The organism is Flavobacterium sp. 3HN19-14, assembly GCF_051373205.1.
In the GTDB taxonomy this organism is placed as follows: Bacteria; Bacteroidota; Bacteroidia; order Flavobacteriales; family Flavobacteriaceae; genus Flavobacterium.
The window spans coordinates 57,672-519,044 of record NZ_JBPPZT010000001.1 but is presented as its reverse complement, the minus strand read 5'-3'; the positions used below and the strand labels follow the sequence as shown (position 1 = coordinate 519,044).

The 461,373-nt window shown below is 41.4% G+C and carries 386 protein-coding genes, 4 tRNA genes and 91 pseudogenes (2 of these 481 running past the window's edge); 268 read left to right on the top strand and 213 right to left on the bottom strand.

Annotated features, from left to right (window positions below; genetic code table 11):
- The 10 genes and pseudogenes from ACSLFW_RS02685 to ACSLFW_RS02640 all read left to right on the top strand — a co-directional run.
- A pseudogene (locus ACSLFW_RS02685) lies at positions 1–1,850 on the top strand (fumarate reductase/succinate dehydrogenase flavoprotein subunit) (it extends 150 nt beyond the left edge of the window).
- 1 nt (position 1,851) lies between these two features.
- On the top strand, positions 1,852–2,328 hold the full coding sequence (locus ACSLFW_RS02680) for a T9SS type A sorting domain-containing protein (protein ID WP_436554533.1): 477 nt from the start codon (positions 1,852–1,854) through the stop codon (positions 2,326–2,328).
- Between the two features lies 1 nt (position 2,329).
- Positions 2,330–2,605, top strand: a complete 276-nt coding sequence (locus ACSLFW_RS02675) for a hypothetical protein (RefSeq protein ID WP_436554532.1) — start codon at positions 2,330–2,332, stop codon at positions 2,603–2,605.
- On the top strand, positions 2,583–2,864 hold the full coding sequence (locus ACSLFW_RS02670) for a hypothetical protein (RefSeq protein WP_436554531.1): 282 nt from the start codon (positions 2,583–2,585) through the stop codon (positions 2,862–2,864). The genes ACSLFW_RS02675 and ACSLFW_RS02670 overlap by 23 nt, the downstream gene beginning before the upstream one ends.
- Complete coding sequence (locus ACSLFW_RS02665; protein WP_436554530.1) at positions 2,843–3,451, top strand: SusF/SusE family outer membrane protein; 609 nt, start codon at positions 2,843–2,845, stop codon at positions 3,449–3,451. The genes ACSLFW_RS02670 and ACSLFW_RS02665 overlap by 22 nt, the downstream gene beginning before the upstream one ends.
- Before the next feature lie 25 nt (positions 3,452–3,476).
- On the top strand, positions 3,477–4,223 hold the full coding sequence (locus ACSLFW_RS02660) for a succinate dehydrogenase/fumarate reductase iron-sulfur subunit (protein WP_436554529.1): 747 nt from the start codon (positions 3,477–3,479) through the stop codon (positions 4,221–4,223).
- 276 nt (positions 4,224–4,499) lie between these two features.
- Positions 4,500–6,907, top strand: a pseudogene (locus ACSLFW_RS02655) (GH92 family glycosyl hydrolase).
- Positions 6,904–7,311 (top strand): discoidin domain-containing protein, encoded by a 408-nt coding sequence (locus ACSLFW_RS02650; protein WP_436554528.1) that lies wholly within the window; start codon positions 6,904–6,906, stop codon positions 7,309–7,311. The pseudogene ACSLFW_RS02655 and the gene ACSLFW_RS02650 overlap by 4 nt, the downstream one beginning before the upstream one ends.
- A 1-nt stretch (position 7,312) precedes the next feature.
- Entirely contained in the window at positions 7,313–7,657 is a 345-nt protein-coding gene (locus tag ACSLFW_RS02645; RefSeq protein WP_436554527.1) for a nitrilase-related carbon-nitrogen hydrolase, read from the top strand.
- Positions 7,623–8,087 (top strand): nitrilase-related carbon-nitrogen hydrolase, encoded by a 465-nt coding sequence (locus ACSLFW_RS02640; RefSeq protein WP_436554526.1) that lies wholly within the window; start codon positions 7,623–7,625, stop codon positions 8,085–8,087. The genes ACSLFW_RS02645 and ACSLFW_RS02640 overlap by 35 nt, the downstream gene beginning before the upstream one ends.
- A gap of 49 nt (positions 8,088–8,136) precedes the next feature.
- Here the strand turns inward: ACSLFW_RS02640 and ACSLFW_RS02635 are convergent, their stop codons facing one another.
- Positions 8,137–9,735, bottom strand: coding sequence for an Ig-like domain-containing protein (locus tag ACSLFW_RS02635; RefSeq protein WP_436554525.1), 1,599 nt, complete (start codon positions 9,733–9,735; stop codon positions 8,137–8,139).
- A gap of 73 nt (positions 9,736–9,808) precedes the next feature.
- Positions 9,809–10,495 carry a ComF family protein gene (locus tag ACSLFW_RS02630; protein ID WP_436554524.1) on the bottom strand — a complete coding sequence of 229 codons (687 nt, stop codon included), beginning with the start codon at positions 10,493–10,495 and terminating at the stop codon, positions 9,809–9,811.
- 188 nt (positions 10,496–10,683) lie between these two features.
- Here ACSLFW_RS02630 and ACSLFW_RS02625 point away from each other — a divergent pair.
- The 6 genes and pseudogenes from ACSLFW_RS02625 (at position 10,684) to ACSLFW_RS02600 (ending at position 15,092) form a co-directional block, all read left to right on the top strand.
- A pseudogene (locus ACSLFW_RS02625) lies at positions 10,684–12,222 on the top strand (glycine--tRNA ligase).
- A gap of 333 nt (positions 12,223–12,555) precedes the next feature.
- A complete protein-coding gene (locus ACSLFW_RS02620) occupies positions 12,556–13,224 on the top strand; it encodes a M48 family metalloprotease (RefSeq protein WP_436554523.1) in 669 nt (222 codons plus the stop codon).
- Between the two features lie 20 nt (positions 13,225–13,244).
- The gene (locus ACSLFW_RS02615; protein WP_436554522.1) at positions 13,245–13,541 is read left to right on the top strand and encodes a hypothetical protein; all 297 of its coding nucleotides are present in this window, start codon (positions 13,245–13,247) and stop codon (positions 13,539–13,541) included.
- 1 nt (position 13,542) lies between these two features.
- A complete protein-coding gene (locus tag ACSLFW_RS02610) occupies positions 13,543–14,361 on the top strand; it encodes a DUF6770 family protein (RefSeq protein ID WP_436554521.1) in 819 nt (272 codons plus the stop codon).
- A 34-nt stretch (positions 14,362–14,395) separates the two neighbouring features.
- Positions 14,396–14,587 carry a hypothetical protein gene (locus ACSLFW_RS02605; RefSeq protein WP_436554520.1) on the top strand — a complete coding sequence of 64 codons (192 nt, stop codon included), beginning with the start codon at positions 14,396–14,398 and terminating at the stop codon, positions 14,585–14,587.
- Positions 14,559–15,092 carry a DUF6770 family protein gene (locus ACSLFW_RS02600; RefSeq protein WP_436554519.1) on the top strand — a complete coding sequence of 178 codons (534 nt, stop codon included), beginning with the start codon at positions 14,559–14,561 and terminating at the stop codon, positions 15,090–15,092. Before ACSLFW_RS02605 ends, ACSLFW_RS02600 begins: the two co-directional genes overlap by 29 nt.
- 190 nt (positions 15,093–15,282) lie before the next feature.
- Here ACSLFW_RS02600 and ACSLFW_RS02595 read toward each other — a convergent pair.
- From ACSLFW_RS02595 to ACSLFW_RS02580, 4 genes and pseudogenes are all read right to left on the bottom strand, one after another.
- Positions 15,283–16,940, bottom strand: a pseudogene (locus ACSLFW_RS02595) (glycosyl hydrolase 53 family protein).
- Between the two features lie 124 nt (positions 16,941–17,064).
- Positions 17,065–17,685, bottom strand: coding sequence for a glycoside hydrolase family 2 TIM barrel-domain containing protein (locus ACSLFW_RS02590; RefSeq protein ID WP_436557362.1), 621 nt, complete (start codon positions 17,683–17,685; stop codon positions 17,065–17,067).
- Positions 17,686–17,702: 17 nt separating this feature from the next.
- Positions 17,703–18,695: a sugar-binding domain-containing protein gene (locus ACSLFW_RS02585; RefSeq protein ID WP_436554518.1), complete on the bottom strand. Its 993-nt coding sequence runs from the start codon at positions 18,693–18,695 to the stop codon at positions 17,703–17,705.
- A gap of 174 nt (positions 18,696–18,869) precedes the next feature.
- Positions 18,870–19,460 (bottom strand): riboflavin synthase, encoded by a 591-nt coding sequence (locus tag ACSLFW_RS02580; protein ID WP_436554517.1) that lies wholly within the window; start codon positions 19,458–19,460, stop codon positions 18,870–18,872.
- A gap of 50 nt (positions 19,461–19,510) precedes the next feature.
- On the opposite strand from ACSLFW_RS02580, the gene pdxA reads away from it, so the two are divergent.
- The 6 genes and pseudogenes from pdxA to accC all read left to right on the top strand — a co-directional run bounded on the left by pdxA (position 19,511) and on the right by accC (position 24,523).
- Complete coding sequence (gene pdxA, locus ACSLFW_RS02575) at positions 19,511–20,557, top strand: 4-hydroxythreonine-4-phosphate dehydrogenase PdxA (RefSeq protein ID WP_436554516.1); 1,047 nt, start codon at positions 19,511–19,513, stop codon at positions 20,555–20,557.
- Positions 20,558–20,627: 70 nt separating this feature from the next.
- Entirely contained in the window at positions 20,628–21,185 is a 558-nt protein-coding gene (locus ACSLFW_RS02570) for a YceD family protein (protein WP_436554515.1), read from the top strand.
- A gap of 13 nt (positions 21,186–21,198) precedes the next feature.
- Positions 21,199–21,393 (top strand): 50S ribosomal protein L32, encoded by a 195-nt coding sequence (gene rpmF / locus ACSLFW_RS02565; protein ID WP_436554514.1) that lies wholly within the window; start codon positions 21,199–21,201, stop codon positions 21,391–21,393.
- 160 nt (positions 21,394–21,553) lie between these two features.
- Positions 21,554–22,542: pseudogene (locus ACSLFW_RS02560) on the top strand (beta-ketoacyl-ACP synthase III).
- A 42-nt stretch (positions 22,543–22,584) separates the two neighbouring features.
- On the top strand, positions 22,585–23,070 hold the full coding sequence (gene accB / locus ACSLFW_RS02555) for an acetyl-CoA carboxylase biotin carboxyl carrier protein (protein WP_436554513.1): 486 nt from the start codon (positions 22,585–22,587) through the stop codon (positions 23,068–23,070).
- Positions 23,071–23,174: 104 nt separating this feature from the next.
- A pseudogene (gene accC, locus ACSLFW_RS02550) lies at positions 23,175–24,523 on the top strand (acetyl-CoA carboxylase biotin carboxylase subunit).
- 94 nt (positions 24,524–24,617) lie between these two features.
- Here accC and ACSLFW_RS02545 read toward each other — a convergent pair.
- Positions 24,618–25,319 (bottom strand): hypothetical protein, encoded by a 702-nt coding sequence (locus ACSLFW_RS02545; protein WP_436554512.1) that lies wholly within the window; start codon positions 25,317–25,319, stop codon positions 24,618–24,620.
- Positions 25,320–25,532: 213 nt separating this feature from the next.
- On the opposite strand from ACSLFW_RS02545, the gene ACSLFW_RS02540 reads away from it, so the two are divergent.
- Positions 25,533–25,784 (top strand): SRPBCC family protein, encoded by a 252-nt coding sequence (locus ACSLFW_RS02540; RefSeq protein ID WP_436554511.1) that lies wholly within the window; start codon positions 25,533–25,535, stop codon positions 25,782–25,784.
- Positions 25,759–26,031 (top strand): hypothetical protein, encoded by a 273-nt coding sequence (locus ACSLFW_RS02535; RefSeq protein WP_436554510.1) that lies wholly within the window; start codon positions 25,759–25,761, stop codon positions 26,029–26,031. The genes ACSLFW_RS02540 and ACSLFW_RS02535 overlap by 26 nt, the downstream gene beginning before the upstream one ends.
- An 80-nt stretch (positions 26,032–26,111) precedes the next feature.
- On the opposite strand, the gene ACSLFW_RS02530 is transcribed toward ACSLFW_RS02535, so the two are convergent.
- The 5 genes from ACSLFW_RS02530 to ACSLFW_RS02510 all read right to left on the bottom strand — a co-directional run bounded on the left by ACSLFW_RS02530 (position 26,112) and on the right by ACSLFW_RS02510 (position 33,766).
- Positions 26,112–26,522 carry a nuclear transport factor 2 family protein gene (locus ACSLFW_RS02530; RefSeq protein WP_436554509.1) on the bottom strand — a complete coding sequence of 137 codons (411 nt, stop codon included), beginning with the start codon at positions 26,520–26,522 and terminating at the stop codon, positions 26,112–26,114.
- A gap of 6 nt (positions 26,523–26,528) precedes the next feature.
- Positions 26,529–28,430, bottom strand: coding sequence for a S9 family peptidase (locus ACSLFW_RS02525; protein WP_436554508.1), 1,902 nt, complete (start codon positions 28,428–28,430; stop codon positions 26,529–26,531).
- A gap of 87 nt (positions 28,431–28,517) precedes the next feature.
- On the bottom strand, positions 28,518–29,732 hold the full coding sequence (locus ACSLFW_RS02520) for a toll/interleukin-1 receptor domain-containing protein (protein WP_436554507.1): 1,215 nt from the start codon (positions 29,730–29,732) through the stop codon (positions 28,518–28,520).
- A gap of 96 nt (positions 29,733–29,828) precedes the next feature.
- Positions 29,829–31,946, bottom strand: a complete 2,118-nt coding sequence (locus ACSLFW_RS02515) for a GEVED domain-containing protein (protein ID WP_436554506.1) — start codon at positions 31,944–31,946, stop codon at positions 29,829–29,831.
- 161 nt (positions 31,947–32,107) lie between these two features.
- Positions 32,108–33,766 carry a reprolysin-like metallopeptidase gene (locus tag ACSLFW_RS02510; protein ID WP_436554505.1) on the bottom strand — a complete coding sequence of 553 codons (1,659 nt, stop codon included), beginning with the start codon at positions 33,764–33,766 and terminating at the stop codon, positions 32,108–32,110.
- A gap of 248 nt (positions 33,767–34,014) precedes the next feature.
- Between ACSLFW_RS02510 and ACSLFW_RS02505 the strand changes: the two genes are divergently transcribed.
- From ACSLFW_RS02505 to ACSLFW_RS02495, 3 genes are all read left to right on the top strand, one after another.
- Positions 34,015–35,127 (top strand): NAD(P)/FAD-dependent oxidoreductase, encoded by a 1,113-nt coding sequence (locus ACSLFW_RS02505; protein ID WP_436554504.1) that lies wholly within the window; start codon positions 34,015–34,017, stop codon positions 35,125–35,127.
- A 77-nt stretch (positions 35,128–35,204) separates the two neighbouring features.
- Positions 35,205–35,873 carry a monofunctional biosynthetic peptidoglycan transglycosylase gene (gene mtgA / locus ACSLFW_RS02500; RefSeq protein ID WP_436554503.1) on the top strand — a complete coding sequence of 223 codons (669 nt, stop codon included), beginning with the start codon at positions 35,205–35,207 and terminating at the stop codon, positions 35,871–35,873.
- A 1-nt stretch (position 35,874) separates the two neighbouring features.
- A complete protein-coding gene (locus ACSLFW_RS02495) occupies positions 35,875–36,813 on the top strand; it encodes a lipid A-modifier LpxR family protein (protein ID WP_436554502.1) in 939 nt (312 codons plus the stop codon).
- A gap of 126 nt (positions 36,814–36,939) precedes the next feature.
- Here the strand turns inward: ACSLFW_RS02495 and ACSLFW_RS02490 are convergent.
- Positions 36,940–39,034 (bottom strand): annotated as a pseudogene (locus tag ACSLFW_RS02490) (prolyl oligopeptidase family serine peptidase).
- A gap of 373 nt (positions 39,035–39,407) precedes the next feature.
- Here ACSLFW_RS02490 and ACSLFW_RS02485 point away from each other — a divergent pair.
- Positions 39,408–40,010, top strand: a complete 603-nt coding sequence (locus tag ACSLFW_RS02485; protein ID WP_436554501.1) for a hypothetical protein — start codon at positions 39,408–39,410, stop codon at positions 40,008–40,010.
- 74 nt (positions 40,011–40,084) lie between these two features.
- Here the strand turns inward: ACSLFW_RS02485 and ACSLFW_RS02480 are convergent, their stop codons facing one another.
- Positions 40,085–40,252, bottom strand: a complete 168-nt coding sequence (locus tag ACSLFW_RS02480; protein ID WP_436554500.1) for a hypothetical protein — start codon at positions 40,250–40,252, stop codon at positions 40,085–40,087.
- A gap of 363 nt (positions 40,253–40,615) precedes the next feature.
- Between ACSLFW_RS02480 and ACSLFW_RS02475 the strand changes: the two are divergent.
- A pseudogene (locus ACSLFW_RS02475) lies at positions 40,616–41,417 on the top strand (TIGR00266 family protein).
- Between the two features lie 135 nt (positions 41,418–41,552).
- On the opposite strand, the pseudogene ACSLFW_RS02470 reads toward ACSLFW_RS02475, so the two are convergent.
- The 6 genes and pseudogenes from ACSLFW_RS02470 to ACSLFW_RS02445 form a co-directional block, all read right to left on the bottom strand.
- A pseudogene (locus ACSLFW_RS02470) lies at positions 41,553–43,753 on the bottom strand (TonB-dependent receptor).
- 62 nt (positions 43,754–43,815) lie between these two features.
- Positions 43,816–44,169 (bottom strand): hypothetical protein, encoded by a 354-nt coding sequence (locus ACSLFW_RS02465; RefSeq protein ID WP_436554499.1) that lies wholly within the window; start codon positions 44,167–44,169, stop codon positions 43,816–43,818.
- A 254-nt stretch (positions 44,170–44,423) separates the two neighbouring features.
- The gene (locus tag ACSLFW_RS02460; RefSeq protein ID WP_436554498.1) at positions 44,424–45,413 is read right to left on the bottom strand and encodes an aspartate-semialdehyde dehydrogenase; all 990 of its coding nucleotides are present in this window, start codon (positions 45,411–45,413) and stop codon (positions 44,424–44,426) included.
- Between the two features lie 190 nt (positions 45,414–45,603).
- Positions 45,604–45,987 carry a large conductance mechanosensitive channel protein MscL gene (gene mscL / locus ACSLFW_RS02455; RefSeq protein ID WP_436554497.1) on the bottom strand — a complete coding sequence of 128 codons (384 nt, stop codon included), beginning with the start codon at positions 45,985–45,987 and terminating at the stop codon, positions 45,604–45,606.
- 73 nt (positions 45,988–46,060) lie between these two features.
- Positions 46,061–48,505 carry a bifunctional UDP-N-acetylmuramoyl-tripeptide:D-alanyl-D-alanine ligase/alanine racemase gene (locus tag ACSLFW_RS02450; protein ID WP_436554496.1) on the bottom strand — a complete coding sequence of 815 codons (2,445 nt, stop codon included), beginning with the start codon at positions 48,503–48,505 and terminating at the stop codon, positions 46,061–46,063.
- A 94-nt stretch (positions 48,506–48,599) separates the two neighbouring features.
- A complete protein-coding gene (locus ACSLFW_RS02445) occupies positions 48,600–49,226 on the bottom strand; it encodes a thymidine kinase (RefSeq protein ID WP_436554495.1) in 627 nt (208 codons plus the stop codon).
- 101 nt (positions 49,227–49,327) lie between these two features.
- Between ACSLFW_RS02445 and ACSLFW_RS02440 the strand changes: the two genes are divergently transcribed.
- Entirely contained in the window at positions 49,328–49,603 is a 276-nt protein-coding gene (locus ACSLFW_RS02440) for a hypothetical protein (protein WP_436554494.1), read from the top strand.
- A 29-nt stretch (positions 49,604–49,632) separates the two neighbouring features.
- On the opposite strand, the gene ACSLFW_RS02435 is transcribed toward ACSLFW_RS02440, so the two are convergent.
- Positions 49,633–49,830 carry a hypothetical protein gene (locus ACSLFW_RS02435; RefSeq protein WP_436554493.1) on the bottom strand — a complete coding sequence of 66 codons (198 nt, stop codon included), beginning with the start codon at positions 49,828–49,830 and terminating at the stop codon, positions 49,633–49,635.
- Between the two features lie 55 nt (positions 49,831–49,885).
- On the opposite strand from ACSLFW_RS02435, the gene ACSLFW_RS02430 reads away from it, so the two are divergent.
- From ACSLFW_RS02430 to ACSLFW_RS02420, 3 genes are all read left to right on the top strand, one after another.
- Positions 49,886–50,527: a hypothetical protein gene (locus ACSLFW_RS02430; RefSeq protein ID WP_436554492.1), complete on the top strand. Its 642-nt coding sequence runs from the start codon at positions 49,886–49,888 to the stop codon at positions 50,525–50,527.
- 84 nt (positions 50,528–50,611) lie between these two features.
- The gene (rsmI, locus tag ACSLFW_RS02425; RefSeq protein ID WP_436554491.1) at positions 50,612–51,304 is read left to right on the top strand and encodes a 16S rRNA (cytidine(1402)-2'-O)-methyltransferase; all 693 of its coding nucleotides are present in this window, start codon (positions 50,612–50,614) and stop codon (positions 51,302–51,304) included.
- Positions 51,304–52,485, top strand: a complete 1,182-nt coding sequence (locus ACSLFW_RS02420) for a cytochrome-c peroxidase (protein ID WP_436554490.1) — start codon at positions 51,304–51,306, stop codon at positions 52,483–52,485. The genes rsmI and ACSLFW_RS02420 overlap by 1 nt, the downstream gene beginning before the upstream one ends.
- 38 nt (positions 52,486–52,523) lie before the next feature.
- Here the strand turns inward: ACSLFW_RS02420 and ade are convergent, their stop codons facing one another.
- A complete protein-coding gene (gene ade / locus ACSLFW_RS02415; protein WP_436554489.1) occupies positions 52,524–54,143 on the bottom strand; it encodes an adenine deaminase in 1,620 nt (539 codons plus the stop codon).
- 89 nt (positions 54,144–54,232) lie between these two features.
- On the opposite strand from ade, the pseudogene recJ reads away from it, so the two are divergent.
- Positions 54,233–55,920: pseudogene (recJ, locus tag ACSLFW_RS02410) on the top strand (single-stranded-DNA-specific exonuclease RecJ).
- Positions 55,921–56,457: 537 nt separating this feature from the next.
- Here the strand turns inward: recJ and ACSLFW_RS02405 are convergent.
- Positions 56,458–57,215 (bottom strand): annotated as a pseudogene (locus ACSLFW_RS02405) (UDP-2,3-diacylglucosamine diphosphatase).
- A gap of 248 nt (positions 57,216–57,463) precedes the next feature.
- Between ACSLFW_RS02405 and ACSLFW_RS02400 the strand changes: the two are divergent.
- From ACSLFW_RS02400 to ACSLFW_RS02355, 10 genes are all read left to right on the top strand, one after another.
- Positions 57,464–58,726, top strand: a complete 1,263-nt coding sequence (locus ACSLFW_RS02400) for a choice-of-anchor J domain-containing protein (RefSeq protein WP_436554488.1) — start codon at positions 57,464–57,466, stop codon at positions 58,724–58,726.
- Entirely contained in the window at positions 58,699–59,100 is a 402-nt protein-coding gene (locus tag ACSLFW_RS02395) for a fibronectin type III domain-containing protein (RefSeq protein ID WP_436557361.1), read from the top strand. Before ACSLFW_RS02400 ends, ACSLFW_RS02395 begins: the two co-directional genes overlap by 28 nt.
- Positions 59,101–59,539: 439 nt before the next feature.
- Positions 59,540–60,124: a hypothetical protein gene (locus ACSLFW_RS02390; RefSeq protein ID WP_436554487.1), complete on the top strand. Its 585-nt coding sequence runs from the start codon at positions 59,540–59,542 to the stop codon at positions 60,122–60,124.
- Between the two features lie 114 nt (positions 60,125–60,238).
- Positions 60,239–60,490, top strand: coding sequence for a hypothetical protein (locus ACSLFW_RS02385; RefSeq protein ID WP_436554486.1), 252 nt, complete (start codon positions 60,239–60,241; stop codon positions 60,488–60,490).
- Positions 60,491–60,516: 26 nt separating this feature from the next.
- Positions 60,517–61,029, top strand: a complete 513-nt coding sequence (locus ACSLFW_RS02380; protein WP_436554485.1) for a hypothetical protein — start codon at positions 60,517–60,519, stop codon at positions 61,027–61,029.
- On the top strand, positions 61,002–61,688 hold the full coding sequence (locus tag ACSLFW_RS02375) for a hypothetical protein (RefSeq protein ID WP_436557360.1): 687 nt from the start codon (positions 61,002–61,004) through the stop codon (positions 61,686–61,688). The genes ACSLFW_RS02380 and ACSLFW_RS02375 overlap by 28 nt, the downstream gene beginning before the upstream one ends.
- 20 nt (positions 61,689–61,708) lie before the next feature.
- Positions 61,709–63,535, top strand: coding sequence for a choice-of-anchor L domain-containing protein (locus tag ACSLFW_RS02370; protein ID WP_436554484.1), 1,827 nt, complete (start codon positions 61,709–61,711; stop codon positions 63,533–63,535).
- Between the two features lie 87 nt (positions 63,536–63,622).
- The gene (locus tag ACSLFW_RS02365; RefSeq protein WP_436554483.1) at positions 63,623–64,249 is read left to right on the top strand and encodes a gliding motility-associated C-terminal domain-containing protein; all 627 of its coding nucleotides are present in this window, start codon (positions 63,623–63,625) and stop codon (positions 64,247–64,249) included.
- Between the two features lie 71 nt (positions 64,250–64,320).
- On the top strand, positions 64,321–65,244 hold the full coding sequence (locus tag ACSLFW_RS02360) for a PorP/SprF family type IX secretion system membrane protein (RefSeq protein ID WP_436554482.1): 924 nt from the start codon (positions 64,321–64,323) through the stop codon (positions 65,242–65,244).
- A 19-nt stretch (positions 65,245–65,263) separates the two neighbouring features.
- A complete protein-coding gene (locus ACSLFW_RS02355; RefSeq protein WP_436554481.1) occupies positions 65,264–67,141 on the top strand; it encodes an OmpA family protein in 1,878 nt (625 codons plus the stop codon).
- Between the two features lie 74 nt (positions 67,142–67,215).
- Here the strand turns inward: ACSLFW_RS02355 and ACSLFW_RS02350 are convergent, their stop codons facing one another.
- Genes ACSLFW_RS02350 through ACSLFW_RS02330 form a run of 5 tightly spaced genes read right to left on the bottom strand, consistent with a single transcriptional unit; the run spans position 67,216 to position 71,127 of the window.
- Positions 67,216–68,016 (bottom strand): SDR family oxidoreductase, encoded by an 801-nt coding sequence (locus ACSLFW_RS02350; RefSeq protein WP_436554480.1) that lies wholly within the window; start codon positions 68,014–68,016, stop codon positions 67,216–67,218.
- A 14-nt stretch (positions 68,017–68,030) separates the two neighbouring features.
- Entirely contained in the window at positions 68,031–69,845 is a 1,815-nt protein-coding gene (locus ACSLFW_RS02345) for a M28 family peptidase (RefSeq protein WP_436554479.1), read from the bottom strand.
- Positions 69,811–70,389: a M28 family peptidase gene (locus ACSLFW_RS02340; RefSeq protein WP_436554478.1), complete on the bottom strand. Its 579-nt coding sequence runs from the start codon at positions 70,387–70,389 to the stop codon at positions 69,811–69,813. Before ACSLFW_RS02340 ends, ACSLFW_RS02345 begins: the two co-directional genes overlap by 35 nt.
- A gap of 8 nt (positions 70,390–70,397) precedes the next feature.
- Positions 70,398–70,760, bottom strand: a complete 363-nt coding sequence (locus ACSLFW_RS02335; protein ID WP_436554477.1) for a hypothetical protein — start codon at positions 70,758–70,760, stop codon at positions 70,398–70,400.
- A gap of 10 nt (positions 70,761–70,770) precedes the next feature.
- The gene (locus ACSLFW_RS02330) at positions 70,771–71,127 is read right to left on the bottom strand and encodes a YfiT family bacillithiol transferase (RefSeq protein WP_436557359.1); all 357 of its coding nucleotides are present in this window, start codon (positions 71,125–71,127) and stop codon (positions 70,771–70,773) included.
- A 441-nt stretch (positions 71,128–71,568) separates the two neighbouring features.
- Between ACSLFW_RS02330 and ACSLFW_RS02325 the strand changes: the two genes are divergently transcribed.
- Positions 71,569–71,901 (top strand): single-stranded DNA-binding protein, encoded by a 333-nt coding sequence (locus ACSLFW_RS02325; protein ID WP_436554476.1) that lies wholly within the window; start codon positions 71,569–71,571, stop codon positions 71,899–71,901.
- Positions 71,902–71,904: 3 nt separating this feature from the next.
- Positions 71,905–72,354: an HRDC domain-containing protein gene (locus tag ACSLFW_RS02320; RefSeq protein ID WP_436554475.1), complete on the top strand. Its 450-nt coding sequence runs from the start codon at positions 71,905–71,907 to the stop codon at positions 72,352–72,354.
- A gap of 98 nt (positions 72,355–72,452) precedes the next feature.
- Here ACSLFW_RS02320 and ACSLFW_RS02315 read toward each other — a convergent pair whose 3' ends face one another.
- Genes ACSLFW_RS02315 through metG form a run of 4 tightly spaced genes read right to left on the bottom strand, consistent with a single transcriptional unit; the run spans position 72,453 to position 77,317 of the window.
- Positions 72,453–73,868, bottom strand: coding sequence for a hypothetical protein (locus ACSLFW_RS02315; RefSeq protein ID WP_436554474.1), 1,416 nt, complete (start codon positions 73,866–73,868; stop codon positions 72,453–72,455).
- Positions 73,869–73,919: 51 nt separating this feature from the next.
- Complete coding sequence (locus ACSLFW_RS02310; protein WP_436554473.1) at positions 73,920–74,546, bottom strand: CatA-like O-acetyltransferase; 627 nt, start codon at positions 74,544–74,546, stop codon at positions 73,920–73,922.
- Positions 74,546–75,232, bottom strand: a complete 687-nt coding sequence (locus ACSLFW_RS02305) for an HAD family hydrolase (RefSeq protein WP_436554472.1) — start codon at positions 75,230–75,232, stop codon at positions 74,546–74,548. Before ACSLFW_RS02305 ends, ACSLFW_RS02310 begins: the two co-directional genes overlap by 1 nt.
- A gap of 15 nt (positions 75,233–75,247) precedes the next feature.
- The gene (gene metG / locus ACSLFW_RS02300; protein ID WP_436554471.1) at positions 75,248–77,317 is read right to left on the bottom strand and encodes a methionine--tRNA ligase; all 2,070 of its coding nucleotides are present in this window, start codon (positions 77,315–77,317) and stop codon (positions 75,248–75,250) included.
- A gap of 326 nt (positions 77,318–77,643) precedes the next feature.
- Between metG and ACSLFW_RS02295 the strand changes: the two genes are divergently transcribed.
- The 4 genes from ACSLFW_RS02295 to ACSLFW_RS02280 all read left to right on the top strand — a co-directional run bounded on the left by ACSLFW_RS02295 (position 77,644) and on the right by ACSLFW_RS02280 (position 79,752).
- Positions 77,644–78,171, top strand: a complete 528-nt coding sequence (locus ACSLFW_RS02295) for a S66 peptidase family protein (protein WP_436554470.1) — start codon at positions 77,644–77,646, stop codon at positions 78,169–78,171.
- On the top strand, positions 78,122–78,613 hold the full coding sequence (locus ACSLFW_RS02290) for a S66 peptidase family protein (RefSeq protein ID WP_436557358.1): 492 nt from the start codon (positions 78,122–78,124) through the stop codon (positions 78,611–78,613). The genes ACSLFW_RS02295 and ACSLFW_RS02290 overlap by 50 nt, the downstream gene beginning before the upstream one ends.
- A 53-nt stretch (positions 78,614–78,666) precedes the next feature.
- Positions 78,667–79,026: a YraN family protein gene (locus tag ACSLFW_RS02285; protein ID WP_436554469.1), complete on the top strand. Its 360-nt coding sequence runs from the start codon at positions 78,667–78,669 to the stop codon at positions 79,024–79,026.
- A 66-nt stretch (positions 79,027–79,092) separates the two neighbouring features.
- Positions 79,093–79,752, top strand: a complete 660-nt coding sequence (locus tag ACSLFW_RS02280) for an aspartate kinase (RefSeq protein ID WP_436554468.1) — start codon at positions 79,093–79,095, stop codon at positions 79,750–79,752.
- A 117-nt stretch (positions 79,753–79,869) separates the two neighbouring features.
- Here ACSLFW_RS02280 and mfd read toward each other — a convergent pair.
- Both mfd and ACSLFW_RS02270 read right to left on the bottom strand, forming a co-directional pair.
- Positions 79,870–83,174, bottom strand: a pseudogene (mfd, locus tag ACSLFW_RS02275) (transcription-repair coupling factor).
- A 47-nt stretch (positions 83,175–83,221) separates the two neighbouring features.
- A complete protein-coding gene (locus ACSLFW_RS02270; protein WP_436554467.1) occupies positions 83,222–83,827 on the bottom strand; it encodes a hypothetical protein in 606 nt (201 codons plus the stop codon).
- Positions 83,828–83,968: 141 nt separating this feature from the next.
- Between ACSLFW_RS02270 and ACSLFW_RS02265 the strand changes: the two genes are divergently transcribed.
- Positions 83,969–84,919 carry an L-threonine 3-dehydrogenase gene (locus tag ACSLFW_RS02265; RefSeq protein WP_436554466.1) on the top strand — a complete coding sequence of 317 codons (951 nt, stop codon included), beginning with the start codon at positions 83,969–83,971 and terminating at the stop codon, positions 84,917–84,919.
- A gap of 17 nt (positions 84,920–84,936) precedes the next feature.
- Here the strand turns inward: ACSLFW_RS02265 and ACSLFW_RS02260 are convergent, their stop codons facing one another.
- The 6 genes from ACSLFW_RS02260 to ACSLFW_RS02235 form a co-directional block, all read right to left on the bottom strand.
- Positions 84,937–85,239, bottom strand: coding sequence for a hypothetical protein (locus ACSLFW_RS02260; RefSeq protein WP_436554465.1), 303 nt, complete (start codon positions 85,237–85,239; stop codon positions 84,937–84,939).
- Entirely contained in the window at positions 85,236–85,565 is a 330-nt protein-coding gene (locus ACSLFW_RS02255; RefSeq protein ID WP_436554464.1) for a hypothetical protein, read from the bottom strand. The genes ACSLFW_RS02260 and ACSLFW_RS02255 overlap by 4 nt, the downstream gene beginning before the upstream one ends.
- 18 nt (positions 85,566–85,583) lie before the next feature.
- Positions 85,584–85,775 carry a hypothetical protein gene (locus ACSLFW_RS02250; protein WP_436554463.1) on the bottom strand — a complete coding sequence of 64 codons (192 nt, stop codon included), beginning with the start codon at positions 85,773–85,775 and terminating at the stop codon, positions 85,584–85,586.
- Positions 85,759–86,019: a hypothetical protein gene (locus ACSLFW_RS02245; protein WP_436554462.1), complete on the bottom strand. Its 261-nt coding sequence runs from the start codon at positions 86,017–86,019 to the stop codon at positions 85,759–85,761. Before ACSLFW_RS02245 ends, ACSLFW_RS02250 begins: the two co-directional genes overlap by 17 nt.
- 194 nt (positions 86,020–86,213) lie before the next feature.
- Positions 86,214–86,717, bottom strand: coding sequence for a nuclear transport factor 2 family protein (locus ACSLFW_RS02240; RefSeq protein ID WP_436554461.1), 504 nt, complete (start codon positions 86,715–86,717; stop codon positions 86,214–86,216).
- 96 nt (positions 86,718–86,813) lie between these two features.
- The gene (locus ACSLFW_RS02235; RefSeq protein ID WP_436554460.1) at positions 86,814–88,202 is read right to left on the bottom strand and encodes an ammonium transporter; all 1,389 of its coding nucleotides are present in this window, start codon (positions 88,200–88,202) and stop codon (positions 86,814–86,816) included.
- A 411-nt stretch (positions 88,203–88,613) separates the two neighbouring features.
- On the opposite strand from ACSLFW_RS02235, the gene ACSLFW_RS02230 reads away from it, so the two are divergent.
- Positions 88,614–88,814, top strand: a complete 201-nt coding sequence (locus ACSLFW_RS02230) for a hypothetical protein (RefSeq protein ID WP_436554459.1) — start codon at positions 88,614–88,616, stop codon at positions 88,812–88,814.
- On the opposite strand, the gene ACSLFW_RS02225 is transcribed toward ACSLFW_RS02230, so the two are convergent.
- Positions 88,811–89,263, bottom strand: coding sequence for a hypothetical protein (locus tag ACSLFW_RS02225; protein WP_436554458.1), 453 nt, complete (start codon positions 89,261–89,263; stop codon positions 88,811–88,813). The genes ACSLFW_RS02230 and ACSLFW_RS02225 overlap by 4 nt on opposite strands.
- 136 nt (positions 89,264–89,399) lie before the next feature.
- A complete protein-coding gene (locus ACSLFW_RS02220; protein WP_436554457.1) occupies positions 89,400–89,825 on the bottom strand; it encodes a ferritin-like domain-containing protein in 426 nt (141 codons plus the stop codon).
- Positions 89,826–90,042: 217 nt separating this feature from the next.
- On the opposite strand from ACSLFW_RS02220, the pseudogene ACSLFW_RS02215 reads away from it, so the two are divergent.
- The 3 genes and pseudogenes from ACSLFW_RS02215 to ACSLFW_RS02205 all read left to right on the top strand — a co-directional run bounded on the left by ACSLFW_RS02215 (position 90,043) and on the right by ACSLFW_RS02205 (position 91,467).
- Positions 90,043–90,613 (top strand): annotated as a pseudogene (locus ACSLFW_RS02215) (MarC family protein).
- 41 nt (positions 90,614–90,654) lie between these two features.
- The gene (locus tag ACSLFW_RS02210) at positions 90,655–90,855 is read left to right on the top strand and encodes a hypothetical protein (protein WP_436554456.1); all 201 of its coding nucleotides are present in this window, start codon (positions 90,655–90,657) and stop codon (positions 90,853–90,855) included.
- A 3-nt stretch (positions 90,856–90,858) separates the two neighbouring features.
- Positions 90,859–91,467 (top strand): FAD-dependent oxidoreductase, encoded by a 609-nt coding sequence (locus ACSLFW_RS02205; protein ID WP_436554455.1) that lies wholly within the window; start codon positions 90,859–90,861, stop codon positions 91,465–91,467.
- A 113-nt stretch (positions 91,468–91,580) separates the two neighbouring features.
- Here the strand turns inward: ACSLFW_RS02205 and ACSLFW_RS02200 are convergent, their stop codons facing one another.
- The 3 genes from ACSLFW_RS02200 to ACSLFW_RS02190 form a co-directional block, all read right to left on the bottom strand.
- Complete coding sequence (locus ACSLFW_RS02200; RefSeq protein ID WP_436554454.1) at positions 91,581–93,155, bottom strand: S41 family peptidase; 1,575 nt, start codon at positions 93,153–93,155, stop codon at positions 91,581–91,583.
- Positions 93,156–93,587: a deoxycytidylate deaminase gene (locus ACSLFW_RS02195; RefSeq protein ID WP_436554453.1), complete on the bottom strand. Its 432-nt coding sequence runs from the start codon at positions 93,585–93,587 to the stop codon at positions 93,156–93,158.
- A 70-nt stretch (positions 93,588–93,657) separates the two neighbouring features.
- Entirely contained in the window at positions 93,658–94,242 is a 585-nt protein-coding gene (locus ACSLFW_RS02190; protein ID WP_436554452.1) for a HupE/UreJ family protein, read from the bottom strand.
- A gap of 170 nt (positions 94,243–94,412) precedes the next feature.
- On the opposite strand from ACSLFW_RS02190, the gene ACSLFW_RS02185 reads away from it, so the two are divergent.
- Positions 94,413–94,844, top strand: a complete 432-nt coding sequence (locus ACSLFW_RS02185; RefSeq protein WP_436554451.1) for a TerB family tellurite resistance protein — start codon at positions 94,413–94,415, stop codon at positions 94,842–94,844.
- Positions 94,845–94,977: 133 nt separating this feature from the next.
- Here the strand turns inward: ACSLFW_RS02185 and fbp are convergent.
- A pseudogene (fbp, locus tag ACSLFW_RS02180) lies at positions 94,978–95,986 on the bottom strand (class 1 fructose-bisphosphatase).
- A 207-nt stretch (positions 95,987–96,193) separates the two neighbouring features.
- Between fbp and ACSLFW_RS02175 the strand changes: the two are divergent.
- The 3 genes and pseudogenes from ACSLFW_RS02175 to ACSLFW_RS02165 all read left to right on the top strand — a co-directional run bounded on the left by ACSLFW_RS02175 (position 96,194) and on the right by ACSLFW_RS02165 (position 101,545).
- Positions 96,194–96,667, top strand: a complete 474-nt coding sequence (locus ACSLFW_RS02175; RefSeq protein WP_436554450.1) for an N-acetyltransferase family protein — start codon at positions 96,194–96,196, stop codon at positions 96,665–96,667.
- 74 nt (positions 96,668–96,741) lie between these two features.
- Positions 96,742–98,008 (top strand): annotated as a pseudogene (locus tag ACSLFW_RS02170) (aspartate kinase).
- A 139-nt stretch (positions 98,009–98,147) separates the two neighbouring features.
- Positions 98,148–101,545, top strand: a pseudogene (locus tag ACSLFW_RS02165) (hypothetical protein).
- A gap of 393 nt (positions 101,546–101,938) precedes the next feature.
- On the opposite strand, the gene ACSLFW_RS02160 reads toward ACSLFW_RS02165, so the two are convergent.
- The 5 genes and pseudogenes from ACSLFW_RS02160 to ACSLFW_RS02140 form a co-directional block, all read right to left on the bottom strand.
- Positions 101,939–102,316: a hypothetical protein gene (locus ACSLFW_RS02160; RefSeq protein WP_436554449.1), complete on the bottom strand. Its 378-nt coding sequence runs from the start codon at positions 102,314–102,316 to the stop codon at positions 101,939–101,941.
- Between the two features lie 90 nt (positions 102,317–102,406).
- Positions 102,407–103,963: an L-piperidine-6-carboxylate dehydrogenase gene (gene amaB, locus ACSLFW_RS02155; protein WP_436554448.1), complete on the bottom strand. Its 1,557-nt coding sequence runs from the start codon at positions 103,961–103,963 to the stop codon at positions 102,407–102,409.
- A gap of 144 nt (positions 103,964–104,107) precedes the next feature.
- Positions 104,108–104,637 (bottom strand): annotated as a pseudogene (locus ACSLFW_RS02150) (3-hydroxyanthranilate 3,4-dioxygenase).
- Positions 104,638–104,764: 127 nt separating this feature from the next.
- Positions 104,765–105,112 (bottom strand): hypothetical protein, encoded by a 348-nt coding sequence (locus ACSLFW_RS02145; protein ID WP_436554447.1) that lies wholly within the window; start codon positions 105,110–105,112, stop codon positions 104,765–104,767.
- Positions 105,113–105,294: 182 nt separating this feature from the next.
- Positions 105,295–106,388: pseudogene (locus ACSLFW_RS02140) on the bottom strand (endonuclease/exonuclease/phosphatase family protein).
- A 136-nt stretch (positions 106,389–106,524) separates the two neighbouring features.
- Here ACSLFW_RS02140 and ACSLFW_RS02135 point away from each other — a divergent pair.
- The 7 genes from ACSLFW_RS02135 to ACSLFW_RS02105 all read left to right on the top strand — a co-directional run bounded on the left by ACSLFW_RS02135 (position 106,525) and on the right by ACSLFW_RS02105 (position 112,215).
- Positions 106,525–107,097: a carboxypeptidase-like regulatory domain-containing protein gene (locus tag ACSLFW_RS02135; RefSeq protein WP_436554446.1), complete on the top strand. Its 573-nt coding sequence runs from the start codon at positions 106,525–106,527 to the stop codon at positions 107,095–107,097.
- Positions 107,076–108,377: a hypothetical protein gene (locus tag ACSLFW_RS02130; RefSeq protein WP_436554445.1), complete on the top strand. Its 1,302-nt coding sequence runs from the start codon at positions 107,076–107,078 to the stop codon at positions 108,375–108,377. The genes ACSLFW_RS02135 and ACSLFW_RS02130 overlap by 22 nt, the downstream gene beginning before the upstream one ends.
- Before the next feature lie 966 nt (positions 108,378–109,343).
- Complete coding sequence (locus ACSLFW_RS02125) at positions 109,344–109,967, top strand: choice-of-anchor J domain-containing protein (protein ID WP_436554444.1); 624 nt, start codon at positions 109,344–109,346, stop codon at positions 109,965–109,967.
- A 131-nt stretch (positions 109,968–110,098) separates the two neighbouring features.
- Positions 110,099–110,929: a DUF5689 domain-containing protein gene (locus tag ACSLFW_RS02120; RefSeq protein WP_436554443.1), complete on the top strand. Its 831-nt coding sequence runs from the start codon at positions 110,099–110,101 to the stop codon at positions 110,927–110,929.
- The gene (locus tag ACSLFW_RS02115; RefSeq protein WP_436554442.1) at positions 110,860–111,369 is read left to right on the top strand and encodes a hypothetical protein; all 510 of its coding nucleotides are present in this window, start codon (positions 110,860–110,862) and stop codon (positions 111,367–111,369) included. Before ACSLFW_RS02120 ends, ACSLFW_RS02115 begins: the two co-directional genes overlap by 70 nt.
- 73 nt (positions 111,370–111,442) lie before the next feature.
- Entirely contained in the window at positions 111,443–111,781 is a 339-nt protein-coding gene (locus ACSLFW_RS02110) for a hypothetical protein (RefSeq protein ID WP_436554441.1), read from the top strand.
- Positions 111,778–112,215 (top strand): hypothetical protein, encoded by a 438-nt coding sequence (locus ACSLFW_RS02105; RefSeq protein WP_436554440.1) that lies wholly within the window; start codon positions 111,778–111,780, stop codon positions 112,213–112,215. Before ACSLFW_RS02110 ends, ACSLFW_RS02105 begins: the two co-directional genes overlap by 4 nt.
- 48 nt (positions 112,216–112,263) lie before the next feature.
- On the opposite strand, the gene ACSLFW_RS02100 is transcribed toward ACSLFW_RS02105, so the two are convergent.
- The 12 genes and pseudogenes from ACSLFW_RS02100 to serS all read right to left on the bottom strand — a co-directional run bounded on the left by ACSLFW_RS02100 (position 112,264) and on the right by serS (position 121,825).
- Positions 112,264–112,422 carry a hypothetical protein gene (locus ACSLFW_RS02100; RefSeq protein ID WP_436554439.1) on the bottom strand — a complete coding sequence of 53 codons (159 nt, stop codon included), beginning with the start codon at positions 112,420–112,422 and terminating at the stop codon, positions 112,264–112,266.
- Between the two features lie 41 nt (positions 112,423–112,463).
- Positions 112,464–112,727 carry a DUF2752 domain-containing protein gene (locus ACSLFW_RS02095; protein WP_436554438.1) on the bottom strand — a complete coding sequence of 88 codons (264 nt, stop codon included), beginning with the start codon at positions 112,725–112,727 and terminating at the stop codon, positions 112,464–112,466.
- Entirely contained in the window at positions 112,702–113,100 is a 399-nt protein-coding gene (locus tag ACSLFW_RS02090) for a DUF4234 domain-containing protein (protein ID WP_436554437.1), read from the bottom strand. The genes ACSLFW_RS02095 and ACSLFW_RS02090 overlap by 26 nt, the downstream gene beginning before the upstream one ends.
- Positions 113,101–113,176: 76 nt before the next feature.
- Positions 113,177–113,554 carry a DUF805 domain-containing protein gene (locus ACSLFW_RS02085; protein WP_436554436.1) on the bottom strand — a complete coding sequence of 126 codons (378 nt, stop codon included), beginning with the start codon at positions 113,552–113,554 and terminating at the stop codon, positions 113,177–113,179.
- Between the two features lie 522 nt (positions 113,555–114,076).
- Positions 114,077–115,021, bottom strand: a pseudogene (locus ACSLFW_RS02080) (2-hydroxyacid dehydrogenase); the annotation flags it as partial.
- A 105-nt stretch (positions 115,022–115,126) separates the two neighbouring features.
- Positions 115,127–115,903, bottom strand: coding sequence for a pyrroline-5-carboxylate reductase (gene proC / locus ACSLFW_RS02075; protein WP_436554435.1), 777 nt, complete (start codon positions 115,901–115,903; stop codon positions 115,127–115,129).
- 11 nt (positions 115,904–115,914) lie between these two features.
- Positions 115,915–117,263: pseudogene (mgtE, locus tag ACSLFW_RS02070) on the bottom strand (magnesium transporter).
- A pseudogene (gene rsmA / locus ACSLFW_RS02065) lies at positions 117,253–118,031 on the bottom strand (16S rRNA (adenine(1518)-N(6)/adenine(1519)-N(6))-dimethyltransferase RsmA). Before rsmA ends, mgtE begins: the two co-directional pseudogenes overlap by 11 nt.
- A gap of 146 nt (positions 118,032–118,177) precedes the next feature.
- Complete coding sequence (locus ACSLFW_RS02060) at positions 118,178–118,501, bottom strand: DUF4286 family protein (protein ID WP_436554434.1); 324 nt, start codon at positions 118,499–118,501, stop codon at positions 118,178–118,180.
- A gap of 91 nt (positions 118,502–118,592) precedes the next feature.
- The gene (locus ACSLFW_RS02055; protein WP_436554433.1) at positions 118,593–119,225 is read right to left on the bottom strand and encodes a tetratricopeptide repeat protein; all 633 of its coding nucleotides are present in this window, start codon (positions 119,223–119,225) and stop codon (positions 118,593–118,595) included.
- Positions 119,179–120,210 (bottom strand): tetratricopeptide repeat protein, encoded by a 1,032-nt coding sequence (locus tag ACSLFW_RS02050; protein WP_436554432.1) that lies wholly within the window; start codon positions 120,208–120,210, stop codon positions 119,179–119,181. The genes ACSLFW_RS02055 and ACSLFW_RS02050 overlap by 47 nt, the downstream gene beginning before the upstream one ends.
- Positions 120,211–120,553: 343 nt before the next feature.
- A complete protein-coding gene (gene serS / locus ACSLFW_RS02045) occupies positions 120,554–121,825 on the bottom strand; it encodes a serine--tRNA ligase (protein WP_436554431.1) in 1,272 nt (423 codons plus the stop codon).
- Between the two features lie 189 nt (positions 121,826–122,014).
- Here serS and ACSLFW_RS02040 point away from each other — a divergent pair, with 189 nt between their 5' ends.
- Together ACSLFW_RS02040 and ACSLFW_RS02035 are read left to right on the top strand one after the other, a co-directional pair.
- The gene (locus ACSLFW_RS02040; protein ID WP_436554430.1) at positions 122,015–122,533 is read left to right on the top strand and encodes a hypothetical protein; all 519 of its coding nucleotides are present in this window, start codon (positions 122,015–122,017) and stop codon (positions 122,531–122,533) included.
- A gap of 33 nt (positions 122,534–122,566) precedes the next feature.
- Positions 122,567–123,928: a M1 family aminopeptidase gene (locus ACSLFW_RS02035; RefSeq protein ID WP_436554429.1), complete on the top strand. Its 1,362-nt coding sequence runs from the start codon at positions 122,567–122,569 to the stop codon at positions 123,926–123,928.
- A gap of 65 nt (positions 123,929–123,993) precedes the next feature.
- On the opposite strand, the gene ACSLFW_RS02030 is transcribed toward ACSLFW_RS02035, so the two are convergent.
- From ACSLFW_RS02030 to ACSLFW_RS02020, 3 genes are all read right to left on the bottom strand, one after another.
- Positions 123,994–124,944 (bottom strand): aldo/keto reductase, encoded by a 951-nt coding sequence (locus ACSLFW_RS02030; protein WP_436554428.1) that lies wholly within the window; start codon positions 124,942–124,944, stop codon positions 123,994–123,996.
- A gap of 69 nt (positions 124,945–125,013) precedes the next feature.
- A complete protein-coding gene (locus ACSLFW_RS02025; RefSeq protein ID WP_436554427.1) occupies positions 125,014–125,175 on the bottom strand; it encodes a Gfo/Idh/MocA family oxidoreductase in 162 nt (53 codons plus the stop codon).
- A complete protein-coding gene (locus ACSLFW_RS02020) occupies positions 125,112–126,059 on the bottom strand; it encodes a Gfo/Idh/MocA family protein (protein WP_436554426.1) in 948 nt (315 codons plus the stop codon). Before ACSLFW_RS02020 ends, ACSLFW_RS02025 begins: the two co-directional genes overlap by 64 nt.
- 163 nt (positions 126,060–126,222) lie before the next feature.
- Between ACSLFW_RS02020 and rseP the strand changes: the two are divergent.
- From rseP to ACSLFW_RS01990, 6 genes and pseudogenes are all read left to right on the top strand, one after another.
- Positions 126,223–127,567, top strand: a pseudogene (gene rseP / locus ACSLFW_RS02015) (RIP metalloprotease RseP).
- An 87-nt stretch (positions 127,568–127,654) separates the two neighbouring features.
- Positions 127,655–127,722, top strand: a tRNA-Asn gene (locus ACSLFW_RS02010).
- 90 nt (positions 127,723–127,812) lie between these two features.
- Positions 127,813–128,691: a hypothetical protein gene (locus ACSLFW_RS02005; RefSeq protein ID WP_436554425.1), complete on the top strand. Its 879-nt coding sequence runs from the start codon at positions 127,813–127,815 to the stop codon at positions 128,689–128,691.
- 143 nt (positions 128,692–128,834) lie between these two features.
- Positions 128,835–129,113, top strand: coding sequence for a helix-turn-helix domain-containing protein (locus ACSLFW_RS02000; RefSeq protein WP_436554424.1), 279 nt, complete (start codon positions 128,835–128,837; stop codon positions 129,111–129,113).
- Positions 129,110–130,000 (top strand): hypothetical protein, encoded by an 891-nt coding sequence (locus ACSLFW_RS01995; protein ID WP_436554423.1) that lies wholly within the window; start codon positions 129,110–129,112, stop codon positions 129,998–130,000. The genes ACSLFW_RS02000 and ACSLFW_RS01995 overlap by 4 nt, the downstream gene beginning before the upstream one ends.
- Positions 130,001–130,057: 57 nt before the next feature.
- On the top strand, positions 130,058–131,320 hold the full coding sequence (locus tag ACSLFW_RS01990) for a phage integrase SAM-like domain-containing protein (protein ID WP_436554422.1): 1,263 nt from the start codon (positions 130,058–130,060) through the stop codon (positions 131,318–131,320).
- A 112-nt stretch (positions 131,321–131,432) separates the two neighbouring features.
- Here ACSLFW_RS01990 and ACSLFW_RS01985 read toward each other — a convergent pair whose 3' ends face one another.
- The 5 genes from ACSLFW_RS01985 to ACSLFW_RS01965 form a co-directional block, all read right to left on the bottom strand.
- Positions 131,433–131,675 carry a hypothetical protein gene (locus tag ACSLFW_RS01985; protein ID WP_436554421.1) on the bottom strand — a complete coding sequence of 81 codons (243 nt, stop codon included), beginning with the start codon at positions 131,673–131,675 and terminating at the stop codon, positions 131,433–131,435.
- Between the two features lie 255 nt (positions 131,676–131,930).
- Positions 131,931–132,257: a hypothetical protein gene (locus tag ACSLFW_RS01980; RefSeq protein WP_436554420.1), complete on the bottom strand. Its 327-nt coding sequence runs from the start codon at positions 132,255–132,257 to the stop codon at positions 131,931–131,933.
- Positions 132,258–133,142: a DUF488 domain-containing protein gene (locus tag ACSLFW_RS01975; protein WP_436554419.1), complete on the bottom strand. Its 885-nt coding sequence runs from the start codon at positions 133,140–133,142 to the stop codon at positions 132,258–132,260.
- A 54-nt stretch (positions 133,143–133,196) separates the two neighbouring features.
- Positions 133,197–134,714 (bottom strand): hypothetical protein, encoded by a 1,518-nt coding sequence (locus ACSLFW_RS01970; RefSeq protein WP_436554418.1) that lies wholly within the window; start codon positions 134,712–134,714, stop codon positions 133,197–133,199.
- A gap of 4 nt (positions 134,715–134,718) precedes the next feature.
- Positions 134,719–134,892 carry a hypothetical protein gene (locus ACSLFW_RS01965; protein ID WP_436554417.1) on the bottom strand — a complete coding sequence of 58 codons (174 nt, stop codon included), beginning with the start codon at positions 134,890–134,892 and terminating at the stop codon, positions 134,719–134,721.
- A gap of 354 nt (positions 134,893–135,246) precedes the next feature.
- Here ACSLFW_RS01965 and ACSLFW_RS01960 point away from each other — a divergent pair, with 354 nt between their 5' ends.
- Together ACSLFW_RS01960 and ACSLFW_RS01955 are read left to right on the top strand one after the other, a co-directional pair.
- On the top strand, positions 135,247–135,651 hold the full coding sequence (locus tag ACSLFW_RS01960; RefSeq protein ID WP_436554416.1) for a hypothetical protein: 405 nt from the start codon (positions 135,247–135,249) through the stop codon (positions 135,649–135,651).
- A gap of 88 nt (positions 135,652–135,739) precedes the next feature.
- Entirely contained in the window at positions 135,740–136,186 is a 447-nt protein-coding gene (locus ACSLFW_RS01955) for a JAB domain-containing protein (RefSeq protein ID WP_436554415.1), read from the top strand.
- Between the two features lie 88 nt (positions 136,187–136,274).
- Here ACSLFW_RS01955 and ACSLFW_RS01950 read toward each other — a convergent pair whose 3' ends face one another.
- On the bottom strand, positions 136,275–136,493 hold the full coding sequence (locus ACSLFW_RS01950; protein WP_436554414.1) for a helix-turn-helix domain-containing protein: 219 nt from the start codon (positions 136,491–136,493) through the stop codon (positions 136,275–136,277).
- Between the two features lie 104 nt (positions 136,494–136,597).
- Between ACSLFW_RS01950 and ACSLFW_RS01945 the strand changes: the two genes are divergently transcribed.
- The 10 genes and pseudogenes from ACSLFW_RS01945 (at position 136,598) to ACSLFW_RS01900 (ending at position 147,847) form a co-directional block, all read left to right on the top strand.
- Positions 136,598–137,017, top strand: a complete 420-nt coding sequence (locus ACSLFW_RS01945; RefSeq protein ID WP_436554413.1) for a hypothetical protein — start codon at positions 136,598–136,600, stop codon at positions 137,015–137,017.
- Between the two features lie 26 nt (positions 137,018–137,043).
- Positions 137,044–137,616, top strand: coding sequence for a hypothetical protein (locus ACSLFW_RS01940; protein WP_436554412.1), 573 nt, complete (start codon positions 137,044–137,046; stop codon positions 137,614–137,616).
- Positions 137,617–137,979: 363 nt separating this feature from the next.
- A complete protein-coding gene (locus tag ACSLFW_RS01935) occupies positions 137,980–138,930 on the top strand; it encodes a hypothetical protein (RefSeq protein WP_436554411.1) in 951 nt (316 codons plus the stop codon).
- Positions 138,931–139,145: 215 nt separating this feature from the next.
- Positions 139,146–140,692 (top strand): annotated as a pseudogene (locus ACSLFW_RS01930) (type I restriction-modification system subunit M).
- Positions 140,689–141,165, top strand: a complete 477-nt coding sequence (locus tag ACSLFW_RS01925; protein WP_436554410.1) for a hypothetical protein — start codon at positions 140,689–140,691, stop codon at positions 141,163–141,165. Before ACSLFW_RS01930 ends, ACSLFW_RS01925 begins: the two are co-directional and overlap by 4 nt.
- A gap of 195 nt (positions 141,166–141,360) precedes the next feature.
- Positions 141,361–141,963, top strand: coding sequence for a restriction endonuclease subunit S (locus ACSLFW_RS01920; protein ID WP_436554409.1), 603 nt, complete (start codon positions 141,361–141,363; stop codon positions 141,961–141,963).
- A 1-nt stretch (position 141,964) separates the two neighbouring features.
- The gene (locus ACSLFW_RS01915; protein ID WP_436554408.1) at positions 141,965–143,041 is read left to right on the top strand and encodes an AAA family ATPase; all 1,077 of its coding nucleotides are present in this window, start codon (positions 141,965–141,967) and stop codon (positions 143,039–143,041) included.
- Positions 143,042–143,113: 72 nt separating this feature from the next.
- Positions 143,114–146,247 (top strand): annotated as a pseudogene (locus tag ACSLFW_RS01910) (type I restriction endonuclease subunit R).
- Positions 146,248–146,400: 153 nt separating this feature from the next.
- Positions 146,401–146,679: a T9SS type A sorting domain-containing protein gene (locus ACSLFW_RS01905; protein WP_436554407.1), complete on the top strand. Its 279-nt coding sequence runs from the start codon at positions 146,401–146,403 to the stop codon at positions 146,677–146,679.
- Positions 146,680–146,857: 178 nt separating this feature from the next.
- Complete coding sequence (locus ACSLFW_RS01900; RefSeq protein ID WP_436554406.1) at positions 146,858–147,847, top strand: polysaccharide deacetylase family protein; 990 nt, start codon at positions 146,858–146,860, stop codon at positions 147,845–147,847.
- Positions 147,848–148,430: 583 nt separating this feature from the next.
- On the opposite strand, the gene ACSLFW_RS01895 is transcribed toward ACSLFW_RS01900, so the two are convergent.
- A complete protein-coding gene (locus tag ACSLFW_RS01895; RefSeq protein WP_436554405.1) occupies positions 148,431–148,892 on the bottom strand; it encodes a hypothetical protein in 462 nt (153 codons plus the stop codon).
- Positions 148,893–148,987: 95 nt separating this feature from the next.
- On the opposite strand from ACSLFW_RS01895, the gene ACSLFW_RS01890 reads away from it, so the two are divergent.
- From ACSLFW_RS01890 to ACSLFW_RS01860, 7 genes and pseudogenes are all read left to right on the top strand, one after another.
- Positions 148,988–149,644 (top strand): peroxidase, FMP-type, encoded by a 657-nt coding sequence (locus tag ACSLFW_RS01890; protein ID WP_436554404.1) that lies wholly within the window; start codon positions 148,988–148,990, stop codon positions 149,642–149,644.
- Between the two features lie 240 nt (positions 149,645–149,884).
- Positions 149,885–150,469 carry a phage tail protein gene (locus tag ACSLFW_RS01885; protein WP_436554403.1) on the top strand — a complete coding sequence of 195 codons (585 nt, stop codon included), beginning with the start codon at positions 149,885–149,887 and terminating at the stop codon, positions 150,467–150,469.
- A 6-nt stretch (positions 150,470–150,475) separates the two neighbouring features.
- Positions 150,476–150,658, top strand: a pseudogene (locus ACSLFW_RS01880) (phage tail protein); the annotation flags it as partial.
- 23 nt (positions 150,659–150,681) lie between these two features.
- Complete coding sequence (locus tag ACSLFW_RS01875; RefSeq protein ID WP_436557506.1) at positions 150,682–150,897, top strand: hypothetical protein; 216 nt, start codon at positions 150,682–150,684, stop codon at positions 150,895–150,897.
- A 7-nt stretch (positions 150,898–150,904) separates the two neighbouring features.
- Positions 150,905–151,039, top strand: coding sequence for a hypothetical protein (locus tag ACSLFW_RS01870; protein WP_436554402.1), 135 nt, complete (start codon positions 150,905–150,907; stop codon positions 151,037–151,039).
- 12 nt (positions 151,040–151,051) lie between these two features.
- On the top strand, positions 151,052–151,606 hold the full coding sequence (locus ACSLFW_RS01865) for a phage tail protein (protein ID WP_436554401.1): 555 nt from the start codon (positions 151,052–151,054) through the stop codon (positions 151,604–151,606).
- Between the two features lie 139 nt (positions 151,607–151,745).
- A complete protein-coding gene (locus ACSLFW_RS01860) occupies positions 151,746–152,870 on the top strand; it encodes a DinB family protein (protein ID WP_436554400.1) in 1,125 nt (374 codons plus the stop codon).
- 286 nt (positions 152,871–153,156) lie between these two features.
- Here ACSLFW_RS01860 and ACSLFW_RS01855 read toward each other — a convergent pair whose 3' ends face one another.
- From ACSLFW_RS01855 to ACSLFW_RS01840, 4 genes are read right to left on the bottom strand one after another with little or no spacing between them, the layout of a single operon-like run.
- Positions 153,157–153,615, bottom strand: coding sequence for a T9SS type A sorting domain-containing protein (locus ACSLFW_RS01855; RefSeq protein WP_436554399.1), 459 nt, complete (start codon positions 153,613–153,615; stop codon positions 153,157–153,159).
- Complete coding sequence (locus ACSLFW_RS01850) at positions 153,563–155,419, bottom strand: hypothetical protein (protein WP_436554398.1); 1,857 nt, start codon at positions 155,417–155,419, stop codon at positions 153,563–153,565. The genes ACSLFW_RS01855 and ACSLFW_RS01850 overlap by 53 nt, the downstream gene beginning before the upstream one ends.
- 6 nt (positions 155,420–155,425) lie before the next feature.
- Complete coding sequence (locus ACSLFW_RS01845; protein WP_436554397.1) at positions 155,426–155,929, bottom strand: tail fiber domain-containing protein; 504 nt, start codon at positions 155,927–155,929, stop codon at positions 155,426–155,428.
- Positions 155,930–155,973: 44 nt separating this feature from the next.
- Positions 155,974–156,846, bottom strand: a complete 873-nt coding sequence (locus ACSLFW_RS01840) for a hypothetical protein (RefSeq protein ID WP_436554396.1) — start codon at positions 156,844–156,846, stop codon at positions 155,974–155,976.
- A 153-nt stretch (positions 156,847–156,999) separates the two neighbouring features.
- Between ACSLFW_RS01840 and ACSLFW_RS01835 the strand changes: the two genes are divergently transcribed.
- Positions 157,000–157,149, top strand: coding sequence for a hypothetical protein (locus tag ACSLFW_RS01835; RefSeq protein WP_436554395.1), 150 nt, complete (start codon positions 157,000–157,002; stop codon positions 157,147–157,149).
- On the opposite strand, the gene ACSLFW_RS01830 is transcribed toward ACSLFW_RS01835, so the two are convergent.
- From ACSLFW_RS01830 to ACSLFW_RS01820, 3 genes are all read right to left on the bottom strand, one after another.
- On the bottom strand, positions 157,124–159,628 hold the full coding sequence (locus tag ACSLFW_RS01830; RefSeq protein WP_436554394.1) for a beta strand repeat-containing protein: 2,505 nt from the start codon (positions 159,626–159,628) through the stop codon (positions 157,124–157,126). The genes ACSLFW_RS01835 and ACSLFW_RS01830 overlap by 26 nt on opposite strands.
- Before the next feature lie 377 nt (positions 159,629–160,005).
- Positions 160,006–160,647 carry a response regulator gene (locus ACSLFW_RS01825; protein ID WP_436554393.1) on the bottom strand — a complete coding sequence of 214 codons (642 nt, stop codon included), beginning with the start codon at positions 160,645–160,647 and terminating at the stop codon, positions 160,006–160,008.
- Positions 160,648–160,711: 64 nt separating this feature from the next.
- The gene (locus ACSLFW_RS01820; RefSeq protein ID WP_436554392.1) at positions 160,712–162,583 is read right to left on the bottom strand and encodes a tetratricopeptide repeat protein; all 1,872 of its coding nucleotides are present in this window, start codon (positions 162,581–162,583) and stop codon (positions 160,712–160,714) included.
- A 242-nt stretch (positions 162,584–162,825) separates the two neighbouring features.
- Here ACSLFW_RS01820 and ACSLFW_RS01815 point away from each other — a divergent pair.
- The 3 genes from ACSLFW_RS01815 to ACSLFW_RS01805 all read left to right on the top strand — a co-directional run bounded on the left by ACSLFW_RS01815 (position 162,826) and on the right by ACSLFW_RS01805 (position 164,466).
- Positions 162,826–162,897: transfer RNA gene (locus tag ACSLFW_RS01815), tRNA-Arg, on the top strand.
- Between the two features lie 535 nt (positions 162,898–163,432).
- Entirely contained in the window at positions 163,433–164,248 is an 816-nt protein-coding gene (locus ACSLFW_RS01810) for a mechanosensitive ion channel family protein (protein ID WP_436554391.1), read from the top strand.
- Positions 164,248–164,466 carry a hypothetical protein gene (locus tag ACSLFW_RS01805; protein ID WP_436554390.1) on the top strand — a complete coding sequence of 73 codons (219 nt, stop codon included), beginning with the start codon at positions 164,248–164,250 and terminating at the stop codon, positions 164,464–164,466. The genes ACSLFW_RS01810 and ACSLFW_RS01805 overlap by 1 nt, the downstream gene beginning before the upstream one ends.
- Before the next feature lie 45 nt (positions 164,467–164,511).
- On the opposite strand, the gene ACSLFW_RS01800 is transcribed toward ACSLFW_RS01805, so the two are convergent.
- The 14 genes and pseudogenes from ACSLFW_RS01800 to ACSLFW_RS01735 form a co-directional block, all read right to left on the bottom strand.
- Positions 164,512–165,318, bottom strand: coding sequence for a T9SS type A sorting domain-containing protein (locus tag ACSLFW_RS01800; RefSeq protein WP_436554389.1), 807 nt, complete (start codon positions 165,316–165,318; stop codon positions 164,512–164,514).
- On the bottom strand, positions 165,315–165,443 hold the full coding sequence (locus tag ACSLFW_RS01795; protein ID WP_436554388.1) for a hypothetical protein: 129 nt from the start codon (positions 165,441–165,443) through the stop codon (positions 165,315–165,317). The genes ACSLFW_RS01800 and ACSLFW_RS01795 overlap by 4 nt, the downstream gene beginning before the upstream one ends.
- Positions 165,444–165,595: 152 nt before the next feature.
- Positions 165,596–165,985, bottom strand: coding sequence for a helix-turn-helix transcriptional regulator (locus tag ACSLFW_RS01790; protein ID WP_436554387.1), 390 nt, complete (start codon positions 165,983–165,985; stop codon positions 165,596–165,598).
- A gap of 44 nt (positions 165,986–166,029) precedes the next feature.
- Positions 166,030–167,184: a hypothetical protein gene (locus tag ACSLFW_RS01785; protein WP_436554386.1), complete on the bottom strand. Its 1,155-nt coding sequence runs from the start codon at positions 167,182–167,184 to the stop codon at positions 166,030–166,032.
- A 144-nt stretch (positions 167,185–167,328) separates the two neighbouring features.
- A complete protein-coding gene (locus ACSLFW_RS01780) occupies positions 167,329–167,691 on the bottom strand; it encodes a hypothetical protein (protein WP_436554385.1) in 363 nt (120 codons plus the stop codon).
- Positions 167,692–167,700: 9 nt separating this feature from the next.
- Positions 167,701–168,865 (bottom strand): annotated as a pseudogene (locus ACSLFW_RS01775) (MFS transporter).
- 39 nt (positions 168,866–168,904) lie between these two features.
- The gene (locus tag ACSLFW_RS01770; RefSeq protein WP_436554384.1) at positions 168,905–170,065 is read right to left on the bottom strand and encodes an MFS transporter; all 1,161 of its coding nucleotides are present in this window, start codon (positions 170,063–170,065) and stop codon (positions 168,905–168,907) included.
- Between the two features lie 168 nt (positions 170,066–170,233).
- Complete coding sequence (locus ACSLFW_RS01765) at positions 170,234–170,782, bottom strand: putative glycolipid-binding domain-containing protein (RefSeq protein WP_436554383.1); 549 nt, start codon at positions 170,780–170,782, stop codon at positions 170,234–170,236.
- A 9-nt stretch (positions 170,783–170,791) separates the two neighbouring features.
- On the bottom strand, positions 170,792–171,223 hold the full coding sequence (locus ACSLFW_RS01760) for an SRPBCC family protein (protein ID WP_436554382.1): 432 nt from the start codon (positions 171,221–171,223) through the stop codon (positions 170,792–170,794).
- A gap of 135 nt (positions 171,224–171,358) precedes the next feature.
- A complete protein-coding gene (locus ACSLFW_RS01755) occupies positions 171,359–171,532 on the bottom strand; it encodes a DUF4130 domain-containing protein (protein ID WP_436554381.1) in 174 nt (57 codons plus the stop codon).
- Positions 171,507–171,785 (bottom strand): annotated as a pseudogene (locus ACSLFW_RS01750) (DUF4130 domain-containing protein); the annotation flags it as partial. The gene ACSLFW_RS01755 and the pseudogene ACSLFW_RS01750, both read right to left, overlap by 26 nt.
- A pseudogene (locus ACSLFW_RS01745) lies at positions 171,701–172,096 on the bottom strand (TIGR03915 family putative DNA repair protein); the annotation flags it as partial. The pseudogenes ACSLFW_RS01745 and ACSLFW_RS01750, both read right to left, overlap by 85 nt.
- A gap of 23 nt (positions 172,097–172,119) precedes the next feature.
- Positions 172,120–173,376 carry a putative DNA modification/repair radical SAM protein gene (locus ACSLFW_RS01740; protein WP_436554380.1) on the bottom strand — a complete coding sequence of 419 codons (1,257 nt, stop codon included), beginning with the start codon at positions 173,374–173,376 and terminating at the stop codon, positions 172,120–172,122.
- Between the two features lie 289 nt (positions 173,377–173,665).
- On the bottom strand, positions 173,666–173,878 hold the full coding sequence (locus tag ACSLFW_RS01735; protein ID WP_436554379.1) for a four-helix bundle copper-binding protein: 213 nt from the start codon (positions 173,876–173,878) through the stop codon (positions 173,666–173,668).
- 320 nt (positions 173,879–174,198) lie between these two features.
- Here ACSLFW_RS01735 and ACSLFW_RS01730 point away from each other — a divergent pair, with 320 nt between their 5' ends.
- From ACSLFW_RS01730 to ACSLFW_RS01720, 3 genes are all read left to right on the top strand, one after another.
- A complete protein-coding gene (locus ACSLFW_RS01730) occupies positions 174,199–175,152 on the top strand; it encodes a hypothetical protein (protein ID WP_436554378.1) in 954 nt (317 codons plus the stop codon).
- Positions 175,034–176,233, top strand: a complete 1,200-nt coding sequence (locus ACSLFW_RS01725) for a M13 family metallopeptidase (RefSeq protein ID WP_436554377.1) — start codon at positions 175,034–175,036, stop codon at positions 176,231–176,233. The genes ACSLFW_RS01730 and ACSLFW_RS01725 overlap by 119 nt, the downstream gene beginning before the upstream one ends.
- A 158-nt stretch (positions 176,234–176,391) precedes the next feature.
- Positions 176,392–176,715 (top strand): hypothetical protein, encoded by a 324-nt coding sequence (locus tag ACSLFW_RS01720; RefSeq protein ID WP_436554376.1) that lies wholly within the window; start codon positions 176,392–176,394, stop codon positions 176,713–176,715.
- Between the two features lie 268 nt (positions 176,716–176,983).
- Here ACSLFW_RS01720 and ACSLFW_RS01715 read toward each other — a convergent pair whose 3' ends face one another.
- Positions 176,984–178,021 carry a hypothetical protein gene (locus tag ACSLFW_RS01715; RefSeq protein WP_436554375.1) on the bottom strand — a complete coding sequence of 346 codons (1,038 nt, stop codon included), beginning with the start codon at positions 178,019–178,021 and terminating at the stop codon, positions 176,984–176,986.
- Between the two features lie 421 nt (positions 178,022–178,442).
- On the opposite strand from ACSLFW_RS01715, the gene ACSLFW_RS01710 reads away from it, so the two are divergent.
- Genes ACSLFW_RS01710 through ACSLFW_RS01670 form a run of 9 tightly spaced genes read left to right on the top strand, consistent with a single transcriptional unit; the run spans position 178,443 to position 185,396 of the window.
- Positions 178,443–178,847 carry a response regulator gene (locus ACSLFW_RS01710; RefSeq protein WP_436554374.1) on the top strand — a complete coding sequence of 135 codons (405 nt, stop codon included), beginning with the start codon at positions 178,443–178,445 and terminating at the stop codon, positions 178,845–178,847.
- Positions 178,848–178,857: 10 nt separating this feature from the next.
- Positions 178,858–179,151 carry a response regulator gene (locus tag ACSLFW_RS01705; protein ID WP_436554373.1) on the top strand — a complete coding sequence of 98 codons (294 nt, stop codon included), beginning with the start codon at positions 178,858–178,860 and terminating at the stop codon, positions 179,149–179,151.
- A complete protein-coding gene (locus ACSLFW_RS01700) occupies positions 179,094–179,858 on the top strand; it encodes a histidine kinase dimerization/phospho-acceptor domain-containing protein (RefSeq protein ID WP_436554372.1) in 765 nt (254 codons plus the stop codon). Before ACSLFW_RS01705 ends, ACSLFW_RS01700 begins: the two co-directional genes overlap by 58 nt.
- Positions 179,810–180,067 (top strand): sensor histidine kinase, encoded by a 258-nt coding sequence (locus ACSLFW_RS01695; protein ID WP_436557357.1) that lies wholly within the window; start codon positions 179,810–179,812, stop codon positions 180,065–180,067. The genes ACSLFW_RS01700 and ACSLFW_RS01695 overlap by 49 nt, the downstream gene beginning before the upstream one ends.
- A gap of 11 nt (positions 180,068–180,078) precedes the next feature.
- On the top strand, positions 180,079–183,645 hold the full coding sequence (locus ACSLFW_RS01690) for a response regulator (protein WP_436554371.1): 3,567 nt from the start codon (positions 180,079–180,081) through the stop codon (positions 183,643–183,645).
- Positions 183,624–184,016, top strand: coding sequence for a response regulator (locus tag ACSLFW_RS01685; protein WP_436554370.1), 393 nt, complete (start codon positions 183,624–183,626; stop codon positions 184,014–184,016). Before ACSLFW_RS01690 ends, ACSLFW_RS01685 begins: the two co-directional genes overlap by 22 nt.
- Before the next feature lie 8 nt (positions 184,017–184,024).
- Positions 184,025–184,579, top strand: coding sequence for a CheR family methyltransferase (locus ACSLFW_RS01680; protein ID WP_436554369.1), 555 nt, complete (start codon positions 184,025–184,027; stop codon positions 184,577–184,579).
- Between the two features lie 8 nt (positions 184,580–184,587).
- Positions 184,588–184,833, top strand: a complete 246-nt coding sequence (locus ACSLFW_RS01675) for a CheR family methyltransferase (RefSeq protein ID WP_436554368.1) — start codon at positions 184,588–184,590, stop codon at positions 184,831–184,833.
- Positions 184,815–185,396: a chemotaxis protein CheB gene (locus ACSLFW_RS01670; protein ID WP_436554367.1), complete on the top strand. Its 582-nt coding sequence runs from the start codon at positions 184,815–184,817 to the stop codon at positions 185,394–185,396. The genes ACSLFW_RS01675 and ACSLFW_RS01670 overlap by 19 nt, the downstream gene beginning before the upstream one ends.
- Before the next feature lie 84 nt (positions 185,397–185,480).
- On the opposite strand, the gene ACSLFW_RS01665 is transcribed toward ACSLFW_RS01670, so the two are convergent.
- The 7 genes from ACSLFW_RS01665 to ACSLFW_RS01635 form a co-directional block, all read right to left on the bottom strand.
- Positions 185,481–186,050, bottom strand: coding sequence for a hypothetical protein (locus tag ACSLFW_RS01665; protein WP_436554366.1), 570 nt, complete (start codon positions 186,048–186,050; stop codon positions 185,481–185,483).
- 5 nt (positions 186,051–186,055) lie between these two features.
- Entirely contained in the window at positions 186,056–186,823 is a 768-nt protein-coding gene (locus tag ACSLFW_RS01660) for a hypothetical protein (protein ID WP_436554365.1), read from the bottom strand.
- Positions 186,733–187,452, bottom strand: coding sequence for a hypothetical protein (locus ACSLFW_RS01655; protein WP_436554364.1), 720 nt, complete (start codon positions 187,450–187,452; stop codon positions 186,733–186,735). Before ACSLFW_RS01655 ends, ACSLFW_RS01660 begins: the two co-directional genes overlap by 91 nt.
- A gap of 49 nt (positions 187,453–187,501) precedes the next feature.
- Entirely contained in the window at positions 187,502–189,238 is a 1,737-nt protein-coding gene (locus ACSLFW_RS01650) for an alpha-keto acid decarboxylase family protein (RefSeq protein WP_436554363.1), read from the bottom strand.
- Positions 189,239–189,351: 113 nt separating this feature from the next.
- Positions 189,352–189,660: a hypothetical protein gene (locus ACSLFW_RS01645; protein WP_436554362.1), complete on the bottom strand. Its 309-nt coding sequence runs from the start codon at positions 189,658–189,660 to the stop codon at positions 189,352–189,354.
- Entirely contained in the window at positions 189,599–189,724 is a 126-nt protein-coding gene (locus tag ACSLFW_RS01640; RefSeq protein WP_436554361.1) for a hypothetical protein, read from the bottom strand. Before ACSLFW_RS01640 ends, ACSLFW_RS01645 begins: the two co-directional genes overlap by 62 nt.
- 65 nt (positions 189,725–189,789) lie before the next feature.
- Positions 189,790–190,116: a hypothetical protein gene (locus ACSLFW_RS01635; protein ID WP_436554360.1), complete on the bottom strand. Its 327-nt coding sequence runs from the start codon at positions 190,114–190,116 to the stop codon at positions 189,790–189,792.
- 209 nt (positions 190,117–190,325) lie between these two features.
- Between ACSLFW_RS01635 and ACSLFW_RS01630 the strand changes: the two are divergent.
- The 8 genes and pseudogenes from ACSLFW_RS01630 to ACSLFW_RS01595 all read left to right on the top strand — a co-directional run bounded on the left by ACSLFW_RS01630 (position 190,326) and on the right by ACSLFW_RS01595 (position 197,886).
- Positions 190,326–190,891, top strand: a pseudogene (locus ACSLFW_RS01630) (DUF3109 family protein).
- Positions 190,892–191,167: 276 nt separating this feature from the next.
- A pseudogene (locus ACSLFW_RS01625) lies at positions 191,168–192,156 on the top strand (ribonucleotide-diphosphate reductase subunit beta).
- A 195-nt stretch (positions 192,157–192,351) separates the two neighbouring features.
- Positions 192,352–194,801: pseudogene (locus ACSLFW_RS01620) on the top strand (ribonucleoside-diphosphate reductase subunit alpha).
- 147 nt (positions 194,802–194,948) lie between these two features.
- A complete protein-coding gene (locus ACSLFW_RS01615; RefSeq protein ID WP_436554359.1) occupies positions 194,949–195,173 on the top strand; it encodes a hypothetical protein in 225 nt (74 codons plus the stop codon).
- Position 195,174: 1 nt separating this feature from the next.
- Positions 195,175–195,693, top strand: a complete 519-nt coding sequence (locus tag ACSLFW_RS01610) for an RDD family protein (protein WP_436554358.1) — start codon at positions 195,175–195,177, stop codon at positions 195,691–195,693.
- Positions 195,694–195,715: 22 nt separating this feature from the next.
- Positions 195,716–197,062: a deoxyguanosinetriphosphate triphosphohydrolase gene (locus ACSLFW_RS01605; protein WP_436557356.1), complete on the top strand. Its 1,347-nt coding sequence runs from the start codon at positions 195,716–195,718 to the stop codon at positions 197,060–197,062.
- Positions 197,063–197,175: 113 nt separating this feature from the next.
- Positions 197,176–197,655: a DUF2975 domain-containing protein gene (locus ACSLFW_RS01600; RefSeq protein ID WP_436554357.1), complete on the top strand. Its 480-nt coding sequence runs from the start codon at positions 197,176–197,178 to the stop codon at positions 197,653–197,655.
- Between the two features lie 3 nt (positions 197,656–197,658).
- Positions 197,659–197,886 (top strand): helix-turn-helix domain-containing protein, encoded by a 228-nt coding sequence (locus ACSLFW_RS01595; protein WP_436554356.1) that lies wholly within the window; start codon positions 197,659–197,661, stop codon positions 197,884–197,886.
- A 76-nt stretch (positions 197,887–197,962) separates the two neighbouring features.
- Here ACSLFW_RS01595 and ACSLFW_RS01590 read toward each other — a convergent pair whose 3' ends face one another.
- Together ACSLFW_RS01590 and ACSLFW_RS01585 are read right to left on the bottom strand one after the other, a co-directional pair.
- Complete coding sequence (locus ACSLFW_RS01590) at positions 197,963–198,898, bottom strand: DUF3078 domain-containing protein (RefSeq protein ID WP_436554355.1); 936 nt, start codon at positions 198,896–198,898, stop codon at positions 197,963–197,965.
- Positions 198,899–198,934: 36 nt separating this feature from the next.
- Positions 198,935–200,697, bottom strand: a pseudogene (locus ACSLFW_RS01585) (1-deoxy-D-xylulose-5-phosphate synthase).
- Positions 200,698–200,867: 170 nt separating this feature from the next.
- On the opposite strand from ACSLFW_RS01585, the gene ACSLFW_RS01580 reads away from it, so the two are divergent.
- The 8 genes and pseudogenes from ACSLFW_RS01580 to pbpC all read left to right on the top strand — a co-directional run bounded on the left by ACSLFW_RS01580 (position 200,868) and on the right by pbpC (position 212,286).
- Positions 200,868–201,089, top strand: a complete 222-nt coding sequence (locus ACSLFW_RS01580) for a hypothetical protein (protein ID WP_436554354.1) — start codon at positions 200,868–200,870, stop codon at positions 201,087–201,089.
- A complete protein-coding gene (locus ACSLFW_RS01575; protein WP_436554353.1) occupies positions 201,086–201,478 on the top strand; it encodes a hypothetical protein in 393 nt (130 codons plus the stop codon). Before ACSLFW_RS01580 ends, ACSLFW_RS01575 begins: the two co-directional genes overlap by 4 nt.
- Positions 201,475–201,630, top strand: a complete 156-nt coding sequence (locus ACSLFW_RS01570) for a response regulator transcription factor (protein WP_436554352.1) — start codon at positions 201,475–201,477, stop codon at positions 201,628–201,630. The genes ACSLFW_RS01575 and ACSLFW_RS01570 overlap by 4 nt, the downstream gene beginning before the upstream one ends.
- Positions 201,631–201,824: 194 nt before the next feature.
- Positions 201,825–202,502: a hypothetical protein gene (locus tag ACSLFW_RS01565; protein WP_436554351.1), complete on the top strand. Its 678-nt coding sequence runs from the start codon at positions 201,825–201,827 to the stop codon at positions 202,500–202,502.
- 304 nt (positions 202,503–202,806) lie between these two features.
- A pseudogene (locus ACSLFW_RS01560) lies at positions 202,807–203,254 on the top strand (nucleoside deaminase).
- A gap of 168 nt (positions 203,255–203,422) precedes the next feature.
- Positions 203,423–209,103 (top strand): annotated as a pseudogene (locus ACSLFW_RS01555) (alpha-2-macroglobulin family protein).
- 1 nt (position 209,104) lies between these two features.
- Complete coding sequence (locus ACSLFW_RS01550; RefSeq protein WP_436554350.1) at positions 209,105–209,905, top strand: hypothetical protein; 801 nt, start codon at positions 209,105–209,107, stop codon at positions 209,903–209,905.
- 5 nt (positions 209,906–209,910) lie between these two features.
- Positions 209,911–212,286 carry a penicillin-binding protein 1C gene (pbpC, locus tag ACSLFW_RS01545; RefSeq protein ID WP_436554349.1) on the top strand — a complete coding sequence of 792 codons (2,376 nt, stop codon included), beginning with the start codon at positions 209,911–209,913 and terminating at the stop codon, positions 212,284–212,286.
- 166 nt (positions 212,287–212,452) lie between these two features.
- Here the strand turns inward: pbpC and ACSLFW_RS01540 are convergent, their stop codons facing one another.
- Positions 212,453–214,210 carry an LTA synthase family protein gene (locus ACSLFW_RS01540; RefSeq protein ID WP_436554348.1) on the bottom strand — a complete coding sequence of 586 codons (1,758 nt, stop codon included), beginning with the start codon at positions 214,208–214,210 and terminating at the stop codon, positions 212,453–212,455.
- 527 nt (positions 214,211–214,737) lie between these two features.
- Between ACSLFW_RS01540 and ACSLFW_RS01535 the strand changes: the two genes are divergently transcribed.
- From ACSLFW_RS01535 to ACSLFW_RS01525, 3 genes are all read left to right on the top strand, one after another.
- Positions 214,738–215,070 carry a helix-turn-helix domain-containing protein gene (locus ACSLFW_RS01535; RefSeq protein WP_436554347.1) on the top strand — a complete coding sequence of 111 codons (333 nt, stop codon included), beginning with the start codon at positions 214,738–214,740 and terminating at the stop codon, positions 215,068–215,070.
- A 67-nt stretch (positions 215,071–215,137) separates the two neighbouring features.
- A complete protein-coding gene (locus ACSLFW_RS01530) occupies positions 215,138–217,402 on the top strand; it encodes a hypothetical protein (protein ID WP_436554346.1) in 2,265 nt (754 codons plus the stop codon).
- An 82-nt stretch (positions 217,403–217,484) separates the two neighbouring features.
- The gene (locus ACSLFW_RS01525; RefSeq protein WP_436554345.1) at positions 217,485–218,864 is read left to right on the top strand and encodes a DUF7619 domain-containing protein; all 1,380 of its coding nucleotides are present in this window, start codon (positions 217,485–217,487) and stop codon (positions 218,862–218,864) included.
- 206 nt (positions 218,865–219,070) lie between these two features.
- On the opposite strand, the gene ACSLFW_RS01520 is transcribed toward ACSLFW_RS01525, so the two are convergent.
- Both ACSLFW_RS01520 and ACSLFW_RS01515 read right to left on the bottom strand, forming a co-directional pair.
- On the bottom strand, positions 219,071–220,615 hold the full coding sequence (locus ACSLFW_RS01520; protein WP_436554344.1) for an Rne/Rng family ribonuclease: 1,545 nt from the start codon (positions 220,613–220,615) through the stop codon (positions 219,071–219,073).
- 341 nt (positions 220,616–220,956) lie between these two features.
- Positions 220,957–221,247: an HU family DNA-binding protein gene (locus ACSLFW_RS01515; protein ID WP_091143810.1), complete on the bottom strand. Its 291-nt coding sequence runs from the start codon at positions 221,245–221,247 to the stop codon at positions 220,957–220,959.
- Positions 221,248–221,378: 131 nt separating this feature from the next.
- Between ACSLFW_RS01515 and mutY the strand changes: the two genes are divergently transcribed.
- The 5 genes from mutY (at position 221,379) to ACSLFW_RS01490 (ending at position 224,992) form a co-directional block, all read left to right on the top strand.
- Entirely contained in the window at positions 221,379–222,422 is a 1,044-nt protein-coding gene (gene mutY / locus ACSLFW_RS01510) for an A/G-specific adenine glycosylase (RefSeq protein WP_436554343.1), read from the top strand.
- A 40-nt stretch (positions 222,423–222,462) separates the two neighbouring features.
- Positions 222,463–222,891 (top strand): single-stranded DNA-binding protein, encoded by a 429-nt coding sequence (locus ACSLFW_RS01505; protein WP_436554342.1) that lies wholly within the window; start codon positions 222,463–222,465, stop codon positions 222,889–222,891.
- Between the two features lie 23 nt (positions 222,892–222,914).
- On the top strand, positions 222,915–224,213 hold the full coding sequence (gene gldE / locus ACSLFW_RS01500; RefSeq protein WP_436554341.1) for a gliding motility-associated protein GldE: 1,299 nt from the start codon (positions 222,915–222,917) through the stop codon (positions 224,211–224,213).
- A gap of 61 nt (positions 224,214–224,274) precedes the next feature.
- Complete coding sequence (gene gldD / locus ACSLFW_RS01495; RefSeq protein WP_436554340.1) at positions 224,275–224,838, top strand: gliding motility lipoprotein GldD; 564 nt, start codon at positions 224,275–224,277, stop codon at positions 224,836–224,838.
- 16 nt (positions 224,839–224,854) lie between these two features.
- Positions 224,855–224,992, top strand: a complete 138-nt coding sequence (locus ACSLFW_RS01490) for a hypothetical protein (RefSeq protein ID WP_436554339.1) — start codon at positions 224,855–224,857, stop codon at positions 224,990–224,992.
- 269 nt (positions 224,993–225,261) lie between these two features.
- Here ACSLFW_RS01490 and ACSLFW_RS01485 read toward each other — a convergent pair whose 3' ends face one another.
- Positions 225,262–225,705 carry a heavy-metal-associated domain-containing protein gene (locus tag ACSLFW_RS01485; protein ID WP_436554338.1) on the bottom strand — a complete coding sequence of 148 codons (444 nt, stop codon included), beginning with the start codon at positions 225,703–225,705 and terminating at the stop codon, positions 225,262–225,264.
- 107 nt (positions 225,706–225,812) lie between these two features.
- Here ACSLFW_RS01485 and ACSLFW_RS01480 point away from each other — a divergent pair, with 107 nt between their 5' ends.
- Together ACSLFW_RS01480 and ACSLFW_RS01475 are read left to right on the top strand one after the other, a co-directional pair.
- Positions 225,813–226,280, top strand: coding sequence for a DMT family transporter (locus ACSLFW_RS01480; protein WP_436554337.1), 468 nt, complete (start codon positions 225,813–225,815; stop codon positions 226,278–226,280).
- Between the two features lie 8 nt (positions 226,281–226,288).
- Complete coding sequence (locus ACSLFW_RS01475; RefSeq protein WP_436554336.1) at positions 226,289–226,678, top strand: DMT family transporter; 390 nt, start codon at positions 226,289–226,291, stop codon at positions 226,676–226,678.
- A 143-nt stretch (positions 226,679–226,821) separates the two neighbouring features.
- Here ACSLFW_RS01475 and ACSLFW_RS01470 read toward each other — a convergent pair whose 3' ends face one another.
- Positions 226,822–228,909, bottom strand: a complete 2,088-nt coding sequence (locus ACSLFW_RS01470) for a M16 family metallopeptidase (RefSeq protein WP_436554335.1) — start codon at positions 228,907–228,909, stop codon at positions 226,822–226,824.
- Positions 228,878–230,142, bottom strand: a pseudogene (locus ACSLFW_RS01465) (M16 family metallopeptidase). The gene ACSLFW_RS01470 and the pseudogene ACSLFW_RS01465 overlap by 32 nt, the downstream one beginning before the upstream one ends.
- Positions 230,143–230,475: 333 nt before the next feature.
- Here ACSLFW_RS01465 and rplU point away from each other — a divergent pair.
- Together rplU and rpmA are read left to right on the top strand one after the other, a co-directional pair.
- Complete coding sequence (gene rplU, locus ACSLFW_RS01460) at positions 230,476–230,910, top strand: 50S ribosomal protein L21 (protein ID WP_436554334.1); 435 nt, start codon at positions 230,476–230,478, stop codon at positions 230,908–230,910.
- 23 nt (positions 230,911–230,933) lie between these two features.
- Positions 230,934–231,193: pseudogene (rpmA, locus tag ACSLFW_RS01455) on the top strand (50S ribosomal protein L27).
- A 253-nt stretch (positions 231,194–231,446) separates the two neighbouring features.
- Here the strand turns inward: rpmA and ahcY are convergent.
- A pseudogene (gene ahcY, locus ACSLFW_RS01450) lies at positions 231,447–232,761 on the bottom strand (adenosylhomocysteinase).
- A gap of 231 nt (positions 232,762–232,992) precedes the next feature.
- Here ahcY and ACSLFW_RS01445 point away from each other — a divergent pair.
- From ACSLFW_RS01445 to ACSLFW_RS01415, 7 genes and pseudogenes are all read left to right on the top strand, one after another.
- On the top strand, positions 232,993–233,625 hold the full coding sequence (locus ACSLFW_RS01445) for a 4'-phosphopantetheinyl transferase family protein (RefSeq protein WP_436554333.1): 633 nt from the start codon (positions 232,993–232,995) through the stop codon (positions 233,623–233,625).
- Between the two features lie 61 nt (positions 233,626–233,686).
- Complete coding sequence (locus tag ACSLFW_RS01440; RefSeq protein ID WP_436554332.1) at positions 233,687–234,403, top strand: geranylgeranylglyceryl/heptaprenylglyceryl phosphate synthase; 717 nt, start codon at positions 233,687–233,689, stop codon at positions 234,401–234,403.
- The gene (gene pnuC / locus ACSLFW_RS01435) at positions 234,396–235,019 is read left to right on the top strand and encodes a nicotinamide riboside transporter PnuC (protein ID WP_436554331.1); all 624 of its coding nucleotides are present in this window, start codon (positions 234,396–234,398) and stop codon (positions 235,017–235,019) included. Before ACSLFW_RS01440 ends, pnuC begins: the two co-directional genes overlap by 8 nt.
- Positions 234,980–236,302: a DUF4301 family protein gene (locus tag ACSLFW_RS01430; protein WP_436554330.1), complete on the top strand. Its 1,323-nt coding sequence runs from the start codon at positions 234,980–234,982 to the stop codon at positions 236,300–236,302. Before pnuC ends, ACSLFW_RS01430 begins: the two co-directional genes overlap by 40 nt.
- Positions 236,274–237,094 (top strand): annotated as a pseudogene (locus ACSLFW_RS01425) (DUF4301 family protein). Before ACSLFW_RS01430 ends, ACSLFW_RS01425 begins: the two are co-directional and overlap by 29 nt.
- Positions 237,094–237,494: pseudogene (gene arfB, locus ACSLFW_RS01420) on the top strand (alternative ribosome rescue aminoacyl-tRNA hydrolase ArfB). The pseudogenes ACSLFW_RS01425 and arfB overlap by 1 nt, the downstream one beginning before the upstream one ends.
- Positions 237,495–237,762: 268 nt before the next feature.
- Positions 237,763–239,922, top strand: coding sequence for a TonB-dependent receptor (locus ACSLFW_RS01415; protein ID WP_436554329.1), 2,160 nt, complete (start codon positions 237,763–237,765; stop codon positions 239,920–239,922).
- A 159-nt stretch (positions 239,923–240,081) separates the two neighbouring features.
- On the opposite strand, the gene ACSLFW_RS01410 is transcribed toward ACSLFW_RS01415, so the two are convergent.
- Positions 240,082–240,444 carry a hypothetical protein gene (locus ACSLFW_RS01410; protein ID WP_436554328.1) on the bottom strand — a complete coding sequence of 121 codons (363 nt, stop codon included), beginning with the start codon at positions 240,442–240,444 and terminating at the stop codon, positions 240,082–240,084.
- Between the two features lie 251 nt (positions 240,445–240,695).
- Here ACSLFW_RS01410 and greA point away from each other — a divergent pair, with 251 nt between their 5' ends.
- A complete protein-coding gene (greA, locus tag ACSLFW_RS01405) occupies positions 240,696–241,172 on the top strand; it encodes a transcription elongation factor GreA (RefSeq protein ID WP_436554327.1) in 477 nt (158 codons plus the stop codon).
- Between the two features lie 54 nt (positions 241,173–241,226).
- A complete protein-coding gene (locus ACSLFW_RS01400) occupies positions 241,227–241,616 on the top strand; it encodes an HIT family protein (protein WP_436554326.1) in 390 nt (129 codons plus the stop codon).
- A gap of 66 nt (positions 241,617–241,682) precedes the next feature.
- Here ACSLFW_RS01400 and ACSLFW_RS01395 read toward each other — a convergent pair whose 3' ends face one another.
- A complete protein-coding gene (locus ACSLFW_RS01395; RefSeq protein ID WP_436554325.1) occupies positions 241,683–242,846 on the bottom strand; it encodes a sensor histidine kinase in 1,164 nt (387 codons plus the stop codon).
- A 191-nt stretch (positions 242,847–243,037) separates the two neighbouring features.
- Here ACSLFW_RS01395 and ACSLFW_RS01390 point away from each other — a divergent pair, with 191 nt between their 5' ends.
- From ACSLFW_RS01390 to aat, 3 genes are all read left to right on the top strand, one after another.
- Entirely contained in the window at positions 243,038–243,916 is an 879-nt protein-coding gene (locus tag ACSLFW_RS01390; protein ID WP_436554324.1) for a flavin reductase family protein, read from the top strand.
- A 21-nt stretch (positions 243,917–243,937) separates the two neighbouring features.
- Positions 243,938–244,312 carry a DUF3127 domain-containing protein gene (locus tag ACSLFW_RS01385; protein WP_436554323.1) on the top strand — a complete coding sequence of 125 codons (375 nt, stop codon included), beginning with the start codon at positions 243,938–243,940 and terminating at the stop codon, positions 244,310–244,312.
- A 63-nt stretch (positions 244,313–244,375) separates the two neighbouring features.
- Entirely contained in the window at positions 244,376–245,011 is a 636-nt protein-coding gene (gene aat, locus ACSLFW_RS01380; protein WP_436554322.1) for a leucyl/phenylalanyl-tRNA--protein transferase, read from the top strand.
- Between the two features lie 28 nt (positions 245,012–245,039).
- Here the strand turns inward: aat and ACSLFW_RS01375 are convergent, their stop codons facing one another.
- From ACSLFW_RS01375 to ACSLFW_RS01320, 12 genes and pseudogenes are all read right to left on the bottom strand, one after another.
- On the bottom strand, positions 245,040–245,603 hold the full coding sequence (locus tag ACSLFW_RS01375) for a DNA-3-methyladenine glycosylase I (protein ID WP_436554321.1): 564 nt from the start codon (positions 245,601–245,603) through the stop codon (positions 245,040–245,042).
- A pseudogene (locus ACSLFW_RS01370) lies at positions 245,603–246,257 on the bottom strand (queuosine precursor transporter). Before ACSLFW_RS01370 ends, ACSLFW_RS01375 begins: the two are co-directional and overlap by 1 nt.
- A gap of 310 nt (positions 246,258–246,567) precedes the next feature.
- Positions 246,568–248,307 carry a hypothetical protein gene (locus ACSLFW_RS01365; RefSeq protein WP_436554320.1) on the bottom strand — a complete coding sequence of 580 codons (1,740 nt, stop codon included), beginning with the start codon at positions 248,305–248,307 and terminating at the stop codon, positions 246,568–246,570.
- An 80-nt stretch (positions 248,308–248,387) separates the two neighbouring features.
- Entirely contained in the window at positions 248,388–249,035 is a 648-nt protein-coding gene (locus ACSLFW_RS01360) for a hypothetical protein (protein ID WP_436554319.1), read from the bottom strand.
- 2 nt (positions 249,036–249,037) lie between these two features.
- A complete protein-coding gene (locus tag ACSLFW_RS01355) occupies positions 249,038–249,319 on the bottom strand; it encodes a TraB/GumN family protein (protein WP_436554318.1) in 282 nt (93 codons plus the stop codon).
- Positions 249,319–249,963: a TraB/GumN family protein gene (locus tag ACSLFW_RS01350; protein WP_436554317.1), complete on the bottom strand. Its 645-nt coding sequence runs from the start codon at positions 249,961–249,963 to the stop codon at positions 249,319–249,321. Before ACSLFW_RS01350 ends, ACSLFW_RS01355 begins: the two co-directional genes overlap by 1 nt.
- A gap of 153 nt (positions 249,964–250,116) precedes the next feature.
- Entirely contained in the window at positions 250,117–251,079 is a 963-nt protein-coding gene (gene tsf, locus ACSLFW_RS01345) for a translation elongation factor Ts (RefSeq protein ID WP_436554316.1), read from the bottom strand.
- A 145-nt stretch (positions 251,080–251,224) separates the two neighbouring features.
- A complete protein-coding gene (gene rpsB / locus ACSLFW_RS01340) occupies positions 251,225–252,067 on the bottom strand; it encodes a 30S ribosomal protein S2 (RefSeq protein ID WP_436554315.1) in 843 nt (280 codons plus the stop codon).
- A 231-nt stretch (positions 252,068–252,298) separates the two neighbouring features.
- On the bottom strand, positions 252,299–252,685 hold the full coding sequence (gene rpsI, locus ACSLFW_RS01335; protein WP_436554314.1) for a 30S ribosomal protein S9: 387 nt from the start codon (positions 252,683–252,685) through the stop codon (positions 252,299–252,301).
- The gene (rplM, locus tag ACSLFW_RS01330) at positions 252,685–253,140 is read right to left on the bottom strand and encodes a 50S ribosomal protein L13 (RefSeq protein ID WP_436554313.1); all 456 of its coding nucleotides are present in this window, start codon (positions 253,138–253,140) and stop codon (positions 252,685–252,687) included. Before rplM ends, rpsI begins: the two co-directional genes overlap by 1 nt.
- 320 nt (positions 253,141–253,460) lie before the next feature.
- Positions 253,461–254,297 (bottom strand): ferritin-like domain-containing protein, encoded by an 837-nt coding sequence (locus tag ACSLFW_RS01325; protein WP_436554312.1) that lies wholly within the window; start codon positions 254,295–254,297, stop codon positions 253,461–253,463.
- A gap of 12 nt (positions 254,298–254,309) precedes the next feature.
- Complete coding sequence (locus ACSLFW_RS01320; protein WP_436554311.1) at positions 254,310–255,068, bottom strand: ferritin-like domain-containing protein; 759 nt, start codon at positions 255,066–255,068, stop codon at positions 254,310–254,312.
- 235 nt (positions 255,069–255,303) lie between these two features.
- Between ACSLFW_RS01320 and ACSLFW_RS01315 the strand changes: the two are divergent.
- Positions 255,304–256,322, top strand: a pseudogene (locus ACSLFW_RS01315) (LacI family DNA-binding transcriptional regulator).
- On the opposite strand, the gene ACSLFW_RS01310 reads toward ACSLFW_RS01315, so the two are convergent.
- Positions 256,317–257,402, bottom strand: a complete 1,086-nt coding sequence (locus tag ACSLFW_RS01310; protein WP_436554310.1) for a glycosyltransferase family 4 protein — start codon at positions 257,400–257,402, stop codon at positions 256,317–256,319. The pseudogene ACSLFW_RS01315 and the gene ACSLFW_RS01310 sit on opposite strands and share 6 nt — an antisense overlap.
- A gap of 80 nt (positions 257,403–257,482) precedes the next feature.
- Between ACSLFW_RS01310 and ACSLFW_RS01305 the strand changes: the two genes are divergently transcribed.
- The 4 genes from ACSLFW_RS01305 to ACSLFW_RS01290 are packed head-to-tail and all read left to right on the top strand — an operon-like array spanning position 257,483 to position 259,263.
- A complete protein-coding gene (locus ACSLFW_RS01305; protein ID WP_436554309.1) occupies positions 257,483–257,944 on the top strand; it encodes a hypothetical protein in 462 nt (153 codons plus the stop codon).
- Positions 257,941–258,234: a phosphorylase family protein gene (locus ACSLFW_RS01300; protein WP_436554308.1), complete on the top strand. Its 294-nt coding sequence runs from the start codon at positions 257,941–257,943 to the stop codon at positions 258,232–258,234. Before ACSLFW_RS01305 ends, ACSLFW_RS01300 begins: the two co-directional genes overlap by 4 nt.
- Positions 258,224–258,736 carry a glycosyltransferase family 2 protein gene (locus ACSLFW_RS01295; protein ID WP_436554307.1) on the top strand — a complete coding sequence of 171 codons (513 nt, stop codon included), beginning with the start codon at positions 258,224–258,226 and terminating at the stop codon, positions 258,734–258,736. Before ACSLFW_RS01300 ends, ACSLFW_RS01295 begins: the two co-directional genes overlap by 11 nt.
- The gene (locus ACSLFW_RS01290; RefSeq protein WP_436554306.1) at positions 258,718–259,263 is read left to right on the top strand and encodes a hypothetical protein; all 546 of its coding nucleotides are present in this window, start codon (positions 258,718–258,720) and stop codon (positions 259,261–259,263) included. Before ACSLFW_RS01295 ends, ACSLFW_RS01290 begins: the two co-directional genes overlap by 19 nt.
- Positions 259,264–259,266: 3 nt before the next feature.
- Here the strand turns inward: ACSLFW_RS01290 and ACSLFW_RS01285 are convergent, their stop codons facing one another.
- The 10 genes and pseudogenes from ACSLFW_RS01285 to ACSLFW_RS01240 form a co-directional block, all read right to left on the bottom strand.
- Complete coding sequence (locus ACSLFW_RS01285; protein ID WP_436554305.1) at positions 259,267–259,773, bottom strand: glycosyltransferase; 507 nt, start codon at positions 259,771–259,773, stop codon at positions 259,267–259,269.
- Between the two features lie 2 nt (positions 259,774–259,775).
- A complete protein-coding gene (locus ACSLFW_RS01280; protein WP_436554304.1) occupies positions 259,776–260,288 on the bottom strand; it encodes a hypothetical protein in 513 nt (170 codons plus the stop codon).
- Between the two features lie 26 nt (positions 260,289–260,314).
- Complete coding sequence (locus ACSLFW_RS01275; protein ID WP_436557355.1) at positions 260,315–260,581, bottom strand: ATP-binding cassette domain-containing protein; 267 nt, start codon at positions 260,579–260,581, stop codon at positions 260,315–260,317.
- A 68-nt stretch (positions 260,582–260,649) separates the two neighbouring features.
- A pseudogene (locus tag ACSLFW_RS01270) lies at positions 260,650–261,054 on the bottom strand (ATP-binding cassette domain-containing protein); the annotation flags it as partial.
- Between the two features lie 280 nt (positions 261,055–261,334).
- Positions 261,335–261,997 carry a hypothetical protein gene (locus ACSLFW_RS01265; RefSeq protein WP_436554303.1) on the bottom strand — a complete coding sequence of 221 codons (663 nt, stop codon included), beginning with the start codon at positions 261,995–261,997 and terminating at the stop codon, positions 261,335–261,337.
- Positions 261,994–262,260: a hypothetical protein gene (locus ACSLFW_RS01260; protein ID WP_436554302.1), complete on the bottom strand. Its 267-nt coding sequence runs from the start codon at positions 262,258–262,260 to the stop codon at positions 261,994–261,996. Before ACSLFW_RS01260 ends, ACSLFW_RS01265 begins: the two co-directional genes overlap by 4 nt.
- Positions 262,226–263,374, bottom strand: coding sequence for a B12-binding domain-containing radical SAM protein (locus ACSLFW_RS01255; RefSeq protein WP_436554301.1), 1,149 nt, complete (start codon positions 263,372–263,374; stop codon positions 262,226–262,228). Before ACSLFW_RS01255 ends, ACSLFW_RS01260 begins: the two co-directional genes overlap by 35 nt.
- Positions 263,371–264,147, bottom strand: coding sequence for a class I SAM-dependent DNA methyltransferase (locus ACSLFW_RS01250; protein ID WP_436554300.1), 777 nt, complete (start codon positions 264,145–264,147; stop codon positions 263,371–263,373). Before ACSLFW_RS01250 ends, ACSLFW_RS01255 begins: the two co-directional genes overlap by 4 nt.
- Entirely contained in the window at positions 264,087–265,487 is a 1,401-nt protein-coding gene (locus ACSLFW_RS01245) for a B12-binding domain-containing radical SAM protein (protein ID WP_436554299.1), read from the bottom strand. Before ACSLFW_RS01245 ends, ACSLFW_RS01250 begins: the two co-directional genes overlap by 61 nt.
- Positions 265,488–265,586: 99 nt before the next feature.
- A pseudogene (locus tag ACSLFW_RS01240) lies at positions 265,587–266,177 on the bottom strand (nucleotidyltransferase domain-containing protein); the annotation flags it as partial.
- Between the two features lie 711 nt (positions 266,178–266,888).
- On the opposite strand from ACSLFW_RS01240, the gene ACSLFW_RS01235 reads away from it, so the two are divergent.
- The 3 genes from ACSLFW_RS01235 (at position 266,889) to ACSLFW_RS01225 (ending at position 268,144) form a co-directional block, all read left to right on the top strand.
- Positions 266,889–267,347, top strand: coding sequence for an ankyrin repeat domain-containing protein (locus ACSLFW_RS01235; protein ID WP_436554298.1), 459 nt, complete (start codon positions 266,889–266,891; stop codon positions 267,345–267,347).
- Positions 267,348–267,371: 24 nt separating this feature from the next.
- The gene (locus tag ACSLFW_RS01230) at positions 267,372–267,572 is read left to right on the top strand and encodes a hypothetical protein (RefSeq protein ID WP_436554297.1); all 201 of its coding nucleotides are present in this window, start codon (positions 267,372–267,374) and stop codon (positions 267,570–267,572) included.
- 98 nt (positions 267,573–267,670) lie between these two features.
- On the top strand, positions 267,671–268,144 hold the full coding sequence (locus ACSLFW_RS01225; protein ID WP_436554296.1) for a T9SS type A sorting domain-containing protein: 474 nt from the start codon (positions 267,671–267,673) through the stop codon (positions 268,142–268,144).
- A gap of 52 nt (positions 268,145–268,196) precedes the next feature.
- On the opposite strand, the gene ACSLFW_RS01220 is transcribed toward ACSLFW_RS01225, so the two are convergent.
- The gene (locus ACSLFW_RS01220) at positions 268,197–268,535 is read right to left on the bottom strand and encodes a hypothetical protein (protein ID WP_436554295.1); all 339 of its coding nucleotides are present in this window, start codon (positions 268,533–268,535) and stop codon (positions 268,197–268,199) included.
- A gap of 267 nt (positions 268,536–268,802) precedes the next feature.
- Positions 268,803–271,635: pseudogene (polA, locus tag ACSLFW_RS01215) on the bottom strand (DNA polymerase I).
- Positions 271,636–271,920: 285 nt separating this feature from the next.
- Between polA and ACSLFW_RS01210 the strand changes: the two are divergent.
- The 8 genes and pseudogenes from ACSLFW_RS01210 to ACSLFW_RS01175 all read left to right on the top strand — a co-directional run.
- Positions 271,921–272,196 (top strand): annotated as a pseudogene (locus tag ACSLFW_RS01210) (response regulator transcription factor); the annotation flags it as partial.
- Positions 272,197–272,387: 191 nt separating this feature from the next.
- Positions 272,388–272,597 (top strand): winged helix-turn-helix domain-containing protein, encoded by a 210-nt coding sequence (locus ACSLFW_RS01205; protein ID WP_436554294.1) that lies wholly within the window; start codon positions 272,388–272,390, stop codon positions 272,595–272,597.
- Positions 272,590–273,855 (top strand): sensor histidine kinase, encoded by a 1,266-nt coding sequence (locus ACSLFW_RS01200; protein ID WP_436554293.1) that lies wholly within the window; start codon positions 272,590–272,592, stop codon positions 273,853–273,855. The genes ACSLFW_RS01205 and ACSLFW_RS01200 overlap by 8 nt, the downstream gene beginning before the upstream one ends.
- A gap of 71 nt (positions 273,856–273,926) precedes the next feature.
- The gene (locus ACSLFW_RS01195) at positions 273,927–274,586 is read left to right on the top strand and encodes a response regulator transcription factor (protein ID WP_436554292.1); all 660 of its coding nucleotides are present in this window, start codon (positions 273,927–273,929) and stop codon (positions 274,584–274,586) included.
- Between the two features lie 100 nt (positions 274,587–274,686).
- Entirely contained in the window at positions 274,687–276,015 is a 1,329-nt protein-coding gene (locus ACSLFW_RS01190) for a sensor histidine kinase (RefSeq protein ID WP_436554291.1), read from the top strand.
- A 114-nt stretch (positions 276,016–276,129) separates the two neighbouring features.
- Positions 276,130–276,402, top strand: a complete 273-nt coding sequence (locus ACSLFW_RS01185) for a hypothetical protein (RefSeq protein WP_436554290.1) — start codon at positions 276,130–276,132, stop codon at positions 276,400–276,402.
- 312 nt (positions 276,403–276,714) lie between these two features.
- Positions 276,715–277,946 (top strand): annotated as a pseudogene (locus tag ACSLFW_RS01180) (metallophosphoesterase).
- A gap of 51 nt (positions 277,947–277,997) precedes the next feature.
- Positions 277,998–278,293: pseudogene (locus tag ACSLFW_RS01175) on the top strand (thioredoxin family protein).
- Positions 278,294–278,396: 103 nt separating this feature from the next.
- Here the strand turns inward: ACSLFW_RS01175 and ACSLFW_RS01170 are convergent.
- From ACSLFW_RS01170 to ACSLFW_RS01160, 3 genes and pseudogenes are all read right to left on the bottom strand, one after another.
- Positions 278,397–278,780 (bottom strand): polysaccharide deacetylase family protein, encoded by a 384-nt coding sequence (locus tag ACSLFW_RS01170; RefSeq protein WP_436554289.1) that lies wholly within the window; start codon positions 278,778–278,780, stop codon positions 278,397–278,399.
- A 5-nt stretch (positions 278,781–278,785) separates the two neighbouring features.
- Positions 278,786–278,926, bottom strand: coding sequence for a hypothetical protein (locus ACSLFW_RS01165; RefSeq protein ID WP_436554288.1), 141 nt, complete (start codon positions 278,924–278,926; stop codon positions 278,786–278,788).
- A 110-nt stretch (positions 278,927–279,036) separates the two neighbouring features.
- Positions 279,037–282,343 (bottom strand): annotated as a pseudogene (locus ACSLFW_RS01160) (glycosyltransferase family 117 protein).
- Positions 282,344–282,587: 244 nt separating this feature from the next.
- On the opposite strand from ACSLFW_RS01160, the gene ACSLFW_RS01155 reads away from it, so the two are divergent.
- A tRNA-Gln gene (locus ACSLFW_RS01155) sits at positions 282,588–282,659 on the top strand.
- A gap of 107 nt (positions 282,660–282,766) precedes the next feature.
- Here the strand turns inward: ACSLFW_RS01155 and ACSLFW_RS01150 are convergent.
- Positions 282,767–283,582, bottom strand: coding sequence for a universal stress protein (locus tag ACSLFW_RS01150; RefSeq protein WP_436554287.1), 816 nt, complete (start codon positions 283,580–283,582; stop codon positions 282,767–282,769).
- 228 nt (positions 283,583–283,810) lie between these two features.
- On the opposite strand from ACSLFW_RS01150, the gene rimP reads away from it, so the two are divergent.
- The 3 genes and pseudogenes from rimP to infB all read left to right on the top strand — a co-directional run bounded on the left by rimP (position 283,811) and on the right by infB (position 288,392).
- Positions 283,811–284,275, top strand: a complete 465-nt coding sequence (gene rimP / locus ACSLFW_RS01145; protein ID WP_436557354.1) for a ribosome assembly cofactor RimP — start codon at positions 283,811–283,813, stop codon at positions 284,273–284,275.
- A gap of 14 nt (positions 284,276–284,289) precedes the next feature.
- Positions 284,290–285,534 carry a transcription termination factor NusA gene (gene nusA, locus ACSLFW_RS01140; protein ID WP_436554286.1) on the top strand — a complete coding sequence of 415 codons (1,245 nt, stop codon included), beginning with the start codon at positions 284,290–284,292 and terminating at the stop codon, positions 285,532–285,534.
- Between the two features lie 57 nt (positions 285,535–285,591).
- A pseudogene (infB, locus tag ACSLFW_RS01135) lies at positions 285,592–288,392 on the top strand (translation initiation factor IF-2).
- 136 nt (positions 288,393–288,528) lie between these two features.
- Here the strand turns inward: infB and ACSLFW_RS01130 are convergent.
- Positions 288,529–288,918: an SPOR domain-containing protein gene (locus ACSLFW_RS01130; protein ID WP_436554285.1), complete on the bottom strand. Its 390-nt coding sequence runs from the start codon at positions 288,916–288,918 to the stop codon at positions 288,529–288,531.
- A gap of 216 nt (positions 288,919–289,134) precedes the next feature.
- Between ACSLFW_RS01130 and ACSLFW_RS01125 the strand changes: the two are divergent.
- The 12 genes and pseudogenes from ACSLFW_RS01125 to queG all read left to right on the top strand — a co-directional run bounded on the left by ACSLFW_RS01125 (position 289,135) and on the right by queG (position 303,391).
- A pseudogene (locus ACSLFW_RS01125) lies at positions 289,135–290,521 on the top strand (c-type cytochrome).
- 61 nt (positions 290,522–290,582) lie between these two features.
- Positions 290,583–293,638: pseudogene (locus ACSLFW_RS01120) on the top strand (TAT-variant-translocated molybdopterin oxidoreductase).
- Between the two features lie 33 nt (positions 293,639–293,671).
- Complete coding sequence (gene nrfD, locus ACSLFW_RS01115; protein WP_436554284.1) at positions 293,672–295,075, top strand: NrfD/PsrC family molybdoenzyme membrane anchor subunit; 1,404 nt, start codon at positions 293,672–293,674, stop codon at positions 295,073–295,075.
- On the top strand, positions 295,068–295,595 hold the full coding sequence (locus ACSLFW_RS01110) for a DUF3341 domain-containing protein (protein WP_436554283.1): 528 nt from the start codon (positions 295,068–295,070) through the stop codon (positions 295,593–295,595). Before nrfD ends, ACSLFW_RS01110 begins: the two co-directional genes overlap by 8 nt.
- Before the next feature lie 9 nt (positions 295,596–295,604).
- A pseudogene (locus tag ACSLFW_RS01105) lies at positions 295,605–296,143 on the top strand (c-type cytochrome).
- A 29-nt stretch (positions 296,144–296,172) separates the two neighbouring features.
- Positions 296,173–297,723 (top strand): quinol:cytochrome C oxidoreductase, encoded by a 1,551-nt coding sequence (locus ACSLFW_RS01100; protein WP_436554282.1) that lies wholly within the window; start codon positions 296,173–296,175, stop codon positions 297,721–297,723.
- A gap of 18 nt (positions 297,724–297,741) precedes the next feature.
- Positions 297,742–298,902, top strand: a pseudogene (locus ACSLFW_RS01095) (cytochrome c oxidase subunit II).
- Positions 298,903–298,934: 32 nt separating this feature from the next.
- Complete coding sequence (locus ACSLFW_RS01090; protein ID WP_436554281.1) at positions 298,935–300,734, top strand: cytochrome c oxidase subunit I; 1,800 nt, start codon at positions 298,935–298,937, stop codon at positions 300,732–300,734.
- Positions 300,735–300,814: 80 nt separating this feature from the next.
- On the top strand, positions 300,815–301,036 hold the full coding sequence (locus ACSLFW_RS01085; RefSeq protein WP_436554280.1) for a (4Fe-4S)-binding protein: 222 nt from the start codon (positions 300,815–300,817) through the stop codon (positions 301,034–301,036).
- Between the two features lies 1 nt (position 301,037).
- Entirely contained in the window at positions 301,038–301,334 is a 297-nt protein-coding gene (locus ACSLFW_RS01080; RefSeq protein WP_436554279.1) for a GNAT family N-acetyltransferase, read from the top strand.
- 48 nt (positions 301,335–301,382) lie between these two features.
- Positions 301,383–302,406, top strand: a pseudogene (ruvB, locus tag ACSLFW_RS01075) (Holliday junction branch migration DNA helicase RuvB).
- Positions 302,407–302,467: 61 nt separating this feature from the next.
- Entirely contained in the window at positions 302,468–303,391 is a 924-nt protein-coding gene (gene queG / locus ACSLFW_RS01070) for a tRNA epoxyqueuosine(34) reductase QueG (protein ID WP_436554278.1), read from the top strand.
- Positions 303,392–303,468: 77 nt separating this feature from the next.
- Here the strand turns inward: queG and ACSLFW_RS01065 are convergent, their stop codons facing one another.
- Positions 303,469–303,930, bottom strand: a complete 462-nt coding sequence (locus tag ACSLFW_RS01065) for a DUF885 domain-containing protein (RefSeq protein WP_436554277.1) — start codon at positions 303,928–303,930, stop codon at positions 303,469–303,471.
- Positions 303,887–305,251 (bottom strand): DUF885 domain-containing protein, encoded by a 1,365-nt coding sequence (locus tag ACSLFW_RS01060; RefSeq protein ID WP_436554276.1) that lies wholly within the window; start codon positions 305,249–305,251, stop codon positions 303,887–303,889. Before ACSLFW_RS01060 ends, ACSLFW_RS01065 begins: the two co-directional genes overlap by 44 nt.
- Before the next feature lie 236 nt (positions 305,252–305,487).
- Between ACSLFW_RS01060 and ACSLFW_RS01055 the strand changes: the two are divergent.
- The 15 genes and pseudogenes from ACSLFW_RS01055 (at position 305,488) to ACSLFW_RS00985 (ending at position 324,881) form a co-directional block, all read left to right on the top strand.
- A pseudogene (locus ACSLFW_RS01055) lies at positions 305,488–307,777 on the top strand (NADP-dependent malic enzyme).
- Positions 307,778–307,955: 178 nt separating this feature from the next.
- On the top strand, positions 307,956–308,537 hold the full coding sequence (gene ruvA / locus ACSLFW_RS01050) for a Holliday junction branch migration protein RuvA (RefSeq protein ID WP_436554275.1): 582 nt from the start codon (positions 307,956–307,958) through the stop codon (positions 308,535–308,537).
- A gap of 87 nt (positions 308,538–308,624) precedes the next feature.
- A pseudogene (gene sprA, locus ACSLFW_RS01045) lies at positions 308,625–315,885 on the top strand (cell surface protein SprA).
- Between the two features lie 87 nt (positions 315,886–315,972).
- Entirely contained in the window at positions 315,973–316,353 is a 381-nt protein-coding gene (gene gcvH / locus ACSLFW_RS01040) for a glycine cleavage system protein GcvH (RefSeq protein ID WP_436554274.1), read from the top strand.
- Complete coding sequence (locus ACSLFW_RS01035) at positions 316,322–316,726, top strand: VanZ family protein (RefSeq protein WP_436554273.1); 405 nt, start codon at positions 316,322–316,324, stop codon at positions 316,724–316,726. Before gcvH ends, ACSLFW_RS01035 begins: the two co-directional genes overlap by 32 nt.
- A gap of 57 nt (positions 316,727–316,783) precedes the next feature.
- Positions 316,784–317,527, top strand: coding sequence for a deoxyribose-phosphate aldolase (gene deoC / locus ACSLFW_RS01030; RefSeq protein WP_436554272.1), 744 nt, complete (start codon positions 316,784–316,786; stop codon positions 317,525–317,527).
- Positions 317,528–317,659: 132 nt separating this feature from the next.
- Positions 317,660–319,648, top strand: coding sequence for a gliding motility protein RemB (locus ACSLFW_RS01025; protein ID WP_436554271.1), 1,989 nt, complete (start codon positions 317,660–317,662; stop codon positions 319,646–319,648).
- Positions 319,649–319,744: 96 nt separating this feature from the next.
- Positions 319,745–320,649, top strand: a pseudogene (gene cyoE / locus ACSLFW_RS01020) (heme o synthase).
- A gap of 2 nt (positions 320,650–320,651) precedes the next feature.
- Positions 320,652–321,230 carry a cytochrome c oxidase subunit 3 gene (locus ACSLFW_RS01015; RefSeq protein WP_436554270.1) on the top strand — a complete coding sequence of 193 codons (579 nt, stop codon included), beginning with the start codon at positions 320,652–320,654 and terminating at the stop codon, positions 321,228–321,230.
- Between the two features lie 41 nt (positions 321,231–321,271).
- Entirely contained in the window at positions 321,272–322,300 is a 1,029-nt protein-coding gene (locus tag ACSLFW_RS01010; protein ID WP_436554269.1) for a cytochrome c oxidase subunit 3, read from the top strand.
- Positions 322,301–322,319: 19 nt separating this feature from the next.
- Positions 322,320–322,671 (top strand): annotated as a pseudogene (locus ACSLFW_RS01005) (cytochrome C oxidase subunit IV family protein).
- Between the two features lie 77 nt (positions 322,672–322,748).
- On the top strand, positions 322,749–323,408 hold the full coding sequence (locus ACSLFW_RS01000) for a hypothetical protein (RefSeq protein ID WP_436554268.1): 660 nt from the start codon (positions 322,749–322,751) through the stop codon (positions 323,406–323,408).
- Positions 323,398–324,077 (top strand): annotated as a pseudogene (locus ACSLFW_RS00995) (SCO family protein). Before ACSLFW_RS01000 ends, ACSLFW_RS00995 begins: the two are co-directional and overlap by 11 nt.
- Positions 324,077–324,616, top strand: a complete 540-nt coding sequence (locus tag ACSLFW_RS00990; RefSeq protein WP_436554267.1) for a DUF420 domain-containing protein — start codon at positions 324,077–324,079, stop codon at positions 324,614–324,616. Before ACSLFW_RS00995 ends, ACSLFW_RS00990 begins: the two are co-directional and overlap by 1 nt.
- A 103-nt stretch (positions 324,617–324,719) precedes the next feature.
- A complete protein-coding gene (locus ACSLFW_RS00985; protein WP_436554266.1) occupies positions 324,720–324,881 on the top strand; it encodes a hypothetical protein in 162 nt (53 codons plus the stop codon).
- An 11-nt stretch (positions 324,882–324,892) separates the two neighbouring features.
- Here the strand turns inward: ACSLFW_RS00985 and ACSLFW_RS00980 are convergent, their stop codons facing one another.
- Positions 324,893–326,290, bottom strand: a complete 1,398-nt coding sequence (locus ACSLFW_RS00980) for a DUF4403 family protein (RefSeq protein WP_436554265.1) — start codon at positions 326,288–326,290, stop codon at positions 324,893–324,895.
- Positions 326,291–326,466: 176 nt separating this feature from the next.
- On the opposite strand from ACSLFW_RS00980, the gene ACSLFW_RS00975 reads away from it, so the two are divergent.
- From ACSLFW_RS00975 to ACSLFW_RS00940, 8 genes and pseudogenes are all read left to right on the top strand, one after another.
- A complete protein-coding gene (locus ACSLFW_RS00975; RefSeq protein ID WP_436554264.1) occupies positions 326,467–327,168 on the top strand; it encodes an ABC transporter ATP-binding protein in 702 nt (233 codons plus the stop codon).
- A pseudogene (locus ACSLFW_RS00970) lies at positions 327,161–328,404 on the top strand (ABC transporter permease). Before ACSLFW_RS00975 ends, ACSLFW_RS00970 begins: the two are co-directional and overlap by 8 nt.
- Before the next feature lies 1 nt (position 328,405).
- Positions 328,406–329,668: pseudogene (locus ACSLFW_RS00965) on the top strand (ABC transporter permease).
- A gap of 25 nt (positions 329,669–329,693) precedes the next feature.
- Entirely contained in the window at positions 329,694–330,809 is a 1,116-nt protein-coding gene (locus tag ACSLFW_RS00960) for an efflux RND transporter periplasmic adaptor subunit (RefSeq protein WP_436554263.1), read from the top strand.
- A 90-nt stretch (positions 330,810–330,899) separates the two neighbouring features.
- Positions 330,900–332,222, top strand: coding sequence for a TolC family protein (locus ACSLFW_RS00955; RefSeq protein WP_436554262.1), 1,323 nt, complete (start codon positions 330,900–330,902; stop codon positions 332,220–332,222).
- A gap of 5 nt (positions 332,223–332,227) precedes the next feature.
- Positions 332,228–333,512, top strand: a pseudogene (locus tag ACSLFW_RS00950) (efflux RND transporter periplasmic adaptor subunit).
- A 6-nt stretch (positions 333,513–333,518) separates the two neighbouring features.
- The gene (locus ACSLFW_RS00945; RefSeq protein WP_436554261.1) at positions 333,519–333,782 is read left to right on the top strand and encodes a tRNA threonylcarbamoyladenosine biosynthesis protein TsaB; all 264 of its coding nucleotides are present in this window, start codon (positions 333,519–333,521) and stop codon (positions 333,780–333,782) included.
- Complete coding sequence (locus ACSLFW_RS00940; protein ID WP_436554260.1) at positions 333,767–334,183, top strand: tRNA threonylcarbamoyladenosine biosynthesis protein TsaB; 417 nt, start codon at positions 333,767–333,769, stop codon at positions 334,181–334,183. The genes ACSLFW_RS00945 and ACSLFW_RS00940 overlap by 16 nt, the downstream gene beginning before the upstream one ends.
- On the opposite strand, the gene ACSLFW_RS00935 is transcribed toward ACSLFW_RS00940, so the two are convergent.
- From ACSLFW_RS00935 to ACSLFW_RS00915, 5 genes and pseudogenes are all read right to left on the bottom strand, one after another.
- On the bottom strand, positions 334,184–334,546 hold the full coding sequence (locus ACSLFW_RS00935) for a nuclear transport factor 2 family protein (RefSeq protein WP_436554259.1): 363 nt from the start codon (positions 334,544–334,546) through the stop codon (positions 334,184–334,186).
- Between the two features lie 45 nt (positions 334,547–334,591).
- Positions 334,592–335,492, bottom strand: a pseudogene (locus ACSLFW_RS00930) (pseudouridine synthase).
- A gap of 145 nt (positions 335,493–335,637) precedes the next feature.
- Entirely contained in the window at positions 335,638–336,597 is a 960-nt protein-coding gene (locus tag ACSLFW_RS00925; RefSeq protein ID WP_436554258.1) for a geranylgeranylglycerol-phosphate geranylgeranyltransferase, read from the bottom strand.
- Between the two features lie 48 nt (positions 336,598–336,645).
- Positions 336,646–337,558 (bottom strand): annotated as a pseudogene (locus tag ACSLFW_RS00920) (mevalonate kinase family protein).
- Between the two features lie 74 nt (positions 337,559–337,632).
- Positions 337,633–338,717: pseudogene (locus ACSLFW_RS00915) on the bottom strand (diphosphomevalonate/mevalonate 3,5-bisphosphate decarboxylase family protein).
- Positions 338,718–338,801: 84 nt separating this feature from the next.
- Here ACSLFW_RS00915 and ACSLFW_RS00910 point away from each other — a divergent pair.
- The 16 genes and pseudogenes from ACSLFW_RS00910 (at position 338,802) to ACSLFW_RS00835 (ending at position 352,687) form a co-directional block, all read left to right on the top strand.
- On the top strand, positions 338,802–339,278 hold the full coding sequence (locus tag ACSLFW_RS00910) for a TspO/MBR family protein (protein WP_436554257.1): 477 nt from the start codon (positions 338,802–338,804) through the stop codon (positions 339,276–339,278).
- A 153-nt stretch (positions 339,279–339,431) separates the two neighbouring features.
- Positions 339,432–339,796, top strand: a pseudogene (locus tag ACSLFW_RS00905) (NADH-quinone oxidoreductase subunit A).
- Positions 339,797–339,906: 110 nt separating this feature from the next.
- Positions 339,907–340,455, top strand: coding sequence for an NADH-quinone oxidoreductase subunit B (locus ACSLFW_RS00900; RefSeq protein WP_436554256.1), 549 nt, complete (start codon positions 339,907–339,909; stop codon positions 340,453–340,455).
- 3 nt (positions 340,456–340,458) lie between these two features.
- Entirely contained in the window at positions 340,459–340,980 is a 522-nt protein-coding gene (locus ACSLFW_RS00895) for an NADH-quinone oxidoreductase subunit C (protein ID WP_436554255.1), read from the top strand.
- 20 nt (positions 340,981–341,000) lie between these two features.
- Positions 341,001–342,236, top strand: a pseudogene (locus ACSLFW_RS00890) (NADH-quinone oxidoreductase subunit D).
- 56 nt (positions 342,237–342,292) lie between these two features.
- Entirely contained in the window at positions 342,293–342,823 is a 531-nt protein-coding gene (locus ACSLFW_RS00885) for a complex I 24 kDa subunit family protein (protein WP_436554254.1), read from the top strand.
- A 1-nt stretch (position 342,824) separates the two neighbouring features.
- Positions 342,825–344,194: pseudogene (gene nuoF, locus ACSLFW_RS00880) on the top strand (NADH-quinone oxidoreductase subunit NuoF).
- Positions 344,195–344,271: 77 nt separating this feature from the next.
- A pseudogene (locus ACSLFW_RS00875) lies at positions 344,272–345,315 on the top strand (2Fe-2S iron-sulfur cluster-binding protein).
- 2 nt (positions 345,316–345,317) lie between these two features.
- Positions 345,318–345,485, top strand: coding sequence for a hypothetical protein (locus tag ACSLFW_RS00870; RefSeq protein WP_436554253.1), 168 nt, complete (start codon positions 345,318–345,320; stop codon positions 345,483–345,485).
- Positions 345,473–346,360 carry a complex I subunit 1/NuoH family protein gene (locus tag ACSLFW_RS00865; protein WP_436554252.1) on the top strand — a complete coding sequence of 296 codons (888 nt, stop codon included), beginning with the start codon at positions 345,473–345,475 and terminating at the stop codon, positions 346,358–346,360. The genes ACSLFW_RS00870 and ACSLFW_RS00865 overlap by 13 nt, the downstream gene beginning before the upstream one ends.
- Positions 346,361–346,574: 214 nt before the next feature.
- Complete coding sequence (locus tag ACSLFW_RS00860) at positions 346,575–347,117, top strand: NuoI/complex I 23 kDa subunit family protein (protein ID WP_436554251.1); 543 nt, start codon at positions 346,575–346,577, stop codon at positions 347,115–347,117.
- Positions 347,117–347,638, top strand: coding sequence for an NADH-quinone oxidoreductase subunit J family protein (locus tag ACSLFW_RS00855; protein WP_436554250.1), 522 nt, complete (start codon positions 347,117–347,119; stop codon positions 347,636–347,638). The genes ACSLFW_RS00860 and ACSLFW_RS00855 overlap by 1 nt, the downstream gene beginning before the upstream one ends.
- Positions 347,638–347,958, top strand: a complete 321-nt coding sequence (gene nuoK, locus ACSLFW_RS00850; protein ID WP_436554249.1) for an NADH-quinone oxidoreductase subunit NuoK — start codon at positions 347,638–347,640, stop codon at positions 347,956–347,958. The genes ACSLFW_RS00855 and nuoK overlap by 1 nt, the downstream gene beginning before the upstream one ends.
- A gap of 6 nt (positions 347,959–347,964) precedes the next feature.
- Positions 347,965–349,869, top strand: a pseudogene (nuoL, locus tag ACSLFW_RS00845) (NADH-quinone oxidoreductase subunit L).
- Positions 349,869–351,311 carry a complex I subunit 4 family protein gene (locus ACSLFW_RS00840; protein WP_436554248.1) on the top strand — a complete coding sequence of 481 codons (1,443 nt, stop codon included), beginning with the start codon at positions 349,869–349,871 and terminating at the stop codon, positions 351,309–351,311. The pseudogene nuoL and the gene ACSLFW_RS00840 overlap by 1 nt, the downstream one beginning before the upstream one ends.
- A gap of 8 nt (positions 351,312–351,319) precedes the next feature.
- The gene (locus ACSLFW_RS00835; protein WP_436554247.1) at positions 351,320–352,687 is read left to right on the top strand and encodes an NADH-quinone oxidoreductase subunit N; all 1,368 of its coding nucleotides are present in this window, start codon (positions 351,320–351,322) and stop codon (positions 352,685–352,687) included.
- Between the two features lie 375 nt (positions 352,688–353,062).
- On the opposite strand, the gene ACSLFW_RS00830 is transcribed toward ACSLFW_RS00835, so the two are convergent.
- The 18 genes and pseudogenes from ACSLFW_RS00830 to ACSLFW_RS00745 form a co-directional block, all read right to left on the bottom strand.
- Positions 353,063–355,405, bottom strand: coding sequence for a DUF7619 domain-containing protein (locus tag ACSLFW_RS00830; RefSeq protein ID WP_436554246.1), 2,343 nt, complete (start codon positions 355,403–355,405; stop codon positions 353,063–353,065).
- Entirely contained in the window at positions 355,342–355,809 is a 468-nt protein-coding gene (locus ACSLFW_RS00825; protein WP_436554245.1) for a fibronectin type III domain-containing protein, read from the bottom strand. Before ACSLFW_RS00825 ends, ACSLFW_RS00830 begins: the two co-directional genes overlap by 64 nt.
- Positions 355,733–356,443 carry a hypothetical protein gene (locus tag ACSLFW_RS00820; protein WP_436554244.1) on the bottom strand — a complete coding sequence of 237 codons (711 nt, stop codon included), beginning with the start codon at positions 356,441–356,443 and terminating at the stop codon, positions 355,733–355,735. Before ACSLFW_RS00820 ends, ACSLFW_RS00825 begins: the two co-directional genes overlap by 77 nt.
- A gap of 132 nt (positions 356,444–356,575) precedes the next feature.
- Positions 356,576–357,430, bottom strand: a complete 855-nt coding sequence (locus tag ACSLFW_RS00815; RefSeq protein ID WP_436554243.1) for a T9SS type A sorting domain-containing protein — start codon at positions 357,428–357,430, stop codon at positions 356,576–356,578.
- A 213-nt stretch (positions 357,431–357,643) separates the two neighbouring features.
- A complete protein-coding gene (locus ACSLFW_RS00810; RefSeq protein ID WP_436554242.1) occupies positions 357,644–358,414 on the bottom strand; it encodes a choice-of-anchor L domain-containing protein in 771 nt (256 codons plus the stop codon).
- A gap of 71 nt (positions 358,415–358,485) precedes the next feature.
- A complete protein-coding gene (locus ACSLFW_RS00805) occupies positions 358,486–360,849 on the bottom strand; it encodes a fibronectin type III domain-containing protein (RefSeq protein WP_436554241.1) in 2,364 nt (787 codons plus the stop codon).
- Between the two features lie 76 nt (positions 360,850–360,925).
- Complete coding sequence (locus ACSLFW_RS00800; RefSeq protein ID WP_436554240.1) at positions 360,926–361,846, bottom strand: hypothetical protein; 921 nt, start codon at positions 361,844–361,846, stop codon at positions 360,926–360,928.
- An 88-nt stretch (positions 361,847–361,934) separates the two neighbouring features.
- Positions 361,935–363,152: pseudogene (locus ACSLFW_RS00795) on the bottom strand (NAD(P)/FAD-dependent oxidoreductase).
- Positions 363,149–363,835: a glycerophosphodiester phosphodiesterase gene (locus ACSLFW_RS00790; RefSeq protein WP_436554239.1), complete on the bottom strand. Its 687-nt coding sequence runs from the start codon at positions 363,833–363,835 to the stop codon at positions 363,149–363,151. The pseudogene ACSLFW_RS00795 and the gene ACSLFW_RS00790 overlap by 4 nt, the downstream one beginning before the upstream one ends.
- Before the next feature lie 97 nt (positions 363,836–363,932).
- A pseudogene (locus ACSLFW_RS00785) lies at positions 363,933–365,592 on the bottom strand (alpha-amylase family glycosyl hydrolase).
- The gene (locus ACSLFW_RS00780) at positions 365,592–366,251 is read right to left on the bottom strand and encodes a DUF5110 domain-containing protein (RefSeq protein ID WP_436554238.1); all 660 of its coding nucleotides are present in this window, start codon (positions 366,249–366,251) and stop codon (positions 365,592–365,594) included. Before ACSLFW_RS00780 ends, ACSLFW_RS00785 begins: the two are co-directional and overlap by 1 nt.
- Complete coding sequence (locus ACSLFW_RS00775; RefSeq protein WP_436554237.1) at positions 366,251–368,044, bottom strand: TIM-barrel domain-containing protein; 1,794 nt, start codon at positions 368,042–368,044, stop codon at positions 366,251–366,253. Before ACSLFW_RS00775 ends, ACSLFW_RS00780 begins: the two co-directional genes overlap by 1 nt.
- On the bottom strand, positions 368,013–368,390 hold the full coding sequence (locus tag ACSLFW_RS00770; RefSeq protein ID WP_436554236.1) for a GxxExxY protein: 378 nt from the start codon (positions 368,388–368,390) through the stop codon (positions 368,013–368,015). Before ACSLFW_RS00770 ends, ACSLFW_RS00775 begins: the two co-directional genes overlap by 32 nt.
- Positions 368,391–368,473: 83 nt before the next feature.
- Positions 368,474–370,310, bottom strand: a pseudogene (locus tag ACSLFW_RS00765) (glycoside hydrolase family 13 protein).
- A 76-nt stretch (positions 370,311–370,386) separates the two neighbouring features.
- Positions 370,387–372,690 (bottom strand): annotated as a pseudogene (locus ACSLFW_RS00760) (glycoside hydrolase family 65 protein).
- A gap of 62 nt (positions 372,691–372,752) precedes the next feature.
- Positions 372,753–373,409 carry a beta-phosphoglucomutase gene (gene pgmB / locus ACSLFW_RS00755; protein ID WP_436554235.1) on the bottom strand — a complete coding sequence of 219 codons (657 nt, stop codon included), beginning with the start codon at positions 373,407–373,409 and terminating at the stop codon, positions 372,753–372,755.
- Positions 373,402–374,954, bottom strand: a pseudogene (locus ACSLFW_RS00750) (MFS transporter). The gene pgmB and the pseudogene ACSLFW_RS00750 overlap by 8 nt, the downstream one beginning before the upstream one ends.
- A 234-nt stretch (positions 374,955–375,188) precedes the next feature.
- Positions 375,189–376,217 (bottom strand): LacI family DNA-binding transcriptional regulator, encoded by a 1,029-nt coding sequence (locus ACSLFW_RS00745; RefSeq protein ID WP_436554234.1) that lies wholly within the window; start codon positions 376,215–376,217, stop codon positions 375,189–375,191.
- 225 nt (positions 376,218–376,442) lie between these two features.
- Here ACSLFW_RS00745 and ACSLFW_RS00740 point away from each other — a divergent pair, with 225 nt between their 5' ends.
- The 12 genes from ACSLFW_RS00740 to ACSLFW_RS00685 all read left to right on the top strand — a co-directional run bounded on the left by ACSLFW_RS00740 (position 376,443) and on the right by ACSLFW_RS00685 (position 385,731).
- Positions 376,443–376,871, top strand: a complete 429-nt coding sequence (locus tag ACSLFW_RS00740) for a carboxypeptidase-like regulatory domain-containing protein (protein WP_436554233.1) — start codon at positions 376,443–376,445, stop codon at positions 376,869–376,871.
- Complete coding sequence (locus ACSLFW_RS00735; protein WP_436554232.1) at positions 376,817–379,393, top strand: SusC/RagA family TonB-linked outer membrane protein; 2,577 nt, start codon at positions 376,817–376,819, stop codon at positions 379,391–379,393. The genes ACSLFW_RS00740 and ACSLFW_RS00735 overlap by 55 nt, the downstream gene beginning before the upstream one ends.
- Before the next feature lie 10 nt (positions 379,394–379,403).
- On the top strand, positions 379,404–380,006 hold the full coding sequence (locus tag ACSLFW_RS00730; protein ID WP_436554231.1) for a hypothetical protein: 603 nt from the start codon (positions 379,404–379,406) through the stop codon (positions 380,004–380,006).
- Positions 379,963–380,994, top strand: coding sequence for a RagB/SusD family nutrient uptake outer membrane protein (locus ACSLFW_RS00725; RefSeq protein ID WP_436554230.1), 1,032 nt, complete (start codon positions 379,963–379,965; stop codon positions 380,992–380,994). Before ACSLFW_RS00730 ends, ACSLFW_RS00725 begins: the two co-directional genes overlap by 44 nt.
- A 27-nt stretch (positions 380,995–381,021) precedes the next feature.
- Positions 381,022–381,810, top strand: coding sequence for a SusE domain-containing protein (locus tag ACSLFW_RS00720; protein WP_436554229.1), 789 nt, complete (start codon positions 381,022–381,024; stop codon positions 381,808–381,810).
- Entirely contained in the window at positions 381,792–382,016 is a 225-nt protein-coding gene (locus ACSLFW_RS00715; protein WP_436554228.1) for a hypothetical protein, read from the top strand. Before ACSLFW_RS00720 ends, ACSLFW_RS00715 begins: the two co-directional genes overlap by 19 nt.
- A gap of 11 nt (positions 382,017–382,027) precedes the next feature.
- Entirely contained in the window at positions 382,028–382,387 is a 360-nt protein-coding gene (locus tag ACSLFW_RS00710) for a SusE domain-containing protein (protein WP_436554227.1), read from the top strand.
- A gap of 59 nt (positions 382,388–382,446) precedes the next feature.
- Positions 382,447–382,803 (top strand): SusF/SusE family outer membrane protein, encoded by a 357-nt coding sequence (locus ACSLFW_RS00705; protein ID WP_436554226.1) that lies wholly within the window; start codon positions 382,447–382,449, stop codon positions 382,801–382,803.
- 65 nt (positions 382,804–382,868) lie between these two features.
- Entirely contained in the window at positions 382,869–383,144 is a 276-nt protein-coding gene (locus ACSLFW_RS00700) for a hypothetical protein (RefSeq protein ID WP_436554225.1), read from the top strand.
- Complete coding sequence (locus ACSLFW_RS00695) at positions 383,116–384,720, top strand: alpha-amylase family glycosyl hydrolase (protein ID WP_436554224.1); 1,605 nt, start codon at positions 383,116–383,118, stop codon at positions 384,718–384,720. Before ACSLFW_RS00700 ends, ACSLFW_RS00695 begins: the two co-directional genes overlap by 29 nt.
- Before the next feature lie 13 nt (positions 384,721–384,733).
- Positions 384,734–384,994, top strand: coding sequence for a hypothetical protein (locus ACSLFW_RS00690; protein ID WP_436554223.1), 261 nt, complete (start codon positions 384,734–384,736; stop codon positions 384,992–384,994).
- The gene (locus tag ACSLFW_RS00685) at positions 384,991–385,731 is read left to right on the top strand and encodes a T9SS type A sorting domain-containing protein (RefSeq protein WP_436554222.1); all 741 of its coding nucleotides are present in this window, start codon (positions 384,991–384,993) and stop codon (positions 385,729–385,731) included. Before ACSLFW_RS00690 ends, ACSLFW_RS00685 begins: the two co-directional genes overlap by 4 nt.
- Positions 385,732–385,830: 99 nt before the next feature.
- Here ACSLFW_RS00685 and ACSLFW_RS00680 read toward each other — a convergent pair whose 3' ends face one another.
- From ACSLFW_RS00680 to ACSLFW_RS00635, 10 genes and pseudogenes are all read right to left on the bottom strand, one after another.
- Entirely contained in the window at positions 385,831–386,220 is a 390-nt protein-coding gene (locus tag ACSLFW_RS00680; protein ID WP_436554221.1) for a hypothetical protein, read from the bottom strand.
- A 33-nt stretch (positions 386,221–386,253) separates the two neighbouring features.
- Positions 386,254–386,646: an ExbD/TolR family protein gene (locus ACSLFW_RS00675; RefSeq protein ID WP_436554220.1), complete on the bottom strand. Its 393-nt coding sequence runs from the start codon at positions 386,644–386,646 to the stop codon at positions 386,254–386,256.
- Entirely contained in the window at positions 386,646–387,350 is a 705-nt protein-coding gene (locus ACSLFW_RS00670) for a MotA/TolQ/ExbB proton channel family protein (protein ID WP_436554219.1), read from the bottom strand. Before ACSLFW_RS00670 ends, ACSLFW_RS00675 begins: the two co-directional genes overlap by 1 nt.
- Positions 387,351–387,566: 216 nt before the next feature.
- A complete protein-coding gene (locus ACSLFW_RS00665; RefSeq protein ID WP_436554218.1) occupies positions 387,567–388,340 on the bottom strand; it encodes a peptide-N-glycosidase F-related protein in 774 nt (257 codons plus the stop codon).
- Entirely contained in the window at positions 388,315–388,902 is a 588-nt protein-coding gene (locus ACSLFW_RS00660) for a PNGase F N-terminal domain-containing protein (RefSeq protein WP_436554217.1), read from the bottom strand. Before ACSLFW_RS00660 ends, ACSLFW_RS00665 begins: the two co-directional genes overlap by 26 nt.
- A 213-nt stretch (positions 388,903–389,115) precedes the next feature.
- Positions 389,116–390,432: pseudogene (locus ACSLFW_RS00655) on the bottom strand (carbohydrate-binding domain-containing protein); the annotation flags it as partial.
- On the bottom strand, positions 390,399–390,647 hold the full coding sequence (locus ACSLFW_RS00650; RefSeq protein ID WP_436557353.1) for a hypothetical protein: 249 nt from the start codon (positions 390,645–390,647) through the stop codon (positions 390,399–390,401). The gene ACSLFW_RS00650 and the pseudogene ACSLFW_RS00655, both read right to left, overlap by 34 nt.
- A 26-nt stretch (positions 390,648–390,673) precedes the next feature.
- Positions 390,674–392,023, bottom strand: a complete 1,350-nt coding sequence (locus ACSLFW_RS00645) for a carbohydrate-binding domain-containing protein (protein ID WP_436554216.1) — start codon at positions 392,021–392,023, stop codon at positions 390,674–390,676.
- A gap of 28 nt (positions 392,024–392,051) precedes the next feature.
- A complete protein-coding gene (locus tag ACSLFW_RS00640; RefSeq protein WP_436554215.1) occupies positions 392,052–392,495 on the bottom strand; it encodes a T9SS type A sorting domain-containing protein in 444 nt (147 codons plus the stop codon).
- 289 nt (positions 392,496–392,784) lie between these two features.
- Positions 392,785–392,857: transfer RNA gene (locus ACSLFW_RS00635), tRNA-Phe, on the bottom strand.
- Positions 392,858–392,974: 117 nt separating this feature from the next.
- Between ACSLFW_RS00635 and ACSLFW_RS00630 the strand changes: the two genes are divergently transcribed.
- From ACSLFW_RS00630 to ACSLFW_RS00590, 9 genes and pseudogenes are all read left to right on the top strand, one after another.
- Complete coding sequence (locus ACSLFW_RS00630; RefSeq protein WP_436554214.1) at positions 392,975–393,208, top strand: type III pantothenate kinase; 234 nt, start codon at positions 392,975–392,977, stop codon at positions 393,206–393,208.
- Positions 393,189–393,707, top strand: coding sequence for a type III pantothenate kinase (locus ACSLFW_RS00625; RefSeq protein ID WP_436554213.1), 519 nt, complete (start codon positions 393,189–393,191; stop codon positions 393,705–393,707). The genes ACSLFW_RS00630 and ACSLFW_RS00625 overlap by 20 nt, the downstream gene beginning before the upstream one ends.
- Positions 393,704–394,057: a hypothetical protein gene (locus ACSLFW_RS00620; protein ID WP_436554212.1), complete on the top strand. Its 354-nt coding sequence runs from the start codon at positions 393,704–393,706 to the stop codon at positions 394,055–394,057. The genes ACSLFW_RS00625 and ACSLFW_RS00620 overlap by 4 nt, the downstream gene beginning before the upstream one ends.
- The gene (locus ACSLFW_RS00615) at positions 394,057–394,995 is read left to right on the top strand and encodes a hypothetical protein (protein ID WP_436554211.1); all 939 of its coding nucleotides are present in this window, start codon (positions 394,057–394,059) and stop codon (positions 394,993–394,995) included. Before ACSLFW_RS00620 ends, ACSLFW_RS00615 begins: the two co-directional genes overlap by 1 nt.
- 10 nt (positions 394,996–395,005) lie before the next feature.
- On the top strand, positions 395,006–395,563 hold the full coding sequence (gene lptC, locus ACSLFW_RS00610; RefSeq protein WP_436554210.1) for an LPS export ABC transporter periplasmic protein LptC: 558 nt from the start codon (positions 395,006–395,008) through the stop codon (positions 395,561–395,563).
- Between the two features lie 8 nt (positions 395,564–395,571).
- Positions 395,572–395,760: a hypothetical protein gene (locus ACSLFW_RS00605; protein ID WP_436554209.1), complete on the top strand. Its 189-nt coding sequence runs from the start codon at positions 395,572–395,574 to the stop codon at positions 395,758–395,760.
- A gap of 3 nt (positions 395,761–395,763) precedes the next feature.
- Positions 395,764–397,023 carry a hemolysin family protein gene (locus ACSLFW_RS00600; protein ID WP_436554208.1) on the top strand — a complete coding sequence of 420 codons (1,260 nt, stop codon included), beginning with the start codon at positions 395,764–395,766 and terminating at the stop codon, positions 397,021–397,023.
- 107 nt (positions 397,024–397,130) lie between these two features.
- Positions 397,131–398,090 (top strand): annotated as a pseudogene (locus tag ACSLFW_RS00595) (SurA N-terminal domain-containing protein); the annotation flags it as partial.
- A gap of 26 nt (positions 398,091–398,116) precedes the next feature.
- Positions 398,117–399,220, top strand: a complete 1,104-nt coding sequence (locus ACSLFW_RS00590; RefSeq protein WP_436554207.1) for a peptidylprolyl isomerase — start codon at positions 398,117–398,119, stop codon at positions 399,218–399,220.
- A gap of 68 nt (positions 399,221–399,288) precedes the next feature.
- Here the strand turns inward: ACSLFW_RS00590 and ACSLFW_RS00585 are convergent, their stop codons facing one another.
- The 3 genes from ACSLFW_RS00585 to ACSLFW_RS00575 are packed head-to-tail and all read right to left on the bottom strand — an operon-like array spanning position 399,289 to position 401,953.
- Positions 399,289–400,191 carry a GYDIA family GHMP kinase gene (locus ACSLFW_RS00585; RefSeq protein WP_436554206.1) on the bottom strand — a complete coding sequence of 301 codons (903 nt, stop codon included), beginning with the start codon at positions 400,189–400,191 and terminating at the stop codon, positions 399,289–399,291.
- Positions 400,188–400,586 carry a hypothetical protein gene (locus ACSLFW_RS00580; protein WP_436554205.1) on the bottom strand — a complete coding sequence of 133 codons (399 nt, stop codon included), beginning with the start codon at positions 400,584–400,586 and terminating at the stop codon, positions 400,188–400,190. Before ACSLFW_RS00580 ends, ACSLFW_RS00585 begins: the two co-directional genes overlap by 4 nt.
- A gap of 50 nt (positions 400,587–400,636) precedes the next feature.
- Positions 400,637–401,953 (bottom strand): hydroxymethylglutaryl-CoA reductase, degradative, encoded by a 1,317-nt coding sequence (locus tag ACSLFW_RS00575; RefSeq protein WP_436554204.1) that lies wholly within the window; start codon positions 401,951–401,953, stop codon positions 400,637–400,639.
- Positions 401,954–402,169: 216 nt separating this feature from the next.
- Here ACSLFW_RS00575 and ACSLFW_RS00570 point away from each other — a divergent pair, with 216 nt between their 5' ends.
- The 8 genes and pseudogenes from ACSLFW_RS00570 to ACSLFW_RS00535 all read left to right on the top strand — a co-directional run bounded on the left by ACSLFW_RS00570 (position 402,170) and on the right by ACSLFW_RS00535 (position 409,763).
- A complete protein-coding gene (locus tag ACSLFW_RS00570) occupies positions 402,170–403,249 on the top strand; it encodes a PA0069 family radical SAM protein (protein WP_436554203.1) in 1,080 nt (359 codons plus the stop codon).
- Positions 403,250–403,409: 160 nt separating this feature from the next.
- Positions 403,410–405,028, top strand: a pseudogene (locus tag ACSLFW_RS00565) (DPP IV N-terminal domain-containing protein).
- Positions 404,991–405,575, top strand: a complete 585-nt coding sequence (locus ACSLFW_RS00560; RefSeq protein ID WP_436554202.1) for a S9 family peptidase — start codon at positions 404,991–404,993, stop codon at positions 405,573–405,575. Before ACSLFW_RS00565 ends, ACSLFW_RS00560 begins: the two are co-directional and overlap by 38 nt.
- Positions 405,576–405,664: 89 nt before the next feature.
- Positions 405,665–407,278, top strand: a complete 1,614-nt coding sequence (locus ACSLFW_RS00555; protein ID WP_436554201.1) for a peptide MFS transporter — start codon at positions 405,665–405,667, stop codon at positions 407,276–407,278.
- A 1-nt stretch (position 407,279) separates the two neighbouring features.
- Positions 407,280–408,797: pseudogene (locus tag ACSLFW_RS00550) on the top strand (peptide MFS transporter).
- A 33-nt stretch (positions 408,798–408,830) separates the two neighbouring features.
- Positions 408,831–409,292 carry a thioredoxin family protein gene (locus ACSLFW_RS00545; protein WP_436554200.1) on the top strand — a complete coding sequence of 154 codons (462 nt, stop codon included), beginning with the start codon at positions 408,831–408,833 and terminating at the stop codon, positions 409,290–409,292.
- The gene (locus ACSLFW_RS00540) at positions 409,292–409,591 is read left to right on the top strand and encodes a thioredoxin family protein (RefSeq protein WP_436554199.1); all 300 of its coding nucleotides are present in this window, start codon (positions 409,292–409,294) and stop codon (positions 409,589–409,591) included. The genes ACSLFW_RS00545 and ACSLFW_RS00540 overlap by 1 nt, the downstream gene beginning before the upstream one ends.
- Before the next feature lie 10 nt (positions 409,592–409,601).
- Positions 409,602–409,763, top strand: a complete 162-nt coding sequence (locus ACSLFW_RS00535) for a hypothetical protein (protein WP_436554198.1) — start codon at positions 409,602–409,604, stop codon at positions 409,761–409,763.
- 5 nt (positions 409,764–409,768) lie between these two features.
- Here ACSLFW_RS00535 and ACSLFW_RS00530 read toward each other — a convergent pair whose 3' ends face one another.
- The 6 genes and pseudogenes from ACSLFW_RS00530 to surE form a co-directional block, all read right to left on the bottom strand.
- Positions 409,769–410,995, bottom strand: a complete 1,227-nt coding sequence (locus ACSLFW_RS00530) for a ComEC/Rec2 family competence protein (protein ID WP_436554197.1) — start codon at positions 410,993–410,995, stop codon at positions 409,769–409,771.
- Positions 410,955–411,746 (bottom strand): DUF4131 domain-containing protein, encoded by a 792-nt coding sequence (locus tag ACSLFW_RS00525; protein WP_436557352.1) that lies wholly within the window; start codon positions 411,744–411,746, stop codon positions 410,955–410,957. Before ACSLFW_RS00525 ends, ACSLFW_RS00530 begins: the two co-directional genes overlap by 41 nt.
- Positions 411,747–412,016: 270 nt before the next feature.
- Positions 412,017–412,724, bottom strand: coding sequence for a C40 family peptidase (locus ACSLFW_RS00520; RefSeq protein WP_436554196.1), 708 nt, complete (start codon positions 412,722–412,724; stop codon positions 412,017–412,019).
- 257 nt (positions 412,725–412,981) lie between these two features.
- Positions 412,982–414,099: pseudogene (gene lpxB, locus ACSLFW_RS00515) on the bottom strand (lipid-A-disaccharide synthase).
- A 10-nt stretch (positions 414,100–414,109) separates the two neighbouring features.
- Positions 414,110–414,382: a hypothetical protein gene (locus ACSLFW_RS00510; protein ID WP_436554195.1), complete on the bottom strand. Its 273-nt coding sequence runs from the start codon at positions 414,380–414,382 to the stop codon at positions 414,110–414,112.
- Positions 414,375–415,150 (bottom strand): annotated as a pseudogene (gene surE, locus ACSLFW_RS00505) (5'/3'-nucleotidase SurE). The gene ACSLFW_RS00510 and the pseudogene surE overlap by 8 nt, the downstream one beginning before the upstream one ends.
- Positions 415,151–415,360: 210 nt before the next feature.
- Here surE and ACSLFW_RS00500 point away from each other — a divergent pair.
- The 10 genes and pseudogenes from ACSLFW_RS00500 to ACSLFW_RS00455 all read left to right on the top strand — a co-directional run bounded on the left by ACSLFW_RS00500 (position 415,361) and on the right by ACSLFW_RS00455 (position 424,369).
- Positions 415,361–417,577: pseudogene (locus tag ACSLFW_RS00500) on the top strand (carboxy terminal-processing peptidase).
- A gap of 665 nt (positions 417,578–418,242) precedes the next feature.
- A complete protein-coding gene (locus tag ACSLFW_RS00495) occupies positions 418,243–419,118 on the top strand; it encodes a hypothetical protein (protein WP_436554194.1) in 876 nt (291 codons plus the stop codon).
- Positions 419,093–419,545, top strand: a complete 453-nt coding sequence (locus ACSLFW_RS00490; RefSeq protein WP_436554193.1) for a hypothetical protein — start codon at positions 419,093–419,095, stop codon at positions 419,543–419,545. Before ACSLFW_RS00495 ends, ACSLFW_RS00490 begins: the two co-directional genes overlap by 26 nt.
- Positions 419,532–420,047, top strand: coding sequence for a hypothetical protein (locus tag ACSLFW_RS00485; RefSeq protein WP_436554192.1), 516 nt, complete (start codon positions 419,532–419,534; stop codon positions 420,045–420,047). Before ACSLFW_RS00490 ends, ACSLFW_RS00485 begins: the two co-directional genes overlap by 14 nt.
- Entirely contained in the window at positions 420,013–421,251 is a 1,239-nt protein-coding gene (locus tag ACSLFW_RS00480; protein WP_436554191.1) for a hypothetical protein, read from the top strand. Before ACSLFW_RS00485 ends, ACSLFW_RS00480 begins: the two co-directional genes overlap by 35 nt.
- A complete protein-coding gene (locus ACSLFW_RS00475) occupies positions 421,164–421,346 on the top strand; it encodes a gliding motility-associated C-terminal domain-containing protein (protein WP_436557351.1) in 183 nt (60 codons plus the stop codon). Before ACSLFW_RS00480 ends, ACSLFW_RS00475 begins: the two co-directional genes overlap by 88 nt.
- Before the next feature lie 107 nt (positions 421,347–421,453).
- Positions 421,454–422,305, top strand: coding sequence for a PorP/SprF family type IX secretion system membrane protein (locus tag ACSLFW_RS00470; protein ID WP_436554190.1), 852 nt, complete (start codon positions 421,454–421,456; stop codon positions 422,303–422,305).
- Between the two features lies 1 nt (position 422,306).
- A complete protein-coding gene (locus ACSLFW_RS00465; RefSeq protein WP_436554189.1) occupies positions 422,307–422,846 on the top strand; it encodes a tetratricopeptide repeat protein in 540 nt (179 codons plus the stop codon).
- Positions 422,815–423,399, top strand: a complete 585-nt coding sequence (locus ACSLFW_RS00460) for a hypothetical protein (protein WP_436554188.1) — start codon at positions 422,815–422,817, stop codon at positions 423,397–423,399. Before ACSLFW_RS00465 ends, ACSLFW_RS00460 begins: the two co-directional genes overlap by 32 nt.
- On the top strand, positions 423,380–424,369 hold the full coding sequence (locus tag ACSLFW_RS00455; RefSeq protein ID WP_436554187.1) for an OmpA family protein: 990 nt from the start codon (positions 423,380–423,382) through the stop codon (positions 424,367–424,369). The genes ACSLFW_RS00460 and ACSLFW_RS00455 overlap by 20 nt, the downstream gene beginning before the upstream one ends.
- A gap of 43 nt (positions 424,370–424,412) precedes the next feature.
- Here the strand turns inward: ACSLFW_RS00455 and rodA are convergent.
- The 6 genes and pseudogenes from rodA to purH all read right to left on the bottom strand — a co-directional run bounded on the left by rodA (position 424,413) and on the right by purH (position 431,599).
- Positions 424,413–425,670 (bottom strand): annotated as a pseudogene (gene rodA / locus ACSLFW_RS00450) (rod shape-determining protein RodA).
- A 9-nt stretch (positions 425,671–425,679) separates the two neighbouring features.
- A pseudogene (gene mrdA / locus ACSLFW_RS00445) lies at positions 425,680–427,579 on the bottom strand (penicillin-binding protein 2).
- Complete coding sequence (locus ACSLFW_RS00440) at positions 427,576–428,082, bottom strand: rod shape-determining protein MreD (RefSeq protein ID WP_436554186.1); 507 nt, start codon at positions 428,080–428,082, stop codon at positions 427,576–427,578. Before ACSLFW_RS00440 ends, mrdA begins: the two are co-directional and overlap by 4 nt.
- On the bottom strand, positions 428,079–428,909 hold the full coding sequence (gene mreC / locus ACSLFW_RS00435; protein WP_436554185.1) for a rod shape-determining protein MreC: 831 nt from the start codon (positions 428,907–428,909) through the stop codon (positions 428,079–428,081). The genes ACSLFW_RS00440 and mreC overlap by 4 nt, the downstream gene beginning before the upstream one ends.
- 80 nt (positions 428,910–428,989) lie before the next feature.
- Positions 428,990–430,018 carry a rod shape-determining protein gene (locus ACSLFW_RS00430; protein ID WP_436554184.1) on the bottom strand — a complete coding sequence of 343 codons (1,029 nt, stop codon included), beginning with the start codon at positions 430,016–430,018 and terminating at the stop codon, positions 428,990–428,992.
- A 53-nt stretch (positions 430,019–430,071) separates the two neighbouring features.
- A pseudogene (gene purH / locus ACSLFW_RS00425) lies at positions 430,072–431,599 on the bottom strand (bifunctional phosphoribosylaminoimidazolecarboxamide formyltransferase/IMP cyclohydrolase).
- A 163-nt stretch (positions 431,600–431,762) separates the two neighbouring features.
- Here purH and ACSLFW_RS00420 point away from each other — a divergent pair.
- Positions 431,763–433,019: an ABC transporter permease gene (locus tag ACSLFW_RS00420; protein WP_436554183.1), complete on the top strand. Its 1,257-nt coding sequence runs from the start codon at positions 431,763–431,765 to the stop codon at positions 433,017–433,019.
- A 118-nt stretch (positions 433,020–433,137) separates the two neighbouring features.
- Positions 433,138–433,602, top strand: coding sequence for a hypothetical protein (locus ACSLFW_RS00415; RefSeq protein WP_436554182.1), 465 nt, complete (start codon positions 433,138–433,140; stop codon positions 433,600–433,602).
- 51 nt (positions 433,603–433,653) lie between these two features.
- On the opposite strand, the gene accD is transcribed toward ACSLFW_RS00415, so the two are convergent.
- The 5 genes from accD to ACSLFW_RS00390 all read right to left on the bottom strand — a co-directional run bounded on the left by accD (position 433,654) and on the right by ACSLFW_RS00390 (position 438,236).
- Positions 433,654–434,508 carry an acetyl-CoA carboxylase, carboxyltransferase subunit beta gene (gene accD / locus ACSLFW_RS00410; RefSeq protein ID WP_436554181.1) on the bottom strand — a complete coding sequence of 285 codons (855 nt, stop codon included), beginning with the start codon at positions 434,506–434,508 and terminating at the stop codon, positions 433,654–433,656.
- A 48-nt stretch (positions 434,509–434,556) separates the two neighbouring features.
- Positions 434,557–435,624, bottom strand: coding sequence for a class II fructose-bisphosphate aldolase (gene fbaA / locus ACSLFW_RS00405; RefSeq protein WP_436554180.1), 1,068 nt, complete (start codon positions 435,622–435,624; stop codon positions 434,557–434,559).
- A 47-nt stretch (positions 435,625–435,671) separates the two neighbouring features.
- The gene (locus ACSLFW_RS00400) at positions 435,672–436,346 is read right to left on the bottom strand and encodes a BamA/TamA family outer membrane protein (RefSeq protein WP_436554179.1); all 675 of its coding nucleotides are present in this window, start codon (positions 436,344–436,346) and stop codon (positions 435,672–435,674) included.
- Between the two features lie 113 nt (positions 436,347–436,459).
- Positions 436,460–437,707, bottom strand: coding sequence for a hypothetical protein (locus ACSLFW_RS00395; RefSeq protein WP_436554178.1), 1,248 nt, complete (start codon positions 437,705–437,707; stop codon positions 436,460–436,462).
- Positions 437,679–438,236: a hypothetical protein gene (locus ACSLFW_RS00390; RefSeq protein WP_436554177.1), complete on the bottom strand. Its 558-nt coding sequence runs from the start codon at positions 438,234–438,236 to the stop codon at positions 437,679–437,681. The genes ACSLFW_RS00395 and ACSLFW_RS00390 overlap by 29 nt, the downstream gene beginning before the upstream one ends.
- 36 nt (positions 438,237–438,272) lie before the next feature.
- Between ACSLFW_RS00390 and ACSLFW_RS00385 the strand changes: the two genes are divergently transcribed.
- Positions 438,273–439,004 (top strand): TrmH family RNA methyltransferase, encoded by a 732-nt coding sequence (locus tag ACSLFW_RS00385; protein ID WP_436554176.1) that lies wholly within the window; start codon positions 438,273–438,275, stop codon positions 439,002–439,004.
- Between the two features lie 82 nt (positions 439,005–439,086).
- On the opposite strand, the gene ACSLFW_RS00380 is transcribed toward ACSLFW_RS00385, so the two are convergent.
- The 4 genes and pseudogenes from ACSLFW_RS00380 to ACSLFW_RS00365 all read right to left on the bottom strand — a co-directional run bounded on the left by ACSLFW_RS00380 (position 439,087) and on the right by ACSLFW_RS00365 (position 441,492).
- The gene (locus tag ACSLFW_RS00380; RefSeq protein ID WP_436554175.1) at positions 439,087–439,791 is read right to left on the bottom strand and encodes a porin family protein; all 705 of its coding nucleotides are present in this window, start codon (positions 439,789–439,791) and stop codon (positions 439,087–439,089) included.
- A 1-nt stretch (position 439,792) separates the two neighbouring features.
- A complete protein-coding gene (ubiE, locus tag ACSLFW_RS00375) occupies positions 439,793–440,524 on the bottom strand; it encodes a bifunctional demethylmenaquinone methyltransferase/2-methoxy-6-polyprenyl-1,4-benzoquinol methylase UbiE (RefSeq protein WP_436554174.1) in 732 nt (243 codons plus the stop codon).
- A gap of 137 nt (positions 440,525–440,661) precedes the next feature.
- Positions 440,662–441,151 (bottom strand): annotated as a pseudogene (locus tag ACSLFW_RS00370) (dihydrofolate reductase).
- Positions 441,151–441,492: a 2TM domain-containing protein gene (locus tag ACSLFW_RS00365; RefSeq protein WP_436554173.1), complete on the bottom strand. Its 342-nt coding sequence runs from the start codon at positions 441,490–441,492 to the stop codon at positions 441,151–441,153. The pseudogene ACSLFW_RS00370 and the gene ACSLFW_RS00365 overlap by 1 nt, the downstream one beginning before the upstream one ends.
- Positions 441,493–441,732: 240 nt before the next feature.
- Here ACSLFW_RS00365 and ACSLFW_RS00360 point away from each other — a divergent pair, with 240 nt between their 5' ends.
- On the top strand, positions 441,733–442,029 hold the full coding sequence (locus ACSLFW_RS00360) for an isoamylase early set domain-containing protein (RefSeq protein ID WP_436554172.1): 297 nt from the start codon (positions 441,733–441,735) through the stop codon (positions 442,027–442,029).
- Positions 442,030–442,084: 55 nt separating this feature from the next.
- On the opposite strand, the gene ACSLFW_RS00355 is transcribed toward ACSLFW_RS00360, so the two are convergent.
- From ACSLFW_RS00355 to ACSLFW_RS00325, 7 genes and pseudogenes are all read right to left on the bottom strand, one after another.
- Positions 442,085–442,435 (bottom strand): T9SS sorting signal type C domain-containing protein, encoded by a 351-nt coding sequence (locus tag ACSLFW_RS00355; protein WP_436554171.1) that lies wholly within the window; start codon positions 442,433–442,435, stop codon positions 442,085–442,087.
- The gene (locus ACSLFW_RS00350) at positions 442,323–446,726 is read right to left on the bottom strand and encodes a reprolysin-like metallopeptidase (protein WP_436554170.1); all 4,404 of its coding nucleotides are present in this window, start codon (positions 446,724–446,726) and stop codon (positions 442,323–442,325) included. Before ACSLFW_RS00350 ends, ACSLFW_RS00355 begins: the two co-directional genes overlap by 113 nt.
- A gap of 67 nt (positions 446,727–446,793) precedes the next feature.
- Complete coding sequence (locus tag ACSLFW_RS00345; RefSeq protein WP_436554169.1) at positions 446,794–447,618, bottom strand: thymidylate synthase; 825 nt, start codon at positions 447,616–447,618, stop codon at positions 446,794–446,796.
- 38 nt (positions 447,619–447,656) lie between these two features.
- Complete coding sequence (locus tag ACSLFW_RS00340; protein WP_436554168.1) at positions 447,657–448,016, bottom strand: four helix bundle protein; 360 nt, start codon at positions 448,014–448,016, stop codon at positions 447,657–447,659.
- A gap of 94 nt (positions 448,017–448,110) precedes the next feature.
- Positions 448,111–448,741: pseudogene (locus ACSLFW_RS00335) on the bottom strand (bifunctional nuclease domain-containing protein).
- A 246-nt stretch (positions 448,742–448,987) separates the two neighbouring features.
- Positions 448,988–449,956, bottom strand: a pseudogene (locus ACSLFW_RS00330) (electron transfer flavoprotein subunit alpha/FixB family protein).
- A gap of 126 nt (positions 449,957–450,082) precedes the next feature.
- Positions 450,083–450,829, bottom strand: coding sequence for an electron transfer flavoprotein subunit beta/FixA family protein (locus ACSLFW_RS00325; RefSeq protein ID WP_436554167.1), 747 nt, complete (start codon positions 450,827–450,829; stop codon positions 450,083–450,085).
- 297 nt (positions 450,830–451,126) lie between these two features.
- Between ACSLFW_RS00325 and ACSLFW_RS00320 the strand changes: the two genes are divergently transcribed.
- From ACSLFW_RS00320 to ACSLFW_RS00305, 4 genes and pseudogenes are all read left to right on the top strand, one after another.
- Complete coding sequence (locus ACSLFW_RS00320; protein WP_436554166.1) at positions 451,127–452,104, top strand: pyruvate dehydrogenase complex E1 component subunit beta; 978 nt, start codon at positions 451,127–451,129, stop codon at positions 452,102–452,104.
- A gap of 143 nt (positions 452,105–452,247) precedes the next feature.
- Positions 452,248–454,728, top strand: a pseudogene (locus ACSLFW_RS00315) (DUF5686 family protein).
- A gap of 63 nt (positions 454,729–454,791) precedes the next feature.
- Positions 454,792–455,382: a DNA-3-methyladenine glycosylase family protein gene (locus ACSLFW_RS00310; protein ID WP_436554165.1), complete on the top strand. Its 591-nt coding sequence runs from the start codon at positions 454,792–454,794 to the stop codon at positions 455,380–455,382.
- Between the two features lie 213 nt (positions 455,383–455,595).
- Positions 455,596–458,050 (top strand): annotated as a pseudogene (locus tag ACSLFW_RS00305) (sodium-translocating pyrophosphatase).
- Positions 458,051–458,506: 456 nt separating this feature from the next.
- Here ACSLFW_RS00305 and ACSLFW_RS00300 read toward each other — a convergent pair.
- A complete protein-coding gene (locus ACSLFW_RS00300) occupies positions 458,507–458,965 on the bottom strand; it encodes a hypothetical protein (protein ID WP_436554164.1) in 459 nt (152 codons plus the stop codon).
- 40 nt (positions 458,966–459,005) lie between these two features.
- On the opposite strand from ACSLFW_RS00300, the pseudogene ACSLFW_RS00295 reads away from it, so the two are divergent.
- Positions 459,006–460,614: pseudogene (locus tag ACSLFW_RS00295) on the top strand (beta-N-acetylhexosaminidase).
- Between the two features lie 108 nt (positions 460,615–460,722).
- On the opposite strand, the gene ACSLFW_RS00290 reads toward ACSLFW_RS00295, so the two are convergent.
- Both ACSLFW_RS00290 and ACSLFW_RS00285 read right to left on the bottom strand, forming a co-directional pair.
- Complete coding sequence (locus ACSLFW_RS00290) at positions 460,723–461,337, bottom strand: deoxynucleoside kinase (protein ID WP_436554163.1); 615 nt, start codon at positions 461,335–461,337, stop codon at positions 460,723–460,725.
- Positions 461,337–461,373, bottom strand: partial view of a hypothetical protein gene (locus tag ACSLFW_RS00285; RefSeq protein WP_436554162.1) — the 3' portion only. The gene runs 755 nt beyond the window's last position; only the last 37 of its 792 coding nucleotides appear in the window; its start codon lies beyond the right edge, outside the window — the gene reads right to left on this strand; its stop codon occupies positions 461,337–461,339. The genes ACSLFW_RS00290 and ACSLFW_RS00285 overlap by 1 nt, the downstream gene beginning before the upstream one ends.

The following is a 461,373-nucleotide window of genomic DNA, read 5'->3' as shown; positions in this document are numbered from 1 at the left end:
ACTTTGGCAGAACTGGGCTATAACGTAAAAGCATTTTGTTTCCAGGATTCTCCGCGTCGCGCGCACTCGATTGCCGCTCAGGGCGGAATCAATGCTGCGAAAAATTATATGGGCGATGGCGACTCGACTTTCCGGTTGTTTTACGACACGGTAAAAGGTGGCGATTATCGCGCAAGAGAAGCGAATGTGCACCGTCTTGCGGAAGTTTCTGCAAATATCATTGACCAGTGTGTGGCACAGGGCGTTCCTTTGGCACGTGAATATGGCGGATTATTGGACAACCGTTCGTTTGGAGGAACACTGGTTTCGCGTACTTTTTATGCAAAAGGACAAACCGGACAGCAATTGCTTTTGGGTGCTTATTCTGCCATGAACCGTCAAATCGGACGCGGCAAAATCAAGATGCACAACCGCCACGAAATGCTTGATCTGGTTATCGTAAACGGAAAAGCGCGTGGCATCATCGCACGTAATTTAATCACAGGAGAAATCGAAAGACATTCGGCTCACGCAGTAGTCATTGCATCGGGCGGTTACGGAAATGTATTTTTCCTTTCGACCAATGCGATGGGAAGTAATGCGACTGCCGCCTGGAAAATCCATAAAAAAGGGGCGTTTTTCGCAAATCCTTGTTATACACAAATCCACCCGACCTGTATTCCGGTTTCTGGCGACCACCAGTCAAAGTTAACATTGATGTCAGAATCTTTGCGTAATGACGGAAGAATCTGGGTTCCGAAGTCTTTGGAAGATGCAAAAGCCATCCGCGAAGGAAAGAAAAACCAACCGATTTATCAGAAGCAGAAAGAGATTATTACCTGGAAAGAAGATATCCGTCGTTCGGAAACTTAGTGCCGCGTGATGTGGCGTCTCGTGCTGCTAAAGAAAGATGTGATGCCGGATTTGGCGTCAATAAAACCGGAGAAGCGGTTTATCTCGATTTCGCTGCAGCGATCCAACGCTACGGAAAAGAACAATGCTATATCAAAGGCCTTGACGCCAATGACGCTGCGACGGTCATTAAATTAGGTACAGAAGTCGTTGAAGAAAAATACGGAAACCTGTTCCAGATGTATGAAAAGATCGTAGATGAAAATCCATACAAAACCCCGATGATGATTTACCCTGCGGTGCATTATACCATGGGAGGAACGTGGGTTGATTATAATCTGATGACTACGATTCCGGGTTGCTTTTCAATCGGCGAATCGAATTTCTCAGACCACGGCGCGAACCGTTTGGGTGCGTCGGCTTTGATGCAAGGATTGGCAGACGGTTATTTCGTATTGCCATACACGATTGGAGATTATCTTGCTCCGGACATCAAAACCGGAACCATTTCTACCGATTTACCTGAATTTGTCGAGGCTGAAAAAAATGTAAAAGATCAACTCAGCAAATTCATCAACAATAACGGAAAACATTCGGTTGACCATTTTCATAAGAAATTAGGAAAAATCATGTGGGATAAAGTCGGCATGGCGCGCAACGCAAAAGGTTTAAGCGAAGCCATCCACGAAATCGCCGAACTCCGCGAAGAATTCTACAAAGACGTAAAAGTGCCGGGAAGCTTAGACAGTTTCAACCAGGAATTAGAGAAAGCAATGCGCGTAGCAGATTTCCTTGAATTGGGTGAATTGTTCGCGAAAGACGCCTTGCACAGAAATGAATCTTGTGGCGGCCACTTCCGTGAAGAATACCAAACCGAAGAAGGAGAGGCATTGCGTGACGACGATAATTTCGCTTACGTAGCAGCATGGGAATATAAAGGAAAACCAAGTGAAGCCGTTTTGCACAAAGAACCTTTGGTTTTTGACAATGTAAAACTCGTTCAGAGAAGTTATAAATAAAATGAAAACAATAACCATTTTATTGTTGGTTCTGGTTTCGGCAACTGCCGGCGCACAAACGATTTCCAAAAGTGTCATCAACACGATTGGCGGTTCATACGCAGCTTCGGATGTAAAGCTGACGTCGAATGTTGGTGAAATCGTCGTCGGATTATCAAGCAATGAAAACGGCAATCAATTGAGCAGCGGTTATGTGAATGCGCTTGATTTAAGCGTACTTTCGACAGAAGACCATTCAATCATTACTACGATTGTTTATCCGAATCCCACTTCTGATTTGCTGTTCATTCAAAATAAGGACGGCCAGGAAATGGAAATCAGTCTTTTCAATGAAACCGGTCAGCAATTGCAATCGAAAAAATCAAATTCGTCAGAAGATAAAATTGACATTACCAATCTTGCTTCCGGAATTTACATCGTCAACATCCGCCTGACGGCGACAAACAAAACGAATTCTTATAAAATCATCAAGAAATAAAATGAGAAAACTATTATTCTTTTTTGCCATTTTAGTAACCAATATCATCATGGCACAGGCACCGCAAGGGTTGAATTACCAAGCTGTAGTTAGAAGTGCTTCAGGAACGTTGATGACCAACCAGTCAGTTACTTTCAAAATGAGCATCATCAAAAACACAGCAGCTTCTGACGCGGTTTATGCAGAAACGCATACGGTGCAGACTGATGATTTAGGACAGGTGAATTTTGTAATCGGACAGGGAAACACCGGTTTTGTCTGCTTTCAATACAGTTGATTGGGCAAACGGAAATTCCTACCTGAAAATTGAACTGAATACAGGAAGCGGCTACATTGATATGGGTACAACCCAATTTATGAGTGTTCCTTATGCATTATTCGCCGGAAGCAGCACCAATCAACTTCCGAACGGAACCATGCCCGGACAAATGCTATATTGGAATGGCTCGCAATGGGCAACGGTAGCTCCCGGAGCAAACGGACAAAATCTTACGTTTTGCAATGGCGTACCAACATGGTGCCATGCCCCGGATTGATGCAAATGGCAGTTCCCGGAAATCACCAGGGATGGGATCCGCCTACAGCACCACGTATTGGCTCACCGGCGAATTCGCAAGCTTTTGAAGGCTATATGTTTCTTAACGGCGGTTTCAAATTTGTGGCAGCGAATGAACAATTTCAATATGTTTGGGGAAATACCCAATATGGCGATGACGGAACTTTCAGCGGCGTCTTAAAGATGTCTCCGGGCGAAACCGATTGCACAACAGAACCAGGTTATTACCGTGTAAGAGCCAACACGCAAACGATGACTTACTCCTTACAACCGATCGCTACATGGGGAATTATTGGTGCAGCAACGCCGGGAGGTTGGGATGTCAGTACACCATTAACTTACAACACACAGAGCCAGAAATGGGAAGCCACAATGGCCTTAACAGTCGGCGAATTCAAGTTTAGGGCTAATAATACATGGGATATCAATCTGGGTCAGGATGGTGCAGCTCCGGAACTTTTAACGTATGATGGCAATAATTTAGTGATTGATATCGCCGGAACTTATTTGATTTCCCTCGACTTTACGCATGCCAATTACTATACCTATACCGCGACTTTACAATAATACTACACTTTTTAAATAAGAAAGTATGAAACTTACACTCAAAATATGGCGCCAGAAAAACGCCGCAGCAACAGGAAAAATCGTCGATTATCAATTAGACGGCGTTGAACCGGATATGTCATTCCTTGAAATGCTCGATGTATTGAACGAACAGCTCATCAATAACGGCGAAGATCCTGTAGCATTCGACCACGACTGTCGCGAAGGCATCTGCGGAATGTGTTCTCTGTTCATCAACGGAGAAGCACACGGCCCTGACAGAGGCGTTACAACCTGCCAGTTGCACATGAGAATGTTCAAGGACGGCGATACGATTTTCATTGAGCCTTTCCGCGCAAAAGCGTTTCCGGTGATTAAGGATTTGGTGGTAGACAGAAGTTCATTCGATCGTATTCAACATGCCGGTGGATTTATTTCTGTCAACACATCAGGAAATACAATTGATGCCAATACAATCCCAATCCCGAAGCACGATGCTGACCGGGCGTTTGATGCTGCAACCTGTATCGGATGCGGTGCCTGCGTGGCAACTTGTAAAAACTCCTCTGCGATGCTGTTCGTTTCCGCAAAAGTTTCGCAGTTCGCATTATTGCCGCAAGGACAAGTTGAAGCTGCCGACCGCGTTTTAAATATGGTACACCAGATGGATGCCGAAGGTTTCGGAAACTGTACCAACACCGGCGCCTGCGAAGTAGAATGCCCGAAAGGAATTTCACTCGAAAACATCGCCAGAATGAACCGCGAATATCTATCCGCAAGTTTGAAAGGATAAAAAAAGTTAAAGTTTATAGTGAACGGTTTACAGTTTTTGTAAGCCGTTTTTTTTGGCGTTCCCCTGCGGGTCGGGCTGTCCTTCCAAGTCCTCGCGGGCACTTTTCGTAGCAGCCGGAACCTGCTTTTTCGCTGCGGGCTTTTCCCTCCCATCCCTAACGCATACGTAAATACCGGAACGATTTAGTAAAACCAAAGCGTCCAGCGTTCCAAAGGCTGTGAACTGTAAACCGTTAACCGTAAACTTTTTCTATATTTGAACAACAAACCCACTACAATGAAATATTCATTTTCACTGCTTTTGCTGTTCGCTGCAATGGCAATTTTTGCACAGGATTATTCCCAATACGTCAACCCATTTATCGGAACCGGCGGCCACGGCCACACTTTTCCCGGTGCAACTTTACCATTCGGAATGGTGCAGCTTTCACCTGACACAAGAATCGATGGCAGTTGGGACGGTTGTTCCGGTTATCACTATTCCGACAATGTTATTTATGGATTTTCCCACACGCACCTGAACGGTACCGGCGTTTCTGATTTCGGCGACATTATGCTGATGCCGACCATGGGCGAACCAAATCTGGATAGCAAATCCTATTCATCGACATTTTCACACGGTAATGAAAAAGCGTCTGCGGGATTTTATTCAGTCAAACTCGATAAGGATAATATTGATGTAGCTTTAACGGTTTCAACGCGCGTCGGCTTTCACCAATATACTTTCAATAAATCCGGGCGGGCAAATATCATCCTCGACCTGAATCACCGCGATAAACTGATTATGGGCAACGTTCATATCATCGACGAGAAAACCATCGAAGTGCTACGAGAAAGCGAAGCGTGGGCGCGCGATCAATACGTTTATGCAAGAATTGAATTCAGCGTTCCGATGAAAGTCACAAAAGTCAATAACAACGCTTTTGCGCCTGCAAAAACCACCGATACGCAATTTGCCGGAAGTTTACTGGCCATCAGTTTTTCCAAAGAAGTAAAAGCGGGAGAAAAAATCCTTGTAAAAGTCGCCTTATCACCAACAGGTTATGAAGGTGCCAAATTAAATACCTCAGAAATCAAAGATTGGGATTTCGGGAAGACCAAAAAAGCCGCCGTCGCAGCCTGGAATAAGGAATTGTCAAAAATTGAAATCACTTCTTCAGACAAAGATAAAAACACCGTTTTCTACACCGCATTATACCATACGATGATGCAGCCCAACATCGCTCAGGATCTCGACGGCCAATACCGTGGACGTGATAACAAAATTCACAATGCTGTAGGATTTGATTATTATTCGGTTTTTTCGCTTTGGGACACCTTTCGCGCCGCACATCCGCTTTACACTTTGATTGAAAAGAAACGTACGGCCGATTTCATCAATACGTTCATCAAACAATATGAACAGGGCGGAAGATTACCGGTTTGGGAACTCGCTTCCAACGAAACCGACTGCATGATTGGCTACCATTCGGTTTCGGTAATCGCCGACGCAATGGCAAAAGGCATCACGGGATTTGATTATGAAAAAGCTTTCGAAGCCGCTAAACACAGCGCGATGCTCGACCATCTCGGACTTGATGCCTACAAAAAAAACGGATTTATCGCTATTGACGACGAACACGAAAGCGTCTCCAAAACCCTCGAATATGCCTACGACGACTGGTGTATCGCGCAAATGGCGGAGCTTTTGGAAAAGAAGATGACTACCGCTATTTTATGAAACGCTCGCAAAACTGGAAAAACATGTTCGATTGGAAAATTGGTTTCATGCGGCCTAAGAAAAACGGTGGTTGGGAAAAGCCTTTCGATCCGCGCGAAGTCAGCAATAATTTTACCGAAGGCAATTCGTGGCAATATTCTTTCTTTGTCTTGCAGGATATTCCGGGCATGATTGAAGCCTACGGAGGAAACGATAAATTTGAAGCGAAACTTGACGAGATGTTTGCCGCGCCATCAGCTACAACCGGACGCGAGCAGGTTGATATCACCGGACTAATTGGACAATATGCACACGGAAATGAACCAAGCCATCACATGACGTATCTCTATAATTTCGTTAATAAACCGGAGAAGACCGCAGAGAAAGTGCACTACATACTAAAGGAATTTTACAAGAACGCGCCCGACGGATTAATCGGTAACGAGGACTGCGGGCAAATGAGTGCCTGGTTTGTGTTAAGCGCGATGGGAATTTACGACGTTACGCCCGGAAATCCGGAATGGACAACCGTGACACCTTATTTTGATAAGATTAAAGTAAATTTCGAAGACCAATCGGCTAAAATTATATCAGAGCAAAGTCTCAAACAATTAAAATATTTTGGCATCATTCCGGTAAAATTTGAAGGTGTTGATATGGATTATGAAGCCATAACGCCAGTGCCGGTAATTGAAGCGAAAAGTAAATCTTTTTCCGACAATATTGCTGTTGAAGTATCGTCCTGGAACCCAAACGATAAGATTTTTGTAACGACGACAAATACATCAGACAACACGACTTACACCCATTCTTACACCAAACCTTTAAAGTTGGATTTTTCAGGTTCTCTGGAAGCATTTATTGACAATGGAAATGAAAAAAGCAATCATGTAATCGCAAATTTCTTCAAGAAGCCCAACAATTACACCATCAACATCAAATCAAAATACAACCGCCAATACAATGCCGGCGGCCTGAAGGTTTGATTGATGGCATTTTTGGTTCAGAAAACTGGCGCAAAGGCGATTGGCAAGGCTATCAAAGCCAGGATTTTGAAGCTACAATTGATTTGCAAAAAGAAACAAAAGTCAGTGAAATCTCAGCCAATTTCCTGCAGGATTCGCGTGCATGGATTTTAATGCCAACAAAAGTCGAGTATTACACATCAACTGACAATATCAATTTCACATTGGTAAAAACGGTTGAAAACACAATCGACCCACACATCGCAGACACCAAAATCGTCGATTTTAAAGCAGCAATAAATCCGGTAAACGCAAAATTCATCAAAGTAAAAGCTTATAATTTCGGTGCATTACCGCAATGGCATCAGGGTTACGGCGAAGGCGGCGATGCATTTATTTTCATTGACGAAATTACAATCAGATAATATGAAAATCGCACTCATACAAGCAGATTTAATATGGAAAGATACTATTGCAAATCGGGATAAATTCGAGACAAAAATCAATTCAATATCAGGAAAAGCCGATTTGATTATCTTGCCCGAAATGTTTTCGACAGGTTTTTCGATGACACCTGAAAATACCGCTGAAACGATGCAAGGTGAAACTGTAGAATGGATGAAATCGCTTGCCGTTGAAGGAAACTTTGCCATCTGCGGAAGCGTCATTATCAAAGAAGGAAATCATTTTCACAACCGATTTTTGTTTGTTTTTCCGTCAGGAGAAGTACAGTATTATGACAAAAGACACCTGTTTTTCTCTCGCAGGTGAAGACAAAGTTTACAAAAGCGGAGAAACGCGGCTCATTATCGAATATAAAGAATTTAAAATCTGTCCGCAGATCTGCTACGACCTCAGATTTCCTGTTTTTTCAAGAAATACAGAAAATTTCGATTTGCTGATTTATGCCGCCAACTGGCCAAAACCCCGCGTAAATGCATGGGATATTTTGCTAAAAGCGCGTGCCGTAGAAAATATGTGTTTCGTAGCTGGCGTTAACCGGATTGGTTTTGACGGTAATAATTATGAATACGTCGGACATTCTCAACTGATTGATTTTCTGGGCAATAATATTATCGCGCCGTCAGAAAATGAAGGTGTATTTATTGCAGAAATAAATAAAGAGGAAATGCTCGGGACGCGGAAAAAATTACCGTTTCTGGAAGATCGTGACCATTTTCAAATCACAAAATCCAAATAATAAATCACAAAACTTAGGGTCTTTGTGCCTTCATGGTAAAATGAAGTCATCAACCACCCAAATCAATTGTTTCAAGTACATCCCAATTACCCTTGACTTTCAATGGCGTTGTATAATAAAACACTTCTTCCGCCTGCCGTTTTTCAAGGAAATTCCCGCTGTCCCACAGACCGTTTTTGTTAGTGTCGTAGATAAGCCGCACAAAAATATTATCATTTGGCTGCAAACCTTCAAAAATGACTTCAGGCGATGTTTCGGCATATTCAGTCGCCAGAATCTTGCCTTTTTCATCGGTAAGCTCAACGATTATCGGGAACGACTTTGCATTCTTGAGCGTCAGTTTCATATAACCATATTCAGATAGATTTCGCGTGCTGACTTTAAACGCCAGCGTATCATTGCTTTGTTCCATCAAATCAGTCAAAGCGCCGGGCATAAGGCGAATGGTGTATTTTTCGAGCGGTTCTTTCTTGAAATTGAAATCGAGCCTTTGGTTAAATTCGTCATAATTCGTGGTAAACGCAACCGCAGTCGAATCCTTAGACCTAACGCTGATTTTAGTAGAATCAATAGATACAATTGGTGTCGATGATTTCAATGAAAACAAATCCCTGAAATGCAAAGTGCCGCTGCTGCCTGAAATGTTAAGCGAATCCTTTTCCTGGCCTTTCGTCTTAAACGTAAATTCTTTCGAATATTGGTCTTTGGTGACCGAAATTTTAAGCGAATCGGTCTTAATCGGTTTGTACCAGACCTGAACCGAATCTTTTTCGGGAAATTGCGTTACGACGGATTGCAGTATTTCATTCCCATTTCGTACTTCAAATTTTGCATTCGTCGGGTCGCCTTCATAACCAACGATAGCGCGGTTTGCAGAAGCCTGAAAAGGTTTTACAGCTTTAAAAGCGCCTTTTTCAGAGAAAAGTTTTAGTTCGTATTTTTCGGTTGTCGGAATTTCAACAGGCGTCGTGTAAAACCCAATCTTATCGCCTTTCGGATTGAATTTATAATTGTTATTATTGTCTTTCAACGCCACCAAAAGGTATTTCCCGGCGCGTATATTTTCTATTTTCCAGGTCGTAAGACTGTCGAGCGTATTGGTCACATACCGCGGTTTTTCCTTATAAACGATAGAATCGGTGTAGGTATCATTGATTTCATACAACATCACTTTTACGAAATTATCGGTTTTCTTTTCGAGTGCATCTTTAATGGAACCTTCAATCGAAAGCGAATCGATGTAACTTCCCGTAGAAAGCACATATTTAAACTGCGGATAAGGAATCGATTCGTTGTTGTCGCGGATACTTTCCCCGAAATTGAAACTATAAGTTGTATTCGGTTTCAAAGTATCCTTGATGCGAATCGTGATGATTTTGCTGGCATTAGTCGGAAAAATTTCGGGTGCCGTATTCATTGGCGGCGAAACCACCAGCTGCTTGTTGACGTCTTTGAGTTTGACGTATTCGTCGAAGTACAACTTGACTTCCCTGCCTTTAAAATCGGTGCTGAAATTCTTCGGGATGCTCATTTCCAGCACGGGCGGAATGGTATCTTTATCGCCGCCGGTGATCGTGCCCCTTTTGGCACATCCGACCATAAATACAGCGAAAAGGATTAAAACAGCGCGAAATGTAGCTTTCAACATGAACCTTAAAATTTTACCCCACAAAATAACAATTATATTTAGTGGAAACGAAATGTTTTAAGAAAATTATAGCCTAAGCGTGCGACATCGCCATCGTTACAATACTGATCTTCGCATCTGGGATTTTCAGTAATGCCCGCGCGCAGTTTTCCAGCGTTGTTCCGGTGGTAAGCACGTCGTCAATCAATAAAAAATGCTTGCCGATATGGCTTTCGCCGAAATCGACATCAAAATCGCCTTCTTTCATGTCCGTGCGTTCCAGAAATGATTTCTTCGATTGTGTTTTGGAATAAGTGCGTTTGAGCAGGATTTTATCGTTGAACGGGATTTCCAGATTCCGCGAAAGCGCCATTCCGAAAGATTCAATCTGGTTGTAACCGCGTTCTTTGAGTCGTTTTTTATGTAAGGGCACGGGAATAATGAAATCAACAGTTTTGAGGATTTCGATTTCGGCCAAATCTTCCGCATACCAATCACCCAAAATCGTCCCGATTTCCTGCTTTCCCTTGTATTTTAAGCTGTGTATTAAACTTTGAACGATGCCATCTTTGTGATAATACAGCATTGCAGCAACAAATTCAACCGGAATCCGCCCGTAAAACTTCTTGAAACCCTCATTCTCCGGATTCTGATGAAATTGCGTCAATGGTATTTCGTGCCTGCAATCCGTACAAATCGTATTTTCATTACCCAACAACAGCGCATGACAGCCGGAGCAGACTTTCGGAAAGAACAACGCGATAAGGTTTTCAAATAGCATTTACCAAATTTACAAAAGATAAAATCCAGACGGTTACGGGAATGCCGTAGAAATTGTTAAAATAATGAGCAATTTCAATTTGTGTAAATCTGTGCAATTTGTGTTGAATTCGTTTAGAAAACTAAAAATCAGCGAATCTGTGGTCATTTGCCTCAATTATTAAGAAAAACTTTTATTTTTGCACCACTATGGCAAAACAGGAAGATTTATTTAAAAATGTAGTTTCGCATGCAAAAGAATACGGATATATTTTTCCGTCAAGCGAAATTTACGACGGACTGAGCGCAGTGTACGACTACGCACAGAACGGAGTGGAACTGAAGAAAAACATCCGCGAATACTGGTGGAAATCGATGGTGCAGATGCACGAAAATATCGTCGGACTGGACGCCGCGATTTTGATGCATCCAACGACATGGAAGGCTTCAGGGCACGTCGACGCGTTCAATGATCCGCTTATCGACAACAAAGATTCGAAAAAAAGATATGGGCAGACGTTCTCATCGAGGACAGGCGCCAAAAAATATTGCAGAAAGCCGAAAAAGAAATCGAAAAAGCAGCTGCTCGTTTCGGAGATTCTTTTGACCGCGAACAGTATACAACGACGAATCCGCGCGTGATGGAATACCTTTCCAAAAACCGCGAAATCCTCGAAAGAATCGGCCGTTCGTTAGGCTCAGGCGATTTGGAAGATGTAAAAGCGTTAATCGAAGAACTCGAAATCGCCGATCCTGAAACCGGTTCAAGAAACTGGACAGACGTGAAGCAGTTCAACTTAATGTTCGGTACGAAACTTGGCGCTTCCGCAGAAAATGCAATGGATTTATACCTGCGTCCGGAAACGGCAGGGAATTTTCGTGAACTTTTTGAACGTGCAGAAATGCGGAAGGATGAAAATCCCGTTCGGCATCGCACAAACCGGAAAAGCGTTCAGGAACGAAATTGTCGCAAGACAATTCATTTTCCGCATGCGCGAATTCGAGCAAATGGAAATGCAGTTTTTTGTCAAGCCTGGCGAAGAAATGAAATGGTACGAATACTGGAAAACAACGCGTTTGAACTGGCATTTGTCACTTGGTTTAGGAAAGGAAAATTATCGTTTCCATGACCACGAAAAGCTTGCACATTATGCCAACGCTGCCGCCGATATCGAATTCAATTTCCCGTTTGGATTTAAAGAACTGGAAGGAATTCACTCAAGGACAGACTTCGATTTGAAAGCCCACGAAGAATTTTCAGGCAAGAAAATGCAGTATTTCGATACCGAAGAAAATAAAAATTACACACCTTATGTAGTCGAGACTTCTGTCGGATTAGACAGGATGTTTTTGGCAGTTTTCTCAAATTCTCTGAAAGAAGAAACTTTGGAAGACGGTTCAACAAGAACAGTTTTACAATTGCCGTCAGTTCTGGCGCCGACGAAAGCGGCGGTTTTGCCAGCTCGTGAAAAAGACGGACTTCCGGAAATTGCAAAAAATATCATCGACGACCTGAAATGGGATTTCAATATGGCGTATGACGAAAAAGATGCCGTTGGCCGTCGATACAGACGACAGGACGCGCTCGGAACGCCGTTTTGTATCACCGTCGATCACCAGACTTTGGAAGATAAATCCGTTACAATCCGTCACCGTGACTCTATGAAACAAGACCGCGTAGCGATTTCAGATTTGAAAAATATTATTGAAAGCGAAGTTGCAATGAAAAATTGGTTGCTGAAGATATAAGCAGTCAAAAAAATTATTAATATTAGGGCTATGAAATGTGGCCCTTTTTATTGTATTTCCTGGCGGTTTGCGGTAGCTTCTTCTCTGCGGAAGCGCAAAATAAAGCAGTTCTCGACACTTCCAACACGGCATACAGCCAGCACTTGCTGCAGATTATACCGCACGTCTGCTTAAAACGCAAGATCTGATCAATGCTGTCGGCGAACGAAAAGTACGAAAAGAGCTTACGGCGCAATACGATGAAAAAAAGAAGACTTCCTCGCCCTGATTAAAAAAGGCGTTTTTATTGAGCATCCGGATTATACGCCACTTCTTCAAAAACTGCTTGGCGAATTGCAGCAGGCCAATCCCAATGAAAATTTCAGCAATATAAAGGTTTTGCTGGCAGTTTCAGATGAAGTCAACGCCTACAATTTCGGCGAAGGCATTGTTGTAATAGACTTGCCATTGCTGTTGCAAACCGATAATGAATATGAATTGGCCTTTATCCTTGCGCATGAAATCGCGCACCAGCAGCTCGACCATGTTTATGGTTCGGCATTGAAGCGGTTTCAGTTCAGCAATTCAGATGAAATGCGCGATAAGACAAGAGCAATTGCCAGGCAAAGATTCAATAAAGGCAAGCTCGCGTCGGCACTTTTTAAGCAAATCGTCTATGGCAATGGTGAAGAAAGCCGCGGTAAAGAGAATGAAGCAGATGCGCTCGGCTATTCGTTTTTCATCAAAGCCTATCCAAAATATGGCGCACAATCGATTGCCGCCTTGCATCAGCTCAAGCACATCGACGAAGAAAGAGATTCGCTTGTTGCTGCAGATTATGTGAACCTTTTCAGTAAAAAATTTCAATTCAGGCCCAATTGCTATTACGCGAAAGCGGCGCCTACAATTACCAGAAAAGCCAGTTCTGGAACGTCGATTCGCTTCGGACACATCCGGATTGTGATGAAAGGATTGCATCACTCAAAACGAAATATAAGGTTGAAGAAGTTCAGATTCCAGTAAAAACGCCTACTCTCGACAACATGCGCAAGAATGCGACACAGGAATATATTTTCGGATTGTATTTTACGGAAGCTTACGGCAAATCGCTTTATGAAACGCTGCTGGCCATGAAGAAAAACCCGAATGATCCGTTCCTTCAGCAGATGCTGCGCGACAATATGGTGAAGCTCCGCGATGCGCGGAACAATTATACGACCAATAAATATTTAGAGACCGAAAATCCTAAATTTACAGACAGTTACAACCGTTTCCTGTTTTTTATGGGCAATTTGCGCAAGAATGACCTTACACAAATCATCGATAATTATCAAAAATAATATGAAAAAGATACTTCTGATCATCGCCTTATTTTTCAATGTTTCGTTGTTTGCACAGATGGCAAAACTCAGCGAATTGTCTTCTTCGGAATTCCTGAATTCAAAAATCATCTACGAAGACAACAACAGCGACATTTACGGATACTTTCTGTTGTACCTGAAAGACCGCAAAGACAAAGACGTTTATGAGTTCGAATATGTGTTGATGGACAAAAACCTGAACAAACTCGGCACAGGAACCTTTTTCCAAAGCCGCTACACGACGATGCTGATTAAGTTTATCTCGCGTTTGCTTTATGTTAAAAAAAGCGGCGATATGCTTTATTTTAGTGTTGGCGACACTGTGGAAGGCACTGAAGAGATTTTCGATATTTTCGGGTTTTATAATCTTCGTACGCTGAATTTGAAGGATTTCAAGGTTTCTGAACAAAACTATATCAAAAACCTCTCGCCAATTGTAGTCGGAAACGAAAAGCTCCGATCAAAAGAATTCAAAGAATACAATTACCTCAAGCCAACTAATAACAACGGCTTTATCGTTTTTGACGAATCAGTTATGGATGTCTCGATGCGTTATTTTGCAGGAAAATCGAAAATACAGGATGTAAAGAAATTCAAATTCTTTGACCTTGATTTAAAGGAAAAATGGACGTTCAATTACGATACCGGCGATGCGAAATCATTCAATAAATACATTTATTATGCAGGTGACAAGAATGATATGATCTTTCGAAAGGAATTTTATGAAAGTCCGAAAGACGAAACCGGTGATGTTTCCTTCGATTTTATTGATGCCGCGACCGGGGCCAAAAAAATTTGATATCGTACTCAAAGATGACCAGAATTCGTTGTATTTGCGCGATATCAAGTTTGATGGAGATAAGGTTGTCTTTTATCTGGCGACCAATGAAAAAAACGACAAGAATACATTTTATTATGCGAAAATTACCGGTTACCTGAAACTGACTTACGACCGCAACACCGGAAAAGAAATCGACCGGAAATATTTTAAATGGAGTGCACTTTCAAGACAAACTCGACATTGATGAATTCGGGAAAATCAAAGATTACGGTTATATTCATTTTCTCGATTACAACCGCACGCCCGATGGAAAAACAATCGTAATCGGCGAAGGTTTTCAACCGCAGGGAAATTCAAAAATCCTCGATTTGTTCACTTTTGTTTTTGATGCCGACATGAAGCTGCTTGATTACCACAAGGTTGAAAAATTCCAGAATACTGTTAAAAACCTCAATGGTTATGGCAGCTATCTGGAGTCTTATGGCGCTTTCGATTATATGTATTCGCAAAAACTGCCTGGCGGCGGCTACGTTTTTTATTATGTGGATAACGAAAAGAAATCCAAACGCGATCCCGCATGGATATTGGGAGTTGTAACTTATGTTGACGGCGTTTTTGATTTCCAGAAAGTTACGCTTACGACTAAAGAAGGGCAAATTTATCCGATGAAAGCGAAAAACGGTTATATTCTTCTGAGAGAAGATTTTGAAAAAGATGCTGAATTGCGGTTGGAAAAAATCAATTATTAATTTTCACCGCAAATGTTTTTAAACCATTAAGGGATTAAGATTCATAAAGATTTTTCACCGCAAAGCTCACAAAGATTTTCGCAAATTTTTTTAAGTTTTGCTTTGCGAGCTTTGCGGAATACTTAGTGTTCTTTGCGGTTATTCTACACGATATGAGTTCAATAATCTTAATTCCTTAATGGTTTAAAAATTATTTCTTATTAACCAAAAACTGCTTCGAAATTTCATCATAAACCCCAAGTAAACTATTCGATTTCCCGTCATTCTCAAACACCTTTTCCCAAGTGCTGAGTGGTTCCCAAATACAAGTTCCTTTGCCTTTTCCGCCATCGGTTTCAAAAGCAATTTTGTTGACTTCGTTTTTTAATTGCGAATATTCCACTACAATTACATCTTTGTTGTAACGGCGCACCAAATCATTCATATTGTCGCGCAAATCGTCTAAAGTGCCGTGCCATTTCGGATAATATGACAATCCGATAACGTCGAAATGTGCGTCTCTTGCGAGCATTCCATCAATATAATCTACACATTCCGCGTTCTGTCCGCCCAAAGCCAAATGCAACATGATTGGAATCGTTGGATCTACTGCTTTCACGCCCGCCGTGCCGGCCTTGAACAATTGTGCCATCAGATCCGGATTGCTCACATTGCCTTCCGGCCAGACCAAACCGTGGTTGATTTCGTTGCCAACCTGAACCATATCAGGTGTTGTGCCTTGTGATTTCAGTTCAGTCATCACTTTCACGGTATAATCGTAGAGCGCTTTTTTCATGTCATAGAAAGACAGATTTTCCAGGCTTTTGGCTTAAATTGTTTTCCTGGATTGGCCGAAGTGTCGCTATAGTGAAAATCCAAGAGGAGTTTTAATCCAAGCGCCTTAATTCTTTTCGCCATTGCTTTTGTATGTTCCAAATCACAGAAGCCTCTGCCCGGAGAATAACCGTCAACATTTGCAGGATCATTAAAAACGCGCAGCCTGATGTAGTTGATGCCGTGGTCTTTTAAGATTTGGATGGCATCTTTTTCAACGCCATTATCTGAAAATTTCACGCCTTTATCTTCGAGTTCCGGAAGGAAGGAAATATCTGCGCCGAGCATTTGCGGAACTGACCTTGGTTTTGCCGCTTCGCCTTTTAATTCATAGGTGTTGTCATTAGTGATTGCCGCCGCTTTTTTCGGATCGACCGTTACGATATCAGTAGCTCCTGAGTGCAATCCTGTCGCTTTCGCCTCAAAATGAATCATTTCAGCACCTTTTTCAGATTGCACAATCACCTGGCATTTTCCGTTGAAAAGCGAACGCTGCCAAGCACCATCGATACATTTATCGGGTTCGTGGCTGCTTGGATCGCCGTTTCCGACACCGATTATTTTTCCGTTTCCGGTAATAGAGAATTTAATCATATTGTCAGCATCAGGAACTTCGCGGCCTTCTTTATCAACGACGGTAATATTGATGACGGCGGCGTCTTTTCCATCAGCTAAAATGGTGGTTTTATAAGGTGTCACGACGACTTCAAACGGAGCACTCGTGGTTTCTACAGATGAAGTAAGTTTCTTGCCTTTTTTGTAAGCGACGGCTTCGAGTTTCCCTGGTTCGTAATTGACCATCCAGTTGAGGTGGCTGTTGCGCGGCATATCTTTTTTTCCGAGGCTTTTCCCATTGAGAAACAATTCGACGTTATCAGCATTTGAATTTACCCAGACTTCAACCGGATCGCCGGGTTTGTTCCAATGTTTTTTATCTGGCCAGTTCCAATGCGGAGCAATGTGCAGAACGTCCTTATCTGTCCACCAGCTTTGGTAATAATAATAAATGTTCTTCGGAAATCCGCAAACATCCATAATCCCGAAATGAGAATTGACATTAGGCCACTGATAAGGCGTCGGTTCTCCACGATAATCGAATCCTGTCCATACAAATCCACCCAGCCAAAAGTCATTTTCGGCGGCAAGTTTCCACCAATCTTCAGCTTTTACTTGCCCACCACGGCGCGGTGATGTCCTGATCGGGAACGTAGGCGCGGATCGTGTCTTTTTCGTAAATGCCGCGTGTAGTGACAGTGCTTCCCATTTCGGTTCCGATGATTGGCTGGTCAGGATGGTCTTTGTGGTATTCGGCGACATTATTTTGTCTGTAGTTGAAACCGCGCACAGGAATCACTTCGTTGACGCCTTTGAAAACATTTGGTAAATCGGCGGCGTAAGTCGAGTTGCGCGTCGGGTCAAGTTGCTTTTGTTTGGCGATCAAGGTCTGCGCGATGCGATTTCCGATTTCTGTTGCCTGGATGAAACCTTCTTCATTACCGATGCTCCATAAAAATATCGAAGCGTGGTTGCGGTCACGTTTGAGCAATCTTTCAAACTGATTGGTGTATTCTGCGCCGCTGTTGAGCAAACGCTGTTCGTCTAGCACCAGCATTCCGAGGCTGTCGCAGGCTTCTAACAATTCTGGTGTTGGCGCATTATGGCTCATTCTGTAAGCGTTGCTGCCCATATTTTTTAATAATGAAACGCGGTAATATTGCAGATAATCCGGCAACGCACTTCCGACTCCGGCGTGGTCATGATGGTTGTTCGTGCCTTTTATTTTTACGAATTGACCATTCAGAAAACGCCGTTCTTTTTAATTTCAACAGTTCGGATGCCAAACTTTACGGTTTTGGAATCGGTTATTTTGCCTGATTGTTTGATTTCGACTACAACTTTATACAAGTACGGATTTTCGAGTGACCATAATTTCGGGCTGCTGACGGAAATGTTTTGTTTTGATTTTTTGGTTTCATTGATACCAATTTTGACCGTTTCTGTTTTGGAGGAAGCGACAGTTTTTCCATTCCGGTCTTTCAGAAAAGCAGTGATTGCGTAATTTGCGTCGGCGAAATTTTCATTCATAACATCCGTCTCCATAGTCACAGTTGCAGACTTCTGAGTCGCTTTCGCGTAAGCAAAAATCCCGTCATCAGCGATGTGCAGATTCTGGTATTCATTGAGCCAGACGTGGCGGTAAATGCCCGCGCCTTCGTAAAACCAGCCTTCGTATTGCGTAGCATCGACGCGCACAACGACGACGTTATCGGCGTCGTAATTCACGAAATCGGTAATGTCGTAATTGATCCCAAGATAACCACTTTGGTTGTTTCCTAGGAAAAATCCGTTCACCCAAACGTTGGCGTTTCTGTAAATGCCGTCGAATTGCAATTGCAGCCTTCCGCCGGATTTTGGTTTTGAAACCGTGAAATGCTTTCTGTACCAGCCAATGCTAGTTTCAGGAAACAATCCGCCTACCGGTTTGAAGCCATGCGATTGTACATCGAAATTATTGACGTTGACAAAAGGTAAATCGACTGCCCAGTCGTGCGGCAAATTTACATTCGTCCAGGTAGTGTCTACAAACTTTGGATCGATGGCGGTTTTAGCACCGTTTCCGGATTTTGAAAAAACCGTGGCAATGCTGTAATTGAAGTCTTTTTCAGGATTGGAGGCGCTTCCGAAATGGAATTTCCAGCCTTCATCGAAATCGGTCTTTTGTCTTGGATTTTGGGCAAAAAAGGAAAATGATATTAAGAATATTGCAGGTAAAAGGCAGCGGATTTTCATTGTAAATCTTTTTGATGGGTAAATTTAAAGATTTAATGAAATCGATATCGCCGTTACCGACCAGTTTCGGCTGATGGCACACAGATGTTACAGATAAAACGAATTTTATTTTCGCCACGAATTCCACGAATTGGCACGAATTAATTTGTGAGAATTCGTGAAATTCGTGGCCAATCATTTTTTATACAAATGCAACTTCGAAACATATTTCCCAATCACGTCAAATTCGAGATTAATTCGCGTGCCGACTTCAAAAGCATTAAAATTCGTGTGCTCATAAGTATAAGGAATGATTGCGACCGAAAATTCATTTTGCTTAGAATTCACAACCGTTAAACTCACCCCATTGACGGTGATTGAGCCTTTTTCAATCGTAATGTTATTCAGCAAAGCGTCATATTCAAAAGTATAATACCAGCTGCCGTTGGCGTTTTCAATGCTTTTGCAGGTGCCAATCTGGTCAACGTGTCCCTGAACGATGTGCCCGTCAAGGCGGTCACCGAGTTTCATGGCGCGCTCCAGGTTTACGGTGTCGCCGGTTTTCCAGTCGGAAAGATTCGTTTTTTCTAAAGTTTCACGAATGGCCGTTACCGTATATTCATCATTATTAATGGCAACGATGGTCAGGCAAACGCCATTATGGGAAACACTCTGGTCGATTTTAAGTTCATTCGTAATCGAAGAAAAAACGGTGATATGCAGATTGTCGCCTTCTTTTTTAAGGTCGCGCACCGTGCCGAGCGATTCTATAATTCCTGTAAACATTTTCGGTTTTATTTTACTAAATTTGTGCCTCAAAATTAGCAATAAATAACATGAAAAAGGCAGAAAATATAATTGTCGGCATTTCAATTGGAGATTTGAACGGTATCGGAAGCGAAGTCGTTTTAAAGACTTTCGAAGACAACCGCATGCTCGAATTGTGCACGCCTGTTATTTTTGCGAATGTGAAAACGCTGTCTTTCCTCAGGAAAAGTTTCGAGTCTACGGCGCTTTTACACGGCATCGACAATCTTTCCCAAATCCTTACCGGAAAAATCAACGTGTTGAACGTTTGGAGAGAAAATATCAATCTGGAATATGGCGTAAATGATCCGGTTGTTGGTGAATTTGCCATAAAATCTTTTGTTACCGCTACGAATGCATTGAAATCGGGAGAAATCGATGTTTTAGTGACGGCTCCAATCAACAAATACAACATACAATCGGAAGAATTTAAATTTCCCGGGCACACCGATTATTTGAATCAGGAATTAGAAGGCAACGCTTTGATGTTAATGGTAAAAGACAATCTGCGCGTAGGATTATTGACCGATCACGTTCCTGTAAACGAAGTGGCGTCGCATTTGACGGAAGCTTTAATCAAACAAAAAATCGAAACGGTAAGACAATCGCTAATTCAGGATTTTAGCATCAACAAACCTAAAATCGCGGTTTTGGGGTTGAATCCGCATGCGGGAGATGGTGGCGTAATCGGAAAAGAAGACGAAATGATCATTCGTCCGGTAATCAAAAAAATGTTCGAAAAAGGCACGATGGTTTTCAGTCAGTATCCTGCCGATCGATTCTTCGGAAGCGGGCAATATGAAAAATATGACGCTGTAATTGCGGCCTACCACGACCAGGGATTGGTGCCGTTTAAGACATTATCTTTTGGCGGAGGCGTGAATTATACGGCCGGACTCGATAAAATCAGAACTTCGCCCGACCACGGAACGGCTTATGACATTGCCGGGAAAGACAAAGCCGATTTCAATTCGTTCAAAGAAGCTGTTTATCTGGCGATTGACATTTATAATTCGAGAAATCAATACGCTGAAATCAGCAAAAAACCCTTAAAAACAAAGGAAAAGCATTTATAAACAAAAAAATGTTTATAACCCTTTTGGATTTGCGATAAATTTATATCTTTGCACACCCGTTTTGAATTTCATGATGGGTACTAATATTGGTGAGATGAAGCAGTTGAATGAGTTTTTAATTCCTTTTGTAGGATTAAAGTTAGGAAAGCATCAGTTTGAGTTTCAGATTAACAAAAAGTTCTTTGAGAGCTTTGATTACGACGAATTTGAAAGTTGTGACATCAAAGTAAATGTGGTTTTAGAGAAGAAAAGCAACATGCTCGAACTCAATTTCAAGCACAAAGGCACAGTTTATGTACCTTGCGATACCACCGGGGAAATGTTTGACCAGCCGGTCAAAGGAAAACTCCGATTGGTGGTTCAGTTTGGAGATGCGTTCAACAATGACAATGATGAGTTGCTCATTTTGCCGCACGGCGAGCACCAGATTGACCTTTCGCAGGTGATTTATGAGATGATTGTGCTTTCTATTCCGTTCAAAAGGGTTCATCCCGGTATAAAAGACGGCACTTTAAAATCGGCAGCACTTGACAAGCTCAATGAATTAAGGGTTAAAGAGACCAAAAAAGAAAGAAAAAAGAAGATACGGACCGCGATGGGACAAATTAAAACAACTATTAACGGATAAATAATACAATAAAATGGCACATCCTAAGAGAAAAGTTTCCAAAACAAGAAGAGACAAAAGAAGAACCCACTATAAAGCGACCGTAGCACAAATCGCTACTTGCCCTGTAACAGGCGAAGCACACTTATACCACAGAGCTTACTGGCACGAAGGTAAAATGTACTACAGAGGACAAGTTGTTATTGACAAACAAGTTGCTCTTGCTTAATACTTTAGCGGAATAAATTACACGAACTCTCACTCTGTGGGAGTTTTTTGTTATTTACAATTTTGCAAATAAGCAGCCTTAAAATATTCAGGTTTAGAAATTTTTTTGTAATTTCCACCTCTTTTCAAATCAACGATTTGAGTAGAAAAACAACAACTATATGAGTACAATTACAGCCGCAATTACTGCTGTCGGAGGCTATGTGCCGGACTTTGTTTTATCCAACAAAGTGCTCGAAACCATGGTCGATACCAATGATGAATGGATTACCACGCGCACCGGAATCAAGGAGCGCCGCATTTAAAAGAAGAAGGAAAAGGAACCTCGTTCCTCGCCATAAAAGCCGCACAGGATTTATTCGCCAGAAAGAACATCAACCCTGAAGACATCGATTTGGTTTTGGTAGCAACCGCTACAGCCGATATGCCGGTGGCTTCGACAGCCGTTTACGTTGCCACGGAAATTGGTGCCGTAAACGCTTTCGCGTATGATTTGCAGGCCGCCTGTTCCGGGTTTTTATTCGGAATGTCGACCGCCGCTGCTTACATACAATCAGGGCGTTATAAAAAAGTTTTACTGATTGGTGCCGATAAAATGTCATCAATCATTGATTATACCGACCGTGCCACCTGTATTATTTTTGGCGATGGTGCCGGAGCCGTGCTTTTCGAACCGAATTACGAAGGGCTGGGATTACAGGACGAAATCCTTAAATCAGACGGTATCGGACGCGAATTCTTAAAAATTGACGCAGGCGGATCAATCTTACCAACGTCGCAGGAAACTGTTGATGCCAAACAGCACACGGTTTTTCAGGACGGAAAAACGGTTTACAAATATGCCGTTTCCGGAATGGCAGACGTAAGCGAAAAGATCATGCAGCGCAATAACCTGACCAACGACGATGTAGATTTCCTCATCGCGCACCAGGCCAACAAAAGGATCATCGATGCCACGGCAAGCCGAATGAACCTTGAAGAAGACAAGGTATTGATCAACATTCACAGATACGGGAACACGACTTCAGGAACGTTGCCATTGTTGCTGAGTGATTTCGAAGATAAATTCAAAAAGGGCGATAACCTGATTTTTGCTGCTTTCGGCGGCGGATTTACCTGGGGTTCAATCTGGTTGAAATGGGCCTATTAAGCAAACAAAACACCAAGACAAACTATAACTAAAACGAATATTATGGATTTAAAAGAGATTCAAAACCTGATTAAATTTGTTTCCAATTCGGGCGTTGCTGAAGTGAAGCTGGAAATGAACGACGTAAAAATTACAATCAGGACTACACTGGAAGGCCACACGCCGGAAATCACTTACGTGCAACAAGCAATGCCGGCACAATTGCCGCAAACTGCAGCTCCTGCAACGGCTCCTGCAGCAGCACCATCAGCACCGGCGGCAGCTCCTGCAGCAGATGACACTTCAAAATATGTAACCATCAAATCGCCGATTATCGGTACTTTCTACAGAAAACCATCTCCTGACAAACCAATGTTTGTTGAGGTTGGAAGCTCGATTTCAAAAGGAGATGTGCTTTGCGTAATCGAGGCGATGAAACTTTTCAACGAAATCGAATCGGAAGTTTCAGGAAAAATCGTAAAAATTCTTGTTGACGACATGTCTCCTGTAGAATTTGATCAACCTTTATTTTTAGTTGACCCATCTTAAGAATTTTAGATTTCAGATTTTAGATTTCAGATTTTGCAGCGAACGATTTCTGGATTATCTAATTGTCTAATTTTCAAATTGTCTAATTTTCAAATTCAAAAAAGATGTTTAAAAAAATATTAATTGCCAACCGTGGAGAAATCGCGTTGCGCGTCATCAGGACGTGTCGCGAAATGGGCATCAAGACCGTTGCAGTTTATTCAACTGCCGATGCCGACAGCCTTCACGTTCGCTTTGCCGACGAAGCCGTTTGTATCGGGCAGCCGCCAAGCAACCTGTCTTACCTTAAAATGTCAAGCATTATCGCTGCTGCGGAAATCACCAATGCAGACGCCATACACCCGGGTTACGGATTCCTTTCTGAAAACGCAAAATTCTCTAAAATCTGCCAGGAACACGGTATCAAATTTATCGGCGCTTCTCCTGAAATGATTGACAGGATGGGTGATAAAGCTTCTGCGAAATCAACGATGATTGAAGCCGGCGTACCATGCGTTCCGGGTTCTGTAGGAATTTTAGAATCTTACGAACAGGCACTCGGATTGGCGAGAGAATTCGGTTTTCCCGTAATGCTCAAGGCAACAGCCGGAGGTGGAGGAAAAGGAATGCGCGCCGTCTGGAAAGAAGAAGATTTACTGAAGTCATGGGAAAGCGCGCGCCAGGAATCGGCTGCAGCGTTCGGAAATGACGGTATGTACCTTGAAAAGTTAATCGAAGAACCACGCCATATCGAAATTCAGGTGGTTGGAGATTCTTATGGAAAAGCCTGTCACTTGTCTGAAAGAGATTGTTCTGTTCAGAGACGTCACCAAAAGCTGACTGAAGAAACACCATCTCCATTCATGACCGACGAATTGCGTGCGAAAATGGGTGAAGCTGCCGTAAAAGCTGCCGAATACATTAAATATGAAGGTGCCGGAACAGTAGAATTTTTGGTTGACAAGCACAGAAATTTCTACTTCATGGAAATGAACACGCGTATCCAGGTAGAACACCGATTACAGAACAGGTGATTGATTACGATTTGATCCGCGAGCAGATTTTAGTGGCTGCCGGTGTGCCGATTTCAGGTAAGAATTACTTGCCGCAATTGCACGCTATCGAATGCCGTATCAATGCGGAAGATCCGTATAACGATTTCCGTCCGTCACCGGGAAGGATTACGACTTTGCATACGCCGGGCGGACATGGAGTCCGTTTAGACACGCATGTGTATTCAGGTTACTCAATCCCGCCGAATTATGATTCTATGATTGCGAAGTTGATTACGACTGCGCAAACACGTCAGGAAGCGATCAATAAAATGAAAAGAGCTTTGGATGAATTCGTAATCGAAGGCGTGAAAACTACGATTCCGTTCCACAGACAATTAATGGATGATCCGAGATATGTAGCTGGTGATTATACTACGGCTTTTATGGATGATTTTAAAATGAACAATCCGGAAGAATAGTGATCAATGATCAGATTCGGTGATCAGTCCAACTTTATAAATAAAAAAAGCGATTCAGATTTGGGTCGCTTTTTTTAATTTTGAACACTGAACACTATTTATATTCTTTATTGAGAATCCAATTCTTTATCATTTCATCGTCGAGTAATCTACCCAAAATTCTGTATTTTGACGCTTTCAAAGGGTTGCTGCTATCCAAATCCTGCGACATGACACCAATTTCGGGTTCGTAATAATTGGAATGTACGAATCTTGCCTCGCCGTCTTTTACATATACAAATCCGGTATGGCAATCTAAACCGACCATATAGAGTCCGTTGCCTTTGGTTTTGAGATAAGTGATCACATCGCCGACAGGTTTTCCCTGAAACCGCTTTACATTTTTTGTGAGCCTGACGATAAACGTTTCCGAAGCAAGCTTCGCCCATTCATCCCCGGGGATATTAAAACCGGCATCGCTTAAAACCGTAGTTACGAAATAACCACAGGCAATTTTTCCATGCCTTGGGATTTTTGTCTGTCCGTAGAAATTCCATTGTGTTCCGTACCATTGGTTAAAAATATCGGATGTGATTTTTTCAAAAATATAATCTCGGGAAAGCTTGATGATGCTATCTTTTTTGGCATTTCCTGCCGAAACATAACTTTTGAGAAAATCAATTCTTTTATCCAGAATTTCTTCTTTTAAGGAAGTGTAATCCTGATTATATTCCGAAGTATTTTTTTTGATTTCCTGCCCTGAAGTTTCCTTACATGAAATGGTACAAAACAAAACAAGCAGTATGATTCTTTTCATTTTCAATGGATTAGTAAGATATAACGCACTTTTCATCCTGTTCGTGTATTAAAGAAAATATAAACTTTTTCCATCTTCAAAAAAGTGGCGTAACTTTAATAGAGAACAATTTCAAAAGGCAATTTCAATTTCAAAATTCAATCATTGTCGCAATTCAGGCACTTGATTTTTGAGCTTGATATTGATTTTTGAAATTCTTAAAATAATGAAAACATGAAAAAAGAACTTTTACTGGATTTTTCCATAGATAAAGAAAACAAGCAAATTAATGTAAAACGCGAATTTGAAGCCACCCTCGACAGGGTTTGGACTGCATGGACGGAGGCCGATCAGCTCGACCAGTGGTGGGCGCCGAAACCGTATGTGAACAAAACCAAATCAATGGATTTTAAAACTGATGGTTTTTGGCTGTACTCGATGACGGTGTCCAAAAGGCGATGTGCACTGGAGCAGGACAGATTATAAATCGGTAGACACCTTAAAAAGTTTTTCGGGACTCGATGCTTTTTGTGATGAAAACGGCGCAGTTACGAACGACTTCCCAAGGTCATTATGGAAAGTGTCTTTTGAGGCGAAAGAAGAACCGGTCACAACTGTAAACATCCATATCCAATACGATTCGGTTGCAGACCTCGAAAAGACGCTGGATACCGGATTTCAGGAAGGATTTACGATGGGAATGGAAAATCTTGATGCGCTGCTTGCGAGATAATTCACCCCGAAGACATGAAGGCACAAAGGCGCAAAGTATTTTTCCCTCGCGCCTTTGTGCTTCGTCCCTTTTGTTTTAGATTATACGAAAGGTTCAAAACAATCGTAATTGCGCTGCCTGTAAATCTTCCCGTCTTTAAATTCAAAAAATTGTGCAAAATAAGCGACCATAGTATCGCCGGCAGCAAGGTTTCCGACAGGTATCGATAAAGTACCTTTCCAGACTGCTTCTAGAATGACACTGTTGTCAAAGGCATGCAGGTTCCGGATTTCGTAGGTTTCTTTCGACATTAATTTGCTGCCTCTTTCAGCACCGGCTTTTAAATCGTCAAGATTGCGAATGGCAGTAGCTTTCAGGATGGCATTCGGGAATTCAACCTGTTCGATATCGGGATGGTAGAATTGCTCTAGTTCTTTTACCGATCGGCGTTCTTCCATCATTTTGAGGAAAGCGGTTACGGTTTCTTTGTTTTGGGATGAATTGGCATTCATGACAAATTACAGCGTTTCCTTCAGCCATTTATAAAATTCGCGCTGCCAGACAATTGCATTCTGCGGTTTCAAAACCCAGTGGTTCTCTTCCGGGAAATACAGCAAACGGCTTTTAAGGCCGCGCAATTGTGCTGCCTGAAATGCTTCCTGTCCTTGTCCGATTGGCACACGGTAATCTTTTCCGCCCTGAACGATAAGAATTGGCTTGTTCCATTTTTCTACCATTGTCGCCGGATTGAATTCGTTGTAGGCTTTTTGCGCCACGGCATTGTCTTTTTCCCAATAAGCGCCGCCGAAATCCCAGTTGTTGAAGAAAACTTCTTCAGTAGTCCCGAACATTGATTGCGTGTTGAAAACACCGTCATGCGCGATAAAAGTCTTGAAGCGATTGTTGTGAATTCCGGCCAGATAAAACACAGAATATCCGCCATAACTTGCGCCGACACAGCCTAAACGCGCTTTATCGACGTAATTTTCTTTAGCTACATCGTCAATTGCCGAAAGATAATCCTTCATGACCTGTCCGCCCCAATCCTTGCTGATTTGCTCATTCCATTCAACACCGTGGCCTTGCATGCCGCGACGGTTTGGCGCTACGACTACGTATCCATTAGCCGCCATCAATTGGAAATTCCAACGGAAAGAATAGAATTGCGTGAGTGGCGATTGCAGCCCGCCCTGGCAGTATAATAGTGTCGGATATTTTTTTGAAGCATCGAAATTCGGAGGCAAAATCACCCAAACGAGCATTTTTTTGTTATCGGTTGTGGTGACATACCGTCTTTCGATTTTGCTTAACGTCAATTTACTGTAAGTTTCGTCGTTAACCGATGTCAATTTCAGCCAAGTTTTCTTCTTTAAATTATACGAATACAATTCGGCCGCATGGTTCATGTCGGTTCTTGACAAGATAATGTTATCGCCTGAAAGGCCAGCGATTCCTGCCACATCAAAATCGCCGTTTGTAATTTGCGTAACCGTCACTGCGATTTTTGTCAGTCCGGGAAAGTTCACTTCGAACAATTGTAACGTCCCATCGATTGGTGCCTGGAAGTAGACTTTCTTTCCATCAGCGCTCCACATAAAACTTTCAACGGTGCCATCCCAACCTGCGGTCAGGTTGATGTTCATTCCTTTGAAACTTACGATGAGGTCATTTTTGTCGGCTTCGTAACCGTCGCGTTTCATTTGCAGCCAGGTCAAATTGCCTGTTGGGGAGAATTGCGGTGCGGTATCATAGCCTAAATTACCTTCGGTGCGGTTCGTGGTTTTACCGGTTTCAAGATTGTATTCGTAGATGTCGGTGTTGGTTGAAATGGCATAAGCGGTGCCGGCTTTTTTCTTGCACACATACAAAATGCTTTTGCTGTCAGGCGACCAGATGTAATCTTCGTCGCCGCCGAAAGGCTTTTGTGGTGAATCGAAACTTTCGCCCGGAAGGATGTCTTTTCCTTCGGCATTTTCTTTATTTTCCTTGTAGAAAACGTGGTTGAATTTGCCTTCGTTCCAGGTGTCCCAATGGCGGTAATCCAGGCCGTTGTAGATTTGAACGTCGGATTTTTCTAATTCCGGATAGAAGTCTTTGCCGTGGATTTTGTCGATTTTCACTTCGTCGTTGTAGACGATGTATTTTCCGTCAGGCGAAACGTTTTTGTCGTTCAGCAATGCTTTGTATTCTGTGATTTCGGTGGCTTTTCCGCCGGTTACGGGAATCGAATAATATTTTGAATTCGACTTATTTTCCTCGACAGAAGGAAAAGTCACTTTGTAAATAATGTCTTTCGTGTCTTTTGAGATGCCAAGTGCACTTACACGGCCAAGTTTCCACAAGGTTTCAGGTGACATTACATTTTGTGCGGAAGCGGTTATTCCCATTGTGATGAGGGTTAGGAAGAGGATTTTTTTCATTGGTTGGATTTTTTGTAAAAGTAGGGAATTTGAAGTTTAATGGCAAAAGGGAAAGGGGTTTCACGGAGAGAGGGAATTTAATAATACTTATGCGAGGCCTATTTTCCATGTCCCGATATTAAAATATTCTTCTTTTTCGTCAATATTTATTCTTTTATAAAATTCATCATATGTGTAGCGATATGCTTGTCTGGGAATGGCCTGAAATTTTAAAGTTTCTGGGTACAAATCAAAGACATCTAATCCTCCAAGCGCACTTAAAAGCATTGAATGCCCATGTTCAAATTTTTCCTTGATACCAAAAACCGATAACAATTTTTGCACCTCATCGTCACCCAAATAAATTTTAAAAGACCAGTTTTTAGCATTGTTAAAGACATCGAAACTTCTTCCTGATAAATTATATTGATTAGCGCTGAATAATTTAAAACAGCTATTAATACATGTAGTTAAATCATTAATACTGTTAAGATAATGAAATTTTTCAAAACTTAAATCTATAATATTTTCCATCGCAGATTGAAGTTTTTCATATATATTGGAAGTGCCCCAGAAGAAATTTGAATTTAACCACTCCCTGTAATTTAATTTTGTTCTAATCTCATCTGTAGACAAGTCAGACCTGTCGCACAGTGACAAATATTTTTGATGAATTTCTGATACTTCTTCTATTTTAAATTCGATTTTATAAGGTTTCTGAAGTTTTCTGTAATCTGATATCTGAGAATACATATCCATCATAAGTATTTCATCTTGAATCGGGATGAAATTTCCATCTAAGGGGATATGAAAAGTTTTTATTTCTGGGCTGGTTAAGTAGGGATTTTTACCTTTTTCCGGCTTTAATAATTTTGGTTTTTCATAAATCGTCCTAACCAGAATTTCAATCATAGCGTCAAATTCAGCTTTTTGTCTGAAGTCTATTGTGGCAATTCCTTTAAAATGAGTTGGAATAGCGCAACTTTCATCATTGTCGTAAGATCCTTCAACAAGCAGGGGAATAAACTTTTTTCGATTTATTCCATACATGATTTCTCCGGATATGATTTGTTGTTCATACCCAACGCCTCCATTACGGTTTAGAGACTTTTTTCGATAAGTTGGCGTAAGGATTACCAATACCTTGTCACTTTCTTCAATAGATTTCTCCATAAATTGCGTAAAACTTTCGCCAGGAGCTATGTCATATTGATCTAAGAATACATCTATCCCGCTTTCAATCAATTTATCTGCTAAATGTCTTACCCAGTCTTTATGGGAATCGTTATCCCAAGAATAGGTAATAAATACTTTCTTTTCCATTTACTATTGTAAAAATATTACCTTTCAAATATACTCAACAAAGTGATAACAAAAAAAGCTACCCCGAAGGATAGCTTTTAAAATATGTTTAAAAATTTACTGCTTGATAAAACGCTTCACAGTCGTTTGTCCTTCAGAAGTCACTTCGAGCATATAAGCGCCGGCGGTCAAATCTGAAACAGAAATCGTTCCGTTTACGATTTTGCCTTTGCCTACTTCCTGGCCTAAAGTATTTACAACTCTGTAAGTCGCATTTTCATTTACGTCAGAAACATTTAGCAACATACCTTTAACCGGGTTCGGGAATAATTTGAATTCCGGTTTTAAAGCGATGACTTCTTCATTTTCTCTCGCAGTTGAAACGATGTTTAACGTATAATCTTCAACCTGTCCGTAAGAGAAAGCCTCACAAGCTGTTGGAATCGCGTTGTATTTCATCGAAACCCGCATTCTCGTAGCGCCCAAAGTTGCAGTTGCCGGAATCGTGAACGAGCCTGTTGCCGGAGTTGTCGTAGAAGCTGCTTTCGTGAAAACAGTTTCGCCTGAATCGGTAAAATCGCCATCATGGTTGTAATCGATGAAAACCGCATAACCTTCGCTGTAAACAGTGCTTGTCCATGCCGGAGTGACGGTAATGGTATAAGCCGTTCCTCTTGTAGCATTTGAAGATACAGTCGTAAAGTTTTCATAACCGGCAGTTCCCGTTGAAGAATTGTTGATGGTTCCGAAAACCACTTTGCTGATTCTTTCATCCGCTGTATTATTGCCTTGTGAAGTACAATAAGTAACAGTGTTTGACAAAGTCGTCACGCTTACAACATTGCTTGAGGCAGAAACATTTCCTGCGGCGTCTTTTGCTTTTACTGAGAAAGTATAAGCGGTAGCGGCAGTCAGTCCTGTTACTGCATATGAAGTTGTGGTCACAGTTGCTTTCAAAGTCGCGCCTTGGTACACATCATATCCTGTTACGCCAACATTGTCTGTTGAAGCCGTCCAGGAAAGGTTGGTTGTAGTTTGGGTTGTGCCTGAAGCTGCTAACGAAGTCGGAGCCGTTGGCGCAGTTGTATCGGCAGTTCCCGCAACGATATTTACGGTGTAATCTTCTACTTGTCCGTAAGAAAAAGCCTCACACGAAGTTGGTGTTGCGTTGTATTTCATCGAAACCCTCATTCTTGTAGTACCTAAAGCTGCTGTTGCCGGAACGGTGAAAGAACCACTAACCGGAGTTGTCGTTGAAGCCGCTTTTGTGAAAATCTGCTCACCCGCATCTGCAAAGTCACCGTCTTTGTTGAAGTCAATCCACGCGGCGTAGCCTTCGCTGTAAGCGGTGCTTGTCCAGTTTGGCGTAATGGTTAAAGTGTAAGCGGTATTTTGCGTCAGGTTGGTAGAGATTGATGTGAAATCTGTATAACCTGTTCCGCCGGTTGAAGCATTGTTGATCGTACCCACCTGAACGCGGCCGATTTGCTCGTCGGCAACGCTGCCGCCTTGTGAGGCGCAGTAAGAAATTGTCACGGCAGAAGTTGTTACACTCACGATGTTACTTGCAGTTGAAGCATTTCCGGCCGCATCTTTTGCAATTACATAGAAAGAATAAGTAGTAGATGCGGTCAATCCGGTAACGGCGTAAGTAGTTGTTGTAACAGTCGCTTTGAAAACGCCACCTTGATAAACATCATATCCTGTTACACCAACATTATCTGTTGAAGCTGTCCATGATAAATTTGTTGTAGTTGAAGTTGTTCCTGACGCAGCCAAAGAAGTGGGTGCTGTCGGAGCAGTTGTATCCGCAACCGGAGCTAAAGTTGTAACATTTACGGTGTTACTTGCTGTTGAAGCGTTTCCTGCAGCGTCTTTCGCAATTACATAGAAAGCATAAGCAGTGGAAGCTGTCAATCCCGTTACTGCATAAGAAGTCGAAGTTACATTCGCTTTGAAAACACCACCTTGATACACATCATAACCTGTAACGCCAACATTATCGGTTGAAGCCGTCCATGAAAGATTGGTTGTCGTTTGCGTAGTGCCTGAAGCTGCTAAAGATGTCGGTGCAGAAGGCGCAGTCGTATCGGTTGAACCCGCAGTAATTGTAAAGTTTACATTTGAAATGTCAAAGAAAATGTGGTTGCTTCCTTTAACCATGATTCTATTAGCTGTCCCAACGTTGTTTGGAACTGTAATGGTCTGTGTTCCGTCGTTTGGCGTCCCTGCCAAAATGGTTACAGGATAGTGTTTCCACCGTCTGTTGATAATAAGATGTCAACATTCGCAGCATTTACACCATTCGCGGTTGTTCCGGCAACATTCCAGGTTACGGTTTGCGTAGAACCTGCAGCCCATGAAACGGCTGTGTTTGGTGCGCTTACCGTAAAAGGTCAGGCAGTCGCGTTCACAGTTACGATCATATCGTCGCTGTTGTTGGCTGGCCAGCCTGCGCGGTTGTCGCGAACAGTCAATCTGAAATTCAACGTTCTGGCTACAGAAGAAAGCGCTTCAACAGTCAGTTCAGTTCCTGCAGTCGTAGTCGAATTGGCAATCGTTGAAGATAATTTTGGGAAATATCTTACCGGAGAAGTTGACGCAGGATAAGACCTGAAGTTCGGGCCAGTCGTTTTCGTAGCACTTGGCGCAGTCGCAGCTGTTCCATTATCCATTTCTTCCCAGTCATAAGTCAAAGTGTCGCCATTGGCGTCTGTTCCAGCGCCTGTTAACATAAACGGTGTGCTTTTCGGAATGGTATAATCCAATCCGGCATTTGCAGTCGGAATCGCATTTCCGGTTACGGTCGTGGTCTGACAAGTTGTAGATTTCACATAATTAGTCACCTGTTGGATGCTGATTGCATGGAAAAACGGGTCAGAGTGCGGCTGTACATCCAAAGATGTAATGCCTGCATAACCCATGATCGTCGAGCCGCTTCCGGGTTCCATTTGCGCTCCTGTTCCTTCGTTACTGTGCGTAAAAGTGTGGTTCGCGCCAAATTGGTAGCCGATTTCATGCGCTACATAATCAATATCGAAATTATCTCCAGACGGAATACCGTCGTTTGGCGAGGTAAATCCGCTTCCTTTTCCTAACGGAACAGAAGATGTTGGATTTTTACATACACAACCGATACAGCCTGCATTCCCGCCGCCGCCAGTTGCACCGAATAAGTGACCGATGTCGTAGTTGGCACTTCCGATGTTGTTGGTTAACGTTGTTTGTAATTCCTGATTCCACGCGCCATCAGCACCGGTCGCGGCAGCAGAATAAGGATCTGTTGACGCACTGGTGTAAATTACCGTGTCGGTATTGGCAATCAGGTTCATGTGCACGCCGAAATCTTTTTCAAAAACGCCGTTAACACGTGTCATTGTTGCGTTGATGGCAGCCAGGGCGAGTGCTTTCGTACCCCCGAAATAAACGGTATATTCGCCTGTTACTGACATCGCAAGGCGAAAATTCCTTAAATTCCCATCATCTGCATTCGGACGCAAAGCACTTGTCGTAATATCTTTTTTCGCTTTGTCAATCAGCGTACATTCAAATTTTGTAAGCGAAGCAATCTTATCTGATTTGCGGTAAACTGCATAAGTGCTCAAATCTTTGGTATAAGGCTCGATGAAAACAGCCGATTTGTCTGCATAAATCACCATACTTTCCAATCCAAGTGGTGAAATACTGAAGTGGATTGTTGCCGACGGATTGTTAATGCCTTGTCCGGCGTAAGATTTGATTTCCGAATACCTGGCCGCGAGCGCAGGATCCATGTTGGAGAATTCGAAAACCCTGAAGTTTTCCATTTGCCCGTCGGCGTTCGGAAAAGAAATCGTGATTCCTTTTGTGCCTGAAAACCTTGAAGTGGCTGTAACCAGAGCGTTTTTCAGCTTGTTGGCATCGAGTGAGAACAGATGCGGATTTGTTAGTGCCGTTTTGTTCTCCATTACAACAGCGTTAGATTTAACGGTTGTTTTGCTCCACGGTGTGGTTCCCTGAGCAAACGAAAACCCCGTCATTGCTATAAAAATAACGGAAAGTAGTTTGTTTTTCATAAATAAATCTGTTTTGATTTGGGGGATTAATAATAATTTAACATTTCAAATATAAAATTAAAAAACAATTCAAAATTTATATTTGTAACAATTTTTTCAGCATAGCGCAATAATTTAACAAAATCATCGACGAATGGTATTTTGTAACATCATCTTTTGATAGATTAATAGGAAAACGATATTGAAATAAATCAGCTTCTAAATGGAAATTAGCTACTAAAAATCTATTTTTATAAAAATTTTCACAGATGCACCTGAGTTATTGGGAAATAAAAAATTGGTTTACAACTATTGATTTTACGATTGTTGGAAGTGGTATTGTCGGTCTTCATTGTGCGTTACGCTTGCGCGAAAGATTTCCTGAAAGCCGTATTTTAATCCTTGAAAAAGGAATGCTGCCACAAGGTGCAAGCACTAAAAATGCCGGTTTTGCCTGCTTTGGGAGTATTTCTGAAATCCTTGATGATCTTAAATCGCATTCTGAAGAAGAAGTCATAAGCCTAATTCAAAAAAGATGGAGCGGCCTGCATTTACTGCGTAAAAAACTAGGTGATGTGACAATTGATTTCAAGCCTTATGGCGGTTACGAATTGTTTTTGAAAGAAGATGAAAGCAGTTTTTCAGAATGTATGGCCAGAATTCCGTTCATCAACGAAATCATCAAACCGATTTTCAAAGCCGATGTTTTCAACAAGCAAATTGACCGTTTTGGTTTCGGCGGCATTCATGAATACAGTATTTATAATCCATTCGAAGCACAAATCGATACCGGGAATATGATGCAGGCACTTTTAAAATTAGCGATTTCCGAAAATATCCTGATTTTAAACCAACAGACCGTCGATGCTTTTCACGATAAAGAAAATGGTGTTGAGGTGAATATCGGTGATTTTTCATTCACCACAAAAAAACTGCTTTTCGCCACAAATGCTTTTGCTTCAGAACTTACAAAAGGCGCTGTAAAACCTGCAAGAGCGCAGGTTTTAATCACAAAGCCGATTGAGAATCTCGACATAAAAGGTACCTTTCACCTCGATCGCGGCTATTATTATTTCCGGAATATCGGCGACCGGATTTTATTCGGCGGCGGCCGCAACCTCGATTTTGAAACCGAAACGACAACCGAATTCGGGCAGACACAAATCGTCCAGAATAAATTGGAAAGATTACTAAAAGAAGTAATTTTGCCTGGCCGCGATTTTGAAATCGAACACCGATGGAGCGGAATCATGGGGATGGGAAGCAGTAAAAACCCGATTGTGGAACAGCTTTCCCAAAATGTATATTGCGGCGTAAGATTGGGCGGAATGGGCGTTGCGATCGGCAGCTTAATAGGAACTGAATTAGCAGATTTGATATAATGGCGGTAAAAATACAAAAGAAGAAACAGCCCGAAAAAAAAGAAAAACCTAAGCCACGAAGCAGAGCACGCAAAATAATGCGCTTTTTATTCAAAGCGATGCTGTGGTTTTTCGGTGTTACGATTTTCCTGGTGATTGTTTTCAAATGGGTGCCAATCCCTTATACGCCGCTGATGGCCGTTCGGGCAATGGAGAGCCGTCCTGAAGGCAAAAAACCTTACGAAGGCCATCACGATTGGGTTCCGATTGAAAAAATCTCCAAAAATATGCAGCGCGCCGTAATTGCAAGCGAAGACGGCAATTTCCTGACACATCACGGTTTCGATTTTAATGCGATACAAAAAGCGATGGACAATAATGAAAAAGGAAAAAAATTAAAAGGCGGCAGCACGATTTCACAGCAAACTGCCAAAAATGTTTTCCTTTGGCAAGGCAGAAGTTATCTCCGCAAAGGCCTTGAAGCATATTTTACAGTTTTAATCGAATTGATCTGGGGAAAAGAACGCATCATGGAAGTCTACCTGAACAGCATCGAAATGGGCGATGGCGTTTTTGGCGTACAGGCAGCATCGAAATATTGGTACAGGAAAGATGCCGACAAACTCAGCAAGCGCGAAGCTGCCGGAATTGCCGCGATTTTGCCAAGTCCGAGACGGTATACGGCGACCAATTCAACGTCATATATCGAAAGGCGAAAAAGCCGCATCGTCAAACACATGGCCTACGTCGGGAAACTTGATTATTAAAATGCAACAGAAATTCCTGCTTGTCTTTTTATTTATCGTAACGATTGCTTTCGGGCAACGAGGCGCTGAAGCCGGCGTGATTTCAGATAACGACCTTTATTTTTCTTCGGTGAACGACAAATACTATACAAACGGTTTTGAGTTTTATTATCGTTATACGAATAAAAAGAAGAAAGAAAATATCAATAAAAAAATGACCGAGTTTAAAATCGGGCAATACATTTACGTTCCTTACACAAGATTTGCCGTTGAACCTGAGCGGAACGACCGTCCGTTTGCAGGTTATCTTTTTATCGAAGCAGGACAGAATATTTTCTACCAAAACGAATCTGTCCTGAAAATGAACCTGCAATTGGGATTTGTCGGGCCGAATGCTTTTGGCGAAGAGACCCAGCATTTTTTCCATAAGAATTTCGGCTACAAAAGGATTTACGGCTGGGAAAACCAGATTAGAAATGCTTTTGCTGTTCAGGGGAATATGTTTTTTTCGAAGGAAATATTTCCGAATTTCAATGACAAAATCGATTTCCATGTGCAGGCCGATGTGAATTTCGGAACAGTCTGGGACGGCATTACAACCGGAATTTTATCAAGAATGAGCCTGAAGCCATTGCTTCCAATTTACAATTCTAACCTTCATGGCGCATCGACCAATGCTGACAGGAAAATTTACAAAGACGAACGCGAATTTTATTTTTATGTAAATCCCGGCGTTAATTATCAATTATATGATACGACTGTTACAGGAAGCTTGTTCAGTGATAACAGTCCGGTTACACGAAGCATCATCCCTTTCAGGCTCAACCTTGAAGCCGGATTCAAATACCGCAAAAACAACTGGAACCTGTCTTACGTTTTCATTTATAAAGGTAAGGAAGTGCGCATGCCGAGAAATACGGGGTATTTTTATGGGTCGATTACGATTGGGCACATGCTTTAGGAATTTCAAAAATCAATTTCAACTTCAAAAAAATCAAATCAAAAAAATTCCAAATTCCAATTCAGATGAAAAGGAGTTTGGAATTTTTGTGAGTTTGAAATTGCAATTGATTTTTGCAATTGAAATTTATTTTGGCATCTCCCGATATCCCATATTAAATAAAGTAAATGCCTGGATATCCGCCGCTTCTTCAATAATCTTAGCGACCGGTTTTCCTGCACCATGACCGGCATTGGTTTCAATGCGAATCAACACAGGATTGTTGCCTGATTGTTTTTCCTGCAATTCTGCGGCAAATTTAAAGCTGTGCGCAGGTACCACGCGATCATCATGATCGCCTGTCGTGACGAGTGTTGCCGGATATTGCACGCCCGATTTAACATTATGTACCGGAGAATATTTTTTCAGGTAATTGAACATTTCGCGTGAATCTTCGGCAGTTCCGTAGTCATAAGCCCAACCTGCTCCCGCCGTAAAAGTATGATAGCGCAACATATCGAGTACACCCACGGCAGGCAATGCCACTTTAAACAAATTTGGTCTTTGCGTCATTACGGCGCCCACTAACAATCCGCCGTTTGAACCGCCTTTGATGGCGAGGTAATCTTCCGAAGTATAACCTTGTTTTTGAAGGAATTCTGCGGCGGCGATAAAATCATCAAATACATTTTGCTTCTCCATTTTGGTTCCGGCATCGTGCCATTTCGAGCCATATTCGCCACCGCCACGCAAGTTTGCTACAGCATAAACACCGCCCATTTCGAGCCAAACGGCGTTGCCGATGCTGAAGGTTGGCGTAAGGCTGATGTTAAATCCGCCATAACCGTAAAGAATCGTCGGGTTTTTACCGCTTAATTGCAATCCTTTTTTATAAGTGATGATCATCGGTACTTTGGTAGCGCCGTCTTTTGAGGTATAAAAAACCTGTTTCGATTCGAAATCATTGCTGTTGAATTCGACTTTCGGTTTCACAAATACTTTCGATTCGCCAGATTTCGGATTGAAACTGTAAATTGTTCCGGGCGTAATATAATTAGTGAAATTGAAATACAAAGTTTCATCTTTCATACGGCCTGAAAATCCTTCAGAAGTCCCGATTCCCGGCAAATCAACCTCGCGGACGAGCTTGCCGCTGTAATCATATTGTTTTACGACGGAAATAGCGTCCTTCATATAATTCGTAAAAATATAACCTGCGCCGGTTGTTGGCGTGAGCACATTTTCGGTTTCCTTAATGAAATCTTTCCAGTTTTTTGATTGCGGCTGAGACGCGTCAACAATTACAATTCGTCTGTTTTCAGCTTTGAGGTTGGTGGTGATGTAAAGTTTCGAACCTACATTATCCAATACATCGGCATCGTGTTCGAAACCGCTGAGCATCTGCACAATCGCGCTGTTCGGTTTTGTAAGGTCTTTCAGGTACAATTCATTCCCTGAAGTCGAATTGGCTGCAGAAATAAAAAGATAATGGTTGTCTTCTGAAACCGATGCGCCAACGTAGCGTATTTTTTCCTTTTCGCCAAAAACGACAATATCTTCTTTTTGGGTTTTTCCGAGTGTATGGTAATACAATTTGTGCTGGTCGGTTTTTGCGGAAAGCGCACTGCCTTTTGGTTTTTCGTAGCTTGAATAGTAGATGCCTTCATTACCTTTCCATGAAAGTCCGCTAAATTTTACATCAACTAGTTTGTCATCTAAAGGCTGTTTGGTTTTGGCGTTCAGGAAAACTACTTTGCGCCAGTCGCTGCCCGCTTCAGAAATGGAATAAGCCACCAGAGATCCGTCTTCTGTAAAGCTTACGACGTCGAGCGAAGTCGTTCCGTCGACAGAAAAAGAATTCGGGTCAAGGAAAATTTCCTCCTGCCCCGACTGGTCACTTGCGGTACAAAACCGACTGGTTCTGCAATCCGTTATTCTTATAATAATAGGTATAATCCCCACGTTTGAATGGCGCGGTGATTTTTTCGTAATTCCACAATTCCTTCATACGGTCACGGATCGCATCCCTGAACGGTATTTTTTTGAGGTAATCAAAAGTGACATCGTTTTCGGCCTTTACCCAGGCTGCCGTTTCGGCCGATTTGTCATCTTCCAGCCAACGGTAAGGATCGCTGACTTTTGTGTCGAAATAAGTGTCAACCGTTTGTCCTTTAGCAGTTTTCGGATAATTAAGCGGTTTTTGGGTTTGTGCAAATGAAGGCATAGTTGTGCTTACAACCATAAATAACAGCATTCTTTTCATAAGAATTAAATTTTGGTTGCATCAAAAATAGTAAAAAGGAATTTACTAATATGCCAAAAACAATGGTTTATAAGCGCGCCAGTGTTTGTAGATTAACAAGCGGTGGGAGAATCTATAATCAGTCCTCACAATTAAAAGAAGACTGCCTTCAATCAATGTAGTTTTTTATACCTTTAAAAACATCAAAAGCCATAACCACTGAAAGTGTCCGTTTTGTTATTATCACAGCTAGTAGGCTGATTGTTTGACGAATATTTTAAAACAATAGCAATTGATGTGAAGACAGTTTTTTAAAAACAGTTAGCTTAGCGCTTCAAAAACTACACCTGCTGAATTTCAAAAAAAGTATTCAATGGAAAAATTTAAAATAACTTTCTTTGTTTTTTTCATGATTTTAATTTCATGTAAAAGCATCAAAGAAACACAAGTAAAAAAGCAAATTCATAATAATGAAAGGAGTTTGTATATTGTCGATACGTTATATTTCAATAATCCCCTAATAGTCGAATTTAAAAATAAAGACTTTACAACACAATTACTTTTGTTGAAACAGACAGAAATAGATACTATGGATTTTAAAAAACATGGCGATTTTATTAAAGTTGTAAATAATTATAGTGGATATTTATTTTCCACGCCACAAGAGTTTTCATGTATCTTAAATAATTTTATTACGTTACAACCTAAGTGTGTTTCAAAATCTGATCTTGATTTACAGAAACAAATCAGAAAGTCCGAAAAAGACTCTGTTTGGATTTTAAATGAAAACGGAGAAGTTGCCGAAAAAAATTATAAAGGCTGGAAACACTATGAAATTCTTCAGCGAAAATTTTTATGTTTTTTGGTCAAAGGAAGAATATTGAAATTCTGCACATCAATAGATGAAATTGAAATTGTCGGTAATGACAATGTTTATTACAAGTTGTTGGTACCAATTACTTGGAATGACAAATAAATGTTACAGATGCTAGGGTGAGCACCCGCTCACACACACAAAACTAATAAGCTAACTGCTTCTCGTGCGAAAATCTAATACGCCAAAAACAACGGTTTATAAGCGCGCCAGTGTTTGTAAATCAATATCCCGTTCAGCACGGCAACCAGAAGTGCCGGACCAATCGTATTGATATCAGTATAAAAATGGAAGAGTAAAATATTAATTGAAATCGGCACCAATGCAACCAAAGCAAATGGCACCCATTTTTAAGCAGCAGCATCGCCGCAATAATGATTTCAAATGTGCCGACAACCGGAAAAATATAGCTTACATTGAATGTGCCCGGGCTCGGTAAAAAATTAAAAAATTTATTCAGACCCGAAGCCAACAACAAAAGTCCTAAAAGCACCCTTACGATAGTGGTAAATTTTGAATTCATAATTAACGGATTTATAATTGGTTATATGGTAAAAATATAATTAAATTTTTAAATTATAATCATCTAATAACATCAAATTTTTAACTTATGCAGGATTAAATCTTAATTTTGAAAATTTATAATAATGACGTAACTTTTTTTCAATTTTGAGGACTAATTTTGAATAATCATTAAAATTTAAATCATGCAGGCACACGAAATAGACTATCAGATTTTTGGGGAAGAGATGCAATATGTTGAAATTGAGCTCGATCCGCAGGAAATTGTCGTAGCAGAAGCCGGAAGTTTCATGATGATGGACAACGGCATCCGCATGGAAACCATTTTCGGCGACGGCTCCGTCCAACAATCCGGAATATTTGACAAATTGCTTTCTGCCGGAAAAAGGATGCTTACGGGCGAAAGCCTTTTCATGACCGCTTTCATCAACGAAAACTTCAATAAGAGCAAGGTTTCATTCGCCTCGCCTTATCCGGGAAAAATTGTTGCGATTGATCTGAATCGTTTCGGCGGAAAATTCATCTGCCAGAAAAATTCGTTTTTATGTGCAGCGAAAGGCGTGGCAGTCGGCATCGAATTTTCAAAGAAATTAGGCCGGGGCTTTTTCGGAGGCGAAGGTTTTATTATGCAAAAACTCGAAGGCGACGGAATGGCTTTTGTACATTCAGGCGGAACGCTTGCGCGTAAAGAACTAATGGTCGGTGAAGTATTAAAAGTCGATACCGGCTGTATCGTCGGTTTTACAAAAGACGTCGATTATGATATTGAATTCATCGGCGGTATTAAAAATTCCCTTTTTGGCGGCGAAGGTTTATTTTATGCAACTTTGCGCGGTCCAGGGAATAGTGTATGTTCAATCATTACCATTTAGCCGTCTGGCCGACAGGATTATCGCATCGGCACCGAGAAATGGCGGAAGCAGTCGTGAAGAAGGCAGCCTTTTGGGCGGATTGGGGAATTTACTCGACGGAGACAATCGTTTTTAGGTTTAGGGTATTGGGTACAGGGTTCAGGGCGAGAACATTTTCTTAGCCCTGAACCTGTTCTTTTCATAAACATCCAGTCTTCAAGAGATTAGGGACAGTTTTTCAAGACAATCTACTTCCCCTGAACCCTGCACCCTAAATATTAAAATTCACACCCAAAATAATATTCCTTCCAATATTCGGGATACCGTCAGTTTTGAGTCGCGATAAATGTGCGATGTAAGTTTTATCGAATAAATTATTCGCATTCACATTAAATTCAAACGCCTTTTTGCCAAATTTGATTTTTCCGCCAAGACCAAGATTTACAAGTGTGTAATCATTCGATTTGGTCTCAAATCCGCTCACATTATCCTGATTGAAAGTATGCGAAACATTCAAGGTTGCAAACCCGTCTGACAGCCAGTTTTTGATGTTGAATTCCCCGCGCAGCGTATTGTTCCAGTTATTTGCAGGAATCAGGGGCAAATAGTCGCCGTTTTGTTTTTTTCCGGTAACGGTTTCAAAACTCGTCTCAAAGTGCAGCCAATCGAGCGGATGCGGGTGAAGATGCAATCCGATTTCGCCGCCATACAAATTCGCATCATTCTGCACATAATCATACACATCATTGTCCTCGCGGATTTCTCCTGTTGGCGAAGTATAGATGTAATTGTTCACGTGGTTGTAAAACCCGTTGACGAAAAACTCGAAATGGCTGTTGTTGTATTCGAGATTAAGATCGGTCTGGAAATTCTGCTCGGTATTCAAATCGTTATTGCCGACTTCATATCGGTTCGTGCCTTCGTGAACACCGTTGGAAGTCAGCTCAGCTAATGTCGGCGCGCGGAATCCCGAAGCTAAATTCAATCGCAACGTCAGATCATCGGTAAAATTTCGCTTATAACCCAACGAAGCATTAAAGCTGTCGAATGATTTGTCGAGTGCGGCGAATGAACCTTCTTCGCCAGAGATACCGTGGCTTTCACTGCTGACATTTCGGTTGTCGTATCGCAATCCCGCCTGTAGGGAATTTTTTCCAAAATCATAAGCCGCCGTTCCGAAAACCCCAAAATCATTGGTCACGGCGTCGGGAATCAGGTATTCTTCGCCTGAATTTTTATTGCTTTGGTGCATACCCTGCAATCCTGCAATCATTTCTACATTATTGAATTTCGGGAAATGGTATTTCAGGTCATAATTCAGTGTTTGCAATTTCATGTGCAAAGACGCGATATTGCTGTCTTCAAATTCACTTCTGTCGTTGGCAATGTATCCGATGTTGGCATCCAAAGTCGAATTTTTAAAGAAAAAACTGTTGTTCAAACTGAGTAAATGATTAAAAACGCCTTGTTTCGGGAATTGCGTTTTTTTGCTTTCAGATTGTTCTGCAATGCCTTCTTCAGGAATTCCCAAATCCAGATCATTGTAATTGTAACGCAATACACTCGAAAAATCCGAATTGCTGTAACCGATGCCAGCCTTGAGATCTTTTTCGTTATAACGCGTATTGGTCACACGATTGCCATCCGGGATTTTATAATCAGAATGAATGTCGTAAGTCCCGTGCACTATGAATTTCCAGTTTTCATACGACTTTTTCAAACCAAGCGAACTGCTGCTTCCCAAAGTATTTGAAAACAAACGCTGGCGGAAATCGCCTTTAAAAGTGTTGGCTTCGGCAAATTTCTCCGGATTAAAATACAAAACGCCGCCAATCGCATCCGAACCATACAATAAGGAAGCCGGCCTTTGATAACCTCGACGCTTTCTACGCCGGCATCGTTAAGGCCGAGTCCGTGTTCGTCGCCGAATTGCTGGTTTTCCAATCTTACGCCTTGCGAATAGACCAAAACACGATTCGCGCTTAGTCCACGAATTACGGGTTTTCCTATAGAAGTTCCCGTTGAAATCTGCGCTACGCCGGGAATCGTCGCCAATCCTTCGATTAAAGTAGCACTTCCTTTCTGGCGCAATGATTTGATGCTTTCGTGCTCGACTTTCATGACGTTCTGGGATTGCAGTTTGTTGAAAGCCGTCGACACGACAATCTCATCCATCTGAAAAGCAGATTGTACCAAAACAATATTAAGTGGCGAATCCTGAGACTTTAAAATTTGATTTTGCGTGACATATCCCACAAACGAAAAGCTGATTTTGATATTCCCTTCAGGCAGATTGTTGAGCGCATATTGCCCGTTGTCGTCAGTGGTGGTGCTTTTGTGCAAATCGGGCAAATAAACCGAAACGCCTTTTAAAGGCAGTTGATTGCCGTTGGTAACAATACCGGCAATTTTATTTTGGGCATGCAGCATACCCGAAAACCCTATGATTAGGGCCATGATAATTTTTTTCATTGGAAAAATGATTTTATTGTTAAAGGAAATGTATCCGGAAGATTATCCGGAATAAAGTCGGTTTAAGCAATAAAATCAGGAAGGCCGCGCAGCGAGAAAAGGCTTCCGCGGAAAAACTGGGTGATTTCCCTTGAATAAGAAAAAGTATATTTCGTCGCCACAGGAATCCGTGAAAACGAAAAGGATTGGATATCTGGCGAGATGAAATTCGCAAAAGTAAATTCGCACACAAAACAATTATCAAGATGGTGGTGCCCGTGCGTTATGATTGATTTGTTCCCGTCGAGGCTGTGTAGGCATTCTTTTATCGAAAGTTCTTCCTCAAGATGCTCATACGAGTGTATGGATTGAAAAAACATCGCGCCGACAACAGTCAGCATCAGCATAAAATTGATTATGGCGAGTTTTTTCTTCATTGGGGCAAAGGTAGGAAATCTGTTGGGGAATTAATGGGCGTTAACATTTTTTTGGAAACGCTTTGCAAGGGACACGGCTTTGCCTTTGGAATTTTGGACACGCTTCGCTTTGGATTGTTAGACTTCATAGACTTGAGGATAAATCAGAAATAATGAAAAATAAAAATGCGACTCAATCGAATCGCATTTTTTATGTTCAATCTCTAAGAAGTCTAAAGCGCAGCAGTCCAAAAATCCATAGCGCAGCAGTCTATTTAAACCAATCCGTTCGCCACCAGATATTCTGCTATTTGAACGGTATTCGTAGCAGCGCCTTTTCTCAAATTGTCAGAAACAATCCACATATTTAATGTGTTGTCCTGGCTTTCATCCTTGCGGATGCGGCCCACGAAAACATCGTCTTTTCCTTGTGCATACAATGGCATCGGATAGGTGTAAGTGTCGGTATTGTCCTGAACGGTAACGCCCGGCGTGTTGTGCAGGATTGTGCGTACTTCACTCACATCAGGAGTATTGGTGAACTCAACATTCACGGCTTCACTGTGCCCACCGACAACCGGAATCCTGATAGCAGTTGCGGAAACTTTTATCGAATCGTCGCCGATGATTTTCCGGGTTTCGCGAACGAGTTTCATTTCTTCTTTGGTGTAGCCATTGTCTTCAAAACTATCGCATTGCGGAATCGCATTCCGGTGGATTTGGTATTTGTAAGCCATATCGCCATTAACGCCAGCGTATTCATTTTCGAGTTGCTGAACGGCTTTCACGCCCGTTCCTGTAATCGATTGGTAAGTCGAAACGATGACGCGTTCTACATTATATTTTTTATGCAAAGGTGCCAAAACCATCACCATTTGAATAGTCGAACAGTTTGGGTTCGCAATGATTTTATCTTCCCTTGTCAGCGTCGATGCGTTGATTTCAGGAACAACTAATTTCTTCGATGGATCCATTCTCCAAGCCGAAGAATTATCGATTACGGTAGTTCCTGCTGCTGCAAATTTCGGTGCCCATTCAAGCGACGTTTCACCTCCGGCAGAAAATAATGCAATGTCGGCTTTCATGTCGACTGCGGTTTGCATTCCGACAACCTTATATTTTTTGCCTTTGAATTCGATTTCTTTTCCAACAGATTTTTCCGATGCAACCGGAATCAGCTCCGTTACCGGGAAATTTCTTTCGGCTAAAACTTTCAGCATTACTTCGCCTACCATTCCGGTAGCACCTACGACCGCAATTTTCATATGAATTTTGTTTTGAATGAATTTTTGTTCTGCAAAAGTAATATATTATTGTTTCAAAGTTTCAAATGGATTATAATACTAATAATCGCAAATAACAAAACTCTGCAACTTTGACACTTTCTAACTCAATCAAAAGAAAAACCGTCCAAGGGTGCGGACGGTTTAAGGTTAGAATATATAGTATAGCGGATTATCTGTTTTTTAAAGCATCGCGGATTTCCATCAATAATTTTTCTTCGTTTGACGGCGCTGGCGGTGCGGCAGGTACATCGGCTTCTTTTTTTCTTGAAGAATTGATGCCTTTAATGATCAGGAACAATACGAAAGCTACAATCAGGAAGTTGATTACGGCCGACAGGAACACGCCGTATTTAACTGTCCCGAAAATCGTAAGTTCTTCCAATTTTGACAAATGGGCTGCGTCTAAAGCGGGTTTCAACAGCAATGGCGTCAGTACATCTTCAATAAAAGAGCTGACAATTTTGCCAAAAGCGGCGCCAATTACAACCCCAATCGCGAGGTCAACAACATTGCCCTTCATGGCAAATGCCTTAAATTCAGAAATCATTCCCATAATTGTTTGGTTTTTGGTTATTAATCAGGTTTAATTTGGTATCTAAAGTAAGAAAATATTTAATATTATCGATTTATTCCCGATAAAAAACGCGTTTTACCCGCTGCGAAATACCCGTCATAATTTCGTACGGAATCGTATGCAGTTGTTCTGCAATAAAATTAATCGTCGGGCTTTCGCCGAAAACAATCACCTGGTCGCCTTCTTTGCACGGAATATCGGTAACATTCACCATAATCATGTCCATACAGACGCTTCCGGTGATGTAGGCTTTTTGGTTGTTAATGGTGACGAAACCAATGCCATTGCCCAATCCGCGCGAAATGCCATCGGCATAACCAATTGGAATTGTAGCGATCTTGGTGGGTTTTTCCGCAATAAATCTTCTTCCGTAACCCACGCTGTCGCCGGCCGGGATTGTCCGGATTTGCGAAATAATCGATTTTAAAGTACCGACATTTTCGAGTTCCTTTTGTTCTTCCGGATCGTTTGAAACGCCGTAAAGTCCGATTCCCAAGCGCACCATATCATATTGCGCCTGCGGAAAATTCGAAATTCCCGAAGTGTTTAAAATATGGCGTATCGGTTTGATTTGCAGCTCCTTCATCATTTTGGAAGACAATTTCTCAAACAAAGCAATCTGCGACAACGCAAAATCCTTGTGAACCAGATCGTCGCTGGTCGCCATGTGCGATAAAATGCTTTTCACTTTTACCGCTTTCGTTTCTTTCAAAATCGAAATCAGCGCTTCGATGTTATTTTCCTCGAAACCCAAACGGTGCATTCCGGTATCAATTTTTATATGTATCGGAAAATCCTGCAATTTCCGCTGTTTTGCAATCTGAAGAAAAGCGTTCAGTCCTTTGATGCTGTAAATTTCCGGTTCCAGATTGTGCTGGATAATCGACGCAAAACTCGTATTCTCCGGATTCAATACCATAATCGGCAATTTGATGCCGGCGTTTTTGAGCGCAATTCCCTCATCCGCGAAAGCGACACCTAAATAATCTGTGTTATGATGTTCCAGAAGTTTTGCGATTTCAAATCCGCCATTCCCGTAACCGAAAGCTTTCACCATCACCATCATTTTGGTTTCGGGTTTGAGTTTCGATTTGAAGAAATTCAGGTTGTGGCTGATGGCGTTGAGGTTGATTTCGAGAACGGTTTCATGTGTTTTTTCTTCTAATAAGGAAACGATTTTCTCGAATTCAAATGTGCGCGCACCTTTGATCAGAATGGTTTCATTCGCGAATGCCAAAGTATCGAAGGCGGCAATAAAATTGGCGGTGTTTTTAAACGTAATGGCATTTCCGAACTTGTTTTTAAAAGCCGAAATCGTTTCGCCGATACCAATAATTCTATTGATTTTATTGGAAATTACGAGTTGAGAAACTTTCGAGTACAATTCGTCAGTTCCCAATCCGCTTTGAAAAATATCCGATAAAATCAGCGTTTTTTTCTTATAATGTTTTTGCGATTCGAGAAAATCCAGTGCAATCTTCAATGACTGGAAATCAGAGCTGTAACTGTCGTCAATGAGCGTTGTGTTGTTGATGCCGTTCTTTACTTTCAGGCGCATTTCTACAGGGAAAAGCAATTCCATCCGGCTTTCAATCGTTTTGTGATCGTAACCGAAATGCAGCAAAACCATCATGCATTGGATTGCATTTTCAATCGACGCGTCGTCCTGAAACGGAATCTTGATTTCAAAATCAAAATCGTGGTAACGGACTTTCAAAACCGTCTTGTCGATGATTGATTTTTTGGTGATAAAAACGTCGGCAGATTCATCTTTGCAGCTCCACGAAAAAGTAGCAACTTTCTGGTTGATGAACGCGTCGATGGTTTTATTCTTATTGTAAATCAGCGTTTTTACATGCGGAAACAGCTTCAGTTTTTCCTTGATTTTTTCGCCTAAATTTGAAAATCCTTCGTCGTGTGCGCTTCCGATATTGGTAAGCAAACCGATTGTCGGACGTATGATGGGTTCAAGTTTCGCCATTTCATTCGTCGTTGAAATTCCGGCTTCAAAAATCCCGAGATTGTGCTTTTCGTTGATTGAAATTACCGACAACGGCACGCCGACCTGCGAGTTATAACTTTTCGGGCTTCGGATGATATTATAATCCGGGCTCAGCAAAAAATTAAGCCATTCTTTGACAATCGTTTTGCCGTTGCTGCCTGTAATTCCGATGACGGGAAAATCAAAAAGATTGCGGTAATAAGCGGCGAATTGCTGCAGTGCGTCGAGTGTGTTCTCAACGACTAAAAAATTGGCTTTTCCTTCAAGATTTTCAGGGATGTGCGTGACGACAAAATTGCGGACGCCATTGTCAATTAATTCGGGAATATAAGCATGCGCGTCGTTATTCGGGCCTACAATCGTGAAGAATAAAGTGCCCGAATTATTCTGCAAAGAACGGCTGTCAATCGAAATATTATCAATAACGGTATGCCCCGAAGTGCCAAACCACCGCGCATTTAAGATTGGGACAATATTGTGTATGGAAAGACTCATTTACAGTTTGATTTTACACAAATTGCACGAATTATCACGAATTAATTGGTGCAAATTTGTGCAATTCGTGTTTAAATTTTTCATTTGGCGGATGCTATTCCCCGATGATTTTGTCTTTAGTAACTTCGATAGCTTGTGCAGATTGCGTCCACATTGCATTAAAATAAGCAGCGCGGCTCAGCGGTTCATATTCTTCGGTTTCGCCAAGCATGACGAGTTTGTCAGAGTCAGTTTTCCGGAAGCTGTAATGCGCGAGATTTCCGGTGCGGGTGCAAACGGCATGTACTTTCGTGACATATTCGGCAGTCGCCATGAGCGCAGGCATCGGTCCGAATGGATTACCTTTAAAATCCATGTCGAGTCCGGCAACGATAACGCGTATTCCTGAATTCGCCAAATCATTACAAACGGCTACAATCTCATCATCAAAAAACTGCGCTTCATCTATGCCGACGACCTGGCAGCCCTGCGCTAAAATCCGGATATTGGCTGCTGCAGGAACCGGCGTAGAGCGAATTTGGTTGCTGTCGTGGGACACGACCATTTCGTCGTGGTAACGCGTATCAATGGCAGGCTTGAAGATTTCGACTTTTTGCTGTGCAAACTGTGCGCGTTTGAGGCGGCGAATCAATTCTTCGGTCTTTCCCGAAAACATCGAACCGCAGATGACTTCGATCCACCCGAATTGTTCTTTATGGTTGACTGTATTTTCGAGAAACATTTTTTATTTTTTGCCGCTTAAAATGAATTGTTTTTATTACTTTGTGACAGAAACAAATTTATTAAAAAAGATACGCCTTAGTCATTATAATTTCAAAAGTTATGAAAAAAAAGCTCGAAGCGGAATTGGTCAGCATCGCACACAGGATTTTACAGCTTAAAAATAAGTCAGACCTTTTGCAACTCCACAAAGAAGCACAAAATTTGTATGAAAAATTAAGTCTTTTGAAGTTTGTTGAGGAAAATTTCGCCGATGCAAAACCAACAATCGGTTATGCTGAAATAGAAGCGCAAATCGAAACAACTTTTGATAAAGAAGATAAGACTGAAACGGCTGATGTTCCGGAATGCAAAACCGAAAAACGAAACCGAGGATAAAAAGAAGATGTAACCGCTGAAGCAACAAGTCAGGAAGAAGAAAAATCTGAAGACACAGAGACGCCTGAAGCCGCCGACGAAGAGAATGCTGAAGCTGAAACGCCGGAATCTTCTGAAGAAAACACAGAGGCTGAAACTTCAGAAGAATCAGATACAGCAGCGACTGAAGAACCGGAATCTTCCGAAGAAGAAAATGCTGAAACAGCATCCGAAGAAAGTCCGTCCACGACTGATGAAATTGAAATCCCTGAAACACCGGAACAACCTGAATCGCTTGAAGAAGTGCAATCAGCATTAGAATATAACAATGCAGATGAGATTGAAGCAGGCGAAGAAATTCCGGCAGCAGAAGATGCGGGTGTGAGCGAAGCCGGCGATGCTGCACCAAAACAAGAAGATTTCGCGCCGTCATTCGAACTTGCCTTCGATAAAAAAGACGAGCCAAAAGAGCAAAAACAAATCGCATTCGAAGATTTCCTCGGACATGATTATAACGAATCATTCTTCGTAAAAGCCGGAGAAGAAAATAAAAAAGAGGCAACTCCGGTTGAAGAAAAACACGAAGAACCTGAAGAAGAACCAACTTCAAACGAAACAGAAATTCCTGTAGCTGAACCCGAAATCGTAGAAGAAGAAAAACCAAAACCGCAGGATCCTGAAGAAACCGCTCCATACAAACCGCTCAGCGAACATTTGTCAAAAACCATCACCATCGGCCTGAACGACCGCATCGGATTCGAAAAGCAATTGTTCGGTGGCAGCAGCGAAGATCTGAACCGCGTTTTGTCTCAGCTCAATACGTTTAACACTTTTGCGGAAGCACAGGATTTTATCGAAGATATGGTAAGGCCTGATTACAATTGGGACGGAAAAGACGATTACGTGCAGCGTTTCATGGATATCGTTGAAAAGAAATTTTCTTAGAATAATAAAAAAATATAACACGAATTGCACAGATTTGCACAAATTAATTCGTGTAAATTCGTGCAATTTGTGTTCAACATTAATATGGGCAAACTCTACATCGTTCCAACGCCAATCGGCAACCTCGAAGACATGACCTTCCGTGCCATACGCATCTTGAAGGAAGTCGATTTGATTCTGGCAGAAGACACGCGCACAAGCGGTAAACTGCTGAAGCATTTCGAGATTGCCACGCACATGCACAGCCATCACATGCACAACGAACATAAAACTGTCGAAAATCTGATTTCAAGATTAAAATCGGGAGAAACGATTGCGCTGATTTCTGATGCAGGAACGCCTGCGATTTCAGATCCCGGATTTTTGCTGACACGCGCTTGTGTTGAAAATAATATCGATGTGGAATGCCTGCCGGGCGCAACAGCTTTCGTACCCGCTTTGGTGAATTCCGGATTGCCGAATGACCGCTTCATATTTGAAGGTTTTCTTCCGGAAAAAAAAGGAAGACAAACGCGGTTTTTAGCTTTAGCAGAAGAAACGCGCACGATGATTTTTTATGTTTCGCCGCACAAACTCAATAAAACTCTGGCGGAATTCGTGCAATATTTCGGTGCTGAAAGGCAAATCTGCGTTTCACGGGAATTGTCGAAATTACATGAGGAAAATTACCGCGGAACTGCCGCAGCTGTACTCAAACATTATGAAAGCAAACCGGCTAAAGGCGAAATCGTAGTGGTCGTTGGCGGAAAATCTATTGCAAAAAAAGAAAAAGAATAATGGGAAATCAGATTTTGAAAAGATTACTTTTTATTGTCATAGCTCCATTTTTGATTTGCTCGTGTTCTGACAAAGATGAATATGTCGCGCCGGTTGCAAAAGTGCTCGATTTGCCAGAAACGCCTTACGATTACAGCGTAAATCTCCCGTCCTATTTCTATACCAATGATGGAAGTCCGTTGCCGACGGCGGTAACCAACACCGATAATACGCCAAGTACTAATCCCATCACCAACGAAGGCGCAACTTTAGGGCGAGTGCTTTTTTACGATAAAAACCTGAGCCAAAACCGCACAATTGCCTGCGCTTCCTGTCACAAACAAGCTGAAAGTTTTACCGACAGCGCCACCAACAGCGTGGGTTTTTTAGGCGGATTGACCAGACGGCATTCGATGACGCTTGTCAATGCACGTTTTTACCGCCGCGGCAGGTTTTTTTGGGATGAAAGGGCAGCGACTTTGGAACAGCAAGTGCTGATGCCGATTCAGGATGCCACAGAAATGGGACTGACACTCGAGGAAATCAGCGCGCGGGTTTCAGAGCAGGCCTATTATCCGGATTTGTTTACGGCCGCTTTTGGCGACAGCATTGTTACCTCTGAAAGAATTTCAAAAGCATTGGCGCAATTCGTAAGAAGCATCGTCAGCTATAATACCAAATATGATATCGGAAGGGCACAGGTTACTGCGATGGCGGCACCATTCCCGAATTTCACTGATGAAGAGAACGAAGGCAAAACACTATTCCTGAAACCTGTCGATCAAGGCGGTGGAAGTTGCTTTAGCTGTCACACTACCGAAGCTTTTGTGAATACGAATGCCGGTCAGGCGAATAACGGTCTCGATTTGGAAACGCTGACAGATTTCGGAGCACTTGAAACTTTTCCCGAAAGGGAGGATTTTACAGGTGCTTTTAAAGTAACAACACTTCGCAATATCGAATTGACCGCACCTTATATGCACGATGGCAGATTGCTGACACTTGAAGCTGTCATTAATCATTACGATCACGGCGTTCAGAACAATCCGAATCTGGGACTACACTTGCGCGATGCCAATGGAAATCCGATTCGCCTTCATTTTACAGACGCTCAAAAATCGGCGTTGCTGGCGTTTTTGAAGACACTAACTGATCATACGGTTACGACTGATGTAAAATGGAGCAGCCCATTCGTTAATTAGCGAATGTGGCGATTAGCGAATTAGGGAATGTCTTTGAGTCAAACGCCAAGATTTGTAAAAGAAAAAGAATTCCCGCTAAATAATCCCTTATCCGACAACTTCAAATCCGGAATTACCAGTAATGCCATAAAAGAAAGCGTCATGAACGGCGCATTGAGCGCGCTTCCGAGTGATTTTGCCATAGTATCGATTTCCTGATACAGCCTTCCGGTTTCCCAACCGTCTTTGTCGCTGATGATCCCGGCTACAGGTAATCCGAGGATTTTGTTTTCATCACCATTGACGGCACAAATACCGCCGGTATTTTTAATAATCAAATTTACCGCATTACAAATTTCCTCGTCACTGGTGCCAACGACAACAATATTGTGCGAATCGTGTGCTACAGAACCTGCAATCGCGCCTTTTTTCAAGCCGAAATTTTTGATGAAGGCGATTGCCGGCGGCGCTTCGTGGTAACGGTTGACAACGGCTATTTTGAGAACGTCATTTTCAATGTCTGAAATAATTTTTCCATTTTCAATCAGCGGTTTTTCGTGAATTTCGTTGGTAATCAATTGTCCTTCCAATGCTTCAATCACGCGGATTTTCGCCGCATTGCTTTTCACCTCAAAATCTTCGGGTTTTTTAAAATTGACATTAAAATTGTTCGGCTTTTCAAAAGCAACATCTTTCACAAATGATTTGCCATTTTCTGAAACCAATTCGGCATTAACGTACGTCTGCAGTACCTTGAAGTCAGTCAGATCTTCCAAAACCACAAAATCGGCAGCGTCATTCTCGCGCAGCAAACCGACATTCATATTATAATGTAAAACCGGATTGATGCACGCCATCTGCAAAATTTTAAAAATATCGAATCCCATTGCAACGGCACGTGCGCAAAGCGAATTGATGTGCCCGACAATCAAGTCATCGGGATGCTTGTCGTCTGAACAGAACATCATATTTTCGTAATGTTCCGGCAAAAGTGAAATGAGCGCGTCGAAATTCTTGGCAGCACTTCCTTCGCGTATGAGGACTTTCATGCCGAGCGATAATTTTTCCTGCGCTTCCGCAAAAGTGAAGCATTCGTGATCGGTCGTGATTCCGGCGCAAATATATTTCTGTAATTGCTCGCCACGCAATCCCGGCGCATGGCCATCAATCGGTTTTCCGGATCTTTTGGCGTATTCGATTTTTTTCAGCACTTGTTCATCGTCGAATAAAACGCCCGGATAATTCATCATTTCGGCGAGGTAATAAATGTCTGAAGAAGCCATCAGTTCTTTAATTCCTTCCGCATCGATTACGGCGCCTGCAGTTTCAAAAGACGTTGCCGGAACACAGGAAGGCGCGCCAAAATGAAATTTGAAAGGCACTTTCTTTCCGTTTTCAATCATATAATAAACGCCGGATTTCCCCAAAACATTGGCAATTTCATGCGGATCGGAAATCGTGCCCACAGTTCCGTGAATGACGGCGATTTTTGCAAATTCCGAAGGAACTAACATCGAACTTTCAATATGGATGTGTGCATCGATGAAACCCGGCAAAATATAGTTCTTGTTATTGTGTTCTTTGGATTTTACGGCAATGATTTTTCCGTTTTCGACCGTAATTTCACCCGGATAAATATTCCGGTTGAAGATGTCGACGATTTGTCCTTCGATTTGCATTGGATATGATTTTTGAAATTACAAGTAACGAAATTTATCTTGAAAAATTCGTATTTTTGAATCATTATACACCATTCAAAATTATATATATGCGCTGGAAACTTCAACCCGAACCCAATCCTGAAAAGGTACAACAACTCGCCCAATCCTTAAATACTGACGAACTCGTTGCCCAATTGCTGTTGCAGCGCGGCATCGAAAACTTTGAGCAGGCAAGACAATTTTTCCGTCCAAGTTTAGACGACCTTCACAATCCGTACCTGATGAAAGATATGGATAAAGCGGTGCTTCGCATCGAATCGGCGATTAAAAACGAAGAAAATATTTTAATTTTTGGTGATTATGATGTTGACGGAACGACAGCAGTTTCGCTGATGGCATCGTATCTGAAAACGATTTACCCCAATGTCGCGACTTACATTCCCGACCGTTATGATGAAGGCTACGGCATTTCTTATAAAGGGATCGATTATGCTGACGACAACGGAATTTCATTGATTATTGCGCTCGACTGTGGTATCAAATCAATTGAACACATCGCTTACGCGAAAGCAAAAAACATCGATTTTATCATTTGCGACCACCACCGTCCTGGAAATATTTTGCCCGATGCAGTTGCGGTTTTAGATCCGAAACGCGAAGATTGCAGTTATCCTTATGACGAGTTGTGCGGTTGCGGCATCGGTTTTAAATTGATTCAGGCATTGGGTGCTGAACGAGGGCAAACCGTTGATGATTTACTGCCGTATTTAGATTTGGTGGCGACGGCAATCGCAGCCGATATTGTTCCGATTACGGAGAAAACCGGGTTTTGGCACATTTTGGATTGCAGGTGATTAATACGTCTCCGCGCCCCGGAATCAAAGCCTTAATCCACCAGATAAAAAAGCAAACGCTTGATATTACTGATGTGGTTTTTATCATTGCACCAAGAATCAACGCTGCCGGAAGGATCAAACACGGTAATCATGCGGTGGAATTATTGAGTGAATTCGATTTTGAACAGGCGCAGCAATTCGCCTCTGAAATCGAAAAATACAACGCAGACAGAAAAGAACTCGATAAACAAATTACGAAAGAAGCACTTTTGCAAATTGAAGAAAACAATGAGGCAGCACATTTTACGACAGTCGTTTTTAACGAAAACTGGCACAAAGGCGTTATCGGAATTGTGGCTTCCCGATTAATTGAAACCTACTACCGTCCCACTTTGGTTTTTACGAAAAGCGGCGATAAATATGCGGCTTCGGCGCGTTCTGTGCCCGGATTTGATGTATATAACGCGCTCGAAGCCTGTGCGGAACATCTCGAACAATTCGGCGGACACATGTATGCGGCAGGAATGACTTTGAAGGAAGAAAATTATCAAATTTTCAAAAATGCATTCGAAACGATTGTGCGCGATACCATTCATCCCGATATGCAGACACCGGAAATTGCGATTGATGCCGAGATTAATTTTGAGGAAATTACGCCGAAACTGATTCGGATTCTGAAACAATTCGAGCCTTTCGGACCGCAAAACAGAACGCCGGTCTTTGTATCGAAAAACCTTATTGATACCGGTTTTGCCAAAACCATGGGAGAATCCGATGAACACCTACGGCTTTTTGTAAAGCAGCATGACTCGGAAGGATTTGCTGCTGTTGGTTTCGGTCTTGGAAAAAAAATCGACATTACAAAGCATCGTAAACCATTCGAAGCGGCGTTTTGCATTGATGAAAATGAATGGAACGGGAATGTTTCGACGCAATTGCGGTTGAAAGATATTCGATGAATTGAACGCGGATTAGAACGGATTTACGCGGATGGTCGCAGATTTCGATGTTTGTGGATAGGAACTACGAAAAAAAATCCGCGGCCATCTGTGACCATTCGCCAAAATCCTCGTTCGAAAATTTAGCATAGTATTATTTAGAATTAATACAAATAATGTTACATTTGTGTCAGACAAAACTACAATGAGGCAAATAAAGCAAATTTATAAGAATGATTTCGGAATGGCCTTCTACTAGAAAAATCGGGAAGAAGTCGCTGCTGATCGCGTTCAGCTTGTCTTTAAGGAAACCGGATTTCATTTTACGGTTGATGAGCTTGATTGTTTTATCGGCCTGATTGCAGAAAGTGCTTCAAAAAACCATTGCTGCGACGACTGTAAAATAAAGCAACAATGCGCGCGGTTTTTATTGCAAACGCCTTGCCCACAAATCGATTTGGCGGTGACAATGCAGGAATTGGAATCTATTAAAGATCTGGTGGAAGGCACTTTGTTCAGGATAAATCTCCAGGCATATTTGTCTGGAATTGGAAGGAATTAATTTTTGAATTCTTTGATGTCGAAAGTTTTTCCGTCGAAGACGCCGTAAGTGAAATAACCAATCCAATCTCCTAAATTCACGTATTCCGAATTTTCTCCCACATTAATCTTCATCGGAAGGTGGCGATGCCCGAAAACAAAGTAATCGTAATGCTTTGTTTCGAGTTTCCTTTTGGCATACAACACGAGCCATTCGTTCTCTTCGCCCAGAAACTTCACATCTGAATCGCCTGAAATCAGCTTATTTTTGACAGAAAGATACTGTGCTAATTTTACGCCCAAATCAGGATGCAGCCACCGAAAGAGCCATTTTGAAAACGGGTTGGTGAATACTTTTTTCATCCTTTTATAACCTTTGTCGCCTGAGCCTTTCCCGTCTCCATGGCCAATCAGGAAGGTTTTACCGTGGAAAGTAAATTCGCGGTTATCGTAGTAAACGGGAATATTAAGTTCCTTCTCGAAATAATCAGACATCCATAAATCGTGGTTGCCGACGAAGAAATAAATCGGGATACCACTATCGCGGATTTCGGCGAGTTTTCCTAAAATCCTTACAAATCCTCGCGGTACGACGGTTTTATATTCAAACCAAAAGTCGAAAAGATCACCTAAAAGAAAAATGGCTTCGGCATCTTGTCTGACCTCGTCGAGCCAGGCGACAAATTTTTGTTCGCGGGAAAACTGAGTGCTGCCGTTGGTGCGCCAAAGTGCTGGTCGGAAGCGAAATATATTTTTTTATCGTGGAAATGCTCCATTCTTAAATTTGCAAAAACCAAAGATAGGAAATGTTCATTGGTTCTGTTTAAAAATCGAATCATTTTAGAAAAACACATTTTTTTGAAATATCTCAACAATTAAGTGGATTATTCACAAAAATGTTACATAAAAGCCCGATAATTTGGATTTTGTTAAATAATTTTGATTTCTGTTTTTATTATAAAATTTCCTTAAATTTGGATTTAATACCTACAAACTATATCAAAACACTAAATCTTTTCATTGCATGAAAAAAATTACCTTATTATTAATGTTGTTTTTATTCGGCGCTGTCAGTTATGGCCAGCTGAATGAAAACTTTGATGCCGGAATGCCCGCAGACTGGCTCATAAAGAGCAGGGTCAACGGAGTTGAAACGGCGCAAACCCAGCAATGGCAGCTTAATACAGCGGCGTATCCGGCGCATACAGACCCGAATGCGGCTTTTGTGAACAACGAGCAGATTGGGATGGGCAACACGGAAGAAGATTTGCTGATTACAAAGCAGATTACCATCAATCCAAATGGCCAGTTGCGTTTCTTTACCAGGCAAACGCAAAATTCGGATCAGTTGACAAAATACCAGATTCGGATTTCTGCCAATGCGGCCCAGAACAATCTTGATGCCTTTACGATTGTGAAGGAATGGTCGGAAGCAGAACTCACAGATCTTAATGGTGATATTACAGCCTATGTTGAAAAAAGTTTCGATATTCCGGATGCTTATATCAATGTGCCGATTTACATTGCGTTCGTAAGGGTTTACACACAGCCTGAAACGCAAAGATCTGGCGACCGATGGCTGGTTGACGATGTGAAAATCGTTGAAAAATGTAAAAAGCCTATAGATCTTGCCATTGTGCCGGGCAGTATAGCTTCTACTTCTGCCAGCATGTATTGGACCAATACCAGTACTTCAACTAATTTTGAGATTGAAATCGTGCCCGAGAATGCAGAATTTACTGGTGTTGCAACAGCATTTTCAAGTACGACTACGCCTTCATCCTATACTGCTACGCTTTTAACGCCGGGAACCTGTTATAAATATCAGGTAAGATCGGTTTGTGCGGCAGACAATACCAGTGATTGGGCAGGGCCGCTTTTGTTTTGTACACTTCCGATTGGCTCTGTTTGTGCCGATCCGATTGTCGTGGGCGAGTTACCGTATTCTACAAGCGGCAATACGGCCAATTTTGGTGATGAGGTTGACACGGTACAAGGGACGCAATGTAATGCGACTCCGTCTGGCACGAATTATCTCCAGGGAAATGAGGTGTTTTACAGCTATACCGCAACTACAGACGGCCTCATCAGCGTTACAATGACGCCAATTGGGGCAACTTCTACAAATTCTTCTGTGTTTGTATATTCATCATGTGCAAATATTGGCACAAGCTGTATCGCTGGTCTTGCAAATGCCGCCGTTACAGTAAGAACATTTAACATGGCAGTTACTGCCGGAAGTACTTATTATTTTGTAATATCTTCCGGGGAACTACACAGTCTATAGGTTATACCTTTGTACTTCAATATGAAAACTGCTCCCCGAAACCAACCGCAGGAACAGCTACGGCTATTGAGCTGAATCAGGCAACGCTTGGATGGACGAGTACTGCAGATTTTTCTTCGTGGCAGGTTGCGGTGCAGGATTTGGGTGCTGCGATTCCATCAAACACCGGAACGTATGATTATATCACCGGAACAACTTCTTACACCAAAACCGGTTTAGTACCTGCACACCAATACCAATTCTGGGTAAGGGCGGAATGCGTACCGGGTTCAGGAATATATACAGCCTGGGCAGTAACCGTTTTATTTCGATACTTTGATATGCGACCCGACCAATGCATGTCAGCATATTTTCCGAATGACCGATTCGGCTAATAATGGATGGGGTGGTGCCAGAATGCAGGTAAGACAGAATGGTATCGTTGTTGCGACTATCGGATCTACTTATAATTCGGGTGCCTAGCCTATAGACATCCCGGTTTCGTTATGTAACGGCGTTCCATTTGATTTATATTGGAGCGTAGCCGGAACACAACCTCAGCAATGTATTGTTGCCATCATCAATTCATTCGGACAGACCATTTTTACAAAACCGGCAGGTACGGGAACAGCAGGTGAAAGCCTTTACAGCAATACGGTTAACTGTGATACGCCGCGATGCGATATCGCTCCGACCAATGTCACTTTTACTGATATCACGACTACCGGTGCGACCATCGACTGGGTAGCGCCATCAACTACTTCGTGGGACGTTTATGTAGTACCGGCAGGAAGCCCGGCGCCCAATGCCGATACTGTTCCTACTTATGACGACGTGACGGAGAAACCGCTTATTACGACACTTCCGTTATTGCCTGATCATAGTTATGATGTTTATGTAAGAGTAAATTGTTCCCCGTCGCCTTCTCCATGGTCAACTGCCGGAACATTTACAACATTGCCTACTTGCTTTAAACCTACAAACCCACAAGTGCCTCTCGCAAGTATTACACTTACCGGAGCAACTTTCAGCTGGACGCCTGGGTTACCAACAGATACTATTTGGGAGATGTTAATAATTCCCGGACCAAATCCGCCTGCAACGCTTCCGGAAAATACTACCCCGCCAACATACACTAATATCACAACAACTACGTACACTGTAAATGATCTGTCGCAAGCCACTATTTATTATGCCTATGTGCGCACCTATTGTTCGGCAACAGACCAGAGTGTTTGGGTGCCATTTACAAAATTCAACACCGTTACCTGTGATGCCGCAGACAAGTGTAATTATAAATTTGTATTAACAGATACAGGAAGCAATGGCTGGAACAATGGGCGCATGCAGATAAGACACAATGGTATTGTAATTGCAACAATCGGCGCTTCGATTTCCGGAGCGGGCCAACTACCGTAACCGTTCCTATTTGTGACGGAATACCTTTTGATGTGTTCTGGAGTGTTGCCGGAAACCAACCAGATGAAATAGGCTTTACAATCCAGAATCCATTTACAGATATCATTTATACTTATGAACCAGGAATCGGGAACACCGCTGACAGTTTTGTATGCTTCGAATGGAAACTGTACGCCGCCAACGTGTCCTAAACCGACGGCACTTTCTGTTGTAACCGACAGTGTTCAGCAACATTCCGCCACATTGGATTGGGTAGAAAGCGGCAGCGCAACACAATGGGAAATTTATGCCGTGCCTGTAGGTTCTGCGCTTCCGGTTAACGGACAGCCTTTGAGCACAACTACGGGTCGCCTTATTACATCGTAAATACACACCCAATCGAAATTACCGGATTGCAGGCAGGAACAGCCTACATTTACTATGTAAGAGCGATATGTTCGCCAACAGATGTTGGTACATCGACCATCCTTAATCCTAAAACATTTACCACAAAGCCTGAAAATGATGATTGCGCAGGTGCCTTTATGGTTCCGGTGAATCCAACAAGAGATTGTGTTGAATCTGCCAATGGTTCAACTTTGGGTGCAACACGTACATTGCCAAATACATCGCCTGTCTGCCAGGGCAATAGCGATGATGATGTGTGGTATAAGTTTGTAGCCACTTCTGCAATTCACATCATCACTTTCAGTGAAATTACCGGAAGCACTACAGATATCAATCATACTTTATATTCGGGAGCAGATTGTAATTCGCTTACACAATTATATTGCAGCAATCCGAATATAAGTGTTGCCAATAATCTGGTGCCCGGCAAACTTACTTCCTCAGAGTATATACTAATGGAGGCAACGCCACGCAATCTGCCAACTATAAGATTTGTATCACTACGCCTGATCCGATAACCAATGATGAATGTGCAACCGCGATTACTGCCAATGTAAATACAGGATTAGATTGTACCGTTCTCAATTCGGGATCAATTACCGGGGCTACGCCAACGACAGTGCCACTGAGTACCTGTGCCGGAACAGAAGATGATGACGTGTGGTATAAATTTACCGCCAACAGCGCCAAGCAAATCATCACATTCAGCAATATTCAGGGAACCAGTACAGATATTGTACATTCGCTTTATCATGGAACCTGCGATAGCCTTACTTTATTGTATTGCAGTGATGCTGATGAAAGCAGCCCTGAAAACCTGATTGTAGGAGATACTTACTATATCAGGGTTTGGTCTGCATCGAATGCTTTACAGGACATCACTTATGATTTCTGTATTATTAAAGTACCACCTCCGATTTATTCAAGTTCTACTGCTTATAATACCGTGCCGCCGGAAACCTTTACAGTAGAAGACCTGGTAATGGATAAATTGATTAATGTAAATGAACAATGCGCAACCGTAACGAACATCACCTACAGGACCGGAACAGCCCAGGGCTTTAACGGGATCGGATATTTTAATAAGGGAGATTCTTTATTTCCGATGGATGAAGGCGTAATCCTTTCAACAGGAACTGCGGCAAATGCAAAAGCTGCCCAAATCTTACAGTTTTAGGAGATGGTAATGGTGCATGGTTGGGCGATGATGATATTAATGATGTGGTTGTCGCGGCAACCGGCCAGCAAATGAACCCACAAAATGCAACCATTATCGAATTTGACTTTACGCCATATCTCGATCATATTACTTTTCCTTTTGTTTTTGCATCGGAAGAATATGGAACTTATCAATGTGAATTCTCAGATGCGTTTGCTTTTCTGCTTACGAATAACTCAACAAACACGACCACGAATCTTGCATTGGTTCCCGGAACAGATGACCCGATTTCAGTAGTGACGATTCGCGACGGACTTTATAATGCTTTTTGTGATCCGCCACTTGACTCTAATGTAGAATATTTTGACAATTACTATGGCGATCTTGGCGTTCCAGCTATTGCAGCTCCGGTTAATTTTAATGGAACTACCGTAAAAATGACTGCTGAATCAGATGTTACCATCGGGCAATTGTACCACATCAAGCTGGTAATTGCCGACAGAAATGACTCAGCGTTTGACTCAGCGATATTCATCGGTAAATTTACAATCGGAAACCCACCTGAATTGGGAGAAGATTTATTGCTTTCATCAGGGAATGCCGTTTGTGACGGAGAAGCGATAGTACTTGATGCGAATGTACCGAATCCGGCAAATTATACGTTTGTGTGGTCAGACCTTAACGGCGTGATTCCAAATGAAACAGGATCGACTTTAAGTGTAACAACATCAGGTACTTATTCCGTGGCAGCACAACAAATAGGTGTTCCATGTATACAAACTGATACTAAAGTTGTTGAATATTACGTAGAGCCAGCTCCTGGCGCTCCTGCAACATTAAGCAAATGCGTCAATACAGCTACTGCTGTTTTCAATCTGACAGATAATGAAATGGCGCTTTCAGTACCTTATACAACCCCGCATGATTTTAAATATTACCTGTTAGAATCTGATGCGCTTGCAAATGCAGATAACAATATTACAACTTCAACCGCATTCGAAGGAACCGACGGACAAACCATTTACGTCAGGGTCAACAACACTGCAACCGGTTGTAATCATGTAGTGTCATTCCAGTTGCAAATCACCGACCCGCCGATAGGAACATTTACTTATCCGGGCACGCCTTACTGCTCTAACGGAACTGATCCGTTGCCAACTTTGGATGGTGTTGCGGGTGTTTTTTCAGAAGCTACAGGCGATTTAATTATCGATGCGACTACAGGATTAGTTGATTTGTCAAGCCCTGAAGGCACTTATACTGTCCGCAATACCATCACCGCTTCAGGCGGATGTGCAGAAGTAATTGCTGAAACAACGATAGTAATTACGAAATTACCTGTTGCAACATTTGCGTTTGCTGTAGAGTATTGTAAGAATGAAGCCAATCCGACACCGACTTTTACAGGAGATGGAGTGGCTGGAATTTTCTCTGCCCCAACCGGACTTGTATTCATTGATACAACAACCGGAGAAATCGACCTTGGAGGAAGCGATGCCGGAACTTACCTGATTACCAATACGATTGCCGCAGCCAACGGGTGTGGAGAGGTAACAGCAACATTCAGCGTTACAATTACAGCTTTGCCGGTAGCGGCTTTTAATTACGGAACAACAGGCATTTTCTGTAGCGATGGCGGTTCTGCTGCACCAACTTTTACAGGTGGAGGTGTTGCAGGTAACTTTACGGCCAATCCTTCAACATTACTTATTGATGCATCAACCGGAGTTATTAATCTGGCGAGTCCGCAAGGGATATACATCATTACTAATGATGTCAATGCAGGTATTTGCGGATTTGCAACAGCAACAGCAACAATTACAATCAACGCGCCATTAAGCGGTGAGATTTCTTATGTTGGATGACCTTCATTCTGTAAATCAGATATTGGCGCGGTAAGTGTTACAAACAGTGCGCCATCTTTAGGGACTTATACAGCTTCTCCGTCAGGTTTGACAATTGATGAAAATTCAGGAGCCATTACGCCAAGCAGCAGTAACTCCGGAACATACACCATCACATATAGTCTTGCCGCACCTGAAGGTTGTGCGCCGTTCGATACGACTACAAGTGTTACAATTATCCCGGAATTCACCGTCGGCCTTGAAGGCGGTTGTGAATCCAATAAATTCGTAATTAGTGTAACCAGTGCCAGCGGTTCTTTCGATGTACTCAACAGTACTTTTGACTGGAGTCCGTCTACGTTTACCGCGACAGATTCTCCTGACGCAGTTGCCATTACGGCGCCAGGCGAGTATACTGTTGTTGTGACTTCTAAGGATACAGGATGTAGTGCAACTTACTCACAGTTATTTAACGACATCAGTTGCGCAATCCAGAAAGGTATCACGCCAAACAACGACGGCAAGAATGATTTCTTCGACCTGACAGTTCTTAATGTGAAACACCTTACGATCTACAACAGGTATGGAACGGAGGTTTACCAGCTGGCCAACTACAAGAATGAGTGGAAAGGCCAGTCGAATTCAGGCGAGGAGCTCCCGGATGCTACCTACTTCTATGTCATAGACAAGATGGATGGCAAGCAGGACACAGGATGGATCTACATCAACAGATAACTAGCAACAGCAATTAAATACTATGCCGGCCAAGGGCAGAACCAAGGCCGGTATAACCAAACAAACTTACAATGAAGAAAATATATCTAGCAGCCCTGATCGCACTTCTGTCCCTTGCGGATGTGAAGGCCCAGCAGGATCCGCACTACACGCAGTATATGTATAATATGAACGTTATCAACCCTGCTTATGCGGGCTCCAAGGAGAACCTTTCCTTTGGGCTCCTTTATCGCAAGCAGTGGGTGAATGTAGACGGCGCCCCGGAGACTTTCTCGTTCTCGGGATCGACACCTGTGGGCAAGAACGTGGGTATCGGACTTTCGCTTATCTCCGATAAGATAGGCCCTGTGAATGAGCAGAACGCTTACGCGGATTTCTCCTACACGCTGAACCTTGGAGGTGAACTGAAGTTAGGGCTCGGACTCAAGGCAGGGGCAACCTTCCAGAGGATCGGGCTTTTCAGCGACATCAACGACGGCACGCTTCCGCAGGGCGATGACCTCGGGTTCAGCGAGGACAGCAACAACGTCTACTTCAACATCGGTTCGGGATTGTTCCTTTATACGAACAAGTGGTACTTCGCTGCCTCGGTTCCGAACATGCTCAAGGCGAACCACCTTGATTACGACGGCGTGAAATACGGTACGGAGACGCAGCATTACTTCATCACGGGAGGTTACGTATTCGATCTGAGCCCGAACATCAAGTTCAAGCCATTCGCGATGCTTAAATCGGCCTTCAACTCACCGAGCTCACTTGACGTATCGACGAACTTTTTGTTCAATGAGAAATTCGAGATCGGTGCATCATACAGGGTAGACGACAGCTTCAGCGGGATGGTGAACTATGCCATCACGCCATCGTTGAGGATAGGATATGCCTACGACCATGTGATCTCGGATTTGAAGGTTGCAACTACATCTTCACACGAGATCATCCTGTTGTTCGATTTGAACTTCCCGAAAAAGGTATCACGTTCACCAAGATATTTCTAACCTAAACCCACTACAGATAATGAAAAAACTATATATATTATTGAGTTTAGTGTTGGCAGGTACAACATCGCTCAAGGCTCAGAATAAGGATACAGAAGCTGCAGACAAGCTTTATAACAGATTGGAATATGTTGACGCCGCAGACGCTTACAAAAAATTAGTTGACAACGGCAAAGGCGACCCATATGTTTACAAGCAATTAGCAGAAAGCTATTACAACGTCTTCAATTATAAAGAGGCGGCAAGGTGGTATGCGAAAGTTATTGAAACGCCTCAGGATGCCGAAACTTACTACAAATACGCGCAAATGCTGAAATCAGACAGCAAATACGAAGAGTCGAATAAACAAATGGCAACATTCGCAGCAAAAGCACCGAATGACCAAAGGGCAATCGAGTTTAAGAAAGACCCAAATTACCTTCCAAAATTAAGGAACCAGCAAAAGCTGTACGATTTGAAAACGATGACTGTCAACAGTGATCAATCTGATTTCGGAGCGGTTTTGTCAAATGACAACTATTTGTATTTCGCAACCGCAAGAAACAAAAGCGGTAAAAAATACGGCTGGAACGAAGAGCCATTCTTAGATTTATATAAATCGATTATGAGTTCAGATGGTACATTCTCTAAACCTGAACCCGTTGTAGAAATCAACAGCAGATGGCATGACGGACAGGCAACAATCAGCGCCGACGGCAATACGATGTATTTTGCAAGCGAAAGTTTCAAAGAAAAGGAATTTGTAAAAGACAAGAAAAACAAAGCAAAACAAGGCCAGGTTTATATTTTTAAAGCTACTAAAAATGGCGACAAATGGGGCGATATGGCTGAAGTATCGTTCAACGACAAAACCTATTCTGTCAGTAATCCAAGTTTAAGTAAAGACGGCAAGACGCTATATTTCTCATCTGATATGCCGGGCGGCGAAGGAGGCATAGACATTTGGAAAGTTACAGTTGACGGAAGTGGAACATTCGGGACACCACAAAATCTTGGTAAATCTGTCAACACCGGAGGAAACGAAAGCTTCCCGTCAATCACTGATGATAATGTACTTTTCTTTTCTTCAGACGGTAAGAAAGGCTTCGGAAACCTTGACGTTTTCATGCTTGATTTGAATAAGTTGGGTGCAGAGGCCACTAACGTCGGACTTCCAATCAACTCACCGAAAGACGATTTCGCCTTCAGTTTTAACACTGCAAAAAACATCGGATTCTTCTCAAGTAATCGCGATGGAAACGACAATATCTATCAGGCAACGCCGGTTTGTACCGTTGAAATCAACACCACAGTAAAAGACGCTTTGACCGGAAAACTATTAGCCGACGCAAAAGTTTCAATCCTTGACGACCGCAAAAACATCATCGAAACCAAGATTTCAGGTGCAAACGGTGAGGTTTCGTATCTGGTAGATTGTAACAAAGAATTCAGTATTCAGGTTACGAAAGACGATTACGAAAGTGCCGTTTTCCCAGTCGCAAAAAGCAAAGGCGGAAAAGTACCGGTTGCAGCTAATTTGCAGCCAATCGAGAAAATCATTACGCCGGACGTGGTCGTGCTTAACGATATTTATTTCGAATACAACAAAAGCAATATTACCAAAGAGGGCGCTTTTGAGCTGGACAAATCTGTCCAGGCGATGAACAAATATCCGGAAATGACCATTTTGGTAAAATCGCACACGGATAACCGCGGAAGCGACCAATACAACATGAATCTTTCTGACAGAAGGGCAAAATCGACCGTACAATATATCCTTTCTAAAGGCGTAAATAAAGCGCGCATTTCAGGAAAAGGTTATGGCGAAAGCGAACCGAAAGTTGATTGTAAAGATGCCTGTACCGAAGAACAACACGCTCAGAACAGGCGAAGTGAGTTTGTTATCGTGAAGAAATAACAGGAAGAATATTCAAATTATAAATCCCAAATTCCAATTGAAAAATACTTGGAATTTGGGATTTCTTTTGGAGTTTAAAGAGATTTATGGATGAAATTGTAATCCAGCATTTCGATTAATTTTTTCGAATCGACAGTTTTTCCGTAAGATGGATTTTCATTGAAATGTGGCGGTTTCAATCCCATCTGCAACGCTTTCGCGGAATAATGATCTTTTCTCGAAGGATGGAATGGCGCAACGGCATTGAAAATTTCATTCCAGCAATCGGCATCGATGATTTTCAGGATAATTCCGACACAATCGTCCTGATGGATTAAATTTATGGGTGCTTCGGGATTTTCAACATCATCCTTTGCAGATAAGAATTTTACAGGATGACGGTCTTCGCCAATCAGTCCGCCGAAACGTAAAATCGTAGTTTTAAAATTATTATTGTTTTTTAAAATCGATTCTGCCTGGAGCAGTTGCCTGCCGGATTCCGTGTCCGGATTTGTTTTCGAAGCTTCAGTGATTACTGAATTATCATCGGCATAGACGGATGTCGAACTGATAAAAATCACTTTCCCAACACCCGAATTTTCAATTTCCGGAATTAAATTTTCAATTTTTGAAACGAAACTTTGTGCTTCGGAGCCGCGTAATTTCGGAGGAATATCAATAATCAATAGATCTGATTCCGAAAGAAACCCGTCGATTTCTCCGTGAATTCCATCCGCGTCAAGCGAAATTAAAAAAGGTAAAATTCCAATTCCTTCGAGTAATTTTATTTTTTCCGGAGAAGTCGTAGAACCTTTTACGCCGAATCCAGACTGCAATAATTTTTGCGCCAACGGAAATCCCAGCCATCCGCAACCGAGGATACTAATATTCTTCATTGATATGTAAGGTGTCAACAACGGTTGGGGCGCTCCGATAAACTTCGGTATAGGATTCCGGTAAATTGATTTTGGCCAGGTTTGATTTTTTCTTTAATAACAACGGCATCATTAAGGACGAAAGGCGTCGGCATCATCCAGTCGGCGCGATGCGCAACGCTGAACTCAGAATTTTCGAGCAAATCAAATGATGATTCCAGCAGCGACATGTCAAGTTTTGTGTTTTTTTCAATCGTAAACTGCATTTCCAAAGGTTCATTGTCGACAACATAATACGAAAGGATTTTTCTGTCTTTTCTTTTATATATTGAATTTTTAGCGCCCAAGGCCGAAACGTCATTGGCTTTGAAATGCTGTAAATTCATCTTTAAATCTGCAAAAATATCGTAGCGGTTGACTTTTCGGTTAGGCGAAATCGCGATTTTCAGGTAACGCCAGTCACCAACAACAGTATCTTTTACAAATGTAATGGTTGGCTTTTGCAGTGTTTTAACCGGCGCATCTGCCATGAATGTAAAGACGGAATTGTACTTGCTGAATAATTTTTCACCATTTAAAGCTTCTGCCGTCTTCGGATTTTCGCCTAAATAACCTTTAGTCCAGTCGTCTAAATTGACATCATAAGTGGTTAGGAATGCCTTGTTTTTATCAGCATCAAACATATAAACAAGACTATTCTGCTTGGCTTTACCGGATTCATAATTGGAATTCAGGTGTGCATTTATAAAACAGCCCAAAGCGATTAACGCCATCAGGAATGACCAGTTTCCTTTCTTGGAAAATAAACCCAAAACCGGCAGTAATAAAGTAAAAGTCAGGATAACCAGAATCGCGCTTCCGAACAGGATTTTCAGCCCGAGACCAATTGGGAACATAACTATAAACGGCACTAAAATAACAACCGCCGGAAAAGCTAAAATCGTATATAAAATCCGGTTGGTTTTTTGAGTAATGATGAAATAACCCAAAGAAATCAATCCGAAATACAACGGAATGATAAAAAATCCTGCACCCGGCAAAGCAAAAACAATTCCGGTATTGATGATGAACCACAGCAATAATGGCGCTACAAAATAGTCCATCATTTTACTTCTTTCGGCAAATTTTTTATAAAACCAAAAGGCAAAAGCCAGACTCAAGGCTATGAAAGCAGCAATATAAGAATGTCCGTTATACGTAAATCCGTGCAAAATGTCGTTATATTGCGGATATAGAATCAGCATCAATTTCCATCCGAAAAAAGTAACCAATCCGGCAGAAAAAAGTGATCCTAGCAGTGGGATAAATCCTTTCAGAATATCCTTGAAATGCAAGACACGTTTTCCGATTCCGACAAAAATCAACCCCAAAAACAATACGAAAGCGACAACCAATAACGGTAAATTCCATGAAAATGGATAACTTATGAAATTGAAAGGCGTGTTGAAATAAACAAAATCTTCATCTGAATCAAGCCGGCTCAAATCAGAATTCGAAAAGTACTGCAGCAAAGGCATTAAGTAACTGCCTTGATGTGCTGATGTATTTGGCGCCAGATGCTGCAAATCGTCCTGCTGCGTATGATAATTGAAATGATTGTCGATGAAAGCAAAATTATAGCCCTGAATTTTTCCCTGTTCCCTGAAAACAGTGAGATCGGTATCGTTAGGTAGCATTTTGTAAATACTATACATCAGCGAATTCGAGACGGGATAATGCGGATTTGCAGCCGTAAATTCCTTCACCATCGCGGCATTTCCTTTGTTGACTTCCATCAGCATGTAAGAAGGGCAGGCACTGCCTCGCGCTTCGAAATTAAGTGACCAATCCGACTTCCTCTGCCCATTCATGGCGTGTTACAAAATTTGCTGCACCATTCAGTCCGAGTTCTTCGGCATCCGAAAACATAATGATGATGTCGTTTTTATGCGGTGTTTTATTGTGAAGGAAAGCGCGAACGCCTTCTAAAATTGTCGCAACTCCAACGGCATCGTCACTGGCGCCTTTTGATTTGGAATGTGGCGCGCTGTCATAATGGGAAAGCAGTAGTAAAGCTTTTCCGCCGCCGGTACCGGGAATGCGTGCGATTATATTTCTTGACTTTACGAGATTTCCCCAATCGGTAAGGGTATAACCTTCCTGTCCCTGAACATCAATATCAAATTTTTGAAGTTCCTCTTTTATGTAAAGTTCAACGGTTTTGTGGTTTTCAGAGCCGACATAATGAGGTGCTTTTGATAAAATTGCGACTTGTTCGAGCGCTCTTTTGGTTGAAAATTCTGACATCGGAACTGGCTGATCTGATACAGATTGCGGCATAAGTGCCCAAAACACCCAGTAAATAAAGCCCAAAAGCAAAAAGGCAGAAAGTAATGATGTGTAATTTTTTTTCATGCTGAAAATTAGGAATAATTAATCAGATTTCGATTCTTAACCAGCATAAAAACGTCATTTTCAAGTTCTAAGTAGCCATAATCGTATATAAAATAATAAGTGCTTCCCGTTTTTGTGCGCAGAATGTTGGTGAAAAATTCAAAATCAAAGCCTTTATTGAGAAGTTTGCTTCTTGAAATTTTCACTTTTTCTTCAGGTTTCATATCTTCTAAAATGCGGTAATTCTTTCGCAATTTGTTGTTGATTGTCCGCATGATATTATTGCTGTCCCTATTGATCCTGTTGTTGTGCGCATTCCGGCATCCGTCGCTGCAAAATTTCTTATCTTCGCGACCGGCTATTTTTTCGCTGCATTCCAGACATTTTCTCATAATAAACATTTTAAAATTGATTTTTATGAGACAAAGCCTGTTCGATGTGTGCCAAATGGTGGTTGCAATGCCATGCATAGAAGCCTGTAATTTCATCAAGCGCAAAAGTTTTTTGGCTTTCCGGATGGAAAAATCGCCTTGAAAATTGCTTTTCATTCATGCTTTTTAAAAGTATTACCCATTTTGCATGTATGCCTTCGATGATTTTAAGTGAATCGGAAATGTCGTCGTTTAAGCTGTCTTTCAATGTTGCCCATTTTGATTCGTCATACGGTTTTATCGTTGGCGTTTCTTCTGTTAATGTAAGTTTGAAACGCACAAGGCAATTCATATGGCTGTCAGCACAATGGTGTACAACTTGTTTTATTGCCCAGCCATCGGGGCGGTAGCGCCAGTTTAGTTTTTGGGGATGAGATCCTGGCTGAGGTTTTTGATCCGATTTGGGAATGATTCAATTTCGGCAATCCATAGAAGTAATTGTGTGGGCTCAATAGTTTCCGGAAATTCGAAAATACCGATTGGAAACCTGAGTTTTTCAAGGTTAAAATTTTCTTTCATTTGATTTTGGTTTAAATTAAGATTCTTATTTGGCGTCGATTTGAAAATTTTATGCTGATTTTACAGTCAAAAATAAGAGAATAATTGCTGAATATCAATCAAATATCCATTTGTAAACGAGTACAAATAACTACAAACGAAACTAAATGCTTTATTACCGAATAATATTGTTTTGCAACTACACCTTTGCAGTGTCGATGGGAAATTGATCGGCAATCATTTAACAATAACAATTTAATTTTTACACGCCATGAATGCATTAAAAAACAAAGTACAATTGATCGGCCATGTTGGCAATGATCCTGAAGTCAAAATTATAGGTGAAGGCAGAAAAGTCGCCAATCTCACACTCGCTACGAACGACGTCTATAAAAATGATAAAGGCGAGAAAGTCGAAGAAACACAATGGCATAGGATAGTAGCTTGGGGGAAAGTAGCTGAAATCATCGAGAAATATGTAAATAAAGGCAAAGAAATCGCCATTGAAGGCAAACTCACACACAGGCGTTACGATGACAAAAACGGAGAAAAGCGCTATTTAACAGAGGTAGTGGTGAATGAGCTTTTATTGTTAGGGAAGTAATGCATGAAAATCCAGCTTTTTACAATCAGCATCGATGCTGAACAAACTGTGTTTGACCAGAACCGCCTCAATGATTTTCTTTCGACAGTTGCGTTTAAAAAATCTTCTGTGCATTTTGTTGAATCAGAAAGTGCGCATTGGTCAGTATTGGTTCATTATGAAGAAGAGGAAGCAATTCCAGTGTTCCGCGAATCAACTGCCGTAACTGCAGTTGAAAAGGAGCTGACTAGGGAACAGCAGCAAACATTCAGCCTTTTAAAACAATGGAGGAATAACAAATCGTCAGATTTAAATCTTCCGGCTTACGCCATTGCCCACAATTCTGAATTGATGAATGCGGTATTACAAAATCCGGAATCTATACAACGATTAAGGAAAATCAAAGGTTTTGATGACTTGAAGACCCTAAAATACGGAGAAGAAATAATTGCGATTCTACAAGCACAATCTTAGAATTTGAAGGTAAAAGCGATTGCAAAATGGCCACTGTTTCACAGATTCGAATGATGAGGATATGTCGTGTGAACTGAGTTCGTGATTCGGTGGCCTCATTAATCGTTAAACCCGTCGTCACGAAATTTGCGCATGATATACTGCTTTGCGTCTGAATCATAATATCCCATGATGAAAAAATCTTTGTAAGGAAAAATGATTTCATTTGAAATGGCATAATGATCCTGGAGAAATTGCGAGATATAATCAGAAGCCAAACGCTGCTGTTCAAGATTTTTATGCTCAAAACTCTCGTCGAAAAGGCCTTCAAAATAAACAGCCTGTGTTTCGTTGTCAAGCAATCCGTCAATTGGCGCACCAGTCCCGGTCATTACCATCCCTACACCCACAGTAACGCCTAAAATGATGCCTCCTGTCGAAGCCACTTCCCGTATTCCGCCTACAGTCAGCAGGATGTCATTAGGGGTTTTGTAAACCGTTAAACCGATATCTGAATCGCTAACTCTGCGCAGGAATTTTTTAGTGTTTTTCAATTCTCGTGAACGATGGTTTCCGGTTTGAGAATACAAAGGCGAGTTGCTGAATGCAATTGAATCGTTCTCAGAAATATTGTATGTTTTTAACGGTAAAACACCAGTGTTTAAATCAATTGCCGACAAAGCCATTTCGGTATCATTAACTACGAACTGGTAAAGTTTGCCATCCATGTAATAAGAATTGGACTTTGCTGCTTTTTTTAATACCGGTTTCACAACTGATTTCTCAGAAATTGAAAATGTTGACAGATCGATTTCTAAAACTTGGGTCAAAGCCGTATTGTAATCTAGTGCAAGAACAAATTTATCATCATACACATAAAGTTTAGATTTGCTAACGCCTGTCAACAATGGATTTAAAGTTTTTGTGTCAACCTTCTCAATAGGATTTCGTTCAATTATTTTCTCGAAACCGACTATGCTATTGTCATTATCGATAAAACTATATGGGGAAAAGTCAAGCGTTTTCACCTCCATTTGCCCATCATGGAGCATATAAATTTTCAATAATGGCTTTGTTTTTTCTAAAGTAATTACATAAAAAATATTGTTCTCACTGAAGCTGTTTGTGATTTCTTCTCCATTAAAATCCAATGTATATGGAATAGAAGTTGCCTTTTTACTTTCGAAATCATAATGTGATGCAAGGATTTTTTTGTAATCGTCGGAAGTCCAGTAGATCTCAGGGTTTCCGGCTTTATCAAAACTAAAACCCGATAATGATGCGTACTCGTCATTGTCAGGGCGTAGAGTACTCAGGCTGTCTTTATAGAATAAAGCACTATTGTATTTGTAGCAAGTCTGGTTTTCTTTGTCTGAAGCAAATACAAATACTTGTTGATTGCCTTTATTTACGGCAGTTAAGAATTGTTGTTTCGAAACAGGCTTATTCAGTTTCAGATAATGGGATGAAAGTATGGTCTGGCCAAAACCATTAACACAAAAGAGCGCAATTAAAATGAATAAGATTTTTTTCATAGCTGAATTTTCAGTCACGCATAACATAAATAGTAATCAGAATAACAAGAATTACAAATTCATCAATTCCTGAAAACGATCTGTAAACTGACCAACATGTAAACCGTCAATCAAACCATGGTGCACATGAACCGACATTGGCATCGTGCGTTTTCCATTCACCTCAGTCATTTTTCCAAAGGAAATCTTTGGGCTGCTGTCTGCAAAACTAAAACTGCGTGCGTGTGAAATCGATGTAAAGTCAATCCACGGAATCGCAGAAAAATGAATCAGGTTTTCTTCTGTAAATTCCCTTGTAAGTAGTCCCGGCGTATGCTGTATGCGTTCAATTTCTGTCAATGCTCCTTTTACAAAAATGCCCAAATCCGGATGGTATTTCATATATGAAAACCCAAACGTGCCATCTTCACGGCTGATTGTCGCCGACACATCAACAGTATCATAAACCACAACCGAATCGTTTTCAATCCTGTAACGAAAAGATTCGATGCTGTTTACGGCTGCTAACGTTTTGTGAAGATAATAAAGGAAAAATGAATTTCCTGAAACTTTAGCATTTTCATAAGCTTTCGTGCAATCGATAGTTACTGTAACACCAAAAAAAGGCTCTTCAAATTTTCGAAAAAATTCAAAATGAGTAGCCCTTGGCCAGTTTTTAAGATCTAAAATTTGTTTCATTATGGTATAAAAGCCAGCACGTCAGTGATTTTTTCAAAATCCTTGAAATTGGCATGTTCTACTTTGTGGTCAATGCGTTCGTGCGCCCAAGTGGTATGAAACGGAATGTGAATCGCATGACCGCCAATTCCTAAAACCGGCAAAATGTCCGATTTCAGTGAATTTCCGACCATCATGAAATCGGCAGCCGGAATTTCAAGACGTTTCAATAAATCAATATAATCTTCTTCCTGCTTGTCAGACATTACTTCTATATGATGAAAATAACCGCCAAGCCCGGATTTATGAAGCTTTCGTCTTTGATCAAGCAGATCGCCTTTGGTAGCTACAACGAGTTTGTACTTGTCCTTCAGAGAGTCAAGAACATCTTCAACGCCGTCAAGCAATTCAATCGGTCGTTCCAACAATTCCTTGCCGTATTGAATAATCTTTTCAATAATTTCGATACTGATAGTATTATTTGAAATCTTCATTGCGGCCTCAATCATCGAAAGGATATAACCTTTTATGCCATATCCGTATAATTTCAGGTTATCGATTTCAGTCTTGAAAAGCTCCTGTGACAATGAATGCCGCGACAAATAAGGCGCCATCAGCTCACAGAATTTTTCTTCAGTCTCCTGAAAATAAGGCTCATTGACCCAAAGAGTGTCGTCAGCATCGAAAGCGATTACTTGTAACTTCATATATTTTATGGCAGATTAATTAATGGTTTCCCCATTCCCAACTTCTGCATCAGGATTTACAAATACCAGTTTTCCTTCTGCATTATTGGTCATCAGAATCATGCCCTGGCTTTCGACGCCGCGCAGGTTCCTTGGCGCCAGATTTATTAACACCGTTACCTTTTGTCCAACGACTGCTTCCGGTGTAAAACTCTCTGCAATGCCTGAAACAATCGTTCTGACATCAATTCCGGTATCGACTTTCAATACTAACAACTTATTGGCTTTTGGCATTTTCTCTGCTTCAATAATCGTACCGACACGCAAATCCATTTTTGCGAAATCTTCATATTGGATGGTCTCCTTCTGAGGTTCAGCTTTTTTATTTTCAGCGATATTCGCTGTTTTTGTAGTCTCGAGTTTATCGATTTGCTTCTGGATTTCTTCGTCCTCAATTTTAGCAAAAAGCAATTCCGCTGCACCGATTTTCGTGCCCGGGGATAAGATATGCTGGTCTTTTGCCACTTCATCCCAATCGTTTACTTCCGGCGGACTTGGATGAACGCCGAGCATTTTTTTGAGCTTTTCAGAAGTAAAAGGCAAAAACGGTTCAGACAAAACGCTCAATGCGGTCGCGATTTGTAAAGCCACATACATCTGCGTCTTAACGCGCTCCGGATTGTCCTTGACGATTTTCCAGGGTTCTTCATCGGCGAGGTATTTGTTTCCCAAACGCGCTACATTCATCAGTTCGCCCAACGCTTCGCGGAATCTGTATCTTTCAACAGAACTCGAAATCACCGCCGGATAAGCCCGCATTTCTGTCAATGTGGCTTGGTCAATTTCACTTAATTCTCCCGGTTCCGGAACAATTCCATCATAATATTTATTGGTCAAAACCACAACGCGATTGATGAAATTACCAAAAATGGCAACGAGTTCATTGTTATTTCTCGCCTGGAAATCTTTCCAGGTAAAATCATTATCCTTGGTTTCCGGCGCATTCGATGTCAAAGCATAACGCAGAACATCCTGCTTGCCCGGAAATTCCTCCAAATATTCATGCAGCCAAACCGCCCAGTTTTTCGAAGTCGAAAGTTTATTGCCTTCCAGATTCAAAAACTCATTCGCCGGAACATTGTCAGGCAAAATATAAGTCCCTTCTGCCTTCAGCATCGCCGGAAAAATCACGCAGTGAAATACGATATTATCTTTTCCAATAAAATGTACCAATTTCGTATCGGCACTTTTCCAATAGGGTTCCCAGTCTTTTCCTTCGCGCTGCGCCCATTCTTTCGTAGAAGAAATATAACCAATCGGCGCATCAAACCACACATATAATTTTTTGCCTTCGGCGCCTTCAACCGGAACATCAATGCCCCAATCAAGATCACGCGTCACGGCACGAGGTTCTAATCCGCCGTCAATCCACGATTTTACCTGGCCATAAACGTTGGGCTTCCAGTCGTTTTTATGTCCGACTAAAATCCATTCGGTTAAAAATTCTGTATAACGGTCTAAAGGCAAGAACCAGTGTTTGGTTTCCTTTAAAATTGGCGTTTCACCTGTAATAGTAGATTTCGGATTGATCAAATCGGTCGCATTCAAAGTCGAGCCGCATCTTTCGCACTGGTCGCCATAAGCTTCTTCATTACCGCATTTCGGACAGGTTCCCGTCACAAAGCGGTCTGCTAAAAACTGATCTGCTTTCGCGTCATATAATTGTTCGGTTGTTTCTTCAATAAATTGTCCTGCATCATACAATTTCCTGAAAAATTCCGAAGCTGTATCATGGTGGATTTTAGCCGAAGTGCGTGAATAATTATCAAATGAAATCCCGAAATCCGCAAAAGATTTCCTGATGATTCCGTCATATTTGTCAATGACTTCCTGCGGTGTAATCCCTTCTTTCTTCGCTTTCATCGAAATCGCAACGCCATGCTCATCGCTGCCGCAAATGAAAGCCACATCTTTGCCCTGCCCGCGCAGGTAACGCGAATAAATGTCGGAAGGCACATAAACGCCGGCCAAGTGACCAATGTGAATCGGGCCGTTCGTGTAAGGCAGCGCCGCGGTAATCGTATATCGTTTAGGATTTTGTAGCATAATTAATTTAATTGATTGCAAAAATAAGGATTTTGAAGTTGCAAAGTTGCAAAGATTCAAAGTTTCAAAGTTTCAGAAATAGGATTGTAACTTTATTTTTTAGGGGCAATTTCCCGCACCCAAGGCTTTTTTTGCCTAACTGGCGAAGCAATCCGTTACAATCTTTTGTTTTTTAAAGAAAAAAACAAAAGGATTTCCTCTTCTATCGGGGCAGGAAGTTTTTCGCCGGAAAATAGCTGCACAAAATGAGAAATCGGCGAAAATCTGCGCCCATCCGCGTTGTCTGCGTTCCAATAACTTTTATATTTGTGACACAATACCAAGAAATGAAAAATCCATTATTTTATCTGATATTCACCATTGGATTTTTTTTCCAAACCACACAAGCACAACGAAAAATGATCACACCGGAATTCCTCAAAAAAGGCGACACTGTAGCCATCTTAGCCACCGCCAGAAAGATCGACCTCGCCACATTGCAGCCGGGAATCAAACTTATGGAAAGTTGGGGACTGCACGTCGTCATCGGAAAAACCATCGGCAAAGAAGACCACCAGCTCGCCGGAGCCGACTGGCAACGTGCTACAGACTTTCAGGAAATGCTCGACAACCCGAAAATAAAAGCCATCTGGGCAGCCAAAGGCGGTTACGGAACCGTGAGAATCATCGACAGAATCGATTTTACGAATTTCAAAAAGAAACCAAAATGGATTGTCGGTTTCAGCGATGTGACAGTTTTGCACAGCCATCTTAACAATATGGGCATTGAGACCATTCATGCGATGATGGCTATCAGCACCAAAACTGCAACTCCGGAAGGCCATTTCAACATTATACAAATCGCTATTTGGTGAAGCATTATCGTATACGCTTCCGACACATGAATTCAATCGAAAAGGCAAAGCCAAAGGTGAGCTCGTTGGTGGAAATTTATCCGTTTTATACAGCATTCTCGGTTCAAAATCTGCGATTGATTACAAAGGAAAAATCCTTTTCATTGAAGACCTCGACGAATATTTATACCACATTGACCGTATGATGTTCAACCTCAAACGCAACGGTTATTTTGATGGCGTGAAAGCCGTAATTGTCGGCGGCATGACCGAAATGAAAGACAACGACATTCCGTGGGGCAAAAACGCACTCGAAATCGTGCAGGATGTTTTTAAAGATTATGATTTCCCGGTGATTTATAATTTTCCTGCAGGACATATAAAAGACAATCGCGCGATGATTTTCGGGAAAACCGTTTTTGTTGAAGTCAATGACAAAGGTTCGACTGTCAAATTCGAATGAGCTTAACCGCAAACTGCAACTGATTACCGACCACCGAATACTGATCACTAAATATGGCTACGCACAACGAACTGGGCAAACTCGGAGAAAAAATGGCTGTGGAATTTCTACAGCAAAACCACTACGAAATCCTCGAAACCAACTGGATTTTCCAGAAAGCCGAAGTCGATATCATTGCCCAGAAAGACAATGTATTAGCAATTGTCGAAGTTAAAACCCGTTCTACCACTGATTTTGGATTGCCGCAGGATTTTGTCAAACCCAAGAAAATCCAGCTTCTGCTAAAGGCAATCAACGAATATGTAGTCTCAAATGATTTGGAGGTGGAAGTGCGTTTCGACATTATTGCAATTCACAAAGAAAACAGCGAATTTATTTTAGAACATTTAGAAAATGCATTTTATCATTTTTGATGTTATATTTGTAACAAATTGTTTTTTATTTGTATGTTTGCAACACACACAACTACAAACTATATCATGAAAACAATCTCATCTGTAGTCGAAAACTACATTAAAACTAAGCCATTCTTACTAAGTGCGCTTTCGCAAGGCATCATCAACCTTACCTCATTATCCAGAAATATGCTGCCGGAATTGCAAAGCGAATTGGGCAAAGACGTCAAACAAGGCGCAATTGTAATGGCTTTAAAACGCCTTTCCGAAGACCTCGATTTTCGTTTGAACCACAAAATAGTAAAGGTTTTAAAGAATTTAGGTGAAATTACCGTACGTTCTTCATTATCAGATTTCACTTTCGCGGTTTCTGACACCATCCTCAACAAACAAGCCGATCTGATTTCTGAGATCAACAGTTATTCTGATATTTTTTATACTTCGTCAAGAGGCGTAAGCGAAACCAATATCGTCGTCAGCGAAAGCGTAAGCCACCTGGTTGACAAACATTTTTCAGGTGAAAAACTGCTGCATAAATTCGACAATCTCGCGTCAATTACGATAAAATTACCGAAAGACAACGTTTCAACTCCGGGCGTTTATTACTTTATTTTCCAGCGTTTGGCGTGGGAAGGGATTATTATTAATGAAGTGATTTCTACGTCTTATGAGTTTACGATTTTGGTAAGCGATCAGGATGTAGATGTGGCGTTTAAGGTGATTAAGGATTTGAAAACCTTGTAGGTAAATTCCAAAAGACAAATTATAAATCCCAAACCCGCGTGTTACCTGGTTTGGGATTTTTGAATTTTTAGAAATTGGTATTTATTTGTTTTTTGGGATTTGTTATTTGGAATTTCACTAAATCAACTCCAGCATCTCCAACGCCTTCCTGATCGATTTCACATTCTCAAAAGTCAATAAAAGCCGCAATCCATTTGGCGTCTGCTTTTCCTTCATTTTGCACAAATGACCATGTTTCTGCACAAACTGCAGCACTTTATGAAACTGATTTGAAGTGTAAAAATCCGATTGCTGGTCTGAAATAAAATAGCAAATCATCTTTCCCTGTTTCATCACCAGTTTTTCAATGCCGAGTTTCGTGGCAACCCATTTCAGGCGAATCGAATTCAGCAGTGCTTTTGCCGGTTTTGGCAATTCGCCAAAGCGGTCGATGAGTTTTTCTCGTAAACCGAAAGTGTTTCATCGTCTTTGATCAAACTCAGTTCGTTATATAAATTGAGCCTTTCGGAAATATTATTGATGTATTCATCCGGAAACAACAACTCAAAATCAGTATCAATCTGGATGTCTTTTACGTATTCTTTTTCGGTGTCGTCACTTTCATCGGCATACAAATCCTTGAATTCATTTTCCTTCAATTCCTCAATCGCCTCGTTCATGATTTTCTGGTAGGTTTCAAAACCGATTTCATTGATAAATCCGCTTTGTTCGCCGCCCAATAAATCTCCGGCGCCACGGATTTCAAGGTCTTTCATAGCGATGTTGAATCCGCTGCCGAGCTCACTGAATTGCTCCAGAGCCTGAATTCGCTTGCGCGCATCATCGGTCATTGCCGAATAAGGCGGACAAATGAAATAACAGAACGCCTTTTTATTGCTTCGCCCAACGCGGCCGCGCATTTGGTGCAGATCGGAAAGTCCGAAATTATTCGCGTTGTTGATGAAAATCGTATTGGCATTTGGTACGTCGAGTCCGCTTTCAATGATTGTTGTAGCAACCAAAACATCAAATTCACCATTCATGAAGGCAAGCATCAATTCTTCGAGTTTCTTCCCATCCATTTGGCCGTGACCAATTCCGACGCGGGCTCCGGGAACCAATCGCTGGATCATTCCGGCAACTTCCTTGATATTTTCGATTCGGTTGTTGATGAAGAAAACCTGCCCGTTTCTTTGTATTTCGTAGGAGATTGCATCGCGAATCAACTCTTCATTAAAACCGACAACATTGGTTTCAATGGGGTAACGATTTGGCGGCGGGGTCGTGATGACAGACAAATCCCGCGCTGCCATCAATGAAAATTGCAATGTACGCGGAATCGGCGTTGCTGTTAAGGTCAGCGTATCGACATTGGCAGAAATTGTCTTGAGTTTGTCCTTTACATTTACGCCAAATTTCTGTTCTTCATCAATTACGAGCAATCCCAAATCCTTAAAAACCACATTTTTATTGACCAGTTGGTGCGTTCCGATGATGATGTCGAGTTTGCCGTCGGCAAGTTCTTTCAGCGTCTCTGATTTTTCTTTAGCGGTACGGAAACGGTTCAGGTAACCTATTGTCACCGGCATTTCCTTCAAGCGTTCAGAAAAAGTACGATAATGCTGGTAAGCCAAAATTGTCGTTGGCACTAAAACGGCGACTTGTTTTCCGTTGTCAACGGCTTTGAAAGCGGCACGAATGGCGACTTCCGTCTTTCCAAAACCTACGTCACCACAAACAAGACGATCCATTGGGCGGTCACTTTCCATGTCGGCTTTGACGTCCTGCGTGGATTTGATCTGGTCGGGCGTGTCTTCGTAAATAAACGAACTTTCAAGCTCCATTTGGAGATAACTGTCGGGGTTGAATTGAAACCCTTTTTCCAAACGACGCTTGGCATACAATTGAATTAAGTTGAAAGCAATGTGCTTAACGCGCGCTTTCGTTTTTTGCTTTAAGATTTTCCAGGCATTCGAACCGAGTTTGTAAATCTTCGGCGGCGCACCGTCTTTTCCGTTATATTTGGCGATTTTATGAAGCGAATGGATGCTTACATACACAATATCGTTATCGGCATAAACGAGTTTTATCGCTTCCTGCGTTTTACCTTCGACCTGAATTTTCTGCAAACCGCCAAACTTCCCGATGCCGTGATCGATGTGCGTGACATAATCGCCGACGGATAAGGTCGTGAGTTCTTTTAACGTAATCGTCTGCTTTTTCGAATAGCCGTTTTTAATGCTGAATTTATGATAACGCTCGAAAATCTGGTGGTCGGTGTAAACGGCAACCTGGTTTTCTTCGTCAATGAATCCCTGATACAATGGCAAAGTGATGGTTTCGTATTGCTTGCGGATGCTTTCAGAATTGGCTTCGTCTAAAGTTTCGAAGATGTCATGAAAACGTTTCGCCTGCTGGTCATTCGAACAAAATAAATAATTTTTGATGCCGTTGAAATGATTTTCGCCGAGATTATTGAGCAGCAAATCAAACTGCTTGTTGAACGAAGGCTGCGGCAAAATGAAATATTCGAAAGTCTTTTCGATTTTAAAAATCGCCTTTGAACCGGTTTCGGCAATCGTAAAATCAAGTGCCTTTTTGATGAATGACGACTGGTTCAGGAATAATTTTTCTGGTTCCAAGTGCCTGATTTCCTTGTTGAGTTTTTCAAATACCGAGCCTGCTTTTTCAAAGAGCTTGTCGAGTTTGCTCAGCAATCCTTCGGTATTATTGATGAAAATAACCGACTTCGGATTGATGTAATCGAGAAAACTTTCGCGATTTTCCTGAAAGAATTTATTTTCAACGTTAGGAATGATTGTGATTTTTTTCTGCCTTTCAATCGACAATTGCGTCTCGACATCGAAACTGCGGATGCTGTCGACTTCATTGCCGAAAAATTCAATGCGGTATGGATTTTCATTCGAAAACGAAAACACGTCGATAATTCCGCCACGAACCGAAAATTCGCCGGGTTCCGTAATAAAATCAACACGTCTGAATTCATATTCAAATAAAACTTCGTTGATAAAATCTATCGAAATCTTATCGCCCACCGAAACCTTCAAAGTGTTCTTGTCGAGTTCTTTTTGGTGACGACTTTCTCAAAAAGCGCTTCGGGATAAGTGACGATTATTGCCGGTTTTTTACGTGAATTGATGCGATTCAGCACTTCAGCGCGCAACAAAATATTGGCGTTATCGGTATCCTCAATCTGGTATGGATTGCGGTAAGAACGCAGGATAAAACAGCACATCTTCGTCGTTGACCAACTGCTCCAGATCATTGAGATAATAAGCCGCTTCTTCCTTGTCATTCAGGATAAACAAAAACGGATTTTCCGACTGCAAAAACAGTGCTTTCACGACAAACGAAAGCGAGGAACCGACAAGCCCCTTCAGGTGTAACTTTTGTTCCCGAACCGCAAGTGCGTCAGCAATCATGCGGGTTTTAGGAGCATTATCGTATTTATTAAATAAGGCCGATTTACTCAATTAATTTTCTTGTAAATATTATTTTGTGGTCTGGTGGATGGGATGGCGCGCGATGTGTCGAGCATTTTTATCATGTCTGATTCGCCTTGTTCAACCGGAATCTGCTCTATCACTACAATTTCTTCCATTTGAGTGGTTAATGACAGGATTTCCGCATTGATTTCTGCAATCAATACCGGAATCTTTTCTGCCGGAATATCGCGCAAATTGACGTATAAATCCAGCGAGCGTACTTTTGAAACCAAAGCGGCAATGCGTGCTTTTATTTCAGGTTTGGCAAATTTCTCCGGAATATTATTGTTGAGGTCATTGGCCCTGGTGGCGAGAACAATGGCTTTTTGCCTGAAAGCGCTGATAGAGCTTTTTGGTTTTTGATGCAAATCGGTTAAAAATAAACGCCATTCGGCCCAATTGCTAATGAGTGCCTGGGTTTGTGGGTTCAATGGGCGTTCGGTAAAATTCCACGAATTGTTAATGACCGTAAAAATGGCTTCCTTTTTCTTAATGTCTTTTTGTTTTTCGGCGTCGCGTTTCGCGGCATCATCCTGGCACGAAAAAGCCATCAGAACTACCAAAATTATACTGTAATAACTGATTTTCATCTGTTTTTATTTGGATTACAAAGTTACTGTTTCTAGTAATAAAGTGCGGAAGTTGCGTAGAAATTTATTGTTTTTTTAGCACTGAATTTCCGCTTCCATCATTTTCGAAAACGTTATCTTTGTTCAACAAACACACAAACTATGAGTACGAAAATATTAATCATCGGTGCCTGCGGACAAATCGGTACGGAGCTTACGCAAAAATTAAGGGCAGTTTATGGTGTAGAAAATGTAATCGCTTCTGACATCCGCAAGCTCAATATCGATGTCGTCAATTCAGGGCCATTCGAGGTCGTCAATGCATTAGACTTTAATCAGATTGAGCATTTGGTCGAAAAATATGAAATCGACGAAGTGTATTTAATGGCCGCATTGCTGTCGGCTACAGCCGAAAAAAATCCGGCATTTGCCTGGGATTTGAATATGAATTCTTTATTCCACGTATTGAACCTCGCCAAAGCTAAAAAGATAAAAAAGATTTTCTGGCCTTCGAGTATTGCCGTTTTCGGAACGACTACACCACGTGAAAATACGCCGCAATATACCATCATGGAGCCATCGACGGTTTACGGCATCAGCAAGCAGGCTGGTGAAAGATGGTGTGAATATTACCACAATATTTTCGGCGTCGATGTGCGCAGCATCAGATATCCGGGACTGATCAGCTGGTCTTCGCCTCCGGGCGGCGGCACTACAGATTATGCCGTTGACATTTATTACAAAGCGCTTTCTGATAAAAAATACGAGTGCTTTTTATCCGAAGATACCAAAATGCCGATGATGTATATGGATGATGCGATTCGCGCAACGATTTCGATTATGCAAGCTCCGGCTGAAAAGATAAAAATTCATTCGTCTTATAATTTAGCGGCTATGAGTTTTACACCCGAAGAAATCGCCGAAGAAATCAAAAAACACATTCCGGAATTTACGATTTCATATGCGCCTGATTTCCGCCAGAAAATCGCCGACAGCTGGCCCGCAAGCATTGATGACAGCGCTGCAAGGACTGATTGGGGTTGGCAGCACGAATTCGATTTGCCGTCAATGACGACAGACATGCTGATGCACCTGAAAGACGTAAAGCATTAAATAAAAACGCCACATTGTTAGATGTGGCGTTTTCGATTCAGACAGATTTTTAATTTAAGGGCCTGTACGATTGTCGATCTTAAAGATTCAAGGACAGTGCCGACTTCACCAACAATTTCTGCATCGGTAACACCATTTGCATGGGCTGCCGCAACTACGTAATTTTCAAATTTGGTATAATCTGCAGCGGTGGCTTTAACACCCATCCTCGTGTTGACAGCAGGATTATGCGCACTTGCCATGTCAAGTTCGGAATACGTATTGACAGCATTTGTGCCGCCGGTATTGTAAGAGAAGAAATCGGTAAGATTATCACTCAATCTCGCCAGGTTGTTGTGTTATTCTGACCGAAAACTTCTCCGGCCAATGGAGCGAAATGATTGCCAAAATTGCCCGGGTTGTCGGCAACAATATCAGCAACAATTAAGGTAATGGTAGTGTCGACGACTGAACGATAGCTCAAACGGCCGTGCTCAATCATTTGTCCGGGATTCCTTGGATCTGAAACCATGGTTTCGCCACCAAGTTTTTCATAAAGTGTAGGTGCTGCAGGCGGATCAGAATCATCATTGCTGTTACAGGCCGTAAAAAACGTTCCCGCCCCGAGAATCATGGTAAAAATTGCGATTTTGGTAAATTTTGTCATAAGATTAGTATTAGTGGATTAATTAAATAAATGCTGGATGCCTCTTGAAAATTTGTAGCTGAAGCTGTTCTGGTTCATCACAGGACAAACGCCTTTCGATGCAATATTTTGCGGGATTATCAGTCGCTCGGCTTTGTAATTGCCTTTCGCCATCAATTGGTTGAATACTTGTTCAGAATTCACGACTTTCATGTCATGGAAATAAACCAATACGTTTTCCCGGAAAAAATTTTGGGTTGATGACGCCGGGGATGCTTTTCATATCGCGGTGAATTTCTTTTTCTTTTGCAGCATCGATTGGCTCTTTAAAGTCGATTCTGCTGATCTGCAGTGTTGCGTTGTCAATTTCGACGGGTTTGGCGAGCACTATATGCACCACCAATACCACAAACAGCAATAAGAAGACGCCGAGGATGCTGCTTATTGCGATTTTTACTTTTTTGTTGATTTTCATTTGAAGTAATTTATTTGTTAAAATTGTTGGGTTTTTCTTATTTACGCCGCTAATCTTTTTGTGGTTTTCAAAAAATTAAAAAAAATGTATAAAATCGTTTATTTATATCTGTTTTAAATAGTGTAAGAAAAAAAGCATAAAAAAGGCCCAACGTATCATTACGGTGAGCCTTAATATTTGGTTAAATCAGGATTTTATTTCTGTCCGATGCTTTTTATGAAATTATCGTCGAAAGCTGATTTTATTTTGACAACTTCATCAATCTGATCATTCGGAATCGCAATTGAAAGTACATAATGCGCGATTTTCCATTTTCCGTTTTGTTTTTTCAAAATGCCTGAACCGCGGCAGATTTTCATCTGTGTGTCGAGCAATTCGTCAAACCATGCGATGTCGCCGCTTTCATTGGTGTAGATATTTCTTTGGAGCGGTGTGAAATTCCACGCTTTTCCTTTGTCGAAATAAGGTTTTGCAAAAGCTTTGAAAGCTTCTAGATCCCAATGTTCAGTGGCGTCTGTACCGACAAAAACGGCGTCACTTGTCATTAGCTTGAAATAGGCGTCAAATTTTGCTTCAGCTGCAGCTTTGTGCCAGGCGTTTAAAACTTTGACGATTTCGCCAGTCTCGCCTTCGATTTTTTGTTGTGCATTTAAATTGCTGCAGCAAATTATTGCAATGAGGATTATGAGTTTTTTCATTTTATTTTTTTCAAAATTCCTTTAAAAATACAAAAATTCTCCAAACGAAATTATCGAATGGAGAATCAGGTAGTTATGCAGGTTTAGTGTGTTTCTTTATTTCGCCAGATCCAGAATCGTCATTGGTACGTGTCTGTTGGGGTCGAGGCTTTCGTCGTGTTGGGAAATATCGAGGCCGAGTTGTTCGGATGCTTCGGAGACCCTTAACGGAATTATAGCATTGGTAATCCTGAATAAAATTATCGATCCAAAGAAAGTAAAAGCAGAAACCAATAGGAGCGCCATCATATGGTGTGCGAAAACATTCCATCCGCCATGCAAAAGGCTTGCATTTTCGCCTTGGGCAAATATCGCGGTGAGAATCATTCCCATAATGCCGCCAACGCCGTGGCAGGCAAAAACGTCGAGTGTGTCATCGATTTTTTTCATCGCTTTTGCATTCAGCACCAGGTTGGAAACAATTGCGGTAATAAACCCGAAAAATATGCTTTGCGGCACCGTCACATAGCCTGCCGCCGGAGTAATGGCAACCAAACCGACGACAGCACCTACACAGGCTCCGAGTGCAGAAACTTTCCGTCCGTTTAATCTTTCAAAAAATATCCAGGTAAGCATTGCTGCTGCTGATGCGGTGGTAGTGGTTGCGAAAGCCATGGCCGCAGTTCCGTTAGCGGCAAGAGCAGAACCGGCGTTGAAACCGAACCAGCCAAACCAAAGCATTCCTGTTCCCAGTAGTACAAAAGGAATATTGGTTGGAATATGGCTGCTGTTTTTTCTTTTCCCTAAAACCAAAACGCCTGCGAGGGCTGCAAATCCGGCGCTCATATGTACGACTGTTCCTCCGGCGAAATCCTTTACACCGAAATAAGTGCCTAAAATTCCGTTCGGATGCCAGACAGAATGGCAAAGCGGTGCATAAATCAACAAGGTGAACAGGCATATAAAAAACAGATAAGAAATGAACCGCACACGTTCGGCGAAAGAACCGGTGATGATTGCCGGTGTAATAATTGCAAATTTCATCTGGAACAATGCGAACAACATAAACGGAATGGTCGAAGCCATTTTCAAATGCGGCAAAACACCAACATGGTCCATAAAAGCAAAAGAAAACGGATTGCCGACTACGCTGTAAAACCTGCCATCAATGTGAAATCCGATTGGATCGCCAAATGCAAGGCTGAATCCCACAATCACCCAAAGTAAAGTCACAACGCCAAGGCATATAAAACTCTGCAGCATAGTTGAAATGACATTTTTCTTGCCGACCATGCCGCCATAAAAGAACGAAAGCCCGGGCGTCATCAATAATACAAGGCACGAAGCAGTGAGCAGCCAGGCGACGTCGGCGGGAACGATATCTTCTGTTTTCCCGAATTGGGATAAGATTTCAGGTGTTTCAACAGCTTCAGGCCAGAATAATCCGGCTATAGCTGCGGCAGATATGATGAGGAATGAGATAATCCAGCGTTTTTCAATTTTCATAACGACATCGGTTTATTTAAAATAATAATTGAGTCGTAAAAATAGTAATTTTTAAAATATTAATCGATGCCCCTTAAAAAATATGGGTTAAAATTAAAAATAGAAAAAATTTAATAAAGAATGTAAATTTTTATAGGGGTATTTGGTTAAAAATTAAGAAATATTTAATCTGAGGATTTTCTAATGTCAAAATTATAGTGTGTCAAAAATCAAAAAATCAGGTATTTCTACCTAATGGAAATAAAAAAAAAATCCGTATGTTTCCCAGGTTACATTTTTACCCCAAACTAAACCTGTCAGCGCTATGAGTATTATAGAAAACAAGAATATGTATTTATTTACAACAACCGATATGCAATTTGAGGACTATGACTGGACCAATATCCGGAAAATGATCCGCGAATATCCGGTATGCCTGACAAGACACGGTTTGATCGCAATGAAGGAAGTCAAATGTTGTATTTCATTAATCAACTTGCGATGCTGTGGCACCTCAAGCAGATTTGCAGTTGCCTTAAAATGGAACGCATGCTCAGGGAATCATTGCCTGAGAGAATTGTAAAACAGGAAGTGGTTATGGAATGGGTACGGAAAAACTGGGATAAATACTAATTGTATTCCTTGTTCAAACCCGTAAAAGACTGGTATTCTTTTCCGAGCGGCACCATGCATTTTACATCTTTATCGTCAAAATACCATTCAAGGCAATAACCATTTGGGTCGACTTCGTGCTGTTTTAAGAGCAATTCGAATGCTTTTGGTATTTCGGCCATATGATTGCGGAAATCCGGGATGTAAAAAGTATTGTATGGTCCAGTTTTTATCGTGAATCGTTGTAGGTCATGATGCATGAAATTTTCATCAGAATCTAAAACTTCAGCCGCGGCCTTATAAATAATGTTGCCATCTTCGCCGCGCCACGAAATACCATAGAAGTGCCTGTTTTCGTGTGGTGGCAAAATGGCCCTCAATTCACTGAATGCTGCTTCAATACCATCGGGAAAGGAAGTGGCCGTTACGCAAAAAGTTTCAATGTCATGCTGAAAAGTAAAACTGTCCATAATAAAGATTTTAAGTAAAATTACCATTTATAGCGGAAATCATTTTGTAATATTTTAGCTATTTATTGCAGGATTATGGTGTAAAAAAACCTCCGTTAAGGAGGCTTTTATTTTTATGCTGCGTCGCGTAAAGCTTTTACCCGATCGTGATGGCCCTTAAAGCGGATTGCTGTTCGCGAATCATCGCGATTTGTTCAGTTGATAACACGTCTGTATGTGATTCCAATACGTGCTCATAAGCTTCAAGTGCTTTGTCTTCGCCGAATTCACATGAATTGAGTACCGTTTGGCGTTCGTCTGTTGATAAAGCTGCTTTCACATCCATCCAGGCGCGGAAGAATTTTCCTGAAACCCGGGTGCCTTCTTCGGGCGTTCCGCCTAATTTTGAAACTTCGGCGCGCAATGCACTTAAATTTTTCTGGCTGGTCGCCTGCAATCCTGAAAAAAGCCCTTTCAAGTCTGCGGCTTTTGTTTCAGAAGATGCGGTTTCATAACCTTCTACGCGGTCATTATTGATTTCAACAAGTTCGTTGAGTGCGGCAATAGTTTTTTGAGTGTCCATTTGTACAATTTTTTAAGTTTTACTGAAGTGTAAATTTCTCCTTTAATTGACAAAAAGGCGTTATGTAATTTTAGTTATATGTTGCAGTTTATGAAGATATCACGCGAGACAAAATGCTACTGAACAAATTCTAAAAAACTACGTAAAATAAATTAACGCAATTTTAGCTTAAACCCATAATAAATGCGATAATTTTGCACACCCAAAATAGTTTACCATGTTGGATATCAGAGAGATAATTACAGTTGGAATGGTGCTTTTTGCCGTGATCGATATTGTCGGAACCATTCCGGTTATCGTCGATCTAAGGGCAAAACATGGCCATATTGAATCTGAAAAAGCCTCGATTGTGGCCGAGTCATTATGGTTGTTTTTCTTTTGTCGGAGAAGAATTGCTGAATTTAATCGGCATCGATGTGAATTCATTTGCCGTTGCGGGTTCCTTTGTATTGTTTTTCCTGGCATTGGAGATGATTCTGGGCATACGTATTTACAAAGATGAAGAAGCCGGCACCGCGTCAATAGTACCAATAGCCTTTCCGTTAATTGCCGGCGCAGGAACCATGACAACGTTGCTGTCGCTTCGTGCCCAGTATCATACATGGAATATCCTTATCGCCATTTTCCTGAATATCATACTTGTTTATGCGGTTTTAAAATCGTCTTCCAAAATTGAAAAAATATTGGGTAAAAACGGTCTCGGCATAGTCAGGAAAACCTTTGGTGTCGTGCTTTTGGCGATTGCTGTTAAATTATTCGCCGCTAATGTTAAAGGTTTGTTTGACTAATGAATTTTTACTAATTTCACTGAAAATAACGCACTTCAATAATGAAAATCTTCACTAACATATTGATCTTTATCGCGCTTGCATTGATTATTTTCAATGTAACATTACTCGATTTCGGGAACCTTTTTGAGGGCGAAAGTCTGGTCGGACTGATTGGTGTTGCTGCTTCTTTCTGCGCAATCTTTATCCTGCTTATTTTCAGGATGTCTAAACTGGTTCAGGAAAAAACAAAAAATCACTAATTCATGTTCGACATTTTGATTATTGGCGGCGGTGTCGCCGGAGTATCATGTGCGCTGGTTTTGGGTTCTGCCCACAATAAAGCGTACGTCGCAGACAAAAAAATAGGAATTTTTACGCACCAGAAAGGAAGCTCACTTCAGGACGGCCTTTATAATAATGCTTACGGAATCCCAGCAGGAAAACTAGGTTCTGAATTGCTTTCGGAAACGCTTGAGCAACTTGAACATTTGTATCCGCATGTGTCGCAAATTCCCAATGAAAAAGTCATGAAAATCGAAGGGCAGTTTCCTGAGTTTTCTGTTGTAACCAATAAGGGCGAATACAAAACCAAAAGCATTGTAGTGGCTGTCGGTTATACCAATACTTTCTACATTGAAGGTTTGATGGATTATGTTGAGCCGCACAAAAAATCCGTTCCTGAAAAAAACCGCATCCAGTTAAAAAATGTTGATCATAAAGTCGCTGCAGGCATTTATGTCGCCGGAACTTTGGCTGGTTCAAGAAGCCAATTGTCAATTGCCGCCGGAAGCAGGGCAGAAGTAGCAACTGATATTTTGACGGAGTGGAATAATGGCGTTCAAAGCCAGTCGCACGACAGTGTCAGGAAATAAATGAACTTTTATATAACACGAATTCCACAAATTCACACGAATTAAATCTGTGCAAATTTGTGACCCGAGCCGTAAGGCGAATTGACGAAGTAAATTTGTGTTTTAATATTACGCTATTTAATTTCTTCAACTGCTTTTAGCATCGCATCTTCTTTCAAAGTGATTTCGTAATATTTCTCTTCGCCATAAAGTTGCTTGGCGAACTCTGCATTGAGATATCTTTTGACCAATGATTTGGAATGATCTAATTTTAAAGTAAGTCCTTCGCGATATAAGTAATTGGCGAAGTTTTTAAAATAGACATCCGTTGCGTTCATTTTTGTGAGGAATTGCTCAAAAGTCAATCCGTTAAATGATTTCCTGTCTTTTTCCAATTGCTCAAAAACGAAATTCCCGACAATGCCCGATTGCATAATGTAGCCGATGCTTTCGAGTCCGTGCTCAGTTTCCAAAGGCACAAAAATATCCGGAACGATGCCGCCGCCTCCGTAAACAATGCGCCCTTTCGGGGTTTTGAATTTCAAAGTATCGGCGATTTTGATGCTGTCTTTTTTGTACAATTCGCCGGTTTCAAAGCGATGGTCGAATTCCTTGAAATAAGCTTCTTTTCCTTTTTTATATGATTTTTGGATGGAACGACCTGTTGGCGTATAATATCTTGCGACCGTCAACCTCACTGCCGAACCGTCGCCGAAAGCCATTTCACGTTGCACTAATCCTTTGCCGAAAGAACGTCTTCCAACGATGGTGCCACGGTCATTATCCTGGATGGCACCTGCAAAAATCTCACTCGCCGAAGCAGAATTTTCATTGATTAACACATACAATTTCCCATTTTCAAAACTGCCTTTTTCAGTGGCGAAAGTCTTGTCAATCCTGCCTTTTTTGTTTTTTGTAAAAACGATAAGTTGTTTGTCTTTGAGGAAATCATCTGCCATTTCAACGGCTTTTTCGAGGTAACCGCCGCCGTTATCACGCAGGTCGACCACAAGCGAAGTCGCACCGAGTTTTTTCAATTTGACCAATCCGTCATGGAATTCACCATAAGTAGTTTCGGCAAATCGGTTCACTTTGATGTAACCTAAAGTCTTGTTCAGCATCATCGCCACATCAACGCTTTTTAGCGCCACGACATCGCGTTTTACTTTGACTTTAAAAGTTTTATGCTCGGTTTTTCTGTAAATCGTGAGTTCGACTTCAGAGCCTTCCTTGCCTTTCAGTTTTGAAAATAAGCTGTCAGAATTGAATTTTTTTCCGAATATTTTGTCTTTTCCGGCATATAAGATCCTATCGCCGGCTTTGATTCCTGCTTTTTCAGACGAACGGCCTTCAACAGGTTTGATGACCGAAACCGTATCCTTATACATGAAAAAATTAATGCCGATGCCGACAAAATCGCCTTTCATGCTTTGGGAAACTTCCTCCATTTCATTCTGCGCGATGTAAACAGAATGCGGGTCAAGCTTGTCTAAAATATTGTTGACCGTCAAATCGACAATCGAATCGGTATTCACGCTGTCGACATATTCGTTGTCAATAAAATCAATGAGTTTGTTGAGTTTGTCTTTGTGCGCGTTTTGCGTCATTCCGGCTCCGGGAACGGGAAAATTCAGTAAAGTGCCCAGCAGCACACCCAACGCCAATGTCGAAAAAATTAAAATCGGAAGATAAATATTGTCTTTTTTCATTTAGTCGTCAAGTTCTGGGATAAATTCTACTTCAACGCCGGCCTTTATGAGGAAATCGATTCCCGAATCGTCGCGGTAGCCATTGTTGTAAACCACGCGCCTGATTCCGGATTGGTGAATCAGTTTGCTGCATTCGCGGCACGGAGAAAGTGTAATATACAAGGTTGCACCTTCGCAGGATTGCGTCGACCGGGCGACTTTGAGGATCGCATTCGCTTCAGCATGCAGGACATACCATTGCGTGAGTCCGCCGTCGTCTTCGCAGCAATTTTCAAATCCCGATGGCGTTCCGTTATAACCGTCAGAAATAATCATGCGGTCTTTTACGATAATCGCACCTACCTGCTTGCGTTTGCAATACGACAAACGGCTCCATTCGCGGGCAATCCGCAGATAAGCTTTGTCATATTTATTTAGTTTTTTGCTGCTCATTATTACGTTTGAAAACCGAATTTGCGAAAATAGATTTATTTCTGCAGTTTTTTGAATATCAGTTGTTAATTTATTTCCAGATTTCACTCGCGATAATCATCGGAAGCACGACACCGATGACGAATGCCGACATTACGAGCGTCCAGTCGCGTTTTGAGAAACGGAAAAACGTTTGTACGATATACGATAAAATCAATACGACAATTACAACAATGATTTGCGCCGTTTCTATCCCGAGTGAAATTTCAAGCATCGGAATTAATTTTCCGGAAGCGGGTGCCAAAGTCCTGAAATGTTCCGCATAACCCAATCCGTGTACGATCCCGAAGAAAAGCGAAATGAATCCGATAATGCTGATGCTTTCGTTCTTTGAACTTTTCCCGGCCGTAAAAAGATGAAAAAGCGCGGTAATCAAAATAATCACCGGAATCAGAAAAGCGGTAAGGCTGACTTTTATCACCACCCAATTGAATGCAGAAAGTGCCAAAGCAACCGTATGGGCAAGTGTAAAAATGGTCACAAGGATAAGCACTTTTTTCCAGTCTTTAAAGGCGTAAGGAACGGTAAGTGCAATCAAAAACAGGATGTGGTCGTAGGCTTTGATGTCGAGAATATGCCTCAGGCCGATTTCAAAATATATCCAGAATTCAGACATAATTGCAGGTTTAATAAATTTAGGGTTTCCAAACTTACAATTATTTTTGATATGGAAGCCAAATGTACTTTGAAATGCATTTTTGCAGGTTAAAAGTCATAAATTTCTTTAATAACTGCGCCCAAAAATCGAAATACAAATTATATTTGCATTAAATTAAAACACACACTATGTCATTCTCAGAATTATTCGACAGCGGATTCAAAAACAGAAATAAAGGCCACTTTTCGTCTATCGTAAGAGTTGCGATGGAAAACGGTCATTTGAGTGAAGAAGAAAGACACTTCCTTGACAAACTCGCGATGCAATTGGAAATTTCGGACGCAGAATATGCGGAAATCCTTGAAAACCCTTTGAAATACCCAATCAATCCGCCGTATTTGCACACACAAAGACTAGAGCGTTTGTACGATTTGTCGAGAATGGTATATGCCGATCACGTGCTCGGGCAACGCCAGAAAGAAATCCTGACGCGTTTTGCACTGGCATTAGGATTTACGCCGGGCAACGTTCATTATATTGTTGACAAAGCGTTGTCGTTGTTGGTTTTGAATGTTGATCTGGATACTTTCCTTTGGGAAATGACGCATATGAACAGATAAGCAATAGCAATTTCAAAAATCAATAGCAATTTCAAATAAAAAATCCAGAATTCAATCTTATTAATTGAGTTTTCGATTTTTTGTTTGATGCTGTCTTGAAATTGTTATTGATTTTTGAGCTTGAAATTGAAATTTACGTCGCTTTTGCCATAAACTCCTCCGCCTTTTCCACCATATTATAACTGCCGCAGAAAAACGGCACACGCTGGTGCAGTTCTGTCGCCTGGATTTCCATGATCCTTCCGAAACCATCAGACGCTTTTCCGCCCGCTTGCTCTACAATGAACGCCATAGGATTGCATTCATACAACAAGCGCAATTTTCCTTTCGGAGCTTTTGAACTTGTCGGATAGATGTAAATTCCGCCTTTGATCATATTCCTGTGGATGTCTGAAACCAGGCTGCCGATATATCTTGAAGTGTATGGACGGTCGCCTTCCTCGAGTTGGCAATATTTGATGTAATCCTTTACGCCTTGCGGAAAATGCACATAATTACCTTCATTGATGGAGTAAATATTCCCATCTTTTTTGAATTCCATATTTGGGTGTGAAAGGTAGAAAGTTCCGATTGCGGGATTTAAAGTGAATCCATTTACGCCATGGCCCAGTTGTATAAACGAGCATCGTCGAAGTACCGTAAATCACATAACCCGCCGCAACCTGTGCCGTTCCCGGTTGCAGGAAATCTTCAAGTTTTACTGGAGTTCCAATCGGCGTCACGCGGCGGAAAACCGAAAATATCGTCCCGACAGAAACATTTACATCGATATTCGAAGAACCGTCAAGCGGATCCATTAATACCACATATTTATTATTGTGGCCTTTGTCCATGCCGCAAACAGTGATAAAATCGTCGCTTTCTTCAGAGGCGATGCCGCACACGATTTCACGGTTGATCAAAGTCTGAATGAAAACTTCGTTTGCATAAACATCGAGCTTTTGCTGGTCTTCACCTTGGATATTTTGTTCTCCGGCGGCACCAACAATGTCCACCAATCCGGCTTTGTTGACCTTATAATTGACGACTTTCGCCGCCAGCCGGATCGAGTTGATGATTTTAGACAATTCACCCGATGAATACTGGTGGTCTTTTTGTTTTTCGATGATAAATTCGCCGAGCGTTTTGTTGCGTTCTTCCATTACGAAATCGTTGTAGTTGTTTGGTTGTGCAAAAATATCGGTTTTTTTGTGAAAACCCGCCAAATTTTAAAAGTTAGTTTTCGGGATTTGTATATTTGTTGTTCAAAATACAAATGCCCCAGCCCGGATAGCAGTGGAAATCCTTTTCTTTTTTTCTTTAAAAAAGAAAAGATTGTGTAACGCATAGCTGGATCAGCTTCAAAAAAAATGAAAATAAGAACAGGCCAAAAAGCAGACATGCCCGCAGTTTTAGAGTTGATCAAAGAACTCGCGGTTTTTGAAAAAGAACCCGATGCGGTGGTCGTAACGGTTGCCGACCTGGAACGCGACGGCTTTTCAGACCATCCGTTATTCCGGACTTTCATCGCGGAACAGAACAACAAAATCGTCGGAATGGCTTTGTACTATTACCGCTATTCAACCTGGAAAGGCAAAACAATCCATCTTGAAGATTTAATCGTGAAGGAAAAAATGCGCGGCTCCGGATTGGGATTCGCATTATATTCAGCCATAATCGAACAAGGCAAAAAAGACAATGTGCGCCGCATTGAGTGGAATGTACTCGACTGGAACACGCCGGCAATTGATTTTTACAAGAAATCAGGCGCGAAAATTCTGGAAGACTGGCGCGTGGTGAATATGGATGAAAATGGAATTAATGAATTTTTAAAAAGAAAATAGAATCAAGAGTCAAGAGTCAAGATTTTTCTGTGTCTTGATTCTTGGCTCTTGGCTCTTGGCTCAAACTTTCTAATATGAGAATATTCAAATTTGGAGGCGCATCAGTAAAAGATGCCGCCGGAATCAAAAACGTTTATGACGTTTTGCAAAAAGTGGGTTACGAAGACACGCTTCTGGTCGTTTCTGCTATGGGAAAAACCACGAATGCGCTTGAAGTCGTCATTAAAAATTATTTCGAAAAATCGCCACAGCTTAATGCTTCGATACAGGACGTTAAGAAATATCATAACCAGATTTTGCTTGATTTGTTTGACGATGAAGAGCAGGAACATGCTGTTTTCTTCGCTGTTAACGGCCATTTTGCCGATTTGGAATATTTTATCCGAAGCAATAAATCTCCGAATTATAATTTCGTTTACGATCAGGTTGTAAGTTATGGCGAGCTCATTTCGACGACGATAATCAGTCATTATTTCGAACATGCAGGTTTGAAAAATAATTGGGTCGATGTGCGCAATTTCATCAAAACCGATAAGAATTACCGCGATGCCGAAGTCGATTGGGACAAAACACAGCAGTACATTTCGAAGGGAATCAAGAAGAAAGCGCTCAATATCACACAGGGATTTTTGGGCTCCGATGAGAATAATTTCACCACGACTTTAGGCCGAGAAGGTTCCAGATTATACTGCTGCGATTTTCGCTTATTGCTTAAATGCCGAAAGCGTAACAATCTGGAAAGATGTTCCGGGCGTAATGAACGCCGACCCAAGATATTTTGAAAACGCAAGTCTGCTCAATCAGATTTCCTATCGCGAAGCCATCGAATTGGCGTTTTACGGCGCGACAGTCATTCACCCGAAAACATTGCAGCCTTTACAGAGAAAGGAAATTCCGCTTTTCGTAAAGTCATTTTTAAAACCCGAATTGCCGGGAACCAGTGTTTCCAAAGGTGCCGATTTAGAACCGCAATTGCCGTGTTTCATCGTGAAAAAAGAACAATTGCTGATCTCATTATCGTCGATTGATTTTTCTTTTATTATGGAAGAAAACATCAGCGAAATCTTCGCGTTGCTGCACAAATTCAAGATGAAAGTGAGCCTGATACAGAATTCTGCGATCAGTTTTTCAGTCTGCATTGAAGATAAATTTGGCAGTTTCCCGGAATTGAAAACGGTGCTTTCCAAAAAATTCAAGGTTTCCTACAACGAAAATGTGTCGCTTTTTACGATTCGACATTTCGATGAAAAAGCCGCAAAAATGGTTGAGAAGAATAAAACTGTTTTGTTAAAGCAGGTCAGCCGCGACACGATGCAGATTGTGACGAAGGAAGTTAATTAGAGAATGAGATAATTAGGTAATTAGAAAATTCTCAGAATTGTCCTGTAGTTTTAACGCAAACTAAGACATTTTCTAATTTTCTAATTGCCCAATTATCTAATTATAACACTACTTTTGGCATTCGGGCGTTATATTCCTTATGTTGAAAAAACTATTTTTTGTGCTTTTTGCAGGTTGTTTTTCCGGACTTTACGCCCAGGAAATCAAGACGCCGTACAAAAGCCAGAAAATCGTGGCGTCGCGCGATACCATTCGCATAGACAGCGTCAGCATTAATTCATCGTTTTTTAAATTATTGGATAGGAACGGTGCTGAAATCGACAGCAGTTTTTATAAAATGGATTTCTCGAAAGGGAAATTGGTTTTCAATGAAAAAGCGGCGTTTTTAAACGACACTTTAACCGTTCGCTATTTAAAACTTCCCGAATATTTAACCAAAGAATACAGCATTTATGACCAGCGGCGTGTGGTTGGGAATAATTTGTACAGCATTTCACGCGATCCGGTGAAGAAATTTATCCCGTTTGACGGATTGTCGACTTCGGGAAGTATTTCGCGCGGCATCACCGTCGGGAACAACCAGAATGCGGTTGTGAATTCGTCTTTGGATCTGCAGATTACGGGAAAAATTTCGGATAAGGTGAGTCTTCGCGCATCGATTCAGGATACGAATATTCCGTTGCAGGACGGCGGTTATTCCCAGAAATTAGATGAATTCGACCAAATTTTCATCGAATTGTTCAGCGACAGATGGAGCATCCGCGCAGGCGATTTGTTCCTTGAGAATCGAAAATCAAGATTTCTCAATTTCAACAAAAAAGTACAGGGCATTGCGGCGAATGTTATTTTAGGCCCGGATACTGCAAAAACTACAGTATTTGCTTCGGCGGCTTTGGTACGCGGCCAATATGCCAAAAGTACTTTTACAGGACAGGAAGGCAATCAAAGGCCGTATAAACTGCGTGGCCCTAACGGCGAATTGTATATTCTGGTGATTTCAGGCTCTGAGCGCGTTTACGTCAACGGAATTTTGCTCAAACGCGGTGAAAACAACGATTATACGATTGATTATAACGCCGGAGAAGTCACCTTTACGTCGCTTTTCCAGATTACTTCAGAAATGCGGATCAATATCGAATACCAATATTCCGATAAAAATTATACAAGATTTGTGGCTTATGGCGGTGCGACGCATGAGCGCGAAAAATGGAGCATCGGTGGCTATATTTATTCTGAAAGCGATGTGAAAAACCAGCCGCTGCAGCAAAATTTATCTTCAGAACAAGTGCAGGCTTTGGTGGCTGCGGGCGACAATCCCGCTTTAATGACGGCACCTTCGGCTTATGTTGATTCGTATTCGGAGAATAAGATTTTGTATAAAAAAACGACCATTAACGGCGTTGAGGTTTTCGAATTTTCGAATACTGAAACTGATGTTTTATACAATGTAAAGTTCAGCCTTGTCGGAAATAATCAGGGAAATTATGTGCTCGCAACAACTTCTGCCATCGGAAAAATTTACGAATATGTTGAACCGGTAAACGGGATTCCGCAAGGAAATTACGAACCGATAGTGCGCTTGGTTGCGCCCGTAAAAATCCAGATTGCAACTGTTATGGGAAAATTCAACCCGAATGAAAAGACGAATGTCGATTTTGAAGTCGGCATCAGCAACAGCGATAAAAATTTATTTTCTTCTGCAGACGACGGCGATAATCAGGGCATTGCTGCCAAAATCAATGCGAAGCAAAGGCTTTTTACGAAGCAAAAATTCAATGTTGATTTCTTTGCGAATTACCAATATGTCGACCATAAATTCCAGACGATTGAAAGGCTTTTTACGATTGAATTCAACCGCGACTGGAATTTGGTGAATCCGACGGGAAATCAAAGTTTGCTGGTTTCAGGTGTGAATTTGAATCTTTCAGAAAAAGGAAATTTCACGTATCAACTCGAAAAACTCGATTTTTCTGATAGTTTTTCCGGAATGCGGCATGTGGTGAATTCCCAATTGAAATTTAACAACCTGACCATTTCTGAAACCGGAAGCTTTCTCAAAAGTGACGGAAATTATGCTTCTTCGAAATTTCTTCGGAACCAGACTTTGGCGAAATATCACATTAAAAAGAATTGGGTTGGCGGCTCGTTTCGTCTGGAAGATAATAGAGAAAAATTGGTTGCGACGAATCAATTGTCTGCTTTAAGCCAGCGTTTTTCTGAATACGGCGCTTTCATCGGACGCGGCGACAGCACGAAAGTTTTCGTCGAAATCGGTTATCTGCACCGTGTCAACGACAGTTTGCAGAATGGAGTCTTACAAAAAGTAAATACTTCAAATTCTTATTATCTCAAATCGAAATTAATTCAGAATGAGCAAAACGATTTGTCGGTTTTTGCCAATTACAGGAATTTATCTTTTGAAGATGCTGCCAGAAAAGACGAGCCTTCGCTGAATTCGAGAGTGTTATACAATGGCCGTTTCCTGAGCCAATTAATTCAGTTCACAGCAAGTTTCGAAACATTTTCGGGAACGATTGCGCAACAGGAATTCTCGTACATCGAAGTTGATCCGGGCAAGGCGTTTATACCTGGAACGATTACAACGGCAATGGCATTCAGGAATTGGAGGAATTTGAAATCGCACCATTTCCGGATCAGGCAAAATATGTGCGCGTTTACCTGCCGAACCAGATTTTCATTAAAACGCACCAGAATAAATTTTCGCAGGCGCTGACGCTCAATCCGCAGCAATGGCAGAATGATGGCGGAATTTTTAAAGTATTGTCGCATTTTTATAATCAAACGTCATTTTTGACAGAAAGAAAAATTGAACGACGGGGCAGTGATTTCGATTTCAATCCGTTTGCGACCGGCGGAGATGATTTGCTCGGACTGAACCTTAATTTCCGCAACAGTTTATATTACAATCGCGGCAAGCAAAAACATTCGGTAACTTATACTTTCCTGAGCAACCGTTCGAAAAGCTTGTTGTCAGTGGGTTCGCTTGAAAACAGCAACAGCTCGCACCAATTGCAATATGCACATTTATATCGGAAAAGCTGGCTGTTCGGAATGAGCGGCAAGACGATTTCATCGGAAAGTATTTCTGAGAATTACGGCAGCAAGAATTACAAAATTGAAGGCTATCAAGGAGCGCCGAAGATTTCTTATTTGTTTTCGAAGAATGCCAGCCTCGATGTTTTTTATGAATATCAGACGAAGGAAAATACGATTGGAGATTTGGAAAAACTAAATCAGCAACGGCTCGGAACTTCATTTACTTACAATGGCGAAAAACAATTTACAGTCAATGGTGAGTTTTCGTTATATCAGAATAATTTCATGGGAGATGCGCTGTCACCTGTAGCCTATCAGATGCTCGAAGGCCTGCAGCCGGGACAAAATACAACCTGGCGTTTGTTGTTGCAGAAAAATCTAACGCAATTCTTAGATGTAAGCGTTAATTACCAAGGTCGTAAAAGTGAAACGAGTAAAGCCATTCATACCGGAAGTGTACAGTTAAGAGCGTATTTCTAAAGATAGATTTTATACAATATGAATTTTTCTTCAACATTCGTTGATAATTGTTAATCCGTTATCGTTGAATCGCCGTATATGCTGTATTATTAGCAATTGAACGCCTAAAATTTTGAAAGCCAGAATAATTTCCTATTTTTGTACACCAATGAAGACCGTTTTGAAAAGACTTTTTCTAATTACGCTGACTGTTTTCTATTTTAATCCTTGTTTGGCTAACCGACCTATCCCGCCACAGCCAATACCGCCGGGGGTTCCGCCGCCGCCTGGATTACCAATAGATGGTAGCGTCTACGTTCTTTTTTTTGCCGCAATAGCTTATGGAATTTTTGCCATAAAACAATATAAAAAAAGGGTCATCGAATAAGATGGCCTTTTTTTATTAGTATTTCTTTATTCCGGCAGTAATGTCACATCAATATGTTCGGTGGTAACGTGGCAGCCAAGTTTTCCTACTGCAATTATCGGAGAAATATAAGTCTGGTAATTTTCTTTAGTAACTGTAATAATGTAATTCCCCGGACGTTCATATGCACCAGAAAATACGAGACTGGTTTCATTATGAGTGAGGGTTTCCGAAAAAGTTTCATCTGTTATAACGACTGTAATACCGTCTGCAGAAATTGGAGCATCTGTATTACCGGGATGTATAGAAATATTAAGCCCTGCAACCGCTGCGCCGTCACAATCTTTATTATTACCTTCGTCTTCACAGGTGGTTGCCATTAAAAAAGGCGTACAACACAACAACAGTATTATTCTTGATTTCATAATTTATTTATTCCTATTTGATTTTTGACAAAGTTGCATAAAAAAACCGGCAAATAAAGCCGGTTTTTCTGGTTATGTCGTGATTAATAATTACAAATCAAACTTAATACCTTGTGCCAACGGAAGACTTGTAGTATAATTGATTGTATTGGTCTGTCTCCTCATATAAATTTTCCAGGCATCTGAACCTGATTCACGACCACCGCCGGTTTCTTTTTCACCGCCGAAAGCACCGCCAATTTCTGCACCGGAAGTTCCGATGTTTACGTTGGCAATTCCGCAATCAGAACCTGCAACTGACAGGAAACGCTCTGCTTCGCGAAGATTGTTCGTCATGATGGCAGATGAAAGGCCTTGTGCTACGCCATTTTGTACGTCGATAGCATTTTCTACATCTCCTGAATATTTCAATAAATATAAAACCGGAGCGAAAGTTTCGTGTTGTACGATTTCGAATTTATTATCAGCTTCAGCGATGGCAGGTTTTACGTAACAGCCGCTTTCGTAACCTTCTCCTGAAAGAACGCCGCCTTCAACAAGGATTTTTCCGCCTTCGGCAACGACTTTTTTCAAAGCCTGGTTGTACATTTCAACGGCGTGTGCGTCGATTAGCGGCCTAACGTGGTCGTTCTGGTCTAACGGATTTCCGATTTTGAGTTGTCCGTAAGCAGAAACGATGGCATCTTTTACCTTGTCATAGATACTTTCGTGGATGATTAAACGTCGCGTTGACGTGCAACGTTGCCCTGCAGTTCCGACAGCGCCAAAAACGGCACCGATAACGGTCATTTTAATATCTGCATCCGGGGTTACGATGATGGCATTGTTACCGCCTAATTCCAATAGAGATTTTCCAAGACGGCCTGCGACAGCCTGTGCCACGATTTTACCCATTCTGGTAGAACCTGTAGCGGAAACCAATGGCACACGTTTGTCGGCGGTCATTAACTCTCCGATTTTGTAATCGCCGTTGATGAGGCAGGAAATTCCTTCAGGAAGATTGTTTTCTTTGATGACTTCTGCGATGATATTCTGGCAGGCGATTCCGCAAAGAGGTGTTTTTTCAGATGGTTTCCAAACACATACATCGCCACAAATCCATGCTAAAGCGGTGTTCCATGACCAAACGGCAACAGGGAAATTGAAGGCAGAAATGATGCCGACAACGCCCATTGGGTGGTATTGTTCGTACATCCTGTGCCCCGGACGCTCTGAGTGCATTGTGAGTCCGTGTAATTGTCTTGACAAACCAACTGCAAAATCACAGATATCAATCATTTCCTGCACTTCGCCAAGACCCTCCTGGAAAGATTTTCCCATTTCGTAAGAAACCAATTTTCCTAAAGCCTGTTTGTGAAAACGCAGTTTTTCACCGAATTGGCGTACGATTTCACCACGAGCAGGAGCGGGCATTAAACGGAAAGTTTTGAAAGCTTCGGTCGCGGTTTGCATTACTCTTTCGTAATCTGCTGCGGTTGAAGTTTTTACTTTTCCGATGAGCTGACCGTCTACGGGAGAATAACTTTCGAGGATTTCACCGTTGGAAAAATTGTTCAAGCCGGTTGATGTGCCTTCGTTTACGGCTTTGATGCCGAGTTGGGCGAGTGCTTCGGTCATGCCGAATTCCTGTGCTATTGTTGTTGTCATTGTAACTATTGTGTAGTGGATTGTTATATTTTTCGCAAAGGTAATGCAAATTAGTTAATGTGAAAATTAGATAATTAGAAAATGATGCCGAGGGTTGAACACATTTTTACAATTACCTGATTGACTAATTCTTTCATTATTTAATTAAACATACCGCGGATCTGTCTCCATGACTGTACCGCAATTATCGCAAGTCCGCAATGCTTCAGAATTATAAAAATGCCGGTAATGCGGCAGGAAATCCTTTTCGATGTCATAGAGCTCGAAATAGACTTCGTAAAGTTTGTGGTTGCAGTTTTCGCAATGCCATAAAAGGCCGTCGGTGTAGCCTTTCCCGGCACGTTTGCGTTCAATTACGAGCCCGATTGAGCCTTCGGCGCGCACAGGAGAATGCGGAATTTTTCCGGGATGCAGATACATGTCTCCGGCATGAAGCGCCATTTCTTTTCGTTGGCCGTCTTCCTGAATGATGACTTTTATGTCGCCTTCGAGTTGGTAAAAAAGTTCTTCAGTTTCGTTATAATGATAGTCTTTTCGGGCATTGGGCCAGCAACGACCATCACGATATAATCCTGCGCATCGGTGTAAATGCTTTTATTTCCGACGGGCGGTTTGAGCAAATGGCGGTTTTCGTCGATCCATTTGTTGAGGTTGAAAGGTTGGGAGATTGGCATTTTCGTATTTTTATATAAATCTACGAATTTTTTGGATAGGAGATTGCAGATAGCAGTCGGCAGATATCAGATAACAGGTGACAGATATCAGTTTGCAGTCTGAAATCTGCTATCTGCGGTCTGTTATCTATTTAATAACAACTTTCACTGGGTTAACGATTTGTGGCGTGTCTTTACCATTGCCTTCAATCTTGCCTTTCACGAGGATTTTTTTGCCTTTGCTTTTGGTAAGGTCGATTTTGAGGCGTTGCAAATATTTGTCGGCAATTACGACTGTGAAGATATTTTGCGGGAAGGCTTTATCGACGTTGATATAATTCAGGGAATTTTCGCCTGCAGGTTTGAAAGACGCAACGGTTCCTTTAACCCAGACTTCTTTTCCAAGATAATCTTTTACCTGCGCTGTGGTAATCGTGTCCTGTGCGAAACTTTTTGCTGAGATGAAAATGAAGAGTGCAAAAACTAAATTTTTCATAAGTACTTAATTGTAAGTATAATCGGCGCAAAAGTATACTTTTATTGCTGAAGTCAATAAAACAACTTGAAAAACTCGATTAAAAAAAAGCCGGGAATTTCACAAATTACCACAAATTAATTCGTGGTAATTTTTGAAATTCCTGGCCAATTATCAAGCCAAAATTCCCGGCTTTGATATTTTTACTTTACTTCCTTAATCAGATAAATATAAACCGGGAAGTGGTCGCTAAAACCGACTTCATTCGGCCCGTGTCGCAGCGGATAACCCTTATACTGCCCGGTCGTCTGTATCATAAACGGCTTGTTGTAGATGCCGGCTTTCCAGTATTCAAATCCGGTATAATCAGTTTTGATTAGAGATTCTGACACCATGATCTGGTCGAAAATATCGCCGGAATCACGATAGAATAAAGTTGCGTTGCCTTCTTTCGCCATTTGTTCGAACGGATTGTAAACGCCTTGAGGCCGAACTTCTGATTTTTTCAGTTTGGCGCCCAGGCCGACTTTTACACTTTTATTATAGGTGCCGTCATTCAAATCGCCCATGCAGATGATTTTTGCATTCGGGTTTACCTTATATATAGAGTCCATTACTTTTCTGGCGAGTCTTCCGGCGGCTTCACGCGACGGACTGCTTTTTTTCTCACCGCCTGAACGCGATGGCCAGTGGTTGACCATGACGTTAACTTCTTCGCCGTCTAAAAGTCCTGTTACGAGTAGAATATCGCGTGTATACAGGCGGTTGTCTGAAGTTACCTCAATTTTATCATCGGTTACCTCGGCGTCTTTTTCTTTTTTATTTTCTGACTTGGTGTCGTTATAAAATATCAATGGGATGTTGATATAAGATGTTGGCTTGAAATGCTTTTTCTGGTACAATAACCCAACGTCGATGCCACGTTTGTCGGGCGAATCAAAATGAACGATACCGTAATTGTAAGGGGCAAGCTTCGGCTCTTTTACCAAATCTTCCAGAACGCCCCGATTTTCAATTTCTGCACCACCAATTAAAACCGGCGCTTCTTTCTGCTGGTCGTTTGTTCCGATTTCGGATATAACATGTGCCAGGTTTTCGAGTTTTTCTTGTACCTTTTAGAGTTGCATCCCGCCTGCGGAAGCCATTCTTCGTCAATGTTCGGATTGTTGACGGTGTCGAACAGATTCTCTAGATTGTAGAATGCGACGGTGTGCACAATAAATTTTTTTCCCTGCGCTTTCGCACTATTTATTACAAATAAAACAACGAAAAGGGCGAAAAAGTTTTTAATTCTCATATAATCGTATATTAATTTAATGTCAAGTTTAACACAAACTTGGCAGCAAAAGTAGATAATATTAATTAAAGATGTACATTTGCGCCCGTTAAGAAATCAATAACCTTAACGAAGCTGAATTAATTTAATTTTATTTATGAAAAAACTAGTAATTAGTATTCTGTTTGTAATGCAGGTATTTTTTGTTTTTGCACAGCAGCAAACTGCCGGAGTAACCGGTAAAGTTGTCGATTCAAAAACACAAAAGCCGTTAGAAAATGTTATTGCTACAATTCAAAACACAACTTTTACAAGCCTGACCAACAGCGAGGGTGTTTTCGTTTTTGAAAAAGTAGTAGATGGAAAGCAAATGCTGGAAGTAACCAGTACAGGTTACACGAGACAACTTCTGCCAGTTACTTTGACCGCAGGAAAAACCCTCGATCTTGGCGTTATTGTTTTAGAAGAGGATATTTCTTCAGAGCAGCAGTTGAGCCTTGTCACCATTACGGAAAATGACCTTGGCGATGATAACAGCGGTTCTGAAAGTACATCAGGATTATTGCAGGCTACAAGAGATACTTATAACCAGGCTGCTGCCTTTAACTGGGGACAAGCCCGTTTCAGGATCAGAGGTTTGGACAATGAATATGGTACGACCATGATCAATGGTATCGTAATGAATAAGATTTATGACGGAAGACCACAATGGAGCAACTGGGCGGATTGAATGATGCAACCCGTAACCAGGAATTCACCATGGGTTCTTCACCTTCAGATTATACTTTCGGTGGTATCTTGGGAACACAGGAAATCAACACAAGAGCGTCAATCTACAGACCGGGCGGAAGGGTTTCTTTCTCAGGAACCAACACCAACTACAGCTGGAGAGCAATGGGAACACAAGCGTCAGGAATGAGCAAATCAGGATGGGCTTATGTAATTTCTGCTTCAAGAAGATGGGCGAAAGAAGGTTATTTCGAAGGAACTGACTACAGCGCGAATTCATTCTTTGCAAGTATCGAAAAGAAATTGAATGAAAAACAAAGCTTGAACTTCACGGCGATTTACGCGCAGAACAGCCGCGGAAAAAGCTCGCCAAACTCTAAGGAAGTAAACGACCTTATGGGTGTAAAATACAACTCTTACTGGGGTTATCAGGATGGAAGAAAGAGAAATTCACGTGATAAAGACGTTGAAGAGCCAATCTTCATCTTAAGCCACTACTGGAAAATTACTGATAAAACCAATTTGAACACGAATGCTTCTTACCAGTTCGGTTCGGTTGGAAACTCAAGAATTGATTACCAGGGCGGTAACAATCCTGATCCGACTTACTACAAAAACCTTCCTAGCTACTACCTGAATTACCACGCTTATGTGAACGACGTTCCGGTTTGGCAGCCAAATGAGGCTCAGGCTGCAATTGCAAAAGATTATTTCTTAAGCCACAGCCAGATTGACTGGACGGCAATGTACCAGGCGAACCAAAACAGCGGCAACCCGGGGCAAAGCATCTACGCTTTATACGAAGACAGGACAGACGATAAAATGTTCAATGCCAATTCGCTTTTGAGCTCACAATTGTCTAACAATATCGTTTTGAATGCAGGCGTTACTTTCAAGAAACTGAAATCACACAACTTCCAGAACCTTTTGGATTTATTGGGCGGACAGTTTTTCCTTGACATCGACCCATTTATACAGGAGATTCATCACAATCTGACCTTAATAACCCGAACAGACAGGTTAAAGTGGGTGACGAATATGGTTACAATTACAACCTTTTCAGCACGAACTACGAAGGTTTTACACAATTTAAATTCGCTTACTCTAAATTCGATTTCTACCTGGCACAATCTTTCTCGAGATCAGAGTATGAAAGAGAAGGTTTGTATAAAAACGGTATCTACGCAGGCAATTCTTTCGGGAAAAGCAAAAGCGAGGTTTTTGAAAACTTTGGTTTCAAAGGCGGACTTACCTACAAAATCAACGGTAGGAATTATTTAGATTTCAACGCGGCTTACCTTACAAAAGCGCCGACTTTGAGAAATACATACGCCAACGCAAGGATCAATGATAACGTAACACCGGATTTGTTGAGCGAAAGCATCGCAAGTTTCGACGGAAGTTACATCATCAGAACACCGACCTTAAAAGCAAGATTGACAGGTTTCATGTCGCAGGTCAACAATTCAACTGAAGTTTCTTTCTACTATGCAGAAAGTATTTCTGAAGATACAGACGGAAATGACGCGGATTCCTTCATCAGCGAAATCCTTACAGGTGTGAACAAAAGAAATATCGGTGCAGAATTAGGTTTGGAGTACGCGATTACTTCAACTTTGAAAGCTACAGCTGCCGCTTCTTACGGACAATATATTTACAGCAACAACCCGAACGTAAAAATCAACGATGATGCATTGGCAACTGCCGATAATACTTATCCTGTTGTTGACTTCGGAAAAGCTTACCTTAAAAACTACAAATTACCGAACATGCCGCAACAGGCTTATTCTATCGGTTTAGAGTACAGAGACCCACATTTCTGGTATGTTGGTGCTAACGCAAACTACCTTGGCAACAATTATATCGATGTTTCTTCCGTTTTAAGGACAGACAGCTTTGTTTCACAAAACGGCAGCATTTCTTACGATGGCGTTACAGAAGAAAGTGTGAGAAAAGCTTTGAAACAAGAGAAATTTGACGATTTCACATTGGTTAACCTTACAGGAGGAAAATCATGGATGCTGAACAAAAAGACCAGAAAAACTTTCGGTTTCTTCGCATCGATCAACAACATTTTCGATATTGAATACAAAACAGGAGGATTTGAGCAATCAAGAAAAGCGACTTTCCCGGATTACCAGACTGACCTCGTGAGCGGCGTCAGATCATTCGAACCAAAATATTTCTATGGGTACGGAAGAACTTATTTTGTGAATCTATACTTAAACTTCTAAAAAAAATTGCACAATGAAAAAATTAATGATTAAACCGGCTTTATTCTTAGCGCTTTTCGCAAGCGTTATGACAAGCTGCGTCAGCGATGACGATGCAGCGCTTCCGCCTTTGAAAGTTCCGTTCTATTCGGAAAAATTCCAGGACGTACAACACAACACCATTTTAGATTTACCGGGCTGGACGAATTTCAACCAAGCCGGAAACATCAAGTGGAAAGAAAGAATTTACCAGGGTGACGGTTATGCCGAATTCAACACTTACGGAAGTGGTGATTTGTCGAACATCGCATGGTTGATTTCTCCATCAATCGACATTTCGGGAAAAACCGGCGTTAAATTTTCTTTTGACTCGGCTCAGAATTTCGTTTCGAACGCGTCAAATACCGTAGAAGTTTACGTTTCTACAGATTATAACGGCACAGATGTTGCTACTGCGACGTGGACAAGAGTCGACGCAAAAGTGGCAGATGCTGAAACAACCGGATATTTATTCGTACCTTCGGGAGAAATTGACCTCGGGCCTTACGAAGCTGCCGGACACGTTTATATCGCTTTTAAAGCTATCGGATCAGGAACCAACACCGCGCTTGACGGCTTGTTCGAGATCAACAACTTATATGTTTATACTTCAAATTAAAAAGCTATGAAAATCTTTAAATTAATTTTGGCTATCGCTTTCGTTTCGGCTTTTACAGGCTGTGCGAACGACGACGACTATTCGACTCCGGATTTATCGGGCGAATGCGTGTCTTTGACCCGACTAAAACTGTGGGCGACATTGTGGCAATGGCTACAGGTGTAAAGCAGCAGTATACCGCAGATGATATTATCGAGGCTTATGTAACTTCGAGTGACGAAGGCGGAAACTTTTACAAAAGCGTTTCTTTCGTTTCCCTTGACGGAACAAAAACCTTCAGCATGCCGATTGATGCTTACAACATCTTTAATAAATTCGAACCGGGAAGAAAAGTGTATGTTCACCTGAAAGACCTTTATTTCCAGACTGATTTTGACGCGACAATCATCGGCCAGTTGTACAACAACAATACGCCTGACGATCCTACTGATGATGAAGTTGGAAGAATTTCAGGTCTTGAATACACAAGCATCATTGAGCGTTCATGTGATAAAATTGATGAAGAAAACTTGGTTATCAAAAATCTTACTATCCAACAAGCGACACGTGATGAAAACCTGAACAAGCTTATCGAATTCGACAGCGTTCAGTTTACAGATGCTTCTTTAGGGAAAAAATTGTTTGACGCTTCTCTAAACAACCTTGGCAGCGCTACAAACCACGAAATCGTAGACAAATACGGTAAAAAAGTAATCCTTAGGGTGAGTATGTATGCTACTTATTCTGGTAATGCTGTTCCTTCAGGAAACGGAAAAATCAGAGGTGTAATGACCAAATTCGGTAACGATTTCCAGTTTATGACAAGAACCATGAACGACATCAAACTGACTAACGAAAGAAGTGTTGCGCCACCGGTTCCGCCACCAGGATCAGGCCAAGTGCCAATGCTGTATTGGCTTTCCCGGGAAGTAACTTTGAGACATGGGCAGATTTCCTTGGCGGTATCAACAGTTTCGGATTGAAACCTTATGCTACGCAGGCTATTGGCGCCGGTAGAACAGGCGGTGGAAATGCATTGCATATTGGTAACACAGGTGCTACAAACGATTACGTTTTCACTTCATTCGCAAGAACAGGTGCGCCGGCAGTTCCTACGAAATTACATTTTTACATCAAAGGAACTTCTACAAAAACCATTTCCCTGAATGTTTATAAAACAAACGGGACGGCTTATACGGTTTTCAACTTGGAAGATGTAACGACTGCTAAAACACTTGACCCTGCGGCTACCAACCAGTACACAGGAACAATTAATACAGGCGGCGCCTGGACGTTGATCACACTTGATTTGTCTACATTGACAGACCTTAACGTTACTGCAACGTCGACTAATTTCTTTGCGCTTAAAGTGGGTAAAGAAGCTACTTATGATATTTATTTAGACGATTTTACAATCGAATAAATCATATTGATATTTGAAAATTAGAACTGCCCGGAAGTGATTTCGGGCAGTTTTTTTATAACTTTAGCCCAATATGAGTAGAAAACATCAAAAATTAATGTTTGCCGTAGCCGGATTTTTAATCATTACAGGGCTGTTTGTAAGAAGCTACATTCTTTCCCGCATGGATTACCAGAAAAGCTACCACTTCGTAGTTCATAAAATTGATACGATAAAGAAAAAAGACTATCGCTTAAATGATACTTTCTCGAGTCCTAATTTCTCGTTTGGTGTGTGGTCAAAAATAAAGGTTGGAGATTCTATTTCGAAAGAAGCCAATGCCGACCGCCTTTATGTTTATGACCAAAATAAAAAATTAAAGGATTCTATAAAAAAGACTAGTATCTTTCCATCTTCAATCCTAAAAAAATGAAAAATATTTTTTCCTGTCTGTTCCTGACACTGGTATTCGTATCTTGTAAGCAAAAAGACACAGCAATAACATCGCCTACAGAAAATAAAACAACACAAATCGCTGAGGCGGAAAAAACTGTAAACTTGTTTTACCAATGTATAGACAACAAAGACTATGGATGCGCCACTGCATTATTTGGCACATCATTTTATAAGGTGGCGACAAAAGAAGACCTTATAAAATTATTCCAACGTCTTAACCTTGAAGGAGGTGAATTTAAAAGTTTTAAAATCATAAAATGGGAGAAGAGCGCCGGCAAACAGGATTTGGGTGCAGATAATCAATTTCGCTTTGAATGTGAGGCAATCTATATGACTAAAAAGTATACTGAAAGGTTTTTGATCTTCCAGAAAGGTGAGCAATTTAAGATCGAAGGATTTAAAATATTTTAAAAACATCGTAAGTTGTGTAATTACATATTTAGGTTTATAACATGTGCGTTATTTCCAAATTGACTGTCTCAAAACCATATCCACATCATTATTCCTGATAAAATAAACCAAACGGACCAAATGATAAACAATCAGCAAAAATGCCAATACAAGCGCCATTTTCCGGTTGTACAAGATGTTGTTCAGGTATTCTCTCCCGGTTTTCAATTCTGTCGATAGCACAATCACAGAAATCGCGCAAAATACAATCACAAACGGCCCAAAACATGATAATGCAAACTCTTTGACAAATCACCCGAATAAAAATAAACCATCGATTTGGTAATGCCGCAACCCGGGCACGGAAAACCCGTCAGCATCTTAAACGGACATAAAGATTGCGCGGTTTCGAGATGGTTGTCGTGGTTAAAAAGCATCAAAAAAAACGGAACAGCCAGCGTGATTACCGCTCCGGCTATTCCGTAAATTTTGCGTTTTTGTCTGGTATTAATTGTATAATTTGTTGATGTCACCCTGTACAATCATTGCAGCCACCATTGGGAAGAAAAAGCCTAATACGAGTAACAATACCGTGTCGTCTTTTTTAGGATAATTTATCCTTTCGTAGATTCTTGGAAGCCCTTCTTTTCCGACAAGGTAGAAGAAATAAACGTTGATCGGATAACAACAGCCTGCGAAAATAGCAATAGGTTGTGATACGATTTCGCGTCCGGCAACGGAATTCATCACGTCGGCTACTTTAATGTTCCAGTAAATGAGGTAAAGGCCGCAGGTAAGAATGCCCAGAATCAGTACGACAATCGGATCGACTTTAAAATACGGAATATCATTTTTCGGCGGCATAGGCGTATTCCAGCTTTCAGAATTTGAATTGGTGTCAGTCATGGTTTGTTATTGGTTTTAGTTGATGGGATAAATATAAAAAAAATCCTGCACATGGGCAGGATTTGTATTTTTTTGATTAAGCTTCAGGCACTCCGATTTCTTCTACTTCCTGATAATCTCCTTCTGAGAAAAGCAGAAAAAGCAACCAGATGCCGCCGATAACCGGAATCAACTGGATAAAATAGTACCAACCGCTTTTGCCGACATCATGCAGCCTTCGCACCAAAACCGATAAACTCGGGATAAAAACAAAAAGGGCATATACGACATATAAAATCAGGAAAATCAAACCGGCACCGACGCTTTTAATACCGCCGCCAACAGCAAACATCAGCCCGAAAAGGACAATGCAAATTAAAATATTGGCCAAAACGAAGTACCAATACTCACTTCTTCTTGCGCGGCCGCTAAAATTTGCATAGTTGCTGATCGCTAATTTGTAATACTCAATCATAATAATAAATGGTTAGGTTGGTCTTACTCTTATGGATTTTCAGCTACTCCCCTGATTCAATTGTCAAGGAGATAAAAATAGCAAAATAAATGAAACGATGAATTTTCTGTAAATTTATTATTGAAAGACACTGTCAACAGGTTCCCAAAGTTCAATCTTATTGCCTTCAGGATCAAGTATCCAGCCGAATTTTCCGTAATCGAAACTTTGCATTTCACCAACAACTATAACGCCCTCGGCTTTCAATGCCGATAAAAGCGATTCCAGATTATCAACCCGAAAATTCTGCATAAATTGTTTTTCAGAAGGCGCGAAATAATCCGTATCCTCTTTAAAAGGCGACCATTGTGTCATGCAATCATTGCCGTCTTTGTCTTTCCACCAGAAACTGGCACCGTAAGCATCGGTTTTTAATCCGAGATGTTTACCGTACCACGCCACGAGTTCTTTGGGGTTTTTCGATTTGAAGAAAACGCCGCCAATCCCGGTAACGCGTTTTTCTTTGATAGTATTTTCAGGCGTTTCAGAATAAACTGCTTTAATCTTATCGACGATTACCTGCGCGAGTTTTTCATGGCTTTCGAATGTCCAGCCTGCAATGTGGGGTGTAAGCAGTACGTTTTCGGCATTTAATAAATATTGAAATGCTTTCGGCGTTGCTCCGTCGGTAAATAAATTTTCAAACGATAGTTTTTCATATTCAAGAACGTCAAGTCCGGCGCCAAGAACTTTTCCGGATTTTAAGGCATCAACCAAATCATTAGTTAAAACATTTTTCCCGCGGGAAGTATTGATGAGCCAAAATGGTTTTGAAAACGCATTGATAAAATCTGCATTGACCATTTTATCTGTTTCGGGAGTCCATGGGATATGTAAACTCAGCACATCAGATTTTTGCTGTAATTCGGCAAGAGAAACCTGTTTGGCATTCGCATCGCTAACATTTTCAAGGATGTCATAACACAAAACTTCCACATCAAATCCGCGTAGTTTTTTAGCGAAGGATTTTCCCATATTCCCATATCCGATGAGACCGACAGTTTTTCCGTCGAGTTCATGGCCACGGTTTTTTTCGCGGTTCCATTGTCCTGATCTGATTTCGCGGTCTGCTTTATTTAAGTTATTGAAAAGCGAAAGCAGCATCGCCAGCGCATGTTCACCGACGGCATTTCTGTTGCCTTCAGGTGCGGCAATGAGTTCAATGCGCCTTTTGTTGGCGAGATCGACATCGATACTTTCCAATCCGGCACCAACGCGCGCTATGAACTGCAAACCTACGGCATTGTCTAAAAATTTGCGGTCGATTTTAAAGCGGCTTCGGATAATGATGCCTTGGTATTCGTGAATTTTGGCTTCGACTTCTGATTTTGAAGAAGTGAAATCTTCGTGGTTTTCAAAACCGACGTCCTTTAATTGTTGTAATAATAAAGGGTGATTGCTGTCGAGGTGGAGGATTTTTATTGCCATTTCTGTTTTTTTACCGCAAAGGCGCTAAGTTTTTCGTAAAACGTTCAAAGAACAGCTTCGCGAACTTTGCGAAAAACTTTGCGTTCTTTGCGGTTAAATTTAAAGTTATCCCTTAATTTTCTGCAAAGAGGTCTTAATTCCTTTTATCAAAGAAGAACTGAATCCCTGGTGTTCCATTTCATTCAACCCGACGATGGTGCAGCCTTGCGGCGTTGTTACTTTGTCGATTAATTGTTCAGGATGCGTATTTTCTTTCATGACCATCTGCGCAGCGCCCATGACGGTTTGTGCTGCAATTGCCAAAGCTGTCTGCGAGTCAAAGCCGATTTCAATTCCGGCCTGCATCGACGCACGGATGTAACGCAATGCATACGCTGTTCCGCAAGCGCCTAAAACTGTCGCGGCATCCATCAGTTTTTCATCAATCACAGGAACGGTTCCCAAATCGCTGAAAAGCGAAATGACCTTTTGTGCCTCGGTTTTATGTTTTTCCGCGAAAGCGATACAGGTGGCAGATGCGGCAAATTCTGCGGCGATATTCGGCATGATCCTGACGGCAGCATGTTGTTCGCCAATTTTCGCCTGAAGCGCTTCGAGCGTGAGTCCGCTAACGGCTGAAGCAATGATTTTATTGGAAATTGCAGGCAAAATTTCATCCAGAACAGTATCAACCTGATAAGGTTTTACGGTCAAAATAATGATATCAGCCTCCTGAATATTGTGCTTGTTGTCTGAATTGACGGTGATTCCTTTTTGTTCCAGATATTGAATTCCGGAGGTATTGCGCCGCGTCACTGTAATTTTCCTGTCGGCTGCAAATTGCGAAAGTCCCAATGCTATCGCCACGCCGAGATTTCCGCCGCCGATGATGTGTATTTTCATGATAATGGATTTTAAAAGCCTAAAATTAGCCTTGCGATGGCAAAGTACAAAATAATACCGAAAACATCATTTGTCGTGGTGATAAACGGTACGGTTGCGATGGCGGGATCTATTTTTCGTTTATTCAGGAAGAGTGGACCAGCGTTCCCAAAGCCGCCGCAAATAAAATCACGACGATAATTGAAATCGAAATGGCAAATCCGACGAGGTATTCACCATACATAATGGCGTGGTAAATCAGCAGAAAAAGTGAAATAATTGTGCCCGAAATTAAAGCAACGCTTAATTCTTTGCTGATATAATTGCGGTTGAATTCCTTTAAAGTGCCGTTGGCCAACCCCTGAACAACAATCGCCGATGCCTGAACGCCGATATTTCCCGCAGTTGCCGATAATAGCGGCACGAAAATAATCAGTGTTTTGTATTTGTCGAAAGCAGCTTCGTTGTTTTTCAATACAAAAGACGCAACGAGCTCAATGACCATTCCCATCAAAAGCCACGGAAGACGCGCTTTGGTGAGTTCAAGAACGCTGTCGGTCGCTTCAACGTCCTGGGTGATACCCGCGGCGAGTTGGTAATCTTTATCGGCTTCGTCCTTGATTACATCTACGATATCGTCGATGGTGATTCGTCCTACGAGTCTCCCCATTTCATCCACGACCGGAATGGCTTCGAGGTCATATTTCTGCATGATCCGGGCCAGCTTCAACGTCTTCATCATCAACTTTAACGGAATTTAATTCCGGATGTAAATTTCACTGATTTGTGTCTTGGTCGAGGTCGTCAGTAAATCCTTGAGCGAAAGACGTCCCTTCAAACGATCTTCATCATCAACAACATAAATCGAATGTACGCGCGAAATATTTTCAGCCTGGATGCGCATTTCTTTTACGCAGGTCAGGACGCTCCAGTTTTCATTGACTTTCACGAGTTCCTTGTGCATGATTCCGCCAGCGGTATCTTCGTCATAGCGCAATAAATCAACGATGTCTTTGGCGTGCTCGACATCCTGCAATTCAGAAATTACTTCTTCTTTCTTGCTTTGCGAAAGTTCGGCGATGATATCTGCCGCGTCATTGGTTTCGAGTTCATCAAGTTCTTCGGCGATTTCTTTCGGCGTAAGCCTGCGGAGGATATTTTCACGCAAATCTTCGTCAAGTTCGAGAAGGATTTCCGCGGTTTTTTCGCTGTCTAAAACCTTAAAGATATAAGTCGCTTCGTCAAAATCGAGTTCATCAAGGATTTCAGCGATATCGGCATGGTGCATATCGTTGAGCAAAACTTCGAGTTCAACGTCGTTTTTACTTTCGATATACTGCTCGATCTGGCTGATAAATTCCTTGCTGATTTTAAACTCCATCGGCGGCTATTTTTTGAGTAAGTGCGATAAATTCTGAATAATCCAGCTGTTCCGAACGTTTGTCAAAGATAACATCTTCTCTTAAATTATCCGATAAATTTAGCGTTTTTAAACTGTTACGTAAAGTTTTCCTGCGCTGCTGGAAGGCGGTTTTCACGACTGTAAAAAACAATTTTTCGGGACACGGCAATGAAAAATCTGCCTTTCGGCGGAGGCGCAAAACTCCAGATTTTACTTTCGGCGGCGGATTGAAGACGTTTTCATCGACGGTGAATAAATATTCGGCGTCGTAGAATGCCTGCACTAAGACTGACAATATTCCATATGCCTTCGTGCCTTTCTTTTCGCAAATCCTTTCGGCGACTTCTTCTGGAACATGCCCGCAAATTCGGGAATCTGGTTGCGAAAATCAAGCATACGAAAAACAATCTGTGTTGAAATGTTGTAAGGGAAATTACCGATTATGGCGAATTGTTTTCCATCGAAAACTTCATTGATATTGTATTTCAGGAAATCCTGCGAGATGATTTTCCCGTGTAATTTCGGATAATGTGCGTTCAGGTATTCTACAGATTCCGTGTCGATTTCAATGACGTAAGTCGTCGTTGGTTTTTCGAGCAGATATTTTGTAAGGACGCCCATTCCCAGACCGATTTCAAGCACGTCGTCGTAACCTTCGAGATTTAAAGTGTCGGCAATGGCCTGCGCGATGCTTTCATCTTTTAAGAAATGCTGGCCGAGGTGTTTTTTGGCTTTTACGTTGTCCATTTGGATTGTCTTTAGGGATTTTTGGATGGTTAGATTTTAGACTTCTTAGACTTTGCACACAATGGTTTTCGATTTCAAGAATTTCAAATGCTTTTTTTTCGCAAAATCTAAGAAGTCTAAGAATCTAAGTGTCTAAGAAGTCTAAATCATTCCACACTGAAATAATCACTCATCACTTCAAGCTCCGTGCGGAATGCGAGCATCTTATCGGCAAACAACCGAAGGCCTTCTTCACGCAATCTCGGCGCATCTTCTTCGTAATAACGCTCTAAAGTTTCCTTTGAATCTGTGGTGTATTGCACGGCATAAGTGTGTCCGCCCATTTCTTCGTCAACGAGCACTTTTACAAGCCTTGCTGAAGTAAATTTACCCGTTGCCAGAACGTCGTTGATGTGTTTGCCCTGCATCCATTGCAGCCATTTGGTGTGGATTGACTCGTCAATATTGGTGGTTACGTTGTATACGATCATTGATTTCAGATTTCAGATTTCAGATTTCAGATTTCAGATTTCAGCTTGACTGATTCTGATGATTGAAATTTGGTATTTATAAATTGGAATTTTAAAGATTGGTATCGCCGCGCAATTTCCGGTATTGCTGTCGCGCATTGATAAAATAAATACTGTCTTCGTGGGCGAATATGACTTTTTCATACAAAGCCTTGGCTTTTTCAGCATCCTTGAGCTGTTTGTTATAGATTTCCGCAGAAAAATATAGCGCTTCGTCTATGTAAATACCTTCGGCAAATTTGTCGATGATGGTTTGGTATTGCGCTAATGCGGAAGTAAAATCGCCTTGTTTTTCGTAGATTTTACCGAGTCGCAACAACGTCACATCCCGGATTTCGTCGGTTTTATGTTCTTTTAAAACCTGAAGAAATGCTGCCAGTGCATCCGGAATTTTATTCTGGTACAAAAGGTAATCGGCACGCGCGAATTTCTTCAAATCGGTTTGTGTAGAATCTGAAACGGTATTGTCGCTGATTAAAAGGAAATATTCGAGCGCATCATTCGCAATCAGTTGTGTTGAAGCTGATTTCAGTTCTTTGAATTGTTTCTGCGCCCAATCAAAATCGCCTTTGAAATAACTCGTTTTTGCTGATTTCAGACTTGCTTCGTGACCGACTTCGTCATTTTTCAAATCGTCTTCAATCTGAGAATAATAAATCAGTGCCCTGGTTGAATTTTTGCTCAAACAATAAAATATCGGCGAGTTCCATCTTCACATCGGCAGCCTGGTACTTGTTGATGTTGATGTCGAGTGCGGCTTTCAGCATGGTTTTTCCCAATTCCGGATTGTTCATGTTGAAGGTAACGAAATGCGCTTCGAGGATTTGCAGCGGCAGTGAAAACGGGTTGATTCCGAATTGCGCCAATAACGCATCGAGTTCTGTTTTAATCGCCGGAAAATCTTTTTCAGTCGCCTTTTGGATTTTCATCGACATTAAAAAAGTATGCGCGCGGATTTGCAGTTCGGCGTCCTGCGTATTTTCAAGCACATAAGAAAAAATATCCCGTGCGGTTTCATCATCGCCTTCATCCATCGCTAATTGCGCAAGATTAACGATGTTGGCAAATGTTTCGGGATTGCGTTTGTAGATCGCTTTTTCCTGGATGAAAGCCTTTCCGTAATCTTTCTGCTGCACATAAAACCAGCTTAAATATTGGTTCCAGAAGATGTCATGGCTTTTCTGCGAACGCAACAACAATGCTTTTTTGAGTGTCGTGTTGAAAGTCGCTTCGCTTTCTTCGTCTTCGGTCATGAATTTCGCCAGTTGGTTCTGGATCATGATATAGCTCTGCGGGTTTTTGAACGATTCGTCTAAAAACGTGTCAATCATCTTTTCGACATTGCCCAATTGCCCGTAAATAACGCCCATCTGGTAATTGAAATTGTATTTTGGTTCAAGCGATTGCCCGAGTTCATAGGCTTTTAAAGCGTAGTCGGGAATCACCCGTCTTTCAAATGTAGCGGCGATGGAATAAACATTGGCGGGAATTTTCCGGATTTCATCCAAAGACAAATCGTAATATTTTTTAGCCTGCGCTGGATTTTTCTGTAATTGGTAATTGTAACCCAATTCGACAAGAAGATTCGCCTGTTTGAATTTCGCATACTGGTCGTTGAGCAAAGTCTCCGCTTTCTGGAATTGTGAAAGCTGCTGATAACACTCGACCACTTTCTGGAAATAATTGCTGTTCGAAGGCTGTCCCTGAGCAGATCCTCATAACTGATGAGCGCTTTTTCAAAATCGCCTTTGTCGAAATAATTCTGCGCGAGCTGATCGGCCTGGGCGAACGCCGAGACTGACAAAAACAGCAAAATATAGGAAATGAGTAATTTCATTTTGAGTGGAATAACAATGCACTAATATAACAATAAGTTTACCAAATAAGTATGCATTAAAGTTCTTTTAACCATTGCTGATTAAGCATCGTGAAATTTACCGCAAAGGCGCAAAGTTTTACGCAAAGTTCGCGAAGCTTTTCTTTGAAAACTTTGTTTGTTTTGCGGTTAAAATATTAGTTGATGATATCAAAACCGGTATAAGGACGAAGCACTTCCGGGATTACGATGCCTTCCGGCGTTTGATAGTTTTCAAGGATTCCGGCAAGAACGCGCGGCAATGCCAATGAACTTCCGTTAAGTGTATGCGCCAGTTGGTTTTTCCCATCCTTATCGCGGAAACGCAATTTTAGTCGGTTGGATTGGAATGTCTCAAAATTCGATACAGAACTGATCTCCAGCCACCAGTCATGAGCCGTAGAAAATACTTCGAAGTCGTAAGTCATAGCAGATGCAAACCCCATGTCACCGCCGCAAAGGCGTAAGATTCGATATGGCAATTTCAATTCCTGCATTAACATTTTTACGTGCTCGACCATCCCCTCCAAAGCTTCATAAGATTTTTCAGGATGCTCGATGCGTACGATTTCGACTTTATCGAATTGGTGCAGACGATTCAATCCGCGAACGTGTGCGCCGTAAGAACCTGCTTCTCTCCTGAAACAAGGCGTGTAGGCCGTTGCCAAAACCGGCAGTTCATTTTCATTTAAGATAACATCGCGGAATAAATTCGTAACCGGAACTTCGGCAGTCGGAATCAGATATAAATTATCCTGCGCGTCGTGGTACATCTGGCCTTCTTTGTCAGGCAATTGCCCGGTTCCGTAACCTGAGGCTTCGTTGACCAAATGCGGCACCTGGTATTCGTTGTAACCCGCAGCGGTATTTTTGTCAAGGAAATAGGTAATCAGTGCGCGTTGCAATTTAGCGCCTTTTCCTTTATAAACCGGAAATCCTGCACCGGTGATTTTATTGCCGAGTTCGAAATCAATGATGTCATATTTTTTCACGAGTTCCCAATGCGGCTGTGCCCCTTCGTGCAAAACCGGGATTTCGCCTTCCTGGAAAACGTTGAGGTTTTCTTCGGGCGTTTTGCCTTCGGGTACCAAATCGTATGGAAGGTTCGGGATTGTGTACAGCTTATTCGTCAAATCTGTCGCGAAAACGTCGAGTTTTTCAGCGAGTTCTTTGCTGCTTTCTTTCAGGGAAACGGTTTTTTCCTTTAGAATTGCAGCTTTTGCTTTTTCGCCTGACCGCATCAGTTCGCCGATATCTTTCGATAATTTGTTCGATTCGGCTAAAGTATTATCGAGTTCTGCCTGCGTGCTTCTTCGTTTTTCGTCAAGCGAAATGATTTCGGCAATCGAAGCCTGAGCGTCGATATTTCGCTTTGCCAAAGCCTTTACTACTTTTTCCTGGTTCTCTCTGATGAATGCGATTTGTAACATGAGCGGTATATTTTCAACGGATTTTTTCCGATTTTAGTCAGCAAATTTAAGGAAATGTTTTGTATTGCAAGGGCTTTCCGAAGTTTAATTGCCTGCGATTTGCATTTCGCTTAAAGAATTATTAAAAATGCAACCATCACAACCGCAGGCAGGATTTTATCGTATATTTGGGCAAAAATTGTGCATATAATGAAAAATATTTATTCGTTATTTCTTTTATTGATGATTTCCGCATTGCCGGCACAAAATCGTCCTGACGGAATATACAAAATCGCCGAATCTGAAATGAAATCGGCAGCGAAAACGATGACTGTCGTTACGAATGCCAATACGCAAAATTACGACGTTACTTACCACAAACTTGAATTCACGATAGACCCTTACGAATATTTCATCACCGGAAAAGTGACTACGACTTTTACAGCACTTTCTGCAATGACAACGGTAACTTTTGACCTGACCAATAACCTGACGGTTGCATCGGTTACCAAAAACAATGTTGCGCTCACATTTGTTCAGAATAACAACAATGAACTGGTGATTACACTGCCGGGCGGATTGGCCGCCGGAAATTCGGCCACAGTTGTGATTTCCTATTCGGGTGAACCTGACAGCGGACAGGGAGCTTTTACCACAGACGATCACGACGGAACACCGGTTTTATATACGCTTTCAGAACCTTTCGGGCGAGAGATTGGTGGCCTGTAAACAGACCTAAATGATAAAGTTAATAATATCGATGTGTATATCACGGCGCCATCTGAGTACGTCAGCGTTTCCAACGGGAAGCAAATGGAAATCGTGACCAATGCAGACAATACCAAAACCACGCACTGGCAGCACAACCACCCGATTGCTGCTTATCTGATTGCGATAGCGGTGACAGATTACAGCGTTTATACACAGCAGGCAGGAACAGCGCCGAATACATTTCCGATAGTCAATTTCGTATACCCTGAAAACCTGAGCGCCAACATTGAGAATCTCGCGCAGACTTTGCCGATCATGAATTTTTATGAGCAGACTTTTGAGACCTATCCATACGCTGACGAAAAATACGGCCACGCGCAATTCGGATGGAGCGGCGGAATGGAGCATACCACTTGTTCATTTATGTATAATTTTGACCGTGATCTCATCGCCCACGAATTGGCGCACCAATGGTTTGGCGACAAAGTTACCTGTGCGACGTGGAAAGATATCTGGCTTAACGAAGGTTTTGCAACCTATCTTGCGGCAATGATTATTGGTGAATTAGACGGCCCGTCTGATTTCATAGGTTACAAATTCAATATGACCGCTTTCATAACCTCCCAGGAAGATGGCGCCGTATACCTGACCGATCAGCAGGCAACCAGTGTAAGCCGTATTTTTGACAGTCGGCTAAGTTACTATAAAGGTGCAATGGTGCTGAATATGCTGCGTTTTAAAATGGGTGATACAATGTTCTTCCAGGCTTTGAAGAATTACCTTGATGACCCGGCATTGGCTTATGGTTACGCGACGACCGCACAATTAAAAGCACATCTGGAAGCGGTTTACGGACAAAACCTTACAGCGTTTTTTGATGATTGGGTGTACCATCAGGGATATCCTTCCTATAGCATCATCGCCCACAATACTGCGCCAGGCCAGGTACAGTTTACAATCAACCAGACACAATCGCACCCTTCGGTGAGTTTTTTTGAAATGCCGGTCCCGGTAAGGGTTTTTGGCGCAGGAGGCGAGCAGGTAGATTTGGTACTTGATAATACATCTAACGGACAGGTTATCACGAAGGCTGTTCCGTTCGTGGTGACCGATGCTGCTTTCGATCCGAAATGGGATATCATTTCTGCAAACAGTCATGTTGTGCTTGATTTGAAAAATTATGAACTTGAGGCGGTTTCACTCTACCCAAATCCGGCTTCAGACAAGTTACAGCTCAAAGTGCCTGAAAGCGTAACCATTGAAAAGACTACGTTTTTCAACACGTTAGGCCAAACAGTAAAAGAAAGCGATTCGGCTTCAGAATGGAATGTTGCCGATTTGTCTTCGGGGATTTATCTGGTGAATGTTCAGACCAATTTCGGTATGAAGCAGATGAAGTTTATCAAGAAATAAAATTATTAAAATTTCATAAAAAGCTTCCGGTTTTCAAAAAGCCGGAAGCTTTTTAATTTATACAATTACCACGCACTTGCCGCAGTAAGCTGTGCGATTGTATTGGCATCCAAATTCAACTCCGGAGCCGCAATGATGCTGTCGAGTTGCGAAAGGCTGGTCGCACTTACAATTGGCGCAGTAATCGAGGGTCGTTGTATGAGCCACGCCAATGCAACAGCTGCATCTGTAGTGTTGTATTGCTTTGCCGCTTCATCTAAAGCGTCGAGTATCCGGAAGCCTTTTTCATTTAAATATTTTGCTGCTCCGCCGCCACGAACGCTTTTGCCCAAATCTTCCTCGGTGCGGTATTTTCCAGTAAGGAAACCCGCCGCTAAAGAATAATAGGGAATAACGCCAAGTAAGTGGCCCTGACAGACCGGTTCGAGGCCATTTTCATAAATTTCGCGTTCGCATAAATTGTAATGCGGCTGGAATGTCTGGTATTCTGGTAAATTATTCTCGCGGCTTACCGCAAGCGATTCTTTCAACCGGTCGACCGACATATTCGAAGCGCCAATCCAACGGATTTTTCCTGCCTTAATGAGTTGGTTGTAGGCTTCGAGTGTTTCCTGAACCGGTGTGTCAACGTCGTCGAAATGCGTTTGGTACAAATCGAGGTAATCAGTTTGCAAGCGTAAAAGCGAATCTTCTACGGCTTTGAGGATATAATTCTTTTTCAGGCCTTTTTTGCCATCGCCCATATCGGAGCCGACTTTTGTGGTGAGGATGATGTCGTGTCGGTTTTTCTTTTCCTTCATCCATTTGCCGATGATGGTTTCTGATTCGCCGCCCTGGTTGCCTGGTTTCCAACGCGAGTAGACGTCGGCGGTGTCGATGAAATTGAAGCCTGCTTCGGTGAAACCGTTGAGGATTTCGAAGGATTGTTTTTCGTTTAATGTCCAGCCGAAGACGTTGCCGCCGAAGGTGATTGGGTAAACCCGGAGGTCGGAGTCGCCTAGTTGTCTTTTTTGCATGTTGTGTATAATTGGAACGCGGATTTCAGCGGATGATCGCAGGTGGTCGCGGATTTCTTTTGATTGTGGTTACTGATTTATGCTGATGGCTTTCTTTGATTTGCTGCTTTTAATTGCTGCCTCGATGATTTTCATGACGTTGACGCCGTCTTGCGCGGTTACAGGTTCTACTTTATTTTCGGTGATGGATTCGTAGAGTTTTTCAAAGAAATCGCAGTAGCTGCCACGCATCGTCGGAAGGAATTCGCGGATGATCTTGCCTTCGGATTCGGTGTGCAGAAGGCCTTCCTTGCTTCTTGGCTCAGTGCCCAGGTTTTGAGGTTGATGCGTTTGCCGACTTTTAAATCGTCTTCCTGCACATCGCCGCGCGGTTTGAGGAACGAGCCGTTTTTGCCGTGGACGACGAAAGACGGAATCATCTCGCGGACAAAAAATCCGGCTTTCAATCGTACGCGAAGCGTTTCATAATACAACAGAATATCGATGTAATCGTCGACTACAGATTTGTCGCGCGTCGTCCTGATATCCGCGAAGACGGCAACCGGCATTCCGAATAAGAATAACGCCTGGTCTATTAGATGCGGTAGTAAGTCCTTCAGGATTCCGGCACCTTTATTGGCGGTTTCTTTATGGGCTTTCGGACTTAAGCTTGGATTGTAACGGTCAAAATGGAATTCGGCTTCAACAATTTCACCCAGAAGATTTTTCGAGACAACATCTTTTACGGTCTTAAAATCTGAATCCCAACGGCGGTTTTGAAAAACGGCGAGTTTTACGCCTTTCTTTTGTGCGATTTTTTGCAGTTCTTCGGCTTCGGCTACGGTTGCGGTGAATGCTTTTTCAACCAAAGTATGTTTCCCTGCGCGCAATGCTTTTTTGGCGTATTCGAAATGCGTAGCGACCGGCGTATTGACAATAACGAGGTCGATATCATCGTTGAGCAGTTCATCAAAACTGTTGTAGCTTTTGGCTTTCGGATAATCCTGGCGGATGTTTTTGCGCGTTCTTTCCCAGGCGCCTGCGAGTTCAAATCCGGGATGGAATTTGAGAAAAGGCGCGTGAAATACCTTGCCCGACATGCCGTAAGAAAGCAACGCTGTCCTGATTTTCTGCATCGTGATTTGTTTTTGGAACAGTAAATTTAATCCACATCCGCCGAAGTAAAAATTCGTATTTCGATAATTAACAAACATTTAAATGTCGCCGCCATTTTATAGTTCGATAAATAAACAGAAAACCTTACTTTTGTCGGGCATTTAGAAAACAGAAAATCAACAAATGGAAATAGTTATCAAGCTTTCACAGTTTTTACTGAGCTTATCATTACTCATCATATTGCACGAACTCGGGCATTTTATCCGGCCAAATTATTCAAGACGCGCGTAGAGAAATTCTACCTTTTCTTCGATGTAAAATATTCACTGCTGAAAAAGAAAATCGGGGAAACTGAATATGGTATCGGCTGGCTTCCGCTTGGCGGCTACGTTAAGATTTCGGGGATGATCGACGAGAGTATGGATAAGGAACAAATGGCATTGCCGCCGCAACCGTGGGAATTTCGTTCTAAAAAACCTGGCAGCGTTTGATCATTATGCTGGGTGGTGTGACTGTGAATTTTATCCTTGCCTTTGTAATCTATATCGGAATTGCGTTTGCTTATGGCGATTTGTATATCAATAATTCAGATGTAAAGGATGGTATTTGGGTAGCGAATCCTGTGGTGGAAAAAAGCGGACTTCGTACAGGCGATAAGATTGTTGCCGTTGATGGTGTGAAGGCGAAGCAATTCCACGACCTGAACCAGCAAATCCAGATGGGAAAAACTGTTGATGTGGAGCGCAACGGGCAGCCGATGAAAATCGATCTTCCGGTTGATTTTATTGACCAGACTTTAGCCGGTAAAAAGACATCGATTATTGAACTCCGCGTTCCATTTATCGTGACTGGCGTTGAAGAAAAATCACCGAATAAAGATGCTGTCAAAGCGAATGACCAGATTGTAAACTTTAACGGACAGCCCATTCAATATGCAGATCAGTTATTGGAAGCTGTAAAAACGCTGAAAGGAAAAACGGTGCCTGCGATTGTTAAGCGTGACGATAAAGAAATGGCGGTATCATTAAAAGTATCTGACAGTTCGAAAATGGGGATAGGTTATGCGGGTCGTTTGGGTGCGAAAGACATTGAAAAGATGGGGCTTTACAAAGTGACGCACAAAACATACGGTTTCTTTGAATCTTTCCCGATTGGCATTCATCGCGGCGTTGACGAATTGGTGGCTTACGGAAAACAGCTAAAAGTCATATTCACGCCAAAAACAGGCGCGTACAAAGGGGTTGGTGGTTTTTACGCCATTTTCAATGTTTTCCCGAGCAGCTGGAGCTGGGAGGCGTTTTGGAACATTACAGCGATTTTATCGATCATGCTTGGCGTTGTGAACCTTTTGCCGATTCCTGCACTTGATGGCGGCCACGTAATGTTTTTGCTATACGAAATGATCAGCGGCAAGAAACCGAGTGATAAATTTATGGAAAAAGCGCAAATCGTTGGCTTTGTAATACTTATCGCACTTGTACTGTTTGCCAATGGTAACGACATCTTCAAAGCGATTTTCGGAAAATAAAAAAAATCAAATTTTATTCTAAAATATTTGCGGGAATAAAAATTCGCCTTATATTTGCACCGCTTTAAAAGGCAATACGCCTTCCTCCTTAGCTCAGTTGGTTAGAGCATCTGACTGTTAATCAGAGGTGCCCTTGGTTCGAGCCCAAGAGGGGAGCAAACAACGAAAGGGTTTACAGAGATGTAAACCCTTTTTTTATTTGGCGGGTTAAACATAGGTCAAACAAATTCAATATTTGAACTATTATGCTTTATCAAAACTCAACTTCAGTTAAACCTCTTCTCTTCTTTGAGACATTTGTAAAGAAAGTAACCATTGAGAAGTATGAAAATATGTTCTTTAACTCTCCTATCAATCCATCTCAGACATTCAACATAGAGGAAGGCTATATCGAATACTTCAAAGATTTGTATTCAGGAGAAGAAGAAATTAAGCTGACTAGAATATACTTTGTAGATAACCTAAAATCCCTGTTAGATGTCAATTTAAATCTAACACTTAGACTTATTGAAGAAAGGGAATATGAATTAGCCCATCTAAACAGCAAATCTGATGTGTTTATTGAAAGTTTGCTTACGAAACTAAATAAGTTAAAAGAAAATTTACCACTTATAAGTAAATATAATAGTACCGTTGTTGAATCCGTAAACTTCCTAGAAAGTAATCTACTAAGTAAGTTAGGTGTAAAAAGGCATGATAAAAAGCCGATAATATTTAAGTCATCAAAGACTTACTTTGATTTAAAGGAGGAAGTTTTCCCTAAGCATTTAAGAAAGTTATATGCTATGACTGTAAATCTTGAAATTATAGATTACGATTTGGTCACAGAAGAAGATTTTATAAATATATTTTGTGCTTCCTTACTTCCTCTAAATGATATAAAATTTACATTTAGTACGGACAATAGAACTGCAATAACTTACCTAAATACAATCAGACCTTTTTTTAAAGACCTTACCGTTTCCCGAATTGCCAGTAGTAAAACTTTCTACACCAAGCAAAATTCTAAAGTCTTAAATGAAAATGATATTAACAAAGTAAATAGCTATCTAAGGTCAAGTGGAACTGAAAAATATGATTTATTAACTAAATCAATCAAAGCCATATTTCCGAAGGGAATTTAGTCTTACACTTTATATTACACATGCTCTTACACCTCCATTACACTTTTTAGATGGAGGTTTTTTTCTGCCTTTACTTTGCCTCAAATAACGGGATAAAGGCCTTTGTCCATAACCTTAAAATTATGGAATTTATCCAACAAAAATTGGAAAAAATCGAAGCTTTGATGACAGAGCAACGATTATTAAGTAAAGAGTTTTTGACTCTTACTGAAGCTGCGGAGTATTTAGGACAGACAAAATCCAGTCTGTATAAAATGACAAGTAAAAAGACAATCCCTTATTACTGTCCGGGAGGCAAAAACAACTATTTCAGGCGTAGTGAACTTGATATGTGGATGTCAGGCTTTAGAGTTGCCTCTGCATCTGAAATCGGAAACGATGTCGAAAAATATCTAAGTAGATTTAATACTGTGAAGCCATGATTGACTTCATTAGAGCTGTCTATAAAGACAAGAGCAACATAGAGCCATACTTACTGAGACAAGAAAATTTTGACAAAATGTACACCGTCTTGGAACTACATTCAGGAGAAATATCTTATCCCTATAAAACTAATCTGGACATCTTGGATATTATTATTAGAGACAAGACGGTTGATATTAAGAACTCATTGCACAAGTTGTATAACAGTTTAAATGGCGATGAACCACACAACCATAATGATTTCTCATATATTTCTTTGAACAGTACTATTGACTATCTAAATAGCAAGCTTCCTGATTTAAGCATTTCAACATTGACACAGTTGGAATTTGGTTTGAACGTTACACTTCCGAGACCTGCACAGGAAACGATAAGCAATAATATCCTTATGCACAAAACAAGTGTATTTAATCATAATGCAAAATTCAATGGAAAAGGATGCTTGATAAGATTTGACTACACCAATTACTTTATCAAAATCTACGATAAAGCAAAACAATATCACTTAGACACAAATATTTTACAATTCGAAATAAAGCTAATTAGGAAACGAGAGTTTAATGCGCTTGGGATTTATAGCCTCCTTGACTTACAATCAAAAGAAAGGTTAAAGTCCTTATTTAAATATTTACTAGACAGATTTGATGAAATGGTTATTGTAGATGATTTTACTGCAATTGAAATGCCTGAAAAAGACAGATTGAAACTAAGTGAGTTTTTAAACCATAGGTATTGGGAGCAATTATCTAAAAGCTTTAGTAGACAGACAAAGAGAAGGCGTCAAAGTGAATTTAAGTCATTGCTGCATAAGTATGACCTCTTAAAAACTAAAGAGCTGCTAAGGACTGCTTTATTAACCAAGTTTAATTTTTTAATAGAAAACTAATAGTTACAAAATCCACCTATAGCGATTATGGAATTCGTAACAATAAATAACTAGATTATGGCAAGTATAAAAATATTACTTAGAGACAAACCAAACAAAGAAGGGTTATATCCTGTGGTATTGAGGATAATTAAGAATCGAAAAATAAAATTGATAAATCTGAATCTTGATTGTCAGAAAAAGGATTGGGACGAAAGGAATTCTCAATTCAAAAGAAGCTACTCCAATCATGTACAAGGAAACACAGTTCTATCTGCCCAAGATGCAAAAGCACGAAGGATTATTAATGACTTTACTTTAGATGAAATTGATTTTACGTTAAATCAATTTGAAAGCAAGTTCAGAGGTCAAAAAGATAGGGACATAACATTGAAGCAATTCTGGTCAGAGAAAGTTGATGACCTTAACTTGGCAGGTAGAACTGGCAACGCAAGGGCTTATAGAGATACGATGAACTCATTCTTTAAATTTGCTAACAACAACCTTCTTAAATTTCGTGATGTTACTATCGAAACTCTTGACAAATATGAGACTTACTTAAGAGCAACCGGTAGCAGAGATGGTGGTATCGGTGTCCGAATGAGAGCTATTAGAGCATTATTTAATGATGCGATAAAAAAAGGAGTAATAGATGAAAAGTACTATCCGTTTAAAGCATACAAGGTTTCAAAGCTTAAAGGAAAAGGCGTAAAACGGGCACTAACGAGAGATGACGTAACGAAGATTGAAGAACTTGATGAATTAAAATACCCACATTTAGCTGAATCTAAGAAGCTTTTCGTATTTTCATTCTACACGAGAGGGATGAACTTCTATGATATTATGAAGTTGACTTGGGACAACGTGCACGGAGAGTATATCATATACACGCGCTCTAAAACGAAGGTCAACTTTAAAATAGAAATATTACTTCCTGTGCGGAAGATACTTGATGAATACAAGCAAAAGGGTAGTAAAACAAAATATGTTTTCCCTATACTCTTACAGGATGACTTAACACCAATTCAGATTGAAAACAGAAAAGCCAAAAAACTAAAAGCGTTTAATAGTGATTTGAAAAAGATTGCCGAAATTCAGGGTATAGATAGTATCGTCACAAGTTATGTCGCAAGGCATAGCTACGCAACTAACTTGAGGTATTTAGGAGCGTCAACTGATGACATAAGTCAATCAATGGGGCATAGTAATGTTGGTATTACCACAACATACCTTAAGAACTTTGACCAAGAGTACATTGATGTTGTTAATCGAAAGCTGCTTAGAGAACCGATCCAGAGATATCCATATTTTAAGAAAAGCAGCTACATCTATCATAACTGATATAGCTGCATTAATAATTGAAATAGTAACGTACTTGCTTGTTGCTTTTAAAATTCGGCATTAGTTGCTTACCGCGACTAATGCCTTTTTTTATTAATTTTAATTGAGAAAATTATTCGAAAAGGCGGTATTGATATATAAACTTGGGGTGAAATGTCCCTACAATCATAAAAGGATTTTTTGAAACATAATGGTGGAGTGCAGATGTCCCTAAAAAGAAATGCAAGTCTTTTGTTTTTGCAAAGTCTTCAAAATATTTGTATTTGACAGCTTCAATTGCTTTTGCCTCGTTTCCTTCGTGTTGAGCTAAACAGTTCCAATATAGTTGACCAGTTTCCCAATCTTCAATCATCATGGTACTTCGTCTTCCTACTTCATCTTCAAAAACAAAGGAAAATTTGTACGGAAGCTTTTTACCACTTCGAAAGGGTCTTCGGGGTGTTCAAAAAGATTTGTTTGGTCTCTGTTTGCTTTTAACTGAGCAATCTTCTTCTTGTCCCATTCCCTATCAACTTCTACCGCAATGAAATCAATAATTTTCGTAGGCTTGAATACTGCTAAAGAAGTGATAATTTCTTTGTTATGAGCTTCTTGAATTAGATTTGTAAGGTTAGAGTAAAATCTTATTTAAAGCGATTTTCTTTCGTTCAGCCCAGCAATTTTCAGTACCTAGTCTACTTAAAATCGTAATTTGACTTTCAAATGAATAAGGGCGATGGCTTTCTGGTCTGAAATCTTTCGTGTTTTTCACTAAATCTAATTCAACCCAATCATATTTTCTATACTGTTCGTCATAGGATTTTTTTCGAAATGGAATAGGGTAAATTCTAATCCAAGTGCCATCTTCAAGGAAACCAGCGGTGCAGACTAGTTCATCATATTTCCCTGAAATGCTTGGATAAGTCTTTACGGCAATTAAGACTTTTGTTAGAGCCATTTAGATATGCTTTACATTGATATCAAATGTAGCAATTTTTGCAATTGATTCAACTAAAGGTTTTCTATGACATTGGCAAATATCTGCTTCAAAGCAGGTTAATGCTATTCTTTTGTATTTTGAAAGAAGATTAAGAATTTCTTTTTGATATTTTTCAGTCTCGATTAACGTTGTAAGGCTATATGTTTTAAATAATGAATCATAATCTGCTTGCGAGTTAAGCTCTTGTCTTTGACTTGAATCGATACCAACTTCAGGGATATGGACATAGTCAATTCCGACGCTGCCACAAAATTTACTTATAGCAGTCTTACTGAAGCCATATTTTTGACTTAATGGGTTTCTCCTAACGTCAACCAGTAGTTTAATATTATTTTTTATTAGTTTGTTTATGTAGGCTTCCAAAGAAACTCCTTCATATCCTATTGTATGAATACCAATTTCTTCAGTTTTTGCCTTTTGAAAATTTACTTTTTGTTGCTGCTCTTCAGTTAGGATGTCCTTCGCAATGAGACTATTTATCGCATAGTAAGGAAAGTTAATGTAGGTGTGTTTAATTAACTTGTCGTTATCCATACTGCCATAAACTTGTAAAACTTCATTTAATATTTTTTGGTCTTCTTTTTCAAGAGACTTAACGTAATTCGTATTATTGTTGGTGAAAAAAGAGGTTTCATCTTCGGTTATATTCCCCTTTTTTATCATCGTTATTAAATCTGCATTCAATGAATATGAGTAACAGCCGAATTTGTAAGGTATAAATTCGTAGTCAGGATTTTTCTTTCGTTGAGCAAAAAGGAATATTAGCTTTTGAATTCTAAGCTTGTTAATTTTGCTGCCGGAGCTTTGTAGTAAAGCTAATATGACTTTTCTTCTGTAAAACATTTTGCAAATGTAATTAAACCTTTTGCTAGAATGCCTTAAAAATTACCCAAAGCATCAAAGTTTATTAACGAAAAAGTCAAAATAATCTTGTTTCTGTGTGTGATGGATAAAAGAGGCTAAAACGTCAGAATTTAAAGTAAGATATTCTTTCAAAATTGTTTGATCATCCTTGTCAATATAAGAAACTACATCCTTAAAAATCATTCCTAGATTTACATCCGTTGCATCAAATACAAAATCTAAAATTTTCCTATCTGCAATATAGCAACTCGAAATCCATAAGTATTTTGGGAGACTATTTGAAACATGTGTTACTTTTTCCTCATCAGTTAGAGGACTTTCTAAAATATTTTTTTTGAAATTTTCAGAATAATCGATTGATATATCCCAAATTAAATCAGAAACTATATGGCCATCGAAATGGAACGTCAAAATTTTATCCAACCCTAACGTAATTGACTCTATATCTTCATAAGATATCCTAATCTTAGGGTATACTGGAATTACTACATTTAGCACTTGACTTGGAGTAACTCTATTCCAAGGTGTAAAAATTTCGTGTTCACCATCGAATGTAATACGAGCAAAAGGCCCAAACTGATCATCATGGGCATAAAACTTAGTAATGTTTTCAGACAACCAACTTATTTCAGGTTTTGGCGCAATGTGTTCTGGGGCGCTTTGCTTGTAGCCAGATATTGCAATAGCGTGATACCCGTGCTGACCATGCGCGGTAGGTATGCGAATTGCTAAAATAATCGGTATTCCGATTGGAGAATAAGCCCTCAACAACTTTTTAAGGCGATTGTTAGGTATATTATAGTGAAAAGCATCATATCTGTTATATCCTTGCCTTATTTCAGTTACTAAACCTGAATTATTTATAGCTTGGCAAATTTGCAACACAGATAATCCACTATTTGGAAACAACCTACTGCCATCTAAAGCAAGCTTGTCCGCATCTTTAGTAATCTGACTTGGCGATTTCAATACTGTGTGATGGTCTAAGGCTGCTTTATTCAGCATTGACCAAATAGCAGTAGTTGCACAAGCCGAAACAACGCTATCTTGTTCTTGAAACGCAAGAGAAGTTAAATTTAGAACTTTTCCGTATAAATGGACCACATACTCCCTTGTTCCCCAAAAATATCTATTGTCAAAACCATTCCCGGCGGAAAAGGTTTTTAGAACCGTATATCCTATCACCTTAGTGGGAATAGGTCTTACAACAATAAAGCCCAAATAGCTATCCCAAATTTCCTGATGTGCATCATTGGTGATAAGAGCAGAGATAAAATTTTCTTGAGAAAAATTTAAATTGAAGAAATGTATTCTTTTGCAAGTTTTAGGGTAGTTTTCAAAGCAAAGAGAGTAATATGATACATAATCATGAAGATAATCCTTACTTACGTAATCGCTTTCAACAACTATGGTCTTAGCATCTAAGCCATCGACGCCTAAATAGCCAGATAGGTACGTGAAGTGACCCTTCTCTCTGACAATATCTTCGGATGTATAAGTATTAGATAGTGCCCTAGAGAAATTTGGCAATGTGAATTCGTGAACTTCCAAGCGATTAAAACTTAATAACTCTCTTCAACGATTCGTGATCAACCATCTTGAATTTAAGTATTTCGTCTTGTTGTCCTCGGGTCTTAGTAACCTCTTGTTGAACCGTAGCAGTAGGTAACTTGACAGGTTTTATGCTCACATCTTTGGCAAGCACAGTAGAAATCTTAAGTTTTTCCATACAGTTTGGTTTTGATTTAGCAAATCTATAAAAAAAATCTTTTGGTATACAACAAAATTTTAATGCCGATTCACATCCTAAAGGTAACGCAAAAAAGTAATATAAATTACTGTTTTTGAATGTTTTAATAGAAAATTAAAAAAAAATTATGAAAAAAAAATTATTTTTCAATCTCGCACGCTTAAGATACCCTGCCCAAAAGCACCCCCCTCTCAAACCCAATCTCAACTACCCCCACCCATTTCAAGCAACAATAATTTTTGGTTGAGTTTATACTAACGTTGAAAACTATGGGTTGGCGAAACAGAAAAGGTTAGGTTGCAAAATTCATTGTTTAACTCAAAAAAAAGTAAAATGGTACGTATTATTAATTATCAAAAAAGACAGACAGAAGAAGGTAAAGAGTTCTTTATCTTGGAGCTTCAGGGTGGTATCGAAATGGTTAAGTCTCAACAATCAGGCAAATTCTATGTTACGGCAAGGAAAGCAACCATATCATCAACTTTTGATGAAATGACTTGTCAAGCCTTAATCGGAACTGAATTGCCAGGAAAAGTCATGAAAGTAAGCTGTGAGCCTTATGATTATACAATCAAAGATACAGGCGAAGTAATTACACTTACCTACAGATTTGAATACTCTGAGGAAGAAATAGTCAACACATCTACAGTAGAGAAAAGCGGAACAACTATTGAAGAGTTTATGACAACTACTCCGACAGGAAATTCATTCTCAACCAACGGTTCTTTAGCTCACTAACTCTGTCTCAATATCCCTTATTTGCATGTACTCTTAGAAGTAGAAATGCAGTAAGGGATATTATTTTAAATTAAAATCAAATAATATTATGATAAAAAAGAATATACTTGCTGAAATTGAAGTAAGCTATTCAACCAACGATACAGTTAAGGAGAAGATAGAATCAGGCGATAAGGCTTTTGAATTACTGTCAGATTTTTGGAAAGCAGGCACATTAGAATTACATGAAGAATTCAAAGTAATACTTCTTAATAGAGCTAATGAAGCGTTAGGAATTTATTGCTTATCAAAAGGCGGTATCACAGGAACTGTAGTTGACGTAAGGTTGCTTTTTGCGGTTGCTTTAAAATGCAACGCGACAGGAATTATTATATCACACAACCATCCATCAGGTAATCTAAAACCAAGTACGGCAGATATTAACTTGACGAAAAAAATCAAGCAATGCTCAGAATTTCTCGATGTTTCTTTGATAGACCACTTAATTATTACCAAGAATGGTTATTACAGTTTTGCTAACGAAGGTTTAATTTAAAAGCGTGAGGTAGTTCAGGAATGCCTTTATAAACGTAAATTTTAAAATTGACTTTTCTTCAGAATATTATTAATAGCGTTTTCTTTAATTAGTCTTTAAATTTGAAGAATTCTATTGCTGGCACATTTAAGGCTTTTGCTACTGTTTCAATCGTTGAAAGGGTAGCATTGGCTCTACCTGCTTCGAGCCTTGACATGTTACTTTTTTCAAAATTACATTTGGCAGCCAAATCCTGTTGAGATATTTGTTTCTCTATCCGGATTTCCTGAATACGTTTCCCAACTCTTATTTGCAAAGCGTTTTCCAAATTCTGTGTTATCATTTATGATAAGTCAAAATTTGTTCTATTTTTGCTTAAATCAGTTATCCTAAAAGATAACTAACTTATTTTAAACCTATTCCCATTACGATATGACAAAACTAAACCCCAAGAAAATATATGTCACAGTTATAATGCTTGCTTTAACTGTGATTACACTTTCAATGCTTTTAAAAGAGCCTTATTCTTACGATATGATTCGGTATTATAAGCAAATGTCCGCAACTCCTCCTTTATCAGAGTTCTATGTAGATTTTTTCGTTTTTAACCTTCCTGTCAAAGTAGTATTAATAGTTTCAGCACTATTAATGTGTTTCGGTATTTATGGATTGATTTACTTAGATGATGAACATACCAAAGTTTTCATTAAGAAGAGAGCAGCAACAATCCGACAATATTCAAAAAAACCAATATCCAACATCGTTGGATTTACTCTTTTACTCACACTAAGCAAAAGAATATATCAGATGAAACTAACGTATCTAGCCAACAAAAATCAATATCTGAAATAAAGGAAAGAGGAGGCTATCGGTCTTTAGTGAAGTATCTTATCCCAATAGCAATTGCATTTATTGCTACGTTGTTGTATTTAAATTTACCATTCTCAACGATAGAAAAAAAGAAGCTAGATTTGAGTGTTAGTTATGAAATTAAAGAGCATATTAATGTTTCGCTCCAAGAAGATGTTGATTATGGTATCATTTACCGAAATGCACTAGTTAGGTCAATGCCATTTTATCAAGTGATTCAACATAGACGGTTATCTTATGTTCAACACTTAACTGAAATTTGTGGTACATCAACTTTAAGCAACGATGATAAAGAAATTCTTAAAGATTATAGTGTTTTAGCAGGCATATCTGAACTTCCACAGGTAAATGATAAGTTTGACCTATATAACAATCTTGCTTATTTAACTATTGCGGTGCTAGTAATCATTCTAATCATTGTATTTGTGAAATTTAATAGATACACATTTGTAAAAGGTCTTGCTTACGTCTTTTGTTTAGTTTGTGCAATTCACATCCTGTTTGCAATCCAAAATAAAACACTTCAAAAGCAATTAGATATAACATTAAAAGAAAGCTACAAAAGTGGTTGTTTAAAGTGACACCAATTCAGGTAAAACATAGGTAAAACATTTTTCTTAAAAACTGAAAACAATCGCAAAAAAAAGAAAACAAAAGTTCATACTTATCTATTAATCTAGGTATGTGGAAAACATAAGTTAACATCTCTAAGCAAACTGAGACTGCCTGTTAATCAGAGGGTCCTTGGTTCGAGCCCAAGAGGGGGAGCTGTAATCCCGATCAGGAATGGTCGGGATTTTTTTGTTTATACATTCTTTCGTGAAAATTGCGATGCTAAATCCTTTCAAGGCTTTAAATGCTAAAGGGATATGAAGTGTTTACCAAAGAATTTATCGTTAAAATTCCTTAAATTTTCCAAAGCCCCTGTTATAAAACGCGTTTCTATGTCAAAACTACACGAAAAAATATCTCAAATCTTAAATTCAGTGAAAGGAAATGAATCATTTGGATATTCTTATGAACATTTTCAGAAAGACTATAGCGATCAGAAAAAAAGAACGGTAGATTTTAAATTCGTTAATAGTTATTTGAAAAGACATTTAAAATTTGAAAAAGAATACTTAGAATTTCTCACATTTAAAAATTTCGAATTTGTTGAAACCCTTCACCGATATTTTGATAGAAGTGAGAAAGCAAGTATGGATTACAACAAGAAATCATATTCATACAAAGCTTTAAATGACTTTTGGAAAATATATCTTGTAATCAGTAATAATTTTAAAAGCATGGCCGATCTTCATTTGAATGGAATGGATTATCAGGCAAAAGCTGTTTTTAGAAATACCATTGAGCTTACAGAGTTATGTATCTGTGTTTTGGGTGACGAAGAATTTTACTCTTTCTTTAAAAAGCAAACGGGAGCAATTCAACCTGAAAATGAATTTCAAACAATAAAATTTGGAACAGCTAAAAAAACCACAGCCAAAGTAATCGATAGTTTAAAGAATATTCCGTCAAATAATATTCCAGGCGATTTATGGGACCATTATTTAAATCTGCGCCAAAATTTTTATGAGGAATCTTCCAGATACGCACATTCTAATTTTTTGAATATCTTTTTTTCCAGTTATGTCAAACCTATTGAATCTAAATTTATCGATAAAGAAATTCTTTTAATGAATTTAGGAGGATATGTTAATGAACGAACCAAACAAAACATCAATAATATTGTGATTTATGATACAATTTCTTTTATCATTATTTTAATCCTGATGATTGAGAATCATAAACTTCCTTTTTCAAAATTTGGAGAGAATTATAAATATTCAGCTTTTCTTTCAAAGTTAAACTGGGATTTGTTCGCACAACTTTATTTTAAAAAGAACTATAGTTAATATGTGCTTGGCGAAATCACGGCACAATCATCAAAATTGTTCATCCTTTTTCCATAACTTCGTTCCGGTCGCCAAAAAGGTTACTTTTAGAACGGCTTAAAATCAACGCAATTTAGCAAAACCTTGGAGGTGTGTTTAAATGTCTCCCAATCGTTAAATAAATGCAATAGGAAGAATTGAATAACAGCTATTAGAAATGGCTATATAAAAATAAAATGACAAGCATAATTCAAAAACAAGAATTACTAAATAAAATATGGAAAATCGCCAATGAGGTTCGTGGCGCTGTGGATGGCTGGGATTTTAAACAATTCGTATTGGGAACACTGTTCTATCGCTATATCAGTGAGAACTTTACGAATTATATAGAAGCTGGCGATGAGAGCATTGACTACGCCAATTTGCCAAATAGCGTTATAACACCTGAAATAAAAGACGATGCCATTAAAACCAAGGGTTATTTTATTTATCCGGAACAGCTTTTTGTAAACGTCGCTAAAACAGCCAATACCAATTCCAATCTGAATACAGACTTAAAAGCCATTTTTGATGCTATCGAAAGTTCCGCTAATGGTTATCCGTCTGAACAGGATATAAAAGGTTTATTTGCCGATTTTGACACCACCAGTACACGATTGGGTAATACCGTAGAAAACAAAAACAGCCGTTTAGCTGCAGTTTTAAAAGGCGTGGAAGAACTAAATTTTGGAAATTTTGAAGACAATCATATAGACCTTTTTGGGGATGCTTATGAAATTCTGATATCCAATTATGCCGCTAATGCGGGTAAATCCGGAGGCGAATTCTTTACTCCGCAAACGGTATCTAAATTAATTGCGCAGTTGGCGATGCACGGGCAAAAGACCGTAAATAAAATTTACGACCCGGCAGCGGGTTCGGGTCATTGTTATTACAAGCCAAAAAACACTTTGACAGCCATATTATCGAAGAGGGTTTCTTCGGTCAGGAAATCAACCATACCACCTACAACCTGGCACGTATGAACATGTTTTTGCACAACATCAATTACGATAAGTTCAATATTGCATTGGGCAACACTCTTATCGACCCTCATTTTGGCGATGACAAACCTTTTGATGCCATCGTATCCAATCCACCCTATTCTGTAAACTGGATTGGTGCCGATGATCCAACCCTGATAAATGATGATCGTTTTGCGCCTGCCGGTGTTTTGGCACCGAAATCAAAAGCAGATTTTGCTTTCGTATTGCATGCGTTGCATTATTTATCAGGCAGAGGCAGGGCGGCCATTGTTTGTTTTCCCGGAATTTTTTACCGTAGTGGTGCAGAGCAGAAAATCAGAAAATATTTAATAGACAACAACTTTGTAGAGACGATAATTTCGTTAGCGCCCAATCTTTTTTATGGCACTTCGATAGCGGTAAATATCGTGGTGCTTGCCAAAAATAAAAGGGATAACAAAACCCAATTTATAGACGCTACCGGCGAAGGCTTCTTTAAGAAAGTAACCAACAACAATATGCTTACGGAAACGCATATTGAAAAAATCATGGGGATTTTTGATAGCAAGGAAGAAATTCCGCATGTGGCAACTGTTGTCGACAATACTAAAATTGCCGATAATGATTATAACCTGTCGGTGAGTTCTTATGTAGAAGCAAAAGACAATCGGGAAAAGATCAATATAACTGAATTGAACAAGCAAGTTGCCAAAACTGTAGAAAAAATAAATACACTTCGTGCTGATATTGACGCCATTATAAAAGAAATTGAAGCATGAGTTATTTAGAGAAATTGTTGGATGGCCATTCTGTAGAATGGAAACCTTTAGGAGATGAGGTAGAAATTGCAAATATTGGTGTAGACAAGAAAATCAACATAAATGAAACAGAAGTGAGGCTATTAAACTTTGTCGATGTTTTTAAAAATCAGTACATATCTAATCAAACGCCAACTATGATTGTAACGGCAACCGAAAGAAAAATTATTGATTGTAATGTAAAAAAAGGTGATATTTTTATTACCCCCTCATCAGAGCTCATCGATGAAATTGGCTTTTCTGCAATGGCGACCGAAGATTTTGATAATGTTGTTTATAGTTATCACATAATGAGATTAAGAATTAATAATAAAAATATTTTATCTCCTCCTTTCTTAAACTATTTATTCAGTTCAAAAAATGTTCGAAGACAGATTCGTCAAAAAGCACAAGGAATAACTCGATTTGGTTTAACACAACCAAATTGGAAATAAATCCAAATTCCTATACCATGTCCGAATAACCCAAAAAAATCACTAGAAATTCAGCAAAAAATTGTTGCTATTCTCGATTCATTTACAGAGCTTACAGCAGAGCTTACAGCAGAGCTTACAGCACGAAAAGAACAATATGATTATTATAAAGAGCAATTGTTTTGTTTTGATGAAAATGAAGTACTACATATACCTATGGGGGATGAAAGAATTGGAAAATTTCAAAGAGGTAAGCGTTTTGTAAAAACAGATTTAATCAATCAGGGTGTTCCTACAATTCATTATGGTGAAATGTACACTCATTATGGCCCTTGGGCAGATGAAACAAAATCTTTTGTGAATGAAGAGCTTGTTAAAAGTAAAAATCTGCGTGTAGCCCAAAAAGGTGATGTTGTTATCGTTGCAGCCGGCGAAACTATAGAAGATATTGGTAAAGGCACGGCATGGTTAGGTGATAAAGGAGTAGTTATTCATGATGCTTGCTTTTCTTATAAAACCGTATTAAATTCTAAGTTTGTAGCTTATTTTACACGCACTAAACAATTCCATGATCAAATTAAGAAGCACATATCGTCTGGTAAAATTTCTGCGATCAACGCAAGAGGTTTGGGCAAAGCGATAATACCGGTTCCTTCAACAGAAGAACAAGAACGTGTTGTTTCTATTCTTGACAAATTCGACACACTTACTACTTCCATCAGCGAAGGTTTGCCAAAAGAAATAGCGTTAAGACAAAAACAATATGAGTATTACAGGGATATGTTGTTAACGTTTCCCAATGACAACTTAGAAGCATAATATGGCACAATCATTAACTGAAATAGCACAATCGTTAAAAGACGCCAATAAAAAAGTGCAATTGATTTACGCATTTAACGGCACAGGCAAGACAAGGCTTTCCCGTGAGTTCAAAGATTTGATTGCGCCCAAAAATCAGGAAACGGAAGAAGAAGAGGCAAAAATCAAGATAATGTACTATAATGCATTCACTGAAGATTTATTCTATTGGGATAATGATTTAAATAACGATACAGATAGGAAGTTAAAGATCCAACCCAATAACTATACGAATTGGGTACTTGCAGAACAAGGACAAGAACCAAATATAGCAGCGCATTTCCAACGTTATACAAGCGATAAATTAACGCCAAAATTTGATGAAGCTTTTTCTGAAGTTCGTTTCTCATTTGAACGCGGTAACGATGTGCCTTCCGAATTTGTGAAAATTTCAAAAGGAGAAGAGAGCTGTTTTATCTGGAGTGTTTTTTACAGTCTATTGGAGCAAACAATAAATGTATTAAATGTAGTAGAGGAAGCTGACCGTGAAACAGATCAATTTAATGATTTGCAATGTGTATTTATTGACGACCCGGTGAGTTCATTGGATGATGCTCACCTGATTGAGTTGGCTGTAAATATCTCAGAATTGATAAAATCAAGTACCTCAGATTTAAAATTCATTATTACCACGCATAATCCATTATTTTATAACGTATTATTCAATGAATTCAATAATGCAGATGCCCGATACGGTTTCAGACCAAGACACGCCATTAAGAAACGCTTTGAAAAATTGGATGACGGGACATTTTTAATGCAAGATCAGTTAAATGATTCTCCTTTTTCTTATCATCTCTTCTTGTTGTCAGAATTGGAGAAAGCGATAGCATCCGGAGGTATTCAAAAGTATCATTTTAATTTTTTGAGGAATGTTCTGGAAAAAACGTCTACGTTTTTAGGCTATAATAAATGGAGAGACCTTTTGCCTCAAGAATCACAGGAAGCTTACTATAATCGCATCATTAATCTTTCAAGTCATTCTAAACATACAGGTGATGAAATTTCGATTATTGAAGAAAATGATAAAGAGTGTTAGGATATCTTGTACAACAAATTAAAGAAACCTACAGCTTTTATTCAAATGATAACCAAATCATAGAAGAAGAAAATGTATAATACTATAGCCGAATCCAACAATTTCATTGTACTTGAGAAGTATACAAAGCAATCATCGCTTAACGAAACGCCTGCAAGTTATCAAACAGAATCTGCCTTAGAGCAGGAATTTATCCGGGATTTAATCAACCAGGGTTTTGAAAAACCTGCTGATGTCAAATCGATGGATAGTATGTTAGCCAATGCCCGGGTGCAGCTACAAACGCTAAATAACATGGCGTTTAAAGATAGTGAATGGACACGTTTTATTGAAGAATATTTGGACAAACCAAGCGATAACCTGGTAGAAAAAACAAGGAAAATACAGAACAACTACATTTATGATTTTGTATTTGATGACGGGCATATCCAAAACATTTATTTGGTAGATAAAAAGAACATTGTTCGTAATAAAGTTCAGGTAATTTCTCAGTTTGAACAAAAAGGAACACATGCCAACCGTTATGATGTAACCATTTTAGTAAATGGTTTGCCGTTGGTGCAGGTAGAATTGAAAAAGCGCGGAGTAGCTATTCGCGAAGCGTTTAACCAGGTGCATCGTTATACGAAAGAAAGCTTAAATGCAAACAATTCGCTTTTTAAATACGTTCAGCTTTTTGTCATATCAAACGGTACAGATACCCGATATTTTGCCAATACGGTAGAGCGCAACAAAAACAGCTTCGACTTTACCATGAATTGGGCAAAGGCCGATAATTATTTGATTAAGGATTTAAAAGATTTTACAGCTACGTTCTTTCAAAAAAATACACTTTTACATGTATTATTAACTTATTCCGTTTTTGATACAAATGATACATTGCTGATTATGCGCCCTTATCAAATTGCCGCTACAGAAAGGATTTTATGGAAAATTGAGAGTTCCTTTAACGCTAAAAAATGGTCCGAATAGAGAAAGCGGCGGCTATATTTGGCACACCACCGGATCAGGAAAGACGCTTACCAGTTTTAAAGCCGCAAGATTGGCCACGCAACTTCATTTCATTGATAAGGTATTTTTTGTAGTGGATCGCAAAGACCTCGACTTTCAAACCATGAAAGAATACCAAAATTTTTCGCCTGACAGCGTTAATGGTTCCGATAGTACCGCCGGTTTAAAACGAAACATAGAAAAAGACGACAATAAGATTATTGTTACTACAATACAGAAGTTGAACAACCTCATGAAAACTGAGAATGATTTACAGATTTATCAAAAACAAGTGGTATTTATTTTTGATGAGGCGCATCGTTCCCAATTTGGTGAAGCCCAAAAAAACTTAAATAAAAAGTTTAAAAAATTCTATCAGTTTGGTTTTACAGGAACGCCTATTTTTGAGGATGATATTGTGGATGGAAAGCTAATCCGTAAAGGAAATGCATTAGGCGCCGAAACTACTGCAAGTGTATTTGGAAGTCAGTTACACACCTATATAATTACTGATGCAATCAGAGATGAAAAAGTACTTAAATTCAAAGTAGATTACAACGATGTGCGTCCGCAATTTAAGGGCATAGAAACAGAACAAGATGAGAAAAAATTAAGTGCGGCAGAAAACGCAAAGGCATTACTTCATCCCGCGCGCATCAAAGAGATTTCGCAATATATTTTACAAAATTTCCGAATCAAAACCCATAGAAATCAAGGCAGTGACAAAGGTTTTAATGCGATGTTTGCTGTGAGTAGTGTTGACGCTGCCAAATGTTATTATGAAGAACTCAATCGCTTACAAAAAGAAAGTGAAAAGCCGCTTAAGATAGCAACCATCTTCTCTTTTTGCTGCCAATGAAGAACAAAATGCTATTGGAGAAATTGTTGATGAAACTTTTGAACCATCAGCCATGGATAGCAGTGCAAAAGAATTTTTAACTAAAGCTATCAATGACTATAACGCTATGTTTAAAACCAGTTTTGGAGTTGAAAGCAAAGAGTTCCAAAACTACTATCGCGATCTTGCCAAACGTGTCAAAAACAAAGAAGTCGATCTTATTATTGTAGTGGGTATGTTCCTTACCGGGTTTGATGCACCTACACTTAATACGCTGTTTGTAGATAAGAATTTACGTTATCATGGGTTGATGCAGGCTTTTTCGCGTACCAATCGTATTTATGATGCTACAAAGACTTTTGGTAATATTGTTACCTTCAGAGATTTGGAACAAGCAACTATTGATGCCATCACCTTATTTGGAGATAACAACACTAAAAATGTAGTACTTGAAAAAAGCTACAAAGAGTATTTGGAGGGTTTTACAGATACTACAGGAGAAGCGCGTAGAGGTTATATCGAAGTCGTAAAAGAATTAAGTGAAAAGTTCCCAAACCCTGATGAGATTATAAAGGAAAAAGACAAAAAAGAATTCTCGAAACTATTTGGCGAATATTTGCGGGTGGAAAACATCCTTCAGAATTACGATGAATTCACCAATCTTAGAGCACTACAGGCAATAGACATAAATGATGCTGAAGCAATTGAAGCATTTAAAAAGGCTCATTTTTTGGCAGATACGGATATAGCGGCAATGCAAAAAATAGAAGTGCCAACAGAACGCGCAATTCAGGATTATCGATCAACGTATAATGATATTCGTGACTGGTTAAGACGTGAAAAAAGCGGCAAAGAATCAGAAGAATCAAAAATTGATTGGGATGATGTAGTTTTTGAAATAGATTTGCTTAAATCACAAGAAATAAATCTTGATTATATTCTTGAACTAATATTTGAGCGTAACAAAAAGACAAAAGATAAAGCTACTCTAATTGAAGAAATTCGAAGAATTATTCGTTCCAGTTTAGGTCAAAGAGCAAAAGAGAGTTTGGTTGTTGATTTCATTAATGAAACAGACATTGATGCCATTAAAGAGAAGGCAAATATATTGGACTCATTCTATCTCTATGCCGGTAAACGACAGAAAATTGAAGCTTCAGAGCTAATTGCAGATGAGAATTTAAATGAGGAAGCAACAAAGAGATACATCGCCCAATCATTAAAACGTAAATTTGCAAGTGAAAACGGTACTGAACTCAACGCCCTTTTGCCTAAAATGAGTCCTTTAAATCCTCAGTACTTGACAAAAAAACAAAGTGTGTTTCAAAAAATTAGTGCCTTTGTGGACAAATTTATGGGGATTGATGTAGAATTTTGATATTGTTAATTACACGAAAAGCATCTGACTGTTACGCGGGCTATGTAATCATTATGTTACGGCTGTTGTGCCCGATTCAGGGAATATTACCATCGAAACCGCAGCCCCTGAAAACCCGCAGAATTTCATTTTGGGGGTACGAAAGGCGAATTTGTGATTGTCGCTTATGATGCTTCTTTACTTTCTGTGCCTTCTTCTGATGATACAGATTTTGGTTCATTTCCTAATCCTGTGAAGGATATTTTAAACCTGACTTACAGTAAAGAGATTACTAAAGTTACCGTATATAATTTATTAGGGCAGGAGGTGACCGCCAAACCGGTTGGTGCCAACTGGTCGCAAATCGATATGTCTGATTTGTCGAAAGGTACTTATTTGGTAAAAATAACTGCTGGCAGTCAGATCAGGACAATAAAGGTTGTTAAGGAATAATCCGGCAATTTGAAAAGATTTTTCCAAAACACAATTTGATATTCATTTAAAGATAGCCTTTCTTCGGAGAGGCTTTCTTTTTTAGGCCAATTTGAAGAAAAATAGTATATTTATTTCGAACACAGCACGAACTCCTATTTTTTCCAGTATCTACGAAATTTGCATAAACCTTCATCCGATGGCTATCAATAAACAACATATTTGCAGGATTGCTTTTTACATAACTTTTCTACTGATGGGCTTCAATATCATTGCGCAAAATGAAATCGGCAATTATAAAGTCGCCCTTGGAGTGGTTGATTACAACAACCACAGTAACATCGTCCTTCGGAAATTCATCAAAAAAGGCAATCCGTTTTTCGTAATCGTAAATCCCGATAATCTGGAGACAAGTGTAATTCCGTCTGAAGGCATCACTTTTGAACCTTCAGATTGGCCTCAAATTACAGAGAAATTCAAAAAAACGCCTTACATACAATCGCTGGAAACTGCCAAAAAACAATCGCTTTCTACAGAAGATTCCGGAATCGTGCACGGCTATCCGAAAGAACACAGCATAACGCTGACCATCGACCTTTGCCCCTCGCACAAACCTTTAGACCGTGTTATCTTTTCTTCATTGATTAATGAATTCAAGAAAACCGAAAAGCCGGTTCCTGTGGGATTATCCATCACGGGCAGGTTCATGCTCACCCATCAGGATGATTTGTTGTGGCTTGAAGGTTTGGTGAAATCCGGAGATATTAATATCACCTGGATCAATCATACTTACAACCACCATTTCAATCCTAAAAAACCGGTAACCGATAATTTCCTGCTGGCGCCAAATACAGATGTGAGCTTTGAAATCATCGGAACTGAAATTGCATTGCTTCAACGCGGATTGGTATTTTCAGCATTTTTTCGTTTCCCCGGATTGGTTTCCAGCCCAAAACTCATCGATCAGGTTGCCGCCTTCGGATTAATTCCAATCGGAAGCGACGCCTGGCTGGCAAAAGGGCAGCAAGCGCAATCGGGAAGCATCGTGCTGATTCACGGCAACGGCAATGAACCTGTTGGCGTAAAAGACTTCATCAATTTATTGCATACCGAAAATGATGCCGTCATGAAAAAGCAGTGGCTGTTGTATGATTTGAGGGAAAGTGTGGAAAATGAGTTTCAGGAGTGATTGGTTTCGACATTGTTTTTATTACATACAGAAAAGAAAAGCAGCATGAAAATGTTGCTTTTTTTATTTACAGACAACCGAAAATTGCCCTCAATTCATTTTACCATGTAAGAAAAAACAGGTATAAATACGCGTTTCTATCCAAAAATTTTGCTTTACTATTGTATTGATAAAGTTTCAGAATTGCATATAAACAATTGTTATTCAATATAAAGCCAAGTCTCAAACACCTGATTATTAATTCAAAAAAACCAAACCATGTTAAAACTGGACCGACAAACAAAACGAGGGTAACATCTCTCAAAAAACCGCAGATGCAAATGCATTGCTGAGAGCACCGCAACCAAACAAAGGCATATTAGAAACCCTGATGGACGGCTATTCAAAACTGTTAATCGAAGACCCGATCAGGCCTTTCCATGAAGAAGATTTGCAGAAAGTAGTCGACAATGTAGATTATGGCGTCTTAAAAGTACTCGAAGGCACATGGGTGAGCTACAACAGTCAAACCGACAATCAAAGTAAAAAACCATTCATCGGAAGCGGCGTGCACACGACCATCATGCCTTCTCCGGGAACAATCTCACAAGGAATTCCGGGAAAATACAGCTTCGACTGCGACGAATATATAGAAAAGCTGATTTTCAATCTGGTTCCGGGCGGTGTTCGCAACCGCGGCGGGGGCAATGAACAATTCTGCGGTGCCATCAAATACGAGCAAAGCATCAAAAGCGCGACTACCGTACCGGGTAAATCCGGTGTAAAATATACGCCAATCCACGAGGAGAATGGCATGTACCTGTGGCTGAGTGATGTGTTTAATTATGCCGCAACTGCTAAAACAATTAAAGATGACCGCGGCATACACGCTATCAATCCGAACAATCCGAATAAAGATTTGTACAAAAGCGGCTATCAGGACGAAACGCTTTTCCTTATTAAAAATGACAAAGGCGAAGACGAATATGTAACGCAGGAAGATTTGAACGGAAGACCCTATTCCGAAATCATCGCCGCCAAAGAGCTCAAACCCGGAGCCGGACAAACCTGGACCTTATTTCATTCCGCATTACTCAATTTCGCGAAGTGGCGTGATTCCGCACGGAAGTACCATCACGTTATTAGGCGACATCGTTCCGAGTGGCCGAATTACGTAATTCCGGTCCGCCGCAATTCCCGAAAGGTGATGCCGCCTGGAAATATGACCATCTTTCCATCTCGAGAACCATGGGAGGTGCCGGAGCCAATGAAACCACCAATCCTATCAATCTCGATGCGCCGCCGCCGGCATGGGTATTCGAAACGCTTAACGACGACAATGATCCGGGCGAAAACAAAATCTATACGCAGCGCATATTGGCCAATGATTTGTATCCGTATTCGGTGCGGCCTGATTTGCGTTTGCGCGATTCCATCAAGGATGAAAACATCAAAAACCACATCATGATCCAGATGTCGTCTAAAAATAAAACGGGCGCGCAAGGCGGCATTTTAAATGTTCCGTTCGTGAATCGTTTTGTGCCGACAGTCGAAATGAACACGCGCATGTGGATAGAAACCGTTGTTGAAGACGGAAGGGAAATCCTTCAGCTGCAATACGAACAGGTGATATTCTTCGAATTTGCTTTCGGCGACGACGGCGGTACAACAAGCTGGCCGCACATTCAGGTAAATACGCTTCGTAAAATAGAAGATGTTTCTCCGGAGCAGCGTCGTTTGATTGAAGAGCAATTCCCGGATGCGAATTCAATTTTGCCTTCAACACCGACTTCGGGATGTCCTTATCATAAGGAGTAATTTTTCAAAATTCAAGATAAAAAGAGCAGCATGAAAATGTTGCTCTTTTTTTACCCAATAAGTTTTCCGGTTTGTTGATATCGAAAACAACGCAAAAAGTTTTAATTCAAATAAATTCACAATTATAATTATAGAACGACAGATTGTTATTTTTTACAAGCGTTAAAAACCTGAATTGTTATTTTTTATTATAGGATTTTAGTTACATTTATATGTTATAAACCTAAAAACCAATAAATTATGAGTAGTACCACCTACATCGGGCAGATAAAGTTATTTGCCTTTAGTTCTGCGCCGAAAGGCTGGCTTAAGTGCGATGGAAGTTTGCTGGAAGTCAAGAATTACGAACTTCTATTCAATTACATCGGCCGCGCCTATGGCGAAATGACGGTACCGCAGGACAAATTCAGGCTTCCTGATTTGCGCGGCACAGTTCCGATACATCGCGGGCGCGGTGAAGGATTATCCAATAATTATATATTAGGCAGGGCTGCCGGTTCGGCAAACTTTGCCATGCGAAGTGAAAACATGCCCAGACACTGGCACCTGCATAGCGAGACTGTATATTTTTACCCGCCGTGCTCTTTAAATCCCGCCAATACGCCAAGCCCGGTCAAAGCTTTTTTGACGATGACCTCCGGAACGCCGACTTATGCGTCGGTGCCACTGGGTACCAATCCTGACAGATCCTGTGTGACGCCAATGACGGCTGAAAACGTATCTGTAACGCCGGCGGGCAGCAGCCAGCCATTTTCACTCCAGCAACCTTCAATCGGGTTGAATTATTGTATCTGCTACGACGGCATTTTTCCATCTCAAAACTGATATATTATGAATAATGAATTTATAGGCACAATAACGCTTTTCCCTTATGGACCAGATATGATAGTACCGCGAGGCTATTTGTTATGTGACGGCAGGCAGGTACGCGTTCCGCAGTATAGACGGCTTTTCGATCTGATTCGGAATAATTTTGGCGGAGATGAAATAAACTTTTTCAACCTTCCAAACCTGAATTACAATGTTCCGGTAGGAGCATGCCCGGGCAGCGTGGAATCAATCTGCCGTTTGCCCAAATGCAAGGGAATGACAAGCAGGTGCTCCAGTTATCTAATCTCGCTTCGCACACGCATCCTGCTAAGGGAGAAGTGTTTATCGGCGCTACTGATAAAGACGATGCAAGCTCAGATTCTCCAAAAGATTCCCACCTGAGTGCGACACCGGGCCAGCCTACTTATGCCTCCGGAACATAATGCGGTAATGGGCCCTCCAACCAAAAATATTGAGGTTACATCAGAAAGCAGGGGAGGTTCAGCGCCCACCAATAATATGCAGCCAACCATCGGGATGGCGTATTTTATTTGTTACAACGGAACAGTTCCAACCTTCAACTAAAAAAACACAATTATGGACGATCAATATTTAGGGCAGATAATGCTCGTAGCCGGGACATATGCACCCGCGGGCTACGCCGAATGCAACGGGCAGTTATTGCAGATTGCACAACACCGTTCGCTTTTTGGTTTGCTGAAGAACACCTATGGCGGCGACGGTGTCAATACTTTTGCCATACCCGACCTCAGAGGGAGGATTCCTTGCGGGATAGGCAAAAGTAATTCAGGAGAGACCATCAAAATTGGCGAAAAAATCGGAAGTGAGACCAACACCCTGACTTCCGACACCATGCCGGCGCACACGCACAAATCAACAGTAAATATAAGCCTCAACGTTTCGGCCACTGATGACGCTGATAGCGAATCGCCGGTGAACAATTACCTGCGGATACAGGAACGAAATACTTATGCCACTACAAGAGAAGATAATGATAATATGGCACGTGTAGTCGTAACTGTTATGCTCGATATGCAGGGATCAGCAACACCTATGCCGAACATTATGCCGTCGCTGCCAATGATTTATTGTATTTCGCTGGAAGGACAGGTGCCGAGCCCGGAGTTTTGATATATGCAATTTTTTACGAAATCCCGGCAAAACGTCGGGATTTTTTGTTTTTGATTTTTTCTGACGATTGTAATATCGAAATAACTTTCGCAGTATATTTGTGGTAAACCATTCAATACCAATCAATAAAATCTAAATCATGAAAAAAATCAGTTTGTTTTTGCTGCTTGTCGGCTTCGCCGCAAATGCGCAGGCAGTTAAAGAAGTTTCTTCAACGTGGATGTCTTTTATGCAGGGCATTTCCATAGAATCGAAGACGAAAAAGAAATTCAAGGTCGAGGCTTCCGTGAAAGTAATTACGAATGACGCGCATGCATCGGGCGGACTCTGGGCGCGCGTAGACAACAAAAACGACGAAAAAGGCTTTTTCGAGAATATGGAAGACAGGCCAATCACTGCTGCAGATTGGCAAACTTATACTTTGGAAGGAACGATAGATTCAAATTCAGACGTACTGAATTTTGGCGGCGTATGCGAATACAACGGTAAATTTTATTTTGATAATTTCAAGCTTTTCATCGAAAATGACAAAGGCATATTCGAACAAGTGCCGATACAGAACAACAGTTTTGAGCAGCCTGCAAAAGATGGTTATATTCCAAAATGGCACCTAGGCGTCACAAAGGATAAAGTCATAAAAGTAAAGGAATACGACATCACCGCAAGTGCCGATAAAACTGACGGGAAATCGGCAATAATGGTAGAAGGAAAGGGAATCGTCTACAAAGAAAGAGGGAAAATCGGCGGTGTTGATGGCGCATCTCCGAAAATCGCAGATATGATTTCGATGCTTGAAGACCTTAAAGACCGCGTAGAAAATAAAGTGAAGAACATGAGCCAATACGAACTGGATTATCTTCACGATGAAAATGCCAACCGAATCGGTTCATTAATCATGCACCTGGCCGCAGCTGAAGCGTATTACCAGGTCTACACTTTTGAAGGCCGTGAGTTTAATGACGAGGAAAAAAAGAAATGGGAAGTTGCGTTAGAACTTGACCAGGCCGGTCGCGATACCTTCAAAGGCCATGAAGTGCAATATTATCTTGATATCTATAACGAAGTGCGCGCCAAAACCATCGCAGAACTAAAAAAACGCGACGACGCCTGGTTTGAAGAAGTGCAAAAAGGATCTGGCATGAGCAATCATTATTGCTGGTTTCACGTGATGGAGCATCAATCCAGTCATTTGGGGCAGATTCTGTTTCTGGCGAAAAGGATTCCGCCTGAGCCGGTAGCGTTGAAACAGCCGATTAAGAATTAAAAGTTGTATTGTATAATTTGTAATCAACTTCGTCAAAAATTTAAGAATTTCTACGGCAAACCCGTAATACAACCTATCGGAAAAAATTATATCTTACCTTCAGGGAAGGGGTGAATGTATCCCTACGAAAAAATCGAATTAGTTAGATACGGGAATGCCGTAAAAATTGTTAAAATTTAGTTCGCGTAAAGCATTAATAATTTCACACATCAAAATCAAAATTCATAAGATTAAAACGAAAAGCCCGGCAATCACCGGGCTTTTCTAATGTAACTAAATAATCTAATCAATAAACAATTTTCTTGCTCACTTTTCCCCTGTCAGTTTCAATCGTAATAATCTGCACGCCTTCAGCAATGTTAAGATTACTTAGCGTCGTATTAAAAGCTTTTATGTCTTTCTGCTCATACAACTTCCGTCCGCGGATGTCGTACAAAGTGATATTTTGAATTTCCGCCGAGGGCGAAACTACATATATAGCGCCGTCATGCTCATAAACGATAACGTTGTTGTCGCTAATTTGAGGCACATCGGTTCCGAGAAATGGCGTAAATACAATTTCAAAACGTTCCGCAAAATCACCTGCCGCACTCGTGAAAGTATAAGCGCTTTCCTTTAAATTGTGTGTAAGTCCGAGCAGATTATCCTTAATATAGATGATCTGGTCGCCCATAAATAATCCGTCGGTATGGTCAATGGCAATGGTGTAATTGCCTGCAGCCGCCGTTGAAAAAGAAAGCGGCACAACATCCGTATCCGAAAATGGCAACGGACGCGCCTGTATCACGCAGTTTTGATTGCCAATGAGACTCGAAATCATCGTGCCCTGAATTAGGTTGTTTTCCATCATAAGAAGGGTCGAAGCCATTCGTCACATTGTTCATATACCCAATCATAATCTGGTTGTAGCCTTTCGTCGCATCGGAAAGATTGAGCCAAATGCGGCTTCTGTCATCTAAAGTGGTACGCAGTGACGACGGATTCGGAATCCTCATATCGTTGCTGAAAAAAACCAAGTCTTCAGTGCTGCCCGTTTCCATCAAAAATCCTTTTCCGGTTTCGATAACGCCAACAGGAGCGCCGGTAGCTGGTTCTCCAATAACAAATGAAACAAAAGAATCTGTTGCGCCGGCGAGGTTGAAGGCTGCAAATGCCGAACTGCTTTCCAAACCAAGATCAGTCACTGTCCAAATAGAAATCGTGCCCGGATTTGCCTCGAGGAAAATCGTCGCGTCAATTGGCGATGGATACGGATTCGCCAGAAAGTTGAATCCTAATCCGTCGTTTGAAACAGAAACTTCAATGTCACCGTTGTGTGGTGTTCCGTGCCAAGTGGAAACAAAAGGTTGTACCGCAGCGGGTGCCGAGAAGAAATCAGCAGGTGCGCCTACAACAATTCCTTCTCCGGGCGGAAATTCAAAAGTCACCGGATCAGCACCCGCACCTCCGCTGGCAACCGGAATGAATAATGGCTCAAATGAATTTTCAGTCTCGCTGAAAATGAAAAAATTATCTTCTAAAGTCGATGGCGAAAAAGCACGAACGTTCTGTCCTGAAACCGGCGCTCCAATGAAGAGATTATCGTCTCCTCTTATGAAAATATCCTGGGTTACGGTAACTAGCCCGTAGTCAGCCACATCGGCCACCTGCACAAGCGCTCCATCGTCGTGTATGGTGACCGAAGCCGAATCGTCTATAGAAAAGAATCCGTTTACAATAAAGAAAGTATCTCCGTCTATATTGACCACGGCATCCGCATTTACCCTCAGTGAACAGGAAGTGATATCTCCAAAAGTTGAAGTATCATAATCGCCATCGATGATTACGGCATAATCAAAAGAGTCGGGTGTGCCGTTGCTCCAGGCTGTACCGTTCCAGGTCGTGGAAAGGGCACAGTCGCGGATGGCAAAGGCAAAATTGCTATAAACGCTTGAATCGACAAAATCGTTGGTTCTGATGTGTTGATTTCCCGGTAAAATTGTTGCCGGCAGCAAGCTCCATTGTGTACCGTCCCAACCCGCAATTGAAAAACGGCTCAGGCCAAATTCAGCCACAAGCGGTTCCAGTACATCATTAAACGCCAGGGTAATTTTTGCCTGTGCGGTACTCTGGATGTCCCAATGACCATTGCCGGAAATCTGCTGGAGGTCGCTGTCGATGCTTGTCGGGCTTTGCGGACTACCTGGCATATAGCCGGCAATGACAGGCACATCATTGTTTTCGACGATCAGGTTGAGCGCTTTTGTAATGGAATTTGTCCCTAACGGAAAATAACCAAGGTCGTGGGGAAAATTATTCTTGATGTAGCCATTCACTTTCTTTAAGTCGCCCGTTCCGGTAAAGGTAGTATTCGCTCCTGCCACCAACAGGCCTTTCGGGGAAATGGCGGTCGTGATATCGGCGTTGAATTTCACTTCGTAATTCTGGGTGAAAAGCTTCGCACCGCTTCCGATGTAAATGGGTTGCCCCACATACAACTTTTGCTGCGCCGACATCGCCAGCGGAAAGCAGCAAGCCATCAGGAAACTGATTTTTATAATCGCTTTCATAAGCTGTTATTTACGGTCGTTTTTGGCCACATGCTGCGGCAATAAGATAGCTTTAAGTGCAGCAACGTCTTGTCTGAGGCTGTTGGTTTCCTCGATTTGTGAATCGATTGAAGCTTTCAGGGAAAGATTTTTTTGCTGTAATTCTGCCAATTCTTTTTGTTGTTTTTCGATGATCAGCTGCTGCTCTTTCACAGAGTTGATCAGGATGTAAGTCATCGCGCTGTTATCTACCTGAAGGTATTCGGTGTTGTCTTTGTTGAAAGTACTCACCATGTAAGGCGCCACCGGCTGCAATTCCTGAGCGATCACACCGATATGTTCCGGCTGTACATCATAACCCGATTTTTCGTTATAGTGGTATTTTACCGGACGGATTGACAAGAGTTTTTCAAGGCCGTCTTTATAATCGACTACATCTGTTTTCAAGCGCGCATCTGAAGTAGCTGTCCAGCTTCCGCCGCCTGCTTTATAAGCATTTCCGCTGATTGTCAGGTTACCGTTTTTATGCACGATAAGTGCGTCACTTCGATTAAAAGTACTTGTGCCATTGCCAATTACGAAAAGGCGATCGGCTGTATTCCAGTTGTTTGTACTTGCCGGAGCATAACTTGTGTTATAGGCCCAATAGCAGTTTCGGCAAATGAATAGGCAGAAGAGACATAACCCATCGCTGTAGAAATATTGCCTGTTGCGCTGGTGTAATAGCCAAGGGCAACTGCACCCGCTCCGTCAGCTCCGGCATGATTTCCAATTGCCACAGCACCAACACCGGTTGCGGTAGTGGTATTCCCAAGTGAAACCGAATGCATTCCGTATGCTGTTGCATCATAACCTGCGCCAAAAGAATATTCTCCGATATTAGCATCATCCCATGCGGTAAACGACACGTTACCTGCACGGAATGCTGATTTTTTAGGATAGAAGAACATCCTGGTCCCGGAACCGCTCGTTTCAAGATCTGCGCCGCTCAGATGACTGCCTGTAACCAGTAAGCCGTCAGTTCCTGCGATTTTCACAGCGCCTGCATCTGCAGTAATTGTGCGTCCTGATCCTGCGCCTCCTGTATCATAAGCGGTATCAAGTGAACCGCCTCCGCCGCCTCCGCCGCCTGTTGCCGGGGTAACCCATGTGGCAAGGCCATTGTTATCACAAGTAAGTACTCTTCCTGCAAGCTGCGAACCGTCTGTAATTTTAATTTTTCCGGTCATTTCAAGGGCTGTTGTAGCGCCGGCATTGGTTTCAATCAGCATTGCCGGGAAGGAAGTTGTATTTCCTCCTTTGAGGTAAATGCCGCGTCCGTTTGTAGAACGCGCAAACAATGCATCACCAAAATTGGATACGGCATTGATGGCCTTTGCGCCTACGCAGACATCGCATCCGGCAGGATTGCCGCTCAGTCCGTTTTCAACAGCATTGAGTACACTCATGTAACCTGCAGTGCCTCCGGAGAAGTCGCCACACGCCCCATTTGATTGTTTTTGGTTACCTCCATAATTCCGTTTGTAGAAGTGGTTGTTGTTCCAACCAACACCGCACCGGTGTTACTGTTATAGATATCGTTGCCAGAAACGGTTCAGCCGTTGCCGCCACCGCCACCGCCTGCAGGCGCATCTGCCCATTCGACAGTTCCGTTGGTGTCTAATGCTTTGAGGAATTTTCCTGCGGCTGCGCCCGTGGTTTTGAGTTTGATGGTACCATCTGCTACTAATGCCGTTCCGCCGGACTTGTAAATGAACCTGCAACTGAACTGCTCAATGCCGAAATCGCAGTTCCCGATGAGCTGATAAATGAGCCAGCTGTACCAGTATTAGATTGCGCAAATACACCTGATCCTGAACCTGATGCCACACCACGAAGCGCTGTTCCTGAAGTTGTTGTTCCGTTTACGGCAGTGCTTGTATTGTTGCTGCCTTCTACTGCTGCTGTTGTACCTGTTGAGGTTACAGAAAATACTGCTGCATTTACATTACTGGCCGTGCCCGAATACGGAAGTGTCAGCGAAGTGGATGGCAATGTAACACTGCCACCGCCATTTGATAATGAAAGGCTGTTGCCGCTTATTGATAATGCTTGAATTTCATTCGTAGCGCTGTTATCAGTAGCAGAAATGGCATTGCCTGTGATATTGATACCTGAACCGGCCGTATAAGCAATGCCGCCATCAGGAATTGCCTGTGCAGAAAGATTACCAAATGCATCGGTTATTACCATACGGGAACCCAATCCGCTCAGCGTGCCTAGCTGTACTTTTCCTGATAGAGTTTGTAATGCCAATCCGTCAAGGACATTGCTGAATCTGCCGCCTACACCATCCGGACTTGAAGCTGACCCCGATACACCACAAGTATTACCGGTTTGTGCAATAGACAGGCCTCTTACGCCTGTACCATCCGGACTTTCAGAGCGACCCAGCACACCAATACCGTTGGTTCCCGTTGTCGCTTTTCCGAACAATCCGTAGCCTCCTGCGGCTGTATTGGTTACGAAAATGCCTCCCGAACCGCCAATAGCAGTTGTTCCTGTATATGGCAGGTTAAAACCGCCAGTCGGGATGGCCTGTGAAGAAAGATTCCCATCGGCATCTGCGACAACCATTCGGGTTCCGGTTCCGGAAAGACTGTTAAATTGCACACCGCCGAATTCCTCCCTTAAAGCTTTTCCTCCGCCTAAGTTGATGAAGCTTGCGCCAAAGCCATCAGGACTGGCACTGCTTCCGTATACACCGATATTGATTCCTGAAGTGGCAATCGAACGCCCCTGGACACCAATGCCTGTCGTACTGGATGACCTTCCGAAAACTCCGGTGCTCTCACCGCTTGTAGAAGTAGCAAAACCACCCAATCCGATTCCCTGGTTGCTTTGAGAACTTCCTACTACTCCAATCGAAGATCCTGTTGTGGCACTCGCAATGCCGGAAATAACATAAGCACTATCGCCTGTGCTTGTAAGATTTATTCCTGTCCCTGTGGTTTCTGCAAAGTATGGGAATGTAAGACCTGCAGGCTGCGTAGACAATTTTCCGGCAGCATCGGCAACTACCATTCGGGTGCCTGTGCCGGAAAGACTGTTGAACTGTACGCCGCCAAATTCTTCCCTTAATGCTACGCCTCCATTGATATTTACGAAACTACCTCCAAAACCATCCGGACTGTTGCTGCTGCCATATACGCCCATATTTACTCCTGAACTGGCGATTGAGCGTCCCTGAACGCCGATTCCAACGGGACTGGAAGACCTTCCGAAGACTCCGGTACTTTCGCCGCTGGTAGAAGAGGCAAAACCACCTACTCCTATTCCCTGAACACTCTGAGCGCTTCCGACTACCCCAATAGTCGCCCCTGTTGCGGCACTTGCGATACCGGAAATTACATAAGCATCATCAGCGGTGCCTGTCAGGTTTAATGCTACGCCTGTGGTTTCTGCATAATACGGTAATACTAATCCGGCAGTGACTGCCTGGGTCGATAAAGTACCGTCTGCACCGGCAACGACCATTCTTGTTCCTGATCCTGAAAGATTGTCAATCTGGACTTTACCTGTTGTCGTTTTTAATGCTACACCGTTTGAATTGACATTACTGAATGAACCTCCAAATCCAGACGGACTGTTCGTTCCACCCTGCACGCCAATATTAACGCCGGAATTGTTGCCTCCTCTGCCATTTACGCCTATTCCATTCAATGAGGATGATGCCCCATGTACGCCCACGCTTTGGCCAGTAGTCGAATTCGCCATACCTGTAACGCCATTGCCTTCCGTACTGTATGATTGTCCAACAACACCTGCGCCAACACCGGTAACTGCGGTCGAGATACCGGCTACAGCAGAAGTTGCCGGTTCTGTGTTAAAAACACTAAACCCGTTTCCTGTTGTAGTTCCTGAATAGGGAAGTTTTAAGACAGCAGAAAGCCATTGGCCGTTTTCCCAGTAGTAGAATCCGGGCGTTACATTATTGGGTGAAGTACCTGCCGTTGCAGTATTGTATACTAAAGTTCCGTTGACAAGTGCGCCGCCTTGCGGATTGGTCACGGGCGCCGCCACATTTGCACCGGAAAGCGCGATTCGCGGTACAAGCAATCCTTTGTCGGTTGCCGTGATATCGAGTGCGGCTTGTGGTGTTTCTGTTCCGACGCCGATTTCGGCGGAACTTTGCTGGAACGAGAAAAGCCCCGTCAGCAGAAAAGTAAAGTAAAGCAGTTGTTTCATCATTAGTTAGATTTAGATTAATAGTTTTTAAACTTTCCCTGTATGCCGGAGTTAAGATGTTGATGCCCAGCTTACAATTACAAATTTGGCGATTGGTTTTTTTGGTTGCATCACGAAATAGGGTGAGTGCGGTGGCCGGTGGTCGGTGTTCAGTATTCAGGTGTATAACTGCCGACTGATTACTGAACACTGAACACTTTTTCCGCGTTAGGGATAGAAGAGGAAAGCCCGGAGCCGCAGAACGCAGTGGAGCCGGCGAGGACTTGGAACGGATAGCCCGCCGATGGCCAATCGTTACGTTAAGGTGTGCAGGGAATTTCCGGCCAGCGGAACGCCCTAATAAGTCGAAAGCGGAAAGGCGAAAGTGGAAAAGTGAATTACTAAAGGTTCTCCCGAAGTGCTTTCGCGACGGCTTCGGTGTTGGAGTTGACCTGGAGTTTGGCGTAAATGTTCTTGATGTGTGATTTGACTGTGTCTATGGAAAGATTGAGATCGGCAGCGATGATTTTGTAGCTTTTGCCGTTCACGAGTTCGTGTAGTACTTCTTTTTCGCGGAAACTGAGCATCGGACTGGCTGCGGTTTCTTTCTGCGGGACGCTGTTGCGGAATAAATCGACGATGCGCCTGGCGATTCCGGGTGTCATGGGCGAGCCGCCTTTGCCGATGTCTTTGAGCGCTTCGATGTAACCCGACGGCGTGGTGGTTTTGAGGATGTAACCCGCGGCGCCGGCGCAGATGGCTTTGAAGATGTGGTCGTCGTCGTAAAAGACGGTCTGGATGAGGATTTGTATTTCGGGAAAATGTTTTTTGATGAGGCGTGTGGCGTCGATGCCGTCTACGCGCGGCATTTCTATGTCCATCAATACGATGTCGGGATCGTGTTTTTTTATTTTTTCGATGGCATCGGAACCGTTGGAGAATGTGGCAACGCAAGCGAGCTCAGGGTCGCTGTTGATGACCATTTCGAGGCTTTCGCGCAGGTGCCTGTTGTCTTCGAAGATTACGATTTCGAGTTTTGCCATTGTTTTTATTGCAATTTTACAATCTTATTGGATGCGGGAAATCACGAAATAGGGTGAAATCCTGTTATAATCTGACGCTTAATGTTATCGTGGTGCCTTTTTCATTTTCAGAAACGATATCGAGCGCGCCGTTGATGTCTTTGGCGCGTTGTTCCATATTTTCGAGGCCGTTGCCGAATGCGTTTTTATTGGCGTCGAATCCTTTTCCGTCATCGGCAATAATCAAGACGAGCATTTTTTCGTGTACTGAAAATGAGATAGTGATTTTTTTACAATCGGCATATTTGACGGCGTTGTTGACGGCTTCCTTGAAGATGAGGTAAATGTTTCTTTTATGGAGCATGTCGAGTTCAACGCTGTCGTTATTGTCTTCTTTAAAATCACATTCCTTATGTGAAGAATTGCATATTTCTGTGAGGAATTTCTTCATCCTGTTTTCGAGTGATGCGGCAGATGCCTGCTTCGACTCGGGTTTGATCATCCAGACGATATCGCCCATAGATTCGATGGTTTCCTTGATGTTGCTGCTGATTTTTTCGAGCATTTCGGGCGAATCGTTCTTGGTTTCGCGCGCCATTTCATTGAGCAGCCGGATGCTGCTGAGGGAGCTTCCAACGTCGTCATGCAGATCGGAGGCGATGCGGTTGCGCAATTCGAGTTCCTTGTTGCGCTGCTTGAGCCGGCTGCGGTTGATGATAAAGGCGATTGCCGTAAGAATCAGCAAAATCAATAGTAAAGAAACTAATAATTGCGTGTTGCGTTGTGTGATTTTTTGCTGTTGGATGGCTTTGTTTTTGTTCAGAAGCTCAATTTCCTTGTCTTTCTGGTCGGCTTCGAACTGCGCGCGCAATTCTTCAAATTTCTCAATCTGTTTGTCATAGTTAATGCTGTCTCGCAAAAGATAACTTGCCTTATAGGTTTTCAGGGCTTCTTCATATTCGCCTTTATTTTCATACACTATTGCAAGTTTTCCTATTATATCAGCACGGTAATTGACGTAAGTTGTTTCGTTACAGAGCAATAACGCATTTTTTAATATCGATATGGCTTTGTCATAATTCCCCGAAATGCTTTCCAGGCCTCCTATCGCCGTATTGATGTAGATGATATCGGCTTTATTTCCGAGACTCTCGTAGTTGTCGCGCGCTTTGTAAGTGTATATTCTTGCCTTATCGTATTGTTCAAGGCTTGCGAAAAGCGTACCCATATTTTCATAGGACATGGCTGCAGAATAAAGGTCATTTTGCTGTTTGGCCTCTTTGAGTGTACTGTTGTATTCCTTAAGGGCCTTGTCGAAATTTCCCATTTCCTGGTACATGATACCGAGACTGTTCCTGATAGCGCATTTGTTTTTAATGTCTTTAGCGGTTGTGATTGCTTTCAGGAAATATTTTTCGGCAGTACCGTAGTCCTTTAACTTTCTATAAACAACCCCGAGATTCTTATAAACCAGGCATTCAGAATCACTATGGGTTTTTTCCATGATCTTGACACATTTCATCAGATTTTCAATTGCCATATCGTATTGTACCTGCTGGAGATAAATTGTCGCAAGATTTGAATAGCTCGTGATGAGTTGCTCCTGGTCGTTTGTTTTTTTGTAAAAGGTTATGGCTTTTGTAATATAATCGACGGCTTTGGTCGAATCGCCGTCGGTAAAATAAATCCAACCCAACGTATTGTAGGCACTTGCAAAACCATTTTGGTCATTGTTTTTTTGTGCTAATTTTAATGCCCTTTCTGCAATGGCATACGCAGAATCTTTCCGTATACCGATGTAGGCAAATGCGAGATGGCTTAATGCGATTGTTTTTACGGCGTCAGTTTTTGCAGACTTTACATTAACCCTCAGCGAATCAATTTTTTGATTTTGTGCCGAAGCCTGAAAAGAAGGCAACAATAAAAGCGCAATAGATAAAAGAAACAGCGGTTTCAAAATCCGGCCGGAAGTAAGTTTTGATTCATATGCGATTGGCTAGGCGGTCAGTGAACGAAAAATACAAAAAAAATGGAGAATGCGATATTTTTTCCGCATAAATGTTTGATTGAAAGTGCGTTGACTTAAATAAAGCACGAATTAGTATGGTTGTTTGAGCAGCACAAATCGAAAGTGTATCGGAAAAACTAAAATCACCAACGGCAGTTTATAAAAAATTTAGTTATTTTTGCCGCCTTATCGGTCCCGTAGTTCAACGGATAGAATAGAAGTTTCCTAAACTTTAGATCCAAGTTCGATTCTTGGCGGGATCACCTACTAAAGCTGTCTTTCATGGGCAGCTTTTTGTTTTTAGGAATAAGTTTGCGCCGAAATATCGCGCGAAGAATTTTAACAATTTTACGGCAAACCCGCAATACAACGTGTTGAACAGATTCGTATTTTACCTTCAGGGAAGGGGCAATGCATCCCTACGAAAAAATAAAGCTTTCCGTTTACGGGTTTGCCGTAAAAATTGTTAAACTTTTAAAATAAGTTATTGCCGTATATTAATCCGCAAACACTTCATACAAAAAGAGCAGGGACAACTAAGTAGCTATCCCTGCCCAACTAACCCAGTAACCAAAACAAATCATGAAAATTCGTGTATACACAAAATTTCTATTTGTGGTTATCTGATTATACATGTAAAATTACGACTGTAAACCGTACTAGTTGTTATAGGATTTACTTCCGGATTTGTAACATTTTAAGGTTTATCGACAGAATGAAAATCTTGTAATCTTTTACGTATATTTCATAAAAACAAAATGGCTTTGAAACGGTAATTTTGCAAGAAAGCTAAACAAAATGCAGGAATTCTTAGACGACATCTGGAAACACATTCAAGGCTATTATTATAAAATAATCGACCTGACTCCAAAATTATTGCTTGCGATAATCATCCTGATGTTGGCTTGGTTCATTGCATCACGCGTGAAGATTTTCGCAGATTCAAGGCTGAAATCCAAAATGCACGATCCGTTGCTCGCAACATTCATCGCCAACCTGATCAAATCAATCCTGATTATCATTGGCATTTTCTTCATGTTCAAAATTGTCGGACTCAATAGTATTGCAGGAAGTGTTCTGGCAGGAGCCGGAATTTCCGCTTTCATTATCGGTTTTGCCTTAAAAGATATAGGCGAAAATTTCCTTGCGGGAATTCTTTTGGCTTTCAAACGGCCATTCACCGTTGGCGACATCATCGAAAGCAACGGCGTAAAAGGTAAAGTCATTTCGCTCAATCTCCGTGATACGCAAATCAAGAGCGATGGGAAGGATATTTACATTCCGAATGCATTGCTGATCAAAAATACACTGACCAATTACAATAGCGGCGGTTATTTATTGCAGGAACTTATTGTCGGTCTCGAATATGGCTCTGATTATGCGAAGGCAATAGAAATCACCAAAAGCCTGTTGCATTACGACGAAGAAATCACCGAAAAAGGCTATACAAATACCGTTGTGATTTCTGGCGTCCATGCTGATCCGGCATTCATTCAGCTTAGCATTCGGTATTGGGTGAAAACCGATTCGCTGATTACAGACGGCCGCGTGCGTTCAGAAATCATCATCAAAATCATGACCGCTTTAAAGGAAAATGGCTTCAATATCAAATAATGATTCCGTATAAGAACCAGAATGGCAATTCAGGCATAATTGGTTATGAAATTGCCGATAATGCCATTCGCATCCGCTTTCTCGACGGCGAAGAATACCTTTACACCTACAAAACTGCCGGAAAAGAAACCATCGAAAAGATGAAACAACTTGCCATTTCAGGAAAAGGATTAGCCACTTATCTGAACCGATTTGCTTCAGAAAAATATGAGAAATAAAAAAAGCCCGACAGATATCGGGCTTCTTCATTCGTTTTTGATGGTTTATTGCTTGATGAATTTTATTGCACTACCATTCATCCTGATAAAATAAACGCCTTTCGAAAGGGAACTTACATCAATTTTAAAAGGATCTGAAGCATACAATTGAATATTTTGTCTGCGAATGATCCTGCCGTCGACGCCAACAATTTCAATTGCATGGCTGCCGTCGGCCATATTGCTGCCTTTTATAAGATTGATTTCTGCATTTGCTGGAGTTGGATAGACAGTAAAATTATTTTGTTCGAATGACGGATTTGATAAAAATAGATTTTCAGTCGTTACATCATCAATGACCAACCTGCTTCCCCAAGTGGCGGGTACAATTCCGTTTGTCATCGAAAAATCGACTGTCATGCGAACCGGAATTTCATCAGACGTCAGAATCATTGGCGCTGCCGCGTAAGTATATTCCGAATGTGTTCCCGAAATTTCAACAATCGCCTTTCCGATACTTTCTCCGCCCGCATTGAAAATTTCAAGTTTCGCCTGCGCGACATCATTATTCATTGGGAAAAATTTGTAGAAAAAACCGATTCCGTCTAAAATCGTGGTTTCGTCTACCAGAAATCCAGTGTTCCAGCCACTCGCGCCGGTGTCGCCGGTATTTTCATTAAAAAGAATCATTTTTCCCGGAATGATTGTGTCTTGCGTGACATTGCGGGCATTCCTGATTTCCATCGCGCGATTGCCGCTACGTGATTCGTTGTTGAAAAAACAATAGCTGCTGTTGACTTCATTGTCAAAGATGATCGTATCACTTATCGCAACTTCATCCTCATTAATTGGAATTGAGACGGCAATAATCATAGGATTTGGACCCAAAACCGAGTGTCGTTGCCATATCCGACAAATTCTTCAAAACTTCCGTTGGGAACCTGCGCTGTCGCAATCGCTGAAAATGCAAGCAGCAAAAAAAGGTAATTTTTTTTCATAACTAATTTTTTTAGGTTAAGGATGAAATCCTGATGAGCCATTTCACTTTGTCAAAATTATTGCATTAGTGCTTAGATTGGTTAAAAATCAGGTGTACAAAAGGTGAACACAGCAGTAAAATCAGGTAGAAAGCAGGTGAACATTTATCTTTTTATATCGAAAGAATGAAATCTGTAAGGTTGTCTTCATTGTTCAAACGCAGTTTTTTCCGCAATCGGTAACGCGCCGTTTTCACACTGTCGGGCGAAATATTTAATATCGATGCCATTTCTTTTATTGAAAGATTGAGCTTGATCAAGGCGCACATTTTCAAATCGTTTGCGCTGATCTCGGGATAATTCTGCTTCAGCTTCGTATAAAAATTCTTGTTGATGCTTTCGAAATATTTGTCAAAATCATTCCAGTTGCTGTCGGAAATCAGATGGCTGTTGATGATTTTAGACAGTTGCTCTTCCGGGATATTTTCTTTCCCGTGAATGATTTCCTTAATTTCTTCGAGCAGCTCATTCTTTTGCAGCATCTGAAAAGCGATGGCGCTCATCTGGCTTTCCTTATATTCGAGGTCGTTTTTAAATTGCTGTTCTTTCAGCGATTTTGTTCCTCAAGTGCCGCTACCAACTGTTCTTTTGTTGAAAGCAGCAATTTATTGCGTTTGTGGATTCTCCTGAAAAACAAAAAAGTAAGCACCAAAACCAAAATAATCGCGGCTAAAAGATAATTGGTCAATCGCGAAACTTCCTTTTCCTTTGAAATCAAATCCAGTTTCCGGTTGATTTCCGAAACTTCAAATTGCACTTCAAGGCTTTTTGCAATTTGCTCTCTTTCTGAAGAAAAGATAGTGTCTTTTATGGCGATGATTTCTTCTTGTAAAGCGTTAGCATGAAGATAATCGTTTTGCTTTTTCCTGATTTCGATGCGTGCTTCGAGCGTTTTGATTTTAAAACTTTTATCCGAGAGTAAATCGGCGATTTCTTCAGCTTTTTGGATATAATTTTCCGCCTGAATAATGTCGCTTTTAAATTCGAAATGCCATTTGCTTAAACCAAGCAACGATGAAACCCGGGCCTGTTTATTATCTGTCTCTTCTGCCACCCGCATCGCTTTTTCGAAATAATCAAGACTGGTTTTTTTGTCTTTTTTAACAAGTGCCAGCAATCCCAACTTCGAATAAACCGATGGCAGATAGGCTTTTATATCCGATTTTTCAAAAACATGCAGCGACAACCGGTAAAAGACCGCGGAAGAATCGTTTATTTTTTTGATTTCATATAAATCGCCAAGACTTCGGTAGGCCAAACCCAATGTTGCGGGATCGGAATTGTTGTCTTTGAGTTTCGCAACAACTTCCTTGCTGCATTGTAAAGCCGCGTCATATTTTTTTCTTCGGCTGTAAATCGTGCCGATGAGCTGCAGGCATTTACACCTTCCGATCAGTGCTTTTTCAGGATTTAAATTTTCAAGCTTTTGGTATTCATTCATCGACTTGATGACGAATTGGAGTCCTTTTTCAAGGCTGGAACCGTAAGAGCAAATTCCCAGATAAAAATAAGATTCGGCTTTGTCGCCCGTGTTATTTTCCCTGATTGCGTTTTCGTTGGCCTGCCAGAAATATTTGAAAGCTTCGTCTTCATTGTCTTTCACCAATGCTGCCCAACCTTTTTTGATTAACGGATTGTTGGAATCTGTGGCAAAGCAATTGCCGGATAAAATGAGAAGCAGGAAGAGGAATAATTTTTGCAATGGCGTAGTTTCTGAAACAACAAATGTAGATTTTTTGTACAGAAATCAACGCGTGATTCAGGTAGACAATTGGTAGACATTTTAAAAATTCACGAAATCTTAGAATTTTTGAAAACAATTGCGGGCTTTTAAAGCAGCATGATTTTAAGAAAAATCACTTGGCAAAAACCCATCCGGCGCATCCGGTTCAGGAACGATATAAATGCGATGCCATTCTTCTCCATCGATTAATTCCCACGAATGGCCTTCGCCGACTGTATCTTCTGCAATCAGTAAAATTCCGGGTTCAATGATAAAACTTTTCGCGTCAGAAGTGGTAAAGCGTAGTTTTCCTTTCAGCGTCACGACATATTGATAACGCGGCGCCTGGTGTTGCAGCCGCTGGTAATCTTCGATTTCCGTCATCAGGAAAAACCGCCTGGCACTCAAATCAAAATGTTCAGGAAGTGTGCCTTCCTCAAAATAAGATTTTCCGAATGTGTCGTTTTTAATCCTGAATGCCTTCATAAATAATATTTAAGCTGTAACCGGAATTATTGCCGAACGCCTGATTTGTATCAATACTAATGTAATGATTGCTCCAAAAGTTGCCATCGCCACACCGACTAAATTAGGCGAGGCGAAACCATATCCTGCGATTAATGGCAGTCCGCCCAAAAAAGCGCCCAATGCATTCCCGATATTGAAACTTCCCTGAAGCGCCGCCGAAGCAATCATTTCAGAGCCAACTGCCGTTTGTATCATCAGCATCTGGATGGGTGCGACAACCGCAAATGAAATACATCCGGTTAAAAATACCAAAAACAAAGATAAATATTGATTCCCCGAACCGAAAAATACAACTGTCAAATCAAGCGCCATCAATAAAAGCAGCACTAAAATGGTTTTTGCGGGTGAAAATCGGTCGGCGAGTTTCGCACCTAATAAATTCCCGACCATCATACCAAGCCCGGCTAAAATCAGGATGTAAGGCACGCTCTCTGCCGAAAATCCCGAAACATCCGTGAGCAATGGCGCGATGTAACTGATCCAGCTGAACAATCCGCCAAAGCCGATGGCGGTAATCGCAATGATGAGCCAGGCTTCGGTTTTTTGGAAGAATTTCAGTTGCTTTTTCATGCCGTCTGTTTGTCAGATTGCAGGTCAGGCATCCAGAAATAAAGGGATATCAGCGTCAATAAACCAATCGCGGCAATCAATACGAAAGTATAACGCCACGAAAAATGATGGCCAATATAGGTCGCCACCGGAACACCGGCAAGATTGGCGAAAGTTAATCCGGAGAACATCATCGCGACGGCCTGTGCTTCCTTTCCTTTTTCGGCCAGTCGGCTTGCCACAACAGCACCAACGCCAAAGAAAGCGCCATGTGGTAATTCGAACAAAAATCTCGAAACGAGCATAATATCATAATTTGGTGCGATGATTGACAATGCATTAAAAACCGTTAGCAGTAATGCAAGTAACAACAACATTTTCTTTGGGCAAAATTGCGTCCGGCGATAACGAGTAAAGGCGCACCAACCACAACACCCATCGCATAAGCGGAAATCAGATGTCCCGCAACCGGAATTGTAATGTGAAGACTCTGAGCAATATCGGGCAGCAAACCCATCATCGCAAATTCTGTAATTCCTATGGTAAGGCCGCCGAGCAGCAGCGCAAAAAGGCTTTTTTTCATTGCAGTTTCATTAAAAATTATTTTCAATGCGCAATGCTTTCAGGATTTTTTATAACTGTAAAGTGCTACAATCATGGCCAGTATACTCATGGAAATGAGTTGAAAAGTAACGGCTTGCCATCCTCCGAAATCCCAGCATTGAACGCCTGCAAAAGTACCCAAAGCGCCGCCGATAAAATAGCAAGTCATATAGATTGTATTGATACGCGAATTGGCTTTTTCGTCAAGCGTATAAATGGCCGCGATGTTGATGAGCTGTGTCGCCTGAACGCCAAGGTCAAGCAACAAAACTGCAACGGTAATAGCGATTACAGAGAATGGAAAAACCTTCAGCAAAATGACACTTATCAGTAAAATTCCAGTCGTATACAATTGTGTTTTTGCTGAATTGCCGTTATCGATGAGTTTACCGATGTAAGGAGCAGCTAGTGCCCCGGCGATGGCGAGAATCCCGAAAAGCCCAATCGTATCAGAACCGAAATGAAACGGTGCGCCACTCAAATGAAACGTCAGCGTTGTCCAGAAAGCACAAAATACACCAAAAATCAAAGCGCCCAATAAAGCGGCAATCCGCAATTTAGAAAATCGTTTGGTCTGGTAAATTGCCGAACGCAATAATTCTGCATAATTGCCACTGAATTGCGGTGCTGCGTCGGGAAGTCCGTAATGGATCATCAGCATCGTGGCGAAAACCATCACCGATGACAACGCATACACATAATGCCATCCAAGCCATTCTGCGATAAATCCTGCGAAGACGCGCGCGGCTAAAATCCCGATTAAAATTCCTGAAAAAACAATGCTGATGGTTTTGCCTTTGTTTTTGGTTTCAAGACTCGCCGCCATCGGCAATAAGACCTGGGCTGCGACGCTGCAGCAACCGATAACGAGGCTCATCGCAAAAATCCCGATGCGGTTTTGTATGAAAACCATTCCAAGTAAAGCTAAGATCAACAGCGATTGCAGGCATAAAATAAGTTTCTTCCGGTTGAATTTATCGCCGAGCGGCGTGATGAAAAACAATCCGAATCCGTAACCTGCCTGCGCGAGAACGGCTACGAGTCCGACCTTGCTTTCAGTGGTGTGCAGCGATTCGGCGATGGCTTTTAGAATAGGCTGGTTGTAATAAATATTGGCGGCACAAACCCCGGCGGCGATTGCCATGATGGTGATTTGTGTTTTGGTGAGGCCTTGTTGCATTTGGTAAAAGTACGAAAAGCACCACTTTTTGAACCGCAAAGAGCGCAAAGTTTTTTGCAAAGAGTAATACATTATCGCTGAGTTTCAACCGCGAAGGCACAAAAGCACAAAGACACAAAGTTTTAAAGCTTAGCGAACTTTGCGAAAACTTTGCGCCTTTGCGGTAAATTAAATCCGACCAAAAAGATTCGGATAATCAATTACAAAACCATTATCATCAACCGTAATTTCTGCCTTGAAATCATTGGTCGTGTTTTCATAGCGATACGTATGTTTTGAGATTTTGGTGTAAATCTGCTCAATCGGATAAACTTCCTGTTTGAGCACATCGATATAAATGACTTTGATGGTTTGCGGCTGCCCGATTTCAAGTGAAAGCCTGTTGATGGGCAGCGTATTGGTGAATGGTGTTACAGAAATATCAATGTCATGGCAATCGTCGAAATCAGATAATTCGCCATTTTCGCCTATCCATTTTCCATGAGATTTTTGTATTTCGAGTACCAATTCTTTCCATCCAACCCGGATTGTAAGTTGAAAACCAATCGTTTTCCATTGGTTGTCGGTCATGATTTCGTATTCGCAATGATAGGAGATATCGTCTAAAATTCCCGTAACATTTGAAGAAGCAATATAACCCGAATCAGTTTTTTCGACACGGCAATTCTCATTAGAGCTGATTTTATCCAGCCCTTTCCAGTTGATAATCTGTTTCATGATTGGGGTTTAACTTTCGGCGACTTCTTTCAGTTTTTGCAGTACAGTGTTCCAGTTTTGAACCGAATGTTCTTTTTCTTCTTCAGAATGGATATTGTCCTGAAGCAAAGTCACCACCACTTGCTTTTCCTCATTTATCGAAAGCGAATACGTCACAAGATTGTAATTTTCCGGCAAATCTTCTTTTCCCGACATCGAACTCAGGTAAGTGAACTGCAAAGTTTTTTCAGGAACGAATTTTTTGACAATGCCTTTGTCATGGTATTTTTTGCCTTCATATTCGCCGTAATATTCTATCGGTTCTTCTTCGATCCAACTCGTGATGACGTCGGTTCCGAACATATATTTCTTGATGTTTTCTGCGGTTGTAAGCACTTCCCAAACGCGTTCAGGCGTTGCATTTATGGCGATTTCGGTATGTGCGGTGTATGTCTTTTCCATGGTTTTGATTTTACTCTAATTTACGGATTATACGGCAGAAGTTTGTGAAAGAAAGGCTAAAGTTTAGTCGAAAGTCACAAGTCGAAAATCCAAAGTCGAAAAGTTTGCCACGTTCTTTCGACTTTGGACTTTGGACTATTTTTTTTCAGTCAAATACTTCCAATACCGTTTCGGCACGTGCTGCAAATGCAATTTCATGTTTTTTCTGGCGGGAATATTCGTGCTTTTGAAGTAATCATTCCACAAAAGCGCATACAAACCTTCCTTGTCCCGTAACGTATTTTCAGGAAGATAAGAAGTCGTTTTCATTTTCAGGCGCAAAGTCAAACGTCACTTCTTCGACTTTTTCCAAATCGTAAAACAATCCGTATTTGCGCTTCAAATCATAAATGATCCACTTTTGGTCTGCATAGCGGTTTTTGAAGAAATTCACAATCAATGGCAAAACATTGAAGTCCGGTTCAACCGGCGCATAAAAATCCCGTCGCTGGTTTCCTGAAAGCGGATAAAAGCTTTCATGCGGTGCCTTTCGCGGCTGACACTTCTTTCCATTTTTGAAATGGCAATGACAGACGGATTTCCGAAATTGGCTTCGGCACCTTTCGGATTGTCGAAAATATAGCAGGCGAAATCGAAAAGGTGCTGGAAACTTTCTGCACTTTCTGAAAGGAATGTGTAATAAAAACGCCGTTGCCAATCGGCAGGAATTTTCTTTTTCAGTCCGTCCCAGACGCGTTTTGACTTCACTTCATCACTGACAACTTCAAAAGTTTCATCAATCAGAGATGGCTCATAGTGTTGTTGGCCGACAATCTGGATTTTTCCGGGTTTTCGTTCATAAAATTCAAAAACCGCGGTCAGCAAGCCTTCCATCGAACCATCAAAAAGATAAATCGTCATAAGAAAAGCGTAAGCTGGTTTTGCGGAATTTTTAAATATTTGCTGTTAGATTCGGATAAAATCAGGCCCTTGATGCGCAATCCGTCAGGATCATTTAGCTGAAAGGTACTGTCGGCGCAACGGATAAAATGGCGAGCGCGGTTGTAAGCAATTCCGATTTTTTTGAGTTGATCGGAACGCAATTTTCCGAATTTACGTGCCTGGATTATTTTTTTCGCAGAGCCGACCCCGATTCCGGGAACGCGCAGAATCATTTTGTAATCGGCGGTGTTGATGTCGATTGGGAAATTTTCCATATTGCGCAACGCCCAGCTTAATTTGGGATCAATATCGACATCGAGATGCGGATTTCTTTCATCGAGAATTTCATGCACATCGAAGCCATAAAAGCGCATGAGCCAATCGGTCTGGTACAAACGGTTTTCACGCAAAAGTGGCGGCTGGCTTCCGATGATCGGCATTCGCTCGTCATAACTTATTGGGATATAACCCGAATAATAAACGCGTTTCAGGTCATAATTTTTGTAGTATTCATTAGCGCTGTACATAATCTGCATGTCGGTTTCAGGCGTGGCGCCGATGACCATTTGCGTGCTTTGCCCGGCCGGAACGAATTTTGGCGTGTGCTTGATGATTTTCTTTTCGTCCTTTAAAGCGATAATGGAATCTTTTATAAATCCGAGTGGTTTTTTGACATCGTCGTGGGATTTATCGGGAGCAAGTAACTTTAGTCCGGATTCTGTAGGCATTTCGAGATTGATGCTCATGCGGTCGGCATACAATCCGGCTTCTGTGAGCAATTCTTCACTGGCGCCGGGAATTGTTTTCAGGTGAATATAGCCGTTGAAATTATTTTCGAGGCGTAATTTTTTGGCGATGCGCACGAGCCTTTCCATCGTATAATCGGCATTTTTGAAAATTCCCGAACTCAGGAACAGGCCTTCGATGTAATTGCGGCGGTAAAAACTCATCGTCAGTTCAACGACTTCTTCCACGGTAAAAGCGGCCCGTTTGACATCATTGCTTTTTCTGGAAACGCAAAAAGCACAATCGAAAATACAGTGGTTGGTCAGCAGGATTTTGAGCAGCGAAACGCATCGTCCGTCTTCAGTGTAAGTATGACAAATTCCGGCACCGGTATCGCCGAGGCCTTTATTTTTATTTTTGCGGTCACTTCCGCTTGACGAACAGGAAACATCGTATTTAGCTGCATCAGCAAGGATATTGAGCTTTTCCCGGATTCTTTCAGACATGGATTTTTCGTTTTTTCACAGCTTTTAAAAGTAAGCAAAAACGCGTCCAAAGTGGTGTGAACAAAAGTTAAAAATGAAGTTTTGTTGTGTAGGAAAGTATGATCAATTTACTTTTGCGCGTGTGCAATTTTGAAATTCCACTCCTTTGGAGGGGCGGCAGAAGGTCGAGTGGTTACTGGGAACACAGATGTAACAGATTTCGCAGACTTCTCAGTTTACAAATATGAAAATCAAACCGGAAATGAAATTTTGACGAACCCTGAACTTAAACCCAAGACCCTGAACCCATTTACGCTTCCGCCATTTCCTCGCAGGCTGCAGCACATTCACGGCAGGCATTCGCACAAATCCTGCAATGTTCCATTCCCATCGCGGCGTGTTTTTCGCATTCATCGGCGCAGGCACGGCAGATATCAGCACAGATTTCTAAAATTTCTGAGCTGTAAGTGCTTCCGAGGCTCATCAGAACAGCGGCCGAACGGCATATCGCAGCACATTCCATGTCGAGTTGAATGCAGCGTTTGAGTCCTTCAATCTGGACTTCGCCCAGGGCACGAAGTTACACAATTGTCACAGGCCACTGCGCAGGCAGCACAGGCTTCTATAGCATCTTTGTATTGTTGATAAGGCATGATTTCAGTTTTTATCCGTCTCCGGGATTACTTACCTTAAATTTAAAAAATTGATGCTTTTCAAGCTCTTAAAGCTTTATTAAATCTGCATTGAAAGAGCGTTAAAAAACATGTAGTAATAATTCTACCGCAAATTGTAACATTTTACAATAAACTTGTCTAATATTGACACATCTTTTTACCAATGAAAATGAAACTTACAAAAAGAATAGCGGTATTGCTTAGCGGTGCTGCTATATTACTGCAATTGTCCTGTGCTAAAGAGAAAAATGGTTCTCAAATTTCAGGGCTCCTATTAAAAAATATGGATACGCTCGTGAAGCCCGGCGACAATTTCGACGCTTATGTCAACGGCAATTGGGTAAAAAACAATCAGATCCCTGCCGATAAATCTTCTTACGGCGTAAGTGAGATCATCGACGATGAAGCCATAAAAAACGTACAAACGATTATTACCGATGCTGCGAAAGGACATTTTCCCGAAGGCAGCAAAGAACAAAAAATGGGCGATTTCTACGAATCGTATCTCGACTTTAAAACACGCGACGCGAAAGGAATTACGCCTTTAGCCGAGGAAATGAAAGCAATCGATGCCATTAAAAACGATGATGATCTTGCCGTTTATTTCGGAAAAAGCATGCAGAAAGTTCAGACGCCAGTTGTCTTGTTTGTAGAACCGGATTATAAAAACCCGTCGAAATATGCACTTTTTGCCTGGCAAAGCGGTCTTGGATTGCCTGAAAGGGAATATTACCTCCATTCAGACGCGACTTCTGCATCCATCAGGAAGCAATACCAAATTCATATCTCCAATATGCTGAAACTTGGTGGTGTAGAAAATCCGGAAGCCGGCGCGCAAAAAATCATGGGGCTCGAAACGCTTCTTGCGTCTAAACAAATGAAAAAAGAAGATGCGCGCGACAATCAACTGACTTACAACAAATATAAAATTGCAGATGCCGCGAAGCTGCTGCCTTCTTTCAACCTGAATAAGATGCTCGAAAATTCAGGTGTGAAAAATACCGATGAAATCATCATCGCTCAGGTCGATTACCTTAAAGCGCTCGACAACATCATCAAAACTACTTCCATCGATACCCTGGAAATTGTACTGCAAATGGGGATTGCTGCACTCAAAATCTGATGTGCTTACGAAGGCAATAGACGATGAGAACTTTTCATTCTATGAAAAAACACTTTATGGTATCACTGAACAGGAACCGGAATGGCGCCGCGCTGTTGGCATGGTCAATAGTAATTTAGGTGAATTGGTTGGCGAAGTGTATGTGAAAAAACATTTTTCTCCCGAAGCAAAAGAGAAAATTTCCGAAATGGTCAAAAATGTCCTGAAAGCCTACGAGGAAAGCATCAAAAAACTTGACTGGATGTCGCCTGAAACCAAAAAACAGGCATTGGAAAAATTGTCAAAATTCAATCCGAAAGTTGGATATCCTAACACATGGCGCGATTATTCAACGTTGAAAATCACTAAGAATGATTTGTATGGAAATGTCAAAAGAGCAGATGATTTTGAATACAACCGCCAAATCACTAAGCTTGGCAAACCTGTTGACCGCGCAGAATGGTCGATGACGCCGCAAACGGTAAATGCTTATTACAATCCGTCGCTTAACGAAATTGTTTTTCCGGCTGCGATTCTGCAACCTCCGTTTTTCGACCCTAATGTTGATGATGCCATCAATTATGGTAGTATTGGCGCAGTAATCGGGCATGAAATCGGACACGGCTTTGACGATCAGGGCGCAGGTTTTGATGGCGAGGGCGTAATGCGCAACTGGTGGACTAAAAATGATTTGGATGCTTTCAAAAAAAGGACTTCAGCATTGGCCGGTCAATTCAGCCAATACAATGTTTTTCCGGATTTAAAAATCAACGGCAGTTATACATTGGGAGAAAATATTGGTGATTTGGGTGGACTCGCGATTGCCCTAAGCGCTTACAAAATGAGCCTTAACGGAAAACCGTCCCCGAAAATTGATGGTTTTACAGGCGAACAGCGCTTCTTTATCGGATATGGAATGTCGTGGCTTTCGAAACAGCGCGAAGCATCGTTAAGAGCACAAATTGCTGGCGATCCGCATGCTCCGGCGAAATTCCGCGTGAATGGAATTGTGCGCAACATTCCCGAATTTTATCAGGCTTTTAATGTAAAACCCGGCGATTCGCTTTACCTGGCTTCGAAAAACAGGGTAAAAATCTGGTAGCCTTTTTCATTTGAGATTTTAGACTTTTTTTATATTTAAGGGAGAACCTGTTGCGAATGTAGCAGGTTTTTTTATGGGAATATTTTAAGAGTATTTGAATTAGAAATTTCGTAAATTTAGGTTTAAGTCGAAACTCTGAATCTGAAACCTGAAATCCAATGAACTCCAATTTCAAACCCATACTAGAAGCATTAATCAAGGAAGGTTTTTACCAGTTGCCGGAGCAGCATCCGAAGACCGGAAAGGCCTTCGATTTCAAGATTACGCCTTATTCCCTCAATACAAAACTCAGTTTCAAGTTTGAAAGTATGAATCATTTCCTGGAATTCCTGAAGCTTTCAGAGCCGGAATTAAGCACTGAAAAGCAGGAAATATTACAAACCACTTTTATCGAACTCGGATTGAGTTCGGAGGATTTCTTCTACGTGAATTTTTATGAAAAGGAAAAGACCTGGAAATGTGATTACTGTATAAATATGTAAACCACATAAGCGGCAATAAAAAAACCACACGCCACAAAGCCCAAAAACAACTCTTTGTCCCTGATAATCTTTTTGTTAAGCAGCATTAGTTTTTTCATGACTTGTTTTAATAAGGACAGCTAAAATACGATTTTTGCGAATTTTTCAGGTTACATAATTTTCTTCAGATGTTACACAATTATAATGTTATCCTTTTTTTGAAAAATTGTATTAAACAAAAAATGCTCCGGTTAAGGAGCATTTTTTCTATGGAATCGAGGTGTGTTTCTTAATTCGAGCTTCCTGATTTAGTAAAAGTGTAGCTCAAACTTCCGGTAGTCATTGCAAAAAGATTTGTAACGCTGTTGAAAGTTGGATAAGAGCCGCTTGAATCAGATCTCGAAATCGTATTGTTTTCTGTATTCAGTGTGTAATTGGTTGTAACCGTTCCGCTTCCTGAAGTCATTCTCGTTACGATGTTGTTTCCGTTGCGAATGAAAGTTCCGGTATGTGTCGAAGAATTACAAGTCAAAGCCAATCCCAATGAACTCAACAGGCTGCTGCTTGAAGATTCTTCAGTATAAGTCCCGTCATTGTTAAAAGTAATGTGCGAAGAAGCATAACAGTTGGTTTCAGTCAGCAAATTGGTAGAACTGTTGCCATCATTATTTAAATCCTGTGCAGAACCTGTCAATAAAGCTGTTAGTCCGAAGTTACCGATGATTTCGGCTCTTCCGTCAGTACTTACGTTGTCATCGTCGTCATCAGAATTACCGTTATCGTTGTCATTGTTGGTATATTTTGTGAAAGTCAGATTAAGGTTTCCTGTTAAGTTTGCCCATAATGAAGAAGCTGCATTCCAACCTGAATAAGAACTGTTGCTGTCTGTTCTGGTCAACGTGTGTGCAGCCGCATTAAATGTAAATGTTGCAGTCGCGCTTCCTGAACCAGTACCAGAAGTTCGGTTTGTAGTAATGGTGTCACCATTTTGGGTGTAGGTTCCTGAAGAAACTTTTGTCTGGCAATCAAGGCTTAATCCGCCTTCGCTGGTAGTCGAGCTGGTGTAACTTTCGTCATAAGTCCCGTCATTGTGGAAGCTGATCCAAGATTCATTGTAGCAAGAACCTTCTAGTGAAAGGTTGGTGTTGCTGTCTCCGTCTCCGTCATAATCCTGTGCACTTGCAGCAGTTGCGGCAGTAAGGTCGTATGTTCCAACAAGGTCTGCAGTTACGTTTCCGTTGTTGTTGCTTCCGCTGTCATCATCTGATGAACACGATGTGATTGCAAGGCATCCTGCTGCAAACATCAATAATGGTAATTTTTTCATGGCAATTTTAGTTTTTAAAAATTTATACTTCAAAATTACATTGGGAGTGCGCAGCGTGTCTTACAGGATTTGCTGGAAATTTTACACGATTTTTAATCGATTATGTTAAAATAATTACAAAAAATGCAATAAAAATGACCTAATCGGGTGGTTTTTAGAGAATTGATGAATTTAACGAATCGATGTGCTAAAATCGAAATTCAGGTACAAATACCTAATCAGGAACTACAGCGTCAGCGATATCAGCATTTCAAAAACCGATTACCGCCTGCGGGAAGATATGTTATATTGAAGGCAGAAATCAGGTTTTAAACCTATTCTTTAAATTTATTCCTTCAAATTCACAAAACTTACAGATGTTAATAAAAACCCAAAATTCCTACGGGCTTTTATTTTCCTTTAGTTATTCGTATTTTTGAGGGTGAGCCAAAAAATACATACCATACTATTAGTTGACGACGACCCCGATGATCAGATGCTTTTCAGTGAAGCGCTTTCAGAAGCCAACGCCGCTGTAATTTACACCAGTGCCAACGATGGCGTCGAAGCACTCGAGCAACTCAACCCCGGAGGGAAGCCCTTGCCCGACCTCATTTTCATGGATGTCAACATGCCCCGGATGGACGGTATCAGTTGCCTCAAAGAAATTCGAAAAATCGAGCAATTACGTGGTATTCCGGTGGTAATGTATTCTACATCTTCCTATTATCAGAAAGAGTGTTATGAATATGGCGCACTCGATTATATCGAAAAGCCTACCGATTACTCAAAATTGTGCAATACCCTTAAAAACATACTGAGCAGCCATCTTCCTGCGTCAATGTAATCCCGAAATTATGATACTTATAGTAGATGATAAAAGGGAGAACATTGTCCCACTACAAAAAATCCTGGCACTGCACAACCTCGAATCAGATGCTGCTGAATCGGGAGAAGATGCGTTAAAGAAAATCCTTAAGAAAAATTACTCCCTCATTATCCTCGATGTTCAGATGCCCGGCATGGACGGCTTTGAAGTGGCCGAAACACTCGCCGGAAGCAACCGCACCAAAGATATTCCCGTGATTTTCCTTTGGCCCTTAATAAGGAGAAAAAATACATCTCGAAAGGTTATGAAGCCGGCGCCGTAGATTACATCACAAAACCCGTCGATCCGGATTTGCTGATTCTGAAAGTAAAAGCATTCCTGAAACTGCACCAACAGCAAAACGAACTCAAAGATATTAGGGATTTGCTGTCAAAGGAAATCGAAATCCGCAAAGAAGCACAGGAAAACCTTGAATTGAAAGTCCGTGAACGCACGCGTGAACTTTCTTCCAAAAACGAAGAACTCGAATTGCGCAACCACGAACTCCAGCAATTTTCGTGGGTCGTGTCGCATGATTTGAAGGAGCCCGTGCGCAAAATCGAGATTTTCACGAAAATCATAAAAGAGAAATTCCTCGTGGCAGACGAAAAGGCCGACGATTACATCAATCGTACCATCAGTTCTGCCGGAAGGATGTCGAAATTGATTACCGATTTGCTCGAATATTCGCGTCTGTCAGCCAAAGTGAAGCCTGAAAAAACCGATCTCAATAATGTTGTATTTGAAGTACTTTCAGATCTTGATTATTTAATTGAAGAGAAGAAAGCCACTGTAAAAGCACAACATTTACCTGTAATTCCAGGTGTTCCGAGCCAATTGCGTCAGGTTTTCCAAAACCTTATCGGCAATGCCCTTAAATTTTCAAAAGATGATGTCGCGCCAGTTATTGAAATCGGCTGTGAAATTATTACAGAAAGAAAATTCGACGGTGCCACTTCGCCGAAGGCAAATTCTGCCGCATCACCGTAAAAGACAACGGCATCGGTTTTGACGAAAATTACCTCGACAAAATTTTCGTGATTTTCCAAAGCCTCAACGAACGCGGCACTTATGAAGGCACCGGAATCGGCCTTGCCATCGCCAAAAAAATCGTAGAAAAGCACAACGGCATCATCACTGCCAAAAGCCGCGTCGATGAAGGCGCGACGTTTATAATCGTCTTGCCGCTTGAACAATAATTCCCACTGATATGAACGGAAACTTTAAAAGAAATCTCGTAGTAAGCTCTGTAATCTCAATGCTGATTTTACTGGTAAGTTCTACTGCATCTTATGTAGCCATCGCCAACCTGCTGCAAAGCTATAGAATGGTCAACCACACGCAGGAAGTGATTTATAATCTGAATGAAGCGAAATTTATCGCGCTTGATGCACAAAACAGCGTTCGCGGTTATTTGATTACAGGAAAAAGTAATTTATTGACGCCTTATTTTAACGCAGAAGTAAAATCCAAAACCTATTTTGATAATTTGCTGGAATTGACTGTTGACAATCCGAGACAGCAAAAGAACATTGCAGAATTAGCGCCGAAACGTGATGCCTTCTACGCTTATCTGAAAGAACGCGTCGACTATAAATCGGCTGGAAATACAGCAACTGAAGCCCATTTATCACACGGAAAAGAATTACTCGACGATCTTCGCGAATCCTACAAAAAAATAGGCGACGAAGAACAAAGGCTGCTTGCCATCAGGACCGGAGATACAGATAAGTATGGTGGTTACAGCCTTATCCTGATTGTTGTTGCGGCACTTCTGGCATTGGCCATCAGCATTATTTTCTTTTCGAGGATGCTTAAAGATTTCACGCAAAGACAACGACTGCAGGCCGAATTACAGAAAAATGAAATCGAAACTGCCGAAAGAATCCGCGTCATCAGTGGCATAGCCGGACAAATTTCACAAGGCAATTACGAAATCCGCGTCAACGATACCGAAAGTGATGCATTGGGAAGTGTCGGCGATTCGCTCAACAATATGGCACAGTCGCTCGACCATTCGTTCACTCTATTGGCCGAGAAAGAATGGCTGCAGGCCGGAATTGCGCAAATCAATGATGTGATGTTGGGCGAAAAAACCCTTGAGCAGCTTGCTAAAGATGTTGTCGCTTCGTTGTCTGCTTATACCGGAAGCAGCGCAGGGGTTTTATATGCAAAAGAAGCCGATTATGTTTATGCCGTTTCGGGTTATAGCTATATTCCGTCAAAAGACCGCGAGAATTTCAAAGTCGGTGAAGGCTTAATCGGAGAAGTTGCCGCTACCGGAAAAATAATGGAATTGCGCGACCTGACACCGGAAAGTATCAGGATTTCTTATGCTTTAGGCGAAGTCAAACCGGCACACGTTATCGCCATTCCGCTCACAGACAATAACGCCGTCGAAGGTGTCGTCGAATTGGCCAACATAAAAGAATACACGCAATTGCAGATTGATTTCCTTCGAACGATATCCGGCAATATCGGCATTGCCATGACCGCCGCACAAAATCGCAAACGCCTGCAGGAATTGCTCGAAGAAACCCAATCGCAATCCGAAGAACTCAGGCTGCAGCACACCGAACTCGAAAGCATGAACGCCGAGCTCGAAACACAGACCGAAAAATTGCAGGCTTCCGAAGAAGAGCTCAAAGTACAGCAGGAAGAATTGCAGCAGACCAACGAAGAATTGGCCGAGCGCAGTGTTTTACTCGAAGAACAGAATACCGAAATCCAGAAAAAATCAGAAGCACTTGAATTATCGACGCGTTACAAATCGGAGTTTTTAGCGAATATGTCGCACGAATTGCGCACGCCGCTGAACTCGATTTTATTGCTGAGCCGCTTGCTTTCTGAAAACAACGACAAGAATATGAATGACGAGCAGATAGAATTCGCGCGCGTCATTCAAAGCTCCGGGAATGGTTTGTTGGGATTGATTGATGAAATCCTCGACCTTTCAAAAATTGAAGCCGGAAAGATGGAACTTGAATTCCTTGATACGCCGCTCAAAGAAATAACAGATAGTCTTAAATCGCTTTTCACGGAGGTCGCAAAAGCAAAAAACATCGAATTCAAGATTGAAGATACCGATGCGCCGCTCGTCCTTAAAACAGATAAAATGCGCCTCGAGCAAATTTTAAAAAACCTGATTTCGAACGCATTAAAATTCACCTCGAAAGGCGGTGTCACTTTAGCAATCTACAAAGACCCGAAAAACGAAAGGACGATTTGTTTCAGCGTGAAAGATACCGGAATCGGAATCCCAACCGAAAAACAGCCGCTTATTTTCGAAGCGTTCCAGCAGGCAGACGGCTCTACAAAGCGCAAATATGGCGGCACCGGCCTCGGGTTGTCGATCAGCCGTGAACTTGCAAAATTGCTCAAAGGCGAAATTTCACTGAAAAGTAAAATCGACGAGGGCAGTGAATTTACGCTTTGTCTCCCGGTTTCCGGTTCGGCTGCGATGCAGACAACTAACAATAAAACCGTTTTAGATGTTTCGGAAGAAGAACCAGCTTCTGTTCCGGAAATCAATACGCAATATATAAGTGCAGTAATTCCGGAAGATGTGCCCGATGACCGCAACCAAATTGCAGAAGCCGACAAAGTCATTCTCATTGTTGAAGATGACGTTAATTTCGCTAAATCCTTATTAGAATTTACACGCCAACGCGGTTATAAAGGCGTGGTTTCAGTTCGTGGCGATTTCGCAATCAATTTCGCACTGACTTACAAACCGGTCGGGATTCTGCTCGATATCCAGCTTCCGATAAAAAGTGGCTGGGAAGTCATGGAGGAACTCAAAAACAACGCATTGACGAAACATATTCCGGTGCATATCATGTCGTCGCACCAACTGAAACAGGAAAGCCTGCTTAAAGGTGCGGTGAATTTCCTTGATAAACCGGTCGCTTACGAACAAATGCCTGAAATCTTCAAGAAAATCGAACGCATCGTCAACCGTGAATCACAAAAAGTCTTGATCATTGAGGACAATCCGAAACATGCAAAAGCACTCGCTTATTTCCTCGAAGGCTACAACATCAATTCTGAAATCAAGAGCGAAGTCACTGAAGGCGTTGATGCTTTGCAGAATTCAGCCGTCGATTGCGTAATCCTTGATATGGGAATTCCCGATAAACAGGCCTACGAAATCCTCGAAAATGTCAAGAAAAATGCCGGCATGGAAAACCTTCCGGTGATTGTATTCACTGGAAAAAGCCTTTCGATGCAGGAAGAACTCCGCATTAAAAAATATGCAGATTCCATCGTCGTTAAAACCGCACATTCTTACCAAAGAATGCTTGATGAGGTTTCACTGTTCTTACATTTAGTAGAAGAAACCAAAAATGGCAATGGTAAAACCGAAAGCCGCAAAAATCATTATCTGAATAACGTCCTGAAACACAAAACCGTTTTGATTGTCGATGACGACGTGCGCAATATTTATTCGCTTACGAAAGCACTCGAGGTTTTAAAAATGAATGTGATAACGGCAATAGACGGCAAGGAAGCACTAAACGCACTCGAACAGCATCCGAAAACCGACGTCGTTTTGCTCGACATGATGATGCCGAATATGGATGGTTATGAAACGGCGACGCGCATCCGCCAGAAAAAAGAGTTCAAAACACTTCCGGTGATTGCCGTGACGGCGAAAGCGATGACAGGAGACCGCGAGAAATGTATCAACGCCGGCGCGTCAGATTATATCACAAAACCGGTAGACGTCGACCAATTATTGTCATTATTAAGGGTTTGGCTTTACGACAGAAAATAGATTTATGGACAGGCAAGAAAGTTTTAATTATAGATGATGATACGCGCAATATTTTTGCGTTGTCGGCTGTTTTACGCGCCCGTTCTTACGAGATCTTGTCGTGTACGAGTGCGAAGGAAGCACTTGAAATCCTTAAAGGCGATACCATTATTGATGCCGTTTTAATCGATATGATGATGCCTGATATTGACGGATACGAAGCCATTCCGCTCATCAAAAAAATGCCAGAGAGAAAGGATGTGCCTGTCATTTCGGTTACAGCTCAGGCGATGGTCGGTGACCGTGAAAAGTGCCTCGCTGCAGGCGCCGATGGTTACATCTCCAAACCCGTCGACGTCGACAAATTGCTCCATTTACTGACTACTTTATAAGCACTTTTATGGTAGATGACCGCGAAATAGAAGTGCTGATCAATGACGTTTACGAATACTACGGTTTCGATTTCGGGGGCTATTCGCGCGCGTCATTCAAGCGGCGTGTCGACCGGCTTTTCCATCTTGACGGCTTCACGAATTTTTCGCAGTTTTTGATGAAAGTCCGCTCAGACGGCGATTATTTCGAACGCATGCTCGAAGAAATCACCGTCAATGTTACAGAAATGTTCCGCGACCCGCATTTTTATAATGTATTGCGTACGGAAATACTGCCAGTGCTTGCCACAAAACCTTTTCTTCGCATCTGGCATGCCGGATGTTCGAGTGGAGAAGAAGTTTTTTCGATGGCGATCATGCTCAAGGAAGCCAATCTTTTGCACAAATCACTTTTGTATGCAACAGACATTAATACGGTTGTGCTGAACGTCGCAAAAAAAGGCGTTTTTCCGCTTAGAATGATGCAGCAATATTCAGAAAATTATATGGCATCTGGCGGCAAAAAGACTTCTCGCATTATTATACTGCCAATTACGGACTCGCGAAATTTGGCGAAGATTTGATTCAGCGAATGGTCTTTTCTCCGCATAATCTGGTTTCTGACCGTTCGTTCAATGAATTCGATCTGATCCTTTGCCGCAATGTACTGATTTATTTTGATAAGGATTTGCAGGAACGCGCACTTGTGCTTTTTGACGACAGTCTCTCGAAACTCGGTTATCTCGCATTGGGAACGAAAGAATCGATAAAATATACTTCCATACAAGGCAAATACCAACAATTGCAGAAAGAGAAAATATGGAAAAAAGTCAGATAACCACCGCAACCAGAGTAGTCATCATTGGCGGTTCTGCAGGCAGCCTTGATGTCTTGATGAAAATCCTGCCGCGGCTGCAAGCTATTGCGTCTTATGCACTTGTGATTGTTTTACACAGAAAAAGCGCAGAAGATTCTACGCTCGAAGAACTTTTCGCCCTAAAAACCAGTGTCCCTGTGAGGGAAGTCGAAGACAAGACGCCGTTGCGCCACGGATTCATTTACGTAGCGCCTTCTGATTACCATCTTTTATTCGAAAAAAATAACCTGCTTTCGCTTGACACTTCCGAAAAAGTCAACCACAGCAGGCCAAGCATAGATGTTTCTTTTGAATCTGCTGCTGATGTCTATGGTGAAAACCTTACGGGAATTTTATTGTCCGGCGCAAATTCCGACGGCACAAACGGGCTTATCACGCTGAAAGAATCCGGCGGAATTACAATCGTACAAAATCCGGATACAGCAGAAATAGATTTCATGCCGCGTCATGCCATTGACAACGCCGTGATTGATTATGTTTTAGATGTCGAAGGAATTCTAAGTTTCCTGAATTCAGAACAATAAAAAAATCCCTGCAAAATTATAGCAGGGATTTCTATGTATCGAATTCTCGCAAACCAAGTATTCTCTAATTGCCTCATTGACTAATTAATCAACTGGCGGCGCGATGAACGGATAATCTTTATTGTCAATAATCGGTCCGATTCCGAAGAAATCATTCAATACCGATTCGGCAGTGCAATAAGCGCCTTCAACCCAAGCCTGATCGTTAGAATAGGCTTCACCCACAATAAAGATATTGGCATCAGCACCGGGAATAAGCTGCGATGGCTTGCGGATTTTGCGCTGTACATCACAAACGTCATAATGGGCTGCAAATGCGTGATATCCCGCGTTGAAAGGCGGCAGCGACCAATCCATATATTTGGTTTCGAGCGGTTCCGGAATTACATTATAGTCAGTTCCGGCACCGTAATGCAAGGTGGCAAGTTGCTGACGCAGCATATTTACCATGGCTGGTTTTGCGTTTTCAGGTCGGCGCAAGGTTTGATAATTCGAAGCAAATGGCACTTTTTCTACCGAATCTGTTCCATACTCAAGCTCTTCCCAAAAGCTGGTATACTGCTCGTCGTCATAACTGGCAAGGATGCCGTAAACCGGCTCATTGGTTTGGTCGAGCGCGTTATTTCCGAAGTAAACCACCTGTCTGATCGGCATGTCGGTTACACTTCGTGTCCAATCGTATTGCGCTGGCTGTATTGTAACAATTCTTCTTGTTGTGTTGAAGTCAGCGACGTACCGATTGCTTTCTCAACGGCGGCGAATAGTGATGGTGCGTCTGCAAAAGATACATTCATCACATCGGAACTTTCAGCTATCTTGATTAAATAATCGGCAGGAAATCCTTTTGATGCCAGTGTTTTTAATACGTCAGGCGTAATTTCATAAGCGATGATTGCCGCAGGATATTTCGCTTGATCCAGCCACCAGGCTTCCTTAAAGAACATGCCGACTTTATAAGAAGGCTGCATGACAGCAGATTCAAGATACAACTGCACGGCTTCATGGTTGAGCACGTCTGTGGCGTCGTGTTCCTGGTAACGCGTGGCTTCGGCAACCAAATCTATAGAACCGCGCGGCATCGCCATCCAGGCGGCATCGGCGGTTTTTGAAGCTGATTTTTTGTTTGGATGCTCTCTTGTTGCGAGTGTAAAATGCACCGTATTATCTTTGCTCAAAATTGAATGCAGGCGCGTATTGGCGTGGTATTGAAAGTCGATGCCTATGTCTTTTGCCAATGAGACAATCGCATCAAACAACGCGTTGAACATACTCGAATAACCAAGCGTTAACGTTTTGTAGGAATTCCCGGGCGTGAATTCGTTGTTGGCATTAAAAGCTACGGCCGAGTTCCAATTGATGACGTTGGAAGTGTAACCGTTTCCGTCGGCAGAATAATTGAAGCCTTCAGAACCCAATTGGTCGTACATAAGGTTCCAGTAGCCGATGTTTTTGACCTTGTCTCCTTTTGGAAAACTGACGATGCAGGCATGTCTTCCTTGATTTCGCCATTGCGATAAAAATCGTACCAATCGTTGCGTGTCACCGGATAATTGGCGGTCACGGCGAGATTGCCTACGATTGAAAAGCCGTCGTCGGGTTTGATTTCCTGCGGATTGGAAAGGTTGTAAGGCGGAAGGTTGGTCGCCGTAATGTCATTGTAATAAATGTTCTTATTCCGCAAACAATACAACGGATTTGAAGATTCATCGAAAGGAACGGAGAAAGCTTTTAGCCCAAGATTGTCAATGACTGTGGTCACCAAACGATGGCCTTGTCCTTCCGGAGTGCCATCCCATTCTGAATAGCGCATGCCGCCGACTTCAAGATAAGAATTCGATTTGTCATTTTTATAATGCCAGGTGCAAACGCGCGCGCCGGCAGGACGTGTTCCTTTACCGTCGTTCAGGAAATCGTAGTTGCCCCAATCGTACAATTCGAGGATATCGCCTTTTCCGAGCGCTTTTTCCTGATTTTCCTTGTTGGTTGTACCGCTGAGCAATCGCCAGGCAGTATAAAGTCCGGCACCGCCGGCTCCAAATATGGAATATGTTTTCATGATATTTTTAAAATTGAAATTGATTTTTGAAATTGATTTTTGGCATTTTTTAAGGCATCGTACCAAGTCGATACATCTGGTTGGGTAAATCTTTCTGTGGGATGACGACTTCAACAAGCGTTGGCTTGTCTTTCGTACCGGCAACAATTTTCAGTACATTGTTAAGTTCGCTAATGGTCGTTACCCTGTGTCCGTCGGCGTTGAAAGCTTTCGCGAGCGCCATATAATCCCATTTCGGAAGAATGTCAAATGCATCAAATTTATGTTCAGGACCAGGCTGGAACGAAGTAATATCTACATAAACCTGCTCAATCGCATACACCTGATTGCTCATCACAAAAATCACCGCATTGAGGTTGTTGCGTGCCAAAGTTGATAACGACTGGCAGATCATCATAAAGCCACCATCACCTGCGATTGCCCATGCACGTTTGCCGCTGCCGAGTTGTGCGCCCATTGCTGCGCCGGTTTCAAAGCCGATGCACTGCCATGCCGTTGAGGAAATAAAGCTGTTCTGGTACAATCCATATAAATTCGTGGCAACATATAAGGAACAACTTACGCCATAAGTCATTATGGTTTCGGATAAAAGATTGTTGTTTTCAAGGAATTTGGACGCGTTTTCGAAAAAACGATTGTACGTAATCACTTCAGGCTGGTCGTCCCATTGCTTGTCTGAATTTGATTTCCATGGTTCCGGAAATTTTGGCTGCGGCGGAGCGACCATCGGAAGCGGGTAAGCCGGAACGCCATTGCCCGGGACAGAAGTTTTAAAAAGATTCAGCAACCCTTCCATAAAATCACGCATCGTAACGCCTTCGTAAATGAAGAAACCTGCACGCACCTGTTCTGTATTCGCCAACACGCATTTGGCATATTGGTTTTCGATGAAATACAGATAATCATCCGTCATAATTGTACCTAAAGTCAGGTAACAATCGGAAGCCGCGACTGTTTTTACAACACTGTCAAGCGAAGCTGCGTCTGCATAAGTGCCGATGAATTTGTCGCCTTTTTCATCGAGAACAGTTTTGCCAAGTGAAGTCGTGGTATAAAGAAATCCGCTCGCATCGATGATTTCCTGAAGCAATGGTGCCAATCCGTGGCGAAGGATTTCAACGCCGGCAAAAATCAAAGGCTGTTTGGCTGCCGTGATTTGCGACCAGGCCTGCGTTAGTGCATTTTGCAACGCCAGCGGCTCGCTTTTCGGAATGATGGCAGACAACGGTGTGCCATCCGGTTCCGGGCACGGTTCTCCCCACACTTCCTTATAGCAGGCAATATAAACCGGTCGCTGGTGTGTAAGCGCAGCAATAATCAGGTTGTCGATTTTTTCAGGTGCGCCCTGAGAAGTGCTCAAAGTAATCGCACCTACTGTCACATGACGATAAATATCTTCATCGGCTTGTAGGTTGCCAGTCGAATGGTGGTACAATACGCCATACATATCGGTAATGTTGCGCGCATCGGCACCTGGTGTTGCGCTGATGACGACAATCGGGCTGCGTTCTACATAAGCACCGGCAACAGCATTGAGCGCGCTGTAAGTACTTACGCCGTATTGAAGCGAAATAGCTGCCAGTCCACGGGTGCGGGCATAAGCATCGGCGGCATAACCGGCATCTAGTTCGTTGGCGCAACCGATGGTTTCAATACCCGGAAAATACTCGAGTGCTTGCGTAAAATGCTTGACATAATCGCCGGGAATCTGGAATACTTCGGTGACGTCGAGTTGCTTCAACCGCGTAAGCAGGTAATCGGCAACGGTAAAATTTGGGTTTGTCATAATGGTTAGATTTTAATGGAACTTATTGGTATCCACAAATCTATGGGATTGCTTTCGCGTGGCTATGCGTAGAAATACCTGATTTTCAATCACATTTCTTAATAACCGATCAATCAGGTCATGACCACATCCAGCGCCATCACTTGCTTTTTATATTGTTCAGGGATAAGCATTTCTTTAATAAGCAAATCGCCATTTATCTTTCGACTTAATTTATAGAGTTTAATCAGCGGAAAAAGCAGTGAAAATTTCCTCAATCCCAGTAACTTCCTGGCTTCAGCAGGAACGACAAGCGCCTGCGATTCTAATAAAATCCGATAACGAAAAGCCCCTAAATGCTTGCGGTATTGTAAAAATAAATCATCCGTATAAATGCTGTGCTGCAGGTTTTCCTGTAAATGTTGGTGCCGCATCTTTCCCAATCCCGAAAAGTTTCGGGCAAGCCGGTAATTCCCATCCGGCTTCCGAAACGATAAAAGACATCAAAAACTTCCTGTTTTTCTTTTTCAGAAAGCTTTTCTTCGAGCAATTCAAATGAACGAATCGAATAATCAATCAGCATAAAAAGCACATCGCGGTATGCCCAATTCGGAATTTTTCGCACCGCGGTTTTCTTCAACACCGGCATGAATCGCTGCAATCGAATCAATTGTACGAAAAGCAACTTCCTTTTCTGAAAAAATAATGACGCGTGCATAAGCTACAGTTGAAAAAAGCCGTCCAAGTGGATCTTTCGGCAATTTTCCGGTAAAATACAGCCAGTCAACGGCTTTGTTGAGTGCGAATTCTGCGGCAGCGCCGGCAAATATGAACAGTACAGTGTCGCTCTTTCCCCAGATTTTCCGCACGACTGAATCCTTTTTTACAAAATATTCCATATTGAATTATTATTTTACAAAATTAATTAAAAGAACTTTGAAATTCAAAGTAAAATTAGAAATTAATATTTATAAATGCTGAAAACCGACATGTATTTTTTAAACTTCGGCGTATAATCTTTCGAAATTAAAAGCACGTTTGTAGTTTTCCGCACTAATAATCTAAAATCTGAAATCCAAAATCTAAAATTGCGCCGTATCTTTGCGGAATGTTTCAACTCGGAAAAACCATAGTCTCCGAAGACATTCTTGAAAAAGATTTCGTCTGCAATCTTTCTGCCTGCCACGGCGCCTGCTGTGTAGATGGCGATGCGGGCGCACCTTTAAGCGAAGCCGAAACGAAAATCCTCGAAGAGATTTACCCGAAAGTAAAGCCGTTCCTGAGAAAAGAAGGCATTGCCGCGATTGAAGCGCAACATCCTTGGGTAACCGGAACTGACGGCGATTTAGAGACCCCGTTAATCGACAACAAAGACTGTGCCTACGTCATTTTCGACGGAAAAACTGCACTTTGCGGCATCGAACAAGCTTATAATCAGGGAATAATCGACTGGAAAAAACCGGTTTCGTGTCATTTGTATCCGGTTCGCGTGAAAGATTATACGGAATTCGCCGCTGTGAATTATGACCGTTGGGACATCTGCGATCCGGCCTGTGCTTTGGTGCCGAACTCGAAGTACCGATTTATAAATTTGTAAAGGAAGCGCTTATCAGAAGGTTTGGTGAAAATTGGTATGCTGAGCTTGAAAAAGTGGCTGCCGATTTGAAGAAATAATCTTTTTAGTGAAGTGTTAATTTTCTTCTTCACACTTTTTAAAAACCCTATATTTTATGCGACTTTACAAAAAATTAATGTTTTTAAAACATTGAAAATCAGAATATTGTAATTTACCACAAATAATTATTCAAAACTTCACTTTGTTAAAAACTCTGCCCGATTGTGGATAAGTTGGCTGTTTTTTGGCTTTATAAACCGTCAAAAAATACAATATTTGTATCAGTCAGAATTCAGGAACCGAATGCCTGAAAATACGATAAAAGTCACCAAATTATGTCAGCGATAGAACCGATACTGCAGGAAAACAAAAACCGATTCGTAATTTTCCCAATAAAACACCACGATATCTGGGAATGGTACAAAAAAATGGAGGCCAGTTTCTGGACTGCCGAAGAAATCGATTTGTCGCAGGATTTGACCGACTGGAATAATAAACTGAATGCAGACGAAAAATATTTCATCAAGCACATTCTTGCGTTTTTTGCCGCTTCTGACGGTATCGTAAATGAGAATTTAGCCGAAAATTTCGTCAACGAAGTGCAATACGCCGAAGCGAAATTCTTCTACGGTTTTCAAATCATGATGGAAAATATCCACAGCGAGACCTATTCGCTTTTGATTGATACTTACGTAAAAGACGAAGCCGAAAAAGACCAGCTTTTCAATGCCTTGGAAGTTTTTCCGGCAATCAAAAGAAAGCCGAATGGGCCTTGAAATGGATTGAGTCTGATTCGTTTGCCGAAAGATTGATCGCTTTTGCTGCCGTTGAGGGCATTTTCTTTTCAGGCGCATTTTGCTCGATTTACTGGTTGAAGAAACGCGGTTTGATGCCGGGATTGACCTTTTCGAACGAATTGATTTCGCGCGACGAAGGCGTTCACTGCGATTTTGCCGTGCATTTGCACAACCACCATTTGGTCAATAAAGTCCCAAAAGCAAGAATCCGCGAGATTATCGTCGATGCGCTGAATATCGAAAGGGAATTCATCACCGAATCGCTTCCGGTAAGTTTGATTGGAATGAATGCCAATTTAATGACACAATATTTAGAATTCGTAACCGACCGTTTACTCGTAGAATTGGGTTGCAATAGAGAATACAACACATCGAATCCGTTTGATTTCATGGACATGATTTCGCTTCAGGGAAAAACCAATTTCTTCGAAAAGAAAGTGTCCGAATACCAGAAAGCCGGCGTTTTAAACAACACGCAATCCGGCGACAGCGACGCACAAAAAATTAGTTTCGACGCCGATTTTTAGATTTTACGCCACATTTCACTGTTAAGATTTTAAACCATTAAGGCATTAAGTTTCATTAAGCCTTAATTTTCTTAATGCCTTAATGGTTCAAAAAGCACAATCTGATTTTTCAGAATTGTAGTAATTCAAAACAAATTAAATCACAAATAACCAGGAACCGGTGAAGGGATTTGCCGCTCCACAAAATTTCAGCTTATGTATGTAGTTAAAAGAGACGGCAAGAAAGAGCCGGTAATGTTCGACAAGATCACCGAAAGGATTAAAAAATTATGCTACGGCCTGAACCACCTGGTCGACCCGGTTAAAGTAGCCATGCGCGTTATTGAAGGCTTGTATGACGGCGTAACGACTTCCGAACTTGATAATTTAGCTGCAGAAACAGCTGCATCCATGACGATTGCACATCCGGATTATGCCCAGTTGGCGGCGCGTATTGCAATCTCCAACTTACACTCGAATACCAAAAAATCGTTTTCGGAAACGATGAACGAGATGTTCCATTATGTGAACCCGAGAACCGGAAAGGAATCGCCGCTTTTGTCTGAAGAAGTACACGAAGTGATTCAGAAAAACGCGGAATTCCTTGATTCTCACGTGATTTATAACCGCGATTTTAATTACGATTATTTTGGTTTTAAAACTTTAGAAAGATCTTATCTTTTAAAAATAAACGGCAAAATCGTTGAGCGTCCGCAGCACATGCTGATGCGTGTTTCTGTCGGAATCCACTTAGACGATTTGGCGGCGGTGATTGAAACTTACGACTTGATGTCGAAGAAATTCTTTACACACGCGACCCCGACGTTGTTCAATTCAGGAACGCCAAAAGCGCAAATGTCATCCTGTTTCCTTTTGGCCATGCAGGACGACAGTATCGACGGGATTTATGACACTTTGAAACAAACCGCGAAAATCTCGCAATCTGCTGGTGGAATTGGACTGTCAATCCACAACGTTCGTGCAACTGGTTCTTACATCCGCGGCACCAACGGAACTTCTAACGGTATCGTTCCGATGTTGCGCGTTTTCAACGACACGGCAAGATATGTTGACCAAGGGGGCGGAAAAAGAAAAGGAAGTTTCGCCATTTATATCGAAACCTGGCATGCCGATATCTTCGAATTTCTTGATTTGAAGAAGAATACCGGAAAAGAAGAAATGCGCGCGCGTGACTTATTTTTCGCAATGTGGACATCCGATTTATTCATGAAACGCGTGCAGGAAGATGGCATCTGGACGTTGATGTGCCCGAACGAATGCCCTGGACTGTACGATGTTTACGGCGAAGAATTCGAAGCGCTTTACACTTCTTACGAAGCCGCAGGAAAAGGAAGAAAAACCATCCGCGCCCACGAATTATGGGAAAAAATCCTAGAATCTCAAATAGAAACCGGAACGCCGTATATGTTGTACAAAGATGCGGCGAACCGTAAATCGAACCAGAAAAACCTGGCACAATTCGTTCTTCGAATTTGTGTACAGAAATCATGGAATACACCTCGAAAGATGAAATTGCCGTGTGTAACCTCGCATCGCTTTCACTACCGATGTTCGTTGAAAACGGAACATTCAACCACGATTTATTATATACCGTAACCAAACGCGTGACGAAAAACTTAAACAAAGTCATCGACCGCAACTATTATCCGGTTCCGGAAGCCGAAAATTCCAATATGCGCCACCGTCCGGTTGGATTGGGCGTGCAAGGTTTGGCCGACGCTTTCATCATGTTAAGAATGCCATTTACTTCTGACGAAGCCAAAAAACTCAATCAGGAAATCTTCGAAACTTTATATTTCGCAGCCGTAACCGCATCGATGGAAGCCGCGATTGAAGAAGTGCCGTACTCGACTTTTGAAGGCTCGCCGATTTCACAGGGAGAATTCCAGTACAACCTTTGGGGATTGAAAGACGAAGATCTTTCAGGCCGCTGGGATTGGGCTTCTTTGCGTAAGGAAGTGATGAAAAACGGCGTGAGGAACTCACTTTTGGTGGCGCCTATGCCGACCGCTTCAACTTCCCAGATTTTAGGAAACAACGAAGCTTTCGAACCATACACTTCAAATATTTACACAAGACGCGTTTTGTCTGGCGAATTCATCGTCGTGAACAAACACCTTTTGGAAGATTTAGTAAGCCGAGGCCTTTGGAACGAAGATCTGAAACAGGAAATTATGCGTCACAACGGATCGGTTCAACATATCGAAAGAATCCCGCAGGATTTGAAAGATCTGTACAAAACCGTTTGGGAAATGTCTATGAAAGACATCATCGATATGTCGCGACAAAGAGGTTATTTTATCGACCAGTCGCAATCGCTGAACCTGTTCATGCAGGATGCGAATTATGCAAAACTGACTTCGATGCACTTCTACGCATGGCAATCAGGATTAAAAACCGGAATGTATTACCTGAGAACGAAATCTGCGGTCGACGCGATAAAGTTCACTTTAAATAACGATAAAAAAGCCGAGCCAATCGCAGTTGAAGTCGCAACCGTCGCTGAACCTGCGCCGGCAATGGCAGTTCACGCTCCGCAGCCGGTCGCCGTAGAAGTTGAGGCGATCAATGCAGACGAATTCCGCGCGATGATTGAACGCTCCAAAAGCGCTGAGCCAGACGATTGCGAAATGTGCGGCTCTTAGAATAAAACAACCACAACAATCAGGAACTTAACAGCTGTCATCGCGATGGCTGTTTTGTTTTTTTTTAAAAATTTAATAATGACCATATTAACGATAGGCGACGGACATTCGCTAATTCGCTAATCTTCCAATTCGCTAATTAAAACCATGGCTAAACAAAAAGGTGTCTACACCGGAATCATAGAAAAAGACGAATACGGCAATTATTTCTGCGGCGAGTACTTACTCGATTTCAAATACACCGAGGCGGGCGGATTCAAAGTCGGCGATGAAATCAATATCAAATCGGTCATCGCCAATCCAAGCGACGCAAGTGCCGGTTGGTATCCGAAGAAATCAAAGCACTTTTTCCTTTCGAATTTAAAAGAATAACATGCAGCATTCATCGAAATTTACTGTCGATGATGATATTCTGGCTACGCACGGCCAACGCATTGCCAATTATTTATTGGATTACCTCATGCAGATTATCCTGATGTTTGGTGTCTTCATCGTGTATGTTTTCATCGCAGCTTTCAACGGACAAACAGAGAATGACATTGTCGAGACGACCGAACATATGAGCAAAATTGGGCAATACACTATCGGACTTGTAGTAGTATTGGTGTATTATAATTTTTTCGAAATTCTGTTCTCAAGGACAATCGGCAAGTTCATCACAAAAACAGTTGTGGTCGACGAATTTGGCGAAAAACCTACAGCCAATGCGATATTGCTGCGTTCAATTTGCCGCGTCATTCCACTTGAGTTCGTGACATTTTTAGGAACACCGCCACGCGGCTGGCACGACAGGCTTTCCAATACCTATGTTGTGCAAACAGAGCTGCTCGAGAACAAAAGGAAATCGTTTCATTCATTTAATGAAATCGGCAACCAACAATCAGAAATCTAAAATCTGCAATCTAAAATCTATGATGCACTGGGAACAACTTTTATCACTAAAACGCCAAGGCGACAAAGGCAAAAGGCTGCGCAAAGAACAAGACGACACGCGCCTCGGATTTGAAGTCGATTATGACCGAATCATCTTTTCATCGGCATTTCGCAGTTTGCAGGACAAGACACAGGTAATTCCGTTGTCGAAAACTGATTTCGTGCACACCAGATTGACACACAGCCTTGAAGTTTCGGTTGTTGGCCGTTCTTTAGGAAGATTAGTCGGAAAGAAAATCATAGAAAAATACCCGCATTTACAGGAAATCCATGGTTATCAGGCGAATGATTTTGGAGCGATTGTTGCCGCGGCTTCATTGGCGCACGATATCGGGAATCCGCCATTCGGACATTCGGGTGAAAAAGCGATTGGCGAATATTTTTCCATCGGAAATGGGCAAAAATACCAATCTGAACTATCGCCAAAACAATGGCAGGATTTAATCGATTTTGAAGGCAACGCCAACGGTTTTTCATTACTTACGGCAAGCCGTCCGGGCATTGAAGGCGGTTTGCGGATTTCGTATGCGACGTTGGGTGCGTTCATGAAATATCCGAAAGAAAGCCTTCCGAAGAAACCAACTCCAAATATTTCAGACAAAAAATACGGATTTTTCCAGACTGATGCCGCTTTCTTTAAAAATGTTGCTGAAGATTTGGGCATGATTCCGAATAAATCAGGCGGCGATATTGGTTATCAACGCCATCCGCTTGCGTTTTTGGTTGAAGCCGCAGATGATATTTGCTACACGATTATCGATTTCGAAGATGGTATTAACCTCGGATTGGTTTCTGAAGATTTTGCCTTGGAATACCTGATAAAACTTGTCAAGGACAGTATCAACACATCGAAATATAAGACTTTAGTCACGAAAGAAGACCGTATTAGCTACCTTCGCGCGCTTGCCATCGGAAGCCTGATCAACGACGCAGTCGAAGTATTTATGGAAAATGAAGAAGCGATTCTTGCCGGAAACTTCCATTTCGCCTTAACCGACAAAAGCAAATACAAGGCGCAGATGAATGATATCATCAAAATCAGCGTTAAAAATATTTATCAAAGCAGGGAAGTTGTTGAAAAAGAATTGGTTGGCTATCAAATCATCCAAACATTGCTGGATAAATTCATCACGGCTTTCAACAACAATTTTGATGGAAAAACTTCAAATTACGACAAATTAATCCTGAAATTATTACCCGAAAAATTCCTTGAGGAAAAAGATGATTTGTACAAAAGATTGCTGCACATCTGTCATTTCATATCACTTTTGACCGATGGAAATGCGCTCGAATTATACGAAACCATCAACGGAACCAAAAAGACTTAAATCTTAGCGGACTGCTTTTAATCTTATATTCATTTTTTCTTTTAAAAATAAATATTTATTGTTTATCAATATATTTTTATATATTTGCTGTGTAATTTAAAAATACATAAGCAATGAAAAGAATTTCAATAAAATTTCTGCAGTCAGTCATCGTACTTATCGGCATTATCGCAATTTTCATTATGATTCGTGTGCCAATGACCGAAGGAAGGGCCGAAAACCTGGACTTATTCAGTATTTACGCCGATCCACTCATCTTATATGGATACGCATCATCAATCGCTTTTTTTGTGGCTTTATATAAAGCTTTCAGGTTGCTCGGATATATTGGGCAAAACAAATTATTTACGCCAAACGCGATAGGAAATTTAAGAAGCATAAAATATTGCGCAATCCTATTGGGCGCTTTAATTGTGGCGGCAGCGGTATACATCAGGATTTTTCATGATAAAGATGACGACCCGGCCGGTTTTATCGCCATGTGTATCATAACCACTTTCATAGCCATTGTAGTGGCGACCGCTATGGCAGTGCTTGAAAAAATCCTCCAGAATGCCGTAGATATGAAATCAGAAAACGACTTAACAATTTAAGCTATGCCAATAATCGTAAACCTAGACGTCATGATGGCAAAGCGAAAAATTTCTCTGAACGTGCTTTCTGAAAGAGTCGATCTGACATTATCAAATCTTTCAATCTTAAAGACAGGAAAAGCCAAAGCAATTCGCTTTAGCACCTTAGATGCTATTTGTAAAGTACTGGAATGCCAGCCTGGAGACCTATTGGAATATGTTAGTGACGAGGCACAGAAAAGTGACCGTTGATATCGTTTTGCGTTAGCGGACAAAGCCTAAAAATATTCTCAGAAATTATACACCAGCCCGATTCCGAGTGTTTGCTTCAACTGCACTTTGGCCCGACTGTAACCTGTTCGCCGTTTACATCTTCTTTTGCCTTGATGTCGTCGTCGTAAATCAGGTTGAAACCGATGTTGGCTTTGACGTATTCGTTGACCACCAAATCGAGTTGTGCCTGCCAATCAACGTCGATATTTCCAAAATGATTCAGGTAATCTGAATACAAATTCAGTCGGTTTTCAAAGGTGATATTCTTAAAAATTTCACGCTTGAAATGCGTAGTTAAGAGAAAACCAAGTTCGGTTTTAGATTTTTTTCCTTCTCTTGTGACAATGCCATTTTCGTCAACTTCGGCTTTTGTAACACCGAAAGCGCCCTGATTCGCCAGTCTCTGGTCTAAAACCAAAGTGTTCTTCATGGTCAAAGGCGAAATATAAACGTTGACTTTTTTCTCTTTATTCGAATATTCGGCACCAACTCCTAAAAAAGTATACGCCGGAGCAAATGGTTTTGAAATCGGCACATCGGTATTCGGATAAGCATAACCGTTTGAAAATTGCGTGTTGAAATTGAACTTTGCTGAGTGGTACCAATTCGACAATGTATCCTTGCGGTAACCGATGGTCGAATTGAACTGAAATTGGTCGTCGGTTTTCCTGAATTCAACGCCGTCCTGTTTGTTGACGCCGTATCTTACGATCATTTCAGTACCCCATTTGAGATTGTCTTTGGTGTAAATGCGCGAAAAATTTCCTTTCAATAATCCTGAAATTGAGCTCACGCCTCCAGCGCTCCAGTTCAAAAAAGCGATTTCGCTAAGGTCAAAACCAACGGTATTTTTTTTAACCCAGTGCGAAATCTCTACTTTTTTAACGGTATCCGGCGGATGCACAACAATTGAATCCTTCGTTTGGGAGAAAGTTTTCGCCGAAATCAACAGTATTAAAAGGCAAACGAATGAACGAAATTTAGGAGTCATCAGAAGTATCGTTTTGGTTTGCAAAAATCAGCATTTTCAATATTCTGAAAAAAGATTTTGTAAACTTTTTACATCAATTTTACTATAACGTTGTAGTATTTCGATGGTGCCGTGTTCGATAAATTCGTCGGGAATTCCGAGTGAAATAATTTTTGATTTGTAGTTGTGAACTGCTGAAAATTCGGTGATTCCGCTGCCAAAACCGCCTTTGATTGCGCCGTCTTCAATAGTGATTATCGTTTCAAAACCGGTAAAAATTTCGTGCAATAATTTCTCATCAAGCGGTTTTACGAATGGAAAATTATAATGCGCGATTTCAGATTTCATTTCAGACAAAGCAGCAATTACATTATTGCCGATTGTCCCTGTAGATAAAACTGCAGTTTTTGCTCCTTTTTGAATGCAATTTGCTTTTCCGATTTCGATTTTTTCAAACGGAAGTTGCCAATCGGTTGTTACGCCGCGACCCCTCGGATAGCGGATTGCGATAGGATGTTTAAGTCCGAGTTGTGCGGTGTATAAGATATTTCGCAATTCGAGTTCATTCAAAGGCGCGTGAATAATAATATTCGGAATACAGCGCAGATAAGCCAAATCGAAAACGCCGTGATGCGTCGCGCCATCTTCGCCAACCAATCCGGCACGGTCGAGGCAGAAAATCACAGGTAAATCCTGTAACGCCACGTCGTGAATCACTTGGTCGTAAGCGCGTTGCAAAAAAGTTGAATAAATGTTACAATAGACAATCATGCCTTGTGTTGCCATTCCGGCAGCGAGTGTTACGGCGTGTTGTTCTGCGATGCCAACATCAAAAGCGCGTTCTGGTAAGGCATCCATCATAAACTTCAGCGAACTTCCCGAAGGCATGGCAGGCGTGATACCAACGATTTTTTCATTTGATTGCGCAAGTTCCAAAACCGTCAATCCGAAAACATCCTGGTATTTTGGCGGTAAATTTTCTTCAGATTTTAGGTAGATTTCGCCTGTATTTTTATCAAATTTTCCCGGCGCGTGGTATTTTACCTGATCTTCTTCGGCTTTTTTGAGGCCTTTTCCTTTGGTAGTGATGATGTGCAGGAATTTTGGCCTTTTACAGCTTTAAGTCGTTCCAATTCTGCAATTACAGCGAAAATATCATGACCGTCAACCGGACCTGAATAATCAAAATTCAGCGATTTGATCATGTTATTTTCTTTCGGATTCTTGCCTTCTTTTACGGCGGTAAGATAATCTTTCAAAGCGCCGACGCTTGGGTCGATTCCGATAGCATTGTCATTCAGGATCACCAATAAATTCGCATCAGTAACGCCGGCGTGGTTGAGTCCTTCGAACGCCATTCCGCTTGCAACCGACGCATCGCCAACCACTGCAATATGATTTTTCTCAAAATTGCCTTTGAGTTTTGAAGCAATCGCCATTCCCAAAGCCGCTGAAATCGCGGTTGAAGAATGCCCGACGCCAAAAGTATCGTAAATACTTTCACTTCTTTTCGGAAAACCGGAAATGCCGCCGAATTGTCGATTGGTGTGGAAATTCTCACGCCTTTCGGTCAGGATTTTATGTCCGTATGCCTGATGCCCGACATCCCAAACCAATAAATCTTCAGGCGTATTGAAAACATAATGCAGCGCAATCGTCAACTCGACAACACCAAGACTGGCGCCGAGATGGCCTTCCTTAACCGAAACAACATCGATTATAAAATCACGTAAATCCTGCGCCAATTGCGGCAACTGACTTTTATTTAATCGACGTAAATCGGAAGGAATGTGGATATTGGTAAGAAGATTGCCCGACATTTTTTTGAGATATGGACAAATTTACGATTTTGTTTTTACTTCAGAATTTTTATAATGCCCAAATCTGTTAGAATTTATGCAATAAATCTGCCTAATTTTTAGGAATTACACAGTGTTAAAATCGAATCACGAAATCGTTTTTTGGCTATTTTGCGATTGAAAATAAATTTATGGGCACACCGATAAAGAAGCTTCAGCGCGTGTGGGACAGTGATCCGAACAGGGGAATCATTGGTTCTGAAAATAAGCACATTACATTTGAAACACTCGCGAACAATATCGTGAGTACCTGCCCGTGTTATTTTTATGTCGTTGATTTTGAAAATGCGTTGACGATGTCGCATGTCAATCCAACAATAAATGAAATCCTCGGATTTGACCCGAAAAGGTGACATTCAATGATATCATAGCGTCTTTTCACCCTGATGACGTTGATTTTATTGTAAAAGTCGAAGCAGCGCTTGGGCAGTTTTTCCACAAAAATGTCGAACCGGCCAACCTGATGAAGTACAAATCGAGTTTCAATTTCCGGATTAAGACCAAAGATGGTACTTATGCGCTGTTCAACCACCAGGCAATGATGCTGACTTTGGGCGCTGATGGCGGATTGGGGAAGGCGATTAACATCCATACGCGCATTGACCACCTGACAGAGATCAACAATTATCGTTTTTCATTGATCGGAACCGACAATGCGCCGTCATTTTTAAATTTAAGCCTTGATGAGGAAGTTGGCAAAGCGCCTGGTTTTCCAAAAAAGAACTTGAAATCCTCAAGTTGATTTCTGAAGGATTCAAAACCGACGCCATCGCGAAGAAACTTTTCATCAGCCCGTATACCGTCAAAAAGCACCGCGGTAATATCCTCAAGAAATCCAATTGCAAGAACATGACGGAGCTTATCCGAAACAGTATCATTTACGGATTGGTATAAAAATACTCCTTTATAGTTATTGTGCGAATTTGACCTATCGCATAGTTTTGCCACGAACGTTACGTTATGGCCCTAACCATTTGTACCTACAAAATTCCATGTGTTAAAACCTTTAATACTTTAGGGTTTTACCTATTGCCGGGCTTTAAAAGTGTCAATAATTTCGTTCCTGTTGCTCTTTTAAAATTAAAGAAATGAAAAATAATCTTGAATCCGGTGATGAAAAATTAGCCCGCCAATTAAGTCAATTCGCTTTGAATATGAATGATTTTGCAACGATTTTTGAAATTTCGGAGCCTGAATTGACAGGAATCAAAGCGGATGCGGATTACTTTAATTGGACTGTTACCAACTTCAAAAAAGTCCACGCTTACAAGCAAAGCTGGACAAAATATAAAAACACGCTTCGGAAATCATCAGCGAATGAAACCCTGGACTTTCCCGAATTACCTGCATTCTGCCCGGCGCCGCCTGCTGTGGCACCCGATTTATTGAATCGGTTTACTGCCATGGCCAACCGGATTAAGCTGCATCCTTCCTATAACCTAACCATCGGAAGGCAGCTCGGCATCCTGAATATAGGCGCTGCGGCTTTGCAAGACGAAACCGTACAGCCGCTGATTAAAGTCATCATGCGTGACAGCAAGGTCAGCCTCGTTTGGAAGAAATCGGGATTCACCGGAATCCATGTCGAAAAAGACAGCGGAAACGGTTTTACGACGCACGACAAAGTTTTTTCGAAAATATATATAGATAACGCATCAATCCCTCAAGGGAAGCACGCTACCTGGAAATACCGCGCCATTTATTTATCGGGGGATGATCAAATCGGACTGTGGAGTCCTGTGGTAAGCGTAAACGTTGCAGGGTAATCAACACCGCAGCTTATTAAAATCCTCTTAGAGGGATTTTTTTATTTGGTACTTATTGAAATATGCAAAATAAACTCCGCTGAAAATTTAAGAATTTTTACGGCGTTCCCGTAACCGACTTGTCGGCGAAATTCGTATCTTACCTTCAGGGAAGGGGAAATGCATCCCTACGAAAAAATAAATTATCCTAATTACGGTAACGCCGTAAAAATTGTTAAAGTTTTAGTGATTACTTGGGTTAATAATTTTAGACATAATTGCAACCCACTTTTATTCCTAACTGCAGAAAGTTTATTTTTGCACCATGGAAAACATTTTCACCGACGAGTATTTCATGAAGAAAGCCTTACACGAAGCCGAAATGGCTTTTGATAAAGGCGAAATTCCCATCGGTGCCGTAATTGTAATCGACAACAAAGTCATCGCACGTTCCCACAATCTCACCGAAATGCTGCACGATGTTACTGCCCATGCCGAAATGCAGGCCATCACATCTGCAGCGAATTTCCTTGGCGGAAAATACCTCAAAAACTGCACGCTCTACGTCACCGTTGAACCCTGCCAGATGTGTGCCGGTGCTTTGTACTGGAGCCAGATTTCAAAAATTGTTTTTGCTTCGCCCGACAATGACCGGCGGTTTTATCAGAATGGGAACGCAATTGCATCCGAAAACTACCGTAGTCAGCGGCATAATGGCCAATGAAGCAGCCGATTTAATGCTGCGTTTCTTCGCTGAAAAGCGCAAAAAATAAGGCTTTTTTTACCTCGAAAAAATATTTTTTCCAACCTGAATTTTGTATATAAAATAAATATACATTTACTACAATATTCCGCTATTTTAACAGTTATGGCTTTAATTGCCGGAATGTTAATTTTTGCGTTCCGCAACCTCCGTTCTTAACCAATAACTCTTAATAAAAATGAAAACGAAAAGTTTTGTTTGCGTGTTTTTTGCATTGATTTTGTTCCAGGCGTGCAGTAAAAAATCGGCTGCCGATTTTAATTCAGATTTTTCGTTATTCAAAGAAATATATTTCGGGTTTTTCAAGTGGTATCGTCCCCGCGAAAACAGACATTCGGGTAGTTTTGGCTTTCAACAGCAAAGAACTCACACCCAATAAAATTTTATCCGACGATTTATTCGATATTTCACCAAGTGTTGACGGAAAAGTCGTCGCGCTTTCCAACAATACTATCGCTTTCATCCCCGAAAAGAAGCTGAAACAGGATACTGAATATCAGGTCACCTTCCATTTATCGAAACTTAAAAAAGTCCCGGAAGATCTCGAAGATTTCAAATTCACCATAAAAACCATCAAACAGGATTTTGTGGTCGAGCCAAAAGACGTGCAATCCTACAACAAGGAATACCAATATTTAAATTGTGTATTGCGCACGGCAGATTTGATGCCTTTGGAAACTGCGATGAAACTCGTAAGTGCAGAATACGCGGGCAGCGGACTGAAAATAAAATTCGATAATTCTATCAAAGAAGGAAAAGAATTTCATTTCATCGTAGACAGCATCAAACGCCAGGCGACAGAAGGAAAATTATCGATTAATTATGATGGTGATGATGCCGATATTGATTCGAAAGGTACTATTGATTATACAATTGCCGCTTTAGGCGATTTCAAAATCATGACTACCGAACTCGATGATGACGGCGAACATACGTTATTAATCAATTTTTCGGAACCATTGCTGAAAGTCCAGGATTTTCGCGGATTGGTGTACATCGAAAATGCCAAAAACCTGAAATTTTCTACACAAGGAAACCTACTCAAAGTGTTTTTCAACAACGAAAAACCGACAGTCGCCGAACCGGTAATCGTAACGACCGTAACCGATACAACCGCTGCTGTTGCCGCCACCGTAATCGATTCGACTGCTGTTGACACCGCTGCAACAGCTCCGGTCGCAGCGTATAATTCTGAGAATTCAACAGATTTCGGATCAACCGCCAACCAATTGTCAGGCGAATTAAAAGTGTATATTTTCCAGGGAATTGAAAGCGAATACGGGCAAAAAATGGCCGCCGATTATTCAACGAAAGTAGTTTTTGGGCAATTGAAACCGAAAGTCGAAATCGTGCAAAACGGAACTATTATGCCGAGTTCAGGAAAATTCCGCATTAATTTCCGAGCCGTAAACCTCAAAGCCGTAGATGTGCGGATTTTCAAGATTTACAAAAATAATATCCTGCAATTCCTTCAGGACAACCAGCTCAACGGTTCCCGGAATCTTCGGCAGGTCGGGCAGCCCGTTGCGAAAACGACTTTGGATTTAAAACAAAATCCGCTTGTTAAACTTGATAAATGGAACACATTCGCACTTGATTTGTCCAAAATCATTACGCCTGATCCGGGTGCGATTTACCGCGTGGAATTCGTCTATAAGAAACAATATTCTGCCTACAAATGCGACACTTCTGACCCGGAAGAAAACCAGGATGAAGAAGCCGAGGAAGAAAATGAAAACGACGTCAACTACAGTAATGGCGGCGAGTATGACTACGAATATTACTACGAAGGCGATTACGACTGGCGGGAACAGGAAGATCCGTGCACGAATTCCTATTATTATGATAACAAAACCGGAACTAATATTTTAGCGACAGATTTAGGCATAATTGCCAAACGCGGTGAAGACAAATCGTATTTTTTTGCTGTCAATAATATCGTGACAACTGAACCGGTTTCAGGCGCGAAAGTCGATTTGTACAGTTACCAGCAACAAAAGCTGGCTTCAGAAACCACCAATGGCGATGGAACTGTGAATATCCAACTCGATAAATTCGCCTATTTCGCCATCGTTTCAAAAGGTGATAATACGACTTACATCAAACTCGACGATGGCTTGTCGCTTTCTGTCAGCAATTTCGATGTAGCGGGCGAGGAGTTACAAAAAGGACTCAAAGGCTTTATCTACGGCGAACGTGGCGTATGGCGTCCGGGCGATAATTTGTATTTGTCGTTTATTTTGAATGATGCCGCGAACAAATTGCCGAAAGCGCATCCGATAAAATTCCGACTTTCAGATCCTAATGGAAAAGTCACTTACCAGACTGTTCAGAAGTCTAACGATATGAATCATTATTGCTTCGTGGTACCGACAAACGCAGATGCGCCGACGGGAAGTTGGGAAGCCGTCGTAAGTGTCGGCGGCGCGAGGTTTTACAAAAACATCAAAATTGAAACCATCAAGCCGAACCGTCTTCGCGTGAAGAATACTTTCAATAAAGCGATACTTTCTTCGGTAAGTCCGAATGTTGCGAACCTAGAAGTGACCTGGCTTCACGGCGCTGTCGCGAAAAACCTCAAAGTCGAAATGCAGGCGAAATTCTCACAGTCGGAAACTTGGTTTAAAAATTATCCGAAATATGCTTTCGACGATTTGGTACGCAGTTTCGATACCGAGGAAATCAGCGTATTCTCAGGAAAACTTGACCAAAACGGACGCGCTTCAGTCAACATCCAGCCAAAATTACAGGAACAGGCGCCGGGAATGCTTAAAGCTGCTTTTATTACGAAAGTGTATGAGGAAGGCGGCGATTTCAGTACCGATGTGATTTCTTCGACCTATCTCCCCTATTCGACTTATGTCGGAATAAAATCCCCTGAGCCGAGCAAATATGGCGCTTTGGAAACGAATAAAGTCAATAAATTCGACATTGTCACTGTTGATGAAAACGGCAGGCCGAAAGCCGTCAGCAATCTTGAAGTGAAAGTCTTTAAGGTCGAATGGCGTTGGTGGTGGGATGCGTCAAACGACAATCTTTCCAATTACAATTCGGGAAATTCCACAACTGCTTTTAAAAATTATACCATCAATACCGACGCAAACGGAAAAGGCTCCGTTGCATTTTCAGTTACAGACGATGAATGGTGCCGTTACCTGATTCGCGTTGTCGATCCTGCAGGCGGGCATGCAACGGCACAAACCGTCTTGATTGACTGGCCGTATTCGGTCGGAAAAACACGCAACACCGATGCGACGACAGCTAATATGTTAGTTTTTTCAACTGATAAGAAGAATTATGCCGTTAGTGAAGAAGTAAAGGTTTCATTCCCATCGAGTGAAGGCGGAAGGGCTTTCGATTTCTGTCGAAAACGGCACGAAAGTCCTCAAAACGCTTTGGGCAAAAACCGAAAAGGGCGAAACGAACGTTGAAATTCCGATCACGCCTGAAATGGCACCAAATGTATATTTACACATCACATTGCTTCAGCCGCACGCGACAACCAAAAATGATTCGCCAATCAGGATGTACGGCATCGTTCCGATTGAAGTGGTTGATAAAAATACCATCCTCGAACCGAAAATCGCAATGCCCGCAGTCTTGAAACCGGAGCAGAATTTCTCATTAAAAGTCAGTGAAAAAAATGGCCGCGCAATGACCTACACCATTGCTATCGTTGATGAAGGACTGTTAGATTTGACGCGTTTCAAAACACCAAATGCCTGGGATAGTTTCTACGTTCGTGAGGCATTAGGCGTTAAAACCTGGATATTTATGACGATGTAATCGGAGCGTATGGCGGAAAAGTCAATCAGATTTTCAGCATCGGTGGTGACCAGGATTTAGGTGGCGGAAAAGCCAAAAAAGCCAATCGCTTCAAACCGGTTGTGGTCTATCTCGGTCCATTCACTTTGGCTGCCGGTGATAGTAAAACACATAATATCAAGTTACCGAAATATATCGGCTCTGTTCGTACGATGGTAGTTGCGGCCGATGCCAAAACGAGTGCTTATGGCAGTGTGGAAAAAGCGACTCCGGTGAGAAGTCCGTTGATGGTATTGGCTTCGCTTCCGCGGAAAATCTCACCATCGGAAAAAGTGACGATTCCGGTCACGGTCTTCGCCATGGAAAAAAACGTGAAGAATGTCACCGTACAAATCAAAACCAACAACGGATTGAGGATTATCGGAAGTCCGACACAAACCGTCAGCTTTGCACAGCCTGATGAAAAATTGGTGTATTACAATTTAGAAGTCGGCAGTGCGACCGGCATCGGAAAAGTACAGGTCATCGCCACTTCCGGCAAGGAAAAATCGACTTACGATGTAGAGATCGATATGACCAATCCGAATCCCGTTACAAATACTTTCAAGGATGTCGTTTTGGAGCCAAACAGCACCAAATCGATTTCATGGACTTCTTTTGGCGTCGCAGGCAGCAATAAAGCAAGTATAGAATTTTCGTCGATGCCAACCATCGATTTGAACAGAAGGCTGAACTACCTGATTACCTATCCACATGGATGTGTTGAACAGACGACTTCTTCGGCATTCCCACAATTGTACCTGAATGCCATTGCTGATCTTGATGCGAACCGCAAAGCGAGTATCCAAACCAACGTAAGTGCGGCGATTAACAGGTTGAGCGGATTCCAATTGGCGAACGGTTCATTTACATATTGGCCGGGAATGACGTATGGCGATGATTGGGGCACTTCTTACGCCGGACATTTCTTAATCGAAGCGGAGAAAAATGGCTATCTGTTACCAGTCAACTGCAAATCAAAATGGATTTCTTATCAACAGAAAGAAGCCAAATTATGGAGATTCCAGCCGCAATACGGCAATGATTTGGCGCAAGCCTATCGCCTTTACACATTGGCACTTGCAGGTTCGCCTGATTTGCCGTCAATGAACAGATTGCGTGAAACCGGCGGTATTTCGAATGAAAGCAAACTGCGTCTTGCCGCTGCGTATGCTTTGGCCGGACAAAAAGCTGCCGGAGCATCGTTGCTCACGAAAACGAATATCGATGAGCAGGGCGGACTTTACAACAATTACTATTACGGCTCCTACGACCGCAACCGCGCAATGGCATTGGAAACCCTGGTTTTATTAGGGCAAAAACCCCGTGCTTTCGCGATGGCGCAAAAAGTTGCGAAAGATATGGCTGCTGACAGTTGGATGAGTACGCAAACAACAGCTTATTGCTTGTATGCAATGTCGAAATTCGCCTTGAGCAACGGCAGCAAAGGCCTCGATGTACAATTCACGCAAAGCGGAAAAGGTTTCACTATTACGACCGGGAAATCATTTGCAGACCGCGCTTTGATTGTGAGTTCAGGAAATAACGGCGTGACCATCAAAAACAATAAGAACAATACAATTTATGTGCGCGTTTTGACGAGCGGCATTCTTCCGATTGGTCAGGAGCAGGTAGTTCAGAATAGTTTGACGGCGAATGTAGTTTTCAAAAACAGAAAAGGTGCAGTCGTGAATGTGGCAAAAATCAATCAGGGCACTGAATTCATAGCCGAAGTCACCGTCAGAAATCAAAGAAATGAACGCGTAGAAAACGTTGCCTTATCGCAAATCCTGCCATCCGGATTTGAAATCGTCAACACAAGATTCACCGATTACGGCGACGCGACCAATAACAACGCCGATTACATCGACATTCGCGACGACAGGACGAATTTCTATTTTTCGCTTAAAGCGAATGAAACCGAAAACGTTCAAAGTACTGTTGAATGCGTCTTACCTCGGTAAATATTACCTGCCGGGATTGCAGTGCGAGGCGATGTATGACCATACTTTCCTGGCAAGGACGAAAGGGCAATGGATAGAAATTGTCAAATAAGATGAGATTATTTTTATCAGGATTACTGCTGTGGCTTTGCGGCTGCAGCAGTAAACATGTCGAAAAAAATGTTGCGGAAATTCCACAGCCTGATTCGGTTGCGGTTTCTCATATCGATGTGGAAAAAATCTTAAACGATTATGCCTTACGCGCCAGTGAATTTGCCAAAAGCGACAGTTTGTTTTATCCCGTCGGCCGGTACATGGAAGAAGATACTTCGCGCATTATCGTCATCGGAAAATTCATAGATAAGGAGAAAATTTACGCGGTTGATATTTCTTCTCAAATGAATGCAACTGTGAGTTTCTACCAATTAAATGACAAAAAATGGCAGAAAATCGGTAGCCATAAAACGCCAAATGATATTTTTCAAGTTGCCTTTAAAGATTATGATGGCGATGGAAAAAATGAAATCATAACCCAAGGGCACTATAATATTAATGGCAATTTCTGGAATGAATTCTATCATTTTTCGCCCGGGAATAATACCATAATTTATGCGGGAAGTTTTTTCGCAGGCGCGGAAGAATATGTAATTGGCAACAATGGAAAAACACTTAAAGTCGAGTACAGCGGAAGTTGCCACGGCGAAGAAACAAGAACGTTCTTTGAATGGTGCAATGGCCAACTCATTCGCAGAAAACAAATTGTGCTTTCCGAAATAGGTGAGGATTGTATCGCCAAAACTATCGAATACTACGAGAATCCGACTTCGGATAAAGACACATTGGTTCGTCGGTTCAAGAAGCGGTTTCGCGGAAAACAATATGATTTTTGGGACAACTTTTTTCTTAACAACTGAAAGCCGTGAAAACAAAAATCAAAGCTTTTTTTCAACGCATATCAAACTGGATCAAACGCAACAAAATCAAATCATCCATTGCTTTCATTTTGTTGATTGCGTATTATTTCTGCCTGCCGCGAACACTTTTCAAGGAACCATATTCCACAGTAATTGAAAGCAATGACGGTGAACTACTCGGCGCCAAAATCGCAAAAGACGGGCAATGGCGATTCCCGGCGCAGGACAGCATTCCCGATAAATTCAAGAAATGCATCGTCGCCTTTGAAGACCAGTATTTTTACACCCATCCGGGATTCAATCCCATCGCAATGGTCAATGCAGTGCGACAAAATCATGCTGCCGGAAAGGTCGTTCGTGGCGGAAGTACACTCACGCAACAAGTCATCCGACTGTCGCGGAAAGGGCAGGAGCGCACTTATTTCGAAAAGCTGATAGAAGTGATTTTAGCCACGCGACTTGAATTCCGCCATTCCAAAAACACGATTTTAGAATTGTATGCCGCGCACGCGCCTTTTGGCGGCAATGTCGTTGGGCTCGAAATGGCTTCCTGGCGTTATTTCGGCATACAATCACACCAATTGTCATGGGCGGAAAGCGCGACACTGGCGGTGCTGCCCAACGCGCCGAGTCTCATTTATCCCGGAAAAAATCAGGAACGGTTGCGCATCAAACGCGATAATTTGTTATTGAAATTGCTGCAGCAAGGCACCATTGACAAACAAACCTATCAATTATCGATTGCCGAGCCACTGCCGCAAAAGCCATTCGATCTGCCGCAAATAGCGCCGCATTTATTGCAACGCATCGCCAAAAAACAAGAAGGAACGCGTGTAAAAACCACGGTTGACATCGCATTGCAAAACCGCGTCAACCAGATTGCGCGCTATTATTACAACCAATACCGCCAAAACGAAGTGAACAACCTTGCCATTATGGTTATCGACGTGCAAAACCGCAATGTGATGAGCTATGTAGGCAATGCGCCAACTGATCAGTTTCACCAGAAAGATGTCGATATCATTGGCGCACCAAGAAGTACAGGCAGTATCTTAAAGCCATTGCTATATGCCGCGATGCTCGACGAAGGCGAATTGCTGCCCAATACATTAGTGCCCGATGTCCCGACACAGATTTCAGGTTATACGCCCGAAAACTACAACCTCACTTTTGACGGAGCGGTTCCTGCACACAGGGCATTATCGCGGTCGCTGAATATTCCGGCGGTATTGATGCTGCAGGATTATGGCGTACAGAAATTCTATGACAGGTTACAGGAATTTAAACTGCACGACATCAACCGAAGCTCCGGCAATTACGGCTTATCATTGATCCTGGGCGGTGCCGAAAGCAATTTGTGGGATTTGTGCCGCACTTATGCCGGAATGTCGTCAACCGTTGATTACTTCAATAAAAATGAGGGAAAATACCGCACAAATGAATTCGCCGAACTCAACTACGACAGCAATTTCAAAGTCGATTTCGGAAAGCAAAGCTACCAGAAAACAATCTTAGGCGCCGGTTCCATCTGGCTGACGTATAATGCGATGGAGGAAGTCAACCGCCCCGAAGGCGACGAAGCCTGGAAATTCTATGACAGTTCACTAAAAATCGCATGGAAAACCGGGACAAGTTTCGGCAACCGCGATGCGTGGGCGATTGGTACGAATTCGCGTTATGTCGTTGGTGTATGGGTTGGAAATGCCACAGGCGAAGGCCGTCCGACGCTAACCGGAGTTTCAAGCGCAGCCCCGATTTTATTCGATGTATTTAATTTATTGCCAAGGAAAAAATGGTTCGATGCGCCGCTGAATGACCTCGAGGAAGTTGAAGTCTGTTCGCTCAGCGGTTACCTCGCCCATGAAGATTGCCCGAAAATCAAGCAATTCGTTTCGCTAAAAGGAAAAACTACAGCCGTATGTCCGTACCATAAAACCGTACATTTAGACAAGTCCGAAAAATTCCGTATCAACAGCAGTTGCGAAGATGTGGCGAATATCGTCACCAAAAAATGGTTCGTACTGCCGCCGGTAATGGAATGGTATTACAAAAACCAACATGTTGATTACCTGCCGTTGCCGCCTTTCCGCCCTGATTGCGCCGGCAACCAGACTTCATCAATGGATTTCATTTACCCGAAAGCCAGCAGCAAAATCTATTTGACAAAAAACTTCAACAGCCAGGTGCAGCCGGTAATTCTCAAAGTCGCGCATTCTGACCGCGAAAGCACATTATATTGGTATGTTGACAACGTGTTCAAAGGCACGACTAAGACATTTCACGAGATGCCGATTACGCCTTCAACGGGCATTCATTATATTACTGTTGTGGATGAAGATGGCAATGAGATCCGGAGGAAGATTGATATTGTTAATCAATAAAGCCCCTCGACTGCGCTCGGGGTGACAAATCCTGCTCAATGGGAAACTCATTTTTATCGAGACATCACGCTGTCACCCCGAGCGCAGTCGAGGGCCTTTTACTACTTCTTTTTCTTCTGATCAACTAAAGTATCGCCGCGCATCGTATAATGCCAGGCCAGCGCCATCATGTCATCATGCTCTTTTTATAACGCGCCGCTTTTTCCTTCTGCTCCTTAAAAGTATGCAGGTCGATGACCTCGGGCTGTTCGTCTTTGGCGAAATGCTCGAGGATATTGCGGTCAATGACTTTCGTGAGACCGATGCCGCGTTTTTTATCAGGATCGCGCATGTCGCTTCCGAAGCTGTAATATCTGAAACCTTTTGGCGCAATCATTTCAATCAGCGTCGGGATGATATCGATATGCGAGCCCGGATTTTTGCTTCTTACAGCCGGAACATTCTTTCCATATAAAATAAAAGGCACCGAAGATCTTTCATATAAATCAGGTGAAGGCGTGATGAACCTTCGTCCGTAATGATCGCCTGTAAACCCAAAAACGCCCGTATCATATTTCTTTTCGGCCTTCGCCATAAAATCGCCAATCGCCTTGTCGCCATACCACAAATGCCCCAATTCCTGCATGTTCATGCCGCCTTTGTAATATTGTCGTACTTCCTTCGGGAAATCTGCGGCCGATTTATACGGAAATCCTTTCTTGTAAATATCAATCGCATACGGCGGATGGTAGCTCGAGGTCAGGATAACATTCAGCGTATATTTTTTCGGGTCGACTTTCTGCAAAACCAAATCAAAAAGCTTCTCATCTTCAACGCCCCATTCGCCCGAATCAGATTTCCCGCCCATATCTGCGCCCGAATACACATGATCGGCACCCTGGTAAGGCACAAATTCGCCCACATGTTCCCATGAAAGGAAACCGCCGTAGAAGAAATTCGTTTCATAACCGAGCTTCTTGAACTGCAGGAATATCGAGCTTTTGTACGGCTCGTGCAGATGACCGAGGTAACTGATGTTAACGCCCGTGTAAGGAACGCCCGTAATAATCGCGCCAAAAGAAAACAAAGTTGCATGCCCGCCCGGAAGGAAATTGTCATAACCCATTCCCTTATCCGCAATGGCTTTGAGATTCCTGGAAAATCCGAATGGCGCATATTTGTCCATCAGCGGCCAAGAATCGTAGCTTTCCATTACCACCAGGAAAATCTGCTTTGGCTTTGCAATCGTATCGCCTTTGGCTTCTTTTTCGATGATGCCGCTAACGAGTTGTTGCGCTGGATATAAGTCGGTAATGTCTTCGTTCTTCTTTTCGATGAACGGGTTCTTGCCATCGATATAATTGAGTTCGTTGAATTCATGCAATGCCGAAATGAACGAGCGATAAGGATTCAGGATGGTCTTATTCAGGAAGTTGTCTTTGGCCACCGCCGACCATTTCTTTATCGCAGGCACTTTCGTGAAAGAGCCCCTGATGCTGCTGATAAAGCAGAAAAGCGTTAATACAATCAACAAAACGCGCATCGGCTTGCTCTGGAATTTCTGTAAAAACCGAAAGATGCGTTCTCCTTTTTCAAACTTCCTGAACACGAAAAGCGTAATGGCGATGGTCGCAATGATGGCAATTGAATTGAGCACCGGATTGAAGTATTCAATGATCGTCTGAAGCACCGCTTTCTGGTCGTCATAAAGCCCGAGGAACAGGAAATTATTGAACTGGTCGTTGTATTCGCGAAAATAATTATACGTCACGATGCAAATGATCGTCGAAACGATCACAAAAAGATACTGGCAGACCATCCTGGTTTTGCGCACGATTTCGACTTTTCCGAAAGGCCATAAAACCAGAAGCAATAAGAAAGGCAGCAGTAAAAAATAGCAGATAGCCGTCGCATCGAAGCGAAATCCCATGAAGAAAGTCTGCAAAAAATCTGTCGCATCTGCATTCGGCCTAATTGCGCGCGGTAGATCAATATAAAGACAACACGGTGGATAAAGAAAAACACTATTCCCGTAAACCAGAAAAAGCAGAGGTTGCCGAGTTCCTTCAGAAAATTATGCCACTTGAGTGTTTCGTTCATCGTTGTTACTGAATTGTTATGCGGAGATTAGGAAATGCGCAAAAGTACATTCTTTTTCCAATACATTCCAAATGAAGGAACAAGCACAGATAGGAATGGGAATTCTTTCCGCGGTTGCCCGGTGTATAATCCCCCTATAGGGAATTCTTCAAAGCGGTACCGTAATGTATAATCAGGTGTCACCTGATTCTTTCCTGCATTAATGAGTGTATAATCAGGTAGCACATAATTCTTTGCTGCATTAATGAGGATACAATCGGGTAATTTTATTTGTTTAATGAATTACTGAGTGTATAATTATTATTTATATCTTTATAATAATATATATTATATGTATAATTTTTTGATAACTATCAATCAAAACTAAACATCATGGACAATCAACCCCATATCGGAAGCATGCTTCGGAAGTACCTGGACAAGCACTTAAGCGTGCGCAAGGAAGTTGCACAGAAGATCGGCGTGCCGAGTACGGCCATCTATTCCTATGAGAAAAGGTCTTCGACACAGGCGTCAAACTTGTGGCGGCTGAGCCATGCGCTGCAGTATAATTTCTTCATGGACCTGGCCAATGCGCTTCCGGCAGCATATGCGCGCAATGAATTTTTCCCGTCGGCACAGGATGCCCTTATTGCACAACAGGCCGAGGAAATCAGGAAGCTGCAGTGGGAAAACCAGCTGATGAAAGAGCTGTTGGCAAAATAGCTGTTAACCATGTTTGAGGTAGGGTATTATTGCGTTAATTTGTTTAACATGCAAATCCAACCACATCATGAAACAAAAATTACTTTTCGCAATCATTACCATTCTCTTTTCGTACTGTGCCTTTGCGCAGGTCGAAGTTTACACGCCTATCGATTTGTCGCAGTGCGGCAACGAAGTTTTCAATCTTGAAGTTGAAACGCCGCTGGCTTTGGGCAACCAGAATCCGAATACGTATCACGTCACTTACCATTTGACGGAATCGGCGGCCATCGAGGGTTTTCCCTTCATCACCAACACCACTTCTTTTGTTGCCCAGCAGCAGCAAACGATTTTTGTGCGTGTGACCAATACGGAAACCTCAGAATATGCTTATTCGGATTTTCAGGTGCGCTGGAGTTCGCCTCCGGTTTTAATGCCTATGCCGGATGTATTTGCCTGTGATTTTTATACGTTGCCTGCGCCGATTGGCAATGATGTGATGTATTATACGGCTCCTAATGGCGCGGTGCCCGCAATTGCGCCCGGTACTTTTTTCACTGTGCCCGGAGATTATACCATTTATGAGCGTGTTGACAACGGTATTTGTTCAACCGAATCGTCATTTGATATCCACATCATACCTTCGCCGCATTTACCGGCGTTTGCAAATGTCACTACTTGCGGCAGTTATACGTTACCGCCGCTCCAGGTCGGGCATTATTATGCAGATTCTAACTATACAATGGAATTGTTTCCGGGAATGGTCATCACGGCATCGCAGACGATTTATGTGAAGGCTGCAAGTGGCGTTGCGCCAATGATCTGCACTGACGAAGCTTCGTTTCAGGTAAATATTGAAGCCTCGTCTGCCTTTTATCTGGAAATTACAAATTCATTGATATGCGGAGATAATCCTGGTGTTGTAACCATCACTGCAATTGGTACAGGACAAAACCTGGTGTACCAATGGTCGGCCGATGCAGCATTTATTCCGGGCGCTACTTCCAATACAATATCCGTAACAACGCCGGGAAATTATACCTGCGCGGTAACCGATGCATGCGGTAATATTTATACACAATCAGTGGTGATCAGTACGGTTTTTACTTACGATGCGATTGAAATACCAGCTGTGTATATCTGCAATACCGGCGCATCGTTTTATACGGTCGATTTTTCAGCAACTACAACGAAAATACTGAACCACAATACGCCTGCAAATACAACTGATGATTTGCCGGCCAATACAACGGTGACTTATTTTGACAGTTTTGAAGATGCGAATGCCAATACGGCTTCGGGCATGCTTGGCAATTCTTATAATTTGTTGACTACCCAAAGCGGCAAGACGATCTATGCGCGGATCCAGGTGGGCAATGCAGAATGTTTTGTAGTGCGTTCATTTACCCTGAATATCATTCTGCAGCCTGTCATTGCAGCGGTTCCTGCAAACCTAACGTTGTGTGCCAGGAATTCAATGGATACTCCGCCGATGGCGATGTTTAATCTTACCAATACCATCAATTCAATTTTAGGCGCGCAGGATCCGGCGCATTATGCCATCACTTTCCATGCGACGCAAACGGCGGCCGAAAATGGCGCTGCATTAACAACCGTGAACGGGAATACTGTTATTTCGCCTACAAGGGAATTATTTATCAGGATGTCGAACATTTCAGACCCGTCGTGTTACGTAATTACTTCAATGCAGCTTACGGTATTGCCATTGCCTGCGGTTGATGTTTTTCCGGATGTGGTGGTTTGTGGCAGTTTTACTTTGCCTCCGCTGACAATTGCTGGCTCAGGTTATTATAGTGCTGCAAATGGTGCCGGGCCTTTGGCGGTCGGAACTCCGATTACATCAACACAGAACGTATACGTGTACAACACTAACGGAACGTGCAGCAATCAGGATACTTTTAAGGTTACGATTGCCAATGTGGCTTCAATTGCGCCGCCAAATGCAACTTACTGTTCGTCTTATACGCTTCCGGAATTGCCTTATGGCGCTTTCTATAAATTTGCGGGCGAACCGTATAATCCTGACAATGTCATATTTTCGGCCGGAAATGTCTTCACAAGCACAACAACACTCTATGTTTATCTTGAAGACAGTTCGGTTACGCCAACCTGTATTCAGGAGCAGGCGTTTACCATTACGATTGTACCGTTTGCACCACTGGAAAATATATCTACCGAGCTTGTAAGCTGCATGAATAACGGCACAGCTGTTTTTGATTTGGCTGCATTAGCCACACAGATATATGCTGATGTTCCGACACAATATGAAGTATTGTTTTATGAGAATGAGGCGGATGCAAATGCGTTTGCCCGAATGATATCTTCACCGTGACAGGAAACCTTTCGGCATATACAATTGATGCGCCGTCGCGGGTTATTTATATCAGGATTAACAGTATTAATCGGCGTGTGCCATGGTTTACCCATTGTATTTGAACGGGCAGACATGTACCGGGAATTCCATTTCAGGAACAATCAGGCTGGATGCAGATGCAAATGGCTGTGGCACAAACGATCCGGCAGCGTCAAATATCGCAGTTGGACTGATTTTGAACAATACCATCTATTATACCTATACTAATAACTTTGGGTATTACAATTTTGGAAATTTAGCGGAAGGCGTTTATCATGTGTTTTTAGCGAGTTTGCCTGCAGACTACGCTTCTGCCGAAATGGATTATACAATAGATGTTACCGGAACAGGGCAATCTTACGGCAAAGACTGGTGTCTTACTATTCCTGCTCCCGTCACTGATGCGGCGGTTTATTTCTACCCGAATATGAATGCTAGACCTGGATTTCAGGTGAGTTATACGATGTATGTACAGAACATAGGAACAACGTCATTCAGCGGTAATGCACAGCTTAATTTTGATACTTCGAAGTTAATTTTCACCAGCGCTTATCCTGCAGAAACGAGTTTAATCAGCAATACGCTTAACTTTTATATTGATAACATTCCGCCTTTCGGATGGAGAACTTTCACAGTTTATTTTACAGTAATGCAACCGCCAACGGCCAATCAGGGTGATGTGCTGACATTCGATTTCAATATGGATACCGTAAATCTTGACGCCAATGTAGCAAACAACCATGCGACGGTATACCAAATGATTGTGAATTCGTATGACCCGAATGACATTACGGTGCAACAAGGCGCTGAAATCCTGCAAAACCAGGTCGCAGAAGATTTGAATTACACCATCCGTTTCCAGAATACCGGAAATGCAGAAGCAATAAACGTAAAAATTATCGCTGACCTCGATGCAAAACTCGATTGGGAATCGTTCAGGCCGGTAATGTCGAGCCACGAATTCACAACACAGCGTATCGGAAATGAAGTCACCTTTACTTTCAACAACATCAACCTTCCGGGAAGCGACAATGAGCCACAAAGTCATGGTTACATTACTTACAAAGTAAAACCGAAGGCGACTTTAGCGGTTGGCGATATTATCTCAGCGGATGCAGATATTTATTTTGATTTCAATGCGGCTGTTGCAACCAATACAGTTACAACAGAACTTGTGAGTTTGATGAATGTTGATAATCCGAATTTCGCCAATTTAGAAATGGCTCCGAATCCGGCTTCTGATAAAGTTAACATCAGATTCAACGAAAAAATAGCTGAAGCTACGATTACATTATACGATATTCAGGGCAAACTGATTTTGCAGCATATTGCCCAGAATGATGCAACTTCAATAGATGTCTCGAAATTATCGCATGGCATGTATTTCGTGAAGATTGTTTCGGGAAGTAAAGCTGTAGTTAAGAAACTGATGATTAAATAGAATCAAGAATCAAGAATCAAGAGTCAAGAATCAAGAATCAAGAATCAAGAGTCAAGATTTTACGCAAACTGAAGTCTTGATTCTTGATTCTTAACTCTTTTCTCTAAAACCCATAAAAAAACCGCCAATCTCACGAAAGGCGGTTTTTTATTTATGTAGTTTTAAGTTTAGTTGAGGTCTTTCGACTTTCGACTTGTAACTTTCGACTAATCTTTAATTTCATTCCCCTGTTTGTCAAAGAAATGGTATTCTAAAAACGTGTAAGCGTCGCGCGGGATGATCTTGATCCATTTTTTGTGTTCCATGAACCATTTGACACGCACCGACATCCATCCGTTTGATAAGTATGCGGCCACAAAAGGATGTACGTTCAACACGGTTCCTTTGTGATTTTTGAGTATTCTTTCAAGATCGGAAGTGATTTTGTCGATAATCAAAATTGGCGCTTCGATTTCTCCGTTTTCATTGTTCGGGTCTTCTTCGCGCGTCTTGATATTGACTTCCGGCCTTACTCTTTGTCTTGTAATCTGCACCAGGCCGAATTTGCTCGGCGGCAGGATTTTGTGTTTTGCTTTATCGTCACTCATTTCTTCCCGAAGGAATTCGAACAATACTTTTCGGTTTTCGGGATTCGACATATCGATAAAATCGATTACGATGATTCCGCCCATATCGCGAAGGCGCAATTGTCTTGCGATTTCCGCGGCAGCAATCATGTTGACTTCAAGCGCGGTGTCTTCCTGGTTGGAGGCTTTGTTCGAACGGTTGCCGCTGTTCACGTCGATAACGTGCAAAGCTTCGGTATGTTCGATTATCAAATAAGCGCCCTTGCTCATCGAAACTGTTTTTCCGAATGAAGTCTTGATTTGTCTCTCTATGTTGTATTTTTCGAAAATGGGAGTGTCTTTAGAGTGATAATGTTTAACTATTGATTGTTTTGAAGGGGCGATTTCCGCCACATAATCCTTCGTTTGGTAGAACAACTCTTCGTCATCTATGAAAATTCCGCTGAAGGAATCGTTAAATACGTCTCTGAGGATCGAAGAAGCCCTGTTGAGCTCTCCCAAAACCTTTGACGGATGATGAGCAGTTGGTAATTTTTTACACATTCCCGACCATCTGTCGAGCAATGTTGTCAAGTCCTTTTCTAATTCCGCGACTTTTTTGCCTTCGGCTACCGTTCTCACGATGACGCCGAAACCTTTCGGTTTGATGGATTGCACGAGTCGTTTAAGACGATCTTTTTCTTCTTTGGATTCGATTTTTTGTGATATCGAAACTCTGTCAGAAAAAGGAACGAGAACAATAAACCTACCGGCGAGAGACAGCTCAGAGCTGATTCTTGGCCCTTTGGTAGAGATAGGTTCTTTGACGACCTGTACTAAAATCGACTGGTTGGCGCTCAAAACGTCAGTAACGACGCCGTCCTTATTGATTTCCTTTTCGAACTGAAAGCCCTTTAAAGTATAATCTTTTATTTTTCCTGTCGTAACCAGTTTGATGAATTTCAACTGTGAAGCGAGGTTCGGAACCAAATCGTGATAATGCAAAAAGGCATCTTTCTCGAAGCCTACGTTTACAAAAGCAGCATTCAGTCCGGCAACGGGTTTCCTGATTTTGGCTAAAAATATATCGCCAACCTGGAAGTTGCTTTTCTCTTCTTCTTTGTGTAATTCAACCAGTTTTCCATCTTTTAATAAGGCAAAATCTACGGCTTCAGAACTTGATCTGATGATAAGTTCTTTATTCACACTGTAAATTTTTATTTTGGGGTACAGGATAATGGGTACAGGGTAATGGGTTTTTTACCCTGAACCTTGCGCCCTGAATCTTGAACCCAAAATGGATTGGACAAATTTTGTTACAATAGGATTTTAAGCTGCCATTCCTGCCGTCTGCTGGCTTTGGACTGCAATCTGAAATCCCGATTTCAATGAACGTTTAATTCTAAAAGAAAAAAGTAGTTTAGAACTACTTTTTCTTTTTGTGGCGGTTAGCTCTCGCACGTTTTTTTCTTTTGTGGGTCGCTACCTTATGTCTTTTTCTTTTTTACCACTTGGCATAGTTGGTGATTTTGTGATTAATAAATGGTTTATTTTGCTTCGTTATTTGTTTTCACGCCTTCAACAAACACTTTTGCAGGTTTGAATGCCGGAATGTTGTGTGCAGGGATTTTGATCGTGGTGTTTTTAGAAATGTTTCTGCCGGTTTTTTCAGCTCTCGTTTTGATGATGAAACTTCCGAAACCTCTTAAGTAAACGTTGTCTCCTGTTTCGAGTGAAGTCTTCACTTCATCCATAAAAGATTCTACTGTTGCCTGAACGTCTCCTTTTTCAAGGCCTAATTTTTCTGAAATCTTTGCTACGATATCTGCTTTCGTCATTTTCTTTCGTATTTATTATTTTGTAATATTTTTTGAGGTTGCAAATATATGAATTTAAAAAACAATTAATCAACCTAATTCATTAAAATTTAATCACATAAACTTTTACTTTTGTTGACCTTAATTTAAACATGGATTTTTCTAACTTATTAATCAGGTGGTATTTAGAAAACAAACGCGATTTGCCGTGGCGCAATACGCAAAATCCATACTTTATCTGGTTGTCTGAAATCATGCTGCAGCAGACGCGCGTCGCGCAGGGAATGCCGTATTTTTTTGCGTTTACGGAAGCGTTTCCGACCGTTTTTGACCTCGCGAATGCTTCAGAAGAACAGGTTTTAAAGCTTTGGCAAGGCTTAGGATACTATTCGCGTGCGAGAAATCTGCATAAAACTGCGCAATTTGTTGCGTTTGAACTGAACGGAATTTTCCCGAATAACTACAAAAATTTACTCGAATTAAAAGGCGTCGGAGATTACACGGCCGCCGCAATCGCTTCGTTTTCCTATAATGAGGCCGTTCCGGTAGTTGATGGAAATGTTTACCGTGTACTTTCACGATATTTCGATATTGAAACCGATATTTCATCGCCATCAGCAAAAAGGGAATTCCAGAATTTAGCTTTGGAATTAATGCCGAAAGATAATCCCGCAACCTTCAATCAGGCGATAATGGAATTCGGTGCGTTGCAATGCGTTCCGAAAAACCCAAATTGCAGCATTTGCCCGATGAATCAAAGCTGCGCGGCTTTACAAAAGAACAAAGTCGACCAGCTTCCCGTAAAATCGAAAAAGTTAAAAGTCACTAATCGTTTCTTCAATTACATCATTTTTGAAGATGAAAACCAAAATACCATCATCCGAAAACGGGAAGGCAAAGGCATTTGGGAGAATTTATATGAATTTCCTTTGATCGAAACTGAAGCCGAAATTGACCTTGAAGCTTTCATCCATAAATTAAAAGAAAGTCATTTTATCGAAAATGAAATCGATGTCGTTTCTGAATTCAGCCCGAATAATCAAATCCATAAATTAACGCACCAGCACTTAAATATAAAGTTCAGGAAAGTCAAAGTCAAAGGTTTTTTGAATGGCGGCGTCGATTATAAAACGCTAAAAGCCTTTCCGTTTCCAATCGTCATTTTTAACTTTCTCGAAAAGGAATTTTTGCGCTAATCCAAAAAGTAGTATATTTGGTAATCAAACAAAACCCACGATGAACAACGGAACCTTAAATAAAGTCATGCTGATCGGCCATCTCGGCGACGACGTGAAGATGCATTATTTTGACGGCGGCAACTGCATCGGGCGTTTTCCGTTGGCGACCAATGAAGTGTATGTCAACAAAACGACCAACGAAAAAATCACTTCGACCGAATGGCACAATCTCATCATTCGCAATAAAGCGGCAGAAATCTGTGAGAAATATTTGACGAAAGGAGATAAGATTTATGTAGAAGGCAGGATCAAATCACGTCAATGGCAGGCCGAAGACGGTTCTACAAAATACACAACAGAAATCCAGGTGACAGAATTTACATTCCTGACTACGAAAAAGGAAACAGAATCATTCCGCCAGCCAGACAACAAAACCAGTTATGACGCACAGAGCCACGCACTTCCTGAAAACGATTTGCCGTTCTGATTGTTTAATTAATACCCAATCTTTTGGATCCCGAACCTCCCAGTTTAGCCATTTTTGAGAATTTAGATACCGGTTTGCTCTTCGGTTTTATCGGGATTTTTGTGCTGCTTTTTTGTACGGCCATTGTTTCGGGCGCAGAAGTGGCTTTCTTTTCGCTTTCACAACAAGATATCGATGCGGCGGCAGCCGATGAGCCTTCCAAAGTAAAAATCATTTCGAAACTGCTCGAGAAACCCAAAAAATTACTCGCTACTTTATTGGTTGCCAACAATTTCATCAATATTGGTGTTGTCATTCTTTTTTCTTTTATTGGAAAAAACCTGTTTGCTTCGATAACTTCGGAAGCACTGAAATTTGTGGTTGAGGTTGTTTTTGTGACTTTTCTCATCTTATTTTTCGGGGAAGTTTTGCCGAAAGTATATGCGAACCGCAATAATATGAAATTTGCATTGCTGATCGCCGTTCCGATTTCGGTGTTGGATCAATTGCTTTCGCCAATAAGTTTGCCGATGCGTTCTGTGACGAATTATCTTCACGATAAACTCGGAAAGCAAAAAACGAGTTTGTCGGTCGACCAATTGTCTCAGGCTTTGGAACTGACATCAACCGAAGAAACTTCCACAGAAGAACAAAAAATCCTCGAAGGCATCGTTTCTTTCGGAAATACCGACACGAAGCAGGTTATGAGCCCGCGAATCGATATTTTTGCGCTTGAAATCACCGAAAGCTTTGCTTCGATATTTGAAAAAATCGTCGATAAAGGTTTTTCTAGAATTCCGGTTTATCGCGACAATATCGATACTATCGAAGGCGTTTTGTTTGTGAAAGACGTTCTGCCGCACATCGATAAGAAAGATTTCGACTGGGCGAGTTTGATAAGAGAACCGTTTTTCGTTCCTGAAAATAAGAAACTCGATAATCTTTTAAAGGATTTCCAAAGCATGAAAAGCCATTTGGCGATTGTCGTTGACGAATATGGCGGCACTTCCGGATTGGTTTCTTTGGAAGATATCATTGAGGAAATCGTAGGCGATATCAGTGATGAATTTGACGATGAGAATATCAATTTCTCTCAAATCGACGAGAAAAATTTCCTTTTTGAAGGCAAAATTGCGCTTAAAGATTTTTACAGAATTGTTGAAGTGGAAGAAAGTCATTTTGAAACTGCAAAAGGTGAAGCCGAGACTTTAGCGGGATTGATACTCGAAGTTTTAGGGAATTTCCCGAAGAAAGGGCAGAAGCTGCATTTTGAAAACTGCCACTTTACGATTGAAGTGGTGGATAAGAAGCGGATAAAACAGGTTAAAGTCACATTGGATTAATAATTTAAGAGGCGATTTGCGATAGCGATTGAAAGATTGCTTCGTGCCTCGCAAAGACGGTATGAAAAAACAGACTATAAAATTTTTGGTTTTAGGATTGATTTGTGTTTTGACTTTTAGTTGTAAAGAAGATCCGCTTCCTAAACCCGCGGCACAATTGCGGCTTGACTACAAAGTTGCTGAATACGACCATTTTGAAAACGAATGCCCGTTTACTTTCGACATCAATTCTGACGCCGTAATCAAGGAAAAAACAGCCTGCAATTTCACCATCGATTACCCGAAGATGAAAGCGACGATTTATTTAAGCTACAAACCGATTCAGGGGAATATCGATGTGCTTTTGAGAGACGCGCAGAAACTCACTTACGAGCACGTCATCAAAGCCGACCAGATTTTGGAGCAACCGTTTATTAATAAAGATGACAAAGTTTACGGCATGTTTTATTCTGTAAATGGGAATGCGGCGACCAACGGGCAGTTTTATGTGACTGACAGCATTCATCATTTCCTGGATTGTTCGGTTTATTTTTATGCGAAACCCAATTTTGATTCGGTAATGCCGGCCGCGAGTTATGTGAAAAACGACATGCAGCACATTATGGAAAGCCTGCGATGGAAATAAATTTGTATATTTGAGTATGGATACACTTACAGAAGATTTTAGTATCGGACTTTTTGTCTGGCAAAGCGTTGTTGTCGTAATGGCGATTGTAGTGATTTATTTCACAGTCAAGCTTGTCAGAAGAATGCTGAAATACTATAAGGCGACAAATTAATTTAAGATTTAAAACATTAAGATAATAAGTGGCATTAAAAACTTAATGAGCCTTAATCTCTTAATGGTTAATAAAAAAGGAACCTATTTGGTTCCTTTTACATTTTAGATAACACGGATTGCACAAATTTCCACGAATTCAATTTGTGAAATCTGTGAAATTTGTATTGAATTTACATCGTTTCCGAGCAATGCTTTTTAGCTGCACAGCATCCGCCTTTGGCTTCCTTGCCGCATTCTTTTTTCTCAGCTTTGGTTTTCTTTGCCTTTTTAGCTTCTTTTTCGTCTCTTTTTTACAGGATCGCCGGTCATCAGCATTGCGTGGTCGCCTGAGGTTTTTAAGTCAGAGACTTTATAGGTTTTTCCATCGGCAACCGATTCTACTTTTGCAACCAGTTTTTCCGGAGATTGTTTGGCGTTGTCGTATTCAACAGTAGCAGTTTTTTTCTCAAAATCAACAGTCGCTTTCTGAACGCCGTCCATTGCATTCAATTCTTTTTCGATTTTTGAAGCGCACATTACGGCACAACTCATGCCTTCGATATGAAAACTTGCGGTTTCGACTTTTCCTACAACGGCAGCTTTTTCTGTTGAAGCTGTGGCAGTTGTTACTGGTTCAGCATCGTTTGCCAGAGGTTCAGCGCCTTTTTCTTTACAAGCTGTGAAAAACAATCCGGCGATGGCGAGTGCCATAAGTGATTTTGTAAATTTCATGTTTTTATTTTTTAAGATTTATTGAACGACAATTCCGTTATTTGTAACGGTTTACAAAATTAAGTAAAAAAAGTTTTCGTAAACTATTTTTGTTTAAAGCCTAACCTATGAATTCGAAACACACCAAATGGATTATCCTAATTGTGCTTTCCCTGATTTGGGGAAGTTCCTTCATATTGATTAAAAAAGGACTCGTTGGATTATCGCCTTATCAGCTTGGTGCCATCAGGATTATTTTCGCAGCGATTTTTTTGATTGGAATCGGATTCAGAACCATTCCGACAATCCCTGTGGGTAAATGGAAAATCATCGCGCTGACTTCACTATTCGGAACATTTATTCCTGCTTTTCTTTTCGCCATTGCGGAAACCAAAATCAGCAGTACGATTGGCGCAGTGCTTAATTCGCTTGTGCCTGTAAATTCGCTTTTGCTTGGAATTTTTGCTTTTAAACTCGACTATATGCGCCGGCAAATCTTCGGCGTAATCATCGGATTGCTTGGCTGTATATTATTGATTTTCAGCGGAACGGCAGACCATATCAGCAGAATTATTATTATGCTTTTCTCGTGCTGATTGCAACAATGTGCTACGCAACGAATGTCAATCTGATTAAAAAATACTTGCCTGATTTGACGCCGTTAACTATTACAACGGGAAATTTCGTGGTGCAATTGATTCCGGCAATCATTATTTTGATTTGTACCGGATTTTTTGAAATGCCTTTTACCCCGGATGTAAAATTATCAGTCGGTTACATATTAATCCTTGGCGTAGTTGGAACTGGCGTAGCCAACATTATTTTTTATCGATTGATTCATATTTCTTCACCGGTTTTCGCGACTTCTGTGACTTATCTTATTCCGATTGTGGCGTTTTTCTGGGGTGTGCTTGACGGAGAATCTTTGGCGCCGCTTCAGGTTTTGGGTGCTTTTGTGATTTTGGTTGGGGTTTATCTTTCGTCGCGTAAATAATTTCACCGCAAAGACGCGAAGGCACAAAGACACAAAGAAAACTTATTCAATTTAACTTAGCGGCTTCGTGCCTTTGTGCCTTCGCGGTAAAAATAAAAAAAGGCCGCCAATTACGGCAGCCTTAATTTCAAATATGCTTTTGATTATTGAAAATCAGCGTCTGTTACACCTTCGTTGATTTTAACATCGTCAAGTTTAATGTCCAATTCGATACCAACATTCATTACGATATTGAAAGGTACTTTTACGCCCTTTACATCGCGGTAATCTTTAAGGTAAGTTGTAGCGGTTTGCTTTTTACCATCTTCTTCCTGTGTTTTCATTTCAGCTACTTTTAAGCCTGATTTTACATCAAAATAAGAAGTCGTTTCGCCGTCTTTTACTGCATACGCATCATTACCATCGATTGGTTCTATTGAAGTTAATGTAACGCCAGGTTTTGCAGCCAAAGTCAATTCTTCAAACGGAACAGCCGTAGCTCTCATGTCTTTAAGATCCTGTCCTTCAATTGGCATTCTCTGTCCTTGTTGCATCATGTAGCCTTCTTTGTCATTCACAACTTGCTTCATGATTGACATGCCGCCCATGTTCAGTTCTACCATCATTTTTCCTTTTGCATCTTTTTTAGCTGTAAATGCCAATGGCATCGGCGCTTGTGGAATTTTCGTAGTTCCTGTAGATGAAATGGTTTTTACAGCTTTCAGTGCTTTTTCGCCACCGATAGCTTTGATATAATTGTCTACAACAGATTTTACGGTCACGCCAGCAGGAACCGGTTTGCTCAATGCAGGTTTTTCAGCCGGATTTCCGTATTTGTCGAAATAGAAAATCGGAATTTGAAGTTTTTCAAGTCCCGGTAAAACGTCAGTTCCTTTACCTACGATTACGATACGCGTGTTGTCAGCAAGGAAATATTTGTTGGCAACTCTCATTACATCATCAGCGCTAACCGCGTTGATGTTTTTGATGAAATTCTCATAGAAATCAGCCGGAAGCCCTTGTGTTTGCGTTCTCAAAGCATAAGTCGCGATAGTTTGCGGTTTTTCAACCTGCATTACGAAACGGCCTACATAACCGGCTTTTACATTCGCCAACATTTCGTCAGTAACCTTTTCTGTACGGATGCGTTTCAATTCTTTCATTAATTCAACAACTGTACTGTCGGTAACGGCATTTCTTACTTGCGTAGAAGCTTCGAAATTGTTCACCCATTTGTTGGCAGGAAGTCCTGAATTGGCGCCGTAAGTCCAACCATGCGCCTCACGGAGGTTCATGTTGATGTAACTGTTGAAGTCGCCGCCTAAGATTTGGTTGGCTACGATTGCAGCGAAATAATCAGGATCAGTGTATTTCAAATTCGTTACGTTGATGGCAGCTACTTCAGATTGCACTGCATTTGGCATATCAACAAAATTGATTTGTGTGTATTGAACGTCTTTCGGGTCAGCGTAAGTCACTGCAGGAGCAACGCCGCCTTTCCATGAACCGAAAAATTTCTCAACCCATTTTTTTACTTCTTTTACTTTTACGTCACCAACGATTACTAGGTAAGCATTTCCGGGAACGAAGTAAGTGTTATAATTTTGTTTTACGTCAGCAAGTGTAACATTGTTCAGCGTTTCTTCAGACAAATATTCGCCTGACGGATGCCCTTTTCCGTAAGTCAAAACGCTTTTTACGCGCTCTGCTACAGAAGGAACACTTTTTTCTTCAGTTTTTAAACCTTCAACGATTCTGGCTTTTTGCTTGTCGAATTCTTCCTGTGTGAACATCGGGTTCAAGGCGCCGTCGGCCATCAATTCCAACACTCTTCCTGAGTATCTTGAAAGTGAACTTGCAGTAGCACCACTTGCCCCGAAGTTGATAGAAGCGCCCATTTGGTCTACTTCTTCATTGAAAGCATCTTTGGAAATTTTTGCAGTTCCGTTACCGATTAAGGCACTTGCCATGTCTGAAACACCTTTTTTTGCGCCTTCAGCATAAGGAGCGTTGTCAATGTTGAGACTGAAAGATACACGTGGTAACTTATGGTTTTCAACGACCATAACTTTAAGGCCGTTTTTGAGTTCGAAAGTTTCGGGTTTGCCGATTTTAACCGCAGGTGCCGGGCAGCTTGTTTCGGTTGTGGAATGACTTGTGCTTGCATAATTAAAGTGAGGAACAAGCTTGAAATGATCAATATTTTTTTCATGGTATATCTTAGTTTTGAGCTTTATCCGATGCCGGAACATAGTCCAGTAAAAGGCGTTGGTTAGGATTCAGGTATTTTTTGGCAACATCCCTGATTTCTTCGCGCGTGATTGATTTGTAGATGTCCTGCTCTGTGTTGATAAGGTTTACATCGCCATATAAAAGGTAATAAGAAGCAAGGCTTCCGGCAATGCCTTCAACGCTTGAATTCGAGTTTACGTAGTCGTTTTCGAATTTGTTCTGTAATTTCTGCATTTCTTTTTCAGAAATCAATTCAGTTTGCAGTTTGGTAACTTCTTCGTCAACCGCTTTGATGATGTCTTCAGTCGTGAAAGGCGCTTGTGGCAAACCTAAAATTACGTAAGAGCCGTAATCTTCAGTTGGTTGTTAGAGAAAGCGGCTACTTCTAAAGCCATTTTCTGGTCGTCAACGATTTTTTTGTACAATCTTGAACTTTTTCCGTCGCTCAAAATCGTAGAAATCATGTCGAGTACACGTGCATCACGCGTTTTCATCGAAGGTGTTCTGTAAGCTGCGATGATGGCCGGAATCTGGATATTCGGATCTTCGAATTTCGCTCTGATTGGCTGTGTAATCGGATCTTCAGTGAAAGTTTGTCTTGTGATTGGCGTTCCTTTCGGGATGCTTCCGAAATATTGCTGGATCCATTTTTTAGTTTGCTCTTTGTTGCTGATATCACCGGCAACTACTAAAACCGCGTTATTCGGGATGTAGAATTTCTTGTTGAAAGCCTGGAATTCTTCCAATGTTGCAGCATCAAGGTGTGCCATATCACCGATGGTTGTCCAGCGGTACGGGTGTTTCTTGAACATGTGTTTCTTGATTTGCGCCTGGAATTGACCATACGGACGGTTGTCATAGCTTTTTCTTTTCTCTTCCTTTACGACTTCATTCTGCGTATCAACACCGATTTGGTTGATGATCGGGTGCAGCATTCTTTCAGATTCCATCCATAAGCCTAATTCTAAAGAATTCGATGGGAAAACCTCGAAGTAATAAGTCCTGTCATCGTTGGTGTTGGCGTTGTTGATACCGCCATTGGCAGTTACGATTTTAAACCATTCGCCGCGTTTGATGTTTTCGGTGCCTTCGAACAACAAATGCTCAAAAAAGTGGGCGAAACCCGTTCTTTCAGGATTTTCGTCTTTCGCACCAACGTGGTACATTACAGATGTGATAATTACCGGCGCCGAAGGGTCGTTGTGCAGGATAACGTGCAGGCCGTTCGCTAAATCGTATTCTTCAAAAGCCACTTTTTAGGCCAGAGCAACACCTCCGAGCATAAGTGCAGCACTTAAAGCCATCAATGATTTTTTCATAAAGTTAATAATTTTGTTGATTTTGTGTATGTTGGACGCCCAACGTTCTGTTTTGTTACGCCAAAAATACTTTATTTTAACGTAATCGAATATCTGATTGGTAAAATTATCAATATAAATGTGTTGTTTTTTAAACTAATCGCAATTGTGAATAGCTGATTTTCATCTGCGGAAGCGCCAAAAAATAAAATTTTCACCAACTAATTGCCAGATTCATTTATAGTTGTATATTTGCATCCATTTTATAAACAAATAAACATCATTGTTATGTACGCAATCGTAGAGATAGCAGGGCAACAATTTAAAGTAAGCAAAGACTTAAAGGTTTATGTGCACCGTTTATCTAATGAAGAAGGTTCAAAAGTTTCTTTTGACAAAGTTCTTTTATTGGATGACAATGGCACGATCACTTTAGGCGCCCCGGCTGTAGAAGGTGCTTCGGTAGAAGCCAAAGTGTTACAACACTTAAAAGGAGACAAAGTAATCGTTTTCAAAAAGAAAAGAAGAAAAGGTTACAAAAAGAGAAACGGTCACAGACAGTATCTTACCCAAATTGTAATTGAAGGCATCACTGGTGCGGGAACAGCTAAAAAAGCAGCTCCAAAGAAAGAAGCAGCTCCGGCAGCAGCAACTGAAGAAGCAGATGCTCCTAAAGTAAAAAAAGCGCCAAAAGCTAAAAAAGAAGAAGACACACAAGAATAATTAACATTTAAAACTAATACGTCATGGCTCACAAGAAGGTGTCGGTAGTTCCAAGAATGGTAGAGAATCAGAATCGAAACGTTTAGGTGTTAAGATTTTTGGTGGACAAGCTGCAATCGCTGGGAACATCATCGTAAGACAAAGAGGTTCTAAACACAATCCGGGTGAAAACGTTTACATCAGTAAAGATCACACGCTACACGCAAGAGTAGACGGAATCGTGAAGTTCCAAAAGAAAAGAGACAACAAATCATACGTTTCAATCGAAGCATTCGAAGCTTAAGATTTTACTCTTATAAAATTAATTATAAAACCCCGTTTCATCGAAGCGGGGTTTTATTTGGATTGTAAGACCGAAAGAACCAAGAGTCAAGAACCAAGAGTCAAGAATCAAGACACAAAACAATACGGATAAAATCAACTTTGTTTTCACACAAAAACAAGAAATCTTGATTCTTGGCTCTTTACTCTTTTCTCCAATAAAAAAACCCTCACTTTCCAGTAAGGGTTCATTCGCTAATTACCTCATTACCTCATTAATATCTGTAGTATTCCGGTTTAAACGGTCACTTCCACTTCAACGCCAATATAAGCAGCCTGATCAGGTCTCAAAGTTTCCAGTTCAACGCCTAATTTTGCTAAGTGCAAAGCCGCCACTTTTTCATCTAAATGTTTCGGCAACATATAAACATCGTTTCCGTATTTATCGCTATGGTTCCACAATTCGATTTGCGCCAAGGTCTGGTTTGTAAATGAATTACTCATTACAAAACTCGGGTGCCCATTGCACAACCCAAATTTACCAAACGGCCTTCCGCCAGGATGATGATGTCTTTTCCGGCAATCGTATATTTATCAACCTGTGGCTTGATCTCGATTTTCGAAGCGCCGTGGTTTTTGTTCAGCCACGCCATGTCGATTTCATTGTCAAAGTGACCGATGTTACAAACTATGGTCTTGTCTTTCATTTTCTCGAAGTGGCTTCCCAAAACGATATCTTTATTTCCGGTAGTCGTAATGATGATATCAGCAGTAGCAATAACGGTGTCTAATCTTTTCACTTCATAACCGTCCATAGCCGCCTGTAAAGCACAAATCGGGTCGATTTCAGTTACAGTTACAATTGAACCCGCGCCACGGAAAGAAGCCGCAGTTCCTTTTCCAACATCGCCATAACCGCAAACGATTACACGTTTTCCGGCCAACATCAAATCTGTTGCACGACGGATCGCATCAACAGCCGATTCTTTACAGCCGTATTTGTTATCGAATTTCGATTTCGTAACCGAGTCATTCACGTTAATTGCCGGCATTGGCAAAGTTCCGTTTTTCACTCTTTCGTACAATCTGTGAACACCTGTAGTGGTTTCTTCCGAAAGTCCTTTGATGCCCGCAACCAATTCCGGATAACGGTCAAAAACCATATTCGTCAAATCGCCGCCGTCGTCAAGGATCATGTTCAACGGCTTTCTGTCTTCGCCGAAGAACAAAGTCTGCTCAATACACCAGTCGAATGATTCCTCATCCAGACCTTTCCATGCATAAACCTGGATGCCCGCAGCAGCAATCGCCGCAGCCGCCTGGTCTTGTGTAGAAAAAATGTTGCAGGATGACCAGGTTACTTCGGCACCCAAAGCGATAAGTGTTTCAATCAAAACCGCAGTCTGGATCGTCATGTGAAGACAACCCGCGATACGCGCGCCTTTAAGCGGCTGCTCGTTTTTGTATTGGCCTTAACGCCATCAAACCCGGCATTTCGGCTTCCGCCAACTCAATTTCTTTTCTTCCCCAGGCTGCCAAAGAGATGTCTTTCACTTTGTATGCCACGAACGGTAAAGTCTGTGTACTCATATATTTAATTTGTATTAACTGAAAAATTTTTGCAAATTTACGGAATTACTTTTTATTAAAAATACATTCTCTTGCGATTTGTGATTGGATTATTTTTCGTAACTTTTTGAAATACAATAACCTGAATTTTCAGGAGCTATTTCCCGCTATCCGCAATATCTTTTTCGCCGAACTCCGGCAAAAAAGGATATCTGCTCCTATCGGGGCTAGGGCCAACTGCAAACCAACAACATGCCGTTATACAAAAGCATACCGTTCTGCGACAACACCAAAATCCTCGTCTGGAAGGTCACCGAATCTTTGTCGGAACTCATGAACAGCGTCAGGCTGCAGCCCACAACGCTGATCCGCGTTGATACCATGAAATCAGAAATGCACCGCCGCGCCTTCCTGAGCGTAAGGATGCTGTTGCAGGAAGCAGGTTATTCTGACTTCGATATCTATTACGACGAATTCGGGAAACCGCATTTAAAAGACGGCACCGATATTTCGATTACGCATTCCTTTACATTCTCGGCCATCATCCTGAGCAACCGCAAAATCGGCATCGACATTGAATTGCGCCGTGAAATGGTTGCCCGTCTTGACTACAAATTCATCGACCATGAATTCAACTACCTTAATAAGGAAGACCGTGAAGATTATATCTCAAGACTCACCGTTATTTGGGGCGTCAAGGAAGCCATCTTCAAAATCCGCAATGAAGTCGGAATCAGCTTCAAAGACCACATCGAAGTACAAGCCTTTGAAATGAAAGACCAAAAAGCCACGACGACGCTGCATTTCGGCAATCTGTCAACGCATTTCAAAGTCTATTTTGAAGAATTTGAGAATTTTATCTTAGTCTACGTTTTAGAATACTAACCACAAACCGAGAAATCTGCGAAAATCTGCGTCATCCGCGAAAATTCGCGTTCCCATCAACATGAGCATTTACCACAATATAATCCAATCCAAAAAAAATAACAAAAAGCTTTTAGCCATTCTTCTCGATCCCGACAAAATCAACTGGCAAAATCTCAACCAATTGATTTCAAAAATCAACCAATCGCCCGCCACGCACATTTTTATCGGCGGCAGCCAGGTTTTTTCCAATAAAATTGATGAATTAATTTCCGAAATCAAACAAAATTGCTATTTACCAATTCTGCTTTTTCCCGGAAATCCATCACAGATTTCCAATGAAGCAGACGGCATCTTATTCCTCTCATTAATCTCAGGCAGAAACCCCGATTTCCTAATTGAACACCAAGTAAAAGCTGCGCCAATCCTGAAAAAATCCAACCTGGAAATCATCCCAACAGGCTACATCCTAATCGATGGCAACAGCGAAACCGCAGTCGCCAAAATCAGCAAGACCACTCCGATGCCAATTGACAATCCGGAATTAATTCTCGCCACCGCGCAAGCAGGCGAAATGCTCGGCAAAAAACTCATTTATCTCGAAGCGGGAAGTGGCGCCAAAAATGCAGTTCCGGTTGAAATCATAAAATTAATTTCCCAAAATATCGAAATCCCGTTAATAGTCGGCGGCGGCATCGTAACTTTAGATGGCATTAAAAAAGCATACGAGGCTGGCGCAGCTATCGTCGTCATCGGCACTGCTTTTGAAAACGACATTAACTTTTTCAACCATGATTGATTTTTTCCTGAAACCATACGAAACCGCATCCATTCTGCAAATTTTGTTGGAATTTCTGGCATTCGCACTCGGAATCGCCAGCGTCTGGTTCGCTAAAAAAGAAAATATCTGGGTGTATCCAACAGGATTAATCGCCACATTTATCACAACCTATTTATTATGGATTGCCGGTTACCTCGGCGATATGCTCATCAATGCTTATTTCACCATCATGAGCATTTACGGCTGGATCAATTGGGCAAAAAAAACAGATTCCAACGACAATCTGCCCATTACGAGAACAACACGTAATGAAAAATTAACAGGCATCCTGCTGTTTTTCACCACAATTTTTGTAGTTTTCGCCATCTATAAAAGCGTCGGGCAGCAAATTAAAAACGACAATTATATAGACATTATCGCTTCGGGCATATTTTTTACCGGAATGTGGTATATGGCCCGTAAAAAAATAGAAAACTGGACGCTCTGGATCATCGGCGACATCATCGTGACGCCGCTTTACGCTTACCGCGGATTAGGAATGTTGTCATTGCAGTACCTGGTTTTTACAATTTTAGCTGTTTCAGCTTATTTAGAATGGAAGAAAATCTTAAACAACAACCCACAACCACTATAAAGATAGCGCTGTTTCGACCGGAATCTACCGGAAAAACTACGCTTGCCCGCCAGCTTTCCGAACATTTTGAAACAGGTTGGGTGCCGGAATTTGCACGCGATTATTTGCAGGAAAAATGGAACCGTATGCAAAAAATATGCGAGCCCGAAGATTTGCTTCCGATTGCGATTGGACAGACCAAACTCGAGAACGAAACGCTCTTAACAGCAAACAAATATATTTTCTGCGACACCAATTTACTGGTCACGAAAGTGTTTTCAGAAATGTATTATGATTTTTGCGATCCGGCGCTGGATAAGGCCGCGAGAAAGCACAAATATGATTTGTTTTTTCTCACGGATATTGACGTGCCGTGGGAAAAAGACGACTTGCGCGACAGTCCCGATAACCGGAAAATCGCATTCGAAACATTCAGGAATGCATTGATTGAAAACGAAAAGCCATTCATTACACTTTCCGGAAATGCAGACGAAAGATTTCAAAAAGCTTTGCAAATACTTGAAAATCTTGAAAAAGCAAAGGAAATTGGTTTTTCATCGCATGATTTTGTGCAGATTTACGAACATGGCATTCCAATCGAAAACATTCAAAAGCAGCTCGATATTTTCAAAAAAGGCATCGCGAAAGCTGTTTTGGTAAGGCCGGCGATTAAGGATGACGGAATTTTACGACTCAATGAACAGGAATTCTACGATCATGCTGAGTATTTCGACAAGCAGAAAAGCGATTTGAAAATTAAGAAATTCGTTCCGGCTTCAGGCGCTGCGAGCAGGATGTTCAAGTTCCTGAACGAATTTGTCAACGAATTCAACATCGACGAAGAAACCATCAACGCTTACATCAACCGCAAACACGCAAGTTCGCTTTCCGTTTTTTTGGTCGGATTGGAGAAATTCCCGTTTTACGAAGCAATCGACCTTGAATTAAAGAAAAAATATTCCAATTTCCGTTCCTGGAACAAAGATCTAAGGGATTTTTATTTCATCAAAATGTTGCTTTCCTCGAAGCATTTTGATTTCGCCAATAAGCCGAAAGGGATTTTGCCTTTCCACAAATATCCGGCACACATTGCCACGCCGCTTGAAGAGCATTTGAACGAAGGCGGATTTTATGCAAGTTCTAATAACGTCTCGCATATTCATTTTACGATTTCAAAAGAACACCAAAACGGGTTTGAAAATATCATCCACGAAGTGCGGAACAAAGTTGAAACACAATCCGGTACAAAAATCAACATCAATTTTTCGTACCAGGATGAAAATTACCGATACGATTGCCGTTGATCCGAAAAACAAGCCATTTCGTACAGACGATGGACGATTGGTGTTCCGTCCGGGCGGACATGGAGCGCTTATCCAAAATCTCAATAATCTGACTTCGGATATTATTTTCATCAAGAATATTGACAACGTCATCCAAAATCATATCCAGTCGATTGCATTGTATAAAAAGGCGTTGGCGGGAATTCTGATTAACTTGCAACAGCAAACTTTCCAATTTCTGCGGGACATCGAAAACAACGAAATCACAGAAAGCAATATCAGGGAAATTATCACTTTCGCAACCGAAAAACTCAATATTGAAATCATAGAGGATTTTGAAAAATATACGCTAGGGAATAAAATCGCTTATTTATTTGACAAACTGAATCGCCCGATTCGCGTGTGCGGCATGGTGAAAAATGAAGGCGAACCCGGAGGCGGCCCTTTTGGGTCAGCAATTCAAAAGGCAATGTTTCCCTTCAGATTGTTGAGAATTCACAGATAGATATGACCAATGAAAACCAGCTTTCGATATTGAAGAGTGCTACACATTTCAATCCGGTTGATCTGGTTTGCGGCATTAAAAATCACAAAGGCGAAAAATTTGATTTGCTGCAATTCATAGATCACAACAGTGGCTTCATCGTTGAAAAAAACAAAAACGGCCGCGACTTGAAAGGCTACGAATTGCCCGGATTATGGAATGGCGCGATGGCCAAATGGATTACTGTTTTCGTACAAGTGCCACTGCTCACTTTCAATCCCGTGAAAACCGTGAATGATTTACTAAAACCCGCGCACCAACCGCAATAATGGAAGTCGAAAAATTACTATCGGAACTGCAGTTCAAAGCGGTTCGAAGCTCCGGCGCCGGCGGGCAGAACGTTAATAAAGTTTCTTCAAAAGTGGTTTTGTCTTTTGAAATTAATAATTCCAGGCTTTATCCGAAGAAGAAAAAGCATTGATTATTGGAAATCTTCCTTCGAGATTGACTGCGGAAAATATCCTGATTCTCAATTGCGACGAAGACCGAAGCCAGCTTAAAAATAAGGCGATTGTTACTAAAAGATTTCTCGATATCATCACAAAAGCACTTCATGTCCCGAAAATCAGGAAAGCTACAAAAGTGCCGCGTTCGGTGATTGAAAAGAGGATGAAATCTAAAAGAAATCTGTCTGAAATCAAGCAATCGCGCCGAAAACCGGATTTTTGAAATGGTCAGAAGTCGAAAGTCTAAAGCCAAAAGGAGCGACTTTCTAGCTTTCGGCTTTGGACTTTCGGCTAAAAAATGTACATTTGCCCTGTCTCAAAGGGGTGCTCCGAATAACGAGCTGAGATTATACCCAATGAACCTGGGCGGGTAATGCTGCCAAGGGAAAAGTGACAAAGCTGCGGAGTGCACGCCGTATTTTTTGCCACAGGAACATCATTTAATTTTAACCAAGAATAATTCCCCCTTTTATTCGTAAAACATTTTACGGATGAATCATTTATTTTATCAATGCCGCAAAGGCACGAAGTCGCAAAGGCACAAAGCAGCGATTTCTTGCTTCTTGCTTCTCGCTTCTTTCCTCTCTTCTGCACAACAAAAAGAGCAGGATACTACCAAAATCAATCAATTAGACGACGTTCTCGTAACAGCCGTTCGGGCGACTTCGAAGACGCCGGTCAGTTTCAGTAATCTTTCCAAAAAGGAAATCGCTTCGCGCAATCTCGGTCAGGATATTCCGATTTTGATGAATTTCCTGCCGTCGGTCGTCACCACTTCTGATGCCGGAAATGGCGTCGGCTATACCGGAATTCGCGTCCGCGGAAGCGATGCCACAAGAGTCAACGTAACGATTAACGGAATTCCATATAACGATTCCGAAAGTCATGGTACTTTTTGGGTCAACATGCCCGATTTTGCTTCGTCGACAGAAAGCCTGCAATTGCAACGCGGCGTGGGTACTTCGACTAATGGCGCAGGTGCATTTGGCGCAAGCCTTAATGTTCTGACCGATTCGTATTCGGAAAAGGCGAGCGGCGAAATTTCGAATTCGTTCGGAAGTTTCAACACGCGGAAACACACCGTGAAATTCAGCACCGGATTGCTCAATGACCATTTTGAAATAGCAGGGCGTTTGTCGAATATTGATTCGCATGGCTATATCGACCGCGCGTTTTCTGAATTGCATTCGTATTTTTTACAAGGAACTTATGTTGGAAAATCGACTTTGATCAAAGCCTTGGTTTTTGGAGGAAAAGAGCGTACTTACCAATCCTGGAACGGCATCGACGCTGCGACTTTGGAAAGCGACCGGACATTCAATCCGTCGGGAATGTATACCGATGCCAACGGCGATGTACGCTTTTACGACAATGAAACCGACAACTATCGGCAAGATCATTACCAATTACACCTGAATCAAAATTTTTCTGAAAATTGGAACCTGAACTTCGCTTTGCATTATACAAAAGGCAAAGGTTATTACGAAAATTATAAAGAAGACGCTGCTTTTGAGGATTATGGTTTGCTTCCCGTTGGCGCTGAAACGGCGACAGATTTAATCGCCCAAAAATGGCTCGACAATGATTTTTATGGTTATACTTTTTCACTGAATTATAAAAATGACAAGCTTGATTTACTCATTGGCGGCGGCGGCAATAAATACAACGGCGCGCATTTCGGAAAGGTGATTTGGGCAAGATTTGCATCCCAAAGTGAACCCGGCGACCATTATTATGACGATTGCGCAGACAAGACAGACAACAATGCTTTCACAAAAGTGAATTACCAATTGACGGAAAAGCTCAATCTTTTTGGTGATGTGCAATTCCGCAATGTGGGTTATCGTGCCGATGGGGCGCAGGCGACTGTAGTTGATGACAACTTCAATTTCTTCAACCCGAAAGCCGGATTGAATTATACACTGGATGGCAAAAGCACATTCTATTTTTCCTACGCCATAGCGAATCGTGAACCCAACCGAACCGATTATGAAGGCGGCAGCGTAAAACCTGAAAAACTCGGTGATTTTGAATTGGGATGGCGATTTTCGGCTTCGAAATTCAGGCTCAATATCAACGGTTATTATATGCGATACAAAGACCAATTGGTACTGACGGGCGCTTTAGACGATGTAGGCAATCCGATTCGCACGAATGTCGGCAAAAGTTACAGGGCCGGAATAGAAGCTGAGGCTGTCGTAAAGATTCTGAAAAAATTCACCTGGCGTTCGAATATGACCATCAGCAGCAATAAAAACCAGGATTTTGTAATAGATAACGGCAGTGGATTGGTGAATCTTGGCGATACAAATATTGCGTTTTCACCCAATATCATCGTCGGGAATATGCTGGTTTTTCAACCGGCTGAAAGCTTGAGTTTGGCATTGATGACAAAATTCGTCGACCAACAATATATGTCGAATATCGATGATGAAAATTCAAAATTGGACGCTTATACGCAGACGGATTTCAGCATTTCTTACGAATTGAAAACGAAAAAAATCTTCAAATCAATCATCTTCACCGGATTGCTGAACAATGTCTTCGATGAAAAATATGTGTCTAATGGTGCAGATTATGGCGGCGGATACATTTATTATTTTCCGCAGGCGGGAATTAATTTTCTGGCAGGAATGACGTTGAAATTTTAAAATAGTCGAAAGGCTAAAGTCTGAAAGTCAAAAGAATCGTTTTCGGGTCACCTAAGCGACTTTCAGACTTTGGACTTTCAGCTTTCGACTTAATTATAAACCCGAATACTCGTCGGACTCAAAACCTCTACCCTGTAAGGCTTCATCGTATATTGAACTTCACCTTCTCCAACGCCCGTAAAAAGGCTGTAAGTATAATCTTCGCAGGAACATTTCGCATTGACGCCGCTGATGCTCATTGTTGAACATGAAGTCGGATATTGGTTCGGGCAGCTCGCTTCCCAGGCCCAGGTAATCGGTTTCGGAAACGCGCATAACGATCAATCCGCTGACGCCGGAAGTGCCGTCGTTGATGTAAACCGGATTAATGGGCGATTTCAGCCCGCTGTACAATGGCAGGTTTTCGTCAATAGGAATCGAAAAAGTATAATTTGGCAGGTACGGATTTTTATAACGCGTGCCGCTGTTGCTGCAGCTGAGCAATATCAGAAAAACGACGGTGAATAAGAATATTCTTTTCATTGGTGTAAAATTTCCTGTGATAATGGGCAAAACAAATTTAATTTAATTAACTTTGAAATAGATATGATTAACATATTATTATAGACTGAACCGAAAAATACTATCTTTGCAAAAAGGAATCCCGTCGCGATGGGATTTTTTCTATTTATATAACGAAGGAAACCGCCGTTTTGTATATCGTTGAACGATGAAAATGAAAACTTTAAAACGGCCTGTTGGAATTGCAAAACGCAATAAAATTTAAACGAATTATGAGCAACGTATCTTATTACACCGCAGAAGGATTAAAGAAATTAAAAGACGAGTTGGAGCAACTCAAAAGCATAGAACGCCCGAAAGCATCACAAGCTATTGCCGAAGCACGCGACAAAGGAGATTTGTCTGAAAACGCCGAATATGACGCTGCAAAAGAGGCGCAGGGTTTGCTCGAAATGCGGATTTCAAAAATGGAAGATGTATACGCGAATGCACGCCTTATAGACGAATCGCAACTCGATACTTCAAAAGTTTTGGTGCTGTCGAACGTAAAAATCAAGAACCAGGCCAATGGCATGGAAATGAAATATACACTTGTTGCAGAAAGCGAAGCCGACCTCAAAACCGGAAAAATCTCTGTAACTTCTCCGATAGGGAAAGGACTTTTAGGGAAATCTGTTGGTCAGGTTGCTGAAATTACGGTGCCGAATGGCGTATTGAAATTTGAAGTTCTTGAAGTTTCGCGTGACTAATTAAGATTTTGGAAAGACCCTGAACCCAATACCCTGAACCTTAAACCGTAAAAAATGTCAAGCATATTCACCAAAATCATCAACGGCGAAATCCCAGCTTATAAAGTTGCGGAAGACGAGCATTTTATTGCAATCCTCGACGTAAACCCGAATACAAAAGGCCATACACTTTGCATCCCGAAACAGGAAGTCAATAAGATTTTTGATCTCGATGATGAAATGTATCTCGGATTGATGCAATTCTCAAAGAAAGTTGCCAAAGCATTGGAGAAAACTGTCGAATGCAAAAGAATTGGCGTTGCCGTTGTGGGTCTTGAAGTGCCGCATGTTCATGTGCACCTGATTCCGCTTCAGGATATGGATGACATGCGTTTTCTGAGAAAAGCCAGTTTTACCCCGGCTGAATTTGAAGCGCTGAGTTACGCAATTGCAGCGAATTTGTGAAAATTATAGCCACGAATTTCACGAATTAGCACGAATTTAATTTGTGGAAATTCGTGAAATTCGTGGCTAATTTTTCTCCACCGCTTTCCGGAAACTCACCTGCATCGTCGTGCCTTTTCCAACCTCAGAATGCAACACCCTGATTTTTCCGTTGTGGTATTCTTCAACAATCCTTTTGGTAAGTGACAATCCGAGTCCCCAACCACGTTTCTTGGTAGTAAATCCGGGCTCAAAAACACTCTTGAACTGTTTCTTCGGAATTCCTTTTCCCGTATCTGAAATATAAATCATCACAAATCGGTCGGCATCAATAATCGCAACGTCAAGATTACCGCGGCCGCGCATGGCATCGATTGCATTTTTTACGAGATTTTCAATCGTCCAGCTGTGTAGTGCCGGATTGATCATAATATTTACCGGATGATGCGGCGCCGTAAATGAAAATTCTACTTGTTTTGAAAATCTTGATTTCAAATAATCGAACGATTTTTCGGTTTCGGCAATGATATCAAGATTTTCGAGAATGGGTTCAGAACCGATTTTTGAAAAACGGTCGGCAATTGTCTGTAACCTTACAATGTCCTTTTCAATTTCAGTTACAGTGGTTTCATCGACATTATCAGCCCTCATAATTTCTAACCAGCCCAGAAGCGAAGAAAGTGGCGTGCCTATTTGATGCGCGGTTTCTTTCGCCATCCCGGCCCAGAGTTTATTTTGCGTAGCCATTTTTGTACTGCGGTAAAAGTTGTAGACAATGGTTCCGAAAAGGACGATAACCATTAAAAGCGCAATCGGATAATATTTTAATTTCTTGAGCAATGACGAGTCGCCGTAATAAATATATTGTGTCTGGGTTTTAGATATTTTTGTAACGATTGGGTCGTTCTGCGATTTGAGGTCATTCGTATAAGTTTTCAGGATTGATTTGTCCTGTAAGATGGCGTTGTCGATATTAAGTGTATTACTAATCGAATCATTTAGCGCTAAAATAATCGGAATGCTGGGCGGATGCTGAATCAACTCCAGAGGAATATCCAAGTCAACATTCTCATTTATATCTATTGTATTGATTTTTTTCTGAGCCAACGCCCAAAGCTCTACTTTATTCCGTTCATCGATTTTTACAATCTGAAACAATCCGTAAGTATTCCAAAGAATAAATAATACAATTACAAACGAAGTGATAATAATAATCCAGCGTGTTGAAACCCTGCGTTCCGAAAATTTCATAGATAAATTTTGAGGTATAAATATAACGATTTTTATTTTTTGAAGCCATTTCCCGCTATGCACTTATATCTTTCCCGCGCTAAAGAAGCGCGAAAAAGGATAACGTTCCTATCGGGGCTAGGGTAGTTGTTTTCAATTGAAAATTTGTGCGAAACAAATCGATTTCCGTATTTTTACAAAAACAAATTCCCATGCTCAGCATTTCCCCAAAAGACGTCACGCCGGTAAAATTGCAAGGCTATTTACAGACTTCCATCGGGCCGCGTCCAATAGCTTTCGCCAGTACAATAGACGCCAGCGGAACGCCTAATTTATCGCCATTCAGTTTCTTCAACGTATTCAGTTCGAATCCGCCAATTTTGATTTTTTCTCCGGCGAGACGCGTTCGTGACAATACGGTAAAGCATACTTTGCTCAACGCCGAAGCCACGCGCCAGGTCGTCATCAACATCGTCGATTTTGAAATCGTGCAGCAGGCTTCTTTGTCAAGCACAGAATATCCTTCCGGCGTTAATGAATTCGTAAAAGCCGGATTGACCGCCATTCCGTCTGACATCGTAAAACCATACCGCGTTGCCGAAAGTCCGGTGCAATTTGAATGCAAGATCAACGACATCATCAAACTCGGAACCGAAGGCGGCGCCGGAAATCTCATCATCTGCGAAGTCGTCAAAATCCATATCAGTGAAAAAATCCTTGATGAGAACGGCAACATCGACCAAGAGAAAATCGATTTGGTTTCAAGGCTTGGCGGCGACTGGTATTCGCGTGCCAATGCCGGACTTTTTAAAGTCCCGAAACCGCTTACAAAGCTTGGCATCGGTGTTGACCAGATTCCGAATTTCATCCGCGAAAGCGGCATTTTCAACGGTAACGATCTCGGAAAATTAGGCAACACAGAATCATTGCCCACTACCGAAGAAATTAATATATTTGTAAACGAGAACATTTCGGTAAAAGGTGTGCTGAGTGCTGATGATGAGGAAAAAGTGCATCTCAAAGCCAAGGAATACCTCGATAATGACGATGTTTCCGGTGCATGGAAAGTGCTTTTGGCCGAAAGAATTTAATAATCAATATAAAATAAGAAGATGGAAATTAACGGAAAAGTTAAAGTGATAAACGCCGAGCAACAAGTGAGCGCGTCGTTTAAGAAGAGAGAGTTGGTTGTTACAACCGAAGAGCAGTATCCGCAGCACATTATGATTGAGTTTACTCAGGATAAGTGTGATTTGCTCAACAATTATAAGCCAGGAGAAGCCGTAAAAGTTTCCATTAACCTAAGAGGCCGCGAATGGGTGAATCCGCAGGGTGAGACTAAATATTTCAACAGCATCCAGGGTTGGAGAATCGAAAGACTGGCCGCAGAAGCACCGCAAGGCCAGGCTCCGATGGCGCCACCTGCACCGGCATTTGAGCCTGCCAATGATTTTAAAGAAGAAGACCACGACGATTTGCCTTTCTAAGTAAATTCGTTGATAAATTTTAAACCCGACACATTTGCTGTCGGGTTTTGTATTTAGAAATAAATGTATTATCTCTTAAAAAAAGAATTATTTTTTCCACCCGTTTCCGAAGCTGATGAAGACGGAATCCTTGCCATTGGCGGCGATTTGTCTGTGGAAAGGCTGCAGCTCGCTTATCGTTCCGGAATTTTCCCGTGGTTTGAGGACGGCGATCCGATCATCTGGTGGGCACCCAACCCGCGGATGGTTTTATTCCCTGACGAATTCCGCGTTTCCAAAAGCATGCGCAACATCATCAACCGTAATATTTTCAAAGTCACACTCAATCAAAATTTCCGCGATGTAATTTCAAATTGTAAAAATATCAAACGCGACGGTCAAAACGGCACGTGGATTACCAATGAAATGGTTGAAGCTTATTGCAATCTCAACCAGATTGGTGTCGCCAAATCAATTGAAGTGTGGCAAAATAACGAACTCGTCGGCGGTTTATATGGTATAGATTCAGGTCAGATTTTTTGCGGCGAAAGCATGTTTTCAAAAGTGCCGAATGCGTCAAAAATGGCGTTCATCGCTTTGGTGAATTACCTTAAAACGAATAATTATCAATTGCTCGATTGTCAGGTTTATAATGAACATCTCGAAAGTTTGGGCTGCCGGGAAATTCCACGTTCAGAATTTATGAAATTCCTGAAATGAGTTAATCGAAAATTTGCATTAAATAAATTTATTTTTTCATTGTCCAGCAAGCTTCAATATGATCATTGACCATTCCGGTTGCCTGCATGTGCGCATAAATCGTTGTCGAGCCGACAAATTTAAAGCCGCGCTTTTTTAGATCTTTGCTGATAGCATCAGAAAGCGGCGTTGTTGCAGGAATTTCACCCATCGATTTCCTGTGGTTTTCAATCGGTTTTCCGTCGGTAAATTTCCAGATGTAATTTGAAAAACTCCCAAATTCTTGCTGCACTTCCATAAAACGCTGCGCATTGATGATGGCTGATAGAATTTTGAGGCGGTAACGAATGATGCCCGCATTCTGCATCAGATCTTCGACTTTATCTTCATCATATTGAGCAATTTTCATATAATCGAAATTGTCAAAAGCTTTCCTGAAATTTTCGCGTTTGCGCAAAATCGTAATCCAGCTCAAACCCGCCTGAAAAGTCTCCAGAACCAAAAATTCAAACAAAGTGGCATCGTCATAAACGGGTTTCCCCCATTCTTCGTCGTGGTATTTTTCGTAAAGTGCATCGCCGACACACCATCGGCACCTGATTTTTTCTTCCATTATAAAGTTTCTTCTGAGAGGTATTTTTTGATGATATGGTGCGACCAGTAAATGACCGGTGTCAACAAAACTGCAACGCCCAATTTAAATGTATAGCCCGTTAATCCTGAACTGATATAAGTTTTTCCGTCGATTTTCCCGGGAAGATAAAATGCAATTCCGAGCACAATAAACGAATCAAATAACTGCGAAATCACCGTTGAACCCGTGGTTAGTTCAGCCAGATTTTAGCTTCGCCGGTTTTGTTTTTGAAAAACCAGAACAGCGAAACATCAATCAGCTGCGAAACCAGGAATGCAATGATACTTCCGACGATGATCCACATACTTTGCCCGAAAACGGCATAAAACTGCCCGTCGTTTACCGGACTTATTCCTTTCGCGGCCGGAATCGAAATCGCCACAAACAAAATGATAAATGCATAAGCGATAAGTGCTGCCGTGATGTAAGATAATTTCCTGACGCCCTGCTGCCCGAAATATTCGTTGATCAAATCGGTTGTCAAAAAAACCACCGGCCACGGGATGATACCCATGCTCATTACGAACGGCCGATTTGTATGAGCTTTCCGCCAATCAATTCGGCGACAACCGCGTTGGTGATGAAAATCCCCGCAAGGATGATAAAAACTAATTCTCTTTTGGTCTTAAACATGGTGAAAATTATGATTAGTAATCGTCATAACGGAACATATCAAGCGCCACCGGCTTGCCGTAACTGGCTCTCGTGTGCTGTTTGTTAAGTGTTTTGTTGATAACAGTTTGGTATTCCTCTTCCATATCTTCATCGCCTTTCAGACTGTTTTGTGATGCAGTTTTAAAGGCAAGCGGATTGATTTTGTGGTTCTCGTTGACGAATGCTAAAGTATATAATATTTCTTTCGGTGCGCTTTCTTCTTCGTCTGCGGCTGCCGCTTTGGTGATTTTGAAAAAATAGAATGTGATTCCTTTTTTGTTATTTTCAACTACTTTTTCTGAAGTAACTCAAGGCTGTCTTTTTCGGCAATGTTCCTGAAATTCCGAACCGCAGAAAATGCAATTTCATCATCGGGAATATTTTTCACGAAGTCACCTTTTCCATTTGTGAGCAACAAGTTGATTACGGCAAATTTTATTTTTGGGTCGTTTAACGCCTCGCGAATCTCTTCGTCGTTGTATTTGCCGTACACAATCCCGAGTCGCGTCAACTCAATATCCAGTTCAGGAATATCGAGGCGTTCTGCTTTTTCAAGCAATTCAGATACACCTTTATCGTCCGGAAAATGCTGCAATAAATTGATATAATTGATGAGGTTTTCTGCAGGTGCTTTGTCGTTGTAACCATAAGCCGGTTCGTCTTCAGACTGCTGGCTGTTTTTTTGTTTCCAGCTTACCAGTCGTTTGTATTCGAGTTTGGCATTCGTATTCAGGATTTTCTTAAACGAGTTGAGTTTTTTAGCGGAAACATAATGCCTTTCCAGTAAAATGTTACACAAATCTATAATTGGGGCGTTGTATTCGGGGATGCTGTAAAACTGGAAGATTTTCGGAAACAATTCCTTGCTGCTTTCCAAATCATTCTGGAAATAATAAAACATCGAATTGATTTCGTAAGAATCATCCGGAAGCGGCAAATCATATTCGAGCAATTCCAGGATTTTTTTATACGCGTTTTTTGAATTCTGATTGGCGAGTGCTCTCAGGATGCTGATTTGAATCGTGGTTTTCGTATCTTCTTTTCTGTAAAGTGCTTCAAGGAATGGTGTCAGCCTTTCGTCATCACGGATTTCGCCAATTTTTTCAACCAATGATTTTAATGAAGCGGTTTCGCTGTCGCGGAATTTAAACGTATTGATGAAATTTTGGATTTTCCCGAAATCTTTTTTCTCCACCTTAAGCTGGTCAATCGACAAAGGTTCAAGTGCGGAATAGCGGATGGTGTCTTTTGCGCTGTTGGCATCTTCAATAAAAATGTCGATTTTGTCATCAAATACAGATGCGGTACTTTTTTCCGTTGGTTCGAAAGAATTGAAAGTTTTTTCAATGAAAGGATCATCGTTTTTGTAGTTTTTATCCACCAAAGCCATCAATGTATAATAGGAATTTCCAGTGAAAAAAATTCTGCTTTTTATGGCCTGGGTCGATGCGGGTTTAGAAACCATCATGTCAAAAACATGCAGGTTTTTATCTTTATTGAACGATTCAGATTCGCTTACAACTTCGTATTTGTCTTTGTTCTCAACGAGCTCATCCCATTTTGAATAGGTAAATCCTTTCCTGCTATAGATATTAGGCCCTTCAACTGATACCGCACCCGCAACTTCATAGGCATCATAATCGTAATCGTAGTCGTTGGTTTCATTAAAAAAGTCATCCTGCTTCAGCAATTGCCTTTTGAAGTTGGCTTTTATCGAATCGAGATTAACCGCATTTTCGTATTTGCTGTATTTGGTGTAAGTAAGGCCGATACTTTGCCCGGATTCTGAGCCAAAAGCATAGGTCCGAAATTGTGAAACAAACGCATTTTTTTCAGGTTTTTTGTCATAAGGAACGGCATCTGAAAGCCCGAGTAAAATGTTTTCGTTTTGCGTTTCAGGAATATCAACTTTAAATTTCGCCAGCGTATCGTTAAAGGTTTTTACCGTCGATTTGTAGTTATATGGCGTCGCCGTAAACGAATCAAAAAACCGGCTTACATTCTTCTCAGAAACATTTACAGCACCCAAAAGATAGTATTTACCGCCCTTGATAAGGGTTTTGAGCCTGATTTTCTTATCGCCTTTCGAAGCCGATTCAAAGCTTTGTTTTACTTTATCAAATCGGGTTGCGGTCGAATCTGTTTTTTGCTGTTTGTAAAATTCGTAATGGATTTGCTGCTGTTCATACGAAGAATCCTCGAGGCTTCCGAAATCGTTAAGCGTTTTTTCCTCAAGGAAATAATAGCCTTTTCAGAATTGTCATACGCCTGAATTTCAATATCGATTTGCTTTTTATCCTGATTATTGCCGTATACAGTGTTGAAGGACGGAATATCAACCGAAAACCCGCCTTTTTCCGGGGTGAATTTCTCCCAATTATTTTTAAATGATTTGATCTGGATTTTATCGAAAGCCTCATTTTCATACTGCCTTACATAATTCCCGGTTCCGGTCATCGAAACGGCAATCAATTCTAAAGGTGTGATGTAAAACTTTGTGCGCTGCGCATTTCCGGTTTTGGTTTTGTTCTTAATGTCATAACCCTTGAAATTTTCCTGCTCAAAATATTTTTTGTCGATGATGTCGCCGGCGATTTTTTCGAAAAATAAGCTGTCAAGCACTTTTGCATCAAAAGCTTGCTCCTTGTTGAAAAATGAGTTCAGCGGGATACGCCTGATATTTATGACGGCACCATTGGTCAAATCAGGTGAACTGACATCTTCATCCTGAAAAATGGTGTTCTTATTGAGCGGCATTTTCACCATCCCGTCGTGTGTGCCGGAAATCGTAAATGTTGGTGCCGGAAAATAGTCTTCAATGGCTTTTTTCTGCTTGGCCCGCTTTCCGTAAAAACGTCAATGATTGGTGTAACAGTATAGCCTTTATTGCGCAAGAGCTGAATGATACCGCCTTTTCCCGCAAGATGTGCAGCACCCACAGCAGCGAATAAACTTCCGGTTCTTGCCAGTGAATCGATGCTTTTTGCCATGACGATATTGCGGTCGATAATCAAAGCTTTATGCGTGTTTTTCGGAAACATCAGCTTATAAATTGAATCGAGCAGTACGATATCTTCTCGCGATAAAGGTCATTCATGGCTTCAGAATAATTCCGGTTTTTGAGCAATTTCATCAATAGCTGCTGGTTTTCTTCTTTCGGAACGGCATAATCGACTCTTGATTTATAAAGCGAAATCATCGATGCTTTCGCATTTTCCAAACCGACAATTTTCTTTTTGTATTTTCTTCCGGTTTGATAAATGAACATGTCGAGAACAGTGTTTTCCGAGAAATCGGCTGCCTGTTCATTCGTCACCGAAACCATGTTGTTGAGGTAATAATTGTTGTAAAAAATCATTGATATTTCCTTCTTCTTTGCCGGCGAAAGATAAAACCCGGAATAAAAACCTGAATTCGGGGCATAATTTGAGGTTGCGCCTACATTTGGTAAATCTTCCCAGGTTTCAGGATCGCTTTCATTGCTTACGATATCCGCGGCAAGCAAATTCTTAAAAAATGCGTCGGAAAGGTGGTAGGAAACTTTCTCGTTCACGTGCATGGTGCCGTAAATGTAAGATTTTTTGGAAAGGCCATTTCCCGAAATTTCCCAAAACAACGTATTGGCGGTCTGGGCGTTTGCAATTGCGGTAAATAGAAATGCTGAAAATAGGAGGAAGCGTTTCAATTGAAAAGTTTTATGTGTAAAACAAATATAGTTTTTTAATATATAATTAGTAGTTAATAATTATAACGCTGAATCAACATTATTCATTGTTAACTAATAAAAAAGAGGTGCCTGAACGAACAGACACCTCTTTTTAAAAAGAATGAATTAATATTATCCTAATGCAACTCTTTTGAATCCTGTAATTTCAACCTTGAACCCATTAACATATTCGCCTACTTTTTTAGCGTCGTCTTTAATGAAGTTTTGGTCTAATAATGCTTTCTCCTGGTCTAAAGTGGTGTTGTCAGAAATGAAACGTTGTACTTTACCCGGAAGGATTTTATCCCAGATTTGCTCTGGTTTGCCTTCTGCTTTTAATTCTGCTTTGGCATCTTCTTCTGCTTGTTTTAAAACTTCTGGAGTTAATTGAGAGAACGAGATGTATTTAGGGACATTTTTTAAAGTTTTTCCTAAACGTTTTGCTTCTTCATTATCTTTTTCGATTACAGCAATACGGGCAGCAAGTTCAGATTCAACGAAAGCTGGGTCAAAATCTTTATAAGATAATGTGTCAGCACCCATAGAAGCCACTTGCATAGAAATGTCTTTAGTTAAAGCCTCAGCATTGTCAATTCTTGCAGAAATAGCTGTTAATGCAGCAATTTTGTTAACGTGAACGTAAGATCCAACGAAAGTACCTTCAAGAATTTCGAAACCACCGATTTCGATTTTTTCACCGATAACCCCAGTTTGTTCGATTAGTTTCTCGGCAACAGTAATTCCGTTGAAATCTGAAGCCAGGAATTCTTCTTTAGAAGAGAAATTGATTGCTTTTTCAACCAAAGATTTAGCCAAAGCTACGAAAGCTTCATTTTTACCTACGAAATCTGTTTCGCAGTTTAAAGTAAGGATAGCGCCTTTAGTGTTGTCTGCATTGATAAAAGCAACGGCAGCACCTTCAGATGACTCGCGGTCAGAACGGTTAGCAGCCACTTTTTGTCCTTTTTCTCTAAGGATTTGTATCGCTTTATCGAAGTCTCCTTCAGCTTCGACTAGAGCTTTTTTACAGTCCATCATTCCGGCACCTGTAGATTGTCTTAATTTATTTACGTCTGCAGCAGTTATAGTTGCCATTTGTTTTTATTTTTAAGATTATAATTTAATGTAAAAAAAGAAATTCCAGACTTCAAATTCCAAATTCCAGTTTTATCAAATCAATAAATTTTCGTTACTGACTTTTTTGGATTTTGGAATTTAAATTCTGGAATTTAATATGGATTTATTCTTCTGTTTTATCAGCTTCCGGAGCAGCTTCAACTTCTGCCTCAACAGCAGGAGCTTCTTCTACGGCAGGAGCAGCAACTTCAGCAGCTGGTGCTGCAACAGTTTCTTCAGCAGCATCTTCCATTCCGTCAGCATCTTCTTTGTCAGAAGTTCTGTTAGAAAGTCCGTCGATAACGGCAGCAGTCACTAAAGATAAAATTTTCTCGATTGATTTAGAAGCGTCATCATTTGCAGGGATTACATAGTCAACTTCACGTGGATCGGAGTTGGTATCAACCATTGCGAAAACCGGAATGTTTAATTTCTGAGCTTCTTTTACAGCGATGTGTTCTGCTTTGATGTCTACTACGAAAAGCGCAGCAGGCAATCTCGACATGTCAGAGATAGAACCTAAGTTTTTCTCTAATTTCGCACGCAAACGGTCTACCTGAAGACGCTCTTTTTTAGAAAGTGTCATGAATGTTCCGTCTTTCTTCATCCTGTCGATAGTGGCCATTTTCTTAACGGCTTTACGGATAGTAACGAAGTTGGTCAACATTCCGCCTGGCCATCTTTCAGTGATGTAAGGCATGTTGGCGGCTGCAGCTTTTTCAGCGACGATGTCTTTAGCTTGTTTTTTTGTTGCTACGAATAAAATCTTTCTGCCTGAAGCAGCGATTTTTTTAAGGGCGTCGTTAGCCTCTTCGATTTTAGCAGCAGTTTTATACAGGTTGATAATGTGGATTCCATTACGCTCCATGTAGATGTAAGGAGCCATGTTCGGATCCCATTTTCTGGTCATGTGCCCGAAGTGAACACCGGCTTCCAGTAAGTCTTTAACTTCTATTTTGTTTGCCATTTTGTAATAGTTTACGTTCTGTTAATTAGCAATGTTTCTTATCGATTTTAGATTTTAGATTTCAGATTTCAGATTTTTCAACCCTGAATCCTGAACCTTTCACCCTGAACCATTTGAAATCATTTAGATGCTAAACTAATTTCCTGCCTCGGCAGAAATTGTAACAATAACTTGATTTTTAATAATTGAATGAACATTGTGCCCTGAGCTAATTGCGCAAGGCAGGTAATATTAACGTTTCGAGAATTGGAATCTCTTACGGGCTTTTTTCTGACCGAATTTTTTACGTTCAACCATTCTTGGATCCCTTGTCAATAAACCTTCTGGTTTCAGGATGGCTCTGTTTCCTTCGCCAACTTCACACATTGCTCTTGCCAAAGCCATTCTCACAGCTTCTGCCTGTCCTGTTGAACCTCCTCCGTAAACGTTTACTTTTACGTCAAAGTTGTTTACATTTTCTGTCATCGACATTGGCTGTAACACTTTGTACTGTAAAGTTGCAGTTGGAAAGTAAGTTGCAAATTCTTTTTTGTTCACGGTGATTTTACCTGTTCCTTCAGAAACATACACACGTGCAACAGCTGTTTTTCTTCTTCCGATTTTGTGGATTACTGCCATTACTTAAGATCGTTTAGGTTAACAGTTCTTGGTTTTTGAGCCGCTTGTTTGTGCTCTGGCCAGACAACAACATTTAAATTTCTGAAAAGTTCTGCTCCTAATTTGTTTTTAGGCAACATACCTTTTACAGCTTTTTCAACCAAAGCTGCTGGGTTTTTCGACTGTAATACTTTAGCAGTCAGTGTTCTCTGACCTCCAGGGTAGCCTGTGTGACGCATGTAGATTTTGTCGTCCAGTTTAGTACCTGTAAGGTTGATTTTCTCTGAGTTGATAACGATCACGTTATCTCCGCAGTCGACGTGTGGTGTATAACTTGGCTTGTACTTACCTCTCAAAATCATTGCGACTTTTGAAGCAAGACGTCCTAAGTTATGACCTTCGGCATCAACAAGTATCCACTCTTTTTGTACGGTGGCTTTGTTTGCTGATTGTGTCTTGTAGCTTAATGCGTCCATAATATAATTTAAATTAAACATTCCGTCCCCAATAAAGGGGTTGCAAAAGTACAAATAAATATTTTAAATCCAAATGCGAATATTAAATTCTTTTACATTGAATATCAGGGAGAAAAAGACCGCTTTGCTGCAAGACCGTTTCACTATAAGACCACTGCGTTGCACGACCGCTTCGCTGAAAGATTTTGGCGGTTAATTTTCGGTTGATTTATTATAAATACAAACCTCTGAACCTTTTACCCAACACCCTGCACCCAAAAACAAAAAAGCCACCTTAATTAAAAGATGACTTTTTCAGAAGCAATTTTTTATTTTGAAATTTATACGATAAATATATTGGCTATATCTACAGCTTTTTGAGTCGTGATAGGCTCGTCGTAGGCTTCGCTGCCTGCAATTGCCGGGATAGCTGGCCCTGCAGAACCGTTGTTTACATTAGCAGTATTGAAACCTGCTTGTGTAGTCACTTCTTCGCCATCATATACAGGCTGTGTTGCTGCCGGCATTCCGGCGCCTCTCTCGTTTCCGGAAATCCATCCTTTCAGGCCGCGCAATCTTCTTACTTCTGAAGCGTGACGGGCTTCAACAGAGTGAATCTGTAATGCTGCTGTCAATAAATCCGAAGTAGAAATAAGATTTCCGGCTTGTCCTTTATAGGCTCTTACGCCGGTATCTTCAAATGCCTGCGCCAAAGCAAGGAATTCCTGATAATTATCAAACGGATGGAAAAGCCCGCCGACGGTAAAGTCGAAAGTTGGTTTTGCCACGAAATTAGCACTTCCTGTTCCGCCAAGACCGGCAATAAGGAAATCAACGTGGTCGTGTTCGTGCTGAGCGATTTGCTCAAAAACCTTACGGTCGCGTCCGCCATTTTCACTCAATGGAATAACGCCTGAAGCAAGTGCTGTTTCATAAAACTCTTTTTCAAGATATTCTAATGTCAATGCCAATTGCAATGCGCCGATTGGTGTTGCAGGTGTTGCGGTAATATCATTTGCAAACGTTTTGTTGCCCAAAGCAGACAATCCGAACGGAACTGATGCCAGTGCCAAACCTTTACCGATGGTGCCAAACTGCCCCAAACTTTGTCTTCTGTCGCCTGTACTGTTGAGGAATTGCTCGTTAGTAAACGACTCTATAAATTTTAATAGATTCATGATTTCAGGGATTTAAGTTAAATAATTGGCTGTGAATTCTGTTGTGATGAAATTGCCTGCGACCGGTAAAATCTGACCCGGCGATTTGGCTACATCAAGTCCTGTTGAATTGCTTACGATATCATCCCCTGCGAAATCTTTCGAATTCGGGTTGAGTAAACTTCTGATGGCCGATGCGTGTCTTGCTTCAACAGAAACAATTTTACCGGCAATAAGTAAATAATCCGGGCTGGTAATTAATTTTCCAGCGCCGTTGTAAGCAGCAACTCCTGTGTCTTCGAGCGCTTTGGCTGTGTTCAAAACAGAAAGCCTGTTGGTGAAGCTTACATCCGGATACTCGAAAGCCAATCCCGGAAGTAAATGTGCATTCACATCTGCGCCTGCGGCAGTCAATGCGCCTGTGATGGCAGCTTTGAAGAATTCGCGGTGAATTACCTCGTGGTTGTACAAATCAACTAATACCGCTTGTTCTTCAGCGTTGAAGGTGCCGGTAAAGTTGGCTGCGTTTACTACTTTAGTGTAGAAGTCGGCTTCAAGCTGTTCCAATGCATACGCATAAGTAAGGACGCCCAGGTCGCCGCCGCCTAAATCGAATTTTCCGGCTCTGATGCCCGGAAGCTCATCCTGCGGATTGGTACTGCTGCTGTCGTCGTCATTACATCCGGCCAGCAATAATCCGGTTCCCGCCAATGTGAGCCCGCTGATTTTCAGGAAGTTTCTTCTGCTAGGTGAAGAAGGTCTTACCTCCTGAACTTTAACTGTGTTTTTCATAATCTAACGTTTAAAAAGGTTAATAATCTGGCGCCGTTCTAATGATATAATGTTATATTTGTGTTTGAGAATCATATCACCAAACCGGCAAAAAAATAGATAATCATGCGAGTCTATTGGTCATGTTTGTTTTGGTTTTGTAAAATTGGTTCTATTTATCAAGGATTGTATTACAGGATTTCCGTTATGTGTTGTACAATTCCCGAAAGCGTTCAATTTCCTAACTACCCAACCGATGAAAGAAAAAGCCACGTTAAAACAAATCGCAAAAGAGCTAAACGTATCAGTATCAACTGTTTCAAAAGCGCTTAATGACAGTCCTGAAATCAGCGAACCGACAAAAATCAAGATTCAGGAGTTCGCCAAGCTCAAAAACTACAAGCCGAATATCATCGGGCTCAACCTCAAAAACCGCAAAACCAAAACTATCGGCGTTATTATTCCTAATATATTGAACCCGTTTTTTGCCAAGGTTTTCAGTGGTATCGAAAAGGTAGCGGAAGAAAAAGGATATAATGTATTGACGTGCATCTCGAATGAATCGCTTGAAAAGGAAATCCACACTTTAGATATGCTCAGCAACGGGACCATTGACGGTTTTATTCTTTCGGTTTCTGAAGAGGCGCAAAAACTCGGTGAATTCCAGCATTTCACAGACATCATCAACGACGGAACGCCGATTGTAATGTTCGACCGTATTTCTGAACAGGTAGATTGTGATAAAGTAATCGTTGATGATTTCGATTCTGCCGTGTATGCAACTGAACATTTGATAAAACTCGGCTGTAAAAAGATTGCACTGTTTTCTTCTATCGATAATTTAAGTGTCGGAAAACTACGCGCCAAAGGCTATTTTCAGGCATTGGAGAAAAGCGGTTATAAAATCGACGATAACCTGATTGTCCTCACAGATTCTGAAGAAGATTTCGATAAAAAAGCACAGGCTGTTTTCGATAATAATAAAGTCGATGGCGCTTTTGCGCTCGACGAGCACGCTTCAACCATGGCGATGAAAATAGCCATCAAGAAAGGCATCAAAATCCCGAACGACCTTTCTGTAATCGGTTTTGCCGATGGCGTCTGGTCGCGCAGGATGACGCCAAGCCTTTCTACCATCAGCCAACACGACCAGAAATCGGCGAAGCTGCCGCCAAATTACTCATCGATAATTTAGAAAGCAAAGAAGAATATGCTTTCAAAACCACGGTTATCAAAACAGAACTAAGGCAACGCGATTCCACCAGAAAATTATAAGCTTTCGAAAACGAATTTGATTTTTGCCGCAATGGCTTCAGCAGACATCCGTTCCTGATACTGCTGTAAAGTTGCATGCTGTTTGGCTCTGAAATCTAACGTCTGTGTTGCCAGAAAATTTGCCGTCAGTGCAGCAACATCTTCCGGCGGGAACAAAAGGCCGCAATAACCATAATGGGTCATGTATTGAAATGGCGCGATGTCAGTAACAATCGGCACACATCCACATCCCATCGCTTCGGCCAAAGCATAGCCGCTGCCTTCATAATGAGAGCCAAGCACGAAATATTGGTGCGAATGATAAATTCCTCTCAGACCTTCATGCGACACAAATCCTTTCAGGTCAACCTGCTTTGATAAATTCTCGTGATTCGCAATAAAATTTTCGACTACTTTCAACAGATGGCCTTCTTGAAAAACCATCGTAAGTTTCGCAGTTGGCGACTGATTAGCGAAATTCAAAAAAGCCTTCAAAATCGTAAGCGGGTCTTTATTTTCATCAAGCCTGCCGACCCATAGAAAACTGTTTTCGGTTCTTTTAAGACTATGGTCGAATTCAAAATCTGTAGCACCTTCCATTACTTCAAAAATCTTTTCTTTTTTCAGGATGCCCGGTGCATACCATTGTTCCGCATTTTCGACTCCGGTAAAAAGATAACCATCGATAAACCGATCGGCGATTTTATAAATGAGGCTTTTGATTTTACCTGGTCTTGGTGCAAATCCGTTGGCTTGTAATAAAATTTTAGTTTGGGGCGAACTCAATTTCAGGAACATCAGATAATGCGCCTGGGCGAAGCCGTGAGCAAGCACATAATCTGGGTGCAACGATTTTACAAATGAATTGAAGCGAAAAGGGACCTGCCACTTTTTCAACGGTTTTCCTTTTATAAGGCCTGTTTTAATATTCTTATGAAGAAAACTGTCAGATGGTGTCGTCGTACGCAGCAAAAAATAAGTGTCGAAATCTTCTGATAATGCTTCTAAAAAACCTAAAGTACTGTAAAAATTCGCCGCGACTTCCTGTCGATTTTCAATCGGAAAAGGCACATAAATCAAATCGACCAGCGTTTTTTTCATTATTATAGCGAAGTTATCCTGTTTAGTGGTTTTGGACTATATTTGTGCTGATGCAATATACAAAAAAGCACTGATGTACCATGAATGACGATTTTCTGAACAATCATCCTGATTTTTACACGGAAAAATCCGTACTCGACATTGCAGCAATCGTAGCTTGGAAAAAAAGCAAAAATGCCTACAACATCACAAAATTTCCAACAACTGCCGTCATTTCTTCTGGCGGAAATGTCTTAGGAGTAAAACAACGATTGTTCTCCAAAAAAATAAAAGGCCTTCCCGGACAGAATTATATTTTCGGTGACAATATTTTCTGTTCCCGTTTTGGCAACGGCGCGCCCGCAATCATAAGCCTTATGGAAGAATTGCGGATTTTGGGTGTTGAGCATTTTCTCTTCGCTGGATTTGCCGGAAAGCTGACCGAAACAGAAAAACGAGATGCTTTTCTGGTCACCAAAACTTTTTCAACCAGCGGATGTACTTCATTTTATGGGCGGGAACGGAATTCGGGCTTCCAAACAGCAACTGGAGCGAAAAAATGAAACAAAATCTTGATTTGCCCGAAGCAGTTTGCTGGAGCACCGACGCACCTTTTCGGGAAACCGCTTCGCTTTTATCGAGTTTCGTCAATAAAGGCGCCACGCATGTTGATATGGAATGTGCCGCGATTTACGCTTTCGCGGAATTTTATAAAACTGACGCCCTGTGCGTTATTGTAGCCGCCGATTCACTTGTTGGAAATCAATGGCATCCGCCGACAGATATGAAAACCCTGAATTCGGAATTTCGCAATATAGTTTTCCGTTTATTAGCCATTAATCATGGAAAATAAGCCGTTAATTTCGATCATCATTACTTTTTATAATGAAGAAAATTATCTTGATCGCTGCCTGCAATCGGTAAAAAATCAGGAATTTAAAGAATTTGAAGTCGTTTTAATCAACGACGGTTCAACGGATGATTCGCGATCTATTGCAGAAAAATATGCTGAGGATTTCCGCTGTGTAAAGTTGATTACAACTCAAAATTCCGGTCACGCCGAAGCCCGGAACACCGGATTGAAAAACTGCACCGCAAAATTCGTCACTTTCTTTGACGCCGACGACGAACTTGAGCCGCAAATGACGGCTGTTTTCGCTGAAATATTACAACGAGAAAATGCCGATCTTACGATTTGCAATTTTTCAATGGTAAGCGAAGACGGCAAAAACGCTGATTTCCCGCAATGGAAAAATCACATCACATCAATAAAAAAAACTAAAAATCTTATTGATGAAATGTTTTTCCACGGCATTGCAGAAACCGTTTGGGCAAGATGTTCCGCACATCGATAGCAAAAGAAATTGTCTTTGAAAACGAGCTCTGGTTTGACGACCGCCCGTTCCTGTTCGAATATTTGTTCAAATCGAAAACGGTCGCTTTCTCCAATGAACGATTGCTGAAAATATACAAACGAAATGCCTCAATCACCCGAAGGATTTTACAGCCAAAACGCATTACCGATGCACACCGCGTTTTCGAAATCGAATGGAAAATAGCCGGTAAATATAATGCCATCGATAGTTACAAAAATAAAATTGCAAAGCACCAGCTCGACGTTTTGATGGATAATTTCATCATTTTATACATCGATAAAAATGCAATTTCCGATTTAAAAGAAGTACAGCAAACGCATCTCAGTTATCTTGAGAAATTCGTGCAATTCACAAAACATGAAGGAATTTCATTTAAAATAAAAGACAAACTGGCGTTGCAGCTTATGCGGTTTCCCGGGATTTTTGGATTTGAGTTTGTTTTTTTCATTTTGAAATTTCTCAAAAAAAACAGGATCGAAAGAATCCGCCAGTTAAAAAACAATTAAGAATTATTGGCCAAATGCATCAGCAATTACTTTGATTGTGGCTTCCATACTGAATTTCTCGACTCTTTTTGGTGCATTTTTCTTTAAAAGCGCCGCCTTGATTTTTGCCGCCAGTATTTCTTTTTCGGCACTGTAATAAAAGCAATCCATTGTTTGCCAGTCTTCAACCGGAATCGTACCCGCTACATAACAGCCGGAATAAAGCGCTTCCTGCAAAACCGTTCCGCCGCCTTCAGATTTTGAGGTGTGTAGAAAAACCGTTGAATTATTCATTTTTTCAAGTACATCACGATGCGAAAGCGTTCCGGTTAAAATTATATTTTCCTGTAAGCCAAGTTGGGTTATCTGGGCTTCGAGTACTGTTCTTTGACCGGCATCACCACCGCAGATTTCGGTTCGTAAATTCGGGAAATCAGGTTTCAGAAGCGCGACAATATCAATAAACAGCGCATAGTTCTTAAGGATACTGAGATTTCCTGCGCCTAAAATATCGATTGCCCTTTTGGCCATATTCAATTCCGCAAAACGCTTTTTGTCAACGGCAACATTGGCAATTTTATCGATGTAAATGTTGTGGCTCTCATAAAAATATCGCGTTGTTGCGCCGACATCATGATGATTTGCTGCCTTGGAAATTTGAGCAATCGAAGGTAGATATTGTTTTTTTTTACATCCTGCCCCAACATCCAAACCAATGATTTCACTTTAAAAATGCGGCTTACTATTTGGCCGATAAAAGCACATTCGCGGTACCAGAAACACAAAATGCCGTCGTATTTATTTTTCCTTTGTAACTGAATGCCTTTAAAAACAGCTTTTATGAGATAAGGCAAAATGAAAACATTTTTTTTATAGCCGCTATCAATAGGATAAACCGTTATTTTTCCGAAGTTGTAAGGCTCGCTTTTCGACGGAAACATCAATGCGATCATATCAACTTCGCAATCAGGATGGTCAGAAAATGCTTCGCTGAAATGGGTTATAAATGGCACAATCACATCTTCACCAGCATGTTCCGGAAACATAGGGGAGATAAATAGATACCGCTTTTTCATAATTGCTGCAGTTTGTTCTGATCGATTTTAAAGCGCGCGTCAAAGAAATCAGCAACATCGTCATTGTGGGCAACACTTATAATCGTTGTATGTTGATTTATCGTCAGTTCTTTTAAAAATATGAAAACCTTCTGCTCCAGATTCTTGTCCTGCTGGTTGGTGGTTTCGTCAAGAATGAGCAATTGAGGTTTTGTATAAAGTGCGCGCACCAATGCCAACCGTTGTTTTTGTCCGCCGGAAAAGCGAAGACTGTTGTGCGCGATTTTCGTTTCATAACCATTTTCGAGTTTTTTGATGACGCCATCAAGCTCGAGTTTTTCGCATAGAAAATAAATGTAATCGTAGTCGATGGCGGTCTTCGGTTTGCCATTACGATATTTTCGATAATACTGCCGCTGAAAAGAAACGGCTGCTGCGGCACGTAACTCGCGAAAGGCAGAAAATCATTGTCAGCGGTTTTTCCGTCAATCGTATAAGTACCGTTTTGCGGTTTCAGGATGCCTAAAATAAGGTAGAGCAAAGTGGTTTTTCCGATACCAGAATCACCTTTGATGCCAATAAAACTGCCTTTTTTTATGGTAAGCGAACAATCTCTGAGGATGAGATTTTCTTTGTATGCAAAATCGATTTGCTGCAGCTGAATTTCATTATTAAATAAAATTTCAGTGTATTTTTTCGCCTCTGCTGCTTTTATATTCGCCAGTTTTCCAATCGTATAAAAATGCGATTTGATCATTGTAATACTGCTCAGGATTTTGCTGATCGAAGGCAGCAAACGAATGCCTGCAGCGCCCAAAATTGACACAAGCAATATCGCGTCGCCTTTTTGAAAACTGAAAAGCGCAAGGCTGGCAACGCCAATCATCAGGCAAACCTCGAGGTATTTCGAATAATTGGCGGCATAGGAAACCAATTGCGCCGTAACCTTGTTGACCAATGATTTTTCTGCCCTGAATTTTTCGAGAAAATAATCTTCATTCTGCACGCTTTTTATTTCAAGAAACCCGTCGAGAATGTTAAGCAAATGGTTGTTGGCCTTCGTGCGTGATTTGTGGTAAACGGTGTCGATAACCGTCAGTTGTTGTTTCTGGATATAAAAAATAAACAGCGCAAATACGCATAAAATAAGCAATGCCAGCAAGGTTATTTTGAAATACAGGAACAACATTGCGGTCAGTATCACAGCAAGTACAATGATTTCTGAAGCCAGATAAATCGCGGCATGCAGAAACCGACAACAAAAATCTTCCGGCACGGTCATGATATTCTGCATAACTTTTCCTTTGTTTTCTTTCTGCAAGCCGGTATAACTTTCGTTGATGAAATTGCGCGTATACAACATCGATAAATCGGTCGAACAAATCATACAGAAAAACATACAATGCAGTATTGAACCGCGTCTGGAATATCGCCTTTACAACAAAAAACAGTAATGCCGCAACAATAAACCAGCTTACGGCCTGATTGCTGACATTGATGGCAACTCCGGTATTTTCATTGATAATGGTTTGTAGTTTGTTCGGATCGAAAAATAAAATCAATATCGGAATCAGGTAGGCGATGGAAAGCAAATCCAAAATCCCGAAAAGAATACTTTTGAGGAAAAATGCCAATAACCGTTTCCGTTTTTCGGGCGGAATGATGTTAAGGATGGCACTATAGGTTTTCCTGATTTTCATTTGCTGATTGACATCATAGCGCCTGCGAGCACAGACTTCGTTTTAAGCTTTAAGATTTTCAGCCGATTTTTATTTTCCCTGATAGATTCACGATGCAATTCAACTTCATTGACGACTTTTGAAACCGCATAGTCATAATACTTTCTCGAATAATTGCGCCTGAAATCTATTTCGCGGTCTGTGGAAGTTTCCCAGTCAGGTTGCACGATAATGTCATTTTCAATTTCATCATACAGCGAAGTGCCTTTTATCGGATAAGCCACCGTAATGGTATAATGCGTCGGATTTGCATCTTTCAGGTATTGTATCGTTTCCGAAATATCTTCCTGCGTTTCGCCCGGATAACCCACCATAATGAATGTTCCGGTCTCGATGCCCATCGCGTTGGTATCGCGTATCATTTTCTTGACATGATTCACATCGACGCGGCGGTCGGATTGCATCGATGATTTTCTGGGAGCCGCTTTCAGCGCCAATCCAGATACGAAAACAGCCGGCTTCTCTCAGCAATTTCAGGATTTCTTCATTGAGACGTTCGGCTCTTGTAATGCATTCAAAACGAATTTGCGCATTTTGCTTCACGACTTCTTCATGAAAAGCCGTCAGCCATTTGTGGCTTATCGTAAATACATCATCGACAAACCATATCGCATCAGGATTGTATTTTTCCTTGAGCATTTTCATTTCTGCAGCGACCAGATGTGCCGGACGTCTGCGATAACTTTGGCCGTAAACCGCCGTGCTGCACCATTTGCAGGTGTACGGGCAGCCACGCTGTGTAGAAATCGTCATCGAGCTTTCGCCGTGGTTGTTTTTCCAGGTTTCGAGGTATTTTTCGTTCGGGATGGCGTCGCGGTTCGGCAACGGCAAATCGTCGAGTTCACGGAATTTTGTGCGTGGCGAAGTTTTCACAACTGAACCATTTTCGAGATATGCAATTCCATTGACGGTTGAAAAATCAGTCTTGTTGCAAATCGCGTCATACAATTCAAAAGTCGTTTCTTCACCTTCGCCGATGATGAGAAAATCTGCGCCGGTTTTGAGGTAATTCTCAAGGTTAAAAGTCACATCGGACCAGCCAAGGATGATTTTCGGGAAATTGAATTCGGCAGTTTTGAGGATTTTGATCAATTTGACGACTTCTATCTTCGTCATCAGATTGGTATAAATGCAGATGATTTCGGGTTTTTTTTCGCGGATAAAATCAAGCTGGTTTTCCTGAGAATAAAAAGTGCTGTCAAAGACATCGTTTTGGATATTTTTACTTAGAAGATAAGCCGACACATACAACAAACCCAATGGCGGATAGGGTTTCATGATTGTCTGTTCCTTCGGGTCTGACGACAGATAATAGGCATGTGTGAAAAGAATCTTCATCGTTTTTCAAAAACTATACAATAATGATCGGCGTATTTCGACAGGGATTTGACGTTTGTAACCGCATTTTCAAGTCGATCCAGTATTCCTGAAAACAATTGCCTTTTACTTAAAAACGGCTCGAGATAGGAGGGCGGAATGAAAAATCCAATCGGATATATTCCTTTTACATCAAAATATGCTGCCGCTAAAGTTACAGCTTCTTTCGGATTGTGATAATAAGTCAAAACGTTTTCGCCGTCAACATTGGCAATCGCTGAAGTTTTTTTTCTGCGGGAAATAGTTTTGAAATTGCCTTTCATCAAAAAATAAAATTGTTCCCAAAGTGTGTTCTTCGGCATAATGACCAGAACAAGTTTCCCTTTTTCACTGAGGATTGTTGCGATATTTATAAAGAAATCCGCAAATTCAGGTTTTGAAAGACAATTGAGTCCGCCGAAGTTAGAAAAAACCAAATCGAATTTTTCATTTTCAAAACCCGAAATCTTGTTTATATCTGCGACTATAAAACGGATATCTTTTCCGGCATTTTTACTTTTAGCGACCGCAATCATATTTTCAGAAACATCAGTTGCGGTTACCAAATGCCCTTTTTCAGCCAGCCAGATTGCATCTTCGCCGGTGCCGCAGTTGATTTCAAGGATGTTTAAATTTTTCCCTTCAATGATTTTTGAAAGGTGCCGATACACATATTTGCGCTGCAGTTTCCCGATTACGGAATTGGTAAAAGTGCTGTCGTAATTGGCTGCCGCCGCATCAAAATCAGCGCGCATCGCGTAATTTTTTCAAATCTACCCATCCATATAAGCGCCGGTATGTAGTAGCTTAATTTAAGGATTGATTTGGCTTTGCGTACCGACATTTGCTCGGGATGCCTGAACATTTCCTTCAGAAAGAAAACGCCCTGGCTTTTGCGGTATTCCTTGTGCACAAATCGTTGTAGTTTTTTGTAGAATGGCGATTGGAAACTCCCATTGAACATCATTTCGAGATCGTCAGAATCTTTCCAGTTGGCTTTGAGTTTCAAATCGTTTTTGACGTTTTCGTAGAATTTTGTTCCCGGTAACGGATAGGCTACCGAAACACCAATATTGTCAGGTTGCAATTCCTTGACCATCGCAATCGTTTCAGCAATATCATCAGGATTTTCGCCCGGATAGCCAAATTGCAGGAACAAAGCCACACGAATGTTTTTCTCTTTAAGCAATTTCGTCGCCTCATAAATCTGCGACACTTTCGTGCCTTTGTCCATCGCATCGAGGATTTTCTGCGACGCGCTTTCTGCACCTACCCAAACTTCTTCAAGGCCTGAATTGGCAAGGGCTTCAATAGTGTCTTCCTTCAATAATAAATCGACGCGGCTTTGGATATAGTAACGAATTTTCAGTTCTTTTTCGGCTAAGGCGACACTAAAATCCTTAACCCAATTCGGTTTCAATCCGAAAATGTCATCACACATCCAGAAGCGGTTGACGCCATATTTTTTGGATAGAAATTCGAGATGTTTTGCAATATATTCAGGCGAATGCGAATTGTAACGGTTGCCGTAAATCGGTTTTGCGCACCAGTTGCATTTGTACGGGCAGCCGCGCGTGGTGGCAATATTGAGCGTAAACTCCTGGCCGCTTTGCTGCCAGATTTTCCGGTATCTTTTGATGTCGGCCAAATCCCAGGCAGGCATCGGCAATTCATCGAGGTTGTTTAAAACGATCCTTTTCGCGTGCACTTTCGCAACGGCATTCTCATAAGAAACGATTTCGGAAATATCATCTGTATCGCCATTGCTGTCGAGCATATTAATAAGTTCCAGCAAAGTCATTTCGCCTTCACCCTGGATGATATAATCAGCACCTTTTTGCAGGTATTTTTCGTAATGATCCGTGGCGTCGGAACTGCAGACGATCACAATGCAACCGTTTTTCTTCCCGAGTCCAATCATTGAAAAACACGCTTCGCGCATGTTGGTCAGGCACATCTTGGTCAGGTAATTGAACCCGTCGTCATAAATCACGAGGTATTTCGGCTTCAGTGTAGAAAGCACGGGCGCAATTGCAAACGGGTTGTCGAGCAGATTCGTATCGAATAAGTCAACATTATAGCCATTTTTTCGCATCAGCGCAGCGGCATACAGCGTTCCGAGTGGCGGAAAAGGCGTCTTGTTTTTCCATTGCTTCGGGTCGAGCTTGTAATAATAGGAGTGCGAAAGAGGATGTCAGACATATTCTTTCGGTAATTCGATGTTGTGCTTGAGGCGGATTTCTTCGTATTTGTGGTTCAGCGAAGTGATGACTTTTTTCTGGAAATTCAAAGGATGGTGTTTCGAGATGTTTTTAGTTGATTTCAATGCAATTTTAAATTCATCGCTGTTCATTTCCCGGAATTTTATCTTCCAGAAATAAACCGTCGTACTCTTAAACATATTATCCAGGATATTCCCTACGCCATTATTCAGAATAATTTCTGAGAACCGCGTAAATCGCGGCTTTTGAATGTTTTCGATTTTTTCAAACTGCGGACTGAAGTCACCCAACATCGCACCAACCCACTTATTCTTCTGATAAAATTCCTTAAAGACATCTTTGCCCTGCAACGGAATCAAGGTCTTGATTTCAGTAGCCGTGAACCGGTTTTTTTCTTCAATCTCAAGGCTGTTCGACGAAAGGAAATAATTGATGCAGAAGAATTTCCTCGAATTGAGCAGGAAAATTTTTTTGTAAAGCATCAAAAGGCTGCGGCAAATCCAGATTTTTTCGGGTTTTGTAATGACGAAAAAATCAATGTCACTTTCATTGTCATAATAGCCTTTGGATAACGAACCGGAAACGCCAACAGCTTCTACAAAAGGGAATTTCGCGATAAAAGCAGCTTTTTCTTTAGCCTTGATTAAGGCATCAATCGCCATTTTGTTGCCATTTTTTCTTTTCTGTATGCTTTCCGGGTCATTTTCGGAAAGGTAAAATTCGTCTATCTTAAACAGGATTTTCTGCTCCACCAAAGTATCCAGTTCTGCAGCAATCTTTGGGCAATCTTTTGAAACCGAAAAATGGCACACTTCCTCCATCGTCAACGGATAGCGGAAAAGGGAAAAATAGAGTATGGTTTTTAACGATTCCAAAATGTGTTTTTTATTGGTGCGCTGCCAAAGCAGACTTTCTCTTTGATGTGTTTTTTGTGAAAAGGTTGCGTTTATGTGGTGTTTTTTCTATTAAAAAAACCTTAAAATTACTGGGGATAAATATAGTTATAAATGCAGATGAATAAAAATTATATGGCGAACAGTGACTTATTTAACGAATTTCAGTCGGATGCATTTATCTTATCTGTTTATAGTTTTCGTATTTGCCCGGGAATTTTGCCTACTTTAGTAAAATATATGTGATTTATAACATTTCCTTAACGCAACCATCCGGGTTTCAGCCATCTATTATGAAATAGCAAGTCCCAAAAGCCATATGAAAAACACCTACTTACTGATTTTATTGATTTTTACAGGAACGGCTTTTTCCAGGAAGCAATGAATATCTTCGATATTGCCAGGAAAGGCACTGTTGAACAGGTCAAAGCAGTATTCAAATCAAATCCTGAAATTATAAACGCAACAAATGACGAAGGCTATTCGCCATTAATCCTTGCGTGCTATCGCAGTAATAATGAAGTGGCGAAATTTCTTATCGACAACGGCAGCGACATCGATTACCTGAGCGGCATGGGTACCGCATTGATGTCTGCAGTCGTAAAACACAACGACGAGATTGCAAACCTGCTCATCTCGCGTCATGCCAACGTTAACCTGTCTGACCCTAACGGCATGACGGCGTTGATTTATGCGACGATGTTCAAAAATTACGGCATCGCAGCATTACTTTGTAAAAAACAAAGCCAATCCGGAGGCGAAAGACAACCGCGGGCAATCGGCACTCGATTATGCCATCCTCGCCGACGACGACAAACTTATCGAAATCCTCAAAACTAAATAAGCAACTTAAAACCAGCAATCATGAAAAAAACTACTTTATTGTTATGTCTCACTTTTTTAATTTCTGGAGGCTTGAAGGCGCAATCCTACACCACCGGAATGATGGCATTGTTGTCTAATAACAACACAAACCTGAACTTTTCCGCACAGATTGAAGTTTCTTCAACACTCGTAACATTAACATTGGTAGCCTTCGGCCAGTTGGCTCGGAATTGGATTTGACAATACGTCGATGCCCGATTCAGGCGATGTAGTCATATTTGACGGTACGAACATCACCGACAGGCATTTTGTCGGATTCGGGATTGAGCCGGATCTCGATGCTAACCAGGAACTGCACCGTTACCAGCAATACCGTTTCAGGCGGCGTGCGCACTGTCGTAGGCACCCGTGCGCGCGACACAGGCGATGCCAATGATTATGTTTTCAGTGCTGCGGCCCAGTCGCTTAATGTTGTATACGCCAGAAAACTTTCAGATAATTTTATCGAATACCACGGTTCGAATAGTTGCGGGCACAGGTTGGCGAGTTTTACGCTCGGCACTGAAGACTTTAAAATTGACAGCTTCAGGATATCGCCAAATCCCGCGAAAGGCTTTACAGCGATTGAGCTTCCGGCGAATGTCAACAGCGGAACCGTAAAAATTTATGATGCGCTGGGAAGGCTGGTAAAGAAAGCAGAGATCAGTAAAGCGCAAAATAACATAGATACTGCTGGCCTTACTTCAGGTTCTTATATGGTTGTTTTGCGAACAGATTATGGCAATGCGACGAAGACGCTGTTAGTGCAATAAGACTAGAAAATATCTGTAATAATTGTGCTAAATCCCCTTTTCAGGGGATTTTTTATTTCCCGACAATACGTTTGTAAATTTCGAGCTCCTTCTTTAGGTCTTCAATTTCCGATTCCAACTTAAGTTCCTTTGCTGATGGTAGCCAATAGGGATGCTGCTCTGCTATCTCTGCCAAAAAATTGTGACCTACGGCAACGCCTACTTTCCATATAATGCCTAATTGCAAAGACTCTTGCTGCAGATAATATCCAATACCATTCGTTGCAATGCCAATTCGTCTGGCGACAGTGGCATTGAGGATATTATGGGCTTTCATATAATCGCCAATTATTTGCCCAATATGCGGATAGGGCGTGGCATCCTGTATCTGATATTTTTTCCTGAATTCCATAAAAATATTTTTCAGATTAAATTTAAGAAATTTCTTTAAAATATAAACAATATATTTTTGTAGACTATAATTCTATTTATAAATACCATTATTATATTATAATGTTCTGTAATCCTATTTTTGGATACTTTAATCTATCTAATTGATACTGTGATTGTATTCTGTGGTATTGTAAACCTTTTTCTTGGTTCCGTAATGCTACTCCTTAATATGGTAATATTGTTACTTGATAGGGTTATCCTATATACTGACTTGAGTATTTATATTTTAATGCGCCTCCAACCAGTCTTTCCCCATACCCATATCCACTTCCAGAGGCACAGCCATCAAAAATGCATTTTCCATTTCGTGCTTGATCATCGGCTGGATTTTCTCGAGTTCGTCGTTGTGGACATCGAATACAAGCTCATCATGCACCTGCAACAGCATCTTGCTTTTCCAGTTTTCCTCAGTCAGTTTTTTATGGATATTGATCATCGCGATTTTGATGATATCGGCCGCACTTCCCTGAATTGGCGCATTCACGGCGTTTCGTTCTGCACCGCCGCGCACCATCACGTTCTGTGAATTGATGTCTTTCAGGTAACGCCTTCTGCCGGAAATCGTCTGTACGAAACCATTTTCGCGTGCGATATCGATTTGTTCATTGATGTAAGCTTTCAGTCTCGGGTAAGATTTGTAATAAGCATCGATGAGTGCCGCACTTTCGCTTCTGGTCAATGACGTCTGGTTGCTGAGCCCGAATGCGGAAACACCGTAGATGATTCCGAAATTCACGGTCTTGGCGTGGCTTCTTTGTTCGCGCGTCACTTCTTCCAACGGCACATTGAAAACTTTAGCTGCTGTTGATTTGTGGATGTCTTCGCCATTCCTGAACGAATTGATCATATTTTCTTCGCCGCTCAAAGCCGCAATGATGCGCAATTCTATCTGCGAATAATCCGCCGAAAGTAAGGTGTGGTTTTCGTCACGGGCGATAAATGCCTTCCTGATTTGTCGTCCGCGCTCCGTTCTGATTGGAATGTTCTGCAAATTCGGATTGTTCGAACTCAAACGCCCGGTTGCGGCAACGGCCTGCATGTAATCGGTATGCACGCGTCCGGTTTTGGAACAAACCTGTGTGGGAAGCGCCGTTACATAAGTATTCTGCAATTTCACGAGCTGTCTCCAGTCTAAAATTTCCTGTACGAACGGACTTGACAACGCCAGATACGACAGCACTTCTTCGCCCGTTGCATATTGCCCGGTTTTGGTTTTCTTTTGTTTGGCGCCGCCGATTTTTAGTTTATCGAATAAGATTTCGCCAAGCTGCTTTGGCGAGGCAAGGTTGAATTTTTCTCCGGCAGCTTCATAAATTTTACCTTCCAGCACCTTGATTTCTTCGTCGAGTTCGTCGGCAAGCGCTTTAAGGAAATCGACATCAAGGCGTACGCCTTCAGTTTCCATAGCCGCCAAAACTGAAATCAGCGGCACTTCAATATCGTCGAATAATTTGCGGGTTTCTGTTTTTTCAAGCACCGGCGCAAAATGCTGTTTCAATTGTAGTGTGACGTCGGCATCTTCTGCGGCATATTCTTTTACGTCTTCCAAAGGCACTTCACGCATCGTTTTCTGTCCTTTGCCTTTTTTCCCGATCAAATCTTCAATTGGTTTTGGCGAATATTGGAGGTAAGTTTCAGACAGCACATCCATATTATGGCGCATGTCAGGGTTGATGAGGTAATGCGCAATCATCGTGTCGAACAATTTCCCTTTGACGCTCACGCCATAATTCGCCATGATTTTTAAATCGTATTTTAAATTCTGGCCGATTTTCTCGATATTTTCCGCTTCAAAAAACGGGCGGAATTTATCGACGATTGCCTGCGCTTCCTCGCGGTTTTCAGGAACGGGAACGTAAAAACCTTTTCCGGCTTCATAAGAAAATGACATGCCGACCAGTTCTGCCCAAATCGGGTCGATGCTTGTGGTTTCGGTGTCGAAGCTTACAGATTCCTGTTTGAGTAAATTCTGTAATAAAAATTTCATCGCCATATCACCCTCAACGGTTTGGTAATGGTGTTCGGTATTGGCTAATGTCTTGTAATTGCCATGTGTGATTTCGTGATCTGCGGAATTCTCTCCGGCGGTAAATCAAAAAGACCGAATTGCTGCTCGTTTTTGACGATGGTTTTTGTTGGCGCCAACGCCTGCGTTTCAATGCCCGTATAATTTTGGTCTTTGAAAAAAGAGTGTTGAACTGTTCTGCCATCCTCCTGAACTCTAATTCCTGAAACAATGCTTCAACTTTGTCTGCATCAGGTTTTGTGAGTTCATAATCGTCTTCGTTGAAGGTTACATCGCAATCGCAGATGATTGTCGCGAGTTTTTTCGATAGTAATCCAAGTGCTTTGTTGGCTTCGATGTTTTCTTTCATTTTACCTTTCAGCAAATGGGTGTTTTCAAGCAGATTTTCCATCGAGCCGAATTCCTTCAGCAGCTTTTTTGCGGTCACTTCTCCGACACCCGGCAATCCCGGAATATTATCTACGGCGTCGCCCATCATTCCGAGAAAATCAATCACCTGCTCCGGTCTTTCTACTTCAAAACGCTCCAAAACTTCGGGAACGCCCCAGATTTCAATGCCGTTACCCATTCTCGCTGGTTTGTACATGAAGATATTTTCTGAAACCAATTGCGCGAAATCTTTATCCGGCGTCACCATGAAAACCTGGTAATTTTGTTTTTCGGCCTGTTTGGCGATGGTACCGATTAAGTCGTCTGCCTCACAACCTTCAAATTCGATAATCGGAATGTGCATCGCGCGCAATAAATCATGGATGTATGGAATCGCAATCAGGATCGCTTCCGGTGTCGCGCTTCGGTTGCCTTTGTATTGCTCGAACATTTCGGTGCGCACATGGCTGCCGCCTTTATCAAATGCCACCGCCAGATGATCGGGCTTTTCGCGTTTGATGACGTCAAGCAGTGAGTTCATAAATCCCATGATGGCAGAAGTATCCATGCCTTTTGAGTTGATGCGCGGATTTTTGATAAATGCATAGTAACCGCGGAAAATCAGGGCATAGGCATCGAGAAGGAAAAGGCGTTTTTGTGACATGTGCGAATAAATTTTGAATGGTAAAAATAAGCAATCGAAGTTGAAAGACCGTTTAATGTGTATGATTTTTTACCGCAAAGCGCGCAAAGTTTTTCGCAAAGCGCGCAAGGTTTTGTAAATAAAAAAAGTCAGAATCAGCTTTGCGAAACTTTGCGTAAGCTTCTTTTTCTTTGTGGTTAAATTTTACCGCAAAGAAAAAAAGATTTACTTATATTAATAAAGATACAGCGTTGCGAACTTTGCGAAAAACTTTGCGCCCTTTGCGGTTAATTTATAAATTGCAGCATGAAAATCCTCATCATAGAAGACGAATCCGAAATAGCGGCGGGCATTAAGAATTATTTCAGGCCGCTGGGCATCCAATGCGAAATGGCTTCTGATTATAAGACGGCACTTTCCAGGATTGAAATGTACGAATATGACTGCATTTTACTTGACCTGATGCTTCCGGACGGCGACGGTTTCGACATTCTCAGGGATTTGAAGGCAGCCAATAAAACGGATGGCGTTATTATTATTTCGGCAAAAGAAACGCTTGAAACGCGGTTGGAAGGATTTAATCTCGGCGCTGATGATTACCTTACAAAGCCATTTCATTTTTCAGAATTACTGGTCAGGGTGCAGGCATTGGTAAGGCGGAAAAATTTCAAGGGCAATAACAACGTCATTTTCAATGAAATTACAATTGATATTCTCGCAAAAACCGTCAAAGTGAATGATAAATTCCTTTCGATTACCAAAAAGAAATCGATTTGCTGCTTTTCCTTATTGGAAATGCCAACCGGGTTTTGTCGAAAGGCGCGATTGCAGAACACCTTTCCGGCGATATGGCTGATATGCTCGACAACCATGATTTTATTTACGCGCACATCAAAAACCTCAAGAAAAAAATGAGTAAGGCCGGCAGCGGCGATTATATAAAAACCGTCTACGGATTAGGATATAAATGGCAGGATGAGTAAGAAACTTTTAAATAAAACCACCGCGAACTTTTTGGTTTTTGCCGTAGTCATTTTGTTGATTTCGGCGCCTTTGTGCTATTTAATCGTCGAACAGCTTTATATCGCCGAAACCGACGAAACGTTAAGGTTACATAAAGAAGAATTTACAGAATATTACCAGAAAAAGTTTGACACTGCCGATGTCCAGAATTGGAATAAATACAACCGTAACATTAGGATAATGCCTTTTAATGGTATTGAAAAAGATACACTTGTCGATATGGTTTATTATGATAAACTTGAAAATGAAAATGAGCCGTATCGTGAATTGCGGGGCACCGTAACCATAAAAAATAAAAGATATTCTTACCTCGAACGTATCAATCTGATAGAAAAGGAAGATATGGTGCTCAGCATCGCAGCGATATTTTTGTTGGTGATAGGTATTTTGCTTACGGGCATCATCTATATTTCCAAACGGCTGTCTTCAAAACTCTGGAAACCGTTTTACGATACACTCAACCAGATCAGGGATTTTGAAATCGACAAAAATAAGGCGCCGCAATTCGCTGCCACTGACACTGAAGAATTCGACAGCCTCAATAAAAGCATTGCCAGGCTGATTGAAAAAAACACGGCTATTTATAAGGGGCAAAGGGAGTTTATCGAAAATGCGGCACATGAATTGCAAACACCGCTGGCGCTTTTTCAATCTAAAATCGATGCGCTTTCGCAACTTCCTGAAACAACCAAAGACCAATTCGGAATTCTGGAAACGATGCATAAAGACGTTGCGCGTTTCAACAGGCTTAATAAAAACCTGTTATTGCTGTCTAAAATAGACAATGTCAGCGCGCCTGAAAAGCAAAATATTGTGATCAATGATTATGTAGCTAAAAATATCGCTTTTTTTGAAGAGCAGGCCAAAGCCAAACACCTTACAATTACAACTCGTTTTTCTTCAACTGTTGAGGCGGAATCAAATCCGGAGCTTGTAGAAATCTTAATCAATAATTTATTCTTAAATGCAATCAGGCACAATATAAAAGACGGGCAAATTATCATTACAATTGCGGATAAATCTTTGTTGTTCCGGAATTCCGGCATCCAGCAGGCACTTCCGATTGACAAACTTTTTAATCGATTTTCGAAAACCGATCCTTCGTCAAAAGGCAACGGACTCGGACTTGCAATCATTAAAAAAATAGCGAATTCCAATCAATGGGAAATTTCTTACTCTTTCGAAGATAATCTTCATGGCTTTTTGGTGAGGTTTTGAGGCATCTCTTCGTATTCAAATTATCCTTAATTTTATTCGCGTATAATTTATCCAAATGAACATTTTAATCGTTGAAGATTATCGCGAACTGGCCCAGGAAACTTATCAGTTATCTGAGTAACAACGGCTATGTTTGCCAGCATGTAACCAGTTGCGAAGCCGCACTCGAGGAATTGCAGGTCAACACTTTCGACATCATGCTGCTCGATTTGGGGTTGCCCGACGGCAGCGGTTTTGATGTGCTTAGAGCCGTCAGAAAAACCCGTTCTAAAATGGCCATCATCGTTATTACGGCACGCGGAGAACTCGATGACCGTATCAATGGTTTACAACTTGGTGCCGATGATTACCTCACAAAACCATTTGCTTTGACAGAACTCGGCGCGCGGCTTTTTGCGGTTGTAAGGCGCATGCACGGTTATGTCGCCAATGGCATTGAGGTTCATGGTTTCAATTTACAATTAGAAGATTTTAAAGTAACTTTCGGGGAAATTCCGGTTGCGCTTACCAAGAAGGAATTCCAGATTTTTCAATATCTCGTGCTCAACAAAAACCGTGTGGTGACAAGGCTTCAATTGACGGAACACATTTGGGGAGACGTGCTTGAAATTAATTCTGATTCTAATTTTATTGATGTGCATGTGCGCAATCTTCGTAAGAAGCTCGATAAATATGAGAAGCTTAATTGGTTTGAAACGGTTCGGAATGTGGGATATAGGATAAATGTATAAGAAACAAGAGTCAAGAGTTAAGAGTTAAGAGTTAAGAATCAAGATAAACACAATATCTTGATTCTTGATTCTTGATTCTTGATTCTTTCATCTAAAAACAATGAAAATAAAACACCAGCTCGCCATCTTCAACGTCATCACGCGATTATTGCTGATTGTGGTGCTGGTTCTGCTGTTGCCTTTCGTAGTTGAAAAAGTGGTTTATAAACACATCAACAAAACCTTACTCGAGAAAAAGCAGAAATTCATAGAACACCTTAATGATGCCGAAATCAACGATTTTATCAATCACGGTGCTAAAGACGACACCTACGCGAGTTTCTCCATCTTACACGATGAATTCATTTTGCTTTCGAAATCAGGAAACGGGAAAACAATCCAGAAATCGGTTTTTGTAAACGAGCCGCGCATCATCGAAGGACAGGAAGACGATTACCGCATCCTGCAATATACCTTCGGTTATGAAAATGAAATTTACCAGTTGGAAGTCGGCAGCAGCCTCGCCGAGATAAAAGACCTTACTTTTATGATCAGGATTTTCACACTGGTGACGCTGCTGACTATCGTTTTGCTGACTTTTGCAATGGATTCAGTTTACATCGAATATCTTTTTGCACCGTTTTACAGGATTATTGATAAGAAAATCAGGCGTGTCAATAATCTCGAGTCGTTTGATTTTACGACAATCAATTCCCATTCGGCAGAATTCGGGGAGCTTGACGCGGTTTTAAACGAAATGATGTCGCGCATCGACATGTTATTCCGTCAGGAAAAAGAATTCATCGCCAATGTTTCGCACGAATTGCTGTCGCCGATTTCTCTGCTCAAGAACAGGTTTGAAAATATGCTGCAAATCGAAAACCTGAATAATGAAACGATTGATAAAATTGCAGACTCGCTCAGAACATTGGATTTGTTGCGAAAAATCATCCATAACCTTTTATTGATTTCCAAAATTGATAACAATCAGTTTTCTGAAACAGAAGATATTCCGCTCAAAGAATTGCTTTCTGAAATTATTGAAGCGTCTGAAGACCGTTTGGAAATCAAGGAAATTAATTTGTCGGCAAACCTTAATCACGACTTTGTCTTTTTGGGAAATCGAACCTTAATCAGGATTTTGCTTTTCAATCTTTTGTCAAACGCAATAAAGTATAATGACGAAAAGGGCACAGTAACTATTTCAGACGAAATGAATGCCGATTATTATTGCCTCATCATCGCCGATTCCGGAATTGGAATGGCAGCTGCCGAATTGTCGCAGATTTTCAATCGTTTCAAACGAGTTTCGGCCGATAATGAAGGACAAGGACTCGGACTCGCAATCGTTGACAGCATTGCGCATTTTCATCACATCGATATTAAAGTCACATCGGAATTGGAAAAAGGCAGTGTTTTCCGGGTTTGCTTTCCTTTCACGAAAGTGTAAAAACTTAAATAAATGTTAATTTTTGGCTGATGCCGAAATCTTCATTTTATCTTCATTTTCAGATAGTACGTTTGTACTGTAAATAATTAATAACAAATAAAAATTTATAAAAACATGAAAAAAGTTGTAATGGTTATCGCGTTAGTTTTAGGAACAACAGTAATGGTAAATGCTCAGACAACACCTGCTAAAGAAGTAAAATCTCAAAAACACAAAACTGAGAAAAAAGCTGCAGCAGTTAAAGCTGAGGTAAAAGAAGACGCAAAAGCTGCAAAAGCAGAAGTGAAAGCCGATGCAAAAGCTACGAAAGCAGCTGTAAAAGCTGACGCAAAAGCTACAAAAGCAGCTGTGAAAGCTACGCCTGCAAAAGCGGCTCCTACAAAATAAGCCAAAGCATTAAAAAGAAAAACCCCCGTTATTTCATTTCGTTTCATAGATAGGTTTTAAAATATTTGAAATTAAGAGGTTTATTGTTGGAAAGCCGTCGGGAAACCGGCGGCTTTTTATTTGCATAAAGCAAATCCCAAAAGTCAAAACCCAAATTCCAAATAAATTCCAATCTGTATTTTATGTGTGAAAATTCCAATTCCATGTTTGGGATTTGGGTTTTGTTTTTTGGAATTTACCTTGTTGTTAAATATTTGGTAACGAATCATTTTTGCGTTTCCTTAATTTGTTACTTTGTGTAAAATTTTTCGTATGCTACGTTGGATTATTGCTATTGTTATTCTGTTGGCAATAGAATTTTATGCCTTTCAGGCGTTCAGGTCGGTCACCAAAATCAAATGGATTTTAATTTCCTACCTTGTCATAAGTACTTTCATTCTCGCTTTCATCATTTATTCCTTCACGCAGTTTGACCGCTCGGTAGGGCAGAACAAGCAGACTTTGTTCACGCTCGGATTGCTTTTGGTGGTTTATATCCCGAAAATCGTACTCACATTCATCATGTTTGGCGAAGATATTTTCAGGCTTATGGCGGGAATGGTGAAATATTTCGTCAATAACGATCCGAATGTCAGCAATATTCCGTCGCGGCGCAAATTTGTCGGACAGATAGCATTGGGAATTGCGGCGATTCCGTTCGCATCGATTTTGTATGGTATTTTTGAAGGGAAATACAACTTTAAAGTACACAAGCAAACCGTTTATTTCCCCGATTTACCGGATAGTTTCGACGGATTTAAAATCACGCAGATTTCCGACGTGCACAGCGGCAGTTTCGACAATAAGGAAAAAATCGAATATGCTATCGATTTAATCAACGCGCAGGAAGCCGATATGATGCTGTTCACGGGAGATATCGTCAACACTTTCGCAACAGAAATGCATCCGTGGATTGACACTTTCAACCGCATTAAGAAATACGAATACGGGAAATATTCTGTACTGGGCAATCACGATTATGGCGAATATGTGACATGGCCTTCGGCGGCAGCCAAAGACGCAAATTTTGCGGCAATCAAGAAATTATACGGACAAATCGGTTTTGATCTGATGCTGAACAATCACACTTTTCTTCAGAAAGGCAACGACAAAATTGCACTCGTTGGCGTAGAAAATTGGGGAAAAGGCTTTAAACAGGCAGGTGATTTGACAAAAGCGTCTGAAGGATTGACCAAAGATGATTTCAAGATATTGATGTCGCACGACCCGTCGCATTGGGAAATGGAAATCAAAGACCATCCAAAACACTTTCAACTAACACTCGCAGGACACACACACGGCCTGCAATTTGGTATCGAAATTCCGGGTTGGATCAAATGGAGTCCTGTGCAATACGTCTATAAACAATGGCAGGTTTGTACGAAAATGTCGGAAGATACATTTATGTAAACCGGGGTTTGGGCTTTCACGCCTATCCGGGTCGCGTTGGTATATGGCCTGAAATAACTGTCCTCGAACTAAAAAAAGGCAATAAAGTAGCGTAATTCGTTAAAAAGATTACATTTGTATATTAGTTTACTATAAAATTTTCTTTTATGTCAAAATTTGGAGAACTTATAAACGCCCAGGTTCCTGTATTAATCGATTTTTATACAGAATGGAATGAGCAATCAGTATCGATGCATCCGGTCATCCGCGATGTCGCTGCTGCGTTGGGCGACAAGGCCAAAGTGATCAAAATCGACGTTGATAAAACCAGGAACTGGCCGACGCATTGCGCATCAAAGGCTTGCCAACACTGATGATTTACAAAAGCGGGCAGATGATCTGGAGGCAATTCGGAGAACTCGACGCCAATACCATCATCAGCCTGGTACAGGAACAGATCTAACGGATCGCGTCAAACGTAAATCCTTTTTCTTTTAATTTTTCGATGGTTTTCGGAAGCGCAAATTCCAGATTTGGAAATGCTTTTACACTGTCGTGAAAGATAATTACACTTCCTGACGCTGCTTTTTTGGTGGCATTCTCCAGACATTTTTGCGACTCACATTCTTGTCATAATCTGCCGTCAAGATGTCCCACATGATTATTTTATAACCTGCCTCGCGGATTTTTATGGCCTGCGGCCTTTTGATTTTGGCATAAGGCGGACGAAAGAGTGCAGTGCCTTCAGGTAATATTTTGCAGATTTCGGCCTCACACTGCCGGAAATTTTCGATATAATCCGGCGTTTCGGTTTCCCATCCTTTTAGATGATTGTAAGTGTGGTTTCCGATGGAATGGCCTTCATCAATAACCTGCTGAAAAATCTCAGGATATTTGCGGATATTGTCGCCAATGCAAAAGAAAGTAGCCTTGATTCCGTTTTCTTTCAATACATTTAAAACCCAAGGCGTAACTTCGGGTGTAGGCCATCATCAAAGGTAAGAAATACGATTTTATCCCGATTCGGAATATCCCAAACCATATTCGGGAACATTTTCTTGATGATGCGGTTCGTCTTTACCCAATAAAAGCTCATAAAAGAAGTTTTTGTAAAAATAAGTCTTTTTCTAAAATGATTAAGGCATTAAGTTCCACTAAGTCGTGCTTAATGTTGCTTAATGCCTTAACGGTTAAAAACTAATTTTTCTATTCGTTCTCGCGGTGGTACTTTTCAAATAACTTGTTGAAGCTGTTGAAAGTACTTCTGTGTTTTTGGTAAAATTCAAGGTCTCCGTTGTCTTTCATCACGAGCAGCAATGCCCTGTAACGTTCAATGTCGGTGATGATATCAACATATGCGTCATTTTGCCAAGAAATGGTTTGCCCGTGGTAGAAAGTGATGTTTTCCTGGTACTTTTTAATGAGTGTTGTTAGTATATCACGTGCTTTTTGTTTTTCGCCGACCGCGTAATATCCGGTCGCAAATTGCTCGAGCATTGTATAATATCCGAAATATTCGAGCGGCATTTTTTTCATACCCAAATCAAGCACATTTTTGGCCTTATCGATTTTACCTTCTTTAATCAACTGTTCTGTTAATCTTGAAAGATTTGTACGATAAGAAATACTGTTCTTGCGTGTTTCCGGATCGTGGTAGATTTTCGGACTTTCGCTGTTGCCCCAATCCCATTTCATCACAATATCATACATTTTATCAGAATCAATCTGACCCATGTCGAAAGAGCTTTGCCCTTTTGGAATGGTTGTTTTTATAGGAACCAGTTTGTAAACCATTCCGTCGAGTTGAAGGAAATCTTTCATCCACATATAATCATCGTCGCCAAAACTTCCGCCGGTGAAATAAATCGGACGTTTCCAGTTGTTGTTCGCCAGAATATCGAGCATAATCAGCCTGTTTTTGTACAATGCCTGTCCTTTAATATCGATGTCAATAAAAGGAACGATTGAGTCGTTGTATTTTGCATTGACGACTTTATTGGCAATAATCACATTTTTATCAACCGGAATCCTGATTTTATTGGTTGGATAACCCTGATTTTCTGGCCATTCCTCATTTCAATCTGCGCATCCGGATTTTTGATGGTTTGCAGGAAGGCTTTAATATCCCAACGATTTTCTGATCTTGATGTGTGCACGGAATAGTCGAGTTTATCTCCGACATAATCAGCATGATTAAACGAAATTGGCATGTCTTCAGATTCGTGCGCTTTGGCTTTCATCTGGTCGATGTACCAATCGGTCATAAGCAGGCTGGTGTTGACAATCCTTACATCGGTGCGGTAATTTTCGATTTCCTGAGCATACCAAAGCGGGAAGGTGTCGTTGTCGCCAATCGTGAACAAAATCGCATTAGGTTCACACGAACTCAGATAGGCCTTTGCCATCGCAATAGCTGTATATTTTCCGGAACGGTCGTGGTCATCCCAATTCTGTGAAGCCATTAAAACCGGCGCGGCTAAAAACGTTACTGCGATAATAACCGGTGCGGCGATTTTTGGCACAAGCCATTGTTTGACGGTGTCGTAAATCGCATACACGCCAAATCCGATCCAAATTGCGAAGACGTAAAAAGAACCGACAAGGGCATAATCGCGTTCGCGCGGTTCAAAAGGCCTTTCGTTGAGGTAAATTTTGAGCGCCAATCCGGTAAATAAGAATAAAACCAAAAGGATATAAAAACTTTTCAGGTCTTTATTGGCGTGGTAAATCAATCCGATGATGCCAAGAATGAAAGGCAGGAAGAAATAAACATTATGTCCTTTATTATTTTTGAAATCAGTCGGCAGATTGTCCTGCGACCCTACATGCGCCTTGTCAACAATGCCGATTCCGGAAATCCAGTTGCCGTCGAGATTGTCGTATTTTCCCTGGTTGTCGTTTTGCCTTCCGACGAAATTCCACATCAGATACCTCCAATACATGTAGCCAAACTGGTATTCGAACATAAAACTTAAGTTGTCTGCAGTTGAAGGTTTCTCGATGATGAGGTAATCGCCGTAATTTTTGAGGAATTTGTCATAATCGGCAGTGTCATATTCGCCTTTGGCAAAACCGGCTTTGAATTCGAAAGACCGTTTTTTCGATTTCGCCCTGTAATTTTGCGATATAACCGTTGAGTTCTTCTTCAGAAAGATTTTCCGGATTGATGCCGTACTGCGTCAATTCACTGGCATAATCATAATTCGGATCCAATTTGAATTCAACCGGATGCGTAAATGTCATATAATTCGCAGAATGTTCCGTGCTCCACATCCTTGGCAGGATCGCTTTTTGCTTGTCGTCGCTGTTCTGCTCTGCGTTTTTGAAATTATTGGTGATGACGTATTTCCCGGTTTTGTAATCTCTTTCGTAGTTCGGCGCTTTGTCTGTATACGGATTGTCTTTATCGAGTCCGGCATAAGAATCGGTGTATTGTCGTTCAGTAAAACAACGGATTCACGCCATATTGTTCCCTGTTGTAATAAGCCAAAACCTCACGTGCGTCTGATGGTTTGTTTTCGTTGATTACCGTATTGGCATTTGCGCGAATTGGCAGCATCATCCAGGTTGAAAATCCGATAAGGATAAAAAGGATGCACAAGATTAACGTATTGATTTGCGCGTAACCTTTTTTTCTGGTGTATTTCAATCCGAAATAAAAGAATGCGATAATTAATAAAGTCACGAAAATAGTTCCTGAATCAAACGGCAATCCGATGGAATTGACCATGAAAACTTCGGTCAGGCCGAAAAGCGCCATCGTCCACGGAAGCAGAAGTTTGAAGATGAAAAGCAAAATCCCGACAACAATCACATTGGCGATGATGAAATTCTTAATCGTAACTTTTTCGTAATTTTTAAAATAATACAAAAACCCGATTGACGGAATTGTAAGCAGCGCCATAAAGTGAACGCCGAAAGACAATCCAATCAAGAGTGAAATAATCAGTAACCAACGGTTGCCACGCGGTTTGTGCATATCCTGTTCCCAACGCAATCCGAGCCAGAATAAAAGCGCAATGAACAATGATGCCATCGCATAAACTTCGGCCTCAACGGCATTGAACCAAAAACTGTCTGAAAAGGTATAAGCCAAAGCGCCGACGGCAGAAGCGCCCAAAACTACAATAGCGTTGGTTGCACTCAATTCGCCATTATCTTCAGTATCTTCTTCATTCTTATTAAATCTCGGAACAATTTTCTTCAAGATCATCGTCGATGACCAGAACATAAACAAAATCGTAAACGCGCTCGAGAACACCGACATCATGTTCACCATAACGGCAACGTGCTTTTCATCTATGGCAAACATGGCGAAAAATGCGCCAATCATCTGGAATAAAGGTGCGCCGGGCGGATGGCCTACTTCGAGTTTGGCTGCCGTTGCGATATATTCGCCGCAATCCCAGAAACTCATCGTCGGCTCAACCGTTAGCGTATAAGTCGCCAAAGCTACTGCAAACACGAGCCAGCCAGTAATTGTATTCCATTTTTTGAAGTTAAATGTCACCATGATTTACGTTATGATTTTTGTTTTAAATTTCAGATACAAAGAAAATGTTTTTTTGCGGATTGAAACGGCACTTAACAAATTTTTCAGCAAATGCCTGTGTTATTATCCGATTCATTCTCAGTGGGCAAATTAACGACAAATAAAACCGGCGCATTTCATAAATAAACAAATTGCATTTTTTTCGTATAAAAATTTGTGAGAGATAAAATTTGTACTAAATTTGCACTCGCTAATAAAGCAACGCTGGTCTATGGTGTAATGGTAACACAGCTGTTTTTGGTGCAGCCTTTCTAGGTTCGAGTCCTCAGTAGACCAACGAAAAAAGCCTCCTGAAAAGGAGGCTTTTTTAATTTACAATATTTAAAATCCCAAATTCCAAAGTTTTGCGTTGGGTTTTGGGATTTCTTTTTTGGAATTTAAATTTTAAATGTAATCACTGGTCTTACCGTATGGTTCACAACATCTTCGCTCATGCTTCCGTTGAAAAAATGCGCAAATCCTGGCCCTGCCATGTGTGCACATTCCAATTAAATCGGCATCGACTTTATTGGCATAATTCAGGATGCCTTTTTCGACATTGGTATCATTGTATATATGAAGCGAGTAATTGTTGATATTGAATTCCTTTACAAAATCGCCCATGATCTTCTCGGCAGCGTGGTTGGATTTAAAGCTGTTCGGTGTGTTAATCATTACCAAATTCAGATTGGCATTGAAAATATTCGCAAATTCAACCAGCTTGGCGAAAGGCTTTTTGATTTCTTTCGAAAAATCAGATGCAAAAACAAAGTTTTCTGCTTTAAAAGTGCCGACATCGTTTTTGATTACGAGAACAGGAACATCAGAAGTACGCACGATTTTTTCAGTTGTTGAACCCATCATTTCCTGATGATTTGTTGAACCATGGGAACCCATTACGATTAAGTCTATATCTTGTTCTTTGCAGTGGGAAACGATTCCGTCGAAAGCTTTTTCAAGTTTGGCTGAAGTAGTAACCGTGATGCCTTCCATATAGCTTTCACTGGAAAGATTATCAAGCTTGTCATTGGTTTTTTCCAGAAAAAGCATGACTTCCGGGATATTAACACCGCTGCTTACGGCGTCATTCATATGGGTTGGCAACTCAAGCAGGTTTAAAATAAATAATTCACAATTGTTGGCTTTTGCAATCTGCGCAGCCACTTTTAGGGCGTATTCTGCGTGTTTTGAAAAGTCGGTCGGAACTAAGATTCTTTTCATAATGGGTAAGTATAAGAGTTTGTAATAAGGCTTTGTTTTTTACATATTAAAGGTAAGGAATTTTTGTCAATTAACAATTAATAATTAACAATTGGTAATGAATGCATTATAAATCGGTTCGATTTGGATATGATTTTTGATTTATTAAAAAAAACACTATATTTGCACCGTTATTTATTAAAAAACTGAATAATGAGGGAAGCAATGCTTCCCTCTTTTTATAAAAATATGACATTTAAAGAGAAAGTAGTAAATTTACTCAACGAAGGACTTGCTGAGAAGCCGTCGATTTTTTTGATTGACCTTACAATAACTGATGCCTTCAAAATCATCGTGACTTTAGATGGCGACAATGGTGTTCAGTTGCAGGATTGCATCGATGTAAGCCGCGCCATTGAACACAATCTGGATCGCGAGGAGCAGGATTTTTCTTTAGAAGTGGCGTCAGTCGGCGTGGGTTCGCCTTTGAAGCAAATCCGCCAGTACAAAAAAAATATCGGAAGAATGCTGATCGTAAAATTGGCCGCCGAAACCATAGAAGCCGAACTCGCCGATGCCAATGATGAATTCATCACGCTCGCCTGGGAAGCAAGAGAACCAAAAAAAGTGGGTAAGGGAAAAGAAACCGTCCAGAAAAGACAGGAAATCCCGTATTCAGAAATAAAAGAAGCAATTGTTACAGTAACATTTTAATTTAAAGAGTTGGCATGGAAAATTTAGCATTAATCGATTCATTTTCAGAGTTTAAAGACGACAAACTTATTGATCGTGTAACGCTTATGGCGATTTTGGAAGATGTGTTCAGAAATGCATTGAAGAAGAAATTCGGTTCAGATGATAATTTCGATATCATCATCAATCCTGATAAAGGCGATATGGAAATCTGGAGAAGGCGCGTTATCGTTGCCGATGACGATCTGGATTTGGAGAATGAAGAAATTACGTTAACTGAAGCAAGAAAAATCGAGCCCGATTTTGAAATCGGCGAAGAGGTTTCCGAAGAAGTAAAATTAATCGATTTGGGAAGAAGAGCGATTTTAGCGCTTCGCCAGAATTTGATTTCAAAAATACATGAGCACGACAACACGAATCTTTACAAACAGTTTAAAGATCTGATTGGCGAAATTTATACCGCCGAAGTACACCACGTTCGTCCAAGAGTTGTAATTTTGGTAGACGACGAAGGCAACGAAATCGTGCTTCCGAAGGAAAAACAGATTCCGTCTGACTTTTTCCGCAAAGGAGACAATGTTCGCGGTATCATCGAAAGTGTTGAATTGAAAGGCAACAAACCGCAAATCATCATGTCTCGTACATCAGAGAAATTCCTTGAGAAATTGTTCGAACAGGAAATTCCGGAAGTTTTCGACGGCCTGATCATGGTGAAAAATGTAGTGCGCATTCCGGGTGAAAAAGCAAAAGTTGCCGTAGATTCTTATGATGACAGAATTGATCCGGTTGGTGCTTGTGTCGGAATGAAAGGTTCAAGAATCCACGGGATCGTTCGTGAGTTGGGTAACGAAAATATCGACGTGATCAATTACACCACCAACCAGCAATTGTATATCACAAGAGCATTGAGCCCGGCGAAAGTTTCTTCCATCAAAATCAACGAAGAAAACAAAAGAGCTGATGTGTTCCTGAAATTAGAAGAAGTTTCAAAAGCGATTGGGCGTGGCGGACACAATATCAAATTGGCAGGTCAATTGACAGGTTACGAATTAGATGTTATCCGCGAAGGCAATATCGCCGAAGAAGAAGATGATGTTGAATTGACTGAATTTTCTGACGAAATTGATGCTTGGGTTATCGAAGAATTCGCGAAAATCGGTTTGGATACAGCAAGAAGCATCCTGAAGCAAGACGTGAATGATTTGGTAAGAAGAACAGATCTTGAAGAGGAAACCATTCTTGATGTCATGAGAATCCTGAACGAAGAGTTCAACAGCTAAAGCACAACTACAATAACTACACAGCACAACTAAAAAAGGTAATATTAAAAAGATTATATGTCTGAAGAAAGAGTAATAAGAATAAACAAGGTTTTAAGGGAACTCAACATTTCTCTCGAAAGGGCCGTGGATTATCTTAAAGATAAAGGCATTGCCATTGATGCCAATCCGAACGCCAAAATTTCTGAGAAGGAATTCGGGATCCTGCAGAACCAATTTGCGGGCGACAGGGGTAATAAAGAAGCTTCGAAAGAAGTAGGCGAAGAGAAACGTAAAGAAAAAGAAGCTTTACGCATCGAAAGGGAAAAAGAAATCGAAGACAAACGCAAACAAGATGAAGAGCGTTTAAGGCAGCAACAGGAAGTGATCAAGGCAAAAGCCGTTGTTACCTGCCCGAAAACTGTCGGAACCATTGATCTTGATGCAAAAAAACCAGCTGCTGCTCCGGCTCCGGTTACTGAAAAAGCGCCTGAAGTTGTTGCGAAACCAGTTGAAAATACACCGGCGCAACCTGTAGCAGAAGCAAAAACTGCCGCGCCTGAAGTTGTCCAGCCGAAAGCAGAAACGCCAAACACGCCAGCCAGTGAAAGCACTGAAACTGAAAATGAGTCTGTTACCACTCAATATGTGCAGTTGTCAGGAACTACTTTTACAGGGCAAACCATCGATTTGTCGCAATTCGACAAACCGAAAAAGAAAAAAGAAGACCCGAAAATCACGCCTAACAAACCAGGGCATGAATCCGGCAGCGGGCGCTGGTGCTAACGCCAATAAGAATAAAAGAAAAAGAATCGTTCCGAAACCAGGCGCTCCAAGACCAGGTGGAACTGGAGTTCCGGGTGCACCGGGTGCGAATAAAATCGTCCCAAATGCAGGTGGCGCTAACGCAAACAGAAGTGCAAGGCCGGGATTCGTTAAAGGAAACCGTCCGGCAATCGTGGCGAAAGTTGAGCCAACGGAAGAGGAAGTTAAAAACCAAATCCGCGAGACCCTTGAGAAATTACAAGGAAAAGGCGGAAAATCAAAAGCAGCCAAATACAGAAGAGACAAAAGAGAAACGCACCGTCAGAAATCTGACGACGAGCAACGTGCTTTTGAAGAAGGCAGCAAAACCATTAAAGTTACAGAGTTTGTAACCGTTGGTGAAATTGCCATCATGATGGATGTGCCAATTACAAAAGTGATTGGAACCTGTATGTCTTTGGGAATCATGGTTACGATGAACCAACGTCTCGACGCGGAGACATTGACTATTGTTGCTGACGAATTTGGTTACGAGGTAGAATTCATCACAACTGAATTGGAAGATTCAATCCAGATTGTTGAAGATAAAGAAGAAGATTTGTTGGATCGTGCGCCGATTGTTACCGTAATGGGACATGTCGATCACGGTAAAACATCGCTTCTCGATTACATCCGTAAGGAAAACGTAATTGCTGGGGAATTCGGAGGTATCACGCAGCACATCGGTGCTTACGGTGTGACTTTGGATAACGGGCAAAAAATAGCGTTCCTTGATACACCGGGTCACGAAGCGTTTACCGCGATGCGTGCGCGTGGTGCGCAGGTTACCGACATCGCGATTATCGTGGTAGCGGCCGACGACGACATCATGCCACAAACGAAAGAGGCGATTTCTCATGCTCAGGCTGCGAATGTGCCGATTATTTTCGCCATCAATAAAGTGGATAAGCCGAATGCGAATCCTGAAAAAATTAAGGAAAGATTAGCCGGAATGAATCTTTTGGTAGAAGACTGGGCGGAAAAATCCAATCCCACGATATTTCTGCAAAAGTAGGAACAGGTGTAAAGGAATTGCTTGAAAAAGTATTGCTCGAAGCTGAAATCCTTGAGTTGCGTTCGAATCCGAATAAACCTGCATCAGGAACGGTTGTTGAAGCTTTCCTTGATAAAGGAAAAGGATATGTATCGACAATTTTGGTTCAAAACGGAACTTTACGCGTAGGCGATTATATGCTTGCCGGTAAACACCACGGGAAAATCAAAGCGATGCACGATGAGCGTGGTCACGTAGTGAAGAAGCGGTCCCGTCAACACCGGTATCAGTTCTCGGACTTGATGGTGCTGCGACGGCTGGTGATAAATTCAACGTTTTTGAAGACGAAAGAGAAGCAAAAGCGATTGCAGCCAAACGCACACAATTGATGCGTGAGCAGTCGGTCCGTACGCAACGCCACATTACACTTGCAGAAATCGGAAGAAGGATTGCACTCGGACAATTTAAAGAACTCAATATCATCCTTAAAGGTGACGTGGACGGTTCGGTTGAAGCGCTTTCTGATTCGTTCTCGAAATTATCCACAGATGAAATCCAGATCAATATCATCCATAAAGGAGTTGGGGCAATTACTGAAACTGACGTCATGCTGGCTTCTGCTTCAGACGCGATTATCATCGGATTTAACGTTCGTCCTGCCGGAAATGCCAGACAATTGGCCGATAAGGAAGAAATCGATATCAGAAATTACTCGATCATTTACGATGCTATCGACGATTTGAAAGATGCGATGGAAGGCATGTTGTCTCCGGAAATGAAAGAAGAAATTACCGGGACTGCCGAAATCCGCGAGATTTTCAAAATCTCAAAAGTAGGATCGATAGCAGGTTGTATGGTAACCGACGGAAAAATCTTCAAATCATCAAGAATCCGTGTCATCCGAGAAGGCGTTGTTGTCTTTACAGGTGAATTGGCTGCTTTGAAACGTTTCAAGGACGACGTGAAAGAAGTCGCGAAAGGGTACGATTGCGGTATTCAGATCAAGAACTACAACGACATTGAAGAACGTGATTTGATTGAAGCTTTCCAGGAAGTTGCGGTGAAGAAAAAGTTGAAGTAAGTTACAAAATAGTAAAGAGGCAGAGTTACAAAGTTTTCTCTGTTTGTGTTTAAAAAAATCCGCTAAATGCGGATTTTTTGTTTTCATACTTTCGAAACCTTTGTGCCTTTGCGATTTTGTGTCTTCGCGGCGCAAACTACTTATTCGGCTTAATCAAAAGCGCATTCGGATAATTCTTTTTAATATCATTCAGATTTCTTTCCGCTTCAATCCTCGTCTTGAAATTTCCAATCCATACCTTATAAAAAGGAGTGTTGAAAATGATGGTTCCGTCGAAGTTTTTATATTGCTTTTTGAAGTCATTCAGCGTCTTTTTAGAAGTTTCGCTGTCGCCATTATAAATCTGGATTTTATATCGGTCGTTGACAGTTATTGAGGAGTTGATTCTGCGTTTCTCCTTCAACAGATTTTCAAATTTCGGATCTTCCGAAACCGTTACTTTAGCGTCTTGTGCGTGTAAATTCCCTGAAGATAAAAACATTAACAAAAGGGCGGGGAATAAGAGATTTTGGTGGTTTTTTTTCATAACGCTGTGTTTTTTAAACAAATGTAATATTTATGGGAATAATCACGCGAATAAAATTATTTAGAATCGCTATAAATTGGCAATTAAGATATATTTAAGGTTTTGAGAATAGTCGATAAATCGTATTTTTGTGCAAGTTTAAAAAGAATGTGCAGATTTTTCAGCGTATTTACACCGAAAAAACCGTACCAAAATTAGTCGATAATCATTTATAATATGAAAAAGGTGGGTAACCATAATTCGATTTCAAGGATTTTCATCTGTAGTCTGGCGTTCATGCTGGCTTTCTCCTTAACCACATCAGCTCAAACAACACCTGCTCCTTCCGGACCGACTGCAGCTCCAAACGCAGCAAATGCAGCTACTCCGGCGGCAACGCAACCTGCGGTAACGCCTGCTCCTGCAGCTGGTGGAAGTGGTGATGCTGTTGCCGGTAAGGGATTGTTCAACACCAATTGCGCTGCTTGTCACAAGTTGGATGCTAAAATGACGGGTCACTGCGTTAAGGGGTATTGCAGAAAAGCACGACAAAGAATGGCTTTACAAATGGATCCACAACAGTACTGAGCTGATCAAATCGGGTGATGCTGCTGCGGTGAAACTTTGGGAAGAAAACAAGCCAAGCGTTATGACGGCGTTCCCGCAATTATCGACTCAGGATATCGACAATATTATTGCTTATACTTCACTTCCAAAAGAAGAAGCTAAAGCCGGTGGTGCAACTGCGCAACTTCCTGGCGGTCCAGCTGAAGGTGGTGTTTCAAATACAGTATTTCTTGGTGCTTTCGCTTTTGTACTTGTAGTGCTTGTGATTATGTTGTTCATGGTGACCAACGTATTGAAGAAAGTTGCAAAATCAAATGGAATTGAAGTTGCTGCGAAAGAAAAAACAATGCCAATCTGGAAAGCTTATGCTAACAACCAGTTTTTAGTATTGGTTACTGCGATTTTCCTTTTGCTTTCAAGTGGTTATTTTGTTTACGGTTATTTGATGCAAGTCGGAATCGACCAAAACTACCAGCCAATCCAGCCAATCCACTATTCTCATAAAATTCACGCCGGAGACAACGGTATCGATTGTAAATATTGCCATTCATCTGCACGTACCAGTAAAAATGCAGGTATTCCTTCGTTGAACGTTTGTATGAACTGTCACAAAACGATTTCTTCTTTCGAAGGTGACAAAGATTCTACTTACGTAGATTACACTAAAGAGCAATACACTGCAGAAATCCAGAAATTATATGATGCAGTGGGTTGGGATAAAAACACCCAGAAATATACCGGAAAAACGAAACCTGTAAAATGGATCCGTATCCATAATCTTCCTGATTTTGCTTATTTCAACCACTCACAGCACGTAACAGTTGCCGGAATCGAGTGCCAGAAGTGCCACGGTCAGGTGCAGACTTACGAAATCCAGAAACAATTCGCTCCTTTAACAATGGGCTGGTGTATCAACTGTCACCGCGAAACCGATGTTAAGATGGAAGGAAATGCTTATTATACCAAAATTCACGAAGAGCTTTCCAAAAAATACGGTGTTGATAAGCTTACGGAAGCCCAAATGGGTGGACTCGAGTGCGGTAAATGCCACTATTAATCTGGCCTGACCGGATTACGAACAACAATAAAATAAATTAAGAAGCTAATATTTATATAAGATGTCATCAAACAAAAAATACTGGAAAAGTGTTGAAGAACTAAACGAAAATAGTTCTATTGTTGAGACGTTAAGAAATAACGAATTTGTGGAAGAAATTCCAACTGCCGAGTTTCTTGGTGACGACAGTACTTTGTCGGCCTCATCAACAAGCCGTCGTGATTTCTTAAAGTACGTTGGATTTACCACAGCTGCTGCCTCTTTGGCTGCCTGTGAAGCTGCCGTGTAGTCAAATCTATTCCTTATGTAGTCCAGCCTGAGTCAATCATTCCGGGTGTTGCCGATTATTATGCAACAACCGTTTTGATGGTTTCGATTTCGCTAATATCTTAGTAAAAACCAGAGAAGGCCGTCCGATTAAGATAGAAAACAATACTTTACCAGGTGCGAAATTTGCTGCCAATGCAAGGGTTCATGCGTCAATCTTGTCATTATATGACAGCATGCGTCTGAAAACCTCGAAAATTGCAGGCAAAGAGGCATCTTGGGCAGAAGTTGATTCGAAAGTACGTGCAAGTTTAGCTGACGCGAAAGCAAAAGGCGGACAAGTTGTGCTTTTGACTGGAACAACGGCCAGTCCTTCTACAGATAAATTAATTGGTGAATTCATCGCTGCCAATCCAAATGCAAAACATGTAGTTTACGATGCAGTTTCCTCATCAGCTGCTTTGGATGCTTTTGAAGCCGCTTATGGTGAAAGGGCTTTGGTTGATTACGATTTTTCAAAAGCTTCAGTAATTGTTTCTGTCGGGGCTGATTTCCTTGGAGACTGGCAAGGCGGAAGCTACGATTCAGGTTATGCAAAAGGACGTGTTCCGAAAAACGGAAAAATGTCGAAGCATTTCCAATTCGAATCCAATATGACTTTGTCTGGTGCTGCCGCTGATAAGCGTGTGCCGATGACGGGTTACGATCAAAAACAGGCATTGGTTAAAATTTATAATGGTATCGTTGGCGGAGGCGCTTCGGCAAGTTTAGATGCTAAATTTGATGCCGACGTAAACAAAGCCATCGAACAACTGAAACAAGCCGGTTCAAAAGGTGTGTTGGTTTCAGGAATCGATGACAAAAATGCACAATTATTAGTTTTAGCCATCAATAATAAACTGGCAAGCGAGGCTTTCTCAACCGCCGGAACAAGACAGATCAGAAAAGGGTCTGACGCGAAAGTGGCGCAATTGTTCGCTGATATGAATGCAGGAAGCGTTCATACGCTGATCATGAGCGGCGTTAATCCTGTTTATAGTTTCCTGGCAAATTTGCCGATGCTTTGAAAAAAGTTTCACTTTCTGTGGCTTTCTCTTTGAAAGAAGACGAAACTGCTTTGAGCTCAAATGTTGCTGTCGGAACGAAACATTATTTAGAATCTTGGGGCGATGTGAGCATTGTAAAAGGCGCTTATTCTATTACACAGCCAACAATCCGTCCTCTATTTTCTCAGACAAAACAATTTCAGGAAGCGTTATTGGCGTGGACAGGAAATTCAGGTGAATATTACGATTATGTACGTGCAAATTCAGCGGCATTTACTTCTGGGTCTTCATGGAATCAAGTATTGCACGATGGTATTTTCGTAAGCGCATCAGCTGGTGCTGCAGGTGGAAGTGCTGATTATGCGGGAGCTGCAAGTGCTTTGTCACAAGCTAAAAAATCTGCTTTAGAATTGGTATTGTACACCAAAACCGGTTTAGGTGATGGACAGCAAGCGAACAATCCATGGTTACAGGAATTCCCTGATCCGATTACAAGGGTTTCATGGGATAATTATGTAACTGTTTCAAGAGTTGACGCTGAGAAAAAAGGCCTTGTTAATCACAACGTCGCCAATGGCGGACTGAACGGTAGCTACGCTAATTTGGTTGTAGATGGCGTGAAGCTGGAGAATGTTCCGGTAATCATCCAGCCGGGTCAGGCAGTAGGAACTGTCGGAGTGGCTTTGGGTTACGGTAAAAAAGCAGCCTTAAAAGAAGAAATGCAGGTAGGTGTTAACGCTTACACATTATATAAAAATTTCAACAACGTACAATCGGTTGAATTGAGCGCTGCTTCAGGCGAGCATGAATTTGCCTGTGTACAGTTGCAAAAAACATTGATAGGCCGTGGTGATATCATCAAGGAAACTACTTTAACAGTTTTCAACGCGGAATTGCCAAATGTTTGGAATGAGCAGCCGATGGTTTCAATGGATCACAATCCGGTAAAAGCTACCGAAGTTGATTTATGGGACTCATTCGACCGTTCTGTCGGGCATCACTTCAATTTATCTATCGACTTAAATGCCTGTACAGGTTGTGGCGCTTGCGTTATCGCTTGTCATGCTGAAAATAACGTTCCTGTAGTTGGAAAATCAGAAGTAAGAAGAAGCCGCGATATGCACTGGTTGCGTATTGACAGGTATTATTCTTCTGAAACTACTTTCAAAGGTGACGATGAGAAAAAAGAAAGCTTTGACGGTCTTTGGGGCGATAAAGGTTCTTTAGGTGGATTCGGTCAAATGGAGAAAGCATCTGACAACCCGCAAGTAGCCTTCCAACCGGTAATGTGCCAGCACTGTAACCACGCTCCGTGTGAAACGGTTTGTCCGGTTGCTGCAACTTCGCACTCACGCCAGGGCAAAACCACATGGCCTACAACAGATGCGTTGGTACAAGATATTGCGCTAACAACTGTCCTTATAAAGTACGTCGTTTCAATTGGTTCTTATACAACAAAAACAGTGAATTCGATTATCATATGAATGATGATTTGGGGCGTATGGTATTGAATCCTGATGTAAACGTTCGTTCCCGTGGGGTTATGGAAAAATGTTCAATGTGTATCCAAATGACACAATTGACAATTTTGACTGCGAAACGTGAAGGAAGAGAAGTGCGCAAAGATGAATTCCAGACTGCGTGTTCTGCAGCATGTTCTTCAGGAGCGATGGTTTTCGGGGACATCAACAACAAAGCAGACAAAGTGGCTACTTTGGTAGAAGACGACAGGATGTACCATTTATTGGAGCATGTCGGAACAAAACCAAACGTTATCTACCACGTAAAAGTCAGAAATACCTAAGAAATTAATAATTAAGTAACAAGATAAAGGATTATGTCGTCTCACTACGAAGCACCCATTAGAAAACCCTTAGTTATAGGTGATAAAACTTATCACGATGTAACAGTAGACGTAGCCGCTCCTGTTGAAGGAAGAGCTAACAAACAATGGTGGATTGTATTTTCAATCGCATTAGCCGCTTTCCTTTGGGGAATAGGCTGTATCACTTACACCATTTCTACAGGTATCGGAACATGGGGATTAAATAAAACAGTCGGTTGGCCATGGGATATCACGAACTTCGTTTGGTGGGTTGGTATCGGACACGCAGGAACGCTGATTTCGGCCGTATTATTATTATTCCGCCAGAAGTGGAGAATGGCGATCAACCGTTCTGCTGAAGCGATGACGATTTTCTCGGTGGTTCAGGCAGGTTTGTTCCCGATCATCCACATGGGCCGCCCTTGGTTAGCGTATTGGGTATTGCCGATTCCGAACCAATTCGGTTCTTTATGGGTGAACTTTAACTCGCCGCTTCTTTGGGACGTATTTGCGATTTCGACTTACCTTTCGGTTTCACTTGTATTTTGGTGGACAGGTTTATTGCCGGATTTCGCGATGATCCGTGACCGTGCTGTAACACCTTTCACAAAAAGAATCTACACAATCTTAAGCTTTGGTTGGAGCGGACGTGCCAAAGACTGGCAGCGTTTCGAAGAAGTTTCATTAGTATTGGCCGGTTTGGCTACTCCACTTGTACTTTCCGTACACACTATTGTATCCTTTGACTTTGCTACTTCGGTAGTTCCGGGATGGCACACGACCATCTTCCCGCCTTACTTCGTTGCGGGTGCGGTGTTCTCAGGATTTGCGATGGTAAACACACTTTTGATCATTATGAGAAAAGTGTCTAATCTTGAGGCTTACATTACACTACAACACATTGAATTGATGAACATCATTATCATGATCACCGGATCTATCGTAGGTGTGGCTTATATCACAGAATTATTCGTGGCCTGGTATTCAGGTGTTGAATATGAGCAGTACGCATTCCTTAACCGTGCAACCGGTCCTTACTGGTGGGCTTACTGGTCGATGATGACCTGTAACGTATTCTCTCCACAATTTATGTGGTTCAAAAAATTAAGAACGAGCATCATGTTCTCTTTCGTCATCTCGATTGTCGTAAATATCGGTATGTGGTTCGAGCGTTTCGTAATCATCGTGACATCATTGCACAGGGATTACCTTCCGTCTTCATGGACGATGTTCTCGCCAACTTTCGTTGATATCGGTATCTTCATCGGAACCATCGGATTTTTCTTCGTATTGTTCCTGTTGTATGCAAGATCATTCCCGGTAATCGCACAGGCAGAGGTGAAAACCATCCTGAAATCTTCAGGCGAAAATTATAAAAGAATAAGAGAAGCAAATAAAGATTCACACCATGAGTAGTAATAAAGTCATATACGCTATTTACAATGACGATGATGTGTTGATGGACGCCGTGAAGAAAACGCGTGCCGCACACCATCATATTGAAGAAGTTTTCACGCCATTTCCGGTTCACGGATTGGACAAAGCCATGGGAATCGCGCCAACAAGACTGGCAATATGTGCTTTCATTTACGGTCTTTGCGGGTTGTCTTTCGCAACCTGGATGATGAACAATATCATGATTTCAGACTGGCCTCAGGATATCGGTGGAAAACCAAGTTTCAGCTATATCGAGAACATGCCGGCTTTCGTTCCGGTAATGTTTGAGATGACCGTATTTTTCGCAGCGCACTTAATGGTAATCACTTTTTATATGAGAAGCAGATTGTGGCCATTCAAACAAGCAGAAAATCCGGATTTGAGAACTACAGATGACCATTTCCTTATGGAAGTTGCCGTTAAAGGAAATGAAGACGACATGGTTTCTTTCTTCCAGAATACAGGAGCGGTAGAAGTTAAAGTAATTGAAAAGCATTAATATCAAGATATGAAAAGCTTAAACAAAATAGCGATTATATTAGGAGTAGCGGCATTGACGGCTTCATGTCACAATACCAAAAGCCCTAATTACCAATACATGCCGAATATGTATGAAGCGGTAAGTTATGAGACTTACTCTGAATCAGGCGCATTCGCGAATGGAAAAGAAGGACAGTTGCCTCCGGATCATACGGTAAAAAGAGGATTTGTACCTTACGAAATTCCGAATACTACCGCTGGTTACGATGCTTCAAAAGCAAATCCATCACCAATCGCTCCGACAGAAGCCGATATGGAGAAGGCAAAAGGCCTTTTCGATATCTATTGTGCGATTTGCCACGGTGAAAAAGGAGACGGAAAAGGAAATCTTGCAAAAGAGAGAAATTACTCGGTATTCCTGATTACAAAGCAAGACCAATCACAGTTGGAAGCGTATTCCACGTAGCGACTTACGGTTTGAACTCGATGGGTTCTTACGCCAACCAATTGGATACACACGAGCGCTGGTTGGTTGCCAATTATGTAATGAAACTAAGAGGCCAATAATATTTGTATAACACACTGATTTATTAGATATGTACACATTTTCAAGCAAATTAAAAACACTTTCTTTTATACTGATGGTTCTCGGAGCATTGGGTATCGGATACGGTTTTTTAACTGCACCAAAAAATATTGAAGAGGTTGAGGCAATTCTTAAAGCCCAGGAAGGCCACCATGGGGATGGTCATGCCGAAGGTCACGAAGCTGAAGCGCCTGCGCATGAATCGCACATGGTGCCGGAAATAAAAGCAACCGAAGAAAATCAGGCTGATGTTAGCGATACTGCGAAAACTTCAGAAGTAAAATTAGTTGATACCATTTCTGTGGTGCCTGCGGTAAAAGATTCTAATGCTGTTGCAGCTGCAGAAGAACCGGTTGTTGAAAAAGTTATTGTTCATACAATGACAAAAGAAGAGCAAGCGAAAGAAGAAGCAAAAGAAAAAGAAGAACATCACAAACACTTAGAGCACGTATTGCACCAGTTGCAAAACAAACCATGGGCTGCATTGTATGTTGGTTGTATCTTTATAATGTTGATTTCATTAGGTGCTTTGGCATTCTACGGTATCCAACAAGTAGCCCAAGCCGGCTGGTCTCCGGTATTATTCAGGGTAATGCAGGGAATTACGGCTTATTTGCCGGTTGGTTCTGTAATCTTCTTTATCATTTTAGTTGTGACAGGTTTCCACGTTTTTGAAACAAATCACTTGTTTGCGTGGATGGGAGAGGGAATCACTGACCCTAAAAGCCCACACTACGATAAACTAATCGCTGGAAAATCTGGTTATTTAAATGTGCCGTTCTGGTTGATCCGTGCTGCCATATTTTTGATTGGCTGGAATTTATACCGTTACTTCTCAAGAAAGAACTGTTTGGCGCAAGACGATGCTACTGACAACTCTTTCTACAAGAAAAACTTCAAAATGTCTGCCGGATTCTTAGTTTTCTTTATCGTAACAGAGTCAATTATGTCATGGGACTGGATCATGTCGGTTGACCCGCACTGGTTCAGTACACTTTTTGGATGGTATGTTTTCGCAAGTTTCTTCGTAAGCGGTATCACGACAATCGCATTGGTGACTTTATATTTAAAATCTAATGGATTCCTTCCAAATGTAAATACAAGCCATATCCACGATTTAGCGAAATTCATGTTCGGTATTAGTGTATTCTGGACATACTTATGGTTCTCGCAATTCATGTTGATCTGGTATGCGAACATTCCGGAGGAGGCGACTTATTTCATTACAAGAATCGAACATTATAACCTACCGTTCTTCGGAGCTGTCGTTATGAACTTTGTTTTCCCAATCTTAATCTTAATCAACACAGATTTCAAACGCCTTACATGGATTATCGTTATGGCTGGAACTGTAATATTGTTGGGTCACTACGTTGATTTCTTCAATATGATTATGCCGGCAACGGTAGGAACACAATGGTTTATAGGCGCGCCGGAACTCGGAGCACTGGCTTTCTTTATCGGATTATTCATTTTCGTGGCTTTCACGGCACTTACAAAAGCACCGCTGACACCAAAACGCAATCCGTTTATTGAAGAAAGTAAACATTTTCATTATTAATATTTAAAGTAAAAACAGATGACAAGTTTGTTGGTAATTGTTGTTTTAGCGCTATTGGCCGTTGCAATATGGCAGCTGACTAAAATATTTGATTTAACGCAGGTTGGCGCCAATGCAAATAATACGCAGGTGGCCGACGATAATGATAATAATGTTCAGGGTTATTTGATGTTTGGCTTTTTGGCATTCATTTACATATTCACGATTTACGGATTATTTACCTGGGCCATTTCGTATTGAGCAATCCGGCTTCTGAGCACGGAAAAGATGTTGACCGTCTGATGAACATTACATGGGTTCTGATCTTTACCGTTCAGGCCATCACTCAGGTTTTATTGCACTACTTTGCTTTCAAATATAGAGGTAAGAAAGAAAATAAAGCATTGTTCTTCGCTGATAACGATCGTTTGGAGTTCATCTGGTCTGTTATCCCGGCAATCGTTCTGGCAGGTTTGATCCTTTACGGATTGTACGCATCAGACCAACATTATGTTCGTTGATGAGAAGAAAGAAAACGTAATGGTGGTTGAATTATACGCCAAGCAATTCCAATGGGAAGCGAGATATGCAGGCGATGACAACGTACTTGGAAAAGCTAACGTAAGGTATATCGAAGGTATCAACACACTTGGTGTAGATCTCGAAGATCCAAATGCACAAGATGACAAAACGACTACAGAACTGCACATCCCGAAAGGCACAAAAGTACTTTTCAAATTGCGTTCTCAGGATGTATTGCACTCTGCTTACATGCCGCACTTCCGTGCACAGATGAACTGTGTACCCGGAATGGTAACACAATTCGCTTTCAGACCAACAATGACTACTGACGAAATGCGTCAGGATCCTAAAATGGTTGAGAAAGTTGAAACCATCAACCAAATCAGAAACAAGAAAAGTGCAAAATTGGTTGCTGAAGGAAAATCGCCTTTAGATCCTTACACATTTGATTATTTATTGCTTTGTAATAAAATCTGCGGTGCTTCACACTATAACATGCAAATGAAAATCGTTGTTGATACACCTGAAGATTTCAAAAAATGGTTGAAAGAAAAACCGACTTTGGTAAGCGCTTACAAAGAAAGCAACAAAAAACCGGAAGACACAACCAAAACAGCAACGCCTGCAATAGGTGAACCGGCAAAGCCGGTCGCAATGGCACAGGTTATCAAAAAATAATTATCTTTTTTACTAAAAATTAAAGCTATAATATGTCAGCAGATCACGATCACGGACACGACGACCACGCTCACGAGGAGCACCACCACAAGGATACGTTTATCACTAAATATATCTTTAGTATAGACCACAAGATGATTGCCAAACAATACCTAATCACGGGTATTATCATGGGAGTTATCGGGGTTGGTATGTCAATGCTTTTCAGGATGCAATTGGCCTGGCCGGAAGAATCCTTCAAGCTGTTCAACTTTTTCTTAGGCGATAAATTTGCTCCAAACGGGGTAATGCGTAATGATATTTATCTGGCACTGGTTACGATTCACGGAACCATCATGGTATTTTTTGTATTGACAGCAGGTTTGAGCGGAACGTTTAGTAACTTATTGATTCCGCTACAGATTGGCGCGCGCGATATGGCATCCGGATTCATGAACATGATTTCCTACTGGTTGTTCTTCCTTTCGAGCGTTGTAATGGTTTCTTCCCTTTTCGTAGAATCAGGGCCGGCATCTGCAGGTTGGACGATTTATCCTCCGTTATCGGCATTGCCACAAGCAATCTCAGGTTCAGGATTAGGTATGACTTTATGGTTGGTTTCTATGGCCATCTTCATTGCATCGTCGTTGATGGGTTCATTGAACTACGTTGTAACCGTTATCAACTTGCGTACAAAAGGAATGTCGATGACAAGATTGCCGCTTACAATCTGGGCTTTCTTTATCACGGCTGTAATCGGTATTGTATCGTTTCCGGTTCTTTTATCGGCAGCTTTGTTGTTGATCATGGACAGAAGTTTCGGAACTTCATTCTTTCTTTCAGACATCTACATCGCCGGAGAAGTTTTGCACTACCAAGGTGGTTCACCGGTATTGTTCGAACACCTTTTCTGGTTTTTAGGGCACCCTGAAGTTTACATCGTATTACTACCAGCATTGGGTATTACGTCAGAAATTATAGCAACCAATTCACGCAAGCCAATCTTCGGTTACCGTGCGATGATTGCTTCTATTTTAGCGATTGCATTCCTTTCGACTATCGTTTGGGGTCACCACATGTTTATCTCTGGTATGAACCCATTCCTTGGATCGGTATTTACATTTACAACTTTATTGATTGCGATTCCGTCTGCGGTAAAAGCTTTCAACTATATCACGACACTTTGGAAAGGTAACCTGCAGTTGAATCCGGCTATGCTTTTCTCAATCGGATTGGTTTCTACATTCATCACCGGAGGTTTGACCGGAATCATCCTTGGAGACAGTACACTTGACATCAACGTTCACGATACGTATTTCGTTGTTGCGCACTTCCACCTTGTAATGGGTATTTCTGCTCTTTACGGAATGTTCGCCGGAATCTACCACTGGTACCCGAAAATGTTCAAGAGAATGCTCAACAAAAATCTTGGTTACATCCACTTTTGGGTAACTGCAGTTTGTGCCTACGGCGTATTCTTCCCGATGCACTTTATTGGAATGGCCGGATTACCAAGACGTTATTACACCAATACGAACTTTCCGTTATTCGACGATTTGCAGGATGTTAACGTTCTGATTACGACTTTCGCGTTAGTAGGGGGAGCTTTCCAATTGGTATTTCTGTTCAACTTTTTCTATAGTATTTTCTACGGTAAGAAAACCGTTCAGAATCCATGGAGGTCTAATACTTTGGAATGGACTGCGCCAATCGAGCACATCCACGGTAACTGGGACGGGCCAATTCCTGAAGTACACAGATGGCCTTACGATTACAGCAAACCTGGTCATGATGAAGACTTCGTACCGCAGCACATACCGTATCTGCCGGGTGAAGAACAACTCAACCACTAAATAAAATACGAAAGCCTTTCAATCCGGAAGGCTTTTTTGTTGCCGCAAACTTTTCTTATATTTATAGAAAATAAATCACGATGGAAAAGAAAGAATATTCCAACGGCGAAGTGACCGTTGTATGGCAGCCCAAACTTTGTACACATTCTACCAATTGCTGGCGTGGCCTTCCCGAAGTTTTTAAGCCGAAAGAAAAACCGTGGATAAATCCCGAAAACGCTTCGACAGAAGCCATAATCAATCAAGTGAGTAAATGTCCGTCAGGCGCACTTACAACTTACATAAATAACAAATCCAACTAAAATGTCAGAAAGAATATTTTCAATTAATAAAGAAAAAAACCGGTTTGAGTTATCTGTCGATGGCCACATTGCATTCATCGAATATATTTTAGCCAAAGGCGATATCATGTTTTTAACGCACACCGAAGTTCCCGAAGCTTTAGGCGGAAAAGGCGTCGGCAGCGAAATCGTTGAAAAAGCTTTAAATTATATCAAAGATCACAATTATACATTAGCGCCGCTATGCCCTTTCGTGGCAAAATACCTCACCAAACACACCGATTGGAAGTCAATCCTGGCGCCGGGTTATCACGTTTAATTTATAAACACATTCACCTGCCAAGTACTTTATACTTATATTTGCCGCATGAACGAAAACCTCGATCCGACTAACAAAGGCTATAACAACGATGAACTCGACCTTGAAAAAAAGTTAAGGCCGTTGTCTTTCGACGATTTCGCCGGACAGGATCAGGTGCTCGAAAATCTCAAAGTTTTCGTTGAAGCGGCCAATCTGCGAAGCGAGGCTTTAGACCATACACTTTTCCACTGGTCGGCCGGGATTGGGAAAAACAACTTTGGCGAATATTTTGGCGAATGAATTAGGTGTCGGAATCAAAATCACTTCGGGACCAGTCTTAGACAAACCCGGAGATTTAGCGGGATTACTAACAAACTTAGAAGAACGCGACGTACTTTTCATTGATGAAATCCACCGCCTTAGTCCGATTGTTGAAGAATACCTATATTCTGCAATGGAAGATTTCAAAATCGATATCATGATCGAGTCCTGGCCGAATGCGCGTTCGGTGCAAATCAATTTAAATCCGTTTACTTTGGTTGGCGCTACAACGCGTTCCGGGTTATTAACGGCTCCAATGCGCGCCCGTTTCGGTATCCAAAGCCGTTTGCAATATTATACGACAGAACTTTTGACTACAATTGTCGAAAGAAGTTCTTCCATATTAAAAATGCCTATAACGCTCGAAGCCGCCATAGAAATCGCAGGAAGAAGCCGTGGTACACCGCGTATCGCCAACGCTTTGTTGCGGCGTGTTCGTGATTTCGCCCAAATCAAAGGCAATGGTAAAATCGATATTGAGATCGCACGTTATTCGTTGAAAGCGTTGCACGTTGACGCCCACGGACTCGATGAGATGGATAACAAAATCCTAAACACCATCATCGATAAATTCAAAGGCGTGCCGGTCGGATTGTCAACTTTGGCAACTGCCGTTTCAGAAAGCAGCGAAACTATCGAGGAAGTTTACGAGCCATTTCTGATTCAGGAAGGTTTTATCATGAGAACGCCGCGCGGAAGAGAAGTGACTGAGAAAGCGTACAGGCATTTGGGGAAAATCAAGAATAATATTCAAGGTGGATTGTTCTGATTTTTAGCCATTTCTTCGCGTATCTTTGTGGTGCTTTGCGAATCTCTGTGAAATAGCTGCTTTGATCGAAAACAAATCCAAATATTCTCAATTCATCAAATCCGAAGCCAAACGCCTCGGGTTTTTGTCATGTGGAATTTCAAAAGCTGGATTTCTGGAAACAGAAGCGCCAAGGTTAGAAAGCTGGCTTAAAAATAATGCGCACGGGCAAATGGCATACATGGAAAACCATTTCGACAAGCGTCTCGATCCGACATTGTTGGTTGAAGACTCGAAAAGCGTAGTTTCTTTGTTGTTGAATTACTATCCATCAGAAATACAAAATCCGGAAAGTCCGAAAATCTCCAAATACGCCTACGGGCAAGACTATCACTTCGTCATCAAAGAAAAATTAAAAGAACTATTATTTTCAATCCAAAACGAAATCGGTGAAGTTTCAGGACGCGCTTTCGTAGATTCTGCGCCAGTTCTCGATAAAGCCTGGGCAGCCAAAAGCGGACTAGGTTGGATCGGCAAAAACAGCAATCTTTTGACCAAATCTGTCGGCTCCTTTTATTTCATCGCAGAATTGATTCTCGATTTGGAATTAGAATACGACCACGCCGTAACCAACCATTGCGGCAGCTGCACCGCTTGTATCGACGCTTGTCCGACCGAAGCAATTGCTGCGCCTTATGTTGTCGACGGCAGCAAATGCATCTCCTATTTTACAATTGAACTGAAAGAAAATATCCCATCGGAAATGAAAGGAAAATTCGATGATTGGGCTTTCGGTTGTGATATATGCCAGGACGTTTGTCCGTGGAATAAATTCTCAAAATCCCACAACGAACCACTTTTCAATCCAAATCCCGATTTGCTTACTATGACAAGGAAAGACTGGCAAGAAATCACCGAGGAAACTTTCAGGACAGTCTTCAAAAATTCAGCTGTAAAACGAACGAAATTTGAAGGACTGAGACGGAATCTCGACTTTTTAAAGTGAATCGGCGCTAAGACGCAAAGGCACAAAGTTTTTTAAATTCTTCGTGCCTTTGCGTCTTTTTGTCTTTGTGTTGAAGATTATTTTTTCTCAGCAATCCAGGCATCGATTTTCGCCTCTAAAACTTTCAGAGGTAAACAGCCTGATTCGAGTACTTCATTGTGGAATTCTCCAATTTTGAATTTTGTACCCAACTCTTTTTCGGCTTTAGTACGCAATTCACGAATCTTCAATTGCCCGATTTTATAGGAAACTGCTTGTCCGGGATAGGCCATGTAGCGCTCGATTTCGGCAGTGATGCTTTGCAAAGGCTCAGCTTCATGCTCAACAGAATATTGTATTGCCTGTTCTCTCGTCCAGCCCTTGGTATGCATTCCGGTATCAACTACCAAACGGATTGCACGGTGCATTTCTGCACTTAACATTCCGAAATATTGGTATGGATCGGTATATAAACCCAATTCTTTTCCAAGCGATTCTGTATAAAGCGCCCAGCCTTCACCATAAGAATTGAACCAAATGGTCTTCCTGAAAGATGGCAATGCAGTATTTTCCTGTTGCAATGAAACCTGGTAATGGTGTCCGGAATTGCTTCATGCAAGAACAAATCTTCATCAGAATAAACATTATATTTTTTAACATCCGGAATCGGTACATAAAAAATCCCGGGCGCGTTCCGTCAACTGAGCCTTGGTTGTATTCCGCACTTGCAGAAGCTTCACGGAAGGCCTCGGTTCTCCTGATTTCAAAGGCCGTTTTTGGCTTCATGTCGAAGAGCTTGTCGAGATTTGGCTTCATCTTTTCATGGATAGCTTTAAAATTATCTAAAACCTGTTGCGGCTCTGTAAAAGGCATTAATTCCTTCTTTTCTCGTACATAGTCAAAAAACGAAATAAGATCGCCTTTGTAACCAACTTCTGCTTTTACTTTTTCCATTTCGCTCATGATGCGCGCCACTTCTTTGAGTCCGATTTGGTGAATTTGGTCTGGCGTTAAATCTGTGGTTGTGTATTTTTTCACGAGGAAATTGTAGTACGCAATGCCATTTGTAATTCCGGAGATTCCGCTTGAGGTGCGGCTTGCTTTCAGGTAATCTGAGGCAATATAATCATGAAGGCTTTTCAAAGACGGCAATAATTTTTCGGTCAGTAATTTTGTATAATCTACAGTAAGCCTGTCTTTGTCAGCTTTTGAAAAATCTGCAGGAAAGGCATGCAATGGACTGTAAAAAATATTGCTTTGCCCATCTTTTGCCAAATCGCCAATTTGCGGAATTACTTTTTCGGTCAGCGCTTTTGGCAGTACATAGCCTTTGGCGACACCTTCTTTCATTCTGGCTTTCGCCGAAATCACCCAATTGTTGAATCCCGAAAGTCGCTCAAGCCAATTTTCATAATCTTTAACGGTTTTGAAAGGCTGCGCGCTCGTTCCCCCAGCCAATTGCCCGATCATCAACGGCAGCGACTGGAATTGGTTAATCGGCAAATATTCTTCATGGAATGTGAAACCTTCAAGATTAATGTTGCATTCCCAACTCAAAAGGGCTTTGCTCATTTTGTCATTGGCAGACAAATCGGCATCATCGAATTTCGAGATTTCGTTTTTGTATTTTGTGAAAAACGACTTGATTTCGGCAATTACAGCGTCGTCAAGAGTGTTAGGCAACAGGTTGTTAAATTTATTCTCTCCGGCAAAAGTCGCATCGATTGGATAATATTTCATCTTTTCCTGGTAATAATTTTCCAGGATGGCGGCTAATTCCTTATTGTCTTCTTTGACCTCTTTTGTAGCGTCTTTTCCTTCTTTCTTGCAGGATTGGAATCCGATGGCAAGTACGATTACGGCAATAATTATTTTCTTCATGATATCAGGTTTGTTGGTTAAAGGTATTAAAGATTAGTAAGTATGCCTAATTTCCATAACGTTACATTTTGAAAAGAAATTTAGAAGGCGGATGTGTGCAGATTTCCGTTTTAAATCTGCGTTCAACGCTTACAACAACCAAATCCAAAACAAACTTTACAAAACTATCACGTTAAAAGTTTCCTTTTTTGACTGAGACTTTTACCTTTGTAAGTTCGGAATCAAAACGACGCTACATGAACAAATCCAATAAACGAAGAGCAGCACTTTTATACCATGCCAAACCTACGCCGGGTAAAATCCAGGTGGTGCCAACCAAAAAATACGCCACACAGCGCGATTTGTCATTGGCCTATTCTCCGGGTGTTGCAGAGCCATGCCTCGAGATTGCAAAAGACATCAACAACGTTTATAAATACACAGCCAAAGGTAATCTGGTTGCCGTAATCAGTAACGGAACTGCGGTTTTAGGCCTTGGCGATATCAGTCCGGAAGCTTCGAAACCAGTAATGGAAGGCAAGGCTTTACTGTTCAAAATTTTCGCAGACATCGATGTTTTTGATATCGAAGTCGGCACGAAAGACATCGAAGAATTTATCGCCACCGTAAAAAATATTGCCCCGACTTTCGGCGGCATCAACCTTGAAGATATCAAAGCACCTGAATCTTTCGAAATAGAAAGGCGACTGGTAGAAGAACTCAACATTCCTGTGATGCACGACGACCAGCACGGAACTGCAATTATTTCGTCTGCGGCCTTGCTTAACGCATTAGAGCTGGCTGAAAAAAATATCAGCGAAGTGAAAATTGTAGTTTCAGGAGCAGGTTCAGCTGCTTTGGCATGTGCGAATTTGTATGTGCTTTTGGGCGTAAATCCCGACAATATCATTATGTTCGACAAAGACGGCGTACTGTCTGATGACCGTGAAGATTTATCTCCGCTGCAGCGAAAATATTCCAAAGGATTTAAAGATATCGATTTAAAAACGGCACTGCACGGCGCGGATGTTTTCCTCGGACTTTCTGCCGGAAATATCCTGACGCCCGATATGCTGATGGGTATGGCCGACAATCCGATCGTTTTTGCAATGGCGAATCCGATTCCGGAAATCGATTACGATTTAGCCATTGCAACCCGAAAAGACATCATCATGGCAACCGGACGTTCTGATCATCCTAACCAGGTGAATAACGTCTTGGGTTTTCCCTATATTTTCCGCGGTGCACTCGATGTAAGGGCGACAAAAATCAACGAAGCGATGAAAATGGCGGCTGTAAAAGCATTGGCTTCACTCGCCAAAGAACACGTTCCGGAGCAGGTGAATATCGCTTACGGTGAAACAAAACTCAATTTCGGACGCGATTATATCATCCCGAAACCTTTCGATCCAAGATTGATTGCCGTTGTCGCGCCAGCTGTTGCAAAAGCTGCAATGGAATCAGGAGTAGCAACACATCCGATTCACGACTGGGAAAAATATGAGGAAGATCTGCTTGAAAGATTAGGTTCAGACAATAAGATGGTACGTTTGCTTACGAACCGCGCTAAAATCGACCGAAAACCATCGTTTTTGCAGAAGCCGACCACCTTGATGTGTTAAAGGCGGCGCAAATCGTTTACGAAGAAAAAATTGGTTTTCCGATTTTGCTCGGCAATAAAGAAATCATCCACGAATTGAAAGAAGAATTAGGTTTCGATGCCGAGGTACCGATTTTTGACCCTAAAACCCAAGATGAAGACGAAAGAAGATTGCGCTATGCCGAAATTTTCTGGAAATCAAGACAACGCCGCGGCATTTCGCTTTTAGATTCCCAGAAATGGATGCGCGAGCGCAATTATTTCGCCGGAATGATGGTCAACGAAGGCGATGCGGATGCGCTGTTAACCGGATATTCCAGAAGTTATCCGTCGGTCATCAAACCCATGATGCAGATTATCGACAAAGCGCCGGGCATTTCCCTTATCGCAACAGCGAACATGATGATGACCAATCGCGAGCCGATGTTTTTATCCGATACGGCAATCAACCCGAATCCGACGGCAGATGATTTGGCGAAAATTGCGCTAATGACTGCTAAAACCGTAAGAATGTTCGGTATTCAGCCTGTTATTGCAATGATTTCTTATTCGAATTTCGGTTCCTCGGCTAATGAAAGTGCCGCGAAAATGCGCCAGGCGGTTTCCTATCTTCATAAATATTATCCTGATATGATTGTCGACGGTGAAATTCAGGCAGATTTTGCTTTAAATCCGGAAATGCACCAGAAGAAATTCCCATTCTCCAAACTTGCAGGAAAAAAAGTCAACACATTGATTTTCCCAAACCTCGAAGCGGCGAACATCACTTATAAATTGCTTAAGGAATTGTACAACGTAGATTCTGTCGGCCGATCATCCTCGGAATGGACAAACCAGTGCATATTTTCCAGCTTGGGGCAAGTGTCGAGGAAATGGTCAACATGGCGGCAGTTGCGGTTGTTGATGCGCAGGAGAAAGAAAAAAGAAATAAATTATCCAGGATCTAAATTCCAAAAAAGCAAATCCCAAATCCCAAATAATCCAAAAGACAAATTTCAAATGCGAAACTGCGATTGGAATTTTTCCCTTTAACGGGCTTGGAACTTATCTGGAATTTGGGATTTGTCATTTGGTGCTTTTAAATAAAAGATTTTTGCTACATTTGGCAATTACTTAACATCTGTAATGATTGCACATATACAAGGAAAATTGACGGAGAAAACGCCAACAGAAGTCGTGATTGACTGCGGTGGCGTCGGTTATCATATCAACATTTCCCTGCATACCTACTCATTGCTTCCCCAAACAGACCATATCAAGCTTTTTACGTATCTCCAGGTCAAGGAAGATGCGCATACTTTGTTTGGTTTTGTGGAAAAATCTGAAAGAGAAATTTTTAAAATGCTGCTTTCTGTTTCAGGGATTGGCGCCAGTATCGCAAGAACGATGCTTTCATCGCTTGAACCAAAGCAAATCATTCATTCGATTGCTTCCGGCGATGTCGGAACAATTCAATCGATTAAAGGCATCGGCACTAAAACTGCTCAACGTGCCATTCTCGATTTAAAGGACAAGGTGTTAAAGTTGTATGATTTGGACGAAGTTTCAATGTCGCAAAGCAATACAAACAAAGATGAAGCGTTATCTGCTTTGGAGGTTTTGGGTTTTAACAAAAAATTGGCTGAAAAAGCCGTCGAGAAGATTTCAAAAGACAATCCGGAAGCCACGGTAGAGACAATTATAAAATTAGCGTTAAAAAATTTATAGTACTTGAAAACATTTTACCTGAAAAGTTCTGAAGCCATCCTGAAAACCGCGCTCACACTGCTCGTTTTTCTGTCTGCACATACTGCCATGGCCCAGGTTACCGAAGAGGAGGAAGAAAAGCCGAAAGATACGATTGGTTACAACCAGGGCCAGGTCGAACTTGACAATCCGCCTAGTATTATTGAGGCTTATACCTATGATCCGGAAACTGACCGTTATATTTATACGAACAGTGTTGGCGGATTTAACATCAATTACCCAATCATTCTTACTCCGAAAGAATACCAGGAATTGGTGATGAAGGAATCAATGCACAAATATTTCAAGGAAAAAGCCGATGCCATCGACGGCAAAAAACCCGGAAGCGAAGAGGCTAAAAAAGATTTATTGCCGCGTTTTTACGTTAATTCAAGTTTTTTTGAAACGGTTTTCGGGAGCAATACCATTGACGTAAAGCCTACAGGTTCTGTCGAAATGGACTTAGGTGTACGGTATACCAAACAAGACAATCCGGCATTTTCACCGAGAAACAGGTCGAGCCTTACTTTCGACTTTGACCAGAGAATCAGCTTGGCGTTACAAGGAAAAGTGGGGACGAGGCTGAATGTTAATGTGAATTACGACACAGAATCTACTTTCGCTTTTCAAAACCTTATCAAGCTTGAATATTCGCCGACTGAAGATGACATTTTACAAAAGATTGAGGTAGGAAACGTAAGTTTGCCACTCAACAGCACACTGATAAAAGGTGCGCAGAGTTTATTTGGTGTAAAAGCCGCATTCCAATTCGGGAAAACAACAATCACCGGAATTTTCTCCGAACAAAAATCGCAATCAAAAGCCGTGACTGCCCAAGGCGGCGGAACCATCCAGGAATTTGATATTTTTGCTTTGGATTATGATGCCGACAGGCACTTCTTCCTTTCGCAATATTTCAGGAACCGTTATGATGCGTCACTTTCGACTTATCCGATCCTGGCAACAAGAGTGCAGATTACAAGGGTAGAGGTTTGGGTGACCAACAAACAGAACCGCGTTAGCACAACAGAAAATAACCTCAGGAATATCGTTGCGCTTCAGGATTTAGGGGAATCACAGATTCAGGGTTTCCAGGACAATGAGATCGTCAACCTGAACAATCCGGCTGGATTTTTCAATGTAGCGCCGGATTCGCCTTCAGATAATAAAAACAACAAATTCGACCCTGATGCGATAGGAACCGCCGGGAGTTATCTTAAAAATGAAATCAGGGAAATTGCGACAACCAACAACGGCGCATTCAATCTTCCTTCCGGAGCAGTTGTTAACGAAGGACAGGATTATTCCAAACTCGAAAACGCCAGGAAACTGACGCCGAATGAATATACGCTGAATGCCAAATTAGGTTACATATCGCTTCAGCAAAAACTTGCCAATGATGAAGTATTGGCTGTTGCTTATGAATATACCATTGGTGACCAATCGTATCAAGTTGGGGAGTTTGGAAATGACGGTGTAGAGTCTACCGTAGTAACCGGAACAGATCCTGCAACACAAACCATCTCTACACAAAGCCTTGTTTTGAAAATGCTGAAAAGTAACCTGACATCAGTTAATAATTCGTCAGGGTTTACTACTCCGGTTTTTAACCTGATGATGAAGAACGTTTACCAGATTGCTCCGGGCGGACAATTGGAACAGGAAGATTTCAGGTTTAATATCCTTTACAGCGATCCTTCACCACTGAATTATATTACAGCCGTAAATGCTCAAAACCCATTGCCTGTTGATAATCCTGCTACAGCGGTTGACGAAGCAGTTGACAAGACGCCGCTTTTGAGGGTTTTCAATGTAGATAAATTAAATGCGACCAACGACATCGAGCCAAAAGGCGATGGTTTCTTCGATTTATTCCGGGACTTACAGTTGATTCGCAAAACGGACGTATTATTTTCACGACAGTGGAACCTTTCGGAAAGTTCCTTTTCAACAAATTGGCGACCGGCGGCGAAGATTACAACAATACCGCTACCTATAACCCAAATCAGGCCAAATACGTTTTCAGGCAGATGTACCGAAGTACACAGGCCGGCGCTTTGCAAAGCAGCGATAAAAATAAATTCGAACTTAGAGGAAAATACAAATCGACCAGCGGCGACGGAATTGCAATCGGTGCTTACAATGTACCAAGAGGTTCAGTAAGGGTTACCGCGGGCGGAAGGGTTTTAGTAGAAGGCGTTGACTACTCCGTGAATTATCAGTTGGGAAGAGTCCAGATTCTTGATCCGGCATTACAGGCATCCAACACGCCGATACAGATTTCGCTTGAAAATAATTCTGTTTTCGGGCAACAAACCAGAAGATTTATGGGTGTGAATGTCGAACATAAATTTTCGGATAAATTTGTGGTAGGCGCGACTTTCCTGAAAATGACCGAAAGACCTTTTACACAGAAATCAAGTTATGGGCAGGAATCAGTCAACAACAGTATTTTCGGTTTCAATACCAATTATGCGACCGAAGTGCCTTTTCTTACACGAATGGTGAATAAATTACCAAATGTTGATACTGATGTGGTTTCTAATATTTCTTTCAGAGGTGAATTTGCTTACCTGAAACCTGATACGCCAAAAGCAGATCAGTTTGAAGGCGAATCTACCATTTATGTTGATGATTTCGAAGGCTCGCAAACGACCATCGATATGAAGTCTGCACTGGCATGGAGCTTATCAAGCGTGCCAAAGAACAGCCCGAATCATGCTTTCGGCTTTCAAAGCGACGCTGATGTTAAAACCGAAAGTGGTTACAAACGCGCCAAACTTTCATGGTATACGATTGATCCGATATTTTATACAAGCCAAAGGCCAGGCGGAATTACCGATCAGGAAATGGCTTTGAACCGCACAAGACGTGTTTACATCAAAGAATTATTTCCGCAGGAGGGTATCGCAGACGGCCAGCAAACGGTCATCAATACGCTTGATATGACCTACTATCCAACCGAAAGAGGCTATAATTATAATCCGGCATCTAATGGCAACGAATTGCCAAACCCTACCGCTAACTTCGGAGGTATTATGCGTTCCGTGACGTCTACCAATTTTGAGCAAAGTAATGTAGAGTATATTCAGTTCTGGATGATCGGCACCGTATTACCTGCAAGATCAGGATCATGAAAATCTGTCCAATACCGGAAGATTATTTTTCAACCTTGGAGAAATTTCCGAAGATGTGTTAAGCGACGGTAAAAAGCAATATGAGAATGGCCTGCCTGAAGCGGGTTCAACCCAAAACACGCTTCCAACGGCATGGGGAAGAATACCGGCATCGCAATCACTTATTTATGCATTCGACACCAATAACGCCAACAGGGCGGTTCAGGATGTTGGTCTTGATGGTGTAAATGATGCACAGGAAGCAAATTTATTCCCGGCTTTCAGCGGACTCGCAGATCCTGCTGCAGATAATTATACTTTCTATTTAAGTGCCGAAGGTAATGTCATCCAACGCTATAAAAATTATAACGGAATGGAAGGCAACTCGCCTGTCGGAGTTACCGATAATAATCGTGGAAATGCTACTATTCCCGATGTTGAAGACATCAATCGCGACAATACCATGAGTACCATTGATGCTTATTACCAATACAGTATATCGATTGAGCCGAACATGCAAATCGGACAGAATTACATCACCGATCAAAGGGAAACAGAAGCCTTGATTCCTGGTCGGGCGACCAGACCATACCAGTGAGATGGCTGCAGTTTAAAATTCCAATCAGTGATGCCCAGACTGAGAAAGTCGGCCCTATCGAAGATTTCAGGTCAATTCGTTTCATGAGAATGTTCTTAACCGGATTTTCTGAAGAAGTTACTTTGCGTTTCGGCACACTTGACCTCGTAAGAGGCGAATGGAGAAGATATACCAATTCACTCGATCCTAACGATCCGGATCCTGACACAACACCAGACAACACAGGTTTTGATGTATTGGCGGTAAACCTGCAGGAAAATGACCATCGCGAACCAATACCTTATGTATCGCCTCCGGGAGTTGTAAGAGAACAACTGTTTAATAACAATACCGTCATCAACCAAAACGAGCAATCATTGGCACTGCGTATTACAGACGAAGGTTTAGAAGCCGGAGATTCCAGGGCAGTATTCAAAAATGTAAGTGTTGACATGCGTCAGTACAACAAACTTAAAATGTTTTTGCACGCAGAATCCCTCCCTGCGGGTCCGTAACGTGAGATCTTTAGAAGATAAAGACTTTGGCGGTTTCATCCGTTTTGGTAACGATTTTACACAGAATTATTATCAGGTAGAATTGCCGTTGACAGTAACAGCACCAGGGCACTTCTGTTGCAGAAGACATCTGGCCCGAAGATAATGAAATGGATATCAAGATGTCATTGCTGACCAAGCTGAAAATCATGGCGATGCAAAATCCGGGCGATGTAGATGCCAATGGCGTATACTCGAAATTTGAAGACGAACTCGATGCGTCTGCGGCCGGGAAAACCAACAAATTGAAATTCAGTATCAAAGGAAATCCGAATTTCGGGCTTGTAAGGACATTGATGGTCGGTATCAAAAATGAACTTCCGGGCGCTGTGCCTTCTAATGCAGCCGACAGAAGAACCGGAGAAGTCTGGTTCAACGAATTGCGTCTTTCTGGAATGGATAACAAAGGCGGTATGGCAGCAGTAGCAAGTTTTGATTCTAATTTGGCCGATTTCGCCACAATTTCCGCAACCGGCAAAATGAGTACGATTGGTTTCGGTGCACTCGAAGATGGCCTAATGAAAGAAGCCGTGAGGATGTGACGCAATACAACATTGTTACCAATATCAATTTAGGAAAATTACTCCCGAAAAAATGGGGCGTTAACCTTCCTTTCAATTATGGAGTAGGTGAAGAGGTTATTACGCCGGAGTATGATCCGTTCAACCAGGAATGTCAAATTACAGGAATTGCTTGATATCACTGATGATGCAGCGGAAAAAGACAATATCAAAAACCGCGCAATTGAATACACCAAAACAAAAAGTATCAACTTTATCGGGGTTAAAAAAGAAAGAGGCGCAGAGCAGAAACCGCATATTTATGATCCTGAAAATCTTACGTTGTCGTATTCATTCAACGAAACCAAGAAACATGATTACGAAATCGAGGATTATGTAGACCAGCAATTGCGTACTTCTGTCGATTATACCTATACATTCAATCCGAAGCCGATCGAACCATTGAAAAGCAGTAAATTCCTGAAGAAAAGCTCTTACTGGAAATTATTATCTGATTTCAATTTCAATTACATGCCTTCCAATATTTCGTTCAGCACGACCATTTTAAGGCAATACAACCGCCAGCAGTTCCGCCAGGTTGATGACATCGAAGGGCTTTTGGCAATTGACCCGTTGTACAGAAGGAATTTCCTCTTCAATTACCAATACGGTTTCAATTACAGCCTCACAAAAGCATTAAAATTAAATTATGCCGCTTCTTCAAGCCATATCGTTCGGAATTATTATGATGAAAATGGCGCTGCGATTGACTCATTTACCATTTGGGATGATTACTGGAACACCGGAGAGCCGAACCAGTTCAACCAACAGATAACGGTGAATTATGACTTGCCGCTTAATAAGCTGCCGTTCCTGAGTTTCCTTAAATCTACCTATACTTATACGGGTGATTATGCATGGCAGCGTTCTTCGGATGCAATGCATGAATTCATGCCTGACCCGGTATCGATGCAGAAATTCGACCTTGGAAATACCATCCAGAACAACAGTTCACATAAGCTGAATACGGCTTTGAATATGGATTTGTTCTATAAATACATTGGTCTTACAAAAGGACCGAAAGCTAAAAAAGCCGCGCCAAAAACTGCAGCCGCACCGCCAAAACCAGGACAAAAAGTAGCCGCGCAACCAACAGCACAAGCAGAAAGCAATATTTGGCTTGACGGTTTGATTGGTGTTGCGACCGCCGTTAAAAACATCCAGTTGAATTATACCGAAACGGCAGGAACGGTACTTCCGGGTTATTTGCCATCAGTAGGATTCTTCGGTTCATCAAGACCAACCCTCGGATTCGTTTTCGGTGCACAGGATGATGTACGTTATGAAGCAGCACGAAATGGCTGGCTGACCAACTATTCCGAATTCAACCAGAATTATACGGAAGTGCTTACCAAAACAATCGACGGTACTGCAAACATCGATTTGTTCCCGGATTTCAAGATTGATTTGAAAGCGAACCGTTCGTATATGAACAATTTCTCAGAGCAATTCGATGCAAGTTCGGGTGAATATGTATCGCAATCGCCATATAATTTCGGTAATTTCTCGATTTCGACCATCATGATTTCGACGGCATTCGGGCAAAGTGACGAAAATGCCTCTGCTGCTTTTGACGAATTCAGATCCAACAGGCTCATTATTGCAGACCGATTGGCTACCGCGAAATATGGTGCCGGTAATATTCCGCGCTACGGAGATGCTGCAAACCCAATTCCGACCGACGTGAATGACCCGCTATATGCCACTTATGTTGCCAATGCCGGTTATCCGATAGGTTATAAAAAGAACAGCCAGGAAGTTTTATTGCCATCTTTTCTTGCAGCTTATACCGGCGGCGGTGCTTCAGGAATATCACTAAGTGCTTTCCGCAGTATTCCGTTGCCGAACTGGCAAGTGAAATATAGCGGACTGATGCGCTACAAATTTTTCAAAGACAGGTTTAAACGACTTTCGCTGCAGCATGGTTACACGGCTTCTTATACCGTGAATTCGTTCAGGTCTAATTTTGATTACAACAAAAACGAGACAGTTCCGGAAGCCGGTGAAAACTTCAACAGCAAAACACTGATTTCAAACGTGAATCTTGTTGAGCAATTCAACCCATTGATTAAGCTTGATATGGAGATGAAAAACTCAATGAAATTCGTCGCAGAAATGAAAAAAGACCGTGCCCTTTCAATGAGTTTCGATAACAATCTTTTGACAGAAGTGAAAGGCCTCGAATATATTTTAGGTGTTGGTTACCGGATCAAAGACGTGATTTTTAATTCGACCTTAGCCGATAATCCGCAAGGCATCATCAAAAGTGATATCAATATTAAGATTGATTTCTCTTTGCGAAACACCAAAACGATTGTGCGTTACCTCGATTATGACAACAACCAATTGGCGGGTGGGCAGAATTTATGGTCGGCGAAATTAACAGCAGATTATTCTTTCAGCAAGAACCTGACTGCGATTTTCTATTATGACCATTCGTTCTCGAAAGCGGTAATTTCAACGGCTTTCCCGATTACGAACATCCGTGCCGGGTTTACGCTCCGATATAATTTCGGGAATTAATTAAATTGATGAAAAAACATTTCAGGAATTTAAACTGAAACGATACTTTTGTGAAACAAACTATTCTTAACAAATAAACACAACAAAATGAACATTCCTTCTCATCTGAAATACACCAAAGACCACGAGTGGGCAAGCATCGAAGGCGATATTGTAACGGTTGGCATTACTGAATTTGCACAAAAAGAACTCGGCGATATCGTTTATGTTGAAGTCGATACATTGGATCAGACGCTCGAAAAAGATGAAGTTTTCGGAACAGTTGAAGCGGTGAAAACCGTTTCAGACTTATTCCTTCCTTTGGCCGGTGAAGTCGTTGAATTCAATGAATCACTCGAGGCAAATCCGGAATTGGTCAACAAAGATCCTTACGGAGAAGGCTGGATGATCAAGTTAAAAGCTGCTGATATTAATGATTTTAATGCGTTACTATCAAGTGAAGCTTACAGAGAACTTATCGGCGCATAAAAAGGCTTTTCTTTGGCTGGCGCTGGTTTGGACATCAATTGTCACCATCTTCTGCCTGATTAATATGAATGCGCTTCCGACAGTAAAAGTCGATAATTTCGATAAATTCGGACACATCACATTTCATTTCGGAATGACGGTTTTGTGGTTTTTGTACTATAAATTCCGCAGGGAAAACACAAGCCGAAGATCGCTGATAAAAGCATTTTTATTCTCATTTATTTATGGCGTAAGTATCGAACTGATCCAGACTTTCTTCACCAAGAGCAGAACAGGTGATATCTTTGATGAAATCGCCAATATAATCGGTTCCTTGATGGCCATATCTGTGATGATTCTGATCATGAAACGCAATAACGCCAAAACTTTATGATAAAACAGTCCCGCTTCGGTGGGATTTTTTTATTTTTACGACATAAACAACCCCCAAGTGAATATCAGGCAATACCTAGATTCGACTTATCTCAAGACGCCCGATCAGGCCGGACTTACCGCCGCTGAAAATGAAACCGTCGTCAGGCAATTCGTAAAAGAGGCCATCGACGAGCATTTCAAGCTGATTATGATTCGCCCGGAAATGGTTGTCGTTACCAGAGAAATGATTGCGAAAGCAAGTTCCAAAGTACAAATCGGAACTGTAATAGACTTCCCCGAAGGAAAATCTTCATTGGAAATAAAATTGAATGAAGCCCAAAAAGCTGTTGCTGACGGCGCAGACGACTTGGATTTTGTATGCAATTACGAAGCCTTTAAATCCAGTAATATCGATTTGGTCAAAAATGAAATCCTCAATTGTACCAGATTCGGTTTAGAAAATCACAAAGTCGTCAAATGGATTATCGAAGTTGCCGCATTGAATAATACCGAAATAGTTCGCTTGTCTGCATTGATAAAAAATCTCGTGATTTCCAATTTCAAAGAAGAAAACTATGCCAATGTCTTTGTAAAATCTTCAACCGGATTTTATAAGACTGAAGATAATCTGCCAAATGGTGCGACAGTTCCCACAATAATCATGATGGTCGAAAATGCTGCGCCACTTCCCGTAAAGGCTGCCGGCGGCGTGCGCACTTATGAAGAAGCCATTGAAATGATCCGGCTGGGCGTAAAAAGAATCGGCACTTCTGCGGCAAAAGCCATAGTCAACGGCCAGGTTGCAGATACCCAATATTAATGAAATCAAGTTTTGTAATGAACAAAAAATTATACAGTTTACTTTTTATTTTCACGGCTTTTCTGGCATCGGCGCAGGTTTCCAATAAAAGCTCTGAGCGTTTTCCTGTTTTTCCGAATTGCGAAAATCTTGATGGTGCTGAACTGGAAAAATGTTTTTATACACAATTACAGGATTTCACCTTTAATAATTTCAAGGTTTCCGGAAAATCTTACACAGAACAATTACAAAGGAAGCGTCAAGGTGCTTTTTGAAGTCGATACTGTCGGAAGTTTCAAAATCCTTTATACCGACGCCATTTACCCGGAATTGATTTCCGAAACCAAAAGAATTTTCGGAATGCTGCCAAAAATAAAGCCGCCAACATATAACGGGCAACCGGTTTATTCGAAGTTTACCTTTAAGATTGCCATTCCATTACAAAATGAAACCGTAGAAATCGCTGAAAAGGCTGCCAAAATTGAAGCGCAGCAACTCAAAGAACAGCAACTGACAGAACTTGACAGCATGGTGTATAAGAAATTCAGCAGTCCGGTTTACAAAAGCCATCTTAATATTCCGTTCTCGCACGCTTTTTATGCGCAATTCGACGCAGCAATCAATAAAGTTGGCGCGAACAATCATACATCTTCGAAGCCGTTGGAATATTCAGAAGTGGCGCGTTATTATGATCTTGCTGCTGCCAATCAGAAATTAATGAAAAACAAAACCGGCTGGTATGGCCGGAAAATCTGGAATGAAAATCTCGTTCAGTTTGAAGGTGAAGATTACTGGCTCACGATGAACCCGATTCTGGATGTCAGGATGGGGAAAAGCAGCTCGAGCGATTTCAGTTATACTTATCAAAACACGCGCGGACTCAATGTTCAGGGCGGTTTGGGAAAAGATTTGGTAGTCACTTCGACGATTTTTGAAAGCCAGGGCCGTTTTGCCGATTATTACAACGCTTACGCGGAATCAATGGCGCCTGATGGAGGCGATCCAGCCATCATTCCCGGCATCGGAATCGCGAAAAGATTCAAGAAAGATGCTTATGATTTTCCTTCCGCGGATGCTAATATCACGTATTCACCAAGCAAAGCATTGAATCTGCAACTGGGCTACGGACGGAATTTCATCGGAGACGGCTATCGTTCATTACTCGAAGGAGATGCCGCAAGTCCGTATCCATACATCAAAATCAACACGACTTTCTGGAAAATAAAATACACCAACACCTATATGTGGCTCAAAGACGTTCGTCCGGGCGTTGTTGAAGACAGAACGTATGCAACAAAATTCATGGCCAACCATTACCTGAGCTGGAATGCTTCGAATCGTCTGAACATCGGTTTTTTTGAATCGGTGATTTGGACGAATTCCAACGGCCGTGGTTTCGATGCGAATTTCATCAACCCGATTATTTTCTACAGGACGGTCGAATTCGCTTCATCCGCAAGATCCGGAAATGCACTCCTGGCAATAACTTCCAAATACAAATGGAGCAACAGCGTTAATTTTTACGGGCAGTTCCTGATTGATGAATTTTCTTTAGGCGAAGTAAAAAAACAGAACAAAAGCTGGAAAAATAAATTCGGTTACCAGATTGGCGCTAAATATTTCAACGCGTTTGACACCGATGGTTTATTGCTGCAAGTGGAGTATAATCGTGTGCGTCCGTATGTGTATTCGCACAGCGACCCGATTACCAATTATGGGCACAATAACCAAAGCATGGGGCATCCGTGGGGCGGCAATTTTCAGGAATTCATTGCGATTGCGCGATATCACAAAGGCCGTTATTTTGCTGATGCAAAGCTGACTTTCGGCGTCCGCGGATTTGATTTTGATACTGCTGATGACAGCTTCAATTATGGCGGGAATATTTACAAAAACTACAACGACGACCGTCCGTTTGATACCGGCGTCACAATCGGGCAGGGAAATAAAACGAATATTTTCATCGCTGATTTGCAGGCAGGATATCTCATCAATCCGACGACAAACCTGAAATTATTTGCGAATTTGATTTACAGGGATTTTAATCCGGAGACGAATACTGCTGCCGTTTTCAAACAAAATACGACTTGGTTTTCTGTAGGAATCCGCACTGATATTTTCAATTTCTATTTTGATTATTAATCGCTGATTTTCTTCGAAAAAAATCTAAAATCTAAAATCTAAAATCTGATTTGTTGTAGTATCTTTGCGCGAGTTTAGAAATAAATGAAAACCGCATTGAACGCTACAGAAAACACATCTTCCATAAAAGCCATCTTCACTGATTTTAAAGAAATCACCAAAGCTGGATTGGCGGTCAGCGTTGTTTTTTCGTCGATTGCAGGTTTTATGCTGGGCGTTCCTGATTTTCAATCGCTCAACGGGATGACATTAATCATGCTCGGCGTTGGCGGTTACTGCATGGTCGGCGCATCGAATGCCTTCAATCAAATTATTGAAAAAGACCTCGATTCGTTGATGGACAGGACGAAAAACCGTCCGGTACCGTCAGGAAGAATGTCGGTTACGAAAGCATTTGTCATAGCTTCAATATTGACAATTGCGGGTTTGGTTATTCTTTATAATATCAATCCGAAATCAGCGATGTTCGGTGCGATTTCTATTTTTTTATACACCAGTGTTTACACGCCGCTTAAAACAGTGACGCCTTTGTCGGTTTTTGTCGGAGCCTTTCCGGGCGCGATTCCATTTATGCTGGGCTGGGTGGCCGCTACAGGCGAATTTGGTATTGAAGCCGGCACTTTATTTCTGATACAATTCTTCTGGCAATTCCCGCATTTCCTGGTCCGATTGGCTGGTTTTTATACGACGATTACGAGAAAGCCGGGATTTTCATGCTGCCTTCGGGAAAGAAAAATACGACGACCGCTTTGCAGACAATTTTATATACGGTTTGGATGATCATCGCCTCACTGTTGCCGGTTTTAGGCTACACCGGGCAATTGCTCATTTCGCCAATCGCAGCGGTTTTGGTATTTTTACTGGGAATGTGGATGCTGTTTTTTGCGGTGAAATTGTACCAGCAGAGAACTGCAAAAGCCGCGAAAACACTAATGCTCGTAAGCGTTTCTTACATCACGCTTTTACAATTGATTTATATATCTGACAAATTTTTACGATAATTATGGCAATGACTTTCGAAGAACATAAGGAAAGGAACGCACGCTCCAAAAAAATGCTTTTGTGGTTTGCAATGATCAGCATGATAATGGTTTTCGCCGGATTGACGAGCGCTTACGTTGTAAGTAAATCGAGAGCCGACTGGAAAAGCTTCGAAATGCCGGTGTCATTCATCATTAGTACCGTTGTGATTTTGATCAGTAGTGTGACGTTTCATCTGGCTAAAACTTCCGTTCAAAAAGACAACAGAAGTGCGGCTTCTGCGTATCTTTTGACTACTTTAGTGCTCGGGATTTTATTTGTTTATTTCCAGTTCAGCGGATTTCATGAACTGTATCTGAACAATCTTTATCCTTCGGGCGATGCAAGCCGGATTACGGTTGCTTTTTTATATGTGGTCGTATTAACGCATTTATTGCACCTCGCAGGCGGATTAATTTCGCTTTTGGTCATAATTTATAATCATTTTAAACAAAAATACAATGCTTCTCAAACCCTTGGAATAGAGCTAGGTGCGATGTTCTGGCACTTTCTCGATTTTTTGTGGCTGTATTTGTTTTTGTTTTTATATTTCTTTAAATAAGAAAAAAACGTAAATTTGGGAACTTTTAACGAATAACTTTTATGGAACCGACAGTTACTACTGCAAACACCGGACAAAAAACATGGGGCGGCGGCAACGAGCCACTCGGGGCAAGCTATGGCAAATTGATGATGTGGTTTTTCATCGTATCTGATGCCTTGACTTTCTCTGGATTTCTTGCCTCTTATGGTTTTTCCAGATTTAAATTTATCGAAACCTGGCCTTCTGCCGAAGAGGTTTTTACCCACTTCCCGTTCATGCACGGCGTTCCGGCACCGATGTATTATGTGGCTTTGATGACCTTTATCCTCATCTTCTCTTCTGTAACGATGGTTTTGGCGGTAGATGCTGGTCATAAATTACAACAGTCAAAAGTGGCGCTTTATATGTTCCTGACCATCATCGGTGGTTTGATATTCGTAGGCTCACAGGCCTGGGAGTGGAGCAATTTCATCAAAGGGGAATACGGCGCAATCGAAACAAAAGGAGGAAGTATCCTGCAATTCGTTGACAACACCGGAAAAAGGGTGAAGATGGAAGATTTCGTGGTGCAGCTTCCTGAAGAAAGAGAGCAACTCACCAGAAATAAAGGAAAATGGTTCATGAAAGAAGCAGCTTTGCCAACTTTTTCAGTAACTGAAGTACAGGCAGCGTTTAAAGCACATCCGGAATTATTGGTAAGAACGGAGGTTATTTACGAAGATTCAAAGGAAAACCGAGAAGACAAAACGCTTCAGCCTGGTTTGAACCATATCAAGCACAAGGAAATTTTAACAAGAGCAGAATCTGAAAGAAGACTGGCATCAGCACATTTGGTTGTTGAAGGTGCCAATCTGGAAAGAAACGAATACGGAAGCAAATTGTTCGCCGATTTCTTCTTCTTCATTACCGGTTTCCACGGTTTCCACGTATTTTCAGGCGTAATCATCAACATCATTATCTTCTTCAATGTAATCTTAGGGACTTATGAAAAAAGAAGAAGTTACGAAATGGTAGAAAAAGTGGGTCTTTACTGGCACTTCGTGGATTTGGTTTGGGTATTCGTATTCACGGTTTTCTATCTGGTTTAATTTTAAAAAAGTTATTGTCATGGCACACGATCATACATCAAATACAAAAAGAATCTGGTTCGTTTTCGGTTTATTATCTGTTGTAACCTGTGTTGAGGTTGCTTTTGGTATCTACAAACCAGAAATATTCCACCTTCATTATTTTTTAGGAATGAATCTTCTGAACTGGCTTTTCTTACATCCTTACAATTGTAAAAGCTTACTTCATCGTCTGGGCGTTCATGCACATGGAAGGCGAAAAAGCAAGCCTTCGCTGGTCAGTTGTAGCACCGGTGATTTTCCTGGTTTGTTATTTACTCTTCATCCTTTTGGTTGAAGGCAATTATATATTCGAGGTTTTTAGAAATGCCACCATAAAATGGAATTTTTAACAGCATATTAATTCAGAAAAAAGACGGTTTTACGACCGTCTTTTTTTATTTTGCATCGGAAATATTCCGCCAGAAAAATGAAGAAAAATTTTGTTCTTTTTGTCCTTTTCGTCCTTCCGATTGTAGCCTATCTTTTTTTTGCTTCGGGCGTCAACAGCTTTTCAAAATTGCCGACCGTTACGCCGAATATTCCTGATTTCGGGCAATGGCAATCACTCAAAGGTGAAAAAGTGTCGCTCGACAATAAAATCACCATTCTTGGTTTTTCAGGGACTGAAATCGTAAAGAACCGCGGTAATTATTTCAATCTTAACGAAAAGATTTACCAGCAATACCACACGTTTAAAGATTTACAGTTCGTTGTCATCTGTCCGCTTGGTTCAGAAGCCGATGTGAAGAAAGTACTCGGTGCGCTTGATGCTTTTACAGATATTTCCGGATGGCATTTCCTTTTCGCCAGGCCTGAAGAAATTCAGACCTATTACGATTCCTTGAAATTGAAAGGAAAACTCAACGCCGATTTGGGAACGCCAAACGTTTTCATCGTCGATAAACACCGAAACCTGCGCGGCCGTAAAGACCCGAAAGAATACAAAGAAGGCTACAACACTTTTCACCCGTCGGAACTCAGCAACGAAATGCTCGACGATTTCCGCGTAATCTTATACGAGTACCGTGCGGCACTGAAAAAGAACCATTTTAAGAAAGAAAAAGCTGCTTTTCCACATGAAAAATAAATCATACATCGCCATTTCATTTGTCATTTTGGTTTTCGGGATTTTGGTGGTTCCGAAAATCGTCGAGCGCATCAAAAACAATGATGTCGTTCAGGGCGATCGCCTCAATGTTGTTTCCAATAACAAATCTGCGGAAGCGTCACTATACGTCATGGGGCCTGCGCCAAAATTCGAACTGACCGACCAGAACAATCAAACTGTGACCAACGAGACTTACAAAGGAAAAGTTTATGTTCTCGAATTTTTCTTCGCGACCTGCCCGAGTATTTGCCCGCGAATGAATGCAAGCTTGAGAACAGTTGAAGACTTATTCTACGGCAACAAGAATTTCGGCATCGCATCCATCACCATCAATCCTGAAAATGACACACCGGAAGTATTGAAAAACCATGCGAAATTATTGGGCGTAAAATCGGAAAACTGGCATTTCCTTACGGGAAAAAAAGATTACATCTATGATCTTTCCAACAAAGGATTCAACATTTATGCGGGAAGAAATGAAAAAATCGCGGGCGGATTCGAGCATTCGGGTTATTTCGCTTTGATTGACAAAAAGGAGACATCCGCTGCAGATTGAAAGACGGCAACCCGATTATGTACTACGACGGGCTCGACAAAGGCGGCGTCAACGATTTAAAAGAAGATATCAAAATTTTACTCGAAGAATAATGGAACAAACAGCAACAGAAAAGAAATACAACATTTGGATCGTACTTTTATCAATCGTTATTCCACTTGCAGTCGTCGCGCTATTCGGCATCAGGCTTAAGGATTATGGCATCACAGTAACGCCGTTAAAATTTTTACCGCCGATTTACGCAACAATCAATGGGATTACCGCCATTTTGTTGGTGACTGCAGTTAATGCTGTTAAAAACGGAAAACGCCAGTTGCATGAAAGGCTGATGAAAGTCGCGATCGGCTGTTCGGTTTTGTTTTTGCTGATGTACATTGCTTACCACATGACTACCGAAGAAACAAAATTCGGTGGTGAAGGCGCAATAAGATACGTTTATTTTTTCATTCTTATCACACATATTGCTTTGTCAGTCGCAGTTATTCCGCTGGTTTTGATTTCTTATGTGCGCGCTTTAGGACAAAGTTTTGAGAGGCATAAAAAGATTGCAAGAATCACGTATCCGTTGTGGCTGTATGTGGCTGTGACCGGCGTTGTCGTTTATTTTATGATTTCGCCTTATTATGTTTAATTTAGTCGAAAGTCGAAAGTCAAAAGTTGAAAGGTGGATTGCTGCATTGCTACTATCTGCTATCTGCTATCTGCTTCCTGCTGTCTCGAATGCCCAATGCGCCATGTGCCGAGCCGTTCTTGAAACCGAAGAAGGCACCCAAAAAGCCGAAGCCGTTAATGACGGAATCGTTTACCTGATGGTTTTTCCGTATTTATTGGTTGGGATTTTGGGTTTTGTAATTTATCGGGTTTATAACAAAAAGAAGAAAGCTAAAATTGAATAATTAGCAATTCATTATTTCAGTCCGTCGACATTTACATCAACATTTCCCGTCACTACCAAAAAGGCAATAATCGCTTTATTGGTCAACTGCACTTTTTTGAATTCAATGTCGTTGATATTCCCATTGATGAAAACACCCGCAGTCGGCGAATAATTTTTCATGTATTTGAGCATGTTCTCTTTGCCTTCGTCGAGGTTTGGTTTAATAGAGTAACGACAGCTTTCCTGAATTTTCTTCAGGATCATTCCGCTGGCAAGCCAATTGGCAGTTCGCATTAAAGTGCTTTTCGTATCCAAAGCATAATCAAGCTGATCGAAGAAAATCTCTTTCGTAGCTTCATTGTATTGTGGAAATCCCGACAAATAAATCGTTCCGTTGACGCTTCCCAGCAAATCGAGCGCAATCACCATCTTGCCGTTTTTGTGCCAAAGCGCGACATTTTGAACTGTGACTTTCTTGCTTCCCGAACCGAATTCCTTTCCCTGAAAATTCTTTACCATCACCGCAGACGCGTCTTTATAAGTGGAAACGGCCACGATGTTTGCGGTGATTTTTTCAGGAATTGAAGCCACAGGTTTCAGCACGATTTTATTGCGGTCGAATTTGCTTTCAGGTTTTTGGCCGACTAATGTCTCAATCGTACATTTCAAACCCATATTCATCGCAATGGTTTCCTTCTGCAATTGCGCGTCGGTCGTATATAATTCCGTCGGGACAATGCGCAGCCAGCTGTCATAATCGGCACTCATTTGCGAAGGCGTGCAGATTTTTTCGAGTGCGTCGAGTACATTAGGCTTAAAATCCATTGATTTTTTGATGTTTTCGTCAATGCTTCTTTCGATTTTCGTTTTGAAAAGTTTCACTGCCGGATTGATTAAATAAGTGATGGCGATGCTTTTTCCGGCAATATCGATGGTCGGACTTTCCTTCCAGTCGAGCGATTTCAATTGTGTTGTAGTGTTGAGTTTCCAGTTGGTCAGGCTCACGTCGCTTACCAAAGTGAGCACGCCATTGAAATTGAATTCACGCGTATCCATTAATTTGATGCCCATTTTGTTGATGCCATAACGGTAATTTACGGTAGCTTTCAAAGGTAAAATGGTCTTGATTTTTCCGTTTTCGTTAGAAAGTGTAATTGGCGCCAGTTTCCAGACTTTTACAGTATAATCGTCGTCTTCGATGTTGTCATCTTCATAAATCAAACCTGTCATCAATTTGTTCGTCTGATTTTCGATGTCTTTCAGTTTGATTTTTATCGGAAGGCTGATAAACGACGGCACATTGTCGTAAAGCAATGGCGAAGCGTCATCAGGCTCAGGTTTTAAAGCGGCAATTTTCTGAGTCGACGCGCAGCCTGAAAGTACTATAATCGAAATGAAAAATAACAGGAAAGATTTGATTGGTTTCATGATTGTGATTTTGAGCGGTAAAATTAACGATTCGCACCACATAATTTCAAAATTCCTGTAACATATTGCTTTTTTTGACGTCTTAATCTTATAAATGCAATCCTTTTTAAGTATTAACGTTTCTTTATAAAAGAGTTGCCTTTCTTCTGATTAATATTGCCCAAACCTAAACCAAAATGATTGAAATTACCGATTTGCACAAATCCTATAAAACGGGAAAATCAGAACTTCATGTGCTGAAAGGCATTAATTTCAGTGTCAAAGAAGGTGAGTTGGTAGCCATCATCGGTTCTTCAGGTTCAGGTAAATCAACATTGCTTAACATTCTCGGAATCCTCGACGAAGCCGATTCGGGCACTTACAACCTCGACGGCACATTAATCAAAAACCTCAATGAAACCATTGCGTCAAAATACCGCAACAAATTCCTGGGGTTCGTGTTTCAATCATTCAATCTCATCAACTACAAATCAGCACTCGACAATGTGGCTTTGCCGCTGTATTACCAGGGGATCAAAAGCAGCCAGCGCCACGAGATTGCCATGAGTTACCTCAAAAAAGTCGGCCTCGAATCCCATGCCGCGCATTTACCGAGTGAATTGTCAGGCGGGCAAAAACAGCGTGTCGCCATCGCACGCGCATTGGCTTCGCAACCGAAAGTGCTGCTGGCTGATGAACCGACAGGTGCTTTGGATACCAAAACTTCCTATGAAGTAATGGAACTCATCCAGCAAATCAACGACGAAGGAAAAACCATCCTTATCGTAACCCACGAGCCTGATATTGCCGCGATGTGCAAACGCAATGTCGTGCTAAAAGACGGGCTCATCATAGACGACAAATTCATCACACAACAACGCGCCACTGCTTATGTTTAATATCGAACGCTGGCAGGAAATTTTTGAAGCGATCGGGAAGAACAAGCTGCGTACTTTTTTGACCGGAATTTCCGTCGCGTCCGGGATTTCATCCTCGTGATTTTACTCGGAGTTGGAAAAGGACTACAGAACGGCGTTGAAAAACAATTCGAAAATGATGCCGCCGGTATCATCGACATCTGGTCGGGAACCACAACGGTTGAATACAAAGGATTAAACCCCGGACGCGAAGTTCAGTTTCATAATAGTGATTTTGACATGACCACCCAGAAATACGGTGACCAGCTGGAACGAAAAAGTGCCACCAGCAACATCTGGAACGGACTTGTAGTCAACGGAAAAGAATCGGGAAATTACCAGCTCCGCGGCGCTTATCCGGATCATCAATATATCGAAAATATCAGCGTGATTTCAGGAAGGTATTTCAATAATAATGACGTCGATCAATATAATAAAGTTACCGTTATCGGGCAAAAAGTAAGCAATGACTTATATAAAGGAAAAAATCCTGTAGGCGAGCAGATTTTGCTCAACGGAATTCCGTTTAAGGTCATCGGCGTCTTCACAGATCCTGCCGGCGAAAGAGAAGAAAGCCGTACTTATTTGCCTATTACCACCGCACAAAGGGTTTTTGGGAATGCAGATAAAATCAGCGGCCTGTCTTTCGTAATGAAAAAATCTCCCGATTATGACGAAGCATTGGCGAAATCAAAAGTTTTCAGCGAAGGCGTCGAGCAATTGCTGAAAAGCAAAAATACGATTGCTCCCGAAGATGAAGGCGCGGTTCATGTGCACAATTCAGTAGAGGATGCAAAGAAATTTTATGACATCAATCTGTACATACGCCTGTTTTTCTGGTGGGTCGGCATTTGTACGATTGTCGCAGGTGTCGTTGGCGTGAGTAACATCATGTTGATTATTGTGAAAGAACGAACGAAAGAAATTGGTATCCGTAAAGCTTTAGGAGCACCGCCGATTTCAATCATCGGAATGATATTGCACGAATCGATTTTCATTACGACCATTTCCGGTTTTGTCGGGTTGCTGATGAGTTTGATTTTGCTGGAAGTCATCGGCCCGATGGCGCAAAGCGATTATTTCGTAAATCCGCAAGTCGATTTTAATGTTGCTTTTACAACGTTGGTTTTACTGATTTTTTCCGGTGCACTCGCCGGATTTTTCCCAGCTTATCGCGCAGCCAAAATCAAGCCTATAATTGCCCTAAGAGACGAATAATATGTTTGATAAAGACAAATGGAATGAAATTTTACAGGCTTTAAGCGCCAATGTTTTCAGGACAAACCTGACTGCATTTGGTGTTTTTTGGGAATTTTCATTCTAGTGATTCTGCTCGCGGCAAGCAAAGGCCTCGAAAATGGCGTTAGAAAAGGCTTCGAAGGCACGGCAACCAACACGATGTTCATGTGGACGCAAAATACTTCAAAAGCTTACAAAGGATTTCCGCAAGGCCGTGATTACAACTTTAAAAATGACGATGTTCAGGCATTGAAAGATAATTTTCCGGACCTGCAATTTGTATCACCCCGGAATCAATTAGGCGGTTACAGAGGCGCCAATAATGTGATTCGTGGTACGAAAACTGGTGCTTTTACCGTTTACGGCGATTACCCGGAATTGGTTTACCAGGAATCGATGAGCATCACCAAAGGCCGTTTCGTGAATTACGAAGATATCCGCCAAAAACGAAAAGTAGCCATTATCGGCGAAGGTGTCATCAGCGAATTGTACGAAAACGGCGAAGTAACTATCGGAAGTTATATCAAAATCAATGGCGTGAATTTTATGGTCGTCGGCATTTATAAATCGAAAGGGCCATGGCGATGATGCAGAAAGCGCTCAGAAAAATGTTTTTATTCCGTTTACGACTTTTCAGCAGGCATTTAATTATGGCGAAGTGGTGGGATGGATGACAATTACTGCGAAGGACGGCGCCTCGATCACCGAATTGAAACAAGGCATTTTTGATTTCCTCAAAGCGCGTCACGATGTGAGTCCGGACGACGACCGCGCCATCGGCAATTTTGATTTATACGAAGAGTTCAGCAAAGTACTCGGGCTTTTCGCCATCCTCAAATTTATCGCTTATTTCGTGGGAACTTTAGTTTTACTTTCGGGCGTCATCGGTATTTCAAACATCATGCTGATTGTCGTGAAAGAACGCACCAAAGAAATCGGTATCAGACGCGCTTTGGGTGCTACACCAGGCGCTATCCGCAGACAAATTCTCACAGAATCAATTTTCCTGACCATCATCGCCGGAATGCTCGGCATCGCAACCGCTACCGGATTGTTGGCAATTCTGAATCACATATTAGACTCGATGGCAAGTGAAGACATGATGTTTGCTAATCCAAGCGTCGATTTGGGCGTCGTCTTTATCGCGCTGATGATTCTGATATTTTCGGGATTGCTCGCGGGATTCATTCCTGCACAAATCGCCATAAAAGTCAAACCCGTTGACGCATTAAGAACAGAATAAACCAATCAGAAACAATTATAATCAAATGAAAAGAGGCATTACCATTACCATTTTAATATTCATCGCCATTGTTTTTTTCGGGGCGTTGTATTATCTGTACAACAAAAACCAGCAATCGCCTGTAGTTTTTGAAACTGAATCGCCTGAAACGAAGACTATTATCAAAAATACAATCGCAACAGGAAGCATCGTTCCGGATGAGGAAGTTTTGATAAAGCCAAACATTTCCGGAATCATTGAAGAAATATATATCGAAGCTGGCGGTTATGTAAAAGCCGGCGATTTGATTGCGAAAATCAAAGTTGTACCGAATGTAAATAACCTGAATGCTACCCAAAATCAGGTCATCAGCGCTAAAAACGAACTCGACAATCAGGAGAAATCATATAAAAGGCAAAAAACGCTTTTTGATAAAGGCGTGATTTCTGCCAATGATTACGAAGCTTCGGAATTAGCATACAAACAAGCAAAACAAAATTACAATGCCACAAAACAGAGTTACGAAATAGTAAAAACGGGCACTACAAAAAGCCTCGGAAGTGCCGCCAACACAATGATCCGTTCTACAGTTACCGGAATGGTGCTGGAAGTGCCCGTAAAAGTCGGTAATCAGGTTATCGAAAGCAATAATTTTAACGAAGGGACTACAATTGCAAGTTTAGCCGATGTTGATAAAATGATTTTTGTTGGGAAAGTCGATGAATCAGAAGTCGGGAAAATCAAGGAAAACCTGCCGATTGAAATCACAGTCGGCGCCATCGAAAACAAAAAATTCGATGGCATCCTGAATTACATCGCGCCGAAAGGAAAAACCGAAAATGGCGCCATCCAATTCGAAATCAAAGCGAAACTAACCCATCGCGACAGTACTTTCATCCGTGCGGGATTAAGTGCGAATGCCTCAATCATCCTTGATAAAGCGAATGATGTGCTGGCAATAAAAGAAGGCTTGGTGCAATTTGACGAAAAAACCAAAAAGCCATTTGTAGAAGTGCAAATTTCCGGACAAAAGTTTGAAAAAAGAGACGTTGTATTGGGCGTAAGCGACGGAATTTATGTCGAAGTCAAAAGCGGTGTCAAAGCATCTGACAAGATAAAAGTCTGGAACCAGGGCCTTCAGAAAGACGAGAAGAAGCAATAATTCCCATCGACAGAAATAATCAAAAACGAACCGAAATCAGTAAAAAACATTAAATTTGCATGGCCGTTGGCTGTGCTTTTATCCCAGATCATGAGAAAAAACAGTATTCTTTTATTCTTCATCCTGCTGACCGGAATGTCGCTTCAGGCACAGGTCAAAAAATCGACCCTCCGCGAATGCGTTGAATATGCGCTGCAAAACAATATTACCATTAAGCAAACCGATCTCGATAACCAACTTGCTGCCATCGACAAAAGCGATGCTTTCGGAAGCATGTTGCCAACACTGAATGCTTCGGCTTCGCACAGCTGGAACATCGGACTTAACTTCAACCCAATTACCAACAACGCTGAAACGCAGACTTTCCAAAATACAAATGTAAGTGCGAATGTCGGTGTCGATATTTACAAAGGACTTCAAAACCAAAATCGCTTAAGGCGCACGAAATTAGCGATTGTTGCGGCGCAATACCAACTCAGCAAAATAAAAGACGATGTTTCGCTGAATGTTGCCAATGCGTTCCTTCAAATCCTTTTCAATAAAGAAAACCTGAAAGTCCAGAAAGAGCAATTGGCCAACAACGAAAAGCAGGAAAACCGCACGATGGAATTGGTCAATGCCGGTTCTGTGCCGCGTGGCGATTTACTTGATATAAAAGCTACGGTTGCCGCCAATAAACAAGCGGTCGTGATTGCAGAAAATACACTATTCATTTCAAAATTAAGTCTCGCGCAATTGCTGCAACTCGACGATTTTCAGAATTTTGATGTTGCTGATGATGATTATGAAATTCCGAAGAGTGAAACAATGCTGCAGGCACCGGAAGCCATTTATGCAAAGGCAAAAGAGCAAAGAGTAGAACTGAAAATTGCACGCACCAACCTTGAAATTGCTGAAAAAGATGTCAGAATTGCCTATGGCGCTTACCAGCCTACTTTCCGTGGATTTTACAGTTTCGGTAGTAATGCAACCAATGCTTACGAGAATCCTTTTTTTATGCAATTGAGCGATAACAAGAGCCACGCCTTTGGCTTCAGCTTAAATGTTCCGGTTTTTAACGGATTTTCGGTTCGCAACAATGTGCGGCGTTCAAAAATAGCTTTGGAGCGTTCAAAAATAGCTTACAGCCAGCAGGAATTAGATTTGGAAAGAAACGTTTATACCGCTTTTAAAGATGCAAACGGTGCTTTAAATTCATACGAAGCTGCAGTTTCAGCACTTGAAGCCCGAACGGAAGCCTTTAATTATGCGAAGGAAAAATTCAATGTCGGTTTGATGAATGCATTCGATTTGAATCAGGCGCAAACCTTATATGTCAATGCGCAATCTGAAGTTTTAAGAACAAAATTCGATTATATTTTCAAGGTAAAAGTAGTCGAATTCTATTTCGGGATTCCAATAATTCAAAACTAATTTCTATGTCAAAAAAGTCAATTTATATACTGTCCGGAGTAATTTTAATCGTCGTTGTCGGTTTGCTGGTAATGAGCAAAAATGGCATGATCGGCAATAAAGATAAAGGCAAATCTGTTGAAACCGCAAAAGTTGACGCCATCACAATCGTAGAAACCGTTTCGGCTACAGGAAAAATCCAACCTGAAATAGAAGTCAAAATTTCGTCTGAAGTTTCTGGTGAAATCATCGAATTGCCTGTAAAAGAAGGCCAAGTCGTTAAGAAAGGCGATTTATTGGCGAGAATCAATCCAAACTTATACACCTCGGGAGTGAACCGCACAGTTGCAGGATTATCGCAGACAAAAGCGGGTTTAAGCCAGGCAGATGCACAATTTAAAGAAGCGAAAGCAAGCTACGACAGGAACAAAGCACTGTTCGAAAAAGGCATCATTTCCAAATCAGATTGGGACAAAAGCATTTCGGCCTTCGAAGTGGCGCAAGCCAGTCAGCAATCAGCTTATTACAACGTACGAAGTGCTTCTGCGACGGTAAACGAAGCAAAAGAAAATCTTGGCAGGACAACCATTTATTCCCCAGCCGACGGAACAATTTCTTCGCTCGGCGTAGAGTTAGGCGAAAGGGTTTTGGGAACGCAGCAAATGACCGGGACAGAAATCCTTCGCGTGGCCAACCTCAATAATATGGAAGTTGAAGTCGATGTAAATGAAAATGATATCGTAAAAATCAACGTTGGCGATTCTGCCAATGTTGAAGTTGACGCTTATTTGAAAAAGAAATTCAAAGGGATCGTGACGAGCATTTCGAACTCTGCAAGTACGGCAACGACCGCAGATCAGGTGACGAATTTTAAGGTAAAGGTCAGGATTTTGAAAGAATCTTATCAGGATTTACTAGAAGGAAAACCTGCAAGTTATTCTCCTTTCAGACCGGGAATGACGGCTACAGTCGACATCATTACGACACGTAAAGAAAATGTATTGGCAGTGCCAATTAGTGCAGTTGTCGTAAAATCAGACACGACTGCTACGAAGATTACGGAAATGCCGGACGATTCGAAAGTAACACAGAAAAGCGAAAAGAAATTCGAGTGTGTTTTTGTGAAAGTCGGTAACAAAGCCAAAATCAGGATTGTCAAAACCGGCGTTCAGGACGATACGAATATCGAAATCGTTTCCGGAATCAAGAAAGGCGATGTTGTGATTATCTGCTCGATATACCACCGTTTCCAAAGATTTAAATTCGGGCGATGTCGTTTCGATTGAAGAAAAAGGCGGGCTGAAAAAATAGCATCTAATGGCATTCATCCTCAATATTGAAACTGCAACCAAAAATTGCTCAGTCGCCATTGCAAAAGACGGCGAAACTTTATTATGCAAAGAAATTGCAGAGCAAGGCTATTCGCATGCCGAAAAACTCCACGTTTTTATTGATGAAATTTTAAAGGGCGCCAATTTAAAATTCAGCGACCTTAATGCGATTGCCGTCAGCCAAGGCCGGGTTCTTATACCGGATTGCGCATCGGGGTTTCTGCTGCCAAAGGCTTGTGCTATGCGTTGAATATTCCGCTGATTGCTGTTGATACGCTTCAGGTTTTGGCGATGAAAGCGAAAGTAAGTTTCGGTTGGATTGTTCCGATGATTGATGCGCGCCGGATGGAAGTTTACAGCGCTATTTTCGATACCGATTATAAAAAGTTGAGTGACGTTAAAGCTGAAATCATTACGGAAACTTCTTACGCTGAAACCAACGAATCGATACTTTTCATCAGTGATTGTCCGGAAAAATTGAAAACTGTTCTCAAAAAAGGTAATTTTTCTGTTGCTGATGAAGTTGTTTTTCCTTCAGCAAACAACATGGCTGCTTTAAGTTTCGACAAATACAAAAAAAACGATACCGTTGATGTCGCTTATTTCAAGCCATACTATTTAAAGGATTTCTTTTTGCAGAAAGGCCAATAATTATCCGTGGTAAACGCGCGAAGCGATTATCTTTCCGTCTTTCACATCCAGTACTTCCGCAACCAGCATGTCTCCTTCGCCATTTACCTGGCGGATGTATTCCATAAAAACCCGATCTGAATTCGCGGTGAGCGTTGTTACTTTGTAATGTAAAGTCGGCAACCGGTCAAATGCGTCCTGCCACCATTCGCGTAATGCTTGTTTTCCTGAAACGTAACCATTGGTTTCGGGTTTCCTGATTTTTAATTTCGGGCTGAAATGTTCAGCGCTGTCATCGTATAATGATAAAAGCTGTTCCAGGTTGTGTGCGTTAAAGGCTGCAAACCACCTGAAAGCTATAGATTGTAATTGTTCCGGATTCATAAGAAGAAAAAACTCCTGTTTTGGCAGGAGTTGTATTTTGATTTATTAAGCATTTTTCATGTTGATGATTTCCTGTTCGGTGAGAAATCTCCAGTTGCCGCGCGGCAGGTTTTTTTTGGTCAGTCCGGCGAAGGCAACGCGGTCAATTCTTAAGACATCGTATTTGAAATGCTCGAAAATATTGCGCACCACTTTTACATTAGAAGTTTTAAGTTTTAATCCGACTTCGCTTTTCGGCTGGTCTTCGATGTAGCTGATTTCTTCTATGAAGATGCGGTGGTTGTCGATTGTAACGCCGCCACTGATTTTCTCAAGATCTTCGAATTTCAAATTTTTGTCTAATGAAACCTGATAAATTTTTGACGATTTCTGGCTCGGAAGGCTGAATTTACGGATCATATCAGTATCATTCGTAAACAACAATAAGCCTGTTGTATTTTTATCCATTCTGCCGATTGGTGCGATATTGGCGTTGGTAGCGTTGCGAACCAATTCAAGTACATTCCGGTGTTCCTGGCCTTCGTCGAGTGCGGTCGTAAAATTTTTAGGTTTGTTTAAAAGGATGTATTCTTTCTTTTCAGGCGTGATATTGACGCCGTCAAAGTTCACCACGTCGGTGATTTTCACCAAATAACCCATTTCTGTTACCGGAATGCCATTGACTTTAACATTCCCTGATTGAATGTAGATGTCAGCATCACGGCGCGAGCAAACTCCGGAGTTGGAGATGTATTTGTTGAGGCGCATTTCGTCAGAAGCTTTTGCTCTTTTCGGTGCCCTGGTTCGGTTTTTTTGCGGGTTTGTCTGAAACCGGTTCAGCAGTTTTAGCCGTTGTTGGTTTCGCTTTTTTCGGGCCTTGCGCACGTTTGGCCATGGCCGGTTTTGGCTTGTTCGAAGAGGGTCTCGAGCTGCCGTTTCTTCTGTTATTGCCTTCGTTCTTGTTCATAAATCCTCAGAATTTTTGCAAAGATAGGTTATTCCCGTGAATTTGTTTCGTGAATGTTTGCAGGATGCCCTAGCCCCGGATAGTAGCAAGCAGCTTTTGCGGCTGGGGTTCAGCCGCAAAACTACTGCGGAGAGCCGGATTAGCTTCAAATAAACGAAATTGCCATTAAAAGTTTTCTTCCGTGCCACAAAACCGAAGGCTCAATAAGAATAATACTTATAACGCCCGCAACAATCAAGGCTTTTAATACATTGTGCAGCAATAAAAATTCTTCTTTGGTATTGGATTTCCAGAGTTTTATAAGAAAGAAAATCAATGTAATCAGGCACAGGTAAAAGTAAATATCCATATATCCTACGTGGTAAATCTCGATAAGTATGTAAACCGGAATGATAGTAAAAAATGAAAGCGTTGTAATAATCTTTTTAGAAATACTTTCACCATAAGTTATAGGTATTGTATTGTAATTATTCGCCAGGTCGCCTTTGAGATTCTCCAGGTCTTTTATCATTTCCCGAATCAGGATCAATAAAAACAGGAATAATGCATGGCTGACGATAATGCCTATTTTGTTCAAATCGTAGGCATCATCCTGTACCTTATATAAATAAATCAGGATGCCGAAAAAAGGGAATACAGCCAGCAGCGCTGCGGTAATATTGCCGATTATCGGGAATTTTTTAAGTTTATGCGAATAAAACCAAATCAGGAATATATAAGCCGAATAAAAAAACGAGACACGCCATGAAATCAAAAACGCTAAAATAACCGACAGGAAGTTCAGCGAAAAATAAACATATAATTTTGTCCTTTGGCTTACCAATCTGTCCAGCATCGATTTTCCTGGACGGTTGATTAGGTCTTTTTGCGCATCGTAAAAATTATTGATGATATAACCCGAAGCGATACAGAAAGACGAAACCAGTACCAATATAAAAAGATTGCCGTCTAAGATTACGCTTAGCGCCCTTGTGTTTTCAGGCGCCAAAATAAAAATTGCCGATAAATACTGCGCCAGAACAATAACCGGAATATTATAGCCGCGCACGACAGAAAACAAACTGACGATTTTCATGACGAGCAATTTGTTTTTTCTGCTGAGCATAGCCGGGTGCAGGGTTTTGGGTTTAAGGTTCAGGGATTTCGCCTGAACTTAGAATTGATAAACCACTTCGAGTTTGTAATCTTTGAGGGATTTTTTGGCCTTTTCGAGATCTTCGGTGAAACCAAGGATGTAGCCGCCGCCGCCGGAACCACACAATTTCAGGTAATAATCGTTAGTGTCGATTCCTTTTTGCCAGATGCTGTGGAATTGCTCCGGAATCATCGGCTTAAAATTATTCAATACGACTTTTGACAATTGCTTGGTGTTGGTAAAAAGCGATTTCATGTCGCCGCCGAGGAAATTCTCAACGCACAAATCGGTATATTTTACGAATTGATCTTTCAACATCGAACGGAAACCTTTGTCTTTGAGGTTTTCCATGAAAATGTTGACCATTGGAGCGGTTTCGCCCACAATTCCCGAATCCAGCAAAAACACTGCGCCTTTTCCATCAAAACTTTGTGTCGGAATGCCGGTCGCTTCAATATTGTCTTTGGAATTGATTAAAATCGGAATGCTTAAATAACTGTTTAATGGGTCTAAGCCGGAACTTTTTCCGTGAAAGAAAGATTCCATTTGCCCGAAAATCGTTTTGAGCTTCAGCAATTTTTCACGTGTCAGATTTTCTAAAACGGTGATTTTATTTTTGGCATATTTGTCGTAAATCGCCGCTACGAGTGCGCCGCTGCTGCCAACACCGTAACCTTGCGGGATGCTTGAATCGAAATACATGCCGTTAGCGACATCTTTGTGTAATTTGGCGATATCGAAAGTCACTAAACCGGGTTGTTCTTGCTGCAAATTTTCGAGATAGAAAACAAAACGGCTTAAACTCGCGTTTGATTTTATGGCTTCGGCGTTCGCGATTTTCGGAAACCTTGAGTGCGCCTTTGTAAAAATTGTAAGGAATGGATAAACCTTTGGAATCTTCGATGATTCCGTATTCTCCAAAAAGGAGTATTTTTGAGTAAAATAAAGGTCATTTCATATTTGGGATTTACAATGAAAATTTTACCGGAATAAATATACGAAATTTTATAATTCTACGGCTCCATTTCCAATTACATCGCAAATATACTGCCTATTTTGGCAAAAACCTGCTAATTCTTCCTGAATAAACGGCAAAACTTCATTTATAACGTTTTCGGGATATAAAACGTGCACATTTGCGCCGGCATCAAGTGTAAAACAAACAGGAATTTTGGTTTCAGTGCGGAATTTCCAAATGGCATTGATGATTTCCAGCGTGTTAGGTTTCATCAAAATAAAGTATGGAATTGAAGTCAGCATCATTGCATGCAGCGTGAGTGCCTCACTTTCGACAATTTCAATAAAAGTGTTTAAATTTCCGTTTTTGAAGATGGCTGCCAGTTTATCAAGATTTTCGCTGGCTTGGATAAATCTTCTTTTGGCATATGGATGCGCGTGCATCAAATCGTGTCCGACAGTGCTTGAAACCTGTTTTTCGCCTTTGTCAACCAATAAAATCGTGTCCTGGAAATTGTTGAAAATCGGGTGCATTTCGTATGGAAATGCAACGCCAAATAAATCTGAACTTTCGGCGATATTATCGTGCTGTCCCCATATAACCGGACTTCCTTTGATACTGCGGCAAGCACTTCCGGAACCCAATCGTGCCAGAAATGACGCTTTTTCGAAAAAATAATCATCGCTAATTTCCGGAAATAAAGTTTTTTCCAGGCTCATTAAATTGATTGCCAAAGCCGCCATTCCGGAGGCGGAAGAAGCAATTCCTGAACTGTGCGGAAAGGTGTTTTCGGTGTTTATGACGAAATGATAATCCTTCAAAAAAGGCATGTAAACTTCAATACGCTCAAAGAATTTCTGGATTTTCGGTTTGAAATCTTCTTTCGGTTTTCCTTCGAAAAAAAGCTCGAATGAGAAACTTTCATCGGTATTATCTTTTGATTCAAAAGCGAGCTCAGTGATTGTTTTGCAATTGCTTAGAGTAAAGCTGACAGAAGGGTTTGCAGGGATTTGGTTTTCTTTTTTCCCCAATATTTCACCAAGGCAATGTTGCTCGGTGCGCTCCATTTAAAGCGGCCTTTTTCAGTAGTTTTGTAATTTCCTGACGGAATAAAATCGACAGTTTCGCGCATGGAAAATTTTTCGTAAAGATACAGTTTTCAGAAAACATTTTAATTTTGAAGGTAAATTTTGAGTAACTTTAAAATAAAAAAATAATGAACAAATACACCAAAATACTGGTTCTCGTTGCAACTTGTCTGGCAATCGGTTATTTCTCCGGGATCGTAACGCGCGCCAGCATAGCCGGTTGGTATTCGATGATTGAAAAACCGTGGTTCAACCCGCCGAACAGCATTTTTGCACCGGTCTGGACGACTTTGTATATACTGATGGGTATTTCCGGCGGCCTGGTTTGGGATAAAATCGAAGAAAACCGTGAGGAAGTGAAAAAAGCATTGGTATTTTTCGCAATACAACTGGCTCTAAATGCGTTGTGGTCGTTTTTGTTTTTCGGACTCAAAAATCCGCTTCTGGCGTTAATCGAAATTGTGCTTTTGGCGTTGATGATCTATGAAACTTTATATAAATTCCTCAAAATCAACAAGACAGCCGGATATTTATTCGTGCCGTATCTGCTGTGGGTTTGCTTCGCGGCAATACTCAATGGCAGTATTTGGTGGCTCAATAAATGACAGATTTCCCTTAAAAACAAACCGGCTATTTATAATCAATAAAAATTAGCCGATACAACGTTGTAGTTGCGGTGAAAATCTTTTTTAAGGTTGTGTTTTCAATTGCCGACACTTATCTTTGTGAAAATTTTTTTTGATTTAATTAAGACCATTATGCATAGCAACCAAGCGGATTATTTTCCAATTCTGATGCAGCTTTTACTCGCTGTGGGTTTTGTGGTGATGACAATTATAGGCTCGAGTTTTTTAGGCCGAAACGACATTCCAAAAACAAAGACAAGACTTTTGAGTGTGGTATTGAATCGGTCGGAAATGCCCGTGTGCCGTTTTCGGTAAAATATTTCCTGGTAGCCATTCTTTTCGTTTTATTCGACGTTGAGGTGATTTTCCTTTATCCATGGGCGGTGAATTTCCGCGATATGGGTTTCGAAGGGCTGGCGAAAATGGGGATTTTCATGACGCTTTTAGTGGTCGGTTTCTTCTATGTGATGAAGAAAAAAGGACTGGAGTGGGAGTAAAAATTGCAGATTTCAGAGTTCAGATTTCAGATTGCTGGCTCAGGAATGCTGATTTTATGGATTTCGGATGAATCTAAATCCTGAAATCTAAAATCTAAAATCTAATTAAAATGAGTGATTCAAAAATAAATATGGCCGACGCTCCCGAAGGAATTCAGGGTGAAGGCTTCTTCGCAACAAAACTAAGCGACGTGGTAGGCCTGGCAAGAGCGAATTCGCTTTGGCCGCTGCCTTTCGCGACTTCATGCTGCGGAATTGAATTTATGGCTACAATGGCTTCGCATTACGATGTGGCGCGTTTCGGTTCTGAGCGTATGAGTTTTTCGCCACGTCAGGCAGATATGCTTTTGGTGATGGGTACAATTGCAAAAAAAATGGCACCGATTTTACGTCAGGTGTATGAGCAAATGGCCGAGCCGAGATGGGTAATTTCCGTTGGCGCGTGCGCTTGTTCGGGTGGAATTTTCGATACGTATTCTGTTTTACAAGGGATTGATAAGGTAATTCCGGTTGACGTTTATGTTCCCGGATGTCCGCCGAGACCGGAGCAGATTTTGGACGGAATTATGCGTTTACAGGATCTGGTAAAATCTGAATCCGTGCGCCGCAGAAGTTCCCCGGAATACACAGAATTATTGGCTTCTTATAACATCAAGTAAAAAATGGCATTAGAAACCCAGGTTATACAGAATACTTTGACGGATCGATTTGGTGAAAAAACCGGCGATTTCCATCAAATCCACGATATTTTAACGTTCGAAGTTGCTGCTGATTCCATTCATGAAGTAATGGAATTTTTGCGTGATGATGCAACATTAAGGTTTAATTTCCTGACCACGCTTTGCGGGATGCATTACGCTGACGCACCTTCTGGAAGACAATTTGCAGTCGTTTATCACATGCACAATTGGATGGATAATGTTCGCATTCGCATCAAGTCATTTTTGCCGGCAGAAAATCCTGAAATCGATACAGTTTCTAACCTTTTCCTAAGTGCCAACTGGCAGGAACGCGAAACGTATGATTTCTTCGGAATTGTATTCAAAGGCCATCCGCAATTGAAACGAATTTTGAATATGGATGAAATGGTATCGTTTCCGATGCGTAAGGAATTTCCACTTGAAGACGGCGGAAGAACCGACAAAGACGACCGTTTCTTCGGAAGAACAACAGATAATTGCTAATAATAAATACGAATATATAAATGTCAGACTTATTATTACCACCGGAATTAAGATACGCAGGCGTAATCGAAGCGCGGAAAAATGAAGACGGAAGCGAGCTTTCGATCCTTAATTTCAGGTCCGACACACCCGGCCACGCACGGTATTTTCCAAAACATACTTTTAATGGATGGTGAACGCATTGTAGACGGCGAGGGAACCGTTGGCTACATTCACCGTGCCTTCGAAAAAATTGCAGAAAACAGGCCGTTTTACCAAATCACACCTTTGACTGACAGGATGAATTATTGTTCGTCTCCTATTAATAATATGGGTTGGTGGATGACTTTGGAAAAAGCTTTGGGTGTTGAGGTTCCGAAAAGAGCGCAATACTTACGCGTCATCGTGATGGAATTAGCAAGAATCGCCGACCATATCATCTGTAATTCTGTACTTGGAGTCGATACCGGCGCTTTGACCGGATTTTTATACGTATTCCAATACAGGGAAAAAATATACGAGATTTACGAAGAGATTTGCGGCGCTCGATTAACCACGAATATGGGAAGAATCGGTGGTTTCGAGAGAGACTGGAGTCCGCTTGCTTTTGAAAAACTCAATACTTTATTAGAAGAATTCCCGCCAATCTGGAAAGAATTCGAAAACCTGCTTACACGTAACAGGATTTTCATGAACTGTACGATTAACGTCGGCGCCATTTCTGCAGAGAAAGCCATCAGTTACGGATTTACAGGCCGAATTTAAGAGCTGCAGGAGTTGATTATGATATTCGCGTAATGCAACCTTATTCTTCTTATGAAGATTTCGAATTTGAAATCCCGGTTGGAAAATCAGGCGATACATACGACCGTTTCTGCGTAAGAAACGAAGAAGTTTGGCAGAGTTTAAGCATCATCAAGCAAGCATTGGCAAAATTACCGGAAGGCCCTTATCATGCTGATGTTCCGGATTATTACCTGCCGCCGAAAGAAGACGTTTACACGACAATGGAATCATTGATTTACCACTTCAAAATCGTAATGGGCGAAATCCCGGTTCCGGTTACAGAAGTATACCATCCGGTTGAAGGCGGTAACGGAGAACTTGGTTTTTATCTGGTAACAGACGGAAGCCGCACGCCTTTCAGGTTGCATTTCAGAAGGCCTTGTTTCATATATTATCAGGCGTTCAACGAAATGGTAAGAGGACAAATGCTTTCCGATGCGATTGCGACTTTGTCAAGTTTGAATGTAATCGCTGGCGAGTTAGACGCATAAGATTGTAGAATGTAGATTTTAGATTATTCTGAAATCTGAAATCTAAAATAAAAAGAATGGAACGCAAACATTATACACAGGAAATCAACATCACCGAAGCTTTGATGGCGCGTATCAACGAGCTCATCAGCCATTATCCGGAAGATAAAAGGAAATCTGCTTTGTTGCCGGTTTTGCACGAAGTGCAGGATGCACATGACAACTGGCTGAGCCTTGAATTGCAGGATAAAGTGGCTGAAATCCTTCACATTAAGCCAGTTGAGGTTTACGAAGTAGTGACGTTTTACACGATGTACAACCAACGTCCGGTAGGAAAATATATGTTCGAATTCTGCCAGACTTCGCCATGTTGCTTAAATGGTGTAGAAAATCTAATGGATTATACCTGCAATAAATTAGGCGTAAAAGTAGGCGAACCAACGCCAGACGGCATGTTCGAGGTGCGCGGCGTAGAATGCCTAGGCGCCTGCGGATATGCACCCATGATGCAATTGGGCGATTTCTTCCAGGAGCATCTGAACGAAGAAAAAATCGATCAGCTGATTGTTGATTGCCGTGATAATAAAATAACGTTACACGATAAATAATATGTCGCAAAAAATATTATTAGACAAGATAAACGTTCCGGGCATCAAATCCTACGAAGTCTATCGCCAAAATGGCGGTTATGCTTCGGTGGAAAAAGCCCTGAAAACGCTAACGCCTGATGAGGTTGTCGAAGAAGTGAAAACTTCCGGTCTTCGCGGTCGTGGCGGTGCAGGTTTCCCAGCCGGAATGAAGTGGAGTTTCATCGACAAAAAGTCAGGAAAGCCGAGACATTTGGTTTGCAATGCCGACGAATCGGAACCGGGCACTTTCAAGTGACCGTTTCCTGATGGAATATATTCCGCACCTTTTGATTGAAGGCATGATTACGTCGAGTTATGCTTTGGGCGCCAACCTTTCCTACATTTATATCCGCGGCGAATACATGTGGGTTTACAAGATCTTAGAAAGAGCCATCAACGAGGCAAAAGCTGCCGGTTGGTTGGGTAAAAATATTTTAGGAACAGGCTACGATTTGGAATTGTATGTGCATTGCGGTGCCGGCGCTTACATCTGTGGTGAAGAAACTGCTTTAATTGAATCGCTTGAAGGCAAAAGAGGAAATCCGCGTATCAAACCGCCGTTTCCAGCGGTTTTCCGGACTTCTGGCCAATCCAACCGTAGTCAATAATGTCGAAACCATTGCTGCTGTGCCGTGGATCGTCAACAATTCAGGCGCAGAATATGCGAAAATTGGTATCGGACGTTCAACAGGAACAAAACTGATTTCTGCTTCAGGACATATCAAAAATCCAGGCGTTTATGAAATTGAACTCGGATTGAGCGTTTACGAATTCATGAATTCTGACGAATATTTAGGCGGAATGAGTTCTTCAAGACCATTGAAAGCTTTCGTTCCCGGAGGTTCATCTGTTCCGGTTTTACCAGCCGATTTAATCTACAAGACTGCTGCCGGAGAAGACCGATTAATGTCTTACGAATCCTTAAGCGACGGTGGTTTTGCCACAGGTTCGATGCTAGGTTCTGGTGGATTCATAGTTTATAACGACACTTCCTGCATCGTAAGAAACACATGGAATTTCTCCCGTTTCTACCACCACGAAAGTTGCGGACAATGTTCGCCTTGCCGTGAAGGAACAGGCTGGCTTGAAAAAGTATTGCACAGAATCGAAACCGGTTTCGGCCGTGAAGAAGACATCGATTTGCTATGGAGCATCCAAAGCAGAATCGAAGGAAACACAATCTGCCCATTAGGTGACGCCGCCGCTTGGCCGGTTGCAGCAGCCATCAGGCACTTCCGTGACGAATTTGAATACCACGTCCGTTTCCCGGAAAAAATCAAAAACAGGGATCACTTCGTGCAGGAACCTTTTGAAAAGGTAAAGCATTTAGTAGCCAAACAAACAGTATAGAACAGTCAAAAATCCGAAAGTCGAAAGAAAGCAACCGCTCAAACCGACTTTAGACTTTAGACTTTAGACTAAATAAAATGAAAGTAACAATAGACGGTCAAAGCATCGACGTAGAACCGGGAACTACAATCCTCCAGGCCGCAAGGATGATAGGAGGAGAGAGCGTTCCGCCGGCGATGTGCTATTATTCAAAATTAAAAGGAAGCGGCGGAAAATGCCGTTGCTGCCTCGTGGAGGTTTCCAAGGGAAGCGAAGCCGACCCAAGACCGATGCCAAAATTAATGGCGTCATGCGTTACGGGTTGTATGGACGGAATGGAAGTCGTCAGCGCAGGTTCTGAAAGGGTAACGGAAGCCAGAAAATCGGTAACTGAATTCCTTTTGATCAACCATCCGCTGGATTGTCCTGTTTGCGACCAGGCCGGAGAATGCGATTTGCAAAACCTGAGCTTCAAGCACGGAAAATCACAGACGCGTTTTATTGAAGAAAAAAGGACTTTCGAGCCGGAAGATATCGGTCCGAACATCCAATTGCACATGAACCGTTGTATTTTGTGTTACCGTTGCGTGATGGTTGCCGATCAATTGACCGATAATCGCGTGCATGGCGTAATGGATCGTGGCGATCATTCCAATATTTCAACGTGCCTTTCAAAAGCGATTGACAACGAGTTTTCAGGAAATATGATTGATGTTTGTCCGGTTGGTGCTTTGACGGATAAGACTTTTAGGTTCAAATCGAGGGTTTGGTTCAACAAACCTTTCAATGCACACAGGAATTGTACAAAATGTTGTGGAAAAACTACCGTTTGGATGTTCGGAGATGAAATCCAACGTGTGACCGGTAGAAAAGACGAATACCACGAAGTGGAAGAATTCATTTGCAATGAATGCCGTTTTGACCATAAAGACGTGAAGGATTGGGTAATCGAAGTGACCTCGTAAATTCGAGAAAGACTCGGTTATCAACCAAAATAATTATACAAGAAAACTTGATACGGTGAGAATCGAAACTGAAGAAGGTATTTTGAAAGGGCGGAAGAAGACCGCAAGAAAATCAGTATGCCTGCGATTCCGTTAGATGCGCGCGAAACCGAAGTTTTTAAAGAAGGAAATATATAGCCATGACGCAAGATATTATCATAGAAAAAGGGATTTTCATTACCATCATTTTCGCACTTACGATGCTGATGGCGATGTATTCCACTTTGGCAGAACGAAAAGTTGCCGCCTGGCTGCAGGATCGTATCGGTCGAATCGTGCCGGAAAAGGCGGACTTTTGCAACCTTTAGCCGACGGATTGAAATTGTTCTCGAAAGAGGAATTCTTGCCCGATACGCCGAATAAATTTTTATTCGTAGTGGTGCCCGGCGATATCGATGAGCGTGGCTTTGATGACCTCGGCGGTAATTCCGTGGGGGATAAGCTGCATATTTTTGACCGTGATGTGATTTTACAGGCAACTGATATTGACGTGGCATTACTATACGTTTTCGGCGTTTTGTCGGTTGGTGTTTACGGAATCATGATTGGCGGTTGGGCATCAAATAATAAATTCTCATTGATGAGCGCCATGCGTGCGGCTTCGCAGATGATTTCTTATGAAGTGGCGATGGGACTTTCAATCATCGCTTTATTGATGATGACGGGAAGCTTGAGCCTTCGCGAAATTGCGGCGCAGCAATCAGAATGGCATTGGAATGTTTTATATCAGCCAGTCGGATTCATCATATTTTTAGTTTGTTCTTTTGCAGAAACGAACCGTACGCCTTTTGATTTGGCGGAATGTGAAGCGGAGCTGATTGGTGGCTACCACACCGAATATTCTTCGATGAGAATGGGATTCTATCTGTTTGCTGAATACGCGAGTATGTTTATTTCGTCTACGATATTGTCGGTGCTGTATTTTGGCGCGTATAATTATCCCGGAATGTCATGGGTTACGGAACATTGGGGCGTGAATCCGGCGAATTATATAGGAATGGCTGTATTGTTCGTTAAAATCTGTTTCTTCATCTTTTTCTTTATGTGGATCAGATGGACGATTCCGAGATTTCGTTATGACCAGCTGATGCGTTTGGGTTGGAAAATGCTGATTCCGATTGCAATTGCGAATATCATTATCACCGGTGTTGTGATTTTATTGCACGATCAGGGATATTTCTGATAAAGAACGAGAAGTTATAAAATAGCCCCGATTGGTGCGGAAATCCTGGCATTGCAAAAAGGTTTTGAATGTAAATATATTCGCTCCGCAATGACAGATTGAAGAGAAAGCGGGACAATTGGTGAAAGAATTATTACGGTTCTTGCTCCTAAAAATAAAAAATAAAATAGGTTTTGCATTCAGAAGAATCTAAAATCTAAAATCTAAAATTGACATGGCAACAGAAAGCTATTCATTATCCGGAAGGAAAGAGGTCTCGAACAAAGAGATGACCTTTTTGGAAAGCCTTTATCTTTGGGCGATTCTGAAGGGTTTGATCATTACGATCCGACATTTGTTTACGCGAAAAGTAACAATTAAATACCCCGAACAGGTGCGCGAACGCAGCGTCGTTTACCGTGGGCAGCACATGCTGAAACGCGATGAACAAGGCCGTGAAAATTGTACGGCTTGCGGATTGTGCGCATTGTCATGCCCGGCGGAAGCGATTACGATGAAAGCTGAAGAACGCAAACCAAGCGAAAAACATCTGTACCGCGAGGAGAAATATGCATCGATTTATGAAATCAACATGCTGCGCTGCATTTTCTGCGGATTGTGTGAAGAGGCGTGCCCGAAAGACGCGATTTACCTAACGACTTCAAAAGTTTTGGTACCGTCGCAATACGACCGCGAGGATTTTATTTTCGGAAAAGACAAACTCGTGATGCCGTTAACGCAGGCGATGCAGAATGCACAACTTAACAACGTGAACTAATGTCGACAGTGCTTATTATATTTTTCGTTTTATCGGCGATTACGCTCAGCTCGGCATTTTTGACGATTTACAGCAAGAACCCGATTCACAGTGCGATTTATCTGGTGATTTGTTTCTTTTCGATTGCCGGACATTATTTGTTACTCAATGCGCAGTTTTTGGCGATTGTTCACATTATCGTTTATTCGGGCGCGATCATGATTTTGTTCCTGTTTACGGTGATGTTGATGAATCTTAACAAAGAAGATGAAGTGCACAAACCACGTGTGACCAGACTTGGCGCAATTGTTTTGTTTACTTTGATGCTGACGATCCTGGTTTTGATTTTCGTAAATTCAGAGCCAGTGTCATTGAATTACGTTGATTTGGGAGAAGATTACCAATCTATCAATAAATTAGGTCAGGTTCTGCTTGACGACAAGGAAGGTTTTATGGTGCCGTTCGAATATGCTTCGGTACTGCTTTTGGTTGCGATGATCGGAACCGTATTATTGTCTAAAAAAGAAAATACAGCGAAATAATGCAGAATGTTTTAGAACAAATCGGGCTTCAGAATTACATTTTCCTTTCGACCATACTTTTCTGTATCGGCGTTTTCGGAGTTTTGTACAGAAGAAATGCCATCATCGTTTTCATGTCGATTGAAATCATGCTCAATGCCGTGAATCTTTTATTCGTAGCATTTTCAACCTATCATCAGGATGCGAACGGACAGGTTTTCGTGTTCTTTTCGATGGCTGTCGCTGCTGCGGAAGTAGCGGTAGGATTGGCAATTGTGGTTTCGGTTTTCAGAAATATCGGGGCAATCGACATTTCCAAATTAAAAAAATTAAAAGGATAATCTGCAATGGATACAAGTTTAGCTTTAGTTTTATTACTGGCGCCGTTCTTCGGATTTTTAATCAACGTTTTCTTTGGGAAAAGCCTCGGGAAAATGGTTTCCGAATGGATTGGCACTTTGGCCGTTGCGGTTTCTTTTGCAGTGACGCTTTATTTTTTCATGAATCTGACTTCAACCGGACAGGTGGTGAAAATTTCTTTATTTGATTGGATTGACATCAGCACTTTCAAAGTTGATTTTGGGTTTCAGCTGGATCAATTGTCTTTGTTGTGGCTGATGTTCGTAACAGGAATCGGATCATTGATTCACCTATATTCCATCAGTTATATGCACGACGATGAGAACATGCACAAATTCTTCGCTTACCTGAATTTGTTCGTTTTCTTTATGATTACGCTTGTCGTTGGAAGCAATTTGCTCGTGATGTTCATCGGTTGGGAAGGCGTAGGACTTTGTTCTTACCTGCTAATTGGATTTTGGTACAAAAACCAGGATTATAACGACGCGGCAAAAAAGGCTTTCATCATGAACCGAATCGGGGATTTGGGTCTTTTGATTGGAATCTTCATTTTAGGGATGCTTACACAATCCCTCGACTTCGACGCCGTCAACAGTATGGCTCAGATAAATAATGCCGTTACACGGCCTGCTAATGCATGGTATGCCTTTGCTGCCTTATGTTTATTCATTGGCGCCTGCGGTAAATCAGCGCAAATTCCACTCTACACCTGGTTGCCTGATGCAATGGCTGGACAGAACGCCGGTTTCAGCATTGATTCACGCAGCGACGATGGTAACAGCGGGAATTTTCATGGTAACAAGATTGCATTTTCTTTTTGACATCTCTCACAGCGTTCAGGTGTTGATTGCAGTAGTTGGTGCCATTACTGCTTTGGTTGCAGCGACAATCGGTTTGTTGCAGAATGATATTAAAAAAGTACTCGCTTATTCAACCGTTTCTCAATTGGGATTGATGTTCCTGGCTTTAGGCCTGGGCGCTTACCAAATCGCGGTTTTCCACGTAATCACACATGCTTTCTTTAAAGCTTGCCTGTTCTTAGGTTCCGGATCTGTAATCCACGCGCTGCACGGCGAGCAGGATATGAGAAACATGGGAGGATTGAAAAAATACATGCCAGTTACATTCTGGACAATGATGATTTCAACTTTGGCGATTTCTGGCATATTCCCGTTCGCTGGTTTCTGGTCGAAAGATGAAATATTAATGACGGCTTTTGAACACAGCATGCCATTATATATCATTGGCTCGATTGCTTCAATCATGACAGCTTTTTATATGTTCCGATTGATGTATTTGACATTTTTCAAAGATTTCCGCGGAACGGAAGACAAAAGCACCATTTACACGAAAGTCCGGCCTTGATTACTTTCCCGTTAATCGTTTTGGCGATTTTAGCAACAGTCGGCGGATTGATCAGTTTGCCAACCGAAAGCTGGCTCAATGAATATCTTGCGCCACTTTTCTCAAAAGCCGCAGGCGAAGAACACCACGGGATTACAGGTGAAACTTATATGTTAATGGGAGTTGCTTTAGTTGGCGCTTTCGTCGGAATCGTAATCGCTTACGTAAAATACATCAAACAAAACCAATTGCCGGATTCAGATGAGAACATCACAGGCATCTCAAAAGTAATATACAACAAATACTATGTCGATGAGGCTTATGATTTCGCCATCGTAAAACCGATTAATTTCTTCTCGAGATTTTTCAGGGATTATGTCGAAGCCGGATTGTCATCAGCCGTATTTGGCTTAGGAAAAGTCACTAACGAATTAGGATATTACGGACGGAAACTACAAAGCGGAAGTATAGGTTTATACTTATTTGCTTTTGTAATTGGCGTTTGTGCCATTATTTCCTATTTATTTTTAGCTCAAAATTACATATAATGGAGGTAACTTACTTATTGATATTACTTTTAGCCGGCGCATTGGCCACGTATTTTTCGGGAGATAAAATCGCTTCGAAAGTGGCGCTGTTCTTCGGATTGGCAGGTTTCGGATTTTCGATTTATCTGTTGAATTTATACAATGCCGGAACAAATCTCGATTTCGTTGGCGCATGGATTTCACAACCGGATATTCATTTTGCCTTAAAAGTAGACGGACTTTCATTAGCCATGGTTTTGCTGACGACTTCACTAACGCCAATCATCATTTTTTCTGCTTTCGGAAATGGCGTTAAGAATGCAAAAGCTTTTTATGCCCTTATTTTATTCATGTCGTTTGCAATGACGGGAACTTTCCTCGCTTCTGACGGCTTGTTGTATTATATCTTTTGGGAATTGGCGCTGATTCCGATTTACTTCATCGCACTGATTTGGGGTAACGGCGATGCCGAAGAGCGCAAAAAAGCAGTCGTGAAATTTTTCATTTACACTTTTGCAGGTTCGCTTTTCATGTTGACGGCTTTCATTTATCTATATGGAAAAACAGGAAGTCTGTTAATCGACGATTTATACAAAGCCGATTTAAATTCAAACGAACAACTTTGGATTTTCCTCGCGTTTTTCCTGGCGTATGCGATTAAAATCCGAATCATTCCATTCCATACATGGCAGGCAAAAGTGTATCAAAAAGCACCAACTGTCGGTACCATGTTACTTTCGGGGATCATGCTCAAAATGGGATTGTACAGCGTCATTCGTTGGCAATTGCCGATTGCGCCAGTTGCAGCTAAAGAATACCTGCACCTCTTCATCGCACTTGGAATCGCAGGCGTGATTTATGGTTCGATTGTAGCCTTACGCCAAAAAGATTTAAAGAAGTTATTGGCGTATTCGTCATTAGCACACGTTGGGTTAATCGCTGCCGGAACTTATACATTGACTTTAGACGGATTGCGCGGCGCGGTTTTACAAATGATTGCACACGGTTTCGTCGTAGTCGGATTGTTCTTTGTAGCGGAAATCATCTACAGAAGATACGAAACAAGAAACATCGCCGAAATGGGCGGCATCCGTGCACAATCGCCAAAATTTACTTCAATGTTTATGATTTTGGTGTTGGCATCGGTTGCATTACCGTCAACTTTTAACTTTGTTGGGGAATTTACTGTGTTGTACAGTCTTTTACACATCAATGTCTGGTTTGCAATATTAGGCGGAACAACCATCATTTTGGGCGCTTATTACATGCTCAAAATGTTCCAGCATGTGATGTTGGGCGAAACCAATACAAAAGTTTTCAAAGATGTCACTTTCAATGAAGGTGCAGTCTTGGTTGTAATCATTGCAGTTTTGTTCTTTTTCGGAATGTACCCGAAACCAATCACCCATTTAATTACGCCAAGCCTCGAAAATATCATAACACAAATCAATCGTTTTAACTAGTCAGAAGAATGAATACATTAATAGCTATAACAGGATTAGGTGTTTTATGCCTCTTGATTGAAATCCTCAACCTGACAAAAGTGATTGTGCCGATAGTAATTGTCGGGCTTCTGGCCATTCTCGGATTGAATATTGGTGATTATGACCACGGCGGAAGTTTTTACAACAATATGGTCGTTGTCGATAATTTTTCAGTGACTTTTTCTTCACTATTCATCGTTTTGACGATTTTCCTTATTGCGATGAGTCATAATTTTTACGAGCATCATGCCACTAAAATCTCAGATTATATAGGCATTAAATTGTTCCTTTTATCGGGTGCTGTGGCGATGGTTTGCTTTGGAAATCTCGCGATGTTCTTCCTCGGAATTGAGGTTTTGTCAATTTCTCTATACGTTCTGGCTGCAAGCAATCGCCTTAATTTAAAGAGTAATGAAGCCGGAATGAAATATTTCCTTTTGGGTTCATTTGCTTCGGGAATCATTTTATTCGGAATCTGCCTAATTTACGGCGCTATCGGTTCATTCGATATGGCGGAAATCCAGGTGGCGGCAACTGCTGCCGATGTCGAAGAATGGTTTTACATCGGAATTATTTTGTTAAGCATCGGAATGTTATTTAAGATTGCAGCTGTTCCGTTTCACTTCTGGGCTCCGGATGTTTACGAAGGTTCACCTGCACTGACAACTGCAACGATGAGTACTTTGGCGAAAGTAACCGCAATGGCTTGCTTCTTTAAATTGGCTGTTGTAATGAACACGAATCTGCCTGAAACATCACAAACCGTTATCGTTGTCATTTCGATGCTGTCGATGACTGTTGGGAATATCATGGCATTGCGCCAGGCGAATGTAAAGCGTATGCTGGCTTTCTCTGGAATTTCCCACGCAGGTTTTATGCTGATGACTTTACTCAACACTGAAACTGCGGCGGCAAGTTTATTATATTACGCGTCGGCATATTCTTTGGCCGGAATTGCGGCTTTTGCGGTAATCCTTTATGTATGCCGTGACAAAGAGCATGAAGATATTGTGAACTTTCACGGACTTTCAAAAACCAATCCGTTGTTGGCCGTAATTTTGACAGGTGCATTACTTTCTATGGCCGGAATCCCGATTTTCTCAGGATTTTTCGCAAAGTTGGTTTTGTTCAGCCAGACCATTAAAGCCGGATATTTGGTTTTGGTGATTGTTGCTGTGATCAATTCAATCATCAGCGTTGGTTATTATTTCAAATTGATTTTGGCGATGTACACTAAAGAACCAAATGAAAAAAGAACCGGAACTTCTTATATTTATTACAGTGTTGCAGTTGTGGCCATACTTTTGAATATTGTGTTGGGACTTTTACCTTCGTTGGTTTTGGATTTGTTGTAAAAGAATTTATTCAATATACATAAAGCTGCCTTAACCGGCGGCTTTTTTATGCAACAACAATTCAAATTAAGATTACGAGGCGTGGGAAGCCGCGAATTCGTGAAACGGTCTTCGGAATGCCAGAAACAGTCTTCTGAATACAACTTACGGTCTTTTGAAGACCCGGAAGATAACGCGTAAAGCAAATAATGTTTTTCGGAACATAAGAACCGTGCGACTGTGAAGAAAAATCGATTAGCGGGTAATTGCAAGCAATAATCTGAATACAGATTTTAATCTTCTGAAAGCAACAATTCAGCAACTGATAAGATGATTTGAAAGAAATAAAAAAACCCGTCCTTAAGAACGGGTTTTGCTTCAACAGATTGAAAGTCCTTAGTCAATCACTAATTTTTTCACCGTTCTGTATTTATTATCAGTAATGATTTCCATCATGTAAATGCCTTTTGATAATCCTGAAACATCAACAGCCGTTTGTTGTGAATGAATCGATTGTATCGTTTTGATGCTTTTTCCAAGTACATCAAATAAAGTCACACTGCCAATCGTGTCGCCAGTATTTTGCAGGCTCACCTGAACGATTGTCGAAGCCGGATTCGGGTAAATCAAAAGATTTCCTGAACTAAAACCAACTGTGCCTAAATTGTTGGTGAACTCGGTGTTGAAGGTATTGGTTACAATCGGGGGATTCGCATCGAAATAAATTTCAGCATGGTTCGGGACAATATCACCGGCAACAAAGCCAGGTTTCAATTTGATCATGAACGTCACATAACCGTGGCTCAAAGCTTCATTCTGAATCGCGCCAGGAAGCTGGATGTAATCGAATTTCCAGCTCACATCGTTGCCAACCCTGTCCATCACATAATTGTGGCTCGCGCTAACCATTCTGATGCTGGTTTCGTCGAGTTGCGCATCCAATACATCTTCCAGCCTTACATTGATAGCGTTTGCCGTTCCTGTATTCTGAAAACGGATTGTATACGTAAGATAATCGCTTTGGTTGAACTGGCTGACGGCGATTTTTCCACCGTGCGCTTCTATCTTATCATTCGGATCGTAAGACGCAACGGCAACCTGTGCATTCGTAAAAGTGTTATTCGAAATATTAATATCATTCGCCGGTGCCGAGATGCTCGCGCTGTCTGTAAGCACATCGCCGATATTTACCGTCGGAATTGCAGGAACAGACATATTCACATAAATCGAACGCGTTTCATAAGGGGCAAGATTTACAAAGTCATAAGTCAGCGCAGAAGATGTCAATGTAGTTGATTCCGAAGCATTCACGATGCTTGTAAGCGGATCGGCATTAAAGGTCAACGTGCCAGATGCCGGTGTAATACCAAGATTCCTGTAAACGATTTTATTGCGATAACCAATTCCCGGAACCGGCGGCGAAACCGGAATAACCGATACTGTCACGTCATTGAAACCGTTTGTCAGTACAATTGGGAAACTGAGTGTAGTAGTGCCACTTCCAACCGGAATATTGATGTCGTTGAAGTTGGTCGCTGATGCTGCGAAATATGGCGCAAATTCGGGATTAATCTGATAGCTGAAATCATAAGTATTGGCCGGATTGGCATCGTAAATAGAATAATAACCTAACGGAGAAGAAATGTTATTGACATCTCCGGCATTATTTTTCTGGTACACAAAAGAGCCGTAAGTAAAGTCAGGTTCGAAAGTATCCCTGCTGCCGTTTTCATTCACATCGACAAAAGCAACCAGTTTGATTTTATCGGTACATTCCGGTGGTCCCGCAGCGAAACTTCCAGCCTGGATGAAAACTGCCGAATCGTACAATTCATCACCCCTGTCAGCAACCACCAGTTTTATATGATAAGAATGCGTTGGGTCGATTATCGCTGCTGCTGTCATAACAGCCGTTTGACCATTAAAATTGGTTGCAGAAGCAGATGGGGTGTTATAAAAATACTCGTCAAAGAATAACGGGTTTTGCGAATCGCAATTCGGGTTGTTTGCATTGTCGCGAATTGTTACCACTGAAATCGGGGTCGTTGTATTCGGCACAATCGCAAGATTAGTTGTTTCATTTGTTGTCAAATCTGTAAGTAAAAATGCGAACGCATCTGAATATTCACACTGGTAAATCCCGTATTCGTCAGATGCAAACAAAAAATTAAAACTCATATAGGCGTTCTGGGTAGTAAAATCGAATTCAAGTTTTGTAGCATTGTGGGATTCCATTACATTTCCTGTAGCAGTTGTAATGATGCTTTCCAATTCGGTGTCGCCAGGCCAGTTTTCGGAGCCGTCACTTAACGTTGTTGAGTTTGGCCCGGGTATGCTCAACACATTTCCCGTAGACAATACAAGCCCGGATGAAAGCGGGAAAAGCGGATTAATGTTATTAAAAGAACCGATTCCATTAACCGAATTGAAATTTGTTCCGGTGCTCGATGTGATGTTGGAAATAGTGACACAAGGATTGTTGACCAAAACATCGCTCACCAATTGCGCAGTCGTGAATTGTGACGTGCTTGTTTGCAACGGAGGTAAAGCCACCGTTGGAGTGAATGCCGCGGAAGCTGTCCAGGTTGCAGTAACCGATCCGCAAACCGCTCTTACATAGAATTTATAAGGAGTGTTAGTGGTAAGTCCGGTTGCAGTAAAATTTGCAGACGATGTCAATGTACCGGTAGCTGTCGCATTTGGCGCTGGGCCGAAGCAGGTTGCACAATAACTTCCCATTGCGTGGCGCTGCCCATTTCTGTCCAGGCAACATTTGCCCCAAAAGCTGTAAGATTTGTAATGTTCAGCATGGCCGGTGCGGTACAGGCCGGATATACATAAATGCTGTATGACCATTCCCCAACACCAAAGGCACAAACTGGGCGCACATAACATTTATAAACTGTTCCGGGGATAAGCCCGCTTGCGGTATATGGGTTAGAAGAAGTTAATATTCCTGAAGTGTCTGAAGCAGGTTCAGGACTGCCGACCGGTAAAAGCAGTACTTCCCATTGTGTTGCCGACCCGGTTTCTGTCCAATTTATCGTAGCGCCTGTGGTAGATGTGTTAGTAGCGAATATTTCTACCGGAGTCGAACAGTTCGGAATAGAAAATTGAGCTGCCTGTCCATACGCTTTTTTCACCGCCAGAGCAGACGCTCCTTACATAATAATTATACGCGTCAACGTAATCCAATCCGGAATAAGTAAAAGAATTAACGGTCGTAGCTGTACCAATCATCGAAGCATTAGGGAAAGGCAAACCGTCAGGTAATTCCAGTACTTCCCATTGATTTTGGTCAAACTGAGCATTCCATTGTATAAAAACGCTATTTACGGATGTTGCCTGAGCAACTGGCAAAATAGGAGGAGAGCATATTGATGATATGCAATTTACGTTACCAGTATAAATTATAGAGTTGGCCAGCAACTGACTTTGATAAGCCAATGCGAAAACAGTCTGCTGAAAATTGTTCATGACGTTGAGCCCTACTTCATCGGGATAAGTATTGCCTTCGCCCAAATTCCATCGTATCTGGAATGGCACGCCCGTACACAACAAGACGCTTGCTGTACTGTTGTTACCGTCATCAAAAGTAGCTCCGATGGTAGCGATGTCGTTTCCGTTCTGGGAAATAACCATAGTGTTTCCATTCCAGCCGTCTCCGTAGGAATCTGACATTATAAAAGTATAAGTACATTGAAACTGGGCTTCGCATTGCGCTTGTGCCGCCAATCCAAAAAACGAGAAAATGGCAAGAAGTAAAAGTTTTTTCATAATGGTTGGTTTTGGTGTAGTAAATATAACTGATTTTGAAATGGTTAAATCTTCAAAAGGCAGTAATTCTATAACAAATGAAATAAAAAAAACCCGACTTGTAAATCGGGTTTTTTTGAAAAAAATTAATTCTTATTGAATGATCAGCTTCCTGACTTGCCTGAATTTATTATTGGTCATAATTTCAAGCATATAAACGCCTTTTGATAATCCTGAAACATCAAGCGCTGTCTGTTTAGTGTCAAGCGATTTTACAGTCCTGATGGTTTTGCCGAGGACATCATATATACGGATACTTTCAATATTTTCAGTGGTATTCTGAAGGCTGATATTTACGATGCTTGCCGCCGGATTCGGATAAATCATAAAATTACTTTCGTTGAAATCGGTATTGCCCAGCGTAGTTACGAATTCCGTTTCAAAAACATTAGTGTCAATCGCCGGATTGGTGTCGAAATATATCGATGCCGAATTAGGAACAACATCACCCGCGGCAAATCCCGGTTTTAGTTTAATCATAAACATAACATATCCTTTGCTGAGTTCTTCATTTTCGGCAATTCCCGGAAGCTGGATATAATCAAATCTCCAGATTATTTTATTGTTAACCCTTTCCATAACGTAATCGTGGCTTGCACTTACCATACGAATGCTGGTTTCGTCTAACCGCACATCAAGAAAATCTTCGAGCCTTACATTACTGGCATGCGCTGTTCCGGTGTTCTGGAAATTAATCGTGTAGTATAAGTAATCATTCTGGCTAAATTGGTCTATCCCGATTTTCGAGCCATGGGCTTCCAGCTTGTTATTCGGATCATATGCCGCAACCGCTGTCTGCGTATTAACAAAAGTATTATTTGCAATATGAATGTCATTTGAAGGCGCAGTAATAGTAGCATTATTAGTAATCAGGTCACCAATATTTACAGCTGGGATTGGCGGTAAGGTCATCGTCACATAATCGTAACGTGTTTCAGTAAGGGCCAAGGTTGGTGAAATTATAGGTAAACCCGCTTGCCGAAAGCGTAGTAGATTCAGTAACACTCGTAATTGTTGCCAATGGCGCCGCGGTGAACGATAATGTTCCCGATGTTGAAGTAATTCCCAGATTTTTATAAACGATTTTATTAATATAAGAAGCACCGGGTCTCGGATTGCCAACAGGAATAATACTTACAGAAACATCATTATAGCCTTGTATCAGCGTAACCGGAAAATAAAGCGTTTGCGTGCCGCTGCCTGTCGGAATGGTAATATTATTATATCCGGTTGATGGCGATGCGAAATAAGGAGAATATTCCGGATTAACGGTAAAACTGAAATCATATGAATTCCCGGATTGTCGTCGTAAATCGTATACAATCCCAAAGGCGATGAAATATTATTGACTTCGGCTGCATCGTTTACCTGATAAACAAAATTTCCATAAGTAAAATCAGATTCACCTTCGTCTTTCGTGCCATTTCCATTAGCATCTACAAAAGCAACGAGTTGCAGCTTGTCGGTACATTGCGGTGGCCCTGAAGCAAAACTACCGGCTTGGATAAATACGGCAGAATCATAGGAAGTATCCTGACGATCGGCAATGACTAGTTTAATATGGTATGGATGGTTCGGAATGATATCAGACGCTGCGGTCAGCAGTTTTGTTTGCCCGTTGAAATTCATGCCTGTTTCATAAGGTTTTTCGTAAAAATAATTGTCGAAGTAATTGCTGTTTTGTGAAGTACAACCGTCGTTATATTGCTGATCGCGTATGGTTACAACAGAAACTGGCGTCGTAGTGCCGGGAATAACAGCTAAATTCTTAGTGACATTGGTTTCGAGATCAGTCAACAAAAATGCAAATGCATCCGAGAAATCACATTGGAAATTGCCGTATTCCTCAGAAGCAAAAATATAATTAAAACTCATATAAGCCGTTGGTGTACTAAAATCGAATTCAAGCACCGAAGCATTTTGAGAATTCATTGTTCCACCCGTTGCTTGGTTTACAATCGTATTAAGGTCTGGGTCTCCGGGCTACGCCGTTATACCATCATTTAAGATTGACTGGTTTGGACCGGAATGTTCAAAACATTTCCTGTCGAAAGGACAATTCCCGATGATAAAGGGAAAGGAGCATTGCCGAATATCCCAATGCCATTGTCGCTTGCAAAATTAGTACCTGTGCTCGAAGTTACATTGGAAACTGTCGTACACGGATTATTGAGTAAAACATTGGTTACAAGTTGTTGTGGTGTCAAAGCAATACTTGTCGTTATCGGCGAAGCGACTTTGGCAACACAGATGTCAAATGTAACATCCTGAGGAGTATCTAAAACAGACCAAACTCTAACTTTGTATGTCTGTCCCGCGATAAGATTCAGCACAACATTGCTATTCTCCAGAAAGCAGTTTAAAAGCGTAAGGTTACAGCCATCAGCCAGGTACAAAGATGCCGTCAGGTCTGTAACCGTACCGGCAACGTTACTAATCGTAATAATTTGTCCCGAACCATTGGCGACGAACGTAAACCAAACATCGTCATCTTCAACTCCGGCGCAGCTTGTTTCATTTACTGAGGCAGTCGCTCCGGTTAAACTTGATGAAACTGGCGTACTGCAATTAGGACTATTACTTGGAGTAATTACTGTCGCGGTAGCGCAATCATCGTTTGGCACTGCCGGAGGTGTAGTGATGGCAATGTCAAAATTGGCAGATTGCAGCGGGCTCGAGCCATTCGTATATACCCTGATTTTATAACTGCTTCCCGGTGTCAAATTTGTAGCGACACTTACATTTGGATTGCTGCAATACAACTGCACGAGACTGGCACAGTCATTTCCTGAATACAAAGTATGGTTGATATCAGTTGCAGAACCGGTAACATTACTAAGTGTAATAATGTGTACGGTGGAAGTAGCGGTAAAACCAAACCATATATCATCATCGGAATTACCCTGGCAGACAGGATTAGTAAGAGGCAAAGACCTTGTTGCGCCAAGTGTACCCGAACTCACAAATAATTCAGGTGTTCTTGTCGGATTTACCGGAAGCTGAATAGCGCTGCCGCATTCATCATGAATTGGCTTTGTAGTAAAGTTTTTCGGGCTAAGGATGTTCCAGGTACTGATGTCAGACAAAGAACAAATTGATCTTACGTAATAAGTATATTCTGTTCCAGGCGTCAAGCCATTAATCGTATAAGGATTTGACGAAGCCAGGTAATAGGGAGCAGCAGTACCCAAAGGTGCTCCGTTCAAAGGTGCAGGACTACCCGCCGGAACGGCATAAACCTCCCATAATGTGGCGCTGCCATTTTCTGTCCAGGATAATTGTGCAGAAGTTTGCGTTGTTGCTTCAGTGTTTACACTGGTATCAACAGGTTTTGGACAGCTTACCGGCGTGCAGCTGACAATATCGCTGTATACAGAAGTTAAAGGTGTTTCTTGCCCCGGATTTTTCACATATATGTTATCCGCAAAAGGATTTTGGATTGAAACGCCTATTTCATCGGGAGCGGTTCCCGGAACACTCCAATATAAATCAAACGGAATGTTGGTGCACAAAGGCACGGTTACTGTTGTTAGTCCAGCACCGTTAATTGTTGATCCGATGGTTGCGATGATTATCCCATTTTGCCTTACCTGCATCCTGCCTCCATTCCAACCATTGCTGCCTGAATCGGTCAAGACAAATTTGTAGTTGCATTTGTCGGCAGCATCACAGCCCTGGGTGTAAAATACATAAGGCCGTGCCCAGTTGCTTTTATCTTCAGAAGAACATATCGTCCTGATGTAATAGAAATAAATCGTCATGGGTTGTAAATTACTAACAGGCAATGGTGACGGGTTAGTAGTCGGAATCAAAATGCCATTCTCAATAACCGGGCTACCGGTTGGCGGTATATCGCTCAAACTCGGCATAAGCAAAATCTCCCATGAATTATCAGATGTTGTGCCGTTCTGCCAGCTTAAAGAGGCAGAATTTGTTGTTACTGAGCTTACACCCAAGGCGACAGGCCTGAAGCATGTTGGTGTTGTCGTAAAAGTTACTTTTGACCATACTGCATCTGTAGCACAATCGTTTCTTACGTAAACGTCATAAGTACTATCGGCAATAAGTGGTATTGTTGTCGTAAATGAAGAAGAAGCTACATTGTTATAAGTCGGAGTTGTAGCCTGGGTCGGCGCAGCACCTCCGGCAGGCACAATATAAATATCCCATGAAAATGATGCCGGAGCATCCCATGAAATTGTAGCTTCATGCGGCATAATGTTGGTTACCGTTAGATTGTTCACTGCAAGACCACAATCCGGTACCAGGCAATTGACAATATTGTTGTACAACAATGCTCCCGCAACGCCGGTTCCGGCAGGTTTTGTAAAGATCTTTTGCCCGAATACATTTATTATATCAACCACACATTGTTGTGGCTGCGATCCCGCCAACGACCAGTACAATTCAATCGGAACGTTGTCACATAAAGGAACAACTACGTCAACCTGGGCCGGAGCCCAAATTATAAGTCGAGCCGATAGTTGCGACTACAATCCCGTTCTGTCTTACCTGCATCCTCGCCCCGTTCCAGCCATTGTTGGCAGAATCAGTCATCCTGAAAACATAATTGCAGGCCGCAGTAGCGTCGCAAATCAGCGTATTGAACAAATACGGCCCCGCCCAAGGTGTAAAAATCCCTGAACCGGTTTCGCACTCATCCCTCACCCAAAACTGGTATTCCGTAGCCGGGGTTAAATTGGTTGCCTCGAATAATTGATTGGTTGCAGCAACTCCCGGGCCTTGCGGAATAATACTACCTGCCAATTGTATTGCAATTTCAGAACTGGTAGCTCCTAAGTTGGTAAACCACGCTAATGAGGCTGATGTTGTGGTAATATTATCTGCAGCAAGACCTGAAGGTTTAGGTGAGCAAAGTTCTTTCTGGATAATTAAATTGTAAAGTATCGTTTGCGTTGAAGGCCCTGATGCGATGGCGATAATATAGGTATGTCCCGCAAGAAGCGACGCAGTCACAGTCCGAACATTCGCATTAGAATTGGCGAGACCTGCAACGCAGGAAACACCAACATTGGCACAACCCTCATAAACAAATATTCCTGAATTGGTAGAAGTCGGGCTTCCGGGCGTCATAACGAAACTCACAGGCACATTTTCAGTTGCGGTATAGCTGTAAAAAACTTCATTGCCCGCTAAATAATTTGTGTTTGAAGGAACGGCGCCGCATAAAGTTCCCTGAACTAAGTCTACATCATCGCCATAATCGGCAGTATTACCTGAAGCCTGAAAAGGCAAAGCATTGATGATGATCGGATTGTCGCAGGTATTTCCGACTTGGGCATGCGCCGAAAATGTAATGGCACCAAAAAGCGCCAAAAAGCTGAAAAGTAATTGTTTTTTCATAAAGGGTTTATTGCTAGCCAAATATATATGATTTTAAAATATCAGTTTATAAAAGTCAGGGATTTTTTGAGTAGTATAAAATTGACAATTAATTTCCGGCAACAGACGCTGCCACAAGGAATCCGCCCGTCCACGCATTCTGGAAATTAAATCCGCCTGTAATTGCATCAATATTGACGATTTCTCCCGCAAAATAAAGGTTTTGGTGTAATTTGCTTTCCATCGTTTTAAAGTTAATTTCCTTTAAATCGATGCCGCCGGCCGTCACAAATTCTTCCTTGAAAGTGCTCTTGCCATTGACCTGAAAAGCCGCATTGGTCAATTGATTTACGAGATTCTGAAGCTGTGTTTTTGACAAATCCGCCCATTTCGTTTCAACTCCGATTCCAGAAGCCAGAACGAGACTTTCCCACAAACGGTTCGGGAAATTAAACGGAGATTTTTTGGAAACTGCTTTTTTAGAATGTTCTAGTTTGAGTTCTTTGAGGTTTTTTTCACAATCTTCCGGATCAACATCATTGAGCCAATTGACGAAAATGGTAAATTGGTAATTTTTTTCCGCCAGAATCCGCGCGCCCCAAGCAGACAATTTCAAAATAGCCGGACCGCTCATTCCCCAATGCGTCACCAGTAACGGTCAGGTTGAGGCGAGCTTTGAATCTTTCACTTTTACCGAAACCATTGCCGAAACGCCCGGTAATTCTTTGATCCTTGAATCTTTAATATTGAAAGTAAATAACGATGGTACCGGACTCACAATCGCATGGCCGAATTCCTGCAACATCTCCCAAATCTTCGGGTTACTGCCTGTCGCAAGGATTAATTTTTCAGTAATGAAAGTTTCGTTTTGGGTTTCGATTTTCCAGAAATCTTCACTCTTGAAGACGGATTGAACGCTTTGTCCTGTCAAGACTGAAATGCCTAATTTTTGCGTCGCTTTCGTAAAACAATCGATAATCGTTTGCGATGAATCAGAAACCGGGAACATCCTGCCGTCGTTTTCAATCTTCAATTCGACGCCGTGTTTTTCAAACCATTCTATTGTGTCGCCGGAGCAAAACTGGTGAAACGGCCCGCGCAATTCCTTTTCGCCGCGCGGATAGAATTTGACGAGTTCGTTCGGTTCGAAACAGGCATGCGTGACATTGCATCTGCCGCCACCCGAAATCCTGACTTTCGTCAAAACTTCCTTGCCGCGTTCAAGAATGGCAACTTTTAATTTCGGATTTTTCTCCACAATATTTATAGCAGTAAAAAAACCCGCTGCGCCGCCGCCAACAATGATAATGTCGAAATTCTGGTTCATATTTTGTCGGGAAAATCGGTGATGATTCCGTTTACGTTAAAGGATTTTATGCGATTGAGGTCTTCCGGTTCATTAACCGTCCACGGGAAAATGCCAAATCCTTTTGATTGCATTTCAGCTACATTCTCTTTTGTCAATAAATGAAAATACGGATGAATGGTTTCGGCTTTAATGAATTCTGAAAAACCGATGGCGAGCTCCAAATCGGTCTCCGTCAAAACGCCCAAAGGAATTTCAGGATTCCATTTCCGGATTTCCTGCAATGCATTCCAATCGAAAGAAGAAACCAGAAAATGGGAATATTTCCAGCCTTTTTCTGAAACATATTCTTCAATAACTGTCGTTACAGGTTTTGCAGTGGTTTCAACTTTAAGTTCGATATTAATGAGACATTTTTTGTCGACTAAATCAAAAACTTCATTCAGCGTCGGAATTTTTTCCGAACCATCAATTGTAAATGCTTTTAATTCGGATAAAGTCAGATCTTTCACAACGCCATTTCCATTTGTAGTACGGTTAACAGTATGGTCATGGATTACGATGATTTCATTATCGGCAGATAAATGCACATCCAGCTCGATGCCATCGGCATTCATTTCGATGGCTTTCCCAAAACTCAATAATGTGTTTTCGGGAAAATAACCTTTCGCACCGCGATGTCCGATTTTTAAGATTTTGTGCATATTTTTAACCGCAAAGGCGCAAAGTTTTCGCAAAGTACACAAAGATAGAAATGCCTGGCGAACTTTGCGCTTTTTGCTTTGCGCCTTTGCGGTTAAATTATTTTTTCTCGAGCAGCACAATCCTGAAATCTGAATCAACAATCACTTTTCCATCAGCAACAATCACCTTTTTTCCAGAATAGAAATCTTTCAACTTAGTGCCATCTTCAAAAATACTGCCTACGGAAATTTCTTTTTTACCGGTTGGCAAATCCAATCCAATCACAACAGCGTCAATGTAATTGCCTTTTGAAAATGTACGGCTGAAAATATAATGTTCGCTAGCGATTTTTGAGTGAACTCCAGCGCCGACTGCCGGATGGTTTCTGCGGAATTGCCCTAATTTCTGCCAGTGCAATAACGTTTCTTTAGTTTTCGAATCTGATTTTATCGCATCCCAATTCATGTTCGAACGCAAAGTCGCATCACCTTCTGTTCCCGGAACTACGAGTGAACGCGCACTTTCATCACCATAATAAACCTGGGAAATGCCCGGCGAAAGCAATAACTTGACGCCGCTTTCAAAACTTTTTTCGCGTTTTCCGTCGAATGGGCTTCCGTCATCATGGGAAGATAAATAATTCAGGACACTGAAGCCTTTCAGTTCGTTATTAAGCTTTGAAGAATATTTTGAGAACAGGAATTCGTAATCTTTCTGCGCATCCCATTTGAATTCGAAATTGATCATATTGTTGAATCCGTGCTTGAAATAATTGACTTTTTTGTCGCCAAAATCAAAGTCCTGACCGCCGCTGATACCGTAATTGTAGACTTCTGCAATCGTATAAAATTTATTGTCGTCTAACACTTTCGCCGGATTATTTTTCTTCCAGTTGTCGAAAGCATATTGGCATTGGGTTTTAAAATCCGTCCACACATCTTCATCGGTGTGCTTCACGGTGTCGGCACGGTAACCGTCAATCCCGAAATCATTCACGTAATCGCTGAGCCATTTGATGATGTAATATTTTGGCGCGCGCGGATAACCGGTTCTTTTGAAAAACGCATCGAGTTCAGCAACTTCTTTTTCATAACGGCCTTCATTTTTCCATTTTTGAACCAGGAATTCAGGCAATTCGACATTGGCATTGCTTTCGGTTTTTACATCCGGAAGATTTTTTACTAGCGTACATGCGGTTGTTCCTTCAAATGTTTTGTAGTCACATTGTGGTCCCGTGCGTACCCAGTCATCAGGCCAGACAGAGTCGATGTCAGTTACAAGTTCCGGTGTGGTTGATTACACCATCCAGCACAATCCGGATGCCTTTTTTATGGGCTTTTTTGACGAGTTCGGCCAAATCTTTTTCAGTGCCGAAATTAGGGTCGAGTTTTGTCCAGTCGCGCGTCCAGTAACCATGGAATCCATAGCTTAATCCGGTGCCTTCATCGACACCATCGTGAATCTGTTCTACAATGGGCGTCAGCCAAATGGCGTTGATACCGAGTTTTTCGAAATAACCCGATTCAAGTTTTTTAGTGATTCCTTTGATATCGCCACCTTCAAAGCCGCGCAGTTTACCGGTTGGTTTATTCCTGTCGAAATTCACGTCGTTAGATTTGTCTGCATTGTAAAAACGGTCGGTAAGCAAAAAGTATAAATTGGCACCTTCCCAAACGAAAGGTGTATTTTTGGCAGGTTTGTTATTTTTCATTTGTGCTGTTGACAATACTGGGGTCATTAACATAAAGGTAAGCGGTAAAAAAAGAAACTTTCTCATTATTTTGTTAATTGAACGGTTATGGTTTTGGAATTTTTTCTCTCGAATTTGAAGAAAATGGTTAGCGAATTGCATTTTTTATCCCATTTCGATTTGGTTTTTTTGCCACCGATAAGGACTTGTTCCGGCTTGTCGGTGATATTGTGGATGATTAATGCGAAATTGCGGTCAAGTTCCATCATCTTTTCGCCTTTTTCATTGCTGATGTCGATTGTGATTTTTCTGTCTGCAACTGCCGAACTGAAATGCATCAGTTCATACCTGCCTTTCTCGTAAGCTTCGGGTGTTTCGCCATCGTCATTGTATAAATGTCCTTCAGATTTTGGCGTTTCTTCGTCAAAATAATAATGTAATTCGATGTTTTGTGTAGAGTAATCATGCGTATTCTGTACAAGATTTACAATCGGAAGAAAGGAACCCGCACGCATGAAAACCGGAATCTGGTCTTCCAAAACATTGATTTTTTCTGTAGTGCCGTGCTTGTATTTTTTGCTGCAATAGAAATCATACCAGTTGGCGGTATCGGGAAAATAAACTTCTTTTTCTTTTTGTCCGGCTTCGGTGATTGGTGCGACTAAAATTGCATCTCCCCAGAAATATTCATCAGAACGCCCGAAAACATTCGTGTTCAAAGGTTCTTCAAATAAAAGTGGACGCATTAACGGCGTTCCTTTTGGTTGTTGTCGAAAGCGAGTGTATAATTGTAAGCCAACATGTGATAACGCAATTCAATGGCTTCCTTAGCCAATTGTTTGGTCTTTTCTTCACGGAAAACGGGTTCTGCCGGAACAGATTCTGCCGCATGCGGACGGAATATCGGTTGGAAAACGCCATATTGCAGCCAACGCACGTACAATTCATTATCGACATTGTCACCTGCAAATCCGCCCAAATCGGAGTGCATATAACCCATTCCCTGCATGCCCATTTGTAATGCAATTTCTAACTGTGACTTTAAGCCGCCCCAACTTCTGCCCACATCACCCGACCACGGAATCATCCCAAACCGCTGTGAACCCGATGAACCGGCGCGCATCAGAATAAAAGGGCGTTGGTTCGGAAAATCGTGTTTATAACCTTCGGAAACGAGTTTCGCCCAATTGTGCCCGTAAATATTATGGACTTCATCCGCAGTCTGCTCACCATGAAAAAGTTTCGAAGGATGCATTTCGGGTTCGCCCAAATCGCCCCACCAGCCGGCGACGCCCATTTCAGTGAAATTTTTGTAAATATTCCAAAACCAGTCTTTGCCCTTTTGGCTGAAAATATCGATCAATCCGGTATTTCCAAAGTAAAAATCATACTTAAACGGTTTTCCGGAAATGTCGGTCGCGAGGATTTTTTTATCGACTGCTTCCTGCCATTTTTTAGAAGTTGTGAGTACGAACGGCTCAGTAATCAAGATAGTTTTGATGTGCTTTTCCTTCAAATCATTGATCATTTTTTGAGGATCGGGAAAATTGTCTTTGTCGAATTCAAAATTGCCCAAAGTGCCTTTGATGTCTTTTCCAAACCAGTATAAATCAAGGATAATCGCATCTACCGGAATTTTTTCTTTTTCGAATTTCGCAATGGTTTCCGTTACTTCTTTTTGCGTATGGTAACCAAATCGGCTTGAGAAATTCCCGAATGCCCAACGTGGCGGTAAAGGCTGGTGTCCGGTAAGATTGGTGTAGTTTTCTTCCAGATCTTTCCAGGAATCACCTGCAATAATTTGGTAGGTTTTTCTGCCGGAGATGGTTTCATAAGTCAGCGTGTTGTCTTTCTTGCTGTCCAAATCCAGGAATCCAACCGGCGCGTTATCGAAATGCAGCATATACATTTTGGATGACAGTACGATTGGCATAGAAAAATTGAGCAGTTCTGCGCGGTCGCCATAACCATATTGCGCACGGTTGTATAAAGTTAGGCGATTGCCGCGACGGTTCATGCCAAGTGCACGGGAACCTCCGCCATAAAGTGCTTCAGTTTTGTCAAGATTAAAATCGATTGTTTCGGTGCTGTCTTTTTTGTTGTAGCCGTTTTTTTCAGAAAGCAGGTAAGTGTCTTTATAAGAATACGAAATTTTAAAAGGCGACTTTTGGATTTGTACTATCAACCCGGAAGTTTTAAGTTCCAGAAAATCGCTGCCGTCAGTAAAATTTACCTTTTCGCCTGATGGTTTTAAAATTACGGCATGCGATTCCGGATTAAAAGATTCCTTTCCGGGAATGAATGATGTTTCAATTATCTTATCGGAATAAGCGTTGATGAGGTAATAACCGTCGGAGGTTTTTATTTTCAGCGTGTTTTCTTCCCAAGAATAAGATTGGAAAATTCTATTTGGATTTTGAGCGTAAATTACTGTTGTCAGTAAGAGTAATACTATACCGAACAGGTTGTTAATTCTCGCAAAGGCGCAAAGGCGCAAAGATTTTTTCCTACAGGTTATTCGCAATACGTGTAATTCCATTTTTAATTAGTGTATTGTTAAAGTTTATTAACAGACCTAACTTCAAGCCCGTTATTTTAAGGTAGGTTAATAATTGTTTCGGATGTACAGATGCAATTTCTCCAACTGATTTGATTTCCAAAATTATTTTTTCTTCTACTATCAGGTCTGCTCTAAATCCAATATCCATTTTGATATCTTTCCAAAATACTGGTAGATTTTTTTGACGTTCTATTTTAAAACCTCTCTGCTTCAATTCGTAAAATAAAATGGTTTCATAGACACTTTCTAAAAGTCCCGGACCAAGTTTTACATGCATTTTATAACAAATATCAACAATAATTCTAGACAGTTCATTTTCATTCATGGCAGATATAATTTTTATTTTGGCGTATAATTTATTTAAGAACAAGTTTATAGTCTTTGCGACTTTGCGGCTTTGCGAGAATACTATTGCAATTCTAGTATGTAAACGGATTTGGCATCAATGCTTATCTCAGTTTTTAAATCAATAGTTTTTCCAGCCAAAACATCTTTTCCGGAAGTATAATTTTGAATGCTTTCGCGGAAGCGGTCTGTTTTAAATTTTTTGGTTTCGGTATTGTTATTAATCACAACCATTACGCTTTTATTGTCGTTGTATCGAAAATAAACGTAAACATTGTCGTCTGGAATATAATGTTTCATCTTTCCGGAATGCACCACATCGGCAGTTTTTCGCCAATTCAGTAATTTTGAAGTAAAGTCGAAATATTGCTGCTGTTCCGCCGTTCTTCCCGATTTCGCAAAGGCATTGTTGGTATCGCCGTTCCAGCCTCCCGGAAAATCCCGACGGATATCAGCATCACCTTTTTTGTTTTTGTCGCCTTTCATGCCGATTTCTGAACCTGAATAAATTTCCGGAATACCACGAACGGTCATAATCAGCGTCAATCCCATCTGGTATTTTTTAAAATCAGGATAGATTTCGTTAAAACGTTGGGTGTCGTGGTTTTCGAGCATCACCAGAATGCTGTTCGGATTTGGATATAAAAAATCATTGGCGAAATTGTCATAAACCTTAATCATGCCTTTGTCCCATTCGCCTTTGTCTTCGTTGAAAACGGTGCTTACGGCATCATGCAAAGTAAAATCCATCACAGAAGGCAAATGCGAGTTGTATCCTTCGATAGCGCCTACTTTACTGTCTTTCTGCCAATACGCCATCTGCGCCTGGTTGTGCATCCAGACTTCGCCAACGATATTGAATTTCGGATATTCATCGGTAATTGCTTTGGTTAGATTTGGCGATTCCGGTTTTGTCACAATAGGAATAAGTGTCTACGCGGAAGCCGTCTAAATCGGCGTATTCAATCCACCAAATGGCATTTTGAATAAGATAATTCAGCATCAAAGGATTCGATTGGTTCAAATCGGGCATCGATTTTACGAACCAGCCATCCATACACAATTTCGTATCGATATCAGAAGCATTGGGGTCGAATTGCGTCGTCATATGATAATTCGTCTGTGCATAACCCGGGAATTGGTGCAGCCAGTCATACGTTGGCATGTCTTTGAAAGTCCAATGATCACCCCAATGGTTCGTGACATAATCCATAATATTCTTCATGCCGCGCTTGTGCAGGTCGTCGGACAATTTCAGATAATCGGCATTCGAGCCATAACGCGAATCGATTTTATAAACGTCGGATTGGCCGTAACCGTGGTAAGAACCGCGTTTGTCATTGTCTTCGCAGAGCGGCGTGCTCCAAACGGCAGTTGCGCCCAGTTCATTAATGTAATCGAGGTTTTTGATGATGCCTTCGATGTCGCCGCCGTGACGGCCGTTGGGATTGCTGCGATCGGCTTTTTCGGCTGTGTCTTCGGTACTGTCGTTATTCGGATTTCCGTTGGCAAATCTATCGGGCATCAATAAATAAATGACATCCGAAGCGTCGTAACTTTCGCGCAAAGCGGAATTTTTACGGCGTTCTTTCAGCTCATACTTTTGAGTAAAGGCGACTTTATTTTTTGATTTGAATGAAAAAGTGATTTCTTGTGCCGGGCTGTTTTTCGTATCAATTGTTACGAAAAGATAATTCGGATTTTCAGTTTTTGCAACATTTGTGATGATGATGTTGTTAGAAACCGAAGCGTCGTATTGCGCTATGTTTTTACCGTAAAACATGATTTGCAGTTCCGGGTTTTTCATGCCGGCGTACCAGAATGGCGGTTCTGTTTTTTGGATTTGAGAAAATCCGTTCAATGAAAATGCGAGAAAAAGCATTAAGAATTTGTGTTTCATAATTTTAATGTTTTTTCTCGCAAAGTCGCAGAGACGCTAAGTTTTTCTTTGCGACTTAGCGCCTTTGCGAGATGTTTTATACGGTAACCAAACTATTCGGCTCGACGAAAATTTCTTTTCCGTTGACGAAAACAGCAATTTCTTTGTCGCCTTCGAGTGAGAATTTCGTTTCGTTCGGGTGTACAGAAATTTTCAAAATCTGGTTTCTGAAATTGATCTTAAACGAATAACCTTCCCATTCTTTCGGAATTCTCGGCGAAAAATGCAATGTGTCGTTTTTCACGCGCATGCCGCCAAAACCTTCCACAATGCTCATCCAGGTTCCCGCCATTGATGTGATGTGGCAGCCTTCTTCAACTTCTTTGTTGTAATCGTCGAGGTCGAGGCGCGAGGTTCTTAAATAGAAAGTGTATGCCATTTCCATTTTGCCCAGCACCGCCGCCTGAATCGAGTGAACGCAAGGCGAAAGCGAACTTTCATGTACCGTAAATGGCTCATAGAAATCAAAATGCTTTTTCAAATCTTCTGTCGAAAAATGATCTTCGAAGAAGTAAAATCCTTGTAAAACATCAGCCTGCTTGATGTATGGCGAACGTAAAATCCTGTCCCATGACCATTTTTGGTTAATCGGGCGCTGGCTTTTATCCAAATCGGCAACTTTCACCAATTCCTTATCTAAGAAGCCGTCTTGTTGCAAGTAAACGCCATGTTCTTCTGAAAACGGGAAATACATATTGTCGGCCACTTTTTTCCAAAGCTGTAATTCGGCATCGGTGAGATTGGCTTTTGAAGCGATTCTTTTGTGGTCTGAAGGGAATTCCTTCGCCACTTTTTCGATTTGCTCCAATGTATAATCAAGACACCATTTTGCAATATAATTGGTGTAGAAATTATTGTTGACGTTGTTTTCGTATTCGTTCGGACCTGTTACGCCGAGCATTACATATTGATTCCTGTAAGTCGAAAAATTCGCGCGTTGGTGCCAAAACCTTGCAATACCAATTAAGACTTCGAGTCCTTTTTCGGGAATATAGCTGTAATCGCCGGTGAATCTGTAATAATTGAAAATCGCAAATGCAATCGCACCGTTCCTGTGGATTTCCTCAAAAGTGATTTCCCATTCATTATGACATTCTTCACCGTTCATAGTTACCATCGGATACAATGCAGCGCCGTTGGTAAATCCAAGCTTTTTGGCGTTTTCAATGGCTTTGTCGAGTTGGTTGTAACGGTAAATCAAGAGATTTTTCGCAACCTGCTGGTCTTTCGTCGCCATATAAAACGGAATGCAATAGGCTTCGGTGTCCCAATAAGTCGAACCGCCATATTTTTCGCCGGTAAATCGCTTTGGCCGATGTTAAGGCGCGAATCTTTTCCGGAATAGGTTTGGTTCAGTTGGAAAATGTTGAAACGGATGCCTTGTTGTGCTTTTACGTCGCCATCAATAGTGATGTCTGACATTTCCCAGATTTTCGCCCAGGCATCTATTTGGTTTTCAACCAATTTGTCGTAGCCGATTGCCAAAGCCGATTGGATTGCTTTTTCCGCAGCGGCTAAAGTATTATCGTGGTTCATTGAAACGGTATAACCGCCCAATTTCTGAATTGATGATTTTTCGCCTTTTGCAACAGTCGTTTCATAGCTGAATTGCACTTTTTCGCTGTCGGCTTCAATGTTTTCAGGCGATAACTTCAGGTTTTTGCCATTCAGCAAGATGTTGTTCTGCATGAAAGTTGTCACATTGAAGTGCGTCTTGAACGTTCTTGCCGTTACAAAAGCCTCGTTTCCGTTGTGTTTTACGTCGAGCGGTTCCCAGAATTTCTCTTCCCAGTTGGCGTCTTCGTTGGTAACGCCTGCATCGATATACGGTTTGTAAACGATTTTTGTGTCTTTATTTAAAGGCGTAATTTCATAATTGATAACGCCAACTTCATCCAGTTCCGATTGAAAGGAAGCGGTTAACATTGACGGAAATTTCCGTTCCGTTTTGCAAAGTCGCTTCAAAAGAACGCGTATAAATGCCTTCTTTCATATTGAGTTCACGACGGAAGTTTTTCACTTTCGCGCAAGCGTTCAGATCGAAATTCTCGCCATTGATGATGGTGTCAATTCCGATCCAGTTCGGGGCGTTTAGTACTTTGGCGAAATATTCCGGATAGCCGTTCTTCCACCAGCCGACTTTGGTTTTGTCGGGATAGTAAATGCCGCCGATATAAGAGCCCTGAAAGGTATGCCCGCCGTATTTTTCTTCAAAATTGGCGCGTTGTCCCATGGCGCCGTTTCCAATACTGAAAAGGCTTTCGGACGATTTTACGCGTTCTGCATCAAATCCTTCTTCGATGATCGACCAATTATCGGGTTTGATATAATCCTGGTTCATTTTTTAATTGTATTTTCAGTTTGATACATTTTAAGTCCGCAGACTTATTCCTTTTTCGTGCATTATTTTCTAATCAGGCAATCGATGAAGCCTGTATCGATGTGTGTGAAATCCTTGAAGATGTATTTTGCTTCGTGCAGGATTTCGGTTTCGCCGATGCCAACGCTTGTCATGTGGGCGATGTTCGCTGCCTGTACGCCTGCAACGGAATCTTCAAAGACAATCGCATTTTCATTTTCGGCGTCAAGCAATTTTGCGGCACGCACGAAAACTTCCGGATCCGGTTTGGCGTTCGAAACGTCGTTGCCGTCAACGATTGCGTCGAAATAGCTGATGATATTCGCTTTTTCTAAAATCGGTCTTGCATTTTTACTGGCAGAGCCCAAGGCGATCAGTTGCTTTTTTTCTTTTAAGTATTTCAAAACCGGAAGTACGCCCGGCAGGATTTCGCTCTCATCCATGTTGACGAGATAGGAGAGGTAGTCCTCATTTTTCTGCACGAGCCATTTGTCTTTGTCTTCCTGGCTGGCGTTGATTTTTCCCAGTTTTAAGATGATGTCTAAGGAGCGCACGCGGCTGACCCCTTTTAATTCTTCGTTGTGTTCGGGGGTGAATTCGATGCCGAGTTCAGCGGCTATCTTTTGCCACGCCAGGTAATGGTATCTGGCCGTATCGACTATTACGCCGTCAAGGTCAAATATGAATGCTTTTTTATTCATTAATGTCAATCTTTTTGTTTGTAGAAACGCCAAGCGTCAGCAGTCCTGCCAGAATCATCGAGCAGCCTCCGACAATCAGGGCGTAAATTGGTTCGCTGTTGAAAAATTCCTTCACTAAAAAGCCAAGGATTGTTCCGGCAACGATTTGCGGAATTACCACGAAGAAGTTGAAAACGCCCATGTAGTAACCCATTTTTGCAGAGGGCAATGCGCCTGAAAGCATCGCATACGGGATTGATAAAATACTCGCCCATGCAATACCAACGCCCACCATCGCTAATAGTAATCCGACTTTATCGGAAAGGAAATAAATCGAAATCAACCCGATTCCGCCTGCAATCAAGGCGAGCATGTGGGTGAATTTGTTGCCTGCTCTTGCCAGAACCGGAAGAAGAAAAGCAACGGCAGCCGCCACTCCATTATAAACAGCAAACATAACCGGAACCCAGTCTGCTGCATCGTTGTATAATTTTGAAGTGACATCCATAGTGCCAAAAACATGGCCGGTAATAGCGGGAGTGGTGTAAATCCACATTGAGAATAAGGCAAACCACGAAAAGAACTGCACCCATGCCAATTGCTTCATGGTTTTTGGCATGTTAAGCAAATCGGTTACAATTACGGTAAAACCATTGCGTACCTCTTTTTGCGCAATTGCGAAACCAACGTAAATAAGACACCGACGACTAAAAGCCCGATGGAAAGAATGTAAAGCTCTTTGTGCTGGTTGTCCTGATTTGTAACAGGGTCGACTGCAGCATTGATATGGTGCACATACACAGACGCGATACTCCCAACAACAAGCAATATTAAACCAATAAAAAGTTGCCTTTGAATGGTTACGCCGCTTTGCGTTGCCATTTTTTCATGGTGGTTTTTTGTGGCGTTGCCTTTTTTGGCTTCTTCAAAAGCTTCGAGCTCTTCGGGTGAGTATTCTGTCGATTTGAAAACCGTCCATAATACAGCCAACAGGAAACAAATTCCGCCGATGTAAAAAGACCATTTCACCGATGGCGCAATGATTCCTTTTGGCGCGGTGTTTTCAAGTCCGACCCAATTCGTGAAGATGTAAGGCAATGCAGAACCTACTACAGCGCCGAGTCCGATAAAGAAACTCTGCATGGCAAAACCCTGCGTACGTTGTTTTTCTGATAAATTATCACCAATAAATGCACGAAATGGTTCCATCGAAATGTTGATGGAAGAATCCATAATCCACAATGTACCGATGGCGACCCAAAGTGTCGGTGAATTAGGAATGACGAATAAGGCGATTGAGGATAAGATGGCGCCGACTAAAAAATAAGGGCGTCTTCTGCCTAACCTGGTCCAGGTGCGGTCTGAAAAATAACCTACGATGGGTTGAATGATCAATCCTGTCAAAGGTGCTGCAAGCCAATACAGGCCAAGCTTTTCAGGTTGCGCTCCGAGTGTTTCGAAAATCCTTGAAGTATTTGCGTTCTGCAGTGCAAAACCGAACTGAATTCCGAGGAATCCGAAACTCATGTTCCAAATCTCCCAGAAGCCTAATTTACGCTTTTCCATTATCGTAATTTAAAGATGATACGATAAGCGCGATGCTTATCAAAACTTAACTTTTGTTTTCGAAGTAAAAATCACAAGCTTTGATAATGCGGTAAAGATAGAAAAGATTTTAGATTTCAGATTTCAGATTTCAGATTTTTTCACCTCAGACTTAACTATAACGTGGTAGTGTTTATAACATTACGCAATTTCAATCCTCAATTAAAGACTGACTATTGCGTCAAATTGTTACAGTTATTTTGTCGATTCGCGTTCGATAAGATTGGTTTCGATAACTTCGGTGCGGTAGGCTTCTTCTTCCTCAAAATCATTTTCTTCGGCTTCGAGGCGGTCTATCAGCATTTTGGCTGCTTTTTGTCCCATTTTGATGCCATTCTGGCTTACCGTTGTAATTGTCGGTGTGGAATATTGCGAAATAATTCCGTCAGTAAAAGCAATAACAGACAAATCATCCGGTACTTTAAGCCCTAATTTACTTGCCATTTTGATGATAGTGACGGCGAAAAGTTCGTTCACGGCCAATACGGCATCGATGGCGCGGTCTTCGATTAGTTTGGTGATTTCGGAATCAAAATTATCAAGGTCTTCAATCTTAATAATGAGTTTTTCGTTGAAGCTTAAGTCATTGTCTAGTATGGCTTTCATGTAACCGTCTGTGCGAAGTTTTCCTACACTTACGTAATCGACAGTTGTGACCAGTGCGATTTTTTTCTTACCCATTCCGATTAAAGTCTGAACCGCCTCATAAGCGGCCATTTTATCGTCGATGATGACCTTGTCGCACAAAATCTCATTGGTGACGCGATCGAACATCACAACCGGCATGCCTTGGTTAATGACTTCTGTAATGTGGTGAAAATCACCTTTATACTGCGTTTCTTTTGACAACGACATGATAAAACCGTCGGTGCTTCCGTTGGCGAGCATCTCGAGATTGAGTACTTCTTTATCGAAAGATTCGTTGGAAAGACAGACCACAACGCTGTAGCCGTGTTCGTTGGCCACCTGTTCGACACCGCTGATGACGGTAGCGAAAAAATGGTGTACGATTTCGGGAATGATAATGCCGATGGTTTTGGTCTTGCGGTTCTTTAAACTCAGGGCGATATTGTTGGGCTTATAGTTATATAATTTGGCAAAAGCCTGGACTTTCTGTCGGGTGTCTTCGCTGATTTCGGCGCTGTCGCGAAGTGACTTTGAAACGGTCGAAATGGAGACATCTAATTCCTTGGCAATTTGCTTTAAAGTGACTTTTCTTTTCATGTTGAAAATGGATAAATATTATTTTCGAAATAAAGGTAGTTTTTATTTTTATTAATGTCAATTTTAGCCTTAAAAATCAGTACTTTTAGGAAAGTTTTCAACACGAAAACGTTTTCGGTAGGTGTTTTCAGAGGGTGCATTTTTTTTACTCGAATATTTACATAAATTTAACATTCGAAGCAAAAATTACAAGCAAAAAACTCAATTTTAATCTAAACAAAATGTATGAAAACAATTTACAAAAAGTTGTTAATTTTATTACTGCTACTTCCATTTAGTGTACTGGCTCAGAGCACTTTAACTGGAACTGTTGTCGAAAAAACCACAGGCCAGCCATTACCGGGAGTAAATGTAACGATTCAGGGTACCACAAACGGTACTTCTACAGATTTTGACGGAAAATATTCGTTGTCAAATGTTAAGAATGGAAGCGTCATCGTTTTCTCTTACATCGGGTATAAGGATATCGTTCAAAACTACAACGGACAAAAATCCGTAAATGTCTCCATGGAAGAGAATGCAAGTGAACTTCAAGAGGTTGTGGTTCAGGTTGGTTACGGTTCTGTGAAGAAAAAGATGCTACGGGAGCTGTTGCGGTTTTGGCTGCAAAAGACTTCAACAAAGGCGCGAATGTTACTACTGAAAATTTATTAAACGGAAGAATTGCGGGTGTTACCGTAAATACTTCAGGTGCGCCGGGTTCCGGATCAGAAATCAGAATCCGCGGAGGTGCATCGTTAAGTGCTTCCAACGATCCTTTAATCGTTATTGACGGCTTGCCTATCGATAACAGCGCAGGAACTGGATCGACCTCGTTTTTAGCTTCTCTTAACCCAAGTACGGTAGAATCTATTTCTGTATTGAAAGATGCTTCTGCGACTGCAATTTACGGATCACGTGCTTCTAATGGTGTAATTCTTATTACGACTAAAAAAGGATCTAAAAATCTGGCTGTTGATTATAACTTCCAGTATGGTTCAGGTAAAGTTGCCAATACTGTTGATGTTTTTGGTGCAGACCAGTACAGAACTGTATTTACAGAGCAATTTCCCGGATTGGTTTCAAGACTAGGTACTGCTAATACAGATTGGCAAAAAGCAATCTACAGAACAACTGATTATGTAGATAATAACTTATCTTTAAGAGGTAACTTGTTTGGTGCTGTTCCTGCTCGTTTAACAATTGGAAATACTTACCAGGAAGGTTTAAGGTTAACTAACTCATTCAACAGAAGTACAGTTGGTTTGGCTTTAAACCCTTCATTTTTTGAAGATCATTTAAAATTCAGAGTGAATGCGAATTACGCCAACGAAAAAAACCGTTTCGCTGATGGTGTTGAAGGTAGCGCAATTGCTTATGATCCTACGCAGCCTATTTATGATGCGACCTCTATATATGGCGGGTTCCACGAATATCAATTGCCAGACGGGCAGTTAGTTACCCAAACGCCAAGAAACCCGGTTGCACAATTGTTGCAAACGAATGATTTAGGTAAATATGACAGGATATTTGGAAATGTTGAATTAGACTACAAATTGCATTTCTTCCCTCAATTGAGATTGGTAATTAACGGAGGCTATGATCAAGGCAGGGGCGTAAGAACCAGAAAAGTTGGTTTAGATGCCGCCTCAACTGGTCAGAAGGATAATATTCCATACGGAACAAATGAATATTCAAATTCAAACAAGAAAAATAAACTATTGGATGCTTACTTCGTTTATAACGAAACTTTTGGCAAAACAGTTTTTGACTTCACTGCCGGTTATTCTTATCAAAAATTTGAAAGCGGAACTTACGTAACCGGAAACACAAATGACCCAACTTTGCCAACAACAGGCGTTGGAGGTTTCCCTCAAAGGCGTAATGCTATTCCGATTGTTTTGGTTGGTTTCTTCGGAAGAACGAATATCAACTACGACGATAAATATCTGTTGACATTGTCGTACAGAAGAGACGGATCTTCAAGATTTTCAAAAGACAATCGTTTTGGTAACTTCCCTGCAGCTGCTTTTGCATGGAAAGTCAAAAGCGATTTCTTTAAAGAAGCTACTGCTTTATCTGATTTGAAAATGCGCGTGGGCTGGGGTATTACAGGACAGCAGAATTTTGACAGTAATGCACTTTACCTGCAATTATATAGCACAGGAAGCGGTTCTTCACAATATTATTTCGGTGACACACCACTGCCAATCGCGGTTTCAAACAGAATCAACGAAACAATCAAGTGGGAAGAAACGACTACTTACAATGCCGGAATCGATTACGGGTTTTACAATAACAGGTTAACGGGTGCAGTTGATTTCTTCTATAAAGATTCAAAAGACTTGATTACTGATGGTTCAGTTCCGGACGGTTCTAACTTCTCCAACTCAGTTTTCCAAAACGTAGGAAGATTTACCACTAAAGGTGTCGAGTTCAGCTTGAATGCTGAAATCGTAAAATCTGCTGATTTCAACTGGAGCACTAATTTCAACGTAACACACTTCGACAGAAAAATCACCAAATTGATTAATGGTGCAGATTTCAGAGTTGGAGAAAACGTAACAGGAACAGGAACACAAGCGCAACTTTACAGAGAAGGTTATGCCCCGTTTTCTTACTTCGTTTACAAACAATTGTATGATACTGCAGGAAAACCAATCGAAGGTGCTTATGCAGATCTTAACGGCGACGGTATTATCAATGCTTCTGATAAATACATCTACAAAAACAACGCGCCAAAAGTTACTTTCGGATTTGCTACAAGCATGAATTACAAAAACCTTGATTTCTCTTTCAATTTAAGAGCAAGTTTAGGTAACAGCGTATTCAACGGAGTAAATGCCGGAAGAGCACAATACCAAAACCTAAACACAGGTAATGCCGCAGGAAATATTCCTGTTAATGTGTTGAGTACAGATTTCCAGACAAAATCAGACAGCAGATTGCCGTTATCTGATATCTGGATTGAAAATGCATCTTACCTGAAAATGGACAATATCACATTGGGGTATACTTTCCCGAAATGGTTAGGAAAAGAAAAAGACAGTTCTTTAAGACTGTTTGCAGGTTGTCAAAATGTATTTACAATCACTGATTACAGTGGTTTAGATCCGGAGGTTGACAAAAATGGCGTTGATTTAACTATTTATCCAAGACAACGTTCCATCTTGGTTGGAGCTAATGTAAAATTCTAAAAAAAATATTATGAAAAAAATCACATTAATCGCATCTCTCGTATTGTTGGCAGGATTACAGTCTTGTACAAGCGATATGGATGTAACTTCTTCAGATCCTACGGTGACCTCTGCAGAAGCTATCTACGCAACTCCGGCGGGATATAAACAAGCGCTTGCCGGTGTGTATGGAAACTTATCATTAACTGGTACAGGTGATGCAGGATCTTCTTTCCTTCAGGGAATCGATGCAGGAACCAGCCAGTATGGCCGATGCCTTTGGTATTTGCAAGATTTGACTACAGATGAAGTAATCTGGAGTTACGAAGGTGACGAAGGTGTTGCTGAATTGCAAAGAAATACCTGGACGTCTTCTAACCCGATTTTATTGGGTATGTTCAGTAGAACTATGGCTGAAGTAGCGATTGCGAATGACTTCCTGAGACAATCTACTCCTGAAAAAGTAGCTTCAAGAGGAATTACTGATGCTACAGACGTTGCAAACATCGCAACATACAGACAAGAAGTAAGAGTATTGAGAGCGTTGGCTTATTACAATATGATGGACTTGTTTGGAAAGGCGCCATTCTATGATGAAACTGCTGCGTTCAATACAAAAGCTGCCTCAATATGACAGAGCGCAATTGTTTACTTTCATTGAAAGTGAATTGAATGCAGTAATGCCAGACCTTAAACCAGCCAGATCAAATGAATATGGACGCGTTGATCAAGGTGTTGCGCAAATGATCTTGGCTAAAATCTACCTTAATGCAGAAGTATATATCGGAACTCCGAAGTATGCAGAGTGTTTGACACAGTGTAGCAATATCATCGCTGGCGGATATTCTTTGAACACAAGTTACCTGAAAAACTTTATGGCTGATAACCATACTTCTCCGGAAATGATTTTCACATTGCAATCAGACGGTAAAGTAACCCAAAACTACGGTGCAACTACAGTTATCATCAATGGTGAAGTAGGTTCTATCGAAAACAACGGTTCTGCGCTTGGCGTTGGAGGCTGGGGTGGTGCTTTAAGACTTAGAAAACAATTCGTGCAAAAGTTTGATGCTCCTGAATTGGCGACCGACGTAAGAAATACAATTTTCTCAGGAACAAGACCAATCGATATTTCTAATGTTTCTACTCAGGGACAAGGTTATATCTTGTCTAAATTCTCAAATAAATCATCGGCTGGCGTGGCAGGTGCTAACTCTACTTTCGTAGATACAGATTTCCCGCTTTTCAGGTATGCAGACGTCTTACTGATGTATGCTGAAGCACAAATGAGAAAAGATGGTGCAACCAATTCAAGCTCAGCTGCAAATGCCGATGCAACTTCATTAGGCTATCTTAATCAGTTGAGAACAAGAGCGAACAGTGCACCGGTAACCTCTGCAAACCTGGCATTCATCTTAGATGAAAGAGCAAGAGAATTGCACTGGGAAGCGCACAGAAGGCAGGATTTGATCCGTTTCGGAAAATATACAACAGGTTACAACTGGGCCTGGAAAGGCAACAGCTTAAACGGAGTATCAATTGCTGAAACGATGAAATTGTTCCCGATTCCGGATAACTCAATCAAAGCAAACCCTAACCTAATCCAAAACACCGGATACTAGGAATTAATTTGTTATAACATAAATATTATGAAAAATTCAATTAAATTGTTAATCGCTTTTATCGGATTGTTGTCAGTTTCCTGTACTGAAGACGTGCAAGACACACCTGCTGCAACGCCTGATACAAGCTTAAAATTACTGTCCCCTAATTCAAGTTTCAACCTTGTTTTAGACGGTGCCAAATTAGATAATCTGGCAACTACCTTCGTATGGCAGGATCCAAAAAATCCAAACGACGAAAGTGTTGCTTACACTGTTGAAGCTGCAGTTGGCGGTACAAATTTTGCTGCTCCGATAACTTTAGGAACTACAACTGGTCATTTTCTGGATCTCACGGTTGGTCAATTAGACACAGCTGCCAAAACTTTGGGACTCGAGCCATTGGTAGAAGGTCAAATGGATGTTCGTATTACGAATGCTTCTGAATCTTCAAACTTCTTTACACTTAAAGTTACACCTTACCAACCACACTGGGGAATTATCGGTAGCGCAACACCACATGGATGGGAGAGCAGTACTGATATGGCATTTAACCCTATGACCGGGAAGTATTCTATTTCATTAGGTTTGTTAGACGGTGCATACAAGTTCAGGCTCGACAACAGCTGGACAACTAATTATGGTGATGATGGTAATAATCTTACATTAGAACAAAACGGTGCAGATATTCCTGCTACTGCCGGTAATTATACCATCGTTTTGGATATCGAAAACCATTCCTATACTATCACTCCGATAACCAATGCCTGGGTATCATCGGATCTGCAACTCCGCTGGGTTGGGATAACGATACGCTTATGGATTTTAACCCTGTAACCAACACTTATTCAATTATTATGCATTTGAAAGTTGGTGAGTTTAAGTTCAGATTAAACCACGATTGGGGAACTAATTACGGAGATAATGGAAATGATTTGTCTTTAGATAATGGCGGTTCTAATATTCCGGTTGCAAATGAAGGTGATTATTACATCACCACAGATTTTAACGGGTTGACTTACACAGTTACACAATTAAATTAAAAGATAGAAAAATGAAAAATATTAGTAAATGTATAATTGCATTGGTGGGTATCGTTGCTTTCTCTTGTACAGATGATGTAGAAGACAGAACTGCAGTTACAACCGGTGCGGCTCCGGTCTTAAAATCACCTGTTGCTATGAACGTTGTGCTTAATCACGATACGCCGGATGATCTGGCTACGACATTCGTTTGGGATTATGCAACTTATAATGGTACGCCGACAGTTATCAATTATGCCATTGAATTTGATCAGGCGGGTAATAATTTCGAGTCGCCAACAACTGTTGCTACGACAATCAACAAGTATCAAAGTTTTACGGTTGGTGAACTGAATCAGGCTGCGTTAGATGCAGGTTTCCCCCGTTTGTAGCGGGTGACATCGATGTTCGTGTAAAAGCTACGGTTGGCAACACAGGCAGCATTGCACAAATGTCAAATTTTTACACATTGCATATAACGCCTTACCCGGCATGGCCAAACTGGGGAATTATCGGAAGCGCAACTGCTACAGGTTGGGATTCAGATACCAACTTGGATTATGACCTGACAACACACTTGTACTCTATCACAATGCCTTTAACAGCAGGTGGTGCATTCAAGTTCAGGTTAGACGATGGATGGGGCGTTAACTTCGGAGATAATGGTAACGATCATTCGTTAGATTCTGGTGGAGCCGACATTCCGGTTACTGTCTCAGGAACGTATAAAATCGTTGTTAATTTTGGTGGAGCCCTTACTTCACCGGTCGCTTTCCCTGAAAAGTCATATACAATTACATTGCAATAGTAATGTTGAGATAACAAATAAAAAGGCTATTCTTTTTGAATAGCCTTTTTTAACTTTAAAACACTATGAAAAAATTATATTTTTTAACAGTACTATTCTTCGGATTGTTTTCTGTGAATGGTTTTTCGCAGATTTCAACCACTCCTACAATTCCCGAAGCCAATGCGCCGGTAACTGTCAACTTTAATAAAGCAGGCACGCCTTTGGCAAGTGCAACCGCAATTTATGCTTATATCGGCGTCACTGTTAACGGCGTTTTATGGCAGAATATAAAAGGTGGTGGAAATTCGGCAGCCGAATTTATTGCCGCAAATGACATTAGTAAGCGGTACAACTTATAAGCTCGATATTACGCCTGACATTTACAATTATTTTAACGTTAATGCCTCGAATTCGATTACACAGCTTTGCATAATAATGCGAAATTTCGCAGGAAATGCTCAGACTGCAGATACGTTTATCAACGTAGGAGCTTTCCAATCTACTTTGACAGCACCTGCTCTAAACAGCACCACAATCTTAAACTCAGGACAGAATCTTGCAATAACGGCTAACAACACAAATGGCAGTGCCAATTATAACCTGTTCGCGAACGGAATAAGCATTAATACTGCTTCAGGCACTACTTTTAATTTTACAGACACTAACATCACGGTTAACAAAAGCTATGATTTACAAGTAACGCAAGGCAATACTTCTTTTAGCAGAAAATTTGCCGTTATCGTAAATCCCGGAACTGTGGTTGCCGGCATGCCTGCCAATATGGAAGACGGTATCAACTACGACGCTAACGACTCAAGTAAGGCAACGTTAGCGCTTACTGCTCCCGGTAAAGACTTTGTATACGTAGCCGGCAGCTTCAATAACTGGTTGCCAAATGGCAGTTATGCTATGAAAAAAGACAATACTTCAGGTAAATTCTGGCTGGAAATTACAGGATTGGTTCCGGGTGCAACGAACACTTTTCAATATTGGGTGGTCGACCAAACGCCAACTGCCAATTCACAATCGGTAGTAAAAGTTGCCGATCCATATTCTACACTGGTACTTTCGCCTTATGATGATCAGTACATTCCGGCGGGCAATTATCCAAATATGCCGGCTTACCCTGCGGGACAGGACTTTGAAGTTTCGGTATTACAAACCGGACAAGCACCATACAACTGGAGCAGCGCTACAACCAATTTCGTGAAGCCAGGCAAGGACAATCTTGTAGTTTATGAAGTTTTGATTCGTGATTTTGACGCCAACAGAAATTTCCAGTCGCTCATCGACAAAATCGATTATTTCAAAAATCTGAAAGTCAATGCTATCGAATTGATGCCGGTAATGGAATTCGAAGGCAACGAAAGCTGGGGTTACAACACCGCTTTTCACATGGCTTTGGATAAATTCTACGGAAGCAAAGCCAAATTACAGGAATTCGTTGATTTATGCCACCAAAACGGAATAGCAGTCATTCTTGACGTTGCACTAAATCACGCTTTCGGCAGATGTCCTATGGTAAGAATGTGGCAAAATGACCCGACAAATTCAGGTTATGGCGCGCCGGCTACTGATAATCCATATTTCAATACCGTTGCAAAACACGCTTATGGAGTAGGAAATGACTTCAATCATTCATCAGCTTACACAAAATATTTCGTAAAAAGAGTCATCAAACAATGGATAGACGAATTCAAGATTGACGGCTTCCGTTGGGATTTGACCAAAGGATTTACACAAGCTTGTTCTTCCGGAGATGAAACCTGCACGAATGCTTATCAGGCAGACAGGGTTGCAGTCCTTAAAGAATATGCTGATTATTCATGGTCACTGGATCCGAATCACTATGTTATTTTTGAGCATTTGGGAATTGACAGCGAAGAACAGCAATGGGCAACTACAGAATTTCTGAAACACCTAGCAAAGGCGTGATGATGTGGGCGAAATGACCTATGCATATACCCAATTAATCGAAGGTTATGCTACCGGAGGCGATATAAGCAGAATAGGAAGTACTGCACACGGTTTCACCGGAAAACGCGTAATGGGTTACCCTGAAAGCCACGATAAAGACCGATTGATGTATTCTGCCATTACTTATGGTGTGGGCGCAGGGACAAATCCGCCGGTCGGTAATGTGAATAATTCGCTTGGCAGAATGTCTGCCGTTGGCGCGATATCTTTACTTGTGCCGGGCCGAAAATGATTTGGCATTTTGGTGAATTGGGAATGAATACTTCCATCTACACTTGCACAAATGGTACTGTGAATACTGAAAATGACGCCACATCAGGCGATTGTAAACTGGCTACGAAGCCGCAACCGCAATGGGTCAACAACTGGACTTCCATTCCCCAACGCGCTGCAGTTTATAATAACTGGGCTAAAATGATTGCGATGAAAACCAGTAATGCTGTTTTTAACGGCAGTTATGCCATCAGTCCGAACGGAAATAATCTGTTGCAAAGGGTTTATGTTTTTGATAATTCATTGCCGGCAACGCAATTGAAAAATGTCGTGATTCTGGCGAATTTCGGAACATCGGCATTGAATATCACTCCTGATTTTCCTTATACCGGAACCTGGTACAATTTGATGGACGATTCAACAATCAATGTTGCCAGTACATCAGCTGCCATCAACATCGAGGGCGGCGGATTCAGGATTTACGGCAATAAGCAAGCGTCATTGGGCAACGAAGATTTCGTACTGAATACGGCTTTAAGCTTATCTCCAAATCCGACATCGAATTATTTCACCATCAATGCGGCGACTACCAACGTCCAGATTTATTCAATCACCGGGCAATTGGTAAAAAGCTTCAGCAACAATTTTACAAGCACCACGCAGTTTGATGTAAGCGACCTGAACAAAGGCGTTTATTTAGTCAAAGCGACAGACGAAAAGCGCCGCGAATCGACCATGAAACTGCTGAAACAATAAATTTGGGTTAGTTAATTGATTTTTAGAAAGAGCCTTTCCTTAATTGGAAGGGCTTTTTCGTTTTCTGGAATTTGAAGGCGACGCGTAAATATTCTTACTTTAATGCTCGTGATAAAACCAATATTTAAACTGTAGTTTTCGGTCTAATTCGTGAGTTAATGTTGTGTCTTTAACTTTTTTAGAAAAATCAATTTCGATTTTATTTGGGTCGATGGTAGAATATTTCAATTCATAAAAATCATCAATTGAACCCTCATCATAGCCTCCATAACCCTCTGATATATACAACTTTCCGGCTGCATAATATTTAACAACGGGATTAGTTGTTTTTGCGTAATGATTCCGCGCGACATACTTACAGATTGTTTTCCCGGGATTTTCCCGGATTTCTTTTTGATAGGAACTTTCAGTATTTGTGACGTAAATGAGAAGAAGTGCCATCACAAGAAAGAACCCCAAAAGCACAAATTTTTTACGTTCTTCTGTCATCTGCCGAAAGGTTTCGAATTTGCAATAAAAATATTACTTCGAAGTCGCGATCGAAAAATTCAGTTTCAGTTCAGAACCAATCTGTAAAACATCCACCAAATCCTGTACCTGAAGGTCTTTCGGAATTCGAACGACAACGGTTTTGTCATTCCTTTCTGAGGTGATTCTTTGCAATTCCCCTTTCAATTGGTCAAACGAAACTTCCTGTTTGTCAAGGAAATATTGTTTTTCGGGCGTAACAGAAAGGCTGATGTGGTTTTTGTGCGTCGTCTCATTCGTCTGGGCTTTTGGCAGCATCAGCTTGATGACGTTCGGGTTCGCCAAAGTCGAGATGATAAGAAAAAACAACAACAGGAAGAACATAATGTCACTCAGCGACGCCGTTGGTATTTCCGCGTGAAAACGTTTTTTTCTCCTGATAGCCATTATGCCTGCTGGATTGCGTTAATGATTTCCATTTGTTGTTTTTCCGATTTCAATACGAAATTATCGATCATCATATTGAACATGTGGTAGGCCGAATAAGCCACAACGCCAACTACGAGCCCTGCGCCTGAACTGATCATTTTTTCGTACAAACCACCGGAGATATTACCAATACTGATATTTTCAGTTACAGAAATGCTGTAGAAGATTTTGATTACACCCGAAATCGTTCCGATAAACCCGAGGATTGGCGCGATACCCGAAATCAATCCGAGGTAACCGAGCCCTTTTTCCATTTGGCCGATTTCGATATTCGTAGTTTTTTCCATCGCCGATTCGATTTCACTGATTGGCCTACCGATATTGGAAATACCGGCCTGCAGAATATTTCCGGAAGCCGATGGCTGTCTGTTGCAAAGCATCAAAGCGGTGTCAATTTTGCCGGATTTCAATTGGATTTTTAAGTCATTTACAAGCATAATGTCCTGTTTCGTCGCCTTTTTAATCGAAAGGAACCGTTCAACAATCACATACACACAGAAAAAAAGCAACAAAATAATTGGGATAATTAAAAAACCACCTTTGAGCAGGAATGAAATATAGGTAACGTGCTCTGTCGTTTCAGGATTGGTAGCGATTGTCTGTGTTGTACTGGCGATGGTATCTGTTACCGGGGCTTGTAAAAAGAAATTTAAAAACGTCATAAAATTCTTGTTTTGGAATTGATTATTGGTGCCGGAAAAAACCGTGTCGGACAAAAATAGCTTTTTTTGATTTTATATGCTATTCGTTAGTAAGAATAACGGCGTTTTTTTTGATTAAGTATTTTCAGGTCAGAAATGTTCAGAAACCGATGCGAAAAAAGAACATAAAAAACCCGGAAAGTAAATCCGGGCTCGATTTAAAATATTTTAAAGATGTTATTCTTTGATGATTTTCTTGGTTTTTTCTCCTTTGTCAGATTTGACTTTTAAGAAGTAAACACCATTGGAGTAATTTCCAATATTGATATCGGCTTGCACATCGTCTGTGGTTTTATTGACAAGAATTCGCCCTTGAATGTCATACAATTCAATGCTTTTAATAGTCGAATTGGCTTTCACATTAATAACATCTTTTGTCGGATTCGGAGAATAATCAAAATCCATTTGTACGAAACTTTCAACACCCAAAACCGCATTTTCTCCCTGAAGGTACAAAGAAACCGGAATATAGCCCTGACCCTCAGGAAATACAGCCGTTGGCACTGATATTTTAAAACTATGCGGTCCCGCTGCTACATTGCCCAATTCAATTGTACGTATTTTAATGACCGAACCCGGACACCAGTTGCTGAAGGATTGCCACTGCGCGTTGGTTCTCGGTGATGCGCCATAAATGCCATTTCCCTGAGTATTGAAAACCCTGTATGGCTCACAGGTTGGTTCGCCTGGCCTGTAGGTAAGTATCTGAGTGCCGTCAAAAAATATATAATGCCACCTGCGGTTGTATTCTTCGCCATTATTATTGGAGCCGTGGTTGGATGTAATCAGATAAAATTTGGCATTATTGATTTGCGATGGAAGGTCAAAATTAATAGTCCTGACCGTTGTCCCAACAGCATCTGACGCTCCGGCGGCATAATTATTCAGATCTTTTTTGAAATTCAAAGGCAATAAAAAAGTATTGTCAGGCGGCGTTGATGGCCAGTGCATCAGTAATGAAATTAAGTGTTCCGTAAAAGACATCGTTTCTGCCGGTGCATCCTGAGATCTGTGTTTGTGCTGCGTATGGTACGCCGAACAATTCAAATTCTACCCAAAAATCATAAATGTTGTTAAGGTAAGTATCTTTCAATATTTTCGCCACATTATCAGTTGTAAAAGTGTAAGGCACGAGGTTTGGCGGTACATTCTTATTCATGAAAGGCGTGATGAACCTGCCCAATTCAATCCGGCTTGTAGTAGCAGGATCATAACTCGTATCTCCTTTTGGAACCAATGCAATATTGACATTCCCGATACGGTCATAATTATCACAGGCCGCAGAAATCGAAATGCTGAGCGTCAAAGTCGACTGGATTTGCGCTAAAACTTCCGGCGTCAGTTTTTTTGTGAAAAGGTCATTCCTGAGCCTGATGACGTCCGGGGCAGTCGGTGCATCGACCAATGCTGCGTATCCGTCATAAAATAAAACATTATCAAAAATGTTAATCTGGGCATTGGCTTTTGTAAATAAGCCGCCAGCGAAAAGAAGTAGAAGGTAAAGTTTTTTCATAGTGTTGTAGTTGTTGTTGATGTAAAAATAACATAAAGTTTGCAAAAATTCAGGTTGTTTTATTTAATATGATGAAGATTTGTCAGCAACCCGCGAATCAATCGATTGCGACAGTGGTAAATTTTCTAAATAAGTTCATTAGCATTTGGCTGCAGGAAAAACAAAAACCCCGGTATCACTACCGGGCCTGCAATCCAAATTATCCGATTTATTTTAGAAACTCACCGTGTTCACAGTGCTTGTCGCCGATGAAGTAAAAGTTGTTTTTAATGTACCGCCTGTGTTTGAATAAGTACCGCCTGTGTATAACCCCCAGCCTGTAGCACCGCCAACAAAACTTCCTCCGGTATAACTTCCTCCAAAGTATACTTTATAACTTGTGCTGGCCGCAACATTCGGACTTGAAAAATGGAAATAATAAACCGCATTTTTCGGTTTAAATGTTACCATTTCTGTCCCTGTAGCATTTTCAATGTGTAAAACTGAAGAAGCGGCCAATTGCGCATTCGATTTCAGGTACATCGTACGCTGCGTTGAAGTCGCATTAAAGTTTTTAGTCATATTCGAGTTTGAACCTGCGGAAATTAGCATTCCGCCATTCATATTGAAAGTGCCGTTAAAATCAAGACCTTCTTCCGGTTGGTTGGTTACACCACAAACGATGGTTGTTCCGCCAGTAATGGTTATGTTTCCGTTACTGTCGATGGCATCTTTTCCTGCAACGATGACAATTCCGCCCGAAATATTCAGGTTGCTGTTGTCGTTTGATTCTGTTCCGCCGCTTACCGTTCCGTAAGTCGCATTGATGCCATCATTAGAAGCGGTAATGTTGGTAACGCCGCCTGTAAAAGAAATCAGCGGTGCTTCAACGCCTTCGCCCATGGCTGTTACCGTTGAAATCGCATTGATTACGCTGTTTCCGCCGTTTACAGTCACTGACACATCCGAATGCACGCCGTCATCGGTTGAGTTGATTGTGTTTGTTCCGTTATTGATAACGACTGCGCCTGCTGCAACGACAGTTTTCGGGTGACAATAATTTGTTCCTGAAACCTGAAAACGGGCACCGGTTGTAGTGATATTTGTCGTCGGATTTCCAGTTGCGCTTCCGATGATGATGGAACCATCGGCTTTTAATCCTTTTCCACCTGCGCCAGAATTTGATGTGGTAAGTGAGCCGCCGGTCACTGAAACATTTCCATCAGCACTGACAGCAGCAGAACTGTAAGAGTCCATAACGCCTGTAGTATTGGTGTAAGTTGTTCCTGATCCACTCGATGTAATTCCAACAGTCCCTGCAGTCATATTGATATCACCATTAGATGAGACACCTTTGAATCCGGCGCCGGTTCCCGTAATGGTAACGGTTGCGCCTGATAAATTTACATTGGTTTCAGATTTCAATCCGGCGCAATAAGAAGGATCAGATCCCGAACCTGAAGTTTCCAAAACTACGCCGCCGGTTGCATGGATCGTGATATTCCCACCGGCAAGATTCATGTCGCCTGTAGCGGTAAATCCTTTTGACTGATTGCCGCCAACGGTACATACGAAAGTTCCCCGTTGATGTTAAGTACGCTGTCGGCATAAAGGCAAGTAGCATTCTGATTGGTTACAGATAAAGTAAAAGTTCCGCCGTTGATGGTGACATCGCCATCAGCTTTGATACATTTTGGAGAAGCATATTCAGCTGTTGCGGCATTGTTGGTTCCCGAAACTAAAAAGCGCGCTGCCGTATTGTTAATGGTGATATCTGGAGTTCCGCTTACGGTTAAATTTCCGTCAGAAGAAAATCCTTTTCCCCTGAACCTGAGACGGTCAGGTTAAAAGTTCCGCCAGAAATCGTAATGTCAGTATCAGTGCTGAAGCATGCGGTCGTATAACTGTCAACGGCGCCTGAAGTATTGGTATAAACTGCGCCCGTCCCGGCTGTATTGATGGTGAAATTGCCGCCGTTGATTACAATTCCTGCATCAGAAGAAAACCCTTTGCTGCCATTTGCTGAAGCGGTTTGCGTGATGTTGAAAGTCGTATTTCCGTTTACGGTAATCGTTCCGTCAGATTTTACGCCTGTAGCATAAGAAGGATTGAACCCGCTTTCTTCAGCGGTAAGTACTGCAATTCCTGAAATATTTTCGGTAATATTCCCGCCGTTAAAAGTGATGTCGCCTTTCGCACTGATGCCTTTTGATTGAGCACCTGAAATGGTCAGGTTGATATTTCCGCCAGTAACGATGATGGTGTTATTTCCGGTTTTGATGGCTTTTACATCGGCTGTTGTTGAAGTCACGTTGATTGTGCCGCCGTCGATAGTGATGGCACCATTTCCGGTATCTATACCATCGGCTAAAGAAGTTATTGTTGCAATTCCGCCCGTCATGGCAAAGCCTTCAGAATGAAATCCGTCTGAAGTTGCTGAAACTACCATTGTCGTTCCGTTATTGATCGTTATTGTTGAAGAAGTATTGATGCCGTGTTTTTTTACGGCAGTGATATTTAATGTGCCTGAATTTGCAATCACAACAGGCCCGTCAGTGGTAATTGTACCGTTTCTGGTACTTGAAGCTCCGTCTGAAAGCGTATTCGTTGTGCCTGCAGAAAGCGAGAATGTAGTAGTTTTTTGTCCGGTAATGCTAATTGGTGCGCCACTTGGATTGGACAATGTCAGGTTGTTCAAAACTAAATTGATATCCTTGTCCGTATTCAATTCAAGGCTTCCATTAGCGGATGAACCCAAAAGATTGTATTCAAGATTATCAATTCCCGATGCAGCTGTAACGACAACAGTTCCGGCATTAGCTGTAATACTTACGCCTGAAGCAGCATACGGATTGATAATTGTTGCATTATCATTACCATTATAAATGATATAGATTTTATCAAGGTTGACTGTATCTGTCGTGAAAGTCAAACTGTCAATCAGTGTTTTCTGAATGTTCAGTGTATTGGCATTATCAGAAAGCTTGAACTTAGCGTAAGTGCCGTCGAGTTTAATACTGTCTACATCTGTCAGTTCTCTGGCATACATAGTATTGCCTGAATTGTGGATTTGTATTTTCTGTTGCCCGAATGCAAGGTTAGCCAACAAAGAAACCAGTGCGATTAGATATATTTTTCTCATTTTTTACTGAATTTGATGGTTAAACCATTTACCTAACCAGGTACAATCCGGTTGGCAGGCTTGAAACATCGATGTCCTGGTCAGATTTGTAAGTGCCCTGCAGCACCAATTGCCCTGTTATGGAATAGATGCTGGTCTTTAAATCTTCGCTGACGTCAGATTTCAATCTTATAAAATTGGCTCCGGGATTAGGATACAAAAAGAGATTGTTTTTATTGTCGCCAAAAGTGCCGGTTCCCAAAGCGGTGCCGAAAGTAATCTTCCGGATAATATTTACCGGGATTGTTGTCGGAGCCGTGGCAGCATCCGCCTTTACATACAAATTGTCGGATTCGAAATAGAGTTTTCCAGCGGTCGCAACGCTGAAATCCTGTGTCGTGCCATTATAATAGGTAACTGTCACTCCTGTTTGCGAAAAGGAGTAAGCGCTCACCAATAACAGCAGTAGCGTAATTTTTTGAATAGTTTTCATGGTTTTCACTTTAAAAATGCAAACCAAACACTTTTAAAAGCGGGAACAAAAAAATTTCGGTAAAGCGGGAATATGTTGCGGTAAAGTTACGATAACGTTACCAGAAAGTTATTGGGAGTGATTTAGTTATAACGTTTTCGAAAATTTATTGCGGCAGTCATCGAAATTCATCATGTGTAATCAAAAAAGGAAACACAGATTACGCGAATTTCACAAATGTAAGACCCAAACCCTGAAAAGGATGACATTATTATAACAAAAAACCCCGATATTGCTATCAGGGTTTCAGTGGTACCTCCAGGGATCGAACCAGGGACACATGGATTTTCAGTCCATTGCTCTACCATCTGAGCTAAGGTACCGTTGCAACGCGTTCAGTGAACTTGTTTGCGGGTGCAAATATAGACGCTTTTTTAATTTATCCAAAACAAATATTAAAAAAAATGAATTCGTAACTTCGCCCCGCAAATGCAATCAACATGATTCTAACCATCGATGTCGGTAATACCAGAATTAAAGGCGCTGTCTTTGAGAACGATACCATTGTAGCGCATTTTGTATTCGATAAAAATGAGCTCAAAAATACCATCGAAAAAATTTTAAATACGCATTCTAAAATCACTGATATTCTTGTTGCATCGGTTGGGGATATTGAAAAAGTGGATTTTCTTAACTTCAAGGGCCAGGGCAAATGTGAGGTTTATTACACATAACGATTCATTTCCTTTTCAAAATGATTATGAAACGCCACTGACACTCGGTATTGACAGAATGGTACTTGCGGCAGGGGCGACGCTGCAATTTCCGAACAGAAACCGACTTGTCATTGATGCCGGAACCTGTGTGACTTACGATTTTGTAGATGAAAATAATCACTATCTCGGCGGCGCCATTTCGCCGGGATTTCGTTTGCGTTATGAATCGCTTCATAATTATACTGCGAAACTGCCTTTGTTGCCGCTTGAAAATCCGGAGCATTTTATAGGGAAATCAACCAATTACGCCATACATTCGGGTGTGGTTAACGGACTCGTTAATGAAATCGATGGCTTTATCAGTCAGTATCAGCAGCAATATTCAAACTTTACAATAATTTTAACGGGCGGCGACGCAGAATTTTTGGCTAAACGATTAAAAAATACCATATTTGCCAATTCAAATTTCCTGTTGGAAAGTTTGAACGCCTTATTTTCATACAAAAATCAACAATGATTAAAAATTTCCTGGTAAGCCTGTCCTTACTCTTCTCAATCGCAATCTTTGCGCAATCCGGAACACCATCGCCTTATTCATATTACGGTATAGGAGACGTAACCTTTAAAGGAACTGTGGAAAATCGTTTAATGGGAGGCGTCAGTATTTTTCCGGACAGTACACACGTAAACCTGACCAATCCGGCTTCATTTGCAACACTAAAATATACGTCATTTGCTTTGGGCGGCAATGCCAACGGAACAAAATTTAAAACGAATGATATCGATGACAGGTCGAAAAGAAATACCATCGATTATTTGGCACTGGGTTTTCCACTGGGAAAAAATTCGGGGCAGGTTTTGGATTGATGCCTTTTTCATCAATGGGTTACAACCTTGCGGTTTATGCTGATTCGACAGATGTAAGCGGCCGCAAACTTTTTAAGAACAGGTATTCAGGAAGTGGTGGCCTCAACAAAGTTTTTATTGGCTTAGGTTATAATGTAAATTCAAAACTTAGTATCGGTGTCGACATGCATTATAATTTCGGGCAGATTACAACTTCAAATAGTGAATACAAGCCTGAAGAAGACCTTTTGATAGGTTCGCGCGAAATCAACAAATCAGATATGTCCGGTTTTACAGTCAATGCCGGTATGATGTATAAATCAAGATTCAAAAAGAAATATGATGTTTTTGCAAGTTTGGTTTATTCGCCAAAAACGGTATTAAAGCTGGCCAACGAAAGAAATATTGCGACAGTAGTATATTCGTCAAATGTAGGCGATATTGTAGTCGATTCAGAAAATCTTACTGTTGCTGACACGGAACTTTCAATTCCGTCGAAAGTGAGTATTGGCGCAGGTTTCGGTCAAACCAGAAAATGGCTTATCGGTACCGAAATCACTTTTTCGCAGGCGGGTTACGGCAACAGGTTTAAGCCGCTTTCGACTGATCCGATCCCAGCTGTTACGCACTATTATACTGCGGCACAAAAGTACAGCCTTGGCGGTTACTTTATCCCGAATTACAATTCCTATACCAGTTATTTCAGTAAAATTACTTACAGAGCAGGTTTGCGTTACGAAAGAACCGGACTCGTAATTGCCAACAAAATGATTGAAGACATGGCGGTTTCTGCAGGATTCGGTTTGCCGCTCAAAGGAACTTTCTCTAACATCAACTTTGGAATCGAATTGGGTAAAAGAGGCACAAAAGCCAACGGACTCATACAGGAAAACTACTCCAATATTTCCATCGGATTATCACTTAACGATCTTTGGTTCGTAAAAGCGAAATACGACTAAAAGTAAAATTATGGCATCTGACAAAAACAGCAGCGCGCTAATATTACTGGCCATTTTAGGCATTGTAATGTTGTGCAGCTGTGAAGGAAACATCAAAGATGTCCAGAAAATCAATTTTGCCGAATTCACGCCCAGCGGGGAAGCGGATACCATCAACCTGAAATATACCGATTCCGGAAAAATCAAATCGATATTGGTCAGCCCGAAAATGCTCGATTATGCAACGGTTGAATTCCCTTTCACAGAATTCCCGAAAGGCATCGACGTTACTTTATATGATAACAAAGCGAAACGCACTTTCGTGAAATCGGATTACGCCATTTCTTTCAAAGGCACCAATATCATCGATTTGCGCGGCAATGTCACCATCACTTCAGAAGACGGCCAGCGCCTGGAAACCCAACAATTGTATTTCGACCAGAAAAACGAATGGTTTTTTACCGAAAAAAGCTTTAAATTTACGGATCCGAAAAGCGGTTCTACAACCGGCGAAGGCATCGATTTCAACAAAGATTTCAAAAGGGTGAATTTCCAGAAAGTACGCGGACTGGTCAACGAAGCCAAATAATTCCCGAAATGAGTTACATAAAATACACACAATACATTTATCTTGTTGCAGCGGTTTTCTTCGCATACAAATCTTTAGAAGTATGGAATGAAGCAACCGACATGCATTGGCTCTACGCTTTCATGGCCGGAATGGCGGTTGTGATGTTTTTCGTAAGAAGAAAATTCGCCAACATCAACAGCAGGCCAAAAAATTAAGCCATGGAAATAAGTATTATCATCGTATGCTTAATACTTTCTGCTTTTTTTTCCGGTATGGAAATCGCATTTGTTTCCTCCAACAAAGTATATCTCGGAATTGAAAAGATGCAGGATACATTTGTGTCTAAGATCCTGACCCGTCTTACCGAAAAGCCTTCGAAATTTATCGCAGCGATGCTCATCGGCAATAATGTTGCGCTCGTTATTTACAGTTTTTTCATGGGCGAATTGCTGATGAAATGGATCAACGCTTCCGGTTATCATTTTTCAGATTATGCGAGCCTTTTTTTACAAACCGTCATTTCTACCTTATTAATATTGATTACTTCAGAATTTTTGCCGAAAGTATTTTTTCAGGTATATGCCAACAGCCTGATCAAGTTTTTCGCAATTCCGGCGTTTATTTTCTACCAGATTTTTTATGTGATTTCTACCTTTATTATATGGATATCGGATATGGTGCTCAAACGGTTCTTTAAAACCACAGGCGACGAAGAGCAGCTTTTCTTCAGTAAAATTGAACTCGGCAATTATATTTCTGAGCAAATCAGTTCAATGGACGATCAGGAAACCGTCGATTCTGAAATACAGATTTTCCAGAATGCATTGGAGTTTTCGGGCGTAAAGGCAAGAGATATTATGAATCCGCGTACTGATATTTCTGCAGTCGAAATACACGATTCGGTTACCGATTTAAAAAATATGTTCATCGAAACGGGCTATTCTAAAATCCTCGTTTATCAGAATTCACTTGATGATATCATCGGATACGTGCATTCTTTCGAATTGTTCCGGAAACCGAAAACCATCAAATCAGTCATGATCCCGGTTGAATTCGTCCCGGAAACCATTTTTATCAAAGACGTCTTGAATTTATTGACAAAAAAAAGAAAAAGCGTTGCCGTTGTCCTCGATGAATACGGCGGAACAAGTGGCATGGTCACCATAGAAGATATCGTCGAAGAGCTTTTCGGAGAAATCGAAGACGAACATGATGCCGATGAAGACCACACCGAACAGCAACTCGAAGACGGCAGTTATATTTTCTCCACGCGGCTCGATGTCGAATACATCGACCAGGAATACAAACTCAGTATTCCCGAAAGCGATTCTTACTCCACACTCGGCGGATTCATAGTCGATTATGCGAAAGAAATCCCGCAAAAAGGTGAGCATATTCATATTGACAACTTCTTTTTTGTCATCGAAGCTGCCACAAACAACAAAATCGAATTGGTCAAACTGATTGTCAGGGACTAATTTCGGAAAAATCCATTTTTTATCGGAAAATATAACTTTACACTTGTAAATATTAAATAGATAATTGTATTTTCGCAAACTGAATTTAAAATTAACAGATACACATAATGGCAGTTTTATCAAAAATTAGACAACGCTCAATGCTTTTAATAGGCGTAATCGGCTTTTGCCTTTTCGCATTCATCATCGGTGACTTGTTTCACAGCAACCTGTTTTCAGGCCAGGCAAGGACTATCGGAAGTGTAAACGGAGAAGAAATCACGATTGAGGATTTCAGGCAGAAAGTAGACAATGTTGAAAAAAGCGGACAGCAAATGTCGGGCACGCAAGCGGTAAACAACGTTTGGAACCAGGAAGTTACCATTGCTCTGGTAAAAGCTGAATTTGAGAAATTAGGCATCATGGCCAGCGATGACGCGGTGATGGACAACCTGAAACAATCCCTTGGGTTGGAGCAGGATCCTAAATTCCAGACTGCCGGAAAATTCGATAAAGTAAAATTTGAGGAATTCCTTAAAGGTAATCCTGAAGCTAAAAATGCTGTTGAATTGAGAAAGAAAGATGCACAATTGGGCGCGCAATTCCAGATATACAGCAGCCTGATCAAAGCAGGTTCTTACACCACTACAGCCGAAGCAAAATTGAAATATGAAATGGAAACCGATAAAGTTTCTTTTGATTATGTTGGTGTGGCTTATTCTACGATTAAAGACAGCGACGTAAAAGTTTCTGACGATGAGATCGTGGCTTACATGAAAAAAGACGAAAAGAAATACAAAGCTGAAGAAATGCGTGAAGTTGATTACGTTGTAATCGAAGACAAAGCGTCAAAAGCGGATGAGGATGCTGTTAAAAATGAAGTGAATGCTTTGTTGACGCCGCACGCAGAATCTAACAATGGTGTTACTGATACCGTTCCGAGTTTCAAAAGTGCGACTAATGTTGCTGATTTCGTAAACCGTAATTCAGATGCTGACCGTCCTTTCGATTCAACTTACGTGGCAAAAAATCAATTGCCTGCACAATTCGCTGAGCAATTGTTTAACTTGCCTACCGGAGAAGTTTTCGGTCCTTACATGGACGGACAATATTATTGCCTGAGCAAAGCTTTAGGAAGGAAAGCCGGATTAACGCAAGAGCGAGCCACATTCTTTTGGCTTACAAAGGAGCAACACGTGCTGCGGCAAATGTTACAAGAACTAAAGAAGAAGCGCAGGCTAAAGCCAATGAGCTTTTGGCGCAAATCAACGCCAACCCGAACAGTTTCATTATGTTGGCGATGACCAATTCTGATGACAGCTCTAAACAACAAGGTGGTGATTTAGGTTTCTTCACAAAAGGAAGAATGACGCCTAAATTTGAAGATTTCGTTTTCAATAATCCTGTTGGGAAAGTTGGTTTGGTTGAAACAGAATTCGGTTTTCACATCATTAAAGTAACTGAAAAGCAAGACGCTGTTAAATTGGCGACAATTGCAAGAAAAATCGAGCCGTCTGAAGCAACTACAAATGATATTTACAACAAAGCATCAAACTTTGAAATGGCTGCTGAGAAAAAATCTTTCGAAGCTGTAGCAAAGGAAAATAAACTAACCATCAGCCCGGCTGCAAAAATTAAAGCAATGGACGAGAATTTTGGTACAGTTGGTGCTCAAAGACAAATCGTTAAATGGGCTTTCGACAAAGACACTAAAGTAGGTGACATCAAGAAATTCGACGTCGTAAATGTTGGTCACGTAATTGCCAAATTGAAAAAAATCAACGAAGAAGGCCTTACGTCAATTGATGATGCAAGATTAGCTATCGAGCCAATCTTGAAAAACAAAAAGAAAGCTGAGAAAATCAAAGCTAAAATGAAAGGTGCATCTTTAGAAGCTATCGCTACTGCTAACGCTACAACTGTTGCAACCGCTACTGATCTTACTGTTGAAGGTGCTATTTTGCCAACAGGTGGACAAGAACAAAGAGTTGTTGGTACAGCTTATGCAATCGGTGCTAATAAAACTTCATCGCCAATTGAAGGTGCAACCGGAGTATTTGTTGTAAGAACAAAAGCAATCACTAAAGCGCCTGCTATTACTGATTACAAAGATTACACAAGCAAAATGAATGCACAAAATGCTTCTACTCCAGGAAGAGTGCTTGAAGCTTTGAAATCAAACGCAGATATTAAAGACAACAGAAAATTATTCTACTAAGATTAATTTCCAACAATAAAAAAATCCCGTTTCTGATTGAAGCGGGATTTTTTTTATGAGATGTATTTTCAAATCATTTCATCATAAGGAATTATGGTTTTATATCCTTTTGAATGAAAATAAGCGGTAGGGTTATTGGTGGAAACTGCCATGATGAAATCGCCGCCCCAAGCGCCTAGGCTTTTAAGTGTTCCATGAAAGTCAGGAAATAATCTCGATTTTACCGGCTGTATTTCCAGGATTTCCCCGATCAGCATTTCATGTTGTTGCAAAGCCGATTCAAATTCCTTTTGTGTCATTGCATTGAGGATAATTGAAGTCAGCTCATTGAGTTGCGGAATGATATCAATACTTTCATGTTTCTTTTTGTAAGCTGCGATCGCCGATTTACTGCTCTGTTTTTGATTCAGATAAACAAACCATATATTCTTTTTGAATGTTGGATTGAAAGGAACTTGCTCGGTTTTCGGAACACCATTTTCCAAATGATAGACAATTGGCGTCGAATTTTGAGCACACGCAAGATCATAACCGCTTCCGCCAAAACTGTTCTTTAGAAGCGCAAAAGCGTCAACTTCGAGCCATTGCGCAATATTGTTAATCAAGGTCGAAGAAGTTCCCAATCCCCAGAATCTTGGAAAAGTCAAATGCGTTTCAACTTTATAGCCTTCATTTTCATCAATAAAATCAGGATTCAACCGATAAGCATCGTGAAGGATTTTGATTAAAGTGTTTTTTATGGGATTTTCCGTTTCAGCATTATTGATGATTTCAGGAAACGAAATGTTATCTTCAAACCAAACGCTTCCGTCGGCGTCAAAGCTTTTCCAGTAAATTTTGTTTCCTGAACCGGCTTCAACAACTAGATTTTGGCCTTTTTTTGTGGGTAATGCCAGCACGTTCGCACCGTCAAGGGCTGCATATTCTGCAGTAATCATGAGCTTTCCGTTGCTGTAAAATGACTTTTTCATTTTTCTGAATCGTCTCCGGTTTCAACTTCCAAGTCAGCAGATTTGATTACTTTGATGATGTCGTTAATTATCGAAAAGAAAAAAACTGCCGTAAAAAAGAGTGACCAATGCAAAACTTCCGAATTCCGAACAGTAGCCTCGTTATAACGTTGCAAGAATTTAAGTGTTTTTTCGGGAGAAGCAATAGCATCTATACTCTCCGGGTAAGCGGCTCCGCTTAAAGAAACTGTATTCGGTAAGGCTAGAATCATCAACACTAAAAATAATGAAAATAGTCCAAGACGAACCTGAAGCATTGTCAGCAAAGGAATCCGGGTTCTTGCAATCAACACAACAAGCACATAAAAAAGCACGTAAGGCATTACAACCCAAATAATATCAATATCGTCAAACATTTTTTAGATTTTATTCAAAGATAACAACATATTCGGGATTTCGACTTCCGCTATTGTCGGAGTTTTTCGATGAAATTTACAACTGCCGCATGTGAAACCGCATGATTTTCAAAGTGTTTTTTTATCAACATGCGCTCTTCTTCAGTGGCATTGAATTGATTGAGGATGTTGTTGAGGTGCATTTTCATATGGCCTTCCTGAATCCCGGTTGTAGTAAGCGAACGCAAAGCGGCAAAATTCTGCGCCAGTCCCGCAACGGCAACAATCTGCATTAATTCTTCAGCAGATGGTTTTTCCAGCATTTCAAGTGCCAGTTTTACAAGCGGGTGTAAAGTTGTCAAACCACCAACAGTTCCCAATGCCAAAGGCACTTCCAACCTGAAAGTGAAAATTCCGTCCTCGATTTTAGCATGAGATAAACTGGAATATTGTCCGTTTCTGGAAGCGTATGCATGAATGCCGGCTTCTACAGCGCGAAAATCATTGCCTGTTGCCACGACCACAGCATCGATGCCGTTCATGATGCCTTTGTTGTGCGTGACGGCGCGGAATGGCTCGACTTCGGCGATTTTTACTGCCAGAAGGAACTTCTCTGCAAATTCGGCAGGGTTTTCAATGTTCTTGTCGGCAAGCGCTTCTATCGCACACGAAACTTCTGCACGCACAACGCAATTCGGGACATAATTCGACAAAATACTCATGACAACGCGGATGTCTTTTTCTTCTTCGGAAAACAATTCGTAATCTGCAGCTTTTGTAACAAGTGTTTTTGAAAACTGTTCAAGGCATGAATTGATGAAATTGGCGCCCATTGAATCCCTAGTTTCAAATGTAGCATGCAGCTGGTAATAATTATTGATCACATCGGTTTTATCGCGCAATTCAATACCAATAATACCGCCACCGCGTTTTTTCATATTGGCGGTCAGGCTGTCAGTTGCTTCGATAAAGGATTGCTTGTTTTTAGTGAAGAATTGCTTCAGTTTCGCTTCATCGCCTTTGTAAATGAAATGTACCTGGCCGATTTTTTCAGTATTCAGGACTGTTGCTTTGAATCCACCGCGTGTTGACCAGTATTTTGCCGATTTGGCTGCAGCGGCTACGACCGAACTTTCCTCTGTAACCATCGGAATGGTGTAGTATTTTTCATTAATTATAAAATTCGGCGCAATTCCGAGAGGCAAATAGAAATTGGTAATTGTATTTTCTATGAATTCGTCGTGCAGTTGCTGCAATTTCGCGTCGCTGTTCCAGTAGTTTTTAATGAGCGCTGTCGCTGTTGCAGGATCTGAAAAATATTCTTTGGCAATCCAATTGATTTTTTCTTCTTTCGAAAGTTTTGAAAATCCGGCGATGGCGTTGTTCATTTTGTTGGGGATGGATATTTAGTGCAAATATAAAAGGTTTGAAGATTTAAAGTTTAAAGTTGAAGGTTTAAAGTTATAAATCGATGCGGGAAATTTAAGTTTCAGTGGAGTTTAAAAATAAGAATTTTCTTCAATTATAGTTATCAACAAGCATAGATTTTTAACTTTTGACATTTCGTTTTCATCTTTCCATCACCTAATTTTAAAAAGAAAGTTATGAGCGAAGAAAGCCAATATATTAAAGGAAGAGGCGCACAAATTAATGTGCAGAACCGGTTTTTTGCCGAATCTCAGGAAATGCTAGACGATTTTCTGAACTATTGCGAAGCCGAAGGCGACAAACCCGACGACAACCGCACGCATTTCCTCGAAGTGTTCCCGAAAACCATCGTCAACAAGGTTGAAAGCCCGGATGTTGGTATGGGCTATTCAATGAACAATTACCAAGGTTGTGAACACGGCTGTATTTACTGCTTCGCCCGCAACAGTCATGAATATTGGGGCTATAGCGCCGGTCTCGATTTTGAGAGGAAAATCCTTGTCAAGAAAAATGCACCGCAACTGCTCGAGGAAAAACTCAAAAGCAAAAGCTGGAAAGCGCATACCATCGTGATGTCAGGCAATACTGATTGTTATCAGCCTGCAGAACGCAAATTCGAAATCACAAGAAAATGCCTTGAAATTTTCCATAAATACAGGCATCCGGTGGCGATAATCACTAAAAATTCGCTCATTTCACGAGACCTTGATATTCTTGGTGAATTGGCAAAAGACAACCTGATTGGCGTCAACGTTTCCATTACTTCATTAAATGAAAAAACAAGATTGCTGCTCGAGCCGCGCACAGCCACGATTCACAAACGCCTTGAAACTGTAAAATTACTGTCGCAAAACGGAATTCCCGTTAACGTCATGCTCGCGCCAATCATTCCCGGAATCAACAGCCACGAGATTTTACCTTTGGCGAAAGCCGCTTCAGATGCGGGTGCTTTGTCAATCGCTTATACAATTGTCAGGCTCAATGGTGCCATCGGCGAAATTTTCTCAGATTGGATTCGGAAAGCCATGCCTGATCGCGCCGATAAAGTGCTTAATCAGATAAAAGATTGCCATGGCGGAACACTCAACGACAGCCGTTGGGGCAGCCGGATGCGCGGCGAAGGCGAATTCGCGCAAATGATCCGCAATCAAATGGCATTGGCAAGAAGAAAATTCTTCGCAGGAAAGCAATTTCCTGAACTTAATACGTCTTTGTATGACCAATATAAAGGCGGACAACTGGAGCTGTTTTTCTGATTTTCAGCTGTTGTAAAAATCCAATAGTTACAAGAAATCAAACCTTTGTGCCTTTGCGTCCTTATGCCTTTGCGTCTCAATCCGCATTTAACAGAAAAAAACACCGTTTATTCCTTTTTTTTCACTAAAATTGGAAGTTTTTTCAACATATACCAAAATAATGACTTGCAGAAAAATTACCTTATTGCTTTTATTCATTTCCATCACGGTTTTTGCACAGAAGAAAATCACGATTGAAGAAATTTACAACGGCACTTTCCGCACAGAAGGCATGGATGAACTCCAATCCATGAAAAATACCAACCAATATACGGTTGCCAATTTTGCCAGAAATTCCCAGTTCGGGACAGTAGATTTGTATGACTATAGTACGCTTAAAAAAGTGTCGACTTTACTCGATACCAAAGATTTCCCGGATTTGGCAGACGGAATCGACAGCTACACCTTCAGCAACGACGAAAAACTGATGCTGATTGCCGCACATTCCAATCAAATTTTCAGGCATTCATTCACGGCTGATTATTTGTTGTATGACATCGCCGCCAAAAAACTCACTAAATTATTCGAGCAGGTGCAGGAACCGGTTTTTCGCCTGACGGCAAGAAAATCGCCTTCGCCAAGGAAAATAACCTGTTCGTATATGATATTGCTTCCGCAAAAGCGACTCAAATTACCACAGATGGCAAGAAAAACTTCATTATCAACGGAATTACAGACTGGGTTTACGAAGAAGAATTTGCATTCGTGCGCGCATTCGATTGGAGTGCCGACGGTTCGAAAATCGCATTCATAAGGTTTGACGAAAGCCAGGTGCCGGAATTTTCGATGAATGTTTACGGAAAGGAATTGTATCCGGTGACGGATGTTTTCAAATATCCGAAAGCGGGCGAAAAGAATTCAGATGTTTCTCTGCATTTGTATGATCTGAAATCTAATGCTACAAAAGAAGTAAAACTAGGCAATTACAACGACTTCTATATCGCAAGGTTAAAATGGACGAATGATGCGAATTTCCTGAGTGTCCAGGTGTTGAACCGCCATCAGGATAATCTAGATTTGATTTTTGTAGATGGAAATTTCGAAGCGCCGAAAGTCGTTCTGAATGAAAAAGACAAAGCCTACGTTGATGTTACCGATAACCTTACATTCCTCAAAGACAACAGTTTTATCTGGACAAGTGAGAAAGATGGTTTCAACCACATTTATTTATACGACAAAAACGGAAAGCTCAAAAACCAGGTAACTTCAGGAAAATGGGAAGTGACGGCATATTACGGACTTGACGAAAAAAACAAAACGATTTTCTACCAATCGACAGAAAACGCTTCTATCAACCGCGATGTATACAGGATTGGTCTTGACGGGAAAAACAAAGTGCGTTTGTCGAATGCTGTCGGAACAAGCGCGGCGACTTTTAGTCCGAATTTTCAGTTTTACATCAACACTTTTTCAAGTGCGACGGTACCGCCGACTTTCACTTTAAACGATTCGAAAACCGGAAAAATGCTGCAGCCAATCGTCAATAACGATAAATTACTCAGTAAAAGAGCGGCTTACGATTTGCCAACTAAGGAATATTTTGTGTTGAAAACCGAAAAAGGCAATGAACTCAATGCCTGGATGATCAAACCAAAAGATTTTGATGCGTCGAAAAAATATCCGGTTTTTATGTACCAATATTCAGGCCGGGTTCACAACAGGTGGATAATACCTGGATGGTTACGACGATTACTGGTTCAAGATGTTAACCCAGCAAGGTTATATCATCGCTTGTGTTGACGGGCGCGGAACCGGTTTCAAAGGTGCCGATTTCAAAAAAATGACACAAAAAGAATTAGGGAAATATGAAGTCATCGACCAGATCGACGCTGCAAAAGTAATTGGCAATTATCCGTATGTCGATAAATCAAGGATCGGCATTTTTGGCTGGTCTTACGGCGGATTCATGTCATCTAACTGTATATTGAAAGGTGCAGATGTTTTCAAAATGGCAATTGCCGTGGCACCAGTGACAAGCTGGAGGTATTATGACAGCATTTACACGGAAAGATATATGCAAACGCCACAGGAAAATCCGACCGGTTATGATGAAAATTCGCCCATCAACCACGTGCAGAAACTGAAGGGAAAATTCCTGTTGATTCACGGTACTGCCGATGATAACGTTCATGTACAGAATTCGATGAAAATGATTGAAGCACTCGTACAGGCCAACAAACAATTCGACTGGGCGATTTATCCCGACAAGAACCACGGGATTTATGGCGGAATGACGCGCATACAGCTTTATACAAAAATGACTAATTTTATCAAAGAAAATTTATAACAATCAACCAAACTAAAAACAATTTATATGAGTGAAGCAGCAGTAAAACAGGACATCCAAAGGGACTTTGGGTTTTATTCGGGACAGAAATGTGGGAAAGGTTCAACTTCTACGGAATGCGTGCAATCCTGACGTTGTTCCTCGTAAATTCATTGATGATGAAAGAGGAAGAGGCATCGTTGATTTACGGCGGATTTCTCGGACTTTGTTATTTAACCCCAATGTTGGGTGGTTTTATCGCTGACCGTTTCTTCGGAAATAGAAACTGTATTATACTCGGTGGATTGATGATGGCGATTGGACAATTGTTTTTATTTACCAGCGCTAGTGTTTTTGGCGAAAATATTTCTTTGGCGAATACTTTGATGTGGGTCGCTTTAGGAATCATCATTTTCGGAAATGGATTCTTTAAGCCGAATATTTCTTCGATGGTGGGAAGTCTGTATCCAAAACAAGAGAAATCAAAACTGGATACGGCTTTTACGATTTTCTACATGGGAATTAACCTTGGTGCTTTCCTTGGGCAATTGATTTGTCCGATTATTGGTGATGTGAAAGATGCCGGAGGTGTAAGAGATATCCATGCTTTCAAATGGGGATTTTTGGCAGCAGCAATCGCAATGTTGATTGGTACACTTGTGTTTTATTTCCTTAAAAATAAATATGTAGTAACACCTGAAGGAAGGCCTTTAGGAGGTTTGCCATCTAAAAATGAAGCTGCAGATTTTGAAGAAGGAGAATCTCAAAAAGCAGTATTTTCTCAAAAAGCGCTTATCATGGCAGTTGTTGCATTTTTAGGATTAGGCGCGTTGATTCATTTTGTATTCGACCAAAACCTTATCTATACATTGATCTATTCAAGCGGTCTAACTTTGGCAGGATTGATTATTTCGGATACATCGCTTACAAAAGTTGAAAGAGACAGGATTATCGTAATTTATATCGTTGCATTTTTCGTAATCTTTTTCTGGGCAGCTTTCGAACAGGCTGGTTCTTCTTTGACATTCATTGCTGATAACCAAACGGACAGGAATTTCTTCGGATGGGACATGCCGCCATCAATGGTTCAGATTTTCAACGGATTGTTCGTTGTTGCTTTTGCAGTTCCGTTCAGTATGTTGTGGGATTATTTGAGAAGCAAAGACCGCGAGCCGATTTCGCCAATGAAACAATCTTTCGGATTGGCATTGATAGCGATAAGCTACTTCATCATCGCTCACAACGTAAAAGATTTAGGAAATGACGGCCTTTTGGCAATCAAATGGTTAATCCTTTTATATTTAATCCAGACTTGTGCTGAGTTATGCCTTTCGCCAATCGGATTGTCATTGGTTGGGAAATTATCTCCAAAAAGATTTTCTTCATTATTATATGGCGTTTTCTTCTTGTCAAATGCATCAGGTTACGCGTTAGCAGGAACTTTAGGTTCTATCTTGCCTTCAACCGGAGATAAATTCAATAAAGCAAAAGAATTAGGAATCGATTTGCAGGCAGTTCTTGATAAAAAAATCACTTTGACTGCGGAACAGGCAAAATTATTGTCGGAAAACCAAATTTCAGATCACAACCCGATTTTCGCAGGATTTGAAATCCATAATCTTTTCGAGTTCTTTATGGTGTTCGTAATATTGACAGGTTTGGCTGCAGTAATCTTATTCGCATTGACGCCATTCCTCAAAAAAATGATGCACGGCGTCAGATAATATGGAACAAGTACCAACAGCCGATTTAGAGCAAATTCAAAGTTTCAAAGGAAAGTACCCAAAACAATTGTGGTACTTGTTCTTTAGCGAAATGTGGGAACGCTTCTGTTTTTACGGAATGCGCGGTATGCTTGTCGTTTTCATGGTCAGCCATTTGGGCATGAACGAAAAAGTGGCTAACCTTCAATATGGTGCAACGCAGGCCTGGGTTTATGCCTTTACTTTTATCGGCGGATTGTTTGCAGACAAGATCCTCGGGCTCAGAAAGTCTTTGTTCTGGGGCGGTTCATTAATGATCATCGGAAGTATCATCCTGGCACTTGACCCGATAAACTTTTTCTTTACCGGACTTGGATTCACGATCGTAGGGACTGGATTTTTTAAGCCAAATATTTCTTCGATGGTTGGACAGCTTTACCGCAATGACGACCCGAGAAGAGATGCTGGATTTTCATTTTTCTACATGGGCGTAAATCTTGGCGCTTTGATTGGTGGTTATATTTGCATCGCCGTTGCCGAGGGTTCTCTCTGGAAATCATTGGTTTCGGAGCCAATGCGCTGGAATGTTGGTTTTGGCTTCGCTGCTGTAGTAATGATTATTAGCCTTCTTACTTTTACACAAACACAAAAAAGCCTCGGGCCAATCGGACTTACACCACTGCCAGATTTTGAAAAATCTAAAAGAAGGTTGTGGGAAATGATAACTTACGCCGGCTCTCTTGTAATCGTTCCGGTGATTATCATCATGGTTGCCAACACCGAATATACCGACTACTTTATGATGATTATCGGTTAGGTATCCATTTTATATTTGTTTTATGAAATGAAGAATTTCTCGGCAGCTGAGAATAAGAAATTACTGGCTGCACTGATATTCATCATTTTCTCGATTTTCTTCTGGGCGTTCTTCGAACAAAGTGGGGGTTCATTAAGTTTATTTGCCGCGAATAATTTAAGTCACGATGTTTTAGGCGTTCCTTTGAGTCCGAACGGTGTTAACAATTCGGCAAATTCCTTTTTCGTAATTGGTTTTGCTGCACTGGTTGGTTTAGTTTGGCTCTGGATGGCAAAAAAGAACATCGAACCTAATACGGTCGTTAAATTTGGTTTAGGATTTTTATTCCTTGCGGGAGGTTTCTACATTTTTTACTACACCAAGTTTTTTGCTGATGAGAGCGGAATTACTTCGTTGGGAATATTCACACTTGGATGGTTTGTAATCACGTTCGGCGAATTGTGTCTTTCTCCAATCGGAATGTCTGCAATGACCAAATTGTCACCGCAAAAAACGCAGGCTGTTATCATGGGAATGTGGTTTTTAGCCAGTGCTTACGGGCAGTATTTCGCCGGATTGCTGGGCGCTAATATTGCCGAAGCTTCCGAAGAGGCAACCAATGCTGAAAAATTAGTCGTATATGCTGATGGTTATGAGCAACTTGCCCTATATGCGCTTATAGCCGGAGTTGTCATGATTGCCATTTCGCCATTAGTCAAAAAATTAATGCAGGGCGTCAAATAGGCATCATTTTTGAATTTAGGATTTTAAAAATTTATGAAAAGGATATTGCTATTATTGTTTCTTGCCGGAGTTGCTGCAAATGCGCAGGAAATCAAATGGCTCACTTTAGACGAAGCTTTTGCGTTGCAGAAGACAGATCCGAAACCCATTTTCATGGATGTCTATACCGATTGGTGCGGGCCTTGCAAAGAATTGGATAAAAAGACTTTTCACGACAAGTCTTTTATGGCATATATAAATACGAATTATTATGCAGTAAAATTCAATGCCGAAGGCAATTCAGAAGTTATCTTCCAAGGCAGAAAATATATAAATTCCGGATTTGTAGAAGAACGGAAAGGCAAAAACACAATGCACGACTTTATTCAATATCTCGATTTGCCCGGTTATCCAACAATGGTTACTTTTGACAGGCACGGAAAAATTTCAGGGCGTGTTGTAGGTTATTTTAAAGCTGAAGAATTAATGGAAGAATTAAAAAAGATAAATAAATAATGATGAAAAAATTAGCAATTATATTATTTTTTGGATTGTGTTCAATGGCAGTCCAGGCACAGGATCTGAAATGGTACGACAATGTTGACGAAGCGTCGACTGTAGCCGTAAAAGCAAAAAAACCATTACTATTGTTCTTTACAGGAAGTGATTGGTGTGGTTGGTGTATAAGACTCCAGAAAGAAGTGATGTTTACGCCGGAATTTAAAAAATGGGCAACTGACAACGTAATTTTAGTCGAATTGGATTACCCAAGAAGCAAGCAACTTGCGCCTGAAAATCAAACAACAGAATGCTGAAATGCAGCAAATGTTCGGCATTAGCGGTTATCCGACGATATGGATTGTCAAAGCTACTGAAACCAAAACCAATGTAGACTTTGAACAGCTTGGCAAAACCGGTTATGTTGCCGGAGGCCCGAATGCCTGGATTCAGGGTGCTGATCAGATTCTTCAGAAATTTAAAAAGTAATTGGTTTATTCCAATTTGAAAAATCCCTTTTCGGCTGTTGCATGAAAAGGGATTTTTTCTTTCCTGCAAGTTGTTTTCCATAAATGGACATAAGACTTGAAATTCGAACCATCCGCAATAATTACTTTTGGGTGGAAATCTTGCAGCAAACGATTCAGGTTGATTTTCGGAGATTGGCGAATCAGCAAAATTTCCGGATAAGAGGTTTTTGGAGTTATTCCTGTACTGTCAATGATCAATATTTTTTTGCCTGAAAAATATTCGACGTTTCTGATTTTTCCTGTTTTGGCAATCTTACAAAAATTGGCGAGCAGATAAGGCTTTAGAACCCTGTGTTCGTTGATTTCTTTAAGAATTTCCGGGTTGCATAAAATGCTTACCTTTTTACCATTTCTTTCAGTCAAAATCGAATTTTTTGTGTTCTGAAAAACAACCATCTCACATTGTCGCTGACTGTAAAATTGCGTCATAATTAATGTGAGTTGCCATCCGACAATAGTCGCTAACACAAATAAAATCCGGTTGAACGACGTTTTTTTGAACCAAAATCCAAATGCAATAATCACAAGATACAAACTTGCAGTCGTACAAACATTCAACGGAATATCTCTGATGATCAATTGTCCGAACGATGCAATCCAACTAATAATATAGTTAAGAAAGCGAATGGTATATTCTAAAGCAAGCATCGGCCATGACGGAACAAAATCAATAACTGCCAATATAACCACAAAAACACCGAGTGACATGATTACAAATAGCGCTGGGAAAATTACCAGATTGGTGAGGAAAAAAGAACCCGGAAATTGGTGAAAATAATAAATACTCAGTGGGAATGCTCCAATTTGCGCTGCAAATGAAACGGTCAGGATGTTCCAAAATTGTTTGGTTAACCAGATTTTCGGATACCATAATTTTGCAAAAATTGGCTGCAGCCAAAGTATCGCGAATAACGATACATAACTCAACTGAAACCCGACATCAAATAAAAACGATGGCTCGAACAATAAGATCAGCAATATTGAAACCAATAAAGTATGAAAAATATTGGTGTCGCGATTCAGGCACATCCCACCTGCAACAAATGTAAACATCGTCACAGACCGTATTACAGAAGGTGACAAACCGGCAATGACTGCAAAACTCCAAAGACACAAAAAAATCAAAAAAAACCGAATGAGGTTGCCAGATTTATTCTTCGGTAAAGGCTTCAGCAGAAAATTGATAAACATCAATATAAAGCCGATATGCAAACCCGAAAACAGACAAGACATGAACCGCGCCCGCAAATTGATAATCGTGCAGTATTTCGGGTGAAATTTCCTGTTGCTGCCCGAGGATCAATGCCATGACGAGGTTTAATTCCGTCTCATTAAAATTGTTCTTTCGTAAATTAATTAAAACCCTGTCCCGGATTTTACCAGCATAATAAAACATATTCTTATCTGCAGCGGTTGAAATTCTAATGGTTTTGGCATATAGTTGTGCAGGTATTGATTTATTATCGAGATATTTCCCATAATCAAACTGGTCCGGATTATCAGGGCGTTTGTTTTTGACAATCTTGCCGTGAATCAATAAATTACTTCCAATTGCCAATTCGTTATAATTCCCATACCGCTCCAGATTCAATACAATTTTGCCAAATACGGCTTTATGATCAATTGCTTTTACAGAAGCAACGTAGCGAAATTTATAAGCAGAACTTTTCAGTTTTTCAACCAAAGAAATTTCTATGTCGTGTTCATCGTCGTCATTTGGGAGTTGATTGATGTAGTGATTTTTCTTTAAAGTCTCATCATGAGCAATCCAGGTGCAAATCCCAATCGAGCATGAGAGTAAGACAGATATCAATCCGAAAATAAGTGATCGCCTTTTCGAAATTAAAAAATAAGAGCCAATGAAAAGACATCCCAAAATACCAACTGATCCAATACCAAGCTTTGACGGAAGCGATGTATAATACGCCAATAGAATTCCCATCACGAACCAAAATGTTATTCTCACTAATGGAAACCGGATTACTTTCATCTTCAAAAATTAAAGCAAAAAAGGGACAAAAAATGCCCCTTTTAGAAATTACTAACTCAATAATTAAAACTATATGGCGTGTAAACTATGTATAATGTAAAACTAATCAGGAACTTAGTTATCCCGGTTACGGGTTTGCCGTAAAAAAAGTTAAAATTTGGGCATAAAAAAATGCCCCGGAAAATTCCAAGGCATTTTTACGTAATAATAACAGATTGTAATTTATAAGACCCTGTTCGCCTGAACAAAGTTCTTTTTGTAGTAAGGTTCTTTAGTTGACGAAATGATCACGCCGCTTTGTGTTGAAGAATGGATGAATTTAATTTCGTCTTCCGAAACTTCAACGACCATTCCAACGTGGTTGATGATGTGTTTTCCATTGGTGTGGAAGAAAATCAAATCACCTTTCCTGATTTCGTCTTTTTCTAATTTCTCCCCGACTTTCGCCATATCATTTGAGCTTCTCGGAAGCTTCATTTCGAAAATATTAAAAACCGCTGTCACCATTCCGGAGCAATCCATTCCTGCCGGAGTTGTTCCGCCACCATGATATCTTACGCCAAGAAAACCCATGGCATTGTTGATCATTTGTGTTGCAACGTAATTCTCAGAATCGTCAACAATCAGATCTGAATCTTCTTTGTCGTTGATCTGGTATTTCTTATTTTTCGATGTTTTGGCAACAGGCTTTACTTTTTCTTCAGATTTTACCGGTTTTACAGCGGTTGGTTCAATAGATTTGGCTGCGATTGCCGTTGAAGCTTTTTCGACCGGAGCATTATAATTGGCTGTCTTTTTTTCAGATGGTTTTTGGTAAATTCCTCTTTTTATGGCTTCTTTTTTAGAAGTGATAATCTGCTGGGCTGAACCCGCAAACGGGACTAAGGCTAAAAAAGTTAAAACGAAAAAGAACAGTTTTTTTGTCTGCATATTTTATTTTTTATTTTTCGGACGAATAAATAAGCTCGCCAATATTTATTAATAAAATCCTGGAATGTATTCGGGATTAATTTGATGGGAAATAACAACGCAAAAACAAGGCGGTTTATTATTTCTGAGCCCACAAACTTACACAATTATCTTCGAAATTTACATTTAAACCATATAAAAGTTGTTAGCAATTTTTAAATTTCGGTTAATAACTGCACATAAATAGCTGAAAACAAAAGCCTTGCAAGTAGTATTATCTAATTGTTAATTCTGATATTATTAACAATCAAATGTGCGGTTTTCGCGCTCGCGCCGACGCCGCCAAGCTTGTTTTCAAGCTCATTATATTGGGCAATCAGTTTTTTGCGGTGCGTTTCATCAAGCAATTTTTGAAGCTCTGATTTGATGGTTTTGCGGTTGCAGTTGTCCTGAAGTAATTCCGTCACAACTTCCTCATCCATAATTAAATTGACGAGCGAAATGTATTTCAGCGTAATCACACGGCGTGCAATTTGATAGGAAATCCAGCTGCCTTTGTAGCAAACGACTTCGGGACTTTAAAAAGCGCGGTTTCCAATGTCGCAGTTCCCGAAGTAACCAAAGCTGCATACGAATGGCTCAATAAATCGTAAGTTTTATTCGAAATGAATTTGATATTTTTATTCTTAAGAAATGGCGCATAGAATGAAAATTCCTGGCTTGGGCGCCTGCAATCACAAATTGATAACCTGGAAAATCTTCTGTTACGCTCAGCATTACCGACAGCATTTTTGCGATTTCCTGTTTGCGGCTTCCCGGAAGTAAGGCTATAATTGGCTTGTCATCTAAATTATTTTCGGCGATGAAAGTCTGCTGGTCGGTTTCAATGCGATTGTGAATGGCATCAATCAACGGATGGCCGACAAATTCAACCGGAAAATGGTGTTTCTTTCGTAAAAATCTTTTTCAAACGGAAGGATCACGTACAATTTGTCAAAATCGCGTTTGATGGCCTTGATTCGGTTTTCTTTCCAGGCCAGATTTGCGGCGAAATATAATAATGCGTTTTGATGCCGATTGATTTCGCCCATTTGGCTATGCGCATATTAAATCCGGGATAATCGATAAAAATAATGACATCAGGCTTGAATTGTAAAATATCAGCTTTGCAGAATTTGATATTGTCGAGGATGGTTTTCAGGTTCATGACCACTTCGGCAAAACCCATAAAAGCGAGTTCTTTGTAATGTTTTACGAGCGTGCCTTCGGATTGCTGCATCAAATCGCCGCCCCAAAAACGAATATCTGCGTTTGGATCTTCAACATAAAGTGCCTTCATCAGGTTCGAACCGTGCAAATCTCCAGATGCTTCTCCGGCAATGATATAGTATTTCATCCTTTAAAATTTAAACAAAGAAAGTCATAATTGCTAAAAAAATCACAGCGGCAATGATGCCTTTGGCCATCTCATCTTTTTTGAATTTCAGCAACAGGAAAAATACGCCGATATTCAATAGAGCGCCGAGTTTAACCAATCTTCCTAAAAGGCCTTCGTATTGTAAAACTTTTACGCCTTCGCTGAAACCATAGTCTGTAAATGCTTCTATAAAGATAAAACTGCCTAGCAAAGTAGTGGTCAATCCTAATAAAAATCCGTAAATCCAATGCAATTTATCCATTCAGATTCCAGGTGTTTAAATGTTGTATCGCGTGATGTGCCGTCAAATCATATTGAACAGGAACGACAGAAATATAACCATGCTCCAAAGCCCATTCATCGGTATCTTCGCCATTGTCGAGATTGACGAATTCGCCTGCCAGCCAATAATAATCGCGGCCGAAAGGTGTTTTGCGCTTGTCGAATTTTTCGGCCCAGATGGCTTTCGCCTGGCGGCAGATTTTGATGCCTTTGATTTCTTTTTCCTTTAATTTCGGAAGATTTACGTTTAAGACAACGCCTGGTGGAGCCCGTTTTCCAGCACTTCCAAAGCAATTTTCCTGATGAAACTTTTCGCCTGTTCAAAATCAGCATTCCATTCATAATCCAATAAAGAAAAGCCGATGGCGGGAATGCCTTCAATTCCGGCCTCGACAGCGGCACTCATCGTTCCCGAATAAATCACATTAATGGAGGAATTTGAACCGTGATTAATTCCTGAAACACACAAATCTGGTTTTTGCTTCAGGATTTCATTGACTGCCAGTTTGACGCAATCGACGGGCGTGCCCGAACAGCTGTATTCTGCAATCGCAGCATTTTCGGCAGAAATTTTATTGATATATAAGGTGTTATTGATTGTAATAGCGTGTCCGGTAGCGCTTTGCGGTTTGTCAGGCGCAACCACGGTCACGTTTCCGATTTCCATCATTACGTCAATAAGGGCGCGGATTCCGGGTGCTGTAATGCCGTCGTCATTGGTAACTAAAATCAGTGGTTTTTGTTTCATTATTTTATTTTATGCAATTTTCTGAAATCGATTGTATCATTTTTTGATTTTGTGCGACCAATCAATCGGGGAAAAGCTTTTTAATGGAATTTTAAGTTGCTAAAATAATCATTTTTGTGCGGAGTTCATTACATTAGCACCTTTAACAAAAATTTATGCGGAGCCCAAAATTATCGGCATGGTTTTTCCTTAATTTAGATTAAAAATTTGATGAATGCTATTTTAAGCTTTATGAAAAGAAATTATAAAATATTACTGGTTGTTGTTGCCTTATCGGTAGCATTGTGGAGTTTTATCCCGAAAGAAAAAAATAATGATCCTGAAAAGGATAAGCTGCTGTTGGAGCTGCTGACATTCGTCATCCAGAAAGGCCATTATGACCCGAAAGATATCGATGATAATTTCTCGAAAGGCATTTATAAAGATTATATCGCCGCATTAGATCCTGCGAAGCGCTTTTTCCTGCAATCTGATATCGATGAATTTGCGAAATATGAGACCGAGATCGACGACCAGATCAAAAATAAAGATTTGACGTTTTTCGATTTGACTTATAACCGTGTCCTTGAGCGTATAGCCGACAGTAAAAACTACTATAAAGACATTCTGTCAAAACCGTTTGATTTTACGGTTGATGAGCAATTCAGCACCGATTATGAAAAAGCGCCGTATGCCAAAACTGCTGCGGAATTAAAAGACAGATGGAGGAAACAACTGAAACTTTCCGCACTTTCTTCATTGGTTGACAAGCAGGAGTTAGAACAGGACAAGCTTAAGCCTTTTGATCCGAATGACGAAAAAGCCAAAGCTGATAAAGCGAAGGTTAAGGACGAAAAACCGAAATCTTTTGAGCAATTAGAAAAAGAAACGCGTGAAAGCTCAATGAAATCGCTTGACGAATACTTCAGCTTCATTAAAGACCAGAACCGCGATGATTATTTTGCTGTTTTCGTGAATTCGATAGCCGAGCGTTTTGATCCGCATACTTCTTATTTTGCACCGGATGACAAAGATAAATTCGATTTGAGCATGTCTGGAAAGCTCGAAGGAATTGGCGCAAGACTGCAAAAGAAAAACGATTTTACAGAAATTACGGAGTTGATTTCAGGCGGTCCGGCATGGAAAGGCAAAGAGCTTGAGCCAGGCGATGTTGTACTAAAAGTAGCACAGGGAACAGAAGAACCTGTTGATGTTGTCGGAATGAAAATTGACGATGTCGTAAAAAAAATCAAAAGGCACTAAAGGTACTGAAGTGCGCCTGACTGTTAAAAAAGTTGACGGAAGCATTAAAATAATTTCAATCATCCGTGATATTGTTGAAATAGATGAAACCTATGCAAAATCAAGTGTCGTCAAGAAAAACGGCAAGTTGTATGGGGTCATTTACCTTCCAAAATTTTACATCGATTTTGAAAATAAAGACAGCCGCGATGCCGCAAAAGATATCGCCCTTGAAGTTGAAAGACTGAAAAAACAAGGCGTTGAAGGTATTGCGCTTGATTTGCGTGACAATGGCGGCGGTTCATTAAGAACAGTTGTCGATATTGCCGGATTATTCATGGGGCAAGAACCTGTCGTACAGGTGAAATCTGCAGGAAAAACCAAAGAAGTTTTGTCTGATTCTGACAGCCGCATCCAATGGGATAGCCAGTTGGTGGTAATGATTAATAATTTCTCGGCATCAGCTTCAGAAATTCTCGCAGCTGCAATTCAGGATTATAAAAGAGGCGTCATTATCGGCAGCAAGCAATCTTATGGAAAAGGAACGGTTCAGAATGTAATCGACCTGAACCAATTTGTAAGAAACAGTGAAGTTGGCGATTTAGGAGCGCTTAAAACCACGACACAGAAATTCTACCGTATTAACGGTGGTTCAACGCAATTGAAAGGTGTGAGCAGTGATGTTGTAATGCCGACCATTATTCGTATATCGAAATCGGAGAACGCGATACAGACAATGCTATGGCTTGGGATAAAATCGATCAGGCGCCTTATACTGTTTGGGACAAGCAGCCTAACTTTGATGCTGCGATTGCGAACAGCAAGAAAAGAATTGCTGAGAATCCGCAGTTCAGAATGATTGATGAAGACGCAAAGTGGCTTAGCCGGAGAAAAGACGAAAATACTTACGATCTGAACTTTGAAAAATTTAAAAGACAACAGGATCGCCTTGAATTTGAAGCTAAAAAATTCAAAGCTATTGCAGATTATAAAAATCAACTGGCCTTTACGTCGTTACCTTACGAAGAAGAAATGACAGCGAAAGACCCCGTGCTTAAAGAAAAACGCGACAGATGGCATGAAAGCCTTTCAAAAGATGTTTACGTAGAAGAAGCACTAAATATTTTGTCAGATTTGCAACTTAAAGGCAACGTAAAGCCTACTACGGTAAATATTAAGAAAAAAGATAAATTGGTGAAATCTTAAGAAATTTCTCAAAAAAATAAAGCGCCCGATTTCGAAAGATTTCGGGCTTTTTATTTAAAAACGTTTTTTATTGGTAGGGTAAAAGACGCTAAAGCTTTTGTATAAGGTTTGGAGTAAGCGAATTATCTTAATGTAAGATTTTACATTTTTTTCCATTAGTTCACGACAATATGTTTAAATTGCTTCAAATTTAAAAGATACTATATGTCTTTAAAGATGTTTTTGCGCCATAAAACCAGTTTGCTTTTTTGTTTTGCCGCCCTATTATTTTCCAATTTAAATGCTTTGCACGCGCAATGCGCAGGTGCCGATGCCGCAATAACAGTCTGTGATGTGGCCAATTCTGCTAATCAGCACCTTGATCTTTTTGCGCTTTTAGGTTCGTACTGCCACTCCGGGCGGAACATGGACAAATCCTGTACAAAACGAAGCTCTTGACCTTTCGACCGGTATTTTAAATGTTTGGGAAATTAACTTAGCCGGGACTTATACTTATACATATACTGTAACTGGCGTTTCAGGTTGTGCAGACAACACGGCAACAGTAGCCGTTACCGTTGGTGCTTTTTCGGGTGTTCCGAGTCCGAATGGTTCTGCTTGCAACGATGATGAATCAGTGAATTTATTTCAGTTTTTTGCGGGTGATAATGTGCCGGCGCCTCAATTTGGAGGTTTCTGGGCAGGATAATAACAACACCGGTGCGCTTAACGGGAATAACCTGAATGCTACACAATCCGGATTGGGGACTTTTTCTTTCACCTATTCGCTTCCGCAAGTCGGAACTTGCCCGGCAATGCAGTCGACGGTTTTTGTGACGGTTTACAGAGCTCCGGTACCTGGTACGTCTCAAGGTTTGGTTTTTTGTGAGAATGATGATTTTAGTGCTTACACCAACGTAAATCTTTTCGGGCAATTATCTGGTGAAGATTCCAACGGATTGTGGTCAGAGAGTGGTACTTCAGAATTTTCAGGAATTTCAGACAGTACAATCGACATCCAGCATCTTTTTGACACCCATGGTGCAGGAACATACAATTTTACTTATACGGTTTTTCCGACCAATCCGATATGTATTCCAAAATCTGCATCTGTAACTATCGAAATAAAGAAAATACTTGATTTCACAGGAGCGACGCTTACAATTAACAGTGATATCTGTGAAAACGAAATTGCGACAGCAACCTACACCGGAACATTAACACAAGGAATCATGCCCATCCCGAATGGCAGTTACGAAATATTATGCCACATAGCGAGTACTTCTACGAATGGGAATGTCACAATTATTAGCCCACTTAATAATGGCGTAATGAATTTCAGTTTGCCAAGTACGCTATTTCAACAAGTAGGCGCATATACGATTACAATCATTGATATTCATGGGCAAGGAGCGAATCCGTGTGATAATATCATAAATGTGTCAGATGTACTCAATATTTTTCCAAGTCCGAAAATCGATAACGCTGTAATCTCCATTGATCCGATTTGTGTTGGTTTCCGGAATTTCAGTACAAATGACAGGTATCGGAAACTTGCCTGACGGCAATTACGAAATTACCTACAATTTAGCCGGCGCCAATGAAGCAACAGCGCAGTTAATTACGATAAGTGTAATTAGTGGCATTGCGACTTTTACAATTCCTGCAACAATGCTTTCAAATTCGGGCGGTACAGCCATTATCATTACCAATGTACTAGATTTGCAGACAGGATGTTCCAAGGCAGCTAATAAATCTAAAAATTTCATCATTAATCCACCACCCGCTACTGATCTTGATATTTCAGTGGCAAACAGTTGTGCCAATCAACCGGCTTCAGTTCTCATTTCGGGAATGGGTCAAATTAATAGTGTATCTGTAACTTATGACCTAAGCGGCGCCAATGTAGCGACCGGACAAACTGCTGTCTTTTCAGGGCAGGTCCGGAGCAGGAGTTTTTGCGATTCCCGGTGCGTTGCTCTCCAATAATGGTGCTACAACTGTCACAATCACTTCGGTAACAAATGTCCAGACCGGCTGTACTGCTACTGCCAATGAAAGTACTACATTTGAGGTATTTCCCGCACCCGATTTATCAAGTGTAAATGTCATAATCAATGATGTCTGTAAGGGGCAGCCTGTTAATGTCGCGATTTCCGGATTGGGTTCAGTAGCATCAATTACAGTGTTGTATAGCATCTCTGGTGCCAATAATAATGCAGGGCAAACCATTGATTTGAATGTTACTACGGGAAATGCAAATTTCGTACTCCCGGGCGGATTGCTGGCAAATACAGGCGATACGACATTTCAACTCATAAGCATAACCACTCATCCCAACGGGTGTATTATTCCTTTGATGCTTTCTAAATCATTTACTATTCATCCAATTCCGGAAGTCAATAACTTTTTAGTTGCCATTCCGAATATTTGTAAAGGGCAACCACTTACGGTTCGTGCTTTCCGGATTAGGCAATTTCGACAACCTTAATTTTACTTATACATTGAGTGGCGCTAATACATCAGCCGCACAAACTCAAACTATTGCTGTTACTGACGGTACTTCAACACTAAATATACCTGCTGCATTTGTAACCAATACCGGAGCTACCGTTTTCACTATTACCGCCGCTGCTAACCCTGTTGGCAATTGCAGTGTTGTGGCGAATATCATCAAAAATTTTGCTGTCAATCCGCTTTTAGATACAACTAATCTTACGATCGCCATACAAAACGTGTGCGTGAATAAACCGGTTACGGCAACCATTGGCGGCCTGACAGGTGCGACTTCGGTTACAATTTCTTATGATTTGAGTGGTGCCAACAGTGCGACGGGGCAGAATGCCACAATCAATTTGACAAATGGAAGCGGTAGTTTTGTCATTCCACCCGGATTGTTAACCGCTACAGGAGATACAATTCTGACCGTAAATGCCGTAGTCAATTCTCAAAATAGTTGTAATTCGCCGGTAGTTAATATTTTTGATGCTTTCTCCATTTTTACGTTACCTGAAATACCGTCGGCTTCCAATGCCGTTTATTGCCAACGTGAAAATCCGACCGTAGCCGATTTATTACCAAATGGTTCTCAATACAGATGGTATGATGCAATTGACGCAACAACGCCGTTAAGTCTTACGACGCCACTTACGGCCGGAAATTATTATGTGTCACAAGTCAATGCGAATAATTGTGAATCTGAAAAAACTGTGGTTGCAATCACTTTGATAGAACTTCAGCCGCCAACATTATCAACTGACGGGCAAAATTTTTGCGGCGCTGATAATCCCACAATCCAGAATTTGACTGCAAACATTACTACAGATAATGCAGTTGTATGGTTTGATGCACCGTCAGGCGGAAATCAATTGGCTGCCTCCGATTTGCTTGAAGAAGGTGTTACGTATTATGGATTTGATTTTTCCGAATCGATGAATTGTACTTCTTCGGAAGCGTTAGCGGTCACGGTTTCGCTTACAGTTTGCAACGAAGATCCGGAAGTTTACGATTTCTTCATTCCGGATGGATTTTCACCCAACGGAGACAATGTCAATGACACCTGGAGAATTCCGGATATCCAGTTCCTTTCCCAGATTATACTTATGAGATTTACAATCGCTACGGCAATATTTTATTCAAGGGAAACATCAACAAACCGGAGTGGGATGGAAAAGATTCCGAATCCAACGCAGTAGGCGGCATTGCCCCGAACGGTGTTTATTTTTACGTCGTTTATTTCAACAAAGGCAATAAGCCGTCAAAACAGGGCCGTTTGTACCTTAACCGGTAATCGGATTACCAAATCGAATTTCAGATGAAAAAAACAATACTGTTTATCATTTTTTTCTTTTTGCCAAGCACGCGACCGCCCAGCAGGATCCGGAATATACCCATTATATGTACAACATGAATATCGTGAATCCGGCTTACGCGACAGCAACGGAATCAGTCCTGAATTTAGGAGCGTTATATAGGACTCAATGGGTTGGAGCAGTCGGCGCGCCAAAAACCATCAATTTTTTCAGTCATATTCCCATCAATAAAAAAATAGAAACCGGAATTTCGATTATCTCAGATGATATCGGCGACGGCGCTAAAAAGGAAAATAATTTCTATGCAGATTTTGCATATATATTACAATTCAAAAACCGTCATCGTTTGTCGTTCGGATTAAAAGCAGGTTTTACAACACTGCAAACCAACTTCAACGGATTCAGGTTTGAAAGCGGCAATCCGGCAAGTGATGCGGCTTTTGCAGAAAACGTCAATATTTTTAAACCAAATATTGGTGCCGGAATTTATTATTTCACCAATCATTATTATATCGGTTTGTCGGCTCCGAATTTATTATCGAGCAAACATATCGAAGAAAGAAATGGCGTCAACGCTTACGGTTCAGAAGACATTCATAGTTTTTTAACGGCGGGATATGTATTTGATGTCACCCGGGATTTCAAATTAAAACCTGCTTTCATGACAAAAATCGTCAAAGGCGCACCACCAACTTTCGATATTTCTGCTAATGTTTTGTATCAGAATAAATTTGAATTGGGCGTCGCCTATCGGGTTAACGATGCTATCAGTGGTTTGGTAAATATCAATGTAACAAACAATCTGAGGATTGGATATGCCTACGACTATACGCTGTCAAACTTAGGACAATTCAATTCAGGAACGCACGAAATCATGTTGCTGTTCGATCTCGATTTAATGGGCAAAGGCTATGATAAATCTCCAAGATTCTTTTAATATGGGAAGCTGCAAAAGATTACTCGTCATTTTATGTGTGCTCGCTGCTCAGTTTGTTGGTGCACAGGATCTGGATTTAAAGAAAGCCGACCGTTATTTCGCCCGCACTTATTATAGCGAGGCATTGCCGATTTATGAAGTATTGGTCAATGAGAATCGATCGATGGAAGTCATGCGAAACCTGGCAGATTGCTATTATTATACAAATGACCTCGAAAATGCCAAAAAATGGTACCGCGCTTTAGTCAAAGGATTTAATGTGGATGAGGAATATTATTTCCGCTACATTCAAACCTTGAAAGCTGCCGGAGAATACGCCGAAGCGAATAAAGTAGCCCATGATTTCCTACAGAAAAGCAACAGTATAAAAGCAATTGACCAACTGGATTTTGATATTGAAAACCTCGAAAATATTTCAGCTATTGGAAATCGTTTTGATGTCAATGCACTTTCAATAAACACCAAAAATTCTGAATTCGGAGCTGTAAAATATGGGCAAAGCCTGATTTATGCCGGTACAAAAACAGGATGGCGTATTTGATAAAGTCTACAAATGGAACAATGAGAATTACCTTGATTTATTGGCCGTTCCGCTTGAGAAACTCGTTACAGGCGATTCGATTGCGACTTCTTTTGCCCCTGAAATCAATACGAAAATGCACGAAGCGAATGCCGTTTTTACCAAAGACGGCAAGACGATGTACTTTACGCGCAACAATTATAAGAAAGGAAAGCGCGGCAAAGACAAAAACAAAGTTTCAAACTTGCAGATTTTCAGGGCAGAACACGATGGCGCAAAATGGACGAATATCATTTCGCTTCCATTCAACAGTGACGATTATTCGACCGAACATCCGGCGCTCAGCAATGATGAAAAGACTTTGTATTTTGCTTCTGACATGCCTGGTTCATTGGGTTCATTCGACATTTATTCCGTTTCGGTAAATGGCGGCGTATTTGAAAAGCCTGTGAATCTGGGCGATAAGATCAACACGACAAAAAGGAGCAATTCCCTTTGTATCAAAAGACAACAAGCTTTATTTTTCATCGAACGGGCATTTTGGTTATGGTTCTATGGATGTTTTTGTATCTGATATTAAGAACGACACTTATTCTGAGCCACTTAACGTGGGGCTTCCATTGAATTCGGGTTATGACGATTTCGCTTTCAACATTGATTCTGATACGAAAGAAGGTTATTTTTCCTCTAACCGTCCTGGCGGAAAAGGAGCAGATGACATCTATTGGCTTAAAGAAACCAAACCGTTAATTATTGAAAACTGCAAGCAGTTCATTGCCGGCGTAATAACTGATATTGATACGAAATTACCGCTTGAAAATGCAAAAGTGCTATTGCAGGACGAAAACAAAAAAGAAATTGAAATTGTGAACACGAGTGCCGACGGAAAGTTCAGTTTCGCTGTTGCCTGCCTGAAGAGTTATACTGTTTCAGCGTCAAAAGAAGCCTATTCAAAAGATTCAAGGACATTAAAACTTAAGAAAGAACGCAATAAAATCAACGACGCTTCAATGACATTAAAATCTGATGCCGCAGTTAAAAAAGAAGCTGATATTGCCGCTCAAAAACAAAAAGAAGCCGACGATGCTGCAGCAAAAAAAGAGAAAGAACTCGCAGTAATCGGTAAAAAAGAAAAAGTTGAGAAAATCATTGCCGCCGAAAAAGACATTGTAAAAGACAAAGATCGGTTGCTTATCAAAACTGAACCAATTTACTTCGATTATGATTTGTGGTACATCCGAAAAGAATCCAAGCCAATACTCAATAAGGTAATCGCATTAATGAAGAAATATCCGGATATGGTGGTAGAAATTGGTTCGCACACTGATGTCCGCGGTAATAACCAGTACAATCTTGATTTGTCATCGAGGCGTGCGGCTTCTACGTTAGATTACTTTTTAGAGCAAGGAATTCCTGCGAACAGGATTTCTGCGAAGGGTTACGGAGAAACTGTTCCTATCATCAAATGTGTCCCGGATCATTCCTGTTCAGAAGAGCAGCATGAATTGAACAGGAGAAGTGAGTTTGTGATTAAAAGCCTTTAATAGTCAATTAGAGAGCCAAATCTTAAAATCTTCACTCTTAAGATTACCATTCATTGACCTTATCTGGCGTCCATCTTCACGAAGATAAACAGCAATACCGTAAAGCCCCAAAGTCCGAAACCACCATAAGAAAAGAATGGCAAAGGCACGCCAATAGTAGGGAATATGCCCAAAACCATTGCCGTATTCACAAAGAAATGGATGAACAATATCGAGGCGACGCAATAACCGTAAACGCGGCTAAATTTAGTCTTCTGTCGTTCTGCAAGGTATATAATCCTGAAAATTAATGCGACAAATAAAAGGACTACGACGAGCGAACCTACAAATCCCCATTCTTCACCAACCGTTGTGAAAATATAATCGGTATGTTGTTCCGGAACAAATCCGCCTTTGGTTTGCGTACCTTCCAGATAGCCTTTTCCTAATAATCCGCCGGAACCAATTGCGATTTCCGATTGGTTTGTGTTGTATCCAATCCCTTTTTCGTCGACCGCACGTCCTAACAAGATATTAAACCTATCACGATGGTGCTGCTGGAAAACGTTGTCAAATACATAACTCACCGATAAGCTGACTCCTGCCGTCATCACCAAAATCATAGTGCTCAGGATGAGGTTTCGGTTGACGATTTTACTTCGGTAATAATTAATAGCGAGAAGCCCTAGAGTAATCAAAATCACATACAACGGATTCTGCAATACCAATGTCATTATGAAAATGAGAATTCCGGCAAATCCAACCCACAGATACCACGCAGGCAATCCTTCCCGGTACAATACGAAAATCATCATGATGAAAATCAGGGCGCTTCCGGGATCATGTGGCGCAATCAGTAAAATTGGAAGAAATAAAATTCCTAATGCCTGAATTTGTCGGTTGACATCTTTCAAATTGACTTGTACATCGCTCAAATATTTCGCCAATGCCAACGCTGTCGCGGATTTTGCAAACTCTGCCGGTTGTAATCGCAAAGAACCAAAGGAATACCAATTGGCCTGCCCATTGACGCTTTTTCCAAGTACAAATAAGCCGGCAAGCGAAAGCAACGCAAAGCCGAAAATGATACTGGAAAATTTTTCATAAAACTTCCCGTCAACAGAAAGCACCACAATAATCAATGGAATTGCAAGCCCGATATACAGCAACTGCTTACCGTAAAACTGGTCGATGTCATACCAGGTCGTTTCAATTTCGGGCAACGATGAAGAATAAATATTCAGCCAGCCCAAAATCACCAAAACGATGTAAATCGTTACGATAACCCAATCTATATTGCTCCTGATGCTTTGGTTTTTCATTGAATGCGGCTAGTTTTCTACTTTTGTGGTGTCGATTACTTTCTCTTTGAATGTCGTAATGGAATCAACTTTCCTTACCAGAAATTTGTCATATTGGTATTTGAGGTCTTTCGACAAAACCCTTTTTTCCAGATCAGGGCGCGAAATCGAATTGCGCAGGTATTTTTCAATCATTAAACTTGCAATCGGAAGCTGCGATTGTTGCACCGAAACCACCATTTTCAACCAAAATCGCAATCGCAATTTTCGGATTGTCTTTTGGTGCGAAAGCCACGAAAATCGAGTGGTCTTCCATCTGGATTCGTTTTCCGCCGACTTTGGCGAAGTTTTCCGCAGTTCCGGTTTTTCCGCAAATATCGATGCCTTCAACGCGTAAACCACTGGCTGTTCCGAAGTTATAGACGTCGAATAATCCAGAAATCATCGGCGGGAAATATTTTTTATCAATCGTCGAATAATGCCTTTTGAGGAATTTAGGGTCAATCTTTTCGCCCTTGATTTTTTTGATGATGTGGGGTGTATAATAATATCCCTGATTGGCAACTGCAGAAATCATATTGGCCAATTGTATCGGCGTTGCGAGCACTTCCCCTTGTCCAATCGCATTCGAAACGATTGCTGTACTTCTCCAGCCGCCATTAGGATACATCCTTTTGTACGTTTTTGAAGTCGGTATTTTACCGCGTTTTCCAGTCGGCAAGTCATAGCCCATGAATTCTCCCAATCCGAAACTTTTCACGTGTTTGCTCCACACATCAACAGCCGCAGGCGGACTCACATATTTGTTGATCGTGCGCATATACGCATTGGCGAAGTAAGTATTACAGGAATTGTAAATTCCGTTGTGCAATTGGTGCGGACCCGAACCGTGGCATTTCATAAACCTTCCGCGCGCGTAACTGAAACCGTGGTGGCACATGAAAGTCGTATTTTCATCAATGACGCCTTCCTGCAAGGCGACTAACCCGGTCATAATTTTGAATGGTGAGCCCGGAGGATATTCTGCCAATAATCCGCGGTCGTATAAAGGTTTCGCGATGGAGTCGTTGTATAATTTGGTATAATTTTTAGATCGTTGTCTTCCAACCAGAATAGCCGGATCGTAGGAAGGTGCGGTTACCAAAGCCAGGATCTCTCCCGTTTTTGGCTCGATAGCAACAATTCCGCCACGTTTGTTCTTCATCAATTCTTCTCCGTATTTCTGGAGTTCTATGTCGAGTGTAAGCGTAATATCTTCACCACGAACGGCGATTGTGTCGAATTCGCCTTGTTTGTAAGCGCCGATGTCTTTGTTGAATTTGTCTTTCTGGCGGTATTTCACACCTTTTATACCTCGTAGGATCTTTTCGTAACTTTCCTCGACACCTTGCTTTCCAATCAAATCTCCGGAATGATAGTACGGATTTTTGTCGATTTCACGTTGGTTTACTTGTGCAATCGAGCCGAAAACATTGGCGCCAACTGCAACCTGATAATCACGAAGTGAACGTTTTACGATATCAAATCCGGGTTCGAATTTCCGCATTTTTTCCTGTAAAGCTGCGTATTCGCGCTTGTTGAGTTGAGGTAGAAAAACTGACGGAAGCATTGGACTGTAAACGCGGGCTTTGTCAATAATCCTTATAAAATCTGCTTTGGTAATATTGAGCAGTTTGCAGAATTCGAGCGTGTCGATGTTTTTTACGTATTTCGGCGTCACCATGATGTCGTAAGACGGCTGGTTCGCAACGAGCAATTTTCCGTTCCGGTCATAAATGTAACCACGCTCCGGATAATCATAAATGACTTTTATAGCGTTGTTGACCGATTTTGTCATCAGCGTGTCATCGATAATCTGCAAATAGAAAAGCCGCATCAGAATCAGCAAAACTGAAATGATTACTACCGTTGGGAACAAAACTTTTCTCATCGTCTGTTAGGCTTGAAAAGATAAATTAGTATGATGCAGATGATTATCGTAAAGATAGTGCTGAAAATCTGCCGCAGCGCCATATTCCAAAACAAACTTACGCTGAAAATTTCGAGTAAAAACAACACAAAATGGTGCGTAACGACTGATATCAAGATGAATGAAAAACGTTCTGGAGTCAGCCGGTCGTTGATTTTTACGGTCTGGTATTCGTAACTTACACCGAATGAAAATTTAAAGAATGTTGGTCGCAAATAAGCCAGTGTAAGGCAGGCCGCAGCATGAACGCCACCGGAATCCATGAAGCAATCTACAATCAAGCCGAGGAAGAAACTCGCGAGCAAAAGTCCGAATTTATTGCCATTCACAGGATACAAAATAATGAACAAAACATATGGATACGGATTCAGGTAATTCGAAAATTCCATGTGATTGAAAATGACGACCTGTGCCGCTAGCAGCAATATAAAACGGGCGATATTGAATAAGACCGCACTGTTCATCGCTTTGGTGTTTCAGTTTCAGTTTCGAGCTGTAATATTTCTTCGCGCTCTTTGCTCTTGATGATATACACGTGGCCCAGATTCGTCATGTCGTTGAAAAGACGCACGTTCAGCGTATAATATTGTGTTTTGTTATCGATATAAATATTGGCGATAGTTCCGATTCCGATTCCGGCAGGAAAAATTTCTGATTCGCCGCTGGTCACAATTGTATCGCCTTTGTGGATGGCTGCAAGTCGCGGCACGTCAATCAGTTGTACATAACCGGCATTTTTTGCATTCCATTGCAAGGTTCCGAAATGACTTGATTTTTTAATTTTGGCGCTGATTCTTGATTTCGTGTTCAGTATGCTTTGGATGGTCGCATAATTCGCGGAAGTTTTCTCCACCAATCCGATAATTCCAAGATTGTTCACAACACCCATATCAGTTTTGATGCCTTGTTTTTCACCAGCGTCAATCGTGAGGTAATTCTGCGGCATATTGAACGAATTCTTGATGACTTTCGCCACGACGACATTCACTTTCTTCACGCCTTTTATCGTGTCGATATCCGGAACTTTCATTGTATCCTGCGCATTAAAAAGCAGGCTTTTCAAACGGGCATTTTCTAAAGCCAGTTCTTCATTTTGCGTGCGAAGATTGAAATATTCGTTGATGGCATTCAGTCTTTCGTAAACGCCGCCGGTAAAGAAATTAGCCGAGCTGATGACTTTGCTTTTGTGATACGAATGCGCCTGGATCGTAAAAGTTAATGATATACCCAAAAGCAGCAAAAACAGCAACTTATGGCTGTTTTTAAATATAAAATTAAATATTTGCTGCATTGTTTATCCGGTGTTCAGTTAACGGTTTCCAGTAATCAGATTCGACGTAATTTACAATAAAAAAAATTGTAATGTCAAAATTATTTGATGAGGATGCTTCTGAATTTGGTAATGTTTTTAAGCGCCATTCCGGTGCCGCGAACAACGGCTCTCAATGGATCTTCAGCGATGTAAACCGGAAGGTCGGTTTTTTGAGAAATACGTTTATCAAGACCTCTCAACATCGAACCTCCACCTGCAAGGTAAATTCCGGTGTTGTAAATATCGGCTGCCAATTCCGGAGGCGTTTGCGATAAAGTTTCCATTACGGCATCTTCAATCCTCTGGATCGATTTGTCTAATGCTTTTGCGATTTCGCGGTAAGAAACTTCCACCTGTTTTGGCTTTCCGGTCAAAAGGTCACGACCCTGAACCGACATATCGTCCGGTGGCGTTTCCAGATCTTCAATGGCGGCACCGATTTCGATTTTTATTTTTTCAGCGGTACTTTCCCCAACGAAAAGGTTGTGCTGCGTTCTCATGTAGTAAACGATGTCGTTCGTGAAAACGTCACCGGCAATCTTAACCGATTTGTCGCATACGATTCCGCCCAAAGCGATGACCGCTATTTCAGTCGTTCCACCTCCAATATCAACAATCATGTTTCCTTTCGGCTGCATGATGTCAACACCGATACCGATTGCTGCTGCCATCGGTTCATGGATGAGGTAAACTTCTTTTCCGTTTACGCGCTCACAGGATTCTTTTACGGCGCGCATTTCCACTTCGGTAATTCCTGATGGAATACAAACCACCATACGCAATGCCGGCGTGAACATTCTTTTCTTTAAGGCCGGAATGCTTTTGATGAACATCGAAATCATTTTTTCCGACGCATCAAAATCGGCAATAACCCCGTCTTTCAAAGGTCTGATGGTCTTTATGTTTTCATGCGTCTTTCCCTGCATCAGGTTGGCTTCTTTACCAACGGCGATGATTTTGCCTGAAATTCTGTCGCGGGCAACAATCGACGGACTGTCAATCACAACCTTGTCGTTGTGGATGATCAGCGTGTTTGCGGTACCAAGGTCTATCGCAATATCCTCGGTCATGAAATCAAAAAATCCCATAAGTTTTTTAAGGGTTTAAAAGTTATAAATTTTACGCGACAAAGTTAAACAAATTAATGTTTGAAATGACGCGTTCCTGTAAATACCATCGCCAAATTATTTTCGTTGCAATAATTGATACTCAGCTCATCTTTGATCGATCCGCCCGGTTGAATTACCGCTGTTATTCCGGCGTCATTTGCAATTTCAACACAGTCCGGAAACGGGAAAAATGCATCGCTCGCCATCACGGCGCCTTTCAGATCAAATCCAAACGCATTCGCTTTTTCGATCGCCTGTTTTAACGCATCAACTCTTGAGGTTTGTCCGGTTCCGGATGCGACCAAAGTTTTGTTTTTTGCGAAGACGATTGTGTTTGATTTTGTGTTCTTACAGATTTTAGATGCGAAGATCAGATCCTCAACTTCTTCGGCTGTCGGTGCTGTATTGGTAACGGTTTTTAAGTCGTTTTTATTGTCGGAGATGTTGTTGCGGTCTTGTACTAAAAGTCCGTTTAACGCCGTGCGCACTTGTCTTTCCGGAAGCGCAACTTCATTCTGGATCAAAATGATGCGGTTTTTCTTTTCTTCGAGAATGGTGATGGCATCAGTCTCATACGAAGGTGCAATCACGACTTCACAAAATAATTTGTTGATTTCTTTTGCCGTTGCCACATCGATTCTGCCATTGGCAATCAAAACGCCGCCGAAAGCAGAAGTCGGGTCGCAAGCCAAAGCATCAAGATAAGCCTGCTCCATTGTTGACCTTGAAGCCAATCCGCAAGCGTTGTTGTGTTTTAAAATAGCAAAAGTTGGTTCTTCGTTTTTGAATTCAGCAATTAAATTCACCGCTGCGTCAACATCCAAAAGATTGTTATAAGACAATTCTTTTCCGTGGATTTTCTTAAACATCGCGTCAAAATCTCCGAAGAAAAAACCTTTTTGGTGCGGATTTTCACCATATCGCAAAACTTGTCCGTTCGCAATGCTCGTTTTGAAAATCGTTTCATCGGTATTAAAATAATTGAAAATTGCCGTATCGTAATGCGAAGAAACGTGGAATGCTTTTGTCGCGAATAATTTTCTGTCTTCGATTGATGTCGCTCCGTTTTGTTTCGTAATCAAATCCAAAAACGGTGCATATTGTTCAACTGAAGCGACGATAACGGTATCCTTGAAATTTTTCGCCGCCGCGCGGATGAGTGAAATCCCGCCAATATCGATTTTTTCGATGATATCAGCCTCACTGGCGCCCGAAGCCACAGTTTTTTCAAACGGATATAAGTCGACAATCACCAAATCAATCTGCGGAATATTGTATGCTGCCATCTGTTGCACGTCGCCTTCGTGGTCCGTGACGGTTTAAAATGCCGCCGAAGATTTTCGGGTGCAGCGTTTTTACACGGCCGCCCAAAATCGATGGATAAGAAGTGACATCTTCAACAGGAACAACCGGAATGCCAAGATTTTTAAGAAAATCTTCTGTCCCTCCGGTTGAATAAAAAGTAACATTTTGTTCGTGCAACTGACGCACAATTGGCTCCAATCCTTCTTTCGAAAAGACTGAAATCAAAGCAGATTTAATGGTTTTTGTAGCGCTCATTTTGTAGTTGTGTTTAAGAGTGCAAAAGTAGTTTTTTTGCAACAGAAATGTATCCAAAAACTGTAACAAATTTCGCGAAAACAACTACTAATGCTTAAATGCTAATTTTTTAGGTTATTATTTAAAATTTACGGAATTTTACCCGGATCAAACTTCTGAATTTATGCTGATTTACCTGAGATTGCTCAAGGAAAGTTTCGGTTTCGCCATGAATGCGCTGCGCAACAACAAATTGCGTACTTTCCTGTCATTACTTGGCGTGACGATTGGAATTTTCTCGATCATCGCCGTGCTTGCGGCAGTCGATTCACTCGACAGGAAAATCAGAAAAGACCTGAGCAGCCTTGATAAAAATATGATTTCTTTGATGAAGATGAGTTTCGGTTCGTCGGATATTCCGGATTGGAAACGAGAGCAATTTCCTCAGATGAAATACGATGAATATGAGTACCTGAAAGGCACTTTGAGCAATACTGAAGAAATGGCGTTTCAACTTTGGGTGGCGCGCGAAAGCATCAAATATGAATCGAAGACCGTTACTGATGTAAATGTGGTGCCGATTTCATACGAATTCAGTAATATTCAGAAACTCGAATTTGATGAAGGGCGGTATTACAATGAATCCGAATCAAACTCAGGCGCGCCCGTCGTGGTTTTAGGCTACGAAAATGCAAAAGCGTTATTTGAAAATGCCGATCCGATTGGAAAAAAAGTGCGCATGTACGGACAGCGGCTGACCGTAATTGGTGTCTTGAAAAAAGAAGGTGCTTCAGCGTTTTCGATGGGTGGCGGCAATGACACTTCGGCATTTATTCCGGTGAATTTCATCAGGAGAATGTATGGCGACAACAATAAGACTTTTATGAGCGTAATCCTCATCAAGCCGGTCAAAGGCGTCGACATGGAAGCTTACAAAGCTGAACTGACGCAAAAACTTCGTAATTACCGCGGACTCAAACCCGAAGAAGTGACCAATTTTTTCCTGAACGTATTATCCGGATTTACAGATATGCTGGATAGTTTTATCGGAGTTTTGAACATCGGTGGCTGGATTATCGCAGGATTTTCATTGCTCGTCGGTGGTTTTGGTGTAGCGAATATTATGTTCGTTTCGGTGAAAGAGCGCACGAATCTTATCGGCATACAGAAATCATTGGGCGCAAAAAATAAATTCATTTTACTTCAATTTCTATTCGAAGCGGTAATCTTGTGTCTTATTGGCGGTGGCGTAGGGATTTTATTGGTTTGGCTGCTGACAATATTATTAACCTCAATGCTCGACTTTGAATTTGTTTTGAGTGCTTTCAACATCATGCTCGGCACCGGACTTGCCGCATTAATCGGATTGATCTCAGGGATATTGCCGGCAGTATCTGCGTCACGGCTTGACCCGGTTGAGGCCATTCGTTCGGGGATGTAATCCGGACTATCAAAACAATTTTCATCTTGTATACAAATTACTGCAAATGCCTTATTGGCAAAATCTGCAAAACGCAATAGGTTTGACAATCATTGTTCAACCCATTAAATTATACAACATGAAAAAAACATTTTTTATTGCATTTTGCCTGACGATTTTCTGCATAACTACAGCACAGGCACAATTAGCGGCACTGAATATGCCCGCTAACACGGAAGACTGGAGTAAGCCGCAAACATTCACCTTGAAAGCTGCCGACGGCACAACGCAGAACGTGGAAATCACCACAAGATTTGTAAACCACAGAGGCACTACGGGCTATATGGATGTAAAGATTATCAATTACGTGAAAGACATTGTAAGGATGTATGTGTCGCTAATAAATGGGCAGGTTGATGCAAGTACTTACAAAGGTATCAGTTACAACAACAGTACTTTATACAGTATTAAGAATGGTTTCAATACGACTTTCAAATTGCAGTTGCGGGAATGTCTTCCAAAAGGCGCCGGAAAAATGACCGATCTGGAAAAATGCAAAGCCTGCAATCCATGGTTGGCAATTGCAGAAATAGCGTTCAAATAGAAAAACAGGTACTATACAAAAATAAAAATCCCGGAAATTTCCGGGATTTTTTTATCTTATTTCCTGATTCAGAATCAGATCAATGAACAAATTAATCTTGTCTTTAAGTTCTTTTCTTGGTGTAATGAAATCCAAAAATCCGTGTTCTAATACAAATTCAGCCGTTTGGAAACCTTCCGGTAAATCTTTTCCTGTTGTATCTTTTACTACACGAGGTCCTGCAAAACCAATTAAAGCGCCTGGTTCAGAGATATTTACATCACCCAGCATCGCATAAGAAGCTGTTGTTCCTCCGGTTGTCGGATCGGTACATAAAGAAATATACGGAATCCCGGCATCGCTCAATTGCGCCAATTTTGCAGAGGTTTTCGCCAATTGCATCAATGAATAAGCAGCTTCCATCATCCTCGCGCCGCCCGATTTCGAAATCATCACAAACGGAACGCGGTTTTTAATAGAATAATCAATACCACGTGCGATTTTTTCTCCAACAACAGCACCCATCGAACCGCCGATAAAAGCAAAATCCATACAGCAAACCACAAGCTCATTTCCTTTAGATTTTCCAACACCGGTACGCACAGCGTCTTTCAGGTGGGTTTTGTCCATCGCATCTTTCAAACGGTCAGAGTATTTTTTGGTGTCGACGAAATGTAACGGGTCTTTCGACGTCATTTTCGCATCGAGCTCCTTAAATTCATTGTTGTCAAAAAGGATTTCAAAATATTCCTTACTGCCGATTCTTACGTGAAAGCCGTCTTCAGGGCTTACATATAAATTCCTGGCCAACTCATCTGCATCGATGATTTTTCCGGTAGGCGACTTGTACCATAAACCTTTCGGTACGTCCTTTTTGTCTTCTGTCGCGGTCTGAATTCCTTTTTCTGTTCTTTTAAACCAAGCCATATTTTTAGTGTTCAGTGTTCAGTTATTAGTGTTCAGTAAAAATGAAAACTATAGAGTATTAACGTTGTTCAAATCGGCGAAAGCCTGCTCTAAGCGAGTATTGAAAGTCACTTCGCCTTCACGAAGCCATTTTCTCGGATCGTAATGTTTTTTGTTCGGAGAATCTGCGCCGTCCGGGCTGCCGATTTGCGTTCTCAGATAATCGATTTTTCCAACCATATAATCACGGATGCCTTCAGTGAAAGCAAACTGCAAATCAGTATCGATGTTCATTTTGATGACACCGTAGCTGATTGCTTCCTTGATTTCTTCCGGAGTTGAACCTGATCCGCCGTGGAAAACGAAGTCAACCGGATTTTTATCTGTATTGTGTTTTTTCTGGATGTAATCCTGAGAATCACGAAGAATAGTCGGCGTGAGTTTTACGTTACCCGGCTTGTAAACACCGTGAACGTTTCCGAAAGCAGCTGCGATGGTAAAACGCGGACTCACCTTCATCAGCTCAGAATAAGCATAATCAACGTCTTCCGGAGTGGAATATAATTCTGAATGGTCAACGCCTGAGTTGTCAACGCCGTCTTCTTCTCCGCCGGTAATGCCGAGTTCGATTTCAAGTGTCATGCCCATTTTCGACATTCTTTCTAAATATTTTTTGCAGATTTCGATGTTCTCGTGCATCGGCTCTTCTGATAAATCAAGCATATGCGAAGAGAACAAAGGCTTTCCGGTTTCGGCGAAATGTTTTTCTGAAGCCTCCAATAAACCATCAACCCAAGGTAATAATTTTTTCGCGCAGTGGTCGGTGTGAAGGATTACAGTTGCGCCGTAAGCTTCTGCCAGTGCGTGTATGTGTTTTGCGCCTGCAATTCCGCCTGCGATGGCCGATTGCTCATTGGTATTAGAAAGCCCTTTTCCGGCATTGAACTGTGCGCCTCCGTTAGAAAACTGGATAATTACCGGCGCTTTGAGTTTCGCAGCGGTTTCCAAAACACCGTTGATAGTGTCTGAACCGGTAACATTTACGGCTGGTAAAGCAAAGCCTTTTTCTTTTGCATAAGCGAAAATCGCCTGAACTTCATCACCAGTTGCAACTCCGGGTTTAATATTATGGGCCATTGTATTGTAAGTTTTAAGTTAAGCCTACAAAAATAAATAATTATATTTTAGAATGGATAATTAATACCGATATTTAAAACAGAGTTCCCGAAATTATAATCGCGGAACCATTTTTTTCCGGTTTCATCGGCGGGATTGTAGGTCTTGAATCCGAGGTCGAGCCTTACGGCGAAAATGCTCAGGTCGTAACGCAATCCGAATCCAGAACCGACAGCAATATCTTTGAGCGATTCCAATCCGTCGAAATTACCGCCCGGAATCGTCGAGTCGTCAAAAATGTTCCAGATATTTCCGGCATCGACAAACAAAGCACCTTTAAAACTGTTAATAATCTTAAAACGGACTTCAGCGTTAAGCGTAATCTTGAAATTCGCCTCATTAAAATCATAAATCGAGCCGCTGCTTCCGGGACCTAAAGAATAAGGTTGCCACGCACGGATATCGTTGGATCCTCCGGCAAAATAACTTCGTGAAAACGGTACGCTCGACGAATTGCCATATGGAACTGCAATTCCGGCAAAACCCCGAACGGCGATTACGCGCTCATATTTCAAATCCCAATGCTTGATGTATTCGAATTCTGTTTTGAAATATTGCGAATATTCAATTCCGAAGATTTTCTTGCGGCTGATTTCGTTGTCAACGGTTTTCGTTGCCGATGCGAATAATGAAAGCAGATTTCCCGCTGATTCGAGTTTTGTTCTAAAAAGTATAATAATCATTGTCGGCAAGATTATTAGGATTTTTGGTCGTCCGCGAAAAAGTATAGCTTGAAGCCAGGATGAAATTGTTTTCGGTCAGCCTGTTTTTACGTTCGCGGATGCTGCTGATGGTTTTATAGTCGTTGGTATTTTGCGCCTAGACCTAAGCCGTTGTCAAGAACATCTTCGAGAAATCCGTTCGTGCCTTCGTCTACGATGAGGTTGTTGTTGTCATCTGCGTAAGCCGGATTGGTGTTGTAAGTTTTGGCGAGTTTATTGAGTTGGTCGTATGAAGATTCGTATACATTGAAATAATTTCCAACATTAATATTGTTGACATATTGCGCATTGAACAGCTCAAATTTTGCATTCGTGCCTCTTTTCGGCGACCAGTTATAAGCAAAAGATCCCGTAAAATTTTCTTTGTCCAATCCGATATTTTTCTGCTTTGCAAAACCAAGGCTCAAAACCGTAGACGGAATCATCCTTTTCGGGATGATTTTTTCTGTATTCAGCGGCAGCAAAATTCGCGGGAAATTCAATTTGGTGTCAATTCCGTATTCCGAAATATTAAAGAAAGTATTGCTTGGCGTTTTCAGCGATCGCGATGCGCCAATATTGCCTCTTGCGGCTACTTCTAACGTTTCGGCACCATTGAAGACATTTCGCATACCAACAGATGAAGTCGCTTCAATTCCAAAATCCTGGATATTCGAATGCGTAAAATCGAGCGACGCACCAAAACTGTATTTGTCACGCGGTGTCAGGATAATATTGGCGATAAGTGAATTGCCAAGGCTGTCTTTCGGGTCAGGTTTGTATTGGATCGAAGGATAATTAAAGATGCGAAGGTTGCTCAAATAGCGCGATGTAAGGCTCGTACGCGTATCAGAATATAAAGTTCCGGGCGCTATAAAAATTGCGTCGGTAAGCGCCTTCGGCTTGTATTTCAATTTCTTATGACTGAAAATATTGAAATTTTTATAAGTAACGCTATCTGTCAAAGGCGTATTGGTATTATTGGTCGCATTGTCGGTAATAATGTTGACTTCACTGATTTTATACATCTTAAATGGCCGTGTAATCGTTGAATCACCGGCGCGTAAAGTCTGGTCGTTAATGACCATTTGAATATTCGCTTTGTTGCCGGTTCCAACAGTATCAATAATATAAAGGATATTGCTCTGCTGGAAATAATAAACACCGTTGTTGCGGAATTTCGTCGTAAGCCTCGAACGCTCTGCCTCGAAATTTTCGGTTTTAAACTGGTCGCCGCTTTTCAAAAAAGACACTTCCTTTTTGTCATTATATAAGGAATCCAACTGTGGTGAAGTAATGTCAGTCGAAATTGTATCAAGCCGCGTAACCTGGCCCTTTTTCAACAGTATAAGTAATTTTCGCACGTCTTCTTTTGAGTGTGTCGATTTTATAAGTTGCCTTCGACTCGAAAAATCCATTGTTGAGCAGATAAGATTTGAGGCGGATGATTGATTTGTCAGTTCTTTTTGTATCAACGATTACAGGTGCTTCACCAGTTTTTTTAAGGAAATTATGAATGCCTGAATACAGGAAGGATTCTCCTTTTCGCTTGACCTGTTTCGCCGAAAACAACTTAATCTGTCGTTGTAATTTCTTCGGATTGTGGATGAATTTCGCCCTGTAACTTGAGTCGGGATTGGGTTTTGCGAGATTGTACAAATTCAGCCGCAGCTTGAAACCGAGCAATGAACTGTTCGGTCTTTGGTAAAGCAGCTCTTCGTAAGTGCCGTCGTTTTCCTTTTTTCCATCAACAGTAATTTCATTTTTCCTGAGTAGATATTTCCCTTCCGGAACCCGTTTTACGGCATTGCAGGCAGAAATAATAATCCCGAATAGAATAAATAGCGTTATTTTTGTCGAGCGCTTTCTCAAGTGTCCTTTAATTTAATTCAAAAGTACATTATTTCCATGGTTAGTAAAAACCAAATAAAATTAATCACATCGCTGCACCAAAAAAAGTTCCGCACCATCAACGGTCTTTTCATCGCCGAAGGCGCCAAAGTCATCCGCGAATTGCTCAATGCCGATTTTGAGCTGCAGCATTTGTATGTAACCGAAGCGCTTTTCAAAGACATCGAGGCAGCAAAAAGGATGGAGATTTCAGAAAGCGATTTGAAGAAAATCAGCGCGCTCACCGTCCCGAATAATTGTCTTGCCGTTTTCAAGATGAAAGCGCCTTCTGAAATTAACGCAAGAGGATTGATTTTAGCGCTTGACGACATCCGTGATCCGGGAAATCTCGGCACGATTATGCGGCTTTGCGATTGGTTTGGCATTGAAGAATTGATATGTTCCGAACAAACCGTCGACATTTATAACCCGAAAGTTGTTCAGGCAACAATGGGCTCGATTGCGCGTGTAAATGTCAGTTATGTGAATCTGGAAAATTTTCTGCAAGATGTAAATTTACCTGTTTTCGGGACTTTTATGGATGGTGACAATATCTACAAATCTGATTTGCCTGATGAGGGCATCATTATAATGGGCAACGAGGCCAACGGCATTTCGCCTAACATTGAAGCCATCGCTAAGAATCGACTTTCAATTCCGAGGTTTGGAAAATTGCAGCAAACAGAAAGTCTGAATGTTGCGACTGCGACTGCTATTATTTTGAGTGAATTCAGAAGAAACGCAATTTAAACGCAAAGCAATCAAAGTTCTCCGCAAAGTGTGGAGAAAGCTTGGCGAACTTTGCGAAAAACTTTGCGCCTTTGCGGTAAAATCAATGAAAAGTAAAATTGATAAAAATCGCCCTCGATTTCATCGCATCAATATTAGAAGTCCACGGACTGTTCGGGTCATTATCAGGAACGAGTTCATTCTGCAAACTAAACACGCCGCGGATTGATGGCGAAAACTTGAAATATTCAAAATACAAGTCAATCCCAACGCCCAATTCGTAAAAATTAGTCCATTTGATCATCCTGAAACGCGCCTGTGAATTATCGTCCCGGGCAGTGGCATTACTCGATAAATTGAGCGCTGTTCCTACACCGCCAACAAGATAAGGACGAATGTTTCCGGTTCTCACAGATGAAAATTTCACCAAAAGCGGAAAATGCAGGTAAGTCGATTTTACTTCACGTAAAGCGTCATATTCGTTCGCAAATCCCGGAAAAGTGAGGTTTCTTTGGTTGAAATATAATCCAGGTTCGAAACGCAGGTTGAAATATTCATTCAGGCGTAAATTTCCCACTAATCCAACGTTGAAACCGATGCTTTTGTCAACCCTTACGTCCTGATCGACAGGTGTTTTGTAATCGAATTTGAATTGGTACGAATTAAATCCGAGGAAATAACCCCAGTGTACGCGCTGTTTGTCGAAATTCTCCAGATTGATAATCGGGCTTTTCTGGAACATGCTGCCAAATTGCGCCGTCGCCGAAAAAGAAATTACCAATAAAAAAAGCAAAATATATTGTCTCATACTATTTTTTAGATGCTGAATAAATGGTCGCCACGCCGAATGTCTGCGGCATAGACTTCACGTCTATAAACCCGATTTTCCTCAAAATATTGTTTAATTCGTCTCCGAAAGGAAAAACCGAAGCCGAATCTGACAAATATCGGTAAGCCGAACGGTCTTTTGAAAACAATTTCCCGATGGTCGGCAAAATGAATTTCGAATACAATTTATAGCCTTGTTTAAATGGGAATTTCACCGGAACCGAAGTTTCCAGAATCACAAAAACACCATTTGGTTTCAAAACGCGTAAAATTTCTGAAAGTCCTTTTTCCAGAGTTTCAAAATTTCGGATACCGAAACCAACCGTAATGGCATCGAAAGTATTGTCTTCGAAAGGCATATTTTCTGAATCGGCCAGAATCATTTCTATTTTTTGCGACAGGTTTTTCGCGGCGATTTTCTGCCTTCCGACTTCGAGCATTCCGGCAGAAATGTCTAATCCGATGATTTTTTCGGCGTTGGTTTCTGCCATTAAAATTGCCAAATCTCCCGTTCCTGTTGCAATATCGAGAATGGTTTTGGGATTTTTATCAGAAACAATTTTAAGGACTTTTTTCCGCCATTTGATGTCAACGCCAAATGAAATCACACGGTTCAGGCCGTCGTAATTTCCTGAAATGTTGTCAAACATCTGAGCGACCTGTTCTTTTTTTCCAAGTTCAGAATCTTTGTATGGCGTGATGTGTTCGGGCATTTTGAATTTAATTTCGGCAAAGGTAGTTTTAATTAGATAATTAGGCAATTAGATAATTAGATAATGAATGCGTTGACGGATAAGTGCTTCAAGGTAATCCCGACATTTTCTAATTATCTAATTATCACATTTTCTAATTATTTCCGTACAAAAGTTTCAAAAGTGAATTCAAATTGGTGTTTTTCGTCTTTCGCATGAAATTCCGAATCGACAATTTTCCAGTATTCAGCATTGATTTCAGGAAAAAAAGCATCCGCTTCAAAAGTTGCGTGAACCCTTGTGATATCAAGCTTATCGGCGTGCGGCATTCCGAGGTTATAAATTTCGCCGCCACCTATTATATACAGGTCTTGGTTTTCTGGCGCCGTGGCAATCGCATCTTCCATAGTATTTACGACGATGCAATTCTCAAAATCAACGGTATAGTTTTTATCGCGTGTGATGATGATATGGGTGCCTTTCGGGCAATGGTTTCGGGAAACTTTCAAAGGTTTTCCGGCCGATGATGATATGATGCCCGGAAGTCAGCCGCTTGAATCTTTTGAAATCATCGGGCAAATGCCACAGCAGTTGGTTGTCTTTTCCAAGCGCGTTGTTTTCGGCGATGGCCGCAATCATTATAATCATCAGAGGTTGTTTTTTTCGAAATCAGCTTCGGTTTTGGATTCGAGTTGGCGCAGACGGTTTTTCTGCTTTTCGACAAGGCGGTCAATTTGCTCGCGCTCCCAGTTCTTATTCATGAAGCGATCCAAAAGATACACTTTTATAAAATGGAAGATGAAAATAAAAAGCCAAATCGTGATGCCCCATTTGTACCACTGCGCCGGAAGGCCGTATTCGAGCAAATCGTTGGCCACAAACATGAACAGGCTGCCGATGATAAAGAACACAAAATGAAAGTATAAGACCTTCTTTTGCCTGATCCTTCGGCGGGCATATTCATAAAGTTCATGTGCCTGTTTCTCCATTTTCGGCTTTTTTGAGCATTTAAAGATAAAATTTATTTCGAAAAGTAGCAATTTCGGGTTAAGGATAATTTAAAGTGCAAACGTTTTCATAAAGCACATTAATTTTTTAAAGTATTAATTATTAAGAATATATGTATATTTTGTATCAAATATTATCATAATCTTAAATCTGCAAACCTTGCGTTGAACTTTCGTCAGAATTTATTTCCTTTGCGCTATAAATCTAAAAACTAATTAGTTATGGCAATCAAGAAACAATTTATAAAAACGAAACCAGTTTGTAAAGTAACTTTCTCTGTAGAAGGTCCTGAAGCTCAAACTGCAGCGGTAGTAGGCGATTTCAACAACTGGGATCCAAAAGCCGGCGAACTTGGAAAATTGAAAAACGGTACTTTTAAAGCTACTTTCGATTTGACAAAAGATGCTTCTTACGAATTTAAATACCTTATTGATGGTGTTTTCGTAAACGAAACTGAAGCTGATTCTTATCAGTGGAATGACTTCGCAGGTGCTGAAAACAGCGTATTGGCTTTGTAATCAAAACCGAATAAAACAAAAAAATCCGCTCATTGAGCGGATTTTTTTGTTTTGACTAGTATACAATTTTCTTCGAGACGGTTTTCCCTTCTGAAGTCACCTGCACAATCAGCACCTGTTGTTGTATGTTGAGGTTGCTGATGTTAAAGAGAGGTGCGTTGATTTCATTCTTCTCATAAATCAAACGACCACGAACATCAAACAATTTTACTCTGCTCATATTTAGGGTTGCATTGATGTAGATTGTGTTGTCTTTTTTGAAAACTACAATGTCATTTAATGCACCCGGATTTTCAATTCCCAGATTTGTATTTTGGTAAACGATGGCAAAACGATTGCTGTAATTGCCTGCGTCTGATACAAATGTATAAGGCGAAAGCTTCAGGTTGTGCACAATTCCGGTCATGGCGTCTTGAATAAAAATATCTTGTCCGGAAACCGTTAGAAGCAGCAAATATCCCATCGAGGTGGTCAATAGCAATAGCAAATTCACCGGCTGCAATCGCGTTAAAACCCAACGGAATCACATCTGTAACTTCAAAAGGCATCGCCCTCGCCTGAATATTGAATTTTTCTGTGCCAATCATCGATGCGATATTATTGATGTTATTTTCGATTTGTTCTGCATCAATTGACGCATCGGCATTTTGCGTGGCACCATCCATATAACCAACAAGAATCTGGTTCTGGAGACCCGTTGCATTCGACAAATTCAGCCAAATCCTGCTTTTTTCAACAGCTGCATTCCTGAAGAACGTTGCGCTGTTGTTACCTGTGCGCATGGCGTTAGTAAAAGTAGCCGTTCCGGAAGTTGTGGTTTTCAGCAAAAATCCCTGCCCGACTGCAATCGTTCCGTTTGGTGTTGCGCCTCCTGCCGCAGATGCAGTTCCGAAAGTCGTATAAGTAGCATAATTCGCTCCGGAAGGCGCATCCTGGTTGGTATGCGTCCAGAAATAAAGCTCTCCGGGATTTTGCGTAAGGAATAAATCGGCGTTCAATGTCGATGGATAAGGATTGCCCAGCATATTGTAGCCCTTTCCGGTTGAAGGTGTGTTGGTGATTGCAATAGTTGCATTTCCGTTATTGGGAATTCCTGAGTAGGTACCGTTAAAAGTCGTCAGTGCTCCAGTGTCAGGAAAATTATTTGGCGCGCGAAGCATGTAACCCTTTGCTTTTGCAAATGAGACACCTAATGGTTCGGCAATAACCTGAAAGCTGTTATTGGTTTCATTCAGTGTATAAAAACGTGAAGTGCCGGTAGCAGTAGGAAATCCCGGCGCGTTGGTTGGTGATACCGTATAAGGCGAAAATAATTTCAAATCCTGATTGGCTACCGGAGAACCCCAATAAACATAATCGAGTCTTCGCATTGATGCATTCCTTTTTACGGTAATATTGCCGGAATTTGTAACATTCTGTACTTGTATCAGGTTGGAATTGTTTTCCATCGTCAGGCTGGCAGTTCCTGCAACAGTTACTGAACCATCAACCGTTAAATCATGCCCTGATAAAAAAGTCGCAACGGCATTACCGGTAACATTGAGCGAGCAGGCTTTAAGGTCTCCGGTAGAAGTATAATTTCCTGATATGGTTGCCGCTACGTTATTTTGTGGCGCTCCGTTGGTCCATGAAGATCCTGTCCAATTAGTGGTGATAGCGCCACAGGTTGGAGGTGTCGTAGATTGGCTGCAGATGTTCAGGCTCCAGGCATTAAGCGAGCCGCCATCCCCGTTGGCAGTATCTGCAATTCTTAAGGTCCATGTGCCTTGCGAAGCCAGTCCGTTCAGACCGGATAGCAACTGCACAGGTTTTATAGTTCCTGAAACAGCAGGATTGGTCGCGCAGATCAAAGTTGCTCCCGCATCATCAAAAATGGCGTTTATATTATCGTTTGATGTACACTGGCCATTTAATAATTGTATTTGCGTACCGGTCGGACTTATTAATGTAATGACAAGGTCTTCTACGTAACTATGCGTCAACTGAACCGTAACGTTTACGTCAGAAATAGTCCCGCCGGAAGGAATATTAAGCGTCGAGTTTATCGTTGGCGTTCCTGAAGCATTGATTGCTAAAGGAACATTCGTCGATGAGGTTGTAGGACAAGTGGTTTGCCCGGTAGTAAAGCGATAATAGCCACTTTGATTGCCCTGACAAGCGGAGTTTTTCGGAGTTATGCGCCAAAAATAATTGGTGTTTTGCGATAATCCGGTCAAAGCAAGACTATTGGTTGTAGAAGTGAGGTTTTGAAGATTATTTGAAAAAGTTACATCCGTAGCCAATTGCACATCATAAAACGTCGCGGCAGCATCGGCCGACCAGTTTAACGTAAGATTGATTGGTTGCCCAAAGGCTTCATTTGCCGGAGAAGTCAATGTTACCGGACTAAAACCTGAATTCAATATTTCAATATAGAATTTTACCGATTTGGTTGTCGCTCCCGAAGTTCCGGTAACGGTCATTGTATAAAATCCCGGCGCACAGGAAGCAGTATTGCCAACGGTCATGGTTACAGTTCCATTTGCTGAAATCGAAGCAGGAGAGAAACTAACTGTTGAGCCCGCCGGATTTCCCGAAACGCCAAACGTCGTTGTGCCTGAAAATCCGCCTGTTGTGCCATAGTTCATTGTGAAAACGCCATTCGCGCCCTGGCATACAGATTTATTTTGTTGGCCTTCAACTCCGGAAAAAGCCAAAGAAAAAGTAGAACCGCCGCTTGTAGTAGTAAAATTGGTATTAGAAACGTCGTAAAAGATATTGCCGTTACCGCGAACCATAATGCGGTTTGTTGTTCCTGTTGCATTTGGAATGGTAACAGTTTCCGAACCGTCGTTAGGCACTCTCGAGGCTAACAATGTCGGAAAACTGGTTCCGCCGTTAGCCGACATAAAAATATCCACATAAGCACAGTTGATGCCATTTGCTGTTGTTCCCGCGACATCCCACGTCACAGTCTGATTGGAAGCAGCTGCCCAGGAAACATTCGTATTAGGTGCACTTACCAAAAATGGTCCGGCTGTTCCATTTACATTTACGACCATCAAATCAGAAGCTGTCTGTCCGCCACCAGCGACGTTATCCCTACCTGTCACCGAAAAATTAAAAGTACGCGCAATCGAAGGCAATACTTCCCAGGTTGAAGAAGTAGCACCAGTCAGAACAGTTGACAATGCGGGAAAATACCTGACCGGACTCGTAACCGGAGTCAACGTACGGAACATTGGTCCGGCAGTTCTGACGGCAGTTGGCGCGGCATTATTCTGGGCAGCAGGCAAAACCGCTTCCGGATTGCGTTGTTCCCAGCAATAAGTAAGCGTATTTCCATCAGGATCAGAACCTGTAGCAGTCAGTAAAAATGGCGTCGATTTCGGAATCGTATAATCTGCTCCGGCATTAACCGTCGGCGGATTATTAGGAAAATTAGAAATCTGTGCACAGGAAGAAGAAGCGCCCGATTGCACATTCAAAGAAATATCACGTATGTTTACGTACCCGAAATAAGCATCGGAATTGTTTTGTACGTTGGCGGCGCAGATTCCGGCATAACCCATAATGCTTGAGCCGCTTCCGGTCTCTACCTCGGTGAAGCCGCTCCCGGAACGGCAGGTGTCATTGCTTTGCGTATGGTAACCGCCGAATCGGTGCCCCATTTCGTGTGCGACATAATCGATATCGAATGCATCACCGGTCGGGTCGGGTCTTCCGGTATATCCGCGGCCTTTGTGGGTTCCGGATTGTGATGTAGCCACACATACACAACCGATACATCCTGCATTACCGCCTCCGGAAGTATTAAAGTTATGCCCAATATCATAATTGGCAACACCAATCACTGAATCGTTGGTCTGAGCTGTTTTCGTATTGTATTCACCGCTCCACGGGTCGGTACTGGCATCAAGGTAAATGAGCAGGTCGTTGTTGCCGATAAAAATCATCGTAACCGCAAGTTCTTTTTCATAAACGCCATTGACACGTGTCATTGTAATGATCATTTGTGCCATTACATTGGCTTTTTGCTGCGCGACAGTGCCGCTTCCTTTGAAAATTGTGCCGTATTCGCCGGTACATGAAAGTGCTAATCTGTAAGTGCGCAGTTTTTTATCATTTGTGTCGAGCATGCTGAAATTAGTCCGATGTGCGTTTTCAGAATCAAGCGTTTTTTCAACATCCGTCAGGCAGCTGAAATCCTGCTCCGGAGCCCCTAAAGATTGGCGGTCATACACAATATAATTTTTACCGTCGGTTGTGTATGGATCAATATAACTGCTGCTTTTTTCCCCATACATTGTCATGTTGTTCAAGCCAAATTGCGTTATCGAAAAACGCGCGATTGCTGTCGGGTCATTGATTCCCTGTGCGGCATAAGAGCGCATATCGGGATATTTTTGCTGCAATTCCGGCTCCATGATTGGCGTTTCGATGACATCGTAAAGTCCCATCGTTCCGTCAGCTTCCGGCAGGTAAATAAGGTGAGGTGTTCTGGTTTGAAAATTTCCGCGTACGGGAATTCCTGCTAATTGCGCTTTGAAAGCATCAATGTCAAGGCTGTAAAGTATATACTTTGCTGGAAAATTTTTCCTGTTTGCTTTTGATGCTGAGGTTAATTGATTTGCATCGGCTTTCGTCCATAAATCGGTTCTCTGTGCAAAAACGAAGCTTGAGAAAACCAGGAAATACAATAGTAAAGCTTTTTTCATATTAGGTCAGGTTTAAGAAAGGCCTTAAAAATATGAAAAAACTTGTACTTACCTGAAAAATTAACAGTTAAACCGCCACAGCACCTTTAATATGTGGATGTGGCTCGTAGCCTTCGAGCGTAAAATCCTCAAAAGTGAAATCGAATATATTTTTGATTTCTGGATTTAAAATCATCTTCGGAAGCGGTTTCGGATCGCGTGATAACTGCAATTCCAATTGTTCGATATGATTGTTATAAATGTGTGCATCGCCAAAAGTATGGATGAAATCGCCCGGTTTCAAATCGCAAACCTGAGCAATCATCATTGTCAGCAATGCGTAAGAAGCAATATTAAACGGAACGCCAAGAAAAATATCGGCGCTTCTTTGGTACAATTGGCAAGACAATTTTCCGTCTGCAACATAAAACTGGAAGAAAGCGTGGCAAGGCGGTAATGCTACTTTTCCGTTGGCCACATTGTCTGCGAAAGATTTTGAAGTATCCGGTAAAACCGAAGGATTCCATGCCGAAACCAACATTCTCCGGCTATTCGGATTGGTCTTTAAAGTCTCAATAATTTCTGTAATCTGGTCGATTTCCTCACTATTCCAGTTGCGCCATTGGTGGCCGTAAACAGGGCCGAGTTCGCCCTCTTCATTCGCCCATTCGTCCCAGATTTTGACGCCATTTTCTTTTAGATAAGCGATGTTTGTTTCGCCTTTTAAGAACCATAGCAATTCGTAAACAATAGATTTCAAGTGCAATTTTTTCGTGGTCACCATCGGAAAACCTTCGCTTAAATCAAAACGCATTTGGTAACCGAAAACGCTTTTGGTTCCGGTTCCGGTGCGGTCGCCTTTTTGGGTTCCGGTTTCTAAAACGTGCTTTACGAGGTCTAAATATTGTTTCATTTTCGGGTTCAGGATATTGGGTTCAGGGTTTAGGGCTGCTAAGCCTGAGCGTTTACGTATTTGATGAACGAATAAACTTTCTTTTGCAATCTTGTTGTTTTTTCCAGACAAGGAATCGCGTCAATTTTATTTATGATATTTAAGTCTAAACACAAGATCAGATGGCTTTCTAATTCAAAGCAAGAGCCTAAACTGATTTGAAGAAATCTCGCAAAATCTTTCTGCGATTCTTTAGCTGCATCTTCGGCAATATTAGATGGAATTGAAATCACACATCTTTTAATCTGCGATGTCAATCCGAATTTTTCATCTGCCGGAAGTGAATTGGTCAATAAATATATATCTTTCGTAAGTGAACGTCCTTCTTTCCAGACGTCAAGTTTTTTAAAATTTCTCATGGCATGTATTTTTAATTTGGCTTGTATAGCAATATTTAAGAATCTTTAACCGCAATGTTTGGACCCAGTACCCTGAATCCAAAACCCTGCACCGTTAAAGCTCTCTTTTAGAGATTTCGTCTCTGATTTTCGCCGCTTTCTCATAATCCTCATTCTCAACCGCACTTTCCAATAATTCGTGCAATTCAGAAATGCTGTGTTTGGTATACGTTTCGCCCGATTGGTTCGATTCTTCTTCGCCCGATACCGAAAGTTTCAGGCGTAGAAAGGATATCATTTGAATCGTCTTCCTTTTCCATTTCAAGCGGATTGGCTTTTAAATAAATTCCAGCCTTATCGAGGATATTTTTGTAGGTGAAAATCGGTGCGGCAAATCTTAAGGCAAGCGCAATTGCATCTGAAGTTCTTGCATCGACAATTTCCTCAATCTTATCCCTTTCGCAAATAATACTCGAATAAAAAACACCGTCAACGAGCTTGTGGATGATGACCTGCTTAACGACAATGTCAAAACGGTCGGCGAAATTCTTGAATAAATCGTGTGTCAACGGTCGAGGCGGCTTGATTTCTTTCTCCAACGCAATTGCAATCGATTGTGCCTCGAAAGCGCCGATCACAATCGGAAGTTTCCTGTCGCCGTCGACTTCATTTAAAATCAGGGCATAAGCGCCATTTTGCGTCTGGCTGTACGAAATTCCCTTTATCGTTAATTTTACTAGGCTCATATTGGTGATGTGCAAAAGTGTCGCGGCACAAGATTTTGATTAATAAAAATGGATTTTTAACAATTAAGTTTTTTTAAAAACCATTAAGGAATTAAGTTTCATTAAGCGTTTCTTAATGTATCTTATTGTCTTAATGGTTCGAAATTCTTTCTAACTATTAAATAATTTCCATAAAAAAAGGCTGTCTGACCTAAGCTTTTCTGCTAATCAGACAGCCCTTTATTTCGGCACAATTTAAAAAATTATTTACGAATTATTTGCCTTGAATTCTTTTAATTTTTGCGTCAGTTTCGGAACGATGTCAAAAGCGTCGCCAACAACGCCGTAATCAGCCACTTTAAAGAAAGGCGCTTCTGGATCGGAGTTGATAACGAGTTTTACTTTTGAGGAATTGATTCCCGCAATGTGCTGAATCGCTCCTGAAATCCCGACAGCGATATACAAATTGGTCGCAACGGGTTTTCCGGTCTGGCCAACGTGCTCACTGTGAGGTCTCCAGCCTAAATCTGAAACCGGTTTTGAACAGGCAGTCGCAGCTCCTGAAAACGGAAGCTAAATCTTCTAACATACCCCAGTTTTCAGGGCCTTTCATGCCGCGTCCGCCTGAAACTACGATGTCGGCATCGGCAATCGTAACTTTTCCTGAGCCTTTTTCAACTGATTCCACTTTTACGCTGAAATCATCATCGCTGATCGATGGCGAAAAATCTTCCGTCGTTGCAGCAGCAGCGCTTTCAAAAATCCCGTAAGAGTTTTTGGCAAGGCTCAATACTTTCACATCAGTGCTGATTTCTGTAATATTGAATGCTTTGTTAGAAAATGCGTTTCTTTTTACCTGAAAAGGTGAAGTGCTTACCGGTAATCCGACTACGTTCGAAGCAAAACCTGCTTGCAGACCTACAGCTACGAGCGGAGCCAGGTATAAACTGTCAGTTGTCGAAGACAGTAAGACGAGTTTCACATTTTCTTTCTGGCCGCTTGTTTGATTACATCCGCGTAAGCTTTCGCCGTAAATCCTGACAATTTATCGCTGTTGACTTTCAAGACTTTGTCAACGCCGTATTTGCCGAGTTCTGAAACATCGCCTGCATTTACCGTTACCGCGGTTACGGTCGTTCCTAACGCTTCGGCTACTTTTTTACCGTAAGAAGCGAGTTCGAAAGCGACTTTCTTGAATTTTCCTTCTGCGGTTTCTGCGTATATTAATATAGACATGAGAATTTTTGTTTAAAGTTTAAGGTTTAAAGTTTTTGGGCGTTTCCCTGTGGCTGGGCTTTTCGCTCCAAGTCCTCGCTGCGCTGCGGGCTTTCCACTGCAATCCCTAACGCGGGCATTCCGCCATTAAATTACTTTTGCTTCATTATGAAGAGCATTCACCAATCCGTCAAGATCATCTGCAGAGAACAACTTTACTGCTGATTTTGGTGCCGGTTTTTCAAATTTCACCGCTTTGGTTTCAGCATTTGCAGCGACCGGTTCCAAAATTATCAAAACTTTCGTTCTGGCCGTCATGATGCCACGCATGTTCGGGATTCTTAAATCTTTTTCTTCAACGAGTCCTTTTTGCCCGCCGATGATTAATGGGAGGGAAGTCGAAACATTTTCTTTTCCACCGTCAATTTCGCGAACTGCTTTTACCGAGGAACCGTCAACTTTGATGTCGGTACAGGAATTTACGAAATTCATGCCGCTGATGCCGGCAATCATTCCCGGCATGATGCCGCCGTTGTAATCTAAAGATTCTTTTCCGGCAATTACCAAATCATAACCACCGTTTTTGATGACTTCTGCGAGTTGTTTTGCTACGAAAAATCCGTCTGTCGGATTTGCGTTGACACGAATCGCTTCGTTCGCGCCGATTGCCAGTGCTTTTCTTAAAGTCGGTTCTGTATCCGGGCCGCCAACATTTACAACAGTGACATTCGCGCCTTGCTGCTCCTGGAACCAGATTGCTCTGGTCAAACCGAATTCGTCGTTCGGGTTGATCACGAACTGAACGCCGTTGGTGTCGAATTCAGCGTCGCCGTTCGTAAAATTAATTTTTGAAGTAGTATCAGGCACGTGGCTGATGCAGACTAATATTTTCATTTTATATCGATTAAAATTATCTTATTCGGGCACGAATTTACAACTATATTTTCAAAAAGAACTATGCACGCATAATAAATTTCAATATTACATCGATTTCGCTGAACGTTTTTTAGCCCGGATAGCAGCGGTATCCTTTTTCCCGCTTCTTTAGCGGGAAAAAGATACAACGGAAAGCGGGATTGGCTTCTCATCAAAAAAATAAAAAATGTGCTGTAAGTGGTCGAAATTATTTATTTTTGCTTCTCAAAATTTGCCCTTCGACTGCGCTCAGGGTGACAAAACTAAATTTAAGACATGAAAACAATACAATTCAGGGAAGCGATTGCAGAAGCCATGAGCGAGGAAATGCGCCGTGACGAATCCGTATATTTAATGGGCGAGGAAGTGGCCGAATACAACGGCGCTTACAAAGCCTCGAAAGGAATGCTCGACGAATTCGGCCCGAAACGCGTGATCGACACGCCGATCGCCGAACTTGGTTTCGCCGGGATCGCAGTAGGCTCGGCCATGAACGGCTGCCGTCCGATTGTAGAATATATGACATTTAACTTTTCGCTTGTCGGAATCGACCAGATCATCAACAACGCTGCAAAAATGCGCCAGATGTCTGCGGGACATTCCCGATGCCGATGGTTTTCCGCTGGCCCGACTGCTTCGGCAGGACAATTGGGTGCGACGCACTCACAGGCTTTTGAAAACTGGTTCGCCAATACGCCCGGTTTGAAAGTGGTGGTGCCATCGACCGTTTATGATGCTAAAGGTTTATTGAAATCGGCCATCCGCGACAATGATCCTGTGATTTTCATGGAATCAGAGCAGATGTACGGCGATAAAGGCGAAGTGCCGGAAGGAGAATATTTGATTCCGCTTGGTGTTGCCGATATTAAAAGAGAAGGTTCTGATGTGACTATCGTTTCTTTCGGAAAAATCATCAAGGAAGTGCACATTGCTGCCGACGAGTTGCAAAAAGAAGGCATTTCCTGTGAAATCATCGACTTGCGCACGGTTCGCCCGATGGATTATGAAGCGATTTTGACTTCTGTGAAAAAAACAAACCGTTTGGTGGTTTTGGAAGAAGCGTGGCCGTTTGCAAGTGTCGCTTCAGAAATTACTTACGTGGTTCAGGAACGCGCCTTTGATTATCTTGACGCGCCAATCCAGAGAATCACGACTGCCGATACGCCTGCGCCATATTCTCCGACGCTGCTAAAAGAGTGGTTGCCAAATGCTGCCGACGTTGTGAAAGCGGTTAAAAAAGTGATGTATAAATAAGTCGAAAGTCGAAGTCGCAAGTCGGAAAGAAAAAAAGCTCGTCGTTAGGATGTAACTTTTGACTTTCGACTTTTGACTTTCGACTATTAAAGGTTATATTTGAAACTTCATCGGAACAAATCCGGTGGAGTTTTTTTTATGCTATGAACAGGAATTTACTTGCCGCCTTTTTACTTTTTTTTACTCATTTATTGCTTGCTCAAACGAAAGTCAGTGGCATCGTTTTAGACGAAAATAACAAGCCTGTCGGTTATGCGAATGTGGCTTTTAAAGGCACTTCTGAAGGAATTATAACGAATGATGACGGGCGTTTTTACCTCGAATCAGACCAGAACAGAAAGACACTCCAGATTTCTTTTGTGGGTTATGTTTCTCAGGAAATCACACTTGAAAAATCGGTGACTTATGATATGAAAATCATTTTGAAAGGTGGTGAGGAGCTTAGCGAAGTGAAAATTTACAGCGGGAAAATGTCGAAGAAAAATAATCCTGCTATCGATATTCTCCGAAAAATCTGGGCACGCAAACGCAAGAACGGCCTGCGAAAATTCAATCAGTATGAAATGGAAAAATACGAAAAGGTTGAATTCGACATGAATACCATCGACAGCGCGTTCATGAAAAACCGGATCTTCAAGGGCATGGAATTCATCTTCAATTCGGTCGATACATCTAAAATCACGGGAAAAACCTATCTTCCTATATTTATCAATGAAGCGCTTTCGAATGTTTATGGCGATAATGTGCGCAAGAAAGTGAAGGAAGTGCTTGTTGCCAATAAGAATTCGGGTTTCAGTACGAACCAGCAACTCATCGGTTTTGTGAAGGATTTGTATTCCGATTACGATATTTACGACAATTACATTAAATTTTTCGATAAGGCATTTACGAGTCCGCTCTCACGCACCGGAATTGATGTTTATAATTATGTACTTGCCGACAGTACTTTTATCGACAAAAAATGGTGTTATAATATCGTTTATTATCCACGTCGAAAGAACGAGCTGACTTTCAAAGGTGATTTCTGGGTCAACGATTCGACATGGGCGATCAAAGACATCAACATGGAAGTCACCAAAAGCGCCAACATCAACTGGGTCAAGGAAATTTATATTGAGCAGCAATTTGACGTTCTTAATGATTCGGTTTTCCTGTTGACGCGCGATTACCTGATGACCGATTTTGCGCTGAGCAAGAAGGAAAAATCGCGTGGTGTTTATGGAAAACGAACAACACTTTTCCGCAATCATAAATTTGACAATGAAAGACCTGCTGATTTTTATAAGGAACAGGTAAATTATGTCGACGACGCCGTTTATACGAAACCCGACGAATTCTGGGAAGCAAACCGTTTTGAAAGCCTTAATAAAGATGAAGTTGGCGTTTATAAGATGCTCGATACGTTGCAAACCAACAAGAAATTCCGGCGATTGTACAGCCTTGTCGAGATTTTGGGAAGCGGTTATATCAACTACGGGCATTTTGATTATGGACCATTTTCTCGACTGTCGGTTATAATGAAGTCGAAGGATTGCGATTGCGAACCGGCGGGCGAACGTATTTCAATCAGAACGATCCGTGGCGTATTCAGGGTTATGTTGCGTATGGATTTAAGGACGATAAATTCAAATACGGACTTTCGGGAAGATGGTTGCTCAACCGCAAAAACCGTCTGATTCTTTCGGGTGGTAATCGCCGCGATATCGAGCAGATTGGTGCGAGTCTTACAACGACGAATGATATTTTAGGACGAAGTTTCGCGTCTTCGGCATTGTTCACAAGCGGAAGCAACGGAAAGCTGACCAATATCAACCTGAGTTCTGTCGCGCTCGAGATGGAACCGGTGAAGAACCTGACGATGCAAGTGGGCTTTTCTTACCGCACACTCGAATCCGCTTCGCCAACGTTCAGCCTCGCTTATTATACAGATTTGACGCAGCAGAAAATTAAATCTGACATTACGCAGTCAGAAATGAATTTTCAAATCGATTATACGCCAGGGCAGGAAAACTACCGGTTATGGCGTCGAAAGACATATTGTAGACAGTCCGTTCCCGCGGGTTTTTGTGAACTACAGCCAAGGATTGAAAGGTGTTCTGAATTCTGATTTCGATTATGAAAAAATCCAATTGTACTATAAGCAGCCATTGAATATGGGCGGTGTCGGGCGTTTGGATGCGATTGTGGAATTGGGAAAAACCTACAGCTACATTCCGCTCGGATTGATGAGTATCGTTCCCGGAAACCAGACGTATTTTACGATTGAAAATACTTTTAACCTTTTGGATTTCTATGAATTTGAAGCCGATTCTTATGCGACAATCCAGTTGCAGCACAATTTCGGCGGAAGGATTTTTTCAAGGATTCCGTTCTTAAGAAAACTCAACTGGCGCGAAACTGTAGGGTTTAAAGGCGTCTACGGTACTATCAGTGATAAAAACCGAATCATCAATATGCCTTCAGGATTGCCGTATAAAGCGCCTGAAGATTTTTACTGGGAATACAACGCCGGCATCGGGAATATCTTTAAGGTTTTCAAGATTGAATTCAGCTGGAGAGGCAGTTACATTACGCCGCAGACAAATAATTTCGGGGTGAAAGGGTCGTTTGGTTTTTATTTTTAATAATGATTTACAAATTCAAAGCTTCCCGCCTTCAAAGACTGGAAGCTTTCTGATTAAAGACAAATGAAAGAAGCCATAACCCATCTCGCCAAAGACCAAATCCTGAAAACCATTTTAGAAATACACGGCCATCCTATTATCCAAAAACGAGATGAAGGATTTGCCGCGATGTGTCATATTATATTAGAGCAACAGGTTTCAATTGCTTCCGCGAAAGCGACTTACCAGAAACTCGAAAACCATTTCGGTGAAATCACGCCTGAAAATATTCTGAATGCAGAAGATGCTGAATTGCGAAACTGCGGTATTTCGCGCCAAAAAACTTTATATTTAAAAGATTTAGCGGCAAAAGTGATTTCAAAAGAATTGGATTTTACAACTTTCAACCAAAAATCAGAAAGTAATATCCGCGCCGAATTACTCAAAATAAAAGGCGTCGGCAACTGGTCTGTCGAAGTATATTTAATGTTCTGCCTGCAATCACCCGACATTATTCCACTCGGCGATATTGCCATCAGGAATACCATTAAGGAATTATACAGCATCCATACCGTTGAAGATATGGAAATCCTCGCTGAAAACTGGAAACCGCACCGCACTTTGGCGTCCTATATATTATGGCACCATTATCTGAAGAAGCGGAACAAAATTTAATGAGATAATTAATCAATTGTAAAATTAAATAATGCCAATATTGTGTTGAAGAACTGGTCGGTAAATGCCAAATAGCTATTGCCTGAATTATTTCATTATCTCATTATCTAATTATCTCATTTCCTAATTGACCAATTGATTTTCCCAAAAGTGCTTTTGTTCTTAAATTTTTGTTATTTTTGCACCCGATAAATTAAGAACAAAAATTACATTATGGATTCAATGATGATTTATGTGCCGATCGTGATGGCACTTATTGGGCTTGCTTTCATGGCGGCCAAAAGAGCCTGGGTTTTAAAGCAGGATGCCGGAGACGGGAAGATGAAAGAAATTTCAGATTACATCTACGAAGGCGCATTGGCTTTCTTAAAGGCAGAATACAGATTATTAGCCGTTTTCGTACTTATAGCAAGTGCAGTTTTGGCCGGAATTACTTTCATTTCAGGTGTTAAAACCCACTTATTGATTGTTGTAGCGTTTATTTTCGGAGCATTCTTCTCTGCTTTGGCAGGAAACATGGGAATGAAAATCGCAACCAAAACCAACGTAAGAACTACTCAGGCAGCCCGTACAAGTTTACCGCAAGCGTTAAAAGTTTCTTTTGGCGGCGGAACCGTAATGGGACTTGGTGTTGCCGGATTGGCGGTTTTGGGATTGACAACATTTTTTATTGTCTTTTTCCACATATTTATGGGTGGCGTTTCGGACTGATACTGAAGGAATGACTGTGGTATTAGAAACGCTTGCAGGTTTTTCACTTGGTGCAGAATCTATTGCATTGTTCGCCCGTGTTGGTGGTGGTATTTATACAAAAGCGGCCGACGTAGGTGCTGACCTTGTTGGTAAAGTGGAAGCCGGAATTCCGGAAGATGATCCGCGTAATCCTGCTACAATTGCAGATAACGTTGGAGATAACGTAGGTGACGTTGCAGGAATGGGTGCTGATTTATTCGGTTCTTACGTGGCGACAGTTTTGGCTGCGATGGTACTTGGAAACTACGTAATCAAAGATATGGGCGGTAAAATCGAAGACGCTTTCGGCGGGATCGGGCAGTAATCTTATTGCCGATGGCAATCGCAGGTTTCGGAATCCTTTTCTCTATCATCGGAACAATGTTGGTGAAAATCAGCAGCAACGACGCCAAAGAAAAACAAGTACAAGGCGCCTGAACGTTGGGAACTGGGTTTCTATCGTATTGACTGCAGCTTCTTGTTTCGTATTGGTAAAATACATGCTGCCTGAAACCATGAAAATGACTTTCTTCGGCGAAGGCCTTCAGGATATCTCTTCAATGAGAGTATTTTATGCTACAATTGTCGGATTAATCGTAGGCGGAACCATTTCTTCCGTAACAGAATATTACACAGGATTAGGTACGAAACCAGTTTTGGCCATCGTACAAAAATCTTCTACAGGTGCAGGAACCAACGTAATCGCAGGTTTGGCAACAGGTATGATTTCTACTTTCCCAACAGTATTGTTATTTGCCGGTGCAATTTGGGCTTCTTATGCTTTGGCAGGATTTTACGGAGTAGCATTAGCTGCTTCTGCGATGATGGCAACAACGGCTATGCAATTGGCAATCGACGCTTTCGGTCCGATTTCTGACAACGCCGGTGGTATCGCTGAGATGAGTGAATTACCGAAAGAAGTGCGTACAAGAACAGATATTTTAGATTCAGTTGGTAACACGACTGCTGCAACAGGAAAAGGTTTTGCAATCGCTTCTGCAGCTTTGACTTCTCTGGCTCTATTTGCTGCTTATGTGACTTTTACAGGTATCGACGGAATCAATATCTTCAAAGCTCCGGTTTTGGCGATGTTGTTCGTGGGTGGAATGATTCCGGTTGTGTTTTCTGCTTTGGCGATGAATTCTGTTGGAAAAGCTGCAATGGATATGGTCTATGAAGTACGTCGTCAATTCCGCGAAATTCCGGGAATCATGGAAGGAAAATCTAAACCGGAATACGGCAAATGTGTGGAAATTTCTACAAAAGCCGCTTTACGCGAAATGATGTTACCGGGAATCCTGACTATCGGTTTTCCAATCGCAATCGTATTGTTAGGCAAATTGGTTTACGGAGAGAACAACCAATTGATTGCCGAAATGTTAGGTGGCTATATGGCGGGTGTAACCGTTTCAGGTGTACTTTGGGCTGTGTTCCAGAACAACGCCGGTGGCGCCTGGGACAACGCTAAGAAATCTTTCGAAGCTGGCGTAATGATCAACGGCGAAATGACCTACAAAGGTTCTGATGCACACAAAGCTGCCGTAACCGGAGATACAGTTGGTGATCCATTTAAAGATACTTCTCGCCCGTCGATGAACATCCTTATCAAATTAACTTGTTTGATCGGATTGGTAATCGCCCCAATTTTGGGTAGCGAAAGCCATACAGTGGTTGAAAAAACCGCAACTTGTTGTACAGTAGAAGGAAAATGTACTTCGATGACCAAAGAAGAATGTGTGGCAAAAGGTTGTACGAACCCAACCTGCGAGCACATGCATCCAATGGTAAAAGAAGAAAAAGCATCACGATTGAAAAATCAAATGTTGATGGAAAAGTAACTGCTACCGTTACCAGAAACATAAATGGAAAAGAAGACGTTCAGAAATTTGAAGGAACTGACGCTGAGGTGCAAACCAAAATTGATTCTTTGAAATAAAATATTTCATATAAATATATAGAAGCCCTGCAGAGATGCGGGGCTTTTTTATAGCCTGAATTTTACCACAAAGGGGTTAATTTTTAAAGCGAATCTTTCTTCCTGGCGTCTGGTTTTCCGTAAATAAAATCGCAAATTTTTATCTTTTCCAGAATTCCCCTTTGTTTACAGGCTTTGATGCCAAATCAATTTTTTTCCACAATATTAAAAATGAGGTATTTCTACCTAATGAAAATTAATTTTTTTTTCTTATGATTGAAGCGTCTTTTGGTCTAAAAGGTACTTCACGCCGGTGTTCTGCTGCCGGCACATTACAATAGCTCCCTGAGTGCTGGATCTCGGGGTTTTCCACAGGGAGCTTTGTTTATGATTTAATCCATTTTATATAAAAAAACGCCTGCTTCCATAGAGCAGGCGTTTTTAATTTAATAGGATATAGCAATAAATGAGTTTACATTAATTCACAATAATATTTAATGATCCATGGGTAACAATGAGGGTACGGTTAGTATTTTCGCTATGGATATTACCACTAAAAGTGCCTACTATCCTATGTCCGTTGGGGCTATTGGAAGTTATGTTTACGTTAAAATCGCCATCTGTATATCCGTAATAGTATTCTCCGTCTAATTTAAATCTTATATGCTCGACATTTTCAGTACCGGTTATGCCTTTCGTAACATCAAATAATATTTCGTTTACAGAAGTGCTCGATATTCCTCCGACTGTAATCAATTCATATTCGATATCATCGATTGTATAAGTGTCATGCAAAACCGCAAACTGATCAAATGTGAATCTTTCGCCGCCGATGGTTGCAATTATGCTTGATTCACTGTCGTTTTCATCTCCTGAACACCCGCTGAATGTAAATGCGGCAATTGCCAGAATTGCTAATGATACTATTTTTCTCATTCTTTAAGATTTAAATTGTTTAGTAAACCTACATCATTTTATGCTAAATTACAAAAAGCGGGATTTTTTTACGCCCGACTTTTTCCTACCTTTAGCCAAAACAATTCCCATGCTCAGAAAGATCATTTTCTTTTTACTCCTCACAGCTTCCGGATTGGCACAAAATACATTGCCGCTTATCCCGCAACCGCAATCCCTGAAAACCGATAAAGGTAATTTCATACTCAATAGCGCTACGACAATCCGCGCCGCCGGAAGCCCTTTCGAAAGCTGGTTCCTCAGCGATTATATCCAAAAACAATACGCATTAAAACTGAAAACGTCCGATAAACCAACTGTACGCGAAATCGTCTTACAACGCATCGATGCCGATTCGACCGTTTCAAAAGAAAAATACCAGCTTGTAATTACCGATCATACAGTTTACATCACAGCAGCCGGAAACGAAGGCATCTTTTACGGCATACAGACTTTCCTGCAATTGCTGCCTACCGAAAAAGGAAGTACCATGAAAATCCCGTGCCTCGAAATTAACGATGCGCCAAAATTCAAATGGCGTGGCATGCACCTCGATGTGGTGAGGCATTTCTTTCCGCCGGCTTTCGTGAAAAAATATATAGATTACATCGCGATGTATAAAATGAATACCTTTCACTGGCATCTCACGGATGATCAAGGGTGGCGTATAGAAATTAAAAAATATCCGAAACTCACCAGCATAGGTGCCTTCAGAAATGGCACAATGGTTGGCCATTACAACGACCAGAAATACGACAATATACGTTATGGCGGATTTTATACACAAGACGAAATTTGCGATATCGTTCAGTATGCAAGTGCGCGCCATATCACCATTATTCCGGAAATTGAAATGCCCGGTCATGCACAAGCGGCTTTGGCTGCATATCCGGAATTGTCATGCACAGGCCGGTCCGTTCGAAGTGTCGAAACAATGGGGCGTGTTGGAAGATGTTTTCTGTCCGAAAGATGAAACTTTTACATTTCTTGAAAATGTCCTTTCGGAAGTCATCGATATATTTCCGTCAGAATACATCCACATTGGCGGCGATGAATGCCCCAAAACACGCTGGAAATCCTGTCCGCATTGCCAGGAATTGATTAAAAGTAAAGGATTGAAAGACGAACATGAACTGCAAAGTTATTTCATCAACCGGATTGAAAAATTCGTGAATTTGAAAGGGCGAAAAATAATCGGATGGGATGAAATTCTCGAAGGCGGACTAGCCCCCAACGCTGCTGTTATGAGCTGGCGTGGCACCGAAGGCGGAATTGCTGCCGCAAAGCAAAAACATTTTGCAGTAATGTCACCGGGTTCTCACTGTTATTTCGACCAATACCAAGGCGATCCTGCAAATGAACCTTTGGCGATCGGTGGCAATATTACGGTGGAAAAAGTATATGCTTACCAACCAATCCCTGAAGGTCTGAATGAAGAAGAATCAAAATATATTTTAGGGGCGCAGGCCAATTTGTGAACCGAATATATTGCTACGCCGCAACATGTAGAATATATGGTTTTTCCGCGAATGGCGGCTTTGTCTGAAGTGGTTTGGGAACATCCGACGCATCAAAATATGCCGATTTTAAGAAAAGGCTGTTGGCGCATTTGGCTTTATTGGATAAATTGAAAGTGAATTACAGTAAAGCAGTTTTGAAACAATAAATTGGTGCTCCGTATTCGGTGCTCTGTGCTCAGCGCAAACGGACTGATTACCGGGCACTGAATACTGATCACTCTAAAAAAGTCCGTTCAACTCCGCATTAATCTTATTCAAGATCATCCCCAAATCCTCAGGATTATTGACAAAATCAATATTATCAACATCAATAATCAAAAGTTTTCCTTTGTTATAAGTCTGAATCCAGGCTTCATATCGTTCGTTAAGGCGGCTCAAATAATCAATCGAAATAGAATTTTCATAATCGCGGCCGCGCTTGTGAATCTGCCCAACCAAATTCGGAATCGAACTTCTCAGATAAATGAGCAAATCCGGCGCTTTGACCAAACTTTCCATCAATTCAAATAAAGAGGAATAATTCTGGAAATCACGATTGGTCATCAATCCCATCGCATGTAAATTCGGTGCAAAAATATGCGCATCCTCATAAATCGTCCTGTCCTGGATGATTTTCTTACCGCTTTCGCGGATTTGCAATATCTGGCGGAACCGGCTGTTCAGGAAGTAAATCTGCAGGTTAAATGACCAGCGTTCCATCTGGTGGTAAAAATCATCCAGATACGGATTGTCAACGACGTCTTCATAATGCGGTTCCCATTTGAACTGTTTCGCCAAAAGGCGCGTCAGCGTTGTTTTTCCTGCTCCGATATTTCCTGCTACTGCTATGTGCATTATGGTATTGTGATTTTATAATTCGTAATTCCGTGG

What these genes read in the sequence shown, in the direction of transcription:
- rpmF (WP_436554514.1), top strand. Translation starts at nt 21,199, where the DNA reads ATGGCACATCCTAAGAGAAAAGTTTCCAAAACAAGAAGAGACAAAAGA.
- ACSLFW_RS02615 (WP_436554522.1), top strand. Translation starts at nt 13,245, where the DNA reads ATGCGCAAGAATGCGACACAGGAATATATTTTCGGATTGTATTTTACG.
- ACSLFW_RS01780 (WP_436554385.1), bottom strand. Translation starts at nt 167,691, where the DNA reads ATGAAGGCATTCAGGATTAAAAACGACACATTCGGAAAATCTTATTTT.
- ACSLFW_RS02345 (WP_436554479.1), bottom strand. Translation starts at nt 69,845, where the DNA reads ATGAATGGGCAGAGGAAGTCGGATTGGTCACTTAATTTCGAAGCGCGA.
- ACSLFW_RS01965 (WP_436554417.1), bottom strand. Translation starts at nt 134,892, where the DNA reads ATGGAAAAACTTAAGATTTCTACTGTGCTTGCCAAAGATGTGAGCATA.
- ACSLFW_RS00605 (WP_436554209.1), top strand. Translation starts at nt 395,572, where the DNA reads ATGAGTTACATAAAATACACACAATACATTTATCTTGTTGCAGCGGTT.
- ACSLFW_RS01190 (WP_436554291.1), top strand. Translation starts at nt 274,687, where the DNA reads ATGAAAATAAAACACCAGCTCGCCATCTTCAACGTCATCACGCGATTA.
- ACSLFW_RS00745 (WP_436554234.1), bottom strand. Translation starts at nt 376,217, where the DNA reads ATGAAAAGAAAAGTCACTTTAAAGCAAATTGCCAAGGAATTAGATGTC.
- ACSLFW_RS01755 (WP_436554381.1), bottom strand. Translation starts at nt 171,532, where the DNA reads ATGAAAACGACTTCTTATCTTCCTGAAAATACGTTACGGGACAAGGAA.
- ACSLFW_RS01505 (WP_436554342.1), top strand. Translation starts at nt 222,463, where the DNA reads ATGAACAACGGAACCTTAAATAAAGTCATGCTGATCGGCCATCTCGGC.
- ACSLFW_RS00820 (WP_436554244.1), bottom strand. Translation starts at nt 356,443, where the DNA reads ATGAAAAAACTTTTACTTCTTGCCATTTTCTCGTTTTTTGGATTGGCG.
- ACSLFW_RS00385 (WP_436554176.1), top strand. Translation starts at nt 438,273, where the DNA reads ATGGTTAGTAAAAACCAAATAAAATTAATCACATCGCTGCACCAAAAA.
- nuoK (WP_436554249.1), top strand. Translation starts at nt 347,638, where the DNA reads ATGCAGAATGTTTTAGAACAAATCGGGCTTCAGAATTACATTTTCCTT.
- pnuC (WP_436554331.1), top strand. Translation starts at nt 234,396, where the DNA reads ATGATTGATTTTTTCCTGAAACCATACGAAACCGCATCCATTCTGCAA.
- ACSLFW_RS01320 (WP_436554311.1), bottom strand. Translation starts at nt 255,068, where the DNA reads ATGAAAAACACAGTTAAAGTTCAGGAGGTAAGACCTTCTTCACCTAGC.
- ACSLFW_RS00925 (WP_436554258.1), bottom strand. Translation starts at nt 336,597, where the DNA reads ATGCTCAGCAGAAAAAACAAATTGCTCGTCATGAAAATCGTCAGTTTG.
- ACSLFW_RS00935 (WP_436554259.1), bottom strand. Translation starts at nt 334,546, where the DNA reads ATGAATCCGGAACAATTACAATCTATAGCTTTCAGGTGGTTTGCAGCC.
- ACSLFW_RS00360 (WP_436554172.1), top strand. Translation starts at nt 441,733, where the DNA reads ATGGCAATCAAGAAACAATTTATAAAAACGAAACCAGTTTGTAAAGTA.
- ACSLFW_RS02210 (WP_436554456.1), top strand. Translation starts at nt 90,655, where the DNA reads ATGAAAATCTTCACTAACATATTGATCTTTATCGCGCTTGCATTGATT.
- ACSLFW_RS00660 (WP_436554217.1), bottom strand. Translation starts at nt 388,902, where the DNA reads ATGAAAAAACTTTACCTTCTACTTCTTTTCGCTGGCGGCTTATTTACA.
- ACSLFW_RS02220 (WP_436554457.1), bottom strand. Translation starts at nt 89,825, where the DNA reads ATGGACACTCAAAAAACTATTGCCGCACTCAACGAACTTGTTGAAATC.
- ACSLFW_RS00440 (WP_436554186.1), bottom strand. Translation starts at nt 428,082, where the DNA reads ATGAACAGTGCGGTCTTATTCAATATCGCCCGTTTTATATTGCTGCTA.
- ACSLFW_RS00910 (WP_436554257.1), top strand. Translation starts at nt 338,802, where the DNA reads ATGAACAAATACACCAAAATACTGGTTCTCGTTGCAACTTGTCTGGCA.
- ACSLFW_RS02420 (WP_436554490.1), top strand. Translation starts at nt 51,304, where the DNA reads ATGGGAAATCAGATTTTGAAAAGATTACTTTTTATTGTCATAGCTCCA.
- ACSLFW_RS00560 (WP_436554202.1), top strand. Translation starts at nt 404,991, where the DNA reads ATGTTAACCCAGCAAGGTTATATCATCGCTTGTGTTGACGGGCGCGGA.
- ACSLFW_RS01475 (WP_436554336.1), top strand. Translation starts at nt 226,289, where the DNA reads ATGTGCTACGCAACGAATGTCAATCTGATTAAAAAATACTTGCCTGAT.
- ACSLFW_RS01025 (WP_436554271.1), top strand. Translation starts at nt 317,660, where the DNA reads ATGGTGCTGAACTGGAAAAATGTTTTTATACACAATTACAGGATTTCA.
- ACSLFW_RS00895 (WP_436554255.1), top strand. Translation starts at nt 340,459, where the DNA reads ATGGCATTAGAAACCCAGGTTATACAGAATACTTTGACGGATCGATTT.
- ACSLFW_RS01280 (WP_436554304.1), bottom strand. Translation starts at nt 260,288, where the DNA reads ATGTTTCCGGAACATGCTGGTGAAGATGTGATTGTGCCATTTATAACC.
- ACSLFW_RS00400 (WP_436554179.1), bottom strand. Translation starts at nt 436,346, where the DNA reads ATGATTATTATACTTTTTAGAACAAAACTCGAATCAGCGGGAAATCTG.
- pdxA (WP_436554516.1), top strand. Translation starts at nt 19,511, where the DNA reads ATGAAAAAGGCAGAAAATATAATTGTCGGCATTTCAATTGGAGATTTG.
- ACSLFW_RS00630 (WP_436554214.1), top strand. Translation starts at nt 392,975, where the DNA reads ATGATTCTAACCATCGATGTCGGTAATACCAGAATTAAAGGCGCTGTC.
- ACSLFW_RS02060 (WP_436554434.1), bottom strand. Translation starts at nt 118,501, where the DNA reads ATGATCGTATACAACGTAACCACCAATATTGACGAGTCAATCCACACC.
- ACSLFW_RS02040 (WP_436554430.1), top strand. Translation starts at nt 122,015, where the DNA reads ATGAAAAATATTTATTCGTTATTTCTTTTATTGATGATTTCCGCATTG.
- mutY (WP_436554343.1), top strand. Translation starts at nt 221,379, where the DNA reads ATGGATTTTTCTAACTTATTAATCAGGTGGTATTTAGAAAACAAACGC.
- ACSLFW_RS02130 (WP_436554445.1), top strand. Translation starts at nt 107,076, where the DNA reads ATGGAGCAACTGGGCGGATTGAATGATGCAACCCGTAACCAGGAATTC.
- ACSLFW_RS01220 (WP_436554295.1), bottom strand. Translation starts at nt 268,535, where the DNA reads ATGGAATTCAGGAAAAAATATCAGATACAGGATGCCACGCCCTATCCG.
- ACSLFW_RS01295 (WP_436554307.1), top strand. Translation starts at nt 258,224, where the DNA reads ATGGAAAATAAGCCGTTAATTTCGATCATCATTACTTTTTATAATGAA.
- ACSLFW_RS01705 (WP_436554373.1), top strand. Translation starts at nt 178,858, where the DNA reads ATGATACTTATAGTAGATGATAAAAGGGAGAACATTGTCCCACTACAA.
- ACSLFW_RS00490 (WP_436554193.1), top strand. Translation starts at nt 419,093, where the DNA reads ATGACAGGTATCGGAAACTTGCCTGACGGCAATTACGAAATTACCTAC.
- ACSLFW_RS01955 (WP_436554415.1), top strand. Translation starts at nt 135,740, where the DNA reads ATGATAAAAAAGAATATACTTGCTGAAATTGAAGTAAGCTATTCAACC.
- ACSLFW_RS00430 (WP_436554184.1), bottom strand. Translation starts at nt 430,018, where the DNA reads ATGGGATTTTTTGATTTCATGACCGAGGATATTGCGATAGACCTTGGT.
- ACSLFW_RS01015 (WP_436554270.1), top strand. Translation starts at nt 320,652, where the DNA reads ATGGCAATGACTTTCGAAGAACATAAGGAAAGGAACGCACGCTCCAAA.
- ACSLFW_RS02145 (WP_436554447.1), bottom strand. Translation starts at nt 105,112, where the DNA reads ATGAAAAATTTAGTTTTTGCACTCTTCATTTTCATCTCAGCAAAAAGT.
- ACSLFW_RS01090 (WP_436554281.1), top strand. Translation starts at nt 298,935, where the DNA reads ATGTCAGCAGATCACGATCACGGACACGACGACCACGCTCACGAGGAG.
- ACSLFW_RS02340 (WP_436554478.1), bottom strand. Translation starts at nt 70,389, where the DNA reads ATGAAAAAAAATTACACATCATTACTTTCTGCCTTTTTGCTTTTGGGC.
- ACSLFW_RS00720 (WP_436554229.1), top strand. Translation starts at nt 381,022, where the DNA reads ATGAAAAATTCAATTAAATTGTTAATCGCTTTTATCGGATTGTTGTCA.
- ACSLFW_RS01375 (WP_436554321.1), bottom strand. Translation starts at nt 245,603, where the DNA reads ATGGAAGAAAAAATCAGGTGCCGATGGTGTGTCGGCGATGCACTTTAC.
- ACSLFW_RS02135 (WP_436554446.1), top strand. Translation starts at nt 106,525, where the DNA reads ATGAAAAAACTAGTAATTAGTATTCTGTTTGTAATGCAGGTATTTTTT.
- ACSLFW_RS00510 (WP_436554195.1), bottom strand. Translation starts at nt 414,382, where the DNA reads ATGGATAAATTGCATTGGATTTACGGATTTTTATTAGGATTGACCACT.
- ACSLFW_RS00900 (WP_436554256.1), top strand. Translation starts at nt 339,907, where the DNA reads ATGAGTGATTCAAAAATAAATATGGCCGACGCTCCCGAAGGAATTCAG.
- ACSLFW_RS02235 (WP_436554460.1), bottom strand. Translation starts at nt 88,202, where the DNA reads ATGAAAATTGAAAAACGCTGGATTATCTCATTCCTCATCATATCTGCC.
- ACSLFW_RS01795 (WP_436554388.1), bottom strand. Translation starts at nt 165,443, where the DNA reads ATGAAAAAAAATTACCTTTTTTTGCTGCTTGCATTTTCAGCGATTGCG.
- ACSLFW_RS02320 (WP_436554475.1), top strand. Translation starts at nt 71,905, where the DNA reads ATGAAAATCCAGCTTTTTACAATCAGCATCGATGCTGAACAAACTGTG.
- ACSLFW_RS02665 (WP_436554530.1), top strand. Translation starts at nt 2,843, where the DNA reads ATGGTGCCATGCCCCGGATTGATGCAAATGGCAGTTCCCGGAAATCAC.
- ACSLFW_RS01945 (WP_436554413.1), top strand. Translation starts at nt 136,598, where the DNA reads ATGACAAAACTAAACCCCAAGAAAATATATGTCACAGTTATAATGCTT.
- ACSLFW_RS00690 (WP_436554223.1), top strand. Translation starts at nt 384,734, where the DNA reads ATGACCTATGCATATACCCAATTAATCGAAGGTTATGCTACCGGAGGC.
- ACSLFW_RS02205 (WP_436554455.1), top strand. Translation starts at nt 90,859, where the DNA reads ATGTTCGACATTTTGATTATTGGCGGCGGTGTCGCCGGAGTATCATGT.
- ACSLFW_RS00715 (WP_436554228.1), top strand. Translation starts at nt 381,792, where the DNA reads ATGGATTTTAACCCTGTAACCAACACTTATTCAATTATTATGCATTTG.
- ACSLFW_RS00350 (WP_436554170.1), bottom strand. Translation starts at nt 446,726, where the DNA reads ATGAAAAAAGCTTTACTATTGTATTTCCTGGTTTTCTCAAGCTTCGTT.
- ACSLFW_RS02630 (WP_436554524.1), bottom strand. Translation starts at nt 10,495, where the DNA reads ATGCTATTTGAAAACCTTATCGCGTTGTTCTTTCCGAAAGTCTGCTCC.
- ACSLFW_RS00465 (WP_436554189.1), top strand. Translation starts at nt 422,307, where the DNA reads ATGGGAAGCTGCAAAAGATTACTCGTCATTTTATGTGTGCTCGCTGCT.
- ACSLFW_RS00945 (WP_436554261.1), top strand. Translation starts at nt 333,519, where the DNA reads ATGGCATTCATCCTCAATATTGAAACTGCAACCAAAAATTGCTCAGTC.
- ACSLFW_RS00455 (WP_436554187.1), top strand. Translation starts at nt 423,380, where the DNA reads ATGGATGTTTTTGTATCTGATATTAAGAACGACACTTATTCTGAGCCA.
- ACSLFW_RS02295 (WP_436554470.1), top strand. Translation starts at nt 77,644, where the DNA reads ATGAAAAATCCATTATTTTATCTGATATTCACCATTGGATTTTTTTTC.
- ACSLFW_RS01600 (WP_436554357.1), top strand. Translation starts at nt 197,176, where the DNA reads ATGAAAAGAATTTCAATAAAATTTCTGCAGTCAGTCATCGTACTTATC.
- ACSLFW_RS00780 (WP_436554238.1), bottom strand. Translation starts at nt 366,251, where the DNA reads ATGCGTCCACTTTTATTTGAAGAACCTTTGAACACGAATGTTTTCGGG.
- ACSLFW_RS01535 (WP_436554347.1), top strand. Translation starts at nt 214,738, where the DNA reads ATGGACAATCAACCCCATATCGGAAGCATGCTTCGGAAGTACCTGGAC.
- ACSLFW_RS02105 (WP_436554440.1), top strand. Translation starts at nt 111,778, where the DNA reads ATGAAAAATATTTTTTCCTGTCTGTTCCTGACACTGGTATTCGTATCT.
- ACSLFW_RS01165 (WP_436554288.1), bottom strand. Translation starts at nt 278,926, where the DNA reads ATGAGCTTTTATTGGGTAAAGACGAACCGCATCATCAAGAAAATGTTC.
- ACSLFW_RS02085 (WP_436554436.1), bottom strand. Translation starts at nt 113,554, where the DNA reads ATGATTGAGTATTACAAATTAGCGATCAGCAACTATGCAAATTTTAGC.
- ACSLFW_RS01595 (WP_436554356.1), top strand. Translation starts at nt 197,659, where the DNA reads ATGCCAATAATCGTAAACCTAGACGTCATGATGGCAAAGCGAAAAATT.
- ACSLFW_RS01870 (WP_436554402.1), top strand. Translation starts at nt 150,905, where the DNA reads ATGGGCCCTCCAACCAAAAATATTGAGGTTACATCAGAAAGCAGGGGA.
- ACSLFW_RS00665 (WP_436554218.1), bottom strand. Translation starts at nt 388,340, where the DNA reads ATGCACTGGCCATCAACGCCGCCTGACAATACTTTTTTATTGCCTTTG.
- ACSLFW_RS01865 (WP_436554401.1), top strand. Translation starts at nt 151,052, where the DNA reads ATGGACGATCAATATTTAGGGCAGATAATGCTCGTAGCCGGGACATAT.
- ACSLFW_RS02030 (WP_436554428.1), bottom strand. Translation starts at nt 124,944, where the DNA reads ATGCAAAAAAGACAACTAGGCGACTCCGACCTCCGGGTTTACCCAATC.
- ACSLFW_RS01265 (WP_436554303.1), bottom strand. Translation starts at nt 261,997, where the DNA reads ATGAAAATCAGGAAAACCTATAGTGCCATCCTTAACATCATTCCGCCC.
- ACSLFW_RS02525 (WP_436554508.1), bottom strand. Translation starts at nt 28,430, where the DNA reads ATGAAAAAAATCCTCTTCCTAACCCTCATCACAATGGGAATAACCGCT.
- ACSLFW_RS02255 (WP_436554464.1), bottom strand. Translation starts at nt 85,565, where the DNA reads ATGACAAAATTTACCAAAATCGCAATTTTTACCATGATTCTCGGGGCG.
- ACSLFW_RS02230 (WP_436554459.1), top strand. Translation starts at nt 88,614, where the DNA reads ATGCCTGACAAGACACGGTTTGATCGCAATGAAGGAAGTCAAATGTTG.
- serS (WP_436554431.1), bottom strand. Translation starts at nt 121,825, where the DNA reads ATGTTACAAATCGCATTCATCAGAGAGAACCAGGAAAAAGTAGTAAAG.
- ACSLFW_RS01550 (WP_436554350.1), top strand. Translation starts at nt 209,105, where the DNA reads ATGAGATTATTTTTATCAGGATTACTGCTGTGGCTTTGCGGCTGCAGC.
- ACSLFW_RS01765 (WP_436554383.1), bottom strand. Translation starts at nt 170,782, where the DNA reads ATGAAACAGATTATCAACTGGAAAGGGCTGGATAAAATCAGCTCTAAT.
- ACSLFW_RS02005 (WP_436554425.1), top strand. Translation starts at nt 127,813, where the DNA reads ATGCTTTATCAAAACTCAACTTCAGTTAAACCTCTTCTCTTCTTTGAG.
- ubiE (WP_436554174.1), bottom strand. Translation starts at nt 440,524, where the DNA reads ATGCCCGAACACATCACGCCATACAAAGATTCTGAACTTGGAAAAAAA.
- ACSLFW_RS02450 (WP_436554496.1), bottom strand. Translation starts at nt 48,505, where the DNA reads ATGAGTCTTTCCATACACAATATTGTCCCAATCTTAAATGCGCGGTGG.
- ACSLFW_RS02465 (WP_436554499.1), bottom strand. Translation starts at nt 44,169, where the DNA reads ATGAAGAAAAAACTCGCCATAATCAATTTTATGCTGATGCTGACTGTT.
- ACSLFW_RS01565 (WP_436554351.1), top strand. Translation starts at nt 201,825, where the DNA reads ATGAAAAATAATCTTGAATCCGGTGATGAAAAATTAGCCCGCCAATTA.
- ACSLFW_RS02445 (WP_436554495.1), bottom strand. Translation starts at nt 49,226, where the DNA reads ATGTTTCTCGAAAATACAGTCAACCATAAAGAACAATTCGGGTGGATC.
- ACSLFW_RS02265 (WP_436554466.1), top strand. Translation starts at nt 83,969, where the DNA reads ATGAGTACGAAAATATTAATCATCGGTGCCTGCGGACAAATCGGTACG.
- ACSLFW_RS02495 (WP_436554502.1), top strand. Translation starts at nt 35,875, where the DNA reads ATGCAACAGAAATTCCTGCTTGTCTTTTTATTTATCGTAACGATTGCT.
- ACSLFW_RS00740 (WP_436554233.1), top strand. Translation starts at nt 376,443, where the DNA reads ATGAAAACAATTTACAAAAAGTTGTTAATTTTATTACTGCTACTTCCA.
- ACSLFW_RS00310 (WP_436554165.1), top strand. Translation starts at nt 454,792, where the DNA reads ATGAAAGAAGCCATAACCCATCTCGCCAAAGACCAAATCCTGAAAACC.
- ACSLFW_RS02325 (WP_436554476.1), top strand. Translation starts at nt 71,569, where the DNA reads ATGAATGCATTAAAAAACAAAGTACAATTGATCGGCCATGTTGGCAAT.
- ACSLFW_RS00290 (WP_436554163.1), bottom strand. Translation starts at nt 461,337, where the DNA reads ATGCACATAGCAGTAGCAGGAAATATCGGAGCAGGAAAAACAACGCTG.
- ACSLFW_RS01470 (WP_436554335.1), bottom strand. Translation starts at nt 228,909, where the DNA reads ATGTTCCGGCATCGGATAAAGCTCAAAACTAAGATATACCATGAAAAA.
- ACSLFW_RS00620 (WP_436554212.1), top strand. Translation starts at nt 393,704, where the DNA reads ATGATTAAAAATTTCCTGGTAAGCCTGTCCTTACTCTTCTCAATCGCA.
- ACSLFW_RS00975 (WP_436554264.1), top strand. Translation starts at nt 326,467, where the DNA reads ATGATTGAAATTACCGATTTGCACAAATCCTATAAAACGGGAAAATCA.
- ACSLFW_RS01810 (WP_436554391.1), top strand. Translation starts at nt 163,433, where the DNA reads ATGCAGGAATTCTTAGACGACATCTGGAAACACATTCAAGGCTATTAT.
- ACSLFW_RS01760 (WP_436554382.1), bottom strand. Translation starts at nt 171,223, where the DNA reads ATGGAAAAGACATACACCGCACATACCGAAATCGCCATAAATGCAACG.
- ACSLFW_RS01770 (WP_436554384.1), bottom strand. Translation starts at nt 170,065, where the DNA reads ATGCAACAAGGCCTCACCAAAACACAAATCACCATCATGGCAATCGCC.
- ACSLFW_RS00525 (WP_436557352.1), bottom strand. Translation starts at nt 411,746, where the DNA reads ATGGGAATTCTATTGGCGTATTATACATCGCTTCCGTCAAAGCTTGGT.
- ACSLFW_RS01285 (WP_436554305.1), bottom strand. Translation starts at nt 259,773, where the DNA reads ATGGCCAAAAGGGCAATCGATATTTTAGGCGCAGGAAATCTCAGTATC.
- ACSLFW_RS01920 (WP_436554409.1), top strand. Translation starts at nt 141,361, where the DNA reads ATGGGGGATGAAAGAATTGGAAAATTTCAAAGAGGTAAGCGTTTTGTA.
- ACSLFW_RS01615 (WP_436554359.1), top strand. Translation starts at nt 194,949, where the DNA reads ATGGCTAAACAAAAAGGTGTCTACACCGGAATCATAGAAAAAGACGAA.
- ACSLFW_RS01390 (WP_436554324.1), top strand. Translation starts at nt 243,038, where the DNA reads ATGCTCAGCATTTCCCCAAAAGACGTCACGCCGGTAAAATTGCAAGGC.
- ACSLFW_RS01300 (WP_436554308.1), top strand. Translation starts at nt 257,941, where the DNA reads ATGAAACAAAATCTTGATTTGCCCGAAGCAGTTTGCTGGAGCACCGAC.
- ACSLFW_RS01875 (WP_436557506.1), top strand. Translation starts at nt 150,682, where the DNA reads ATGCCCGGGCAGCGTGGAATCAATCTGCCGTTTGCCCAAATGCAAGGG.
- ACSLFW_RS01990 (WP_436554422.1), top strand. Translation starts at nt 130,058, where the DNA reads ATGGCAAGTATAAAAATATTACTTAGAGACAAACCAAACAAAGAAGGG.
- ACSLFW_RS01655 (WP_436554364.1), bottom strand. Translation starts at nt 187,452, where the DNA reads ATGAAAACATATTCCATATTTGGAGCCGGCGGTGCCGGACTTTATACT.
- ACSLFW_RS01130 (WP_436554285.1), bottom strand. Translation starts at nt 288,918, where the DNA reads ATGAAAAAAAACCACCAAAATCTCTTATTCCCCGCCCTTTTGTTAATG.
- ACSLFW_RS01255 (WP_436554301.1), bottom strand. Translation starts at nt 263,374, where the DNA reads ATGAAGATTCTTTTCACACATGCCTATTATCTGTCGTCAGACCCGAAG.
- ACSLFW_RS02675 (WP_436554532.1), top strand. Translation starts at nt 2,330, where the DNA reads ATGAGAAAACTATTATTCTTTTTTGCCATTTTAGTAACCAATATCATC.
- ACSLFW_RS00645 (WP_436554216.1), bottom strand. Translation starts at nt 392,023, where the DNA reads ATGAGAAAAATATATCTAATCGCACTGGTTTCTTTGTTGGCTAACCTT.
- ACSLFW_RS00420 (WP_436554183.1), top strand. Translation starts at nt 431,763, where the DNA reads ATGCTGATTTACCTGAGATTGCTCAAGGAAAGTTTCGGTTTCGCCATG.
- ACSLFW_RS01100 (WP_436554282.1), top strand. Translation starts at nt 296,173, where the DNA reads ATGTACACATTTTCAAGCAAATTAAAAACACTTTCTTTTATACTGATG.
- ACSLFW_RS01060 (WP_436554276.1), bottom strand. Translation starts at nt 305,251, where the DNA reads ATGAAGAAAATAATTATTGCCGTAATCGTACTTGCCATCGGATTCCAA.
- ACSLFW_RS01085 (WP_436554280.1), top strand. Translation starts at nt 300,815, where the DNA reads ATGGAAAAGAAAGAATATTCCAACGGCGAAGTGACCGTTGTATGGCAG.
- ACSLFW_RS02090 (WP_436554437.1), bottom strand. Translation starts at nt 113,100, where the DNA reads ATGACTGACACCAATTCAAATTCTGAAAGCTGGAATACGCCTATGCCG.
- ACSLFW_RS00830 (WP_436554246.1), bottom strand. Translation starts at nt 355,405, where the DNA reads ATGGGAAGTTATTGTGCAACCTGCTTCGGCCCAGCGCCAAATGCGACA.
- ACSLFW_RS00725 (WP_436554230.1), top strand. Translation starts at nt 379,963, where the DNA reads ATGATGAAACTGCTGCGTTCAATACAAAAGCTGCCTCAATATGACAGA.
- ACSLFW_RS01960 (WP_436554416.1), top strand. Translation starts at nt 135,247, where the DNA reads ATGGTACGTATTATTAATTATCAAAAAAGACAGACAGAAGAAGGTAAA.
- accB (WP_436554513.1), top strand. Translation starts at nt 22,585, where the DNA reads ATGGATTTAAAAGAGATTCAAAACCTGATTAAATTTGTTTCCAATTCG.
- ACSLFW_RS00775 (WP_436554237.1), bottom strand. Translation starts at nt 368,044, where the DNA reads ATGGAATTACACGTATTGCGAATAACCTGTAGGAAAAAATCTTTGCGC.
- ACSLFW_RS00555 (WP_436554201.1), top strand. Translation starts at nt 405,665, where the DNA reads ATGTGGGAAAGGTTCAACTTCTACGGAATGCGTGCAATCCTGACGTTG.
- ACSLFW_RS00990 (WP_436554267.1), top strand. Translation starts at nt 324,077, where the DNA reads ATGGAACAAACAGCAACAGAAAAGAAATACAACATTTGGATCGTACTT.
- ACSLFW_RS00580 (WP_436554205.1), bottom strand. Translation starts at nt 400,586, where the DNA reads ATGTTTGACGATATTGATATTATTTGGGTTGTAATGCCTTACGTGCTT.
- ACSLFW_RS00545 (WP_436554200.1), top strand. Translation starts at nt 408,831, where the DNA reads ATGAAAAGGATATTGCTATTATTGTTTCTTGCCGGAGTTGCTGCAAAT.
- ACSLFW_RS02640 (WP_436554526.1), top strand. Translation starts at nt 7,623, where the DNA reads ATGACAAAAGACACCTGTTTTTCTCTCGCAGGTGAAGACAAAGTTTAC.
- ACSLFW_RS01430 (WP_436554330.1), top strand. Translation starts at nt 234,980, where the DNA reads ATGGAAGAAAATCTTAAACAACAACCCACAACCACTATAAAGATAGCG.
- ACSLFW_RS00460 (WP_436554188.1), top strand. Translation starts at nt 422,815, where the DNA reads ATGCCGGTACAAAAACAGGATGGCGTATTTGATAAAGTCTACAAATGG.
- ACSLFW_RS00380 (WP_436554175.1), bottom strand. Translation starts at nt 439,791, where the DNA reads ATGAGACAATATATTTTGCTTTTTTTATTGGTAATTTCTTTTTCGGCG.
- metG (WP_436554471.1), bottom strand. Translation starts at nt 77,317, where the DNA reads ATGCTACAAAATCCTAAACGATATACGATTACCGCGGCGCTGCCTTAC.
- ACSLFW_RS01860 (WP_436554400.1), top strand. Translation starts at nt 151,746, where the DNA reads ATGAAAAAAATCAGTTTGTTTTTGCTGCTTGTCGGCTTCGCCGCAAAT.
- ACSLFW_RS00540 (WP_436554199.1), top strand. Translation starts at nt 409,292, where the DNA reads ATGATGAAAAAATTAGCAATTATATTATTTTTTGGATTGTGTTCAATG.
- ACSLFW_RS00870 (WP_436554253.1), top strand. Translation starts at nt 345,318, where the DNA reads ATGACGCAAGATATTATCATAGAAAAAGGGATTTTCATTACCATCATT.
- ACSLFW_RS01395 (WP_436554325.1), bottom strand. Translation starts at nt 242,846, where the DNA reads ATGAAATTTTCGGAACGCAGGGTTTCAACACGCTGGATTATTATTATC.
- ACSLFW_RS01360 (WP_436554319.1), bottom strand. Translation starts at nt 249,035, where the DNA reads ATGCCGCTCAATAAGAACACCATTTTTCAGGATGAAGATGTCAGTTCA.
- ACSLFW_RS02460 (WP_436554498.1), bottom strand. Translation starts at nt 45,413, where the DNA reads ATGAAAATTGCGGTCGTAGGTGCTACCGGAATGGTAGGCGAAGTAATG.
- ACSLFW_RS02110 (WP_436554441.1), top strand. Translation starts at nt 111,443, where the DNA reads ATGAGTAGAAAACATCAAAAATTAATGTTTGCCGTAGCCGGATTTTTA.
- ACSLFW_RS02520 (WP_436554507.1), bottom strand. Translation starts at nt 29,732, where the DNA reads ATGGAAAAGAAAGTATTTATTACCTATTCTTGGGATAACGATTCCCAT.
- ACSLFW_RS02385 (WP_436554486.1), top strand. Translation starts at nt 60,239, where the DNA reads ATGAACCAGGAATCGGGAACACCGCTGACAGTTTTGTATGCTTCGAAT.
- ACSLFW_RS02645 (WP_436554527.1), top strand. Translation starts at nt 7,313, where the DNA reads ATGAAAATCGCACTCATACAAGCAGATTTAATATGGAAAGATACTATT.
- ACSLFW_RS00960 (WP_436554263.1), top strand. Translation starts at nt 329,694, where the DNA reads ATGAAAAGAGGCATTACCATTACCATTTTAATATTCATCGCCATTGTT.
- ACSLFW_RS01445 (WP_436554333.1), top strand. Translation starts at nt 232,993, where the DNA reads ATGCCGTTATACAAAAGCATACCGTTCTGCGACAACACCAAAATCCTC.
- ACSLFW_RS01635 (WP_436554360.1), bottom strand. Translation starts at nt 190,116, where the DNA reads ATGGAATATTTTGTAAAAAAGGATTCAGTCGTGCGGAAAATCTGGGGA.
- ACSLFW_RS02335 (WP_436554477.1), bottom strand. Translation starts at nt 70,760, where the DNA reads ATGAGAAAATGTCTGGAATGCAGCGAAAAAATAGCCGGTCGCGAAGAT.
- ACSLFW_RS00575 (WP_436554204.1), bottom strand. Translation starts at nt 401,953, where the DNA reads ATGAACAACGCCATCGCCGGATTTTCAAAACTTTCGAAAGAAGAAAAA.
- ACSLFW_RS02680 (WP_436554533.1), top strand. Translation starts at nt 1,852, where the DNA reads ATGAAAACAATAACCATTTTATTGTTGGTTCTGGTTTCGGCAACTGCC.
- ACSLFW_RS01290 (WP_436554306.1), top strand. Translation starts at nt 258,718, where the DNA reads ATGTTCCGCACATCGATAGCAAAAGAAATTGTCTTTGAAAACGAGCTC.
- mtgA (WP_436554503.1), top strand. Translation starts at nt 35,205, where the DNA reads ATGCGCTTTTTATTCAAAGCGATGCTGTGGTTTTTCGGTGTTACGATT.
- ACSLFW_RS02160 (WP_436554449.1), bottom strand. Translation starts at nt 102,316, where the DNA reads ATGAAATCAAGAATAATACTGTTGTTGTGTTGTACGCCTTTTTTAATG.
- ACSLFW_RS01830 (WP_436554394.1), bottom strand. Translation starts at nt 159,628, where the DNA reads ATGATGAAACAACTGCTTTACTTTACTTTTCTGCTGACGGGGCTTTTC.
- rplU (WP_436554334.1), top strand. Translation starts at nt 230,476, where the DNA reads ATGTACGCAATCGTAGAGATAGCAGGGCAACAATTTAAAGTAAGCAAA.
- ACSLFW_RS01325 (WP_436554312.1), bottom strand. Translation starts at nt 254,297, where the DNA reads ATGAATCTATTAAAATTTATAGAGTCGTTTACTAACGAGCAATTCCTC.
- ACSLFW_RS01490 (WP_436554339.1), top strand. Translation starts at nt 224,855, where the DNA reads ATGGATACACTTACAGAAGATTTTAGTATCGGACTTTTTGTCTGGCAA.
- ACSLFW_RS02240 (WP_436554461.1), bottom strand. Translation starts at nt 86,717, where the DNA reads ATGAAAAAACTCATAATCCTCATTGCAATAATTTGCTGCAGCAATTTA.
- ACSLFW_RS00570 (WP_436554203.1), top strand. Translation starts at nt 402,170, where the DNA reads ATGAGCGAAGAAAGCCAATATATTAAAGGAAGAGGCGCACAAATTAAT.
- mscL (WP_436554497.1), bottom strand. Translation starts at nt 45,987, where the DNA reads ATGGGAATGATTTCTGAATTTAAGGCATTTGCCATGAAGGGCAATGTT.
- ACSLFW_RS00320 (WP_436554166.1), top strand. Translation starts at nt 451,127, where the DNA reads ATGAAAACAATACAATTCAGGGAAGCGATTGCAGAAGCCATGAGCGAG.
- rpsI (WP_436554314.1), bottom strand. Translation starts at nt 252,685, where the DNA reads ATGGCAGTAATCCACAAAATCGGAAGAAGAAAAACAGCTGTTGCACGT.
- greA (WP_436554327.1), top strand. Translation starts at nt 240,696, where the DNA reads ATGAGCAACGTATCTTATTACACCGCAGAAGGATTAAAGAAATTAAAA.
- ACSLFW_RS01415 (WP_436554329.1), top strand. Translation starts at nt 237,763, where the DNA reads ATGAATCATTTATTTTATCAATGCCGCAAAGGCACGAAGTCGCAAAGG.
- ACSLFW_RS01740 (WP_436554380.1), bottom strand. Translation starts at nt 173,376, where the DNA reads ATGTCTGAAAGAATCCGGGAAAAGCTCAATATCCTTGCTGATGCAGCT.
- ACSLFW_RS00340 (WP_436554168.1), bottom strand. Translation starts at nt 448,016, where the DNA reads ATGAGAAATTTTAAAAAACTTGACGTCTGGAAAGAAGGACGTTCACTT.
- fbaA (WP_436554180.1), bottom strand. Translation starts at nt 435,624, where the DNA reads ATGGCCCATAATATTAAACCCGGAGTTGCAACTGGTGATGAAGTTCAG.
- ACSLFW_RS01235 (WP_436554298.1), top strand. Translation starts at nt 266,889, where the DNA reads ATGAATATCTTCGATATTGCCAGGAAAGGCACTGTTGAACAGGTCAAA.
- amaB (WP_436554448.1), bottom strand. Translation starts at nt 103,963, where the DNA reads ATGACAACAACAATAGCACAGGAATTCGGCATGACCGAAGCACTCGCC.
- ACSLFW_RS00585 (WP_436554206.1), bottom strand. Translation starts at nt 400,191, where the DNA reads ATGAAAAAGTCATTTTACAGCAACGGAAAGCTCATGATTACTGCAGAA.
- ACSLFW_RS02485 (WP_436554501.1), top strand. Translation starts at nt 39,408, where the DNA reads ATGGAAAAATTTAAAATAACTTTCTTTGTTTTTTTCATGATTTTAATT.
- ACSLFW_RS02440 (WP_436554494.1), top strand. Translation starts at nt 49,328, where the DNA reads ATGAAAAAAAAGCTCGAAGCGGAATTGGTCAGCATCGCACACAGGATT.
- ACSLFW_RS02510 (WP_436554505.1), bottom strand. Translation starts at nt 33,766, where the DNA reads ATGAAAAACAAACTACTTTCCGTTATTTTTATAGCAATGACGGGGTTT.
- ACSLFW_RS01485 (WP_436554338.1), bottom strand. Translation starts at nt 225,705, where the DNA reads ATGAAATTTACAAAATCACTTATGGCACTCGCCATCGCCGGATTGTTT.
- ACSLFW_RS01680 (WP_436554369.1), top strand. Translation starts at nt 184,025, where the DNA reads ATGGTAGATGACCGCGAAATAGAAGTGCTGATCAATGACGTTTACGAA.
- ACSLFW_RS00680 (WP_436554221.1), bottom strand. Translation starts at nt 386,220, where the DNA reads ATGACAGAAGAACGTAAAAAATTTGTGCTTTTGGGGTTCTTTCTTGTG.
- ACSLFW_RS01410 (WP_436554328.1), bottom strand. Translation starts at nt 240,444, where the DNA reads ATGAAAAGAATATTCTTATTCACCGTCGTTTTTCTGATATTGCTCAGC.
- ACSLFW_RS01840 (WP_436554396.1), bottom strand. Translation starts at nt 156,846, where the DNA reads ATGAGTGTACTCAATGCTGTTGAAAACGGACTGAGCGGCAATCCTGCC.
- ACSLFW_RS02585 (WP_436554518.1), bottom strand. Translation starts at nt 18,695, where the DNA reads ATGAAAATCCGCTGCCTTTTACCTGCAATATTCTTAATATCATTTTCC.
- ACSLFW_RS01925 (WP_436554410.1), top strand. Translation starts at nt 140,689, where the DNA reads ATGAGTTATTTAGAGAAATTGTTGGATGGCCATTCTGTAGAATGGAAA.
- ACSLFW_RS00855 (WP_436554250.1), top strand. Translation starts at nt 347,117, where the DNA reads ATGTCGACAGTGCTTATTATATTTTTCGTTTTATCGGCGATTACGCTC.
- ACSLFW_RS00770 (WP_436554236.1), bottom strand. Translation starts at nt 368,390, where the DNA reads ATGAATGAAAATGAACTGTCTAGAATTATTGTTGATATTTGTTATAAA.
- ACSLFW_RS01720 (WP_436554376.1), top strand. Translation starts at nt 176,392, where the DNA reads ATGAACTCCAATTTCAAACCCATACTAGAAGCATTAATCAAGGAAGGT.
- ACSLFW_RS02195 (WP_436554453.1), bottom strand. Translation starts at nt 93,587, where the DNA reads ATGAGCAGCAAAAAACTAAATAAATATGACAAAGCTTATCTGCGGATT.
- ACSLFW_RS00860 (WP_436554251.1), top strand. Translation starts at nt 346,575, where the DNA reads ATGGCAACAGAAAGCTATTCATTATCCGGAAGGAAAGAGGTCTCGAAC.
- ACSLFW_RS02285 (WP_436554469.1), top strand. Translation starts at nt 78,667, where the DNA reads ATGGCTACGCACAACGAACTGGGCAAACTCGGAGAAAAAATGGCTGTG.
- ACSLFW_RS01805 (WP_436554390.1), top strand. Translation starts at nt 164,248, where the DNA reads ATGATTCCGTATAAGAACCAGAATGGCAATTCAGGCATAATTGGTTAT.
- ACSLFW_RS01355 (WP_436554318.1), bottom strand. Translation starts at nt 249,319, where the DNA reads ATGTTTCCGAAAAACACGCATAAAGCTTTGATTATCGACCGCAATATC.
- ACSLFW_RS02125 (WP_436554444.1), top strand. Translation starts at nt 109,344, where the DNA reads ATGAAAAAATTAATGATTAAACCGGCTTTATTCTTAGCGCTTTTCGCA.
- rimP (WP_436557354.1), top strand. Translation starts at nt 283,811, where the DNA reads ATGACATTTAAAGAGAAAGTAGTAAATTTACTCAACGAAGGACTTGCT.
- aat (WP_436554322.1), top strand. Translation starts at nt 244,376, where the DNA reads ATGTATTATCTCTTAAAAAAAGAATTATTTTTTCCACCCGTTTCCGAA.
- ACSLFW_RS00615 (WP_436554211.1), top strand. Translation starts at nt 394,057, where the DNA reads ATGCCTTTTTCATCAATGGGTTACAACCTTGCGGTTTATGCTGATTCG.
- ACSLFW_RS01725 (WP_436554377.1), top strand. Translation starts at nt 175,034, where the DNA reads ATGAAATCATCATCGCTCAGGTCGATTACCTTAAAGCGCTCGACAACA.
- ACSLFW_RS02280 (WP_436554468.1), top strand. Translation starts at nt 79,093, where the DNA reads ATGAAAACAATCTCATCTGTAGTCGAAAACTACATTAAAACTAAGCCA.
- ACSLFW_RS02310 (WP_436554473.1), bottom strand. Translation starts at nt 74,546, where the DNA reads ATGAAACAAATTTTAGATCTTAAAAACTGGCCAAGGGCTACTCATTTT.
- ACSLFW_RS00365 (WP_436554173.1), bottom strand. Translation starts at nt 441,492, where the DNA reads ATGGAGAAACAGGCACATGAACTTTATGAATATGCCCGCCGAAGGATC.
- ACSLFW_RS00685 (WP_436554222.1), top strand. Translation starts at nt 384,991, where the DNA reads ATGATTTGGCATTTTGGTGAATTGGGAATGAATACTTCCATCTACACT.
- accD (WP_436554181.1), bottom strand. Translation starts at nt 434,508, where the DNA reads ATGGCTTGGTTTAAAAGAACAGAAAAAGGAATTCAGACCGCGACAGAA.
- ACSLFW_RS01530 (WP_436554346.1), top strand. Translation starts at nt 215,138, where the DNA reads ATGAAACAAAAATTACTTTTCGCAATCATTACCATTCTCTTTTCGTAC.
- ade (WP_436554489.1), bottom strand. Translation starts at nt 54,143, where the DNA reads ATGCAAATCGAAGGACAAATCGTCGACATCTTCAACCGGAATATTTAT.
- ACSLFW_RS01800 (WP_436554389.1), bottom strand. Translation starts at nt 165,318, where the DNA reads ATGATTATTGCCGTCTCAATTCCAATTAATGAGGATGAAGTTGCGATA.
- ACSLFW_RS01670 (WP_436554367.1), top strand. Translation starts at nt 184,815, where the DNA reads ATGGAAAAAAGTCAGATAACCACCGCAACCAGAGTAGTCATCATTGGC.
- ACSLFW_RS02635 (WP_436554525.1), bottom strand. Translation starts at nt 9,735, where the DNA reads ATGTTGAAAGCTACATTTCGCGCTGTTTTAATCCTTTTCGCTGTATTT.
- ACSLFW_RS00325 (WP_436554167.1), bottom strand. Translation starts at nt 450,829, where the DNA reads ATGAAAATATTAGTCTGCATCAGCCACGTGCCTGATACTACTTCAAAA.
- ACSLFW_RS01935 (WP_436554411.1), top strand. Translation starts at nt 137,980, where the DNA reads ATGTCAAAACTACACGAAAAAATATCTCAAATCTTAAATTCAGTGAAA.
- nusA (WP_436554286.1), top strand. Translation starts at nt 284,290, where the DNA reads ATGGAAAATTTAGCATTAATCGATTCATTTTCAGAGTTTAAAGACGAC.
- ACSLFW_RS01250 (WP_436554300.1), bottom strand. Translation starts at nt 264,147, where the DNA reads ATGCGCGCTGATTTTGATGCGGCGGCAGCCAATTACGACAGCACTTTT.
- ACSLFW_RS01515 (WP_091143810.1), bottom strand. Translation starts at nt 221,247, where the DNA reads ATGACGAAAGCAGATATCGTAGCAAAGATTTCAGAAAAATTAGGCCTT.
- ACSLFW_RS02190 (WP_436554452.1), bottom strand. Translation starts at nt 94,242, where the DNA reads ATGTCTGAATTCTGGATATATTTTGAAATCGGCCTGAGGCATATTCTC.
- ACSLFW_RS02175 (WP_436554450.1), top strand. Translation starts at nt 96,194, where the DNA reads ATGAAAATAAGAACAGGCCAAAAAGCAGACATGCCCGCAGTTTTAGAG.
- ACSLFW_RS02540 (WP_436554511.1), top strand. Translation starts at nt 25,533, where the DNA reads ATGAAAAAAGAACTTTTACTGGATTTTTCCATAGATAAAGAAAACAAG.
- ACSLFW_RS02350 (WP_436554480.1), bottom strand. Translation starts at nt 68,016, where the DNA reads ATGAAGAATATTAGTATCCTCGGTTGCGGATGGCTGGGATTTCCGTTG.
- ACSLFW_RS00695 (WP_436554224.1), top strand. Translation starts at nt 383,116, where the DNA reads ATGACATTAGTAAGCGGTACAACTTATAAGCTCGATATTACGCCTGAC.
- ACSLFW_RS01650 (WP_436554363.1), bottom strand. Translation starts at nt 189,238, where the DNA reads ATGACAAACCCAAATTTTACCGTTGCCGATTACCTGCTTACGCGGTTG.
- ACSLFW_RS00985 (WP_436554266.1), top strand. Translation starts at nt 324,720, where the DNA reads ATGTGCCGAGCCGTTCTTGAAACCGAAGAAGGCACCCAAAAAGCCGAA.
- ACSLFW_RS00355 (WP_436554171.1), bottom strand. Translation starts at nt 442,435, where the DNA reads ATGACCGGAATTGTGCACAACCTGAAGCTTTCGCCTTATACATTTGTA.
- ACSLFW_RS00980 (WP_436554265.1), bottom strand. Translation starts at nt 326,290, where the DNA reads ATGAAACCAATCAAATCTTTCCTGTTATTTTTCATTTCGATTATAGTA.
- ACSLFW_RS01230 (WP_436554297.1), top strand. Translation starts at nt 267,372, where the DNA reads ATGAAAAAAACTACTTTATTGTTATGTCTCACTTTTTTAATTTCTGGA.
- nrfD (WP_436554284.1), top strand. Translation starts at nt 293,672, where the DNA reads ATGTCGTCTCACTACGAAGCACCCATTAGAAAACCCTTAGTTATAGGT.
- ACSLFW_RS01440 (WP_436554332.1), top strand. Translation starts at nt 233,687, where the DNA reads ATGAGCATTTACCACAATATAATCCAATCCAAAAAAAATAACAAAAAG.
- ACSLFW_RS01150 (WP_436554287.1), bottom strand. Translation starts at nt 283,582, where the DNA reads ATGAAAAGAATCTTAGTTCCGACCGACTTTTCAAAACACGCAGAATAC.
- rpsB (WP_436554315.1), bottom strand. Translation starts at nt 252,067, where the DNA reads ATGGCAAACAAAATAGAAGTTAAAGACTTACTGGAAGCCGGTGTTCAC.
- ACSLFW_RS01200 (WP_436554293.1), top strand. Translation starts at nt 272,590, where the DNA reads ATGAGTAAGAAACTTTTAAATAAAACCACCGCGAACTTTTTGGTTTTT.
- rplM (WP_436554313.1), bottom strand. Translation starts at nt 253,140, where the DNA reads ATGGACGCATTAAGCTACAAGACACAATCAGCAAACAAAGCCACCGTA.
- ACSLFW_RS01980 (WP_436554420.1), bottom strand. Translation starts at nt 132,257, where the DNA reads ATGGCTCTAACAAAAGTCTTAATTGCCGTAAAGACTTATCCAAGCATT.
- ACSLFW_RS01735 (WP_436554379.1), bottom strand. Translation starts at nt 173,878, where the DNA reads ATGGAATGTGCTGCGATATGCCGTTCGGCCGCTGTTCTGATGAGCCTC.
- ACSLFW_RS02545 (WP_436554512.1), bottom strand. Translation starts at nt 25,319, where the DNA reads ATGAAAAGAATCATACTGCTTGTTTTGTTTTGTACCATTTCATGTAAG.
- ACSLFW_RS00810 (WP_436554242.1), bottom strand. Translation starts at nt 358,414, where the DNA reads ATGAATTCTCAAAATGCTTCGGTGCTTGAATTCGATTTTAGTACACCA.
- ACSLFW_RS00790 (WP_436554239.1), bottom strand. Translation starts at nt 363,835, where the DNA reads ATGCACAAAATCTTAAAAATCGGACATCGCGGTGCGAAAGGTTATTTT.
- ACSLFW_RS01605 (WP_436557356.1), top strand. Translation starts at nt 195,716, where the DNA reads ATGCACTGGGAACAACTTTTATCACTAAAACGCCAAGGCGACAAAGGC.
- ACSLFW_RS01310 (WP_436554310.1), bottom strand. Translation starts at nt 257,402, where the DNA reads ATGAAAAAAACGCTGGTCGATTTGATTTATGTGCCTTTTCCGATTGAA.
- ACSLFW_RS00885 (WP_436554254.1), top strand. Translation starts at nt 342,293, where the DNA reads ATGGAACGCAAACATTATACACAGGAAATCAACATCACCGAAGCTTTG.
- ACSLFW_RS02270 (WP_436554467.1), bottom strand. Translation starts at nt 83,827, where the DNA reads ATGAAAATCAGTTATTACAGTATAATTTTGGTAGTTCTGATGGCTTTT.
- proC (WP_436554435.1), bottom strand. Translation starts at nt 115,903, where the DNA reads ATGAAAATACACATCATCGGCGGCGGAAATCTCGGCGTGGCGATAGCA.
- ACSLFW_RS02020 (WP_436554426.1), bottom strand. Translation starts at nt 126,059, where the DNA reads ATGCAGAAAATCAGGACAGCGTTGCTTTCTTACGGCATGTCGGGCAAG.
- ACSLFW_RS00955 (WP_436554262.1), top strand. Translation starts at nt 330,900, where the DNA reads ATGAGAAAAAACAGTATTCTTTTATTCTTCATCCTGCTGACCGGAATG.
- ACSLFW_RS01590 (WP_436554355.1), bottom strand. Translation starts at nt 198,898, where the DNA reads ATGACTCCTAAATTTCGTTCATTCGTTTGCCTTTTAATACTGTTGATT.
- ACSLFW_RS01715 (WP_436554375.1), bottom strand. Translation starts at nt 178,021, where the DNA reads ATGAAAAAATTACCATTATTGATGTTTGCAGCAGGATGCCTTGCAATC.
- ACSLFW_RS02570 (WP_436554515.1), top strand. Translation starts at nt 20,628, where the DNA reads ATGATGGGTACTAATATTGGTGAGATGAAGCAGTTGAATGAGTTTTTA.
- ACSLFW_RS02025 (WP_436554427.1), bottom strand. Translation starts at nt 125,175, where the DNA reads ATGCGTGGCAGCTACTGCGATTTCTTTGAAAAACTCTACGAATCCATC.
- ACSLFW_RS01675 (WP_436554368.1), top strand. Translation starts at nt 184,588, where the DNA reads ATGGTCTTTTCTCCGCATAATCTGGTTTCTGACCGTTCGTTCAATGAA.
- ACSLFW_RS01185 (WP_436554290.1), top strand. Translation starts at nt 276,130, where the DNA reads ATGAAAAAAGTTGTAATGGTTATCGCGTTAGTTTTAGGAACAACAGTA.
- ACSLFW_RS01000 (WP_436554268.1), top strand. Translation starts at nt 322,749, where the DNA reads ATGAAGAAAAATTTTGTTCTTTTTGTCCTTTTCGTCCTTCCGATTGTA.
- ACSLFW_RS00530 (WP_436554197.1), bottom strand. Translation starts at nt 410,995, where the DNA reads ATGTTTATCAATTTTCTGCTGAAGCCTTTACCGAAGAATAAATCTGGC.
- ACSLFW_RS01730 (WP_436554378.1), top strand. Translation starts at nt 174,199, where the DNA reads ATGAAACTTACAAAAAGAATAGCGGTATTGCTTAGCGGTGCTGCTATA.
- ACSLFW_RS00535 (WP_436554198.1), top strand. Translation starts at nt 409,602, where the DNA reads ATGTTCGGCATTAGCGGTTATCCGACGATATGGATTGTCAAAGCTACT.
- ACSLFW_RS01580 (WP_436554354.1), top strand. Translation starts at nt 200,868, where the DNA reads ATGGGCACACCGATAAAGAAGCTTCAGCGCGTGTGGGACAGTGATCCG.
- ACSLFW_RS02580 (WP_436554517.1), bottom strand. Translation starts at nt 19,460, where the DNA reads ATGTTTACAGGAATTATAGAATCGCTCGGCACGGTGCGCGACCTTAAA.
- ACSLFW_RS01900 (WP_436554406.1), top strand. Translation starts at nt 146,858, where the DNA reads ATGGCTATCAATAAACAACATATTTGCAGGATTGCTTTTTACATAACT.
- ACSLFW_RS01985 (WP_436554421.1), bottom strand. Translation starts at nt 131,675, where the DNA reads ATGATGATTGAAGATTGGGAAACTGGTCAACTATATTGGAACTGTTTA.
- pgmB (WP_436554235.1), bottom strand. Translation starts at nt 373,409, where the DNA reads ATGAATAAAAAAGCATTCATATTTGACCTTGACGGCGTAATAGTCGAT.
- ACSLFW_RS01080 (WP_436554279.1), top strand. Translation starts at nt 301,038, where the DNA reads ATGTCAGAAAGAATATTTTCAATTAATAAAGAAAAAAACCGGTTTGAG.
- ACSLFW_RS02660 (WP_436554529.1), top strand. Translation starts at nt 3,477, where the DNA reads ATGAAACTTACACTCAAAATATGGCGCCAGAAAAACGCCGCAGCAACA.
- rsmI (WP_436554491.1), top strand. Translation starts at nt 50,612, where the DNA reads ATGGGCAAACTCTACATCGTTCCAACGCCAATCGGCAACCTCGAAGAC.
- ACSLFW_RS02505 (WP_436554504.1), top strand. Translation starts at nt 34,015, where the DNA reads ATGCACCTGAGTTATTGGGAAATAAAAAATTGGTTTACAACTATTGAT.
- ACSLFW_RS00800 (WP_436554240.1), bottom strand. Translation starts at nt 361,846, where the DNA reads ATGAAAAAACAATTACTTTTCAGCTTTTTGGCGCTTTTTGGTGCCATT.
- ACSLFW_RS01480 (WP_436554337.1), top strand. Translation starts at nt 225,813, where the DNA reads ATGAATTCGAAACACACCAAATGGATTATCCTAATTGTGCTTTCCCTG.
- ACSLFW_RS01225 (WP_436554296.1), top strand. Translation starts at nt 267,671, where the DNA reads ATGCTAACCAGGAACTGCACCGTTACCAGCAATACCGTTTCAGGCGGC.
- ACSLFW_RS02200 (WP_436554454.1), bottom strand. Translation starts at nt 93,155, where the DNA reads ATGAAAAAAGACAATATTTATCTTCCGATTTTAATTTTTTCGACATTG.
- ACSLFW_RS02305 (WP_436554472.1), bottom strand. Translation starts at nt 75,232, where the DNA reads ATGAAGTTACAAGTAATCGCTTTCGATGCTGACGACACTCTTTGGGTC.
- ACSLFW_RS00675 (WP_436554220.1), bottom strand. Translation starts at nt 386,646, where the DNA reads ATGGCTATCAGGAGAAAAAAACGTTTTCACGCGGAAATACCAACGGCG.
- ACSLFW_RS00345 (WP_436554169.1), bottom strand. Translation starts at nt 447,618, where the DNA reads ATGAAACAATATTTAGACCTCGTAAAGCACGTTTTAGAAACCGGAACC.
- ACSLFW_RS01110 (WP_436554283.1), top strand. Translation starts at nt 295,068, where the DNA reads ATGAGTAGTAATAAAGTCATATACGCTATTTACAATGACGATGATGTG.
- gldD (WP_436554340.1), top strand. Translation starts at nt 224,275, where the DNA reads ATGAAAAAACAGACTATAAAATTTTTGGTTTTAGGATTGATTTGTGTT.
- lptC (WP_436554210.1), top strand. Translation starts at nt 395,006, where the DNA reads ATGGCATCTGACAAAAACAGCAGCGCGCTAATATTACTGGCCATTTTA.
- ACSLFW_RS01660 (WP_436554365.1), bottom strand. Translation starts at nt 186,823, where the DNA reads ATGTACGACCAATTGGGTTCTGAAGGCTTCAATTATTCTGCCGACGGA.
- ACSLFW_RS01525 (WP_436554345.1), top strand. Translation starts at nt 217,485, where the DNA reads ATGGTTTACCCATTGTATTTGAACGGGCAGACATGTACCGGGAATTCC.
- ACSLFW_RS02315 (WP_436554474.1), bottom strand. Translation starts at nt 73,868, where the DNA reads ATGAAAAAAATCTTATTCATTTTAATTGCGCTCTTTTGTGTTAATGGT.
- ACSLFW_RS02355 (WP_436554481.1), top strand. Translation starts at nt 65,264, where the DNA reads ATGAAAAAACTATATATATTATTGAGTTTAGTGTTGGCAGGTACAACA.
- ACSLFW_RS00710 (WP_436554227.1), top strand. Translation starts at nt 382,028, where the DNA reads ATGAAAAATATTAGTAAATGTATAATTGCATTGGTGGGTATCGTTGCT.
- ACSLFW_RS01975 (WP_436554419.1), bottom strand. Translation starts at nt 133,142, where the DNA reads ATGTTTTACAGAAGAAAAGTCATATTAGCTTTACTACAAAGCTCCGGC.
- ACSLFW_RS00670 (WP_436554219.1), bottom strand. Translation starts at nt 387,350, where the DNA reads ATGACGTTTTTAAATTTCTTTTTACAAGCCCCGGTAACAGATACCATC.
- ACSLFW_RS01850 (WP_436554398.1), bottom strand. Translation starts at nt 155,419, where the DNA reads ATGAAAGCGATTATAAAAATCAGTTTCCTGATGGCTTGCTGCTTTCCG.
- tsf (WP_436554316.1), bottom strand. Translation starts at nt 251,079, where the DNA reads ATGGCAACTATAACTGCTGCAGACGTAAATAAATTAAGACAATCTACA.
- ACSLFW_RS00415 (WP_436554182.1), top strand. Translation starts at nt 433,138, where the DNA reads ATGAAAAAAACATTTTTTATTGCATTTTGCCTGACGATTTTCTGCATA.
- ACSLFW_RS02245 (WP_436554462.1), bottom strand. Translation starts at nt 86,019, where the DNA reads ATGAAAATCAACAAAAAAGTAAAAATCGCAATAAGCAGCATCCTCGGC.
- ACSLFW_RS02225 (WP_436554458.1), bottom strand. Translation starts at nt 89,263, where the DNA reads ATGGACAGTTTTACTTTTCAGCATGACATTGAAACTTTTTGCGTAACG.
- ACSLFW_RS01915 (WP_436554408.1), top strand. Translation starts at nt 141,965, where the DNA reads ATGGCACAATCATTAACTGAAATAGCACAATCGTTAAAAGACGCCAAT.
- mreC (WP_436554185.1), bottom strand. Translation starts at nt 428,909, where the DNA reads ATGCAGCAAATATTTAATTTTATATTTAAAAACAGCCATAAGTTGCTG.
- ACSLFW_RS01610 (WP_436554358.1), top strand. Translation starts at nt 195,175, where the DNA reads ATGCAGCATTCATCGAAATTTACTGTCGATGATGATATTCTGGCTACG.
- ACSLFW_RS00700 (WP_436554225.1), top strand. Translation starts at nt 382,869, where the DNA reads ATGAAAAAATTATATTTTTTAACAGTACTATTCTTCGGATTGTTTTCT.
- ACSLFW_RS00835 (WP_436554247.1), top strand. Translation starts at nt 351,320, where the DNA reads ATGAATACATTAATAGCTATAACAGGATTAGGTGTTTTATGCCTCTTG.
- ACSLFW_RS01245 (WP_436554299.1), bottom strand. Translation starts at nt 265,487, where the DNA reads ATGCGAAAAAATGGCTATAATGTTGACTTATTCGATACGAATCTGCTC.
- ACSLFW_RS02610 (WP_436554521.1), top strand. Translation starts at nt 13,543, where the DNA reads ATGAAAAAGATACTTCTGATCATCGCCTTATTTTTCAATGTTTCGTTG.
- ACSLFW_RS02360 (WP_436554482.1), top strand. Translation starts at nt 64,321, where the DNA reads ATGAAGAAAATATATCTAGCAGCCCTGATCGCACTTCTGTCCCTTGCG.
- ACSLFW_RS01400 (WP_436554326.1), top strand. Translation starts at nt 241,227, where the DNA reads ATGTCAAGCATATTCACCAAAATCATCAACGGCGAAATCCCAGCTTAT.
- ACSLFW_RS02530 (WP_436554509.1), bottom strand. Translation starts at nt 26,522, where the DNA reads ATGAATGCCAATTCATCCCAAAACAAAGAAACCGTAACCGCTTTCCTC.
- gcvH (WP_436554274.1), top strand. Translation starts at nt 315,973, where the DNA reads ATGAACATTCCTTCTCATCTGAAATACACCAAAGACCACGAGTGGGCA.
- ACSLFW_RS02400 (WP_436554488.1), top strand. Translation starts at nt 57,464, where the DNA reads ATGAAAAAAATTACCTTATTATTAATGTTGTTTTTATTCGGCGCTGTC.
- ACSLFW_RS02185 (WP_436554451.1), top strand. Translation starts at nt 94,413, where the DNA reads ATGTCATTCTCAGAATTATTCGACAGCGGATTCAAAAACAGAAATAAA.
- ACSLFW_RS01305 (WP_436554309.1), top strand. Translation starts at nt 257,483, where the DNA reads ATGAATGACGATTTTCTGAACAATCATCCTGATTTTTACACGGAAAAA.
- ruvA (WP_436554275.1), top strand. Translation starts at nt 307,956, where the DNA reads ATGATTGCACATATACAAGGAAAATTGACGGAGAAAACGCCAACAGAA.
- ACSLFW_RS00470 (WP_436554190.1), top strand. Translation starts at nt 421,454, where the DNA reads ATGTACAACATGAATATCGTGAATCCGGCTTACGCGACAGCAACGGAA.
- ACSLFW_RS01010 (WP_436554269.1), top strand. Translation starts at nt 321,272, where the DNA reads ATGGAACCGACAGTTACTACTGCAAACACCGGACAAAAAACATGGGGC.
- ACSLFW_RS01825 (WP_436554393.1), bottom strand. Translation starts at nt 160,647, where the DNA reads ATGGCAAAACTCGAAATCGTAATCTTCGAAGACAACAGGCACCTGCGC.
- ACSLFW_RS01885 (WP_436554403.1), top strand. Translation starts at nt 149,885, where the DNA reads ATGAGTAGTACCACCTACATCGGGCAGATAAAGTTATTTGCCTTTAGT.
- ACSLFW_RS01790 (WP_436554387.1), bottom strand. Translation starts at nt 165,985, where the DNA reads ATGAGCGCCATCGCTTTTCAGATGCTGCAAAAGAATGAGCTGCTCGAA.
- ACSLFW_RS01995 (WP_436554423.1), top strand. Translation starts at nt 129,110, where the DNA reads ATGATTGACTTCATTAGAGCTGTCTATAAAGACAAGAGCAACATAGAG.
- ACSLFW_RS01665 (WP_436554366.1), bottom strand. Translation starts at nt 186,050, where the DNA reads ATGCCGATCAGACAGGTGGTTTACTTCGGAAATAACGCGCTCGACCAA.
- ACSLFW_RS01385 (WP_436554323.1), top strand. Translation starts at nt 243,938, where the DNA reads ATGGAAATTAACGGAAAAGTTAAAGTGATAAACGCCGAGCAACAAGTG.
- ACSLFW_RS00600 (WP_436554208.1), top strand. Translation starts at nt 395,764, where the DNA reads ATGGAAATAAGTATTATCATCGTATGCTTAATACTTTCTGCTTTTTTT.
- ACSLFW_RS00640 (WP_436554215.1), bottom strand. Translation starts at nt 392,495, where the DNA reads ATGAAAACTATTCAAAAAATTACGCTACTGCTGTTATTGGTGAGCGCT.
- ACSLFW_RS00705 (WP_436554226.1), top strand. Translation starts at nt 382,447, where the DNA reads ATGTCAAATTTTTACACATTGCATATAACGCCTTACCCGGCATGGCCA.
- ACSLFW_RS00840 (WP_436554248.1), top strand. Translation starts at nt 349,869, where the DNA reads ATGGAGGTAACTTACTTATTGATATTACTTTTAGCCGGCGCATTGGCC.
- ACSLFW_RS01690 (WP_436554371.1), top strand. Translation starts at nt 180,079, where the DNA reads ATGAACGGAAACTTTAAAAGAAATCTCGTAGTAAGCTCTGTAATCTCA.
- ACSLFW_RS00520 (WP_436554196.1), bottom strand. Translation starts at nt 412,724, where the DNA reads ATGCAGACAAAAAAACTGTTCTTTTTCGTTTTAACTTTTTTAGCCTTA.
- ACSLFW_RS00300 (WP_436554164.1), bottom strand. Translation starts at nt 458,965, where the DNA reads ATGAGAAAAATAGTATCATTAGCAATTCTGGCAATTGCCGCATTTACA.
- ACSLFW_RS00730 (WP_436554231.1), top strand. Translation starts at nt 379,404, where the DNA reads ATGAAAAAAATCACATTAATCGCATCTCTCGTATTGTTGGCAGGATTA.